This window comes from Brachybacterium sp. GU-2 (genome assembly GCF_030866705.2).
Classification (GTDB): domain Bacteria; phylum Actinomycetota; class Actinomycetes; order Actinomycetales; family Dermabacteraceae; genus Brachybacterium; species Brachybacterium conglomeratum.
Genome location: NZ_CP133037.2, coordinates 338546 through 798742 on the forward strand (window position 1 = coordinate 338546; position 460197 = coordinate 798742).

Sequence of the window (460197 nt, forward strand, 5' to 3'; positions counted from 1 at the left end):
GGGGACCGGTCCTGGGCGGCGCAGAACCTCGACTGGGCGATCAAGGAGCGGCTGTTCACCCAGGTGAGGGAGCGTCGCGGCATCGACCTCGAGGACCCGGCGATCGAACGGCTCGATCTCGCCTATCACGACATCGACCCCGCCCGCGGCGTGTTCTTCGCGCTGCAGCGACGGGGCCTCGCCCCCGCGATCCTGCCCGAGGAGCGGATCGAGCGGGCCCGCACCGTCGCCCCGACCACCACCCGCGCCCACCTGCGCGGCCAGGTGGTCACCGCCGCCCAGGAGCACGGCGTGGACCACGTCGTGGACTGGACCACACTGCGGCTCACCCGCCGCGGCGCGATGCCGGTGCAGGTCATGGACCCCTTCGCGACCGAGCTGCCCGCCGTCGACGCCCTGCTGGCGGAGATCCGGGAGCAGGGCGCCCCCGCCGCCGAGACGCCGCTCGCGTGAGCACCGCCGTCGCGCGCATGCCGCCTGAGACGACAGCCACTCCCTGCCCCAGGCTCCGCCCAACGAGCGCCCCGTACCCTGGTGCGGTGCCCGCTCACGGGCTGCCGATCCGAAAGGTCCTCCATTGATCCGCCGCCGCACGCTGCTGACCACCGCCCTCGCCGCGACCGCCGCCATCGGCCTCGCCGCCTGCACCGACGACGGGAGCAGCTCCGACGCCTCCGACGCAGGCGGTGCCTCGGACGGCGGGGGCGACGCACTGTCGGGCGTGACCGTCAGCGAGGACCTCGGCACCGAGCCGACGGTCGAGTTCACCGCCCCGCTCGAGATCTCCGCGGCTCAGGCACAGGTCGTGGTCCCCGGCGACGGCGCGACCATCGCCGACGGCGACACCGTGATCTGGCGCCACCTGTACGTCGATGCGAGCACCGGGGAGACCTTGCAGTCCTGGTGGCAGGGTGGGCCGGCCGGCGGCGTGCAGGTCACCACAGACTCCATCGGCCAGGCTGCCTTCGACGTCTTCACCACGATGACCGTCGGCTCCCGTTTCGTGATGGCCGGCTGGCAGCAGGGCAACGACGGACAGGCATACTCGCTGCTCCAGGTCGGTGATGTCGACCGCGTCGTCTCCCCGCTGCGGGCCGAGGGCGAGCCGGGGGACCCGTCCGGCACCTACCCGAAGGTGACCCTCGACGACAGCGGCGCGCCGTCCATCTCGGGCCCCGGGGAGGGCGAGCCGCCTGCGAAGACCGTCCGCGAGCTGCTGATCCAGGGCACCGGCGACACCACCCGCGCCGGCGATTACCTCACCATGCAGTACTCCGGCTGGAAGTGGTCCGACGGCTCCGCCTTCGACTCCTCCTGGGAGCGCGGCGCGCCCTTCTCCTTCGTCCAGGGCGGCGGCCAGGTGATCCAGGGCTGGGACGAGAACCTGCTGGACCTCAAGGTCGGCTCCCAGGTGATGCTCGTGATCCCGCCCGCCGAGGCCTACGGGGAGGGAGAGCCCACCGAGGACAGCCCTCTGACGGGCGAGACCCTGATCTTCGTCGTCGACGTCCTCGACGCCGCCCACACGGCAGACTGACCCCTGCCCCCTCTCATCCACCACAGGAGGAACATCGCATGAGCGATCGCACCAAGCCCGAGATCGACGCCCCCGAGGGCCCCGCACCCACCGAGCTCGTCAGCACCGACGAGATCCTCGGCGAGGGCGAGGAGGCCGGCCGCGGCGACGTCGTCGACGTCCACTACGTCGGCGTCTCCCACTCCACCGGCGAGCAGTTCGACGCCTCCTGGGACCGCGGCGAGCCGCTGCGGTTCCAGCTCGGCGTCGGCCAGGTCATCACCGGCTGGGACCAGGGCGTGCAGGGCATGAAGGTCGGCGGCCGCCGCCGCCTCGAGATCCCCGCCCACCTCGCCTACGGCGATCGCGGCGCCCCGCCGGTCATCGCCCCCGGCGAGACCCTGATCTTCGTGTGCGACCTGGTGGCGGTGCACAAGCGCTGACCAGCACCGCCCACGGAGCGGCGGGGGAGCGCGAGGAGGGACCGGCCGACGGCCAGGCACCCCTCTTCGCGGCCCCCGCCGCTTCCGTCCCCGCCGCCGCGGAGAACGCCACCACCTCCCCGGACCGCCCCGATGCGGTCCGGGGTCCCGGCCTGCGCACCACCGCCGGTTTCGAGGTCGTGAGCGAGCTGCCGGTCGCGAGCGTGCGCCTCGTCGGCGTGCTGCCCCACCTGGACCGTCCCTTCGAGTACGCGGTCACACCCGACACCGCCGCGGCCGGTCCGGGCATGCGGGTGCGGGTGCGCTTCTCCGGCAAGGACACCGAGGGGATCGTGCTCGAGCGCCGCGCCGAGCCCACCACCGACCGGGCCCTCGCCCCGCTGCACCGCCTGGTCTCCGACGACGTCGTCGTCCCTCCCGCGATGATGCGGGTGTGCGAGGACGTCGCCGAGCGCAGCGCCGGCACCGTCGGCGACGTGCTGCGCCTCGCTCTCCCGCCCCGTCATGCCCGCGCCGAGAAGGCCGACCGCGCCGCGGCGGAGAAGGAGGCGGTCGCAGACGCACCAGCACCTGCCGAGGACGAGGTCACCGCGACCTCCGAGGAGACTGCGGCGACCGCAGAGGTCGCGCCGGCCGATGAGGCCGCGTCGGCGGAGGAGCCGGCGGCGTCGGACGGCGACGCCCGGGCCGCGGCGGCTCCCGATCCCCCCGCCGCACCGCGCCACGGGGACCGCTACCCGGGCCTGGCGGCCCTGCTCTCCCGTGCCGGGAGCGCGGAGGGCCCCGTGCCCCGCGCCTCCCTCGTGCTGGACCCCGTGGACCCGTGGACCGCGATCGCCGCCGAGTCGATCGCCGCGCTCGGGCCCGAGCGCGGCGCCCTCGTCATCGCCCCCGACCAGCGCGACGTCGCCCGGCTCTCCCGCGTCCTGACGGAGCGGGGCATCGCCCACGAGGTCCTCGCCGGCACCGAGGGACCCGAGAAGCGCTATCGCACCTTCCGCCGGATCCTGCGCGGCGCGACCCGGGTCGTGCTCGGCAGCCGCTCCGCCGCCTTCGCCCCCGTGCAGGACCTCGCCCTCGTGATCTGCTGGGACGAGGCCGACGATCTGCTCGAGGAGCCCCGCGCCCCCTACCCTCACACCCGTACCGTGCTCCAGTGCCGCTCCGCCGAGGAGCGCTGCGCCCTCCTCTTCCTCGCCGCGAGCGAGTCGGTCACCATGCGCGCCCTCACCGATGCCGGCTATCTCGCCCGCCTCGATCCCGTGCCCGCCCCCGTCACCGCGGTCCGCCCCCGCATCGTGGCCATGGACCAGTACCTCCGCGACCGCGAGGGCCCCTCCGGCCGCTCCCGCCTCCCGCAGGAGGCGATGCGCGTGCTGCGCAAGGGCCTCCAGGCCGGGCCCGTGCTCGTCCAGGTGCCGCGCACCGGCTACGCCCCCGCGATCGCCTGCACCTTCTGCGGCACCCGCGCCCGCTGCCCCGAGTGCGCGGCGCCCCTGTCGCAGCGCGGCCGGAACGGGCCCCTGCACTGCACCGTCTGCGGCCGACGGGAGGACGGCTACCGCTGCCCCGAGTGCGACCGCACCCACGTGCGCGCCATGGTCATCGGCTCCACCCGCACCGCCGAGGAGCTCCACCGCGCCTTCCCCGACGCGCCGCTGAAGGTCGCCGGCGGCGCCCACGGCCCGCTCGAGGACGAGGCCGTGCCCGAGCACGGGATCGTCGTGGCGACCCCCGGCGCCGAGCCCGCCCCGCCCGGCCGGTACAGCGCCTGCCTGCTGCTCGACGCCGACGCGATGCTGGGCCGCGCCGCCTTCGACGCCGACGTCGAGGCCGTCCGCCGCTGGCGCGGCGCCATCTCCCTGGTCCGCACCGCGGAGGAGGGCGGCGAGGTGCTCGTCGTCGGCACCTCGACCCTCCCCGCCATCCGCGACCTCGTCGCCCACCGCTCCGCGCTGTTCCTGGACCGGGTGCTGGAGGACCGGCGCGAGCTGGACCTGCCCCCGTTCCGACGTGTCGCCGAGGTGGTGGGGGAGCGGGAGGCCTGCCGCGGCTTCCTCGAGACGACCGAGCTGCCGGACGGGACCGAGGTGCTCGGCCCCGTGGACCTCGAGGGCCCCGACCAGGCCGGACGCTCCCGTGCAGTGCTGCGGATCGAGCCGCGCCGCTCCCGCGAGCTCGCCGCCGCGCTGCGCTCCGGCGTCGCGGCCCGCAGCGCCCGCAAGGACCGCGGCTCCCTGCGCGTCCGCCTCGATCCGCCGGACGTGTTCTGAACGATCCGCTAGTGTTCTGGATCACCGCCCGCCGCCGCGACGATGCGCTGAAGGGACCCCCACCATGGCCTCGAACGCCTCCCCGACGCCCGACCACCACGCCCCGGACCCCGCCGCCGATCCCGGGGACCGCCCCTCGCAGGAGGGACGCTCGGACGTCTCCGAGGGTGAGCGCGCCCCGGCCGAGACCCACCGGACGCTGCTGGTGCGCCGCCTCGGCCTCGCCGTCGGCCTGGTCGCCGCGCTCCTGATCTACCTCGTCATGCCCGCGGACGTCCCCCATGCCGCGACGCTGACCGCCGCGACCGCGGTGCTGATGGCCGTGTGGTGGATGACCGAGGCGCTGCCGATCCCCGCGACCGCGCTGGTCCCGCTGGTGGTCTTCCCGGTGCTGAACCCCGAGGTGGGCTTCGACGACGTCGGCGCCTCCTACGGCAACAACATCATCTTCCTGTTCATGGGCGGGTTCATGCTCGCCCTGGCCATGCAGCGCTGGAACCTCCACAAGCGCATCGCGCTGGCGATCGTCGGCGCCATCGGCACCAGCCCCGCCCTGCTGATCCTCGGCTTCATGATCGCCACCGGATTCCTCTCCATGTGGGTCTCGAACACCGCTACCGCCGTGATGATGCTGCCCATCGGCGTCTCCGTGCTGGTGCTCGTGAACCGGCTGCGGCTCGAGGACGCCGCCCGCAAGGGCGAGGAGCCGGGGGAGGGCGTCGACCCCGACCTCGAGGCCGAGGGATCGGCCGGTACCGCCAGCTCCGCGGTGCGCTCCAGCTTCGGCGCCGCCCTGATGCTGGGCATCGCCTACGCCGCCTCGATCGGCTCCCTCGCCACCATCATCGGCACCCCGCCCAACGCCCTGCTCGCCGCCCACATGAGCCAGGAGTTCGGGGTGACGATCGGCTTCGGCCGCTGGATGGTCGTCGGCGCCCCGATCGCGGTGGTGTTCCTGCTGATCGCCTGGCTGCTGCTCACCAAGGTCATGTTCAAGCCCGAGATCTCCGAGATCCCCGGCGGTGCGGAGCTGATCCGCGAGGAGCGGCGCGGACTCGGGAGGATCTCCTCCGGCGAGGTGCGCGTGCTGTCCGTGTTCGTGCTCGCGGCGCTGAGCTGGGTGTTCATCCCTCTGATCTGGCAGATCGCCGGGGCCGACGACCCGCCCATCGGCGATGCGGGCATCGCCATGATCGTCGCGCTGCTGCTGTTCGCGCTGCCCGCCGGCGCCGCCCGCGGGGTGCGCCTGCTGGACTGGGACGCGGCGGTGAAGCTGCCCTGGGGCGTGCTGCTGCTGTTCGGCGGCGGTCTCGCGCTCAGCGCCCAGTTCAGCTCCTCGGGCCTGACCGAGTGGATCGGCGAGGTCACCGCCGGGATCGGCGGCCTGCCCGTGGTGCTGATCGTCGCGATCGTCGCCGCGGGGACCCTCTTCCTCACCGAGCTCACCTCGAACACCGCGACCGCCGCGACCTTCCTCCCGGTCGCGACCGCGGTCGCCGTCGGCATCGGCGTGGACCCGATGCTGCTGGCGATCCCGGTGGCGCTGGCCGCGACCAGCGCGTTCATGCTGCCGGTCGCGACGCCGCCGAACGCCATCGCCTACGGCTCCGGCTACGTGCGGATCCCGCAGATGGCGTCGGCCGGGCTATGGCTGAACCTGATCGGCATCGTGCTGATCTCCGCCACGACCATGACCCTCGCCGTGTGGGTGTTCTCTCTCGTGTACTGAGCCGGGGCGGGCGCGCCCGGGGCGCTGACGTCGGCGCCCCGACCCCGGACCGCGGGGCCACGGCGCCGCGTGCGGGTGCTCAGGCGCTCCCGACCGACGTGACGGGACGGTCCTCGTCGCGCAGCAGCGCCGCGGAGACGAGGCCCGCGAGCACCACCGCCGCGCCCACCGCGGCGACGACCCCGCCCCAGCCGGCCCCGGCGAGCACGAAGCCGAGCGCCCAGCCGAGCACGCTCGATCCCGCGTAGTAGGCGAGGTTGTAGAGCCCCGTCGCCTGGGACCGTGCACCGGGCACGCGCGTGCCCGCCCAGCCGCTCGCGACCGAGTGCGCGCCGAAGAAGCCCGCCGTCATCAGCACCAGGCCGAGGATCAGCACCGGCAGGGGAGCGGCGAGCGTCAGCAGCAGGCCCAGCAGCATCATCGCCATCGCGCCCAGCATCACGGGCAGGCGCCCGTGCCGGGACGCGAGCCGGCCCGCGAGCGGGGACGAGGCGGTGCCGCCCATGTAGGCGAGGAACATCAGCCCGATCAGCGAGGCGGGCAGCAGGTAGGGCGGACCGCTGAGGTGGAAGGCGAGATAGTTGTAGACCGCGACGAAGCCGCCCATCAGCAGGAAAGCGCAGGCCAGCAGCGCCAGCAGGCCCGGGTCACGCAGCAGGGCGAGCAGCTGGCCCGCCCGTCCGCCCGGGACGGCCCCGCCCGATGCCCGCCGCTGCGGCACGAAGCGCCGCTCCCGCGGGGCGAGGGCCACGAACCCCGCCGCCGCGAGCACCGCCAGCATCACCACCGCGGTCATCCCCGCCCGCCAGCCGAGCACATCGGCGACCGGAGTGGCCAGCACCCGGCCGGACAGGCCGCCCAGCGTCGTCCCCGCCACGAACCAGCCCGCCGCGACCGCGCGCGAGCGCGCATCGACCTCCTCGGAGAGATACGCCATGGCCAGGGCCGGCACCCCGCCGAGCGCCATCCCCTCCAGCAGGCGCAGCACGAGCAGCAGCGGGAAGCTCGGCGACCAGGCCGCCGCCAGGGCCAGCACCGTCGCCGCGATCACGGCGAGGATCATGGCGGGACGCCGGCCGAGGCGATCGCCGACGAAGGACCACGGCATCACCGCCAGCGCCAGCCCGGCGGTCGCGGCGGAGACCGTCAGCGCCGCCTGCTCCGGCCCGATGCCGAGATCGGCGGAGATCAGCTGCAAGATCCCCTGCGGGGAGTACAGCTGGGCGAAGCAGGCGATGCCCGCGCAGACCAGCGCCAGCTGCATCCGTCGATAGGCGGGGGAGCCGAGCGCATGGCCCGGGATCGGGTCGATCCCGCTCATCCCTCGCACCGCGCTCGCCTCATGGCCTCCACTGTAGGCACGGCCCGACAGGAGCCGCCGGTGGGACCGTAGACTCGGGCCATCATGCGTCTCCTCTTCGCCGGCACCCCCGAGGCCGCCCTCCCCTCCCTGCGCACCCTGCTCGACTCCCGCCACGAGGTGGTCGGCGTGCTCACCCGCGCCGACGCCCCCTCCGGCCGCGGGCGCAGGCTCACCCCGTCCCCGGTGAAGTCCCTCGCCCTCGAGGCCGGGGTGCCGGTGCTCACCCCGACCACGCTGCGGGATGAAGAGGTGCAGCAACAGCTGCGCGATCTCGCCCCGGACGCCGCGCCCGTGGTCGCCTACGGCAACCTCGTGCCGCCTGGGACGCTCGAGATCCCCCGCCACGGCTGGGTGAACCTCCACTTCTCCCTCCTGCCCGAGCTGCGGGGCGCCGCTCCCGCCCAGCGGGCTGTGCTCGCCGGCCGCCGCGAGACCGGGATGAGCGTGTTCCGCCTCGAGAAGGGCCTGGACACCGGCGACGTGATCGCCGCCGCCCCCACCGCCATCGGCGAGTTCGAGACCTCCGGAGAGCTGCTCGAGAGGATGGCCGACGACGGCGCCGCGCTGCTGCTCGAGGCCCTCGACGCGCTCGAGGACGGCACCGCGACCCTCACCCCGCAGGACCACGCGGCCGCGACCCACGCCGCGAAGCTCACCACCGCCGAGGCCCGGATCGACTGGACCCGTCCGGCGGACGAGGTCTCCGCGCACATCCGCGGCATGAGCCCGCAGCCCGGCGCGTGGACGCTCCTGGACGGCGCCCGCACCAAGATCCTCGGCCTCGAGGCCGTCGAGGAGGCCTCGCGCGCGAGCGCCCCGTCGGCCCCCGGCGCGCTCGCGGCCACCAAGCGACAGGTGCTCGTGGGCACCGGCACCGACCCGCTCGCCATCGCGACCCTCGCCCCGGCGGGGAAGCGCCCGATGCGCGCGGCGGACTGGGCACGCGGGGCGGGGCTCGGCCCCGACGCCCGCTTCGAGGACGACCAGCAGGACGGAGCACGCGCATGAGCGAGGACCGACGCGGCGGGCGCCGCCACGACGACAGCCGGCGGGGCCGGGACGACCGGGGAGGCCGCGACGATCGCCGAGGCCGGGACGACCGGCGCGGCGACCGACGGGACGACCGCGGCAACCGACAGGACGATCGCGGCGACCGGCGCGATGACCGGGGTGGTCGGCGGGACGACCGTCGTGACCGACCCCGCGACACGCAGGGCCGCGAGCGCTCCGGCTCGCGCGGCCAGGGCGGCCCGCGCCGCGGCTGGTCCTCCTCCCGCCCCTCCGAGCGCTCCCGCGCCTCCACCCCCTCCCGCCAGGTCGCCCTCGAGGGGCTGCGCCTGGTGCGCGAGGAGGACTCCTACGCGAACCTCGTCCTGCCCCGCCTGCTGCGCAGCCACCGCGTCTCCGGCCGCGACGCCGCCTTCACCACCGAGCTGTTCTACGGCTCGCTGCGCGCCCAGGGCCGGCTCGACGCGATCATCGCCGCCTGCGTGGACCGACCGCTGGCGAAGGTCGAGCCGGCGCTGCTGGACGTGCTCCGCCTCGGCGCCTACCAGCTGCTGGACATGACCGTCGCCCCGCACGCCGCGACCTCCGAGACCGTGGCCCTGGCCCGCGCCGAGGTCGGCGCGGGAGGTGCGAGCTTCGCCAACGCCGTGCTGCGTCGGGTGGGGGAGAAGGACCTCGCCACCTGGATCGCGGAGGTCGCCCCGGACCGCGAGAAGGACCCCACCGGGCATCTCGCCGTCGTCCACTCCCACCCCCGCTGGGTGGTGCGGGCCCTGTCCGACGCCCTCGCCGGGAACGGCCGCTCCCGCGACGAGATCGATCAGCTGCTCGAGGCGCAGAACCAGGCCCCCGCGGTCTCGCTGGTGATGCGCCCGGGCCTGACCGACCTCGACGAGCTGATCGACCACGGCGCGAGCCGGGGCCGGCTCTCCGTCTTCGCCGCCGCCTGGCCCTCCGGCGACCCCGGCGGCATGGACCTGGTCAAGCAGGGCCGCGTCGCCGTCCAGGACGAGGGCTCCCAGCTCGCGGCCCTCTCCCTCGCGCTCGGCGCCGACGACCTCGTCCTCGCCGACGACGCCCACTGGCTCGACCTCTGCTCGGGCCCCGGCGGGAAGACCGCCCTGCTCGGCGGGCTCACCATCGACCACGACGCCGACCTCCTCGCCGTCGAGCTGCAGGAGCACCGCACCGAGCTGGTGGACCGCGCGGTGGCGAGCCTGCGCGAGGCCGGCTGCGAGATCACCACCCTCACCGCCGACGGCACCACCATCGGCGCCGAGCGGCCCGGGGAGTTCTCCCGCGTCCTGGCCGACGTCCCCTGCTCCGGGCTCGGGGCGCTGCGCCGCCGGCCCGAGGCCCGCTGGCGCCGCACCCCCGCCGACGTCGGCCAGCTCGGCGCGATCCAGCGCGACCTGCTGACCTCCGCGCTGGATGCGACCGCGCCCGGCGGCGTCGTCGCCTATGTCACCTGCTCGCCGCACCTGGCCGAGACCCGCCTGATCGTCGCCGACGTCCTCAAGCGCCGCGACGACGTCGAGCGCCTCGACGCCCGCCCCGCCGTCCGCGCCGGCCTGCTGCCCGCCGTGCGGGACGAGGTCGAGCTGGGCGAGGGCCCCGACGTCCAGCTGTGGCCCCACGTCCACGGCACCGACGCCATGTTCATCTGCCTGCTGCGCAGGCTCCCCGTGCCCACCGAGGAAGGAACCCCGAGCTGATGAGCATCTCGTACTCCACCGACTCCAGCTTCATCCACCCCAGCATCCTCAACGCCGACTTCATGTCCATCGGCGCCGAGCTCGACAAGATCTCCAGCGCCGACAGCGTCCACGTCGACGTCATGGACAACCACTTCGTGCCGAACCTGACCTTCGGGCCGAGCATGGTCGAGCAGATCGTCGAGCGCAGCCCCATCCCGATCGACGCGCACCTGATGATCGAGGACGCCGACACCCAGGCCCCCGTCTTCGCGGAGGCCGGCGCCTCCTCGGTGACCTTCCACCTCGAGGCCGCCCGCGCCCCCGTCAAGCTCGCCCGCGACCTGCGCCGCAAGAACGCCCAGGTCGGCGTCGCACTGCGCCCCGCCACCCCGGTCGAGCCGCTGATCGACATCATCGGCGAGTTCGACATGCTGCTGATCATGACGGTCGAGCCCGGATTCGGCGGGCAGAGCTTCCTCGAGACGATGCTCCCGAAGATCCGTCGGGCCCGCCGCGCGATCTCCGAGGCGAACCTCGAGGTCTCGATCCAGGTCGACGGCGGCGTCAGCCGCGAGACGATCGAGCGCTGCGCCGAGGCGGGCGCGAACGTCTTCGTCGCGGGCTCCGCGATCTACAAGGCCCGCGACGCCGCCGAGGAGATCTCCGCCCTGCGCGAACTGGCGGGCGCCCACGCCGCGCACTGACCTATCCTTGCTCCGTCACATCCTGTGACGTGCTCCGGGGTCGGTGAAAGTCCGAGCCGGCGGTGACAGTCCGCGACCCGCATTCTGCGGTGGAGCCGGTGGAATTCCGGCACCGACAGTACAGCCTGGATGAGAGGCGCACGTCCCGCAGGTCCCGGGACGGCGCACGCCTCCCCGAGCCCCGCAGGCAACCCTTTTCCCCGGAGCCACTGCATCCGAGGTGAAAGGACCGACATGGACATCCTGCAGTGGCTCTTCGACGCCAAGATCGAATTCGGCGGAGGCCAGTTCCTCCTGCTCCGCGAGGTGCTCGGCAACGTCTTCGGACTGCTCAGCGCGCTCGGCGGCATGCGCCGCAAGGTCTGGGCCTGGCCCATCGGCATCCTGGGCAACGCCCTGCTGCTGACCGTCTTCCTCGGCAGCGTCTTCGGCAACCCGAACTCCGTCGACCTGCTCGGCCAGGCCGGCCGACAGATCATGTTCATCGCCACCAGCGTCTACGGCTGGGTGCGCTGGCGCCAGGCGAAGCACGAGGACGGCACCGCCGTCGAGCCCGTCTGGGCCTCCTGGGGCACCCGCGCCCTGCTGCTCGTCGTGCTCGTCGGCGGCACCGCGGCGCTCACCCCGCTGTTCCGGGCGCTGGGCTCCTACGAGCCGGTCTGGGCCGACGCCTGGATCTTCATGGGCAGCCTGCTGGCGACCTTCGGCATGGCCAAGGGCTGGGTCGAGTTCTGGCTGATCTGGGTCGCGGTCGACCTCGTCGGCGTGCCGCTGCTGTGGAGCGCCGGCTACTACGCGAGCGCGTTCATGTATCTCTTCTACGGCGCGTTCACCCTCACCGGCTTCTTCGTCTGGTGGCGGGTGCGCAGCCGCCGCGACGCCGAGCCCGACCGGGTCACGGTCGAGACCGCGCACCTGGACCCGACGGTCCGCCGCGGCTGAGCCACGGGCGAGGCTCGTGCCCGGCAGGCGGTCTCCACCGCGGAGCACCTGCCGGGACGCGTACCCTGGCCCCGTGAAGGATTTCGAGGCACTGTTCGCCGAGCTGACCCAGAAGGCCCGCACCCGACCCGAGGGATCGGGCACCGTCGCGGAGCTCGATGCCGGCGTCCATCAGATCGGCAAGAAGATCGTCGAGGAGGCCGCCGAGGTGTGGATGGCCTGCGAGCACGAGTCCACCGACGACGCCGCCATGGAGATGAGCCAGCTGCTCTACCACCTCCAGGTCATGATGATCGCCAAGGACATCTCCCTCGAGGACGTCTACCGACATCTCTGAGCCGGCCCCGCGCCGCTCACCCCCGACTTCCCGTCCCACCCGTCTCGAGGCCGCCGCATCGGCCGAGGAGGATCCGTGCTCCGCATCGCCGTGCCCAACAAGGGCGCCCTGTCCGACCCCGCCGCCGACCTGCTCCAGGAGGCCGGCTACCGCCGCCGCGGCAACTCCAAGGAGCTGGTCGTGGTCGACGAGGACAACGGGGTGGAGCTGTTCCATCTGCGTCCCCGGGACATCGCGGTGTACGTCGGCTCCGGCACGGTCGACGTCGGCATCACCGGCCAGGACATGCTGCTGGACTCCCGCACCCCGGCCCAGGAGATCCTCTCGCTGGGCTTCGCCCGCTCCACCTTCCGCTTCGCCGCGCCCGCCGGAACGCACAGCACCGTCGAGGAGCTGCAGGGCTCCCGCATCGCCACCAGCTACGAGAACCTCGTGGAGGACTACCTCGCCGAGCGGGGGATCAGCGCCGAGGTGGTCCACCTCGACGGCGCGGTCGAGTCCTCGATCCGCCTCGGCGTCGCCGAGGTGATCGCGGACGTCGTCGAGACCGGCACCACGCTGCGCGAGGCAGGGCTGGAGCCCTTCGGCGAGGCGATCATGACCAGCGAGGCCGTGCTCTTCTCCCGCCCCGGCATGGAGTTGGACGACGAGGCGCAGCACGCGCTCGAGGTGCTCGAGCGGCGCATCCGCGGCGTGCTCGTCGCCCGCGAGTACGTGATGCTCGACTACGACATCCCCTCCGCACTGCTGGAGCGGGCGGTCGAGATCACCCCCGGCCTGCAGTCCCCGACCGTCTCGCCGCTGCACGGCGGGGAGTGGTCAGCCGTGCGCGCCATGGTCGACAGCCGCTCCGCGCACCGCATGATGGACGAGCTCTACGAGGCCGGCGCCCGCGCCATCCTGGTCACGGCGATCCAGGCCTGCCGCATCTGAGATCCCGATGAGCAGTGCCGCAGGGACCCCGGGCCGCGACGACGCACGCGCCGTCGAGGTGTTCCGTCCGCGGGCGGTGCGCTGGGCCGCCTACATCACCGCCGTCATCGTGATGGCCGGGATGATCGGCGGCGCGGTCATGATCACGAGCTTCCAGCTCGGCGGACGGCTCGGCTTGCTCATGATCGGTCTGCTCATCGCGCTGTTCTGCCATCTCGAGGCTTCGGTGCGGGTGGTCGCCCGTCCCGACGGGCTCGAGGTGCGCAACCTCATGCGCACCCGGACCTTCGAGTGGCCCGAGGTGCTCGGGATCAGCTTCCCTATGGGTGATCCCTGGGCTCATCTCGACCTCGCGGACGGGCGCACCCATCCGCTGCACGCCATCCAGCGCTACGACGGGGAGCGGGCGATCTCCGCCGCCCACCGCCTGCTGCACCTGGTCCAGGAGCGCGGCGAGGCCCACGGGGAGAGCGACGCCCAGCGCGGCTGACGCGGATCGCACGGCCGACATGGATCGGACGGCCGGACGGGCAGTCGTTCGACCTCAGGTACCGCATTCCTGGTACCTCACGTCGAAGAACCTCGCTGGACGGCCCCGCCGACCGCGGCGCAGGGCAGCACGGCAAGTTGTTCGACGTCGGGTACCACTTTCCTGGTACCTCACGTCGATCAACTCCGTCGGTCGCCTGTCCCCGGCAACTCCGTCGGGCCCATGCCGGCGCCGAGGCGTCTAGCGCTTGGTGCCGCCCTTGGGCTCCTTCGGCCCCTTGGACTCGCCCTTCGTGCCGCCCGAGCCGCCGCCGGCGCCCCGGACCTGCTCGGCCGCGCAGCGCCCGGCGAGGGCCGCGTACTGGAAGGAGGCGTAGTCCTCGGCGAGAGTCCGTCCCATGGTGGTCATCCGCACGGGCATCTCCTCGAGCGCATCGCGCAGCCCCTTGGCGTCGACCTCGGTGAGGTGGTGCAGCACGCCGCGCTTCTTCGCCGGCTTCAGGATCGTGCTCTTGACCTGTTTCCGCACGGACTCATGAAAAGAGTTGTATCGGGAGTCGGAGCGGGGGAGCACCGGCAAGTGCACCGGGGCGAGCAGCGCTCGCCCGTAGGCGGTGGAGGAGTGGTGGGACAGGCCCCGGTGCCGCTCCCGCTCGTCGGCCTCGGAGACCCGCAGGGTCGCGATCGGCACGCCGCCGAGCACGGAGACCGCGTGGAGCGACTCCGCCGTCTGGACGCCGGAGAAGCCCCAGCCGGTGCCGGTGCCGAGATTGCCCGGGCCCTGGATCACGATCGCGACGTCCGCGCCGACCACGTGCCGGGCGCCCAGCAGCGCCGAGTGGACCGTGACCGCCTCGAGATCGCCACCGAACGACTGCCCGGCGCTGATCACGGCGGTGAGCAGGCCGGCCTCGCGCAGCCGGGCCGCGCTCCTCGAGTAGACGGCGGGCAGCGCCGCGGCATCGGTGTGCACATAGACGATCCGGACCGAGCGGCGCCGCGCCCGGATCCCGGCGACGATCGCAGGGAGGGAGGAGTGCAGGTCCGCGACCACCACCGGCATCCCGTCGATGCCGGTGGCCTCCCGGACCGTCTCGTAGTGCTCGCTGTCCGGGTCGTCGAGCGCGTCGACCATGGTCTGCATCGGCGTGTAGCGGGCCTTGACCATGTGGCCTCGCACCTCGGCGGCCTCGGGGAGCACCTCGGTGCGGGCCACGATCATGGCGTCGCCGCCGGTGCCGAGCTCGCGCCGCACGGCGTTGGTGTTCAGCAGCACCTGCTCGCCGGCGCGCGGGCGCCCGGTGAGCTCCTCGTAGGCGATCGCGCTCAGCGTCCCCGCCCCGTCGTCCAGATCGATCTCGAGTCGATCCACTCCGGGCCAGGAGCTGGTCACGGCACTCACGGTGCCCCGTTCCCATCGCAGCATGGCCCCAGCCTAGAGGCGCGCGGCGGAAGCTCCGCATCCCTGTGATCCGGTCCGGCTAGTCTGGGCGGGTGGCTTCGAAGAACGTGGAGAGACTGCTCAACGTCATCATGACGATCGGCTCGCGACGGCGGATGGACCGCGCGAAGCTCTTCTCCGTCATCCCCGACTACGCCGAGGCGACGTCCGAGCAGGCCGCGGAGCGGATGTTCGAGCGCGACAAGGCCGCGATCCTGGAGCTCGGGCTCCCGCTCGTCGCCGAGCGGGACGTGCTGGACGAGAACACCGTGCACTACCGGATCGACGCCTCGCCCTCCACGGCGGTGCTCGATCTCACGACCGAGGAGTACACGGTGCTGCTCGCCGCGAGCCGCGCCTGGGACGACGCGACGGCCGGAGGAGCGGCCCGGCGCGTGCGCGCGAAGCTGCTCAGCCTCGGCCACGACGCGGACCCCGACCTGCTGCGGCGCACACCGCGCGGCGCCGTCGAGTCCCTGCCCGTGCTCTCCCCGCTGCTGGACGCCGTGGTGACCGGGCGCTCGGTGCGCTTCACCTATCGCGGCACGCACGGCGCCCCCGCGCAGCGCCATGTCGAGCCGTGGGTCGTCGGCGTCCACGACGGGCACTGGTACGTCTACGGCCACGACCGCGACCGCGACGCGCCCCGCGTGTTCCGCGCCTCGAGGATCGAGTCCTTCCCCGCCGAGGGCCCCGCCGCGAAGGCACCCCGCCCCGACGACATCGACCTCGCCGATGTGCTCGATCGGATGCTCGACAGCGACGACCGGGCCTCCGCGCTGCTGCGGGCCGCCCCCTACAAGGCGCTCGCCCTGCGCGACCGCGCCGTCGCCCCGCTCGAGGCCGAGCAGCTGCGACTTCCCGAGCTGCCCCGCCCGGCGACCCGCCGACTGGTCCTCGCCGACGTGCGCTGGGTCGAGCTGCTCGAGCCCGCCGCCTGGCGCGCCGAGATCGCCGAGGTGCTCGAGGCGGTCGCCGCGCGCCACGAGGGCGTCGCCGCGCTCGATGCCCTCGAAGCCGCCGCGCCGCGCCCCGCCCCCCGGATCCGGGTGAGCCCGCAGAGCGGCGACCACCTCTCGCGCCTGATCTCCGCCGCGTCCTTCGTCATGAGCCGCGGCGAGGCGGACCTCGCCGAGCTCGCCGAGGCGCTCGGCGTCAGCGAGAAGCAGCTGGTCGACGACCTGCAGGTGCTCTTCGTCTGCGGCGACATGGGCGCCGGCTGGGAGGACCTCATCGAGGCGGAGTGGGAGCACGGCACCGTGCGGGTGCGCAACGCGGAGCCGCTGCGCCGCGCCCTCAGCCTCAGCGCCGTCGAGATCACGGCGCTCCTAGCCGGGCTCGCCGCCCTCGAGCCCGCCGCGGGCGAGGCGGAGCAGGTCGTCGACTCCGCCCGGGCGAAGCTGCTGGCCGCCATGTCCGGGGAGACGCCGGCCGAGGGCGCCCCCGCCCCGCCCGTCCCGCGCCGCGAGGAGATCGCCGAGGCCCTCTCGGCCGACGAGCGAGCCGCCCGCACCGCCGACCGCGCCGAGACGGTGCTCGCCGCGGTGGGCGCCGCGCTGCGCGCCGAGCAGGGCTCCGACGAGGCGACGCTGACCATCCGCTACTCCTCGACGGACCGCTCGGGCACGAGCGTGCGCAGGATCCGTCCCGAGCGGATCGAGTCCGACGGGGCGCGCTCCTATCTCGTGGCCGACTGCGAGCTCGCCGGCGGCCGCCGCCGCTTCCGCCTGGACCGGATCGTGGAGATCCTGCCGGACGGGACCCCGATGAGCCGGTCCGCTCCCGGGGTCGACGCGGACCTCTCCGGCCGTGTCGAGGGGGAGGTGTGGCTGCGCCTGGAGCCCGCCGGGCACTGGATCGCCGAGTCCTTCGCCGCCACCGAGCTGCGCGATGGCGGGGGCGGCCCCGGCGAGGACGGCTCGGACGGCGCCGGTGGCGGTGCGACCTACGCACGTCTCGAGGGCCCGGTGCGGGCACCGCTGGTGGACGCGGTGCTGGAATCCGCCGGCGCCGCCGAGGTGCTGTCCCCGCCCGTGCTCAGAGACACGATCGTGACTGTGGCGCGCGCGGGGGCTGCACGTCACAGCCCTCGCTAGGCGCTACCCTGGGACGACCCGCCGTGCGGTGGGCCGAGCCGTCGCCGTGGCGGCCCGTCCGGCGCCCAGTCCGCTGTGGGATGATGAGCGCGCCTGCGCTGAGTCATGGCGCTGTTGAAAGGGACTTCCATGAACTTCTTCCGCAACCCCTGGGCGATCGTGCTGCTGATCGTGCTCGTGATCCTGCTGTTCGGGGCCAACAAGCTTCCGGGACTCGCGCGCAACATGGGCAAGTCCATGCGCATCTTCAAGAGCGAGGTCGAGGAGATGCGCGGCGACGAGAAGCGCGGGGACGACGAGGACGAGTCGGATCGTCCCGCCCGCTCCGACCGCGCTCGCGACGACCGCGAGTACGACCCCCGCGACCGTGAGATCCGCGAGGACCGCGACCGCGAGACCGTCCGCGCCCCGCGCGAGGACGACGAGCCCTACCGCCGCGACTGAGCTCCGCGCCGGGACGGGGCAGGGCCGTGTGCCCGTCCCGTCCTGCCGGGCTGGGAGGAAACTGATCCGTGGCGAGTGATACACAGGGACGCGACCGGGCGCAGGGCGCGCCCGCGACGAAGAGGGGACGCGACCCCGAGGGACGCATGTCCCTCGGCGAGCACCTCACCGAGCTCCGCAACCGCCTGCTCATCAGCGCGGTCACGGTGCTCGTCTTCTCGATCGTCGGATGGTTCCTGTTCCCGTGGGTGTTCGATGCCGTCAAGGCGCCCATCGAGGCCGCGGGCGAGGACTCCGACCTCCAGTCGCTGATCAACTTCCAGGGCGTCGGCCAGGGGCTCAACGTCAAGCTCCAGATGGCGGCCTACATCGGCCTGATCCTCTCCTCGCCGATGATCATCCTTCAGGTGTGGCTGTTCGTGATGCCGGGCCTGCACAGGAACGAGCGCAAGTACGCGATCGGCTTCTTCGGCTCCGCGATCCCGCTGTTCTTCCTGGGCTGCGTCGCCGGGTACTGGGCCGTGAACCAGCTGGTCCCGGTGCTGATGAGCTTCACGCCCACCGAGGGATCGGTCTCGCAGATCATCCCCTACGACCAGTACCTCGCCCTGCTGATCAAGACCATGCTCGCCTTCGGCGTCGCGTTCGTGGTGCCGGTGGTCATGGTGCTGCTGAACTTCATGGGCCTGATCAGCGGCCGCGCGATGCTCAAGGCCTGGCGCTGGATCATCTTCCTGAGCTTCGCCTTCACCGCGGTCATGGTGCCCACGCCCGAGCCGATCACCCTGATCGCGATGTCCGCCGCGATCGCGAGCCTGTTCTTCGGCGCGATCGTCATCGCGCTGCTCCACGACCGGCGCCAGGCGAAGCGCAGCGGCGACGAGGACCTCGACGACGACGAGGCCAGCCGCATCGACGACGAGGTCGAGAAGATCGACGGCCCCACCCGGCTCGACGAGCCCGACGAGGGCGGCCGGTGAGCAGACTCCGCGTCGGCCTGCTCGCGAACCCCACCGCCGCCCAGGGCACCGCCCATCGCGTGGGACGGCAGGTGGGGCATCTGCTCCATCTCGCGGGCATCTCGGTCGTGGACCTCTCCGGTCCCAGCGCGCACGTCGCGAGGGCCCGGGCGGAGGAGGTCCGCGACTCGCTGACGGCCCTCGTCGTGGTGGGCGGGGACGGCACCGTCTCGCTCGGCGCAGAGATCGTCGCGGGCACCCCCGTACGGCTCGGGATCGTGCCCGCCGGCAGCGGCAACGACTTCGCCCGCGCCCTGGGCCTCAGCATCAACGACCCCGAGGAGTCCACCCGCGCGCTGCTGCACGCGCTGTCCCGCCCGGTCGTGACCATCGACGCGATCGAGGTGACCTCCGCGGGGGAGAACGCGCTGCCGCACCGGTCCCTCGCGCTCGGCAACGTCAACCTCGGCTTCGACGCGATCGTCAACGCCCGCGCCAACAGCTCCCGGGCCTCCCACACCGTGCGCTACACCACCGCCGTGCTGCGGGAGCTGCCCACCTTCACCCCGCTGCCGTACTGGCTCGAGATCGACGGCGGCGAGCGGTTCGAGATCGACGCGCCGCTGCTGTCGCTGTGCAGCTCCGGGGTCTACGGTGGCGGGATGCAGATGGTTCCGGACGCCCGCATCGACGACGGACAGCTCGAGCTGTTGAGCATCGAGGGGCTGGGCAGGCGCGATCTGCTGCGCTTCTTCCCCCGCGTCTTCAAGGGCACCCACACCGAGCTCGAGGGCGTGCGCGTCCGCCCGGTGCGGGAGGTGACCGTAGGACTGCGCCACGGCCGCTCGCTGCGCGCCTACGCCGACGGGGAGGCCCGCTCCCTGCTACCCCTCACCGCGCGCGTGCTGCCCGGCGCCGTGCGCCTGCTCGCCGATCTCTCGGCGCTGCGCGGCGAGAGGGCGGTCGACGGGGAGCGCAGTGACCTCGCCCGCAGAGCGCTACGCGGCCTGGGCCGAGGAGAAGCGGCGGGAGAACTCCGAGCTCACCGCCTTCACCGCCCGCTACGACTTCGCGCTGGACGACTTCCAGCTCGCCGGCGGCCGCGCCCTCGAGGACGGCCGCTCCGTGCTGGTGGCCGCCCCGACCGGCGCCGGCAAGACCGTCGTCGGCGAGTTCGCGGTGCATCTCGCGCTCGCACAGGGCCGGAAGGTCTTCTACACCGCGCCGATCAAGGCGCTGTCCAACCAGAAGTTCGGCGAGCTGGTGGACTGGCTGGGCGCGGAGCGCGTCGGCCTGCTGACGGGCGACACCTCGATCCGCCCCACCGCCGAGGTGGTCGTGATGACCACCGAGGTGCTGCGCAACATGCTGTACGCGGACTCCGACCTGCTGGACGGGCTGGGCTTCGTGGTGATGGACGAGGTGCACTACCTCGCCGATCGCCTGCGCGGGCCCGTGTGGGAAGAAGTCATCATCCACCTGGACCGCTCCGTCCAGCTGGTCGCCCTCTCGGCGACGGTCTCGAACGCCGAGGAGTTCGGGGCCTGGCTCCAGGAGGTGCGGGGCGAGACCTCGATCATCGTCTCCGAGACGCGGCCGGTGCCGCTGTGGCAGCACGTGATCGTCGGCGAGGAGCTGCTGGACCTCTTCGTCGACGCCGACGGGGAGGCCGTCGTCTCCCACGGCCCCGGTGCCCGCAGCGATCGTCAGGTCAACCCCGAGATCGAGCGGATCACCTCCTTCTCCCTGCCGGTGGACGAGCGCAGCGGGGGACAGCGCGGCCGCGGCTATCGCGGCCGGAAGGGCAACCGCGGCCGCCACCGCCCCCGCGGCGCCGGACGCCACGGCTCGCCGCGAGGCGAGCGGGGCGGGGACCGGCGCGGCGAGCACGAGGGCCCGCGGCACCACGGTCCGGGCTCGGGACGTGACGACTCGCGGCACGAGGGCGGTCGGCACGGCGGCTCTCGCGGCGGGGCCGGTGGCCGTCCGATGCGCCGCCCCGAGGTGGTCGAGGTGCTCGATGATGCCGCGCTGCTGCCCGCGATCATGTTCATCTTCTCCCGCGCCGGCTGCGAGGGCGCCGTCCAGCAGTGCGCCCGGGCTCGCCTGCGCCTGACCGACGACCACGAGCGCGGCGAGATCCGCGCCGTCCTCGACGAGCGCCTGGCCGAGATCGGCGTCGAGGACGAAGAGGTGCTGGGCCTGCACGCCTTCCGCCGCGCCGTCCTGGACGGCTACGCCGCCCACCACGCCGGGATGCTGCCGCTGCTGAAGACCGTCGTCGAGGAGCTCTTCGCCCGCGGGCTGCTCAAGGTCGTCTTCGCCACCGAGACCCTCGCCCTCGGCATCAACATGCCGGCCCGCTCCGTCGTGCTCGAGAAGCTCGTGAAGTTCAACGGCGTCGAGCACGCCGACCTCACACCGGGGGAGTACACCCAGCTCACCGGTCGTGCGGGACGGCGCGGCATCGACACCGAGGGACATGCCGTGATCGTCGGCGGGCCGCGCTTCGACGCCGCGGCCGCCGCCTCCCTCGCCTCGCGCCGCACCTACCCGCTGCGCTCCGCCTTCCGCCCCACCCCGAACATGGCGGTGAACCTGCTGGACCGCTTCGACCTCTCCCGCGCCCGCGAGACCCTCGAGACCAGCTTCGCCCAGTTCCAGGCGGACCGCTCCGTGGTGGGCCTCGCCCGGCGCGCCCGCGAGCTCGAGGACACCGTCGAGGACTACCGCGCGGCGGTCACCTGCGAGCGCGGCGACCTGCTCGAGTACGCCGGGATCCAGGAGGCGATCAGCGCGCGGGAGAAGGAGCTCTCCCAGGCCCGGGCCGCCGCGGACCGCGACCGCACCCGCAGCGTCCTCGGCGACCTGCGCCGCGGCGAGATCATCGCACTGCCCGGCGGGAAGCGCCGCGGCTACGCCGTCGTGCTCGACGTGGACCGCCACGTCCTCGGCGGCCCCCAGGTGGACCTGCTGGACACCGAGGGACGCCGCCGCAGCCTCCGCCCCGGGGACGTGCCCTCCCCGCCCGCGGTCATCGACACCCTGCGCCTGCCGCGCCCGGAGGCGCTCGGCAGCGGCAAGGTGCGCAAGGACACCGCCTCCTCGCTCCGGCAGCGCCTGGCGGGCCAGGACGACGACGCCCGCCGCGAGGTGCGCCGGCGTGCCGGACGCACCCCCTCCACCGCGGCCCAGGATCCCCGCCTGCAGGAGCTGCGCACGCAGCTGGCCGAGCACCCCTGCGCCGCCTGCCCCGACCTCGAGTCGCACCTGCGCTGGGTGGGCCGGTGGCGGAAGTCCCGCGGAGAGCTCGAGGGCGTCCAGCGCCGCATCAGCGGACGCACCAGCTCGCTGGCCCGCCGCTTCGACCGCCTCACCGACCTGCTGCTCGAGCTCGGCTATCTCGAGCGCTCGGGCGAGGACGGGGAGGAGCTCGTGCCCACGACGAGCGGGATGCGGCTGCGACGCCTGTTCAGCGACCGGGACCTGCTGATCGCCGAATGCCTCGAGCACGGCGCCTGGGACGGTCTGGACGCGCCGGGGCTCGCCGCCGTGGTCTCCGCCGCCGTCCACGAGACCCGCCGTGACGACCGTGCGCCGGAGCTGATCCCCGATCCCGCCGTCGGCGCGGCGCTCGAGGCCTCGAGCAGCATCGCCGCCGAGCTGCAGTCCGCCGAGGCGCGGCACGGCATCGACCCCACCCTCCCGCCGGATCCCGCGATCGCGGCGATCGTGCACCGCTGGGCGCGCGGCGCGCACCTGGCCGCCGCGCTCGAGGGCAACGACCTCCCGCCGGGCGACTTCGTGCGCCACTGCCGCCAGGTGATCGACCTGCTCGACCAGCTCACCGCCGACGAGCGCCTGGGCAGGACCGCGCGCGCCGCGATCGACGGCGTGCGCCGCGGCCTGGTCGCCCAGGAGATAGGCCGATGAGCGTTCTCCCAGGAGGAGCGGGGAGGATGGGACGTGTGAGTGCCCAGAACCAGCCTGCACGGCCCCCCTCGCAGCCCACGGCGCCCGTCCTCTACACCGGCATCGTCCTGTACAGCGCGGACGACCCGGAGGCCTCCGCGATGCTGGTGGCCGACGGGCTGATCGCCTGGACCGGCCCCGAGGACAGCGCCCTCGTGCTCCACCCGGAGGCCGAGCGCGTGGACGCCACCGGCTGCCTGGTCACCCCCGGCTTCGTCGACGCCGCCGCGACCACGGACGGCACCGACCCCGACCCGGCCGGCGACGCCGCCGCGGCCGCGCACGGGATCGTCCTGCGCCTGCCCGGGCCGACGGGGACCCGCGAGGGCGTGCAGGTCATCGCCCCCGTCACCGAGGATGCCGCCTTCCTCGACCTCGTCAGCGACGGCACCCCGCTCGCCTTCGGCTCCGCGGGCCGGGACGAGGCCGCCGACCCGTGGACCTGGGTCCGCGCCGCCGCCCGCACCGCCCCCGCCGCGCAGCGCCTCAGCGACCGCGCCGCCTTCCTCGCCGCGAGCCGCGGCGGCCAGCGGGTCGCCGGCAGGCGCCATCCCGGCACGCTGCGCACCGGGCTGCCGGCCACGTTCGTCCTGTGGGAGCCCTGGGACCTCACCGTCCGCTCCCTCGCCGAGCGGGTCGACACCTGGTCCACCGACCCCCGCTCCCGCACCCCCCTGCTGCCCGACCTGGACCAGGGCAGCCCGCGCGCCCTGCGCACCGTCGTTGACGGCCGCGTCGTCCACGACGAGCTCGGCGGGGACGCCGAGTGAGCACCGCCGCACGGACCGCCGCCTCGCGCGCGCGCCCGCGAGGCCGCCGTCCGCGCGAGGAGTACGAGGCGACCCCCTGGGCGGTCGCGATCGGCTCCGGGCTCCTCGGCGGGATCTGCGCGCTCCTCGCCTTCCCGCCCTACGACCTGTGGATGCTGCTCCCGGTGGGGATCGCGCTGCTGTGCGGCGGGCTGCTGGTGCGCTCGGCCTGGCTCGCCGGCCTCGTCTCCCTGCTGTGGGGGCTCGCCTTCTTCATCCCGCTGACCGAATGGGCCAGCACCTATGCCGGCAGCGCCCCCTGGCTGGCGCTGGGCGTCTTCGAGGCGCTGTACGTCGTGCTGTTCGGCCTCGCCGCCCGTGCGGTGATGGTGCGCCGCGGCCTCTGCGTCTCCTCCGCGCTGGTGGTCTCCGCGCTCTGGGTGGGCGTCGAGACGCTGCGGGGCAGCGCTCCGTGGGGCGGGCTGACCTGGGGCGCGAGCGGCTTCGCGCTGTCCGACTCGCCACTGGTGCATCTCGCGCCGTGGATCGGGATGGCCGGGCTCGCCCTCGTGGTCGCCCTGCTGGCCCAGCTGCTGCTGCTCGGCGCTCTCGCCCTCCTGGGGCGCCGCCACCGCGGGCTGACCGGCTTCTCCGGCGTGTGGCCCTTCGCGATCGCCGTCGCCGCCGTGCTCGCCACCGTCGTCGTGCCCCATCCCCTCAACCGCGCCCCGGCGGATCGGCCCTCCATGACGGTCGCCGCCGTGCAGGGCTCGATGGGGGAGATCGACCCCGGCAGCTACACCATGCCGGACGACGTCTTCGACAACCACCTCACCGCCTCCCGCACCGCGGTCGACCAGGCCACTGCCGACGGCACCGACCTCGACCTGGTCGTCTGGCCCGAGGACTCCACCGGCTACGACCCGCGCGAGGACCCCTATCTCTCCTCCCTGCTGACCTCCCTTGCCCGGGACGCGGACGCCCCCGTCCTGGTCGGCACACAGGTGCCCGTGGGGGAGTCGGAGCGGCTGAACCAGTCCGTGCTGATCACCCCGGAGGGCGAGACCCCCTACGCCTACTCCAAGCGCCACCCCGTCCCCTTCGGCGAGTACATCCCGATGCGCGACGTGTTCAGCCGGCTCACCGACAAGGTCGACCTCGTCTCCCGGGACATGATCGCCGGCGAGGAGATCGGCACCATGGACCTCGCCGAGCTCGGCCAGGGCGAGGGCACCGCCGGGCTGCTGATCTGCTTCGAGATCGCCTACGAGGGCCTCGTGCAGGACGTGGTCGACGACGGCGCCGAGGTGATCGTCGTGCAGTCGAACAATGCGCTGTTCGGCGACTCGGACGAGGCGATCCAGCAGCTCGCGCAGGCCCGGGTGATGGCGGTGCTCTCCGGGCGCAGCGTCGTGCACGTCTCGACCGTCGGCCATTCCGCGATCTACAGCCCCGAGGGTCGCCAGATCGATTTCGTGGACCACTGGGAGCAGGGCACGATGGTCGCCGACGTGCCGCTGCGCACCGGGACCACCCCGGCTGTGGCGGCCGGGCCGTGGATCGCGATCGGGATCTCCGCCCTCGGCGTCGCCGGGCTGCTCGTGGCGCTGACCCCCGGTCGTCGCGCCCTGGCCCGGCCTGCGGCCCGTCGCTGATCCTCCGGGCCTCCCCGCCGTCCCGCCCGCGCCGTCCGATCCTCCGAGGAGACCGATGACCCGCCCGTCCACCGCCCCGCTGCCGCCGACCCTCGTGGTGATCCCCACCTATGACGAGCGGGAGGCGCTGCCCGGCACCCTCGAGCGGCTGCGGCGCGCGGTGCCGGAGGCGCACGTGCTCGTGGTGGACGACTCCTCCCCGGACGGCACGGGGGAGTGGGCCGAGGAAGTCTCCCGACGCGATGCGGCCGTGCACGTGCTGCACCGGGCGGGGAAGCAGGGCCTCGGCCCGGCGTATCTCGCGGGCTTCGCCTGGGGTCTCGAGCACGGCTACGAGCAGCTCGTGGAGATGGACGCCGACGCCTCGCACCGGCCCGAGCAGCTGCCGGGCCTGCTGGAGGCCGTGCGGCGCGGCGCCGACCTCGCGATCGGCTCCCGCTGGGTGCCCGGCGGCGCCGTCCACGACTGGCCCGCCCATCGGCGGCTCCTCTCCCGCGGCGCGAACGTGTACGTGACGGTGCTGATGGGTCTCGGGGTCGCCGACGCCACCGCGGGGTTCCGCGTCTTCCGCGCCGAGCTGCTCTCGCGCCTGATGGAGGAGGACATCGCCTCCCAGGGCTACTGCTTCCAGGTCGACATGACCCGCCGTGCACGCGACCTGGGCGCCGTGATCGTCGAGGTGCCGATCGACTTCGACGAGCGCACCGAGGGGGCCAGCAAGATGTCCTCCGACATCGTGCGTGAGGCGCTCGTGAAGGTGACCCTCTGGGGACTCGCACGTCGCGCCCAGGGCCTTCGCAAGGCCCTGCGCTAACCTGGCCGTCTCCTCGCACAGGAAGGGAACCGCCGTGACGAGCTCGCCCCACAGCACCCCGGGGGCCTCCGGGCGCCCGACCGACCCCGCCGACCGCCGCCGCTCGCGACGCGCGAGCGCGATCCCGCTCGCGATCGTCGTCGTGGGCCTCCTCGAGCTCGCGATCCTGGTGCTGATCGGCGTGAACACGAGCCTGTGGTGGTCCGTGCTGATCGTCGTGGTGGGCTGGCTCGTGGGCGTGGCGCTGCTGGTCGCCGCCGGACAGCAGTCCTTCGTGCGCGTGCGCTCCCTGTTCCGTGCCGTGCGCGGCAGCGGCGACGTGCAGGACCACCTCTCGCGCCCCGCCTTCACGATGCTCTCGGCGCTGCTGTTCTTCTTCCCCGGACTGCTCACCGACCTCGCCGCGCTCGTGCTGCTGCTCACCCCGGTGCAGAAGCGCGCCGTCTCCGCGATCGGGCTGGCCAGCGGCTCGGAGCAGGCCCGCACCGTGCTCTACCGCCGCTCCGGCAGCGGCGTGATCGACGGCGAGATCATCGTCGAGAACCGCCGCACCGGCGGTGCCTCCGGCGGGGCCGACGGACGGCGGGAGGACGGCGCCGTCCCGCCGATGATCGTGCAGGACCCGCCCTCCCCGGAGTGACCCGGGCTGCGAGACCGCCTACGGGAAGAGCCCCCGCCCCGCCGTGATCGGCGGTGCGGGGGCTCTTCCGGTGAGCTGGGGGGCTCAGAGGTTGCGGCGCTGGTGGAGCTTGCCGGCGCGCAGCAGCTCGAGGCGCTGGTCGAGCAGTACCTGGAGGTCCTCCTCGCTGCGGCGCTCGAGCAGCATGTCCCAGTGGGTGCGCACGGGCTTGCCCGGCTTCTCCTCGGGCTTTTCGTGGTCGCGCAGCACCGCGGTCTGGCCGCAGCGGCACTCCCACACAGCCGGGACGTCTGCCTCGACCGAGAAGGGGAGGACGATGTGGTGGCCGTTGGGGCAGTCGTAGATTGCCTCCTGGCGCGGCGCGGCGAGGACGCCCTCGTCGGTCTCCATGGAGAGGGAGCCCAGTCGGGTGCCTCGCAGGCTGCGGCTGTTCATGCGGTTCTCGCTTCCTGCCGGGGTACGGGGCCGGACGGTGTGCCGTCCGGGAGGTCTGTGGGGTGTCGTGCGCGGCGACACCCGCAGGTGTCAACGCCTGCGGGGCCGGATCTCTTCCCGGGAGCTGCACGGCCCTCGCGGGTCAGGCGTCGTCGAGGAGCTCGGAGAGCAGGTCGACGCGATTGCTGATGATACCATCCACGCCCTTGACCAGCAGATCCTGCATGGTCACAGGATCGTCCACGGTCCAGACGTGCACCTCGCAGCCGGCATGGTGCGCGGCGGCGACGGTGTCCCGGGTCACCACCGGGATCCCCTTGAACGTCTCCGGCACCTGCAGCGCACCGTAGGGGGCGAGCAGCCGGTCGGTGACGGCGAGCGGGGCCTCGAGCGCACGGGCGGCGAGGAAGCGGCCGATCACGCCCCGGGAGGGGCTGCGCACGGCCGTGACCCCGGTCGCGGCGCGGAGCGTGGCGACCGCACGGCGCACCACGGCGCCGTCGAAGCCCGCCAGGCACACCCGGTCGGCGCTGCGGGTCCGGGCGATCGCGGCGACGGCGGGACCGATCGCGGAGGGGCTCTTCACGTCGATGTTCAGCGGGACGTCCGGGAAGGCGTCCAGCACGTCCTCGAGCATCGCGAGCGGCCGGTCGCCGGGCAGCCGCACGGCGCCGGCGTCCGACGCCGAGAGCTCGTCGATGCGGCGGGGGTCGCCGGCGATGCGGGCGAGGTCCTCGTCGTGCACGGCGAGGGCCAGTCCGTCCCGGGTCGCGCGGGTGTCGGTCTCGAGCATGTCCGCGCCGGCGTCGAGGGCGGCGCGGAACGCCTCGAGGGTGTTCTCCGGCGCCTCGAGCGCGAGCCCCCGGTGGGCGATGCGGCGCGGCCGCGGGCCGGGCAGGAAGCGCGAGGCGGGCGCTCCGGGCCGCTCAGGGCTGCTGCTGGTCGATGAGGGCATCCTCTTCCTCCTCGTCCTGGCCCCGTCGACGCGCGCGGACGGCGCGTCGGGGGCGATGGTCTGCGGTGTCCCGTGCGCCGGTCCGCGTGGCGGTCCGGGGCGACGAGGCGGCGTGCGGGTCCGCCGGGGCGATGGCGACCGCAGCGTCGTCGTCGCCCTTGCCCGGCGATGCCCCCGCGGTGGCCTCGGCCTCCTCCGCAGCGATGTCCTGGAACTGGCGGCGCAGGCGGAAGATCAGGGCGCCGGGGAAGAACAGCGCGAAGATCCACCACTGGAAGGCGTAGGACAGATGCGGTCCGAGGCCCGTCTCCGGTGCCGGGAGCGGCTGCGGCCGGTCCGCGGCTGGCTCCTCCTGCGCGAGCTCGCCGAAGGCGCCGATCACCACGGCCTCCGTGTCCAGGCCGAGCTGGGAGGCGATCTGGGTGGGGTTGACGGAGTGGGCCTGGCCCTCCGGCGGGACCCGGTCCAGCACCGGCTCCGCCGTCCGCAGACGGGCGGTCACCGTGAGGGTGCCCTCCGGGACGGGCGCCGGATCGGCGGGGGAGCTGGCGTCGGCGTCCTCGGGCACCCAGCCGCGCACGATCATCAGCGTGGTGCCGTCCTCGCCGCGGAAGGGGACGAGCTGCCAGAAGCCGACCTCGCCGCCGAGCTGGCGGTTGCGGACGTAGAGCACGCAGCCGGGATCGGTGCAGTAGCTGCCCTGCATCTCGACCGGCGTCCACACCTGCGCGTCCGGGAGCGGAGCAGCAGGATCGGGCATCGCCTCGGCGAGGGGAACGGCAGAGGCGTCGTAGTTCTCCTCGATGACCGCGGCGCGGTCGCGCTTGTCCTCGAAGCGGCCGTACTGCCACAGCCCGAGGGACACGCAGACGGCGGCGAGCAGCAGCACGACCACGAGGCCGAGGAGGGTGTCGCGGGAGAGCAGGATGCGGCGACGGGCGGAGCGGTCGGTCATCCGCGATCAGGTGCCACGGCGCCCGTCCCGTGATCACCGGGCATCGCGTGCCCGGCCCCGTGCAGATGGCTCGCCTGCTCCCCGAGCACGCCGGTGAGGTCCTCGATCCCGAACTGCACCAGCTGCACGAAGAGGAGCACCGTCGCGGCGGTGAGCAGCAGGCCGAGGGCTGTGACCGTGATGGTCATCCCCAGGCGCAGCCGCGGCCGGTCCCTGCGGGGCTGTGCCGGCGGGAAGCCGTAGTCCTCGTCCTGGAGGTGGTTCTCGGTCCACATCCCGGGGTTGAGGACGGAGACCGGGTACTGCTCGACCCGCGCCCGGGGGCGGGCGCCGCTGGCGGGGACATCCTCGGAGTCCTGCAGCGGCGCCCCGGCCTGCGGGGCGGATCGGTCGTCCGTCCAGAGCCTCCACCCGGCCGGCACCGGCCCCCAGGAGGGGCCGGGCCGGAAGTCCGCCGGCGGGACCCACTCGTCATGCGGGGGTTCGGGCCAGTTCGGCGGCGGGTTGAAGCGCTGTGCGGAGGTCACGCAGGGACGTCCCAGGAGTAGTTGTCCGAGTAGCTGTCGAAGTCCAGCTTGTTGCCGCCGGCGCGCTTGACGTCGAACAGAATCGTCATCGTGTATTCGTCACCGGCCTTGAAGCCCTCTTCCGGCGTCCAGCTCGCCCCGGAGCCCTTGAGCCCGAAGGTCGGGGTCGCCGGCGAGACGCCGCCGCCGTAGGGGGTCATCACGGTGAACTGGTGGGGGTTCAGCCCGTCGAACGTGCCCTCGGTGACGGTGAGTTTCGCGGTGACCACGAGGTAGTCGCCCTGCTCGCCGGGCTCGACGGTGCCGCCGTACTCGCTCTCGAGCTGATCGGCAGGCTTGTACTCCATGTGCACGGCCATGGTCCCGGTGCCGTCGGTGCCCACGATCTGGACCGGCTTCGCGGAGGGGTCGATGGTGGCGAGGTCGGTCGGGGTCGGCTCGGGCTCCTCCGCCTCGTCGTCGGTGGTCTCCTCGGGCGTCGTCTCCTCGCCGCCGTCGGTGGTCTCCTCCTGGGAGGTGGTGGGGTCGCCGCCCCCGGTCGGCTCGTCGCCCCCGCGGTTCAGCAGGAACACTCCGCCGATGATCGCGAGGACCAGCGCGATGACGATCAGGAGGATGCAGCCGATCCACCAGAAGCGCCGGAGGAAGCCCTTCTTCGGCGGCTCGGCGCCGGTCGACGCGGTCCATGCGGCGCCGGAGTCGGTCGAGGGCGAGCCCTGTCCGTAGCCCTGGGCGGGGGAGCCGGGGCCGTGGCCCTGGGCAGGCGAGCCCTGGCCGTAGCCCTGGGCGCCGTACTCGGCGGGCGAGGCCTGGCCATAGCCCTGGTCGGCCGAGGCCTGGCCATAGCCCTGGTCGGCCGAGGCCTGGCCGTAGCCCTGGGCAGGGGAGGCCTGGCCGTAGCCGGCCTGCGCCTGCCCGTAGCCCTGGTCTGCAGAGGCCTGGCCGTAGCCCTGTCCCTGGCCGTAGCCGGACGCGACATCGCCCTGGCCGTGGGTCTGGCCGTAGTCGGGCGCGGAAGGCGCCCCGCCGTCGGCGGAGCCCTGGGAGGCGTCGGAGGAACCCTGGGCGGCGTACGCGCCGCCGGCCGCCGCACCGCCGACGGCGGCACCGCCTGCGGCTGCCGCACCCCAGCCCGCACCGCTGTGGTCCGTGCCCTGGGCGGAGGCGTCCTGGCCCGTGCCCGGTGCCGGCTCCGCGGTCTCGTACGGGGCCTGCTGGGCGAGGCCCGCCTCGAGATCGGGACCCGCGTACTCGGCGCTCTCCGAGGCCCCGGAAGTCCCGGAGGCGACGCCGCCGGCCTCGGAGCCGGTCCCGGCGGTGCGGGGGTCGGTGCCCGCGACGTGCGTCGCGTCCTCGGCGTCGGAGGAAGCGGACTGCTGCGGTGCATCGGCCCCAGCAGGCGCCGGTGCGGGCACCCCCTGATCGACGGGCTCGGCCGCATGCCGCCCGCGGGTGTCGTCGGCGTGCTCGCCGGACGGCGTGCCCTGCGCGGCGTCGGCACCGCTGGGAGCGGCGCCGTAGGGGTTGATCGCGCCGTACTGGCCGGTGGCGCCCTGCGCGGCAGCGGCATCCTGGCCTGCGGGAGCATCCTGGCCGGCGGAGGGATCCTGGACGTCCGCCGCGGGCTCGGACGCGGTGGTCACGGGCTGCTCCGGCTGCTGTGCCACGTGCGTCCGCGCATCATCGCCCGCGCTCAGCCGCGTCGCGTCGTCCTCGACCGGCGCGGGCTCCTGCGCAGGAGCGGGCTGCTCGGCCGAAGCCTGCTCCGGCGCGGCCGGCGGGGCCGCCGGGGCGTCCTCGGCGCTGACCCAGAAGTTCCAGCCCTCGGGCGCGGGGCCCCACGACGGATCCGGCTGCCAGCCGGGAGGCGGGCTCCACTGCGGATCGTCGATCGGCCAGTTCGGCGGAGGATTGAAGCGATAGGCCATCGTGGGGCACCTTCCGGAGCTGTGGGCGGGGCCGGGTCCCCCCCTCGGGTCCCGACGCTCTCTCGCCCCGTATCGTAGAGCACACACCCCTACCGGGCGGCGTCCCCGCCGCGTGCCGACACACCGCGTACGCCGCCCCTGACACGAAGGAGTCCGCATGACCGAGAGCACCCCCGAGCCCCGCAGCGTCCTGGTCACGGGAGGCAACCGGGGCATCGGCCGGTCGATCGCGGAGGAGTTCCTCCGCCGCGGCGACAAGGTCGCGGTCACCAGCCGCTCCGGCACCGGCGGCCCCGAGGGCGCACTCACCGTCGCCGCCGACGTCACCGACGGCGACAGCCTCACCGCCGCGATCAAGACCGTCGAGGCCGAGAACGGACCGATCGAGGTGCTGGTCGCGAACGCCGGCATCACCGACGACCAGCTCCTGCTGCGGATGAGCGACGAGTCCTTCGAGACGGTGCTCGACACCAACCTCACCGGCGCCTTCCGCACGGTGCAGCGCGTGATCAAGTCGATGGTGCGCAAGAAGAAGGGCCGCATCGTGCTGATCAGCTCCGTGGTGGGCCTGTACGGCTCGCCCGGGCAGGTCAACTACGCAGCCTCGAAGTCCGGTCTCGTCGGCATCGCCCGCGCGCTCACCCGCGAGCTCGGCTCCCGCGGCATCACCGCGAACGTGGTCGCGCCCGGCTACATCGACACCGAGATGACCCAGCAGCTCTCCGAGGACCTCCAGGACAGCTACCGCAAGGCGATCCCCGCCGGGCGCTTCGCGGACCCGGAGGAGGTGGCCCGCGTCGTGGCGTTCGTCGCGAGCGATGATGCGGCGTACATCTCCGGCGCCGTCATCCCCGTCGACGGCGGCCTGGGCATGGGACACTGATCCCCGTCCCGAACCGACCGACCCTGAAGGTGTGAATCCACCCCGATGTCCTCCTCCGACCCCGCCAGTCGTCTGCTGCTCCTGATGCGCCACGGCAAGGCGGAGAACAGCTCCGGCCAGCCCGACCACGAGCGTGCGCTGGCCGAGCGCGGACAGTCCCAGGCCCGACTGGTGGGGGAGTACCTCGCCGCGCAGAACGTGCAGGTCTCCCGGGTGCTCGTCTCGGACTCCACCCGCACCGCGCAGACCTGGGAGGGTGTCCGCTCGCAGATGCTGGACTTCGACGGAGAGGTCACCTCGCACGAGGAGATCTACTCCGGCGGCCCCTCGGAGCTGCTCTCGCTGGTCCGGGGCGTCGCCCCGGAGCACGCGGTGGTGCTGGTGATCGGGCACGAGCCGACCATCTCCTCGCTCAGCGCGCTGCTGGCGGACGACGACTCCGACGCCGGGGCGACCGCGCAGGCCCGCATCGGCATGCCGACCGGTTCCATGTCGGTGCTCTCCGGCTCCCTGGAGAACTGGGAGGCCCTCGGCGAGGACGCGCTCACCCTGCACACCATCGTCCGCCCCTGAGACCGACGCGACAGCGCCCGCCCCACCGTGACGGTGGGGCGGGCGCTGTGCTGTGCGGAGCCGCTCAGCGGGAGGCCGCGGCCTCCAGGTGCGGCCAGGCGTCCAGCAGCGATGCCCCGTCCAGCACCACGTCGGCGACCTCCCGCAGCGCGGGCTTCGCCCGGAAGGCGATGCCGGTGCCGGCGGCGGCGAGCATCTCGCGGTCGTTCGCCCCGTCGCCCATCGCCACGATCCGCGCGACCGGCACGCCGTGCCGCTCGGCGAGCTCCTCGAGGGTGGCGCGCTTCGCGGCGCCGTCGATGATCGGGCCGGAGACCTTCCCGGTGAGGCGGCCCTCCGCGATCTCGAAGCGGTTCGCCCGCACGTGGTCGATGCCCGCCTCGGCGGCGAGGGAATCGATCACCTCTTGGAACCCGCCGGAGACCAGCGCGGTCGCCCAGCCGGCCGCCTTCGCGCGGCGCACCAGCTCGAGCGCGCCGGGCGTCGGCACCAGCGAGGAGCGCACTTGGGCGAGAACCGCTTCGTCGAGCCCCTCCAGCAGCGCCACCCGCGCCCGCAGCGACGCGGCGAAGTCGAGCTCGCCGCGCATCGCCGCGGTGGTGATCTCCTCGACCTCGGCCCGCACGCCGGCGTGATCGGCGACGAGCTCGATCACCTCCTGCGTGAGGAAGGTCGAGTCGACGTCGGAGACGAGCAGCCCCGTCGCGAGGGAGGTCGTCATGGTCCCGGGAACTGCGGCGCTCACGGCTCGATGACCGTGCCCTTGCCGATCACGGTGATGCCGGACTCGGTGACGACCCAGCCGCGGGCCCGGTCCTTCTCGGCGTCCAGGCCGATCTGGGTGCGCGGGGGGACGATCACGTCCTTGTCGATGATCGCGCGGTGGATCTGGCAGTGCCGCCCCACCGTGACGCCGTCCATCAGCACGGAGTCCGAGACCGTCGACCAGGAGTTCACGCGCACTCCGGGGAGAGCACGGAGCTGGAGACCGAGGCGCCGGAGACGACCACACCGGGCGAGATGACGGAATCCACCGCGGAGCCGACGCGGCCGGGGCCGGCGTGGACGAACTTCGCCGGCGGCGCGTTGCGGTGCCCGGTGAAGGTGGGCCACTCGTCGTTGTAGAGGTTGAACACGGGGTGGATCGAGATCAGATCCATGTGCGCGTCGTAGAAGGCGTCCAGGGTGCCGACGTCGCGCCAGTAGTCGCGGTCGCGATCGGTGGAGCCCGGCACGTCGTTGTGGATGAAGTCGTAGACCGTCGCGTCGCCGTTCTCCACGAACGAGGGGACGATGTCGCCGCCCATGTCGTGCTTGGAGGAGTCGTCCTCGGCGTCGCGGGTGACGGCCTCGACCAGCGCGTCGGCGGTGAAGATGTAGTTGCCCATCGAGGCGAGGACCGAGGAGGGGTCGTCGGCCAGGCCCTCGGTCTCCTTCGGCTTCTCGACGAAGGCCTTGATGGCGGTGGGGTCCGACGGATCGGTCTCGATGACGCCGAACTGGTCCGACAGCTCGATCGGCTGACGGATCGCGGCGACCGTGCAGGAGCGGCCGGACTCGATGTGCGCGTCCAGCATCTGCGAGAAGTCCATGCGGTAGATGTTGTCGGCGCCGACGACGACCACGTACTCCGGCTTCTCGTCGTGGATCAGGTTCAGCGACTGGGCGATCGCGTCGGCGCTGCCGCGGAACCAGTGCTTGCCCATCCGCTGCTGTGCGGGGACCGGCGCGACGTAGTTGCCCAGCAGCGAGCTCATCCGCCACGTCTGGGCGATGTGCTTGTCCAGCGAGTGCGACTTGTACTGGGTGAGCACGACGATCTTGAGATAGCCGGAGTTGACGATGTTCGACAGGGCGAAGTCGATGAGGCGGTAGATGCCGCCGAACGGCACCGCGGGCTTTGCCCGATCGAGGGTCAGCGGCATCAGCCGCTTCCCCTCGCCGCCGGCGAGGACGATGGCGAGGACCTTCTGGGACGACATGGTGCGAGGATAGTCCAATCGTGGCACTCGTCACGCACATCCCCGAGAGCGTGGACGCACCGGACGGAACGGGCAAACCGGTCCGCGCCGTGCGCCCCCGCCGAGGCACGAAGGAGAAGGAGCCCATGCGCGTCGACCTGCTCACCAAGGAGTACCCCCCGGAGGTCTACGGCGGCGCCGGGGTGCACGTCGCCGAGCTCACCAAGGTGCTGCGCCCGCACATCGACGTGCGGGTGCGGGCCTTCGGCGCCGAGCGCGAGGAGGAGGGCACCAGCTCCTACAGCACCCCCGCGGAGCTCGAGGGGGCCAACGCCGCCCTGTCCACCCTCGGCACCGACCTGCTGATCGCCGCGGACTGCGGCGGCGCGGACCTGGTCCATTCCCACACCTGGTACGCGAACTTCGCCGGGCACGTCGCCTCGCTGCTGCACGGGATCCCGCACGTGCTCTCGGCCCACTCCCTCGAGCCGCTGCGCCCGTGGAAGGCCGAGCAGCTCGGCGGCGGCTATCGCGTCTCCTCCTTCGCCGAGCGCACCGCCTACGAGGGCGCCGCCGGGGTCATCGCGGTCTCCGCCGGGATGCGGGAGGACATCCTGCGCGCCTACCCCTCGGTCGACCCGGCCAAGGTGCACGTGGTCCACAACGGCATCGACATCGACTCCTGGGCCCCGAACCAGGACACCTCGGCGCTGACCACCCGCGGCATCGACCCCGAGGCGCCGACGATCGTGTTCGTCGGCCGGATCACCCGCCAGAAGGGCCTGCCCTACTTCCTGCGGGCGGTGCGCGAGCTGCCCGAGGACTACCAGGTGGTGCTGTGCGCCGGCGCCCCGGACACCCCGGAGATCGCCCAGGAGGTCGACGGGCTCGTCAGGGAGCTGTCCACCACCCGCGGCAACGTGCACCTGATCACCGAGATGCTGCCGCGCCACGAGCTGACCCAGATCCTCACCCACGCGACCACCTTCGCGTGCCCGAGCATCTACGAGCCGCTCGGCATCGTGAACCTCGAGGCCATGGCCTGCGGCACCCCCGTGGTCGCCTCCGCGACCGGCGGCATCCCCGAGGTCGTCGCCGACGGGGAGACCGGCTACCTGGTCCAGCTCGAGCAGCTCACCGACGGCACCGGCACCCCCGTGGACCCGGAGAGGTTCATCGCCGACACCCGCGACGCGCTGGTGCGGATGGTCTCGGACCCGGCACGGGCGAAGGAGATGGGCGAGGCCTCGCGCCGTCGCGCCGCCGAGCACTTCTCCTGGACCTCGATCGCGGAGCGCACCCTGGAGGTCTACCGCACGGTCATCGAGCAGTCGCGCTGACCGACTGACCGTCGGCCGTCCCGGCACGCGCCGGGACGGGCGAGCTCAGCCCAGCTCGTCCAGCACGATCCGCTCGATCGCCTCGACCAGCGCCGCGCGCGCCGCCTCGTGCAGCTCGTCGAGCAGGCCCCGCCGTGCGAGCGCCTCCGAGAGGTCGATCGTGTGGCCGTGCCCCTCCTCGATCTCGGAGCGGGTCAGCAGCAGGGTGCGGGAGGCCAGGACCAGCAGGTGCGCGGCCGCCCCGTCGACGTGGCGCGGCAGGGCGGTGGAGATCCAGGTGGCCGGGATGCGGGCGGCCTCGACCGGCTCCTCGGGCACCAGGTCCAGGTCGACGCTCCCCTCGGCCGTGCGGCGCAGCGCGCGCAGCAGCTCCTCGCGGGCGCTGCCCGAGGTCGCCGCGGGCGGCACCTGCGCGCCGAGCGGCGCCTCGACCTTCACCCAGGTCACCGCCGTGACCTCGCGTCCCTCGACCTCGACCGGGGTCAGCACCGGGACGAGGGTGTGATCGGCGATCCCGGCGCCGGTGACGATGATCGCCTGCTCCGCCTCGAGGGCGAGCGGCACCACCGGAGGCGGGCCGACGAGTCCCGCGAGCCGGCCGGGGGCGGGCAGCACCAGACGCAGCTGGGCGAGCGGCAGGCGGCGCAGCGCCGTCATCCACTCGAACAGGTCCGTGCCCTCGCCGGAGGGTCCGGAGCGGCCCACGCCGTGGCTCATCCGGGCGGCGTCGTCGGGGCCGAGGTCGCCGCGCAGGTAGGCGGCGGTCCACAGCATCAGCACCGCCGCCCGGGGGAGGGCGACGAGATCACGCCCGGCAGCCGCCTCGCTCATGAGCCGGCTCCGTCCGCGCCGCCGGGCGCCCCGTCGTCGGCCGCGCTCGACCCCTCGGCCGCGACGAAGACCGCCCGCCGCGCGGGGACGTCCACCGTCTCCAGCCGCACCCGCACCACGGTCCCGACCTCCGCGTCCATCGGCACCCAGGCGGTCACCGGCGGATCGGTCAGCTGCACCTCGACGCGCAGCGGAGCGCCGGAGCCGTTGCCCTCGCTCGCCTCGCGCCGCTCGATCACCGTCGCGTCGAAGGTCTCGCCCTGCCAGGCGACGAGGGCGGCGGTCTCCACCAGCTCGCGGGCGGCCCGCTCGAGGTTCCCGGCCCGCGCGCCGGTGGACTGCATCGCCTCGGGGATCTCGCCGAGGGCGGCGAGCAGCTCCTGCGAGGGGCTGCGGCCCTGTGCATGGTCCAGGCAGACCAGCAGCACCAAGCGGTCCACCAGGCGGCGCAGCGGCGCGGTGGTGTGGGCGTAGGGCGCGGCGATCGCGGCCTGCACCGGGTCCTCGGGCACCTCCTCGGGCCGGGTGAACGCCGCATAGGAGGCGCCCCGGAACAGGGAGGTGGCGAGGTTCAGCAGCGCGAGATGGGTCGGCTCGCGCCAGTCCAGGGAGCGCAGGAACTCCCCGTACTCCACGCCCTCGCGCCAGGGCACGCCGAGTACCTCGCTCTGGCGGCGGAACCGGTCCACGGCGCGCTGCTCCGCGGGCGGCATGGTGCGCAGGATGCCCGCGCCGTGCTCGAGCATCAGGCTCGCCGCGGCCATGCCGGTCATCAGCGAGAGCTGCGCGTTCGCGTCCTCGATCGGGTTCATGCTCCGCCAGGTCAGGCGCACGTGGTCCTCCTCGGCCACCACCTCCTGCTCGGGCACGTTCAGGCTCGCCCCGCCGCGCTCGGCCTCGAGCGCGGTGCGGAGGTCGCCGATCTCCTGCAGCAGCACCATCATCGGATGGCCCCGCCCGGCGTCGAGCTCCTGCTGCACCCGGTCGTAGGCGAGCTTCGCGACCGAGCGGACCAGCGCCCGCTCGAGCCCGATCCCGATGACCTCGCCGCGCTCGTCGAGAGTCAGCTCCCACACGAAGGCGGGCGCGGTCTGCTCCGGCAGCAGGGAGGCGACGCCCTCGGAGAGCACCGCGGGATGCAGGGGGATGCGACGGTCCGGGAGGTAGAGGGTCTCCCCGCGCCGCCGGGCCTCGTGGTCGATCACGCCGTGGAGGTCGACGAAGAAGGGCACGTCCGCGATCGCGTACAGCACCCTGTACCCCTCCGCGGTGCGCTCCAGATGCATCGCCTGGTCGAGGTCCGTGGAGCTTGCCGGATCCAGGGTCACGAAGGGCACGTCCGTGAGATCGCGTCGGTCCGCACCGCCTGCCGCGGCGTCGCGCCCCGCGGCCTCCTCGGCGGCGGCGAGCACGTCGGCGGGGAACTCGAGCGGCACGTCGCCGTTGTGGTCCGCCAGGAGCGCGTCGATGCCCTCGCGGAGGTCGTCGGCGGCGACCGAGCCGCGCGGTGCGAGCAGGGAGACGGGACGGTGCGCCACAGGGACCTCCAGCAGGTCGGGGTCGGACCGGGCCAGTCTAGGCAGGGGCCGACGCGCCCGGTGGGCCGACCACGGACCAGGGCGCCCAGGCGATAGGCTCGGGGCCATGTCCGTCGCAGCAGCCTCCCTGACCGATGTCACCGTCACCCGCAACGGGAAGACCATCCTCGACGAGGTGTCCCTCCGGATCGGGGAGGGGGAGCGGTGGGCGGTGCTCGGCCCCAACGGCGCCGGGAAGTCCACCCTGGTGCGCCTGCTCTCGGCACGGCTGCACCCCACCTTCGGCACCGTCGAGATCCTCGGCGAGCAGCTGGGGCGCGTGGACATCTTCGAGCTGCGCCCCCTGCTGGGCCTGGCGAGCCAGGAGCTCGCCGACACGATCCCGGCCGACGAGACCGCCGAGAACGTCGTGGTCACCGCCGGGTACGGCGTCGTCGGCCGGTGGCGGGAGAGCTACGACGAGGTCGACCTCGAGCGCGCCCGCACCCTGCTGGCCGCTTTCGGCGTCGGCGACCTCGCAGGCCGCCACTTCGGCACCCTCTCCACCGGCGAGCGCAAGCGCGTCCTCGCCGCCCGCGCCCTGATGACCGACCCGGAGCTGCTGCTGCTGGACGAGCCCGCCGCGGGCCTGGACCTCGGCGGCCGGGAGGCGCTCGTGCGCACCCTGGGCCGGCTCGCGAAGGACCCCGCGACCCCGGTGACGGTGCTGGTCACCCACCACGTCGAGGAGATCCCGCCGGGCTACACCCATGTCGCGCTGCTGCGCGACGGCGGTCTCGTCGCCGCCGGCCCCATCGCCGAGACCCTCACCTCCCAGAACCTGACGAGGACCTTCGGGCTGCCGCTCGTGGTCGAGCAGCGCGGCGAGCGCTTCACCGCCCGCTCCCTCTCCCTGGACTGAGCGCATGAGCGAGGCGCAGCTGCGCCGGATCACCGAACTCGGGGACCCGGCGCTCGACGACTACCTGCGCATGACGGACGTGAAGCTCCGCTCCCGCGTCGAGGTGGAGCGGGGCCTGTTCATGGCCGAGAGCTTCGAGGTCATCTCCCGGGCGATGGACGCGGGCATGGCCCCGCGCTCCTTCCTGATGAGCGAGAAGTGGCTTTCGAAGTTCGCGCCGCTGTACGAGCGCTTCCCCGAGGTGCCCGTGTTCGTGGGGGAGGAGGTGCTGCTCGAGCAGCTCACCGGCTTCCATCTGCACCGCGGCGCGCTCGCGGCCATGCAGCGGCCCGAGCTGCCCGGCGCCCGTGAGCTGCTGGAGGGGGCGCGGACCGTCGCCGTGCTCGAGGACATCGTCGACCACACGAACGTCGGGGCGATGTTCCGCTCCGCCGCGGCGCTGGGCGTGGACGCGGTGCTCGTGACCCCGCAGTGCGCTGACCCGCTGTACCGCCGCTCGATCCGCGTCTCGATGGGCACCGTCTTCCAGGTGCCGTGGACTCGGCTGACCGCCTGGCCCGCCGCGGGCGTCGAGGGGCTGCACGAGGCCGGCTTCGACGTGCTCGCCCTGGCGCTCACCGACGGGGCGGTGCCGCTGGACGAGGTGGACCTCGGCCCGGACCGGAAGGTCGCCCTCGTCCTCGGGGCGGAGGGCCACGGCCTGAAGCCCGCGACGCTCAGCGCGGTCGACGAGCACGTGGTGATCCCGATGGCCGGGGGAGTTGACTCCCTCAACGTCGCCGCGGCCAGCGCCGTCGTGTTCTGGCAGCGACGGGCGATGCTCGCGCAGGGGTGAGACTCGTCAGTTCCCGGGCACCCTGAGAGTGTTCACGGGGCCAGATGCTTGGCCCAGAATCCGTCGTCCGCCCAGTCTTCGGGGATCCCCATTCCGATGAGGTTCATCCGCGGCCGAGCGCTGACTAGCTCGTGCAGGCGGCGCGCCCAGCTGCTACGGGGAGAGACGGTCTCGAGCACTGTTTGGAGCGACACGAGAACGGGGTAGAGGCGCTTTCTCGAACGCTCGGGGAGAGCATTCGCTCCTGTCAACCACGGGATCGACGGCGAGGTGGGAATAGCGGGATAGACGCCGAGCCCGACGTTCCACAGCCGTCCGTGATGCGCGCAGATGTTCCTGACCCGGACGTAGGTCTGGAGCCAAGACTCCAGGACCGGGGCGGTGAGTCCGATGCTCTTGGCGATCGCGGTCCGATCAGCACGACGCTTCAGATTGCGGTACGTGCTCGCGAGCTGTCCGATGGTGAGGGTCTCGACCATCAGCCAGGACGGAGGCAGCTCGGGAGCGCTGTACGTCGTGAGGTAATGCTCGAGAGCCGACCGGTGCACCAGAGAATCCTCACCGGCGTCGGGCGTCCCCCGAAGCCGCTCGTCACAGCTGTCCTTGACGATTCTGAGGAGCCTGTCGTGCCTGCGTTGATCGCGGAAATGAGAAGCGTCCATATACCAGTGGGAGTTCTCACTCGAGGTCGCCATGTGATCGGTGAGCGCAGCCCGGACGGCTACCTCGACCCGCTCTAGCGCATCGAGGACCAGGAGCCGCAGTGCACGATCGAAGACCTAAAGATCCAGCACATCGTCGAACTCGGTTCCTTCGCGGAACAGATCGTCGGAATGGCCGTGCTGGAACGGAATGTTGTACGGCGAAAAGCGGTAGTACCCGATGTGCCGCAGATACCGTGCCGTCCGCTCGGGTTCAGGGATGACCAGTCCACGTTCGGACAGCCGTTCGATGAGCTCGTCGAGGGTGAGTGGCGGCTTGTCGTAGACGAGCGCGCCCCGTGAACGCGGCGAATGACGATTCGGGGCGTAGCGATCCATGTCGAGTCCTTGCTGCTGGCAAAGAAAATCCCCCAAGTGCGCATCGTGGAGAGGCGTGGGGGATGTAGTGAACTCAGCGTAGCACTCAATCCCTCGGCCGATCCAGATCCCCGCAGTGCCGACGTGTCGTGACCTCCACCCCGAGTCACTGACAGCAGCACGATCTTCGAAGGGGGGAACCGCCAGTTCCTCCCGTCCCGTCGCCCCTGCTCCTAGCGTGGGCGGCATGACGATCGATCTCACCGCACCGAATCCCTCCTTCACCCTGAACAACGGCGTGACGATGCCGGCCCTCGGCCTCGGCGTGTTCCAGACCCCGCCGGAGGAGACCTCCGCCGCGGTCGCCGAGGCGCTGCGCATCGGCTACCGCCACATCGACACCGCCGCGGCCTACGGCAACGAGCGGGAGGTGGGGGAGGGGCTGCGCGCCTCGGGGGTGGACCGCTCCGAGGTGTTCCTCGAGACGAAGCTGTGGATCACCGACTACGGCTACGACCAGGCGCTGCACGGCTTCGAGAAGTCCGCCGCGAAGCTCGGCGTCGACCAGATCGACCTGCTCCTGCTACATCAGCCGCTCACGAGTGACTTCGAGAGGACGATCGGCGCGTACAAGGCGCTGGAGACGCTGCTGGCCGACGGTCGCGTGCGCGCCATCGGCATCAGCAACGTCATGCCGGACGTGCTCGAGCGCCTGCTCGAGGCGACCGACGTGGTCCCGCCGTGAACCAGGTCGAGTCCCACCCCTACTTCGCGCAGCGCGATGTCCAGGAGGCGAACGCCCGCCACGGCATCCTCACCCAGGCCTGGTCCCCGATCGGCGGGATCACCCACTACCGCGGCGAGGTGGAGCGCTCCACCTTGACCGACCCGGTGATCGGCGAGATCGCCGCCGCGCACGGCCTCACGCCGGCGCAGGTGATGCTGCGCTGGGCCTCCAGCAGGGCCGCTCGGTCATCCCGAAGTCCGTGCGCCCCGAGCGGATCGCCGAGAACCTCGACGTGTTCCGCGTCGCGCTCCCCGACGAGGAGCTCGCCCGGATCGACGCGCTGGAGACCGGGGAGCGCGGCGGCCCGGACCCCGACGCGATCACGCTGGAGACCTTCGGCCGCGAGATCCCGGAAGCGTGAGCGGGGAGGAATACGGTGTGACCATGGACCATCGAGAAGAGGTGAGCGACTTCCTGCGCACGCGCCGGGACCGGATCACGCCCTCCCAGGCGGGGATCCTCGGCGGCGCGCGTCGACGCGTGCCCGGGCTGCGCCGCGAGGAGGTCGCCGCGGCCACGGGGGTCAGCGTCGAGTACTACGCCCGGATCGAGCGCGGCGACCTGCGCGGCGTCTCCACGGAGGTGCTGGACGCGCTCGCTCGCACCCTGCTGCTGGACGAGGCGGAGACCGACCATCTCCACGACCTCGCGGAGGCCGCGGGGCCGCCGGCCCGTCGGCGCCCACGTCCGGCCGAGCAGCCCTTCCCCGACTCGCTGCAGCGCTTCGTCGACGCGGTCTCCGTGCCGGTGTGGGTGCGGGACCGGCGCATGGACGTGGTGGCGACGAATCCCGTCGGTCGCGCGCTGTACGCCCCGGTGCTCGAGGATCCCGCCGCGCGCGGGAACACGGCCCGCTTCGTCTTCTTCAGCCCCGCCTCGCGCACCTTCTTCCCCAACTGGGAGGACAACGCCACCGGCATCGTCGCGACGCTGCGCACCTACGCGGGTCAGTCCCCGCGCGACAAGCGGCTCAGCGACCTCATCGGCGAGCTCGCCACCCGCAGCGACGACTTCCGGGTGCGCTGGGCCGCGCACGACGTGCGCCACCACCGCACCGGTCTCAAGCGCATCCGCCACCCCGAGGTGGGGGACCTCGAGCTCGGCTACGAGGCGATGGACTTCCCCGCCCATCCCGACTGGTTCATGTTCGGGTACACCGCCGCGCCCGGCTCGCCGAGCGAGGAGCGGCTGCGGCTGCTGGGCAGCCTCGCGCAGGAGTCGGCCGACGGGGCCCGCACGTCCGCCGACGGGCGCACCGCCGCAGCCGGCTGACGGCAGTGCCGAGGACCGACCAAGGTCGGCCGGACGGGCGGCGATCGCGCCCCTGAACCAGCCCGACCGGCTCCCGCGGCTCAGGCTCACCCAGGCTCCGCGGGCGGTGCCGCCAAGCGCTTCGCCAGCGGGATCATGACGAGCCCGATCACGGTCAGCACCGCGCAGATCGCGAAGATGCCGCGCTGTCCCAGCAGCGGCAGCGCCCCGGCGGCGATGATCGGCCCGGACAGGATCGCGCCGACGCGCCTCGCGTTCATGAACAGTCCCGTGGACATCCCCGCCCCCGGGATCAGGTCCTGGAAGAGGGTCAGCCCGATCCCGGAGATCGCGGCGAAGCCGAGCGCGTTCGGGATCTGCAGCACGAGCAGCAGCACCGGCTCGGAGACCAGCACCAGCCCGGCGTAGTAGACGGCCGAGAGCACGGCGCCGACCGCGACCAGGGTCAGGTGCGAGATGCGGTCGCCGAGCCGCCCGATGATCATCAGCGCCGGCACCTCGAGCGCGGCGGCGACGCCGAGCACGATCCCCGCCCACATGACGCCGAGACCCACCGTCTCGGTGACGTACAGCGCCATGAACGTCATCGCCGTCGCATTCGTGGCCTGGAACAGCACGAACGCGCCGATGATCACGACGGTCGCGGTCCGGCTGCCGGGCGGCAGCGCGTGCGGGGAGCGGGCCGGCTCGGGCGCCTCCGCGGCGGCGGAGCGGTGCTGCCGCATCATCACCGCGGTCATCACAATGTTCACCACCGCGATCACCACCAGTGCCAGCAGGATGCCGCGTGCCCCGGCCCAGCCGATGATCGCGGTCGCGAGCGGCGGCCCGCCCATCCAGGCCGCGGAGATGATCGCGCGGGTGTCGACGATCGTGGAGGTGGCCGCGCCGACGTCCCGCAGATGGGCGAACAGCATCGTGGTGCCGAGCCCCGCCGGGCCGCCGAGGACCACCAGCGCCACCGTCGCGAGCGGCAGCGTGCTCACCGCGGCGAGCGCTGCGGCCAGCGCGATCGTCAGCACCGCGGCGGCCATCAGCATCGGCAGGTAGGTGCGGCGCCGGTCCGTCCAGGCGGGCAGCACGATCGAGGCGATGAAGCCGCCGGCGTTGTAGATCGCCAGCGACCAGCCGATGTCCGCAGTGGAGGCGTCGTACAGCGTGGCGAGGATCAGTGCGAGCGCGGGGCTCAGCAGCGAGGAGTGCAGTCCCCACAGCAGCGCCGCCGACGGCACGAGCAGGCGGGAGGCGAGGGGGCGCCGCGGGGCGTCTGAGGGCATGGAGATCCTTCATCGTTCGGAGGTCGAGCTCCCGGCACGCTATGCCGCCGCCGTCCTTGCCGGGAGGAACTGCCAGGGCACCCCTCGTGACTGCTGCTGTCCCTCGGTCATCCACGGGGCGGGAGAGCTGCCGCGTAGTCGGCGCCCCATCGGTTCATCGCCTCCACGACCGGAGCGCGGGCATGACCGAGCTCGGTGAGCTCGTAGTCGACCCGCGGCGGCACCGTCTCGCGGTCGGTGCGGGCCACGACGCCGTCTTGCAGAGGGTCTCGAGGGGTCATCGCGTTCCGAGTCGGTAGGAGCGGACGTGCCGCCACGGCTTCGGCGACGTGCGTCCCGCGAGCGCGGGACCGCTCCAGAGCTCCACATGATCGAGGCGGTCCTCGACGGGCAGATGCGCCGCGACCGCGTGCTCGGCCGCCAGGAGCTCGGACAGAGGGCGGTCATGTCCGATCGTCAGATGGGGCATGACGTCTTCGAGCGGGATCGCGCCGCCGTAGGGAGGGTGGTCGGGGAAGGCGGCGACGACCTGCTCGGTGAGTCTCCGGACCGGGGAGGCGTCGTCGAGCGCGATGTAGAGAACCTGTCCCCCGAACCACCCGGTCCGTCTACCCGCATACGAGATAGGAGGTTCATCGGCAAACAGTGCTTCCAGTCGATCGTGGTCCCGTGCGCGCAGGGCATCCAGGGGCACAAAGGGATGGAGCACGGTGAGGTGCGCGGGGATCCCATCGGCCGCCGCACTGTCGAGCCGTCGCCGATGTTCTGCGACAGCTCGCTCGGCGCCGGGAACCGGCAGCAGCAGCGCTGTCTCCTGCGGACCTCGCAGCTTCGACGCCGATCCTGCCGACGGACTCACAGCGTGATCTGGATCTTCACGTCCGTCGCCCGGCCCTCGAGGAAGCGCTCGAACGCCTGGACCGAGTCGTCGAAGGCGAAGGTCTCCGAGACGAAGGGGGAGAGGTCCACGGCCTCGCTCGCAGCGAGGTCGATCGCCTTCTGGTGCACGTTCGCGTAACGGAACACGGTCTCGAGCGAGATGCCGCGGCTCTGTGCGGTGGCGATGTCGAAGGGCACCGGATCCACCGGCATGCCCACCAAAACGATCCGCCCGCCCGGCGCGGGCAGCGACCACAGGGCCTTGTACGCGGGCGCGGCGCCGGTCGCCTCGAAGACGACCTGCGGGCCCCAGCCGCCGGTCGCGTCGCGCACCGTCTCGCCGAGGTCCTGCTGGGTGGCGTCGACGGTGACGATGCCGTCGATCCCGTCGAGCAGCGCGAGCTTCTCCGGCAGGACGTCGGAGATGAAGACGGTGCTGGCACCGCCGGCGAGCGCGGCGAGCGCGGTCATGATCCCGATCGTGCCGGCGCCGACCACGGCGGCGACGTCTCCGGGGGAGATCTCCGCCTTGGTCGCGGCGAACATGCCGACCGCGAAGGGCTCGATCAGCGCGCCCTCGGCGAAGCTCATCGACTCCGGGAGCTTGTAGGTGTAGGCGGCGGGGTGGAGCACCTCGTCGGCCAGGCAGCCGTGCACGGGCGGGGTCGCCCAGAACTCGACGCCCGGGTCGACGTTGTAGTTGCCCTCCTTGACCGCGCGGGAGGTGGGGTCCGGCACGCCCGGCTCCATGACCACACGGTCGCCGACGGCGAGATCCGTGACGCCCTCGCCGACCTCGAGGACGGTGCCGGCGCCCTCGTGGCCGAGGATCATCGGCGCCTCGACGACGAACGGGCCGATCTTCCCGTCGGTCCAGTAGTGCACGTCGGAGGCGCAGATGCCGACGGTGTGCATCGCGATCCTCACCTGGCCGGGGCCGGGAGCGCCGGGCGCCTCGACCTCCTCGATCGACATCCGGTTCTTCTCGTGCAGCACCAGCGCTCGCATCCCAGTCCTCTCCCTCGATGTGCGGTCCGTCTCATGATCGCAGAGGAGCGGCGGGGGAGGAGGGGACGTCCGACGGCATCGGGACCGGCACGGCCGACGGCGCCTGGAGTGCCGACCCATGTCGTCGACGGCGTCGATCGTTCCTCCACAACGGCTCCGGGTCCACAGGAACCGGGTGCCTCTGTCGCCGCAGGGGCGCTCTCCCTAGGGTCGAGAGGAGTGCACGACCAGGCAGTGAGCCGACGACCCGGACGGCGGGAGAGCCGCGAGGAGGTGGGGGAGATGGGCGAGTTCGAGCAGGACGCGCCGGAGCACGCGCGGCCTCGAGGCATCGAGGACGCGGGCTCCGCCGTCCCCGGCCGACGGTCCGCGACGCCCGCACACCCCGTCCTGCCGTCGCGCCTGCGCGCGGTGCACGAGGCCTCGCTCGAGGAGAGCCGCCGGCTCGCCGTGCGCTTCCGGGCCCTCGCCCCGTCGTTCCTCGACCCCGCGGAGGACGGGACCGACGAGGACGAGGCCGAGGCGGAGCTGCTCGCCGCGGCCCTCGCCCTGCGGTGCACCCGTGCCGTCGCCGCCAGGATCGTCCGCGATGCGCACCGCGCGGTCACCGAGCTGCCCCGCACCCTGGAACGTCTGGAGACCGGGGAGTTCCCGGCGGCCTGGTTCGAGAGGATCCTGCGGCGCACCCGGCACCTGACCGCGGCCCGGATGGAGGACGTGGACGCTGCCACCGTGCACTGGCCCGTCAGCCTCACCGCCGAGCAGTTCCAGCTGCGCCTCTCCCGCCTCCTCTCCCGGCTGGAGTCCCAGCAGGAGAGCCCTGCGCACATGACCCCGGAAGGCCGGCGCCGTGTGGAGCTGCTTCCGACCCGGGACGACGGGATCGGCTGCCTGCGCGTGATCGGGCCGGCACCGGAGATCCTCGACCTCGCCCGCCGGCTCGATGCCGCCGCCCGCGCGGTCCAGGCCGCCCAGCGCCGCGCCTTCGAGACCGGGGAGAGGATCCCCCTGGACCCGCGGGGCACCGCCGCCGAGACGGGGAAGGTCGCCTCCCTCGCCCTGCTCCAGTACGACCTGCTGGGAGGCGCCGCCCTCGACACCGACGGGATCCCGGTCCCGCGGCCCCGCTTCCGCCTCAACGTCACCGTTCCCGTCCTGACCCTGCTCGGCGGCTCCGAGGAGCCCGGCATGCTCGAGGGGACCATCCCGATCCCTCCCGCGATGGCCCGCGAGCTGGCCGGTCAGAGCACTACTTGGTACCGGGTGCTCACCGACCCGTGCACCGGCGCGTTCCTGCCCCTGCCGGCCGAGCGCTACACCCCGAACCGGGCGATGCTGGAGCATCTGCGACTGCGCAGCAGCACCTGCGCCGTGCCGGGCTGCACCCGCTCCACCTCCTGGGCCTCCGAGGCCGACCACATCGAGGAGTACTGCCACGAGGACCCCGAGCGCGGCGGCCTGACCGAGCTCGAGAACCTGCACCTGCTGTGCTGGCAGCACCACCGGGCGAAGACGGCCGGCCTGCTCGACCCCGCCCGCCTGCCCTGCACGCCCGGGCTGCCGGGACGGACCGCCTGGTCGATCCACGACCGGGTGAGCGTGATGGTCCGCGACGGCACCGACCTCGCGAGCCCGGCCATGACCAGGGAGCTCATGGACTCCTGGACGCGCTACGAGGCCGCACGCGAGGGTCGACGACGCTCGCTCGAGCGTCGGAAGGATCCACCGCCCGCACCGCCCCCGCCGTTCTGAGCCGGGCGGACGACTTCCTCATGCCTCTCGTCTGTCACACCCCTCCCCGAGGCTTCGTATGCACGTTCGAAGTCACGACCTGGGCGCCTTGAGTGCCACCTCGCCGAGGCGTACAGTTCGAACCCCTGTTCGAACACGTGTGCGAAGGAACGGCGAGGGCCGGAAGGAGGAGCGCGATGGGCACCGCCCTGCAGATCGAGGACCGCGAGGAGCGGCTGTCCCGGGCCCGGGCCGCGCTCGGGGCGGCCGAGCGCTCCGCCGCCCGCTGGGGCGGACGGATCGACCGCACCGCCCTGCAGCCCTCGGCGCGCCCCGTCTCCGAGGCCGAGGACGACGGGCTCGGCGCCCGCCTGCCGGTCCCGGGGCCGCTCCGGACGCTGTTCCCGCGCGGGAGCCTGCGCGCCGGCAGCTCCGTGGCGCTCGAGGGCGCCGCGAGCACCTCGCTGCTGCTGTCCCTCGCGGTCGCCGCGGCGGGGGAGGACTCCTGGTGCGCGATCGCCGGGATGCCCGATCTGGGGCTGCGCTCCGCGATGGATGCGGGCCTGGATCCCTGCCGCCTCGCCCTCGCCCCGGCGGACGGCGAGCAGCGGCCCCAGGTGCTCTCCGCCCTTGCCGACGGGGTGGGCGTGCTCGTGCTCGGCCCCGACCTGGACCTCGCCCCGGCGCTCTGGCGCAGCCTGCTGGGTCGGGCCCGCACCGCCGACACCCTCGTCCTCGCCGCCACCCCGCCCGGCCGCGCCGACCTCACGCTGCGCTCCACCGCTCGAGGATGGTCCGGCCTCGGCCAGGGCTCGGGACGACTGCGTCGGCGCCGTCTCGAGATCACCGCCGAGGGCCGCGGCATCGCCGGTCACCGGTCGGCCGAGGTGCTGCTGCCGCAGGTGGACGGGATGCTCGCAGCGGTTCCCGCCGGTGCGGCGGCGGGGGCTGCGGCCCGTCCGGCGGCGGTCTCGGAGCGGCGTCCGGCGATGCAGCTCCTGCCGAGCGTGCGGAGGGCCGGGTGATGAGCGTGCACGCCCCCGCCGACCTCCACGCCCCCGCCGCGGCCGGCCCCGCTGCTGTCGATGCCGCCACCGTCCGGGCGACCCGCACCGTCGCCGTGACCGTCCCGGACTGGCCGCTGCTGGCCGCGCTGGACCGCCACCAGCGACGCCTCGAGGCCGCCGCAGGGGAGGAGGACGCCCCCGCGCCGGCCCCGCTCGATCTCGCCGCCGTCCCGGTGATCCTGCTCGACCAGCACCGCGTCACCCATGCCGGCGCCGCCGCCCTCGAGGCCGGGGTGCGCCCGGGGATGACGCGCCGCGCCGCCCGGGCTGCCTATCCCGAGGCGCTCGTGCTGGAGGCCGACCGTGAGCAGGAGACCGCGCTGTTCGAGCTGGTCGCCGCCGCGGTGGACACGATCGCGGCCGGGGTGGACGTGCTGCGCCCCGGGGTGCTGCTGATGTCCGCCCGAGGGCCGGCCCGCCACCAGGGCGGGGAGGAGCGCCTCGCCGAGCGGATCCTCGACGCGGTCGCCGACCTCACCGGCTGGGACTGCGCCGTCGGGATCGCCGACGGTCCCTTCGCCGCACTGCTCGCCTCCGGGCCGGGCAGGATCGTGCACGAGGGCCGCAGCGCCGACTACCTCGCCCCGCACCCGATCCAGGCCCTGCGCAGCGCCCCCGTCGGCCCCGGCTGGGGCCATCGCGGTCAGCCCTCGGCCGCCCGCCCCGAACGACGCCTCGACCTCGCCGAGACGGTCGACCTGCTGCAGCGGCTCGGGATCACGACCCTCGGCGATCTCGCCGCACTGCCCTCGGCCGCGGTCGCCGACCGCTTCGGCCCGGACGTCGCGACGCTGCACCTGCTCGCGCGCGGGCAGGAGCCCGCGCCGCCCGCCGCGCACCATCCCACCCAGCCGCTGCTGGCCGAGACGACGCTGGAGACCCCGCTGGTGCGCACCGACCAGGCGGCCTTCATCGCGCGCCCGCTGGCCGAGCAGCTGCACGCGATGCTGGTCGAACGAGGGCTGGTGTGCACCAGGCTGCGGATCGTGGCCCGCACCGAGGGCGGCGAGGAGATGGAGCGCACCTGGCGGCATGACGGGGCGCTGACCGTCGCCGACGTCGTGGACCGCATCCGCTGGCAGTGCGACGGATGGATCACCCGGGCGCGGCTCGGCGGTCCTGCGACCGGGGCGATCACCCGGATCGGGCTGCACCCTCTGCAGCTGGCCCCGGCGGGGGAGAACGCGCCCGCGCTGTGGGGCAGCGCCGGGGAGGCGGCGCAGCGGGCCTCCCGTGCGCTCGCCCGCGCGCAGGGCCTGGCGGGGGAGGAGGCGGTGCAGGTCCCGGCCCTCGTCGGGGAAGGCTGCTGGCCGACGAGGTCGCCCTGGTGCCCTGGCGCAGCGAGAAGCCTGCACGGCGCGAGGGTCCCTGGCCCGGCGCCCTGCCCCGCCCGGTGCCCGCGACCGTGTTCCGCGACCCGCCCGCGGTGCGGCTCGAGGACGCCGCGGGCCGTCCCGTCGTGGTCACCGCCCGTGGCCTGCTGAGTGGCGCGCCGGCCCGCCTGCTCGTCCTCGCCCCGGGCGCGCCGGCGCTGCAGCGGGCCGGGCTGCGCGCCGGCTCCGGCTGCCAGGTGCTCGCCCATGCCGCTCCCGTCGTGCTCGACGAGCGCTGGTGGGCGCGGAATGGCCGACGGGCCGCACGCCTGCAGCTCGTGGTGCGCGGAGCGAGCGCCGAGGAGGTCGCCGTGCTCGCCCTGTCCCGGGCGGGGGAGTGGACGCTGGAGGGGCTCTATGACTAGCGCGACGTACTGCGAGGAACGAGCGGCAGGAGCGCAGTCCGACGGCACCGCTGGCGCGACGTGCCGCGAGGAACGAGCGGCAGGAGCGCAGTCCGACGGCACCGCTGGCGCGACGTGCCGCGAGGGACGAGCGGCAGGAGCGCGGGCAGAGGGGGCCGGGACTGGAACCCGGGACCTCTTGAGTGTCAAAATAATGGAGGATATCCTCCGTTATATGAGAACCGAAGCGCCGCTGCTCGCTCCTATCTTCCGCTCGGACGGCCAGGCTCGTCTGCTGTCCGCCCTCATGCTCGACGACGAAGAGCGGAGTCTCACTCAGCTCGCCGAGCAGACCGGGCTGGCGTATCCCTCCGTCCATCGGGAATCCGCCCGTCTGCTGCAGGCGGGGATCCTGACCGAGCGCCAGGCAGGACGCACACGTCTGCTCCGCGCCGACCCGGACAGCCCCCTCGTCGCCCCCCTGCGGGAGATCCTCCTCATCACCACCGGGCCCGTTCCGCTGTTGAAGGACGAGCTCTCCCGGATCCACGGGATCGAGAGCGCATTCCTCCACGGCTCCTTCGCCGCACGGATGCGACGGGTGGACGGTCCTGCTCCGAACGACATTGATCTCATGATCATCGGGACCCCGGACCCCGATGCGGTGTACGACGCCTGCGGACGGGTCGAGGAGATCGTGCACCGCCCGGTCAATCCCACCATCACCACCCGCAGCGAGTTCGATCGCGACTCGGGATTCCACACCCGGGTGCGGAACAGTCCCACCGTCCCCGTCCTTGGAGAGCTGCCATGGCCTTGACCCCGCTCGACCCGGACCAGGAGCAGTCAGTGCGCGCTCTCGTGGCCGTGCGCCGACTGGAACAGGTGCCCGTCGACCTGCGGCGTGCAGAGCTGTTCCTGGAGAAGGCCCGTCGTCGTCTCGCGGACCTCGACAACCTCAGCTGGGCGGAGAGTCGATACAACCTCGCCTACGACGCCGCACATGACGTCGGAGAAGCGCTGCTGGCCGCCTACGGGTACCGGACGACCAACGGACCGGGACAGCACGAGGCGCTGGGACGCTTCCTGAGGGCAGTGCTGACCACGCCTCCAGGGCAGTCAGGGGCACGACGATTCGATCAGATGCGCCGTGCACGCAACCAGCTGCGCTACGAGGCCGCCAGCGTCGGGGACGCGGATGCCGACGTGGCGAGCAGGGCGGCTCGGGCGCTGCACGACGGCGCGGCAGCGCGGGGCGTCTGACCATGGCCCGCTGGTTCCTGGGCCCGCCCGCGTGGAAGGACCTCGAGGCGGTCCTCTCGGACCGTCCTGCCGAGCTGGTCTCCCCGCCGATCGTCGTCGAGCACACCGGGAAGCAGGCGGAGGATCCGTACCGTCCTGCCCGTCACGTCGAGTACGCGGAGCTGCACGCCCACTCCCACTTCAGCTTCCTCGACGGCGCCTCGAGCCCCGAGGACATGGCCATCCAGGCGGCCCGGCTCGGGCTCGGCGCGATCGCGCTGGTGGACCACGACGGGCTGCCCGGTGTGGTGCAGGCGGCGAAGGCCGCGGCCGAGGCGGGGATCGCGACCGTGTTCGGCGCCGAGCTGACCCTCGGCCTCGAGCCCGGGGCCGAGACCGCGAGCAGCACCCCCGTGATCTCCGCACCCCGCACCGGAACGCCCGACCCCGAGGGGGAGCACCTGCTGGTGCTGGTGCGGGACGAGACCGGGTACCGCCGCCTCTCCGCCGCGATCGCCCGCGCCCACTTGGGCAGCGGGCAGAAGGCCGCACCCCGCTACCGTCTCGCCGAGCTGTCGCGGATCGCCCGGGAGGGGCACTGGCTGATCCTCACCGGCTGCCGCAAGGGCGCCGTGACCCGGGCCGCGAGCGCGCGCCTGGCCGAGGGCGACCTCGAGGGCGCCGCGCATGCCGCCGCGGAGCAGATCGCGCGCCTGGTGGAGCTGTTCGGTCCCGGGAACGTCGCCGTCGAGCTGATCGTCGGCGGCGGGGGAGAGGCCGACGAGCTCCACGACGCGCTCGCCCAGGGCGCCCGCCTGGTGCGCGAGTCGCACGGGCTGGACGCGGTCTCGCTGCCGCTGGTGGCGAGCACGAACGCGCACTACGCCCGCCCCTCGGACAAGCGCCTGGCCGACACCCACGCCGCCCTGCGCGCCGGAGGGTCGCTGGAGAGCGCCGACCCCCATCTCACCTCCCGCCCCGCGCACCTGCGCAGCGGGGAGGAGATGGCGCAGCTGCTGCCCCGCTATCCCGCCGCGATCGCGCAGGCGGCGCAGCTGGGCCGCGACTGCGCCCTGGACCTGCGCCTGCTCGCCCCAGATCTGCCGCCCTTCCCCGTCCCCGCCGGGCACGACGAGGCGAGTTGGCTGGTGGAGCTGGTGGAGATCGAGGGGCGCGAGCGCTACGGGCCGCGGCCCGCACCGGGCCGTCCCGAGAAGATCCCCGGGGCGTGGGCGCAGATCGACCACGAGCTGAAGGTCATCACCGACCTGCACTTCCCCGGCTACTTCCTGATCGTCCACGAGCTCGTCGACTTCTGCGCGGGGGAGGGGATCCTCGCCCAGGGCCGCGGCTCCGCCGCCAACAGCGCGGTCTGCTACGCGCTGGGGATCACGGCGGTCGAACCCGTCGGCCACGAGCTGCTGTTCGAGCGGTTCCTGGCCCCGGAGCGGGACGGCCCGCCGGACATCGACATCGACATCGCCTCGGACCGCCGGGAGGAGGTGATCCAGCACGTCTACGAGCGCTACGGGAGGGAGAACGCCGCGCAGGTCGCCAACGTCATCACCTACCGGGCGAAGCTCGCGGTGCGCGACGCGGCGAGGGCGCTCGGCTACGACCCCGGCGCGCAGGACGGCTTCGCCAAGCGGATCGAGCGCTCCTTCTCCTCGCTGAAGGACGCGGACGTGCCGGAGGACGTGGTCGCCCTCGCCCAGCAGCTGCGGGACGCACCGCGCCACCTCGGCATCCACTCCGGCGGGATGGTCCTCGCCGACCGGCCCGTGATCGAGGTGTGCCCGGTGCAGTGGGCGGCGATGGCGGACCGCTCCGTGCTGCAGTGGGACAAGGACGACTGCGCCGACGCGGGCCTGGTGAAGTTCGACCTGCTGGGCCTGGGGATGCTCACGGCGCTCGACCATGCGCTGAAGATCGTCGCCGAGCACCACGGTCAGCACTTCGAGCTGCGCACCCTGCCGCAGGAGGACCCGGCCGTCTACGACATGCTCTGCGCCGGGGACAGCGTGGGCGTCTTCCAGGTCGAGTCCCGCGCCCAGATCTCCACCCTGCCCCGGCTGAAGCCGCGGGTGTTCTACGACCTCGTCGTCGAGGTGGCGCTGATCCGGCCCGGCCCCATCCAGGGCGGGTCCGTCCACCCCTACATCCGCCGCCGCGCCGGCGAGGAAGAGGTCACCTACCTGCATCCGAAGCTGAAGAAGTCCCTGGGACGCACGCTCGGGATCCCGCTGTTCCAGGAGCAGCTGATGCAGATGGTGGTCGACGTCGCCGATTTCACCCCCGCCCAGGCCGACCAGCTGCGCCGCGCCATGGGCTCCAAGCGCTCCACCCAGAAGATGCTCGAGCTGTCCGATGCGCTGTTCGAGGGGATGGCCCGCCACGGCATCACCGGGGAGGACGCCGAGGCGATCCACCGCAAGCTCCTCGCCTTCGCCAACTACGGCTTCCCCGAGTCGCACGCCTACTCCTTCGCGTATCTCGTCTACGCGAGCTCCTATCTCAAGTGCCACTATCCGGCCGCGTTCACCGCCGCGCTGCTGCGCTCCCAGCCGATGGGCTTCTACTCCCCGCAGTCCCTGGTCGCCGACGCGAGGCGCCACGGCGTGCTCACCCACGGCCCGGATGTGCTCGCCTCCCGCGCCCGCACCGACCTCGAGACCGACGCCGAGCACGTCGGCTACCGGATCGAGGCCCCGGGGGAGCAGGTGCAGGGGGAGCGGGCCGCGAGCGGCCCCGCGATCCGGCTGGGCCTGGACCAGGTGCGCGGCATCTCCACCGAGACCGCCGAGCAGATCGTCGCCGAGCGGGAGCGCGGCGGCCCCTTCGCCTCCGTCCCGAACCTCGCGCGGAGGGTGCGGCTCACCGCCCGTCAGCTCGAGGCGCTCGCGACCGCGGGGGCGCTGGACCGCCTCGCGAGCTCGCGCCGGCAGGCACTGTGGGCGGCGGGCGCCGCCGCGCAGGAGTCCCCGGACACGCTCCCGCACCTCGCCGTCGGCGCCGAGGCGCCGATGCTGCCGGGGATGAGCGATGCGGAGCTCGCCACCGCCGACGCCTGGGCCACCGGGATCACCCTCGCGGACCATCCGATGGCGCTGGTGCGGGAGCGGATGACGGCCGACGGGGTGCTCTCGATCACCGGCACCCGGGAGGCGGAGGACTCCAGCCGGATCCGGGTCGCCGGGGTGATCACGCACCGTCAGCGCCCCGCGACCGCCGGGAACGTCACCTTTCTCAGTCTCGAGGACGAGACCGGGATCCTCAACGTCGTCTGCTCGCAGGGGTTCTGGGTGCGGCACCGGGCGCTGCTGCGCACCGCGCGCGCGATCGTGCTGCGCGGCATCGTCGAGAACCGCACCGGGGCGGTGAACCTCGTCGCCGACGCGGTGGAGCCCCTGGACCTGGCCGCGGCGGGCCGGTCCAGGGACTTCCAGTAGGCGGGGTCAGGCCGCGGCGGGCGCCGCGCCGACGATGCTCACGTGCGAGGAGCGTCGGGCGAGCCGCGCCCCGCGCGAGGCCGCGAAGGTCACCACGAGCGAGACCGCTGCCCAGGCGAGGATCGCCAGCAGGGTCCCGGTGGTGCTGACCAGGGTGCCGCCGAGCGCGGAGTGGACCAGTCCCTGGGTGACGATCGACAGCGGCATCAGCGAGCCGACCGACTGCAGCAGCTCGGGCGCGGTCTCCATCGGCACGATCCCCACCAGGGTCACCACCTGCAGCACCATCAGCAGGATCGAGGCGATCCGGCCGATCCGGTCGCCGAGCGCCGTCAGCAGCGCCTGGTGCAGGGCCGCGAACATGACGGCCCCGGCGAAGGCCACCACCCCCACGGACACCGGCGAGACCGGGGAGATCCCGATCGCGGTGAGCACGGCGAGCACCGCGACGGTCTGCACCACCGCGATCAGCAGCGCCGGGGCGAGGGAGCGCAGCACCACCTTCCACATCGGCAGCGCCCGGTCCAGCAGGCGGCGGGACAGGCCCGGCAGCAGCAGGAAGGTGCCGAAGGCGCCCAGCCACAGCGCGAGCGCGGTGACGAAGGGGAAGGTCGCGGTGTCCGCTCCGTTCGCCTCGTTCTGACGCTCCGCCTCGGTGCCGACGGGGGCGGCGGCCATCTCGCTCATCCGCTGCCGCTCGGACTCGCTGTAGGAGGGCACGCCGTCGGCGCCCTCGCGCAGACCGCCCGCCAGCTCGTCGCTGCCCTCGGCGAGCTCGCCGCTTCCCTCGGCCAGCTCGTCGGTGCCGTCGGCGAGCTCGCCCGCTCCGTCGGCGAGCTGCTCGCTGCCGTCGGCGAGCTGGTCCGCGCCGGTGCCGAGCTGACCCGCACCGAGCGCGAGCTCCTCGTTCCCAGCGGCGAGCTCGGAGGCGCCGTCGGCGCTGGCGCGAGTGCCCTCGGCGAGCTGGTCGGCACCCTCGGCGAGCTGGTCGACGCCGGTCGCGTACTCGGTGAGCCCGTCGCGCAGACCGGTCACGCCCGTGACGAGCTCGCCGGCGCCGTCGGCGCTGGCGCGGGCACCGGTGGCGAGCTGGTTCGCGGACTCGGTGAGGCCCGGGTTCTGGGCGGTGCCGTCCCCGGCGAAGGCCGTCTCGATCCCCTCGGCGTAGGTGACCATGCCCCCGGTGCCCTGGACGAGGCCGGGCTGCTGATCGGTGCCGTTGATGCCGTCCGCGATCTGCTGCACGCCGTCGGCGGCGGCGGTCGCGCCCTCGCCGACGCCCTGGGCGGTGGCGGCGAGGCCCGGGTTCTGCGCGGTGCCGTCGCCGTCGACGACGGCGTGCAGGCCCGAGCGGGCCTCGTCGACGCCGGCCACGTAGCCGGACATTCCCTCGACCGACCGAGACATTCCCTCGCCCTGCTGGCACAGCGCCACGGCCTGCGGATCATCGGGGTACCGCGCGGCAAGGTCGCAGGCGTTCGCCTGCATGGAGCCGGCCGCAGGAGCGTCGGCGGAGCCGTCCCCGACGGCGAGGGCCTTCATCCCCGGGTTCTCCGCGGTGCCGTCGCCCTCGACCAGGGTCGTCATGCCCGGCCCGTTCTCGTCGCCGTCCACGATCGCGTCGAGGCCGGTCGCGGCCTCGCCGACGCCGTCGGCATAGGCGACCACGCCCTCGGCGCCCTGGGCGAGGCCGGGCTGGTCCTCGGTGCCGCGGAGCCCGTCGGCCGCCTGCTGGGCGCCCTGGCCGAGCTCGGTCACGCCCTGGTCCACCTGGCGCGCCGTGGGGGCGAGTCCGGGGTTCTCCTCGGTGCCGTCGCCGGTGACCGCGGTGCCCGTCTGGGAGACGCCGCCGGCGAACTGCTCGAGGCCGGTGGCGAGCTGGTCGGCGCCGGCCTCGAGGCCGGGATTCTCGGCGGTGCCGTCGCCCTCGACCCCGGCGGCGAGCTGCTCGACGCCGGTGAGCAGGCCCGGCTGCCCCTCGGTGCCGCGCATCCCGGTCTGCAGCTCCCCGATGCCGCCGGCGAGCTCCTCGGTCCCGGTGGCGAGGTCGTCGAGCCCGTCGGCGAGGGTGCGGGTGCCGTCGGCGGCCTGCCAGGTGCCGTCCGCGAAGGTCCACACCCCGCCGGAGAACTCGCGCGCCCCCTCGGCGGCCTGCGTGGTGCCGTCGGCCAGATCGCGCGTGCCGCCCGCGAGCTCGTCAGTGCCCTCGGCGAGCTCGGAGGTGCCGCCGGCGAGCTCCTCGGCGCCGTCGGCCGCATCGGAGAAGCCGTCGCCGAGGTCGTTGAAGCCCACGTAGAGCTGGTCGAGGTACTGCTCCGCCATCTGGCCGCCCATGGTGTTCGCCGAGGCCTCGGCGACGGCGGTGCCCACCAGGGCGTTGATCTGGCCGCTCGCGTCGTTGGTGGTGACCTCGAGGATCGCCCGGGACGCCTCGGGCGTGCCGAGGGTGGCGAGGTGCTTCGAGAAGTCCTTCGGGATGACGACGACGGCCGAGTAGCTGCCGTCCTTCAGCCCCTCCTCGGCGTCCTCCTGGCTGGTCAGCTGCCAGTCGAAGCCGGTGGTCTCCGGGGCGTCCTGCCCTTCGACGGTGCCGGGCTGGGTGAGGGAGCCGGCGAGCAGGCGGCCGAAGGGCACGGTCTGCGTCTCTCCGTCCGCGTCGGTCACCTCCGCGCCTTCGTCGAGGTTGACCACGGCGGCGGGCACGGCGTCGAGCCGGTCCACGCGGCCGCTGAGCGCCCACATGCCCAGCGCCGCCACGAGCAGGGGCAGCACCAGGACGACGATCAGCGTGCGGGGGTGGGCGAGGCGCTTCATGCGAGGGCTCCTTCGGGGGTCTGGGCGGTGGAGCGCTGGACGGCGAGGGCGAGCAGGCGGCGCGGGTCGCGCAGGGTGGCGTGGAGTCGCCGTTCGGCGGTGGTCACCCCGGCGGAGCGGGAGCCGACGACGACGGTGGCGCCGCGGGCGAGGAGCGCGTCGAGGCGCTCGACGAGGGTGTCGTCGATCGCGGCGGCGGCATGGACGAGGTCCTCGAGCTCCTCGATGACGATCACCGCGCGGTCGGCGCTGCGGCCGTCGATCTCGCCGAGGCGGCGCGCGACGGGGGCGTCGACCGGGATCCAGTGCGCGCGGGCCTGCACGGCTCCCAGGTCGTCGGGGGAGAGGCGGTCGTGGACGGCGAGGACGCCGGACGTGGGGGAGACCCGCCCCGCGACGAGGCCGAGGAAGGTCGCGCGGGCGGCGTCGTCCGGGGCGCGGACGACCAGCAGCGTGCCGGGGGTGACCGCGCCGGTGAGCGGGCCGAGCGTCCCCTTCTCGCCGAGCAGCGGGGCGACGGTCTCCTCGAGGCGCAGCGAGTGCACGCCGTGCTCCTCGGTCCAGCGACGGTGCTCGAGCACCCCGGCCAGGCCCTCGCCCTCGACGTCGACGGTGGGCAGGAGGCGGTCGAGCCAGCGCGGCAGCCACCAGGCGTGCCGGCCCAGCAGCGCGAGCACGGCGGGCACGAAGGTCATCCGCACCACGAAGGCGTCCACCAGCACGCCCACGGCGAGCGCCACCGCGATCGGCTGCAGCATGAACCAGCCCGAGGTCACGAAGCCCGCGAACACCGAGACCATGATCAGCGCGGCGGCGGTGACGACGGGGGCGTTGGCGGTGAAGCCGCGCTCGATCGAGTGCTTCGCGTCGCCGGTGTGCACGAACTCCTCGCGCATGCGGGAGACGAGGAAGACCTCGTAGTCCATCGCGAGCCCGAACAGCACGCCCATCACCATGATCGGCATGAAGGAGACCACCGGCCCGTTGACGTCCACGAACAGCGGACCGTTGAACCAGCCGTACTCGAACACCATCGAGGTGACGCCGAACGCCGCGGCGACCGAGAAGAGATAGCCGACTGACGCCTTCAGCGGCACCCACAGGGAGCGGAAGACGAGGGTCAGCAGGATCAGGGACAGGCCGACGACGAAGAGCGCGAAGGGCAGCAGCGCGGCGGAGAGCTTGTCGGTGACGTCGATGCCGATCGCGGTCGCGCCGGTGACGGTGACGTCGGAGATCGAGAGGTCCTGCTCCCAGCCGTCGGCGCTGTCGCGCAGATCGGCGACGAGGTCCTTGGTGGACTGCTCGGTGGGTCCGCCCTCGGGGATCACGACCACCACGGCCATGTCGGCGCCCTGGTTGGGGGTCGCCAGCTGGATCTCCTTGACGTGGTCGAGCTCGGAGATGTCGCTCTCGAGCTCGTCGACGACGGCGAGCGGATCGGTGGTGTTGATGATGTCGGCGGTGACCAGCAGCGGGCCGTTGTAGCCGGGGCCGAACTCCTCGGAGACGAGGTCGTAGGTGTCGCGCGCATCGGTGCCGATCGGCTCGGTGCCCAGGTCCGGCAGGGCCAGCTCGAGGTCCTTGATCGGGATCGCGAGTGCGCCGACGCCGATCACGACCGCCAGGATCGTCAGCGCGGGCACCTTGGTCACCAGGCGCACCCAGGTGCGGCCGAAGGAGCGGCGGGGGCGCTGCGCGGGGTCCGGCTCGGGCAGGGCGCCCTCGTTCTCGGCCATCAGGCGCCGGGTCCCGCGGGGCCGCAGCCGCTCGCCGAGGATGCCCATCAGCGCCGGCAGCATGGTCAGCGCCACCACGACGGACAGCGCCACCGTCGCGGCCGCGGCGACGCCCATCACGGTGAGGAAGGGGATGCCGGTGATGAACAGGCCCACCAGCGCGATGATCACGGTGAGGCCGGCGAAGATGACGGCGCTGCCGGAGGTGGCCAGGGACTTGCCGATCGACTCGTGCACGTCGTCGCCCTGGGCGAGCTGGTCGCGGTGGCGGGAGAGGATGAACAGGGCGTAGTCGATGCCGACGGCGAGGCCGAGCATGGCGCCCAGCGCGGTGGTGACCGAGGGGATGTCCACCCCGGCGGAGAGCGCGACCAGCGCCAGCATCGACACGCCCACGCCGACGATCGCGGTGACGATCGGGATGAAGGCAGGGATCAGCGAGCGGAAGACGATCGCGAGGATGATCAGGGCGGCGATGATGCCGAAGACCTCGCCGGCGCCGAAGGGCACCTCCGCGCTCTGCAGCACCTGCCCGCCGAGGTGCGTCTCCAGGCTCGGCCTGCCCGCCTCCTCCACGAGCGAGCGGATCTCCTCGACGGAGCTCTCGGGGAAGGCGCCGGTCTGCCCCTCCATCTGGAACTGGGCGATGATCGCGGTGTCGTCGTCGGTGCGCGTGCCGGGGGAGAGGTCGTCGAAGGGGGAGGGGGCGGCCGCGACGCCCTCGACCTCGGCGATGTCCTCCATGAGCGCGTCGATCTCGTCCTGGTGCTCGTCGACGCTCGAGCCGTCCTCGGTCACCAGCACGACCTGCCCGGCGGTGCCGCCCATCTCGGGGAAGCGGTTGGCGAGGGTGTCGATGCCGCGCTGCCCCTCGGTGCCGGGGATCTCGATGTCGGCGGTGAAGGTGCCGCCGAGGCCGACGGCGAGGCCGCCGACGATCACCAGCAGTGCGACCCAGGCGCCGACGATCTTCCAGCGCAGGGAGGCCATCAGACGGCCCAGACGGTACAGGGACGAGGACACGCGGCCTCCAGGACGATCTCGGCACGAGGGCGACGACGGACCCCTGCTCGAGACGTCCGCGAATTCGATACGAAGATGTATCGATGGGATACTATCGGTCCCGCCGCACCCCCTTCAAACGGCGTCACCGCGTGAGACGCCTCTCGCCGCGCTTCCGAGGAGCCATGACCGATCTGTTCGAGCCGCTGCCCGAGTCCGCGGGCACGCGGCGCAAGGAGAACACCCGTGCCAAGCTCGTGCGCGCCTCGCTGGACGTCTTCGTCGAGAAGGGCATCGACGGCGCGACCGTCGACGACCTGGTGAAGGCGGCCGGCTTCACGCGCGGCGCCTTCTACTCGAGCTTCTCGAGCAAGGAGGAGGTGTTCATCGCCCTGTTCGACGAGGTGACCGCCGAGCTCATGGCGATCGCGAACAGCTCCGTGGAGAGCGCGGTCGCGGACGTCGAGGCGGACGAGAGCTGCTCCATCCTCGAGGCCGACGACGCGCAGGTGATGCTCGCGGTGTTCGAGGGGATCCGCCCCTTCGGCCGCCAGTGGTACCTGCTGTACTCCGACGCGATCGCCCGCTCCCTGCGCGACGAGACCCTTCGCGCGGAGCTCGCCGGGCAGCGGGAGCGGATGCGGAACCAGATCGGGGCGCTCCTGGCCACACGCCTGGCGGCCTCGGGGGAGCGGGCGCTGCTGCCCGTCGAGGACCTCGCCGAGCTGCTGATGGGCATCTTCATCGACCTGCTCGTGCGCGAGCAGCTGGAAGGACGGGACGTCACCCAGCTCGCGGCGACCACGATCCTGGGCACCCTGCGGGCCTTCATCGCCCCGAAGTCGGACTGACCGCTTCGCAGCACTGCGCACCTTCCGCCCGTTTCGCCAAGACACGCCGGAACGGGAGCGGGCGGTGGCGCGCCCCCGGCGAACCCCTCTACGGTGAATGCGGTGTGACCCCCGTCGCACTCTTCCTCGCAGTGCAGCTGTCCCTTCCCCAGGAGCTTCCCCATGTCGCCCTACCGTCCCCGCCATCTCGCCCCTCCGGCCCCGACCGCCCCCGCCTCGAGAGCTTCGCGCCGCAGTGTGCTGCGCGGGGGAGCGCTCGGCGCCATGGCGCTCGGCACCGGCACCGCCGCCCTCGCCGCACCCGCCGCGCAGGCCGCCGGCATCTACGGCCAGGACGTCTCCGGCTGGCAGGGGGAGGTCGACTGGGCCGCCCAGGCCGCGACCGGATCCCGCTTCGCCTACGTCAAGGCCACCGAGGGCCGCTCCTACCGCAGCCCCGCGTTCTCCCACCAGTACTCCGGCGCCGGCGACGCAGGGCTCGTGCGCGGCGGCTACCACTTCGCCCGGCCGGACTCCGGTGGCCCCGAGGAGCAGGTGGACTTCTTCCTGAACAATGGCGGCGGCTGGACCGGCGACGGGATCACGCTGCCGGGCATGGTCGACTTCGAGGCCTACTCCGGGCTCCCGCGGGACTACGGGCTCGGCCAGCAGGAGATGCGGGACTGGATCTCCGCCTTCTCGATCCGCTACCGGGACCAGGCCGGCCGCCGCCCGGTGATCTACACCAACCTGCACTGGTGGAACGACGTGGTGGGGGACTGGACCCCGGCGAACTCGCCGCTCTTCCTCGCCTCCTACAGCTCCTCCCGCCCCAGCACCCTGCCGGGCCGCTGGTGGGGCTGGGAGCTGTGGCAGTACTCCGACTCCGGCCCCTTCGCCGGCGACTCCAACCTCTGGTACGGCAGCGAGAGCCAGTTCGAGAGCTTCGTCGCCGACGCGGACTACGACGCCGTGGGCATCTGACCCGGCCGATACCCGGGATTTCGCCGTCGGGCGAGTCGCCCTCCGCACCGGCGCCGCCCCGCCGGTCCTCCGACCGGCCGGGGCGGCGCCGTGCTGTGTACCCTTCCCCGGTGACTGCTGAACAGAACCGCACCGCCCCCGCCGTCCCACCGTCTGGACGCCCGGCCGGCGCCGTCTACGCCGACCGGGGCTCCTCCCACTTCGACATCCTCCTGGCCGCCATGGTCACGGTCGTGATCCTCTCCGGCATCGGAGCCGCCAAGGGAGTCAGCTTCGGCGACGTGCCCGGCACGGGATTCGAGATCATCACCGACGGCGGCTTCTTCCTCTTCCCCCTCGCCTACGTGCTCGGCGACATCATCACCGAGCTGTACGGCCCCCGCAGCGCCCGCCGCGCCATCCTCACCTCCTTCGCCGTGAGCATCCTCGCCTCGCTCAGCTACCAGGTGATCATCGCGCTGCCGCCCTTCCCCGACGAGTACGGCCTCGCCAAGCAGGAGGCCCTCGAGCTCGCGCTCGGGCCGGTCTGGATCGTCGTGCTCGCCGGTCTCGCCGGCTTCCTCGCCGGTCAGACCCTGAACTCCCTGGTCGTCTCCCGCATGAAGCGCCGGATGGGGGAGCGGGGCCTGATCGCGCGACTGTTCACCTCGAGCGGCCTGGGCGAGCTCGTGGACACCATCATCTTCTGCGCCATCGCCTCGGTCGCGATCGGCATCACCACCTTCGAGCAGTACGTGGAGTACACCGTGCTCGGCGTGCTCTACAAGGTGCTCGTCCAGTACGCGATGATCCCGGTGACCTCCGCGGTGATCCGCTGGCTGAAGCGCACGGACCCCACCTATCAGCGCCGGCTGGCCGAGCAGGGGACGGGCGCGTCCTGAGCGACCGTCCCGGGCCGCACGGTGGACCGCGGCGATCGTCGGCCCCGGAGGCCCGAACTCGCGGGTCCTCGCCGAGAGGCGCATCGGCCGGCCGACCTGGGGCCCTCGTCCCGCCCGACGAAGGTCGCGGGCGGTGCCCGACGGCTCGACGATGGTCGGCCGCGGCGCCGACGAAGCGGCACTTCCTCGGCGGCGCGGAGGCGTGGAGGGTGGTCCCATGACCACGACGAACACCTCCTCGCCCCCGCCCCGCGATCCCGTCGGCCGGGTCCCGTCCGCCGCGGCCCCGTCGGCCGCCGGCCCGCCGGCCGCCGAGCCGTCGGGCGCCGCGCCGTCGGGCGCTCCCGTCGCCGCTGATACGGCACCCCGTCCCGCCGCTGCACCCGGTTCCGCCAGCGCACCCCGCTCGGGCCTCGATCCGGAGCGTCCCTTCGGCGCGCACCTGCGCCTGGCCTGGTGGAAGCCGCTGCTGATCATCCCCGGCCTGCTCGTGGCGATGGTCGTGCTCCAGACCGTGCTGACGCTGATCGTCGTCCTCGTGGAGATGGCGGCCTTCGGGCGCGACCCGATGGACGCGACCATCAGCCCGCTGATGATGGCCATGATGAACCTCAGCCTCGCCGCCATGGGACCGCTGGCGATCCTGGTCACCGCGCTGGTGGCGCGCGTGCCCTGGCGCTGGCTGATCGCCTCGCCACGGCGGGCGAGCCTGCGTCGCGGCCTGGTGTACGCCGGAGCGTTCTCGGCGCTCGTCGGCGTGGCGCTCGCGCTCACCGCCCTGATCGACCCGTCGGCCGCGGGGATCGGGCAGTTCGCCATCACCTCGACCACGATCGGGCTGGTCCTGGTCGCACTGCTGACCACCCCGCTGCAGGCGGCAGGGGAGGAGCTCCTGTTCCGCGGGGCGATGATGCCGCTTTTCGCCTCCTGGGTCCGAGCGGTCAGGCCCGCGCTCGTCCTCGGCATGATCGCCTCGAGCATCGTCTTCGGCCTCGTGCACATGTCGGTGGATCCGTGGCTGCTGAGCTACTACGCGGTCTTCGGGCTGTGCATGGCGGCGATGGCCGTGATCAGCCGCGGCCTCGAGGCGCCGATCGCCTTCCACGTGATGAACAACCTGATCATGATGGTCGTCGGTGCGCTCTTCGCCGGGGGCGGCGGCATCGTCATCGACCGCAGCGTGGGGATGGGCGGGCCGTTCATGCTCGTGTTCATCGTGGTGGACCTCGTGGCCGTCGGCCTGGTGTGGCTGTACGAGCGGTCACAGCGTCCCTAGGATGGTGCGGTCGAGCCGGGCGGGATCCCTGTGATCTCCTCCCGGCTCGTCGTCTGCCCGTCCCCTGAAGGAGCACCGTGGCCCCCGCCGCCGACGACATCCCCCGCGAGGATCCCGCCCAGGACCCTCGCCCCGAGCCGACCACCTCCACCGGCCCGGTTCCCACCTCCACCGGTTCCCTCCCCACGGTCACCGGATCGATCCCCACCATCACCGGCGCGATCCCCGTCCTCGAGGACCCGGCCGATCACGAGCTCGCGCACCTGCCCGACGAGGAGCAGCTGAGTCGAACCCGCGCGAAGGTCACCGTGATGGTGATCGTCGTGCTGACCACGCTGAGCGCGATCGGCCCGCTCGCGACCGACATGTACATCCCCGCCTTCCCGGAGGTCGCGGGGGAGCTGGGCACCACCGCCTCGCGGATGCAGCTGACGATCACCGCGTTCTTCCTCGGCACCGCGAGCGGCCAGATCGTCGCGGGTCCGCTCTCGGACCGCATGGGGCGGCGGGGCCCGCTGCTGATCGGCATCATCCTGTGCCTGCTCGCCTCGATCGGCTGCGCGATGGCGCCCTCGGTCGAGGTGCTGCTGGTACTTCGCGTGCTGCAGGGAATCGGCGGCGGCTTCGGGATGGTGCTGGGCCGCGCGGTGCTGATCGACATGACCGACGGCCCCGAGCTGTTCCGGATCATGAACATCATGCAGGGCGTCGGCGGCGTCGCCCCGATCGTCGCCCCGCTCCTGGGCGGGATCATCCTGGTGTTCGGGCAGTGGCGCGAGATCTTCGTGGTCATCGCGGTGATGTCGCTGATCTCGCTGATCGGCGTGCTCTTCCTGATCCCGGAGTCGCTGCCGGTCTCCCGGCGCCACTCGGGCGGCTTCCGCACCTTCCTGCGCAACTGCCGCACCCTGCTGGGCCGACGGATCTTCGTCGCGTACATGCTGGTCAACGCGTTCTCGGCCTTCGCGCTGATGGCGTACGTCTCCGCCTCGTCCTTCGTGGCGCAGGAGATGCTGGGCTTCTCCTCGAGCGAGTACTCGATCAGCTTCGCGATCAACTCGATGGGCATGATGGCGATGTCGCTGCTCTCGGCGCGGCTGACCCGCACCATCCATCCGCGCAGGCTGATCCGCGTCGGCCTGATCGTGGTGTCGCTGGCGAGCTTCTCGCTGCTGATCGGGAGCCTGTTCCTGGACACCCCGGCATGGATCGTGCTGCCGGCGTTCTTCTTCACCGTCGCACCGCAGGGCATGATCTTCGGCAACGGCGGCGCTCTCGCCTCCGACCAGGCGCGGGAGTTCGCCGGGACCGGCTCGGCGATGCTGGGGCTCGGCTTCTCCTTCGCGGCATCGATCGCGGCGCCGCTGGTGGGCGTGGCCGGCACGCACGCGTCGCTGCCGATGGCGATCGCGATGGTGTGCGGCGTGATGATCTCCGGCGCCTTCTTCATCATGGCGGGACGGGGGAGCGGCGCCGACACCGGAAGGATGCCCGGCGAGGCCTGAGCTCTGCCCGCCGCTGATCCCGCGCATGCTCCCGGATTCACCCCTTTGCGCATGGCGCACGTCACAGCGAGAATGCAGGGGAGCGGTCCCAGGGCTTGAGTGCAGGCACTCCAGGGCCTCTGACCCGCACGGACGTACCAGTCGTGCTGACGGAGCTTCGGACGGAGTGAGCATGAACGAGACGTGGCAGCGGATCCGACGACGGCTCAGCCCGGGCGGAACACCGTCTCTGCCCGAGCTGTACCCGGGTGAGAAAGGAGTCGACTCCATCGAGATCGCGCATGACGCAGACTCCGCCGGCCTCGACGTCCCCGGCCCGAAGGATGAGTTCCTGGACAGCGGTCGGATAGTCCTCGCAGCATCGGACGATGTCGAGGGTGACCGCTGAGGTCGGCGATCCTGACCCACCGAGTGCTGTATGCGGATCGTCAACAGCACGCGATGGCCGTCCAGACGCAGCACTCGGCCTTCCCGCGGTGCAGCAGGGTGCCGAGCTGTCGGGCGCTGCGACTGCACGACACCACGCCGGTGCGACGCGACGCTCGCAGTCGCACCCACCCGTTGAGGCGGCCGCAGATATACCGACTGAGATGCGCCACTCGATCTCGTGCACGAGCGCGTCGAGGATCGCGTACAGAAGTCGCGACGGCGGTGTGAGGTCATCGCCGTGATGACGGGCAGGCGGCGGGCGCCATGGAGGCTCACCGCCTCCCGGACCGCCCTCAATACGTCGAGCCGATAATGCACGTTATGTAAAGTACAATGGGGACGCCGCCGGGCTGTGCCGGTGCGAGCCTCCCCGACCGGCTGTGCATCGGACGACGACCGCGCACAGGTCCCCTCCCGCCGGCGGCCGGTCACCGCGACCACGTGGACCTCCCCGGGCGTCGCCGACCACGGTCCAGCGAGCGCTCACGCGGACGGCCGCGCGCGCAGACGGCCACCGTCGTCCCCGCGCGTCGACGACCGCCGGTCCGGTGCGCTCACACCGACCGGCCCGCGGGCACTTACGCCGCCTTCTCGGGACGGATCCTGTCCATCGCGGGATCGTAGAGCGGCTCCTCCGCCACGGTCGCCGCGAAGCGCGTGCCGAGATACTCGACCTCGACGCCGTCGCCGACCTCCAGGTGGTCAGGCAGCCAGGCGTACGCGATGCCGCGACCGAGCGTGTAGCCGTAGGCGGCGCTGGTGACGTATCCGGCGGCGGTCTCGGACCCGGGCAGGAACACCGGCTCGAGGCCGAGCGCGATCGACGTCGGCTCGTCGAAGGTCAGGCAGGTCAGCCGGGTCGTCGCAGCGGCCGCACGCACGGCCAGCGCCTCCTTGCCCACGAAATCCGCCGTCTTCGAGGCCTTCACCGCGAAGCCGATGCCCGCCTGCATGGGCTCGTGCTCGCTGGTCATGTCCGTCCCGAAGGAGCGGAAGCCCTTCTCCAGGCGCAGCGACTCGAACGCCTCGCGCCCCGCCGCGACGATGCCGAACCCCTGCCCCGCCGCGAAGATCGCGTCCCAGAGCCGCTCCCCCAGGTCCGCCGTGGTGTACAGCTCCCAGCCGAACTCGCCGACGTACGACAGCCGCATGGCCGTCACCGGGACTCCCGCGAGCGTGACGCTCCGGGTGCGGAAGTAGCCGAGCGCCTCGGCGCCGAGGTCCTCGTCCGTGAGCCGCGCCGCCACCTCGCCCGCGAGCGGGCCCCACAGCCCGATGCAGCACGTCCCAGGCGTGATGTCGCGCACCTCGACCCACTTCGCGGGGTCCTCCTGCGCCTGGTGCCTGGCCTCGCGGGTGAGGTATGCGAGATCGATGGTGCCGTTGGCGCCCACCTGGTAGTCGTTCTCGCCGAGGATCGCGACGGTGATGTCGCTCGTGATGCCGCCCGCCCGGTCGAGCAGGAGCGTGTAGCTGACCGCGCCGGGCCTGCGCCGCATCGATGACGTGGTCAGACGGTCGAGCAGGTCGGCGGCACCGGGGCCCGTCACCGAGAAGCGCGTCAGCGCCGTCATGTCGTACATCGCGACGGCGGTGCGCGTCTTCCAGGCCTCGCACGCAGCGATCGGCGAATGGAACTGCGCCGACCAGTCGTCGCGCGGCGGGGCCGCCCACTCGGGAGGCAGCTCGTCCAGCAGAGTGGCGTTGGCCTCGTACCAGTGCGGCCGCTCCCAGGAGTGCGCCTCCAGGAAGAAGGCGCCGAGCTCCACCTGGCGTCGGTGGAACGGGCTGAGCCGAAGGTCGCGCGGCGAGAGCCGCGGCTGGCGGGGATGGAGGATGTCGTAGATCTCGACGAAGTTCTGCTGGCTCGTCTCGTCCACGTAGGCGCGGGTGGTCTCGATCTTCTCGAACCGGTTGACGTCGAGACCCGACAGGTCGGTCTCCGAGGATCCCGTCGTGATCACCTCGGCGAGGGCGCGCGAGATGCCGACCGAGTGAGTCACCCACACTGCCTCGGCCATGAAGAACCCGTCGACCCCGGCGGACTCCCCCACCAGCGATCCGCCGTCCGGCGTGAAGGAGAAGACGCCGTTGAAGGCACGATCGACCGAGGTCTGCCGCAGCTCGGGCAGCAGCCTCTGCGACTCCTCCCACTCGGCCTCGAAGTCCTCCGGCGTGAAGGGGAGGCTCGAGGGCATCGCCTCGTCGGTGATGTCCTCGGCGCGGTACTGCGGCAGGTCGTCGAGGGCGACGGCCATGGGGCGGTGCGCGTACGAGCCGATCCCGATCCGGTCGCCCCACTCGCGGTAGTAGAGGTCGCGGTCCTGATGGCGCAGGATCGGGGCGGAAGCTCCCTTGGGCAACTCGTTCTTCCCCCTGAGGCTCGGTACGGGCGAGGTGATCGCGAACTGGTGGCCGAGCGGCAGCAGCGGCACGTCGACCCCGGCCATCTCGCCGATCCGCGGGCCCCAGAACCCGGCGCAGGAGACGACGACGTCGGCCGGGATGCGCTCCTCCCCCACGAGCACGGCGCGCACGCGGCCGCCCGAGGTGTCGATGCCCGTCACCGCGGTGCGGTCGCGGAACTCGACCCCGGCCCTTCTCGCGCGCTCGATCACGAGCCGCGTTCCCTTCAGCGCGAGCGCGAGGCCGTCCCCGGGTGTCCAGAGACCGCCGAGGACGGGCTCGGGATCGACCATCGGGAAGAGCCGACGGCACTCGTCGGTGTCGACCACCTGCGCCTCGACTCCCCAGGACCTGTTCCAGCCGGCACGACGATGCAGATCCTGCAGCCGCTCGGGGGTGGTCGCGAGCTCGAGCCCGCCGACGGCCAGGAACGATCCGGAGCCGTCCGGTCCCCTCAGGTTCGTGTACTTCTCGATGGTCTGCTGCGCGAACGCGGTCATCGACTTCGAGGGGTTCGTCGAGAAGACGAGGCCGGGAGCATGGGAGGTGGACCCGCCCGGCGTCTCGAGCGGACCCTGCTCGAGCACGAGCGTGTTCGTGGCGCCGCGCTGGGCGAGCTCGTCGGCGAGGTTCGCGCCGACGATGCCGGCGCCGATGATGACGATGCGGGGGGCGGTGCTCATGGGGGCTCTCTCTCGAGGGGGTCAGGCGTCGATGACGAGGTCGGTCACGGCGGTGGAGCAGCAGGGCAGGAACTTCCCGGCGGCGATCTCGCGTGCGCGGATGCCGCCCTGGTGGTGCATGTCGACGTCGCCCTCCAGCTTCACGATCTTGCAGGAGCCGCACATGCCCTCCTGGCAGTTGGCGCCGATGCGGACGCCGGAGGCCCGCGCCGCCTGCAGGATGTTCTGCTCCGGGTCGATGCGCACGTCGAGCCCGCTGCGGACGAAGGACATGGTGAGCGCGCCGGCACCGACCACCTGGCGTTCCCCCTCCGGTGCGTCCGGGGTGCGGGGAACGGGCGCGCTCGCCTCGGCGTCGACCGCCACGGTGGGCTCCACGTGCGCCAGCGCAGGGAGGTCTGCCGCCGTCAGGTCGTAGACGTCCAGGACCGCGCTCTGGTGCTCGGTGCTCTCCTCGGCGGCGACCTGCAGGTCCTCGGCGAACTCCGTGGCGGCCGCGAGCTCGGCCGCGTACTCGCGCCGTGTGGCGAAATCGCCGGTGAAGCTCTCGACGAACACCGAGGTGTCGTCCACGCCGACCGCGGGCAGGCAGTCTAGGACCTGCTCGAGGTATCCCTGCGGGCCGCAGGCGTACACCTGGCGACCGTTGGCGTCGGGTGCGACGGCGTCGATCATCTCCGCCGAGATGCGCCCCACGCGGGCGCCCCACCCCTCGGGCCGCTCGCGGTCGCCGAGCGAATAGACGACGCGGATGCGGAAGTCGGCCTTCTCGAGGAAGTCGAGCTCATCGACGAAGGCGAAGCGATCCGGGGACGAGCCGTGGTACAGCAGGCAGACGTCGGCCTGTCCCGGCAGGGAGTGGATCGTGCGGATCATCGACATGATCGGTGTGATGCCCGATCCGGCGGCGAGGAACAGGTAGCGCGCCCGGCGGTCGTAGTCGGGCAGGTGGAACGCGCCGACCGGGCCCAGCATGTCGAGGATCATGCCAGGACGCACGTTGGCATGAGCCCAGGACGAGACCAGACCCGCCGGGTCGCGGCGCACCGTCACGGCGAAGGTCCACGGCGAGGTCGGAGCGCTGGAGAGCGAATAGCTGCGGCTGACCGGCTCGGCCTGCTCCCCGTCCACGGGGAAGTCGATGTTGAGGTACTGGCCCGCACGGAACGCGAGCGGCGCTCCGTCGATCCGTCGGAACACGAAGGTCGTGCAGTCCTGGGACTCCGGGATGGTCTCGACGCACTCGGCCTGGAACTCCTCCGGGTACCAGGGGCCGAGCGCCGTCGCGGCGTGCGCCGGCCCCGCCACCGCCGCGAGCACACGGTTCCACGGCATCTCGAGGCCGCGGGTGCGCAGGGCGAGCGCGACCGCTCCCCTGTCCACGCCGACCTCGAAGCTCACTGCAGCGCCTCCCGCAGGCGGGTGATGTACCAGTTCACGAACGCTTCGACCTGGTACTCGCTCTTCATGTAGGGGCCGGGCTCGTAGGCAGGGCTGGCGGCGCCGCGCTGGCACAGCTCGACGAACGCCTTGTCCTGCAGGTTGGTCTGCTTCCACGTGTGGGTCAGGGTCTCGAGGTCGTAGTCGACGCCCTCGACGGCGTCGTCGGCGACCAGCCAGGTGGTGCGCACCAGCGTGCGCCCCTCGTCGAGGGGGAACGCCGCGAAGGTGATGACGTGATCGCTGAGGAGGTGGAACCAGCTGTTGGGCTGCAGGTGCATGGAGCAGCGGCCCAGCCGGAAGTCGGGCAGGTCCCCCAGCAGCTTCTTCGACAGCCGACGGCCGTCGGCCGAGAACGACTCCCCCTCGCCGTCGAGCGGCTCTCGCGAGATGCGGATGCCGGCCACGCGGGTGTCGAGCTCCTCGACCACCTCGAACGGCAGGCCGTATCGACGGCATCGCTGCTCGAGGGCGGCGCTCGCCGACAGGTTGCGGTTCCACACGTCGGCGAGGTGGGACGGCACCGTCTCGTCGGTGAGGCCCCAGGTGGGGAACAGCGAGCACGCCAGCTCGGGGTGGCCGTCGCAGTGGTAGCACTCGCGGTTGTTCTCCATCACGAGCTTCCAGTTGCCCTGCTCCACGATGTCCTGCTGGTACGCGACCTTCGTCGCGCCGAGCTCGTGCGGCTCGATGTACGGGCGGAAGATCTCGGCGACCTCGTCAAAGTCCTCGGGCGGCTCCGCCGCGATGCACACGAAGATCAGGCCGCCCACCACCCTGCAGTGCGCGCGCTTGAGCGCGAAGCAGCCGGCGTCGAAGTCGATCTCACCGGGCGCGGAGGCGTGGATCAGCGCTCCGTCCGGGGCGTACGTCCACGAGTGGTATCCGCACACGAGGTTCCCCGTCGTCCCGGAGTCCTCCGTGAGGATCCGGGCGCCGCGGTGGCGGCACACGTTGTGCAGGGCCCGGACGGAGCCGTCGTCGTGGTGCAGCAGGATGAGCGCATAGGGACCGAAGTCGACGGTGATGTAGTCGCCGGGCTCGGGCAGTTCGGCGATGCTCCCCGCGAACAGCCAATGCCGTCCGAAGACGGCGCGCATGTCGAGGTCGAACAGCTGCCTGTCGGTGTAGAACGGGGCCGACAGCGAGAAGCCGGGCCGACGGGAGTCGACGAGCGCCTGGAGCTCGGAGAGCTTCTCGGGCGCGATGGCGGCCGTCGCGAAGGGTGCTGCGCGTCGTGCGTCGATCGTGGACATGCTCTTCCTCATCGTCGGAGGATCACAGCGGATACGCAGAAGGCTAGCGCCGCGGATCATGCACGATAAGCGCGAATTATCGACGAGTGCAGTGCAGAATCTCCGCATGATCGATCCTCGCCTCGTCACCCTGCGCACCTTCGCCCGCTGCGGGACCGTCGCGGCCACCGCGGAGCTCATGGGCTACTCCCCCTCGGCGGTGTCGGCCCAGCTGAGAGAGCTGCAGCAGTCCCTGGGCCTGACGCTGCTCACGCGCGACGGCCGAGGGCTGCGCCTGACCGCCGCGGGCAAGGAGCTGGTGCGCCGCAGCGACGCCCTGTTCGCGCAGTGGGAGCAGATCCGGGCCGCGAGCGCGAGCGCGGACGGTCAGGTCCCGGGGCAGTTCGGCATCGGCGGCTTCTCCACCGCCGCGTCGCACCTCATCGCCCCTCTCCTGCCCCGCCTGCGCGACCTGCACCCCTCCGTCGAGGTCCAGGTGATGGAGGCGAGCCCGGCACGCTGCTTCGACCTGCTGGTGGCCGAGCGCATCGACGTGGCGGTGGTCGTCTCGATGCAGGGCGAGGTGCTGCTCGAGGCCGATCCCCGGTTCGAGAAGATCACCCTGCTCGATGACCCGCTGGACGTCATGGTGCCGGCGGACCACCCGCTCGGGGCGCAGGAGCGCGTGTCGCTGGAACAGCTCGTCGGCGATCCGTGGGTGACCGACCAGCCCGGCTCCGCCTATCGCGCGCTGTTCACGACCGCTTTCACGGCGGCCGGTCTCACGCCGCGGATCGCCCACGAGGCCACGGAGTGGGGGACGGCCATCGCCCTCGTCGGCGCCGGAGCGGGAGTCGGCCTGCTCCCTCGCCTGGTGAGCCTCTCGGACACCCCCGGCGTCCGTCGGGTGCGCCTGGCGGGCCCGGGCCGTCTGAGCCGGCGCATCATCGCGGCGATGCGTGCCGGCAGCGCCGAGGCCCAGCTCCCCCGCGACTCGATCCGGCTGCTGCGCGAGATCGCCCAGGACGTCCTCGACACCCACCTCGCCGGGGATAGCGACTAGGGCGGCGATCGATCGCCCTCCACACCCCACGGCATTTCGGATGGTGGGCGGTCAGCTCACCCCTCGCCATGAGACCTCTGATCACAGAACGGCAACTCCCCCGACACCCATTGTGCGTTGCTCCTGTCACATATACGGTGCTACCCAAGCAACACGAGCTATGGCGCAGGTCACGTTCGTGGAGTGCTGACCACAGATCTCCCCCGGGAAGGATCCCACCATGAAGCGTATCGGCGTCGATGTCGGCGGAACGTTCACAGATCTCTACTTCTCCGACGATGAGAACCGCACTGCGGTGGTCGAGAAGGTCCCGTCCACGCCGCACGATCCGTCCGAGGCCGTCATCAACGGCCTCGAGAAGCTCTCGGAGAAGGCAGGCGTCCCGCTCTCCGAGATCGACCAGCTCGTCCACGGCACCACTGTCGCGACGAACACCGCCCTCACCCATACGGGCGCCGAGGTCGGCATGATCACGACCGAGGGCTTCCGCGACATCCTCCACATCGCCCGCCACAAGAAGCCACACAACTTCTCGCTCCAGCAGGATCTCCCCTGGCAGACCCACCCCCTGGTCAAGCGGCGCCATCGGCTGACCGTGCGGGAGCGCGTCACCGCGCCTCACGGCGAAGTCCTCGTCGAACTCGACGAGGGCGAGGTCCGCGAACGCGTCCGCGAGTTGAAGGCGGCCGGTGTCGAGGCGATCGCCGTGTGCCTGCTGCACAGCTATCTCAACGACTCGCACGAGCGACGTATCGGCGAGATCGTGCACGAGGAGTTCCCCGAGGCGTACCTCTCCCTCTCCAGCGAGGTCGTCCCGCTCTATCGCGAGTACGAGCGCTTCTCCACTACCGCGCTGAACGCCTACGTCGGCCCGAAGGTCTCCCGCTATCTCCGTCGGCTCCAAGAAGCGGCCGCCCGTCTCGGCTACAAGCGCGAGATCCTGCTGATGCAGTCCTCCGGCGGCATGGTCCCGATCGCCGAGGCCGCGAAGCTGCCCGTAACCCTGATGATGTCCGGACCCGTCGGCGGCCTCATCGGCGGCGTGTGGGCCGGGAAGCAGTCCGGCTTCGACAACGTCATCACCCTCGACATCGGCGGCACCTCGGCGGATATCGGTGTGGCGCACCAGGGCGAGCTGCGGATGCGCCATCTGCTGGATACGAAGATCGGTGATTACCAGGCCATGGTCCCCATGGTCGACGTCGACACCATCGGCGCGGGCGGTGGCTCGATCGCCTACGTGGACCAGGGAGGCGTCTTCAGGGTCGGCCCGCAGTCAGCCGGAGCCGTGCCCGGTCCCGTCTGCTACGGCCGCGGCGGCACCGAACCCACCTCGACCGACGCCCAGGTGCTGCTCGGCCGCATGCGGCCCGATCGGATCTTGGCCGGCTCGGACCTGGACATGGACATCGAGGCGGCCCGGCGGGCGATGCAGGGTCTGGCCGATGAGCTGGACATGAGCATCGACGAGGCGGCGCTCGGTGCGCTGCAGATCCAGAAGTTCGGGATGACCCAGGCGATCGAGCAGAACTCGGTACGCCGAGGCTACGACCCGCGAGACTTCACCCTGGTCGCCGAGGGCGGTGCGGGGGCACTGTTCGCCTGCGAGATCGCTGCGGAGCTCGAGGTCCCCCACGTCCTCGTCCCCGCACACCCGGGCATCATCGCCGGCATCGGCCTCCTCGCGACCGACGAGGAGTACGAGTTCATGTCAACCCTGCGGATGCGCTTCGCGGAGCCGGAGCCCGAGAAGGTCCAGAAGGCCTACGAGACGCTCGAGGCGCGGGCCGTTGCCCAGCTCGACGCCGAGGAGGTCCCGCCCGAGCGTCGCAGGATCGACTGGAAGGCCGACGCCCGCTACGCGGGTCAGGGCTACGAGATCCGTTTCGACGTCCCCGAGGGACCGGTCGACGAGGCCTGGCTGAAGGCGGCGGAGGAGGCCTTCCACGAGGCGCACTTCGCCGAGTACGGCCATCGGTTCGCCGAAGGAGAGGTCGAGCTGATCACGATCCGCGTCGAGGCCATCGGCGTGATGGACGATTTGCCCCCTGCACAGCCTTCCCAGGGCGGTGACCTCGAGGGCGCGCTCATCGAGACCCGTGACGTCACCTTCAGCGTGGACGGCAAGCCCAAGACCTTTGCCACCGGCTTCTACGATCGAGCGGGGCTCGCGAGCGGAACCGAGTTCGAGGGCCCGATCATCATCGAGCAGTACGACTCGACCGTCGTGGTGCCGCCGGAGTTCACCGGCGTCGTCGACGAGGCTGGCAACATCGTCATCACCTGCCCTGCAGTCCAGGCTGCGGATGTGGAGCTCGCCACCCCGATCCTCATGCGCGTCATCGGAGGCGCCCTGAGCTCGGCGGCGAAGGAGATGGCATCGGTCCTGTTCCGCATGGCCTACTCCTCGATCATCCGCGAGTCCGAGGACCTCGGCGCCGGCCTGTTCGACAAGGACGGCAACGTCCTGGCCGAGTCCGATTCGACCCCGATGTTCATGGGCTCCATGCCGAAGATCGTCAAGGGCGTCATCTCCGTGCTCGGCGACGACATCCACGAGGGCGACGTCATCCTGCACAACGACCCCTATCTCGGTGCGACCCACTCCCCCGACGTCGCCGTGATCCAGCCGATCTTCCACGACGGCGAGCTCGTCGGCTTCGCCGGCGCCTCCGGTCAGCTGATCGACAACGGCGGCGCGTTCTCCGGACTGATGGTCGACATCCAGGACATGCAGTCCGAGGGCCAGATCTTCCGCGCTGTGAAGATCTACGAAAAGGGCGTGCGCCAGGAGTCTCTGATCCGGCACATCCTGAACAACTCCCGCACCCCCACCTCGAACCTCGGTGACTTCCAGGCGATGATCGCCGCCTGTGAGCTCGCACGCTCCCGCTACCTCGCGCTGGTCGAGCGCTACGGCTATCCGGCGGTGCGTGAGGCCGGGCAGTCGTGGATCGACTACTCCGAGCGCATGCTGCGTCAGGAGATCGCGAAGATCCCCGATGGCGTCTACGAGACCGAGGTCGGATACCTGGACGACGACGGGCGGAACTACGGGGAGAAGCTGCCGATCGCGGTGAAGGTCATCGTCGAGGGCGACGAGATCACGTACGACCTCACCGGGTCCTCACCCCAGGTCCCCACCGCCTACAACTGCGCATTCGAGGGGACGACGGTCTCGGCCTTCACCTTCATCACCCGAATGATGTTCCTCGACGAGGTGGCCTTCCCGGTCCATGTCCCGCAGAACGAGGGCATGCTGAAGCCGCTGAAGGTCATCGCTCCCGAGGGCACGATCTTCAACCCGACCTACCCGGCCGCGACCTTCTCCCGCTTCTCGCAGGTGCAGCGCGCGGTGGACCTGGCCCTGCGGGCGCTAGCGCCCCAGATCCCCGAGCGGGTGACCGCGGGCAACTCCGCCCACATCCACTTCATGTCCTACGCGGGCTGGGACGAGAACGAGGGCGAGTACTGGGTCTACCTCGAGGTGAACGAGGGCTCCTACGGCGGCCGCGCCCACTCGGACGGTCCCGACTCGACCGACAACCTCATCGCCAACACGCGCAACAACCCCATCGAGGAGCTCGAGTGGCGCTTCCCGATGCGGACCGACCGCTACGAGCTGCGGGAGGAGCCTGCCGCGGCCGGTGAGCACCGGGGCGGCATCGGCATCGTCCGGGAGAACACCTTCCTCACCGACACGGTGGTCACCTGCGAGGGAGAGCGCCATGACTCGGACGTCCCATGGGGCATCTTCGGCGGCCACGACGGACTGAACGCGTCGATCGTGAAGAACAAGGGCCGCGAGGGCGAGGAGAACTGGCCCTCGAAGGTCACGGGCTTCAAGATCTCGGCCGGTGACTCGCTGACGATCACGGTCCCCTCGGGAGGCGGCTTCGGCGATCCGCTCAGGCGGGCACCGGAGAAGGTGCTCGAGGACGTCCTCGACGGCTTCACCACCCGCGAGGCCGCGAAGGACGACTACGGCGTGGTCCTCGAGGAGGTGCAGGGCGAGCTCGTGCTCGACGGCGCGGCCACCGTTGCGCTGCGGGCCGCTCGCACCAGCGACTCCGAGACGACCGGCTCGGAGGAGCCGGCGGAGCAGGCGCTCGCTCCCGCCAACTCCTGATCCTCACGCACGGCTGATGCCGACCGAACGGCTCGCCCGCCGGCGACCTTCGTCGGCACGGTCCGCATCGCACACCGGCAGGTCAGGACCCGGCGCCGTCCACGGCGACGCCGGGTCCCGGCGTACCTGCCTCCTCAGGCCCGGAGAGGACAGCTCCGCTCCACGCCCAACGCGTCCTGCAGCGCTGCGGCCCCGCAGCTCTTCCCTTACACCACCCGTTTCACTGCTATCCCCCGTTTCACCGTTGTCTCGCATCACCGCGCTCCCACTCCTCCCCGACCCGGTCATCTTCTGGCGGCCCCGTCGGTCGAGCACTTGGTCGCGTTCGCTGACTCCGCGCTCCGAACGCCGCCGCATCCCGCACAGATCACCGGACCCGCGAGAGGGAACCGACATGAACACCCCCACCGACGACGCCAGCACGTCCGCCCCCCTGGCCGGAGACGCTCCTAATATCACCCGCCCCGAACCCGCCGCCGACAGCCGCCTCGTGGCAGCGGCCCTCGCCGAAGCGCCGTCGATCACCCGCAAGGACCTCAACTGGGCCCTCGTCCTGTGCTTCCTGGCCTGGACGTTCGCCGTCTACGACTTCGTGCTGTTCGGGAATTTGTTGCCGGAGATGGCCGCCGACCTCGGCTGGAGCTCCGCGCAGAGCACCGGCATCAACACTGCCGTCACCGCCGGCACGGCACTGGTGGCCTTCGGCATCGGGCCGATCGTGGACCGCTTCGGACGCCGCAAGGGAATCGTCCTGGCTGTAGCCGGCGCCGCCCTCGCATCCGGCCTGACCGCAGTCGCGGGCCTGATCGCCGGAGTCGTGGGCGGCCTCGGATTGATCGTGCTCGTGATGGTCCGTTCAATGGCAGGGCTGGGCTATGCCGAGCAGGCGATCAATGCCACCTACCTCAACGAGCTCTTCGCTCAGACCCACACCGACGCGAGACGGGCGAAGCGGCGCGGATTCATCTACTCCCTGGTGCAGTCAGGCTGGCCCGTCGGATCGGTGCTCGCCGCGGCGTCGGTGTACGTGCTGTTCCCGATCGGCGGCTGGGAGCTCCCGTTCGTGGTCGCGATGTTCCCGGCCGTCTTCATCCTGCTCGCGGCGAAGAAGCTCAAGGAGACCCCGCAGTTCGTGCTGCGACGCGAGGCGGAACGTCTGCTGAAGGACGGTCACGAGGCCGAGGCGTTCGAGCTCGCCCGTGAGTCCGGTATCGACCTCGCCGAGCAGTCCACGCCGCTGGCGGCCGCGTTCAAGGGAGCTTCCCTTCGCCCTACGCTCATCATCTCGATCGCCTTCATGCTGAGCTGGTTCGGGGTTCTGTGCTTCGTGATGCTGGGGACGTCGTATCTCACAGCTCCCGATGGCAAGGACGTGCCGTTCACCAACGCGCTCGGGATCCTCGTCGTCTCCAACGGGACCGCGTTCCTGGGCTATCTGTTCCATGGCTGGCTGGGAGATCGCATCGGCCGGCGCAACACGATCGCACTGGGCTGGATCCTCTCGGGCCTCTCGTTCCTCGCGCTGGTGCTCGCACCACAGGGCAGCTTCGGACTGATCATCGCGCTATACAGCTCGGGACTCTTCTTCCTCATCGGGCCCTTCGCAGCGCTTCTGTTCTTCAACGGCGAGAGCTTCCCGGCCCACACCAGGGCCACCGGCGGATCGATCATCAACGCCAGCGGGCAGCTCGGCGCCCTCATCGCCGGCATCGGTGTGACCGCGGCGCTCGCCTCGGGCAGCGGCTGGGGCTCCTCGGTGATGGCGTGGGGCTGTCTGCCGATCCTGCTGTCTGGCCTGGTCATCCTGGGTGCCCGCAATGTGGATCCGCGTGCGGTCCGCACCGACTGATCCACTATCCCGACACCGCAGGGACCCCCTGGCCCTCGGGCGTGACCTCAGCTACAGTACTTACAACAGCAACACCGTTGCTACTACGACAACCATTTCACAGAAGAGTTGGAGACTCCCATGACCAACACGATCGAGACCGCGAACGACATCGAGACCCGCCTCGCCGCCGTGCTGGAGGAGGCTTTCGAGGCCGGCGTCGGCATCTACAACGAGCGCGGCTTCAAGCGCCGCGTCGGCTACGGCAACCGCCCCGCCGTGATCCACATCGACCTGGCGAATGCCTGGACCCGCCCCGGTCACCCCTTCACCTGCGCCGGTATGGACACGATCATCCCGAACGTCCAGCGCATCAACGAGGCCGCCCGTGCGAAGGGTGTCCCGGTCTTCTACACCACCAACGTCTACAAGAACCGCGATGCCTCCTCGGGCACCAACGACATGGGCCTGTGGTACTCGAAGATCCCCACGGAGACCCTCCCCGCCGATTCCTATTGGGCGCAGATCGACGACCGCATCGCCCCCGCCGAGGGCGAGGTCGTCATCGAGAAGAATCGCGCCTCGGCCTTCCCGGGCACCAACCTCGAGCTGTTCCTGACCTCCAACCGCATCGATACCCTGATCGTCACCGGAGCGACGGCCGCCGGCTGTGTGCGCCACACGGTCGAGGACGCCCTGGCCAAGGGCTTCCGACCGATCATCCCTCGCGAGACGATCGGTGATCGCGTGCCGGGCGTCGTGCAGTGGAACCTCTACGACATCGACAACAAGTTCGGCGATGTGGAGTCCACCGACGACGTCGTGCGCTACCTCGAGGCTCTTCCGCAGTTCGAGGAGACGGTTCCCAAGACCCTCTCGGATCCTCAGCCCGAGGTCGCGGCACCCGCGGACCCCGCCTGAGCCGACACGGCGCCCTGGCGAAGAGTGGGCCCGAGGACCGTTCGCTCCTCGGGCCCACCGTCCGTCCGTTCGCTCTACACTTTCGAGGCGCCCGACCGGGCGCAGTGCGACGACGAGTTCGGAGGGGCTTTCGATGGTGGGCGCGAGGGAGAACAACGAGAAGCAGGGGGCGGCTGCGTCGCTGCTCAACGGTTTCCTGGTGCTCGAGGCATTCTCCGCCTCGGATCGATCGCTGCTCGGTGTCACCGAGATCGCGGAGATCGTCAACCTGCACAAGAGCACCGTCTCCCGCATGCTGGCCGGGCTCGCAGAGGGCGGATACGTCCAGCGGGATGAGTCCTCCGGCAGATACCGCCTCGGGTTGGGGATGATCGGCCTGGCCGGTCCGCTGCTCGCGGAGCTCGACATCCGACGCGCGGCCGCCCCGCACCTCGAGGCCCTGACGCAGCAGACGCAGGAGACCTCGGCCCTCGCTGTCTGGAACAGCACGGAGGCCATCGTCGTCGAGCAGTACGCGAGCCCGCACCAGGTCAAGCACAGCGCCTCGATCGGCACCCGTTACACGCGGCTCGCCAGCTCTTCCGTGCGGGTCTTCCTCGCACCGCTCACCCCCGAAGAGGCCGATCAGCTGTTCGCACAGCATGGCTTCGGCCTGCAGGATTACTTGGGTCCCGAGGACCCCGTGCACGAGGAGCTCACCCGCGTTCGCGAGCAGGGCATGGCCGTGAACGACGGAGAGACGTCGATGGACGAGTACGGCGTCTCCGCCCCTGTCCACGACTATCGCGGCGAGCTCGTCGGATGCATCACCGCGAGCGCACCGCGCTCCCGAGTCCAGCACACGGGGAGCCACCTTGTGCTGCGCGATGCCGTGATCGAAGCCGCCGCACAGGTCACCGCACGTCTTGGCGGGTAGCCCTCCCCGACGAGGGGTGGAGGTTGAGGGGCGTCGACCCGCTCAGCAGGCCGCGACGACCCCGCGCCCGCCGTCCCAGGCGGCGACGAGACGGACCGCGCCGTCGAGCCCGTCGACCGTGCGGGCGATCGTGAACGTCTCGTCGCCGTCGAGCAGTTCCTGGAGGGTCGGCGCGACCTCGCCCTCGTCGACCTCGAGCGTCAGCTCCACCGCCTGCGGGCTGGTCCCCTCGGGGGTGCCGTCGGGCGCGAAGATCTGGAGCTCCGCCTGCTGCTGGACACCGGCGAGTGCCCTGGCGAAGCATTCGATCGCGAGCTCGTCCTCGAGGCCGTCGTAGACGTAGCGGGTGCCCAGCACCGAGTGGTCCATCGTGGTGACCGGCTGCGCCGCGGGGTCCTCAAGCGGCGCGGCCCGGTAGGTCAGCGGCAGGTGGTAGATGCTCTCCCCCACACGCACGAGATGGCACTCCACGCCGACCTCGCCGGTCGGGTCGTCGAAGCGGTACGCGCCGAGCAGCTCGAGCTCCCCGTCCTCGCCCCAGGGGCGGGAGGTGAGCAGCTCTCGCAGCACCCCCGGCTTCGTCGGGCTGAGCTCTGCCTGGTAGATGATCGCCATGTCCCCAACGTAGTCCCCCGACGTGCCGCGACACGCATGAAGGCGTCCATATCCGGGGTTCACCGAGATCTCATGGGAAGTTCACAGGTGTCCGATATGACCGAGCCCGCCGCCGAGCGCACCCCAGACCCACGCGCCACCGACGCAGTCACTGCCGGCGAGGCCGACACTCCCGACGTGGCCGACTTCCGCCCGCTCTCGCTCCCCCGCCGGGCGCTGATCGGGATCCTGCTGGGCGGGGCGCAGTTCCTGGTGGGTGTGATCGGGGTGGAGAGCCTGAACGGTCGCCATCTGGCGGCATCGGACTGGATCGTGGAGAACCGCTACATCTACGGCACGATGATCGAGGAGCTGCTGGAGATGAGCGGGATCGCGGTCGCGCTGGCGGCCCTGATCAGTCTCTTCCAGCACGATGCGCGAAGCGGTCACCACCGGCTGGATCCGGCGGTGCAGCGGAGGGCTCCGGCGCCGACGGCGTGATGCTCGTGATCCGCCTGTCCTCGGGACGGATGACGCGAGCGGCTCCCCCGCCCGGCCCCGCGAGATGCTCGGGCCGCCTCGGTCAGAGCAGCGGGATCAGGCTGCGCAGCGAGTGGATGCGGCGAGCGCCGGGGGCCTCGAGGGGGATCCCGGGGGTCTCCAGCAGCACGCCCTCGACCCCGGCGGCGCGTGCGGCCTCGACGTCGGCCGGCCGGTCCCCTACGGCGAGGCACTCCTGCGGCCCCAGCTCGTGCCGGGCGAGCAGGGCGAGCACCATGTCGGGGGCGGGCTTGCGGGGGTGGCCGTCGGGTGCGCACACCATGTCGTCGACCTCGAGGCCGTGCGCGGCGAGCAGGGCGGCGGCGCTCGCGCGATCGCGATGAGTGGCCACGAGGTTCAGCCCGCCACGCTCGCGCACGGCCGCCAGCACCTCCCGGGCGCCGTCCTTCAGCGGCGGCGGCCTGCGCGCCCACTGCTCCTTCGTCGTCTCGTACGCGGTGCGCAAGTGCGCCTCGGGCACCTCGTGGCGGGCGGCGAGCTCGGTGATCGCCTCGGAGCTGGAGCGCCGGGTCAGCACCGCGACCTCGTGCAGCAGCTCTCGGTCCGGATCCGCGCGCAGCGCCCCGGCGAGCGCCCGGTCGACGCCCGGATAGGTGTCCACGAGCGTGCCGCCGAGGTCCCAGATGAGCGCGCGCATGGCCCCAGTGTGTCAGCTCGGCAGGCCGGGCCGGGGCGGTGGTTCACTGGTGCGGTGCCTCTGCTCGCCGAGCTCACCCAGCTCTCCGCCCTGACCCTCGTCCTGCTCATCGGGGCCGCCTTCGTGGCCGGCTGGGTGGATGCGGTCGTCGGCGGCGGCGGGCTGGTCCAGCTGCCCGCGCTGCTGACCGCCATGCCGTCCGACGCCTCCAGCGGCGCCGTGCTCGGCACGAACAAGATCGCCTCCGCGGCGGGGACCGCGGTGTCCTCCTGGACCTACGTCCGACGGATCACCCCGGTCGCCGCGACCGCGGGGCCGCTGGTGGTGTGCGCCCTGGGCGGGAGCGCGGCCGGGGCGGCGCTGGCGAGCCTGATCCCCAAGCCGTGGCTGACCCCGATCGTGCTGGTCGCGCTGCTCTCCGTCGGCGCGTACACCCTGCTGAAGCCGTCGATGGGGCTCGAGCACGCCCCGCGCCACCAGGGCCGCTCCCATCTGCTGCGCGCGGGCGGGATCGGGGCGGGCGTCGGCGTGTACGACGGGATCCTCGGCCCCGGCACCGGCAGTTTCTTCATCATCCTGATGGTCTCCCTGCTGGGCTACGGCTTCCTCGAGGCGAGCGTCCACGCGAAGCTCGCGAACCTCACCACCAATGTCGGGGCGCTGCTGGTCTTCGGGCTGCAGGGCCAGGTGTGGTGGCTGCTGGGCGGCGTGCTGGCGCTGGCGAACCTCAGCGGCGGCTTCCTCGGCGCGCGGCTCGCGCTGCGCCTGGGATCGCGCTTCGTGCGGATCGTGTTCCTGGTGGTGACCGGGGCGCTCGCGGCGCGGCTCGCCGTGGACACGGCCCTGATGCTGCTGTGAGGTGCGCCAACTCCGGCCCGTCTGCGCCGAGGGCGGAATAGTTCCGACGGAGGGGCCGTTGACCAAGAGGTCACCCACCCGCGGCCCGCCGAGGCCGTCCTGTCGCCCTGGAGGTCATGATGGATCCGACGACCCTGTTCAGCTACGAGCGCCATGTCGACTCGCGTGCCCTCCACGGCAGCACGCTGCTGGTCACCCTCAGCGCCTTCACCGATGCCGGCGATGCGCAGCGGCTCCTGGACGACCACCTGCTCAACACGCTCTCCAGCCGTGTCGTGGGACGGCTGGACATGGACCAGGTCCACGACTACGCCGGGCGCCGCCCCGAGGTCACGCTGCAGCTGGATCACTTCGACGACTACGAGAAGCCCGAGATCCTGCTGCACGAGGTGACCGACGAGCAGGGGCAGACCTTCTTCCTGCTCACCGGGCCGGAGCCATCCTTCCAGTGGGAGCGTGTCGCGAGCGCGCTGCGGATCGTGGTCGAGCAGCTCGGCATCGAGCGGACCCTTCTGCTGCAGGGCTTCCCCGCCCCGGTCCCCCATACCCGCGAGCTGCCCGTGACCCGCTTCGCCGGCGATCCGGAGTCGATCGAGGTGCGCCGCACCATGCCGGGCACCTTCCGCCTCCGCGCCCCGTTCACGGCGCTGCTGACGATGCGCCTGGCCGAGGGCGGGCACGACGTGGTGGGCCTGACCGTGCACGTGCCCCAGTACCTCCACGAGATGTCCTTCCCCGACGCCGCGATCGCGCTGCTGACCGCGGTCGGCGAGGAGAGGGGTCCCCGGATCGGTGCGGCGGCGCTCGAGGCGCAGGCGCTCCCCGTGCGCGAGGCCATCGCTGCGCAGATCGAGGCCCAGCCCCAGCTGCAGGAGATGGTCGCCGGGTTCGAGCAGCGCTACGACAGGATGATCACCTCCGGGGCAGGCTCCGTCGTGCCCAGCGCCGAGGACATCGCCGCCGAGGTCGAGGAGTACCTGGCGAGCTTCGAGGCCGAGGACGGGCAGGCGCCCGAGGGCTCCGACGGGCAGTCGACGCAGGACACGGCCGGGCCGACGGACGGCGAGGGCTCGACCGGCTCCGAAGGCTCGACCGGCTCTGAGGGGACCACGGGCTCCGACGGGCCGACGGGGCTCGAGGGGCCGACGGACACCGAGGATCCCGACGGCCCGGACGCGCCGGAAGCCTGATCATCGGGGCGCCGTCGATCGGCGCCGCGCTCAGCGCAGCGTCACCCGGTCCCCCGTCGTCTCGCGCGGCAGCTCCGGGTCGACCACCGCGGTGACCTGGATGCCGGTGAGCGCGACGTCCCCGGCGAGGGTGGTCATGAAGGCCGTGTCCGCGGCGTCCTGACCTGAGGCGATGCGCACCATCGAGGCCCGCGGCGCGAGATGCGTCGCGTCGACCACCAGCCACTCCCCCTCGACCAGCGCCTCGACCACGAGGTGGAAGTCCATCGGGCTCAGCCCCGGGGCGTACACAGAGGCGCAGCGCGCCGGGATGCCCGCCGCCCGCAGCAGTGTCGCGGTGAGATGGGCGAAGTCCCGACACACCCCGCGGCGGGCGACGAAGGTGCTGCGGGCCGAGTCGGTGATCGTGCTCGACCCGGGCACGTAGTCCAGGTGGCCGTGCACCCAGTCCACCACCGCGTCGAGGGCCTCGACCCCCTCGCGCTCCCCCACGATCTCCTGGGCGCTGCGGGTGAACTCGTCGACCTCGCAGTAGCGGGAGGGGCGCAGGTGCAGCACGGAGTCCGCCTCGAGCACCCGCGGCACGGGCGCCTCGCCGATGCCGCACGCGTCGTAGACGATCTCCACCTCCCCGCCGGGCAGGCCGTGCAGGAGGTGGAGCCGGCTGCCGAAGCGGTCCCGGGTCTCCGTCACCGGGTGCTCGGCCCCGCCGGCCCGCACGCTCAGCATCTCCTCCGCCACCGGGGCGTCAGAGACCGCGACCAGCAGCGCCACGTCGGTCCCCTCCTGGACCTCGGCCCTCATCCATGCGCGCACATGACGTTCCATGCCCCCAGTCTCCGGCATGCGGGAGAGTCCGGCGGACGGTCGACTCCTTTGCCGGGACGTGATCGGAGACATAGGGTGATGACCCAGGCGTCTTCGGCGCCGGAGCGCCGGCGTTCGCGCCGACGCGGCCCCGGCCGCTCCCGTTCTCCGCGGGGCCCCGAGCTCGCCCCGCTCTCACAGGCATCCGCCTGGCCGGCCACGACCCGTCGTCCCGAAGAAGGAGTCCCTGTGCCCGAGACCCCCCACCGTCCGCTCGGCGTCGCCCTGATCGGCTACGCCTTCATGGGCCGCGCCCACTCCCAGGCCTGGCGCACCGTCGGCGCCGCCTTCGACGTGCCGCCGATCGCGCGGCGCGTGATCGTGGGACGGGACGAGCAGGCCGTCGCGGAGGCGGCGCGCCGGTTGGACTGGGAGGAGCACGCCACCGACTGGCGCGAGGCGATCACGAGGGACGACGTCGACATCGTCGACATCTGCACCCCCGGCTTCCTCCACGCCGAGATCGCGATCGCAGCGCTCGAGGCCGGCAAGCACGTGCTGTGCGAGAAGCCGCTCGCGAACGACCCGGCCGAGGCGGAGCGCATGGTCGAGGCCGCCCGCGCCGCGCGCGAGCGCGGCCAGGTCGCCGCCCTCGGCCACACCTACCGGCGCGTACCCGCCCTCGCCCACGCCCGTGATCTCGTCGCCGCCGGCCGGCTCGGCGAGATCCGCCAGATCCGCGCCTCCTACCTGCAGGACTGGCTCGTGGACGCCGAGGCCGGGATGACCTGGCGGCTGCGGAAGGAGACTGCGGGCTCCGGCGCGCTCGGCGACATCGGCTCCCATGCGATCGACCAGATCCAGTACGTCACCGGGCAGCAGGTCACCGCGGTGCGCGGCCGGCTCGCGACGATGGTCCGCGAGCGTCCGGGCCCCGACGGCCCGGAGCCCGTCACGGTCGACGACGCCGCCTGGGCCACCCTCGAGCTCGACGGCGGCGCGATCGCGTCCGTCGAGGCCAGCCGCATGGCCACCGGTGCGAAGAACGAGCTCGCGCTGGAGGTGTACGGCACGAAGGGCGCCCTGCGCTTCGACCTCGAGCGCCTGGACGAGCTGTGGTTCCTCGACGCCACCGCACCGGTCGCCGAGCAGGGATTCGCCCGGGTGCTCGTCACCGAGCCCGAGCACCCCTATCTCGAGGGCTGGTGGCCGCAGGGCCACATCCTGGGCTGGGAGAACGCCTTCACGAACCAGGCCCGCGACCTGCTGCTGGCCGTCCGGGACCGCGACCCCGCCGCCTACTCCCCCGACTTCGAGGACGGGCTCGCCCTCCAGCGGATCCTCGAGGCCGTCATCGCCTCCCACCGGGCCGACGGCGCGACCGTCCGCCTCTGACCCCACGCACGCCACCCTCACCGACGAGAAGGAGCCACGCCGCCATGGCGCACCCCCACACACTGTTCACCGGCCAGTGGGCCGATCTCACCCTCGAGGAGGTCGCGGAGCTCGCGGCCGGCTGGGGCTATGACGGACTCGAGATCGCCGTCTCCGGCGAGCACCTCGACGCGAGCCGCTGGGACGACGAGGCCTACATCGCCGAGCGGCTCGGGATCCTGGAGAAGCACGGGCTGAAGGTCTGGACGATCTCCAACCACCTCAAGGGCCAGGCGATCTGCGACGACCCGATCGACTTCCGCCACCAGGCGATCGTCGGCCCCGCCGTGTGGGGCGACGGCGATCCGGAGGGCGTGCGGCAGCGCGCCGCCGAGGACATGAGGAACACCGCCCGCCTCGCGCAGAAGCTCGGCGTGGACACGGTCGTCGGCTTCACCGGGTCGAAGATCTGGAAGTACGTGGCGATGTTCCCGCCCGTCGGCCAGGACGTCATCGACGAGGGCTACCAGGACTTCGCCGACCGCTGGAACCCGATCCTCGACGTCTTCGAGGAGTGCGGGGTCCGCTTCGCGCACGAGGTCCACCCCTCCGAGATCGCCTACGACTACTGGACCACGAAGCGCACCCTGGAGGCGATCGGGCACCGAGAGTCCTTCGGCCTGAACTGGGACCCCTCCCACTTCATGTGGCAGGAGATCGACCCGGTCTCCTTCATCACCGACTTCGCCGACCGGATCTACCACGTGGACTGCAAGGACATCCGGGTGCGCACCACCGGGCGCAACACCCGCCTCGGCTCGCACCTGCCGTGGGGCGATCCGCGCCGCGGCTGGGACTTCGTCTCCTTCGGCCGCGGGGACGTGCCGTGGGACGCGGCGTTCCGGGCGCTGCGCTCGATCGGCTACGAAGGCCCGATCTCCATCGAGTGGGAGGACGCCGGGATGGACCGCCTGCACGGCGCGAAGGAGGCGCTCGAGCGGCTGCGCAGCCTGGACTACCCGGTCTCGGAGCAGTCCTTCGACGCGGCCTTCAGCAACCAGTCATGAGCCGCGTGCGCAGAGCCGGGGACCGCGCCGGCAGAGACCTCGAGAGCGATGAGCGCGAGGCCCTCGCGGCGAGCTTCGCCGCGCTCGGCCCCGCGGCGCCGACGATCCTGCCCGGCTGGGACGCGGAGGACCTCCTGGAGCACCTCGTGCTGCGGGAGTCCGCCCCGCACCTGATCGTCGGGCCGCGCCTGCCCGGGCCGCTCGGCCGACGAGCCCGCCAGGCGCGGGAGAGCCGGCGCGATCGCCCGTGGACGGAACGGGTCGAGGACTTCCGGAGCGGCCCCGGCCCGCTCTCCTTCGCCGGACGGATGGACCGGCTGAGCGGCCAGGCCGAGCTGCTCATCCACCACGAGGACCTGCGCCGGGGCCGGCCCGGCTGGGAACCGCGCCGACCGGACGCGGAGCGGGACCGGGCGGCGTGGCGGGCCGTGGGCCTGATGGCGCCGCTGGCGATGCGGATCCCGGCCGAGGTCACGCTCGTCTCCCCGCTGGGCGGGCGGCGGCTGCGCTCCCGCGGCGCCGAGGGGAGCCTGCGCGTGCACGGCGAGCCGCTCGAGCTGCTGCTGTGGGTGACGGGCCGCGACGAGGTCGCGCGAGTGCGGATCCACGGGGACTTCGGCGGCAGGCGGGCGCTCGCCGCGGGGCGCCGCGGGCTCTGAGCGCTCCCGGCGCCGTCGGCCTGCTCAGCGCTCGAGCAGGAACAGCCGCGGGTGGTGGCCCTTCTGGAAGAAGCGGTGCTCGCCGACGCGCCGCCAGCCCGCGGCGCGCTGCTCGAGGACGCGCTGCATGCGGGTGATCTCGTGGGTCAGCACCCCGAGCCGGGCGCTGGGCGCGGCGAGCTCCGCGGCGCGCTCGAGCAGCGCCGCGAGGAGGTCCTCGTTGCTCTCGTGCTCGCCGTGGAGGGTGCCCCAGGGCGGGTTGGTGACCAGACGCGTGAAGCCTCCCTCGAGCTCCGCGGTCAGCACATCGCCCTGGACCCAGTCGATGCGGCCTCTGCGCCGGGCCGCGCGCTGGTGCCGGCGTGCCGCGTCCAGCGCCGCCGGATCGAGGTCCACGCCCATGGCGCGGGCCGGGGCCGCCCGGTGCAGCTGCTCGACGAGGAAGGTGCCCGAGCCGCAGGTCATGTCCAGCAGGGAGTCCTCGGCGCCGACGTCCAGGAGGTCGAGCACGGTCGCGGCGATGGTGGCGTTGACCGCGCCGGGGTAGTCGACCTCGCGCCATGCCCGGGTCGCCAGAGGGCGCGGCGTGGTGCGCAGCAGCACCTGCCAGGTCCCGGGAGAGGCGCCGCGGCGCACCCGGGCGACGAGGTCCCCGTCGGCGTCGTCGAGCGGGAGGTCGGCGAGCTCGGCGAGGGCGGCGGCCAGACGTCGCATCTCCGGCGTCCCGGCACCCGCCGCCTCCAGGCGCAGCCCGTGGAACACCTGGCGGGGCCGCTGCCGGCGCAGGTCCTCGAGAAGCTCGGCGAGCCGCTGCTGCACGGAGGTCTCCAGCAGCTCCCGGGGGCGGCGCGCGGGGACTGTGAGCGAGGTCGAGGCGGCCACGACGCGGCGCAGGGAGCGGACGGCATCGAGATCGTCGGTGCGCAGCGTCAGCTCTGTCGCGGACACGGTGCGCACGGCACCGAGCTCGCGGGCCTCGGCGAGGGCGCTGGCGGCGCATCCCTCGAGCACCTCGAGCACGAGGTCGTGGGTCAGCTGCGTCATCGGGGTCCCTCCGGGGGCGGGGTGCGGGTGGCCACGGCAGGTTACCGCTCGTCGCGGCACCGAGGAGCCCACCCGGGTCGGTAGACTGCGGGGGTGTTCATCGTGAGTGTGTGTTCCCTGAAGGGCGGCGTCGGCAAGACGTCCGTGACCCTGGGCCTGGCCTCTGCCGCCCTGCACCAGGGGGTGAACGCGCTCGTCATCGATCTCGACCCCCAGGGCGACTCGACGCTGGGCCTGCTCGGGGAGCCGGCCTCCACGCTCGACATCGCCGAGGTGCTCTCCTCCCCGCGCACGGAGACGATCGATCGCGCGATCATCCCCACGCCGTGGTCGAAGGACGCCGCCTCCCACCTCGACATCATCCCGGGCACCAGCCGCTCCGCGGTGATGGACTCCCCCGCGCTGAACCAGAAGGACGTGGGTCGGCTGCACCAGGCGCTGGACAAGCGCACGCACCAGTACGACCTGGTCATCATCGACTGCCCGCCCTCCCTCAACGGACTCACGCAGATGGCGCTGGCCGCCTCGGACCGCTCGCTCGTGGTGGCCGAGCCGGGCTTTTTCGCGGTCACCGCCGCGGACCGCGCGCTCAAGCTCGCCGCCGAGATGCACGAGGAGGGCATCGCCCCGCGGCTGCAGCCCCTGGGCCTCGTCGTGAACCGCTACCGTCCGCGCTCGGTCGAGCACCAGTACCGCCTGGCCGAGCTGCGCGACCTCTTCGGCGACTCGGTCCTGGACCCGGTCATCGAGGAGCGTGTGGGCCTGCAGCAGGCGCAGGGAGGCGCGGTCCCGCTGCACCGCTACGAGGGCGCCTCCGGCGCGCGCCTCACCGAGGACTTCGACGCGCTGCTGCGCACCGTGATGGACTCGCGCCAGAACTCCTGAGCGCTCCTCCCCCGCGCGGTCCCCGGGGTCTGCGCCGGACCAGTCGGCTGCGGAGCTCGTCGCCCTCGCCGGGCTCCTCGGGCCTGCCCGTGACCTCGGCGCCGCGCAGCACCAGCACGATCACCGCGCGAGGGACACGATCACCGCACGAGAGAACGGCGGGACCCCTTCCCCGAGGGTCCCGCCGTTCTCGCCGGTGGTGGTGCGGGCGGCGCTCAGCCGGCCTGGCGGGAGCGGCGACGCGCCGCGAGCTCGTCCTGGAGGGCGAGCGCCGCGTCGTCGGCCGGGTCGACGCCGGGCAGCACGGCGAGGTCGTTCTCGACCTCGCGCCACACACGGCCGACGGCGATGCCGAACACGCCCTGGCCGCCCTGGACCAGGTCGAAGACGTCCTCGGCGGAGGTGCACTCGTAGACGGAGGCGCCGTCGCTCATCAGGGTGATGCCGGCGAGATCGTCGATGCCGCGCTCACGAAGAGCCGCAACCGCGATGCGGATCTGCTGGAGGGACACGCCCGTGTCGAGCAGGCGCTTGACCACCTTGAGCACGAGGATGTCGCGGAAGCCGTAGAGGCGCTGGCTGCCGGAGCCGTGGGCCGCGCGCACGCCGGGCTCGACCAGGCCGGTGCGGGCCCAGTAGTCCAGCTGGCGATAGGTGATGCCGGCGGCCTTGCACGCGGCGGGGCCGCGATAGCCGAGCTCGCCGGGGGTGTCCACCACGTCGTCGAAGAGCACGCCCTGGGCGGGCTCTGCGGGGACGGTGGACTGCTCAGTGCGATCATCGCCTCGGGTGGCGTTCACGTCTACCTCCGGGTTCCGGCTCTCAGAGGGGGAAGTATGAGAGCGCCCGCCCAGAGTAGCGCGAAGTGCTCCCTCTCCGGTACCAACGCGCCGCGCGAAGGTCACGGAGAGGTGACGAGTGAGGTGCCAGGAGCCCGGTGCGCTCAGACCTCCCGCAGCTTGGTGCGCAGCATCGCGCCGTGGAGGGTGATCATCGACTCGCCGAGGTCGCGGGCGAAGTCCTCCGCCTCGCCGCGCGCCGCGGCGTCCCCCGCCCGGGAGCGGGGCCGGGCCACGGAGCGGATCATGTGCGCCTCCCGCTCGGCGGCGGTGCGCAGCATCACCAGGTGGCGCGGGTGCAGGCCCTCGTCGGCGAGGTCGCGGGCGGCGGCGACGATCTCGAGCTCGGCGGTGCCGTAGAAGAGCACATCGTCCGTCAGGAAGCCGTACTGCTCCAGCTCGGCGAGGAAGTCCTCCTCCACCCCCGCCTCACGGACGAGGCCGCGCCGGTCCAGCCGCACCGGCTGGAGGGTGGAGCTGGGGCCGGGCCGGGAGGCGATCGAGGTGACCTCGGAGTCGACGCCGTGCTCGAGCAGATGCTCCTTGATGACCTTCAGCGGCCAGAACCGGTCCCGCTGCGCGCGCAGCACGAAGCGCAGTCGGTCCACGTCCTCGCGGCTGTACTTGCGATAGCCGGCAGGAGTGCGTGCGGGCGCGATGAGGCCCTCGGACTCCAGGTAGTGGAGCTTGGAGTGGGCGAGGTCGGGGAACTCGTCCCGCAGCATCTCGAGCACCTGGCCGATGCTCATGCGTGCGGCGGCGGTGGCGCCCGGCCTGCGCGAGGCGGCGGCCGGCATCTGGTCAGACCGTCCCGGGGAACGGGTGGTAGGTCAGTCGGTACTTGCCGATCTGCACGTCCTGGCCGGCGTGCAGGCGCGCCTCGTCGACGCGATCCTTGCCCACGTAGGTGCCGTTGAGCGAGCCGAGGTCGCGCACCAGGAAGCCGTCGCCGTCACGCACGAAGGCAGCATGCTTGCGGGAGACCGTGACGTCGTCGAGGAAGATCTCGCTCTTGGGGTGGCGCCCCGCGACCGTGGTCTCCGAGTCCAGCAGGAAGCGGGCGCCGAGGTTCGGGCCCCTCCGCACGATCAGCAGCGCACTGCGCGGGGGCAGGTTCTCGATCGCCCGACGATCCTGCGAGGACAGGCCGGGCCCGGCGTCCTCGAGGGGGTCGCTGGGCGAGATCGCGCTCAGCTTCGACGTGTGGTCGAGATTGCCGTCGTTCCACTCGGTGTTCCCTGACACCTCACACCCCTTCCTGGCCTGCTGCGACCCTGCGTCGTGGAGGTGCAGGCCGCCGCTGATCCATTCTCGCACGTCCATGGCGCCCACCGGGGGTTCCTTCCCTCCAGCACGTCAGGATTTGACGATCACTTGACCACCCGGGAGTGCTCGGGAGCGCTGAGGTCCACGGTCGCCTCGACCCGGACCTCGTCCTCGGCGGCCGCGGAGAGCGTCCCGCCGTCGCCCGAGACCGAGTCGGCCGCACCGCCGGGTATCCGCAGCGCGGGCTCCATCACGGCGGGATCGCCGATCGCCTTCAGCGTGTAGGGCGCGCGGATCGGCAGGCCGTCCACGAGCAGCCCTCCGTCGGGCGCGGTGGTGATCGAGGTCGAGGCGACCACGCGCACGTCGCCGATCTGCACCACCTCGGCGCCGGCGTTGCGCAGCTCCTGCAGCACGCCCAGCAGGGTCGAGGCGCGCACGCCCTGCTCCGGATCCGCGATCGAGACGACGATCCCGCGCCCCTGGGCGGGGGCGGTGCCGGCCAGGATCTCGAGGTCGGCGAGCCGCTGCTCGGCCGCGTCCTGCGCGGCGACGTCGCCCTCGCGTCCCGAGCGGAGCGTCTCCAGGGTGCGCTCGAGCTCGGCATTCTCGAGCTCGAGGTCCGAGGCGTGGCGCCCGGACTCGTCCAGCAGGCGCACCAGCTCCTGCTGAGTGGCCCCCTCGAGGGACTCGTCGTTGCGGCCCATCTGCGCGGCGATCGACACGCCGAGCAAAAGGCACAGCAGTCCCACGATCACCTGGGCGACGGTCGCCTGCGGCCGGAGGGTGTCCTTCAGCCGTTGCCAGACGATCCGCTGCTGGTCGCGGCTGGTCGGGGTGCGGGTGCCGTCGCTCATGACCGGAACAGGAGCCGCCGGATCGCGGCCGCGTTGGAGAAGATCCGGATGCCGAGCACGACGATCACGGCGGTGGAGAGCTGGGAGCCGACCCCGAGCTGGTCCCCGAGGAACACCAGGAACGCGGCGATCAGCACGTTGAACAGGAACGAGGTGATGAACACGTGGGCGTCGAAGGCGCCGTCGAGGCTCGCACGCAGACCACCCGCGAGGGTGTCCAGCGCCGCCACCACGGCGATCGGGAGATAGGGCTGCAGGCCGGCGGGGACGTCGGGCTGGACGACGACGCCCAGCACGATGCCCACCACCAGGCCGAGGATGGCGATCACGGGGTGTCCTCCTGGTCCGCGCCGCCCTCGGCGGCGCTGTCGGGGGTCGGGTCGCGGACGTCCGCGGGCGCGGACCCGGCGGGGTCCTCGAGCAGGGACGCCTCGCGCAGGGTGCCCTGGGCGCGGGCGGGCGTGGAGAGCTCCTCCCCCGCCGTCCAGGTCAGGCCGATGCCGTAGCGGGTCGAGATCTCCGAGAGGTACTCGCCCGCCTCCGCCTCCTCGACCCCGGCGCGCAGCTGCTCGGGATCGCCGAGCGCGGTGATCTCGTAGGGCGGGGAGAGCGGGCGGAAGTCGACGAGCACCGCGGAGCCGGCGGTGCGGATCGCGGTGGTCTCGGTGACGCGCTGGCCGTTGACGGAGATCGCCTCGGCACCGGCGGCCCAGAGGCCGTTCACGGCGATCTGCAGGTCGCCGTCGGTCACCCGGTTCACGGTGCCCGGACCCGCGCCGGGGCGGGAGGGCAGCGGGGCGGAGTCGTCGAGGGTCAGCTGCACGCCCGGGCCGGTCAGCGACACGCCGTAGCCCGCGCGCTCGTACTCGCCGATCCGCTCCGCGGAGCTGCCGTCGGCGGTGTCGAGGACCTCCTCCTGCGCCTCGAGGATCTCCTGCTCGAGGAGCGTGCGACGATCCTCGAGCAGGTCGGTCTCGGCGCGCACCTCGCGCACCTCCTCCTCGAGCAGCGCGCGAGGGCTGTCGGCACCGGCGGCCTCCTGCCGCAGGTCGACCACGGAGACGGCGACCGCGAAGCCGAGCAGCACGGCCAGCAGCAGGGTGACGGCGCGCATCCGACGGTTGTCGGGCGGCGTGGCCGACTCCAGCGGGTGCTCGTCCTCCCGCAGCGGGTCGACCGAGTAGGGGTCCGCGGTGAGGGCGCGCAGGAGGGAGGTCGGCGAGTACGGGGTCTCTCCGTGGGGAGTCGCGCGCTCCTCCCCCCGTCGCATCCGTCGCTCAGCCATGCCTGGAGTGTAGGAGCTGGGCGAGGCCGGCGCGCCCGACGACCACCGCCCGGCGCGTCTATCCCATGGGCGCCGCGGATCTGCGCTCCGCCACGGGTGCCGCAGGTCACGCCCCTCTCGATTCGCTCCAGCGCCCGGAGCGGGGTACTGTGTTCCTCGGTCCTCCGGTGACGGAGGGTCTCGGGCTGTGGCGCAGCTTGGTAGCGCACTTGACTGGGGGTCAAGGGGTCGCAGGTTCAAATCCTGTCAGCCCGACAAAGGCCCTGGTGAGAACAAGTTTCTCACCAGGGCGTTGTCTTTTTTAGCGGCGATGTGACCGCTAGAGTGACCGCTAGAGTCGCGCCGGCTGGAGACCGCACGAGCCTCGGGGTCACCATCACGACGGCGATCGACCTTCGAGTGCCGCTCCTGGACCAGGGGCACGCGGGGCGAGCACAGAACGGGGCCGGCTGGTGGCCAGGGCCAGAGTCTCCCCAGGTTCTCTCGTCGCCGCGACTCAAGACCAGGCAGGCCGTCTCGCCCGTCGCAAGGCTGCCCATCCCGTCGGAGCTCCCACGTAGGGAAGAACTGCGGCAGTGTCGGCGCGGCCACTCTCGGCTGCCGGGGCATCGATAGCGCTGCGCCCTCACGGGTCATCCACTGGGTCACCTCCCACGTACACCTCGAAGTGCCCCTGCACCGCCATCACCTGATCGGATCGATGGGGCAAGTCGGCGCTGCCGGCGACAACGCCGCGATGGAGTCCTTCTTCGCGCTGCTGCAGAAGAACGTCCTGAACCGCAAGCGGTGGCGCACTCGCGAGGAGCTCCGGATCGCGATCATCACCTGGATCGAACGGACCTACCACCGCCGCCGCCGGCAGGACAGCCTGGGCCGGTTGACCCCCATCGAGTACGAGATCATCATGAACCCGACCGTCAGCCTGGCGGCCTAACCCCAGCTGTCACCTATCGCTGCACCAGTCCTGATGGTGCCGGGCCGTGGTGCGTCCGCGCACGTCTTGCAGCACGGGTCCGCTGATGAGTGCAGCGCTGCCTTAAGACAATCTTGAGAATGCGTTCGATCTCTCGCGTCATCCTTTCGACCGTACAGGTAAAGGCCCGGCCTACCCTCCGGGGGTATCAGGAGGGCGTGCGCAAAGCCGCGGTTAAATCTTCAGGCAGGGCACCCCATGCCTCCGTAGAACCGCCGAACCAGCCCGTACGTTGGTTTCACTGCCCACGAAATGAGCTGGCGCTTCACTGGTCGCTCTGCCGTCGCTGCGGCACTGACGAAGTCATCGACTCCCTCCCGTCTCGAGGAGGGAAACCTACGGAGTAGAAACATGGCCCATAACAACACCCACCGCGCCTTCGGCCGAGCAGTCACGCCTGTCGGGACCGCTGGCCGCGCGTTGCGGGGCACCGGCGGTGCCGCTGTCCTCGGCACGGTCCTCCTCGGATCCGCTTTCGCCGCGGGCCCGGCTCAGGCCGCCCCCGCCGCGTCGCCCGCCGCACCTGCCATTTCTGCACAGGCTGCTGCGCCGGCGGCGCCGGCCCCGGCACATGCGACATCCGCGCTTGCGGCCGAGAAGCTGCGGTGGGGATCGCAGGGCTCGTCGGTCGAGCAGCTCCAGACGGCACTGAACGAACACGGTGCCTCGCTGTCGGTCGATGGCAAGTTCGGCAAGCTCACCCATGGGGCCGTGAAGGACTTCCAGCGCTCGCATGGCCTGAAGATCGACGGCATCGTGGGCCCCGAGACGCGCGGCGCACTGAACGGCGGCGCATCGACCTCGGGCGGTGGAACCTCTGCTCCCGCCCCCTCGAACTCCGCGACGAACTCGCAGCAGGCGATCGTCGACGCCGCGCGCAGCCAGATCGGGGCCTCCTACTCGTGGGGCACCTCCAAGCCGGGCGTCAGCTTCGACTGCTCGGGCCTGAGCTCGTACGCGTACAAGCAGGCCGGTATCGACCTGCCCCGCACCTCGTCGCAGCAGGTTGCGGCTGGAACCACGATCTCGAAGTCCGAGGCCCAGCCCGGCGACCTCGTGGTGTGGCCCGGCCACCTCGGGATCTACGCGGGCGGCGACACGGTCATCGACGCGGGGCGCACCCCGGGCGCCGTCACCGAGCGGACCATCTGGGGTTCGCCGACCTTCGTCACCTTCCGCTGACCGCAGGTCGCAACGCCCGCGTAGAGGGAGCCTCGACCAATGGTCGGGGCTCCCTCTACGTGCAGAGACAGCGTCGTTAGCTGATCGAGGCCAGCAGCTCGGCACAGGCCTGCTTGCAGCGGCGACAGGCGTCCGCGCAGACCTTGCAGTGCTTGTGCATTTCAGCGTGCTTCTCGCACTCCTCGGCGCAGGACCGGCACGCCGCCTGACACGCCTCGAGTAGAGCACGGTTGAGCGCGATGTTCTCGCCCGTCTGACGGGACAGGACGCGTCCGGTGGCTTCGCAGACGTCGGCGCAGTCCTGGTTCCGGCGGATGCACTGGGTCAACTCCGCCACCATGTCCTCGGCCAAGCAGGCGTCCGCGCAGGCTGTGCAGGTCTGGGCGCACTCGAAGCAGGCCTCGATGCATGCGGCGAGCTTCTGCTGGTCGATGGTGCCGAGGTCCTTCGGGTAGGTCTGAAGCATTGATGCGACGTGATGGGTCATGGTCCTGCTCCTTCTCGTTCCGAACGGCCCGGCGGATACCAGCCCGCCTCGACGACGATAGCCAGGGCGCCCCGTAGGACGGAAGCGAGTAGACCGTACGTTCGGAGGCAATGCGGGCCGACTGGTCAGCGCGGTGCTCAAGAAGTCAAGATCTGACCTTGAGGAGACCTTGACCTGGGGCGCATAGGCTGGTGCAAAGTGTCCTCTGACTAGGAGAGATTATGCGTTCTCGTCGTTCTTTCGGTCGCCTCGCGGCCGTCGTCTTCACCGGTGCGATTGTGTTTGCCGGATGCACCGACAACGGGTCTGACGACGGTCAGACATCGGGTGGGTCCGAGGCATCGGAGGCGTCCGATGGTGGTGGCCACGGGGGCATGGAGCACCCGATGGATGGCGGCCCAGCGCCTGAGGGGATGGTGCCCGCGGAGGATCCCGAGTTCCCGGTCGGCACGGAAGTGACACTCACGGCGGACCACATGGAGGGCATGGAGGGGGCGACGGCGACGATCTCCGGTGCCTTCAACACCACGACCTACTCGGTCAGCTTCACCCCGACCGATGGCGGCGAGCCGGTCACCGACCACAAATGGGTCGTCCACGAGGAGCTCGAGAACCCGGGAGAGGCACCGCTGGCGGAGGGCACCGAAGTGGTCATCACCGCCGACCACATGACGGGCATGGAGGGCGCTGAAGCCACCATCGACAGTGCCACCGAGGAGACCGTGTACATGGTCGACTACGAGGCCGACGGGATGATGATGACGAACCACAAGTGGGTCGTCGAGAGCGAGATCGAGCCTGCGTGATGACCACCCCGTCGTACCTTCGAGGCCCGCGCGCCTCCTCCGGGGGTAGGCCCCGTCGTCGCACCGTGCGGCTGCCCCGGCGATCGCTCGTGCTCGGTGCCGGCCTGTTCCCGCTCGTGGTCGCCGGCTGCGGGACCGGCGGGTCCGAGCCCGCATCCGTCACGGGTGATCAGGAGCTGCTCCGGGAACATGGCTTCGCCGACGCCGACGCGCACGAGATCATCGATCAGCTCGAAGCGCTCCCGGTGGCCGAGCGACCACAGAACCTGATCGCCAGCGTCACTGCTACGTCCCTCCAGCTCCGAGACGATGCGGGGCGCGAGGCCGAGCTGCCCCTTCCGCAGGATCAGTTCTACCTGTCGGTGGCCGCGTTCGTGGAGACCACGCACGAGTGCGTGTTCCACAGTCTGACGACGTGCCGCGGAGAACTGCGCAGCCGCGAGCTCACCGTGAGCGTGGTCGACAGCAGCTCGGGCGAAATCCTCGAGGAGGGCACTCGCACCTCTCATGACAACGGGTTCCTCGGTTTCTGGCTGCCGCGCGGGATCACCGCGGAGCTCACGTGCACCCTCGAGGACGACACCGGGGTCGCGTCCATCTCGACCCAGGCGGAGGATGATCTGACCTGTCTGACTAGTCTCCAGCTGACGTGAGCCGACGAAGCATCCGCACCGCACTTCGACGCCCCGTCATCGACCCAGTCGTGCGGAGTAGGGCTCGGCCCGGCCCGAGTCGGCGGACCACGCTCCGACTGGGCGGCGGTCTGCTCGTCCTTGCTCCCCTGCTTGCGGCGTGCAGCGGTTCCTCGGATGCGGCGAGTGAGGCGAATGCCGGGTACGTTTCCGGTGATGGTGTTGTCGTCGAGATCCCCCCGGAGGGACGCGCCGATCCTCTGGAGATTCGGGGAACCACCTACGACGGCGACGACTTCGACTCCACGGCGCTGCGCGGTGCACCCTTGCTGATCAACGTCTGGTATGCGTCGTGTCCGCCGTGCCGGGTCGAAGCACCGGCGCTGAAGGCCGTGCACTCCGAGTACAGCGCCCTGGGAGTGGAATTCGTGGGCGTGAACACGCGCGACAAGGCCGGGCCGGCCGCCGCGTTCGAGGAGACTTTCGGCATCACCTACCCCTCGATCCCCGACACCGACGGCGCGGTGATCGCGTCCATGGACGGCAGCGTCTCGCCCAACGCCGTCCCCACGACTTTGATCCTCGATGCTGAAGGACGAGTAGCCGCCCGGATCGCGGGCGCAGCCGATCAGAGCACCCTAGAGAGCCTCTTGGATGCCGTGCTAGCGGAGGCCGCCTGATGGGTGAACTGTTCGCCACCACCGTGCTGAGCGGACCCCTGGCCGCAGCCCTGCTGCTGTCGATGGTGGCCGGTCTGGTCGCGTTCCTCTCGCCGTGCGTGCTTCCGGTGGTCCCCGGCTACCTCGGATACATCACCGGGCTCACCGGAGGAAGCGCCGGGCCGCCCCGCACCGGCGATCCCGGGGAACGGCCATGGCGCCTGGTCACCGGCGCTGTGCTGTTCGTCGCGGGCTTCACGGCGGTGTTCCTGGTCATCGGCGGTTTCGTCGGTGCACTCGGGTCATTGGTGATCCAGTACACGAGCGCGATCAATCGGATCTCCGGGGTGCTGGTCATCCTCATGGGCCTGGTGTTCGTGGGAATCTTCCCCCGCCTCTCCGGTGTGAAAAGGATCCGGAAGCGCCCCGATGCCGGACTCGCAGGCGCCCCGCTGCTCGGGATCACGTTCGGCTTCTCCTGGACCCCGTGCATCGGGCCGACGTTCGCCGCAGTCGCCGCACTCAGCCTCGGGGAGGCCTCCGCGAGCCGCGGCGCTCTCCTGGCTTTCGGCTATGCGATCGGGCTCGGGATCCCGTTCATCCTCTTCGCTCTCGTGTTCCGGCGCGCCCTCGGCATCTCCAGAGTGCTGTCCCGGCATCGCCGCACGCTCCAGATCGTTGGCGGCTCCGTGCTCATCGCGATCGGGCTCCTGCTGGTCTCCGGAGTGTGGGAGCAATGGATGGCACTGCTCCAGGTGCGGATCGGCAACTTCACCACGATCGTCTGATCGCTGAGCCCGCCGTACGCGGCCGGCTCAGCGGTCAGACGATTGCTCGGGGCAACCGGATGGTGAAGGTGGCTCCCCGCCCTGAGCCCTCACTGGCCGCGGCCATGGTCCCGCCGTGCGCATCGACCAGGGCTCGACTGATCGTCAGGCCGATGCCTGAGCCGGAGTTCTCCCGGGTGCGGGAGCTGTCGGCGCGGAAGAACCGTTCGAACAGGCGAGACCGGTCCTCAGCGGTGAATCCCTCACCGTCGTCTGCTACCGCGATCTCCACCGCACTGCCGTGGGTGGCTGCCGAGACCGTGACGGTGCCTCCGGGGGAAGTGTGCCGCAGAGCATTGCTCAGCAAGTTCCCAAGTACTTGGGCGAGGCGGTCCGGGTCCGCGTGGATCGTCACGGAGTGGGGCAGGGCGACTTCTCGTCGTAATGCCACACCCGCTGTCTCGAACCGTTCCTCCCATTCCTGGAGTGCTGATGCCAGCAAGTCATCGACGGCGAGGGGGTGCAGCTGTACCGGGAGCTGGCCCTCCTCGGCCCGGGACACCTCACTGATGTCGTCGGCCAACCGCGACAGTCGCACGGTCTGGCCGGCGAGGATGGGCATGGCCGCATCGGCTTCGATGACGCCGTCGGCCATGGCCTCGTGATGCGCGGAGAGGGTGGCGATCGGGGTGCGCAGCTCATGCGCGAGGTCAGCGAGCAGCTGGCGTCGGGTCTCTTCGACGGCATCCAGACGTGCAGCCATGTCGTTGAGCGTGGCCGCCAGCGAATCCAGCTCGGTCCCGGCTCCGACGGAGGGCACGCGTGTGGAGTAGTGGCCTCGGGACAGCTCATCGACAGCGGAGGTAAGGCTCTGAAGCGTCTTGCGGAGTCGTCGCGCCAGATTCCAGGTGACGAGGCCTGCAGCTAACAGAGAGACGACCAGGCCGACGCCCAGCGCAAGGGCAAGAGCGTCGCGGTAGGCACGTTCGATGTGGACGAGCTCGTCGCTGCCCACCGGGAGGTCGGTCTGGAGCAGGTGGTAATGGAAGACGGCAGGTCCGATGATCACCGTCAGGACCGTGATGGTGAGCGCACCGGCGAGCAGCACGATGAGCTGGCCGATCATCAGGCGCGAGGCCAAGCTGGTGCCAGGCCGGACCGTTCGAACAGAGGTACTGGGAGCGGTCACGAGCTCATCCCTTCCCCATCCGGTATCCGATACCGCGCACCGTGGTGATGAACCGTGCGGACTCAGCCGACTCGTCGAGCTTCCGGCGGAGGTTGGCGATGTGCACATCGACGAGATGGTCGTCTCCGATCCAGCTGTCGCCCCAGACGGCTTCCATCAGCTGTCTGCGGCTGAAGGCCTGGCCCGGACGGTGCGCCAGGGTCATCAGGAGCCCCCTCTCGGTGGGGGTCAACGGGATCGCCCGGCCAGCGAGTCGTACTTCCTGCGCAGCCGTGTCGATCTCCAGCTCGCCGAACGTACGCACCATGCCTGAAGCATTCCCTGACTCGACGCGAGGCCGCCGCAGCACGGCCTGGACCCGGGCGACGAGCTCACGCACGCTGAACGGCTTGGTGAGGTAGTCATCCGCCCCCACCGAGAGCCCCACCAGGCGGTCCACCTCCTCGGATCGCGCCGTCGTGATCAGCACGTAGCAGTCCGAGAAAGTGCGGATCCTGCGCATCACCTCCAAGCCATCGAGACCGGGCAGGCCGAGGTCGAGGACGATCACGTCCGGCGCCAGGGCACGGGCCATCTCCACCGCTTCGGGACCGCTCCGCGCGCTCGCAGTCGCGTAGCCGGCCTTCGCGAGATACGCCTGGACGACGTCCGACAGCGCCGCTTCGTCCTCGACGACGAGAACCATCGCTGCGGCTCGAGCCGATTCACTCCTCATGAGCTCCAGTCTGGTCTCCGTTCCTGGACACCGCGCGTCTATGGAGGTGCAGGCGGACTATCTGGACCGGATCTTGAAGAACTCTCGACGAGATCTTCCCCCGCCCCGGGGGAACCTGGTGGGGACCGTCTCGCGTACGTACTCGACCAAGGGAGCTGCTCGATGATGCCGACCGATGCGATGTCGTGGCTGATGTGGGCGATGGTCGCCGGCCTCCTCGTACTCCTCTGGGCCTCGGCACTGCTGCTGGCACGCACCGTGCTTCCCGGGCGCCCCCGACGCGCTCGGGACGAGAACGAGGCGATCGGGAACTCTCCCTGCGCCTGGCTCGAGGAGAGATCACGGCAGACGAGTTCGAGCAACGACGACGACTGGTCTTGGACGCCTTTCGGCCATGACACCACCCCCTCGCTCCAGAAGGACTGCACCTGTGAAGACTTTTTCCCGCCGCACCGTGTTCTCCGGAGGCCTCGGCGCGGCAGCACTGACGCTCGCGGCATGTGGCGACCGAGCCGCTCCGACCGAAGTTGGAGGCTTCGCACCGCCTCCTGCCCTGACGCCGAAAGCCGGTCAGAACGTCGTCACCCAGACCCTCGCCGCGGCGCCGACGACGGTGGACCTCGGAGGGAAGACGGTCTCGACCTGGGCATACGGCGAGACCCTCCCCGGACCGCTGATCCGCGCCACAGCCGGGGATCTGCTGCGCATCACGCTCGAGAACCGGCTGCCGGAGACCTCCACGATCCACTGGCACGGCATCCGTCTGCACAACGCCGCCGACGGGGTGCCCGGCATGACTCAGGACCCGGTCGAGCCGGACACCTCCTACACCTACGAATTCGTCGCCCCCGACCCCGGCACCTACTTCCTCCACTCCCACGTCGGCCTGCAGCTCGACCGCGGGCTCTACGCCCCGCTGATCATCGACGATCCCGACGAACCCGGGGACTACGATGCGGAATGGATCGTGACCCTCGATGACTGGATCGATGGGACCGGGCAGACCCCCGATGAGGTCCTGGCCGCGCTGACCGGCGCCGGGCCTTCGGATGCAGGCGGCATGGACCACGGCGACATGCCCATGGGCGACGACGGACCTGGCGGCATGGACCACGGCGGCATGCCGATGGGGGACGAGCCCTGGGGCGACGCCGGTGACGTGGCCTACCCCCACTTCCTGGTCAACGGCCGGGTTCCCGAAGCACCGGAGATCTTCGAGGCGAAGCCCGGCCAGCGCGTGCGCATCCGTCTGATCAACGCCTCCGCCGACACCATCTTCGCCCTCGCGCTCGGCGACCACGACCTCTCCGTCACCCACTCGGATGGATTCCCCGTCGAACCGGTCACCGCCAAGGCGCTCTACCTCGGCATGGGCGAGCGCTACGACATGGTGGTCACCGTGAAGGACGGCATGTTCCCTCTGGTGGCGCGGCCCGTCGGGAAACCCAGCGGCGGCCAGGGACTCGCCGTGCTGAAGACCGGTGCCGGGGAAGTGCCCGCTCCGGACGTCCAGGTCAGAGAGCTCGACGGGGAGGTCCTCATCGGGTCCATCCTGGAACCGGCCGAAGCCTCGCGACTCGAGGACCGCGCTGTCGACACCGAACTCGAGCTCGCATTCCAAGGATCGATGCAGCCCTACCAGTGGGCCATCAACGGAGCGCCCTACGGGCAGAACACTCCTCTCAGCATTCGCAAGGGACAGCGCGTGCGGATCATCGCGACCAACCAGACGATGATGAGCCATCCCCTGCACATCCACGGCCACACCTTCGCCCTGCCGTCCGGTCTTCGGAAGGACACCGTGATGATGGCCCCTATGGAATCGTTCGCTCTCGATTTCGATGCGGACAACCCGGGACGCTGGGCGGCACACTGCCACAACGCGTACCACCAGGAAGCCGGCATGATGACAGAGATCGATTACGAGTCCTGATGCCGTACGGCCACGCCCCCGAGGGCGCCACGGTGAGACCGGCTGCGTCACTGCGATCGATTCGACCGATCGTCAGCTCATCGTCCGCGGCGTTCACGAACAGACGTGTGCCAGCGACCAACCTGCTCGCCGGAAGGCCCGCGTGGAGCGTGCCTACCCGTTGTCCCCCGCCAGGGGAGACCCTCCGACGTTGTCGGGGGCTCTCCGAGGTGACCGACCTCCAGGTGAGCGCCCAGACGGTTCGCCTCGTCGTCACCTCCGAGAACGAAATCGACGACACCACGGTCCTCGGCGCAGTCGAGGAGGCCGGTTCAGTCAGATGATTCAGAGTGAGAGGGAAGATCTCGCTACGGTGGGTTCCTCCCTATCATGGAGCCCAGAGCTCTATGCCCCGCCCTGCCGAAAGGTCGGATCGTGATGTATTTCGGGATTGTGGCCATGGCCTTGGTGGCGATGCTGACCCTCGTGGCGCTGTTCGCGGCGCATCGTGTCTTGACGGTTCACGTCGATCCGTTGACCTCGTTGCCTGCCCAATCTGGATGGGTGCCCCAGGAGCACGCCCTATCGCGCTTCCACGTGCGTTGGTATCTTGCGTCCATCATCTTCCTGGCCTTCGACGTCGAGATGCTGTTCATGTACCCCTGGGCCGTGGTCGTGATTGAGAAGGGGCTCTCCGCAGTCGTCGAGATGTTCCTCTTTCTCGGCGCTCTGCTTGTCGCTGTGGCCTGGGCTTGGCGGGAAGGGGCGTTTCGATGGGCCTGAACGAACTCCTCGCCGGACTCGCCGTCCGTGCTGCCCACGTCCTCGTTGTCGAGCCGCCGGGCCAGTGGTCGACACGGGTGGAGCTCGAACATCAGATGCTGCGCCGTGGATGGCGACGGGCGTGGACCCCAGCCGATGCGGACGTCCTAGCGGTGTGCGGCGTGCCCGGCCCTGAACTGGCGGAACTGGTGGACCTCATCTGGGAGCAGATGCCCGGTCCGCGTGTACGCACCAGCATCAGCTCGCCCGACGCTGTGGCATCGGCTCTACGTACCGCCGCAGACCTTCTTCTCGACACTCCCGGTCATAGAGCAGATGCCCAGGACCGGCTTCAGGAACCTCAGCTTTCTGACGACTCCAACGAAATGGACCACGGGGGCCTCGACCATGGTGAGCACGACGGGACGTCCCCCGAAGACCACCCCGGTATGAGGAACGCAGGCCATGGCGAGATGGAACATGACCAGACGGACCACGAGAGCCACGATGGCCATAGGGACCATGCGGGCCATGGCGGCCACGAGAGCCACGAGAGCCACGAGAGCCACGAGAGCCACGAGAGCCACGAAAATCATGGCGGCCACGGCGGCATGGACATGGCTCCGGGGGGCATCCCGTTGGCCCAGGGCGGGGAAGACCGTGATGGTCTGGAGATGGATGTCCTGCATCTGGCGTTGGGTCCTGTCTTGCCGTTCTGGCCGGCAGGGCTGGTCCTTCACTGCTCGTTGCAGGGCGATGTCGTGGTAGACGCCGAGGCAGCTGTGATCGATGGTGGGGGCTACGGCAACCTGGTGCAGGTGAAGCGTCCCGGCCCCGTGTCTGCGGCGGTGCGGTGTGACAATGCCCTGGCGTTGCTGGCACTTGCGGGGGCGGAAGACGCGGTAGCCCGTGCCCGCCATGCCCGGGACACACTGCTGCACGGCGAACAAGATGCTGCCCAGGAAGCCGTTGAGCGGTTGTACCGCACAGTGCGGAAATCGCGGCTGCTGCGTTGGTCTCTGCGGAGCGTTCTGCCTCTCACCTCCGCTGATCTAGAGCGTCATGGCTTGCCGAGCCGTTGTCTCGGAGACGCCCACGACCGGTTGCTGTGGAGCCTCGACGCGGTCCGAGCCGAGACACGCAGCGAGGAGCCCGTGGCGCCGATCGACGCGGGTGTGGTGCCTTGGGAGATAGTGCCGCACCTGGTGACAGGGTTGGAAGTGGCCTCTGTGCGGCTGGCGGTGGCGAGCCTGGATCTTGTTCCGTTCCCAGCCGTCCAGGAGGCGAGGCATGTCTGAGTCCGTGGTGACGACCGTCTCTGCCGGATGGGCTGTGCTAGCGGCCATCATTCTGGGCGGCCTCGCGTTCTTCGCTGTTGCTTTGGGGGCGGCACTGTCCGCTCGCGCCCACGGCGCCTCCGGTGGCTGGGTGGCGCCCGTGGCCCGCACCGCGCGGCTGCTGCGGCAGCGGCGCCGGACCACCGTGGCCGCGGACACGTTGCTGTGGCGGATCGGTGGCGCGGGCCTGCTGGTCGGGGCTTTCGTGATGGTCGCGGTGATCCCGTTGGGGCACTGGACGCTGGCGGACCTGGACGTGGGGGTGGTGTGGTTCAACGCCGTGGACGTCATGGTCTGGGCCATGGTGTGGTTGGCCGGGTGGGGCGCCAATTCGACGCACAGCCTGGTGGGTGGCTACCGGCTCCTTGCCCATGGGCTGGCCTACGAGCTCCCCTTGATGTTTGCGCTGGTGGCCCCGGCGATCGCGGCCGGCAGTCTTCGCGTCGGCGAGGTGGCTGCCGCGCAGGAGGGCCTGTGGTTCGTGGTGTGGATGCCGGTGGCGTTCCTGGTCTATCTGATCGGTGTCACCGGATTCTCGGTGTGGGGCCCTTTCGCCCCGGCCCTTTCCGCGGACATTGCCGGTGGTGTGCTGAGTGAACTCTCCGGGGTGGACCGCCTCGTTTTCCTGGCCGGGCGCTACGCGTTCCTAACTGCCGGGGCGGCCTTCGCGGTACCGCTGTTCCTGGGTGGGGGCGCCGGACCCGTGCTGCCCGGCTGGGCATGGTCGCTGGTGAAGACCGTGGCGGTGCTGACCGTGCTGGTCTGGTTGCGGCGGAAGCTGCCGATGTTCCGACCGGACCGGTTCATGGAGATCGGGTGGATGATCCTGCTTCCAGCGGCCGTGCTCCAGGACCTGGTCGTGTCTCTCATCGTCGTCGCGAAAGGCTGAACCGTGCTGGTCACAATCGTGTTCTGGGTACTCGCCGTGGTGGCCGTGGCCGCGGGCGTAGCCGTGTTCGTGGTGGACTCCATGGCCCGGGCCACCTACGCCCTGGCGCTGTCGTTCATCGCCGTGGGAGTGCAAATCCTCCTCTTGCAGCAGAGCTACCTCGGGGTCATCACGATTCTGATGATGGTGATGGAAATGGCGGTGATGGCCGTCTACATGGTGATGTTCATGGGCATGAACCCGGCGCTGATGCCGATGGACATGACCCACGGGAAGAAGACGGCGATCGGCGCCTCCGCCGGCGTTTTCGGGCTGCTCGCCGCCGGCGCCCTGCTCATCCCCTGGCCGGAGCAACGCGGCGCCCCGCCCAAGAACCTCACGCACGCGATCGGCTTGGAGATCATGGGCGAGAAGATGCTGGTCATGGTCGTGGTGGGTGCGGTCCTGGTGGCAACCATCGTGTCCGGGGTGGTGCTGGCCGCTCATCGCACCCGCTACGACCGGTTCGGTGACGACCTACGCCGCCGGCCGGCCGACGATCCCCAGCCGGGGGGTGTGGGCCGATGACCCTGGAAGCCGTGCTGGTGGTGGCCGCCGCGCTGTTCGCGGTGGGCCTCTACGGAGCGCTGTCCCAGCAGGTGGTGGTGATGGTGATGATGGGGCTGGAGCTGATGATCAACGGGGTTCTGCTGGCCGCCGCCGGATTCTGGTGGTTCCTGGCCCCGGACCCCTCCGGGCAGGTGCTGCTGCTCGTGGTGCTGGCGGCGATGACCGTGGAGATGGCCATGGGCTTCGCCGTGGCCACGCTGCTGCACCGCCGGCACCAGACCGACATGACGGACATGGCCGAGGAGTTGTCCCGATGAGCGCGGCCGAGGGCGCGTTGCTCGCCATGGCGCTGCTCCCGGGGGGCATGGGCGCCGCGCTAGCCGTGACCCGCCGGTGGGAACGCGTTGCGACACCGATCGCGGTGGCCACTGCTGGAGTCACCACAGCACTGGCGGCAGTCGTCGCCCTGGCCCGGCCGGCGCTGTCGGCCCTGTTCGTGGCCGGCGCCGACTTCGCACTGGAGGTGGATGCCCTTGCGGCGCTGACCGCACCGATGATCGCCGCGGTGACCTTCCTGGTGTTGGTCTTCGCGGCCGGGAGCATCCGGGAGTCCCGGGCCCGCTTCCACGGGCTGATGTTGATCTTCTCCGCCGCAGCCTTGGTCACCGCCTCCGCCGCCAGCATCCCGGCGCTGCTGTTCGCCTGGGAGGTGATGGGCGCGACCTCCTACGCCCTGATCGGGTTCTGGTGGCGGGAACCGCGCCGGGTTTCGGCGGGGCTCACCGCCTTCCTCACCACCCGCACCGCCGACCTGGGCCTCTACGTCGCCGCCGGCGCCGCCCTGGCCGGCGGAGCAGGAATGGCGCTGTCCGACCTCCCGGCCGCGACGGACCCGTGGCGCCACGTCGTCGCGGCCGGGATCATGGTCGCTGCCCTGGGGAAGGCCGCACAGTTGCCCTTCTCGTTCTGGCTCTCCGGGGCGATGCAGGGTCCCAGCCCGGTCAGCGCGCTGCTGCACTCAGCGGCGATGGTGGCCATGGGCGGCTTCCTGCTGCTGCGCGTGGAGCCGTTGTTGGCTGCGACCGGGTGGGCCGGGCCAGTGGCCGCCTGGCTCGGGATGCTCACCGCGGTGCTGATGGGCATCGTGGCGCTGGCCCAGCGGGAGCTCAAGCAGCTCCTGGCCGCCTCCACGGTCGCCCAGCTGGGGTTCGTCGTTCTCGCTGCCGGTGTCGGCGCGGTCAGTGGCGGCGCGGCCCATCTGGTGGCGCACGCCTCCACCAAGGCCCTGCTCTTCCTGGCTGCCGGGGCGTGGCTGACAGCGTGGGGCACCGAAGATCTCGCGAGACTACGCGGAGTGGGGCGTCGGTGGCGGGTTGTCGGGGTTTGCGCGAGCGTGGGGGCGCTGGCCCTGGCGGGGATCGCCCCGTTGTCCCTGTGGGCGACCAAGGACGCCGTGCTGGCTGCTGCGCTCGAAACCTCCCCGTGGCTCTACGCCGCCGGGTTGCTGGCGTCCGCCCTGTCGGCCGCCTATGCCGGCAAGGCCCTGTGGGCGATCTGGCGCCGCGGGGACGGCGCGGGAATCCGTGCGGGCGGCAACGGCCAGGTGGGGGCCCTGGAGCAGGCGCCGCTGGTCGTGCTGGCCGCCGGCGCGGCCGGGCTCGTCGTGCTGGCTCTACCCCCGCTCAGCCGGGCCCTCGCCCAGACACTGGGCGGGCACGGCGAGGTCTCGGCCGTCGAGCTGGCTCTCTCGGCCGTGATCGCGGCCGCCGTGCTGCTGCTGATGCTGCGGCTACGCGCCCCCGAGCCGAGATGGGCCCGTGAGTGGCTGGGGCTGGAGAGGATCGCGCATGCCGTCGTCGTCCGCCCGTCCCTGTCCCTGGCGCACGCGCTGGCTCGGTTCGATGACCACGTCCTGGACCGCACCGTGATGGCCGCCGCCGGGGCGGTGCCTGTGCTAGCGCGGATCGCCGCCCGTGCCGACGACCGGATTCTCGACGCCGGGGTCGACGCCACCGCGCACGCCGCCGACGTGAGCGGTCACCTGGCGGCGAAGGTCGATGACGACGGGGTGGACCGCGGGGTGGAGATCCTCGCCGGTAGGGTCCGCCGGCTCGGGCATCTGGCCCGGATCCCGCAGACCGGAGCCATCCACCAATACTTTCTCCAGGCTGTCGCGGTCCTCACGATCGGCGTCGTGGCCTGGTCCGTCTATACCGTGATGGGATGAGCATGCTGAGTCTGATCGTTTTCCTGCCCCTGGCCGGCGCCGTCGTCCTGGCGGCGATACCGGCGATCGGCCCTGCGGTCGCCCGCTGGGCCTGGGTCGCCGTGAGCGCGGTCGAGCTGGTGCTCGTCGGAGTGCTGTGGGTCGGTTATGAGGACCCGGGGCAAAACGCACTGGCGTACGAGCAGCAGGTGCCGTGGATCCCGGGGGTGAACAGCAGCTATCACGTGGGCGTGGATGGTCTCTCGTTACCGCTGGTGGCCATGACGACGATCGTGTTCCTGGCCTGTGCCGTCTACGCCCTGCGCCAGCCCGACCGGCCCCGGACTCAGGCGGCCCTGTTCCTGTTCCTGCAGGGCGTGAGTCTGGGGGTGTTCGTGGCAGCCGACCTCATCCTGTTCTTCGTGTTCTTCGATCTCTCGATCGTGGGCATGTACTTCGTGATCGCCGGATGGGGCCATGGCAACGCTGCCCGCTCGGCCCTGAAGTTCTTCCTCTACACGTTTCTGGGATCACTGGCCCTGCTGCTGGGCTTTATCGGGCTCTACGTCGCCGCCGCACCGCACACCTTCGACATCCCCGAGCTTGTCGCGGCCACCCCGCTCGATGACAGCCCGCTGACCGGGGGGCTGGTGCTGGCGGCGATCGTGGTCGGTCTCGCGGTGAAGACCCCCACCGTTCCCTTCCATACCTGGTTGCCACCGGCCCACACCGACGCCCCGGCGACCGGTTCGGCCGTGCTGGCTGCGGTGTTGCTGAAGATGGGGACCTATGGGTTCGTGCGCATCGCCATGCCGATGCTCCCGGAGGCGTGGCGGTCCTGGGCCTGGGTGATCGTGGCGATCGGTATCGTCTCGGTGCTGTACGGAGCGTTCGTGGCGCTGGCTCAGACGGACCTCAAGCGGATGGTGGCCTACACCTCCGTCAATCATATGGGCTACATCGTCCTGGCCCTGGGTGCGGCGGGTCTGGTCGCCGAGGGCGCCGAGCAGGCCCGCTCGGTGGCGGTCACCGGTGCGGTGGTGCAGATGGTCAGCCACGGGTTGATCACCGCCGCGCTGTTCCTGCTGGCGGGGGTGATGCAGGATCGGGCCGGCACCTATGACATGGGTTCCTACGGAGGCCTGGCCGGTCCCGCGCCGCGGTATGCGGCGCTGTTCGCGGTCGGTGCCTTCGCCTCCCTGGGCCTGCCCGGGTTCTCCGGATTCATCGCCGAGTTCCAGATCTTCGCCGGCAGCATCGCGGTCGCCCCGGTCACCGCCATCGCCCTGCCGGGCATCCTGGTCACGGCCGCCCTGTTCCTGCGGGCGCTGCAGCAAGTGTTCACCGGCCCCACGGAGGGCCGATCGCCCGGGTTCGCGGATCTGCGCGTCCGGGAGCTGTGGTCGGTCGGTCCGCTGCTGGCCCTCTCCGTGCTCATCGGGGTGCTGCCTCGAGTTCTGCTCGAGGTGATCGAGCCGGCCTCCGCGGCCCTGGTCTCCTTGGTCGGGAGGTAGCCGGTGGAGGCCTCGATGCAGATGCGGCCCGCCCTGCTGCTGCCGGAGATCCTCGTCTTCGTCGGCGGTCTGGTGGTGCTGCTGGGCGGCTCGTTCCTACCCCGTCAGCGGCAGTGGATCGCCCGCGCCGTCGCCGCGGTCGCCCTGCTCGGTGCCACGGTCGCCGCAGCCGTGGCGATGGCCGGCCCCGAACAGAGCGCGTTCTCGGGCACCTTCGCTGTGGACGTCGCCACCGGAGCCGCCCGGATAATCGCGGCCCTGACGACCCTGTTGGTCCTTGGGGTGGCCTCCGGGGAACTCGCCGGCTCGCCGCGAGAGTCCGACACCTACGCGCTGCTGCTCTTCGCCACCACCGGGGTGATGGTGCTGGCCGGAACCACCGACCTGCTCGTGCTCGTGGCCGGATTCCTGCTGGCCAGCATCCCCTTGTATGGGATTGTCGGCCTGACCGGCGGCCGGTCCGGGGCCGAAGCGGCGATGAAGACCTACCTCATGGGCGCGTTGTCCGGAATCCTGCTCATGCTCGGGGTCACCGTGCTCTACGCCGTGGCCGGGGGCACCGACTACGCCCTGCTGCGGGACGCGCTGCCCGGGGCCCCGGCCGCAGCCGTGGGGGTCGGCGTGCTGGGCGTGCTCGCCGGGTTGCTGTTCAAGGCCGGCGGCGTGCCCCTGCACTTCTGGATACCCGACGCCGCACAGGGCACCGGCGGCACCGCCGCGACGTTCCTGACCACGGTCCCCAAGATCGGAGCGCTGGTAGCCGTCTACCGATTCGTGGCCACGATCTCCGAAGGCGACGGCTCCTGGCTGGTCGTCGCAGGCGTGCTGGCCACGACCTCCATGGTCGTGGGCAACCTTGCCGCATACTGGCAGACCGATCCCCGCCGGCTGCTGGGCTGGTCGACCGTGGCCCAGGTCGGGTTCCTGCTCGTCCCGGTGGCCGCGGCGGGGCGCAGTGGGCTGGCACTGCCCTCATTCTTGTTCTACCTCGCCGCCTATGCCCTTGCCAATGTCGCCGCCTTCGCCGTCACCGCAGCGCTGCCCCACCACCGCGAGCTGAGTGACTACCGAGGTCTGGCCCGGTCCCGCCCCGGGCTGGCCCTGGCTCTGCTCGTGGCGCTGCTGGGCCTGGTGGGCACCCCACCGCTGGCCGTGTTCGTCGGCAAGCTCACCACCGCCACCGCCGCCTGGGACGGCGGGCACGGCTGGTTGGCGCTGGTCGTGATGCTCAACAGCGTGCTCAGCCTGTTCTACTACCTGCGCTGGTTCGCGCCCGCGTTCGCCCGTCCTACCGATAACGGCGCTAACTTCCCCGGCCCGGGCGGAACGGCCACCTGGCCGGCAGCCACCGCCGGGGTGGCTGCCACCGCGAGCCTGGGGCTCGGCATCCTGGCCGGTTTCCTGTGGGCGGCTCTGGAAGGACCCCTGCTGTTCTAACGACGGCGTCGGCATGGACGTCGCCATCGCTTCCATCGGCGTGATCCTCGCGTCTGACCCGCAGCTGCCGGATGCGGTGGGCTCGTCTCTGACTACAGCAGCGCAGCCGGCGTTCACCAGCGGGCTGAACACCGCCGGCATGGTCTCCGCCGTCATCGCCGCTCTCGCCGCACTCGTTGCCGCTACGCGGTTGCGCCATATCCGACCCACCGGTGAGTCCGCGTCCGAATCGAGGTCCTCCGAGGAATCCGTGCGGTGAGTGGAGCCGGCGAGCCGATGCCCGGCACTCGCAGCCACAGAGCTTGCGTGATACCGGGAGGGGGTATAGCCTCAATCCCGGATTGATACCCCATAGGGGTATACAAATTGAGAGGAGCACGACCATGACGACGACGAACGAGTACCAGGTGACCGGAATGACCTGTGGGCACTGCGAGATGTCCGTCCGCGAGGAGGTCGGTGAGCTCTCCGGGGTGACTGACATTCAGGTCAGCGCCCAGACGGGTCGCCTCGTCGTCACCTCCGAGGAGCCCCTCGATGACGCACAGGTCCTCACCGCGGTCGAGGAGGCCGGCTACTCGGCGGTCAAGACCCGATGAATGCCGCGGGACGACTGATCGCCTACGGCGCCGCGGTCGCAGTGACCTTCGGCGGCGCATTCGTCGCAGCCGGCGCCGTCGTCCCGGACCGGGTCGTCGAGCGCTGGTCAGCGCAAGCAGCCGACACATCGCACGACGATCCCGACCACGGTGGAGGCGCGGATGCGCAGCCCGAGCCCGCACCGCAGAAGGGAGTATCGATGTCATCGCAGGGATACGTGCTGTCCAAGGTCTCCGCTCCGCAGTCCGCTGAGCAGGCCGGAGAGCTCGCCTACACGATCACCGGGCCCGACGGGAGCCCCGTCACGGAGTATCAGGAGGCTCATGAGAAGGAGATGCACCTGATCGTGGTCCGCACCGACGGCACCCAGTACCGCCATGTGCACCCGGAGCTGGACCCATCCACCGGCAGCTGGTCCCTGCCCTGGCAGTGGGAGGAAGCCGGTACGTACAAGATCTACGCCGACTTCGCCCCCACCGGCGACGGCGAGGACACCCTGACGCTGTCGCGAACCGTTGACGTTGCCGGCGAACTCACGCCGGTCACCGACCGTCCCCTCTCCGCGAAGGACGAGGTCGACGGGTTCGAGGTGACTCTGGACGGAGAGCTGACTGCCGGGACATCCAGCGACCTCACGCTGAGCGTCACCCAGGACGGCGCTCCGGTGACCACCTTGGAGCCCTACCTCGGCGCCTTCGGCCATCTCGTCGCCCTGCGCGAGGGCGATATGGAGTACCTCCACGTCCACGCCGAGGGCGAGGACCCGGCTGCCGGGGAGACCTCCGGCCCGGAGATCTCCTTCATGGCGGAGGCCCCTACGGCCGGCCGCTACTACCTCTATCTGGACTTCCAGATCGATGGCGAGGTGCACACCGCGCAGTTCATCGTCGAGGCGGAGCAGGGCACCGAGAACGAGAGCGCCGATGCGCACCCGGACGGTCACTGAACCCTCCGGGCCGGATCGACCGTCGCAACAGATCGGAAAGGACCTGGAGTGAACACCGAAGCACCGCTCATCGCGGAGGCCGGCATCGAGCTGGAAATCGGCGGCATGACATGCGCATCCTGCGCGAACCGGATCGAGCGGAAACTCAACAAGCTCGACGGCATCACCGCGACCGTCAACTACGCCACCGAGAAAGCCAAGGTGACGGCCCCAGAGGGCTACGATCCGCAGCTGCTCGTCAGTGAAGTCGAAAAGACCGGCTACACCGCCGCACTGCCCAAGCCGGCCACCGGCAAGGGCTCGGCGACCACGCCCGGGGATGATCAGGAGGATTCCGATCCGGAGCTGACCGCTCTGCGCCACCGGCTGATCGGAGCGGTCCTGTTGACCGTCCCGGTCATCGCCATGGCGATGATCCCCGCCCTCCAGTTCCCCTACTGGCAGTGGCTCTCGCTCGCGCTCGCAGCGCCGGTGATCGTGTGGGGTGCGTGGCCGTTCCACAAAGCGGCCTGGACCAACCTCAAGCACGGCGCCGCCACCATGGACACGCTCATCTCCATGGGCACCTCCGCCGCCCTGCTGTGGTCCCTGTACGCGCTGTTCTTCGGCACGGCCGGCACCCCCGGCATGACCCACCCCTTCGAGCTGACGATCGCCCCCTCCGACGGGGCGGCGAACATCTACCTCGAAGTCGGCGCGGGCGTGACGATGTTCATCCTGGCCGGCCGCTACTTCGAGAAGCGCTCCAAGCGCCAGGCCGGCGCCGCCCTGCGCGCCCTGCTCGAGCTCGGCGCGAAAGAGGTCTCCGTGCTGCGCGGAGGCCAGGAGCAGAAGATCGCCGTCGACGACCTCGTCGTGGGTGATGAGTTCATCGTCCGGCCCGGAGAGAAGATCGCCACCGACGGCACCGTCACCTCCGGAACCTCCGCGGTCGACGCCTCCATGCTCACCGGGGAATCCGTCCCCGTCGAGGTGGGCGAGGGTGACATCGTCACCGGTGCCACCGTCAATGCCGGTGGGCGGCTCGTGGTCCGTGCCACGCGCATCGGCTCCGATACGCAGCTGGCGCAGATGGCGAAACTCGTCGAGGACGCCCAGACCGGCAAGGCCGAGGTCCAGCGCCTAGCCGACCGCATCTCCGGGATCTTCGTGCCGATCGTCATCCTGGTCGCCGCGCTCACCCTCGGCGGATGGCTCGGCGCCGGGTTCCCCGTCACCGCGGCCTTTACTGCCGCCGTCGCCGTACTGGTGATCGCCTGCCCCTGCGCGCTGGGTCTGGCGACCCCGACCGCCCTGCTGGTCGGCACAGGCCGCGGCGCCCAGATGGGGGTGCTCATCAAGGGCCCCGAGGTGCTCGAGTCCACCCGCAGGGTCGACACCGTGGTGCTGGACAAGACCGGCACCGTCACCACCGGCAAGATGACCCTCACCGACGTCGTCACCGACGAGGGCACCGATCGGGCCGAGCTGCTGCGCCTGGCCGGCGCCGTCGAGGACTCCTCCGAGCACCCGATCGCCCAAGCGATCGCCAAGGGCGCCACCCAGGAGGTCGGCCAGCTCCCGACATTGTCGGAGTTCACCAACGTCGAGGGGAAGGGCGTGCGCGGCACCGTCGAGAACCACTCGGTCGTCGTGGGCCGCGAGAGCCTCCTCGCCGAGACGCAGATGACGCTGAGCCCTGCGGTGGCCGCTGCGAAGACGGATGCCGAGGAGCAGGGCAAGACCGTCGTCGCCATCGGCTGGGACGGGATCGCCCGCGGAATCCTGGTGGTCGCCGACACGGTCAAGCCCACCAGTGCAGAGGCCGTTGCCGCGATGAAGGAGCTGGGGCTGATCCCGGTCCTGCTGACCGGCGACAACGAGGCCGTGGCCCGTCAGATCGCCGCCGAGGTCGGCATCGACGAGGTCATTGCCGAGGTGCTGCCGTCGGAGAAGGTGGATGTGGTCTCCCGCCTCCAGCGCGAGGGTCGCATCGTCGCGATGGTGGGCGACGGCGTCAACGATGCCCCCGCCCTGGCTCAAGCCGACCTGGGACTGGCGATGGGCACCGGTACCGACGTGGCGATCGAGGCCAGCGACATCACGCTGGTGCGCGGTGACCTCCGAAGCGCCGTCGACGCCATCCGCCTGTCCCGCAAGACCCTCGGCACGATCAAGACCAACCTGTTCTGGGCCTTCGCCTACAACACGGCCGCAATCCCGATCGCCGCGCTCGGCATGCTCAACCCCATGCTGGCCGGCGCCGCGATGGCCTTCTCCAGCGTCTTCGTCGTCGGCAACAGCCTGCGCCTGCGCGGCTTCACCTCCATCGCGAAGAACTGACTCAGCCTGCACGACACCCCAATGGAAGGAAAACTATGCACGACACCACCGACCAGAACTCCAACTGCTGCGGCGGTCATTCGTCCCACGCTCCCGTGGAGTCCGAAGGACGCCCGAACCTTATGGGCCCCACGGCGGATGACATGGCCATCTGCCCGGTGATGGAGGGCCGGACCGTGATCAAGAGCGTCGCCGAGGCCGCGGGCCTGTTCCGCGACTACGAAGGCACTCGCTACTGGCTGTGCTGCGCCGGCTGTGGCCCCCTGTTCGACGCCGACCCGCAGAAGTACGTCGCCGCCTGAACAACCACCCACGAGCGGGAGGGGTGCACCGCCTGGCAGTGCACCCCTCCCCCGTCCAGATCGGAGCTCCACCGTGTCCGCCACGACGCACGTTCTCGTCATCGGTGCCGGTGCCGCGGGATCCGCCGCCGTCCGGGAACTCGCCCCGCAGGAAAAGATCACCACGACGGCGATCATCGATGCGGAAATCGCCCCGTACAACCGCACGCTGGTCAACAAGGCCGTCGCCACCGGACTCATCGACACCCACCAGGCACAGCTCCCGCCGCTGCCCGGCAGCGTGGTCCGCGACAGCGTCCGCGCGGTCGATCCTCGTGAGCAGACCGTCCACCTGCGCTCCGGAGCCCGCCTGGACTATGACGCCCTCATCGTGGCCACAGGAAGCGCGCCACGCCCCCTCCCTTCGGGCGTCGCCGCCCCCGCAGCCGTGGACAGCGCTCGGATGACGCACCTGCACTCGCTGGACGATGCGCTTCGTGTGCGCGCCGCCCTCGCGGCTACGACCTCCCCAAGGGTCCTTATTTACGGGGCCGGAATGATCGGAGCCGAAACCTCGGGGATACTGCGCGATGCCGGGTGCCAAGTCACTCTCGCCGCCTCATCCCCCGTCCCCGGGATCACCGCGTTCGGCGCAGCGGTCGCGGAACAGCTCGCTCGCGCCCATCGCCGCGCCGTCACCACCCGCTTCGGTCACACGTTGACCCACCTGGATCTCGAGAAGAACGAGGTGCGCGCGGAGTTTTCCGATGGCCACGTCGCCACGGTGGACCTGGTCATCACCGCTCTGGGCACGATCGCGGTCAGCCCCTCCCCCTGGAACGGTCCGATCGCCGTGGATCACCGCCTGCGCAGTCGCACCCACGATCACATCTACGCCGCAGGAGGTGTCGCAGTCCACGAGTCCGACGGACTGACCTGGCGCATCGATCACTGGAGCGATGCCGAGGCCCAGGGCGTTCACGCCGCCCGCAGCCTCCTGGCCTCGATCGGCCTCGCAGACTCCCCGGGCATCTACCGGCCGCGCGCCCTCTACAGCGCACAGATCCACCAGCATCTCTACCTCGCCGCGGGACACACCAGCCACTCCGAGAACGTGCAGACCACGTCCATTGTTCCCCTGGTCCTCACTCATGAGCGAGCGGGACAGCTCATCGGCGTCAGCGGCCTGGACGCCGGCGCCGCGGTGATGGCTCTCGTGCCGGAACTCCATAGCTCGATCGAGTCGATGCCGAGAGCGGAATCCACCCCCTCGACAGATACCCCCTAGGGGTATATGGTGTCGGCATGAACGCTGGCAACCACACCCACCGCCACGACCACGGGGAACTCGGCACGCAGCACGACCACCATTCCCCAGCACCCCATGACAGCCGCACCGCCATCGCTGAGCAGGACGCTCCCGGCGCACACCACGACCATGGATCGCACCGAGGCCATGAGGGCCACTCCGGACACGAGAGCCACTCCGGGCACGGTGGTCACTCCGGTCACGGGGACCACGTCGCACAGTTCCGACAGCTGTTCTGGCTCAACCTGTTCATCGCGGTGCCCGTCGTCGTCTTCTCCCCGATGTTCGCGATGCTCCTCGGATACAGCGTTCCCGACTTCCCCGGCGCACTGTGGATCGCCCCGATCCTCGGCAGCGTCATGTATGTCTGGGGCGGCCGCCCGTTCCTCACAGGTGCTGTCTCCGAGATCCGTTCCCGCCAGCCGGGGATGATGCTCCTCATCGGGCTCGCGATCACGGTCGCGTTCATCGCCTCCTGGGGTGCCACTCTCGGGCTCCTGGATCACCAGTTGGAGTTCTGGTGGGAGCTGGCTCTGCTGATCGTGATCATGCTGCTCGGACACTGGGTCGAGATGCGCTCCCTCGCGCAGACGACCTCCGCGCTCGACTCCCTGGCCGCGCTGCTCCCCGATGAGGCGGAGCGCATCGAAGGCGATGATCTCGTGAGCGTCTCGCCGAGCGAGCTGCGGCACGGTGACCTGGTCCTGGTGCGCCCAGGCGCGAGCGTTCCCGCGGACGGCACGATCCGTGAGGGTCGCGCCGATGTGGACGAGTCCATGGTCACCGGCGAATCCCGTCCGGTCACACGCTCCGCCGGAGACTCCGTCGTGGCCGGTACCGTCGCCACCGACTCCAGCCTCCGCATCGAGGTCACCGCCACCGGCGACGACACCGCCCTGGCCGGCATCCAGCGCCTGGTGACCGAAGCGCAGAACTCCTCCTCCCGAGCTCAGCGCATCGCCGATACGGCGGCCGCGTGGCTGTTCTGGTTCGCGCTCGGCGCCGCCGTGATCACCGCGATCACCTGGTCACTCCTCGGCATGCCCGATGATGCCGTCGTCCGCACGGTGACCGTGCTGGTGATCGCCTGCCCCCACGCGCTCGGTCTCGCGATCCCGCTGGTCGTCTCGATCGCCACCGAGCGGGCCGCCCGCGGCGGCGTCCTGGTGAAGGATCGCCTGGCATTGGAAGCGATGCGCACCGTCGACGCCGTTCTGTTCGACAAGACCGGCACCCTCACCAAGGGCGAGCCCGCCCTCGCCGAGATCATTCCTCGCCATGCGCAGGAGTCCGAGGTGCTGGCCCTGGCCGCCGCCGCCGAGGCGGAGAGCGAGCATCCGCTCGCCCGCGCCATCGTCGCCAAGGCACAGGCCGACGGAATCCAGATCCCTGCGGGCTCCGACATCAGCTCCACTCCCGCGCTCGGCGTGAGCGCCCGGGTGGACGGGCACGAGATTCGCGTCGGCGGCCCCCGCCTGCTCGAAGAGACCGGAACTGGCGAGATCGAGGAGGCCGAGACCTGGCGAAAGGAGGGCGCGATCATCCTCCACGTCCTGCGCGACGGTGAGGTGATCGGCGGCCTCAAGCTCACCGACGAGGTACGGCCCGAGTCCCGCGAGGCGATCGACGCTCTGCACGACCTCGGGGTCGAGGTCGTCATGATCACCGGCGACGCCGAGGCAGTCGCGAACAGTGTCGGTCGCGAGCTCGGCATCGACCGCGTCTTCGCCGGCGTGCGCCCCGAGGACAAGTCCTCCAAGGTCGCCCAGCTCCAGAAGGAGGGCAAGAAGGTCGCGATGGTCGGCGACGGCGTCAACGACGCTCCCGCTCTCGCCCAGGCTGACGTCGGCATCGCGATCGGTGCCGGCACCGACGTCGCGATCGCCTCTGCAGGGGTCGTACTCGCCAGCTCCGATCCGCGCTCGGTACTCTCGGTCATCGAACTCTCCCGCGCCGCATACCGGAAGATGAAGCAGAACCTCTGGTGGGCCGCTGGCTACAACCTGCTGTCCGTGCCGCTGGCAGCCGGAATCCTCGCCCCCATCGGGTTCGTACTGCCAATGTCCGTCGGAGCGATCCTGATGTCCCTGTCCACCGTCGTCGTCGCCCTGAACGCCCAGCTCCTGCGACGCCTCGACCTGCGTCCCGAGGCGACCGTCGCTGCCGTACGCAATCGCCGCTAATGCCCCTACATCGAACGGAATCGATCATGTCCACTGTCCCGGAAAGCACAGAAGACCGGGCCTGCCACAGCGGGCCTCACGGGTACATTCAAGACAAGCCTCGCTACCTCAACCGACTCAAGCGCATCGAAGGTCAAGCTCGTGGAATCTCCCGCATGGTCGACGAGGACGTCTACTGCATCGACATCCTCACTCAGATCTCGGCCCTGAACAGTGCACTCGAGAACGTTGCGCTGGGCCTGCTCGATGACCACCTCCGTCACTGCGTCGTCGATGCAGCCCGCGAGGGCGGAGACGAAGCCGAGATCAAGCTCAAGGAGGCCTCCGACGCAGTTCGACGTCTCGTCAAGTCCTGAATCAACTGACCGCGAGCAGCGACCCAGTCGATCATCTGGACAGCTGCGGAGCTAGCAGGGTCCCCTGCGGTTCCGACTCGCTACCTCGAGGAATCTGACAACCTAACGAGATTTCTCTAGGCGTGTGCCTTGTCGCACTGCAGGTCGTAGCGCCACACATCTGTCTGATCTCATGAGAACTCACATGCGCATATCCAGTTTCGACGGGTCACGGGTCGCGGGCCCTATTTCGAGAGGGTCTGCTCCTGTTCGGGATGGGCTGGATGGAGGGGCAGGCGTACAACTCTCGCTCCGTAAGTGTCGAGATTCGGCGCGCCCCGGTGTTTCGGGCCCTCGTGGGAAAGTGGACCGGGTGGGCGATCGAAATCTGCCCGATCTGATGGTGACCAACTGGCTCTCCTCGGTGGGCACGCCGGGGGCCCGCCCCATCGGCAACATCCCGGTTCTGGTGCGGCCCGTGCTCAACGACGGCACCGAACTAGAAGTGGTAGTGCTATGGCTCTGCCTTCGCCTCGGCAAAGGGCACGGTGACTGAGTCGCGGATTCTGCGGAATGCTCTAAGCGCGAGTGTTGACACGCGACAGCAGGACCGTCAGCATCTGCTTGGCGCAATCACCAAGTAATCAATGTCCGATAATGGCTCTTATCGGACACTGAGGGGCAACTCGACGATTCCAACTGCCCAGTCTGCACGGCGTGTCACCCGCCATCAGTAGGCGAGCACCCACTTTCTGGGCAGTCGCTGTCTCCTGCCCGCCGCACAGCAATAGTGTGGGCATCGAAACCGGAATGCGGGTGTGGAATGATTTATGGATGCCCTCCATTCGCACCACTAAGCCGGACCTCGACGAACAGCTCCCCGTCGCGCTTGCCGCACGCATCGCCGGCATCGACCGCGCCTCCCTCACGCATCTGATCGATCACGGGCTGGTGCCTCGTCTCGACCTTGAGGCGGTGCGGGCGCTGGCCACCAGCGGCGAAGTCGCCACGAAAGCCACCGACTCCCCGCGGCATCTCGTGATCCGCCTCGACGTCGACCCCGTCACGCCGCGAATCACGGACATGAGCGACGGCGACCTGGTGCGCCTGGCGGCGGGCCCTCACCGGATCCCAGACTCCTCCGTCGGCCGATCCATGCTGATCAGTGTGCGCTCATTCGTCATCGCCACCGGGCACATCGACAGCATCGACGACCCGATCCCGCTGCGCACCGATCGACGGGGCCGCGAAATCACCGGACGGACCATCGAAGTCAGCATCGACCATCGCCTGACCGACCTCACCACTCGCCCATCGAAGGCAACGGAGGGTGCGCGCTGGCTCGGGCGTCGGGGCCGCGTCGGCACCGGGGGCGCCATCCTCCCCCTGCAGACCTAACGCCCCGACTGAGGCGGGTAGCGGACGTCCCTGGACGTGGGGCTTGCGCCCACTGCACCTGTACCCGGACGAGCCGGGGCACGAGGAGCAGGAGTCGCCATGCCCGCCATCGCCACGCAGACTGCACAGGTCCCCACCGATGACCCCCGCGTCGTGCACGCACTCGCGTGGAGAGCCAAGCTCAGCCTTGACCCGCAGGAGCTCGACACTCTCGCGCGCCCGGGCATGCCCTACGCCGTCCTGCAGAAGATCGCCCACAACCCCGCCGCGTCCGCGGAGACGCTGGAGCGCCTCATCCAGCTCGACGAGCGGTCGCTGACCTACCCCGTCACTCGCAGGGGCGACCTCTCCCCCGCCGTCATCGACCGGATCGCCCGGCGTCTCACCGACCGCAACGCGATCTATCACGCGTCCTCGGCGCCGAACGCCGCGCCGGACACGCTGCGCTACCTGGCCTCCCACCCCTCCGCGCCCGCAGGGACCCGCGAGACTGTCGCCCGTAGGCTCGGCGACGACACCCTCCCCGCCGCGTAGGCGCTGTAGTCGCCCGTCCCGAGGTGGCCCCGTGTCATCCGGGGTAGCGTGAGCGTCCCGCGAGAGCCGATGCCCGCCCACTGGCGATGTCGGCCGAGCGCACGGGAGGGGGCGTCAAGATGGCACTGACTCACTATGAGACGCTCGGTGTGCCTCGGGATGCCTCGAAGGCAGAGATCCCGACAGCCTTCCGCGCCCAGATGCGTGCTCTCCACGGCGACGTCGGCGGGGACGATGAGCTCGCCAGAACGTCAGCGCCGCCTACAACGTCCTGTCCGACGCGTCCCGTCGCGCCACCTACGACCGCAGCCTGACCCCGGACTCGCCCAGACCGCCGACAACACCGACTGCTCCCCCACCTCGAGCCCGACGCCGAGTGTTCACCACCGAGCAGGCCGCCACCGAGAGCCGCAAGCTCGACGTCGACCCTGCGCAGTGAGACTGGTACCGGCCAGCGGCCGACCACGACCGCGCCGTCGGCACCCTGCGTCGCCGACCGCTCCGCACGATCCTTCTGACCGCCCGCGTCCTCGCGTGGCTGCTGGCAGGAGTCGCCGCGGCGACGACACTCGGCCTGCCCCTCGCACGGATCGAGGCGCTCACCCCGGCCGTGGCGATCCTGTGCGGCGTGGGCATGCACCTGATCTAGTCACTTCTGGTGATCACGCGGACGATCCAGCGTCCATGGGGCATCGTCATCGCGCTGCTCCTCACCGCTGCTGGAGCCGTCTCGATCTACCTCGACGCTGGCACGCCGCTTCCCATGCTCGGCAGTCTGCTGTGCTTCATCGCAAGCTCCCTGACGACCTTTCTGTCCTTCGGCATCGTCCTGTCCCGCGGCACGCGGAAGGACAGGGTCATCGACTCCTCGTTCATCACGCAGGTCGGCAGCACCACCCTCGGTGCCCGGCAAGACGACATCCAGCAGCTGCTCCGCAGTGTGAGCGTGGCGTTCGACGGCCGCGATGGCGTGCGCGTGATCCTCCTGCCTGATCGGGTGACCTCGGACTAGAGTGAGGGAATGCCCACGCCTAAGGAGCACCAGCCGTCCTGGCGCACAATCGTCCTAGCAGTCTCATCGGTGAGCTTTGCGATCGCGACTGTTCTCGATCTTGCCGGGGTGGCCGGGCCCCTCCGCACAACAAGTGTCATCTTGACCGTGTTGGGCTTCGTGGCACTGGGCGCCTCCACAATTGCCGTATGGATCACCAGCCACCGAAGGCGTCGGCACCATCGCAGGACAGCCGAGGCGACCCTCCTCATGCCGGACGATGTCTCATCGGAGCCAGACCCAGCGAGACCTGATTACGTGCCCCGAGCCGAGGACCAACGAGACGGGGGAGCATCGACAAGTGCGCCGTCCCCGGCGGAGGAATCGGCTGTTCGCATCTCACAGGACCCTCCCGAAAGGGATGCTGTCGAAACGCTGGCCTCGATTACCGCTGGAAGTACTTCGACTCACCTCAGACTTGCCGGCAAGAAGGATCTCACCGCTATCTCAGAGGCTGGCAAGGATGCCATTGGTGCCGACTACTTCTACGATCCGGAAGAGCTCGAAGCATACGTGTTGCAGCAGCGCGATGCGGTGTGGTGCTTTGAGCGCTCTCTCAAAGGCAACACGACTCTCGCGGGCTACGCAATCGTGTTGGCACTCAAGCCATCGACGGTTGAGAGAATAAAGTCCGGCGACATCGCATTTGGCAGACATATCCTTTCATCCGACATCGAGGAATCTATCGACAACACGGACGCAATCTACGTCTCGATGGTCCACGGGTACGATGATGGCGCAAAGCTCGACGTTGGGCTTGCCGTACTCAAGAGAGTCATGCAGTCGCACGTAAAGCGTCGCCCCCAGTTGGTTCTCGGACGTGAGGGCTCGACCGCGGGCCGCCTGAGCATGGATCGGTTGGGCTTCGCGCCATTTGGATCCGCACCGTTCATCGAGGCTACGTACTCGGACGTGCCTGCATTCGCCCGCGAAGTCGCTCGGCGGAAAAATTTGCACAATCATTTCCTTTCGCGACGCGCAACTTCGTAGGGCCAATCAATTCCGCGCAGCCCTGAGCGTTCCAGCTATGGATGCTTCGGGCCACCGGACGCTTTCCGTCGCTAGAGGCGGCAGGGCCAAAAGCCCTTCACCACCAAGCGCACTCGACGGTACAACGAATACCCGCCACCAAACCGCTGCCCAGTATCACCACCTCGGGCGTGGGCGACAGCCCCGGTGCCGAGGCCGACCCGGTCGACGGATAAGAGGAGCCGACGTCGACCGATCTTCGATGATTGATAGTTCAGGAGCTCCATTTCTCCCGGGCCGTTCGCACGGTCGTCGTCCTCGCTGGCGCTCGTCCTCCTTGGTGCTCTCTTGCGGATCGTTCGGTTCGCTGGTTTCGGGGCTTCGCCCTTGGTGGTTGCGGGGTGGTGTTCGTGGTGCCGTCGGTGCGGTGTCGCTGCGCTCTCCCGGTGCTGTCGGGACGCTGCCGGGGCGTCACCGTCGCGGTGCTCGCGCTGGCGCCGGCTGGTGGTCGTCGCGGGGTCGGGATCCTGCTCGGTGTCGCGGAGAACTCGGCGTGGTCGCGGCGCTTCGCGCTGCGCTGCGCGCGGCGGGATGTGCTGCCCGTTGGGTGTGCTGGACCGTGGAGCGGTGGTGGCTGGGGTGCGGGGCGCTGCACGCGTACTCGCGGCTCGTCGTCGTGACCGGAGTTGGATGGGCGGGGTCTGCGGTGCGTGTCGCCGCGGCGTCGCTGTGGTGGACGTGGCGGGGATCCGTCGTTGGATGCATCGGAGAGCTCCGGCGCGTGGCGGGGTGGGTGTGTTGCGGCTGGTCGCGACGGTGTCGATGCGCCGTCGTCCCGCAGGGCCATGCTCCCGCCCACTACACGGGGCGCAATACCCCCATCAACGGATGGGTGCACCCGTTCCACGACTCGTTCTCCGAAGTGTTCACGTGGCGCAGCCGTGCGCAGCTGCGCTGCGTGGCGCGACGCGCCGGCGTTCCGTCCCGAGGGACGCTACCGGCCGTAGGGCGTGTCAGATGGTCTGTGTAAGCCGTACCGAGAGGAACGGTAAGAATCATGACCATGACCGACGAGAAGACGCCGGGTGGGCCTTCGGGCCAGGACCTGGTCGAGCAGTTGAAGGCCGCCGGGCAGCTGGACGCGCTGTTCGCCCAGATCGACGCCGGGAACGTAGAGCTGACCGGCGATGGCGGGTTCGTGCCCGCGCTGGTCAAGGCCGCGCTCGAACGGGGCCTGCAGGCCGAGCTGAGCAGCCATCTCGCCTACGAGAAGGGCTCCGAGGACGCGTCGAAGCACGCCAACTCGCGTAACGGGACGACGCCGAAGACGGTCCAGTCGGAGGTCGGGCCGATCGCGTTGGACGTCCCGAGGGACCGTGCCGGCTCGTTCACGCCGCGCCTGGTCCCGAAAGGCCAGCGGCGCCTGGGCGGCCTCGATGACATGATCATCAGCCTCTATGCCGGCGGGATGACGATCCGGGACATCCAGCATAACCTGGCGTCCACGCTCGGCACGGACCTGTCGCACGAGACGATCTCGAACCTCAGCGACGCCGTGCTCGAGGAGGTCGCAGCGTGGCAGGCGAGGCCGCTGGAGGAGTTCTACCCAGTCCTCTATCTCGACGCGATCCGAATCAAGATCCGGGAGAACAGCCAGGTCATCAACCGCGCCGCCTACATTGCGGTCGGAGTGGATCTTGACGGGGTCAAGCACGTGCTGGGGATCTGGGTCCAGGACACCGAGGGGTCGGCGTTCTGGGCCCATGTCTGCGCTGACCTCGCCAACCGCGGAGTGCGGGACGTGCTGAGCGTGTGCTGCGACGGGCTCAAGGGCCTGCCGGAGGCGATCGAGGCGACCTGGCCGGACTCGATGGTCCAGACCTGCGAGGTCCACCTGATCCGGGCCGCGACGCGGTTTGTGGCCTACCACGACCGCAAGAAGGTCGCCGACGCGCTGAAGCCCATCTACACCGCGGCCAGCGAGGACGCGGCCTGGGCGGCGCTAGTCGAGTTCGAGACCTCGTCACTGGGGCAGAAGTACCCCTCGACCGTCATGACCTGGAAGAACTCCTGGGATCGGTTCGTGCCGTTCCTCCAGTTCCCGCCGATGCTGAGGAACGTCATCTACACGACCAACGCGATCGAGTCGTTGAACTACCAGCTGCGGAAGGTCACGAAGAACCGCGGCCACTTCCCCTCGACGGACGCGGCCGTGAAGCTGCTCTGGCTCGCGATCTGCAACATCGAAGACAAACGCGCCGCCGATCGCGCCCGAGACCGTGGCAAGCCCGCGAACGAGCGGAAAGCCCAGGGCCGACTCGTCGAGGGCCAGGTCGTCACGAACTGGAAGCAGGCCCTCGCCCAGCCCGCCGCCGCCTACCCCGACCGGATCACCCCCTACCTGTGAACACCCCGCTTACACAGACAAATTGACAGGCCCTCGACCCGCGACAAGGGCGTCGTCGATGTCCCGACTCACCGGTCAACGATCACGAACCTCGAACCGTCGCCCATGCCCCGACTCACCGGTCAACAATCACCCGGAAAGCCCGAGGTCGGACCCGTCAACGATGTCGTGGATCCAGACACTGTCAGCCCGACCGAGAGAAGGCCGCCGACCAGTGGGAACACCGGTCGGCGGCCTTCGTCATGTCTGACCCCGGCCCGTCCCCGCGGCGCCGGGGATCACGGGGCGGCCGCGACGTCCGGCACCGCCAGGAGCTCGACCTCCCGTCCCGAGGGCGCGAGGGCGAGGATCACCAGCGAGAGGCCGATCCCGGCGATCCCGAACCAGCCGAGCAGCGGCAGCCTCTCCTCGACGACGATCACGGCCAGCACGGCGGCGACCGCCGGCTCGGCGAGGGTGAGGGTCGTCGCCGTGCTCGCGGAGATCCGGGTCAGGCCGAGGCCGAACAGCACGTAGCCGAGGAACATCGGCACGAGCGCCATGTAGGCGCCGACGGCGAACGCCTGCGGGGAGGCGAGCAGCGGGGCGCCGGTGAGCGCGAGCACGGGCAGGAGCGCCAGTCCGCCGAGCCCGAACACGGAGCCCATCGCCGCGGCGCGCCCGACACCTCGGCCCATCAGGCGGTGCGCGCTCCAGGAGTAGAGCGCGTAAGTCGCTCCGGCGACCAGGCCGAGTCCCACGCCCGCCGTCGTGCCGGCCGTGTCGGCGGCGGCGTCGTGCATCGTCGCGGCGCACAGCACTACGCTGCCCGCGATGCCCAGGGCCGCCGCCATCATCCACCAGGCGCCGAGCCGGCGTCCCTCGAGGATCCGCTCCAGGAGGCCCGAGGCGAGCGGCGCCGACCCGAGGGAGACGACCGTGCCGACGGCGACGCCGGCCAGGTGCATCGAGCTGTAGAACGCCAGCGGATAGATCAGCACGCCCAGCACTCCGGCGACCACAGTGCCCCGGTGGGCGGCCAGGGCGGCGCGCTCGCGGCGCAGCGAGGGAAGGGCGATCAGCGCCTGCAGGATCCCGCCGAAGCCGAGCGCCGCGGCGCCGATCGCGAGCGGTCCGACCTCCGGGGCGAAGGTGGCCGCGGTGCCGGTGGTGCCCCACAGCACGGCGGTGATCAGGACGGCGAGGACCCCGACCAGGGAACCTCGATCCAGCCGCCCGTCTGCTGGTGCCATGCTCGCCCGTCCCCTCCTCGTCGGTGCGCTGACCAGCCTATCCAGCCGGTGCCGCTCGCCGTGGCGGACCCGTGCGCCGCACTCCCCCGCAGCGCTCTCCTACACTCGGGCCATGACCTCAGCGCATCCCTCCCCCTCCCCTGCCCGCCGCTACGTGATGACCTTCGCGTGCGAGGACCGCCCCGGCATCGTGCACGCGATCACCGGAGCGATCGTCGAGGCCCGCGGCAACATCGTCGAGAGCCGCCAGTTCGAGAGCGGCGACTCCCATCGCTTCTACATGCGCGTCGAGGTCCTGACTTCCGCGTCGCCGGACGAGGTGCGCGCCGCGCTCGCCGCACCGATCGAGAGCTTCGGGATCGAGGCGGAGATCGACGAGGTGGGCCGCCCGGTGCGCACCCTCGTGCTCACCTCGAAGTCGACCCACTGCCTGAACGACCTGCTGTTCCAGACCTCGATCGGGAACCTCCCGATCGAGGTGCCGCTCGTGATCGCGAACCACGACACCCCGGCCCGGTACGCCGAGTTCCACGGCGTCCCCTTCGAGCACCGTCCCGTGACCTCCGCCGAGGAGAAGGCGGCCTTCGAGGACCGGGTGCGCGAGGCAGTCGTCGAGCACGACATCGAGCTCGTGGTCCTGGCCCGCTACATGCAGATCCTCTCCCCGAGCTGAGCGCCGAGCTCTCCGGACGCTGCATCAACATCCACCACTCGTTCCTGCCCGGGTTCAAGGGCGCGAACCCGTACCGCCAGGCCTACGCCCGCGGCGTGAAGCAGATCGGGGCGACCGCCCACTTCGTCACCGACGACCTCGACGAGGGCCCGATCATCGAGCAGGAGGTCATCCGCGTGGACCACACCCGCTCCCCGCAGGAGCTCATGGCGATCGGTCAGGACACCGAGGTGCGCACCCTGCGCGAGGCCGTGGGGCTGTTCGCGCAGCGCCGGGTCCTGCTGGACGGCTCGCGCACCATCGTCTTCCGCTGAGCGGCTCGGCACGGATCCTCCGCCGCGCCGCAGAGCACGACGGGATCCGCCGCACGTGACAGCCCGACGGGGCCGCACCGCGCGAGCGGTGCGGCCCCGTCGTCGTCCCGGTTCCTCAGCTCCGGGCCGGCCCCACCCAGACCTGCTGGGCGTTGACGAACTCCCGGATCCCGTGGGGGCCGAGCTCCCGCCCGTAGCCGGAGCGCTTGATGCCGCCGGAGGGCAGGCGCGGATCGGTCTTGACGATCCCGTTGACGCTCACCTGCCCGGCCTCGATCCGGCGCGCCATCGTCTCGCCGCGGGAGGTCTCGGTCCAGATGCTCGCGCCGAGCCCGTACGGGGTGTCGTTGGCGAGGAAGAGGGCGTGCTCGGCGTCCTCGGCGACCATCACGGAGGCGACCGGGCCGAAGGTCTCCTCGGTGCAGGCGCTCATCCCGGCCTCGACCCCGGTCAGCAGCGTGACGGGATAGAAGTAGCCCTCCCCGTCGGCATCTCGCCGCCCAGGACGAGCTCCGCCCCCGCCTCGACGGAGGTGGTGACCTGGCGGTGGAGGTTCTCCCGCAGCTCGGCGCGGGCGATCGGGCCCACCTGCGTGGTCTCCTCGCGCGGGTCGCCGACGACGAGCGCCGCGAGCTGCGCGGCGAGCAGCTCGACGAAGCGGTCGTGCACCGGCCGCTCGACGATGACCCGCTTCGCGGCGATGCAGGACTGGCCGGCGTTGATGATGCGGGAGAGCGCGGCGACCCGCGCGGCCTCCTCGAGGTCCGCGTCGGCCAGGACGAGGCAGGGATCCGAGCCGCCGAGCTCGAGCACGGCGGGCTTGATCTCGCTAGCCGCGATCGAGGCGACGACGGCGCCGGCCCGGTCCGAGCCGGTGAAGGACACCGCCTGGATGCGCGGGTCGCGGATCACCTGCTCGACGTCGGCCGTCGCAGCGTGGAGCGTCTGGAACACCCCCTCCGGGGCGTCGACGGCGCGGAACGCCTCCTCGATCGCGGCGGCGCAACCGGGGACGTGGGGATCGTGCTTCATCACCGCCGTGTTCCCAGCCATGAGCGCCGGGGCGGCGAAGCGGAAGGCGAGCCAGAACGGGGCGTTCCACGGCAGCACCCCCAGCACGGTCCCCAGGGGCAGGTGCTGGACGTAGGAGGAGCTCGCATCGGAGGCGATGTGCTGGTCGGCGAGATAGTCGGCGCCGTGGGCGGCGTAGTGCTCGGCCGCCCATGCCGCCTTGGCCACCTCGCCGCGGGCCTCGCCGATCGGCTTGCCCATCTCCTCGGTCATCAGCGGCGCGAGCTCCTCGACGTGCTCGCGCAGGTGGGCGGCGACGGCCTCCAGCAGCGCGCCCCGCTCCTCGAAGGAGGTCTCGCGCCACGCGATGAAAGCGCTGCGGGCGCGGTCGAGGACGGCGTCGATCTGGGCGGGCGACGCGGCGGGCACCTCGCGCACGACGGCGCCGGTCGAGGGGTCGACGGCGGTGAGCGTCGTCCGGGGCGAGGCCTGTGCGCTCTGCGTGGTCACGGTGCTGCTCCTCTCAGGGGCGGGGCGTGCCGGCCGCGGCCGGGAAGGATCGGGCGGAGCTCTCATGGACGGTGAAGTCCTCCGGGAGCGTGAGGAAGGAGGCGCATCCGTCGGCGGTGATCCGGACGGTGTCGGAGATCCCGACGGTCTTGTCCCCGTCGACGCCCCACATCCAGGGGATGAGGTGGAAGGTCATCCCCTCCTCGAGAGGCCGCTCGTCGCCCTCGAGGAGGGAGAGGATGTACCCCTCGTCCCAGGAGGGCGGGAAGGCGATGCCGATCGAGTAGCCGGCGCGGGTGGCGAGGCTCGCGCCGACGTCGTTGCTCTCGATCATCCGTCGGGTCAGCCGGTCCACCTCGGAGACCGTCACCCCCGGCCTCATCAGCGAGCGCAGCTCCGCCAGGGTGTGCTTCATGAGGTCCTGCGCGGAGCGCATCGAGTCCGAGAGCGCGCCGTTGACGACGGTGCGCATCATCGCGGCGTGATAGCGGCGGTAGCAGCCGCCCACCTCGAGGAAGACATGCTCCCCGGGGCGGATCATGCGCCCCTCCCAGGTGGAGTGGCCGATCATCGAGCGAGGGCCGGAGGCGACATAGGGCATCACCGCCGGGAACTCCCCGCCCGCGCGGAACATCGCCGAGGCGATCGCGGCGGCGACCTCGTTCTCGGTGGCACCGGACATGGCGGTGTGCAGACCGGCGGCCATGCCGGCCTCCCCCGCGTAGGCGGCCAGCTGCATCACCTCGATCTCCGCCCGGGACTTGCGGATCCGCCCCTCCTCGACGATCCCGAAGCAGTCCACGAGGCCCTCGCCGAAGGCGTCGTGGAACCGGTCCTGCTGGTGGGCGGGGAAGTAGTAGCTGTTGCGCTCGTAGCCCACCCGGGAGTCCGCCAGGCGCAGGTCCCGCAGGGTGGAGACCAGCTCGAGGATCGCATCGCCCGAGTCGGGATAGGCGCGGGAGTGCTCGAGCCAGGTGCGGGAGACGACGTTGGACTCCTCGAGCGCGCGGGTGATCATCACCGGCTCGGCCTCCAGCGGCACGATCAGGGCCTGGAAGAAGGAGTACCCGGTGGTCTGGTGGTCGGTGAGGTACATCAGGTTCTCGGGGTCGCTGATGATCACCGCGTCCAGCTCCCGGGCCGCCATCCGCTCCCGCAGCTCCCGGACCCTCCGCTCGTACTCCTCCGGGGCGAAGGTCATGTCCTCGCGGCGGCGCATCACGCCTCCTCCAGCGCGGCGTCGATCGCCGCCTCGAGGATGTCCAGTCCCTCGGCGAGGTCGTCCGGCTCGATGATCAGCGGCGGGATCAGCTTGATCACCCGTCCGCCGCTGCCGCAGGGGCCGAACAGCAGGCCGCGGTCGAAGCACTCCCGCTGCAGGCGCGCGTTCAGCGCCCCGTCGCCGGTGTCCAGGGCCTGCATCATGCCGCGTCCGCGCACCTCCCAGCCGCGGTCGGGGTGGGCGTCGGCGATCGCCTGGAGGCGGGCGCGCATCTGCTCGCCCTTCTCGAGGACCCCCTCGAGGAAGGCGTCGTCGGTGAAGAAGTCCAGCGCCACCTTCCCGGCGACGAAGGAGAGGCCCTGGCCGCGGAAGGTGCCGGTGTGGGCGCCGGGGCTCCAGTGCTGGTCCACCTCGGGCTTGTTGAGGTTCATCGCGATCGGGGTGCCGAATCCGCCGAGGCCCTTGGCCAGGGTGATGATGTCGGGGTCCAGCCCCATCCCGTCGAAGGAGAAGTAGCTGCCGGTGCGGCCGATCCCCGCCTGGATGTCGTCGATGATGAAGAGCGCCCCGTGCTCGCGGGCGAGGCCCTGGACCTGGTGGAGCCAGTCGGCGCTCGCGACGTTGACCCCTCCCTCGGCCTGCACGACCTCGACGAGGAAGGCGGCCGGGGGCAGCAGTCCGCTCGAAGGGTCCTTCAGCGCCGCGGCGTACTCGGCCAGCGCCGTGTCCCCGCCGGGCGCGGTCTCGAAGGGCAGGCGCTGGATGTTCTCCAGCGGCACCCCGGCCCAGCGGCGGAAGGCGTCGTTCGCGGTCGCGGCGAGGGAGCCCAGGGTCATGCCGTGGAAGCCGTGGCTGAAGGCGACGATCTCGCGCCGGCCTGTGGCGGCGCGGGCGAGCTTCATCGCGGCCTCCACGGCGTTCGAGCCCGTCGGCCCCATGAACTGCAGGCGGTGGTCCATGCCGCGGGGCGCGAGGACCACCGCGTGGAAGCGCTCGACGAAGTCGCGCTTGGTGGTGGTGTAGGTGTCGAGCGAGTGCGCGACCCCGTCGGCCTCGAGGAACTCGATCAGCGCCTTCTTCATCGCGGGATGGTTGTGGCCGAAGTTCAGCACCCCGGCCCCGGCGAAGAAGTCGATGTAGCTGCGGCCCTCCTCGTCGACCTGGCGCGCGCCGGAGGCGGAGGCGAAGACCGTCGGGTAGTTGCGACAGTAGCCGCGGATCTCGGATTCGTGGTTCTCGAAGATGACGGTGTCCATGGGAGACCTCTTCCTGCCCAGGAGGCGATCCGATCTCCGTGCCCGGGCGAGAGCTGAGATCGCCTCTCATGTCCTGTGCGGCCCGGTGTGATGACCCTCACAGCCGGAGAGGCTCCCCGTCAAGCGCGGCTCGCCGCTCAGAACACGGGTCGGCCTCCGGTGACCCCGAGCACGGTGCCGGAGACGTAGCTCGCCTCCTCGGGGCTGGCCAGGAACACGTAGGCGCCTGCGCACTCGGCGGGCTGCCCTGCACGGCCCAGGGGCGTGTTCGCGCCGAAGGCGACGTAGTCGTCCGACACGCGCGTCGCGACGTTCAGCGGGGTCCAGATCGGGCCCGGTGCCACGGCGTTGACGCGGATGCCGCGGGGGCCCAGATCCGCAGCGAGGTTGACGGTCAGGTTGTTGATCGCGGCCTTGGTCGCGGCGTAGTCCATGAGCGGCACGGAGGGGTCGTAGCTCTGGATCGAGGAGGAGTTGATGACGCTCGCTCCGGGTCGGAGGTGCGGGGCCGCCTCCTGGGTGAGCCAGAACAGCACCTCGAGGTTCGTGGTGAGGGTGCGGTGCAGCCGTTCGGAGGCAATCCCCTCCAGGCCCTTCGGCTCGGCCCTGCCCCACTGGAAGGCCGCGTTGTTCACGAGCACGTCGAGACGGCCGAGCTCCTCGACGGTTCGACGAACGATGGAGCGCGCATGCTCTTCGTCGCGGAGATCGCCGGGCAGCAGCAGGGCACGGCGTCCGGCGTCCTCGATCCACCGCCGGGTCTCCTCCGCGTCCTCCTGCTCCTCGGGGAGGTAGGCGATCGCCACGTCGGCGCCCTCGCGGGCATAGGCGATCGCGACGGCCCGGCCGATGCCCGAATCACCCCCGGTGATCAGGGCGGCCATCCCCTCGAGTCGTGCGTGTCCGACGTAGCTGCGCTCGCCGTGGTCGGGCACGGGGCTCATCGGTCCCGTCAGTCCGGGCGGCTCCTGGTCCTGCGGGGAGAAGGCCGGCTCGCCGCCGGAGGTCGAGAGCTGCTCAGCGCGCTCAGCCACTCGGGAATGCACGCGGTCCTGGCGCGGGTCCTGATCGGTCACGGGAGTCTCCTGGGTCGGTGGGACGGATGCGGGACGTCCACGCTACCGACCACCGACCCGGGCCGCCGAGGACCGAACGCCCGGTCGGTCCCGGACCGGGCCGGCTCAGCCCTTCACACCGCCCGCGGCGGCGAAGCCCTGGCCGAGGTTCCGACCCAGGAACAGGTACAGCACCACCACCGGCAGCGAGTAGAAGATCGAGAACGCCGCGAGCTGTCCGTACGCGACCTGCCCGTACTGGGAGGAGAACGTGTACAGCGTCACCGCGGCAGGCAGCTTGTCCGGGCTCAGCAGCAGCATGAAGGGGACGAAGAAGTTCCCCACATGGAGACGAAGGTGAAGATCGTCGCCACCGACAGGCCCGAGCGCATCAGCGGCAGCACCACCGACCACAGGGTGCGCAGCACTCCCGCTCCCTCGGTCCACGCGGACTCCTCGATCTCCAGCGGCACCCCGTCCATGAACCCCTTGGTGAGGAAGATGGCGTAGGGCAGCGAGCTCGCCCCGAGGAACAGGATCGCGCCGCCCATCGAGTCGATGAGGTTGACCTGCACGAACATCGAGTAGACCGGGATCATGATCGCGGTGATCGGCAGGCCGGTCGAGAAGATGATCGTCAGCAGCAGTGGGCGCTTGGCGCGGAAGCGGTAGCGGGAGAGCGGATAGGCGCACAGCACCGCGGAGACCATGGTGAGGATCGTCGCGCCGCCGCACAGGATCAGCGAGTTCCCCAGTGGCCGGAAGGTCGTCTCCTCGTTCCAGATCGCCGCGTAGTTGTCCAGGCTCCAGCGCTGCGGCCAGGCCACCGACAGCGAGGCCTCGGTGTCGAAGGAGGCCAGCACCACCCACAGCAGCGGCACCAGGAACGCGATGCCGATCGCGGCCATGACGAGGTTGCTGGCGAGCTTCGTGCCGGCGGCGCGGGAGCGTCGCTTCCGGGGTGCGGGACGAGCGGCCGACGCACCGCCCGCGGGGGCGGTCGTGGTCGTGGGAGCGGCGGTCATCGCTTGTCCTCCTCGGGCAGCAGGCGCAGGTAGGCGATCGAGGCCAGCGCCCCGATCAGCAGGAGCAGCAGGGCGACGGCGGTGCCGTAGCCGAGCTGTCCGTAGGAGAACGCCTGCTCGTACATGTACAGCGGCAGGGTCTGGCTCTGCCGGGCGGGGCCGCCGCCGGTCATGATGAAGATCAGCCCGAAGACCGACAGGGTCTGCAGGGTGGTCAGCATCAGGTTCGTCGCGATCGCGGGCCGCAGCAGCGGCACGGTCACCGAGACGAAGCGGCGCACGGGCCCGGCGCCGTCCAGCGCCGCGGACTCGTACACGTCCCCGGGCACGGAGCTCAGCGCGGCGGAGTAGACCAGCATCGAGAACGCCGCGCCGCGCCAGATGTTCGCGAAGGAGACCGCGATGATCGGGGCGCTGAACAGCAGGTCCTGCCCGGGCAGCCCGATCGCGGTGAGCATGGCGTTGAGGCTGCCGGCGTCGGCGAAGAAGGTGTAGAGCAGGTAGCCGGCAACCACCTCGGGCAGGATCCACGCGGCGATCACGATCGAGGTGACTGCGAAGGTGACCAGCCGGTGCGAGCGCTCCATCAGCAGGGCGAGGCCCATGCCGAGCAGGTTCTGGCCGAGCACCGCGGAGATCAGCGTGAACACCAGGGTGAGGATGACCGAGTTCCAGAAGTCGCCGTCGGCGAAGGCGTCGGTGAAGTTCTGGACGCCGACGAAGCTGGTGTCGGAGGCGCCGTCGCCGCGGATCGCGGAGTCGGTGAAGGCGAGGTAGAGCGAGTACAGGATCGGGCCGAGCATGAAGCCGAGCAGCAGCAGCGCGGCCGGCAGCATCGGCACGGCGCGCATCGGCGAGAGCCCGTCCCCGAGCCGGGTGCGTCGGTCCCCGCGGCGCGGGGCGCCGGTCCCTGTGGCGGGGCGGGTGGTGGTGTCGGTCGCGGTCATCCCTGGGCCTCCTGCACGTTCTCCGGGCCGACGATGTCCCGCACCGTCGCGTCGTAGGCGGCGGCCGCCGCCTCGGGGGCGGAGCCCGTGAGCACGGCCTCCATCGCCTCCTGGAGCGCGGAGGAGACCTCCGGATACGCGGGCAGCGCTGGCCGGTAGTAAGCGGTGTCCAGCAGGTTCGTGAAGTACTCGACCGCTGGGGAGTAGCTGAGGTACTCCTCGACCTCGGCGACGTCGTTGCGGACGGTGATGTGGTTGTCCGCGATCGCGTAGTCCACGATGGTCTCGGTGGAGACCAGCGTCTCGAGGAAGCGGAAGGCCGTCTCGCGGTCGGTGACGTGCTGCGGGATGGAAAGGCCCCAGCCGCCGGCGAGGGTGACGGTGCCGGTGCCGCCGCCGTCCTGCGTGGGCATGTCCGCGAGCCCCACCACCTCGGGCCATTCGGGCCAGGGCCGGCCGGCGGTCTCGGTCCAGTTCTGCGAGATCCAGGAGCCGTCGATCAGAATGCCGAGCTTCGCGTCGGGGAGCAGCGAGGTGTAGATCTGCTCGGAGATGTTGGGATCCAGCAGCTGGCCGAGGGAGGCGGTCAGCTCCTCGTCCACGACGGTCTTGAGGAAGGCGAGGGAGTCGATGAACCCCTGCGAGCCCAGCACCCACTTCTTCGTGTCCTCGTCGTACAGACCGGTGCCGTCGCCCGTGCCGTACAGCAGCATCTCGAAGCCCTGCATCGAGGCCTTCTCGCCCTGCGGGGTGCCGGCGAACATGAAGAACGGGATCGCCTCGGAGCCGGAGTCCTTGATCGCGCGGGCCGCCTCGAGGATGTCCTCCCAGGAGGTGGGCTGCCAGTCGGCGGGCAGGCCCGCCTGCTCGAACACCTCGCGGTGGAACCAGATCGCACGGGTGTCGGTGGTGATCGGCACCCCGTAGACCTCCCCGTCCTCGCCGGTCACGGCGAGCTTGGACGCCTCGGCGATGTCGTCCCAGTGGTCCCAGCCCTCGACCAGGTCGGTCATGGGCTGGAGGTATCCGGCCCCGACGTCGGACAGGAGGATGAAGGAGTCCTCGTAGACGAGGTCCGGGCTGGTCCTCGGGGAGCTCATCAGCAGCTCGTTCTTGGTGAAGTAGTCGTTCTCCGAGGCGACGATCGGCACCAGGTCGATCACCAGCTCCGGGTTCTGCGCGGAGAACGTCTCCGCGGCGCGCTCGATCCACTCCTGCTTGATGGTGTTGGAGCCGAACTGCTGGAAGGCGATGCGCAGGGTGCCCGCGTCACGCCCTCCTCCGGAGCAGCCGGCCAGCGCAGCCAGCGGCAGCAGGGCGGCGGCACCCGCGGTGAAGCGCAGGAAGGACCGGCGATCGGTGCCTGTCCGTGGGGAAGGGGTTGGGGCCACGAAGACCTCCTCGTCGACGTCTCTCAGGCCCTGAGCGTAGCGGGTGAGACCCGTCACACCGGGAAGTCGGTGCGCCCCGGCGCGTCGCACGTCCTGCGTCGTCCCCTCCCCCTGTCCCGTCCTCCCCGGCGGTGCCCTCAGCCGCGGGCGCGGCCGACGCCCTGGGCGCGCTCCGCGTCGGCGTAGCGCATGCCGGTCGGCACCTGCGCGAGCTCGAACCAGGACGCGGCGCGCGGGAGGAGGCGCACGTCCTGCCAGGGGATCTCGAACTCGGGCGCCTGCCAGAGGGTCAGCGCGATCTCCGCGCGGCGTCCGGCGGCGACCAGCAGCAGCCGTCGCAGGCGGGAGAGCGGATGGGGGTCGGCGCGGGCCGCCTCGGGGATCGCGACCGCTCCGCCGAGGTCGAGCGGCCACACGGTCTCGCCCCAGTGCAGCTCCGCCCGCTCGGGGGTGCCGGCGATGACGGCCGGCGGGCGCAGGTCCGCGGCGGCGACCGGGACGGGCGCAAGGGGCTCGCCCCGCCGCAGCACCTCGTGCTGCACCCAGGCGCCGGGCAGCAGGAGCTTCTCGCCCACGTGGACGTCGACCAGCAGCGCCTCGGCGAAGGGGCGCAGCGCCTCGCTGAGCCGTCCCGCGCGGGCGAGGTCCCGGCGCGGTGCGGCGATCACCCGCACCACGGCGTGGTCTCCCGGCCGGTCGGTCAGCGGGATACGCACCCGCGTGCCGGGGAGGGGGTTGCCCGTGCTCATCGGCGGAACCTCGCCTCGGCCCGGTCCTCGAGGGCGAGGGCGAGCTGCTCGCGGAAGCGGTCGTTCATCGGCGGCAGGTCCTCGACGGGGCACCAGAGCGCCTCGGTGTTCTCCCCGTCGGCCGGGAAGGGCCGCTGGGAGTCGTCGGCCTCGCACAGGAAGCAGATGTCGAGGTACTGGGCGCGGTCCCCGTTGGGGTAGGTGATCTCGGGCAGGGCGCGCATGTCCAGCAGGCGCAGGGCGGTGCACGCGATGCTCGCCTCCTCGGCGACCTCGCGCTCGGCGGCGCGGGCGGGCTCCTCCCCCGGGTCGACGATCCCGGTGACCGGGGTCCAGCGGCCGTCGTCGGCGCGGCGCACCACGAGCAGGTGCGTGCGTGCGGGGTTCAGGACGACGGCCGTGACGCCCGGTATCCACAGCAGCTCGTTGCCGATCCTCTCGCGCAGCGAGAGGACGAAGTCCGGGGTGGCGATGATGCTCCTCCTGGAAGGGGTCGGCGGGGTGCGGCCGCGGCGCGGCGGACGACGGCGGCGGGGACGGTTCCCGGGGTCAGGCGGTGCTCGCGGCGATCCCGAAGATCCCGAGGATCGCGATGCCGAACACGAAGTAGGCGAGGATCCCTAGGATCACGAGCCCGACGATCACGCAGAAGACGATCCAGCCCACCTTGTTCATGGTGCGCGCGTAGCGGGGGTCGGACTCCATCTGCACCAGGGCGATGATCCCGAAGATCGTGGGAATCCACCCTCCGCACAGGAAGCCGAGCACGATCAGCAGGATCGCGCTGGTCTGGATCGAGCCGCGATCGGGAGCGGGCGGGAGCGTCATGGGCGTCCTTCCGGGACGGGTGGGTCAGTCCCTCAGCGGGCGGCCATGGGCGTCGCGCTCGAAGGATGGGGACTTGGCGAGGACCATGATGCCCTCGACGAGACCCCAGATGGTCGTGATCGGGGACAGCGTGAAGCAGCTGAGCACGGTGACCAGGACCTGCACCAGGCCGATGGCGGTGTACCCCATGAGGAAGCGGTGCACGCCGAAGGCGCCGAAGAAGATCCCCAGGACCCCGACGAGCACGCGGCTCTGCGCCTCGCCCTGCACGGGCGCCGCACCCGGCTGGGCGGCGTGGGCGGCGCCCTGCGCGCCGTCCGGCGGGAAGCCCTGGGCGCCCGCGGGGGCGCCGTAGGGAGTGCCCGGGCCGTACGGGGAGGCCTGGCCGTAGGGCGAGGCCTGGCCGTAGGGCGAGGCCTGGCCGTAGGGCGAGGCGTCGCCGGAGCCGCCCTGCTGACCTTCCGGATCCTGCTGGCCGTAGGCCTCCTGGCCGGCGGGCGCGGCGGCCTGTCCGAACGGGTCCTGCCCCGCGGGGGCGGCGAAGGGGTCCTGCGCGCCCTGTCCCGGCGCGGGCTGCTCCGCTGGGGGCTGCGCCCACGGGTCCTGGCCGCCGCTCGGCGCGGCGTAGGGGTCCTGGCCTGCGCCGGGCGCCTGCTGCGCTGAGGTGTCCTGGGGGGCGAAGGGGTCGTGCTGCGGGGTCCAGGAGCCGTCGTCACCGGTGTTGCTCATGGGCGCCACGATACGTGCCGCCGGTGGTGCCCGGCATCTCGGCGCGCTGGGCCCCCGGGGTCCCCGGCTCGGGCCCCCGACGACAGCACCCCGTCCCCGCCGCAGCGGGAACGGGGCGTCGACGGCGCCGTTCGACGGGGCCGCTCAGCGGCGGCGCTTCTCGCGGATCCGCACGCCGATGACGATCGGGGAGCCGGTGAACTCGAAGTCCTCCCGCAGCCGTCGCTCGATGAAGCGGCGGTAGCCGTGCTCGAGGAAGCCGCTGGCGAAGACCACGAACCGCGGCGGACGGGTGCGGGCCTGCGTCGCGAAGAGGATCCGGGACTGCTTCCCTCCGCGCAGCGGATGGGGGTGCGCGGCGACGAGCTGGCCCAGGAAGGCGTTGAGCCGGCCCGTCGGGATACGACGGTCCCAGGACTCGAGCGCCTTCTCGAGCGCCGGCACGAGCTTCTCGGAGTGGCGCCCGGTGGCGGCCGAGATGTTCACGCGAGGTGCCCAGGCGACATGGCCGAGGTCCCGTTCGATCTCCCGCTCCAGCGCCTTGTGCCGCTCCTCGTCCAGCAGGTCCCACTTGTTGAAGGCGAGCACGAGGGCGCGCCCGGACTCCAGGACCATGTCGATGATCTTGAGGTCCTGGGTGGAGATCGGCTCATTGGCCTCCAGCAGCACGACGGCGACCTCGGCGCGGTCCAGCGCCGCGTGCGTGCGCAGCGAGGCGTAGTAGTCCGCGCCCTGGGACTGCGCGATGCGGCGACGGATCCCCGCGGTGTCCACGAAGGTCCACTCCTTGCCGCCGAGGACGATCTTCTCGTCCACGGGGTCGCGGGTGGTGCCGGCGAGGTCGTCGACGACGACGCGCTGCTCCTTCGCGAGCCGGTTCAGCAGCGAGGACTTCCCGACGTTGGGGCGGCCGACGAGGGCCACGCGCCGCGGGCCGTGGTCGACCGGCGAGCCCCGGCCCTCCTCCGGCATGGCGGCGACCACCGCGTCCAGCAGGTCGCCGGAGCCGCGGCCGTGCAGGGCGGAGACCGGGTACGGCTCGCCGAGGCCGAGGTTCCACAGCGCCGCGGCCTCGAGCTCGCCGCGCTGGTCGTCGACCTTGTTGGCGACCAGCACCAGCGGCACCCGCGCCTTGCGCAGCACCTTCAGCAGCTGCTCGTCGGTGGTGGTGATGCCGACGTTCGCATCGACGACGAACATGACCACGTCCGCGAGGGAGACGGCGACCTCGGCCTGCTCCGCGACGCGATAGGCGATGCCCTGGACCCTGTCCTCCCAGCCGCCGGTGTCCACCAGCCAGAAGTCCTTGCCGGACCACTCCGCCTCGTAGAAGACGCGGTCGCGGGTCACGCCGGGACGGTCCTCGACGACGGCCTCGCGGCGGCCGAGGATGCGGTTGACCAGCGTGGACTTGCCGACGTTGGGGCGGCCGACCACGGCGACGACGGGCAGGTTCCGCTGCGCCTCGGGCTGCAGCTGCGCCTCCTCGCCGCCGCCGAGCAGGGCGAGGTCCTCGTCGTCGAGCTCGTAGTCGGACAGGCCCGCGCGCAGCGCCGCCTCGATGTCCTCGTCGCTCGGGCCGTCGGCCCCTGCCTCGACCACGACGGGCGCGGCGGGGGCGGGCTCGGCCGGGCCGTGCTCGGCGGTCTCGTCGGCGGCCTCGGCGGCCGCGACCAGCATCAGCACCTTCTCGACGACGTCCTCGATGTCGAGGCCGGTGGTGTCGATCTGCTCGACGCCCTCGGCGGCGGTGAGGAACTCGGAGACGGAGGAGTCGTCGCGGTCGCGGCGCAGCACCTGGTCGGCCATGCGCTCGCGCGTCTCCTCGGTGTCCTCGAGGCCGAGCTCCGCGGCGCGGCGGCGCATCCGCTCCTCGTCCGAGGCGGTCAGCAGCACCCGCACCCGGGCGTCGGGGGCGACGACGGTGGTGGTGTCACGGCCCTCGGCGACGCAGAAGCCGCGCTCGGCGGCGGTGGAGAAGAGCACCTCGCGCTGGCGGCGCTGGAGGATCGGGCGCACCAGGGTGTTGGTCGCGACGGCCGAGACCTGCTGGGAGATGCGCTGCTCGCGGATCGCGGCGGTGATGTCGGTGCCGGCGACGACCACGGTGGCCCCGGTCGGGTCGGTGCCGAGGTCGAGGTCGATCTGCTCGGCGACGCGCGCGACGGCCTCGCGGTCGGCGAGGTCGACGCCGTCCTCGAGGCAGGCCCAGGCGATCGCCCGGTACATCGCGCCGGTGTCGAGGAAGCCTCCGTCCAGCGCCTCGGCGACGAGGCGGGAGACGGTCGACTTCCCGGAGCCGGCCGGGCCGTCGATCGCGATGGTGATGCCCTCGGCGGGGTCGTGCGGCGCGCTGGTGTGCATTCCAGAAGGATACGGGGCGCTCAGGCCCCTGCGACCCTCCAGCCGCGCACCGCGAGCTCCCGCGTGAGCAGGTCCTCACGGGCGGCGTCGATCGCGACGTGGGCGAGGCCGACCTCGCGCCCCAGCTCGTGCTCGAGGCGGAGGTCCTCGAGGTTCACGCCGATCTGCCCGATCTCGGTGAGCAGGCGCGCGAGCTCCCCGGGCCTGTCCGGCACCAGCACCACGAGGGTCGTGAAGGCGTCGGTCGCCCCGCCGTGCTTGCCGGGGATGCGGCGCACACCGCGATTGCCCTCGGCGATCAGGTCGGCCAGGGCGCGTCGCGACCCGGTGCCCGGGTCGGGGTCCCCCTCGAGGGTCGCGAGCGCCCCGCGCACCGCCTCCAGGCGGTCCGCGACGGAGGCGAGCACCTCGCCGACGGCGCCGGCGTTCGCGCCGAGGATCTCGACCCAGAGCCGCGGATCGGAGTCCGCGATCCGGGTCGTGTCCCGCAGCCCCTGCCCGGCCAGGCCCAGCGCCTGCTCGGAGGGCTCCAGCAGGGTCGTGGCCAGCAGGCTCGAGATCACCTGCGGCACATGGGAGACGTGCGCGACGGCGGTGTCGTGCGCCGCGGCGTCCAGCACGATCGGCACGGAGCCGATCTCCGTCGCCAGGCCCTTCAGCACGCTGACCGCGTCGGGGAGCGTCTCCTCGTGGGGGACGACGACGAAGGGCCGGCCCTGGAACAGGTCGGCGCGGGCGGCGATCACGCCGGAGACCTCGCGGCCCGCCATGGGGTGGGCGCCGACGTAGCGCGGCAGGTCCTCGGGCCGGGCGAGGCGGCGCAGGCCCTCGAGGACGGTGGTCTTCACGCTCGCGACATCGGCGACCAGCGCGTCCGGCCAGCGGCGCAGCGCCCCGTCGACGAGGGACGCGGCGACGTCGGGCGGTGCGGCGACGAGCACGAGCTCCGGGTGGCGGTCCCCGGCGGCGGGCAGCTCCCCCACGCCGAGCTCGACCGCGAGGGCGGCGGTGCCCGGGGAGACGTCCTCGACCTGGACCTGCACCCCGGCGCGGCGCAGCGCCATGCCGAGGGAGCCGCCGATCAGCCCGGTGCCGATGATCCGCACGGGCGAGGGGACGAGGGTCCTCACAGCCCGACCTCCGCCATCAGGGTGCCGAGCTCGCGATCGGTGAGCTCGCGGGTCTCGCCCGGGGCGAGCTCGCCGAGCAGCACGGGGCCGATCCGGGTGCGGATCAGCGCGGTGAGCTCGAAGCCCTGGGAGGCGAACATGCGGCGCACGATCCGGTTGCGCCCCTCGTGCAGGGTCACCTCGACCACGGCCTCGCGGCCGTCCTGGGCGAGGACCCGGGCGCGGTCGGCGCGGGCCGGGCCGTCCTCGAGCTCGACGCCCTCCCGCAGCGCCTTCACCAGCCCGCGCGGCGGGCCGCCCGGCGCGTCGAAGCGGCACACGTAGGTCTTGTCGACCTCGAAGCTGGGGTGGGTCAGGCGGTGGGCGAGCTCGCCGTCGTTGGTCAGCAGCAGCAGCCCCTCGGTCTCGTAGTCGAGACGGCCCACGTGGTAGAGACGCTGAGGGTAGGCGGCGGTGAACTCGGTGAGGTCGCGGCGGCCCTCGGGGTCGCTCATCGCGGAGACGACGCGGCGGGGCTTGTTCAGCACGACGGTGAGCTTCGCGTCGTCGAGCTGGAGCCGGCGCCCGTCGACGTGGACCACCTGGGACGCGGGGTCGATGCGCACGCCCTGCTCGTGGACGACGGCGCCGTCCACGCGGACCCGTCCGGAGGAGATCAGAGCCTCGCAGGCGCGGCGGGAGCCGAAGCCGGCGCGGGCGAGGACCTTCTGCAGCCGCTCGCCGTCCTCGCGGTGGACCTCGGCCTCCTCGCCGTCCGCCGCGGGCAGGCGCGTGCCCTCGTCGTCGCGCAGCCGGACCTGCCGGGGCGGGGTGAAGGCGCTGCGCCGGCGGGCCGGCTTCCCCGCGCCCCCGCGCCCCGCTCCCCCGCCGCTGCCGCGGCGCGGCCGCTGCCCGGCCATCAGGCCGCGGCGCCGCGCGAGATCAGCTCGCGTGCGAGCTGCCGGTAGGCGGCGGCGCCCTTGTTCGAGGTCGCGAAGGAGATGATCGGCTCCGCGGCGACGGAGGCGTCGGGGAACTTCACGGTGCGGTTGATGGTGGTGTGGAAGACCTTGTCGGGGAACGCCTCGACCACGCGCTGGCACACCTCGCGGGCGTGCAGCGTGCGCGGGTCGAACATCGTGATCAGGATGCCGTCGAGCTCCAAGCGGGGGTTGATGCGGTCCTGCACCTTCTCGATCGTCTCCACCAGCAGCGCCACGCCGCGCAGCGCGAAGTACTCGGCCTCCAGCGGGATGATCACGCCGTGGCTCGCGGCGAGGGCGTTGACGGTGAGCAGGCCCAGCGAGGGCTGGCAGTCGATGATGATCACGTCGTAGTCGTCGGCCACGGGGCGCAGCACGCGGGCCAGCGCCATCTCGCGGGCGACCTCGTTGACGAGGGTGACCTCGGCGGCGGAGAGGTCGATGTTCGCCGGGAGCACGTCGAGATCCTCGGTGTCGGTCTCCTGGATGACGGTGCGCACGTCGTGGCCCCGCTCCATGAGCAGGTTGTAGACGGTCACGTCGAGGTCGTAGGGGTTCACGCCCAGGCCGGCGCTGAGCGCGCCCTGGGGGTCGAGGTCCACGAGCAGCACCTTGCGGCCGAGCTCCGCGAGGGCCGCGCCGAGGTTGATGACGCTCGTGGTCTTCCCGACCCCGCCCTTCTGGTTGACCATCGAGATGATCCGGGCCGGCCCGTGGGAGTCGAGCGCGGCCGGCTCCGGGAGCTCCGGCATCGGCCGGCCGGTCGGGCCGAGATCGATGTCCAGCTGCTGGGGGGAGGTCGGGCTCACGTCGTTGTCCTGTCGTCGGCGTCGTGGTCTGGTGCGTGCACGCCGCGGGGCGAGCGGGCTCCGGAGGTGCTCCGGTCCCAGCCCGGGGAGGGACGGCTGCGCGTCGGTCCCCGCGCCATCCGCGGCGAGCCCCCGGCGGCCGGGGCCGGTCGGGGGCGTCGTGCCGCCCAAGTCTAAGCCCCCCGCCGGGCGCGGGGGTGGGCGCCGGCGTGCGTCTCGCGCAGGGAGTCGACCGTCACCTGCGTGTAGAGCTGGGTCGTGGTGACCGAGGCGTGGCCCAGCAGCTCCTGCACGGAGCGCACGTCGGCCCCGCCGTGCAGCAGGTGGGTGGCATAGGAGTGGCGCAGTGTGTGCGGGCTGATCGGCTCGGGGAGGTCCTCCAGCTCGGCGTCGCGGGCGCAGCGCTGCACCACCTGCCAGGCGGCCTGGCGGGTCAGGCGGGTGCCGCGGGCGCCGAGGAAGATCGCCGGGGTGCCGCGGCCGCGCGCGGCGAGGGCCGGGCGGCCCCGCGTGAGATATGCCCCGAGCGCCTCGGCGGCGAAGCGGCCGACGGGCACCACCCGGTGCTTGTCCCCCTTGCCGCGCAGCACGGCGGAGCGCCCCGGCAGGTCCACGTCGTCGAGGTCCAGGCCGGTGACCTCGGAGATCCGTGCGCCGATGCCGTAGAGCAGCTCGAGCAGGGCTCGGTCGCGCAGGGCGCGCTCGGTCGCGTCGCGCCCGGTGCCGGGGCGTCCGGCGGCCTCGAGCAGCGCCTCGACCTGGTCGAGGGTCAGCGGGTGCGGGAGGCGTCGCGGCAGGCTCGGGGTCGGGACCAGGCGGGAGGGGTCGCCGGTGGTGGAGACCCGCTCGGCGTCGAGGAAGGAGTGCAGACCGCGCACCGCGGCGAGGGAGCGGGCGGCGGAGGCGGCGGAGAGGCGGGTCTCCCCGTCGGCCCCGGTGCGCAGGGACTGCAGCCACTCCCCCAGCTGCGCGGGGTCCACCGCGGCGGGGTCGACCTCGCGGCGCGCGAGGTCGGCGAGATAGCGGCGCAGGTCACGCCGGTAGGCCGCCAGGGTGTTCTCGGACAGGCCCCGCTCGATGCGCAGGTGGCCGAGGTACTGCTCGAGGATCCGCCGGTCACCCGGGCGCAGGGGGTCCTCCTCGCCCGTCGGGCGCGGGGCCTCCCCGGAGCTCATGCGGTCAGAGGGTGACGAAGGGATCGATCGCGAGGGCGACGAAGAGCACCGTGAGGTAGGTGATCGAGCCGTGGAAGACCGTCATCGGGGCGAGCGCCCTGCCGGAGAGCCCCTGGCGGACCCGCAGTGCGTAGCGCACCACGAGGAAGCCGAACCAGGCGCCGGAGGCGACGGCGGCGACGCCGTACACCCAGCCGGTCTCGCCCAGCGGGATGATCGCGAGGCTCGAGGCGATCATCAGCGCGGTGTGCAGCAGCATCTGGCGCGCGACGTTCGATCGAGAGGACACCACCGGCAGCATCGGCACGCCCGCCCTGGCGTAGTCGTCCTGGAACTTCTCGGCCAGCGGCCAGTAGTGCGGCGGCGTCCAGAAGAAGATCACCAGGAACAGCAGCACCGCGGTCCAGGAGACGGTGCCGGTGACCGCCGACCAGCCGATCAGCACCGGCATGCAGCCGGCGATGCCGCCCCAGACGATGTTCTGGCTGGTGCGGCGCTTGAGGATCATCGTGTAGAAGACGACGTACAGCAGGATCGCGCCGACGGCGAGCGCGGCGGAGACCCAGTTCACCAGCAGGCCCAGCCACAGCGCGGAGACTGCGGAGATGGTCAGGCCGAAGATGAGCGCGGCGCGCGGGGTGACGGCGCCGGAGGGGATCGGACGCTTCCGGGTCCGCTTCATCTTCGCGTCGATGTCGCGCTCGAGGTACATGTTCAGCGCGTTCGCGCCGCCCGCGGCGAGATAGCCGCCGACCATGGTGGCGATGATCAGCCACAGCGAGGGAAAACCGCCGGCGGCGAGGAACATCGTGGGGATCGTCGTGATGAGCAGCAGCTCGATGATCCGCGGCTTGGTCAGCGCGACGTAGGCGCGGAGGGTGGAACCGACGGTCCGCGGACCGCTCCCGCCGTCCTGGCCTGCGCCCCGCAGCTGAGCTCCCTGGGTGGCGGTCACCGCCCACCGTCCTTCCTCCTGGTCACGGCACGCGGCCGACGAACCACGCCAGTCTAGGTGCTCGCCCGCGACGGCGGGGCGAGGCGCGGGGTGAGAGTGGGCACCGTCCGCCGCGGCAACAGCCTGGACGCGCATGACCTCGGCGCACCGCCAGGACTAAGGTGGTCCCCGTTGCCTCCCGTGCGGAACGCGCACGTCGCAGCCGGTCATCCGGCGCCGTGCGGAGAGGCCCGTCTTTCCGAGCGGCCGTCCAGGCCGCATCCCGGCGAAAGGATGTCCACGACATGACGGAGAACTTCACGGCCCCCGAGGGCTGGACCGAGCTCGACAAGCGGGCGGTCGACACCGTCCGCGTGCTGGCCGCCGACGCGGTCGAGAAGGTCGGCAACGGCCATCCCGGCACCGCCGTCAGCCTCGCCCCGGCCGCGTACCTGCTGTACCAGGACGTGATGCGCCACGATCCGACCGACCACGCGTGGCTCGGCCGCGACCGCTTCGTGCTCTCGGCCGGCCACTCGAGCCTGACCCAGTACATCCAGCTCTTCCTCGGCGGCTTCGGCCTCGAGAAGAAGGACCTCGAGGAGCTGCGGACCTGGGGCTCGAAGACCCCCGGCCACCCCGAGAACTTCCACACCGAGGGCGTGGAGATCACCACCGGTCCCCTGGGCCAGGGCATCTCCTCGGCCGTCGGCATGGCCATGGCCCAGCGCCGCGAGCGCGGTCTGCTGGATCCCGAGGCGGCGCCCGGCACCAGCCCCTTCGACCACTTCACCTACGTCATCGCCTCCGACGGCGACCTGCAGGAGGGCGTCTCCTCCGAGGCCAGCTCCCTCGCGGGCACCCAGCAGCTCGGCAACCTGATCGTGCTCTGGGACGACAACGAGATCTCCATCGAGGGCGACACCTCCATCGCCTTCACCGAGGACACCGCCGCGCGCTACGAGGCCTACGGCTGGGATGTGCGCACCGTGGACTGGACCCATGGGGGGACGGAGTACGGCGAGGACGTCGCCGCGCTCAAGGACGCGATCCTCGAGGGCCAGAAGGTCACCGACAAGCCCACCTTCATCCGCCTGCGCACCGTCATCGGCTGGCCGATCCCGGAGCTGGCCGGCTCGCACTCGGTGCACGGCGCGAAGCTCGGCGCCGAGGGCGTCAAGGGCCTCAAGGAGGCCGTCGGCTTCGACCCCGAGCAGACCTTCCAGGTCGACGAGGACGTGCTGGCCCACACCCGCGCCCTCGCGGACCGCGCCGCGGAGAAGAAGGCCGAGTGGGACAAGGGCTACCAGGCCTGGCGCTCAGCGAACCCGGAGAAGGCCGCGCTGCTGGACCGCCTGGTCGCGCGCGAGCTGCCGAGCGGCTTCGCCGACGCGTTCCCGACCTTCGAGGCCGACGAGAAGGGCGTCGCCACCCGCGCCGCCTCCGGCAAAGTCCTCGGCGAGCTCGCCGCGGTCATGCCCGAGCTGTGGGGCGGCTCCGCCGACCTCGCCGGCTCGAACAACACCACCATGAAGGGCGAGCCGTCCTTCCTCCCCGCCGAGCTCAGCACCTCCGAGTTCGCCGGCGACCAGTACGGCCGCACGCTCCACTTCGGCATTCGCGAGCACGGCATGGGCGCGATCCTCTCCGGGATCTCCCTGCACGGCCTGACCCGCCCCTACGGCGGCACCTTCTTCCAGTTCGCGGACTACATGCGCGGCGCCGTGCGCCTGGCCTCGCTGATGAAGACCCCGGTCACCTACGTGTGGACCCACGACTCCATCGGCCTGGGCGAGGACGGCCCGACCCACCAGCCGGTCGAGCACTTCGCCGCCTATCGCGCGATCCCGAACCTCTCGATCGTCCGCCCGGCGGATGCGAACGAGACCGCGCAGGCGTGGAAGGTGCTGCTCGAGCGGGACAACGGCCCCGTCGGTCTGCTCCTGTCCCGTCAGGCGCTGCCCACCTTCGACCGCAGCGAGTACGCCGGCGCGGAGAACATCGCCAAGGGCGGCTACGTGATGAAGGACGCGTCCGACGGCCAGCCGAAGGTCATCCTCATCGCGACCGGCTCCGAGGTGCAGTACGCGGCCGAGGCGCAGAAGCGCCTCGAGGCCGAGGGCACCCCCACCCGCCTGGTCTCCATGCCGTCCGTCGAGTGGTTCGACGAGCAGGACGACGAGTACAAGGAGTCGGTGCTCCCCTCCTCCGTGACCGCTCGCGTCACGGTCGAGGCCGGTATCGCCATGCCCTGGTACCGCTTCCTCGGCGCGCACGGCCGGGCCGTGTCGCTCGAGCACTACGGTGCCTCCGCTGATGCGAAGACGCTGTTCCGCGAGTACGGCTTCACCCCCGAGGCGGTCGTCGAGGCCGCCCGGGAGTCCCTGGCCGCCGCCGGCGCCTGATCCGCCGCGGGGACGGGACCCCAGGGTCCCGTCCCCGCGTCTCTCTCCCCTGCCACCCCGGGGACCTGCGATGTTCCGTCGGACACCTCCTGGTATCCGCGCCCGCCCGTCCCCGTTGCACCTGATGACCCCAGCGTCGACCCAGGGCGCGTCGCGCCCGGAAGGAACGTCATGACCCAGAACCCCTCCACCCAGGCCCTCTCCGATGCCGGAGTCTCCATCTGGCTCGACGACCTCTCGCGCAAGCGCCTGCAGACGGGCAACCTCGCCGAGCTGCTCGCCACCCGCAACGTCGTGGGCGTGACCACGAACCCCTCGATCTTCCAGGCCGCGATCTCCGGCTCCGACGAGTACGACGCCGACATCGCCCGCCTCGCCGGCGAGGGCAAGGACGTCGACCAGGTCATCGAGGTGCTCACCACCGATGACGTCCGGGACGCCGCGGACCTGCTCGCCGACACCTACGCCTCCTCCAAGGGCTTCGACGGCCGCGTCAGCATCGAGGTCGATCCCCGTCTCGCGCACGAGACCGAGAAGACCATCGCGCAGGCCGAGCACCTCTTCGAGGTCGTCGGCCGTGAGAACGTGATGATCAAGATCCCCGCGACCGAGGCGGGCCTGCCCGCGATCACCGCCGTGATCGCCGCCGGCATCAGCGTCAACGTCACCCTGATCTTCTCCGTCGAGCGCTACGAGACCGTCATCGACGCCTACCTCGCGGGCTTGGAGAAGGCCGCGGAGGCCGGCAGGGACCTCTCGAAGATCCACTCGGTCGCCTCCTTCTTCGTCTCCCGCGTGGACACCGAGATCGACGCGCGCCTGGACGCCCTCGGCGGCGACGCCATCTCCCTCAAGGGCCAGGCCGGCGTCGCCAACGCCCAGGCCGCCTTCGGCGTGTTCCTCACCGCCTTCGGCTCCGACCGCTTCACGGCCCTCGCCGACAAGGGCGCGAACGTGCAGCGCGCCCTGTGGGCGTCGACCGGCGTGAAGAACCCCGAGTACTCCGACACCCTCTACGTGGACAACCTGGTCGCCGACCCGACCGTGAACACGATGCCGGAGAAGACCCTCGAGGCCGTCGCCGACCACTCCGAGCCCAAGGCCGCGCTGTCCGCCGAGACCGCCGCCGCCGGCGAGGCCGCGCTGGAGCGCGTGGCCGAGGCCGGGGTCGATCTCGCGGACGTGTTCGCGGTGCTCGAGCGCGAGGGCGTGGAGAAGTTCGAGAAGGCCTGGAACGAGCTGCTCGAGACCGTCTCGGCGTCCGTCGAGGCCGCGCGCGCCTGATCCCTCCCGGTGAGCACGGGTCCGCCGTGGTGCGGGCACGTGCTCACCCCGTCCGTGTCCGAGAAAGGACCATCGTGACCGACTCCCCCGCTCCCTCCGCAGCAGCCGGTGCGCCGAATCCGCTGCGCGATCCCCGTGACCGACGGCTGCCCCTGATCGCCGGGCCCAGCTCCATGGTGATGTTCGGCGTCACCGGCGACCTCGCCCGCAAGAAGCTGCTGCCGGCGATCTACGACCTCACCCACCGCGGTCTCCTCCCGCCGAGCTTCGGCCTGGTCGGCTACGGCCGCCGCGAGTGGTCCGACGACGACTTCGCCGAGTACGTGAAGAAGTCCGTCTCCGAGCACTCCCGCACCGGCTTCGACGAGAGCGTCTTCGAGCAGCTGCGCGGCGGCCTCCGCTTCGTCACCGGCACCTTCGACGACAAGGCCGCCTTCGAGCGCCTCACCGAGGTCGTCGGCGAGCTGGACCGCACGCGCGGCACCGGCGGCAACCACGCCTTCTACCTCTCGATCCCGCCGGACGCCTTCCCGCAGGTGTGCGGGCAGCTGGCCGAGTCGGGCCTGAACACCCCGCAGGACGGCTCCTGGCGCCGCGTCGTGATCGAGAAGCCCTTCGGCCACGACCTCGCCTCCGCCCGCGAGCTCAACGACGTGGTGGAGAAGGCGTTCCGTCCCGAGGACGTCTTCCGCATCGACCACTACCTGGGCAAGGAGACGGTCCAGAACATCCTCGCGCTGCGCTTCGCGAACCAGATGTTCGAGCCGATCTGGAACTCCGCCTACGTCGACCACGTGCAGATCACGATGGCCGAGGACATCGGGATCGGCTCGCGCGCCGGCTACTACGACGGCATCGGCACCGCCCGCGACGTCATCCAGAACCACCTCCTGCAGCTCCTCGCGCTCACCGCGATGGAGGAGCCGGTCACCTTCCGCGCCAGCGACCTGCGCGCGGAGAAGGAGAAGGTCCTCGCCGCCGTCGAGCTGCCGGAGGACCTCGCCGCGCACACCGCGCGCGGCCAGTACGTCGGCGGCTGGCAGGGCGGCGAGGAGGTGCGCCCCTACCTCGAGGAGGACGGCATCCCCGCCGACTCCACCACCGAGACCTTCGCGGCGATGCGCCTGGACATCGCGACCCGCCGCTGGGCCGGGGTGCCCTTCTACCTGCGCGCCGGCAAGCGCCTGGGCCGCCGCGTCACCGAGATCGCGGTGGTGTTCAAGCGTGCGCCCTTCCTGCCCTTCCACTCCACCGACACCGCGGACCTGGGGCAGAACGCGATCGTGATCCGCGTCCAGCCGGACGAGGGCGTGACCATGCGCTTCGGCTCGAAGGTCCCCGGCACCCAGATGGAGGTGCGGGACGTGACGATGGACTTCGCCTACGGCATGAACTTCACCGAGGAGTCCCCCGAGGCGTACGAGCGGCTGATCCTGGACATGCTGCTCGGCGACCCGCCGCTGTTCCCGCGGCAGAAGGAGGTCGAGCTCTCCTGGAAGATCCTCGACCCCATCACCGAGTTCTGGGCCGAGAACCTCGACCCCGCGCCGTACCGGCCGGGCTCCTGGGGCCCCGACACCGCACACGACATGCTCGCCCGTGACGGGCGCACCTGGAGGCGACCGTGATCACCACCCTGACCGACACCACCGCGTCGGCGGTCGACAAGACCATGACCGAGATGCGGGAGACCTTCGGCGAGAACACCATCGGCCGGGTCCTCACGCTCATCATCATCGCCACCGGCGACATCGAGGAGCCGCTCGAGGCGGCGATCGCCGCGAGCCACGAGCACCCCGCCCGGGTGCTCGTGGTCGACGCCGATCCCGAGGCGGAGACCTCCGGGCTCGACGCCGAGATCCGCGTGGGCCGTGACGCCGGCGCCGGCGAGATCGTGATCCTCCACGCCCGCGGCGACGTGCTGTGGTCGCTGGACACGCTGGTGATGGCGCTGCTGCTGCCGGATGCGCCGATCGTGACCTGGTGGCCGGAGAATGCTCCGTCCTCCCCCGTCCACGATGTGCTCGGCTCCATGTCGCAGCGCCGCATCACCGATTCCGCCGCCTGCGCGGACCCGCTGGGGACGCTGAAGCGTCTGCGCCGCGGCTACGCCAGCGGCGACTCGGACTTCGCCTGGGCGCGGCTGACCCGCTGGCGCGGCCTGGTCGCGAGCGCCTACGAGGTGCCGCCGGTCTCCGTGCCCAGCTCCGTCGAGGTCCTCGGCACCGAGGGCAACCCCTCGGTGCTGCTGATGGCGAGCTGGCTGCAGCACACCCTCGGCGTCGAGGCGACGATCCTCCCGCCGCCCGCCGACGATCCCGAGTTCGCCGGGGTGCACGGCGTGCGCCTGGTGCGCGAGGACGGCACGATCGAGCTCACCCGCGTCAGCGACGACTCGATCGTCATGAAGCTGCCGGGCGACGACTCCGGCCAGCACGTGACGATGCCCCGCCGCACCCTCGCGGAGCTCGTCACCGAGGAGCTGCGCCGCCTGGACCCCGACGAGGTCTACGGCGAGGTGCTCGGCGCCGCCTTCTCCGACATCTCCGACACGGCGACCTTCGCGAGCGGCAAGCCCGCCCCGCAGGACGTCGTGGTCGCCGATGCGGAGGCGGTCGCCCAGACCGCCGCCACAGCCACCGCGGAGCAGCTCGCCGCCGCGCTCGAGAAGCGCCCCGTCGCGCACCTGGTGCTCACCGGCGGCACCGTCGGCACCCTCACCGCCGCGGCCCTGCCCGCCGCGCTGGTGGACGCCGGCGTGGACGTCGCCCGCCTGCACCTGTGGTGGGGCGACGAGCGCTTCGTCGAGCCGGACTCCGAGGAGCGCAACGAGGTGGGCGTGCGCACCTCGCTGCTGGACGTGCTGCGCGAGGAGCACGGACTCCCGGCCCGCAACGTCCACGTCATGCCCTCCCCCGCCGACGGCATGTCCCTCGAGGACGCCGCCGCCTGGTACGGGCAGCAGCTGGACCAGACGGGCGGCGACGAGCCCTTCCGCACCCGCGGGCAGGCGTTCTTCGACGTGCTGCTGCTCGGGGTCGGCCCCGACGGTCACATCGCCTCGCTGTTCCCGCAGCACCCCGCGCAGGAGAAGGTGCTCGGCAGCGCCGTCGCGGTGACCGGCTCCCCGAAGCCGCCCTCGCAGCGGATCTCGCTGACCTGGCCGGTGCTGAATTCGGCCCGCCACGTGGCGCTGCTCGTGGCCGGCGCGGAGAAGGCCGAAGCGGTGCGCGCCGCGCACGACGGTGTGGACCCGTGGGAGGTGCCCGCCTCGGCGGTGCGCGGCCTCGACTCCACCACCTGGGTGCTCGACGAGGCGGCCGCCGGGCGCAGCGCCCGCTGAGCCCCGGCTCCTCCGGGAGCACGCAGGACGCCCGAAGGGCCGGTCACCGCGAGGTGGCCGGCCCTTCGGCCTGTCCGGGCCCCGAGGTCCGGGGATGCAGGACGGGCCGTCCCCGAGGGGACGGCCCGTTCGCAGAGCAGAGGGGCGGCGGTCGCCGCACGAGAGTGTCAGAGCATCGTCTCGATGATGCCGAGGCCGACGGCGCTCGCGCCCCAGAGGACGGCGACGGTCACCGTGAGGCGGTTCAGGTTCCGCTCCGCGACGCCCGAGGCGCTCGCGGAGGAGGAGACGCCGCCGCCGAACATGTCCGACAGGCCGCCGCCGCGCCCCTTGTGCAGGAGCACCAGCAGGATCGTCAGCAGCCCGAACACCGCCAGGAGGATCTGGAGGACGAGCTTCAGCAGGGACAGGTCCACGAGGGGGTCACCCTTCCACGGAGACGGACGGACCGATCCAGCATACGGCACGGGCCGGGTCCGTCGAGGACCCGGCCCGCGTGGGGAGGCTTACCTTCAGCCCTGGAAACCGGCGATCTTGGCGAACTCCTCGGCCTTCAGCGAGGCGCCGCCGACGAGGGCGCCGTCGACGTCGGCGCGCTGCATGAGCTCGCCCACGTTCGAGGACTTCACGCTGCCGCCGTACAGGACGCGGACCGCGTCGGCGACCGTGTCGCCGTGCATCGCGCGCAGCGCCTCGCGGATAGCGGAGCACACCTCCTGCGCGTCGTCCGGGGTCGCGACCTCGCCGGTGCCGATCGCCCACACGGGCTCATAGGCGATGACGATCTTCGCGGCCTGCTCGGCGGTGATGCCCTCGATGCCGCCCTCGAGCTGCGCGAGGGTGTACTCGACGTGCTTGCCGGCCTTGCGCTCCTCGAGCGGCTCGCCGACGCAGAGGATCGGCACGAGGCCCGCGGCGAAGGCAGCCTTCACCTTCGCGTTGGTGACCTCCTCGGTCTCGCCGTGGTACTGGCGGCGCTCGGAGTGGCCGACCGCGGCGTAGGTGCAGCCCAGCGCGGAGAGCATCGCGCCGGAGACCTCGCCGGTGTACGCGCCGGACTCGTGCGCGGAGATGTCCTGGGAGCCGTAGGCGATCGGGAGCTTGCCGGCGTCGACCGCGACCTGCACGGTGCGCAGGTCCACGAACGGGGGCAGCACGACGGTCTCGACCTTGGTGGTGTCGACCTCCTTGAGCTGCTCGCCGAGCTCCTCGACCAGGGCGAGGGCCTGCTTCCAGTCGAGGTTCATCTTCCAGTTGCCCGCCATGAGCGGGGTGCGGGTGGTCACTTCTGGTCCTCCTCGAGGATGGAGATTCCGGGCAGTTCCTTGCCCTCGATGAGCTCGAGGCTGGCACCGCCGCCGGTGGAGATGTGGGAGAAGAGCGTCTCGTCGAAGCCCAGGATGCGCACCGCCGCGGCGGAGTCGCCGCCGCCGACCACGGTGTAGCCGGAGGCCGCGCCGAGCTTCTCGGCGACGGCCTTCGTGCCCTCGGCGAAGGCGGGGAACTCGAACACGCCCATCGGGCCGTTCCAGAACACGGTCGCCGCATCGGCGATCTTCTCGCCGAAGAGCTTCGCGGTCTCGGGGCCGATGTCCATGCCCTCCTGGTCCGCGGGGATCCCGTCGACGGCCACGACGGTGGCGGGCGCGTCGGCGGAGAACTCCGGCGCCACGACGGTGTCGACGGGGAGCACGAGCTCGACGCCGTTCGCCTTCGCGCGCTCCATGTACTCGCGCACCACGTCGATCTTCGACTCGTCCAGCAGCGACAGGCCGACCTCGTGGCCGAGCGCCTTCTGGAAGGTGTAGGCCATGCCGCCGCCGATGAGGATGCGGTCGGCCCTGCCCAGCAGCGCGTCGATCACGCCGAGCTTGTCGGCGATCTTCGCGCCGCCGAGGACGACCACGAAGGGGCGCTCGGGCTCGTCGGTCACCTTGCGCAGCGAGTCGACCTCGCGCAGCACCAGCTCGCCCGCGGCGGCGGGGAGCAGGGAGGCGAGCTCGTACACGGAGGCCTGCTTGCGGTGGACGACGCCGAAGCCGTCGGAGACGAAGGCGTCGCCGAGGGCGGCGAGCTCGCGGGCGAAGGCGAGCCGCTCCTCGTCGGTCTTCGCGGTCTCGCCCGCGTTGAAGCGCAGGTTCTCGAGCACGGCGACCTGGCCGTCGCCGAGCGCGGCGACGGTCTCCTGCGCGGAGGAGCCGACGGTGTCGGTCGCGAAGGCGACCTCCTGGCCGAGCAGCTCGCCGAGGCGGCCCACGACCGGGCGGAGGGAGTACTTCTCCTCGGGCTCGCCCTTGGGGCGGCCGAGGTGGGAGATCACCGCGACCCGGGCACCGGCCTCGACGAGGCGGGTGAGGGTGGGCAGCGCGGCGCGGATGCGGCCGTCGTCGGTGATCGTGGTGCCGTCCAGCGGCACGTTGAGATCGGCGCGGACGAGCACGCGCCTGCCGCGCAGCTCTCCGAGCGAATCGATGGTCTTCAGCACTGTGGTGCTCCTTCAGGTGTTCGACCGCGGGACGCCGCAGCGGCCCGTCGGGACGGGGACGAGCGGAGCCCGTCGGACGCCGACCCCTCGGGGTGGCGACCGGCGGGCTCCGGGGCTGTCCTGGTCGTCAGCGGGACGACGTGAGGATCAGAGGGACTTGCCGACCAGCTGCGAGAGCTCGACGAGGCGGTTGGAGAAGCCCCACTCGTTGTCGTACCAGGAGAAGATCTTGACCTGGTTGCCGTTCACCTTGGTGAGCTGCGCGTCGAAGATCGAGGAGTGCGGGTCGCCCTCGATGTCCTTGGAGACGATCGGGTCCTCGGTGTAGCGCAGGACGCCCTTGAGCGGGCCCTCGGCGGCCTTCTTGATCGCGGCGTTGATCTCCTCGATCGTGACCTCGCGGGAGGCCTCGAAGGTGAGGTCGGTGATCGAGCCGGTGGGGACCGGCACGCGCAGCGAGTAGCCGTCGAGCTTGCCCTTGAGCTCGGGGAGCACCAGCGCCACGGCCTTGGCCGCACCGGTGGTGGTCGGGACGATGTTCAGGGCGGCGGCGCGTGCACGGCGCGGGTCCTTGTGCGGGCCGTCCTGCAGCACCTGGTCCGAGGTGTAGGCGTGGATCGTGGTCATCAGGCCCTTGACGATGCCGAACTCGTCGTTCAGCACCTTCGCCACCGGCGCGAGGCTGTTGGTGGTGCAGGAGGCGTTGGAGATGATGTCGTGCTTCGCGGGGTCGTAGTCACCCTCGTTCACACCGATGACGAAGGTCGCGTCCTCGTTCTTCGCCGGAGCGGAGATGATGACCTTCTTGGCGCCCGCCTCGATGTGGGCCTTGGCCTTCTCGGCGTCGGTGAAGATGCCGGTGGACTCGATGACGACGTCCGCGCCGATCTCGCCCCACGGGATGTTCTTCGGATCGCGCTCGGCGTATGCCTTGAAGGTGTTGTCGCCGACGGTGATCGAGTCCTCGTCGTGCGAGACGTCGTAGGGAAGCACCCCGCCGATCGAGTCGTACTTGATGAGGTTCGCGAGCGTGGCGTTGTCGGTGAGGTCGTTCACACCGACGATCTGGATGTCCGCCTGCTGCTCGAGAGCGGCGCGCAGGAAGTTGCGGCCGATGCGGCCGAATCCGTTGATACCAACCTTGACGGTCAAGGGTTCCTCCTAGTGTCGCGGTGAGTTCGCGACGTTCGAGTACTGACATGGCGCGCACGCCCTCGTACGCCCGGGCGACGCCGGCGTGTGACCGACGACCGTGACGATCTTATCAACGACCGGCACCAGGGGACGAAGGAAGATGGTCCTCGTCCACTCCGTGGTCGGTCCCGGGGATGCCGAGCTCCTCCGCGCGCTTGTCCGCGGTGGCGAGAAGGCGTCGGATCCTACCGGCCACGGCGTCCTTCGTGAGCGGCGGATCGGCGAGTCGGCCGAGCTCCTCGAGGCTCGCCTGTCGATGCTCCAGACGGAGGCGACCGGCGGCCTGCAGGTGCTCGGGCGTGTCGTCGCCGAGGATCTCCAGCGCGCGCTGGACACGCTGGCCCGCGGCGACCGCGGCCCGCGCGGAGCGGCGCAGGTTCGCGTCGTCGAAGTTCGCGAGCCGGTGCGCGGTCGCCTTCACCTCGCGGGTGGTGCGGCGCTGCTCCCAGGTGCGCACGGTCTCGTGGGCGCCCATCCGGGACAGCAGGGCGGAGATCGCGTCGCCGTCGCGCAGCACCACCCGGTCCGCGCCCCGCGCCTCGCGGGCCTTCGAGGCGACGCCGAGCCGTCGGGCCGCGCCGACCATCGCCAGCGCCACCTCGGGGCCGGGGCAGGACAGCTCCAGGGCCGAGGAGCGGCCCGGCTCGGTGAGGGTGCCGCGGGCGAGGAACGCCCCGCGCCACGCGGCCTCCGCGTCCACCAGCGCCCCGCCGACGACGAAGGGCGGCATCCCGCGCACGGGACGGCCCCGCGCGTCCAGGAGTCCGGCCTGGCGGGCCAGCATCCCGCCCTCGCGCTCCACCCGCACCAGGTAGCGGGTGGTGCGGCGGATCCCGGAGGGGGCCAGCACCGCGAGCTCGGCGCGGTGGCCGTACATGTCGGCGATGATGCCGTGCAGCCGCCGCGCGACCGCCGCCGAGTCCAGCTCTGCCTCGACCACGACCCGTCCCGCGACCAGGTGCAGGCCCCCGGCGAAGCGCAGCATCGCGGCCGCCTCGGCCTTGCGGGCGGAGGGCCGGGTCACCTCGAGGTGGCTGAGCTCCTCCTTCGCGTCACCCGTCAGCGCCATGCGTGTCCTCCTCGGTGCGGGTGTCCATACCCCTGGTGGTGCGGTGTGGTCGCTTCCGGCGCGACGCGGAGCGGTCGTCGCCGCGCTCCACGTCCCCGTAGGCGTCGTCGAACAGATCACGGTACGCCGCGGCCAGGCGCACCGGGTCGTGCCGCGGCGTCCCGTCGCCAACGCTGACCTGGCGCAGCAGGGTGCGCAGCCCCCGCTCCTGCGCCGCCTCGGCGAGGTCGAGGACGTCCTCGAGGGTGGTCGGATCGGCGACGAGGGCGTCGAAGAGGCAGTCCCCCGCGTGGTCGAGCAGCACGTCCAGCATGTCGAGGCTCGTCATCCCCTCGGCCTCCTGCGCGCCGACGGAGAGGTTCGTGATGATCCCCTTCCGCGCCGGGCTCGACGCGATCGCCTCGGCGATCTCAGGGATCATCAGATGCGGCAGCACGGAGGTGTACCAGGAGCCGGGGCCGAGGATGATCCAGTCCGCACGCCCGATCGCCTCGAGCACATCGGCGGGGACGCGGGGGCGCGGCGGGATCAGGCGCACGTCCTCGACGCGGCCCTCCGCGGTCGCGACCTGGTACTGGCCCGAGACGGTGCGGGCGCTGCCGTCGGCGCCGACCACGCGCGCCTCGATGTCCAGCGGATCCAGCGCCATCGGCAGCACGCGCCCTCGCGCGCCGAGCAGCTCGGCCATCTGGTCGAGGCCCTCGATGGGGTCCTCGAGGATCTGCCACAGCGCGACGATCATCAGGTTGCCGAGCGCGTGCCCGTCGAGCTCGCCGTCGGTGGCGAAGCGGTGCTGGATCACGTCGCCCCAGATGGACCCCCATTCGGAGTCCTCGCACAGTGCCGCGAGCGCCATCCGCAGGTCTCCCGGGGGCAGTACGGGCATCTCGGTGCGGAGCCGGCCCGAGGAGCCGCCGTTGTCGGCGACGGTGACCACGGCGGTGATGTCGTCGGTGAGCAGGCGCAGGGCGCGGAGGTTCGCGGCGAGGCCGTGGCCGCCGCCGAGGGCGACCACGCGCACGGGCCGCTGCGGGGCGCCGCGGCCGCCCCGCTGGGCGCTCGCCGAACGGTCGGCGCCGCGGAGCCGGAGACGTCGGCTGCGGGAGGCGATGCTGATTCCCGCCCCAGATCCCGGTGACGGATCCGCACCGCGTGCCCGGCGGTGCGCAGCTCGTCGCCGATCCGCTCCGAGACCGCGACGGAGCGGTGCTTGCCGCCCGTGCAGCCGATCGCGAGGGTGGTGAAGTGCTTGTTCTCGGTGCTGTAGCCGCGCAGCACCGGGGTGATCATCTCGATGTACCGCTCGACGAACTCGGCGGCGTTCGCGTCGCCGAGCACGAACTCGGCGACGTCGGCGTCGGTGCCCCGCTTGGGACGCAGCTCCGGCACCCAGTACGGGTTGGGGATGAAGCGCACGTCGCTGACGTGGTCGGCCTCCAGCGGGATCCCGTACTTGAAGCCGAAGGACACCATCGTCACGGTCAGTCGCTGCTCCTCGCCGGTGCCGAACAGCGAGCGCATCTTCATCGTCAGCTCGTGCACGTTCAGCGGCGAGGTGTCGATGACGAGGTCGGCGGTGCGCCGGTAGCGGGCGAGCATCTCGCGCTCGCGGCGGATGCCCTCGAGCACGCCTTCCTCGCCCTGCAGCGGGTGGGGGCGGCGCACCGAGTCGAAGCGTCGCACGAGGGTGGACTCGTCGGCCGTGAGGAAGAGCAGGCGCAGGCGCAGATCGGCCTTACGCAGCTCGTCGACGACCTCGCCGAGCTCCGTGAAGAACGGGCCGGAGCGCGGGTCGACCACGACCGCGAACCGGTTCTCGCGGCCGACGGCGGAGGCCTGCAGCTCGTAGAGCGTGCCGATCAGCTGCGGGGCGATGTTGTAGACCACGTACCAGCCCATGTCCTCCAGGGCGTGCGCGGCGGTCTCCCGTCCGGCCCCGGCGAGCCCGGTGATGATGACCACGTCGCCTCGGGTGTCCGTGGTCGGGCTCGGGATGGACTCCTCGGTCACGGGTGCTCCTTCCGGATCGGGGGTGGACGGGCCTCGCTCTCAGCCCTCGAGGATCTCGCCGGTCGCCATGTCCACGGTGACGCCGAGTGCGTCGTCCGCGGTCTCGGCGTCCGAGGCGGTTCCCTGCTCGGATGTTAGCGCGGCGGTGATCTGCGCGGCCAACGCGGGCCCGATCCCGTCGACCTCCGTGAGCTGTTCCTCGCTCGCCTCGCGGATCGCGGAGACGGTGACGAAGCGGTCCAGCAGCGCGCGGCGCCGGGCCGGCCCGAGGCCCGGGATGCCGTCCAGGGCGCTGGCCTGCATGGCCCGTCCTCGCTTGGAGCGGTGGTAGGTGATGGCGAAGCGGTGCGCCTCGTCGCGCAGGCGCTGGACGAGGAAGAGCGCCTCGGAGGTGCGGGGCAGGATGACGGGGTACTCCTCCCCCGGCAGCCAGATCTCCTCGAGCCGCTTGGCGATCCCGGCCAGGGCGATGTCGGTGATGCCGAGCTCGTCGAAGGCGCGCTGCGCCGCGGCGACCTGCGGCGGGCCGCCGTCGACGAGGATCAGCGAGGGCGGGTACGCGAACCGCTTGAAACGGCCGGTCTCCTCGTCCTCCGTCGGCTCGGGCGGGTCGAGGTGGTGCTTCAGCCGGCGCGTGATCACGTCGTGCATGGAGGCGGTGTCGTCGCGGGCGGCCGCGCCGGTGACCGAGTAGCGGCGGTACTCGCTCTTCTTGGGCAGCCCGTCCTCGAACACCACCTGGGAGCCGACGACGTTGGTGCCCTGGGAGTGGGAGATGTCGAAGCACTCGATCCGCAGCGGCGGCTCGGCGAGGTCGAGCGCCTCGCCCAGGTCCTCGAGCGCCTTGGTGCGGGCGGTGAGGTCGCCGGTGCGCTTGAGGCGGTGCAGGCGCAGCGCCTCGGTCGCGTTCTCGCCGACGGTGATCAGCAGGTCCTTCTTCTCGCCACGCTGCGGGACGCGCAGGTCGACGGTGCGGCCCACCAGCTCCCGCACCTGGTCGAGGTTGGTGGGCAGGATCGGGACGAGCACCTCCTTCGGGGCGCTCCCCTCGGTGTACAGGGTGGTCAGGGCGCGCTCGACGAGGTCCGGCGCGGTCGACTCGTCGAGGATCTCCGCGGTCCAGCCGCGCTGGCCGCGGATCCGTCCGCCGCGCACGTGGAAGACCTGCACGGAGGCTTCGAGCTCGTCCTGGGCGAGGCCGATCAGGTCGGCGTCGGTCGCGTCGGAGAGGACCACGGAGTTCTTCTCCATCACCTTCTCGAGCGCCTGGAGGTCGTCGCGGAGGCTCGCGGCGGTCTCGTAGTCCATCGCCGCGGCCGCGGCCCTCATCCGCTGCTCGATGCGGCGGGTGTACTTCGAGGTGTTCCCGGCCATGAAGTCCGCGAACTGCTCGGCGAGCCGGCGGTGCTCGTCCTCGGAGATGTCGCCGACGCAGGGCGCCGCGCACTTCCCGATGAAGCCGAGCAGGCAGGGCCTGCCCGACCGCTCGGCCCGCCGGTACACCCCCGCGGTGCAGGAGCGGATCGGGAACACCCGAAGCATCAGGTCGAGCGTCTCGCGGATCGCGCCGACCTGCGGGTAGGGCCCGAAGGTGCGGTCGCCCTTGGCGCGCGGCCGACGGGTGATGTGCACCCGCGGCACCTTCTCCCCCATCGTGATCGCGAGATAGGGATAGGACTTGTCGTCGCGGAATTTGACGTTGAACCGCGGATCGAACTCCTTGATCCACGTGTACTCGAGGGTGAGCGCCTCGACCTCGGTGCCCACCACGGTCCACTCGACGCTCGTGGCGGTGGTGACCATGCGCCGGGTGCGCTCGTGCAGGACGGAGAGGTCCTGGAAGTAGTTCACCAGGCGCTGGCGGAGGTTCTTCGCCTTGCCGACGTAGATGACGCGGCCGTGCTCGTCCCGGAACCGGTAGACCCCCGGCCTCGTGGGGATCGTGCCGGTCGCGGGGCGGTAGGTCGCTGGATCAGCCATCGCTCCGCCTGCTCAGCGGGCCGCGGCCGCGCCCGCTCGTCCGCCCTCGAGCATCGGGGCGAGGAAGCGACCGGTGTAGGAGCCCTCGACCTTCGCCACCTTCTCCGGGGTGCCGGTGGCGACGATCCTCCCGCCGCCGGCGCCGCCCTCGGGGCCGAGGTCGATGACGTGGTCGGCGGTCTTGATGACGTCGAGGTTGTGCTCGATGACGATCACGGAGTTGCCCTTGTCCACGAGCCCCTCGAGCACTTCGAGCAGCTTGCGCACGTCCTCGAAGTGGAGGCCCGTCGTCGGCTCGTCGAGCACGTAGATGGTGCGGCCGTTGGAGCGCTTGTGCAGCTCGGAGGAGAGCTTCACGCGCTGCGCCTCGCCGCCCGAGAGGGTGGTCGCGGACTGACCGAGCTTCACGTAGCCGAGGCCCACGTCGACCAGGGTCTGCATCTGGCGGCGGATCGCGGGGACGGCGTCGAAGAACTCGAGCGCCTCGGCGATGGACATGGCCAGCACCTCGGCGACGTTCTTGTCCTTGAACTTCACCTCGAGCGTCTCGCGGTTGTAGCGCTGGCCCTTGCAGACCTCGCACTGCACGTACACGTCGGGCAGGAAGTTCATCTCGATCTTCAACGTGCCGTCGCCGGAGCAGGCCTCGCAGCGACCGCCCTTGACGTTGAAGGAGAAGCGCCCTGCGGTGTAGCCGCGGATCTTCGCCTCGTTGGTCTGGGCGAAGAGGGTGCGCACCCGGTCCCACACGCCCGTGTAGGTGGCGGGGTTCGAGCGCGGGGTGCGGCCGATCGGCGACTGGTCCACGTGCACGACCTTGTCGAGGTGCTCGAGGCCGGTGACGCGCTTGTGCCGCCCGGGCACGATGCGGGAGCGGTTGAGCTCCTTGGCCAGGACCGAGTACAGGATGTCGTTGACCAGGGAGGACTTGCCCGAGCCGGAGACGCCGGTGACGGCGGTGAGCACGCCGAGCGGGAAGGAGACGTCCTGCCCGGTGAGGTTGTTCGCGCGCGGCGCGACGACCTTCAGCATCCGCTCCTTGTCCACGGGGCGGCGCACCGCGGGCACGGGGATCTCCAGTTCGCCGGAGAGGTAGCGGCCGGTGAGGGAGTCGGGGTTCTGCTTCAGGCCCTCGACGGGGCCGGAGTGGACCACCTTCCCGCCGTGCTCGCCGGCGAGCGGGCCGATGTCCACGACCCAGTCGGCCGAGTTGAGCGTGTCCTCGTCGTGCTCGACGACGATCAGGGTGTTGCCGAGGTCGCGCAGGCGCTCGAGGGTCGCGATGAGGCGCTCGTTGTCGCGCTGGTGCAGGCCGATGGAGGGCTCGTCGAGGACGTAGAGCACGCCCACCAGGCCCGAGCCGATCTGGGTGGCGAGGCGGATGCGCTGCGCCTCGCCGCCGGAGAGGGTGCCGGCCGCGCGGGCCAGGGAGAGGTAGTCCAGGCCCACGTCGAGCAGGAAGCCGAGGCGGGAGCGGATCTCCCGCAGCACCTCGTCGGCGATCGCGGCCTCCCGCACCCCGAGCTCGAGGCCCTGGTGGAAGGCGAGCGCGTCACCGATCGACATCTCGCAGACCTCGGCGATGGACTTCCCGCCGACGGTCACGGCGAGCACCTCGGGGCGCAGACGCGCGCCCTGGCAGGCGGGGCAGGGCACCTCGCGCATGAACTGCTCGTAGCGCTCCTTGGCCCAGTCGGACTCGGTGTCGCTGTGGCGACGCTCGAGGAAGTGCATGACGCCCTCGAAGCCCGTGGAGTAGGTGCGCTCGCGGCCGAAGCGGTTGCGGTACTTCACGTGGACCTTGAAGTCCTTGCCGTGCAGCAGCGCCTCCTTCGCGCGTTCGGGCAGCGCGCGCCAGGGGGTGTTCATCGAGAAGGCGAGCTCCTCGGCGAGGCCGGACATGACCTCCTGGTGGCGGTCGGCGTGCCCCATGGTCCACGGGGCGATCGCGCCGTCTGAGAGGGAGAGGTCCTCGTCGGGGATCACGAGCTCGGGATCGACCTCGAGCCGCTGGCCCAGGCCCGTGCACTCGGGGCAGGCGCCGTAGGGGGCGTTGAAGGAGAAGGTGCGCGGCTCGATGTCGTCGATCGCGAGGGGGTGGTCGTTGGGGCAGGCGCGCTTCTCGGAGAAGCGGCGGGTGCGCTGCGGGTCCTCGTCGTCGCGGTCGACGTAGTCGACCAGCAGGATGCCCTCGGCCAGCCGCAGCGCGGTCTCGACCGAGTCGGTGAGGCGACGGCGCGCGTCGGGCTTCGCCGCGAGCCGGTCGACGACCACCTCGATGGTGTGCTTGTAGCGCTTGTCGAGGCTGATCTCCTCGTCCAGGCGGCGGTTGTCCCCGTCGATGCGGGCGCGGGCGTAGCCCTGGGAGCGCAGGGAGCTGAGCAGGTCCTGGTGCTCGCCCTTGCGGCCCTGGACGACGGGCGCCAGCAGCTGGAAGCGGGTGCCGGGCTCCTCCTCGAGGAGGGTGTCCACGATCTGCTCGGCCGAGGAGGAGGTGACCAGCTCGCCGCAGACGGGGCAGTGCTGCTCGCCGGTGCGGGAGAACAGCAGGCGCAGGTAGTCGTAGATCTCGGTGATCGTGCCGACGGTGGAGCGCGGGTTGCGGTTGGTGGACTTCTGGTCGATCGAGACCGCCGGGGAGAGCCCCTCGATCAGGTCGACGCTCGGCTTGTCCATCTGTCCGAGGAACTGCCTCGCATAGCTGGAGAGCGACTCGACGTAGCGTCGCTGCCCCTCGGCGAAGATGGTGTCGAAGGCCAGGGAGCTCTTGCCGGAGCCGGACAGGCCGGAGAACACCACCAGCTTGTCGCGGGGGATGTCGATGTCGATGTTCTTGAGGTTGTGCTCGCGCGCACCACGGACGACCAGGGAATCAGTCACCCGGGCATTCTAGGGGCGCAGACCGACCTTCGAACAGTTGTTCGGGGGAGATGTGGGCGACATACTGTCCCCATGACTGATCATGAGTACACCGGACATGTCGAGCCGGGCGGCGAGCCCGCCGTGCGAGACTTCGAGCACCTGCAGATCCGCAAGCTGTCCGTCGGGCCGATGGACAATAACGCCTACCTGCTGACCTGTCGGTCGAGCGGCGCCCAGCTGCTGATCGATGCGGCCGCGGACCCCGACGCCCTGCGCCGGATGATCGCGGCGGGCGCCGAGCACAACTGGCTGGACGTCATCCTCACCACTCACTCCCACCACGACCACGTGGGCGCTCTGGCGGAGATGGTCTCGGCGACCGGCGCTCGCACCGCCGCCGGTGCGGAGGACGCGAAGGAGATCGCGGAGAAGATCGACCTGCCCCTCGCCCACGGCGACGTGATCGAGTTCGGCGAGCAGCGGGTGGAGATCATCCAACTGCGCGGTCACACCCCCGGCTCGGTCGCGGTGCTGTGGCGCGGCGGCGAGGAGGGCGATCACCTCTTCACCGGCGACTCCCTCTTCCCCGGCGGGGTGGGTAACACCGACCGGGACCCGCAGCGCTTCGCGCAGCTGATCGACGACGTCGAGCAGCGGATCTTCGACCGGCTGGACGATGCGACCTGGGTGTACCCGGGCCACGGCGATGACACCACGCTCGGGGCCGAGCGGGCCTCCCTCCCGGTCTGGCGCGAGCGGGGCTGGTGACCTCTCCGCCGCCGGGCACCGCCGCGGCCGGCCCGGCGCGGTGCGTGCTCGGTCGCGGGGCGGGCGGGGCGGTCGTGCTGCGCGAGGTCGCGGCCGACGGCTCGGTCCTCGACGAGCGGACCTCCACCGTCGAGGAGCTCCCCGCCCTCGTCGCCGAGCTCGAGGCCGCGCACCGGCCGCGCTGGGTCTGGAGCGACGCCGCGGCCTGGTACCCGCGTCTGCTCGCGGCCGGGGTGACGCTCGAGCGCTGCCACGACCTGCGCCTGGTGCACCGGATCCTGCGCCATTCCGAGCTGGTGACGGAGCCCGGTCCTCTGCGGGAGCGCACCGAGTGGGACACCCCGCTCGAGCCGGAGGAGCCGCGGCGCGACCTCGGCGCGACCCTCTTCGACCTCGATGCCCGGCCGTCGGCCGCCCACGGCGTGCCCGACGGGATCGAGGAGACCGGTGCGGAGCTCGAGCGGCAGCTCTCGGCGGTCGCGGGCGCCGAGGACCCGGCGCGGCTGCGGCTGCTGCTGGCGGCGGAGTCCGCCGGGGCGCTGATCGCGGCCGAGCTGCAGGCGGCGGGGATCCCCTGGGACGTGGCCGAGCACGACCGGATCCTCACCGAGGCCCTGGGGCCGCGCCCCTCCCCCGGGACGCTCCCCGCGCAGATGGTGCAGGTCGCCGCCGAGGTGCGCACGGCTCTCGGGGACCCGACCGTGTCGCTGGACTCGCCGCCGAAGCTGCTGCGCGCCCTGCACCGCGCCGGGATCGACGTCTCCTCCACCTCCCAGTGGGAGCTGCAGGAGCACGAGCATCCGGCGATCGAGCCGCTGCTGCGGTACAAGAAGATGTCCCGCCTGCTGACCGCCAACGGCTGGACGTGGCTGGACGAGTGGGTGCGGGAGGGACGGTACCGGCCCGTCTACGTGCCGGGCGGCGTGGTCACCGGGCGCTGGGCCTCCAGCGGCGGCGGGGCGCTGCAGATCCCGCGCCGGCTGCGGCCCGCGCTCCGTGCCGATCCTGGCTGGCTGCTGGTCAGCGCCGATGTCTCCCAGCTCGAGCCGCGGGTGCTCGCCGCCATGTCCCGCGACGCGGCGATGATCGAGGCGGGGGCCGGGAAGGACCTCTACTCCGGCATCGTCGAGGCGGGCGTGGTGGCGAGCCGGCAGGAGGCGAAGATCGGGGTGCTCGGCGCCCTGTACGGCGGGACCACCGGGGACAGCGGTCGCGTCGTGCCCCGGCTCCGCCGCACCTTCCCCGAGGCGATGGCGCTCGTGGACGGCGCGGCCGCGACCGGGGAGCGCGGCGGGACGGTCACGACGTGGCTGGGCCGTTCCTCCCCCGCTCCGGAGGCGGCCTGGACCGCGGCGCAGCGCAGTGCGAACGGGCCGGACGCAGGGACCGGCGAGCAGGAGCGGGCCCGTCGCTCGGCCCGGGACCGGGGCCGGTTCACCCGCAACTTCGTGGTGCAGGGCACCGCGGCGGAATGGGCGCTGTCCTGGATGGCGGCGCTGCGGCTGCGGCTCGCGCAGCTCCCTGAGGTCGCCGCCGACGAGCGGGCGGGCGCCTCGGGACCGGTGTTCTCCTGCCGCGCGCATCTGGCGTTCTTCCTCCACGACGAAGTGATCGTCCACGCCCCGGCAGATCGGGCGGAGGCCGCGGCCGCCGCGATCCGGGAGAGCGCCGACGCCGCCGGGCGGCTGCTCTTCCCCGGCAGCCCGATCGACTTCCCCCTGGATCTCGCGATCACGGAGCGCTCGGCAGAGAAGTGAACTCCTCAGGAGCTGACAGGGCCGGGCCCCCACGCTCTCCGGGGCCGGTGCGGAGCATCGGGAGGTCCCCGAGGACCCGCGCGACCATCTGGTCCTCGTCGAGCGCCTCGGCGAGGACCTGCTCCCCGGGGACGCCGAGCACGTCGTGGGGCCGGTACCAGGACGCGACCTCCTCGGCGGTCACATGTCCCGCGATCGGCTTGCCGGCGTGGCGCCGCAGGGTCTCCGGCAGGCTCACGTCGAGGTAGTACACCAGGGTCGGACCAGGGGCATCACGCAGCATCCGCGCGAACATGCGATGGTATCGCTCGGCGACGAAGATGCCCTCGAGGAGCGTGATGCGCCCGATCCCGAGGCAGTGCCGGACCATCGACTCGAGCAGGCCGATCGTGTCGCCCTGGCCGCTGTCTTGCTCCCACAGCAGCTCTCGGCGCAAATGGTCCTGCCCGATCACCGCGACCTCGCCGCGCGGAAGGGCGCGCTGGACCCGGCGAGCGACCGTCGACTTCCCGGAGGCGGAGTTGCCGCGCAGGACGACGAACGGCGGCGCGCTGCGGGGAGTCGTCATCACTCGATCCTGGCAGACCTCCGCCGTTCTCCGCGGGCACTACGCGCCGGGATCCTCCGGGGCCAGTGCGGAGAGCGCCTCGAGCAGCGAGTCCATGCGGCCGGCGCCGAGGAGCGGGCTGAGCGGCTGGGAGAACCACTGCTCCCAGACCTCGTCGAGCTGGGCGGCAGTGGGCGCGGCGCCGGTGCCCAGCAGTTCTGCGATCGCCTCCGCCTCCGGGGCGTACTCGTCCTCGGGCACACCATCCCTGCCCGGGGCGAGGGCCATCGGGTCTTCGCGGGTCAGGAGCGCGAGGACCTGCTCCTGCGTCGACGTGCCGCCGGGCTCGGCGGTGCGTTCGTCGAAGAGGGTCGAGGCCAGGGTCACCGCACCGGTGGCGAGTCCGATCCAGAGCCGAGGTGCGGGCACGCCGCGGCGCCGCAGGAAGTTCTCCGCCCCGCCGTCCAGGCGCAGGCCCGCGACGCCCGCCCCGACCATCAGGCCGCCGAGGGCGAGCGAGATCGCGGTCTCGGGGACCGTCGGCGGCCGCAGGCCGTGAGCACTCGGGTCGTCGTCGGCCGACGGGTCCGGGCGCCCCTGCTGCGCCAGGAGGCTGACGCCGGTGGTAAGCACCGCGGGAAGCGCGACGTAGCCGGCGCGCACGGGGCGCGGGAGACGGTGCACGGGGATCATCCCGAGGCCCGACGCGGCGGCGGTGCCGACGGCCAATGACAGGATCCGGGAACGCTGGGACTGGGGCACGGGGTCCTCCTTCTCTCGCGGCGGGACGGGTCGCGCACCGCGGGGCGTGGCGTGCTCATGACGCTATCGGGAGAGCCTGAGCGTGACCGACGACGATCGTCGGTGCGCGGCGCGACCTTCGCCTGCCTCGGCGGATGAGGGAGGATGGCCCGATGCGCCTGTGGTCCCTGCACCCCCGTCACCTCGACCGCCAGGGCCTCACGGGCTGCTGGCGGGAGACGCTGCTGGCCCAGGCGGTGCTGGCCGGGCGCACCCGCGGATACCGGTCCCACCCTCAGCTCGAGCGCTTCCGCGCGCAGGCCGAGCCCCTCGCCGCGATCGGCGAGTACCTCGAGGTCCTCGCGGAGGAGGCCTTGGCGCGCGGGTACCGCTTCGACCGCTCCCGCATCGACCATCGGCCCGCCGGAGCGGTCGGGGACGGGGCGGACGCCGGTGAGGCCTCCCCCGGCGCGCCAGCCGACGGCGACCGGCACGTCCCCGACGTGCCGAGGATCCGGGTCACCAGCGGGCAGCTCGACCTCGAGTGGCGGCATCTGCTCCACAAGCTCGAGGAGCGCAGCCCGGAGCGCTGGGAGCGTGCGAGTGCGCTCGAGGGGCCGACGGCGCATCCGCTGTTCGAGGTGGTCCCGGGGCCGGTCGAGAGCTGGGAGCGCGCCGAGGATCCGCAGCGCTGACGAGGCGGCGCCCCGCCTGGGCCCGCCGCTGCGACATGTCGACCCCGTCGCGCGCAGCTGGAGGGGTGAGGCTCAGTCCGGTCCCGGTGTCCCGTCGTCGGCCCGGTCGGTGCAGCCCTCGATCGCGAGTCGGAGCCAGCGCGAGACGGGGTCCCCGGCCGGCACGTCGGCGAGGTCGGTGCGCAGCCAGCGGACCTCGCGCAGCTCAAGGGAGGTGCGCGCCTCGACCCCGTCGGCGCTGCCCGACAGGAGCGTGAGGGTGTCGCGCTTGCCCTCGGTCCTCGCCTTGAGGGTCCTCAGCTCCGCGAGATCGTCCCGGATGCGGAGGCCGAGCTCCTCGTGCACCTCGCGGCGCGCCGCGTCGGAGGGGGTCTCCCGGGCAGGGCGGAAGCGTCCGCCGGGCAGCGCCCAGCGGTCCTGGTCCACGTAGGAGTGGCGCACGGCGAGGATCAGCTCGGGCTGCTCCGGATGGCGCAGCAGCACCTTCACGCCGAAGGTGCGCGGCCGGCGCAGCCGCCACCAGATCCGGCGCAGCCGGTGCCCGGCGGTCAGGATCGCGCCCAGCGCCCGACCGCGCCTCGTCGTCATCGGCTCAGGAGCGCTGGACGGCGCGGAGCTCCTTCTTCAGCTCCTGCACCTCGTCGCGCAGCCGCGCCGCGACCTCGAAGTTCAGCGACTCCGCGGCCTGGTGCATCTGCGCGGTCATCTCGTCGATCATGCCGGTCAGCGCGCCGACGGGATCGTCGCCGAGGTCGATCTGGCGACCCTGCATCGAGTCGATGGCGTTCGCGCGCGCCCGGTCCTGGGCCACCTTCTCCTTCCCGGAGCGGTAGTCGGTGGCCAGGAGGGTGTCGGTGTCGATGTCCTCGCGGGCCAGCATGTCCGTGACGTCCGCGATCCGCTTGCGCAGCGGGGTCGGGTCGATGCCGTGCTCGGTGTTGTACGCGATCTGCTTCTCGCGGCGACGATTGGTCTCGTCGATCGCGTCCTGCATCGAGTCGGTGATCGTGTCCGCGTACATGTGCACCTGGCCGGAGACGTTGCGGGCCGCACGTCCGATCGTCTGGATGAGCGAGGTGCGGGAGCGGAGGAAGCCCTCCTTGTCCGCGTCCAGGATCGCGACCAGGGACACCTCGGGCAGGTCCAGGCCCTCGCGCAGCAGGTTGATGCCGACGAGCACGTCGTACTCGCCCTGCCGGAGGGAGCGCAGCAGCTCGATGCGGCGCAGGGTGTCCACGTCGGAGTGGAGGTACTGGACCCGCACCCCGTTCTCGAGCAGGAAGTCTGTGAGGTCCTCGGCCATGCGCTTGGTCAGCGTGGTCACGAGCACGCGCTCGTCGCGCTGCACCCGCTTCTCGATCTCCTCGCGCAGGTCGTCGATCTGGCCCTTGACGGGCTTGACGATCACCTCGGGGTCCACCAGTCCCGTCGGCCGGATGATCTGCTCGACCACGCCGTGGGCGCGGTTCAGCTCGTACTCGGCGGGAGTGGCGGAGAGGTAGACGGTCTGACCGGTGCGCTCGGTGAACTCCGAGAATGTCAGCGGGCGGTTGTCGAGCGCCGAGGGGAGGCGGAAGCCGAAGTCCACCAGGGTGCGCTTGCGGGAGCGGTCACCCTCGTACATCGCGCCGATCTGCGGGACGGTCACATGGGACTCGTCGATGACCAGCAGGAAGTCCTCGGGGAAGTAGTCCATGAGGGTGTTCGGGGCGGTGCCCGGCGCGCGGCCGTCGAGATGGCGGGAGTAGTTCTCGACACCGTTGGTCGAGCCCATCTGCCGCAGCATCTCGAGGTCGTGGGTGGTGCGCATGCGCAGGCGCTGCGCCTCGAGCAGCTTGTTCTGCCCCTCGAGCTCCTCGAGCCGCTCGGCGAGCTCCTCCTCGATCGTGCCGATCGCGCGGGAGAGACGCTCGGGACCGGCGACGTAGTGGGAGGCGGGGAAGATGTGGATGTGGTCCTCCTGCCGGATGACCTCGCCGGTCATCGGATGGAGGGTGTAGAGCGCATCGATCTCGTCGCCGAAGAACTCGATGCGGATCGCGAGCTCCTCGTACATCGGGATGATCTCGACCGTGTCCCCGCGCACCCGGAAGGTGCCGCGCTCGAAGGCGATGTCGTTGCGGTCGTACTGCATGTCCACGAAGCGGGTCAGCAGCTCGTCGCGGTCCAGCTGGTCGCCGACGCTCAGCTGCACCATCCGGTCCACGTACTCCTGCGGGGTGCCCAGGCCGTAGATGCAGGAGACGGAGGAAACCACGACGACGTCCCTGCGGGTCAGCAGCGAGTTGGTGGCGCTGTGCCGCAGCCGCTCCACCTCGGCGTTGATCGAGGAGTCCTTCTCGATGTAGGTGTCCGACTGCGGGACGTACGCCTCGGGCTGGTAGTAGTCGTAGTAGGAGACGAAGTACTCCACCGCGTTGTGCGGCAGCAGCTCCCGGAACTCGCTGGCGAGCTGCGCGGCGAGGGTCTTGTTGTGCGCCATGACCAGGGTGGGACGCTGCACCTGCTCGATCAGCCAGGCCGTCGTCGCGGACTTGCCGGTGCCGGTCGCGCCGAGGAGGACCACGTCCTGCTCGCCGTCGTTGATCCTCTTGGTGAGCTCCTTGATCGCCTGCGGCTGATCGCCCGAGGGCGAGTACTCGGAGACGACCTCGAAGGGGTGCTCGGCGCGGACGAGATCGGTGACGGGACGCATGAGGACGAGCCTACGACCCGGGGCCGTCGGAGGACACGGTGCGGGGCCTCTGTCCGCTCAGGGCCGACGGCCCCGCGGGGCCGGGCGGGACGGCGCACAGGCGGCGCCCGGCGCCGGGTCGGCCGGGGTCCGACGCGATCAGGTGCGGAGGTCGTGCTCTTCGAGGACCGCGTCGAGGGCACGGCCGGAGCGCGCGAGGAGAGCGGGGCGATCGGCCGTGTTCAGCACCAGGCGGTCCGCACGGCGGATACGTTCGAGATCGGTGACCTGCGCCGCCATGACCGACTCGACATAGCCGCGGTCCCTGTCCCGGTCCCGGACCACCCGCTCGATGCGGTCCTCTCGCCGGGCGAGCACCGCGACGACCGCGTCGTAGTCGGGCTCGCTGTGCTTCTCCAGCAGCAGCGGGTTGTCGTGGACGATGACCCGCTCCCCCGACGCGGCCGCCTCGGCCTCCTCCTGCGCGACCGCCCGGTCCACGCGGGAGAGCACGATCTGCTCGAGGTCGACGCGGGCCGCCGCATCGGCGAAGACGATCCGGGCCATGGCGGCGCGGTCGATCGTGCCGGCCAGGTTCCGCACTTCCTCCCCGAAGCGGGCGATCGCCTCCTCGACCCCGTCGCCGGGGACGTCCAGGACGGCCCGGGAGTGGGCGTCCAGATCGATCACGCGCAGGCCGCGTTCGCGCCAGAGCGCGGCGACGGTCGACTTGCCCGCGCCGATGCCGCCGGTGAGGCCGATCCGCAGGGGGCGGTCAGGACGAGAGGGAGGAATGCTGCCGGGCATGCTCCGATGGTAGGGCGGGTCGGCCGGGTCACGGTGGCGTTCACTCCCCTGCCTGCACGGACTACGGTGCTGGGGTGGACCCTCTCGAGCTGCTCGTGACCAACGACTTCCTCCGCGTGCTGGACCTCGTGGGCGTGTTCGTGATGGGCGTGGCGGCCGGCGCGATCGCCTCCCGCCTGAACTTCGACGCGGTCGGCTTCGCGGTGATCGGCATCGTCGCCGGGCTCGGCGGCGGTCTGGTGCGCGATCTGATCCTCGACTACGGCACCCCGGCGGCCTTCGACGGGCCCTGGTATCTCACCTGCGCCCTCGGCGGAGCCATGTTCACCTTCGTCATCCATGCGGACGGCCCCTGGTGGCGCCGCCTGGTGACGGCGCTGGACATCGCGGCGATGGGGCTGTGGGCTGCGACCGGCACCGCGAAGTCCCTCGGCTACGGCCTGGACACGCTGCCGGCGATCCTGCTCGGGGTCACCAGCGCGGTGGGCGGCGGCGTGATCCGCGACGTGCTGGTGGGAAGGATCCCCCAGGTCTTCGGGGGCGGCCCGCTGTACGCGACCGGCGCGCTGGTCACCGCGGTGCTGACCTGGCTGGTGCTGGCCCTCGGCCTGCCCTCCCCGACGGTGCTGGTCGCGGTCGCCGTCGGCGCGCTGCTCGCCGGGGTCGCGGCGTGGCGCCGCTGGTCGCTGCCGGCCCATCAGGAGTGGCAGGTGACGATGTCCGCGACCCAGCTGAAGCAGCTGGTGCGCCGCACCCGCAAGGACGAGCGGGAGCGGGTCGCGCAGGAGACGGGGGCGATCCCCGTCGTCGACGTCGACCACGACGACCTCGCCGAGGACGCCGTGGCCGAGGACCTCGACGCGAGCGACTACGAGGACCGGATCTTCCCGGATCCGGCGGAGCTGCCCGGCACCGTCGAGAACGAGAGGCGCGAGGAGCAGGACCCCGGGGCCGCCTCGCCGCGCTGAGGCGGCTGTGCTGCCGGGCGTCGGCGCGCCGGCCGCTCCGCGGTCCGGTCGGAGCGCCGAGGCGCCGGCCCGGGCCGGGTCAGGGCCGCAGGAGCTCGATCATCCGGGCGACGTCGTCCGCGCCGAGCTGGCCGGGCGCGGACCCCTCCCCTGCGGTCGCGAAGGTCGCGGCGCTGCCGAACGCCTCGGCGGCCACGCGGCTGCTCGCCCCGAGGGTGCCCATGGAGATCGCGATGTGCGGGCCTGTCTGCTCCTCGGCGACGGCAAGACTCGCCGAGAGCAGGGTGAGCACGTCGCGGGAGGTGCGCGGGGTGACGGCGACCTTCGGGATATCCGCGCCGAGACGCCGCTGCTCGCGCAGGATCCCCGCGATCGTCTCCTCGTCGGGGGTGCCCTCCATGTCGTGGTAGGAGCCGACCACGGCGATGCCGTGACGACGGGCGGAGTCGATGACCGAGGCGACCACTGCGGGGTCGAGGGAGGTCTCGATGTCGACGAGGTCGACGGCGGACTGCGTGCCCGCCCGGCGACCCGTGATCAGCGCCTCCAGCAGCGAGACGAGCGCGCGGGGGCCGTAGGGCCTCTGTCCGCCCTCGGCGGTGGTGCGGAAGGTGACCAGCAGGGCGCGGTCGGCGCCGAGGGCGGCGCGCAGCGGGCCGAGCGCGGCGAGGACCGCCTCGCGGTGGTGCTCGGCGTCCTCGAGGTCGGGGCGGAAGCGGTCCAGGCGCCACTCGACCACGCGGGCCGGGGTCGCGCTCGCCGCCTCGGCCTGGGCGAGCAGGGCGTCGAGGTCGTCGCCCACCAGCGGCACGATGATCTCGGGGCGCCCGCGGCCGAACTCGACGCCGCGCACGGTCGCGGTGCGGCGGCGCACATCGACCATCCCCTCCTGCACGGCGGGGCCGGGTTGGTCCGCGGTGCCGGGCTGGTCCAGGGGGTCGTCCTGCGCGGCGGTCCCGGGACGCTCGGTCATGGTGCTCCTCCTTGCTCGGGCGGGCCCGGGTGTGCTCAGTCGTCGGTGATCGCGGCGTAGGCGCTCAGCAGGAGCGCGGGATCGGGCCCCTCGATCCGGGAGACCGAGCCGATCCGGTCCAGGACCACGAAGCGCAGCAGGCCGGCGCGGGTCTTCTTGTCCCGCTTCATCGCGTCCTCGAGCTTGGGCCACTGACGGTCGCGGTAGGTGACGGGCAGGCCGAGCGAGGTGAGGATGCTGCGGTGGCGGTCCACCTCGGCCTCGGAGAGCTTGCCGGAGAGGTGGGAGAGCTCGGCGACGAACATCATCCCGATGCTCACGGCAGCGCCGTGGCGCCACTGGTAGCGCTCGTTGCGCTCGATCGCGTGGGCGAGGGTATGGCCGTAGTTGAGAATCTCCCGCTCCCCGCTCTCGCGCAGGTCCGCGGAGACCACGCGGGCCTTGACCCGGATCGCCCGCTCGATCACCTCGCGGAAGGCGTCGGTGGAGACATCGAGCACCGCGGCGGGGTCCTGCTCGACGATGTCGAGGATCGCGGTGTCCTCGATGAAGCCGGCCTTGACCGCCTCGGCGAGTCCGGCGGCGACGTCGTTGCGACCGAGCCCTCCGAGCACGTCGAGGTCGGCGACCACGGCGATCGGCGGGTGGAAGGCGCCGACGAGGTTCTTCCCCTCGGACGTGTTGATGCCGGTCTTGCCGCCCACGGCCGCATCGACCATCGCGGCGACGGTGGTGGGGACCTGGAGCACGTCGACGCCGCGCAGCCAGGAGGCCGCGACGAAGCCGGCGAGGTCCGTCGCCGCGCCGCCGCCGAGCCCGATCACGAGGTCCTGGCGGCCGATCTCGGCCTGGCCGCACACGCCCCACAGGAACCCGGCGACCTGCGCGGTCTTGGCCTCCTCGCCGTCGGGGACCTCGGCGGCGAAGGACTGCCGCCCCGTCTCCTCGATCCCGGCGCGGACCTGCTCGGCGACGTCGCGCAGGCTCGGCTGGTGCACGATCACCACGCGCCGGGCGCGCTCGGGCAACAGGGCCGGGATCTGCTCGAGCAGGCCCCGTCCCACGTGCACGTCGTAGCCGCCGGTGGGCGTGGTGACGGGGATGACGGTGGTGCTCATTCGGTCTCCTCCTGGGGGCGCGCGGGCCTCTGAAGCTGCAGGGCGTCGATGATGGCGAGGGCCACCCGGTCCGGGCTGCCGAGGGCGGCGTCGATGCGGTGGGTCGCCAGTCCACGATAGGTGTCCGCCCGGGCGGCGGCGAGCTCGCGCCAGCGGGCCATGGGATCCTCGCCGGACAGCATCGGGCGGCCGACGCCGTGGGCGAGCCGGCGCGAGACCGTCTCCTCGTCGATCTCGAGCAGCACCACGGGCAGGTCGCGCAGGGTCGAGGCGGCGCCGGCGTGCATCGGGGCGCCGCCTCCGAGGGAGAGCACGCCCCGCTGGTGCGCGACAGCGCGGACGAGCGAGCGGGCCTCCCGTTCGCGGAAGGCGGGCTCTCCCTCGTCCGCGAAGATGTCCGGGATCGTGCGTCCGGCCTCCTGGACGATCAGCGCGTCGAGGTCGGCGAAGGGGACGCCGAGGCGCGCGGCCAGGGCGCGTCCCACGCTGGTCTTCCCGGCGGCCATCGGACCGATCAGGACGACCACGGGACCGGTCACGAGGTGGAGCCCTCCCCACGGCGGACGAGCCCGGCCTGGAGGTCGAGCGTGCCCTCGAGGTGGGCGCGGATCTCGTCGATGCTGTCCCCGCCGGTCTTCTCCAGCAGCGCATCGGCCAGGGTCAGGGCGACCACCGCCTCGGCGATCACCGCGGCTGGCGCGACCGCGCAGGTGTCGGAGCGCTGATGGTTGGCGGTGGTCTGCTCGCCGGTGGAGACGTCGACCGTGCGCAGCGCGCGCGGGACGGTGGAGATCGGCTTGAGCGCCCCGCGCACGCGCAGCACCTCGCCGTTGGTCATCCCGCCCTCGAGGCCGCCGGCGCGGTTGGTGGCGCGCGGGAAGGCGGAGCGCTCGCCGCGCGGGGAGGGCGCGACGAGGATCTCGTCGTGGGCGACGGAGCCGCGGCGGGCGGCGGTGGCGAAGCCGTCGCCGATCTCGACGCCCTTCATGGCCTGGATCGACATGACGGCCTGGGCGAGGCGCGCGTCGAGCTTGCGGTCCCACTGGGTGTGGGAGCCGAGGCCGACGGGAAGGCCGTAGGCGAGGACCTCGACGACGCCGCCGAGGGTGTCGCCGTCGGATTTCGCGGCGTCGACCTCGTCGACCATCGCCGCGGAGGTGTCGTCGTGGAAGCAGCGCAGCGGATCGGCGTCGAGCTGCTCCAGGTGGTCGGGGGTGGGCAGCGGCGCGTCCTCGGGCACGGACACGGAGCCGACGGAGAGGGTGTGGGCGACCAGCCGGATGCCGGCGGCCTGCTCGAGCAGGGCCGCGGCGACGCGGCCGGCGACGACCCGGGCCGCGGTCTCGCGGGCGCTGGCGCGCTCCAGGACGGGGCGGGCCTCGTCGAAGCCGTACTTCAGCATCCCGGAGAGGTCGGCGTGGCCGGGGCGGGGGCGCGAGAGAGGGCGGTTGCGCGCGATCTCGCGCTCGTCGCCGGTGCCGGCGTCGATCAGCAGGTCCTCGCGCGGGACGGGGTCCGCGCTCATGACCTTCTCCCACTTCGGCCATTCGGAGTTCGCGATCTCGATCGCGAGCGGGGAGCCGAGGGTGAGGCCGTGGCGGAGCCCGCCGTGGATCGTCAGCACGTCCTGCTCGAACTTCTGGCGGCTGCCGCGGCCGTGGCCGAGGCGGCGGCGCGCGAGCGCATCCTTCAGATCGTCACTGGTCAGCTCGATCCCGGCGGGGACGCCGTCGAGCAGGGAGAGGAGGGAGGGGCCGTGGGATTCCCCGGCCGTGAGCCAGCGCAGCATGTCGTCGATCATCTCATGAGCGGGACGACGTCCGGGCGGGCGTCCGCGCCGTGCGGACGCCCGCCCGGGGGCTCAGCTGTCCCCCGCGGGCGGCTGACCGGCGGGGAGCGGAACGGGGATCAGGGGCCGTCGATGCTGATCATCATCGCGGGGGCCTCGCCGTCGGTGGGGATCGGCAGCAGCGTCACCCCGACGGTGCGGCCGGAGCCGTCCTCCACGGCGGTGCCTCGCACCGGGGTGGTCGAGGTGAGATCCACCTCCCCCTCGACGGAGGTGACCGTGAGGTCCTCACGGCCGAAGCCGTCGAGCACGAAGTTCGCGCGCTCCACGGCGACGTCCTCCGTCAGCGTGGTGGGCTGCTCCTGCTCCTCTCCCCAGACGGGGTAGGCGCCGGTGCCGTTCAGCCCGTCGTTGAGCGTCGCGGCGGCCTCCTCGGGCAGCGGGGCGTCCTTGCTGAAGTAGAGCCAGTAGTCGGCCTCGGCGACGCCGGCCGGCGCCATGTAGCCGTAGTAGGTCTCCTGCTCGCCGCTCCAGCCGATCACGGTGCAGCGGGTGACCGCGCCGGGCTGGTCCAGGGCGAGGCCGTCGGTGCACGTGGCCTCGTCGCTCAGGCTCGTGTCCGCGGCGTAGCCGTACAGCTGCGAGGCGACGTCCTCCGCCGTGATCGTGCTCCGGTCGGCGCGGGCGAACTCCTGGGAGCCCGTGGTGAAGACGTCGCTCGGGGCGGCGTTCGCCTCCCCGGCGGCGCCGTCCTCCTCCGCGGTGTCCTCCTGCGAGCTCGTCCGCTCGGCGGGCGCGGCGACCGCGGCGGGCACGTCCTGGGCGGGCGGCGCGGCGGTCGTCGCGACCGCCTGCGAGAATCCTCCGATGCCGAGCCCCACGAGCAGCGGGGCGCCGAGGCCGAGCGCGGCGAGGGTCCTGACCTGGTGCCGACGAGTCATCGTCGTCTCCTTCCGAGTGCGTCGGGGGGAGCATCTGTCCCCCGCGGGCTCCTCCGGACGGTCGGGACGTGGACTCCTCCACCGCCCCTGGGCGTTTACCGTTCCTTGACCTTCCGGCGAGCTGCTCGTGACCTTTCCAGCTCGGACGCCCGGGGTCAAGGCGGACTCGCCGACCCCGCACGCCGGCATCACCGGATCTTCACAGAGCGGGCCGGACAGGTCGGAGAGCGGCTGTCGGTCCGGTCCGGGCACCGATGCCGGCCCCGTGATGTCAGTCCTCGTCGAGCTCGACGGCCTCGTGCGGGGTCAGCCGCTCGACGAAGGGGACCACGTCCGCGATGCCGTCCAGCACCGCGGTGGGCCGGAAGGGGAACTGCGCGATCTCGTCGACGTCGGTGGAGCCGGTGAGGACGAGGATCGAGCGCATGCCCGCCTCGAGCCCCGACTTCACGTCCGTGTCCATCCGGTCACCGATCATCACCGAGGTCTCCGAGTGGCCTCCGATGCGGTTCAGGGCGGTGCGCATCATGAGCGGGTTCGGCTTGCCGACGTAGTACGGATGGATCCCGGTCGCGGCCGTGATCATCGCGGCGACGGAGCCGGTCGCCGGCAGCGGACCCTCGGCGCTGGGCCCGGTGACGTCGGGGTTCGTGGCGATGAACTTCGCCCCGCCCTTGATCAGCCGGATGGCCCGGGTGATGGACTCGAAGGAGTAGGTGCGCGTCTCCCCCAGCACCACGAACTCGACGTCGCTGTCGGCGAGGATGAAGCCCTCGTCGTGGATGGCGGTGGTGAGCCCGGCCTCGCCGATCACGTAGGCGGAGGCGCCGGGCTGCTGCTCGGCGAGGAAGCGGGCGGTGGCCAGGGCGCTGGTCCAGATCGACTCCTCGGGGAGGTCGATGCCGCTGCGGGCAAGGCGCGCCCGGAGATCGCGCGGGGTGAAGATCGAGTTGTTGGTCAGCACCAGGAAGGGCCGCCCGTACTGCTGCAGCGCGGCGATGAACTCGGGGGCGCCGGGCAGAGCGGACTGCTCGTGGACGAGCACGCCGTCCATGTCCGTGAGCCAGGTGTGGATCGGGTGGGACTCGAGAGAAGTGGTCATGACCCTAGTGTGCCCTGCCGCGATTCTCCCGGATCGGCGCCGCCCGAACGCCGGGAACGGGGACGGCCCGGCCCCCGCGAGTCGCGGGGACCGGGCCGTCGGGTGATCCGAGGATCAGTTGCCGGTGAGCTTGGCGCGCAGGGCGGCCAGGGCCTCGTCGGAGGCGAGGGTGCCCTCGTCCGAGGAGCTCGACTGGTAGGAGGACTGCGCGGCGGGCGCGGACTCGGACGAGGAGGAGGTCGAGGCGGCGGCCGGAGCGTTCGCGGACTCCTCGTCGGCGCGGATCGCCTCGGCGACCTGGGCCTTGTGGGCGGTCCAGCGCTCGTAGGCGGCCGCGTACTGGGCCTCCCACTCCTCGCGCTGGGCGTCGTAGCCCTCGAGCCACTCGTTGGTCTCCGGGTCGAAGCCCTCGGGGTACTTGTACTCGCCGTTGGCGTCGTACTCCGCGGCCATGCCGTAGAGCGCGGGATCGAAGGTGGTGTCGTCGCCCTCGGGGTCCACGCCCTCGTTCGCCTGCTTGAGGGAGAGGGAGATGCGGCGACGCTCGAGGTCGATGTCGATGACCTTGACGAAGACGTCCTGGTCGACGGTGACGACCTGCTCGGGCAGATCCACGTGGCGCTGGGCCAGCTCGGAGATGTGCACGAGACCCTCGATGCCGTCCTCGACGCGGACGAAGGCGCCGAAGGGGACGAGCTTGGTGACCTTGCCGGGCACGACCTCGCCGATGGCGTGGGTGCGGGCGAAGAGCTGCCAGGGGTCCTCCTGGGTCGCCTTCAGCGACAGGGAGACGCGCTCGCGGTCCATGTCGACGTCCAGGACCTCGACCTTGACCTTCTGGCCCACCTCGACGACCTCGGAGGGGTGGTCGATGTGCTTCCAGGACAGCTCGGAGACGTGGACCAGGCCGTCGACGCCGCCGAGGTCGACGAAGGCGCCGAAGTTGACGATCGAGGACACGGCGCCCTCGCGGACCTGGCCCTTCTGGAGGGTCTGCAGGAAGTCGGAGCGGACCGCGGACTGGGTCTCCTCCAGGTAGGCGCGGCGGGACAGGACCACATTGTTGCGGTTCTTGTCCAGCTCGATGATCTTCGCCTCGATCTCCTGGCCGACGTAGGGCTGCAGGTCGCGGACGCGGCGCATCTCCACGAGGGAGGCCGGGAGGAAGCCGCGCAGGCCGATGTCGACGATGAGGCCGCCCTTGACGACCTCGATGACGCGACCGGTGACGACGCCCTCGTCCTCCTTGATCTGCTCGATCGAGCCCCAGGCGCGCTCGTACTGGGCGCGCTTCTTGGACAGGATCAGGCGACCCTCCTTGTCCTCCTTCTGGAGGACGAGGGCCTCGATCTCGTCGCCGACCTCGACCTCGTCGGCCGGGTCGACGTCGTGCTTGATGGACAGCTCGCGCGAGGGGATGACGCCCTCGGTCTTGTAGCCGATGTCCAGGAGGACCTCGTCGTGATCGACCTTCACCACGGTGCCTTCGACGATGTCGCCGTCGTTGAAGTACTTGATGGTGGCATCGATGGCGGCCATGAGCTCGTCGGCGTCACCGATGTCGTTGATGGCGATCTGGGGGGTCGTGGTGTCGGTCATGTAGGTATGGACTCCGTCGGGACAGGAAATGAGTAGGGTCGGGGGACGTGCTCCGCCCGTCGGCGGGACCAGGGGTCCGGGCCGGGAGGACGGTTCGCTCGTGCACCGGGGCGCACAAGCCTCAGACAGCCTACCAGCGATCCACCCCGGCGCGCGAGGGTTCCGGCGAGCGGTCCGCGGCGCGCCGGTGTGATGTCCGCCCCGTCCGGCGACGGGGCGGAGACGGAGGCACCAGTCCTCAGTGGGCCGCCTCGCGCCAGGTGCGTCCCACCCCGATGCCGACCTCGAGCGGGACCGAGAGCTCGTAGGCCGAGTCCATGCCGTCCTCGACGATCTCCCGCACCTGCTCGACCTCGCCGGGGGCGACCTCGAGCACGAGCTCGTCATGGACCTGGAGCAGCATGCGCGAGCGCAGCCCCGCCTCGCGCATCCGCTCCTCGACGGCGAGCATCGCGAGCTTGATGAGGTCCGCGGCGCTGCCCTGGATCGGGGAGTTCAGCGCGACCCGCTCGGCGTTCTCGCGGCGCTGCCGGTTGTCGCTGGTGAGGTCCGGGAGGTAGCGGCGCCGGCCGAGGATCGTCTCGGTGTAGCCGGTCTCCCGGGCCTTCTCGACGCTGCGGTGGAGGTAGTCGCGCACCCCGCCGAAGCGCTCGAAGTAGCCGTCGCGCAGCGCGGTCGCCTCCGCGCGGGAGATCCGCAGCTGGCGGGAGAGGCCGAAGGCGGAGAGCCCGTAGGCGAGGCCGTAGCTGACCGCCTTGGTCTTGGAGCGCATGGCCGGATCGACCGCGTCGGGGCTCACGCCGAATACGCGCGAGGCGACGAAGTTGTGGAGGTCCTCCCCGGAGCGGAAGGCCTCGATCAGCCCCTCGTCCTCCGAGAGGTGGGCCATGATGCGCATCTCGATCTGCGAGTAGTCCGCGGTCATCAGCGACTCGAAGCCCTCGCCCGCGACGAAGACGTCGCGGATCCGCTGACCCTCGGAGGTGCGCACGGGGATGTTCTGCAGGTTCGGCTCGGTCGAGGCGAGCCGGCCCGTCGCGGCGGCGGTCTGCTGGAAGGTGGTGTGGACGCGGGAGCCGGTGTCCATCTCCTTGTCCAGGCCCACGAGATAGCCGGTCAGCTTGCTCATCTCGCGGAAGCGCAGCAGCCAGGAGAGGAAGCGGTGGCCGGCGGAGTCCGGGTCGAGCGACTCCATCAGATCGGTGAGGGACTCGGCGTCGGTGGAGTGGCCGGAGGAGATCTTGCGCGTGGTGGGCAGGGCGAGGGTCTCGAAGAGCACCACCTGCAGCTGCTTCGGGGAGGCGAGGTTGACCTCCTCCCCCACGATCTCGCCGGCCTCGCGCCTGGCCTGGGCGACGAAGCCCTCGAACTCCTCGCGCAGGGACTGCAGAGCGGCGTGGTCGATCGCGATGCCGCGGGAGTGCATCGTCTCGAGCACCCGCTGGAGGGGGCGCTCGAGGTCGTCGAGGATGCTCCCGCCCAGGGGGCGGCCTCGATCCGGGCCGCGAGCTCCGCGGCGGCGGGGTGCAGGGCGGAGACGGCGCTCGCGAGGCGGTCCTCGGCCCGGGCGATGTGCTCGGCGCGGGTCTCCGCGCTCTCCTTCTTCAGGGTCGACTCGGCGGGCTTGCGCGGCTTCGGCTCGAAGCTCGCGCCCGCGAGATCCGCGGCGAGGGCCTCGGTGTCGTAGCTGCGGGCGCCGGGGCGCAGCACGAAGGACTCCAGCGCCAGGTCGCGCACCCCGTCCCCGAGGCGGTAGCCGTTCTCCGCCAGGCGCTCGCGCAGGGCGGGGACGTCCGCGATCCGCAGCTCCCGGGAGCCCTCGAGGGCCGCGCCGAGCAGCTCGGAGGCCTCGGAGTCCAGGGCGCCGAGCGCGGCGGCGCCGGCCTGCTCCGGGGTCGCCAGGCCCAGCAGCGCCCCGCCGCGCACGTCCTCGACGAGGTCGAGGGAGAGCGGGGCGTCCTCCTCGCCGAGCAGGGAGGCGAGGGAGGCGGCATCGCGCAGGCGCAGCACGTCGGCCGCGGGCTCGGGGGCCGCCTCCTCGGCCACGTCCTCGCCCAGCAGCGCGGCGGGAAGGTCGCGGCGGATCGTGTCGCCGAAGGCGAGGTCGTCGAACACCTCGAGCACGCGGGCGCGGTCCCCGCCGCCGAGGGCGTAGTGCCCGGGGTCCTCGGGCAGCTCGAGGGTGGTGAAGGCGGCGTTCATCAGCCGGTTGCGCCTGACGTCCTCGATGTGGTCGCGCAGGGACTGGCCGGCCTTGCCCTTGATCTCCTCGGCGTGCGCGAGCACGCCGTCGAGCCCGTCGTACTGCACGATCCACTTCGCGGCGGTCTTCGGGCCGACGCCGGGGACGCCGGGGAGGTTGTCCGCCGCCTCGCCGACGAGCGCGGCGAGGTCCGGATAGCGCTCCGGCGGGATCCCGTACTTCTCCTCGACGGCGGCGGGGGTCATGCGGCGCATCTCGGTGACGCCCTTGACGGGCTGGAGCAGGGTGACCTTCTCCCCCACCAGCTGGATGGCGTCGCGGTCGCTCGAGACGATCAGCGCCTCGTGGCCCTGCTCCTCCGCGCGCGTGGCGAGGGTGGCGATGATGTCGTCGGCCTCGTAGTCCTCGTAGGTCAGCCAGCGCACACCGAGCGCGTCCAGCACCTGCTGGATCAGGCCGATCTGGCCGTGGAAGGCCTGCGGGGTCTCGTCGCGGCCGCCCTTGTACTGGTCGTAGATGCGGTCGCGGAAGGTCCCGCCGGGCAGGTCGAAGGCCACCGCGAGATGGGTGGGCCGCTCGGAGGCGACGACGTTGATGATCATGCGGGTGAAGCCGTAGACGGCGTTGGTGGCCTGGCCGCGGCCATCGCTGAAGCCGTCCGCAGGCAGGGCGAAGAAGGCCCGGAACGCCATCGCGTGGCCGTCGATCAGAAGGAGGCGCTGGTCATCGGTGTCGCTCGCACTCATGAGGAGCAGTCTCCCATGTCGCGATCACCTCCGCGCACCCGGGGGGCTGTGGCAGTCTCGGGGCATGTCCGATCAGCGCGTCCGCCCCGCAGACCCCGCCACCGCCCCCGTCGGCGCGACCGAGGGGGCGCCGGCGCTCCTGGACGCGCGGCTCGCCGCCCAGCTCGAGGCGTCCTTCGCCGGGACGCTCGTGGAGCGGCTGGGCATGGAGGTGCTGACCCTCTCCCCGAGCGGCGGCACGATGCGGATGCCGGTCGCGGGCAGCACCCAGCCGGCCGGGCTGCTGCACGGCGGGGCAACGATCGCGCTGGCCGAGTCGATCGCCTCGGTCGCGGCGCTGCTGCGCGCCCGCGAGGTGCACGGCGAGGGGGCCCAAGCGGTGGGCACCTCTGTCTCCGCCCTGCACCATCGCTCGGCGCGCGAGGGCTGGGTCACCGCGACGTGCACCCCGCGCCATCTCGGTCGTCAGGTCGCGAGCTACCTGGTGGACGTCCACGACGAGGCCGGGACCCTGCTGAGCACGATCACGGTCGCGACGCAGCTGCTGCCTCCGCGCTGAGCGGCGCCGTCGCCGCCCGGGCGCGCCTCACTCGGGCGCCTCGAAGCCTCCGGCGGTGCCGGGCTGCATCACGTTCGCCTCGTTCCAGGTGTACTCCCGCAGCTGGCCGACGCGGGCGTCCGACTGCCCGCCGAGCTCGACCTTCCCCATCCGGCCGACGTAGGCGACGGTGGCCTTCTCCCCCGCCTCCAGCGCCGTGGTCATCACCCGGCGGCACTCCTCGAAGTCGGTGCACTCCTCGCTGCCGGTGAGGACGGCGTTCAGGGCCGCGGCGAGGGCGGTGCCCTCGACCGAGAGGGCGTGCTGCGCCGCGAGGCACAGCATCACCAGCGCGTCGTAGCCGTGCTGCGAGTAGGCGTAGCCGCGCCGCAGGAACTCGGGATCGCGGTTGAGCATCATGTTCTCGTGGTCGACGGTGATCTCGCCGCCCGGCTCGTAGCCGGTCACGGCGGTCAGCGACTCGGGGGCGAGGTCCTTCGCGACCGGCTCCTGCGAGTAGTCGATCGTCGCCGCCGGCGAGATCCGCCGTGGGAACTCGATCCTGGGCCGCTTGCCCTCGTCCAGGGTCGCGGTGTGCAGGGCGGAGAGGAACGGGGCGAGCTCCGCCCCGCCGTTGGCGACCAGCAGCGCGGGCGGGGACTCGAGGACCGCCTTCACCCGGGCGCCGATGTCACCGATCTTCCCGACCTCGTAGAACTGCTGGCTGACGACCCGGCCGCTGGAGGGGTTCAGCACCTGCGTCATCTCGTTCAGCAGGCTGCGTCCCTGGAGCGTGTCCTCGGAGAGATAGGCGACGGTGCCGGCGGGTCCGGACTTCTCCCCTCCCCCGCCGCCGAGGGCCTCCTCGGCGTAGCGGGCCGCCATCACGCGGTCGTTGGGGGCGAGGCGGATCAGCAGGTTCGAGGTCTTCACCTCGGCCGCGCGGACGCCCATCCCGGAGGTGAGCACGTCGAGGATCGCCAGCTGCGCCTCGACCAGCGCGGGCATCGCCGCGATCAGGGACCCCTCGTCGATCGAGGTGATCACGCAGGTGGCGCCGGCATCGGCCATCTCGGCGATGACCGGGGCGAGGTCCTCGCCGGGCGCCTCCATGACGTGGCGCTCCAGGAGCACGACCTCGTGGCCGAACAGGCCCTCCCAGCGGGCGTTGACGTCGATCCTCGCCTCGTCGATCGAGACCGCGATCGCCTCCTCGAACCTCGCCATCCGGCCGTAGGAGGCGCCGATCTGCCCGATCACGAGCGGCTGGTCTGGCTCCTCGAGGTCACCCGCGGTGGGCTCGGTGGTGGTGGGGCGACGGCGCCTCCCGCGGCCGATCCCGCCGCCCTGGCTGCAGCCGCTCAGCGCCCCGGCGCCGAGCACACCGGCCCCCAGTCCGCGCACGAGCGTGCGTCGCGTGATGCCCATGTGCTCGGTGTCCCCCTCCGCAGGACCGGCGCGCCCCCGCGCGCCGGTCGATGGTGCCTGCCGGCCCTCAGTCCTTGCCCTGGCCGCCGAGCTGGTCGACGACCGCCTCGGCGACCTCGCGCATGGTCAGTCGACGGTCCATGGAGGTCTTCTGGATCCAGCGGAAGGCCTCCGGCTCGGACAGGCCCATGTTGGTCTGCAGCAGGCCCTTGGCGCGGTCCACGCGCTTGCGGGTCTCGAAGCGCTCGCCCAGGTCCGCGATCTCGGACTCGAGCTGCACGATCTGCTGGTGGCGGGAGATCGCGATCTCCACGGCCGGCAGGAGGTCCGCCGGGGTGAAGGGCTTGACGACGTAGGCCATCGCGCCGGCGTCGCGGGCCCGCTCGACCAGCTCTGACTGCGAGAAGGCGGTGAGCATCACGACGGGGGCGAGGTTCTCCTCGCCGATCTTCTCGGCGGCGGTGACGCCGTCGGTCTGGGGCATCTTCACGTCGAGGATCACGACGTCGGGGCGCAGCTCCCGGGTCTTCTCGATGGCGCTCTCGCCGTCGCCGACGGCGGCGATCACGTCGAAGCCCGCCTCGGTGAGCGTCTCCACGATGTCCATACGGATGAGGCTCTCGTCCTCGGCGACGACCGCGGTGCGGCGCGGTGCATCACCCGCGGCGGCGGTGTCCTGGGCGTCGTCGGGAAGTTCGGTGAAGTCGTCAGTCATGTCGCCCTGTGTCTGGTCGGGGCCGGCGCCCGGGTGCTCTGCACCCGACGGCGGTGGCCGGTGGTCATCAGCGGTATCCTAGTCCAGCCCTCGGCACCCGAGGGCAGGCCGGGTTGGCGGAACGGTAGACGCGGCGCACTCAAAATGCGCTGTCCGCAAGGGCGTGCGGGTTCGAGTCCCGCACCCGGCACGCACGGGACGGCGCCCGCGGCCATCGGCCGCGGGCGCCGTCCCCGGTCCGGGGTCTCCCCGGGCCGGACGGGCCTTCGCCCGCTGGTCACTGCTCGGCGTTCACTGGCCGGTGGCGATGCGGTCGGCCTCGATGCGGGCCGACTCGGTGCCGTCGAGGTCGCCGATGCGGTGCACGCGCAGGGTGTTGGTCGAGCCGTGGACGCCGGGGGGCGAACCGGCCGCGATGATGACCAGGTCGTTCTTCTGCAGCCCCTTCTGCTCGCGCAGGAGCTCGTCGACGACGGTGACCATCTCGTCGGTGTCCTTCTGCATGGGCACCAGATGCGCCTCCACGCCCCAGGTGAGGGACAGCTGGCGAGCGACCTCGGGGTACGGGGTCATCGCCAGGAGCGGGATGGTGGGGCGCAGCCGCGAGAGGCGGCGCGCGGTGTCGCCGGACTCGGTGAAGGTCACCAGGTACTGCGCCGAGAGCTGGTCGCCGATCTCCGAGGCCGCGCGGGTGATCGCACCGCCGCGGGTGTGCGGGATGGTGCCCAGCGGCAGGATGCGGTCGGCGCCGTTCTCCTCGGTGTTCGTGACGATGCGCGCCATGGTGCGCACGGTCTCGAAGGGGTACTTTCCCACACTGGTCTCGCCCGAGAGCATGACCGCGTCGGCGCCGTCGAGGATGGCGTTGGCGCAGTCGGAGGCCTCGGCGCGGGTGGGGCGCGGGTTCTCGATCATCGACTCGAGCACCTGGGTGGCCACGATCACGGGCTTCGCGTTGCGGCGGGCCAGCTCGATCGCGCGCTTCTGCACGAGCGGGACCTGCTCGAGCGGGAGCTCCACGCCGAGGTCGCCGCGGGCGACCATGATGCCGTCGAAGGCGCCGACGATCGAGCGCAGCGCGCGCACGGCCTGCGGCTTCTCGATCTTCGCGATGACCGGGACGCGGCGCCCCTCCTCCTGCATGATGCGGAGCACGTCGTCCATGTCGTGGGCGTCGCGCACGAAGGACAGGGCGATCAGGTCCGCGCCCAGGGCGAGGCCCCAGCGGAGGTCCGCGATGTCCTTCTCGCTCATGGCGGGGACGGAGACGGCCACGCCGGGCAGGTTGATGCCCTTGTGGTTGGAGACGGGTCCGGGGACCTCCACGACGGTGGTCACGTCGGTCTCGGTGACGTCGGTGACGCGCACGGAGACCTTGCCGTCGTCGATGAGGAGCACGTCGCCGGGGCGGCAGTCGCCCGGCAGGCCCTTGAACGTCGTCGAGACGCGCTCCTTCGTGCCGACGATGTCGTCGGTGGTGATCGTGAAGGTGTCGCCGATCTCGAGGATGTGGGGGCCGTCCGCGAAGCTGCCCAGTCGGATCTTCGGGCCCTGCAGGTCGACGAGCACGGCGACGTTCTTGCCGAGGTCGTCGGAGGCCTTGCGGATGTTGGCGTAGACCTGCTCGTGGTCCTCGTGAGTGCCGTGGCTGAGATTCATCCGCGCCACGTTCATCCCGGCTTCGATCAGCGTCCGGATCTGCTCGTAGGTGTTGGTCGCGGGACCAAGGGTGCAGACGATCTTCGCTTTGCGCATGTCAACCCATCTGTAGTTCGAGTGAAGGGCCGCGGCCCGCAGGACAGCGCGCGAGCGCCGTGACAGGGCCGCGGCGTCGCGTGTACTCCGCCTAGTCTTTCACACTGTGACAGGCTTCTCGCCGGGGCGCACGGGGCGCGGGAGGGAACTGGTGCCCATCAGGTGCTCGTCGACCGCCGCCGCGCAGGAGCGGCCCTCTGCGATCGCCCACACGATGAGGCTCTGGCCTCGGGCGCAGTCGCCCGCGGTGAAGACGCCGGGCGCCGAAGTGGCCCAGGAGCCGTCGTGCACGACGGTGCCGCGTGAGGTCATCTCCACACCGAGCTGCTCGAGCAGCCCCTGCTCCTTCGCGCCGGTGAAGCCCATCGCGATCAGCACCAGGGTGGCGGGCAGCACGGTCTCGGTGCCGGGGGTGGGGGTGCGGCGACCGTCGACGAACTGCGTCCGGGCCACGCGCAGGCCCGTCACGGCGCCGTCCGCGTCGACCTCGAATCCGGTGGTGGAGGCGAGATAGGAGCGTGCGCCGCCCTCCTCGTGGGCGGTGGAGACCTCGAAGAGCACCGGGTGGGTGGGCCAGGGCTGGGACTCGTCCCGCTCGCTGGGCGGCTGGGTGCCGATGGCGAGGGTCGTCACCGAGCGGGCGCCCTGGCGCAGCGCGGTGCCGAGGCAGTCGGCCCCGGTGTCGCCGCCGCCGATGATCACCACGTCCTTGCCCTCGGCGGAGATCCGCTCCCCCAGCCAGTCGCCCTCGACGAGGCGGTTCGCCTGGGTGAGGTAGTCCATGGCGGGGTGGATCCCGGCGGCCTCCCGGCCGGGGACGGCCAGCTCGCGCGGCACGCTCGCGCCGGTCGCGAGCACGACCGCGTCGAAGCGGGTGCGCAGCTCCTCGACGGACAGCGCACCCTCGCCGGTCCCGCCGACGTCGACGCCGGTGCGGAAGCGGGTGCCCTCCTCACGCATCTGGGCGAGGCGACGGTCGACGTGTCGCTTCTCGAGCTTGAACTCGGGGATGCCGTAGCGCAGCAGACCGCCGAGGCGGTCGTCCTTCTCGAGCACGACCACGGCGTGGCCGGCGCGGGTGAGCTGCTGGGCGGCGGCGAGGCCCGCCGGCCCGGAGCCGACGACCGCGACGGAGCGGCCGGTGTGCCGGGTCGCGGGGACCGGGCGCACCCAGCCCTCCTCGAAGGCGCGGTCGATGATCGAGACCTCGACGTTCTTGATCGTCACCGGCGGCTGGTTGATGCCCAGCACGCAGCTGGACTCGCAGGGGGCGGGGCAGGCGCGGCCGGTGAACTCGGGGAAGTTGTTGGTCGCGTGGAGGCGCTCGGCGGCCTCCTCCCAGTCGTCGCGGTAGACCAGGTCGTTCCACTCCGGGATCAGATTGCCCAGCGGGCAGCCCTGGTGGCAGAAGGGGATGCCGCAGTTCATGCAGCGCCCGGCCTGGCGGGAGACCACCGAGAGGGTGCCCTTCTCGCGGGCCTCGTAGACCTCGCGCCAGTCCATCAGGCGCACCGGGACCGGGCGGCGGGCGGGCAGCTCGCGGTCGCGGGTGCGCAGGAATCCTCGGGGATCAGCCATGGGTGGCCTCCATGATCTCGTTCCAGACATCGTTCGCATCGGGGTCGAGCCCCTGGGCCACCGCGTCGTCCCGGATCGCGGTGATGGTGAGGAAGGCGCGGGGCGCGATCTCCGTGAGGCGCCCCATCAGCTCCTCCTCGTCGGCCAGCAGCGCGGCCGCCCGGTCGGAGCCGGTGCGGGCCAGGTGGTCGCGCAGCGCCTCGAGGACGAAGCCGCGGTGCTCCTCGCGCACAGGGGCGACGGAGAAGCCCCGGGCGTCGGCCGGGTTCAGGCAGGAGGGGTCGAGGTCCAGGACGAACAGGGTGCCGCCGCTCATGCCGGCGCCGAGGTTGCGGCCGGTCGGGCCGAGCACGATCACGGCGCCTCCGGTCATGTACTCGGCGCCGTGGTCGCCGATCCCCTCGACCACCAGGGTCGCGCCGGAGTTGCGCACCCCGAACCGCTCCCCCGCGGCGCCCGCCAGCAGCAGGCGGCCGCTGGTGGCGCCGTAGGCGCAGGTGTTGCCCGCGATCGGGGCGGAGGTCAGCGAGGGCCCGGTGCCGGCGCCGTGGCCGACGGCGATCACGCCGCCCGAGAGCCCCTTGCCGACGTAGTCGTTCGCATCGCCGGTGAGGTGCATGCTCACGCCGCGCGGGAGGAACGCCCCGAAGGACTGTCCGCCGGTGCCGGTCAGCTCGAGCACGATCGCGTCGTCGGGAAGGCCCGCGCCGTCGGTGCGGCGGGTGACCTCGTGGCCGAGCAGGGTGCCCGCGCTGCGGTCGATGTTCCGCACCTGCCCGGGGATCCGGACCGTGCCCGCGCGGGCATCGATCACCTCCTCGGCCGCAGCGATCCAGGGATGGTCCGGGGCCTTCTCCAGGCCGTGGTCCTGGCCGCGGCGGCGGCGCGGGAAGTCGCCGGGGTGGATCTCGGGCGCGGCGAGCACGGCGGCGAGGTCGAGGCCCTCGCGCTTCGCCTCGCCGAGCGCGGTGAGCGCCCGCTGGTCCTCGCGCAGGGCGAGGAGGTCGGTGCGTCCGATCGCCTCGTCCAGGGAGCGCAGCCCGAGCGCGGCGAGGTGCTCGCGCACCTGCTCGGCGACGAACTGGAAGAAGGTCACCACGTGCTCGGCCCGGCCCGCGTAGCGGGCGCGCAGCTCCGGGTTCTGGGTGGCGACGCCGACGGGGCAGGTGTCCAGGTGGCAGACGCGCATCATGACGCAGCCGGTGACGACCAGCGGCGCGGAGGCGAAGCCGTACTCCTCGGCCCCGAGCAGCGCCGCGATCACCACGTCGCGGCCCGTCTTCATCTGCCCGTCGACCTGGACGGTGATCCGGTCGCGCAGCCCGTTCAGCAGCAGGGTCTGCTGGGTCTCGGCGAGGCCGAGCTCCCAGGGGGTGCCGGCGTGCTTGAGGGAGTTCAGCGGGCTCGCGCCGGTGCCGCCGTCGTGCCCGGAGATCAGCACGACGTCCGCATGGGCCTTCGACACGCCGGTGGCGACCGTGCCGACCCCGAAGCGGGAGACGAGCTTGACGTGCACGCGCGCGGCCGGGTTCGCGCTCTTCGCGTCGTGGATCAGCTGGGCGAGGTCCTCGATCGAGTAGATGTCGTGGTGCGGGGGCGGGGAGATCAGACCGATGCCGGGGGTCGAGTGGCGGGTCCGGGCGATCCAGGGGTAGACCTTCTCGGGCGGGAGCTGTCCGCCCTCGCCGGGCTTCGCGCCCTGCGCCATCTTGATCTGGATGTCGCGTGCGAAGGTCAGGTACTCGCTGGTCACGCCGAAGCGGCCGGAGGCGATCTGCTTGATGGCGCTGCGCCGCTCGGGGTCGTGCAGGCGCTCGGGGTCCTCGCCGCCCTCGCCGCTGTTGGACATGCCGCCCAGGCGGTTCATGGCGATCGCGAGGGTCTCGTGGGCCTCCTGGGAGATGGAGCCGTAGCTCATCGCACCGGTCATGAAGCGTCGCGTGATCGACTCGACCGGCTCGACCTCCTCCAGCGGGATCGCGGGCGAGTCGTCGGTGCGCAGGCGCAGCAGCCCGCGGATCGTCAGCAGCCGCTCGTGCTGCTCGTCGACCGCGTCGGTGTAGGCGCGGAACTCGTCGTACTTCCTCGCGCGGGTGGAGTGCTGCAGGCGGAACACCGACTCGGGGGTGAACAGGTGCGGCTCGCCCTCGCGGCGCCACTGGTACTCGCCGCCGACGGGCAGGCCGCGGTGGGGCGGGTGCACGCCGTCGACCGGATGGGCCAGGGCGTGACGGGCGGCGATCTCCTCGGCGATGACCTCGAGGTCGATGCCGCCGATGCGGCTGATGGTGCCGGGGAACCAGGTGTCCACCAGCTCCTGGCTGAGGCCCACGGCCTCGAAGATCTGGGCGCCGCGGTAGGAGGCGACCGTGGAGATGCCCATCTTGGACATGATCTTCAGGACACCCTTGGACAGCGACTTGGCGAGGTTCGCGACGGCCTGCTCGGGGCTGAGGTCGCTGACCACCCCGCGCTCGACGAGCTCCTCGACGCTCTCCATCGCGAGATAGGGGTTGACCGCGCTGGCGCCGTAGCCGATGAGGAGCGCCGCATGGTGCACCTCGCGCACGTCCCCGGCCTCGACCACGAGCGCGGCGGAGGTGCGTCGGCCTGTGCGCACCAGGTGGTGCTGGACGGCGCTGGTCATCAGCAGCGAGGGGATCGGGGCGAGGACCTGGTTGGTGTCGCGGTCGGAGAGGACCAGGAAGGTCGCGCCGTCATCGATCGCGGCGACGGCCTCCTCGCAGATCTCCTCGAGCCGTGCGCGCAGCGCGGCGGTGCCGCCGGCGACCGGGTAGAGGCCGCGCAGCCGCACGGTGTGGAAGTCGGCCGTGGCGGGGTGGGCATCGACCGCGAGCAGCTGCGCGAGCTGGTCGCTGTCCAGCACCGGAGCGTCCAGCGACAGCTGCCGGGCATGCTGCGGGGTCGCGTCCAGGAGGTTCCGGGACCGGCCGATGCTCACCCCGAGCGAGGTGACGATCTCCTCGCGCAGCGAGTCCAGCGGCGGGTTGGTGACCTGCGCGAACATCTGCGTGAAGTAGTCGAACAGCAGCCGGGGTCGGTCCGAGAGCACCGCGATGGGGGTGTCGGTGCCCATGGCGCCGAGCGGCTCGGCGCCCTTGGCGGCCATCGGGGCGAGCAGCACCCGCAGCTCCTCCTCCGTGTACCCGAAGGTCTGCTGGCGGCGCAGCACGGAGGAGCGGGAGTGGGTGATGTGCTCGCGCCGGGGCAGGTCACCGAGCGCGACCTTCTGCTCCTTCACCCAGGTGGCGTAGGGGCGGGCGGTGGCGATCTCGTGCTTGAGCTCGTCGCTGGGCACGATCTCGCCCGCCTCGAGGTCGAGCAGGAAGATCTCGCCGGGGGCGATGCGGCCGGTGCGCACCACCTCGGAGCGGGGGACGTCCACGACGCCCGTCTCGGAACCGAGGATCACCAGGTCGTCCTCCATCACCCAGTAGCGCAGCGGACGCAGGCCGTTGCGGTCCAGGCGCGCGCCGACCTGCGTGCCGTCGGAGAAGACGACGGCCGCGGGCCCGTCCCAGGGCTCCTGGAGCGCGGCGTGGAACTCGTAGAAGGCCCGCAGGTCCGGGTCCATCGACTCGTCGTTCTCCCACGGCTCGGGCACCAGCATCATCAGCGCGTGGGGCAGGGAGCGGCCGGAGAGGTGCAGCAGCTCGGCGACCTCGTCGAGGCCCGCGGAGTCCGAGCCGCCGGGTGTGGTGATCGGCAGCAGGCGGGAGAAGTCCTCGCCGAAGGCGTCGGTGGCCATCGATCCCTCGGCCGCCTGGACCCGGTTGCGGTTGCCGATCACCGTGTTGATCTCGCCGTTGTGGGCGAGGGTGCGGAAGGGGTGGGCGAGTGCCCAGGCCGGGAAGGTGTTGGTCGAGAAGCGCGAGTGGACGATCGCGAGGGCGGAGGCGAAGCGGGGGTCGCGCAGATCGGGGTAGAACTCGTCGAGCTGGACGGGGGTGAGCATCCCCTTGTACACCATCACCCGGGTCGAGAGGGAGGGGAAGTAGCCCCCGGTGGCGTGCTCGACGCGGCGGCGAGTGGCGAAGACGGCCCGCTCGAGCTCGAGGCCGGTGCGCTCGGCGCGGGCGTCGGCGAGGAAGACCTGCACGAAGTCGGGGCGGACCTTCTCGGCCGAGGGGCCGACGAGCCCGTCGGTCACGGGCACCTCGCGGGTGCCGAGCAGTCGCAGGCCCTCCTCGGCGGCGACGCGCTCGAGGGTCTCGAGCACGGCGGCGCGGCCGTCGGCCTCGCGGGGCACGAAGGCGATGCCGGCGGCGTACTGCCCCAGCGGCGGCAGATCCAGACCGCTGACCTCACGGAGGAAGGCGTCGGGCAGCTGGACCATGATCCCGGTGCCGTCACCGGTGTTCTCCTCGGCTCCGACCGCGCCGCGGTGATCGAGGTTCCGCAGTGCCTCGAGGGCGTGCTGGACGATGCGGTGCTGGGGGGTGCCGCGGAGCGTCGCGATCATCGCGACGCCGCAGGAGTCGACCTCGCTGTCCGGCCGGTAGAGGCCCTGGGCGGCGGGGAGGGACGAGAAGCGGGAGGTGAGGGGGAGCATGACGCGGGAGCCCTTCTGGAGCGGCGGCCGGTGACGAGCTCGTCGAGGATCCGACGAGCGCCCCGGCCCCGGGCCGCCCTCCGCGCGCTTCGCGCCGTCCGGAGGAGGGGCCCTAGGGGCCGGGTGAGGGAGCGGGGCCGGGAGAGGGAGGCGTGCCCGACTTCTCGACCTCGTCCTCGTCGGGGCCGTTGCCCTCGGTCTGGGCGGGCAGGCTGAAGGAGCCGTCGGCGGCGACGACCTCTCCCCCGCGCTTCTGCTTGCGCAGGGTGAGCAGCACGAACATCCCCACCCCCACGAGCACCATCAGCAGGGCGACGAGGGTGTGGATGCGCAGCGGGCCGACCATCAGCACGGGCTCGGAGCGGATCGCGTCGATCCAGGCGCGGCCGGTGGAGTAGATCGCGACATAGGCCCAGAACACGCGGCCGCCCGCCCACTGGAAGCGGCGGCTGAGCAGCAGGAGCACGGCGAGGCCGGCGAGATTCCACAGCTGCTCGTACAGGAAGGTGGGGTGGTAGGTGCCCGGCACGCAGCCGGCGATCGTGGTCCCGTTCGTCTCGCAGGTCACGTCCCATGCCCACCAGGCGTCCAGCGGCGGGCCGTAGAGCTCCTGGTTGAACCAGTTGCCGAAGCGGCCCAGCACCTGGGCGAGCATGATGGTGGGGGCGATCGTGTCGGCCAGCGCGGTGAAGGAGACGCCCTTGAGCCGGGCCATGATCCACACCGCGAGGGCACCGCCGGCGACGCCGCCGTAGATCGCGAGCCCGCCCTGCCAGATGTACAGCACCGAGAGCGGGTCGCCCCCTGGCCCGAAGAAGGGCGCCGGGGAGGTCAGGACGTGCCAGACGCGGGAGCCGATGATCCCGGCGATCACCGCGACGAAGACGATGTCGAAGAGGGTGTCGCCGTCGCCGCCGCGGGCCTCCCACCGCTTCGTCGCCCACCACAGCGCCACGCCGATGCCGGCGAGGATGCACAGGGCGTAGAAGTGGATCGTGAGGGGGCCGAGGGAGAGGGCGGAGATGCTCGGGCTGGGGATCATCGCGTGCACTCCTCTCGGCTGTCGGTCCTGCGGGGCTGGTCAGGTGCGGGCGCGCTCGACGCCGCCGCGGAGATCCGCCGCGACGGCCGCGAGGGCCGTGCGGGCCGCCGCGTCGTCGCCCTCGTGCTCGATCAGGGCGCGCACGAAGGCGGAGCCGACGATCACTCCATCAGCGTACGCGCCGACCTGCGCGGCCTGCTCACCGTTCGAGACGCCCAGACCCACGCAGACGTTCCTCGCCCCGGCCGCCCGGGTGCGCTCGACGAGGCCCTCCGTGGCGGTGGAGACGCTGGCCCGGGTGCCGGTGACGCCCATGGTGCTCGCCGCGTACACGAATCCGCGCGTGTGCGAGACCACATGCTCGAGCCGGTCCCGCGGGGAGCTCGGTGCGACGAGGAACACACGGTCCACGCCGTGCTGCTCGGAGGCGGCGATCCAGTCGGCGCCCTCGTCGGGAATGAGGTCGGGGGTGATCAGCCCGGCGCCGCCGGCGGCGGCGAGGTCGCGGGCGAAGGCGTCGGGCCCGTAGGCGAGCACCGGGTTCCAGTAGCTCATCACCAGGATCGCGGCGCCGCGGCCGGAGAGCTGCTCGACGGCCTCCAGGACCTGCCGAGTGCGGGTGCCGCGCTCGAGCGCGGCGGAGGCGGCCTGCTGGATCACGGCCCCGTCCATGACGGGGTCGGAGTAGGGCAGGCCCAGCTCGATCATGTCCGCGCCGTGGTCGATGAGCACCTTCGCGGCCTCGATCGAGCCCTCGAGGTCGGGATATCCGACGGGCAGGTAGCCGATCAGCGCGGCGCGGTCCTCGGCGCGTGCGCGGTCCAGGACGTCGCCGGCGCGCAGGCGGCGGGTGTCGGCGGCGGTCATCGGGCCTCCTCCTGGTCGGCGGGTGCTGCGGTGCGGGCGAGATCGCGCAGGACGGCGAGGTCGGCGCGCGCGGGATCGTCGCCCACCAGCCCGAACCAGCGCGAGGCGGTGTCCACGTCCTTGTCCCCGCGTCCGGAGAGGCTCACCAGGATCACGGCGTCCTCCCCGAGCTCGCGTCCCAGCTCGAGCGCGCCGGCGAGGGCGTGGGCGGACTCGATCGCGGGCATGATCCCCTCGGTCATGGACAGCAGCGCGAAGGCCTCCATGGCGGGGCCGTCGTCGATCGCGCGGTACTCGGCGCGGCCGATGTCGGCGAGCCAGGCGTGCTCGGGGCCGACGCTGGGGTAGTCCAGTCCGGCGGAGACGGAGTGCGAGGGGATGGTCTGGCCGTCCTCGTCCTGCATGACGAAGCTGCGCGCGCCGTGGAGCACACCGGCGGAGCCGCCGGTGATGGTCGCCGAGTGGCGGCCGGACGCGACGCCGTCGCCGCCGGCCTCGCAGCCGACGAGGCGCACGAGCGGATCGGTGTCGTCGAGGAAGGCGTGGAAGATGCCCATCGCGTTGGAGCCGCCGCCGACGCAGGCGACGACCGCGTCGGGCAGTCGGCCCACGCGCTCGAGGGTCTGGGCGCGGGCCTCCTCGCCGATGATGCGGTGGAAGTCGCGCACCATGGCGGGGAACGGGTGGGGTCCCGCGACGGTGCCCAGCAGGTAGTGGGTGGTCTCCACGTTCGCGACCCAGTCGCGGAAGGCCTCGTTGATCGCGTCCTTGAGGGTGCGGGAGCCCTGCTTGACGGCGACCACCTCGGCGCCGAGCAGGCGCATGCGGGCGACGTTGAGGGCCTGGCGCTCGGTGTCCTCGGCGCCCATGTAGATCGTGCAGTCGAGCCCGAACAGGGCCGCGGCGGTCGCGGTGGCGACGCCGTGCTGGCCCGCGCCGGTCTCGGCGATCACGCGGGTCTTGCCCATGCGTCGGGTCAGCAGCGCCTGGCCGAGCACGTTGTTGATCTTGTGCGAGCCGGTGTGGTTGAGGTCCTCGCGCTTGAGGAGGATCCGCGCGCCGCCTGCGAGGGCCGAGAAGCGCGGCGCCTCGGACAGCAGCGAGGGACGCCCGGTGTACTCGGCGGCCAGACGCCGCAGCTCCTCGGTGAACTCCGGGTCGACGATCGCCTTCTCGTAGGTCTCGGTGAGCTCGTCGAGGGCGGGCACGAGCGCCTCCGGCAGGAAGCGCCCGCCGAAGTCGCCGAAGTAGGGCCCGGCCTCGGAGCGCAGCGCCGTCGAGGGTCGGGTGAGGTCGGGCAGCACGGGGTCGGGGGTGCTCATGCCTGGGCTCCTTCCGGGAGGGGGCGGCCGCGGCGGGCGACGCTGCGGAACGAGGAGACGGCGCCGGCGGGGTCCCCGGAGGTCACCAGGGCCTCACCGACCAGGACGGCGTCCGCACCGGCGGCGGCGTAGGCCTCGACGTCGGCGCGGGCGGCGACCGCGGACTCGCCGATGGCGAGGGGGCCGGCGGGGATACGGCGCAGCAGGGCCGCGGCACGGTCCAGGTCGACGGTGAGGTCCTTGAGGTTGCGGGCGTTGACGCCGAGGAGCTGCGGGTCCAGGGCGAGGGCCCGCTCGAGCTCCTCCTCCGTATGGGTCTCGACCAGCGCCTGCATGCCCAGCTCGCCGGTGAGGGCGTACAGCTCCTGCAGCGGACCGTCCTCGAGCGCGGCGACGATCAGCAGCACGATGTCCGCCCCGTGGGCGCGGGCCTCGTGCACCTGGTACGGCTCGACGAAGAAGTCCTTGCGCAGCACCGGCACGTCGACCCGCTCGCGGACGGCGTCGAGGTCGGCGAGGGAGCCGCGGAACCGGCGCTGCTCGGTGAGGACGCTGATCGCGGAGGCTCCGGAGTCCGCGTAGGTGCCGGCGAGCTCGGCCGGCTCGGGGATCTCCGCCAGGGCGCCCTTGGAGGGGCTGGCGCGCTTGACCTCGGCGATCAGACCCATGGTGGTGCCGTCGCCGGCCAGTCGGGCGCGGGCGTCGAGGGCGGGGGCGGCGGCCTGAGCGCGCGCCTCGATCTGGGCGTCCGGCACGGCGCGACGCCGGGGGGCGAGATCCTCGCGGACGCCGACGATGATGTCGTCGAGAACGGTTCCGGTGGTGGTCACTCGATCCTCCTGAAGCGGGTGGGGCGGCGTCGCGCACGAGGCTGCGGTCCGCGGGGCGGGGCTCAGCCGCCGACGTACGAGATCGGTGCCAGGAACCAGAAGGCGGGGAGGTTCCGCAGCACCGTGAAGACCAGCACGACGCCGGTGAGCGCGAGCACCGTCGTGCGGGAGGGCGTCAGCTCGGTGGTGAGGCCCCGCGCCCGGCGCAGCGTCCACACCCCCATGCCGATCGCGGTCAGCGGGATCGCGAGGATGATCAGCAGGTTGCTGCGCAGGGCCAGCAGCAGGTCACCGGCGAGCAGGGAGTGCACGGCGCGGAGCGCTCCGCAGCCGGGGCACTCGATGCCCGTGAGGTGGTTGACGATGCACAGCGGCACATGGGCGCGGAACGGGTCGAAGATCAGCTGCACCCCGACCGCGAGCGCCAGTGCGGCGCCCATGATGCCGAGCGGCAGCAGGAGCCGGTGCGCACCGCGCGCGGGTCCTCCCGCGCCGAGCTGCTCGTCCCGCTCCTGCGCCGCGAGGGTCACCGGGCGCCGGCCTCGGCGGGGGCCTCGTCGGGACGGGTCTCGGCGACGGCGACGGCCTCGGCGACCGGGTGGCCGTACTTCTTGGGCTGGCCGAGGCCGGCCTTGGACATCACGACGCCGGCCAGGATCGCGAGCACGACGATCGCGGCGCCGACCCAGATCAGCACCGTCATCTCGGGGAGGATGAGGCCCGCGGCGATCGGGACGGAGCCGATCACGATGCCCATGTTCATCGTCCACGCCGCGACGGTCTTCCCCTCGTTGTGATGGGGCGGCGGCGGCACGGTGTAGGTCTTCGACATGATCCTTCTCCAGTCTGGGTCCCGGTCGGGGCCATTGTGCCACGTCATGCCGTCGGACGACGGCATCGTCCGCGGCATGCTGCGCGAGGCGGTCAGCGCTGCGGGGGCGTCCCGGCGCCGTCGGTCCCGGGAGCGTCGGCGGGGTCCGTCCCCGCGCGCGGCGCGTCCTCGTCCTCGTCGGGGCCGGCGAGGCTCGGGTCCTCGCCGCGGGTGAGGGCGTCCCAGGCGGCGGCGGGGTCCTCGGCGGGGTCGGCGGCGGTGGTGACGGCGGCGCTGCGGTAGCGACTGCCGACGGGCCAGGAACCGCCTGCGAGCAGCACGATCACGCCGGTGGCGATCACGGCGAGGGCCGGGACGAGGGCGATCAGCGGCCAGCTGGTCGCGTCCGCGGCGACCTCCGCGCCGACCACCCCGGTGGACTCGGCGACGGCGGAGCCGGCCGCCGCAGCGGGGTCGCGCAGCAGGGTGAGGGAGGCGAGTCCCGCGCCGAGCCCGGCGGCGATCAGGACCGGCCCCGTGAGGAAGCGCACCCAGCGGCTCGAGAGCGAGGTCGCCAGCGCCGCGGCGAGGGCCGCGAGGGCGAGGGCGAGCACCGCCGGGGCGGCGTCCGCGCCGCCCACCGCGACGTCCTGCGCCGTGCCGGCGAGGTCGGGGGCGGTGGCCTGCACCCAGGTGGCGCGCGTGGTGCCGGCCAGGGCGCCCGCGGCGACGAGGCCGCCGAGGACGGCGGAGCGGCGCGAGGGCCCGGTGCGGCGCGGTCGCTGCTCGGCGCTCATGCGGGGCGGAGGGTGTCGGCGGAGGCGGCGGCGCGCAGCGCGGCGGCGGCCTTGGCCTGGGTCTCGCGGTGCTCCATGGTCGCGTCGGAGTCGGCGACCACTCCCCCGCCGGCCTGCACGTGCGCGGTGCCGTCCTTGATCACGGCGGTGCGGATCGCGATCGCCATGTCCATGTCGCCGGCGAAGTCGAAGTAGCCGACCGTCCCGCCGTAGACGCCGCGGCGCACGGGCTCGAGCCGGTCGATGATCCGCATCGCGGAGGGCTTCGGGGCGCCGGAGAGGGTGCCGGCCGGGAAGGTGGCGCGCAGCGCGTCGTAGGCCGCGGCGTCCTCGCGCAGGGTGCCGGTGACGGTGGAGACGATGTGCTGGATGTGGCTGAACCGCTCGATGTGCATGAAGTCCCGCACCACCACGGTACCGGGAGCGCAGAACTTCTGCAGGTCGTTGCGGGCGAGGTCCACGAGCATGAGGTGCTCGGAGCGCTCCTTCGGGTCGGCCAGCAGCTCGGCCGCCAGGTGCTCGTCCTCCTCGGGGCTCGCGCCGCGGGGGCGGGAGCCGGCGATCGGGTGGGTCGTCGCGGTGGTGCCGCGGACGGTCACGAGCGACTCGGGGCTCGCGCCGACCACGTCGATCGGCTCGCCGTCGGCGTCCTCGGTGCGCAGCAGGTACATGTAGGGGCTGGGGTTCATGCGGCGCAGCACCCGGTAGACGTCCAGCGGGTCCGCCGCGATCGGCAGGGAGAAGCGCTGCGAGGGGACGACCTGGAAGATCTCCCCGTCGACGATGTCGCGCACCGCCTCGTGGACCGCGGCCTCGTACTCGCGCTGGGCGGTGCGGGCCTTGGGCTCGAGCTCGCTGACGGTGTCGTAGACGGTCGGTCCGCCGACCGCGGGGGTGCGCAGCCGCTGACGGAGCGTCTCGAGGCGGGCGAGGGCGTCGTCGTAGGCGGCGTCCACGCCGTCGTCGGTGGCGTTGAGGTTCAGGGCGTTGGCGACCAGGACGACGGTCGAGTCGTGGGCGTCGTGGACGACGACGTCCTGGGCCAGCAGCATCGAGAGGTCCGGCAGACCGATCTCGTCCGGCGGCGCCTCGGGCAGCTTCTCCCAGTGGCGCACCGCGTCGTAGGCGACGTAGCCGACGAGCCCGCCGGAGAACGGCGGCAGATGCTGCTGGCGGGCGGCGCGGAACGCGGAGGTCACGGCCGCGAGGGCCTCGACGGGGCTGCCGGAGGTGGGCACCCCAGCGGGGACGTCGCCGCGCCAGTGCGCGGCGCCGTCCCGCTCGGTGAGCACCGCACGGGCGCGGGTGCCGATGATCGAGTACCGGGAGGCCTCGCCCTCCCCGGCGGATTCCAGCAGGAAGGTGCCGCGGGTGCCGCCGTCGGCGGTGAGCCGGCGGTAGAGCGAGACGGGGGTGTCCTCGTCGGCCAGCAGCCGCACCGAGACGGGCACGACCCGCTGGCGTGCGGCGAGCTCGCGGAAGGTCTCGCGGTCCGGGGTGATCTCGCCCAGCGCGATGCCCTCGCGGCCGCCGATGCGCTCGGGATAGGCCTCGGGGCGGGCGTCCTCGACGGTCACAGGGAACGCTCCTTCTCGGTCAGCACGACGGCGTCCAGGTCGCCGCCGTCGAAGCAGGTGTCCGTGCCGCGGTGGCAGGCGGCCCCGACCTGGTCCACCTGCACCAGCAGGGTGTCGCCGTCGCAGTCCAGCGCGACGGAGCGCACGAACTGGACGTGGCCGGAGGTGTCGCCCTTGCGCCAGTACTCGCCGCGGGAGCGGGACCAGTAGGTCGCCCGGCCCGTGGTGAGCGTGCGCCGCAGCGCCTCGTCGTCCATCCAGCCGACCATGAGCACGCGCTGGTCGCTCGCGTCCTGCACGACGGCGGTGAGCAGGCCGGTGCCGTCGTGCTTGAGCCGGGCGGTGAGGGCGGGGTCCAGCGTCGGGGCGGTGCGGCCCGCGCCGGGGGCGCCGGAGGTGTCGGGGGCGGTCACAGGGCGCGCTCCAGCTCCTCGGCGCGGTCGCGGCGCTCCCAGGTGAACTCGGGCAGCTCCCGGCCGAAGTGGCCGTGCACGGAGGTGAGGGAGTAGATCGGGCGCAGCAGGTCCAGCGCCTCGATCAGCGCGGCGGGGCGGAGGTCGAAGACCTTGCGCACGGCGGCGGCGATCCGGTGCGCGGGCGCCTTCCCGGTGCCGAAGGTCTCGACGTACAGGCCCACCGGCTCGGCGACGCCGATCGCGTAGGCGACCTGCACCTCGCAGCGGTCGGCGAGGCCGGCGGCGACGATGTTCTTGGCGACCCAGCGCATGGCGTAGGCGCCGGAGCGGTCGACCTTGCTGGGGTCCTTGCCGGAGAAGGCGCCGCCGCCGTGGCGGGCCATCCCGCCGTAGGTGTCGACGATGATCTTGCGGCCGGTCAGGCCCGCATCGCCCTTGGGCCCGCCGAGCACGAAGCGGCCGGAGGGGTTGATGTGGGTGACGACCTCGGAGACGTCCAGGCCCTGCGCGGCGAGGTCCTCGAGGACCGGGGCGATGACGACCCTGGAGATCGCGGGCGCGAGCTGGGCGTCCAGGTCGACCTCCTCGCTGTGCTGCGTGGAGACGACGACGGCCTCGACGCTGCGGGCCACGCCGTCCTCGTCGTAGCCGATGGAGACCTGGGTCTTGCCGTCGGGGCGGAGGTAGGGCAGCACGCCGTCGCGGCGGGCGGTGGAGAGGTTCTGGGTGAGGCGGTGGGCGGCGTGGATCGGCAGCGGCATCAGCTCGGGGGTGTCGTTGCAGGCGTAGCCGAACATGAGCCCCTGGTCGCCGGCGCCGAGACGCGCGAAGGCCTCGGCCGAGACGTCGCCTCTCGCCTCGAAGGAGGTGTCCACCCCCTGGGCGATGTCCGGGGACTGCGCGCCGATCGAGACCTCGACGCCGCAGGAGTCCGCGTCGAAGCCCTTCTCGGAGGAGTCGTAGCCGATCTCGCGGATCACGTCGCGCACGATGTGGGAGACGTCGCTGTAGCCGGTCGTGCGGACCTCGCCGGCGACGTGCACGAGCCCGGTGGTGACCATGGTCTCCACGGCGACGCGGGCGCCGGTGTCCTGGCTCAGCATGTCGTCGAGGATCGCGTCGGAGATCTGGTCGCAGATCTTGTCGGGATGCCCCTCGGTGACCGATTCGGACGTGAAGGTGCGCAGCTCGCTGGTGGTCATGGGGATCAGGGTACTTCCGGGAGACGACCGACGAGCTCGTCGAGCACGGCGTGGGCGACGAGGGTCTTGCTGCCCGCGGCGCGGGCGACCTCCTCGCCATCGCGGTCCAGGATCCGCACCTCGTTGTCCGCGGCGCCGAACACCCCGGCGCTGACGTCGTTGAAGACCAGCAGGTCGGCGCCCTTGCGGCGCGCCTTCTGCCGGGCGAGGTCCAGGGCTGCGGCGCCGTCCCCGCCGGTCTCGGCGGCGAAGCCCACTATCGCGGGGCGCGCGGCCCCGCCGCGGGAGACGACGCTTTTACGCAGGATGTCCTGGGTGCGGGCCAGGGCGAGGGTCGGCACGGAGTCCGGGGCGGACTCGTCCTTCTTGATCTTCTGGTCCGCGCGGCCCGCGGAGGTGAAGTCCGCCACGGCGGCGGCCATGACGAGCGCGTCGACCTCCCCGAGCCGGGCGGCGACGAGCTCGGCGAGCTCGGCGGCGCTGACCACGTCGAGGCGGTCCGCGCCGGGCGGGGTCTCGAGCGCGACGTTCGCGGCGGCCAGGCGCACCCGCGCGCCGCGCACGAGGGCCGCATGGGCGAGCGCCCAGCCCTGTCGGCCGGAGGAGTGGTTGGCGAGGAAGCGGACGGGGTCGAGCTCCTCGCGGGTGCCGCCGGCAGTGATCAGCAGCTCGCGGCCGACGAGATCGCGCAGCGCTCCCCCGCGATCGTCGCGCGGCGCGGCGATCGCGGCGCGGGCGGCGTCGAGGATCGCCTCGGGCTCGGGAAGGCGGCCCGGTCCGGAGTCGGGGCCGGTCAGGCGGCCGACGGCGGGCTCGAGCACGGTCACGCCCCGCTCGCGCAGCACGGCGACGTTCTCGCGGGTGGAGGGGTGCTCCCACATCTCGGTGTGCATGGCGGGGGCGACCACCACGGGCCCGCGGGTCACCAGCAGCGAGGCGGTGAGCATGTCGTCGGCGCGGCCCATCCGCATCCGCGCCAGCAGGTCCGCGGTGGCGGGGGCGATGACGGTGAGATCGGCCTGCTGGCCGTGCCGCACATGGGCGACCTCGTCGACGTCCTCGAAGACGGAGGTGAGCACCGGGTGGTGGCTGAGCGCCTCCCAGGTCGCCCCGCCCACGAACTCGAGCGAGGCGGGGGTGGGGACCACCCGCACCTCGGCCCCTTCACCGACAAGACCGCGCACCAGGTGCGCGGTCTTGTAGGCGGCGATCCCGCCGCCGACGCCCACGAGGACGCGGGCTCCGGCGAGCGTGCGCGGCTGGCTGCTCATGCCTGCTCCGTGCGACGACCGGCGAGGGCCGCGATCAGAGGGTGAAGTCGGTCGGCGGGACCTCGGGGGCGTCGTCGCCGAGCAGCAGCGGGGCCGGGGCGTTGGGGTCCGGCTCGTTCTGCGCGGCGTACTCCTCCTCGTCGATCTCGCGGACGGTCAGGAGGCCCTCGTCGATCTCGCGCAGCGCGATCGAGAGCGGCTTCTCCTGGTTCTCGACGTCGACCAGCGGGCCGACGAACTCGAGCAGACCCTCGGAGAGCTGCGAGTAGTACGCGTTGATCTGGCGGGCGCGCTGGGAGGCGTACAGCACCAGGGCGTACTTCGAGTCGACGGTCTCGAGGAGACGGTCGATCGGGGGGTTCGTGATGCCTTCGGGCTGTGCGACTGTTCCGGCCACGGATGTCCCTTCCTGGGTGACGACGTGCGACGCTCCAGGATACGCCACGCCGCGCGCGGCGGCGAGGGCAGGAGCGAGAGGGGTCAGGTGAGGTCGTTCACGCCGAGCAGGCGTGCGAGCTCGTCGGCGGCGCGGTCCACCGAGTCGTTGACGATGGTCACGTCGAACTCGTCCTCCGCGGCGAGCTCGACCCTGGCGGTCGCGAGACGGCGCTCGCGCTCCTCCTCGTCCTCCGTGCCGCGGCCCACGAGACGCTGCACGAGCGTGTCCCAGTCCGGCGGGGCGAGGAAGACGAAGCGAGCCTCGGGGAGGCTCTCGCGCACCTGGCGGGCGCCGGCGAGGTCGATCTCGAGCAGCACGGGGCGGCCCTCGGCGACCTTCTCCTCGACGGGGCCGCGCGGGGTGCCGTACTTGTTGCGGCCGTGGACCACGGCCCATTCGAGCATCTGGCCGTCCTCGATCAGGCGGGAGAACTCCTCCTCGCCCATGAAGTGGTAGTGCACGCCGTCGACCTCGCCGGGGCGGGGCGCGCGGGTGGTCGCGGAGACGGACAGCCAGATCTGGGGATACCGGGCGCGGATCGCCGCGGAGACGGTCCCCTTGCCCACCGCGGTGGGGCCGGCCAGGACGGTGACCGGGGCCGGCGCCGTCGCGGCGCCGGCCCCGGTGGGAAGATCAGGGCTCACTCGGAGAAGTGGGCGACGAGCTTCTCCGCCTGGTGCGAGCCGAGGCCTCGGATCTTGCGGGAGGGCGAGATGCCGATCTCCTCCATGATCTGCTGGGCCTTGACCTTGCCGACGCCGGGCAGGGCCTCGAGCAGGGCGGAGACGCGGAGACGGCCGACGATCTCGTTGGACTCGGCCTCGGCGAGGACCTTCTTGATCTCCTCGCCGCGGTGGCCGGCGCTGTCCTTGAGCCGCGCCTTGATGGCCGCGCGCTCGCGGCGTGCCTCGGCGGCCTTCTTCAGGGCCTCGGCCCGCTGCTCAGGGGTGAGGGGAGGGAGAGCCACTGTTCTTACCTCTTGTTCTGTCGCGGTTGTCCTGCGGGTCCGGGAGGAGCCCGGTGTGGGAAGAGCGTAACCCCATAATCGTGGCCGAGGGCACTTCTGACACGCTAAGTCCCAGGTCCGATGCGTTTCGGGGCCCGACGACGCCGTCCCCCGACGGTGTCGGGGCCCGTGCGGGAGCGCCCCTCGGCCTCAGCGGAAGGTCGTTGCCAGCTCCTCCGCGCGCTGGGCGAGCGCCGCCCGGTCCGGCCCTGCCGCGAGCAGTCCGCGGGACACCGAGACTAGGGCCTGACCTGCACGTTCACCGAAGACGTCGGCAATCTCCGAAGGTCCGGCGCCCTGGGCCCCGACGCCGGGGGCGAGGAGCGGGACCGAGGGTGCGGCGGCGTCCAGGCCGAGGCGGCGGTAGGCGTCGCCGACGGTCGCGCCGACGACCAGGCCGATGCTCGACCACTCCCCCGGCGCGGCGCCGCCGATCCTCTCGGCGTGTCGCGCGATCTCCAGCGCGACCGGCGTGTCCTGGTCGGTCCTCGCGTGCTGGACCTGCGGTCCGTCGGGGTTGGAGGTCAGGGCGAGGAGGAACAGCCCCTTGCCGTGGGCCAGGGCGAGCTCGCCGGCGGGGTCGAGGGAGCCGGTGCCCAGATAGGGGCTGACGGTGATCGCGTCGGCCTCCAGCGGTGCGCCGGGCAGGAGGTGCGCCTGGGCATAGGCGGCCATCGTCGAGCCGATGTCGCCCCGCTTGACGTCGAGGATCGTCAGCACCCCCGCCGCGCGGGCCGCGGCCAGCAGCTCCTCGAGCACCGCGACGCCGGCGCTGCCGTGGCGCTCGAAGAACGCCGACTGCGGCTTGAGCGCGGCGACGTGGCCGGTGACGGCCTCGAGCACCGTGCGGGAGAACTCCCGCAGCCCCGCGGGGCTGTCGGGGAGCCCCCAGGACTCCAGCAGCGCGGCGTGCGGGTCGATGCCCGCGACGAGGCGGCCGCGCGCGGCCGTCTCCTCCTGCAGCCGCCGTCCGAAGCTCGCCGGGGCGGTGCTCATGCCGACGTCCCGGCCGTCCGCACCTCGCGCAGACGCGCGGTGTGGGCCTGGATGCTGTGGACCTCGAAGGGCTCCACGGGGCGCGCCTCGATCGCCTGGACGGCCGCCTGGAACTCTTGAAGCGTCGTGATCATCGGGACGTCCATGCTGGTCGCGGCGGCGCGGATGGCGTAGCCGTCGACGCGGGCGTTGGAGCCCGAGGGGGTGTTCAGCACGAGGTCCACCTCGCCCGCCTCGATGAGGTCGATGACGCTCGCGCCCTCGCCCTCCTCCGAGGCCTTGCGCAGCACGCGGCAGGGGATCCCGTAGCGGCCGAGCACCCGCCCGGTGCCCTTGGTGGTGAGGATTTCGAAGCCGAGCGCGGCCAGGCGCGCGACCGGCAGCGGGAGGGAGCGCTTGTCGCGGTCGGAGACCGAGACGAAGGCGGTGCCCGCGGTGGGCAGGCCCTGGCCGGAGATCGCCAGCTGCGACTTCGCGAAGGCGAGCGGGAAGGTCGAGTCCATGCCCATCACCTCGCCCGTCGAGCGCATCTCCGGGCCGAGCACCGAGTCCACGGCGCGTCCCTCGCGGGTGCGGAAGCGCTTGAACGGCAGCACCGCCTCCTTCACCGCGATCGGCGAGTCCTCGGGCAGGTCCGAGCCGTCGCCGGCGGCCGGGAGCACGCCGCCGCGGCGCAGGTCCGCGATGGAGGTGCCGGCCATGAGCAGCGCGGCCGCCTGCGCGAGCGGCACCCCGGTGGCCTTCGCGACGAAGGGCACGGTGCGGGAGGCGCGGGGGTTCGCCTCGAGCACGTAGAGCACGCCGTGGGAGAGCGCGTACTGCACGTTGAGCAGGCCGCGCACGCCCACGCCCTCGGCGATCGCGAGGGTCGAGGCGCGGATCCGCTCGAGGACCGGATCGCCGAGGGTGACCGGCGGCAGGGTGCAGGCGGAGTCGCCGGAGTGGATGCCGGCCTCCTCGATGTGCTCCATGACGCCGGCGAGGTAGAGCTCCTCGCCGTCGTAGAGGGCGTCCACGTCGATCTCGATCGCGGTGTCCAGGAAGCTGTCGATGAGGATCGGTGCCTCGGCGCGGCCGCCGTCGGGCAGGTTGCGGCCGACGTAGTCGACCAGCCCCGCCTCGTCGAAGACGATCTCCATGCCGCGGCCGCCGAGCACGTAGCTGGGGCGCACGAGCACCGGGTAGCCGACCTCCGCGGCGACCTCGATCGCGTCGTTCAGCGCCCAGGCGGTGCCGTAGGGCGGGGCGGGCAGGTCGGCCTCGGCCAGGACGGCGCCGAAGTGGCCGCGGTCCTCGGCGTTGTCGATCGCGGCGGGGCTGGTGCCGATGATCGGCAGGCCCTCCGCCTCGAGGCGGCGCGCGAGGGACAGCGGGGTCTGGCCGCCGAGCTGGACGATGACTCCGGCGACGGGGCCGGCGGCCTTCTCCGCCTCGTACACCTCGACGACGTCCTCGAAGGTGAGCGGCTCGAAGTAGAGCCGGTCGGCGATGTCGTAGTCGGTCGAGACCGTCTCGGGGTTGCAGTTGATCATGACCGTCTCGTAGCCGCCGCCGGGCAGCTCCGGATCGCCGAGGGCGAGCGCGGCGTGGACGCAGGAGTAGTCGAACTCGATGCCCTGGCCGATGCGGTTGGGGCCCGAGCCGAGGATCAGCACCGCGGGCTTGTCGCGGGGCTCGATCTCGGTCTCCTGGTCGTAGGTCGAGTAGTGGTACGGGGTGCGGGAGGCGAACTCCGCGGCGCAGGTGTCCACCGTCTTGTAGACCGGGTTGATCCCCAGCGCCTCGCGCACGCCCTTGACGACGTCGCCGCTGCGGCCGGTGAGCGCGCCGATCTGCTCGTCGGAGAGGCCGTGCCGCTTGGCCAGGCCCAGCAGGTCCGCGTCCAGCACGTCGCTCGCGCGGATCTCCGCGGCCAGCTCGGCGACGATCAGCATCTGGTCGAGGAACCAGCGGTCGATCGCCGTCGCCTCCACGAGGCGGTCGAGGGTCTCGGCGGGGTCGAGGATCCCCTCCGCCGCGGACCACAGGATCCGCGCGATGGCGACCAGGCGCTCGGAGGTCGGGGTGCGCACCTCGTCCAGGAGCGCGGCGACCTCGGCGGCGCTCGGCGGCGTGCCCGTGTAGTCCAGCGACGCTCCCTTGGCGTCGATGGAGCGCTGCGCCTTGCCGAGGGCCTCGGTGAAGTTGCGGCCCAGGGCCATCGCCTCGCCGACGCTCTTCATGGTGGTGGTGAGCGTCGGGTCCGCGGCGGGGAACTTCTCGAAGGCGAAGCGGGGCACCTTGACCACGACGTAGTCCAGCGCCGGCTCGAAGCTGGCCGGGGTGGTGCCGGTGATGTCGTTGCGGATCTCGTCGAGGGTGTAGCCGATCGCGACGCGCGCGGCGATCTTCGCGATCGGGAAGCCGGTGGCCTTCGAGGCGAGCGCCGAGGAGCGGGAGACGCGGGGGTTCATCTCGATCACGACGATGCGGCCGGTCTCGGGGTGGGTGGCGAACTGGACGTTGCAGCCGCCGGTGTCGACGCCGACCTCGCGGATGATCGCGATGCCGAGGTCGCGCAGCTTCTGCATCTCGACGTCGGTGAGGGTCAGCGCGGGGGCGACGGTGACCGAGTCGCCGGTGTGCACGCCGACGGGGTCGACGTTCTCGATCGAGCAGATCACGACGCAGTTGTCGGCGCTGTCGCGCATGAGCTCGAGCTCGAACTCCTTCCAGCCCAGGATCGACTCCTCGAGCAGGACCTCGGAGGTCGGCGAGTAGTGCAGGCCGTCGCCGCCGATGCGGCGCAGGTCCGCCTCGTCGTAGGCCATGCCGGAGCCGAGCCCGCCCATGGTGAAGCTGGGCCGGACCACCATCGGGTAGCCGAGCTCGTCAGCCGCCTCGAGCAGCTCGTCCATGGTGTGGCAGATCCGCGAGCGGGCGGACTCGCCGCCGACCCGCTCGACGACCTCCTTGAACTGCTGGCGGTCCTCGGCCTTGTTGATCGCCTCGAGGTTCGCGCCGATCATCTCGACGCCGAACTCCTCGAGGGTCCCGTTCTCGGCCAGGGCTATCGCGGCGTTCAGCGCGGTCTGCCCGCCGAGCGTCGGCAGGATCGCGTCGGGCCGCTCCGCGGCGATGATCGAGCGGATGATGTCCGGGTCGATCGGCTCGATGTAGGTGGCGTCGGCGATCTCCGGGTCGGTCATGATCGTGGCCGGGTTGGAGTTGACCAGGATGACCCGCAGGCCCTCCTCGCGCAGGACGCGGCAGGCCTGGGTGCCGGAGTAGTCGAACTCCGCTGCCTGGCCGATGACGATCGGGCCGGAGCCGACGACGAGGACGGAGGAGATATCGGTACGGCGGGGCATCAGGACTCCTTGTCGGCGGAGGCGGCGCGGTGCGCGACGGCGAGCTCCACCAGTCGGTCGAAGAGGGGCGAGGCGTCGTGGGGGCCGCCGGCGGCCTCGGGGTGGTACTGGACGGAGTAGGCGGGGAGGTCGAGGCAGCGAAGCCCCTCGACCACGTCGTCGTTCAGGCCCACGTGGGAGACGACGACCCGGCCGTAGCGGCCCCCGTCGTGGGGGGCGGTGTGCTCGCCCTCGAGCGGCACGTCGACGGCGAAGCCGTGGTTGTGCGCGGTGATCGCGACCTGGCCGGTCTCGCGGTCCTGGACGGGCTGGTTGATGCCGCGGTGGCCGAACTTCAGCTTGTAGGTGTCGAAGCCGAGGGCGCGGCCCAGCAGCTGGTTGCCGAAGCAGATGCCGAAGAAGGGCACGCCTGCGTCGAGCACGCCGCGCAGCAGCTCGATCTGGGCGGTCGCGGCGGAGGGGTCGCCGGGGCCGTTGGAGAAGAAGACGGCATCGGCGCCGATCGCGAGGAGGTCCTCCAGGGAGGTCGTGGCGGGCAGCAGGTGCACGCGCAGGCCGCGGTCGAGCATGGAGCGCGGCGAGGCGCCCTTGATGCCGAGGTCCACGGCGGCGACGGTCGCGACCGCCTCGCCCTCGGGCTCGAGCACGACGGGCTGGGCGATCGTGACCTCCTCGACGAAGCTCGAGCCGGCCATCTGCGGCTGCTCGCGCACCTGGGCGAGCAGCTCCTCCTCCGAGGCCTCGAGGGCCTCTCCGGAGAAGATGCCGCCGCGGGCGGAGCCCTCCTCGCGCAGCCGACGGGTGAGCATGCGGGTGTCGATGTCGCTGATGCCGACCACGTCGCTGCTGATCAGGAGGTCGTCGAGGCTCTGCTCGGCGCGGAAGGAGGAGGCGATGCGGCTCGCGTCGCGCACGGCGTAGCCGCGCACCCACACGCGGCGGGACTCCATGTCCTCGGCGTTCGCGCCGGTGTTGCCGATGTGCGGGGCGGTCTGCACGACGATCTGCCCGGCGTAGGAGGGATCCGAGAGGGTCTCCTGGTAGCCGGTCATGCCGGTGGTGAAGACGACCTCGCCGAAGCGGGCGCCGCGGGCGCCGTAGGCGGAGCCGCGCAGCACGGTGCCGTCCTCGAGGATCAGCAGCGCGCGCTCGCGGCGCGCACGGCCCGAGGGCCTGGGGGTGGCGGGGGCGGGGGTGGTCATGAGTGCTCCTTCCGGGAGAGCAGGAGGTCGTGGTCGGCGCGCCGGTCGAGGCGCAGGCCGGTGTCCAGGAGCTGGTCGCCGAGGCTCCAGCGGATGATCAGCAGGCCGTCGCCGCCGATGAACTTCCCCGCCATGCCGGGCCCGGAGGTGACCTCCCGGACGGCCGCGGCGGGGATGGTGAGCGGCCCGGTGCCCTCGCGCTCGAGGTGCCAGGTGCCCTGCTCGCCGAGGCTGACCTCGGCGCGGGCGCGCTGTCCCAGGCGGTGAGCGACGACCCGCTCGAGCGGCTGCTCGGCGAGGACGGTGTCGACGTAGACCGCGCCGACGGGCCCGTGGGCGGTGGCCTCGCCGAGCTCCTCGAGCGTCCGGGCCGACGGGGCCGGCAGATGGGACTGCGAGCGGCCGCGCCGGCGCCAGCCGAGCACCATCGCGCCGATCATCAGCGCGAACAGCACCGCCAGCAGGAGGACCGGGACGATCCGCCCGCTCACCTCTCCACCACCGCGCCGTCGCGCACGGTGGGCCGGCCGCCGAGCAGGGTGAGCCGGTTCGCGCCGGGCAGCTCGAGGCCCGCGAAGGGAGAGTTGCGGCCCTGGGAAGCGTGCTCGGCGGGGTCCGCGACCCGCACCGGGTGCGGGTCCCAGACGAGCAGGTGGGCCGGCTCCCCCACCGCGACCGGTCGGCCGTGGTCCTGGTCGCGGCCGATCTCGGCGGGCTTCTCGGAGAGCACCCGGGCGACGTCGCGCCAGCCGAGGCGGCCCTCGTCGACCATCGTGGACTGGACCAGGGACAGCGCGGTCTCGAGGCCGGTCATGCCCATCGCGGCCTGGTCCCACTCGCGGTCCTTGGCGTCCGCGGGATGAGGGGCGTGGTCGGTCGCGACGATGTCGATGGTCCCGTCGGCCAGGCCCTCGCGCACCGCCTCGACGTCCGCGGCGGTGCGCAGCGGCGGGTTGACCTTGAACACCGCGTCGAACTGGCGCACGTTCTCGTCGGTCAGCAGCAGGTGGTGCGGGGTGACCTCGGCGGTGACCGCGATGCCGCGCTGCTTGGCCCAGCGCACGATGTCCACGCTGCCGGCGGTCGAGAGGTGGCAGACGTGCAGGCGGGAGCCGACGTGTTGGGCCAGCAGCACGTCGCGGGCGATGATCGACTCCTCGGCCACGGCCGGCCATCCGGTCAGCCCCAGCTCCGCCGAGACGAGCCCCTCGTGCATCTGGGCGCCCTCGGTCAGGCGCGGGTCCTGGGCGTGCTGGGCGATCACGCCGTCGAAGGACTTCACGTACTCCAGCGCCCGCCGCATCAGCACCGGGTCGTGCACGCACTTGCCGTCGTCGCTGAACACGCGGACGCGGGCGCGGGAGTTCGCCATCGCGTCGAGCTCGGCGAGGCGCTCGCCCTGGAGGCCCACGGTGACCGCGCCGACGGGGCGGACGGCGCACCAGCCGGCGGCCTCGCCGCGCATCGCGACCTGCTCGACCACGCCCGCGGTGTCCGCGACGGGGGTCGTGTTGGCCATGGCGTGCACGGCGGTGAAGCCGCCGCGGGCGGCGGCGCGGGTGCCGGTCTCGACGGTCTCGGCCTCCTCGCCGCCGGGCTCGCGCAGGTGGGTGTGGAGGTCGACCAGGCCGGGGAGGATCACGCAGCCCTCGGCGTCGATCACCTCGACGCCGTCCGGCGCCTCGAGCTCGCCGCCGATCGCGGCGATGCGGCCCTCGCGGATCAGGATGTCCTGCACGTCCTCGCCGTAGGGGCGACCGCCGCGCAGCAGCAGCGGGGCCGGGGAGCCGGTCGTGGCGGTGGTGGTGTCAGCGGTCACGGGGGGCCTCCCGGGAGTCGGTGGCGAGCAGGTGGTAGAGCACGGCCATGCGCACGAACACGCCGGAGGCGACCTGCTCGACTATGACGCTGCGCGGCGAGTCGGCGACGGAGCCGGCGATCTCGAAGCCGCGGTTCATCGGGCCGGGGTGCATGACGATCGTGTGCTCGGGCAGGGAGGCGGCGCGGGCGGCGCTGAGCCCGTAGCGGCGGGAGTACTCCCCCGCCGTCGGGAAGAAGCCGCCGCCGACCATCCGCTCGTGCTGGACCCGCAGCATCATCACGGCGTCGGGACCGGCGGCAAGGGCCTGGTCGAGGTCGTAGGAGATCTCGCACGGCCAGGCGGAGGCGCCGACGGGCACCAGCGCGGGCGGCGCGACGAGCGTGACGCGGGCGCCGAGCAGGGTCAGCAGCAGCACGTTCGAGCGGGCGACGCGGGAGTGGAGCACGTCCCCGACGATCACCACGTGCAGGCCGTCGAGGCCCGCGTGCGGGTCGCCGGGCCGCAGGTGGCGGCGCATGGTGAAGGCGTCGAGCATCGCCTGGGTGGGGTGCTCGTGCGCGCCGTCGCCGGCGTTGACGATGGGCTGGTCGATCCAGCCGGCGTGGGCGAGCAGGTGCGCCGCGCCGGAGGAGCCCGAGCGCACCACGACCGCGTCGGCGCCCATCGCCTGGAGGGTGAGCGCGGTGTCCTTCAGCGACTCGCCCTTGGAGATGCTCGAGCCCTTGGCGGAGAAGTTGATGACGTCGGCCGAGAGGCGCTTGGCCGCGGCCTCGAAGCTGATCCGGGTGCGGGTGGAGTCCTCGAAGAAGAGGTTCACGACGGTGGTGCCCACGAGGGTGGGCAGCTTGCGGATCGCGCGGGACTGGGTCTGGGCCATGTGCTCGGCGGTCGCGAGGACCTCGAGGGCCTCCTCGCGGCGGAGGTCCGCGATCGAGATGAAGTGCCTCATGCGCGCCCCTCCCCCGTCGTGCGGGCCGGGCGGACGATGTCCACCGCGTCGGTGCCGTCGGTCTCCGTGAGCTGGACGTGCACCCGCTCGCTGCGCGAGGTGGGCAGGTTCTTGCCGACGTGGTCGGCGCGGATCGGCAGCTCGCGATGGCCGCGGTCCACGAGCACGGCCAGGCGCACGGCGGCGGGTCGGCCGATGGCGCTGAGCGCGTCGAGGGCGGCGCGGACGGTGCGGCCGGAGTAGAGCACGTCGTCGACGAGCACGACGGTGCGACCGTCGATGCCGGCGGCGGGGATCCGGGTGGGGCTCGGCGCACGGGTGGGATTGCTGCGCAGGTCGTCGCGGTACATGGTGATGTCGAGCGCGCCGTGCAGGTCGGCGAGGTCGGCGCCGTCGGGGCGACCCTCGGCGCGGGCGATGAGCTCGGCGAGGCGGCGGGCGAGCGGCACGCCGCGGTGCGGGATGCCGAGCAGGACGAGGTCCTCGGCACCGTGGTCGCTCTCGAGGATCTCGTGGGCGATGCGGGTCAGCGCGCGCCGGATCTCCTCGGGCCCGAGGACGCGGGAGCTCTCGGCTCCCCTTTCCAGGGCAGGGTCGGTGCTGGTCATGCGGTGTTCTCCCTTCCACGCCTCACGGGACGTGTCGTTAAAGGGTCGGGTGCTCGTGCGAGCTGTGCCGAGTGTAGTCGGCAGGTGCGGGTCCGCCCCCGCCTGCCCGCCCCTCGGACGGGGACGCGCCCGGCGGGGGCGGAGGGTGACTGCTGAGGGGTCCGGTCCTGCTCAGCCGAGCAGGCCGCGCACGTCCACGAGCCGCTGCAGCAGGCCGTTGACGAAGCGCGGGGAGTCGTCGGTCGAGAGGACCTCGGCGATCTTGGTGTACTCGCCGATGATCGCGCCGCGCGCCCCGGGCTCCTCGCCGTGCAGCACCTCGGCGGCGCCGAGGCGCAGGATCGCGCGGTCCACCGCGGGCATGCGGTGCAGCGGCCAGTCGCGGGAGTGCGTGGAGAGGTCCTCGTCGATGTCGACGGCGTGCGGGGCGTAGAGCTCGACCAGGGCGCGGGAGCGCTCGGGCAGCGGGGTCTGCGCGGCCGTGCGACGGAGCCGCTCGGCGAGCACGTCGAGCACGTCGGCCTGCTTGGCGTCGGCCTCGAAGAGCACGTCCAGGGCGCGTATCCGGTCGCGGGAGCGTCCGTGGAGCCGGTCCGCGGCGGCCGGGACGGTCCGCTCGAGCTCGACCTCCGCCCCCTCCCGGGTGGGGAGGGGGAGGCCGGTGGGGCGCGGGGCGGGTCGGTCGTCGGCGCCCTGCGGGGTCGACCCTCGGGTCACTTCACGCGCTCGAGGTAGTCGCCGCTGCGGGTGTCGACCTTGACACGGTCGCCTTCGTTGAGGAACAGCGGGACCTGGATCTCGCGGCCGGTGGTCAGGCGCGCGGGCTTGGTGCCGCCGCTGGAGCGGTCGCCCTGCAGGCCGGGCTCGGTGAACTCGATCTCGAGCACCACGGAGGCGGGCAGCTCGACGAAGAGCGCGTTGCCCTCGTGGAAGGCGATGACGACGTCCTGGCCCTCGACCATGAAGTCCTTGGCCTCGCCCACGACCTCCTCGGTGAGGCTGGTCTGCTCCCAGTTCGAGGTGTCCATGAAGACGTACATGTCGCCGTCGAGATAGGAGAACTGCATGTCGCGGCGGTCCACGGTGGCCGTCTCGACCTTCACGCCGGCGTTGAAGGTCTTGTCCACGCCCTTGCCGGACAGGACGTTCTTGAGCTTGGTGCGCACGAAGGCGGGTCCCTTGCCGGGCTTGACGTGCTGGAACTCGACCACGCTCCAGAGCTGCTGGTCGATGACCAGCACCATTCCGTTCTTGAGGTCGTTCGTCGTCGCCATGTGTCTCCTCGGTTGTCGTCGGGGCGGCCCCAGGATAGCGCGCGGCGCCCCCGCCCTCGGGGGCGGGGGCGGACTCAGCGGGTCGACGTGAGGTCGATCATGCTCAGCAGTCGCACGGCGAGCGGATGGGCGGCGCTCTCCTCGCGCCAGCCGCTGGTCTTCACGGCGCGGGAGACGGTCTGCTGGGTGACGCCGAGGCGCTCGGCGAGGACGGCCTGCGTGGCCGTGGGAACCTCACGCAGCTCGTGCACGGCCTGCCACTGGCCGCGGCTGCGGGCGCGGATCATCCAGCCGATCAGCCGCAGCACGGCCTCGACGTCGGCGGCGGTGTCGGCGTGGCGGGGATCGGCGGCGCGGACGGCGAGCGGGACCTGCGAGGTGGTCGACGCCGCGGCCACGGCGCTCCGGGCGGCCTCGACGGCGGGGCCGGAGAGCTCGCGGACCGAGCCGGGCAGCGGCCCCGGCACGGCGCCGATCCCGAGGCCGACGGCCGTGCTCCCGACCTCGAGCGCCCGCAGCATCGCCTCGAGCGCGGTCTCCCCTCGGGAGGCGAGCACGAGCGCGTCCGGGCCGGCGGTCCGCTCCGGGGCGAGCGGCAGCTCGAGCCCCTCGAGAGCCTCGAGCAGAGCGGGGACGGGGTCGCCGGCGGCGCGGCCGTGGCCGGGGCGACCGGTGAGGGAGAGGACGAACACGGAGACCTTTCACAGCGGATATCAGATGTCCGCCACACTACGCGCTCTCCGTGCCGTCCTCGGGCGCGGCGCGCCGCACGGGGACGGGCGCGGGAATCGGCCTCAGTCCCCCAGCGCCGCGGCGGTCTCGATCTCGCGCTGGCGGTCCTCGGCGGCGCGGCGCGTGAGCTCCGCCCCCTTCTCCTCGTCGCGGGTGAGGTTCTCCCCTGTGGCGACGTCGAAGACGTGGACCTTGCGCGTGTCCACCCAGATCCGGGACTCGATGCCGCCGCGGACCCGGCTCGCGGAGCTGAGGGTCACCACCACCTGCGGCGGGATCTCGTCCTGGTCGAGGTCGCGGGCGAGCTCGTCGAGGACCTCGGCCACCTCGGGGTCCTTCTCGTAGTCGATGTAGCCGTACTGCTCGTTGCCGAGCCACTCGGTGTGGGTGGGCGTCACGGCCAGCTCCGTGCCGCGCGGCAGCAGCGCCTCGTCGACGAACTCGAGGTCCTCGAAGTGCTCGGGGCGCACCCCCAGCAGCACCAGGTCCCTCCCCCGGGCGGCCTCGAGGACGTGCTCGGGTGCCGTGAGGTCCCCGATCGGCGTGCGCAGGTGCCCGCCCTCCTCCCGGGCGGGCAGGAAGTTCATCGAGGGAGAGCCGATGAAACCGGCGACGAAGAGGTTCGCGGGCTGCTCGTAGAGCTCGCGCGGCGAGGCGACCTGCTGCAGCCTGCCCTTCTTCAGCACCGCGACCCGGTCCCCCAGGGTCATCGCCTCGGTCTGGTCGTGGGTGACGTAGACGCTCGTGATGCCCAGGCGCCGCTGCAGCTGCGCGATCTGGGTGCGCATCTGGCCGCGCAGCTTCGCGTCGAGGTTCGACAGCGGCTCGTCGAAGAGGAAGGCGTCGGCCTCGCGGACGATCGCGCGCCCCATCGCCACGCGCTGGCGCTGACCGCCCGAGAGGTTGCCGGGCTTGCGCTCGAGGTGCTCGTCCAGCCCCAGCATCGACGAGGCGCGGCGCACCCGGCGGTCGATCTCGTCCTCGGGGAGCTTGTTCTTCGACAGCCGCATCGGGAAGGCGATGTTGTCGTACACGCTCAGGTGGGGGTACAGGGCGTAGTTCTGGAAGACCATGGCGAGGTCGCGGTCGCGCGGCGCGCTCTCGTTCACGCGCTTGCCGTCGATGCGCAACTCGCCCTCGGTGATGTCCTCGAGTCCCACGATCATGCGCAGCAGCGTGGACTTCCCGCAGCCCGAGGGGCCGACGAGGATCACGAACTCGCCGTCGGCGATGTCGAGGCTCACGTCGTTGACGGCGGGGAAGCCGTCGTCGTACCGCTTGACGAGGTTCTGGATCTCGATGGTGGCCATGGCCGGTTGCCTCCTGGGGTCAGCCCTTGACCGCGCCCTGCGTCAGACCGGAGACGATCTGGCGCTGGAAGAGCACGACGATGATGACGATGGGGATGGTGACGATGATCGCGGCGGCCGAGATCGCACCCGTGGGCTCCTCGAACTGGGAGGCGCCGGTGAAGAAGGCCAGCGCCGCCGGGACCGGGCGCGCGGCCGAGGTGGACGTCAGCGAGATGCCGTAGACGAAGTCGTTCCAGGCGATGAAGAACGCGATGATCGCGGTGGTGAACACGCCGGGCAGGGCGAGCGGGACGATCACCTTCCGGAACGCCTCGAAGCTGGTGGCGCCGTCGACCTGCGCGGCCCGCTCGAGGTCCCAGGGGATCTGCTGGAAGTACGCCGCCAGGGTGTAGATCGAGATCGGCAGCGTCAGAGAGAGATAGGGGATGATCAGGCCCGGCCAGGTGTCGTACAGCCCGATCGTGCGCCAGAGGTTGAACAGCGGCGTCACGATCGAGATCACCGGGAACATCGAGACCCCGAGCGCGCTGACCAGCACGAGGCGCTTGCCGGGGAAGTCCAGGCGCGCGATCGCGTAGGCGCAGAGGGTCGCGAGCACGACCGCGACGACGGTCGCGATCAGCGTGATGCCGATGGAGTTGCGCAGCGCGGGCAGGAACAGGTCGCGGGCGCTGCCGGCGAAGATCTGCTCGTAGTTGTCCAGCACGAAGCGGGTGGGCAGGAAGCGCCCCGTGGTGAGGTCGCCGGAGGCCTTGAAGGAGGTCATCAGGATCGAGACCAGCGGAGCGAGGGTGTACACCAGCACCACGATCGTGATCACGCTCCAGCCGACCTTCTGCCGGGTGGTCATGCCCTTCATCTCAGCGTCCCTCCCCCGAGGCCAGATCGACCTTGAAGCCCTTGATCGCGCCGATCGCGATGCCGATCACGCACAGGAACAGCACCACGGAGATCGCCGAGCCCATGCCGATCTCGAGCCGCCCGATCGAGGTGCGATAGGCCAGCAGCGAGAGGACCTCCGTGCCGTAGGCGCCGTTGGTCATGATGAACACGTTGTCGAAGATCCGGAAGGCGTCCAGCGCCCGGAACAGCACCGCGACCATGATCGCGGCCTTCATGTTCGGCAGCACCACGCGGCGCATCACCTCCGCGCGGGTGCCGCCGTCCACGCGGGCGGCCTCCGTCAGCTCCCCGGGCACCTGGGCCAGGCCCGACAGCAGCAGCAGCGAGATGAAGGGGGTCGTCTTCCAGATCTCGCTGAGCATGATGACGGTCAGCGCCGGCGCGGCGGAGCCGAACCAGTTGAAGCTGTCCTCCACCACCGGCAGCCAGGCGTTGACGAAGCCGGTGTTGATGTCGAAGGCGAAGAACCAGGCGAAGGCGGAGACGACGGTGATCGTGCCGTAGGGGACGAGGATCGCGGTGCGCAGCAGGCCGCGCAGGCTCTTGACGGCGTTGTGCATCACCAGGGCCAGGGCGAAGCCGAGCACCAGCTCGATCGCGACGGTGACCACGGTGATCAGCACGGTGACCCCGAGGTCCCGCCAGAACAGGGGATCGGTGAAGAGCACCCCGTAGTTCGACAGGCCCACGAAGGAGCGCTGGTCCGGGGCGGTCAGGCGGTAGGAGAACAGGGAGTCGAAGAAGGCCTGGAGGATCGGGTACACCGTCACAGCCAGCATCACGACGAAGGCGGGGGCGGCGAGCATGATGCCCAGGCGGCGCTCCGCCCGTGCCCGGTCGCTCAGCGGCGGCTTCTGCCGGGTCGCGCGGCGGCGCCCGGAGGTGCCGTCCGTCCCGGTCCTCGGCGCGGCGGCTGTCTCGCTCACAGCAGGGCCTCCCCTCGCAGCACGGACCGGATGAACTCCTGGGACCGCGCGGGGGTGGCCTCGCCGACCTCCGAGATCGGGGTCCAGTGCTGCTGGATGCCCAGGGAGATCTCGTTGTAGAAGGGGGTCTGCGGGCGGGGCGCGGCACGCTCGAGGGACTCGCGGATCTCCGGCGCCATCGGGTAGGCGTCCTGGACCTCGGGGTCCTCGTAGGCGGTGGTGGAGGCGGGCGGGTTGCCGTCGGAGAGGAAGTACTGCGCCTGCTTCTCCGGGGAGACGATGCAGCGGATCGCCTCATAGGCGAGGTCCTGGTGCTCGCTCGAGGCGCCGACGCCGAGGTTGATCCCGCCCAGCGGCGGCGCTGACTCCTGGTCCTCGCTCACCTGCGGGTACGTGGTCCACTTCATGTCGTCCAGCACCTCCTGGTCGACGCTCCCCTGCTCCACGGAGGTCTGCGTGGCGGTGTAGACGAAGGGCCAGTTGACCATGAACGAACCCTGCTCGCCCTGGAACTGGGCCATGGCGACGTTCTCGTCCTGGGTGGTGGCGCCCGGGCCCGCGAGCCCCTCGGAGCCGATCGTGCCGATGATCCGGGACGCCTCGTCCCCGGCCGGGGAGTCGAGCGCGAGCTGCGTCTCGTCGGCGGGGGCGCCGGGGTTCTCGATGATCGACTGGCCCTGCGACTCGTACAGCGCGTTGACCCACACGGTCATCGACTCGGCGCGGATCCCCTGGATGCCGAGGTGGCTGTCGGTGGTCTCCGCGGCCTCGATCAGCTGGTCCCAGGTGACGGGCTCGGACATGTCCAGCCCCGCCTCCTCGGCGACGGACTCGCGATACCACAGCAGCTGCGTGTTGGCCCAGAAGGGCACGGCGACCAGCTCGTCGTTCCAGGTCGCGCCCTGCACGGCGCCGTCGACGACGTCCTGGGTGGAGCTGGTGACGAGGTCCTCCGGGACGGGGGCGAGGAAGCCGGGCTCGGCGAGCTCCGGGATGTAGGGCGGGTCCAGGCTCATGATGTCCAGGGACCTGTCCCCCGCGGCGAGGCGGCGGGCGAGCTGCTCGCGCTGGCTGGCCGCATCGCGGGGCAGCAGCGAGGTGGTGATCGTGTACGCCCCGTCGGCCTCGTCGCTGCACTGCTGGGCGATCTGGGTCTGGCCGCCGTTGTCGGGATTGATGTACCAGGTCAGCTGCGGCGGGCCGGCGTCGGCCGAGCCGCAGGCCGCGAGCGTCGCCCCCAGGGCGAGCGCGGCCCCGGCGGCGCACAGCCGGCGCAGACCGGACGGGCGGACGGGTTCGCTCACGGTCTCGCTCCTCCTCGTCGGGCCGAGGCGGACGGCGCGGTCGCGCACCGTCCTCCACGACGGGGCGGGCACCGTCACGGTGCCGACGAGCTGAGACTATGCCGCAGGTCACAGGAGCGCAACTCGGAGGGGAGAACTCCCGCGGTCTGCGTCGCAGGACCCGTCCTCGCCGCGGCGGCGGGAGCACCGGCCGGCGCGGCGGCGAGCGTGGGGAGGGCCGGGGAGCGGCCCCCGGCTCAGGCGAGCTCGATGAGCTCCTGGTACTCGGCGTTCCAGAGGTCCTCGACGGCGTCGGGCATCATCAGCACCCGCTCGGGATCGAGCGCCGCGACGGCGCCGGGGTCGTGGGAGACCAGAACGACGGCGCCCTCGAAGTTCGCCAGCGCCCCGAGGATCTCCTCGCGGCTGGCGGGGTCGAGGTTGTTCGTCGGCTCGTCCAGCAGCAGCACGTTGGCGCTGGAGACGACGAGCGCGGCCAGGGCGAGGCGGGTCTTCTCCCCGCCGGAGAGCACCCGGGCGGGCTTGTGCACGTCGTCGCCCGTGAAGAGGAAGGAGCCGAGGATCTTGCGGGCCTCGACCTCGGGCAGCTCGTAGGCGGCCGTCATCATGTTCTCCAGCACGGTCCGGTCCAGGTCCAGGGTCTCGTGCTCCTGGGCGTAGTAGCCGATGCGCAGACCATGGCCGGGCAGGATCCGCCCGGTGTCCGGCGCGTCGACCCCGCCGAGGATCCGCAGCAGGGTGGTCTTGCCCGCGCCGTTCAGGCCGATGATGACCACGCGCGAGCCGCGGTCGATCGCGAGGTCCACGCCGGTGAAGATCTCCAGGCTGCCGTAGGACTTCGAGAGGTCCTCGGCCATCAGCGGGGTCTTGCCGCAGGGGGCGGGCTTGGGGAAGCGCAGCGAGGCGACCCGGTCGGTCTGCCGCTCCCCCTCGACGCCGTCGAGCATGCGCTCGGCGCGCTTCAGCATGTTCTGCGCGGCGACGGCCTTGGTGGCCTTCGCCCGCATCTTCTCCGCCTGGGCGGTCAGCTGGGTGGCCTTCTTCTCGGCGTTCGCCCGCTCGCGCTTGCGCCGCTTCTCGTCGTCCTCGCGCTGGCGCAGGTACTGCTTCCAGCCCATGTTGTAGATGTCGATCGCGGAGCGGTTCGCGTCGAGGTAGAACACCTTGTTCACGACCTGCTCGACGAGCTCGACGTCGTGGCTGATCACGATCAGCCCGCCGCGGTAGCTCATCAGGTACTCGCGCAGCCATACGATCGAGTCGTGGTCGAGGTGGTTCGTCGGCTCGTCGAGGATCATCGTGGAGGCCTGCGAGAACAGGATCCGGGCGAGCTCGACGCGGCGGCGCTGACCGCCGGAGAGCGTGCCGAGCTCCTGCTCGAGCAGCCGGTTGGGCAGGCCGAGGTTCGCGGCCATCCGCTTGGCCTCCGCCTCGGCCGCGTACCCGCCGGCGGCGTCGAGCTCGGCCTCCAGGCGCGGGTACCGGTTCATCGCCTTCTCGCGGCGGGCCTCGGTGAGGGACATGTCCCCCATCTCCTCCTCGGCGCGGCGCAGCTTCCTCAGGATCCCGTCGAGCCCGCGGGCGGAGAGGATCCGGGCGAGCACCGGCTCGGTGTCCTCGCCGCTGTGGGTGTCCTGCGGGAGATAGCCGAGCTCGCCGGTCACCTCGACGCTGCCCTCGCTGGGGTCCAGCGTGCCGGAGAGGACCTTGGTCAGCGTGGTCTTGCCGGCGCCGTTGCGACCCACCAGGCCGATCCGGTCGCCGTCGGTGACCTGGAAGGAGACGTCGCTCATGAGCAGCCGGGCGCCGACGCGGATGGCGAGGTCGTGCACGGTGATCACGGGTGGGACTCCTCTTCGGACGGGGGCGGCCCGGAGGAGGGCCGGATCGAGTCTAGGGCCGAGGCGCCGAACGGTCGCCCGGATTCCCGCCGACGGTGCCGGGGGACACATCCGCAGGCTCCCCCGCACGGCCGACGAGGTGTCATCCTGGGGCGGTGGCCGTGACCGCGGCCAGGGAGCTCAGCAGAGAGGCTGGACACATGCGCATCGGGGTGCCCCGCGAGGTCAAGAACAACGAGAACAGGGTGGGCCTGGGCGCCGCCGGCGTGCACGAGCTGGTGATGCACGGCCACGAGGTGATCGTCGAGAGCAGTGCGGGCCTCGGCTCCCGCGTGAGCGACGAGGACTACGCCGCCGCGGGCGCGACCCTGCTGCCGGCGGCCGACGAGGTCTGGGCGCAGGCCGAGATGATCGTGAAGGTGAAGGAGCCGCTGCCCGAGGAGTACGGACGCCTGAGGAAGGGCCAGATCCTCTTCACCTATCTGCACCTCGCGGCCGACCGGGAGCTCACCGAGGCGCTGCTCACCTCCGGCACCACCGCCATCGCCTACGAGACCGTCCAGCTCCCCGACCGCTCCCTGCCGCTGCTCGCGCCGATGAGCGCGATCGCGGGCCGGCTCGCCGCGCAGGTCGGCGCCTACCACCTGATGGCGCCGCTGGGCGGCGGCGGGGTGCTGATGGGCGGGGTGCCCGGGACCTCGGAGGCGAACGTGCTGGTCCTCGGCGGCGGCGTCGTCGGCGAGCAGGCGGCGATGATGGCGCACGGGCTGCACGCGAACGTCACCGTGATGGACGTGAACGTCTCCCGGCTCTCCCAGATCGCGACGATGCACCATGGCGGGATCCTGACCCGCTACTCGACCGCCCTCGACCTCTCCGAGCAGATCGAGCAGGCCGACGTCGTCGTCGGCTCGGTGCTGATCCCCGGCAAGCGCGCCCCGAAGCTCGTCACCGACGAGATGGTCTCCCGGATGAAGTCGGGCTCGGTGCTGGTCGACGTCGCGATCGACCAGGGCGGCTGCTTCGAGAACTCCCGGCCCACCACGCACGACGACCCGACCTTCTCGGTGCACGACGCGATCTACTACTGCGTGGCGAACATGCCCGGCTCCGTGCCGGTCACGGCGACGGCGGCGCTGAACAACGCGACCCTCCCCTACGTGCTGAAGCTCGCCGGCGCGGGCTGGCGGGACGCGCTGCGGGCCGACGAGGCGCTCGCGAAGGGCCTGCACACCCACGAGGGCGCCCTCACCCACGCCGGCACCGCCGAGGCGCACGGCATGGAGCTCACGAGCGCCGCCGCCGTCATCGGCTGACCCGCCCGTCGGCGCTGCCTGTGCCGAGCGCCCTCACTCCGCGCGCCGGGCGCAGCGCACCGCGCAGAAATGCACGCCCACGACTCATGCGGGGAGCCACAAGAGTCGTGGGCGTGCAGAACTCGTCAGTCGCTGCCGGAGCGCGGGTTCCGGCCGGGGCGATCAGACGATCAGAGGTTGAAGCCGATGGCGCGCAGCTGCTCGCGGCCGTCCTCGGTGATCTTCTCCATGCCCCACGGCGGCATCCACACCCAGTTGATGCGGTGCGTCTCGGTGATGGGGTCCAGCACCGCGAAGGTCTGCTCCTCGAGCACGTCCGTCAGCGGGCAGGCGGCGGAGGTCAGGGTCATGTCGATCACGGCGTTGCCGTCCTCGACGGTCACCCCGTAGACGAGGCCCAGGTCGACGACGTTGATCCCGAGCTCGGGATCGATGACGTCCTTCATCGCCTCGGTAACGTCCTCGACGCTCACGGTCGAGGGCGGGATCTGCTGGTCGGTCATGGTGTCCTCCCGGAAGGGGTGCGGGACTGCTCCCGCAGGGGTGCGGACGGGGCTCGTCGGGCCGTCCCGGGAGGTGCTGTCCGGGAGGGTCCGCGGCGGGTCCCGCGGTGCGGCCGTCCCGCCCCGCGCGGGTGCGGGGCGGGACGGCCGGCGGCATCAGGCGCCGACGAGGAAGCGGTCGTAGCCCTCGGCCTCGAGACGCTCGGCCAGCTCGGGACCGCCCTGCTCGGCGACCCGGCCGTTGACGAAGACGTGGACGAAGTCCGGCTTCACGTACTGCAGGATGCGGGTGTAGTGGGTGATCAGCATGATGCCGACCTCGGTGTTCTCCTTGGCGCGGTTGACGCCCTCGGAGACCACGCGCAGCGCGTCGACGTCGAGGCCGGAGTCGGTCTCGTCGAGGACGGCGATGGAGGGCTTCAGCAGCTGCATCTGGAGGATCTCGTGGCGCTTCTTCTCGCCGCCGGAGAAGCCCTCGTTGACGTTGCGCTCGGCGAAGACGGGGTCCATCTTCAGGTCGTCCATGGCGCCCTTGACGTCCTTGACCCAGGTGCGCAGCGAGGGGGCCTCGCCGTCGACCGCGGTCTTGGCGGTGCGCAGGAAGTTCGAGACGGTCACGCCGGGGACCTCGACGGGGTACTGCATGGCGAGGAAGAGGCCGGCGCGGGCGCGCTCGTCGACGCTCATCTCGAGCACGTCCTCGCCGTCGAGGAGGACCTCGCCGCCGGTGATCTCGTACTTGGGGTGGCCGGCGATGGCGTAGGCGAGGGTGGACTTGCCCGAGCCGTTGGGGCCCATGATCGCGTGGGTCTCGCCGCCCTTGATGGTGAGGTCGACGCCCTTGAGGATCTCCTTGGTGCCCTCAGGGGTCTCGACGGTGGCGTGGAGGTTCTTGATCTCCAGGATCGACATGTGGGGTTCTCCTTGACCAGGAAGCTGGTGGATTCGTGGGGCTGGGGCGGGCGTCGGTGCGGGCGCCCGCGAGGTCAGGTTGCGGGAGCGGCGGAGGGATCCACGAGGATCTCGCCGCTGCTCTCGTCGATGCGCACGGGGAACACCCGCACGGGCAGGACCGCCGGGAGCTGCAGAGGACGACCGGTGACGAGGTCGAACTGGCTGCCGTGCTTCCAGCACTCGATGGTGCATCCCTCGACATCGCCGTCGCTCAGCGCGATCTCGTCGTGCGAGCAGAGGTCCTCGAGGGCGTGGACGCCGCCGTCCTCGTCGCGCACCAGGGCGATCTCGATCCCGCCGGCGACGACGTCGATCGCCTCGCCGGGGGCGAGGTCGGCCAGAGCGGCGACGGGGACGAAGGCGTCCGACATCAGTTCATGCTCCGTGCGAGCTCGTCCTCGATCGCGGCCGAGAGGCGCTCGCGCACCTCGGGCACGTCGATCTGCTGGATGATCTCGGCGAAGAAGCCGCGCACGACCAGACGGCGCGCCTCGATCTCCGGGATGCCGCGAGCGCGCAGGTAGAACAGCTGCTCGTCGTCGAAGCGCCCGGTGGCGGCGGCGTGGCCGGCGCCCTCGATCTCGCCCGTCTCGATCTCCAGGTTCGGCACCGAGTCGGCGCGGGCGCCCTCGGTGAGCACCAGGTTGCGGTTGAGCTCGTAGGTGTTGGTGCCCTCGGCCTCCTTGCGGATCAGCACGTCGCCGACCCACACGGACCGCGCGCCCTTGCCCTGCAGCGCGCCCTTGTAGGCGACGTTGGAGGTGCAGTTCGGGACGCTGTGGTCGATGAACAGGCGGTTCTCGAAGAACTGGCCCTCATCGGAGAAGTAGAGGCCCAGCTTCTCGATCTCGCCGCCGGGGGCGGCGTACTCGCCGATCGAGTTCAGGCGCACCGCGCTGCCGCCGAGGGTGACGGCGACGTGCTTCAGGCGTGCGTCGCGGCCCACGCGGGCGTGGTGCTGCGCGATGTGCACCGCGCCGTCGTCCCAGTCGTGGACGGTGATGACCGTCATCTGCGCGTTGTCGCCGACGAGGATCTCCACGTCCTGCGCGTACTGCGCCGAGCCGGTGTGGTTCAGCACCACGATCGAGGAGGAGGACTCCTGCGCCTCGATCACGAGGTGCGCGTTGGCGCGGCGGTCCGCGCCCCGGCCGGTGATGTCCACGCGGAACGGCGCGTCGTAGGCGACGTTCTTGGCGGCGACCAGGTGCAGCGCCTGCTCGGTGCGGGCGGAGGCGATCGCCGTGGGCAGGTCCTCGGGCACCAGCACGGTGCCGCGGGGCGCCTGGCCGGGGGCGAGCGTCGAGGGCTCCGGGGCGCCCTCGGGCACGGTCACGGCGTAGTCGACGGCGGGGTCGCCCTCGCGGTCGTCGGTGGCGGCGTCCTCGAAGAGGGCGGAGAAGCGACGCAGCGGGGTGAAGCGCCACTCCTCGATGTCGCTCTTGGGCACGGCGTGGTCGGCGACCTCGAAGGAGCGCAGTCGCGCGCCGCGGTTCAGCGCGGCGTGGGCGGCGGAGACGTCCTGGCCCGGCAGGCTCAGGTTCTCCTCCTCCAGCTCCGGCGCGGCCGTCGTGTCGGTGCCCTCCATGGCGGCTCCGGCGGCGACGGGCGCGGCGCCCGCCGCGTGGCCCACGGCCTCGTTCGCGGTCGGGTCCCCGGCGCTCTCGGCACCCTTCACATCAGTGGTCGTCATCAGCCGACTGCTCCTTCCATCTGCAGCTCGATCAGGCGGTTCAGCTCGAGGGCGTACTCCATCGGGAGCTCGCGGGCGATGGGCTCGATGAAGCCGCGCACGATCATCGCCATCGCCTCGGTCTCCTCCATGCCGCGGCTCATCAGGTAGAAGAGCTGCTCCTCGGAGACCTTGGAGACGGTGGCCTCGTGGCCCATCTGGACGTCGTCGACGCGCACGTCGACGTAGGGGTAGGTGTCGGTGCGCGAGATCTGGTCCACCAGCAGCGCATCGCACAGCACGGTCGAGGCGGAGTGCTCGGCACCGGGCATGACCTGGACCAGGCCGCGGTAGGAGCTGCGGCCGCCGCCGCGCGAGACCGACTTGGAGACGATCGAGCTCGAGGTGTGCGGCGCCATGTGCACCATCTTCGAGCCGGTGTCCTGGTTCTGGCCCTCGCCGGCGAAGGCGACGGAGAGGGTCTCGCCGCGGGCGTGCTCGCCCATCAGCCAGACGGCCGGGTACTTCATGGTGACCTTGGAGCCGATGTTGCCGTCGACCCACTCCATGACGCCGCCCTGCTCGACCGTGGTGCGCTTGGTGACCAGGTTGTAGACGTTGTTCGACCAGTTCTGGATGGTCGTGTAGCGGACGCGGGCGTCCTTCTTGACGACGATCTCGACGACGGCGCTGTGCAGCGAGTCGGACTTGTAGATCGGCGCGGTGCAGCCCTCGACGTAGTGCACGTAGGAGCCTTCGTCGGCGATGATCAGCGTGCGCTCGAACTGGCCCATGTTCTCGGTGTTGATCCGGAAGTAAGCCTGCAGCGGGATCTCGACGTGCACGCCCTTGGGGACGTAGACGAAGGAGCCGCCGGACCACACGGCGGTGTTCAGCGCGGAGAACTTGTTGTCGCCCGAGGGGATGACGGTGCCGAAGTACTCCTTGAAGAGCTCCGGGTGCTCCTTGAGCGCCGTGTCGGTGTCCAGGAAGATGACGCCCTGCTCCTCCAGGTCCTCGCGGATCTGGTGGTAGACGACCTCGGACTCGTACTGCGCGGCGACGCCGGCGACGAGGCGCTGCTTCTCGGCCTCGGGGATGCCGAGGCGGTCGTAGGTCTCCTTGATGTCCTCGGGCAGGTCGTTCCAGTCGGCCACCTGCTTCTCGGTGGAGCGGACGAAGTACTTGATGTCGTCGAAGGCGATGCCGGAGAGGTCCGGGCCCCAGGTGGGCAGCGGCTTCTTCTCGAAGAGCTTCAGCGCCTTCAGCCGACGCTCGAGCATCCACTCGGGCTCGTCCTTGCGTGCGGAGATGTCGCGCACGACGTCCTCGGACAGGCCGCGCCGCGCGCTGGCCCCGGCCGAGTCCTCGTCGTGCCATCCGAAGGCGTAATTGCCGATCGAATCGATGATCTCGTCCTGTGAGAGCTTCTCGGGTGCGCTCGTCATGGTGTCCTTCCCTCGGTGAGCGGAATGTGGGTCGTGCAGACGTGAGCCCCCTGCGCCAGGGTGGCCAGGCGCTGGACGGGGGCCCCGATGATGCGGGAGATGACGCGGGACTCGGCCTCGCACAGCTCCGGGTGGTCGGCGGCCACGTCGAGGACGGGGCAGCGGCCGTGGCAGAGCTGCGCGGTGACGAGGCTACGCGGACCGGCGCCGCCCTCGCGACGGGCCGCCGGCAGCGGGACGTGCAGCGGGCGGACGGTGGTGGCGTAGCCGCGCTCGGTGAGCAGCTGAGAGAGCAGCTCGAGCCGCTCGGCGGTGCCCACCGGCTCCCCGGTCTCCGCCTCGAGGCGGTCGACCCGTTCGGCGAGCCGCTGCTCCCAGTCGGAGATCCGCCGCTCCGCGAGGGCGGTGACCGCCTCCTCGCCGCCGCGGCGGGCGAGCTCGTCGACCGCCATCACGGCCAGCTCGTCGTAACCGGCGGCGAAGTCCTCATGCGCCGACGGCGAGAGCACGAAGGTCTTGCTGGGGCGTCCGCGGCCGCGATGGGCCACGGGCACCTCGTGCTCGGCGATGGTCCCCTCCGCCTCGAGCGCCGCGAGATGGCGGCGCACGGCGGCGCTGGTGAGGCCGAAGCGCTCGGCGAGCTGCCGGGCGGTGATGGGTCCGTGGGTGGAGATCGCCTCGACGAGGCGATCGCGCGTGGCCGGCTCGGGCTTCGCCGCGAGCTCCTGCGCATCCTGCTCGGCCATCCTGCACCTCCCTTCTCGACCACCTAGATTTTACAACAGGACTCTTTCCAAATACTGCCCGAGTCCTGTGCCCCCGGCCACGAAGGGTGCCCTTACCTGCGACGTCAGGCAGGGCGGGGCGGATCGCGCGCCCCCACGCATGGTGCACGACATGGGCGCGGAGCGCACCCCGGCGCCCCTCTCGGCGCGCCGACAGCCGCCGCCCCGAGAGGCTTCCATCTAGTACCGGTTTCAACTATTATGGCGGTGACGCCACCGACACGAAGGGACCCCACGATGAACGAGACCGCCCCCGCCTCCACGGACGCCGCCGCCGAGGAGCACTCGACCCGCGGCGCCTACGTCTCCGGCGGCAAGGCCTTCGACCGCGACATGAACTACATCGACGACCGGATCACCCGCGACGGCCGCGACGGCTGGCCCGTCGAGGCCGGGCGCTACCGGCTGATCGCCGCCCGCGCCTGCCCGTGGGCCAACCGCACCCTGATCTCCCGCCGTCTGCTGGGCCTTGAGGGCGCGATCTCCGTGGGCATGCCCGGCCCCACACACGACAAGCGCTCCTGGACCTTCGACCTCGATCCCGGCGAGGTGGACCCCGTGCTCGGCTACGAGCGCCTGCAGCAGGCCTACTTCGCGCGCTTCCCCGACTACCCGCGCGGCATCACCGTCCCCGCCGTCGTGGACATTCCCACCAGGGCCGTCGTGACCAACGATTTCCAGCAGATCACCCTCGACTTCGCGACCGAGTGGACCGAGCACCACCGCGCCGGCGCCCCGGACCTCTACCCCGAGGCTCAGCGCGAGGAGATCGACGCGCTGAACAAGTGGATGCTCCACCGGGTCAACAACGGCGTGTACAAGGTCGGCTTCGCCGGCTCGCAGGAGGACTACGAGCGCGAGTACGCGCTGCTCTGGGAGGCCCTCGACGAGCTCGAGGAGCGCCTGGGCCGCAGCCGCTACCTCATGGGCCCCTCGATCACCGAGGCCGATGTGCGCCTGTTCCCCACGCTGATCCGCTTCGACCCCGTCTACCACGGCCACTTCAAGGCCAACCGGCAGACCCTCGCCTCGATGCCGAACCTGTGGAACTACACCAAGGACCTGTTCCAGACCCCGGGCTTCGGCGACACGGTCGACTTCGCGCAGATCAAGCGGCACTACTACTACGTGCACGAGGACATCAACCCCACGCAGATCGTCCCCGCCGGCCCCGCGCTCGAGCCGCTGCTGGAGGCGCACGACCGCGACCGCTTCGAGACCGACACCTGGGGCCCCGGCGGCACCGCTCCCGAGGCGCCGCTCGCCGCGGAGGTCGTCGACCCGGCGCACACACCGCTGCACGTCACCGGGCGCTGAGCCCGGCACGGCCCGGGTGAGGTCTCGCCCACCTCGCCCGGCCCGGACGCGGCGCCGTCCCCGGCCCGGCGTCGCGTCCGGCCTACGATGGGGCGGCCATGGACGACCACTCCCCTGCCCTCGTCGCGACCGACCTCGCCCACTCCTACGGTGCCGTGCGCGCCCTCGACGGCCTGAGCCTGACCGCGGAGCGCGGCGAGGTCACCGCGCTGCTCGGCCCCAACGGCGCCGGCAAGACCACCGCCGTCTCCTGCGCGACCGGTCTGCTGCGCCCCGATGCCGGCAGCGTGCGCGTGCTCGGCACCGACCCCTGGCGAGCGAGCCCCGAGCACCGCGCCCGGGTGGGCGTGATGATCCAGGACGGGGGCCTCGCCTCGGGCGCGACGGCGATGCAGCTGCTGCGCTACGGGGCGAGCCTGCACGCCGCCCCGCTCGACGTCGACGAGGTCGCCGCCCATCTCGGCATCGACGAGTTCGCCCGCACCCTCGAGCGACGCCTCTCCGGCGGACAGCGCCAGCGGCTCGCCCTGGCGCTGGCGATCATCGGCCGGCCCGACCTCGTCTTCCTCGACGAGCCGACCGCCGGGATGGATCCCTCGATCCGGCGCCGGGTGCGGGAGCTGATCCGAGGGCTGGCCCGCACCGGCACCGCCGTCGTGCTCACCACCCATCTGATGGACGACGTGGTCGGGCTCGCGGACGCGGTACGAGTGATCTCCCGCGGCCGCGTGCTCGCCTCCGGCAGCGTGCAGGAGGTGGTCCGCGAGCATCGCGGGCCGGGCGGCGGCGTGACCCTCCGGGCGACCGCGAGCGGCGTCGCCCCCGACGCCGTGCCCGCCCTCGAGCAGGCCCTGCACGAGGCCGCCGCCCGTCACGGCGCCCGCTTGGAGGTCTCCAGCGCCGCGGCCGCTGACCTCGAGGCGGTGCTGCTGGACCTGATGGACCGCGACGCCCCCGGGGACGAGGACGCCGAAAGCACGACCCGCCACGACGACGCCCCCAGCGCAGGAGCCGCCCGATGAGCGCCGCCGCCCCGTCGACCTCCCCTGCCGGTTCCGGCGGCACCGCCGCCGCGCCGCGCGTGCCGCGTCCCGCGCCGGCGCTGCGCCGCATCCTCTCCCACGCCCGGCTCGAGACCCGCGTGCTGCTCTCCAACGGGGAGCAGCTCATGGTCGCGATCGCCCTGCCGGCGATGGTGATGGTGGGGCTGTGGCTGCTGCCCGTCGGCCGGCTCGAGGGCGCTCCCGCGATCGACACCGCGGTCGCCGCGACCTTCGCGACCGCGCTGATCTCGACCTCCTTCACCTCGCAGGCGATCATGACCGGCTTCGACCGTCGCAACGGCGTGCTGCGCTGGATCGCGACGACGCCGCTGGGGCGCAGCGGCTATCTCGCCGGGAAGATCCTCGCCACCCTCACCACCCACGTGCTGCAGGTGGTCGTGCTCGGGGTGCTGGGCCTCGTCCTGGGCTGGCGGCCGGAGATGGCCGGCCTCGCGGCGCTCGTCCCCGTCTGGCTGGTGGGGACGGTGGCCTTCGGGGCGCTCGGTCTGCTGGTCGCGGGGCTGCTGCGTACCGAGGCGGTGCTGGCGGTGGCGAACCTCGTGTTCGTGCTGCTCGTCGCCGTCGGCGGCGTCGCCTTCCCCACCACCTCGTTCCCCCGGATCCTCGGCGGGCTCGCGGACCTGCTGCCCTCGGGCGCGCTCGGCGAGCTGATGCGGGCCTGCCTCGCGGGCGGCCCGTTCTCCCCCGGCTCCGCCGTGGTGCTGCTGCTGTGGGCCGCGGCAGGGGTCGCGGCCGTCGTGCGCTGGTTCCGCTGGACGGATGCCTGAGCCCCCTCGCACGAGCCCGACGCCGGGCCCCGGTCCCGGAGCTCCTGCCCGGCCGCTCGGCCGTCGCGGGCGACCGCCGAGTCCTCACGATGCGGGATCCCTCGCATCCGCACCCGGAGTCCAGGCGGCCCTCGGCCGCGGAACCTAGACTGCTGGGCATGTCCTCGCCTGCCCTCTCCGCCGAGCGCTCCCCCGAGCGCCACGGGCGGATCACCACCCTGCCCGACCGTCGTCTGACCTCCTGGGGGCCGCAGCGGCGCGCGCGTCTCGCCGCCATCGCGATCTGGGGCAACCTGATCTGCCAGATGGGGATCATCCTCTCGGGCGGCGCGGTGCGTCTGACGGGCAGCGGACTGGGCTGCTCCTCCTGGCCGCACTGCGAGCCGGGGAACTTCACCCCGGAGCTGACGCTCGAGGCCGGGATCCACCCCTTCGTCGAGTTCGGCAACCGCACGCTCACCGGCGTGCTGAGCATCTTCGCGGTCGCGGTGCTGCTGGTGACCTACCGCTGGCTCGCCCACAAGGGACGCGGCTTCCGGATGCTGGCGTGGGTGCCGCTGATCGGCACCGCCGCGCAGGCGCTGATCGGGGCGTTCGTGGTGTGGTTCGACCTGCACCCCGGGATCGTCAGCCCCCACTTCCTCATCTCCCCCGTGCTCGGCGCGCTCTCGACGGTGCTGCTGGTGCGGCTCTACGACGGCGACTCGCACGTGCGCCTCGCGGTCCCGCCACGACTGCTGGGGCTCTACGTCCCGCTGGCGGCGGTGGGCTTCGTGGTGCTGGTGCTCGGCACGCTGGTCACCGGCACCGGCCCGCATTCGGGCGATGCCGGGGACGTCACCCGCCTGATGTTCTCCCCGGTCGTGATCACCCGGGTCCACGCCGTCGCGGTCTACCTCTTCCTCGCCCTGCTGATCGCGATGCTGGTCGTCCTCCACCGCTCGCGTGCCCGCCGCGAGGCCCGCACCGCGGCCTGGTGGCTGCTCGCGGCGACCCTCGCGCAGGGCGCGGTCGGCTACATCCAGTACTTCACCGGGCTGCCCGAGCTGGTCGTCTTCGGCCACCTGCTCGGCGCCGCCGTGTTCGCACCGATGATCGCCTGGGTCGGGGCCCGGCTGGTCACCTGGCAGGAGGCACGATGATCCTCGGACGCCGTCGCCGCAGCTCCACCCAGGAGCTGCCCGCCACCGCGCAGGCCCGTCCGGCCGGCGAGTTCGTCGCCTCCGTGCTCTCGCACCTGCGGCAGGTCGTGGACCTGGGCTGGAACCTGCTGGACGTCGACGCGGAGGCGCATCGCCTGATCCGCGAGGCGGGGGCGACCAGCTGCTACATCGACTACCACCCCGTCTTCGGCGCCTCCCCCTTCGGGTACGTCATCTGCACCTCGCTGAACGAGGGCGTGCTCCACGGCCGCCCCTACGACCGGGTGCTCGAGGACGGGGACCTGCTCTCCCTCGACTTCGCCGTCTCGGTGGAGGGCTGGGTGGCGGACTCGTGCCTGACGATCCCCATCGGCACCCCGCGCGCGGAGGACCTGCAGCTGATCCGCGACACCGAGCAGGTGATGTGGGCCGGGATCGACCAGGTCACCGCCGGGGCCACCGTCGGCGACATCGGCTTCGCGGTGATGAACGAGGCGACCTCGCTCGGCTACTCGATCAACGACCGCTTCGGCGGCCACGGCGTGGGGCGCACGATGCACGAGGCGCCCTTCGTCCCCAACCATGGCACCCCCGGCGGCGGCGCCGAGCTCGTGGCCGGGCAGCTGATCACCGTCGAGCCGTTCCTGGTGCCGACCACCTCGGAGCTCGTCGTCGACGAGCGGGACGGCTGGACCCAGCTGGCGGCCGACGGCTCCCGCGGCGCGCACGCGGAGCACACGCTGCAGGTCACCGACGGCGCGCCGATCGTCCTCACGGCCCGGGCAGACGACCCCGCTCCGCGCAGCTCGCTGGGCTGAGAGCCCCTGCGGCCGCTCCGTTCCGCGGTGTGCTCACCGCGTCGGCGGCACGGCGTCCTCGTCTCCGGCCCACGACACCCGCCGCGTCGGAGCGACGTGCCCGCGGGTCGTCACCGAGCAGCGCGATTCAGAGCAGTGCGGCGAGGCTCACGGCGATGCCAGGGGCGTCCAGGCCCTGGTCGGCGAGGATCGCGTCGCGCTTGCCGTGGGCGAGGAACTCGAGGTCCACGCCCAGGCAATGCACGACGGGGCCGGGCCCCGCCGGGGTCGAGCGTCGGCCGAGCCGCAGTGCGAGCGCGGCACCGATCCCCCGCTCCGCGAGGCCGTCCTCGAGGGTGAGCACCGCGCGGGCGCCGGCGGCCAGGTCCAGCAGCTCCTCGCCCAGCGGCAGCGCCCGGACCGGATCGAGCACGACCACGTTCGCCGCGGGACGGGACGCCGCGATCTCCCGGGCGGCGGCGAGGGCGCGGTCGGCGAGGGCGCCGACGGAGACCAGGAGCACGTCGATCGGGGCCTCCGCGTCGCCGTGCAGGACGTCTCCCGCGGGCAGCTGGGCGAGCGCCGTGAGCTCCTCGGGGCAGGCGCCCTTGGGGAAGCGGACGATCGAGGGGCCCGGGGTGCCGAGCGCCGCGGGGACCGCCGCGTCGAGGCGGGCGCCGTCGCGGGGCGCCCACAGGCTCAGTCCGGGCACCTGCGCGGCGAGGGCGAGGTCCCAGATGCCGTGGTGGCTCGGACCGTCGTCCCCGGTGATCCCGGCGCGGTCCAGCGTGATCGTGACGTCCTCACCATGCAGGGCGAGGTCCAGCAGCAGCTGGTCGTGGGCGCGGTTGAGGAACGTCGCGTAGAGCGCGACGAGGGGCAGGCGGCCCCCGGCGGAGAGGCCGGCGGCGGTGTCCAGCGCGAGCTGCTCGGCGATGCCGACATCGAGGACGCGCTCGGGCATCTCCTGCTGCATCGGGGTGAGCCCGACGGGGTCGATCATCGCGGCGCTGAGCGCGACCACCCGTTCGTCGGCACGGGCGGCGTCGAGCACGGCGGCGCCCAGGCGGGCGCTCCAGGTGCGGGCGGCGGGCTTCGTCGCCTCCTCGCCCTCGAGCGAGAAGGGGCCGGTGGCGTGCCAGTGGTCCACCGCGTCGGCCTCGGCGCGGGCGAAGCCGGCGCCCTTGCGGGTGAGGACGTGCAGGACCACGCCGGCGCTGCCAGGGTCCTCCGCGGCCTCGCGGGCGGCGGCGGTCGCGGCCGCGAGCGCGGTGAGATCGTGGCCGTCGACGGGTCCGAGATAGGTCAGACCCAGCTGGGTGAAGACGTCCTGTCCGGGCAGCACCTCGCCCGTACGCAGCGCGGCGAGATGCCGAGCGAGGCCGCCGACGGTGGGCGCGTAGGAGCGGGTGTTGTCGTTGAGCACGACGACGGTGCGGGAGCCGCGGTCCGCGGCGAGCTCGTTGAGCGCCTCGAGGCCGACGCCGCCGGTGAGCGCGCCGTCCCCGATCACCGCGACGGAGACGCCCTGCTTCCCCGCGAGGCGGTGGGCGCGGTCCAGGCCGTGCGCCCAGGCGATCGATCCGGAGGCGTGGGAGTTCTCGACCAGGTCGTGCTCGGACTCGCCCCGGTCGGGATAGCCGGAGGTGCCGCCGGCGCGGCGGAGCCCCTCGAGGTCGGCGCGGCCGGTGAGCATCTTGTGGACGTAGGCCTGGTGGCCGGTGTCGAAGACGATCGGCTCCGCCGGGGAGCGGAACTCGCGGTGCAGGGTGAGGGTCAGCTCGACGACGCCGAGGTTCGGGCCGAGGTGGCCTCCGCTGACGGCGCAGATCTCGAGGAGGCGGCGGCGAAGGGTGCGGGCGAGGCCCGGGAGCTGCTCCGCGTCCAGGCTGCGCAGCGCCTCGGGGTCCGCGGGGATCGGCACCTCGGGCGGGGGCACGGTGGAGTCCGCCGCCGGGCGGGAGGGGGCGGGGCGCGGGCGCCGACGGGTCGGCGCGGCAGCGTGCTGCTCAGTGGTGGACACGCACGGTCCTCCCTCGGGGACGGGATCGGGACCTGTTCAGAGTACGTGGTGCTGACCTGCCGAGACGGGAGACATGGTCACATCTGTGCACATCTTCACCGGGGCTTCACCCGGCCCCGCCGAGGTGTGCAACGCGGTGCAGACAGCCCGGTCAGGGGTGCGCGAGAGGGTGCCTGCGGCGCCTCCCGCACCCGGACATGACGGCGCCCCGCCGGGCCGGAGCCGGGCGGGGCGCAGCGTGCGCCGGTCACGAGGACCGGACGGCGCGGGAGGGGCCTGCGATCAGGCCGCGACCAGCGAGCGCAGGACGTACTGCAGGATTCCGCCGTTGCGGTAGTACTCCGCCTCGCCGGGGGTGTCGATGCGGACCACCGCATCGAATTCCACGGAGGTGCCGTCCTGCTTGGCGGCGACGACCTTGACCGTCTTCGGGGTGGCGCCCTCGTTCAGCGCGGTGATCCCGGTGAAGGAGAAGGTCTCGGTGCCGTCGATCCCGAGGGACTCGGCGGTCTCGCCGGCGGGGTACTGCAGCGGCAGCACGCCCATGCCGATGAGGTTCGAGCGGTGGATGCGCTCGAAGCTCTCGGCGATGACGACCTGGACGCCGAGGAGCTTGGTGCCCTTGGCGGCCCAGTCGCGGGAGGAGCCGGTGCCGTACTCCTTGCCGGCCAGGACCACGAGCGGGATGTCCTGCTCGGCGTAGGCCTGGGCGGCGTCGTAGATGAACTCCTGGTGGCCGGTCAGGAAGTTCTTCGTGTACCCGCCCTCGACGCCGTCGAGGAGCTGGTTCTTGATGCGGATGTTCGCGAAGGTGCCGCGGATCATGACCTCATGGTTGCCTCGGCGGGAGCCGTAGGAGTTGAAGTCCTTGCGCGCGACGCCGTGCTGCTGCAGGTACTTGCCTGCCGGGGAGTCGAGCTTGATCGAGCCGGCGGGCGAGATGTGGTCGGTCGTGGTCGAGTCGCCGACCTTGACCAGCACCCGGGCGCCCTCGACGTCGCCGACCGGCGCGGGCTGCGCCTCCATGCCCTCGAAGTACGGGGGCTTGCGCACGTAGGTGGACTCGGAGTCCCACTCGAAGGTTGCGCCCTCGGGAGTCTCCAGGCTCCGCCAGCGCTCGTCGCCGGTGAAGACGTCCTTGTAGTCCTCGGTGAACATCTCCTGGGAGATGGACTCGCCGATGACCTTCTCGACCTCGGTCGGGTTCGGCCAGATGTCGCGCAGGTAGACGTCCTGGCCGTCCTTGTCCTGCCCCAGCGGGTCGTTCTCGAAGTCGAAGTCCATGGTGCCCGCGAGCGCGTAGGCGATGACCAGCGGCGGCGAGGCCAGGTAGTTCATCTTCACGTCGGGGTTGATGCGGCCCTCGAAGTTGCGGTTGCCCGAGAGCACCGCGGTGACGGCGAGGTCCTTCTCGGCGATGGCCTCGGAGATCTCCGAGTCCAGCGGGCCCGAGTTGCCGATGCAGGTGGTGCAGCCGTAGCCCACCAGGTGGAAGCCGAGCGCCTCGAGCGCCGGCCAGAGGCCCGCCCGGGTGTAGTAGTTGGTGACGACCTGCGAGCCGGGGGCCATGGAGGTCTTCACCCACGGCTTGGCGACCAGGCCGCGGTCCACCGCGTTCTGGGCGAGCAGGCCTGCGGCCATCATCACCGAGGGGTTCGAGGTGTTGGTGCAGGAGGTGATCGAGGCGATCGAGACGATGCCGTGGTCGATCTCGAAATCCTTGCCCTTGACCTGGACCGGGTCCGAGGCGCGGCCGATCACGTTCTGGCGCTCCGGGGCGTCGCCGCCGGAAGCGTTGTCCGACTCCAGTCCGGCCGGGTCCGAGGCGGGGAAGCTGCCGGCGTCCTCGCCCTCCTCGACCTGATGGCCCTCGCCCGCGTAGGACGGCAGCACCTTGCGGAAGGACTCCTTCGCCTCGGTGAGGACGATGCGGTCCTGGGGACGCTTGGGGCCGGCGATGGAGGGCACCACGGTGGAGAGATCCAGCTCGAGGTACTCGGAGTACTCGACCTCCGTCGAGGGGTCGTGCCACAGGCCCTGGCGCTTGGCGTAGGCCTCCACGAGGGCGACCTGCTCCTCGGTGCGGCCGGTCAGGCGCAGGTAGTCGGTGGTGACCTCGTCGACCGGGAAGATCGCGACGGTCGAGCCGAACTCGGGGCTCATGTTGCCGATCGTCGCGCGGTTCGCGAGCGGGACCTGCGAGACGCCCTCGCCGTAGAACTCGACGAACTTGCCCACCGCGCCGTGCTGGCGGAGCATCTCGGTGATGGTGAGCACGACGTCGGTCGCGGTGGCGGCCGGCGGGATCTCGCCGGTGAGCTTGAAGCCCACCACGCGCGGGATCAGCATGGAGACGGGCTGGCCGAGCATCGCCGCCTCGGCCTCGATGCCGCCGACGCCCCAGCCGAGCACGCCCAGGCCGTTGACCATGGTGGTGTGCGAATCGGTGCCGACGCAGGAGTCCGGGTACGCACGGAGCACTGGCGCAGCGCCATCGACCGACACCTCGCGGGTCATGACGGTGCGGGCGAGGTACTCGATGTTGACCTGGTGGACGATGCCGGTGCCCGGGGGGACGACCTTGAAGTCGTCGAAGGCGGTCTGGCCCCAGCGCAGGAACTGGTAGCGCTCGCGGTTGCGCTCGTACTCGAGCTCCATGTTCTGCTCGAGCGCGTCGAGACGGCCCGCGACGTCGATCATCACGGAGTGGTCGATGACCATCTCCGCGGGGGCGAGCGGGTTGATCCGCTCGGGATCCCCGCCGAGGTCCTGGACGGCCTCGCGCATGGTGGCGAGATCGACGACGCAGGGGACGCCGGTGAAGTCTTGCATGATCACGCGGGCGGGCGTGAACTGGATCTCGACGGACGGATCGGCCGTCGCGTCCCAGCTCGCGAGCGCACGGACGTGGTCGGCGGTGATGTTCGCCCCGTCCTCGGTGCGCAGCAGGTTCTCGAGCAGGATCTTGAGGCTGTAGGGAAGCTTCTCGGCGCCCTCGACGGCGTCGAGCGCATAGATCTCGTAGTCGGTGCCGCCGACCTCGAGCTTCTGCTTCGCGGCGAATGAGTCGACAGTGCTCATCGGACGCACTCCTTCGGTATGGGTTCGGCCCCTCCATCGTAGGCGCGTCGCCCGCGCGCGGCAGGCGATCGCGCACCTCGGGGCCCGACGCGGAGGGCGCGGGTCGAGGAGGGGGTGCCGGGCGGCTCCCCGGCAAGTATCTTGAAGTCAAGATAAATCATACCACGCAGGACCCCATGGTGCTGACAGTGCGTCATCTGCGCCGGGCGCGCATCGGCCCGGTCAGCCCGCGGCGCGCTCGAGGACCGCGACGGACTCGATGTGGTGCGTGTGCGGGAAGAGGGCGAAGGCGCGCAGGTCCTTGACCTGCCATCCCTTGCCCTCGATCGCGGCGAGGTCGCGGGCGAGGGTGGCGGGCTCGCAGGAGACGTACACGATGCGCTGGCGCACGGCGCCGGCGAGCAGCCCCATCAGCTCGACGCCCGCGCCGGCGCGCGGCGGATCCAGGACCACCGCGTCGACCCCGCCGCGGCGTGCGCGCACCCAGTCGGTGACGTCGGCCGTGGCGGTGGAGACCTGCGGGAGGTCCTCGAGGTTCTGGGCGGCCAGCTGGGAGGCGCGGCGGTTGCCCTCGACGGAGACGACCGAGCCGCCCGTGCCCACCTGCTCCGCGGCGACCGCGGCGAAGACGCCGACGCCGCCGTAGAGGTCCCAGGCGCTGCCGCCCCGCGGGGCGTGCAGGGCGGAGTCGACGATCTCGGTGAGCAGCTCCGCGGCCCGGCGGTGGGACTGCCAGAAGCCGGTGGCGCTGACGGTGAACAGCCGCTCGCCCAGGCGCTCGTGGACGGTGCCGTCGCCGCGCAGCGGGACGAGACCGCGGGCGGTGCGGACCGCGACGTCGGCGTCGCCCCAGCTCTGCGGGATCTCGATCGTCTCGGGATCCAGGTCACGGCCGATCAGCACCACCGAGGCCGGACCGGCCGAGGGGGCCACGGCGTCGACGGCCTCGGTGCCCTCGGGGGCGGTCCACTCCCCCAGGCGCAACGCGCGCACCGCGGGGGCCGACAGGGGATCCTCGCCCACGGGACGCACTTCGTGGGAGCGCCAGCCGCGCATCCCGACCTCCCCGTCGGGGCCGACGGCGTAGCGCACCCGAGTGCGCCAGCCGAGCCCGTCGGCGTCGTGCGGGGCGGGCTCGACCTGCACCTGCTCGATCGGGAAGCTCGTCACCCCGGCACGCCGCAGCAGCTCCTGCATGACCTCGCTCGCGATGCGGCGCTGGGCGGGCAGTGCGATGTGCGCCCATTCCGCGCCGCCGACGCCGTCGACCCCGGCCTCCTCCCACACCGTGGGGACGCGGTCGGGTCCGGCCTCGAGCACGTCGAGCGCCTCGGCGCGCCAGAAGCGGGCATCGGCCTTCGCCTGGGGGTCCTCGAGAAGGCGGGCGGTGACGGTCTCCCCCGGTGCGGTGCCGCGCACGAAGACGACCCGGCCCTCGTGGCGGGCCACGAAGGTGCCGCCGGCCGCGGGCGGGCCGGCGGTGACCGTGAGGACTCGGCCGCCGGGGGCGGGGCTGCTCGGCGCGCTGTCGGCATCGGGGGTCATCGGACCACTCTCCTCCACTCCGGGTCCGAGCCCGGCTCGGACGGCGGCAGAACTCTCGGCGTGCACATCGTGCACCATCATCTCATCCAGTGGACGGTGCGCCGACCGCGCCGCTCGGGGCTCAGCGGTGGCCGCGGCGGGCGAGCAGCCCGCGATGCATGAGCCAGACGAGATAGGCGATCACCGCGAAGGCCGGCAGGCCCATGGCGATCTTCGCCGCGCCGAGCGCCGCGACCTGGCCGGTCAGCAGCAGCGGGAGCTGCACGGCGAGCTTGGCCGCGTACAGCCCCGCGAACAGGAGGGTCGCGCGGGTGTAGACGCGGCGGCCGTCCTCGTGCTCGCGCCAGTCCGAGACCCGCGGGTCCAGCAGCGCGACGACCACGCCGACGAGCGGGTGCCGCAGGGCGAGGGAGAGCAGGAGCACGGCCAGCGAGACGGCGTTGGTGACGATGCCCGGCCAGTAGAAGTCGGACCCCTCCCCGGAGCGGACCGCGAGGACCGCGCCGAGCGCGACCCCGATCAGCCCGCCGATCACGGTCGAGGGGCTCTGGCGCTGGACGAGACGCACGACCAGCATCACCACGACGGCCGCGACCGCGGCGCCCGCGGCGAGGCCCACGGCGCCCGTGGCGACGAAGAGCACGACGAACAGCAGCGTCGGCAGCACCGACTCCACGATCCCGCGGCGCCCGCCGATCGCGTCGGCGACGGAGAACTCCTCCTCCTGGAGCACGGCGCCGAGGCCGCTGCGGGTCGATCCCTCGCCGCCGGCGGGCTCTACCGCGGGCTGCTGGCCCGCCGGGGATGCGTCCTGCGCGTCGGCCCCGGGGGACGGCGCGGCGTCGGAGTCGCCGCGCGGCGAGGACCCGGCGGCAGGCGCGGGGGCGGGGGATGCGGCGGCCCGATCCCGTCGGGGCCGGCCGCCGGCGCGGTGGGTGCTCATCCGATCTCGGTGATCTCCGGACCGCGGGCGAGCGGGTCCAGCGGGCCGGAGCGGATCTGGTCGAGGCCCGGACGCTCGCCGGGCAGGTGCAGGGGGATGAGCTCCTGCGGCGCCATCGCCTCCGCGCCGCGCACGACGACCAGGCGCGAGACGAGCGTCTCGAAGCGGCGCGCCTGCTCGGGGTCCGCCAGCGCCTTGCCGGAGAGGACCGCGCGCAGCAGCCAGCGCCGCCCGTCGACGCCGATGAAGCGCGCGGGACGGTAGGCGGTGCGGCCGTCGGCCCGCTTGACGGGCATGCGCGCGATCAGCTCGGTCCCGAAGGCGCCAGGCCGGGTCTCGGCGGTGCCGCCCTGCTTGACCACGGACTCGCGCAGCTTGCCCCGCACCTCCTCCCAGATCCCGCGGGACTTGGGAGCCGCGAAGGCCTGGACCTGCAGCGAGGAGCCCTCGATGACGAGGTTCGCGCCGGTCACGGCGTTCGTGCGCTGGTCGACCTCCATCCGCAGCTCCATGCCGTCGATGGCGGGGACGAGCAGGCCGCCGAGGTCGATGCGGTCCTCGTCGGGCGCGTCGGCCTCGTCGTAGGGCCCGTCCTCGAGGTGGTCCCCGCGTGCGGGGGCCTCCTCCTCGGTCTCGGGCTCGTCCTCGGGGAGGGCGTCGTCGGCCGCGCCCTCGTCCTCCGGGGCGTCGTCCGGCTCGGGCGAGTCGAGCTCCAGGGCGCCCAGCCCCTCGATCTCCTCCGGCTCCTGCCGCTTCCTGCGGGAGAACAGTCCCATGGTCATCCCTCCTGGTGGTGTGCGCCGCCGAAGCCGCCGCTGGAGCCGAACCCGGCGGTGGACCGGTCCGTCTGCTCGAGGTCGTCGACCTCCTGCAGCACGGGGGCCAGGAACGGCACCACCACGAGCTGGGCGATCCGGTCGCCGACGTGGAGGGGGAAGTCCTCCGTCGGATCGGTGTTGTGCAGCGCGACCTTGAGCGGTCCGCGATAGCCGGCGTCCACGATACCGGGGCCGTTGAGGACCGTGACGCCGTGCTTCGCGGCGAGGCCCGAGCGGGGGCAGACGAGTCCCACGGTGCCGGGCGGGAGGGCGACGGCGAGGCCAGTGTCGACCAGGGCGCGGCCGCCCGCGGGGATCACGAGCTCCTCGGCGCTGGCGAGGTCGAGACCGGCGTCGTCGGCATGGGCGCGGTGCGGGAGCGAGGTCGCGCCGGTGCGGCGGATCCGCAGCGGCGCGCTGGTGTCGGGGTCGGCAGACATGACGCCAGGGTAGGCGCTCCGGCGGCGTCCTCCGCGCACCGGGGGTCCAGGGAGTGCGTGAGACCATGGTGGGCATGTCCGCCTCCGCCGTTCCCCCCGCCGCCGAGTCCCCGTCCGAGCGGTCCGCCGCCGGTGCGGCCCCCGCCCCCGGGCGCGGCGCCGGAACGCCTCTCCACCACGAGCACCTCCTGCCCGGGGTCGGCGCCTGGGTGATCGGCGTCGCGATCGGTGCGGCGCTCGGGCTCGTCATCGTGCCCCTGCACCTCGGCGCGGCGATCGCGCTGTCGGCGGTCTCCATCGTGATCGCGATCGTGCTGCTGATCGCCTATTCCCCCGTGCTGGAGGTCTCGGGCGGCCGGTTCCGCCTGGGCCGCGCCCGGATCGACGTGACCGAGCTGGGCGAGCCGCAGGTGCTGCGCGGCGAGGACTGGGCGCTCACGATCGGCCAGGACTTCGAGCCGCTGGCCCACCATGAGGTGCGCGGCTGGACCCGCAGCGGGATCCGCGTCGAGGTGCTGGATCCGGAGGACCCGACCACCGCGTGGGTCGCCTCGACCCGTCGCCCCGAGGACCTCGCCCTCGCTCTGCGCACCGCCCAGCAGCAGGCACGGCGCGCGGCCTGACCGCTCCGGTCCGAGGGCATCTCCGACCTCGTGGCCTGTCGGCCTCGCGCCCGGTCCGGCCCCGACAGCAGGAACGGCACCTCCCGAAGGGGAGGTGCCGTTCCTGCTGTCGGGGTGCTCCCCCTCTGCTGGCCCGCGCTCGCGCGCACGTCAGGCCGCCGCGCAGTCCTTGCAGATGATGAGCGTGCCCTCGACGTGGTCGATCTGGCTGCGGTGCTTCACGAGGAAGCAGCTGGCGCACGTGAACTCGTCCGCCTGGCGGGGCAGCACGCGCACAGAGAGCTCCTCGCCGGAAAGGTCGGCGCCCGGGAGCTCGTAGGAGTCGGCCGCCTCGGCCTCGTCCTCGTCGACCGTGGGGGTCGCCGACTCGTTCCGTCGGCCCTTCAGCTCCTCGATGGAATCGTCGTTGGACTCGTCGTCGTTCTTGCGCGGGGCGTCGTAATCAGTGGCCATCTACGGTCCGTTCCTGGTTGTCTGCGGGGTCGTACGACCTGGGTGTGGGCATGTCCGCGCCGGTGCGGCCACTAGGGACCGCATCCGACCGGTCCGGGTCCCAACGCTGAATGCGGCGGCATTATTGCAGAGGCACCCGTGAGCGGCAACACGACGTCCCCGCCCCGTCGGCGTCCGGTGCCGACGGCCCGGGCGCGTCCGGCGCGCACCCAGGCGTCGCACTGTAGGGTCACGGCCTAGACTGTGCCTGCGAGCGACCAGGCTCCGAGACCAGGCTCGGACGGAGAGGACGACGATGCGCGAGCTCGATCTCGACGGGATCCACGACGACGGGGAGCATCTGCTCCTGGTCGACTCCGACGGCGATCGGTACACCCTGCGGATCGACCGCGCGCTGCGCGCCGCGGTGCGCTCGGACCGTCCCGCGCTGAACAAGATCCAGGCGGCCGACGCGACCCCGCTGCGCCCCAAGGAGATCCAGGCGATGCTCCGCGCCGGCCGCAGCGCGGAGGAGATCTCGGAGACCTCCGAGATCCCCCTCGAGCACGTCCGCCGCTACGAGGGGCCGGTGCTCGCCGAGCGCGAGTGGACCGCCCAGCGGGCGCGAACCTTCCCCGTCGGCCGCGGCGGCCCCGCCCTCCAGGAGGTCGTCGCCGAGCGGCTCGCCGCCCGCGAGGCGACCGGCGAGAGCGCCTGGGACGCCTGGCGGCGCCCCGACGGCACCTGGACCCTCGAGCTGACCTTCTCCGCAGGCGGTCGCACCCGGCAGGCCCACTGGGCCGCCGATGTCGAGACCCGCTCCGTCTCCCCGCTGGACGACGAGGCCCGCTGGATCAGCGACGAGGACGCCCCGCCCGAGCCGAGCCGCGGCCGCGGCCGGCTCCAGGCCGTGAAGTCCTCCGTGTACGACCTCGAGGCCGACGGCTCGCTCGAGGGCGAGTCGCCCCGCGCCCGCACCTGGCCGCACCGCCGTCCCGTGGCGGACGAGCACCCCTCCGCGCTCGAGGACAGCGAGCTCGACGCGCTCAACGCCCGTCGCGGGATGCGCTCCGTCCCCCGCCCCGACGACTCCGCGACCGTCTGGTCGGGGCTCGACGAGACCGTCGAGGAGCCCGGCGACGACAGCACCGAGGCGCAGGGCTCCGGGCTCGCCGCCGATCCCGCTCCGCACGCCGATCACGCGCGTCCCGTCGCGCCGGTGCTCGCCGGCCCGGCGGAGGCCGGATCGGGCGCCGGGGCCGACCAGTCCCCCGCCGACCACGACCCGGACGCGGAGGCCCTGCGCGAGCACTCCTCGGCGCCGGAGGAGCAGGACGGGCAGGGCGCCGACGAGGAGCTCGCCGCCCAGGACCCCTCGGACTCCCCGAGCGCGCAGGACGGCGCCGACGACCCGGCCGAGGAGACCTCCGACGAGGCGGGCGACGAGCCCGAGCGGCCGGAGATCCAGTACCAGGACACCGTGGACCTCACGCCGCTGCCCGGCTTCGACGACGCCTCCGCCGCCGCGCGGGGAGAGGGCTCCGGCGAGTCCGAGGAGCCCGCGAAGCCTGCCCGGAAGTCCTCCCGGTCGAAGAGCAAGCGCGCCTCGATGCCCAGCTGGGACGAGATCGTCTTCGGCTCCCGGAACGACTGAGACGTCTCCCGGGGCCGCCGCGGGCGGGCCTGCCCACCGGGCATCGCGCCGCGGCAGGGCTCAGGTGATCGTGCGCAGCAGCGGCACGACCGCCTCCCCCGAGGTGAGCGATCCGTGCACCCCGATCATCGACCGGGCCGTCTCGGGTCGGCGTGAGAAGTCGTCGACGCCCCAGCGTCCGCGGGCGAGGACGAACACGTCGGCGATCCGTCCCCGGACGTGCTCGGGGATCGCCGTGGCGGCAGGGCCGAGCAGCCCCGAGGCGAGCACCTGCTCCCGGGTGAGGACCAGGGCGCGCTCCCCCATCAGCACGCGCATCCGCTCGGCGAGCTCCGCGGCGGCGCCGTCGCCGGGCACCGCGTGCAGGGCGAGCGCCCTCGCCTCCCCCGTCACCTCCTCGACCAGGGACAGGATCGCCGGCTCCTCCGCGAGGTCGACGGTGTGCGCAGCGGAGGTGTCGACCATCCCGTGATCGGCGGTGAGGTGGACGCGGGTCCCACGGGGGACGCGTCTCAGCAGCGTGCCGATCAGCGCGTCGACCTCGGCGAGCGCGGTGCGCCACGGCTCGGAGTCGATGCCGTGCACGTGGCCGGCGTGGTCCACGTCGTCCACGTGCAGGTGCACCAGCGCATCCGGGCCGCCGCGGTGCAGCGCGGTGCGCACCGCCTCGACGCGGTCCCCACGCCCCTGGGCGAGGAACTCCCAGCCGCGATAGGCGACGCCGCTGAGATGGGAGCGGGCGTGCTTGGCGGGGGCGACCTGCACGGCGCGGCGCGTCCCGGCCTCCACCGGGGTCGTCAGCGGCATCCAGGCGTGGGGGTCCAGGCCCGGGGCGCCGGTCAGCTGGTTGACGGCCCGGCGGCCCACGGGGTCGAAGCCGAGATAGCCCAGCACCCCGTGCTCGAGCGGTGCGAGCCCCGTGTGCAGGGAGACCATCGCGCTGGCGGTCGTCGACGGGGTGACCGTGCGGGTCCGCTCCACGGAGCCCTCGAGCCGCCTCAGCGTCGGGGTGAGCGCCCGGTGCTCGGTCAGCAGGTCCGCGCCGACGCCGTCGAGCAGCACCACCAGGTCCCGTCCCTCCTCGGGCGCGGAGGCGAGGGGGGCGAGCACGTCCAGCAGGCCCGGCCGCTCCCCCGCGGCGAAGGGCGGGGCCAGCAGGTCCTCGGGCCAGTCGGGCAGGGCGGGATCGTCCATCTCGGCCATGCTCCGGCTCAGGCCCCGAGGTCGTCGATCGCCTCGAGGAGGCGGTCGTGGAAGGCGAGCGCCTCCTCGACCGCGGCCTCGCCGTCGGCCAGCGCGCTGACCCGCAGCGCGAGGTCCGCGGGGGCGGAGCTGCCGGTGTAGCCGTGGTCCGCCTGGCAGGTGGGGTCGCCGCAGTCGGCCGGCTCGAGGTCGAGGCGACGGCTGCCGTCCCAGGTCACTCCGAGGGTGATCTCGGACTCGCGGCCCGTGGCGAGCTGCCCGTCGGCGTCGAAGACCTGGGACAGGCCCGTCGAGGTGATGCGGCGCAGACGCACCCGCTCGGTGGTCGAGACGACCTGGCTGGGGTTCAGCGCGTCCGCGGGGTCGTCGTCGAGATGGGTGATCAGCAGGTGCGTCGCGGTGAGCACGACGACGGTGAGGTGCCGTCGCACCTCGGGGCCGTCGAAGGTGGTCTCGGCACGCACGAGGTGCGTGAGCACGGCCGCTCCGCGCAGGGAGCGCGCGATGCTGCGGGAGGCGGCCTGGGGGAAGTACCCGGCGGTCTCGAGGTCCTTCCGGAGGTCGGCGGGCAGGGCGGTGGTCATGGCCCCAGTCTCCCACGCGGCGGACGCCGGACGATCCTCAGGCACCGGGCGGTCCGGACAGCGTGCGACGCGCACCGTCGGTGCGGTTCGGCGCGGGGGCGAGCCGAGCTCCTGCCCCGACCACGGTGAGGCCGTGCTGGGCGACCAGCACCGGGTACAGCTCGAGGAAGGCGAGCTCGGGCAGGTCCTCGGCGAGGAGGCCCACCCGCACCACCAGGTCGGCGAGCGCGTCGCGGTCCGCGGGCGGCAGCCCCCGGGCGCCGCGGAGCTTCACGGCGCTGGCGGGGGCGTCGACGAGCCGGTGCGCACCGGCCTCGCTGAAGGGCGGGATCGCATAGGCGATGTCGTCCAGGAGGTCGGTCGCGTCCCCCGCCACGGACAGGGAGAGCACCGGCCCCAGGGAGGGGTCCTCGACGCTGCGCACCACCATCGGCACCCCGGCCGGCGCCATCGCCTGCACCTCGAGCGGCGCGGAGGAGTAGGAGAGGTCCTTGCGCATGGCCTGCACCGCATGGCGCAGCTGGACGGCGTCGGGGATCCCCAGGCGCACCCCGCCGAGGTCCGCACGATGGCGCAGCACGGGATCGGTGCTCTTCAGCGCGACGGGATATCCGATCTCGGCGGCGCGGGCGAGCGCCTCGTCCTCGTCGGCGACGCGTCGGCCCTGCAGCAGCTCGATGCCGTAGGCGGCCAGCAGCGCGGCGACGTCCTCTCCCCCGACCTCGATCTCGACCTCGGCGCCGGTGCGGTCCCCGGGGTCCGACGGGCTCCCCGCGCCGGGGTGGTCCCTCAGGAGCCGCTCGGCGATCTCCCGCGCCGCGGCGCGGTCCACGTCCTCGCGCCGGGCCGGCTCCTCGTCGTCGGCCGCGGGTCGCAGCGTCGCCTCGAGCAGGCCGGAGGCGGCGCGGACGACGGCGAAGGGGGTGGCGTGCACCGGCGGGAGCTGCGGGTCGACGCGCACCCGGCCGCGCAGCGCGTCGAAGCGGTCGCTGCCGGTGACCACGCACACCAGCAGCACCACCTCGGAGTGGCGGGCGACGATCGCCATCTGGCGCAGCACCTCCTCGGCGTCCTCGCCCTGCGCGTCGAGCATTCCGGCGATCACGAGGTCCACCTCGCCCAGCGCCGCCATCGTGGTGAAGGCGCGCTGGATCTGACGCGGGTCCGGCGAGAGGGGGACGGAGCGGTTCTCGGCAACGATGCGCAGCCCGGCGCCGTCCGCGGCGCCGCGCAGCGACGCGCCGAGCGCCGCCGTGTTGGAGAGGATCCCGACCCGCGGCCCGAGCGGGAGGCCCTGGCGCTCGATGCCGTCCACGACGTCCAGGAGGTGGTCGACTCCCCCGGTCTGCACGACCCCGGCGGAGTCGAGCACCTGGTCCAGGGCGCGCCGAGGCAGCGTCGAGCGGCGCACGTCATGGCCGGGCGGCAGATGGGACTCGCTGCCGGGCGGGCGCAGCACGATCAGCGGGGTGCGGCGGGTCAGGCGCCGGGCGATCCGGGTGAACTTGCGCGGGTTGCCCATCGACTCCATGGCCAGCCCGATCACGCCCACCTCCTCGTCGTCCTCCCAGTGCTGGAGGGTGTCGTTGAGGGAGACGTCGGCGCGGTTGCCCACGCCCACGAACTCGTGCAGGCCGATCCCGCGGGCATCGGTGCCGGCCAGGAGCATCGCGGAGAGCGCGCTGGACTGCCCGGCGAGCGCGGCCCGCCCCGCGCGCGGCATGTGCGGGGCGAGGGAGAGGTTGAGCGGCGAGTCGCCGGTGCGCAGCATGCCGAGGGATCCCGGTCCCAGCAGCCGCATGCCGTGGCGTCGGATCCGCGCCACCAACTCGCGCTGGAGGCTCCGGCCGCGCTCGCTGTCGGCGAATCCCTCGGTGGGGATCACGACGCTGTGCACCCCGATCTCGGCGCACTCCTCGACCGCGTCGAGGCAGGCCTCGGGGCGCAGCGCGATCACGGCGAGGTCGACGGGTCCGGGGACCTCGGAGATCCGCGCCCAGGCGCGTCGGCCCCGCAGCTCGAGCGCCTCGCGGGAGACGAGGTGGACGGTTCCCGGGTAGCCGGATCCCTCCAGCGCGGTGAGGAACCGGCCGCCGACCGAATCGCGGTGGGAGGAGACCCCCACCAGGAGCACGGACTCGGGGTGGAGCAGCCGCTCCATGGCGCGCGCCTCGGCGCGGTGCTCCCGCTCCGCCATCACCGCGAGGGACCGGGCGGTGGGGTCGATCCGGAAGGACACCATGACCACCCCGTCGTCGAGGGTGCGGTCGACGTCGAATCCCGCGTCGGTGAAGACCTTGATCATCTTCGTGTTCTGCGGGAGCACCTCGGCGGTGAACACGTCGATGCCCTGCTCCCGCGCGGCGGCCGCGAGGTGCTCGAGCAGCACGGACCCCAGTCCCGAGCCCTGCCGGGAGTCGGCGACGTTGAAGGCGACCTCCGCCGAGCGCGGGGAGGTCCGGTCGTAGCGGCCGACGGCGACGATGTCGTTCCCCACGAGCGCGACGAACGCGACCCGGTCGCGATGGTCCACGGTGGTGAAGCGGGTCAGGTCCCGCTCGGACAGCCGCGGCATCGGCGCGAAGAACCGCAGGTACCGCGAGTGCTCGGACTGGCGCTGGTGGAAGGCCTGGAGCGCCTCGGCGTCCTCGGGCAGGATCGGGCGCAGGTGCGCCGCCGAGCCGTCGCGCAGGGCGATGTCCGCCTCCCAGTGCGCGGGATACGCCGGGCCGGCGCCGCTGCCGCCCCGGGCACGTCGTCGCAGGGACCGCAGGCCGTCGCGTCTGTCCGCCATGGCTCGATCCTAGTCCGGCAGCGGCGGGTGTTGACGGGATTCACGTCCCGTCGGGCGCACGGGATCCCAGGATCATGGCCGGTCATGCGCCATGATGTCCTCCATGGCCCGATCACGCAGCACCGCACCGCCCGCTGGGGACGACGCCGTCGACGAGACCATCGTCGACATCGACGTCACCAGCGAGATGGAGTCCTCGTTCCTCGAGTACGCCTACTCCGTGATCTACTCCCGGGCGCTGCCCGATGCCCGCGACGGCCTCAAGCCCGTCCAGCGCCGCATCCTCTACATGATGGCGGAGATGGGTCTGCGGCCCGAGAAGGGCCACGTCAAGAGCCAGCGCGTGGTCGGCGAGGTGATGGGCAAGCTCCACCCCCATGGCGACACCGCGATCTACGACGCGCTGGTGCGCATGGCGCAGGGCTTCAACATGCGCCTGCCGCTGGTGGACGGGCACGGCAACTTCGGCTCCCTGGACAACGGCCCGGCGGCGGCCCGATACACCGAGGCGCGCCTGGCGAAGGCCGCGCGGCTCATGACGGACTCGCTGGACGAGGACGTCGTGGACATGGTGCCCAACTACGACAACCAGCTCACCCAGCCCGAGATGCTCCCCGCGCAGTACCCGAACCTCCTGGTCAACGGCGCTTCCGGCATCGCGGTCGGCATGGCCACGAACATGGCGCCGCACAACCTGGTCGAGACGATCGCCGCGGCCCGCCATCTCATCGAGAACCCGGAGGCGGATCTCGAGGAGCTGATGCGCTTCGTGCCCGGCCCGGATCTGCCGACGGGCGGTCGGATCGTGGGACTGGACGGGGTCCGGGACGCCTACCGCACCGGTCGCGGCTCCTTCAAGATGCGGGCCACCACCCGGATCGAGAACGTCACCTCGCGCCGCAAGGGCATCGTCGTCACCGAGCTGCCGTACCAGGTCGGTCCCGAGCGCCTCGCCGAGAAGCTGCGCGACGCGGTGCAGTCCAAGAAGGTCACCGGCATCACCGACTACCAGGACCTCACCGACCGCCACCACGGGATGCGGCTCGTGCTCACGGTGAAGTCCGGCTTCGAGCCCGAGGCGGTGCTCGAGCAGCTCTACCGCTTCACCCCGCTGGAGGAGTCCTTCGGCATCAACAACGTCGCCCTGGTCGACGGGCAGCCCCGCACGATGGGCCTCAAGCAGCTGCTGGAGGTGTTCGTCGGCCACCGCCTGGCCGTGGTGCGGCGTCGCACCGAGCACCGCCTCGGCAAGCGCAGGGCGCGCCTGCACCTGGTCGAGGGCCTGCTGCTGGCGATCCTCGACATCGACGAGGTCATCCAGATCGTGCGCCAGAGCGACGACGCGGAGACCGCCCGCACCCGCCTGATGCAGGTCTTCGACCTCACCCAGGTGCAGGCCGAGTACATCCTCGAGCTGCGCCTGCGCCGCCTGACGAAGTTCTCGCAGATCGACCTCGAGGCGGAGCGGGACGAGCTGCGGGCCGAGATCGAGCATCTCGAAGAAATTCTGCGATCCGAAGACATCTTGCGTCGCCTGGTCTCCGACGAGCTGGCCGCCGTCGCGGCCGAGCACGGGGACGCGCGCCGCACGGTGCTGCTCGAGTCCGCCTCCGCCCCGGTGCCGAAGGCGGGCGCCTCCCTCGAGGTCGCCGACGAGCCGTGCGGCGTGCACCTGACCGGCACGGGGCTGATCGCCCGAGTCTCCGGGGAGGGGCCGCTGCTGCGGGAGGGCCCGCGAGGCGCGCACGACGTGATCGTCTCCTCGGTGCGCAGCACCACCCGCGCCGAGGTGGGCGTCGTGACCGATCGCGGCCGGGTGCTGCGCCTGTCCGTCGTGGACCTGCCGAACCTCGCCCCGACCGCCTCGGCGCCCTCCCTCGCCGGCGGCACGCGACTGGTCGACCTGCTGGAGCTCGAGCGGGACGAGCGCCCGCTGGGGCTGATCCGCCTGGCCGAGGCGGACATCGCCCGCGGCGGCGCGATCGCGCTGGGCACCCGCCAGGGCGTGGTCAAGCGGGTCCAGCTCGACTTCCCCCGCACCGACGGCTTCGAGATCATCTCGCTGAAGGACGGCGACGCCGTCGTCGGCGTCGTGGACCTCGAGGACGACGCGGACCTCGACCTCGTCTTCGTCACGACCGACGCACAGCTGCTGCACTTCCCCTCCTCCGGCGTGCGCCCCCAGGGCCGCGGCGCGGGCGGCGTGGCCGGGATCAAGCTCGCGGGCGACGCGCAGGTGCTGTCCTTCGGCGTGATCGACGTGACGGCGCCCGCGGACGTCGTCACCGTCGCGGGCAGCTCGTCGACGCTGCCGCTGCTGCAGACCGGCTCGCTCAAGGTCTCCTCGCTGGCGGAGTTCCCGGCGAAGGGCCGCTCCACCGCCGGCATGCGCTGCCATCGCTTCCTGCGCGGCGAGGACTCCCTCATCGGCGCATGGGTGGTGCCGCATCCGGCCCGCGCCTCCTCCGAGGCGGGCCAGCCGATCGACCTTCCCGAGCCCACCGGTCGACGCGACGGCTCCGGCACCCCCGTCCCGGTGCCGATCGCCGCGGTCGGCTGATCCGTTGCCGGCCACCGCCGCGCACCGGGCGACCGGGGCGACCCGCGCCGAGAACGCGCATGCCACGATCGGGGTCGCCGGCGCGGTCGTCGGCCTCGTGGTGGGTCTGAGCGCGCTGCGGGGCACCGCGGCGCTGTCGGGGACCGGATCGATCGGCCAGGTCGCGGCGCTCTCCGTGGCCGGCTGCGGGACCGCGACCTCGGTGCTGGTGCTCGTCACGGACCGGGTGCGCACGATGCCCTGGTTCGGCTCCCGGCCGCTCTGGCGGCGCGCCCTGGACGTGGTGGGGCTCTCGCTCATCCACGGCCTGCTGGGCCTGTTCCTCACCGGGGCGCTGTTCGCGGTGTTCCAGCAGGCCTTCCAGGGCGTGGCGCTGGACCGCTTCGCCGGCACCTTCTGGGTCGCGGCCGCCAGCGGCGGCGCCGCCTACATCGCCTCCTCCTCGCTGACGGCGCTGACCGGACGCTCGCTCGCGACGCTGCTGGCCGCCTTCCTCACCGTCGGCGTGCTCGCCAGCGCGCTGAGCGCCCCGGACCCGTACTGGTGGGAGCGCTACTTCTCCGAGCTCGGCGAGGGAACCGGGGCCTCCAGCATGATCTTCAACCTCACCCTGCTGCTGACGGGCATCGCCCTGCTGACGGTGGTGGAGTTCATCGCGCACGACCTCGACCGGTGGGCCCGCGCCACGGGCGAGGACCATCGCGCGGTGACCGCGGTGCGGGTGATGCTCACCCTCGTCGGCGTGCTCGTCGCACTCGTCGCGCTGGTCTCGCGGAGCGTGAGCGTGCTCTGGCACGACGTCCTCGCCCAGTCGCTGGTGGTGGTGTTCGCGCTGACGCTGCTGGTGCTGCCGGTGCTGCTGCGCCGCCTGCCCGGGGCCCTGATCGGCTTCACCGCCGGCGCCTTCGCCCTGCTGATGATGGTGGTCGTGCTCTACGCCGGGGTGGGCTACCTGAACTTCACGGCTTTCGAGATGGGGGCGGCGGTGATCGTGTTCGTCTGGCTGCTGCTGCTCATCCGCACGGTCTCGGCCGCCGCGGAGGGCCTGCCCGAGGACGGCGCCGGGGCCGCGGCCGCGGGTCCCCCGCAGGAGGGTCCTGCCGTGACGGCCGGCCCCGAGGACGAGCAGCCCGGCGTCTCCTCCTGAGGGCGTGGGACGATAGGCCCATGAGCACCGATCCCCGGTCCCCCGCCGTCCAGGACCCAGCGGCCGCCGCCGCCCGCGGCGCCGCCGTCCCGCTCCCCGAGGGCGTCTCCCTCGGCACCGCGCACGGCGTCGATGCCGTCCTGGTCGACACCCCCGCAGCGACCGGCGTGCTCCTGCTCGACGGCGCGCACCTGACCAGCTGGGTCCCCGCCGCCGGGCAGGACCTGCTGTGGATGAGCCCGAGCTCCGAGTTCGGGCCCGGCGTCGCCGTCCGCGGCGGCGTGCCCCTGGTCGGCCCCTGGTTCGGGCCCGGCCGCGATCTCGCCCGCACGGTCAAGCACGGCTGGCTGCGGAACACCCGCTGGGAGCTCGCCTCCGCCCGCCGCGGGGGCGACGACGTCGAGATCACCCTCGCCACCCCCGAGGACGCGGTCGCGCTGCGCGGGGAGGCGGTCTTCCGCCTCGGCGCGCAGCTGGACGTGGACCTCACCCTGACCGCCGGCTCGCGCCCGGTCGAGCTCGAGGCGGCGCTGCACACCTATCTCGCCGTCGGCGACGTGCGCGAGATCGAGATCCTCGGCCTCGAGGGCGCCGCCTACCTCGACAACACGCGGGACCTCGCCGCGGACGTCCTGCCCGAGGAGCCGCTGCGCCTGACCGCCTCCACCGACCGCATCACCGAGGCGACCGGCGAGGTGACCGTCGTGGACCCGGTGCTCGTCCGACGTCTCGTCTCCACCCCGCGCGGCACCTCCCGCACCGTGGTGTGGAACCCCTGGGACACCCTGGTGACGGGGATGGCGGACATCCCCGATGCGGACTGGCCCCGCTTCGTCTGCCTAGAGCCCGCCGTCGCCAAGGACGGCTTCGTCGCGCTCGAGCCCGGCGCCTCCCACCGCCTCGGCGTCACCTACCGCATCGAGGGCTGAGCACGGCTTCTCCCCGCGTCGGGAGCCCTGCGGGGACTCCTGCACGAGATCGACGACGACGAGCTCGCGCGGGTTGTTCACCCGCACGCCGACGACGCTGTTGCCGAGCCCGCGGCTGATCACCATGGCGGTGTCCCCCTGGCGGTGCACGCCCTCGGTGAGCGCCGGGAGCCATCCCTGGTGCGGGGCGAAGAGCGGCCCGATCAGCGGCAGCCGCACCTGCCCGCCGTGCGCATGCCCCGAGAGGACGACGTCCGCGCCGTGATCGGCGTACTGGGCGAGGAACTCGGGGCGATGGGCGAGCAGCACCGTCGGGCCCGGTGCGGACTCGAGCGCGAGCCGGTCCAGCACCGCGGCGGGCTGGGCCGGGGTCCGTCCGTCGACCACGGCGACCCGTCGATCCTCGAGCCCCGCGACCGTCACCTCGGTGCCGCGGATCTCGAGGCTCGTCACCTCGTCGCGCAGGATCCTCACCCCGGCGTCCTCGAGCCCCGCCAGCAGCTCCTCGCGCAGGGCGGAGTCGCCCTCGTGGTTGCCGAGCACGAAGAAGGTGGGGGCGACGGCGCTGAGGTGCTCGGCGAGGTCCAGGACGGAGCCGAGATCGGTGGTGCGCATGTCGATCAGGTCGCCGGTGAGCGCGACGAGATCGACGTCCCGCTGCTCGATCTCGGCGGCGAGCCGGTCCTGGAAGTCGCCGTGGCCGGCCGCGTGCAGGTCGGAGACGTGCGCGATGCGCAGCCCGCCCTCCGGGGTCGCGGCGACCTCGACCGCCTGCTCGGTGACCACGAGGCGACGGTTGTCCCAGAGCAGCCAGCCGGCACCGAGCAGCAGCACGAGCGCCGCGACGAGCGCGCCGACGACCAGGCGCTGACCCCGGGCGCGGCCGGTCCCGGCGCGCCGCGGGGCGACGGACAGCGGGGCGCTCACCGCACGGTGATGCCGTCGGCCGCCATCGCGGCCTTCGCCTCGCCGATCGTCATCTCCTGGAAGTGGAACACGCTCGCGGCGAGCACGGCGTCCGCCCCGGCGTGGACGGCGGGGGCGAAGTGCTCGGGCCGTCCGGCGCCGCCGGAGGCGATCAGCGGCAGGCTCGTCGCCTCGCGGGCGAGGGTGATCAGCTCGAGGTCGAAGCCGTCCTTGGTGCCGTCGGCGTCCATCGAGTTCAGCAGGATCTCCCCCGCGCCGCGCTCGGTGACCTCACGGATCCACTCGATCGCGTCGATGCCGGTGCCGCGACGGCCGCCGTGCGTGGTGACCTCGAAGCCTGAGCCGGTGCGAGCGGTGCCCTCGGGGGTCTCATCGGTGACGCGTCGGGCATCGATCGAGAGGACCAGCACCTGGTTCCCGAACCGGCGGGAGATCTCGGAGATCACGCCTGGACGGGAGATCGCGGCGGTGTTCACGCCGCACTTGTCGGCGCCGGCGCGCAGCAGCTGGTCGACGTCCTCGGCGGAGCGCACCCCGCCGCCGACGGTCAGCGGGATGAACACCTGCTCGGCGGTGCGGCGCACGACCTCGATCATCGTCTCCCGGCCGCCGGAGGAGGCGGTGACGTCGAGGAAGGTGAGCTCGTCGGCACCCTCGGCGCCGTAGCGCGCCGCGAGCTCGACGGGATCCCCGGCGTCCCGCAGGTCCTTGAAGTTCACGCCCTTGACGACGCGGCCCGCGTCGACGTCCAGGCACGGGATCACACGGACGGCGACACTCATGCGTCGATCCTCTCCAGGTCGAGCTCTTCGGCTCCCTCGATGATGAACTGCTTGCGCGGCGCGACCTCGGAGCCCATCAGCAGCTCGAACACGGAGCTGGCGGCCTCGGCGTCCTCGATCCGCACCCGCCGCAGCATGCGGTGGCGCGGGTCCATGGTGGTGTCCGCGAGCTGATCGGCGTCCATCTCGCCCAGGCCCTTGTAGCGCTGGATCGGCTCCTTGAACTTCTTGCCGCGGCGCTCGAGGTTCTTCAGCAGCTTGTGCAGCTCGGCCTCGGAGTAGGTGTAGACCAGCTCGTTCTTCTTCGAGCCGCCGTGGATGATCTCGACCCGGTGCAGCGGCGGGACCGCCGCGTAGACGCGGCCCGCCTCGACCAGGGGGCGCATGTAGCGGTGGAAGAGGGTCAGCAGCAGGGTGCGGATGTGGGCGCCGTCCACGTCGGCGTCGGTCATCATGATGATCTTGCCGTAGCGGGCGGCCTCGAGGTCGAAGGTGCGACCGGACCCGGCGCCGATCACCTGGATGATGTTCGCGCACTCGGCGTTCTTGAGCATGTCCGTGATGGACGCCTTCTGCACGTTGAGGATCTTGCCGCGGATGGGCAGCAGCGCCTGGAACTCGGAGGAGCGGGCGTTCTTCGCCGTGCCGAGCGCGCTGTCGCCCTCGACGATGAACAGCTCGGAGCGGTCGACGTCGTGGGTGCGGCAGTCCGCGAGCTTGGTCGGCATCGTGGAGGACTCCAGCGCGTTCTTGCGCCGCGAGACCTCCTTGTGCATGCGCGCCGCGATGCGCGCCCGCATCTCGGAGACGACCTTGTCGACGACGAGCGCCGCCTGCTCCTTCTCCCCCTTCTTCGTGGAGGTGAGGAAGTCGGTGAGGCGGTCCTCGACGACCTTCGCGACGATCTGGCGGATCGCGGGGGTGCCGAGGACCTCCTTGGTCTGGCCCTCGAACTGCGGCTCGTCGATGCGGACGCTCACCACGGCGGTGAGGCCGGCGAGGGTGTCGTCCTTCTCGATCTTCTCGTTCTTCGCGTTGAACTTCACGCGGCGGGCCTGGTTCTCGACCTGCTTGCGCATCGTCTTGACCAGCGCCTGCTCGAAGCCGGTGACGTGCGTGCCGCCCTTGGGGGTCGCCACGATGTTCACGAAAGAGCGCAGCGTCGAGTCGAAGTCGGAGCCCCAGCGCAGGGCGATGTCGACCTCACAGGTGCGCGCGACGTCGGTGGAGACCATGTGCCCGTTCTTGTCGAGGACCGGGATCGTCTCGGTGTAGTCGCCCGAGCCCTGGAGCCGGATCACGTCGGTGATCTTCTGGTCCTGGGCGAGGTACTCGACGAACTCGCTGATGCCGCCGTCGTACTTGAAGGTGCGGGTGGCGGGCTGGTCGGGGTTCGCCTCGGGGCGGTGGTCGGTGACCGAGAGCTGCAGGCCCGGGACGAGGAAGGCGGTCTGCCGGGAGCGGCGGGTGAGGTCGTCCAGGGAGAAGTGGGAGCCCTTGACGAAGATCTGCGGATCGGCCCAGTAGCGCACGCGGGTGCCGGTCTGGCCGCGCTTGGTCTTGCCGACCACGCGCAGCTCGCCGGGGCCGTCGGCCGGGGTGAACCCGGACTCCGGCGAGGGCTCGCCCTCGTCGGCGAAGACGCCGGGCACGCCGCGCTGGAAGCTCATCGTGTAGGTCTTCCCGCCGCGGTCCACCTCCACGTCGAGGCGGGCCGAGAGCGCGTTGACGACGCTCGCGCCGACGCCGTGCAGGCCGCCGGAGGCGGCGTAGGAGCCGCCGCCGAACTTCCCGCCCGCGTGGAGCTTGGTGTAGACGACCTCGACGCCGGTGAGGCCGGTGCGGGGCTCGACGTCCACCGGGACGCCGCGGCCGGTGTCGCGCACCTCGACGGAGTGGTCGGGGTGGAGGATCACCGCGATCGACTCGCCGTATCCGCCGAGCGCCTCGTCGACGGCGTTGTCGAGGATCTCCCAGAGGCAGTGCATGAGGCCCCGGGAGTCGGTGGAGCCGATGTACATGCCGGGACGCTTGCGCACGGCCTCAAGGCCCTCGAGGACCTGGAGGTTGCGGGCGTCGTAGGCGGACTTCTTCGCGGCGGTGGTGGTGGACACCCTCCGGATCCTACGACGAACGACGCCGCGAACAGCGCATCCGCCGCTCGCGGTGCGCGGCGGCGCGGTCCGGCTCACAGGGCTTTGCGCCCCTGGCGAACCAGGGCTGTGGACGCTCCCGTCGGCGCCCGGGTCGGTGCTACAAATGACCGCATGAACCTCACTCTCGAAGCCCCCCGGCTCACTGCCCACGACCGCTGCGACCGCTGCGGCGCCCAGGCGTACGTCAAGGTGCTGCTCGAGGCGGGCGGCGAGCTCATGTTCTGCGCCCACCACGCCCGCGCCCACGAGGACGCCCTGAAGGGCATCGCCTCCGAGGTCATCGACGAGACCGAGCGGCTCCACCTCAAGCCGGAGCCTGTCGAGGACTGATCGACGTGCTGCGAGGAACGAGCGGCAGGAGATCAGTCGGACGCGCACGAGACTGATCGACTCCTCCTCCCAGCTTCCACGAAGGGTGCCCGCCATCATGGCGGGCACCCTTCGTCGTGTCCGCGGCGGGGGGCCGCGCCTCAGCCGCGCAGCAGCTCCTCCGCGCCGAGCACGTACTCGATCCAGGCGCTGTCGCGGCCCTCGCGCGGCTCGCGCTGGCCGGTCGCGCGGAAGCCGAGGCGCTCGTAGACGGCCCGTGCGGAGGCGTTGGTCTCGTCGACGTCGAGGCTCAGCTGGGGCCGGCCGATCGAGATCGCGAGCTCCGCGACGCTGCGCAGGAGCAGCGTGGAGATACCGCGGCCCCGTGCGACCGGCCGCACCCAGAGCGAGACGATGTGCGAACGGTCCTCGGGGATCGGGTGCTCCGGCGTGTAGCCCTCGGGCAGCAGGGCGATTCCGCCGAGCACCGTCTCATCGGCGCGGGCCTGGAGGTGGATCCGGGGCCCGGCGATCTCCTCCCGCCACTGCTCCTCGGTGCGGGAGCGCACCTCGGCGAGGTCGGCCCAGAAGGCGTCCGGGTCGGCCTCGAGCATGTCCAGGCGCAGATCGCGGTGCGCACGCCACTGCTCGGGCAGGACGCGGTGCACCTCGAGGGGCAGCGGTGCGGTGTCGTCGAGCGCGGCGCGAACGGGCTCGGCGGTGTGCGGCGCTGCGCCGCGGTGCTGCGACATGGCTCCTCCTGCGTGGTCCGACGGAGGGCGGGCCCGGGATCCACGAAGGATCCCGGGCCCGCCCGATGATGAGAGGTGCGCCCTGGTCAGTCCAGGTAGTCGCGCAGCACCTGGGAGCGCGAGGGGTGGCGCAGCTTGCTCATGGTCTTGGACTCGATCTGGCGGATCCGCTCACGGGTGACGCCGTAGACCTTGCCGATCTCGTCGAGCGTCTTGGGCTGACCGTCCTCGAGGCCGAACCGCATGGAGACCACGCCGGCCTCGCGCTCGGAGAGGGTGTCCAGCACCGAGTGGAGCTGCTCCTGCAGGAGGGTGAAGCTCACCGCGTCCGCGGGGACGACGGCCTCGGAGTCCTCGATCAGGTCGCCGAACTCGCTGTCGCCGTCCTCGCCCAGCGGGGTGTGCAGGGAGATCGGCTCGCGGCCGTACTTCTGGACCTCGACGACCTTCTCGGGGGTCATGTCGAGCTCCTTGGCGAGCTCCTCCGGGGTGGGCTCGCGGCCCAGGTCCTGGAGCATCTGGCGCTGCACTCGGGCGAGCTTGTTGATGACCTCGACCATGTGCACCGGGATGCGGATGGTGCGGGCCTGGTCCGCCATGGCGCGGGTGATCGCCTGTCGGATCCACCAGGTGGCGTAGGTGGAGAACTTGTAGCCCTTGGCGTAGTCGAACTTCTCGACCGCGCGGATCAGGCCCAGGTTGCCCTCCTGGATGAGGTCCAGGAACAGCATGCCGCGGCCGGTGTAGCGCTTGGCGAGGGAGACGACGAGGCGGAGGTTCGCCTCGAGCAGGTGGTCCTTCGCGGCGCGGCCGTCGTCCGCGATCATCGTCAGCTCGCGGCCGGCCTTGGTGAGGCGGCCGTTCTTGTCGCGATTGGACTCGTCGCCCTTGAGCTTCTGCTCGGCGTAGAGGCCGGCCTCGATGCGCTCGGCGAGCTCGACCTCCTGGGCGGCGTTGAGCAGCGCGACCTTGCCGATCTGCTTGAGGTAGTCCTTGACCGGGTCGGCGGTCGCGCCGGCGGTGACGACCTGCTGGGCGGGGGCGTCGTCCTCGGCGGCGTTGTACACGAAGCCGCCGGACTCCTCGACCTTGCGGTCGCCGGAGGAGGCCTTGGGCGCCTCGGCCTCCTCGGCGGAGTCCTCGGCCTCGGGGGCCTCGGCCTGATCGGGGGTCTTCGCGGCGGCCTTGGCGCTGGTGCGCTTGGCGGAGGCGCCCCGGCTCGAGGGGGCGGCCTTCTTCGCGGCCGTCTTCTTCGCGGCCGTCTTGGTGGTGGTCTTCGCGGCACCGCCCTCGTCGGTCACGGGGGCACCGCCCTCGACGGCCTCGTCGGTCGTCGAGGCCGCGGCGCTGGTGCTGTTCTTCGCCGCGGTGGCGGTCTCAGCAGTCTTGGAGGAGGTCACAGAGTTCCTTCTTCCGGCGGCGGCCCGGTGCGGGCGGTCCGCCGCACTCGGGCGATCGGTCTTCTCGGCGCGGCTCACGGTGTGCGCCGCGTGTCGCGTTCCCGGTCTGTACCGCGGAAGGGGCGCACGAAGGCACGGTGCCGTCAAGCCTGATCAGTGTAACGCTCTTCAGGGGCAGGTATTCCCGCCCCAGGGCCCTCGGCCGCACGGCGCGTGATCGGTGCCTCGTGCCGGCGCGTCCCGGGCGGCGCCCGCTGCGGTTCAGGCGGGGTCCTGGTCCTTGACGGTGAGCACAGGGCAGGGCGCGCCGAGCACGACCCTGCGGGCGGAGGCGCCGAGGTTCAGCTTGCCGATCGGCGACTTGCGGCGCAGCCCGATCACCACGAGCTCGGCCTGGACGTCCTCGATCGTGGCGAGCAGGAACTCGCCGATCTCGCGGTCGGGGCCTCGGCGGATCGTGACGCCCTCGAGGTCCGCGCCCTGCTCCTCGAGCTCGGCGCGCACCTCCTCCTCGGTCGCGGCGGCCCCTCCGCTGCCGGGCGCGGCGTGCTGATGGGCGGCGACGAGCAGCGGCGAGCCCGTGCGCTCGGCGTAGCGGATGCCGGCGCGCAGCGCGGCCCTCCCCTGCGTGGACGGGGCGTACCCCACGACGATGGTCACGCGACGTCTCCTCCCTGCGCAGCGGTGCTGCGGCACGGCCAGCTTAGTGGTCCAGCAGGTCGCCGATCCACTTCTCCAGTCCCGGATGGGCCAGCAGGAAGGCGTCGTGCCCGATCGGCGAGCTCGCCAGCTGCCAGCGGGCGTCCGGGACGTGCTCGGCGATCTCGCGCACGAGCTCCGGCGGGAAGAGGCGGTCGGAGTCGATCGCGACGACCAGGGTCCGGGCACGCACGCGTCGCAGTGCCGCGGCGGTGCCCTCGCGGTCGCGGCCCACGTCATGGGTGCTCATCGACTGGGCGAGGGTGACATAGGAGTTCGCGTCGAAGCGGCGGGAGAGCTTGACCGCGTGATGGTCGAGGTAGCTGGTCACCTGGTGCCGGCCGCTGCCGTCGAGCGGGTTCTCGGGGCCCTGGGAGCGGTTGCCGAAGCGCGCCTCGAGCTCGTCGGCGGTGCGATAGGTGGTGTGGGCGATGCGGCGTGCGATGCCGAGCCCGGCGTGGGGGCCCTCCTCCTGCGGGAGGTGGTAGTAGTCGCCGCCGTGGAAGGCGGGGTCGACCCGGATCGCCGCGACCTGGGCGCTGTTCCAGGCGATCTGGTCGGCGCTCGCGCGGGCCGACGAGGCGATCACGGCGAGGCGCTCGACCTGCTCGGGGTGGGTGACTCCCCATTCGATCGCCCGCATGCCGCCCATCGAGCCGCCGATCACCAGCGCCCAGCGGGGCAGGTCCAGCTCCTCGGCGAGGCGGTGCTCGGCCGCAACCTGGTCACGAATCGTCACCTGCGGGAAGCGGGAGCCGTAGGGGCGTCCGTCGGGAGCGGCGGAGCTCGGTCCGGTGCTGCCCTGGCAGCCGCCGAGCACGTTGGGGGCGATGACGAAGTACCGGTCGGTGTCGATCGGCCGCCCGGGTCCGACGATCTCCTCCCACCAGCCGGGCGTCGGGTGGGGCGGCCCGGCGGCGCCGCGCACATGGGAGTCGCCGGTCAGGGCATGGAGGACGAGGACGGCGTTGCCGCGGTCGCGGTCGAGGGTCCCCCAGGTCTCGTAGGCCATCGTGACGTCCTCGAGCACCTCGCCGCTCTCGAGCGGCAGCGCACCGATCGAGGTGAAACGTCGGTCTCCCGCGCCGCGGTCGGGGTGCCATGCCCCGAGCAGGGCGGGGGTCCCCGTGCGGTGCTCGGCCGCGGCGAGGGCGGCGGACCCTCCGTCGCCCTGCGGGTCGGTCGGGGCGTCGGGGCCGCGGTGCTCTCCGAGGAGGGTCATCGGCAGCGTTCCTTCCTGCCCGGCGCGGTGCTCCCGGGCTCCCCCTCCCTTCAGGTGCTGGGCCACCAGGCGGGGAAGACGGGGGTGTCGGTCATTCTCGACAGCAAGGGTGCCAGAGTGGAGTCCGGGTCCCGATGCCGGAGCTCGTCGACGAGGCTCCCCGCGGTCGCGAAGCGGTGGTTCCACCAGGCGAGCAGGACCAGCACAGCGGTCAGCGCCCGCCACGCGGGGCGCGCCGTGCCGCGCGCGGCGGGCCCTGCGGCATCGAGCGCCGCCGAGGCCACGCAGCGCATCTCCTCGAGCAGCACGTACACCCTCCCACCTGCGCAGACGTCCGGATGAGGGCGTCTGGTGGGATCGGCGACGAGCTCCTGGAGGAGGGTCTCGCGGGCGATCGGCGGCGCCCCGCCGTGCTCGACCAGCTGGGCGAGGAGCTCCCAGTGGAGGCGGTCCACGGCGAGCGCCGCGAGCAGCTGCGCGATGTGTTCACACTTCGTCATCCCCTCCGCGCCGACAGCCCCCGGCCGGCCCCGCCGCAGGGCACGGAGGGCCGCGCCGGCCTCGGCGAGGAGGAGGCCGGGATCGGCGGCGGAGGCGAGGTCCGGGGGCGGCAGGTGCAGGGCGCGCCCGATCTCCTCGAGCAGCGGCTCGGGGCGGGCCTCCTGGGGGATGGCTCGCCCGGCCAGGACCGCGCGGGCCGCGGCCTGCGTCGCGGCGAAGTCGCGCAGCGGCCCGACCGGCACGGCCAGGAGCTCCTCGTCCCCGCCCGTCGACGCTCGGAGCTCCCAGCGGCGTCCGTCGGCGGCGCCGCGGAGGCTGAGCAGCTGCGCCCCGCCCGGGCCGAGCGCGGCGGCGGTGGCGGCCACGAGGCCGCCGGCGCGGGCGAGCACCTCGCGAACCAGCGGCTCGAGCACGCTCTGCCGGCCGTCGCCGATCACGATCAGGGCGTGCATCCCCTCCGCTCCCCGCTCGGCGACGAGGCGGACGTGGCGGCGGAGGTTCTCCCCGCCGCACGGAGCGAGGAGGTCGTGCAGGGAGGACCGGGTGATCAGGGGCTGGCGGCCCGGTGCGGCGGTGCCGGACAGCAGCAGGCAGTCCGAGGGGGCCTCGTACAGGCTGAGCCGCGCCTCGGCCAGGAGCTCGGCGGGGTCGTCGGCCGCGCCGAGGTGGCGGCCGGGATCGGCGGGGGTGATGTGCGTCGTCATGCCCCGACCCTGCGCGATCGGGCGGCCGAGCGGGCGGGGGGAGCGCGCCCTGGGGACGGAGCCCCGGTGGGGAGGAACGGTCGCCTCGCGCCCGGGCGCGCGCGAGGTCCCAGGCGTGCATGGGAGGATCAGGGGCACCCGTGCGAAAGGACCCCTCGATGACCGCTGCCTCGCCGACTCCCCCCGCCGCTCGCCTCTCGGATCTCGACGCGCTGCTCGTCGCCCGGATCGAGGAGGTCACGGCCGCCGAGCTCTCCGAGCGCAGGGCTCAGCTGGGGCGGATCTCGACGGAGAGTGCGGCGCTGGTGGACGACCTCGAGGCCTTCCTCGAGGGCGGGAAGCTGCTCCGTCCCCGGTTCTGCTTCTGGGGCGGGGTCGCGGCGCTCCGCCGGGAGCCGACGGCCGAGGAGGTGGAGGCGCTCGCGAGGCTGGGCGCGGCGATCGAGCTCGTGCAGGCGGCGGCGCTGCTCCACGACGACGTGATCGACCACTCCCCCATGCGGCGGGGACGCCCGGCGCAGCATGTCCGGGCCCAGCGCTCGCACGAGGCCGCCGGGCTCTCCGGTTCCGCCGAGGAGTTCGGCGTCGCGGTCGCGATCGTGCTCGGCGACCTCGCCCTGACCTGGGCGGAGCAGATCGCGGCGGCGATCCCGGGCCCCGCCGCGCGCGTCGCTGCGGCCCGCGCCGAGTTCGAGGCCATGCGCACCGAGGTGATGTCCGGGCAGCACCTCGACATCCTCCACCAGGCGGGCGGCTTCGCCTCCGCCCCCGATGCGGAGCAGGCCGCACTCTCGGTGATCCGCTGGAAGACGGTGCCGTACACCGTGCTGCGGCCCGTGCGGATGGGGGCGGCGCTGATGGGCGCCGAGGATCCAGAGCTCGAGGCGCTCTCCAGCTGGGCGATCGAGGTGGGGACCGCTTTCCAGCTGCGCGACGACCTGCTCAGCGTGGTCGGAGACCAGGACGCCACCGGCAAGCCGATCGGCGGCGACATCGTCGAGGGCAAGCGCACCGTGCTCCTGGCCCGCACCGAGGCCGCGGCCGACGCCGAGGGACAGCGCCTGCTCTCGCGCGTGGTCGGCGATGCCGAGGCGGACGAGGCGGCCGTCCACGCCGTGCACGAGCTCATGGTCGCGACGGGGGCCGTCGCCTCGCTCGCCGCCGACGTGCGCGCTCGCGCCACCCGGGGCCGGGAGCTCCTGGAGGCCGCCGAGGGGCTGGGAGAGCTGGGCCGCGCCGGGCTCGAGGCCCTCGCAGTGCGTGCGACGGACGTCGACTCGCTGCGGGCCTGAGTCCGGCGCCGACCGGGACGGGACATCCCGGTCGGCCTGCCAGGCGGCGACTCAGAGGGCGAGGGCGAGCGCCCGGCGGCGCACCTCGCCGCGCTGGCCCCGGCGGAGGTGGTCGATGGGACGGCCGGGGAGCGAGTCGTCCCCCTCGAACAGCCAGGCCAGCAGCTCCGCGTCCTCGAAGCCGCCGTCGCGCAGCACGGTGATCGTGCCGGGCAGGTGCGGGGTGATCTCGCCGTCCTTGAGCAGCATCGCCGGCACCATGCGCACCACGGGATCCCCGCGCCGCACGGCGACCAGCTGGCCCTCCTCGATGAGGCGGCGGACGCGCGAGACCTCGACGTCGAGATGCTCGGCGACGTCGGGGAGGGTGAGCCATTCGGTGATGAGGGTGTCCAGGTCGTTCACGGGACCAGAGTGCCACGGCTCCGGCGGCCCGCGCATCCCGTCGACCTCGTCACTGTGCCGCGCGCCGCGTGTGTCGTTCCCCGTTCCGGGGCCCCTCGCCCCATAGATTCGGACCCGTGAGCTCGGCGACGTCGACTTCCCCCGGCATCAGCCTGCTCCTCGACGACCGCTACCGGGTCGAGGAGCCGATCGCGCGCGGCGGAATGGCGACCGTGCACCGCGGGCACGACCAGCGGCTGGACCGCGTCGTGGCCCTGAAGATCATGCATCCCCACCTCGCGATGGACGAGGACTTCCGCCGTCGCTTCGGACGGGAGGCGCGCTCCGCCGCCCGTCTCGCCCACCGCAACGTCGTCGGCGTCTTCGACCAGGGCGAGGACGAGGACCGCATCTACCTCGCCATGGAGCTCATCGAGGGCGAGACGCTGCGCGCCCGGATCGTGGAGCGCGGCCGCCTCACCGTCGGCGAGTCCCTCGAGATCACGGCGCAGGTGCTGGAGGCGCTGGTCGCCGCGCACGGGGCCGGGATCGTCCATCGGGACATCAAGCCCGAGAACATCCTGCTGGACCGGCAGGACACCGTGAAGGTCGCCGACTTCGGGCTCGCCCGCGCGATCGGCGCGAACAACTCCTCCACCGGCGCCGCCCTGCTCGGCACCGTCGCCTACATCAGCCCCGAGGTGGTCACCCGCGGCGAGGCCGACGAGCGCAGCGACCTCTACTCCCTCGGCGTGGTCCTGTTCGAGATGCTGACCGGACGGCAGCCCTTCCGCGGCGAGCAGCCGGTGCACATCGCCTTCCAGCACGTCCATGAGGACATCCCCGCGCCCTCGACGCTGGTAACCGGCATCCCCCGCCCTCTGGACTCCCTGATCACCTGGGCCTGCGCGCGCGGGGTCGAGCAGCGACCCGCCTCCGCTGCGGACCTGCTGAAGGCGGTCCGGGAGCTCCTCCGCACGCTCCCCGCGTCGGCGCTCGCCGCCCGGCCCGAGGAGATCGAGCCGAGCGACACCGGCGACGTCCCCCGCCCCACCTCCTCGCTGGACGAGGTCGCGGCCGAGATCTCCCGCGGCCCGCGCGTCTTCGCGCCCGGCGGCGCCGATGCCGAGACCACCGCGCCGGACGCCGACCCCGGCCGGGAGGCGGAGGACGAGGACGGGACGGACGCCGAGGAGCCCGAGGGCGCCGCCGCCGAGGAGGACGAGAGGACGCGCAGCCTCGTCGTGCGCGCTCCCCGCGCCCGGCGCGGACGGCACCTGCCCGTCGGCGCGCGCCGCCGCTCCCGGCCGATGGCCGCGCTCGCCGCGCTGAGCCTCGTGGCCGTGCTGGCGGGCGGGGCGTGGACCGGCGCCGACTGGTATCTCGAGACCGGCCCCGGGGCCGACCGGACCGTCCCGCTCGTGACCGGCACCCCGCTGCAGGACGCGGAGGCGGAGCTGACCGCCTCCGATCTGACCGTGCGGACCCAGGAGCGCTTCGACGACACGGTCCCGGCCGGGCACGTGATCTCCGCGGAGCCCTCGACCGGCACCACCCTGAAGAAGGGCAGCGACGTCCACCTCGTGGTCTCCAAGGGGGTGGAGACCTTCCCCGTCCCCGCGCTCGAGGGCACCGGCCTCGAGGAGGCGCGCGAGCAGGTCGAGGCGCTCGGGCTCGAGCTGGTCGAGGACGAGGCGGAGTACTCCGAGACCGTCCCCCAGGGCGTGGTGATCTCCCAGTCGGCCGACGCCGAGGCGCTTCCCGAGGGCGGCGAGGTCCACGTGGTCGTCTCGCAGGGCCGTCAGCCGCTGTCCGTGCCGGACCAGACCGGCGCTCCCGCGGCCTCGGCGCGCTCCACCCTCGAGGCGGCCGGGTTCCGCGTCACGAGCGCGGAGGCGCACTCCCCGTCGGTCCCGAAGGGCTCGGTGATCTCGCAGTCCCCCGCCTCCGGCACCCTGCACCGCGGGGACACCGTCCACATCGTCACCTCGCTCGGCCCCGAGATGGTCACGGTCCCGGACGTCTTCAAGAAGCCCGAGGCCGAGGCCCGCTCCGCCCTCGAGGCGGCCGGGTTCACGGTCGAGGTCGTCCATGACAAGGGCGAGCCGGTCTTCGGCCAGGTCTACGAGCAGACGGCGGCGGCGGGAAGCCAGCAGGCCAAGGGCTCGACGATCACGATCAAGGTCTTCTGAGCCCCGGAGCCGGGGCGTCGAAGGTCCGGCGCTCGCGCCTCCCGCGCACGACGACGGCGCCGCCCCGATCGGGGTGGCGCCGTCGTCGTCGGGCTGCCGGAGGCGCGGAACCGCTCAGCGGCGGGAGAGCATCTCCGCGACGAGGAAGGCGAGCTCGAGGGACTGCTGATGGTTCAGCCGCGGGTCCACGAGGGTCTCGTAGCGGCGGGTGAGGCCCTCCTCGTCGATCTCCCCGGTGCCGCCCAGGACCTCGGTGACGTCGTCGCCGGTGAGCTCCATGTGCAGGCCCGCCGGGACGGTTCCGAGCTCCTGGTGCACCTCGAAGAAGCCCACGACCTCGTCGAGGATGTCCTCGAAGCGGCGGGTCTTGTAGCCGTTGGAGGAGGTGATGGTGTTGCCGTGCATCGGGTCCGTCACCCAGGCGACCTGGGCGCCGGAGTCCCGCACGCCCTCGACCAGCGCCGGGAGCCGGTCACGGATCTTCCCGGCGCCCATGCGGGTGATGAAGGTGAGACGGCCCGGCTCGCGCTCGGGGTCGAGGCGGTCGATCAGGCGCAGCGCGTCGTCGAGGGAGGCGTCGGGGCCGAGCTTCACACCGATCGGGTTGCGCAGACGGGACATGAACTCCACGTGCGCGCCGTCGAGCTGGCGGGTGCGCTCGCCGATCCACAGGAAGTGGCCCGAGCAGCCGTAGATCTCGCCGGTGCGGGAGTCGATGCGCGAGAGCGCCTCCTCGTAGTCCAGCAGCAGCGCCTCGTGGGAGGCGTAGAACTCCACGACCTTCAGCGCGTCGAAGTCCGCGCCGATGGCGTCCATGAAGCGCACGGCCCTGTCGATCTGTCCCGCGAGCTCCTCGTAGCGGTCGTAGCCGACGCCCGAGGAGGTGAAGCCGCGGTTCCAGGAGTGGACCTCGCGGAGGTCCGCGAAGCCGCCGTTCGTGAAGGCGCGCAGGAGGTTCAGTGTGGAGGCGCTGGTGGTGTACGTCTTCCACAGGCGGCGCGGATCCGGGATCCGGGCCTCCTCGGTGAAGGCGTACTCGTTGACCGCGTCGCCGCGATAGGTGGGCAGGGTCACGCCGTCCCGGGTCTCCTCGTCGGCGGAGCGGGGCTTGGCGAACTGTCCGGCCATCCGGCCCATCTTCACCACCGGCACGGAGGCGCCGTAGGTGAGCACGGCCGCCATCTGGAGGATGGTGCGGATCTTGTTGCGGATGCGATCCGCGGTGGAGTCCGCGAAGGTCTCGGCGCAGTCGCCCCCGGCGAGCAGGAAGGCCTCGCCGCGGGCCGCGGCGGCGACGCGCTCGCGCAGCACGTCGACCTCGCCGGCGAAGACCAGCGGCGGCGCGGCGCGCAGGTCGTCGAAGACCTGGGCGCGGGACCCCTCGTCGGGCCACACGGGCTGCTGCACGCGCGGGAGCTCGCGCCAGGCGCCGAGCGCCGCCAGGCCGTCATCGGCCGAGGACAGCGAGAAGTCGTGGGCGCGGGCGGGGGCGTCGGGGCTGAATGGAGTCACGCCGACAGGGTAGCCAGTTCCGCACGGGTGCGTGCCAAGGGACCGGTCGCTGGGCAGTGCGCGGCCCGTCGCGGGCACGGCGCAGGCCCGGCGGGAGTCCGTCACGGGCTCAGCGCCGTCGGCGCCGGGTGCCGGAGGGGTTGGAGGCGGCCTGCTCCGCGCGCAGCCTGCGCTTCACGTCGCTCGCGTACTCCGGGGCCCGCTCCTGCCCGGAGAGCGCGGCGATGCGGTCCATGACCTCGTCGGTCACGGCGCGCAGCCGTGTCGCCTCGTCGGCTCCGGGATGGCGGGCGAGAACTTCCGCGGGATCGATCGGCGCCCCGACCTCCACATGTATGCGAGGTCGACGGCGCGGGAAGTACTTCCGTCCCCGCTGCGCCTCGAAGGCGCCGATCATCGCGACCGGCACGATCGGCGCCTCCGCCGCGAGGGCGAAGCGCGCCACCCCCGTCTTCCCGCGATGCAGCCGGCCGTCGGGGCTCCGGGTCCCCTCGGGATAGATGCCGAGCACGTCGCCGCGGGAGAGCACCTCGAGCCCTGCCTGGATCGCCGTGCGCGCGGCCCCGCCGCCGCTGCGGTCCACGGGCATAACGTGCAGCCCTCGCATCACTGCGCCGGCCAGCCGCGCGATCGGCGAGCGGCCGGAGAAGATGTCGGACTTGCCCAGGAAATGCACGCTGCGCCGCACCTGTCCGGGGAGGAACACGGTGTCGGCGTAGGTGAGATGGTTCGACGCCAGGATGACCGGTCCCTGCACGGGGATGTTCTCGTCGCCGCTGAGCGTCGGTGCCCACACGGCCCTCACCACCCCCATGACGAAGGGCTTGGCGATCTCGTACAGCACGTCGGCCCTCCTGCGGGCGCTCGAGGACGGGGCGAGGATGCCCCGGACGGAAGCGGATGCGACGATGTCCCCATGGCGTTCAGCGAACTGTCCCGGCCGTGGCGCGCGCGGGGTCACTCTAACCCGCGCGGCGGGCTCCTCCTGTGCCACGGGTTCACCGGCTCGCCGCAGTCGATGCGTCCCTGGGCGGAGCACCACGCCGCGCTCGGCTGGGAGGTCGAGCTGCCGCTGCTGCCCGGCCACGCGCGGACGGAGCAGGACCTCGCGCGCAACAGCTGGCAGGACTGGTACGGGTGCGTGCGCGAGGCGGCGCTGGAGCTGTCCGGCGAGCTCGGGCCGATCGCGGTGGGCGGGCTGTCGATGGGCGGGAACCTCGCCCTCGCCCTCGCCGAGGACGAGGAGCTCGCCGGGGCGATCTGCGCCGTGGTCGCGGTGAACCCGGGGATGACGCTGCCCCGGATCGCGGCCGCGGCCGATCTGATCGCCCCGGTGGTGCGCACCCTGCCCGGGATCGGGTCGGACATCGCGCGCGAGGACGCCTCCGAGGAGGCGTACGAGCGGGTGCCGGTGCGCGCCGTCGGCCAGCTGCGCCGGCTGTTCCGCCGCACCCGCGAGGGTCTCGGCGCCGTCCGGGCCCCGCTGCTGCTGGCGACCTCTCGCGTGGACCACACCGTCCCGCCCTCCGACAGCGACCTCGTCGCCGCACGGGTCCGCGGGCCCGTCGAACGGCTCTCGCTCGCCCGGAGCCACCACCTGGCGCCGCTCGACCACGACGCCCCGCTGCTGTTCGAGACCTCGGCCCGGTTCCTGGACGCCCATGTCCCCGTCCCCGAGGGGTCCCGATGAGCGGGGAGGACGGCCGCTCCCCCGAGCCCCGCGACGTCGACGCGGAGTTCGCCCGGATGCTGCGCGACGAGGGGCTCGCGCTCGGCCCCGGCAGGGCGCCGCGCGAGCCGGCCGCGCCGGAGGACGAGGACGGCCCCGGCCGCTTCGCCGCCGAGGAGGACGAGGACGGGCCGTCGACCGAGGAGGCCCTGCAGGAGTCGCGCCGACGTGCTCGGGAGGCGCATCCCTCGAGGGGGCCGCGGGACGCGCCGCCGCGTGAGCTGGACGACGACGAGGTGCTCTACGGCGACTTCGACCCGCCGGACCCGGACCTCCCCCAGCCCTCCTCCGCGGTGCTGTGGTCGTGGACCGCGCTGCTCGGCGGCTTCGTGCTCCTGCTCGCCGTGACGCTCTCGGCCTCGCTGCCCTCCGTGCTCGGATGGGCCGGCGGCGCCGCGGCGCTCGGCGGGATGGTCTCGCTGCTGCTGCGGCTGCCGCGCCGCCCTCGCGACGAGGGGGACGACGGCGCCGAGGTCTGAGCCGGCCCCGCCGGCCCGGTTGCGCGGCTGCGCTCCCGGCCTGCGCGGCTGCGCTCCCCGCCTGCGCGGCTGCGCTCCCCGCCTGCGCGGCTCAGCGGGCGAGGTCCGCGGCGCCGACGATCCCGGCACGGTTCCCCATGCCGGCGAGCACGAAGGGTGCCAGGGGCCGGTGCGCGCGGGCGGTGAGGCTCGCGGAGTACGCCTGTCGGGCGGGATCCAGCAGCAGGTCCCCGGCGGCCGAGACGCCGCCGCCGACGACGATCACGTCGGGGTCCAGCAGCGCGGAGATCGTCGCCGCGCCGCGTCCGAGCCAGGTCCCGATCTCGGCGATGAGCTCCCGCGCGCCCGGGTCCCCCTGCTGGGCCAGTCGCGTGACGAGCGGGCCGTCGATCGCACGCCGGTCCCCGCCCGCGGCCTGCACCAGCGGACCGAGCAGCGGGTCGCCGCTCGCGGCCCGGCGCTTCGCGGCGCGCACGAGCGCGGTGCCGGCCGTGTACTGCTCGAGGCAGCCGCGCAGCCCGCACCCGCACCACTGCCCGTCGGGCACCGCGGTCATGTGGGCGACCTCGCCGGCGAAGCCCGCACTGCCGCGCAGCAGGACGCCCTCCATCACGGCCGCGCCGCCGAGTCCCGTGCCGACGGTGAGCATCAGCATGTGACGCGCCTCCCGGGCCGCGCCGAAGCGGAACTCCGCCCAGCCGGCGGCGTTCGCGTCGTTCTCGACGACGACCGGGAGCCCTGTGAGGCGCTCGAGCTCGTCGGCGAGGGGGTGATCGCGCCAGGCCAGATTCGCGGCGAAGGTCACGGTGCGCCGGTCCGCGCCGATGAACCCGGCCGCGCCGACGCCGATCCCGCCGACGGCGTGCTCGCCGCGCAGCTCCGCGACCGCATCGGCGACCGCGGCCTCGAGCAGCGCCGGGTCCGTCGCCGGCGTGCTGCGCGTGGTCGCGGCGATGATCTCGCCGTCCTCGTCCACGACCCCTGCCGCGATCTTCGTGCCGCCGATGTCGACTCCGATGGAGAGCATCCGTCCCTGCCTCGTTCGCCTGCGCGCCGCGCGCATCCGGTCGTCGCGCAGCTGTCGCGCTCATCGTAGTGGCGCACTGCCGTAGACTCGGCACGACCCCACCAGCGCTTCCGGCCAGGTCGTCCGGTACGCCGGTCACGTGCACCCCGCCGGATCGAAGGAGATTCGATGAAGCAGTACACCACGCCACCCCAGCATCACAGCAGCCCCGACGAGAACGCGACGGACCTGCTGCTGGGGCGCCTCAGGGCGGATCCCTCCGTACCGATCTTCGAGCTCGCCCAGGAGGGCGGCGGCTACCGTCCGATGCGGACCGCCGACTTCGTCGAGGACGTCAAGGCGGTCGCGAAGGGGCTGATCGCCTCCGAGGTCGCCCCCGGCGACGTCGTCGCGATCCTCTCCCGCACCCGCTACGAGTGGGCGCTGGCGGATTGGGCGATCTGGTGGGCCGGCGGCGTCAGCGTCCCGATCTACGAGTCCTCCTCCCCGAGCCAGATCCAGTGGATCGCCTCGGACTCCGCGGCGAAGTTCGCCCTCGTCGAGTCCACGCGCCACAAGGAGGACATGGAGTCAGTGCGCGGCGAGCTGCCGGCTCTGCAGCGCATCGGCGTCCTGGAGGACGGGATCCTCGAGGACCTCAGGCAGCGCGGCGCAGGGATCAGCGACGAGGAGCTCGAGTCCCGGCGCACCGCGCGCCGTCTCGACGACGTCGCCACCATCATCTACACCTCCGGCACGACCGGCCGTCCCAAGGGCGCCGAGCTCACGCACGCGAACTTCGTCGACACCACCCGCAGCGCGGTGACGCTCCTGGGCGAGAAGGTGCTGCCCAGCGGCTCGCGCCTGCTGATGTTCCTGCCCATGGCGCACGTCTTCGCCCGTCTGATCACAGTGCTCGCCGCGGCCTGGCCGGTCACCACGGCCTTCACCCCGGACACCAAGAACCTCCTGCCCGACCTCGCCGCCTTCAAGCCCACCTTCCTGCTCGCCGTGCCGCGCGTGTTCGAGAAGGTCTACAACGGCGCCGAGGCCAAGGCGATCGCCGGTGGCAAGGGCAGAATCTTCGGCGCCGCCGCGAAGACCGCGATCGACTACTCCACCGCGCTGGCCGACGGGAAGGTCCCGCTCACCCTCTCGCTCAAGCACAAGCTCTTCGACCGTCTCGTCTACGGCACCCTGCGCGAGGCGATGGGCGGTCAGGTCAGGTGGGCGGTCTCCGGCGGCGCTCCGCTGGGTGCGCGGCTGTCCCACTTCTTCCGCGGCATCGGCGTGACCGTGCTCGAGGGCTACGGCCTCACCGAGACCACGGCGCCGATCTGCGTGAACCTGCCCTGGGACGTCCGCCCCGGCACCGTGGGCCCGCCCCTGCCCGGCTCCTCCGTCGCGATCGACGACAGCGGGGAGCTGCTGGTCAAGGGCGTGATGGTGTTCAAGGGCTATCACAACAACCCCGAGGCCACCGCCGAGTCCCTGAAGGACGGCTGGTTCCACACCGGTGACCTCGGCTCCCTCGCCGACGACGGATCGATCACGATCACCGGACGCCGCAAGGAGGTCATCGTGACCGCGGGCGGCAAGAACGTCTCCCCGGCGCAGCTCGAGGACCAGCTGCGCTCCCACCCCCTGGTCAGCCAGTGCGTGGTGATCGGCGACCAGAAGCCCTTCGTCGCGGCGATCCTCACGCTGGACGCCGAGATGCTCCCGACCTGGCTGAAGAACAACGGCAAGCCGGAGATGAGCCTCACCCAGGCCGCGGAGGACCCGGAGATCCGCGCCGAGCTGCAGAAGGTGGTGGACCGGGCGAACGAGTCGGTCTCCCGGGCCGAGTCGATCCGCTCCTTCGTGGTCATCGACTCCGACTTCACCGAGGAGAACGGCTATCTCACGCCCTCGCTGAAGCTCAAGCGCAACGTGGTCGTGAAGGACCTCGCCCCGATCATCGAGAAGATCTACTCCGCGCCCAAGCCCCAGGGCTGAGCGCGGGCACGCTCGCCATCGGCGGCCGACGGGCCCCGGCACCTCGGAGGCGCCGGGGCCCGTCGCGCGTCGTGGGCCCGTCGCGCATCGCGGGCCCGTCGTGCGTCCGGGCTCGTCGCGGACCGGTGCCCGCGCAGCCTCCCGACGTCCGGCTGTCGGGGCCGCGTCGTAGCCTGTCCCCCATGCCCGCACGCCGTCAGCTCAGCTTCGAGGACCTGGGCACCCCGCTCGCGGAGGCGACGCTGGTGGTGGTCGATCTCGAGACCACCGGGACGGACCCCTCCGCGGACGCGATCACCGAGATCGGCGCGGTGAAGGTCCGCGGCGGCGAGGTGCTCGGCGAGTTCCGCACCTTCGTGGACCCGGAGCGTCCGATCCCGGCCTACATCGCCTCCCTCACCGGCATCTCCGATGCGACCGTGCGCGGCGCCCCCTCGATCCGGACCGTGCTGCCGATGTTCCTGGACTTCGTCGGGCCCGACGCCGCGCTGGTGGCCCACAACGCCCGCTTCGACATCGGCTTCCTGCGCGCCCGCGCCGCCGAGTGCGCGCTGGAGTGGCCCGCGCCGACCGTGCTTGACACCCTCGCGCTCGCCCGGACGGTCTTCCGCCGCGACGAGGTGCGCGATCACAAGCTCTCGACCCTCGCCGCCCATGTCGGGGCGGCGGTCACCCCGGACCACCGTGCCCTCTCGGATGCCCGCGCGACGGTCGACGTGCTCCACGCGATCATCGCCCGGCTGGGCCCGACCGGCGCCTCGACCCTCGAGGACCTCGGCACGGCCCACCGCCGGGCCAAGCCCGTGCAGCTGCGCAAGAAGCACCTCGCGGCCGACGTCCCCTCGGTCCCCGGCGTCTACCAGTTCCTCGATGCGCACGGCTCGGTGCTGTACGTCGGCACCTCCCGGAACCTGCGCTCCCGGGTGCGCACCTACTTCACCGCGAGCGAGACGCGCCGCGCGATCCTGGACATGCTGCCGCGCGCGGAGTCGCTGCGCGTGATCGAGTGCGCCACCGCCACCGAGGCCGCCGTGCGCGAGCTGCGGCTGATCGCGCAGGAGAAGCCGCCCTCGAACCGGCGCGGGCTGCGCCCGGAGGCGGCACACTGGCTGCGGCTCGGGCCGACGGGCGAGGGGCTGCGCGGGGCGCGGCTGGCCCGTACGGAGGCCGACGGCTCGGCGCACATCGGCCCCCTCGCCTCCCGGCACGACGCCCAGCCGCTGCGCGGGCTGCTCACCGACGCGGTCATGGGGCGCGGTGCCGCGCTGGAGGCCGATCCCGCGCGCAGCGCCGCCCCGTCGAGCGGGCATCACGAGCGGCTGCGCCGCGCCATGGTCGCCGACCCGCGCGAGGTGCTCGACCATGCCGCCTCCCGGCTGCGCGCCCACGTCGACGCGGGACGCTACGAGGAGGCGGAGAAGCTGCGCCGACTAGCTCTCGCCTATCTGGACGCCGCCCGTCGCGCCTCCCGGCTGCGCGCCCTCGCGGAGGTGCCGCTGCTCATCGCGGCCCGGCCCAGCACCGAGGCCGTGATCGGCGGACGCGGCTGGGAGCTGCTGGCCGTGCGCTACGGACGGTTCTCCGGGACCACCCTGGTGCCGGCGGCGAAGGACCCCCTGCCCTTCGCGCGTTCCCTGGCGATGACGGGGACCGGCGAGGCCGAGCTCGCCGCGCCCCTGTGCCAGGGGTATCACCAGGAGGCCGAGATCCTGCTGGGGTGGCTCGAGGGCGAGGGCGTGCGCACGGTGCTGTGCGAGGGGTCGTGGCAGGTGCCGGCCCGGGCCCGCTTCGAGGCGGAGCACCTCTCCCGGCGCTTCGCCATGACCTCGACCGCTCCGGGGGAATAGGCTCACGGGAGAAGCCGCTCGGCGCCCCCGCGCCCGTCGAAGGAGAATCCATGATCACCGCCATCGTCTCGATCGTCGTCGACCCCCAGCGCATCCCCGAGGTCGCCGAGGCGATCGTCGACATCGACGGGATCGAGCAGGTCTACTCCGTCACGGGCGACGTGGACCTGATCGCGGTGGCCCGTGTGCGGAACCACGAGGACCTCGCCGGCGTGATCGCCGGCTCGCTCAGCCGGGTCGAGGGCGTCCGGGACACCACCACCAACATCGCCTTCAAGACCTACTCGAAGCGGGACCTCGACGCCGCCTTCGACCTGGGTCTCGAGGGCTGAGGGAGCGCGCTCAGCCGTTCGCGGCGAGCGACTCCTGGGACGCCGCCGCCCAGCGCGCGAGCAGCGTCGCCGGCGCCCCGCTGTCGAGCGTGGAGACCGCCTCCGCGTGGGCGGCGCGGAAGCGGTCCTCGAAGCCGTCGGCGGCCGGCTGTCCGATGCCGTCGTGGGCGAGGATGCCCGCCGCGGCGTTCAGCAGCACCGCATCCCGGATCGGGCCCATCCGCCCGTCCTTCGCGCCCGCGTAGAGGTCACGGGCCACCTGTGCGTTCTCCTCGGCCGTGCCGCCGCGGAGCGCGTCGTGGGGGCTGCGGGGGATGCTCAGCAGCGCCGTCGGGTCCAGCAGGTGCGAGCGCACCTCCCCGCCGCGGACCTCCCAGACGTCCGAGGAGACGCTCACCGTGAGCTCGTCCAGGCCGTCCTGACCGCGGAAGACGAGGGCGCTGGTGCCGCGCGAGGCGAACACGCCGGCGACGGTCGGGGCGATGGCCGGATCGGCGACCCCGACGGCGCTCGCGAGCGGCCGCGCGGGGTTCGTGATCGGTCCCAGGATGTTCATCACGGTGGGGATGCCCAGGCCCTTGCGCGCCTCGGCGGCGAAGCGCATGGAGGGATGGAACACCTGCGCGAAGAGGAAGGTCATGCCGACCTCGCCGACCAGGCGCTCGACCTCGGGCACGGGGAGGTCCAGCCGGACGCCGAGCGCCTCGAGCACGTCGGCCGAGCCCGAGCGCGAGGTCGAGGCGCGGTTGCCGTGCTTGACGACGGTGCGGCCGGACGCGGCGATCACGACCGAGGCCATCGTGGAGATGTTCACAGTCTGCGCGAGGTCGCCCCCGGTGCCGACGATGTCGATCGCATGCCGCTCCACCGCGACGGGACGGGCATGGGCGACCATCGAATCGGCCAGAGCCTCGAGCTCCGTGCTGCTGACGCCCTTGGCCTGGAGCGCCACGAGGAAGCCCGCCAGCGGGACGGGACCCGCCTCTCCGGTCATGATCTCGTCCATCGCCCAGCTCGCCTCGGCGTGCTCGAGATGCTCGCCGCGCACCAGGCGCGCGGTGAGCCGGGACCAGGTCGGGGTCTGCTCGCTCATGCCTCGATCATCGCACCTGCGAGCGGGTGCACCGTCGCCCTGGTCACGGATCGGATCACGGAACGGTCACGACGCACGCACATGGTCGATCACCTGGGCGTATCGACGCGTGTCCTGGTTCGTGACAGGCCGTCAGGAGGGCTATGCTGGCACGGTCCGCCCGGGGCGCAGGCCCCGCGATGTGCTCGGTCGTCGTGAACCGACACACCGAATCTGACGACACGACATAATGGTGACGTGACTACTGCGACTCTGCCTGTGCGCTCCTCCCCCGCTGCCGCCCCAGCGGTCGGCCGCCCGAACCCGACGCAGATCGGCACCCTCGTCTGGCTCGCCAGCGAGCTCATGTTCTTCGGCGGCCTGTTCGCGATGTACTTCACGCTGCGGTCGTTGGCACCGGAGACCTTCGCCGAGGGCCAGTCGAACTTCACCCATGGCTTCGCGCTGCTGAACACCTCGATCCTGGTCTTCAGCTCCGTCACCTGCCAGATCGGCGTCTTCGTCGCCGAGGGCCGCTTCCCTGGGGGCAGTCCTTCTCGCCGCGCAAGCGCCGCGAGGGCTCGATCTTCAACATCGCCGGCTGGGGGATGATCGAGTGGTACACGCTCACCTTCATCCTCGGCGCGATCTTCGTCTCGGGCCAGGCCTACGAGTACGCCGAGCTCATCCACAGTGGCGTCACGATGTCGTCCTCGCCGTTCAGCTCGGTCTTCTACCTCGCCACCGGCTTCCACGGCATCCACGTCGTCGGCGGCCTGATCGCCTTCCTGATGGTGCTGATGCGGGCCTACGTCGCGGAGAAGTTCACAGCGCACGAGCAAATCTCCGCGATCTGCGTCTCCTATTACTGGCACTTCGTCGACGTGGTCTGGATCGTGCTCTTCTTCGTCGTGTACATGCTCGACCCGATCCTGACCGGCACCTCCTCCGGCCACGTGGTCCCGGTCGACTTCGACTGGACGATCTTCTGATCCGCGCAGCGGCCCCCGGGCCCCAACGCACCCCCCCGAACTCCTGTCCCTCCCCGCCCGCCCCCTCCACGAATCGAGGTCCGAACCGTGAAGGCTCTCGCCGCACGTCGTCATCACCCGATGGCGCTACTCGTGATCCTGCTGCTCGCGCTCGTCGCGACCGGCGGGCTGTACGCGGCCCTGCAGCCGCAGGCGGCCCAGGCCGAGGCCTACACCGACAGCGAAGTCGAGCAAGGTCGTGCCCTCTTCCTCGCCAACTGCGCGACCTGCCATGGACTTGATGCCGCGGGTCTCAGCGACCCCGACGGTCAGACCCTCGGCCCCTCGCTGATCGGCGTGGGCGCCGCCGCCGTCGACTTCCAGGTCGGCACGGGCCGCATGCCCATGCAGGCCTCCGGCGCCCAGGCCCGCCAGAAGCCGCAGCAGATGAACGAGGAGCAGACCCGTCAGCTCGCCGCGTACGTGGCCTCGCTCGGCCCCGGCCCGTCGGTGCCGGACGAGGAGTGGCTGGACACCAGCAAGGGCAACGCCGAGCGCGGCGGCGAGATCTTCCGCATGAACTGCGCCATGTGCCACAACGCCGCCGGTGCCGGCGGTGCGCTGACCCGAGGCAAGTACGCCCCGCCGGTCGTGGGCGTCGAGGGCAAGCACGTCTACGAGGCCATGGACACCGGTCCCCAGAACATGCCGGTCTTCAACGAGACCAACCTCTCGCCCGAGGACAAGCGGGACGTCATCACCTACCTCGAGACCCTCGAGGAGACCGGCTCCCCCGGCGGCATCTCCCTGGGCTCCCTCGGCCCCGTGACCGAGGGCCTGTACGCCTGGACGATCATCCTGTCCCTGCTCCTCGGCGCCGCCGTGTGGCTGGGGGCGAAGGCCAAGTGAATGCGAGCATGAACACCAACACCGACGGCAGCTCCCCCACCCGGGTCAGCACCCTCGCCCCCAAGGAGGGTGGCGGGTTCCCGAACCCGGGTCTGCCTCCCCACACCCCCCGTCAGACCGACATCTCCAAGCCCGCGGAGAAGCGCGCCGAGCGACTCGTCGCCTTCATGTTCCTCCTCAGCGTGGTCGGGACGGTCATCTTCATCGCGGCGTACTTCCTCGTCACGCCGCTGGACACCAACATCTTCGCGGAGGAGGGCACTCCCCGCGCGCTGTGGTGGTCCAACCTCGTCACGGGCCTCGGTCTCGCGATCGCGGTGTTCTTCATCGGCGCCGCAGCGGTGCACTGGGCCAAGACGCTCATGCCCGACGAGGAGTGGGTCGAGGAGCGCCATGACGTCCGCGGCTCCGACGAGACGCGCAAGGCCGCTGCCGAGATGATCACCAGCGGTCTGGCGGAGACCGGCATCGGCCGTCGTCCCGTCATGGTCACCGCGATGGTGGCGGCTCTCGCGGCCCTGCCCATCGCCGTGCTCGCCCCGCTGTCGACGCTGGGCCCGCTCCCGGGCAACAAGCTCCACCACACCTTCTGGGGCCAGAACCCGGGCCAGCGCCTCGCCCGGGACCACGACGGCACGCCGATCAAGCTCTCCGACGTCGCGATGAACTCGATCTTCCACGTCATGCCCGAGGGCCTCACCGACGAGACCCCGCACCACCTCGAGGAGCGCGCGAAGGCCGCGGCCGTGATCGTGCGCATCGACCCCAAGCTCGCGAAGAACGACGAGTCGATGTCGATGGGCGTGGAGGGCGTGCTCGCGTTCTCGAAGATCTGCACGCACGTCGGCTGCCCGGTCGCGCTGTTCGAGCAGCAGACGCACCACATGCTCTGCCCGTGCCACCAGTCCACCTTCGACGTCACCGACGGCGCCAAGGTGATCTTCGGCCCGGCCCACCGTCCGCTGCCGCAGCTGCCGATCGAGGTCGACGCCGAGGGGTATCTCGTGGCCCCTGGTGACTTCACCGAGCCGATCGGTCCCAGCTTCTGGAACATCCACAAGGACAAGTGATCTCATGACGACCACGACTCCCAGCTCCCGGAAGCAGTCTTCCGACGACTCCCGCCTGCTCAAGCTCGGCGCGGTGGGCGGAGACTTCCTCGACCAGCGCCTCTCCGGCGCCGGCTTCGTGAAGTTCTTCGCGCGCAAGGTCTTCCCGGACCACTGGTCCTTCATGTTCGGCGAGATGGCGCTGTACAGCTTCGTCATCCTGCTGATCTCCGGCGTCTTCCTGACGATGTTCTTCGACCCCTCCATGGAGGAGGTCATCTACAACGGCCCGTACGAGGCGCTCCAGGGCGCCACGGTCTCCCGCGCCTTCGAGTCGACGATGGAGATCGCCTTCGAGGTGAAGGGCGGACTGCTGTTCCGCCAGATGCACCACTGGGCGGCGCTCGTGTTCATGGTCTCGATCTTCGTGCACATGTTCCGCGTCTTCTTCACCGGCGCCTTCCGCAAGCCCCGCGAGCTCAACTGGCTCATCGGCTTCTCGCTGATGATCCTGGGCATGGCGGCCGGCTTCTCCGGCTACTCGCTCCCGGACGACGTGCTCTCCGGCAACGGCCTGCGCATCGCCGATGGGCTGATGAAGGCGATCCCGATCGTCGGCACCTACCTGTCGATGCTGCTCTTCGGCGGCGAGTTCCCGGGCACGGACATCATCCCGCGCCTGTTCACGATCCACATCCTGCTCGTGCCTGCTGCGATCCTCGGACTCATCGCGATCCACCTCGTGCTCGTGGTCGTGCACAAGCACACCCAGTACGCGGGCCCGGGCCGCACGAACCGCAACGTGGTCGGGCACCCGGTCCTGCCGGTGTTCGGAGCGAAGGCCGGCGGCTTCTTCTTCCTCGTCTTCGGCATCATCACGCTGATCTCGGCGACCACGTCGATCAACGCGATGTGGGTCTACGGCCCGTACGACCCCTCCCCCGTCTCGGCCGGCTCGCAGCCGGACTGGTACATGCTCTGGACCGACGGTGGCCTCCGCCTCATCCCGGGCTGGGAGATCACGGTCTTCGGGTACGTCCTCTCGCTGAACATGCTGATCCCGATGGCGATCTACGGCGCGATGCTGGCGTTCCTCGCCCTGTTCCCCTTCATCGAGGCCTGGGTCACCGGTGACGATCGCGAGCACCACCTCGCGGACAAGCCGTACAACGCGCCGGTGCGCACCGGCATCGGCGTCGCCTGGATCGTCTCGTACCTGATCCTCGCGCTGGCGGCGACCAACGACCTGATCGCGATCGCCCTGCAGCTCTCGATCAACGACCTCACCTGGCTGTTCCGTGTGTCGTTCTTCGTGGCCCCGGTGCTCGCCTTCTACATCACGAAGCGCCTGTGCCTCTCGATCCAGCGTCAGAAGCGCGATCTCGTGCTGCACGGCCGGGAGACCTCCCGCATCGTCCGCACCGGCTCCGGTGACATGATCGAGATCCACGAGCCGCTGGACGAGTACGAGCGCTGGGAGCTCGTCGCCCACGACGACTACCGTCCGCTCAAGGCGGGCAAGGGAGTCTCCTCCCTGCGTGCCAAGGCCACCAGCTTCTTCTTCAAGGACCGCATCGAGCCGGTCACCCCGGCGTCGCTCCGCGAGGCGCTCGAGCATGCCGGCCACGAGAAGCACGTCATCGACGAGGCCACGGGCGGCGACTACCGCACCCCGGCCGAGAAGGTCGTGCACTGACCGTTCACTGACCACCGCAGCGGAGTACGCGAGAAGGGCCCCGAAGATCGATCTTCGGGGCTCTTCCCTGTGTGCTGCGGGAGGAGTCGCTCGGCGGAGCGCGTACGCACGTCGGCGGGCACGGGCTCGGACCGTCCTAATCTGCCGAGCCCCCGTCGGCGGTGGGTGCACCGTCAGTGCATCAGGCGACTGCGCCGCATTCCCCCATCGCCCCGCTCCCCGCGACCTGCGACGGCGTCGACGAGATAGCGGGCGGTGATCAGACCGAGGCGCCGCTCGGCACGGCGGAGGGCGCGCAGCGAGCGCAACGGGCTCCGGGCGGCGTCCAGTCTGTCCTTGGTGAGCACGTCACGAGCCCAGGCGACGGCATGCTCCTCCCCCTCGGCGCTGTGGAAGAGCTGCGCTAGCTGCGCTCATCCCGGTCAAGTCCCGTTGTGTGGTGGCTTTTGGGTCAGGCGGTCATGAGGAGCCGGCTGGTGGTCTCGGGGGTGTCGTTGGTGAGCATGTCGGCGAGTCGGCGTAGGGAGATGTCGCTGATGTAGCGGCGTTCGCCGTATTGCCATTCCTCGTGCTGGTCCTGGAGGACTGCGCCGACGAGTCTGGTCGCAGAGTCCCGGTTCGGGAAGATCTGGACGACGTCTGCTCGGCGCTTGATCTCCCTGTTCACCCGCTCGATGGGGTTGTTCGACCAGATCTTTCGCCAGTGCTCGATGGGGAACGCCGCGAATGCGGTCAGGTCTGCCTCGGCGTCCTTGAGCATGGCCGCGATCTTCGGGAAGGAGGCCTCGAGCGAGGCCGTGACCTGCTGATAGGCCTCGCGGACCGTTTCCGGGCTGGTCTGGGCGAAGATCGTGGAGACCAGGGCGTTGACGGGCTTGGAGCGCGCCGAGCCGAGCGCCTGGGTGATGTTGCGTGCGAAGTGGACCCGGCAGCGCTGCCATGACGCTCCCGGAAGCACTGCCTTGATCGCATGCTTCAGCCCCGCGTGCGCGTCACTGGTCACCAGCAGCACGCCTTCCGGTGCGGCGGGGGTGGAGACCCTCAACCCGCGTTCGCGCAGGCTGCGGAGGAACTCGGTCCAGAAGCCGGTGGTCTCCGCGTCACCGATCGCCATCCCGAGCACTTCTCGGTGACCGGTCGCGGCCACGCCCGTGGCGACGACGACGGCTTGGGAGACGACCCGGCCGCCCTGGCGGATGTCGAGATAGGTCGCGTCCAGGAACAAGTAGGGGAACCAAGTGTGGTCCAGGCGGCGGTGGAGGAACTCCGCGACGACCTCGTCGATCTCGCCGCAGATCCTCGAGACCTGGGACTTGCTGATCCCGGACTCGTTGCCCAGCGCCCGCACGAGGTCCTCGACCTTCCTGGTGGAGACGCCGTCGATCCAGGCCGTGCAGATCACCGCCCAGAGCGCTTTGTCGACCCGGCGACGAGGATGCAGCAGCGCGGGATAAAACGAGCCGGCCCTTAGCTTCGGGATCGCCAGATCCAGCTCTCCCGCCGGGGTAGCCAGGCGCTTTGCCCTGGTGCAATTGCGACGGGTCGAGCGGGACGGGGAACGTTCGTAACGCTCCGCACCGATCTTGACGGACGCTTCGGCATCGATGAGGTCCTGGAGTCCGGCCTGGAGAAGCCGGCGGAACAGCTCCTCATGAGCGAGGTCGGGGTCCTGGAGCAGTTCACTGACGAGGGTCGAGAGTGCAGACTGGTGGTGGGTCATCGCGGGTCCCTATTTCTTGGTCGATTTGGGAGGTCCCGCGATGACCCTTCATCGCCTACCAGCAGCTCCACGCCACCCCGGGATTGCCACCACGCTAACCTCGGGCTTTCATCGTTGAGGTGTCCGAGGGGCGGGTCGGGATGGGTGAAGGTGCTCCTGAGCTGGAAGAATAGGGCTTGTCTAGAGTCCAGTTCGTCGCAGTTCAAGGAGCACCTTCAGGGTGAAAACTACCGGGTTGTATCCACGTCCTCATGTTGACGTCGCGCCGGTGTCCGCGGTCGGTCAGGCCGGCGGTATGTTGCTGACCGAGACCGTCCGCGCGACGGGTCTGGTTGCCGAGCTGTCGAGGGCGCTGGCGCCGTGGCGGAAGCAGTTCTCGCGTCATGATCCGGGGAAGATCCTCACGGATCTCGCGCTCATGCTCGCGGTCGGTGGAGACTGCCTGGCCGACGTCGCGACGCTCCGAGCGGAGCCGGATGTGTATGGACCCGTGGCCTCGGATCCGACAATCTCCAGGCTGCTCACGACCCTGGCCGGTGACGTCGACAAGGTCGAACAGGCCATCAGCGGCGCCCGTCGCAGAGCCCGTAAGAACGCTTGGGCCCTGGCCGGCGATCAGTTGAGTCCCGCATAGTGGTGTAGCGCGGTGGCCCCGTGATCGTCTCGGACGTGGGCGCGGCCACCGTGTGATCCTTCGAGTGAACCTTCCACAGCACTCTCGAACGGAGTCATCACGATGACCGCACCCCATATTGTCGACCCTTCCGGCCTGCTTGGTGAAGCCCTGGCCGAGGCGTCCCCGGATCTGATGCGCAGCCTGCTCCAGGACGTGATCAATACCCTGCTCTCCGCGGACGCTGATGCCGTTGCCGGCGCGGAGTACGGCCGCCCCAGCAGCGGCCGGGTCGCGCAGCGCAACGGCTACCGCCACCGCGACCTCGACACCCGAGTTGGCACGATCGACGTCGCAGTCCCCAAGCTCCGCACCGGCACCTACTTCCCCGACTGGCTGCTCGAGCGGCGCAAACGCGCCGAGTCCGCGCTGATCACGGTCGTTGCAGACTGCTACCTCGCCGGCGTCTCCACCCGCCGCATGGACAAGCTCGTGAAGACTCTCGGCATCAACTCGCTCTCGAAGTCGCAGGTCAGCAGGATGGCGGAGTCGTTGGACGAGCACGTCGAGCAGTTCCGCCACCGCCCCCTGGACGAGGCCGGGCCGTTCACGTTCGTCTCCGCCGACGCCCTGACCATGAAAGTGCGTGAGGGCGGGCGCGTGACCAACGCCGTCGTCCTGCTCGCCACCGGCGTCAACGGAGACGGGCACCGCGAGGTCCTGGGAATGAGGGTCGCGACCAGCGAGACCGGAGCGGCCTGGAACAGCTTCTTCGCTGACCTCGTCGCTCGCGGCCTCGCCGGAGTCCGCCTGGTCACCAGCGACGCGCACGCCGGCCTAGTCGAGGCGATCGCTGCGCACCTGCCTGGCGCGGCCTGGCAGCGGTGCCGCACCCACTACGCCGCGAACCTCATGGCCGTGACGCCGAAGAGCATGTGGCCGGCGGTGAAAGCGATGCTGCACAGCGTCTATGACCAGCCCGACGCAGCAGCGGTGAACGGCCAGTTCGAGCGGCTGCTGGACTACGTCAGCGAGAAGCTCCCGGCCGTGGCCGACCACCTCGACGCGGCCCGCGCCGATCTCCTCGCGTTCACGGCGTTCCCGAAAGACGTGTGGGTCCAGATCTGGTCGAACAACCCCACCGAACGGCTGAACAAGGAGATCCGCCGCCGCACCGACTCCGTGGGGATCTTCCCGACCCGCGAAGCGATCGTCCGCCTCGTCGGCGCGGTCCTGGCCGAACAGACCGACGAGTGGGCCGAAGGACGCCGCTACCTCGGCCTCGACGTCCTCGCCCGCTGCCGCCTCAGCATCGTCCCCGACACCAGCCCCGAGGAGGTCGCCACCGACGCCCTGCCCGCCCTCACCGCCTGACCAATCAGCGAAGGATCGCTACACCACTTCCAGGGACTTGACCCGGCGATCATGCGCCTGGCGCTGGCGCGACGGCAAAGAATCCCCTGGTCATAGACCTGGACGCATCGCTGGTGACGTCTCACAGCGAGAAGGAATTCGCGCGGCCAACGTTCAAGAAGGGCTTCGGATTCCATCCGTTGCTCGCGTTCGTCGACCATGGCACCGACGGGTCCGGGGAGATGCTGACCTGCCTCCTGCGTCCCGGGAATGCTGGCTCGAACACCGCAGCGGACCATAAGAGCGTGATCGCCGATGCACTGACGCAGGTGGGGATGGGATCCCGGCCGGGGCGGAAGGTGCTGGTCCGGATCGATGGGGCCGGCGGGACGAAGAAGACGCTCCAGGAGCTGGTGAAGCGGCGGGTCTCGTACTCGGTCGGGTTCACCTTGCCCGCGAACACGCCGGAGCTGTTCGGCCTGATCCCCAAGCACGTCTGGGAACCCGCCTACAACTCTGATGGCGAGGTGCGGGAGGGAGCGGACGTCGCTGAACTGACCAGGCTGCTCGATCTTGATGAGGACTGGCCGGAGGGGATGCGAGTGATTGTCCGTCGCGAGCGCCCGCATCCCGGTGCTCAGCTACGGTTCGATGACGTCGATGGATACCGGCTCACGGCGTTCGCGACCAACACCACGCAAGGTCAGCTGGCGGACCTCGAAGTCCGGCACCGCCGCCGTGCCCGCTGCGAGGACAGGATCCGCGTCGCGAAGGATATGGGCCTGCGGAACCTGCCCCTGACGTCCTTCGCGCAGAACCGGATCTGGTGCCAGATCGTGGCTCTGGCCAGCGAGATCACTGCCTGGATGGGGCTGCTCGGCTACGCCGACCAGCCCGCTCGGCGGTGGGAGCCCAAGCGTTTGCGCCACCGCCTGTTCCAGATCCCCGCGGCTATCGCACGTCATGCCCGTCAGCGGGTCCTGCACCTCTCGGACCGGTCGATCTGGGCCGGGATCGTCCAGGCCGGCCACGCCCGCCTCGCTGACTTGCGCGCCCCCGCTGGATAGACCCCGCGACTCGTCACTGACCACCCTCCCGGAGGACCTCTGGCACTGGACGCCCGACCACCGCGACCGACACGCGGCGGACCGTCACACCCCGATGCCAGAATCAGCTACGGACATCGGCCACGACGCCCGACACTGCCGCTCAGCAGCACCGTGAAAGATCGAGGCTAAGGGACACACCCATGGAATCCTTCTTCGCACTGCTCCAGAAGAACGTCTTGGATCGAAAGCGCTGGAGGACCAGAGAGGAACTGCGGATCGCGATCATCACCTGGATCGAGCGGACCTACCACCGTCGTCGCCGACAGGCCCGCCTGAGCCGATTGACCCCTATCGAGTACGAGACCATCATGAACCCGACCGTCAGACTGGCGGCCTAACCCCAGCTGACACCTGATCGCGCATCAGTCCCGGTACTCCTGGAGGTGCTCCCTGACGAGCCGAACGCACCTCGCGCGCAGCTGGGGATCGATCTTCCACGGGTGCCTGTCCATCCTTCCGGACTCAAACAGCAGCGGCACCAGACCTGGGCCGATTCACTGTGAGATCCCCTCAGACTGCGGATGGGGCGTGCGGACTACGTCCTAACGCGCCGGGAGCGAGCTCATGCGGACTCATTCTTTCTCGCGCTGTCCATTCCCGGGACGATCCTTCGGGTGAGGTCGAGCGCGATGAAGGCGAGGAGCGTGACTCCGAGGAGGGGGAGGGCGAGGCCGACGACCGCAGCGATCGCGATGAGGATGCCGTAGGCCGCCGCGGTGTCGACGCGACGACCGAGAGGGCGAGGGAGGCCTGTGCGTGGCGGCTTGGGGCGGCGTCGCCACCACATGCGGTACCCGATCACGATGAGCGCGATTACCGCACCGGCGATGGCGATGAGCAGGAGCTGGTTGGGCCAGCCGAAAAGGATGCCCATGTGGAAGGAAATCCCAGCTTCGGCGAGCTTCCCGGCAACGGGCCAGTCGGCGAAGCGCACGCTCCCGACGACAGCTTCGGAGGTGGGGTCGATCGCCATGGAGTCCTGCTTCAGGGGCCATGATCGCTGCACCTGGGAGACGAGCCACGCTCCTCCGTCGGTGCTGGGGGTGATCGCTACCGGGTCGGTCAGGCCCTCTTGGCGGGCCGCCTCGAGCACGCTCTGCGCGGTGGCAGGCACTTCGGTTTCTGCGATCGGGGTGGTGGTTGCCGCCTCGGAGGAGAGGTAGGGCGTTGACCAGCTCAGGCTCTGGCGCAGTGCGCTGACGTTGCCGCCCGCGAATTGGGACCAGGTCAGTCCGGTGGCGGAGAGGAAGAACGTTCCGATAGCGGCCCAGACGCCGATGGTGGCGTGGAGGCTTATGGAGCGTTGGCGCTGCGGTCCCTTACGCTGGGGCAGGAGGTAGGCGCGTGCAGAGCGAGTGCGGACTTTACGTGTGACCCAGAGGGTGAGTCCGCTGAGGGCGAGGACCCACAGCCAGCTGGCCGCGACTTCGCTGTACCAGCGGCCGGCGTCCCCGAGGTGGAGATTGCGGTGGAGATCGTCGAACCAGGTCCGCAGCGGCAGCCACTCCCCGAAGGTGTTCAGCACGCCGGTCACCTCCCCGGTATAGGGGTCGACGAACGCGGTGAGCTGGCGATCCTCGCGAGCCGAGGGGGAATCGAACGTGACGCGCGTGGTGGACTCGGCATCCTTGGGCGGACGGATCTGCGTGATCGTGCCGTCTGTGACCTCGCTCCGCGCCGCCCGGCCGGGGCACTGGCGTGGAGTTCCTTGTCGTAGACGACCTGTTCGATCTGCGGGGTCAGCGCGTACAGGATCCCGGTCGCCGCGGCGACCAGGAGGAACGGCGCAATGAACAGCCCCACGTAGAAGTGCAGGCGGAGCGTGAGCTCTCGCAGCTCATCGCGCAGTCGGCGCGGGCGAGAGGTGTTGCCACCGGTGGGGCGGGGCGAGGCTTGGGTGGCCATCGGGTCGAGCCTTTCGCTGTGACGGAGAGGTGGCGTGGGCCGGGTTCACATGAGGGCGAGCATGAGCGCCATTCCTGCGGCCATCAGGAGGTGGCAGGCCGAGTGGGCGCGGTGCCCCGGATCGCGGAGCAAGCGCACGAGCCACCACGTGGTGATCACGGCGCTGAGCACGACGGCCCCCCAGTTGACTGCCTCCGCCCAGGCAGGGGCCGGCGCCATCTCCATCGCCATCTCGTCCCCGGTCCCGCCGCCGTGGTGTCCGGCGTGCGCATCGGCGGAGCCGCCCATGGCGTGGCCCATCAGCAGGGGCATCGCCAGCAGCATCCAGATCATCACGGAGTTGAGCACCACGTGGTTAACCACCCCCACGCGCTCACTCACCCCGTGGACAGTGGGGAGGCCGAGCAGCATCACGACGGTGAAGAGCGCGAAGAGGGCGACCTGGATCCAGGTCCCGGCCGTGCCGACCGGCCGCCACACCATCAGCAGCATCGCCAGGCTCATCACGAGATGGTTGACGTGCACCGCCGTCGCCACCGGCCCATGATGGGAGGAATGCACTGACCCAGTGATCACTGCGGCGGAAGCGCCGCGGCTCTGTGCGAGGTGAACTGCGCAGAACACGGCCGTTGCGAGGAAGATGGCGGTCAGCACGAATGACCAGGGAGACTCGATCACAGCACTGGACTCTACAGGAAGTAGAATTAGAGATGTACGGCGACACCCGTGCGCGGTACGGTACTCGGACTGAGGCGTTACACGGGGAGGGAGTGGTGACGAGATGGCGGGAGTGAGGTCTCGATCCTCCGGCGCACTGGAGGCACTGGTGATGCGAGCTTTATGGACTTCCACCGGCTCCCTTAGCGCGAGAGCGATCCAGGCATCTTTTGAGGATCCCGCGCCAGCGCAGACCACGGTTCTGACAGTGCTCTCCCGGCTCGAGGCGAAGGGGATGGTTTCTCGCCGAGCCCGGTCACCTCGGCGCGTGACCTTCGAAGCGGTCGTGAGCAGTGCGCAGGCGCATGCCGCGGACATGGTTGAGGTCCTCGATGACGCTCACGATCGTGAGGATGCGCTGATGGCGTTCACCGACAACCTCTCTGAGTCCGACCTTGATCTGGTGATGGATGCGATCACGTCACGGCGGTCTCGCCGAGGTCGCTGATGGTCTGGACCGTGGTCGGGCCGTTGCTGGCTGGCCTGATTGCATGCCCGCTCTCCGCGTACCTCGTATCCCGTGGGAGGTGGCAGATCCGCCATCCCCGGCGGGCGCTGATGGTGTGGGCCTCGGTTGGTGTTGTTGGGCTGGTCATCGCGATCGCGTCCATTCTCCTGGCGGCCGCGCTCTCCCTGTCGGCGAGCTCCGCGAGCGCTGCGGCCGAGGGGCTTGCTCTCACGTTCATCGCCTGGGCCGGTCTCGAGGGGCTAGGGATCGTGGGATCGCTCGCCCACCTGGGCAGGGTCGATCCCGGCAAGGATGATGACGAGCGGCCGAGCGTCGCGGAAATGCTCTCGCGCCGCCGAACGGACTCCTGGCAGGTCGGCGCTGTTGCCGTGGTCGAGATCGAGGATTCTCGCTATGTCGCGGTGGCCGTCCCGGGCGCGACGCCGTCGATCTTCGTCTCGCGCGCCGTTCGGCACGCGCTTCCGCCCTCCTACCTGTCCGCGGTTCTCGCCCACGAAGCAGCACATCTCGATCAGCTTCACGCGCTGGTGAGGGGGGTCGGAGCGTGGCACGTAGCGTGCCTGCCCAAGAGGTCCCGGCTGCGACGAGAGCTTGCTTCACGGATCATGCTGCTCACCGAGCTGGCGGCCGACGATGTCGCTGCCGAGAAGGTCGGCCCCGCCCATCTGCACGACGCCCTCGTCGCACTCCATCACCTCGCCCCCTCCCGCGAGCTGGAAGTTCGTGCCGCTCGCGTTCGAGCGCTCCACAGGACTTACCCTCTGCCGCAGGGGAGGGTACTGGTGGCTTCCCTTCCGGGGCAGAGACTGCAGCGAAAGCAGCGTTGAGATGCGTGCGGGAGACGTCAGCAACAGCATGAGCGGCCATCTCGTGCTGCGTACTCGACATCTTGTAGATTCGGTGAGGTGAAGCAGAGAGTAGTACTCCTGGCGGTGGGCTCGCTCCTCCTAGCGGCGCTACCCGCGGTGGCAGCGAACCTGCTCAGCGGCCCGGCCGTCTATGAGGACATACACCGGGAGTTCCCCGGGCTCGGGACAGCCGTGGTAGCTGCAGGTCTGCGTGGCGCAGCCGATCTCGCAGCACTGGTCTCCCTGGGCGCCGTCGTCGCGGTGCTGTTTCTGCATCCGCGCTCTATCCGCTCGGCAAGCAGTGTGCGGTTCGGCCCCGACCTGACCCTCCTTACCTGGGCTTCGGGCGCGTGGGTCGTACTGGCGGCGGCGAACGTGATCGTCTCGGCGCCCGAGTCCAACGGCCTCGGGATGGGCCGTCTCTTGGAGCCGGGATCGTTTGGGCCGCTCTACATGTTCGGCTACATGCCCCGGGCATGGACCGTCACACTGGTCGGGGCCCTGGTCCTGTGGCTGTGCTCCTACTGGGGTACACGCTGGACAACGCTGCTGCCGGGTCTGTGGGCGGGAATCGTCGGCGCATTGGCGCCGGTGGTGGTGGGGCAGATCCTCGTCGGCCCGGACCACGACATCGGTGGAGATGCTGGTGCACTTCAGGTCATCGCGGGTGGGGTGTTGCTGGGCCCGATCCTCGTCACTGCGGCATTGCAGGTCATCCGTCATGACGAGGGTGGACGGCTGCCCCTGTTAGTGGGACGCGTTTCCCGCATGGGCTTGGTGGGGGCGGCTGTCGTGCTTGTGACGGAGCTGGTGGTGACGTGGTTCAAGCTCGCCGGCACCACCCCTTGGGGCTCAGTGACCGGTGTCCTCGCTCTAGTGCGTTTGGCGCTGCTGGTCGCGCTCATAGTGGCGCTCGTGGTCATGCAGCGCCGGAGCGTGCACAGGATGGCGGTCCCGGCCCTGCTGATCATCATGTGGGTGGCGATCGGTGCGGCGATGACTCGCATTCCGCCGCCGCAGTACTTCGTGCCCACGAGCATCCCGCAGGTGTTCATGGGGTTCGAAGTCCCGGATGCGCCAACCCTCGGGACGCTGATGAGCACGTGGCGGCTCAACCTGCTGTTCGCCGTCCTCGCGGTCGCCGGTATCGCGTTCTATCTCGCGATGGTGATCGCCCTGCGCCGGCGCGGCACGAGCTGGCCGATCAGCCGCGTGCTGTTGTGGTGCGGCGGCTGGCTGGTCGTCCTCGCGGCCACGAGCTCCGGGTTCGGGAAGTACTCCGCCCCGGACTTCGGCGTGCACATGGTGGTGCATATGAGCCTGTCCATGCTCGCTCCGATCCTCCTGGTCCAGGGCGGGGTGATCACTCTGGTCCTGCGTACCGCGCGCGTGGATCGACGGCGGGCGGGCGTGCACTCCTGGGTGACGCAGATCCTGCACTGGCGACTGCTGCGCGTCCTGTACCACCCGGCGTTCGTGTTCATTATCTTCATCGGCTCCTACTACGGCCTGTACTTCACCCCCCTGTTCGAGACGATGATGAGTGTTCACTGGGCACACCAGCTGATGAACCTCCACTTCCTGGCCACGGGGTACGCGTACTACAGCCTGATCATCGGCGTGGACCGTCCCCCGCGGCCCCTGCCGCACATCGGGAAGCTCGGCTACACCTTCGCTGCGATGCCCTTCCACGCCTTCTTCGGCGTCGCGATCATCTCGGCCCCTTCGTTGTTCGCAGAGAACTACTACCGATCTCTGGCTCTGCCCTGGGCGGACCTCGAGCGCTCCCAGCAGACAGCAGGCGCGGTGGCCTGGGCAGGCGGGGAGATCCCTCTGATCATCGCAATCGTCGCACTGTGCATCCAATGGGCGCGTCAGGACGACAAGGAGGCCCGCCGACGGGATCGGCACCTCGACCGCGGCCTGGACACCGAGTTCGACGCCTACAACGACATGCTCAAGAAACTCTCGGACAGGGAGCGCACACGATGAACCACACCCCCACCGCCCTGGCCGCCCCGCCAGCCCTCTCCCTGGAGGAGCGGTACACCTTCGACATCTCCGGGATGACCTGCGCGGCGTGCGCGAACCGCATCGAGCGGAAGCTCAACAAGCTCGACGGCGTCAGCGCCACCGTCAACTACGCCACCGAGCGCGCCGTCGTCACGGGCATCGCCTCCCCGGCTCAGGCGGTCGAGGTCATCCGCGGCGCCGGCTACGACGCGGCCGAGCACGACGACCAGGACGACGAGTGGTCGCGCCGCGCCAACGAGAATCGCATCGTGACCCTGCGGCGCAGGCTCATCACCGCAGCTTTGCTCACCGTTCCGCTGATGGACCTCACCATCGCCCTCGCACTCGTGGAGCAGTGGCGGTTCCCCGGCTGGGAGCTGCTGTGCGTCCTCCTCGCGGTCCCCGTGGTCACGTGGGCGGCCTGGCCCTTCCACCGGGCCGCCTGGCGGAACCTGCAGAACCGCTCCGTCAGCATGGACACCCTGGTCTCCCTCGGCATCGTCACCTCGTTCGGCTGGGCCCTCGTCGCGATGATCGCCGGGATCGAGCCCAGCGACGGCGTGTGGCTCGGCATCGGAGAGGTCCCCGACGGCGCCAACGCCCTGTACCTCGACGTCGCCGCGGGACTGACGACCTTCCAGCTCGCAGGCCGCTACTTCGAGACCCGCAGCCGGCGCCGCGCCGGCGACGTGCTCAGCGCGCTGTCCGCCCTCGGGGCACGAGAGGCCCGCCGCCGACGAGACGGGGTCGAGACGATGGTGCCGGTCGAGGAGCTCCGCACCGGCGACATCGTGCTCGTACGCCCCGGCGAGACGATCGCCGCCGACGGCCGGGTCATCGAGGGCACCGCCTCCCTCGACACGGGCGCCATGACCGGAGAATCCCTCCACCGCACGGTCGGTCCGGGCGACGAGGTCATCGGCGGCTCCGTCTCCACGGACGGGATCCTCGCCCTCGAGGCGACTCGAGTGGGTGCCCACACACAGCTCGCGCAGATGGCCGCGATCGCAGAGCAAGCGCAGATCCGCAAGGCCCAGGTCCAGCACCTCGTCGACGCGGTGGTGCGCGTGTTCGTCCCCGTCGTCCTCATCCTCACCGTGCTCGTCGCACTCGCCTGGCTCCTCGCCGGCGCTGACGTGTCCACTGCGGTGACCAACGGGATCAGCGTGCTGATCATCGCCTGTCCCTGCGCCCTCGGCCTCGCCACCCCTACCGCGCTCATGGTCGGCGTCGGGCGCGGCGCGCTGCTTGGGGTCCTGGTCAAGGGACAGGACGCGCTGGAAGCCAGCGGCAAGGTCACCACCGTCGTCCTGGACAAGACCGGAACCCTCACGCTCGGCGCCCCGCGCGTCGTCAGCATCCATGCAGACGGGGTCACCGCAGAGCAGCTCATGCGCCTGGCTGCCGGCGTCGAAGCGGCTTCCGAACATGCCGTCGCCGAAGCACTCCGCACCCGCGCCGCGACCATGGTCGCCGACATCCCGACAGCTACCGATCACATCGTTTCCCCCGGCCACGGGATTAGCGCCACGATCGACGGGGAGAGCATCGCTGTCGGCAGCCGGGCCTTCCTGCGCGAGCTCGGCGCCCACGTCGGCGAAGCGCTGGCGCAGACCGTCGCAGATGCCGAAAGGGCAGGGCACTCCACCGCGCTGGTCGCACGGGGCACGGAGGCGATCGGGGTGATCACGCTCTCCGACGTGATGAAGGAGGACGCCGCGGAGGCCGTCGCCGCGCTGCACGAGCTCGGGCTGCGAACTGTACTGCTGACGGGAGACACTCCGGCAGCCGCCGAGCGGGTCGCCGACTCTCTCGGGATCCCGGAAGTCCGTGCCGGCGTCCTCCCCACGGAGAAGGTCGCCGTGATCGAGCAGCTCCAGGACGAGGGGCACCGGGTCGCCATGGTCGGCGACGGCATCAACGACGCTCCCGCCCTCGCGGCCGCCGACCTCGGGCTCGGGATCGTCACCGGCACCGACGTCGCCCTGAAGTCGGCCGACATCATCCTCGTCCGGGATGATCTCTACTCGATCGCCGACGCCATCACCCTCGCCCGCGCCACCCACCGCACCATCCGCACCAACCTGATCTGGGCCTTCGCCTACAACATCGCGGCCATCCCGATCGCCGCCGCCGGTCTGCTGAACCCCCTGATCGCTGCCGCTGCAATGTCCCTCTCCTCCGTCTTCGTGGTCCACAACAGCCTCCGACTCCAGAACGTCACCTCACTCCGGCCGACACGAAGGTAAGGAAGGGCACTAGACCACTCCACCAGATCCGATCATTCATGCGAGTAACCCGCCGCGGTGTACCGTGCTCATCCTGAGAATCGCCCGGCCAAGCTAGAGGGCTGCAGCAACACGGCCATCTACATGAGAACTGCGGCGGCGGGGAGAGAGGTCGCCACTACTGGTCATCGCTTGCTGACTGGTCACTGCACACTGTATGGTCACCGCATGCTGACTATAGCTACGCAGCTCGATGTGATGAATCGGCTTGGCCGCGCCATGGCCGACCCCACGAGATCGCGCATCCTGCTCTTTCTTCTCGATCGTCCGAGCTATCCAGCAGCCCTCGCCGATGAGCTGTCGCTGAGCCGCACGAACGTCTCCAATCACCTCTCCTGCCTGCGTGGATGCGGGATCGTGGTGGCGACACCTGAGGGTCGGCGCACCCGCTACGAGATCGCCGATGGGCACCTCTCCCGGGCGCTTTCCGCGCTGGTCGAGACCGTGCTCGCCGTCGACGACGGCGCCCCTTGCACCGACTCGGACTGTGACGTCCCTCTGTGCTGCAACTCCCCTATCCCCGCCGCTGAGGAGATCGCCAGATGAGCGATGAGTGCTGCGGCCCCGCCCGTCCCGCTGCTACTACCCGGACTCCGCTTGCTTTCTCACCACCTCCGGCCCCCGATGGGGAACCCTGCTGCGGCCCCGCAACGGCGTCGCAACCAGCGGAGGACGGGGATGCGTGCTGTGGGAGCACTGCCCCGGCACCAATCGGCGAGCCGCTTGAGGTAGAGCGTTCGACGCCTTGGTGGCGCGACCGCTCCCTTCTGCTTCCCGTTACTGCCGGGGTCCTGTGGGTCGCCGGTCTGCTAATCGACTGGGCGAACTTCGAGCTGGCGGCCCTGGTCGTGCATGTCCTGGCCCTCCTTGCCGGGGCCTGGACGTTCGTGCCCGGCACGTTGCGGCGCCTTGTGCAGGGTCGCGGCCGGGGCCGGCTTGGTGTGGGTCTGCTGATGACGATCGCTGCAAGCGGGGCTGTGCTGCTCGGTCACGTCGGTGAGGCGGCGGCTCTCGCGTTCCTGTTCTCCCTGGCCGAGGCGCTCGAGGACCGTTCGATGGACCGTGCGAAGCAGGGTCTCCGCGCGTTGCTCGCCCTGATGCCGGAGACCGCCCGGGTCCGGCGGCCCGACGGGCCTCGGACCGTTCCCGCCGCAGAGGTCAGCGCCGGGGATGTGCTCCTGCTGGGTGCCGGCGATCGCGTGGCCACTGACGGCGTTGTCGAGACCGGTCGCTCATGGGTGGACACCTCGGCGATCACTGGGGAATCCATCCCCGTCGAGGTGGGGCCCGGGGATGAAGTTCATGCCGGCTCCGTGAACGGCTCCGGCTCGATCTCGCTACGGGCCACGGCAGACGGACGCGACAACTCCCTCACCCAGATCGTGCGCCTGGTCGACCAGGCCCACGCCGCCAAGGGCGAGCGGGCACGCCTCGCCGACCGCATCGCTCGGCCCCTGGTTCCCACGGTGCTCGTGGTCGCCGTGCTCGTCGCCCTCGTCGGCGTCGTCACAGGTGATCCGATGACCTGGGTCGAACGCGCTCTGGTGGTGCTGGTGGCCGCTTCTCCCTGCGCTCTCGCGATCGCCGTCCCGGTGACCGTCATTTCCTCGATCGGCTCTGCCAGCAAGCTCGGTGTGGTCATCAAGTCCGGCGCCGCTTTCGAGCAGCTCGGCACGATCCGCACCGTGGCCCTGGACAAGACAGGCACCCTCACCCGCAACCAGCCGTGCGTAGTGGATGTCGCCGTCACCGAGGGGCACAGCGATCTTGATGTTCTCGCAATCGCCGCGGCACTTGAGTCCGTCAGCACCCACCCGCTGGCCACCGCAATCCTCACTGCCGCTTCCGGTTCGTCGGTGCAGGCCGACGACGTCCAGGAGATTCCCGGTCACGGCATCACCGGCACGATCCGGGGAGGCGTGGTGCGCGCGGGAAGTCCTCGCTGGATCACCCCAGGTGCTCTCGGGGACCAGACTCGAGACATGGCCTCCCAGGGCATGAGCGTGGTCATGGTCGAGGAGGACTCCCAGGTGATCGGCGCGATCGGGATCCGCGACGAGTTGCGCGCTGATGCGGCCGAGGCCGTTGCCGCCCTGCACGCCCAGGGGATCCGCACCGTGATGCTCACCGGCGACAATGAGCTGACGGCCCGGGCGATCGCCGCAGAAGCCGGGATCGACGAGGTCCACGCAGAGCAGCTGCCCACCGATAAGGCCTCCCATATCCGCCATCTGACCGCACAGAGCCCAACCGCGATGATCGGCGACGGCATCAACGATGCTCCCGCGCTCGCTTCAGCAAGCGTCGGCATCGCCATGGGAGTGACCGGGACGGCCGCTGCGGTGGAGTCGGCCGACGTCGCGTTCACCGGCACGGACCTGCGCCAGCTCCCCGCAGCCTTGGCCCATGCTCGTCGGGGACGTCGCATCATGACGGGGAACATCGGCCTCGCGCTGGCGATCATCGTGGTGCTGTTCCCGCTGGCCCTCTTCGGAGTGCTGGGACTCGCTGCCGTGGTGCTTGTGCACGAGGTGGCCGAGGTGGTCGTCATCGCGAACGGCATGCGCGCCGCGCGGGCCGAGGGAGTGCACTCGCAGGGGACACCCAGCCGCGCCGGGCAGGATAACCGCGAGACGCCCCCCACCCGAGAGGCCGCCGAATGCGCCGCAGCACAAAACTGACCATCGGACTGCTTGCCGTCGCGGCGCTGATGCTCGCGGGATTCCTCATCGTCCCCGACACCGGGCGCGACACGACAGCGGATGAAGACGCGTCGGATGCACCGACCTCTCAGCTCGTTCGAGAGGACAGCCCCCGACTCTCGGAGGGAAGCAGCGACGTCGTCTTCGTGGAGTACCTCGATTTCGAGTGCGAAGCATGCCTTTCCCTGTACCCCACCGTCGAGGAGCTCCGCGCCGAGTATGGAGACCGTGTCACCTTTGTGGTGCGGTACCTGCCACTGCATGGAAACTCTGTCGAGGCTGCCCAGGCCGCGGAGGCTGCGAAGGAGCAGGGCGAGTTCGAGGCGATGTACAAGGCCCTGTTCGACAATGCTACCGAGTGGGGACACCAGGAGACGTCCCAGCGTGAACTCTTCTTCTCCTACGCGGAGGAGATCGGGCTGGACATGGAGCGGTTCGAGCAGGTCTACGACGACCCCGCCACGACCCAGCGCATTGAACAGAGCGCCGCGGACGCCGAGGCTCTCGGCGTGACCGGCACCCCCACGTTCTTCGTCGACGGGAAGCCGCTGGAGCCCACCCGTGTCGAGGACCTCACGAACCCTCTCGATACCGCTCTCGAGGGCTGAGGCGGTGTCGACCGCGTCTGGCGCCGGAGAGGCGTCACGGGGGGACATCGTGACCGATGCAGAAACTCGGCCGCGCCTCGGTCTCGGCCTGTTGTTCACGATCACCGGGGGAATAGGCCTGGTGATGGCCGTCGTGCTGCTGGTCGAGAAGATCGCGCTGATCGAGGACCCCGCCTACGTCCCCTCCTGCAGCCTCAACCCGGTCCTGTCCTGCGGATCAGTGATGTCCACCCCTCAGGCCTCGGCCTTCGGCATTCCCAATCCGATCCTCGGCATCGCCGGATTCTCCGCCGTCTTGGCCCTAGGCACAGCTTTCCTGGCTGGTGCCCGCATGGCGCGCTGGATGAGCGTGGTCATTCAGGTCGGTGTCACGTTCGCGATGCTGTTCGTGCATTGGCTGATCGGCCAGAGCCTGTACGAGATCGGGGCGCTATGCCCCTACTGCATGGTCGTGTGGGCGGTGACGATCCCCCTGTTCTGGTTCACCACCCTCCACCACCTGCGCCGCTGGACCCGCGGGGCCGCACCCGTCACGCGTCGAACCGTTTCGCTACTGATCGAGTTCCGGCTCCCGGTGCTCGTGGCCTGGTACCTCGTGATCTTGTCTCTCATCGCAATGGGATTCTGGGACTACTGGTCCACGGTGCTCTGACCCCTCCCCACTCATCTGTCCGTCCCCCTCGACCGGAAGGAGTACGTCCATGCGCTCCCGCTCTCGGCGGCAGCTGCTCCATGCCACAGGGCTCGCTGCAGCCATCGGCCTGGCCACGGCCTGCAGCAGCGAGGACACCAGCGACCGCTACGACTCCGAGAACTCCGGATACGTCTCCGGCAACGGTGTCACCACAGAGATCGCTCCCGCCGACCGTACGGAGCCAGTGGAGTTCTCCGGGACCACCTACGACGGCGACGAGTTCGACTCGATCGAGCACCTCGGCAACGTGCTCGTGGTGAACGTATGGTATGCCTCCTGCCCACCGTGCCGGGTCGAGGCACCTGACCTCCAAGCCATCCATGAGGAGTACACCGACCAGGGCGTCGTATTCATCGGCATCAACCTCCGCGACGAGGCGGGGCCCGCCCAGGCCTTCGAGGAGAACTACGGCATCACCTACCCCTCAATCCCCGATCAGCAGTCCGAGATCCTGTACCAGCTTCGTGGACATGTCGCACCCAATGCCGTCCCCACGACCCTCGTCCTCGATCACGATGGGCGGGTCGCTGGCCGGATCTCCGGAGCGATCGATCCCTCGATCCTGCGTGCGATGCTCGACGGCGTTCTCGAAGAGGCTGCCGAGTGAGCGGGGGCGGACTCGCTGAGACCTTCCAGTCGATCGCCCTGTCGGGCTCTCTCATGCTGGCAGTCGCGGTGGCGGCGATCGCGGGACTGATCGCGTTCCTCTCACCGTGCGTGCTGCCAATCGTGCCCGGCTACCTCGGCTACGTCTCCGGGCTCGCGGGCCAGAACACGGGGATATCTGCATCACCCCGCAAGGATCCAGGTACTGGCCGGAAAACCGCTCGAGGTGAGGCTTACCGAGCGGGAACTGGACGAATGCTGGGAGGCAGCGCTCTATTTGTTGCGGGATTCACAGTAGTTTTCATGGCTCTCGGCGGATTCGCCGGGGCGATGGGATACCTGCTTCAAGCTCACGCCGAATGGATCAACCGCATCGCCGGCCTCATCGTCATCTTCATGGGAATCATTTTCATGGGTGCCCTGCCTCGGTTTTCAGGGAACATCCGGGTCACGAAGAGACGGCCCGACGCAGGCCTCCTGGGCGCCCCGCTGCTCGGGTTCGTCTTCGGGCTCAGCTGGACCCCGTGCATCGGCCCCACGTACGCCGCGATCATCGCCCTCTCCCTCGACTCAGGAGCAGAGGGCTCCGGAGCGACACGCGGTGCCGTCCTAGCTCTCGCGTACTCCCTTGGCCTAGGCATCCCCTTCGTGATCAGCGCCCTCCTTCTCGACAAGGCGATGGGCGTGAGCAGGGCCCTTTCGCGACACCGACGACTCCTCGGGATTCTCTCCGGCGCGCTGTTGATCACCATCGGACTCCTTCTTCTCACCGGGACGTGGGCCACCTGGATGGATCACCTGCAAGGCTCCATCGCCACGTTCCAGCCAGCCGTGTGAACCCCGCGGAGCCTTTGGCGCCACCTGCCGAGAACGTTTCGCAGTACAGAGCCCGGGCGTCGGACGACCGACGTGACACACACACCACCGAGACGCCGGACTCAAGTAAAGAGAACGTATGGAGACTCGGGCCGATGCGTCCTCGGTTCAAGAACTGGTGAAGTCATCAGCCAAGGTCTCCCTCGAGTGTTCCCCAAGCCCGCGCCCGTCGGTATGTTGGTCTTACCGGTTACGAGGTACGAGAGTTTCTTCCCGATACTTGCACTGCTTTTGCGTTGCCGCGACCCAATGCCCGAATCTCCCCGAACACTTCGGGGATCATCACGGAGAACATTCATGGCCACGAGCAATTCCCACCGCGCGCCTGGCCGCGCAATCACCCCCCTCCGCCACAGCGGACGCGCCCTGCGTGGCACCGGAGGCGCGGCCGTCCTCGGCACCGTGCTGCTCGGCTCCGCCTTCGCTGGCGGCACCGCCCAGGCAGCCCCTGCTGTCCCCGCGTCCACCCCCGCCGTGGCCTCGCCGGCTGCTGCGCCCGCCGCCCCGACCCCGGCCAAGGCGCTCCATTCCTCGAAGAAGCTCCGCTGGGGCTCCCAGGGATCTTCGGTCGAGAAGCTCCAGTCCGCGCTGAACAAGGAGGGCGCCTCGCTTGCTGTGGACGGCAAGTTCGGGAAGCTCACCCACGGCGCGGTGAAGGACTACCAGCGAGACAACGGCCTCCAGGTCGACGGCGTCGTAGGCCCCGAAACCCGCGGCTCACTCAATGGCGGCGCGTCCGTCGGCGGCGCAGGCACCTCCGTCCCGACCCAGGGCGCATCCTCGTCCTCCAGCAGTGGTGAGGCGATCGTCGACGCCGCGCGCACCCAGATCGGCGCCTCCTACTCCTGGGGCTCGAGCAAGCCGGGCGTGAGCTTCGACTGCTCCGGCCTGACCCAGTACGCCTACAAGCAGGTCGGCATCGACCTCCCCCGCACCTCCGGCCAGCAGGTCGCCGCGGCGACCCAGATCTCCAAGTCCGAGGCCCAGCCAGGCGACATCGTCGTGTGGCCCGGCCACATGGGAATCTACGCAGGCGGCGACAAGGTCGTCGATGCGGGTCGATCCCCCGGCGCCGTCACCGAGCGCACGATCTGGGGCAACCCCACCTTCATCACCTTCCGCTGACCCCAACAGCGCTGAGCGACGTGCAGTCCCCTTCGACGACGGGCTGCACGTCGCTCGTGGTTCTGCGGGTGGTGAAGACGCGGAAGTCCAGCGCCTCCATCGCGGCTGTTCATGGCGCGGGCAACGCAACGGGAAGCATGCAGCGAAGACGCCTCCGGCGATCGCGGCGCGGCGTTCGATCCAGCGAAGGCGCAGCCAATGGGCTCTTGCCCTGATGAAGGTGGCGGTGCCGACCAGCGCACACCTGGTGTCCTCAGCGCGGACGAGCGCGTCCAACTCCGTGCAACTATGGACCCGCCGGGTCAAGTCCCTGGAAGTGGTGTAGCGATCCTTTGCTGAGAGGGCAGGCGGTCAGTGCGGGCAGGGGGTTAGTGGTGACCTCCTCGGTGCTGGTGTCAGGGACGAGAGTGAGGCGGCAGCGAGTGAGAACGTCGAGGCCGAGATAGCGGGGTCCTTCGGCCCACTCGTCGGCCTGTTCGGCCAGGACCGCGCCGACAAGACGGACGATCGCCTCGCGGGTGGGGAAGATGCCGACAGAGTCCGTGCGGCGGCGGATCTCCTTGTTCAGCCGTTCGGTGGGGTTGTTCGACCAGATCTGGCCCCACACGTCCTTGGGGAACACTGTGAACGCGAGGAGGTCCGCGCGGGCCGCGTCGAGGCGCTCTGCCACGGCCGAAAGCTTCTCGCTGACATAGTCCAGCAGTCGGTCGAACTGGGCGTTCACCATTGCGGCGTCGGGCTGGTCATAGACGCCGTGCAGCATCGCTTTCACCGCCGACCACATGCTCTTCGGCGCCACGGCCACGAGGTTCGCGGCGTAGTGCCTGCGGCACCGCTGCAAGCCCGTTACCTTGTGAGCACCCCGATGGACGGGGTCTGGTCGCTCGGCCGGGTATGGCTATGTTGCCCTGCCATCAATGGTCCGGGGGGTGTTGCCGCCCGGTCGAGAGACACGCGTTGACCGCTGATAGGGACACGGCCCAGCACTGCTGAGGTCTCTTCGTAACGTGGGTGCCGGCATCGGGTGTCAGGACTGCGACCAGCGATGATGCTCCAAGGAAGGACAGCATCATGAACACACGATTCGCGGTCGTCGTCGGCCTGGACGTCGGGAAGACCGCTCACCACGCGTGCGCGCTCGACCCGGAGGGGAACAAGCTGTTCGATAAGCCCCTCCCGCAGGACGAGACCAAGCTCCGCGAGCTGTTCACTCAGCTGCAGAACCACGGCGAAGTGTTGATGGTGGTCGATCAGCCCAACACCATCGGGACGCTACCGATCGCCGTCGCCCGAGACACTGGCTGCACCGTCGCCTACCTCGCCGGGTTGGCGATGAGGAAAGCCGCGGATCTGTATCCCGGCAGGTCAAAGACCGATGCACGCGACGCGTTCATCATCGCCGACACCGCTCGGACTATGCCTCACACGTTGCGGCAGGTCGATCGAGACAACGAGATCCTCTCCGCCCTGAAAGTCCTGGCCGGCTTCGATGAAGACCTCGCGCACGAGACCACGAGGGCGCTGAATCGGATCCGGTCGCTGCTCACGCAGATCCATCCCGCACTCGAGCGCGTCTTCGTCGGTGGCAGCTTTTCCACGACACTGGTGCTGGATCTGCTGGAGAAGTTCGGCGGCCCCACCGGGCTCAAGACTGCTGGCCGTGGCAAGGTTCTCCGGTTCGCCCGGTCCCATTCCCGCCGGAGTCCCGAAGCACTGGTCGATCAGATCTTCACGGCGCTCGGAGAGCAGACCGTCATCGTTCCTGCGACCGCAGCAGTGGAGCTCGTGATCCCCAGAGTCGCTGGTCAGGTCAAGGAACTCAAGGAACAGCGAGCGACCGTGGCCAGGGAGGTCGAGGGCATGTTGGAGGACTTCCCTCTCGCCTCGGTCTTGATGAGTATGCCGGGGATCGGCATCAAGACCGCCGCTCAGATCCTCTTGAACATTGGCGACGGTTCCGCGTTCGAGACCCCGGGCCACCTCGCGGCCTATGCCGGCATCGCGCCGGTCACGCGAAGATCCGGAACCTCGATCCGCGGGGAGTTTCCCGCTCGATCAGGCAACAAACGACTGAAGAACGCACTGTTCTACTCCGCCTGGGTCGCCTCGAACCACGACCCGATCTCCAAGGCTTACTACGATCGGAAACGAGCCCAGGGCAAGCGCCACAACGCCGCCGTGATCTGCCTGGCACGCCGCCGCTGCAACGTCATCTTCGCCATGCTCCGCGACGGCACCTACTACCAGCCACCCACCAACGCCCCGACACCCGAGCCAGCCGCCCTCGCGGCTTGACTCGGAACATAGGGACACCCCCCATCGAGTACGAGACCATCATGAACCCGACCGTCAGCCTGGCGACCTAACCCCAGCTGACATCAGTCCCGTCCCAACGGGTCTACTCTCACTGGCACGAGCATCGCTGCGGGCGCGGAGAGCGCCGAACGTGACGGCCGCCGCGACGAGAGCGGGGCTGCGCCCGACTATGCGCAGTCCCACGACGTCGCCTCGGCGCCGGGCGCCTCCGATCGCCTTTCGAAGAGCGCCACATGGTCGCCGCCTCCACTTCATGCCGTGGTTCTCCCACTTCGGCCCGGGGATGCCGAAAGGCCATGCCGACAGCAGGGGTCTCGTCGGCTTGGCAGATCGCGTGCGTACCGACTACGAGCGCGGCGAAACGATATCCGAGCCGTGTAGCGTGCACAGAATCACGCCGTCGCCGGTGAGTCCGAGAAGCCTCTCGGCCGCGGAGAGCAGATCGATCAGCGCCTCCGAGTGCGCGAGGGAATAGACCGAGGCGCGCCCCTCGGGGCGGACGGTGACCATACCGGTGTCGCGTAGACATATCAGATGCTTCGAGACCGTGCTCTGCGACAGACCCAAGTGCTGGGTGAGGTCAACCACGCGGTGCTCACCGAGCTGCAAATGATGGAGGATGATCAGCCGGTTCGGGTCGCTGAAGCTATGGAAAAGGCTCGCCGCCGGCATCATCGCATCCGCCGTGACGGCTCCGGGGTCGATGCCGTGCATCCGCACCTGGTCCTCCAGGGATGTCATCGCCATTCGGCAATAATAGTCACGACTGTTCACCAAGTCGAGCACGTTGCGCATGGTTGGGTTGTCTATGTAACATCGCTGTATGACGATGACATCGAGCAGCATGACAATCATTCTCGCCTTCACTCCGGGAGTGGGTGCCAGATGAGTACTGGACACAGTCACGGGCCCGCAGTCGAGGAGGTGGGAGGACACCCCGGCGACTTCCGTGCGCGACTGTGGATCGCCTTCGGCATCACCGCGACTATCGTCGTGGCCCAGGCTGCGGGTTCGATCCTCACCGGGAGCCTCGCACTGCTGACGGACACCGCGCATGCGATCACTGACGCCTCGGGCCTGCTCGTCGCGCTCATCGCCGCCACGTTGATGCTCAAGCCCACCACCTCACGGCGCACGTGGGGCTTCCGCCGGATCGAGGTCATCGCCGCACTGGGGCAGGCGACCCTGCTGCTCGTGGTCGGCACCTACGCCGCGATCGAAGGCATCCGCCGCTTGTTCGAGCCGCCGGAGGTGCCCGCCACCGAGCTGCTGATCTTCGGCATCGTCGGCCTGCTCGCGAACATCGTCGCCATCGCCGTCCTGTCCTCCAGTAGGGGCGCGAACTTCAACATGCGCGCGGCGTTCCTCGAAGTCCTCAACGACGCTTTGGGGTCTCTCGGTGTGATCGTCGCGGCGATCGTGATCGCCACCACAGGCTTTCAGCAGGCCGACGCCATCGCAGGATTGTTCATCGCCGCCCTCATCGTCCCGCGTGCCTTCACTCTCATGCGCGAGACCACGGCTGTGCTCATGGAGTTCACCCCGAAAGGGCTCGACCTTGACCAGGTCCGCCAGCACATCCTGGAGCTGGAGCACGTCACCGACGTCCACGACGTGCACGCCTCCACGGTCGCCACGGGGCTACCCACGATCACCGCGCACATCGTCGTGGAGGACGAATGCTTCACCGACGGCCATGCCGCCGACGTGCTCCACGACATCAAGGAATGCGTCGCCAGCCACTTCGACATCGCCGTGCACCACTCGACCTTCCAAGTCGAGACCGCTCACATCAGTGATCACGAGCAGGCCGCGGTGAGACATCCGTAGCTGAAGCGCCCTGGGTTTCGTTCCGTGGTTAGACGGTCGCGGGCGCGGTCGCCGCGGGGTGAGTGTAGGTCGCTTCGACCTCGGCCGGGGTGCGGTAGCCGAGAACTTCGTGGATCCGGCGTGTGCTCCACCAGTGGGCCCAGGCCATCGTCGCGATCTCCACGTCCGAGACTGAGCCCCAGACGCGCCTTGAGTAGATGAGCTCGGTCTTGTAGAGACCATCCACCGCGTCAGCCAGCGCATTATCGTAGCTACCTCTCGCGGTTCCGACTGACGCCTTCACGCCAGCAGTCGTGAGAGCGTCGGAGTAGGCGAGAGAAAAATATTGGGTGGATTCAACTGGTGGACGCAACACCTCAGGTCGAGGAGGGTGTTGATGGGACGACCAGCTGGATGGCTGAAGGGTGGATTCAATCGGTGGATGCAACACCCTCTTGCTCGAGTGACTGTAGCTGCTCGGCGAACACCTCAGCTGGAGACTTCCAGCCGAGGACCTTCCGGGGACGATTGTTGACTGCCAGCGCGACCGCTTCGAGGTCCTGCACAGTCCAGCGTGAGAGATCGGTACCCTTCGGGAAGTACTGACGTAGCAGCCCGTTCGTGTTCTCGTTCGTGGGCCTCTGCCACGGCGAGTGGGGATCGGCGAAGAACACCTTCGTGCCCGTCTCCACAGTGAACTGCGCATGCCCAGACAGCTCCTTGCCGCGGTCCCAGGTCAGCGTCTTGCGCAACTGCTGCGGCAGGGTCGTCATCGAGGCAGTCAAAGCAGCGTTCATCGCCACAGCGCCGTAGCCGGCCAGGGCGGGACCGTTCTTGACCCGCGGTGTCTGCCCGTAGCCGTCCAGCCGAGGCAGGTGCACCAGCAACGTGGCTCGGCTCTTGCGCTCAATGACGGTACCGATCGCGGACCGGTTCGTGCCGATGATCAGGTCACCTTCCCAGTGTCCTGGCACGGCGCGGTCAGCGGCTTCGGCGGGGCGTTCACTGAGGACCACATCCTCGGTCACGTGCCCTTGAGGCTTGTTCTTCGACCGGGCTCGGGGCGCCCGCAGAGATCGGCCGGTGCGCAGGCAGGCGACCAGTTCTCGCTTGAGCGCGCCCCGGCCCTCGATGAACAGGGACTGGTAGATCGCCTCGTGACTGATACGCATGGACTCATCCTCGGGGTAGTCGATCTCAAGCCGGTGTGAGATCTGCTCCGGACTCCACGCCGTGACCCACCGCCGGTCGGCCCGGCGTGGCTTCGACCTGCCCTTCCACGCCGGTACGTCCGGCCCGGCCACGATCGACCCATCTGGATGGCACACATCGCCGCTGAGCCGGTCCTGCACGTAGTTCCGTAGTTTCGGGTTCGCGACCAGCTTCGCGGTCTTCGGCCTCCGCGCCATCAGCTCCGCCTTCCACTGCGCGACCGAGGCCCGGTACTCCAGCTTCCCGCCGCGGGTAGCGGCGTTTCGACGCAGCTCGCGCGAGATCGTGGCCGGGTCGCGGTTGATCCTGCGCGCGATCTCGCGCACGCCCACCTGCTGAGCGTGCAGGACAGCGATCTCCTCCCGCTCAGGAAACGACAGATAACGTCCGCCAGGCTCGGTGAGTTCGATCGTCCTCATGCCGCCACCTTGTCGGAACCAGCGTGCCCCGACGGCTGCAGACACGCCCACCTTCCCGGCTGCGTCCTCCGAGGAGCGTCCCGTCGCTATCTCTTTCCAGAACCTGCGTTCGATGCTGCGGCGCGTCTTCGGGGCGCCTGGCGAGATCATCGCCGACCGGCCCGTGAGTTCCTTCAGCCATCCAGCTGGTCGTCCCATCAACACCCTCCTCGACCTGAGGTGTTGCGTCCACCAGTTGAATCCACCCTGGCTCCCGCGGTCCGAATGTACGGTACACACAGCAACATCTCCACGGTGGGATGTGACGTTGGGTGTTCATCACGAGGCGGACCTTCATCCGGTCGCTGATCGAGTAGCCAACGATCCGGCCGGAGAACACGTCCTTGACTGCGCAGAGGTAGAGTTTGCCCTCGTTGGTCGAGTGTTCCGTGATGTCAGTCATCCATAGTTCCCTGACATCATCGGCGGCGATATCGCGTTGGACGAGGCCATCGTGGGGCGGTCAGGGCGACTGCCGCTCTAGCCCCGCTTCTTCCCGAAGGCCAAGAACCACTGGTTGTCCCGGCAAATCCGCCACACGGTCCGCCGACACATCACCTCCCCGGCGACCGCAGCCTCGTCCGCCAGAGGTCGATAGCCGAAGGTCCGATCGTCGGGGTGCTCGTTGAACAGGGCGTTGGCGCGGTAGGCCTCGACCAGCTCAGCCTCGGTGACCTGCTGATTCCGCCAGCGGTAGTAGGGTCGGCGAGAGCCCTTCAGGGCCCGAAGGGGCACCGCGACAGGAATCCCGTCGCCAGCGAAGCTCGCTCACGAGCAGGCAGAACCTATTCCCGGCAGGTTCGCCTGGGAGAGGTAGGCCGCGACGTGGCGGAGGATCTCGTTCTGCTGCTCGAGCTACCGGTTCCAACGACGAAGGTCGCGCAGTTCGCTCGACTCTTCCCGAGTCCTCCCCGAACGGTTTCTATCCTCGACATCGGCCTGGCGCACCCAGTTCGTCAGGCAAAACTCGGGGATCCCGAAGTCGTGAGGGATCTGAGAAAGCTTCTAGCCAGGTTCACGATTCTTCCCGACGCGCAGGACCTTGTCACGGAACTCCTGGAGATAGGGCGCAGGCATGATGTACATCCTTCCCTGCGATGCTGCTCAGCGCCACAGATGATGTGCCACCCACGTGCACCAGTCCCCTTCGTCGCGATCTTGACTCCGTCCTTACCGGAACGGGCCACCCGCACGAGATGTGCGTGGAGCTCTACCGGGCAGGGAGCGGGCGTAGTGCAAACCCCTCCAAGCGATCCAACAGGGAAGCCAAAACAGATGTCACCTATCAGTGAAAGTACCCCGAAAAGCAGTCAGTGGGCATGCTGGCCCCGCGAGAACTCGAGCACCCAGAGAAGGATGCCGTAGATCGCGAAGATGACGCCGAAGGCGAAGATCCACCAGCCGGCGGCGACGCCAAGGAAGCAGAGACCCGCTCCGACCGCAGCCCACAGCGGCGCCCAGCTGTAAGGGCTGAAGCTGCCCTGCACACCGGCGTCCGCCTCGACCTCGCCATACATGTCCTCTGAAGGGCCCAGGTCGTTCTTGCGCACCGCGAGGCTCATAGCCATCCCGATCATGAACGCCAAGCCCGTAAGAGCAACCATCACAGGGAAGCCAACCGTCTCAACGCCTAGCGGATCGAAGGTACCGGTAAGCAGTCCGTAGGCAATCGTGACGGCCAGGAAGAAGGCGCCCAGGATCCAGAAGATCTTTGCGGTTGCTCTCATGTCAGTTCGTCCTCGGGTTCTTGGCGGGCTCCTCCGCGAGCATGTGGTCCTGCAGCGCGACCTCGGGGTGATGGAGGTCGAAGGCAGGGCGCTCGGAGCGCACGCGGGGCAGCGAGTGGAAGTTGTGGCGCGGCGGCGGGCAGGACGTCGCCCACTCGAGCGAGGCGCCGTAGCCCCACGGATCGTCGACCTCGACCTTCTTCCCCTTCAGGTGGGTCAGGACCACGTTGAGGAGGAAGGGCAGGGTGGAGACGCCCATGATGAACGCGCCGACGGTCGAGATCTGGTTCATCCAGTCGAAGCCGTCCTCGGCGAGGTAGTTCACGTACCGACGCGGTGCGCCGGACACGCCCAGCCAGTGCTGGATCAGGAAGGTCATGTGGAAGCCGATGGTCAGCAGCCAGAAGTGGAGCTTGCCGATGCCCTCGCTGAGCTTGTAGCCGAACATCTTGGGCCACCAGAAGTAGAAGCCCGCGAACATCTCGAAGACCACGGTGCCGGCCATCACGTAGTGGAAGTGGGCGACCACGAAATAGGTGTCTGAGAGGGGGAAGTCGAGCACCGGCGAGGACAGGATGACGCCGGTCAGGCCGCCGAAGATGAAGGTGGTGAGGAAGCCGAGCGTGAACAGCATCGGCGTCTCGAACGTGAGCGAGCCCCGCCACATCGTGCCGACCCAGTTGAAGAACTTCACGCCCGTGGGCACGGCGATGAGCATCGTCATGAAGGCGAAGAAGTCCAGCATGACCGCGCCGGTGGTGTACATGTGGTGCGCCCACACGGTCACCGACAGCGCCGCGATCGAGATCGTCGCGCCCACCAGGGTCTTGTAGCCGAAGATCGGCTTGCGCGAGAACACCGGGATGATCTCCGAGGCGATGCCGAAGAAGGGCAGTGCGAGGATGTACACCTCGGGGTGGCCGAAGAACCAGAACAGGTGCTGCCACAGGATCGGACCGCCGTTGGCGGGGTCGAAGATGTTCGCGTCGAAGCGGCGGTCGGCGCCGAGCGCCAGCAGGGCCGAGGCGAGCGTAGGGAAGGCCATGAGCACCAGCACACCGGTGATCAGGGCGTTCCAGGTGAAGATCGGCATGCGGAACATGGTCATGCCGGGCATGCGCATGCAGATGATCGTGGTGATGAAGTTGACCGCGCCCAGGATCGTGCCGAAGCCCTGCAACGCCAAGCCGAAGACCCACAGGTCACCGCCCAGGCCGGGCGAGAACGTCGTGTCCGACAGCGGCGCGTAGGCGAACCAGCCGAAGGACGCCGCACCCTGCGGGGTGAGGAAGCCCGCCACCACGATGAGCGAGCCGAACAGCGTGATCCAGAAGGCGAACATGTTCAGCCGCGGGAAGGCCATGTCCACGGCGCCGATCTGGAGCGGCACGAGGTAGTTCGCGAAGCCGTTGAACAGCGGCGTGCCGAACATCAGCAGCATGATCGTGCCGTGCATGGTGAACAGCTGGTTGTACTGGTCCTTGGAGACCACGACCTGCAGCCCGGGCTCCCACAGCTCGGTGCGGATGCCGAGCGCGAGCAGGCCGCCGAACGCGAAGAACGCGAACGCCATGCCCATGTACATCATGCCGATCAGCTTGTGATCGGTGGTGGTCAGGAGCTTGAAGAACTGGCTCCCCAGGTTGGTGGGGCGCTCCTCCTGGAACCGCGCGGGCGCCGTGGTGCTCGGCGAGGCGGTGACGTCGGTGCTCACTGGTCGTCTCCCTCGTTGCCGCGGGTCGCGGTCTCCTCGGTGTAGCGAGGACCGGCGTCGTCAACCTTCTCGCGCATGCTCCACTCCTCCTCGTTGCGGTTGAGGTCCACGCCGAGCTGGCCCTCATTGCCCTGCTGGCGCAGCTCCTCCATGTGCGCGTCGTAGTCCTCCTGGGACACGACCTTCAGCGTGAAGAGCATGTCCGAATGGTACTCGCCGCACAGCTCGGCGCACTTGCCGGAGTACTCGCCGATGCGTGTCGGCGTGACCTGGAAGCTCGTGGTGCGCCCCGGGATCATGTCCTTCTTGTACAGGAAGTCCACGACCCAGAACGAGTGGATGACGTCGCGCGAGTCGAGGCGGAACTCGACGGTCTGGTCGACGGGCACCCACAGCACGGGCAGCGACTCCTCGGCGCCCGGTTCGCCGGTGGCGAAGGACTGCACCCCAGCGGGCTCGTGGACGTTGTCGTCGACGTAGTTGAAGTCCCAGCTCCACTGCTTGGCGACGACGTTGACGGTCACATCAGGCTCGGCGACGTGCATCTCCACCTCGCGCGTATCTCGCTGGGTGAAGTAGAAGAGCGTCAGCACCATCACCACGGGCACGAGGGTGAACATCAGCTCGAGCGGCACGTGGTAGCGCAGCTGGATCGGGAAGCCCTTGTCGTTCTTCCGGCGGCGGTAGGCCACCGCGCACCAGATGGTCAGGCCCCAGATGATGAGGCCGACGAGGATCAGCACGGACCAGGAGCCGACCCAGAGGTTCGTGATCCTCTCGGTCTGGTTGGTGACCTCCTGGCCGTCGTCGGGGCCGGGGAGGAACCCGCGCTGCTGCGCCTGGGTGCAACCGGCGAGGACCAGTGTGGCCAGGGCGAGGCCGGCTGCCGCTGCGCGGCGGCCGCGCCGCGCGCGCTTGGGGACCTGGGGGATCACAGGGGATGACCTTCCGCTCGTCGTCTCCTGCCCTCGTCGCCGACCCGGACGGAGGTTCCGGGGCGGCTCCGCGGCGCGGAGCTGGTACTGACGTGGGCTGAACACACCCACAGTGCCGCGCCCGCCCCTGAGGAACGAGCTGTGGCGGGCCCGGGAAGGCCCGTCACTTGACGGCACCTCGTCATCATACGGCGTCCGACGGGTGGTGCGGGCACTTCGACTCACCGTGGACCTCCCCTCTCGCGGCGCCGTGACCGGTCCGTGATCTGCACGTCGCGGCGATCACATCCACAGCGCCCCGGGAGGGCGCGGTCACCGGGCGCGTGGCGCATGCCGAAGGGCCCGGGCCACGTCGCGAGGACGCGGCCCGGGCCCTTAGGCTCGGCGGGGCGGGACTCAGGAGAAGGAGTCGCCGCAGGCGCAGGAGCTGCCCGCGTTGGGGTTGTCGATCGTGAAGCCCTGCTTCTCGATGGTGTCGGAGAAGTCGATGACGGCACCGCTGAGGTAGGGGCTGCTCATCTTGTCGACGATCACCTCGACGCCCTCGAAGTCGACGACCTGGTCGTCGTCCATCAGGCGCTCGTCGAAGTAGAGCTGGTAGATCAGCCCGGAGCAGCCGCCGGGCTGCACCGCGATCCGCAGGCGGAGGTCGTCACGCCCCTCCTGCTCCAGCAGGCTCGTGACCTTCTGCGCGGCGCCGGACGTGAGGGTGACGCCGTGCGCCGCGGCGGGACGCTCGGTGGTGGTCGTGGTCATGCAGTCCTCCTCGAAGCTCGATTCCCTCCAGGATACGCCTCGGCCGCCGGGAACGGGGAGGACCGTCGGCGGCGAGCCGCCTCACGTCCGTGCACCGGCCGACGGGAACGGCCCCTGCCGCCCCGGCCGGCGGGCGCGGAGCCGCTCCCCCTCCCGGTCGCTGTCATAGCGCGCCGCGGAAGAGCGCCACCAGGATCACGCCCGCGTACCCGAGGAGCACGCCGGCGATCGCGCCCGTGGCGCCGTCCCGGCTGCGGCCCCTGAGCACGAGCGAGACGGCCGCGACGATCACGCCGAGGACCACGAGCGCGCCCCACCCCAGCAGGAAGTAGCCGGAGAAGAAGCCGATCGCGAGGCCCAGCACCAGCAGCGGGATCATCAGCGGGGAGACCGGCGCGGGCTGCTGCCCGCTCCCCCGGCCGGCCCCGGCGCTCTGGCGGCCCGGTCCCTGGCCGCTCATGCCCCGTCCCCGTCGCGGATCGTCGAGGTGCTCTCCGCGAGCGCGCCGGCGCCGCGCAGCAGCAGCGCCTCGGCCAGGCAGACCTTCGCGAACTCCCCGAGGTGGAGGGACTCGTCGATGCCGTGCGCACGGGACTCGGGGTCCTCGACCCCCGTGACCAGCACCTCGGCCTGCGGGAAGACCTCGAGCAGGTCGGCGATGAACGGGATGGAGCCGCCGAGCCCGGTGTCCACCGCCTCGGTGTCCCAGGCTCGTGCGAAGGAGCGGCGGGCGAGGTCCATCGCGGCCGAGCTCTGCGCGGCGCTGAAGGGGCGGCCCAGCTCTCCGCGGTGGATCGTGACCTTCGCCGTGGACGGGGCGTGGGACTCGAGGTGGGCGGTCAGCGCCTCCATGGCGCGCTCGGGGTCCTCGCCCGGCGGGATCCGCAGCGACACCTTCGCGCGGGCCACGGGCACGAGAGTGTTCGACGCGTCGCGCACGGAGGGGGCGTCGATGCCGATCACCGACAGCGCCGGACGGGTCCACAGTCGCGCGGTCAGCGGCCCCTCGCCGGAGAGCTCGGCCCCCTCGACGACGCCGGCGTCGCGGCGGTAGTCGGCCTCCTCCATCTCGACGCTCGGGTCCTCAGCGCGGCGCAGCCCTTCGACGGCGACCGTGCCGTTCTCGTCGTGCAGAGTGGCGAGCAGGCGGCTGAGCTGGGTGAGGGCGTCGAGCACGGGGCCGCCGAAGAGGCCGGAGTGGACGGCGTGGTCCAGGGCCCGCACCTCGACCACGAGGTCGACCAGTCCGCGCAGGCTCGTGGTCAGGGCGGGGGTGCCCACCGCCCAGTTTGCGGAGTCCGCGACGATGATGAGGTCCGCCGCGAGCGCGTCGCGGTGCGCCTCGATGAAGGGACGGAACGTCGGGGAGCCCGCTTCCTCCTCCCCCTCGACGAAGACGCTCACGCCGATGCCGTCGGCCGCGAGCTCCTCCCCGACCAGGCGCAGCGCGGTGACGTGGGCCATGATGCCGGCCTTGTCGTCGGCCGCGCCGCGCCCGTAGAGGCGGCCGTCGCGCTCGACGGGCTCGAAGGGGTCGCTGCTCCAGTCGGAGACCTCGCCGGTGGGTTGCACGTCGTGGTGCGCGTAGAGCAGCACCGTCGGGCGCCCCGGGGCGGCCGGGCTGCGTCCGATGACCGCGGGGCTCCCGCCCGCGACGGACTCGATCTCCACCTGCTCCATGCCGGCGCCGCGCAGCAGCTCGGCGACGGCCTCGGCGCTGCGGCGCACGGGCTCCTGGTCGTACCCCTCGAAGGCGATCGACGGGATCCGCACCAGATCCTTCAGGTCCTCGATCGCGGCGGGGAGCAGGGGATCCAGGCGCTCGCGCAGCGCCTGCACCTCCTCCGGGGAGGCGGCGTCGGCGGTGGGCGAGACGGGGTCTTCGTTCAGGCTCATGGCCCTCACGGTACCGCCGCGGCCGGGCGACGGACCCGAGCACGGGGCAGGCCCCCGCAGGGGTCCCAGGCGGCTCCCGTCCCCGTCGCCTAGAATGCCCCGGTGATCTTCCGCAAGTCCGAGCCCCCGCATCCCGCCGAGCAGTCCCCGGCCCCCTCCCGCCCCGGCACCAAGGGTCGCCCCACGCGCACCCGCAAGGAGGCCGAGGCGGCGCGCCGCCGTCCGCTGGTCGTCGACGACCGCAAGGAGGCGCGCAAGCGCGATCGCGAGCGCGCCTCCCAGGAGCGCATGGAGGCGCAGCAGGCGCTGGTGACCGGCGACGAGCGGAAGATGCCGGCGCAGCACCGCGGCCCCGAGCGCCGCTACGTGCGCGACGTCGTGGACTCGCGCCGCAACGTCGCCGAGTACTTCTTCCCGATCGCGCTGGTGTTCATGCTGGTGGCGCTGGTGCTGCCGCTGATCCGTCCGGAGATCACCACCGCGATGAGCACGGGCATGATCGTCGTGCTGTGGGGCGGCATCGCGCTGTGCGTGATCGACAGCCTCGTCCTGCGCCGCTCCCTGCGCGCGAAGCTCACCGAGCGCTTCGGCTCGGTGGGCCAGGGCCTGGTCGGCTACGGGATCATGCGAGCGATCCAGATCCGCCGCTTCCGCCTGCCGAAGCCGCAGATCAAGCACGGCGAGGCGCCTCGCTGAGCGACTCCCCCGGGACCACGAGAACGGCCGACGCGATCGCTCGCGTCGGCCGTTCTCGTGTGCAGAGGGCTCAGGCCTTCGGGGAGGCGGTGCCCGTCTCGCCCTGCGGCGCGTCCTTCGAGGAATCCTTCGGCGCGTCCTTCGCGGCTGGCTTCGCGTCGACGCCCGCCTCCTTGCGCTGCTGCGGCGTGATCGGGGCGGGGGCCGCGGTCAGGGGGTCGTAGCCGTTGCCGGTCTTGGGGAAGGCGATGACCTCGCGGATCGACTCCTCCCCGGCCAGCAGCGCCACGATCCGGTCCCAGCCGAAGGCGATGCCGCCGTGCGGCGGGGCACCGAACTGGAAGGCGTCCAGCAGGAAGCCGAACTTCTCCTGCGCCTCCTCGGCGCCGATCCCCATCACCTCGAAGACGCGCTGCTGCACGTCCTGGGAGTGGATGCGGATCGAGCCGCCGCCGATCTCATTGCCGTTGCAGACGATGTCGTAGGCGTAGGCGAGCGCGGAGCCGGGGTCCGTGTCGAAGGTGCCGAGGAACTCGGGCTTCGGCGAGGTGAAGGCGTGGTGGACCGCGGTCCAGGCGCCGCCGCCCACGGCGACGTCACCGGCCGCGCGGGCGTCCGCGGCGGGCTCGAACATCGGCGCGTCGACGACCCACACGAAGGCGAAGGCGTCCTCGTCGATGAGCCCGAGCTTCTCGGCGATCTCGTTCCGGGCCGCGCCGAGCAGGGCACGGGAGCTCTTCGGCTCGCCGGCGGCGAAGAAGACGCAGTCGCCGGGGGCCGCGCCGGTCTTCTCGAGCAGACCTGCCTTCTCCTGCTCGGAGATGTTCTTGGAGACGGGGCCGGTGAGGGTCCCGTCCTCCTGGACCAGCACGTAGGCGAGACCCTTCGCGCCGCGCTGCTTGGCCCACTCCTGCCAGGCGTCGAGCTGGCGCCGGGGCTGGGAGGCGCCGCCGGCCATGACGACCGCGCCGACGTAGGGGGCCTGGAACACGCGGAAGGGCGTGTCCGAGAAGTACTCGGTCATCTCGACCAGCTCGAGGTCGAAGCGCAGGTCGGGCTTGTCCGAGCCGTAGCGGCGCATCGACTCGGCGTAGGTGAGGCGCGGGAAGGGGCCGGAGATCTCGTGGCCGGCCTTCGCCCAGACGGCGGAGAGGATCTGCTCGGCCAGCGCGATCACGTCCTCCTGGTCCACGAAGCTCATCTCGACGTCGAGCTGGGTGAACTCGGGCTGGCGGTCGGCGCGGAAGTCCTCGTCGCGGTAGCAGCGGGCGAGCTGGAAGTACTTCTCGATGCCTCCCACCATGAGCAGCTGCTTGAACAGCTGCGGGGACTGCGGCAGCGCGTACCAGGAGCCCGGGGCGAGGCGCGCGGGGACCAGGAAGTCGCGGGCGCCCTCGGGGGTGGAGCGGGTCAGGGTCGGGGTCTCGACCTCGACGAAGCCCTGGTCCAGGAGGGTGTCGCGCGCGGCGCGGTTGACCTCGGAGCGCAGGCGCATCGCGGCGGCCGGACCCTGCCGGCGCAGGTCGAGGTAGCGGTAGCGCAGGCGGGTCTCCTCGCCCACCTCGCTGTGCTCGTCGAGCTGGAAGGGCAGCGGCGCGGAGGTGCTGAGCACCTCGACCTCGGTCGCGGTGACCTCGATCTCGCCGGTGGGCAGCTGCGGGTTCTCGTTGCCCTCGGGGCGGCGGTCGACGGAGCCGGTCACCTTCAGCACGTACTCGCTGCGCAGGTGCATCGCCTCGTCCTCGCGCACGACGACCTGGGTGACGCCCGCGGCGTCGCGCAGATCGAGGAACGTCACGCCGCCGTGGTCACGGCGACGGCCGATCCAGCCGGTGAGGGTGACGGTCTGTCCGATGTGCTCCTGGCGGAGCTCACCGGCGGTGTGGGTGCGCAGCACGGGATGTCCTTCGCGGTGTCGGGGGTCGGTGGCTCCCCGGCGCGGGGCGCGCGGGGTCCGGCGCACGGGGTGCGCGGAGAGGCCAGCCTACCGTCCGGGGTGAGGGATCTCGCCACCGCCGACCTGTCGGAGCGGGCCCTCTCCCCCGTAGACTCGAGATCTGTTCGACCTGCCGGAGCGCAGGTCCTTCCGCCCGAGTCCGCCCGAGCATGCCGTGCCCCGCGCATGGCGCTCGCAGCGCGGAATGTATGGGCAGCCACGCCCTGCGACCTGTTGGGGCCTGTTGAAACCCCTGACCGTCGTAAGGACGCCATGACCGAATCCCGCCCTGCCCCCGATGCCGCCGACCCCGCCGACGGGTCCGACGTCCCTGCCGAGACCGTGACCGAGAGCACCGAGGGGACGGGCGCGCAGAGCGGGACCGCCCCGTCGGCCGCCGAGGAGCCGCAGGCCCCGGCCGGGCCCAGCTTCGACGACATCGACCTGCCGGCGCCGCTGCGCCGCGCGGTCGACGAGCTCGGCTTCACCACCCCCTCGGCGATCCAGGCGCAGGCGATCCCCTCCCTGCTCGAGGGCCGCGACGTGATCGGCGTCGCCCAGACCGGCACCGGCAAGACGGCCGCCTTCGGCCTGCCGCTGCTGGCCGCCGTGGACCCGTCCGTCCGCGAGGTGCAGGCGCTGGTGCTCGCCCCGACCCGTGAGCTCGCGATGCAGGTCGCCGACGCGATCTCCTCCTTCGCCACCTCCATGGGCGGGCTCGACGTGGTCGCCCTGTACGGCGGCTCCCCCTACGGGCCGCAGGAGCGCGCGCTCTCCCGCGGCGCCCAGGTCGTCGTCGGCACCCCCGGCCGCGTGATGGACCACATGCGCCGCGCGAACCTCAAGCTGGACACGATCCGCTTCGCGGTCCTGGACGAGGCCGACGAGATGCTGCGCATGGGCTTCGCGGAGGACGTCGAGGAGATCCTCTCCCACTCCCCCGAGAGCCGTCAGGTCGCTCTGTTCTCCGCGACGATGCCCGCCGCGATCCAGCGCGTGGCGCAGACCCACATGAAGGACCCGGTGCGCGTGAGCGTCACCCCGCAGTCCTCCACCGTCAAGAGCGTCACCCAGACCTACGCCGTGGTGCCCTTCAAGCACCGCACCGGCGCGCTCGCCCGCGTGCTGGCCACCTCGTCCGCCGAGGCGGCGATCGTCTTCGTGCGCACCCGCGCCGCCGCCGAGGAGGTGGGCTCCGCGCTGGTGGCCCGCGGCCTGATCGCGGCGTCGATCAGCGGCGACGTGCCGCAGAAGGAGCGCGAGAAGATCGTCGAGCGGCTCCGCGACGGCTCCCTGCAGGTGCTCGTCGCCACCGACGTCGCCGCCCGCGGCCTGGACGTCGAGCGGATCGGCCTGGTGGTGAACTTCGACGTGCCCAAGGAGGCGGAGTCGTACGTCCACCGCATCGGCCGCACCGGTCGCGCGGGCCGCACCGGCGAGGCGCTGACCTTCATCGGCCCGCACGAGCGCCGTGCGCTGAAGAACATCGAGCGCGCCACCAAGCAGACCCTCGCCGAGGCGGACATCCCCTCGCCCCGCGACGTCTCCAAGCACCGTCTCGCCGCGCTGCTGACCCAGGTCCCCGAGCGGATCGAGCGGGGCCGTCTGGAGCTGTACCGCGAGCTGATCGGCGAGTTCGTCGCCGAGAACGAGATCGACCCGCTCGAGCTCGCCGCCGTGCTCGGCGCGATGACCGTGGGCGACGAGGGCCCCGGCGCGGCGACGGAGGACGAGGAGTTCACCGGCGCGCAGCTGCGCGGGGACGACCGCGACCGCGGCGACCGCGGCCCGCGGGAGGCGACGCCGACGGAGCGCGGGTACACCTCCTACAAGGTCGGGGTCGGTCACTCCCACGGCGCGCGCCCGCCGGGCATCGTCGGCGCCATGACCGGCGAGGGCGGCCTGAACGGGAAGGACATCGGCAAGATCCAGATCTTCCCGCACTTCTCGCTGGTCCAGATCCGCGGCTCGCTCAGCCCGGAGCAGATCGACCGCATCGGCCGGGCGAAGCTCGGCGGTCGCGAGCTGCGCATCGGCCCGGACCGCGGGCCGCGCGGGGGCAAGGGCCCGCGTCGTGACGGCGAGCGACCCTTCCGCCGCGACGACCGTCCGCGCCGTGACGACCGCGGCGGCCGCCCCGAGGGGAAGCGTCGCCCCTTCCGCCGGGAGGGCTGAGCGCCGCTCCCGCCCCGAGGCCGGCCCCGCCTCGATGCGGCCGCCCGGGGCGTGAGCTCGGCGGTGTCCGGCTCCGCCGGGCATCTCGCGGCGCAGTGCCTCCGCACAGCACAGGACCCCGCCGCCCTCTCGGGTGGCGGGGTCCTGTCGTCGTCGGGGTCGCGGGGCGCGACCGGGGTCGGCCCTGCGGAGGGATCAGCCCTGCTTCTGCTGGGCCTCGGCGTAGGCCTTGCGGACCTCGTCCATGTCCAGGTTCTTCACCTGGCCGATGAGGTCCTCGAGCGCGGACTGCGGCAGGGCGCCGGCCTGGGAGAAGACCGGGATGCCCTCGCGGTAGGCGACGAGGGTCGGGATGGAGGTGACTCCGTAGCGCATGGCGAGGTCCTGCTGGTCCTCGGTGTCGACCTTCGCGAAGGTGACGTCCTCGTGTGTCTCCGAGGCCTCCTCGTAGATCGGGGCGAAGCGCTGGCACGGCACGCACCAGCCCGCCCAGAAGTCGATCAGGACGATGCCGTCCTCGACGGTCTTGTCGTGGTTCTCGGTGGTCAGGGTGAGCGTAGCCATGACCGCTGGAACGCCGCGGCCCCGGGGATCATTCCCCCGGGGCCGCGATGTGAGACAGCTCATCCGCCGGCGGTCGGACGGGCCGTCAGTCCGTCCGGTCCTCCTGGGCGGCGAGGACGCGTGGGCGCAGGTCCTCGGCGGGGGGCTGCCAGGTGGTGGCGTCGGCCGCGGACTGGTCGCCGCTGCGGATGTCCTTGACCTCCCCGCCGGTGCCCTCCTCGCCGGGGAACCAGATGAAGGGGATGCCGCGGCGGTCGGCGTAGCGGATCTGCTTGCCGAACTTCGCGGCGCTCGGGGCGACCTCGCAGGAGATGCCGCGGGCGCGCAGCGCTCGGGCGGCCGCATCGCTGTGGCTCCGGTGCTCCTCGTCGGCGACCGAGACGAGCACGCAGGTGGGGACCGCGCGGCTCGGGGCCGCCATCCCGGCCGAGACGAGGCGGGAGACCAGCCGCGAGAGGCCGATGGAGAGGCCGACGCCGGGATAGGTGTGGCGGTTGTCGGAGGCGAGGCGGTCGTAGCGTCCGCCGGAGCAGATCGAGCCGAGCGACTCGTGCCCGGCGACGAAGCTCTCGAACACGGTGCCGGTGTAGTAGTCCAGGCCGCGGGCGATCGAGAGGTCCGCGACAATCATGCCGGGCACGGCCGCCTCGACCCGCTCGATGACGGCGGCGAGCTCGGCGATGCCCTCCTCGACCATCTCGCCGCTTCCGCCGAGGTCGCGGACCTGCTGACCGAAGGAGGCGTCACGGGTGCGGATCGAGGCGAAGGCGAGCGCCTTCTGCGCCTGCTCCTCGCTCGCGCCGGCCCCGTCGCGCAGCAGGGAGGCCACGGCGTCGGCGCCGATCTTCGGGAGCTTGTCCAGGGCGCGCAGCACGGGGGTGTGGTCCTCGAAGCCGATCGCGCGGAAGAAGCCCTCGGAGAGGCGGCGGGTGTTGGCGTGGATGCTCACCTGCGGCAGCGGCAGGCGCGAGAGGATCTCCGCCATCACGATCGCGACCTCGGCCTCGACGTGGCCGGGCAGGGTGTCCTGGCCGATCACGTCGAGATCGGCCTGGTAGAACTCGCGGAACCGGCCGTCCTGGGGGCGCTCGCCGCGCCACACCTTCTGGATCTGGTAGCGCCGGAAGGGGAAGACGAGGTCGTTCTGGTGCTCGAGCACGTAGCGCGCGAGCGGGACGGTGAGGTCGAAGTGCAGGCCGAGGGTGCGGGAGCGGTCGGCGCCGGCGTCCTCGTCGCCCTCCTCGGCGTGGAGGCGGCGCAGCACGTACACCTCCTTGTCGATCTCCCCCTTTCGCAGCAGCTGCTCGAGCGGCTCGACCGCGCGCGTCTCGATGCCGGAGAACCCGTGCAGCTCGGCGACCTCCCGGAACACGTCGATCACGTGCTGCTCGACGAGACGCTCGGAGGGGAGCCACTCCGGGAATCCTGACAGGGCGGCGATCTTCGCCATGCGGTGCACTTCCTTCTGGTCGTCTGCGGTGCGGGCCCATTATCCCCTCTCGGGGCCGGGCGTGCCCGAGGCACGGTCGCACGGCGCCGGACGAGGCGGAACGCCGGCGCGCTCCGCTGTAGAGTTCCGTGACGTGGTCGCCCCGGTCCCTCCGTGACGAGCACCCCATCAGCCCGGCCGTCCTGGTGACGGCAGTGTCCCGCCCCGCAGCGGATCCCATCGAAGGAGCTCATCGTGAGCGAGTCCGAGACTTCCCTCCCCGCCGACCAGGCAGCCGCCCAGCCCGCCGACGCCGTCGTCGACGCCACGGCCGAGCAGAGCACCACGACCGAGGAGAGCGCCCCGACCGGCGAGTCCTCCACGGCCGACACGACCTCCTCGGACGACGCGACCTCCTCGGACGACGCGACTCCCACCGACGACGAGGCCCCCGCCGCGGGAGCGGGCGCCCCCGCCGCGGCGACGCCTGCACCGACCCCCGGGCCGAAGCCCGCGCCGGGCGGTTTCCGCCCGCGACCGGCCGCCCCCTCCCCTGCCGCGCTGGCGGGCAAGAAGCCGACGGCGGCCCTGCTGCCCGTCGCTCCCGCGGCCGCCGAGCACGATCCCGCCGAGATCGCCGCGGCGAAGGCCTTCGGCAGCGTGGCGGAGGACGGCACCGTCACCGTCCAGGACGGCACCCAGGTGCGCACGATCGGCACCACGACCGAGACCGACCACGACGCCGCGCTCGAGCCCTTCGCGAAGGGGTACCTGGACCTGGTCGCCTTCCTCGACCAGACCGCCTCCGCCCTCACCGCGCCCGAGCACACCCAGAACGAGCTCAACCGGCTCCTGGAGAACCTGCGCAAGAACATGAAGGAGCCGCAGGTCGTCGGCGACATCCCGGCGCTGCGCGCACGCGCCTCCGAGCTGCGCGAGCAGGCCAAGGAGAAGATCCGGGCGCTCGAGGCGAAGCGGGCCGAGGGCCGTGAGGCCGCGACCCGTCGCCGCACCGAGTTCGTCGAGTCGATCGAGGCCCTGGTCGCCACCGAGCCGGAGCAGATCTCCTGGAAGAACGCCGGCGAGACGATGCGTCAGATGGTCCCGACGTGGAAGCAGATGCAGTCCGAGGACATCGGCCTGGACCGCCCCACCGAGGAGGCGCTGTGGAAGCGGCTCTCGGCCGCCCGCGCCTCCTTCGACCGAATGCGCAAGCAGTTCTTCTCCCAGCTCGACGAGCGGCATGCCGAGGCCGCCGCGCAGAAGGAGGAGCTCATCGCCCGCGCCGAGGCGATGCAGGACTCCACCGACTGGGGTCCGACGGTCCGGGCGTACAAGGACCTCATGGACCAGTGGCGTCGCGCGCCCCGCGGCAGCCGCAAGAAGGACGACGCCCAGTGGAAGCGGTTCAAGGCCGCCCAGGACACGTTCTTCGCGGCGCGCAACGCGGACCTCCACGAGACCGAGGCCGAGCAGCGCAAGAACCTCGAGGTGAAGGAGGCGCTGCTGGTCGAGGCCGAGGCGCTCGACCCGGGCAAGGACCTCGACGCGGCGAAGTCCGCGCTGCGCTCGGTCCAGGACCGCTGGGAGGAGGCGGGCAAGGTGCCGCGCGGCGACATGCGTCGGATCGACGGCCGCCTGCGGGCCGTCGAGCGTGCCGTGAAGGACGCCGAGCAGGCCGAGTGGCGCCGCACCGATCCGCGCACCAAGGCGCGCGTCGAGGGTGCGTCCTCGCAGCTGCACTCCGCGATCGCCTCCTACGAGGAGGCGCTGGAGAAGGCCCGTGCCGGCGGCGACCCGAAGAAGATCGCGGAGGCCGAGGCGGCGCTCGAAGCCCGCAAGGAGTGGCTCGCCGTGATCGAGCGCTCCGCCCGCGACCTGGGCTGAGGCGCCCGCGCGCCGGCAGCCGGCGCCGCGCACCTCTCCTCCCCAATGCCCCGCTCGTCCACAGGGACGGGCGGGGCATTGCCGTGCGGACCGGTGGGGGCCAGGGTCGATGCATGGAGACCCTCGCCGCCGCCGCGCCCGCCCTCACCGCGCCCGCCCCCGGGGTGCCCGTCGACGCCGCGCTCAGCGGCGCCCTGGCGGACCCCGTGCTGCGCGAGCTCCTCGCCGACGCCCCCGCACAGGACGCTCCCCCGCCCTGCGACCGCCCGCCCCCAGCTGTGAGGCTGCGCCCGATCGGGCTGTGCGCGGCCTGGTCCCATCACGCGGCGGATCTCGCCCTCCCCCTCGGCGCCGAGCTGCAGCGCTGGGAGGAGACCCCGACCACCGCCGCGATGGTCGCCCGCGGGGAGATCATCCGACTGCTGCCCGGGGTGTTCCTGCCCCCGGATCTGCTCGGGACCTCGGTGCGCCGTGCCCTGGCGCTCGGCTGCGCCCTCGGGGAGCACCTGCAGTCCCATCACGTGATCGCCGGGATAAGCGCCGCCTGGGTGCATCTGGGCGGTCGGCCGCCGGCACCGCTCGAGCTGCTCTCCCCCGCGCACCGAGGGATCCTCGCCGGCGTGGTCCAGCGCCATGCCCGGCTCGGCCCGGGCGACATCGACACCGTCGGCGGCGCGCCCGTGACCACGCCCCGCCGCACCGCCTCGGACCTGCTGCGCTTCAGCCCCGAGGCGATCGCCCGCCCACTGCTTCGGCGGCTCGAACGGGCGGGCCTGGTGGAGCACGAGGAGCTGCGCGCGCATCTGCACCGGCTGCACCGGCATCCCGGCGTGCAGGAGGCCCGGGAGCGGCTGGATCGGGCGCTCACACCGCTCACAGCGCGGTCGGACACGGCACAGCAGGACGGGACCGGACGGTGCGGGCCGCGACGGGCCCAGGAGCAGCCGCCCACCGTGCGGCCGCTGGCGGGGATGCACCTCGGGGGTCCGCTGATCACAGCACGGTCGGAGCGGACCGGGCCTCTCAGCTCGCCGTGAGCGGTGCGCCGAGGCCGACGGGTCGGCCGTCGGCCGTGACGCGGTAGACGTCGTAGACGCCCTCGACGCGCCTGACCTGGGCGAGCACGGACTGGAGGTGCGCGGGATCGGCCAGCTCGAAGGAGAAGAAGGTCGTCGCGAGCCGGTCCGTGTTCGACTGCGCCGAGGCGGAATGCAGATTGACCTGCTGCTCCGAGATCACCAGCGCCAGATCGGTGAGGAGTCGGGGACGGTCCAGCGCCTCGACCTTGATGTGCACGAGATAGGCGGTGGAGTGCCGCCCGGACCAGCTCGCCTCGACCATGCGATCAGGCTGCTGCTCCTGAAGCTGGATCGCATTGGTGCAGCTGGTGTGGTGCACGGAGATCCCCGAGCCGCGGGTGATGAAGCCGACGATCGGATCGCCCGGCACCGGCGCGCAGCACTTGGCGAGCTTGACCCACAGGTCGGCGTGGCCATCCACGATGACGCCCTGGTCCGTCTCCGCCGTGTGCCGTTCGGCACGGCTGCCCCGCGGGCGGACCTTCGAGGGCAGGGTGATCTCGGCGAGGTCCTCCTCCGCGCCGTCGGCGCCGCCGAAGGAGGCGCGCAGCTTCTCGACGACATGCTGGGCGCCGGTGTGACCCTCGCCGATCGAGGTGTACAGCGCATCGATAGAGCCGAGGTTCAGCTCCGAGGCGATCGTGGCGAGCGTGTCGTGGGTGAGCAAGCGGCGCATGGGCAGGTCCTGCCGACGCAGCGCCTTGGCGAGCTCCTCCTTGCCCCGCTCGAGCGCCTCCTCGCGACGCTCCTTCGAGAACCACTGGCGGATCTTGTTGCGTGCCCGCGGCGACTTCACGAAGCCGAGCCAGTCCCGGCTGGGGCCGGCGTCGGCGGACTTCGAGGTGAAGACCTCCACGACGTCGCCGGTGGCGAGCGCGGACTCCAGGGAGACCAGGCGCCCGTTGACCCGCGCCCCGATCGTGCGGTGCCCCACCTCGGTGTGGACCGAGTAGGCGAAGTCGACCGGGGTCGAGCCCTGCGGCAGGGCGAGCACGTCCCCCTTCGGCGTGAAGACGTACACCTCCTGCGTGTTGATCTCGAACCGCAGCGAGTCCAGGAACTCGCCGGAGTCGGTGGTCTCCTTCTGCCAGTCCATCAGCTGGCGCAGCCAGGCGGCGTCGTTCGTGATCGCCGCGGACTCGCCGCCGCCCTGGCCGCCCGCCATCGCCTTGTACTTCCAGTGCGCGGCGACGCCGTACTCGGCCCGGCGGTGCATCTCGCGGGTGCGGATCTGGACCTCGACCGGCTTGCCGGTCGGGCCGATCACGGTGGTGTGCAGCGACTGGTACAGGTTGAACTTCGGCAGCGCGATGTAGTCCTTGAAGCGTCCCTGCACCGGCGACCAGCGCGCGTGGAGCGTGCCGAGCACCCCGTAGCAGTCGCGAACCGTGTCCACGAGCACTCTCACCCCGACCAGGTCGTAGATGTCGGAGAAGTCGCGGCCCCGCACGATCATCTTCTGGTAGATCGAGTAGTAGTGCTTGGGCCGGCCGGTGACCTCGGCCTTGATCCGCGCCTTCTTGAGATCCTCCTGGATCTGGGAGGAGACGGTGGAGAGGTACTGCTCGCGCGCCGGGGCGTGCTGGGCGACCAGCGAGACGATCTCCTCGTACACCTTGGGGTAGAGGACCTGGAAGGAGCGGTCCTCCAGCTCCCACTTCATCGTGTTCAGCCCCAGGCGGTGCGCGAGCGGGGCGTAGATCTCGAGGGTCTCCTTCGCCTTGCGCTCCGCCGAAGCGGCCGGCACGTACTTCCAGGTGCGGGCGTTGTGGAGGCGGTCGGCGAGCTTGATCAGCAGCACGCGCACGTCGCGGCTCATCGCCACGATCATCTTGCGCACGGTCTCGGCCTGCGCGGCCTCGCCGTAGGTGACCTTGTCCAGCTTCGTCACGCCGTCGACCATGACGGCGATCACCTCGCCGAACTCGGCGCGCAGTTGGTCCAGGGAGTAGTCGGTGTCCTCGACCGTGTCGTGCAGGAGCGCGGCGGCGACGACATCAGCCGGCGAGCCGAGCTCGGCGAGGATCGTGGCGACCGAGACCGGGTGGGTGATGTACGGGTCGCCGCTGCGGCGGGTCTGGCCGCGGTGGGCGCGCTCGGCGACGGTGTACGCCTGACGCACCAGCTCCTGGTTCTCCTTCGGGCTCACCGCCGTCATCGTCTCCAGCAGCGGTGCGAGCAGCGGATCCACCGGGGAGGAGCGCGGGGCGAAGAAGGACAGCCGCGAGCGGGAGCGTCGCGGCGCGGTCGAGGGGGTGCGCGGCGAGTCCGGCTGTGCAGGCGAGGTGGCAGGAGGGCGCGCGGCCTGGTCGGCCGGGCCGGTATCGGCCCCGGCCTGCTCTGATGCGGTCCGCTCCTGCATGCACACCTCCCTGCGTGGAAGACACAGTCTACGCGCGGGCGACAGGGGTGCGCGCCGCGTCCGCCGGCGGCGGACGGCGACGCCCCGGAGATCAGTCGGGGATGGACCAGACAGTGGTCAGCGGCACGTCCGGCAGCAGGTCGCGGCCGCCGAGGCCCTCGAGCTCGATGAGGAAGGAGGCGCCGAGCAGCTCGACGTCGAAGCGTCGGGTGAGCTCGACCGTCGCCGCGGCGGTCCCGCCGGTGGCGAGCAGGTCGTCGAGCACGAGGGTCCGCGCGCCGGCCGGGAGCGAGTTCTCGGGGATCTGGATCTCGGCGCTGCCGTACTCGAGGTCGTACTTCAGCCCGGCCGGGCGACCGGGGAGCTTGCCCGCCTTGCGCACCGGGATGAACCCGGCACCGAGCTCGTAGGCGAGCGGTGCACCGAGCACGAAGCCGCGGGCCTCGGTGCCGACGATGTACTCGATGCCCTCGGGCAGCAGCGTGGTCCAGTAGCGGATGACGCGGCGCAGCGCGCTCGCGTCGCGCAGCAGCGGGGTGATGTCGCGGAAGAGCACGCCGGGGGTCGGGAAGTCCGGGTACTCGGCGATGTGCGTGCTGCGCAGCGCCTCGATCTCGGCCGCGGCGGGGATCGCCTCCGCGGTGCGGAGCGGGGCAGGGGCGGTCTGCGGGTCGTTCATCGGTTCCTCACCTGCCGGAGCGTCGGCGTCGGGTGGTCCTGCGCGGCTGCTGCCGGGCGGAGCGGGGTGCGGCGTCGCGGCCGACGGTGCCGTCGTCCTCGTCGGCGGGGTCGGCCTCCGGGGTGCGCCCCTCCCCCTCGTCCGCCGCGTCGGCGTCCGCAGGGTCAGCGGCGTCGGGGTCAGCGCCGTCGGCGCGGGTCGCGGCGTCCTCCCCGCGGGGGCTCCCGGGAGAGACCCCGGACGTCGAGCCGGTCTCCCCGCGGCGCGCCCGCTCGAGGGCGAGGGTGTGGCGGGCGATCGTGTCCTCGCGCCGGCGGAGGTCCACGAGCAGCCCCGGGGCGAGGAAGATCGAGGAGTAGGTGCCGGCGATGATCCCGATGAACAGGGCGAGGGAGATGTCCTTGAGGGTGCCGGCGCCGAGCAGGAACGCGCCGATGGCGAGGATCGAGCCGATCGGCAGCAGCGCGACGACGGAGGTGTTGATCGACCGCACCAGGGTCTGGTTCGCCGCGAGCTCGACGAGCTCGGCGAAGGTGCGTCGGCGCTGGCCCGTGAGGTCCGCGGTGTTCTCCCGCACCTTGTCGAACACGACGATGGTGTCGTAGAGCGAGTAGCCCATGACGGTGAGGAAGCCGATGACCGTGCCGGGCGTGATCTCGAAGCCGACCACGCCGTACACCGCGGCGGTGAGCAGCATGTCGTGGCCCAGCGCGATCATCGCGGCGAGGGACGCCTTGAGGTCGCGGAAGTAGAGCGCCATCATCGCGGCGACCAGGACCAGGAAGACCACGACGCCGCGGGCCATCTTCTGGGTGACGTCGCCGCTCCACACCGGGCCGATGTAGGAGGTCGAGACCGCGTCGGCGGGCACGCCGTAGGCCGTGGCGAGCTCTCCGGCGAGCTCGGCCGTCTCGGCCGAGTCGAGCTGCTCGGTCTGCACGCGCAGGGTGTCGCTGCCGAGCTGGGTGACCTTCGGCTCGTTGTCCGGCAGGTGCTCGCGCACGACCTCTCGGGCGGAGGACTGCTCGGCGTCGGCGACCCCGGCGATCTGGAACTCGGAGCCGCCGGTGAACTCGATGCCGAGGTTGGGCCCTCGCACGACCGCGAGGGCGCCCAGCAGCACCACGACGACGACGCTGATCAGGTACCAGGTGCGTCGGCGGGAGACGATCGGCAGGATCCGCCTGCCGGCGTGGAGGTCGTTGCCGAAGGTGGCGAAGGTGGTGCTCATCGGCCCTGCTCCTCGGTCTCGTCGGTGTCCTCGTCAGCAGGGGTGCCGGCGTCGGCGGTGCCGTCCGCGGGGACCCCGTCACGGGCCTCCTGCGCCTCGCGCGCCTCCCGGGCCTCGCGGGCGCGGCGCACCGCGATCGGCTCGCGCTCGGCCTCCTCCTGCGCGCGGGCGCCGCGGCGACCGCCGCGGCCGCGCTCCTCGCCGAGGCGGACGCGTCCGCGCCCGGCGTAGGCGGGCACGTCGCGGTCCAGGCGCGCCGGGTCCAGGCCGCTCCACGGATGGCCCTTCCCGAAGAAGCGCGTGCGCACGAGCGCCTGCATCACCGGGTGCGTGAACAGGAAGACGACCAGGAGGTCCAGCAGAGTGGTCAGCCCCAGCACGAAGGCGAAGCCGCGCACGCCGCCGGTGGAGAGCAGGTACAGCACCACGGCCGCGATGATGTTGACCGTGTCGGAGGCGAGGATGGTGCGCTTGGCGCGTTCCCAGCCGTGGTCCACGGCCGCGGCGATCCCGCGGCCGTCGCGGATCTCGTCGCGCACGCGCTCGAAGTAGACGATGAACGAGTCCGCGGTGAACGCGACCGCGACGATCAGGCCGACCACGCCCGCGAGGGAGAGGCGGTAGCCGATCTCGGGGATGTTCGAGAGCACCGTGAGGGTGGCGTAGGTGAGCATGCCCATGATGAGCAGGCTCGAGGTCGTCACGATCGCGAGCAGGCGGTACTGCGCGAAAGCGTAGGCCACCACGAGCGCGAGCCCGATCAGGCTCGCGATCAGGCCCATCTGGAGCTGGTCCGCGCCGAGGGTGGCGGAGATCTGCTGCTCGGAGGCGACCTCGAACTCGAGCGGCAGCGCGCCGAATCGCAGCTGGTCCGAGAGCTGGGTCGCCTGCTCCTGGGAGAAGTTGCCGGAGATCGACGCCTCGCCGCCCGGGGAGGGCTCCTGCACCTCGGGAGCGGAGATGACCATCCCGTCCAGCACGATGCCGAAGGCGGCGGTGGCGCCCTCGCCGTTGTACAGGGCGCCGGTCATGGTCGAGAAGGACTCCGCGGCGGTCTCGTCGAAGGACATGTTCACGACGTAGTAGCCGGTCGGCTGGCCGGTCGGGGTGACGTCCGAGGCGACGGAGGAGTTCTCGATCGAGGAGCCCGCGATGACCTCGGGACCCAGCAGGTACTTCGCGCTCCCGTCCGGGGCGCAGGCGACCATCGGCTCGTCGGCGGCGGTCTCCGTGGCGCGCTCCTGCTGCGCGGAAGGGTCGACGCAGTCCGCGCTCATCAGCTCGGTCTGGACCTCGGGGGTCATCCAGTCCATGCTCCAGGCCGGGTAGGGCAGGTCGCCCTCGCCGGTACCGGTCGCGGGAGCCATCGAGGAGTCGTCGCTCAGCAGGCCGGAGAAGAGCTGCTGGGAGGGATCGGCGGGGGCCTCGGAGGTCTCCCCGGCGGACTCGTCGCCACCGGTATCGGAGGCACCGCCGCCGTCGGAGGCGAGCGCCTCGCCGCTGCCCTCGGGCGCGACCACGCCGAGCACGGGGCGGAAGGACATCGCGGCGGTCTGGCGGATCGCGGCGGAGGTCTCCTGGTCCATCTGCCCGGGCACGTCGATCACGATGTTCGTGCCGCCCTGGACGGTGATCTCGGTCTCGGCCACGCCCATCGCGTTGATGCGCTGGCTCATGATCTGCCGCGCCTGCTCCATCGCGGTCTCGTCGATCGCGGAGCCGTCGCGCGACTGCGCCTGGAGGATGACCTGGGTGCCTCCCTCGAGGTCGAGGGCGAGCTTGGGGGCGGGCTGCCAGCCACCCTTCCAGACCCCGGCGCCGATCCCGCCGCCGAGCAGCAGGATCAGCACCGCGAGGGTCGCCAGGGCGATGCGGCGTGCAGGCATGGTGGGGATTCCTCAGGACGACGGGCCAGGGAGCGGGGGGCGGGGCGAGGAGGCCCCGCGGGGTCGTGCGGCGTCGTGCGCGGCCGGGCGCGCGGCGCGGGCCGGGTCAGCGACCGCGCGCGGAGCCGTCCTCGCGGGGGTCCTCGTCGGCGACGGTGACGCCGGGGACCTGGCCGGCGGCGGAGGTGTCCTGCGCCTCGCGGGAGTCGGCGCCCTCGGGGGAGACGCCCTCGCCCTCCAGGGTCTCGCCCTCGACGGCCTCGCCCTCCAGGGTCTCGCCCTCGACGGCCTCGCCCTGTTCGTCCTCGACCGGGTCCACGGCCATCGCGATCGCCATGCGTGCCCACTTGGTCTGCGTGCCGTCCTCCGACTCGAGCACCACCACGTCGTCGTACTCCTCGACGATCAGTCCGTAGAAGCCCGAGTGCGTGCGCACCTCGTCGCCCACGCCGAGCTTCTTGACGAGCTCCTGCTGCCTGGCCTGCGCCTTGCGCTGGCTGCGGGAGAGCAGGAACAGGGGCAGCATCATCACGAGGATGATCAGCAGGATGGGAAGGAGGTCCACGGTTTTCCTCTCGACGGACAGCCCCTCGGGATCGTGCTGCTGCACGGGGGAGGGCCTGCCGCGGGCGACTGAACAACCCACTGTACCCGTCGGTCCGCCGCGGTCCTCCCAGCCGGTGCCCGGGCTCAGAAGCGGCCGAGCATGGGCGAGGCGCCCTCCGCCCCTGCGGGCGGCTCGAGGCCGAGGTGCTCCCAGGCGGCCGGGGCGGCCGCCCGGCCGCGCGGGGTCCGCAGCAGGAATCCCTCGCGCACGAGATACGGCTCGATCATCGTCTCGACCGTCTCGGTCTCCTCCCCCACCGCGACGGCGAGGGTCGACAGGCCCACCGGCCCGCCGGCGAAGCGGCCGCACAGGGCACTGAGCACCGCGCGGTCCAGACGGTCCAGGCCCCGGTCGTCGACCTCGTAGACCCGCAGCGCCTCCTTCGCGGCGCCGAGGTCGAGGTCGCCGCTGCCGCGCACCTGGGCCCAGTCGCGCACGCGGCGCAGGAGACGGTTGGCGATGCGGGGCGTGCCGCGGGAGCGGGAGGCGATCTCGATCGCGGCGCGGTCCTCGAGCTCGACCTCGAGCCGCACGGCAGAGCGGCGCACCACCTCGCGCAGCTCCTCGGCGCCGTAGAAGTCGAGGTGGCCGATGAACCCGAAGCGGTCGCGCAGCGGCGCCGGGAGGAGACCGGCGCGGGTGGTGGCGCCGACGACGGTGAAGGGCGGCAGGTCCAGCGGGATCGACGTCGCGCCGACGCCCTTGCCGACCACCACGTCGACGCGGAAGTCCTCCATGGCGATGTACAGCATCTCCTCGGCGGGCCGTGCGAGGCGGTGGATCTCGTCGATGAACAGCACCTCCCCCTCGTCGAGGGAGGAGAGGATCGCGGCGAGATCGCCGGCGTGCTGGATCGCAGGTCCCGAGGTGATGCGCAGCGGGGCGGAGAGCTCGGCGGCGATGATCATGGCGAGGGTCGTCTTCCCCAGGCCCGGCGGTCCCGAGAGCAGCATGTGCTCGGGGGCGCGGCCGCGCGCCGCGGCGGCGTCGAGCACGAGCGAGAGCTGGTCGCGCACCACCTGCTGTCCCACGAACTCCTCCAGCCGACGCGGGCGCAGCGCCGCCTCCGCGGTGCGCTCGGGCGGCATCGACTCGGGGCTCGTCACGGTGCGCGGCGCGTCCTCGGTCGCCTCCCAGGAGCCGTCGGCGAAGGACCCGCCGACCGGCTCCTCCTCGCGGCCCGCCGCCTGCGCGCTCACCGATGTCCTCCGAGACCGCGCAGCGCCGTGCGCAGGAGCGCGGCGGCATCGATCTGCTCCCCGCCCTCCTCGCGCGCGGCCTCGACGGCGCTGCGCGCCGCCTTCTCCGCCCAGCCGAGGCCGACGAGCGCCTCGACCACGTCGGCGTCGGGGCCGCCGAGGGCAGCACCCGGGGCCGACGCCGCCTCCCGCGAGGCCTCGCTCGGCGCGGGCAGCTTCCCGCCGAGCTCGAGGAGCATCCGGCCGGCGACCTTCGGGCCGATGCCCGGGGTGCGGGTGATGGTCTTCACGTCCTGCTCGGCGACGGCGCGGCGCAGCTCCTCCGGGTCGAGCACCGCGAGCACGGCCAGCGCCGTGCGCGGGCCGATCCCGGTGACGGACTGCACGATGCGGAAGGTCTCGGCCTCCTCCGCCTGGGGGAAGCCGTAGAGGGTCAGGGAGTCCTCGCGGACGACGAGCTCGGTGTGCAGGGTGACCTCGGCCCCGTGACGGGTCGCGGCGAGGGCCTGCGGCGTGGTGCGCACGAGGTAGCCGATACCGGCCACCTCGAGCACGAGGGCGTCGAGGTCGAGGCGGACGACCCGCCCGGTCAGGGATGCGATCACGCCACCACCCTAGAACACCTGTTCGATCACTGGCGGGAGGTCGAGCGTTCCCGGGCGCGTCGGGCCCGTCGCTCCGCCTCGGCCCACACGGCCTGCGCGCTCGTGCGGGCGCCGCCGGTGCGGTCCAGCGCCACGGGGCCGCCGCCCCGCCACAGCTGGGTCAGCGCGATCGCGACGGCATCGGAGGCGTCCGCGGGCTGGGGTGCCGCGTCCAGGCCCAGCACCTTCACCAGCACCGACTGGATCTGCTTCTTGTCCGCCCGCCCGCTGCCGGTCACGGCGGCCTTGACCTCCGAGGGGGTGTGCAGCGCGACGGGGATGCCGCGCTCCGCCGCCTCGAGCAGCGCGATGCCGGAGACCTGCGCGGTGCCCATCACGGTGGAGATGTTGGACTGGCTGAACACCCGCTCCACGCCGACGGCGTCGGGGGCGAACTCCTCGAGCACGGCGCGCAGCCCGAGGGCGATGCCGAGCAGGCGCCGCTCGAGCGGCTCCTCGGAGTCCGAGCGGATCACGCCCGCGTGGACGAGACGAGCGCGTCGCCCGCCGATCGCGTCGACGATGCCGATCCCGCAGCGGGTCAGCCCGGGGTCGACCCCCAGCACACGCAGGGTCGTCATCTGCGCTCCTCCCCTCCCGGCATGGCCGTCGGCGGTGTCAACGGCCCTCTCCCCGGTCCGGGTGGTGCGGCCCGCGTCGGCGGTGCCGCCGAGGGGACGACGCGGCCCAGGCCGCGACCGCGCCGTCCCGCTCGCTCACTCCCGCTCGTCCAGCTGGGCCGCGACGTCGTCGGGGATGTCGAGGTTGGAGTAGACGGCCTGCACGTCGTCGCTGTCCTCGAGCGCGTCGATCAGGCGAAGCGCCTTCTGCGCGCCCTCGAGGTCGACGGGGGTGCGCATGGTGGGCACGAACTGCACCTCGGCGCTCTCGTAGTCGATCCCCGCCTCCTGCAGCGCGGTGCGCACGGCGACCACGTCGGTGGCCTCGGAGAGGATCTCGAAGGTCTCGCCCTCGTCGTTGATCTCCTCGGCGCCGGCGTCCAGCACGACCTCGAGCAGGTCGTCCTCGGTGTTCTCGCCCTTGGCGACGGTGACCACGCCCCGGCGCTCGAAGAGATAGGAGACCGAGCCGGAGTCCGCCATGTTGCCGCCGTTGCGGTTGAAGGCCAGGCGCACCTCGGAGACGGCGCGGTTCTTGTTGTCGGTGAGGCACTCGACCAGCACGGCGACGCCGCCCGGGGCGTAGCCCTCGTACATCAGGGTCTCGTAGTCGACGCCGCCGCCGTCGAGCCCGCCGCCGCGCTTGACGGCGCGGTCGATGTTGTCATTGGGGACGGAGGTCTTCTTGGCCTTCTGGATGGCGTCGTAGAGCGTCGGGTTGCCAGATGGGTCGGGGCCGCCCATGCGTGCAGCCACCTCGATGTTCTTCACCAGCTTGGCGAACAGCTTGCCGCGCTTGGCATCGATGACGGCCTTCTTGTGCTTGGTCGTCGCCCACTTGGAATGCCCGGACATCTCGCTCCTTCCGATGGTCCGCCATGGGGTGGCGGATCGCCGCACCATCCTAGTGGTATGGCGAACGCGCTCCACGCCGCGCGCCGCCGGGCCTCTCCGCAGACCGCGCCGTGGCGTCCCCGCCGGCGCGGCGCCCGTGCTTCCCCCGTGTCGTCCGGCCGCGCCCCGCGGGGCGGTCAGCCACGGACGACGGGGGCGGTCAGCGCACCGATCAGACGACGATCGGCGGTGATCTGCTCGAGCAGCTCGCGCTCGCGGGCGCGGGTCCTCGCCGTCGGCCGGCCGAACAGGACGCTGTGCCGCTCCATGCCCAGCGAGACCGCCGAGCGGATCAGGTCGTGCATGCCCATCCGGGCGACGGCGCCGTGGCGGCCCGCCCACGCCTCGGCGCGACGGCGTCGACGCATCGAGACCAGCATCTCGACCTCGTCGGGCGAGAACCAGCCGGCCCTGCCGTACTCGGACAGCTGGCGGCGCAGGATCCGCTTCTCCCGCAGGCGCAGGAACAGCACGATGCCCACCAGCAGCAGGAAGATCGGCACCTGCACGGTGACGTAGTAGCGCAGGAACCCGGCCAGCGGCGCCTCCGGGTCCACTGGGAGGAAGAAGCTCGAGCCGTTCCACAGCGCGTGCAGCGCCATCCCGAGCGACAGCCCGCCGAGGCCCAGGCCGAAGTAGAGCATCAGCGAGCGGCGCTCGGCCGCGATTCCGAGGCCGAGGCCGCACAGGGCGGTGAAGGACACGTGGGCGAAGGGCGAGAGGATGCCGCGCAGGAAGAAGGTCTGCCAGAAGACGTCGACCGTCCCGGCGGCCTGTGCCTGGTGGAAGGAGTTCCCGAAGTAGAGGATGTTCTCGGTGAAGGCGAAGCCGCCCGCGATGAGGGCGGCGTACACGACGCCGTCGAGCGGACCGGAGATGAAGCGTCGCCCCCAGATGAGCAGGGCGAACAGGCCCGCGGACTTCATCGTCTCCTCGATCACCGGTGCCTGCACGGTCGCGCCGAGGAAGGAGTCGATCAGCTCGGTCTCCTCCTGCGGGGAGATCCAGGCGTCGAAGAAGGTCCCGAAGAACAGCGACAGCAGCACGGAGCCGATCGCGCCCCAGGCGAAGGCGGAGACGAGCGAGAGCCGGGGCTGCGGCGTGTACCGATCCAGCCACCACACCGCGCCGAGCACGAGCGCGACCGGCACCAGCGCCGCGGTGAGGGCGACCAGCGCGGTGCCGATGCCGAGCGGCCTGATCACCACCAGATACAGCACGACCAGGGAGGCGAGGATGCCCAGCACCGAGCCGATCAGCAGCACCCAGCGCAGCCAGCGTCGGCGGGGCCGGGCCGCGGCGGGCGTGCCCGGACCGAGCCGGCCGGGAGCGCGGGGATCGGTGCGCGCGATGTCGTAGCCGTACCCGGCGTCGGGACCGGCCGGGGCGGCGGCGCCGGGGCCGGCGGCCCGCGGCGGGCCGGGCTGGCGCGCAGGCGCGCCGGTCGAGCTGGTCGAGCTGGTCACAGCGTGGCCCTGCCTCTCCCCCGGTGCTCGGTCGCGGTCGGTCGGCTCCCGCCGTCCGCACGGCGCTCCCCCCGGATGCGCTCGGCCATGCTAGCTCAGGTCCCGCCGCCGCCGGGCCACGCCTCGGCGTAGAGCCGACGGGTGTCCGCGAGCAGGATCGGGAGGGCCTTTGTGCGGCCGACGATGGGCAGGAAGTTCGCGTCCCCCGCCCAGCGCGGCACCACGTGCTGGTGCAGGTGGGCGGCGATCCCGGCGCCCGCGACCTCGCCCTGATTCATGCCCAGGTTGAAGCCCGCGGGGCCGGAGACCTCGCGGATCACGGTCATCGCGGTGCGGGTGATCTCGGCGACCTCCGCCACCTCCTCCTCGGTCAGCTCCGTGTAGTCCGAGACGTGCCGGTACGGGCACACCAGCAGATGGCCGGAGTTGTAGGGGTAGAGGTTCAGGATCGCGTAGGCGACGCGGCCGCGATGGACGATGAGCGCGTCCTCGTCGCTGCGGCGCGGCCCCGCGCAGAAGGGGCACTGCTCGTCGTCGTGCGGGTCCTCGGGCTTGTTCTCCCCGCCGATGTACGCCATCCGGTGCGGGGTCCACAGCCGCTGGGTGTCGTCGGGGACGCCCGCGAAGTCGCGGGCGTCCTCGAGCGCGGGCTCGCCGCCGGGCTGTTCGGCCGGGCTCACACCTGCACCTTGTCGGCGATCGCGGTGACGATCCGCTCCACGGCCTCGTCCACGTCGATGCCGTTGTCCTGGCTGCCGTCGCGCATTCGGAAGGAGACCGCGCCCTTCTCCTGGTCCTCGCCACCGGCGATGAGGAGGTAGGGCACCTTCTCCTTGGTGTGGGTGCGGATCTTCTTCTGCATACGGTCGTCGGAGGAGTCGACCTCGACGCGCACGCCGCGGGCGCGCAGCTTGGCGGCGACCTCCTCGAGATAGGGCACGTACTCGGCGGCGACCGGCACCCCGACCACCTGGACCGGCGCGAGCCAGACCGGGAAGGCGCCCGCGTAGTGCTCGAGCAGCACGCCGAAGAAGCGCTCGATCGAGCCGAACAGGGCGCGGTGGATCATCACCGGGCGCTGGCGGGAGCCGTCGGGGGCGGTGTACTCGAGCTCGAACAGCTCCGGCTCGAAGAAGTCCAACTGGATGGTGGAGAGCTGCCAGGTGCGGCCGATCGCGTCCTTCGCCTGGACGGAGATCTTCGGGCCGTAGAAGGCGGCGCCGCCCGGGTCGGGCACCAGCTCCAGCCCGGAGGCGGTGGCGACCTCCTCCAGGGTGCGGGTGGCCTCCTCCCAGGTGGAGTCGTCGCCCACGGACTTCTCGGGGTCGCGGGTGGACAGCTCGAGGTAGAAGTCGTCCAGGCCGTAGTCGCGCAGCAGGTCCAGGACGAAGCCGAGCAGGCTGGAGAGCTCCTCCTTCATCTGCTCGCGGGTGGTGTAGATGTGGGCGTCGTCCTGGGTGAAGCCGCGGGCGCGGGTCAGGCCGTGGACCACGCCGGACTTCTCGTAGCGGTAGACGCTGCCGAACTCGAACAGCCGCAGCGGCAGCTCGCGGTAGGAGCGGCCGCGGGAGCGGTAGACGAGGTTGTGCATCGGGCAGTTCATGGGCTTGAGGTAGTAGTCCTGGCCCTGCTTGGTGACGTTGCCGTCGGCGTCGACCTCCTCGTCCATGTGCATGGGCGGGTACATGCCGTCGGCGTACCACTCGAGGTGGCGGGAGGTCTCGAAGAGGTTCTTCTTCGTGATGTGGGGGGTGGAGACGAAGGAGTAGCCGGCCTCGACGTGGCGGCGACGCGAGTAGTCCTCCATCTCCATCCTGATCATGGCGCCCTTGGGATGGAACACCGGCAGGCCGGAGCCGATCTCGTCGGGGAAGGAGAACAGGTCCAGCTCGCTGCCCAGGCGTCGGTGGTCGCGTCGCTCGGCCTCGGCGATCCGCTCCTGGTGGGCTCGCAGCTCCTCCTTGGTGGGCCAGGCGGTGCCGTAGACGCGCTGCAGCATCGGATTCTTCTCGCTGCCGCGCCAGTAGGCGGCGGCGGATCGGGTCAGGGCGAACCCGTTGCCGATGAGCTTGGTGGAGGGCAGGTGCGGGCCGCGGCAGAGGTCGGTCCAGACCACCTCGCCGCGTCGGTCGACGTTGTCGTACATGGTCAGGCCGCCCTCGCCGACCTCGACGCTCGCTCCTTCGGCGGCGTCGTCGGCGGAGGACTTCAGGCCGATGAGCTCGAGCTTGTAGGGCTCCGCGGCTTCCTCGGCGCGGGCCGCGTCGTCGGTGATCTCGCGGCGCACGAAGCGCTGGCCGGACTTGACGATCCGGTTCATCTCCTTCTCGAGCACCTTGAGGGTCTCAGGGGTGAAGGGCTCGGAGACGTCGAAGTCGTAGTAGAAGCCGTCGGTGATGGGCGGGCCGATGCCGAGCTTCGCGTCGGGGTTCGTCTTCTGCACGGCCTGCGCGAGCACGTGCGCGGTCGAGTGGCGGAGGATCGAGAGCCCGTCGGGGCTGGAGATGTCCACGCCCTCGACGTCCTGCCCGTCCTCGAGCACGGTGTCGAGGTCGCGCAGCTCCCCGTCGATGCGCAGGGCGACGATCGCGGCGGTGCCCTCGAAGAGCGCGGTGCCCGTGGTCCCCTCCTCGATCTCCTGGGGCGATCCGTCGAGGGTGATGGCGATCTGGGCCACGGGGGTGCTCCTTAGTTCTCGGGGTGAGCCGGCCGACGACGCCGGATCCGTCGTCGATGGTACCGGCCGGCGCGCCCGCGCCGGACCGGCCCCTCGACGGCGGCGGCTCAGAGGGAGCGCGCGAGCTCCCTCACCCGGAGGAGCGCCGCCTCCATGATCTCCTCGGCACGATCGGGCTCGTGGTCCATGCCCTCGGCGGCGAGGGTGTGGGTGGTGCAGCCCAGGAACTGGAACATCCCGGCGATGTACAGACTCGCGGGATCCTGCTGGCCGAAGTGGCCGCCGCTGGCCTGCAGGTGCACCACGGTCTTGTCCATGACGAGGCCCTCCGCCTCGCCCTCGGCCGTGTACCGGAAGGTCACGCCGGCGCGGCAGATGGTGTCGATCCAGGCCTTCAGACGAGTGGGCACCGAGAGGTTCCACAGCGGGTTCGCGATCACCACCAGGTCCGCGCTCTGGAACTGCTTGGTGTACTGGTCGAACAGCGCCAGCTTGTTCTGCTGGGCACCGGTGAGGTGGGAGAAGTGCTCGCCCGCTCGCAGCCGCTCCCAGCCGGTCATCATGTCCAGGTCGATCTCGGGCACGGCGGTCTCGTACAGCCGCACGTCGTCGACCACCGTGTCGGGGCGATGCGCGGTGAGCTCCTCGACAAAGGCGTCGGCCATCGTCATGGAACGGGACTTGCTGGGGTCCAGCGGATGGGCACGGACGATGAGGGCACGCATGCTGAGGTCTCCTCCGGGTCGGCGTGGCGGGTGACGTGATGGCGGTCTCGTCACCGTCGAGCCTAGAGACCTCGGAGGCCGCGCACCGGGACCCAGGGCCCGGTGGGCCCCAGCTGCGGGACCCGGCGTGGGGCGCCTCTCTGCGGACGCAGAAGAGCCCCGGACCAGGGGGTCGGGGCTCTACTGCTGGGGGTGGGCGATACTGGGATCGAACCAGTGACCTCTTCCGTGTCAGGGAAGCGCGCTACCGCTGCGCCAATCGCCCGGGACGGCACCGGCGGGTGCCGTTCGAGGTGGGTACGGGATTCGAACCCGTGTACACGGCTTTGCAGGCCGTTGCCTCGCCTCTCGGCCAACCCACCGGGTGATGCTCTCGCATCATACGGAACAGCGCTCCCGACGCGAGGTCGGGAGCGCCGTCCCCCGGAGCGGACGACCGGATTCGAACCGGCGACCCTCACCTTGGCAAGGTGATGCTCTACCAACTGAGCTACGTCCGCAGGACAGGGATCCGAAGAACCTGCCGTGGGCGATACTGGGATCGAACCAGTGACCTCTTCCGTGTGAAGGAAGCGCGCTACCGCTGCGCCAATCGCCCTGAGGTGATGCCCGCTCTCTCGATCGGACTTGAAGAAGCTTACATGCTCCCGACGGGTGCTCGCGCCACTTCTGGATGTGACCTGCATCCCGGTCGATCGGAGCGGCGTCGGACCCGACGAGCCGACCCTCCGGCCCCGCCGGCACCCGGGCCCCATCACCCTCCCCGATCCGGCCGCTCGCGCGCGCCGCCGATCCGACTGCACGGGCGCGCCGCGCCCGTGAGACGCGCGGACGGAGCGGGAGCGCCTTTGGCGCTCCTCGCGCTCCGCAGCCCCGACCGGCCGGCCGGCACGAGCCCTCCGTGCACCCCGGCCCTGCCGCTCGTGACCTCGGACACTGAAGACCGTCCGGGTTTGCACAGGCGGTCGGAGCGCGCCTAAGGTAACTCCTCGTCGGCCCAGCCGATGTGCGGACGTAGCTCAGTTGGTAGAGCATCACCTTGCCAAGGTGAGGGTCGCCGGTTCGAATCCGGTCGTCCGCTCCATCCCTCCCCCGCGCCTCCGGCGCGACGGGCGATTGGCGCAGCGGTAGCGCGCTTCCCTGACACGGAAGAGGTCACTGGTTCGATCCCAGTATCGCCCACCATGCAAGGCCCCGGCTCCGGCCGGGGCCTTTCTCGTCCCCGCCCCGGCGTGGACGAGCCCGCCGACCCCGCCGGGGCCCGACCGAGCTCGCGGGATCATCACGATCGGGCTCGCCGCGCCCCGTTCCCCGCTCGCCCGCGCCCACTACTGTGGGGCCATGCAGATCTGGACAGGTAAGTCGTACCCCCTGGGCGCCACGTTCGACGGCTCGGGCACCAACTTCGCACTCTTCTCCGAGGCGGCCGAGCGGGTGGAGCTGTGCCTGTTCGACGAGGACGGCGCCGAGCGGCGCATCGAGGTCACCGAGGTCGACGCCTTCGTGTGGCACGTCTACCTCCCCGCGGTCCAGCCCGGCCAGCGCTACGGCTACCGCGTGCACGGCCCCTTCGACCCCGCCGCGGGCCTGCGCTGCGACCCCTCGAAGCTGCTGCTGGACCCGTACGCGAAGGCGATCGCCGGGATGGCCAGCAACCATCCCTCGCTGTACAGCTACGACTTCGAGGACCCCGAGAAGCGCAACACCGAGGACTCCGCCGCCCACACCATGCACTCGGTCGTGGTCTCCCCCTTCTTCGACTGGGGCAACGACCATCCGCCCGCGCACGAGTACCACGACACCGTGATCTACGAAGCGCACGTCAAGGGCCTGACGATGCTGCACCCGGAGATCGACGACAGCATCCGCGGCACCTACGTCGCAATGGGCCATCCCGCTGTGATCGAGCACCTCAAGGAGCTGGGCGTCACCGCGGTCGAGCTGATGCCGGTCCACCAGTTCGTGCAGGACGGCCATCTCGTCGAGAAGGGGCTGCGCAACTACTGGGGCTACAACACGATCGGGTTCTTCGCCCCGCACAACGAGTACGCCTATGCGGGTGAGCTGGGCCAGCAGGTCCAGGAGTTCAAGCAGATGGTCAAGAACCTCCACGAGGCGGGCATCGAGGTCATCCTCGACGTGGTCTACAACCACACCGCCGAGGGGAACCACCTGGGCCCCACCCTGTGCTTCCGCGGCATCGACAACAGCGCCTACTACCGCCTGGTCGAGGGCGACGAGGCGCACTACTACGACACCACCGGCACCGGGAACTCGCTGCTGATGCGCACCCCGCACGTGCTGCAGCTGATCATGGACTCGCTGCGCTACTGGGTCACCGAGATGCACGTGGACGGCTTCCGCTTCGACCTCGCCTCGACCCTCGCGCGCGAGCTGCACGAGGTGGACCGGCTCTCCGCCTTCTTCGACATCATCCAGCAGGACCCGATCATCTCCCAGGTCAAGCTCATCGCCGAGCCGTGGGACCTGGGCGAGGGCGGTTACCAGGTGGGCGGCTTCCCGCCGCTGTGGTCGGAGTGGAACGGCCGCTATCGCGACTCGGTGCGGGACTTCCACCGCTCGGAGCCGGGCACCGTCGGCGACTTCACCTCGCGCCTCGCCGGCAGCTCGGACCTCTACCAGCACACCGGCCGCACACCGATCGCGTCGATCAACTTCGTCACCGCCCACGACGGGTTCACGATGCGGGACCTCGTCTCCTACAACGAACGGCACAACGAGGCCAATCAGGAGGGCGGCGGCGACGGCGAGAGCCACAACCGCTCCTGGAACTCGGGCATCGAGGGCGACACCGACGACGAGGCCGTGCTCGCCCTGCGCAAGCGCAGGGCCAAGAACCTCATGGCGACGCTGCTGGTCAGCCAGGGCGTGCCGATGATCCTGCACGGCGACGAGATGGGACGCACCCAGCAGGGCAACAACAACACCTACTGCCAGGACAACGAGCTGTCGTGGGTGCACTGGGACCTCGACGAGCACCAGGAAGAGATGCTCTGGTTCACCCAGCGCATGATCGCTCTGCGCCGCGAGCACCCGATCTTCCGCCGACGCCGCTTCCTGCAGGGCGTGGTGCGGGAGGACGCCGGCTCCGTGCTCAAGGACGTGGAGTGGCTGGGCACCGACGGGGAGCCGATGACCGAGGAGGAGTGGAACGATCCTCAGAACAAGTGCCTGACCATGTTCCTCAACGGCTCCGCGATCCCCGAGCCCAACTCCCGCGGCGAACGGATCGAGGGCGACTCGGCGCTGGTGGTGTTCAACGCCTCCGGCAACGACGTCGACTTCGTGCTGCCCGGCGAGGAGTACGGCACCGAGTGGGAGGTCGTGCTCGGCACCGGCGACACCATCGACGTCGGCTCCGTCTTCGACCCCGGCCAGGAGATCGTCCGCCCCGGCCATTCGATGCTGATCCTCATGCGGCCCCCGAAGACGGGCGAGGACGAGGAGCGCGCCGCGGACGACCTCGAGCGCACGGTCCGCGCCTGACCCCCGAGAAGGAGAGCCCCGCAGTGAGTCTCGAGACCGGTCCCCGTCCCACGACCCGGGAGATGCCGTCCCGGCGCTCCCGACCCGCCGTCACCGGGGCCCAGCCCGCGGTGCGCCGGGTCCCGACCTCGACCTACCGCCTGCAGCTGCACGCCGGCTTCACCGCCGACGACGCGGCGGAGATCGTGCCCTATCTCGCCAGGCTCGGCGTGGGGCACCTGTTCTGCTCCCCCGTGCTGCAGGCCGCGCCCGGCTCGACCCACGGCTACGACGTCGTGGACCACACCCGCATCAGCGAGGAGATCGGCGGGGAGGAGGCGCTGCGCCGCCTCGCCGAGGCCGCCCACGCCCACGGGATGGGGATCGTCGTGGACGTCGTCCCCAACCACATGTCGATCCCGACCCCGATCTGGCACAACCGGGCACTGTGGTCGGTGCTGCGCGACGGCCCCGCCTCCCCCTTCGCCGACTGGTTCGACCTCGAGCTCTCCGGCGAGCGCTCGGTGCTCGTGCCGGTGCTGGGACGGCCCATCGGCGCGGTCCTCGCCGACGGGGAGATCACGATGGGCGTCGAGCAGGTCCCTCAAGCCGATGGGTCGGTCGCCGAGGAGACCGTGCTGCGCTACTACGACCACGTGCTGCCCGTCGCCGCAGGCACCGAGCACCTCGGGCTCGCCGATCTGCTGGACCGCCAGTGGTACCGGCTCGCGTACTGGAAGGTCTCCGACGAGGAGCTGAACTACCGGCGCTTCTTCGACGTGGACACCCTCGCCGCGGTGCGGGTCGAGGACCCCGCCGTGTTCGAGGCGACCCATCGCACGCTCCTGCAGCTACAGGGCGAGGGCGTGATCGACGGCTACCGGATCGACCATCCCGACGGCCTCTCCGATCCTCGCGGCTACCTGCGCGATCTCGAGCGCGCCACCGACGGGGCCTGGACCGTGATCGAGAAGATCCTCGAGGGCGAGGAGCACCTGCCCGGCGACTTCCCCTGCGCGGGCACGACCGGCTACGACGCGCTGTGGCGGGTGACGGGCCTGTTCCACGACCCGCACGGCGCGCTGGGCCTGACCCATCTGTGGCAGCGGCGCACCGGCGACCTGCGCCCCTTCGAGGAGGTCGCCGCCGAGTCCACGGACCTCGTGGTCACCACCAGCCTGTGGGCCGAGATCGAACGGCTGACCGCGCTGATCCACGGGATCTGCCAGGACGACATCCGCCTGCGCGACACCACGCGGCGCAACATCCAGAAGGTCGTCGTCGCGCTGCTGACCTCGATGGACCGCTACCGCGCCTACATCGTCCCGGGCGAGCCCGCCCCCGGCGCCGAGCGGGCCGTGATCGAGCAGGCCGCGGCGCGGGCACAGGCCCGGCTCGGGGACGACGAGGACCTCGCCGCGACCCTCGAGCTGGTCGTCGCCCTGGTGTGCGGGGACGAGGCGGGCAGCGCGGGACGCAGCCGCAGCGCCGAGCGCGACGAGGTCGTGGTCCGCTTCGCGCAGACCTGCGGCCCCGTCCACGCCAAGGGGCTCGAGGACACCGCGTTCTACCGCTACACCCGCTTCCTGGCCGTGAACGAGGTGGGCTCGGACCCGGAGCGGATCGGGGTCGAGTCGGATGTGCTGCACGACCACGCCCTGCACATGGTGCGCACCCGGCCCGATGCGATGACCACCCTGTCCACCCACGACACCAAGCGCAGCGAGGACGTGCGGGCGCGCCTGGCCGTCCTCACAGAGCAGCCGCTCGAGTGGGCGCTGGTGGTGCAGGACCTGGATCGGGCGACCTCCGCGCATCGCGGCGACCGGGTCGACGGGGCGATCGAGCTGCTGCTGTGGCAGACCCTGGCCGCCTGCTGGAAGCTGCCCGGCTCCGGGGCCGCGCCGCTGGACGCGGACCGGCTCGAGGGCTATCTCGCCAAGGCGATGCGCGAGGCGAAGACCCACACCACCTGGACCGAGCAGGACGCCGAGTACGAGCGCGAGGTGCAGGCCCTGGGGCGAGCGGCGCTGGAGTCCGAGGAGGTCGCCGCGATCCTCGCCGACTGGACCCGGCGCACGGCCGCCGTGCAGCGCGCCGCGATCCTCGGCCAGAAGCTCGTGCAGCTCACGATGCCCGGCGTCCCCGACGTCTACCAGGGCAACGAGAGCGTGGACCTCTCCCTGGTCGACCCCGACAACCGCCGCGAGGTCGACCACGCCGCGCACGCCGCCCGCCTCGGACGGATGATCGAGGGCGCCCGTCCCGAGGGGATCGGCGACGAGAAGCTGTGGCTGACCCACCGTGCGCTGGTGCTGCGCCGGGAGCGGCCGGACCTGTTCCAGGGCCGGGACGCCGCCTACCACCCGCTGCCCACTACGACCGGCCATGCCGTCGCCTTCGGCCGCGCATGCGGTGAGGGACCGGTCGAGGTGGTCACCGTCGTCACACGGCTCGCGCACGGGCTCGCCCAGCGCGGCGGCTGGGGCGAGAGCAAGATCGGACTGCCCGAAGGCCGCTGGCGCGACGTGCTCGGCGGCGCGGAGCACGAGGGCGGGATGGTCCCGCTGGTCGAGCTGCTGGACGACAGCCCCGTCGCGCTGCTGGTGCGCGTCGGCGCCACCCCGACCGGCGCCCTGCCGGTCCCCCACCACCTCGAGGAGACGCGATGACCGCCGCACCGCAGCCCCCGACCCCGCTCGGCGCGATAGACCGCTATCGCGTGTGGGCCCCGTCGGCCGGCGCCGTGGAGATCCGCGTGGACGGGACCGTGCACACCATGGCCCCGGCCGAGGAGGGATGGTTCGAGCTGTCGGACCCGGCGCCCGTGGCGGGGGCGCGCTATGCCTTCCGCCTCGACGACGGGGAGCTGTGGCTGCCGGATCCCCGGTCGCTGTCCCAGCCGGACGGCGTCCACGCCGCGAGCGAGGTCGTCGACGCGCAGGCGCTCGCGCCGTCACCGGGTTGGGAGGGCAGGGACCTGCGCGGCGCCGTGCTCTACGAGCTGCACGTGGGCACCTTCGCCCCGGGCCCGGACGGCGCCGGCGGCACCCTCGACACCGCGATCGAGCGGCTCGACGCGCTGGTCGAGCTCGGCGTGGACGCGGTCGAGCTGATGCCGCTGGCGACCTTCCCCGGCGAGCGCGGCTGGGGCTACGACGGGGTGGGGCTGTACGCCGTGCACTCCGCCTACGGCGGGCCGGAGGCGCTGGCCCGCTTCGTGCGCGCCGCCCATGACCGCGGTCTCGCCGTCGTGCTGGACGTGGTCCACAACCACCTGGGCCCCTCGGGGAACTACCTGGGCATGTTCGGCCCGTACTTCACGGACCGCCACGAGACGCCCTGGGGCGAGGCGGTGAACCTCGACCAGCCCGGCTCCCGCCAGGTGCGCGACTTCCTGCTGGGCAGCGCCCGGCAGTGGCTGGTGGAGCTGGGACTGGACGGGCTGCGGCTGGATGCTGTCCACGAGCTGAAGGACGACTCCTCCCCGCACTTCCTCGCCGAGCTCGCCGGCGCCGTCGCCGCCTGGCGGGAGGAGACCGGGCGCCCCCTCGCCCTGATCGCCGAATCGGATCGCAACCAGCCCGCGACCGTCACGCCGACGGGCGCGGGCGGGTTGGGGATGGACATGCAGTGGGCCGACGACGTGCACCACGCCGTGCACGCCTGGGCCACCGGCGAGCGCGCCGGCTACTACGCCGACTTCGGCGACGCCGACGTGCTCGCCGCCGTGCTGCCGGGGATCTTCCTGCACGCCGGCACGTACTCGAGCTTCCGCGGCCAGGTCTGGGGCGCGCCGGTGGACCCCGCCTCCCCCGACTACGACGGCCACTCCTTCGTCACCTTCCTGCAGGACCACGACCAGGTCGGCAACCGCGCCGCCGGCGACCGGATCCACCACGGCATCTCCCCGGGCACCCATGCCGCCGCGATCGCGCTGATCCTGCTGGGCCCGGGCACGCCGATGCTCTTCCAGGGCGAGGAATGGGCGGCCTCGACCCCCTTCGCCTTCTTCACCGACCACGACGACGAGCTCGGGCCCCTGGTCAGCGCCGGCCGCGCCGAGGAGTTCGCGGCGATGGGCTGGGCCGCGGAGGTGCCCGACCCGCAGCAGCGCTCGACCTTCGTCGGCTCGCAGCTGCGCTGGGAGGAGCGCACCGAGGGCGAGCACGGACGGATGCTGGAGTGGTACCGGGAGCTGATCGCGCTGCGCCGCGCGCACGAGGCGCTGCGCTCGGGCGATCTGGCCGCGACCCGCGTCGAGGTGCTCGCCGAGGAGACGGTGCTGATGCATCGTGGGGAGCTCTCGGTGCTCGCCCACCGTGGCCCGGGCGCGCTCGCCGCGGCCGACGGGCGGGTGCTCCACGCCGAGGAGGTGCTGGGCTCCTTCGGGCCGCTCCGTCACGGACAGGACGGGGGCGTGCACCTGGACGGGGCGGGAGCGGCCGTGCTGCGCGGGGCGCGCCTCAGCGGCTGAGGACGAGTCCGTCCCGGGCGAGGGAGGCCAGGCGCGACAGCGCCCGGAGGTACTTCTTGCGGTACCCGGAGCGCAGCAGCTCGGCGGAGAACAGGTCCTCGAGCACACCGTCCCCGGGCTCGCTCGCCGCGGCCCGGCCGTCGGCCTCCGCGCCGCCCGCGGGGGCGAGGGAGAGGAGCACCGGGACCTCCCGGTCGTAGAGCCGGTCCACGAGCACCACGAAGCGCAGCGCGTCGTGGTGGTGGGTGAGCCCGTGCACCCCGGTGAGGTGCGCGGCGGCGACCTCGTCGATCAGGGCGCCGTAGCGGGAGGGGTGGACGCGCATGAGATGCGCGAGCAGCTCGTCGAAGCCGTCGAGGGTCGCGCCGTCCTGCGCCGCGGCGTGCTCGCGCACCTCCTGCTCGGGCAGGGCGGAGATCTCGGCGACCCCGTCGCGGCGCCGGTAGTCCTCGCCGTCGATCCGCAGCACCTCGAAGCGCTCGGCCATCGCCTGGATCTCCCGCAGGAAGTCCTGGGCGGCGAAGCGACCCTCGCCGAGCGCGTCGGGGAGGGTGTTGGAGGTCGCGACGATGGAGACGCCCCGGTCGGAGAGCTCCCGGATCAGCCGCGTCATGAGCAGGGTGTCGCCGGGGTCGTCGAGCTCGAACTCGTCGATGCAGACCAGGCGCGAGCCCCCCAGCAGGTCCACGGCCTTCTGGAAGCCGAGCGCGCCGACCAGGTCGGTGTACTCCACGAAGGTGCCGTAGACCTTCTCCCCCTCGACCGCGTGGAAGAGCGAGGTGAGCAGGTGGGTCTTGCCCACGCCGAAGCCGCCGTCGAGGTAGATGCCGCGCGCCGCCTCGCTGCGTCGGCGCAGCCGGGAGAGGAATCCGCCGCGCGGCCGGTCGAGGGCGGCGGCGAAGGCGGAGACGCGCTCCTTGGCCTCCTGCTGCGAGGGGTGCGCGGGGTCGGGGACGTAGTTGTCCAGGCGCGCCTGCGCGAAGCGGGGCGGGGGCACGAGGTCCGCGAGCAGTCGTTCGAGGGTCGGTTCGGGGCGACGGTCGCAGAGGGAGTCGGTCACGCCGGTCAGTGTAGGGGCCCATCCCGCGCCGCGTGCCGTGCCCCGGGCGGTTCCCCGATGCGCGATGATCGAGGACACACCCCTCCGCCCCCGCCCCGGAGCGGCCGTCCCATCCGTCCTGTGCGAAGGAGAGCTCCGTGCACCTGCTGCTGCGAGACGGGGCCGTGCTGCCCTCCCCCGTGCCCGTCCCGGCCGACGCCGAGGGCGCCCGCGCGCTCGCCGCGCTGTACGCCGCCCCGCAGCTCCCGCCGGGCGCCGTGCACGTGCGCGCGATGATGACCACCACGATCGACGGCGCGGTCGCGGGGGCCGACGGGACCTCCGGCTCGCTCCACGACCCCGACGACTCGTTCCTCTTCGCCGTGCTGCGCGCGCTCACCGACGTGGTGCTCGTGGGGGCCACGACCGTGCGGGCGGAGGACTACCGCAGCGTGCGCGGCCGCGCGGACCTGCTGCGGCCCTCCCTCCGGCCCGGCGGCGCCCCGCGACCTGCGCTCGCGATCTGGTCGCGCAGCGGGGAGCTGCCGGACTATGTCGACCCCGATCAGCCGACCTACCTGCTCACCCCGTCGGCCGGGGCGAAGGACGCCGCGCGCCGCTCGGGCCTGCCCGCCGCCCAGGTGCTCGCCGCCGACTCCCCGCTGGAGGCGGTCGAGGCGCTCGCCGCCCGGGGGATGCGGCTGATCCAGGCCGAGGGCGGACCGTCGGCGCTCGCCCGGCTGGCGGAGGCGGAGCTGCTGGACGAGCTGTGCTTCACCACCGCGCACCGCACCGTCGGCGGACCCTCCCCGCGGGTGCTCGACGGCGCCGCGCACGAGACGCGCTGGACGCTGGAGTCCCTGCTGCTGGGCGAGGGTGCGACGCTGTCGCGCTATCGGCGGTACTGAGCGCTCCCGTTCGGGGTGCGGTCGGGGCCCGGAGGTCCCGTCCGCTCAGAGCCGCAGCCCGATCGATCCCTCGAGAGCGGGCGCGGCGGGATCGCGCACCGGCACCTCGAGGGCGGCGGCCTGCTCCCCCAGACCGAGCGCATCGCCGAGGAAGTCGGCCAGCTGCCGCTCGTACCGGGCGGGGTCGCGGTTCCACTCGCGGGTGTGGGAGGCGCCCTCGAAGGGCTCGAACTCGATCAGGTCCGGCCGGAGCGCGGCGAGATGCCGGCTCGGGGCGGGTGGCACCGTCGCATCGTCCAGGGCGTGGAAGAGGAGGGTGCGGTGGCGCAGATGACGGCCGTAGTAGGCGGGGGTCATCTCGTGCAGCGCCAGCGGCTCGTGCAGGCGCACCATCCGCGCCCCGATGCTCGAGGTCATCATCCACAGCGCGAGCCGCCGCATCGGGGCGGGGGCCTTCAGCGCGGTGGCGTGGTAGATGAGGATGTCCTGCCAGTCCACGGCCGGGGAGTCGAGCACGAGGGCCGCGATGAGGTCGCGGTGGGCCGAGCGCACGGAGGTGCGCAGCACGATCCCCCCGCCCATCGACCAGCCCACCAGCACGAGGCGCCGGGCGCCCTGGGAGACGGCGTACTCGATCGCGGCCTCGGCGTCCTCCCACTCGGCCGAGCCCAGGTGGTGCATCCGGTCTGCGGAGGCGGGGCCGCCGGCGTCGTTGCGATAGGTGATCGCGAGGCTGGTCAGCCCCAGCCGGTGCAGCAGCGGGATCACGCGCAGCGCCTCGCCGCGGGCGGAGCCGTGGCCGTGCACCAGGATCGCCCAGGTGTCCTCCTGCCCCGGCACGGACCCCTCGGCCTCGTCGGGCCGCACGAGCCACGCCGGCATCGGACCGACGGGCGAGCCGATCTCCACCTCCTCCGTCGCCAGCCCGTGCGCCGTCTGCGGCGTGCCCGCCCAGAAGAAGCCGTTGGACGTCGCCCGGTCCACGAGCAGCGGCTCGTCGGTGTCCTCGACCAGCAGCGGGCGGGAGACCGTCGTGGGCGTGGGGCGGCCGTCGACCGGCCCCAGACGCACGTGCACGGTTCCGCCGGACTGGCGCAGCGCCATCAGGCCGTCACGGCGCGTGGTCGCGGAGGCGTCGAGGTGCACCCGGTCGGGGTGGACGGCGCGGACGGTGACGTCGGGCCGTCCGCGCAGGCTCTCCCGCGGCACCAGCGGCAGCCGCGCCATCACCCGGGCGCCGACGGTGAGCAGCCCTGCGCTGAGCGCGAACGCTCCGGCGGCACCGGTGACCCCGTAGCCCGCCACGTGGAGCCATCGGGCCTGGTCGGGGCGTGCGGACAGCAGCCGCTCGCGAAGGGTCAGCGCCGTGGTCGGGCGGTTCCGGGAGGGGTCGCACGTCATATCGCGCATCCTATCGACGCACTAGCATCGACACTGAGAACACCCGTCCGCGTCGGCGGGGACGAGCCCGTCCCCGCCGGTCCGCGGCCCCAGGCGGCGCCAGGCGCCGCAGAGCGGAGGCATCATGTCCAACGATCCCATCGGCACCCGCCCCTACCCGGTCGCGATCAGCGAGGAGGAGTGGCGCGAGCGCCTCTCCCCGCCGAGTACCAGGTGCTCCGCCAGGGCGGCACCGAGCGCCCCGGCACCGGGGAGTACGAGGAGGTGCGTCCCGCCGGCACCTACGCCTGCCGCGCCTGCGGCGTCGAGCTGTTCACCGCCGAAACCCAGTTCGATGCCCACTGCGGCTGGCCGGCGTTCTACGCCCCGAGCGACTCCGACGCGGTGGAGCTGCTCGAGGACACCTCGCTCGGGATGCGCCGCATCGAGGTGCGCTGCGCGAGCTGCGGCTCGCATCTCGGGCATGTCTTCGAGGGCGAGGGCTTCCCCACCCCGACCGACCAGCGCTACTGCATCAACTCGATCAGCCTGCTGCACAGCGACGACGCGGCGGACCGCGGCTGAGCTCGGCGCGCCTGCCGGGCGAGCGGGCACGCCGGGGATAGCCTCCCTGCGTGTCCGTCCATCGAATCCGCACCGGCGACGACACCTTCCGCGCCGCCATCGACGCCATGACCAGCGCTCCCCATCGCCCGGAGTTCACCTGGCGCACCATCCCGGCCCCGTCCAGGATGGCGCCTTCGACGTGGGCCTGCACCGGAGAGATCCTGGTCCATGACGACGAGCTCGCCTCCGGTCGACTGGTGGTCCTGCACGACCCCGCCGGTCAGGAGTCCTGGGACGGCACCTCGAGGATGGTCGCGCTGGTCCAGGCGCAGCTCGAGCCCGAGTTCGCGATCGAGTCGATGCTCGGCGACGTCGCCTGGTCCTGGGTGACCGAGTCCCTCGAGCTGCACGACGCCGACGCCCGGGAGCTCGGCTGCACGGCGACCCGTGTCGTCTCCCAGTCCTACGGCGCGCTCGCCTCACGGCCCTCCACGGTCGACGTCGAGATGCGGGTGTCGTGGACGCCGGAGCCCTCCGAGGACGGGGACCTCGCCCTCGCCCCGCACTTCGCGGCCTGGACCGCGATGCTCGCCGCGGCCGGGGGCTGCCCCCGGCGCCCCCGCAGATCTCGGCGATCACGCCCACCCACCATGCGCGAGCGCCCCGCACCGCGGAGGACGACGGGGAGCTGCGGTGAACGCCGCGAGCGACGCCTCCCCCGCCGATCACGCCGATCCTGCGGCGTCCCGCTCCCGCCGCCGCACCCGCACGCGCGGCCCTCGCCGCCCCCGCCCCCTCGAGACCACGGACAGCGCAGCCAGCACCCAGATGCCCCACGACACCGCCACCACTCCTGCCCCAGGACCCGAGCTGCGCGACCTCACCGCGCCCCGCGACGGCCTCGTGCCCGTGATCGACCGCATCCAGCCCCTGCTGGCCTGGTGCGAGGCGGCGGCATCCGATCCCGCCGAGCCGGTCGCGGTGGACGCAGAGCGCGCCTCCAGCTACCGCTACAGCTCCCGCGCCTATCTGGTGCAGCTGCGCACCGAGGCGGCCGGGACCGCACTGATCGACCCGCTGGCGTTCACGATGCCGGGCACGCTGCGCACCCTGCTGGCCGAGCGCGAGTGGGTGCTGCATGCGGCCGGCCAGGATCTGCCGAGCCTGGCGGAGCTGGGCCTGCACCCCGGCGGCCTGTTCGACACCGAGCTCGCGGCGCGGCTGCTGGGCATGGAGCGGGTCGGCCTCGGCGCGGTGGTCGAGGACACCCTCGCCCTGCGCCTGGCCAAGGAGCACTCCGCCGCGGACTGGTCGAAGCGGCCGCTGCCGGAGAGCTGGCTGGTCTACGCCGCGCTCGACGTCGAGGTGCTGGTCCAGGTGCGGGACGTGCTGGCGCAGCGCCTCGAGGAGGCCGGCAAGGCGGACTGGGCCGCTCAGGAGTTCGCCCACGAGCGCACCCGCGAGCACGGTCCCACCCGCTCCTCGAGCTGGCGGGGGCTGCACGGCCTGGGCGCCCTGCGCACCGTGCGGCAGCTCGCGGCGGCGCGGGAGATGTGGACCCGCCGCGACGAGCTCGCGAGCGAGGCGGACCTCTCCCCGCACCGGGTGATCAAGGACCGCGACCTCGTCGCCGCCGCGAAGGAGGCGCCGCGCGGGAGGGAGGCCTTCGACCGAGCGCTGCCGACGAAGATGCGGCACAAGGACCGCTGGTGGCAGGTCGCCCGCTCGGGCATCGAGCTGCCGGCCTCGCACCTGCCGGAGCGCTCCGAGCGCTCCTATCCCCCGCCCCACAAGCTCTGGTCCAAGAAGCATCCCGAGGTGGCCGAGCGCTACCAGGTGGTGCGCGCCGCGGTGAACCAGCGCGCCGAGGATCTCGAGATGCCGCCGGAGAACCTCCTCCAGCCCGCGCTGCTGCGCCAGTGGGTGTGGGAGCACGAGGAGGCCGGGACCGAGGCGGAGGTCGAGCAGGCGCTGCGCGACCTGGGCGCCCGTCCCTGGCAGGCGGAGCAGTCCGCGCCGGTGATCCACCGGGCGCTCGTCGAGTCCGTCTGAGCCCGGGAAGCGCCCGCTCAGTCCCGTCCGGGCCGCTCCATGAACGGTGCGTCGGCGGGTCGCAGCGCGTCCGCGGGTGCTCCCCCGCCGCGCAGCGCCTGCAGGGCGAGCAGCGCGGCGACCGTGGTGCCGTTGGTGATCCGGCCCTCCAGCACTGCGGCGACGGCCCCGCCGAGCGGCACCCAGCGGCTGATCAGCTCGGCCTCCTCGTGGACGCGCTCGAACTCCTCCTCGCTCTCGCGCACGCCCTCGGCGAGGTAGACCCGGATCACCTCGTCGCTGCCTCCCGGGCTCGGGCGGAGGTCCACCAGGGTGGACATCCGCACCGGCTCGCAGCCGGCCTCCTCTGCGAGCTCGCGGGCGGCGGCGACGTGGGGCGGCTCGCCGGCGAGGTCGAGCAGTCCGGCGGGGATCTCCCACAGCCGGTGGCCGACGGGATGGCGGTACTGGCGGATCAGCAGCACCCGGTCGGCCTCGTCCACGGCGAGGACCGCGACGGCACCGGTGTGGCGGATGTACTCGCGGTCGAAGCGCACGCCCGGCGCGAAGTCGATGGTGTCGCGCACGAGGTCCCACACCATCCCCTCGTGCACCGTGCGGTGCGCGGCGAGGGGGCGCTGGTCGGCCTCGTCGCGCAGCGGGTCCTCGCCGCCGTGCTGCGGGTGCGTGGTCGCGTCGTCGGTCATCGCCGCTCCGTCCTCGGTCGTCGCGGGCCGCCGGGAGGGGAGGTCCCGGCGCACTCGCGCGGGTCTCAGTCCTGCTGGTCCTGGTCGTCCTCGCGCTCGGCGAGCTCGGGCACGGTCCCGTCGGGCTCCACCTCGAGCAGGCGAGTGGCCTTCTGGAGGTCGAGCGCCGCGCCGATCAGGCCCGCGAACAGCGGATGGGCGCGGGTGGGGCGGGACTTCAGCTCGGGATGGGCCTGGGTGCCGATGTAGAACGGGTGCACCTCTGCGGGCAGCTCCACGAACTCGACCAGGGAGTGGTCCTCGGTCAGCTCGGAGACGCCGGAGATGCGCAGCCCCGCCTGCTCGAGCCGGTCGCGATAGGCGTTGTTGACCTCGTAGCGGTGGCGGTGCCGCTCGGCGACCTCGGTGGTGCCGTACACCTCGGCGGCGAGGGAGCCCTCGGCGAGGGTGTGGGCGTAGGAGCCGAGCCGCATGGTGCCGCCCAGGTCCCCGCTGCCTGCGACGATGTCCTCCTGCTCGGCCATGGTCGCGATGACGGGATGGGCGGTGTCGGGGTCGAACTCGGTGGAGTGCGCCCCCGTCAGGCCCAGCTCGGTGCGGGCGTACTCGATCACCATCGACTGCATGCCCAGGCAGAGGCCCAGCGCGGGCAGGCCGTGGGTGCGGGCGTGGCGCAGCGCGCCGACCTTCCCGTCCACGCCGCGCACGCCGAAGCCGCCGGGGACGACGATCGCGTCGACGTCCGCGAGCTGCTCGCGGGCCCCGTCCTCGCTCGCGCACAGGTCCGACTCGACCCAGCGGATCGTGACCTTCGCGCTGTGGTGGAAGCCGCCGGCGCGCAGCGCCTCGGTGACCGAGAGGTACGCGTCGGGCAGGTCGACGTACTTGCCGACCAGGGCGACGGTGACCTCGTAGGCGGGATGCTGGACGCGGCGCAGCAGCTCCTCCCACTGGCTCCAGTCCACGTCGTGGCTGAGCAGGTCGAGGCGCCGGATCGCATAGGCGTCCAGGCCCTCACCGTGCAGCACGAGCGGGATCTCGTAGATGGAGGGGGCGTCGGCGCAGGTGACGACCGCGTCGATGTCCACATCGCACATCGAGGAGATCTTCGACTTCACGGAGGCGGGCAGCGCCCGGTCGGCGCGCAGCACGATCGCGTCCGGCTGGATGCCGATGCTGCGCAGCGCGGCGACGGAGTGCTGGGTGGGCTTGGTCTTCAGCTCCTGGGACGGGCCGATGAAGGGCACCAGGGAGACGTGCACGAAGAACACGTTCTCGCGGCCGATGTCCTGGCGGACCTGGCGCGCGGCCTCGAGGAAGGGCTGGGACTCGATGTCGCCGACGGTGCCGCCGACCTCGGTGATGATCACGTCCGCGCCGTCACCGGCCTGGGAGCGCATCGACTCCTTGATCTGGTTGGTGATGTGCGGGATGACCTGCACGGTGTCGCCGAGGTACTCGCCGCGGCGCTCCTTGGCGATCACGGTGGAGTAGACCTGGCCGGTGGTCACGTTCGCGTTCGCGGAGAGGTTCTCGTCGAGGAACCGCTCGTAGTGGCCGATGTCGAGATCGGTCTCGGCGCCGTCCTCGGTGACGAACACCTCACCGTGCTGGAAGGGGTTCATCGTGCCCGGATCCACGTTGAGGTACGGGTCGAGCTTCTGCATCGTCACGCGCAGCCCGCGGCTGCGCAGGAGCATCCCGAGGGAGGAGGCGGTCAGTCCCTTGCCGAGGCTGGAGACGACACCGCCGGTGACGAAGATGTGCTTGGTGGTGCCCTCGTTGCGGAAGGGCTTGGCCGATGCGGCCGCCCCGATCCGGGGGATGGGGCCGGTGCCGGTCTGGGGTGCGCTTGCGCTCGTGTCTGCCACGGACGGCCAACCTACCATCGGCGGGGTGCGGGGGCGAGGATCTCGTCGAGCTGGGCCAGGAGATCCTCGGCACGCGGGAGCTCGCGGGCCCGCCGCCGGGAGGCGGTCTCCGCGCGGCGCCGTGCGAGCGGGGCGCGGAGCGTCCTGACCGCCGCGGCGAGCGCCTCCGCGTCACCGACGGGGACCAGGTGCGCGGCCGTTCCGGTGACCCAGCGGGTGCCGCCGGCGTCGGTGGCGACGATCGCGCGGCCGGCGAGCAGCGCCTCCTGGAGGGCGACGGGCTGTCCCTCCCAGCGGGCGGCGGAGAGCACCAGATCGGCGCGGCGCAGCAGGTCGGGGACGTCCTGACGACGGCCGAGCAGATCGACGGGGAGGTCCTCCGCGGTGATGCGGGCGGCGAGCTCGCGCTCCAGCGGACCGTCGCCGGCGACGAGGATCCGCACCTCCTCGCCGCGCAGCAGGGCCGCCGCGTCGAGCAGGTCGTGCAGCCCCTTCTGCGGGGCGAGCCGGGCGATGACGAGGGCGACGAGGGCCACGGGCGTTCCCGGCCCGGTCGCTTCCCGGGCACCGGTCCCGTCGCTCGCGGAGCGCTGCTCCCCCGCCTCCTCCGGGCGCCGCGGGGCGGGGATCACGGCGTGTCGCACGTCGCGCGCGCCGGCGCGGCGGGCGTGCTCGGCGAGATCCGGGGAGACGGCGAGCACGGTGTCGGCCCGGCGGGCGAGGAGCCGCAGCAGCGCGGCGCCGATCGCTCGGGCGGGGATCCCGCCGACGGTGCGGTTGTGCAGGGTGACCACGAGCCGGTGCCCGCCCCGGCGGGGCACGGCCAGGGCGGCCAGCGCCCCGGCGCGCAGCCCGTGGGCATGGACGGCGGCGGGCTCCCCGGCGCCGCGCACGATCCGGCGCAGCGCCGTCACGGTCGCGGCGTCGTGCCGGGGGCTGGGGCGCTCGCAGATCCGCACCGGCGCCTCGGCGACGCGTCGTCCTGCGCTCTCGAGCAGCGCGAGCTCCTGGTCGACGTGCGCGGCCAGTCCCCCGCTGGCGGTGGGGCGCACGAGCAGGACGCGCATCAGCCCGCCCTCCGCAGGCGTCGCAGCACGCCGACGGCGAGCTCCCGGTCCACCGCGCCGAGCACCGCGGCGGAGAGCACGGCCGCGACCAGCCCGCACAGGATGCCGTAGAGCACGGTGAGCACCTCGCCGGTGTCGACCGTGATCAGCAGACGGCCCAGCAGCAGTCCCGGCACCGCCCCGACGAGCACGGCGACGGGGACCGCGAGGGCGGTGCGGCGCACCTGTCGCTCGTGGCCGCCGTGGTCGAGCATGTCCCAGATGCGGGAGAGACCGACCAGGCCGCCCACCGCCATGCCGGCCGCGATCGCGAGGGCGAAGGCGGTGGCCGCCTCCGCGGCGGAGCGGGCGGGGCTGGGCAGCACCAGGACGAGCAGGGCGACCAGGGCGATGCCCCAGCCGACCGCGCCGACCATCAGCGCGTCCCGGGCGCGCAGCGCCGCGGAGAGGATGCGGGTGCACTGGGTCGCCACGGCGAAGCCGACCAGCCCGAGCGCGAGGCCCGCGGTCGCGGAGCCCACCCCGGTCGCCTCGGCCCGGTCGATGTGGCGGAAGAACTGGCCGAGCGCCGGGCCGGCCGCGATGAGCATCGCCGCCCCGACCACGGACACGCCGATGACGGTGCGCACCGAGACGGCGGCGACACGGGCGAAGCCGGTGACGTCCCCGACCAGGCGCAGCTCGGACAGGTGCGGGAAGACGGAGGTCACCAGCGGCACCACCAGCACCGCGTAGGGCAGCAGGTAGAGCGCCTGGGCGTACTGGAAGACGGGCAGGGTGCCGACGCCGCCCGCGCGCATGGCCAGCAGCATCACCAGGGCGAGCACGATCTGCTGGGCGCCGACCGCGCCGAGCCCCGCGCCGCCGAGGGCGAGGGCGCGCCGTGCGTGCGCGGCGGGCATGGTCAGCGCGGGGCGGACGCGCAGCCCCGCCCGGGCGGAGGCGATCGCGACGGGCAGCGCCATCACGACGACCCCGGCGGTGGTGCCCCAGCCGAGCCACTGCACGGCGGCGCCGTCGATGGTGGAGACCGTCGCGACCGACGGCACGAGCAGGGCGTACACGCGATAGGACGCCATCACCACCAGGGAGGACAGCAGCGGCATCATCGCCGGCCAGAGGAAGCGCCGCCGGGCCTGGAGGTAGGCGGCCAGCACGACGGAGACCCCGTAGAACGGCAGCTGGACCGCGAAGATCCGCAGCAGCGTCGCGCCGAGGCCGACGCCGGCCGCCCCGGTCTGGTCGGAGGCGAGCAGCAGCTGCGAGAGCGGCTCGGCGAGGGCGATCACGAGCGCGGCGAGGAGCAGGGTGCCGATCACCGTCCAGGTCAGCAGCGCCGAGACGATCCGGTCGGCGAGCGCCGCACCGGCGGGGACGGGGCGCGTCGGCGAGTCGGGCGAGGAGGCGCTCTGCGGCGACGCCAAAGAGCCGGGGGCCGGGGTCGTGGGCTCCGGCGTCGCCGTGGACGGCTGCGGGACCGCGGTCGTCCCGGCGGCGGGCGCAGGCACGGGCACGTCGGCCGTCCCCTCCGTCTCCTCGGGGTCCCGCTCGGGCACGAGGCCCGCGATGAGCGGCACGACGGCCGCGGCGAGCGCCCCGCCCGCGACGATCTCGAAGAGCACGTTGGGGAGCATGTTGGCGGTGGTGTAGGCGGTGCCCACGTCGCCGGCGCCCACGCTCGCGCCGAACACGAGATAGCGCACGAAGCCCGCGATCCGTGCGAACACGGTGACGATCAGGATGATCCCCGCACCGCGCAGCACGGAGCGGGCGATGCGGCCGCTGCGGGGCGAGGGCACGGGCCGCGCCTCCGACGCGGTGTCGGTCCCGTTCATCGTGCCTCCTCCGCGTCGTCCGGGTCGCTGGACGTCCTCGCCGGCTCCGACGGCGCGGCGGGCCCGTCGGTCGTCCCAGGGACGGCGGAGCCGTCCACGGCGCGGGAGGACACGGGCAGCCGGCCTGCGCGGTCCAGCGCTCGCAGCGCCGGAGTGCGGTCGATGACCGCGCTGAAGCTCACCCTCTCGCTGGCCAGGGTCAGCGCGACGACCCCGCCGAGCAGCGCGAGACGGGCAGGGGCCGGGAGGGTGCGGGTCGCGGCGGCGCCCACGGCGGCGCCGAGCACGTTCGCGCCCGCGTCGCCGAGCATGCCGTGCTCGCGCAGGTCCGCCGGCAGCGCGAGCACCCCGGGAAGCAGGGCCGCGACAGCGAGCCCCGCACCGCTGCGGGCGCGCTCGTCCTGCCCGGCCGTGAGCGCGAGCAGGGCGGCGAGCGGCAGCACAGCCTTGAGCGCACGGCCGGGGCGGAGGTCGAGCAGGTTGGCGAGGTTCGCGCAGCCCGCCGTGAGCGCGGCGTCCACGGGGACCATCGCACCGCCGCGCGGGGCCGGGCCGCCCGCCGCGGCGAGCAGCGCGAGGGCGGGGATGCCAAGCGCCTTCGCGGCCCCCGTCGTCACCCGGCCGGAGCGGAGCGAGGCGAGGTGCCCGCGCAGCCCCTTGGAAACCGGGCGGCCGGCGCGTCGCTGATGCGGCTCGAGCAGGTCGTCGAGCAGCCCGAGCCCGCCGATCCCGGCGAGCGCGAGGAGGTCCAGGGGGCGGCCCGTGCGCCGTCCGAGGGCGCAGGTGCCCGCGACCACGAGCGCACCCTCGGCGAGGCTCACCTCGCGTCCGGCGAAGTTGGTGCGGGCGAGCTCGGCGCGCAGGGCGGCGATCACTCCGCTCCCCCGCCGTCGGACGGCGCGGCCCCGCCCTCGGTGCCGACGCCCCCGGAGCCGTCGCCCTCGGTGCCGACCGCGGCGGTCTCGGGCAGGGCGGGGAGACGCTCGGCGGCATCGGCCGTGGTGCCGTAGGCGCCGGAGGCGCCGCGGGTCTGCTCGACCAGCGCGAGCACGGACAGGACCGGCCCGTCGGGCTCCTGCAGCCGGTCCGTGGTCGACAGCGCGTCGTAGGTCGCCTCCCCACGCACGGTGCGCAGGATGCCGGTGGAGGCGTCGTTCGCGGGCGTCACGGCGGAGACCACCGCAGGCAGGCCGGTCCCGGCGAGGGCGGTGAGCATGCTGGTGCGGGAGGCGAGCAGCCCCTGGGCGCGCTCGGCGGCGGCCTGGTCGTCGTCGGTGTCGACGGCGAGCTCCTCGGGGGCGGCGCTCGCGTGCACGACCCCGTCGACCGTGCCCGGCGCCCCGCCGTCCACGCTCACCATCCCGTGCTCGATGAGCACCTGCCACATCTGTCCGCGCAGCTCCTCGTCCAGGGGATCGCCCTCGCCGCCGGCCAGCAGCCCGGGGATCAGCGCGGAGAGGCGTTCGGAGTCGGTGAGCTCCTCTCCTCCGACGGCCGTGAGCGCCTCGGGCGCGATCTGCTCCGCCGCGGCGACCGCGTCGGCCCGCGCCTGCTCGCGTCCCGGCTCCCACAGCGCGCTCTGCAGCTCGACGTGCACGGTCTGCTCGACGCCGGCCGCGTCCAGCAGCGAGGTGATCCGCTCGGTGGAGGCGCGGGTGGAGTCGTCGTCGGTGAGGACCGCGATCCGCTGCCCCTCGAGGGTGCCGTCCACGAGCTCCGGCCCGACCTCGGTGATGAACGAGGAGAGCTGGTCGTTCTCGCCGGCGAGCTGCTCGGCCTCGGTGCGCAGCTGCTCCTGCTCGGTGCGCAGCTGCTCGACCTGGCCGGCGAGCTGGTCGCCCAGGTTCTCGCGCAGCGGCCCGGCGCCGAGGACGATGCCGACGGCGAGCGCGAGGAACACGGAGATCAGCGAGACGAGGTGGTAACGGAAGTCGATCACGGGGGCGGGACCCTCCTACGACCCGGTGGCCCGGGGTGTGAACAGCGTGGTGAACCAGGACAGGAGCCCGTCGAGGCGGGCGAACAGGATCTGCACGAGCGCCTGACCGCCCGGGGTGGCCCAGAGCGCCACGGCGAGCGCGGCCAGACCCGCCAGCGCCAGCAGCACGAGCTGGAAGGTGGAGATCCTCTGACGGTACAGGCGGGAGACGCCCTTCGCGTCGACGAGCTTGGAGCCGATGCGCAGACGTGTGAGGAAGGTAGAGCTCATGCCGGCACGGCCCTTGTCGAGGAACTCCTCGAGGGTGCCGTGGGTGCCGACGGCGACGATGACCGAGGCGCCCTTCTCGTCGGCGAGCAGCATGGCGATGTCCTCGCTGGTGCCCGAGGCGGGGAAGGAGACCGCGCCCTCGGCCAGCCCCAGCTCCGCCAGCCGCTCCATCCCGGGGGCGCGGCCGTCGCGATACGCGTGGACGACGAGCTCGGAGCCGGAGCGCAGGGCCCGGTCGGAGACGGAGTCCATGTCGCCGATGATCATGTCGGGGCGGAACCCGGCCTCGAGCACCGCGTCCGCGCCGCCGTCGACCCCGATGATCACGGGGCGGTTCTCGCGCAGGAAGGGCTTGAGGGTCGCCAGGTCCTCCTTGTAGTGGTAGCCGCGCACCACGATCAGCACCGGCCGGCCGTCCATCCGGGTGGCGACCTCGGGCGCGCCGATCCCGTCCAGCAGCAGGTCCCGTTCGCGGAGCATGTACTCCATCGTGTTCTCGGCGAACAGCTCGAGCTGCTCGGAGAGCCCCTCCCGGGACGCCTCCTGGGAGGCGGCGACGCTCGCGTCGTCCTGCCGGGCGCCCTCGGCGATCGGCTCCCCCTCGAGCAGCACCCGCCCGTCCTCGACGGTGATCCGCTCCCCGTCGCGGATCCCCTCGAAGACCTCGTCCCCGAGGGAGTCGACGAGCACGATCCCGGCGTCGACGAGGATGCGCGGGCCCGCGTTGGGGTAGCGGCCGGAGGTGGAGGCGGCGACGTTGAGGACCGCGGCCGGCTCCCGCTCGAGGAGCGCCTCGGCAGCGACCCGGTCGATGTCCTCGTGGTCGATGATCGCGATCTCGCCGGGGCGGAGACGCTTGGTGAGGTCCTTGGTGCGCTTGCCGAGGCGGGCCACGCCCTCGGTGCGGGCCGCGCTCATGGCCTCGTCCGTCCGGCCTCGTCCAGCAGCTCCTCGGCGTGGGCGAGGGCGACGTCGGAGGCGTCGTCCCCGGCGAGCATCCGGGCGAGCTCCCGGATCCGGCCCGGCCGGTCCAGGGTCTCCACGGTCGAGCTGGTCGCACCGTCCTGCGAGGTCTTCACGATCTGCAGGTGGGTGGAGGCGTGGGCGGCGACCTGCGGGAGGTGGGTGACGACGATGACCTGGGCGTGGCGGGCCAGGCGTGCGAGGCGCTGGCCGACGGCGAGGGCGGCGCGCCCGCCGATGCCCGCATCGATCTCGTCGAAGACGAACACGGGCGCGGCGGTGCGGTCGCTGCGGGAGGAGGCCAGCGCCACCTCGAGGGCGAGCATGACGCGGGAGAGCTCGCCGCCGGAGGCGGCCTGCGCGACAGGGAGGTGGTCGGCGCCGGGATGGGGGGCGAGCAGGATCGCGACCTCGTCCCGGCCGTGGGAGCGGTGGGCGCGCCCCGTGACGTCGACCCGGATCTCCGCATCGGGCATCTCGAGGTGGCGCAGCTCCTCCTGGACCGCGCCGGAGAGGGCGCCGGCGGCCTCGGTGCGTGCCGCGGTGAGCTCCTCGGCGGCCGCGTCGAGCTCCGTCTCGAGCTGCTCGAGGCGGGCCGCGACGGTGCCGCGCTCCTCCTCCGCGCCCTCGAAGCGGTCGAGCTCCTGCGCCGCGGTGCGGGAGGTCTCGAGCAGTGTGGTGACGTCCTCTGCGGGGCCGTCCCGTCCCGGCAGCAGGGCGCCGAGGTCGCGCACCAGCACGGTCAGCTCGTGGAGACGCTCGTTGGCCTCCTCGATGCGTCCGGGTGAGGCGTCGATCCCGTCGGCGTAGCTGGAGAGCTCCCCGGCGATGTCGGAGAGCTCGATCCGCAGCGCGTCGAGCCGTTCCGTGAGGGGGACGAGGGTGCCGTCGGTGCGGGCGGCGCGGGCGAGGGCCTCCCCCGCGATGTCGAGCAGGGATCCGGCGGCGGGCCCGTCGTCGTCGCCGACCAGGGCGAGCGCGGCCTGCCCGGCGGCGCCGCGGAGCTCCTCGGCGTTGCCGAGGCGTTCGATCTCGGCGCGCAGCGCGTCGTCCTCACCCGCCTGGGGGTCGGCCTGCTCGAGCCGCTCCAGCGCCTCGGTGAGGACGGTGCCGCGGCGCTCCCGCTCGGCGAGCAGGGTGTCGAGCTCGGCGAGACGCTCGGTGAGGGCGGTGCGCTCGCGCCAGATCGTGCGGTGCCGCTCGAGCAGCGGCTCGATCTCGGCGGCCCCGAAGCGGTCCAGGGCCTCGCGCTGTGCGTCGTGGTCGCGCAGACGCTGCTGGTCGGACTGGCCGTGCACGGTGACCGCGGTGCCCACCAGCCGGGCGAGGGTCCCGATCGGGACGGGGACCCCGCCGATCTGGGCGCGGGAGCGGCCGTCGCGGGTCAGACGGCGCACCACGAGCACCTCGCCGTCCTCCTCCTCGGCGCCGAGCTCGTCCATCGCGTCCGCGAGCTCCCCGTGCCCGGCGAGCGCGAGGGTCCCGTCGACGGTGCTGGAGCCGCGGGTGCGGCCTCGGTCCAGGCGACCGCCCAGCAGCATGGTCAGGCCCGTGACGATCATGGTCTTGCCGGCGCCGGTCTCGCCGGTCAGAGCGGTGAATCCCGGCCCGAACTCGAGCAGGGCGTCGTCGATCACGCCGATGTGGCGGATGCGCAGGGTGGACAGCACGGCAGCGCCCTTCAGCGGGTGCGCGGGCCGCGGCCCCGCCAGCCCACGACGGGCAGCTGGAACTTCTCGACCAGTCGATCGGCGAACGGGGTCGGGGCGAGGCGGACCAGACGCACCGAGTGCGCGGAGAGCCGCGCCTCGATCCGCATCCCCGCCACGATGTCCTCCCCGCGGCGCCCGTCGAGGGTGAGGATCGCGTCGTCGCGGTTGTCCATGGTCATCTCGACGGCGATCTCGGAGGAGCGTCCCAGCACCAGCGGCCGGGCGAAGAGGGCGTGGGCGGCGAGCGGGATGAGCATCATCGCGTCGACCTCGGGCCAGATGACGGGACCGCCGGCGCTGAACGCGTAGGCGGTCGACCCGGTCGGGGTGGACAGCAGCACCCCGTCGGCGCCGAAGCTCGAGACGGGCCGGCCGTCGATCTCGATCGCGACGTTGATCATCTTCTGCCGGTCGGCCTTCTCCAGGGACGCCTCGTTCAGCGCCCAGTGGTGCCCGATCTGCTCGTCGTGCTCGTCGAGGACGGCGATGTCCAGGGTGGAGCGCTTCTCGATCTCGTAGTCGCCGTCCAGGAGCCGGGCGACGGTGATGGAGAGGTCCTCGACCTCGCTCTCGGCGAGGAAGCCGACATGGCCGAGGTTCACGCCGTGGACGGGGATGTCGGCCTCGCGCACGGCCTCGAGGGCGCGCAGGATGGTGCCGTCGCCGCCGAGGACGATGCCGAGCTCGACGGCGTCCGCAGCCGAGACGGCGTCGAGCACGTCCACGCCGCCGTTGGTGAGGAAGGTCAGCAGGCGCGGCGGCGCCTCGTCCTCGGGCAGGGAGAGGACCTCGTCGACCTGCTCGTCGACGACCACCGCGCGCACGCCCCGGCGGCGCAGCTCCTCGAGGACAGTGAGCATGGCGCGCAGCGCCGCCCGACGGCCGGTGTGCACGTACAGGAGGAACCGTCGCATGGGTCAGTCCTCCTCGGGGGCGTTCTGGTCGCAGCGGCGCCGCGGGAGTGCCCCACCCACGGCAGATCCGATCATGTCATAGGCCTGCGCATCCGGCGTGCAGGACGAGCCGGGCGCGGTGGCCCCTGCAGCATGCGGCCGGACCGAGCGGGCGGGCCGCAGGTGCACGAAGTACTCGCGGTTGCCGTCCTGGCCGGGCAGGGCGCTGGGGCCGATCGCCGCGAGCTCGATCCCCTGCTCGGCGGCGGTCTCGACCACGCCCTCCACGGCGCGGATCCGGGCGGCGGGATCGGTGACCACGCCGGTGCGGGGCAGCGCCTGCCGCCCGACCTCGAACTGGGGCTTGACCATGAGCAGCAGCTCCCCGTGCGGCGCGGTCACGCCCGCAAGGGCCGGCAGGACGGTGCGCAGGGAGATGAAGGAGAGATCCGCGACGACGAGGTCGACGCGGGCGCCGAGCAGGCCCGGGGTGAGGTCGCGCACGCTCGTGCCGTCGCGCACCTCGACGCGGGCGTCCTCGCGCACATGGTCGGCGAGCTGGTCGTGGCCGATGTCGACGGCGATCACGCGATCGGCGCCGCGGCGCAGCAGCACGTCGGTGAACCCGCCGGTCGAGGCGCCCGCGTCGAGGCAGAGCAGGCCGCGAGGGTCGAGCTCGAGCAGATCGAGCGCGCCGGCGAGCTTGTGCGCGGCACGGGAGGCGTACTCGATGCCGTCGGGCACGTCGACGACGGTCAGGCGCGCCCCGTCGGGGACAGGGGCCGAGGGCTTGTCGGCCCGGCGCCCGTCGATCCGCGCGCGTCCCTCCTCGACGATGCGCCGGGCGTGGGTGCGGGACCGTGCGAGGCCAGCTTCGAGCAGCGCGACGTCGAGCCGGTCCCCGCTCACCGGGCGGCGGCCGCGGCGGGCAGGGCGGTGGCCCCGTCGCGGCTCAGCAGGCGTCCCGGCCAGGCGTGCTCGGGATGGGTCGTGCGCAGCAGCGAGAGCACGGCCCGCAGCACGCGCGGGTCGTCGGCCTCGCCGTGGACGACGGCGATGTCCTCGCCCTCGCGGCGCACCGAGACGGCGCCGCAGGCGGCGCCGTCCCCGTCGACGACGGGCAGCGGGAAGGGTGCGGCGATCCCGGCGAGGTCCGGGGTGATGAACGTGGGGCGCCGCACCGGCTCGGCGTGCAGGGCGGTCTCGACCGTGTCGACGCCGGTGAGGACGAGCAGGGAGTCCATCCCGGCACGGACGGCGCCCTCGATGTCGGTGTCCAGCCGGTCGCCGACCACGAGCGGGCGGCGGGCGCCGATCCGGGTCGCGGCGACGGTGAACATGCCCGGCTCGGGCTTGCCGGCGACCTCGGGTTCGGCGCCGGTGGCGTGGCGCAGGGAGGCGACGAGGGAGCCGTTGCCGGGGGCGAGGCCGCGCTCGGTGGGCAGGGTCGCATCGACGTTGGTGGCCATCCAGCGCGCGCCGCGGCGGATCGCGTAGGCCCCTTCGGCCAGGCGCGCCCAGCCGAGGTCCGGGGACCAGCCCTGGACCACGGCGACGACGTCCTCGGCATCCGTCTCGACCGGCTCGAGCCCGTCGGCGCGGAGCTGGTCGGCGAGGCTGGGTCCGCCGACGACGAGCACCTTCGCGCCGGGGGCGAGGTCCTCGGCGAGCAGGCGCGAGGCGACCTGCGGGGAGGTCACGAACTCTTCGGGGCTCGCCTCGAGGCCGATCACGGCGAGGTGGTCGGCGGCCTGCTGCGGGGTGCGGGAGGCGTTGTTGGTCGCGAAGACGACGGAGCGGCCGGCGGCCCGGGCGGTCTCGACCGCCTCGACGGCGTGCGGGATCGGCCGGGCGCCGTGCATGAGGGTGCCGTCGAGGTCGAACAGCAGCGCGTCGTGGAGGTCCAGGAGCGAGGGGTCGGGCCGGCGGATCACGCGGACTCCTCCCGGGTTTCGGACTCCGGGGCGCCGGGGCGGTCGGCCTCGTCGGAGCTCTCCGCCGTCACGATCGCGTCGCCGTCCTCCGCGCCGTCGCCCTCGGTGTCGTCCGCGTCGCGACGCTCGGTGTCGTCGGCGGCCTCCGCCGCGCTCTCCGCTCCGTCGACGTCGCCTGCCTCATAAGCGTCGGCGTCCGCGCCGGCATCCACCGGGGCGTCGCCGTCCTCTGCATCGTCGGCGCCGTCCTGGTCGTCCTGCGCGTAGGGGTCGAAGGCGTCGAGCACACTGATCTGCTCGTCGCCCTCCAGGACGGGCGCCTCGTCGGGCGCGGGAGCCGGCCGGCCGAGACGCTCGGCGGCATCGGTGAGGCCCTCGGTGTCCGCGTCGGCGGCGAGCGTCATCCAGCGCCGCGCCTCGTCCTCGCGCTCCGCGCGCTCGAGGAGGTCGGCGTAGGCGACCCAGAGCCGCACCTGCCAGCGACCGTCGATCTTGTGCCGCAGGGCCGGGATCTCGAGGGTGCGCAGGGCGGTCTGGACGTCACCGGTGTCGGCGTAGGCGCCGGCGACGACCATCATCAGCTCGATCGCGGACTCGACCCCGAGGGCGGCGGCCTCCTCCGAGGCCGCGATGTCCAGGGCGCGCTCGGGCCGGCCGAGGCCGCGCTCGCAGTCGGCGATCATCGGCAGGACATCGGTGCGCCCGGTGATGCGCATCGCGGTGCGCAGCTCACGGGATGCGGTGCGGTAGTCGCCGGCGTGATAGGCGAAGATGCCGTAGACCTCGCGCACGATGCCGACGCGTCCGCCGAGACGGGCGGCGAAGCGGGCGTGGGCGAGGGCGGTCTCGGGGTCGGTGTCCTCAAGGAGCTGGGCGGAGACGAGATGGCGACCGACGCGCTCCGCGGTCTCCTTGCTCAGGCCCCGCAGCTCCGCGTGTGTCTCCTTGTCGAGCTCGCGGCCGGTGATGCCCTCGGGCACGCGCGGCTCGATCGGCCGATCGGCGCGCTGCTCCTCGCCCGGACGGCCGCTGCGACGGTCCTCACGGCGGCCCGCGTCCCGGCCCCGGTCGCGCGAGCCGCCCCGGCGGTCGTCGAAACGGTCCTGGCCGCCGCGGCGGGGTCGATCATCACGGCGGGGCCGGTCGTCCCGGCGCTGACCAGTACCTCCGCGACGCTCCTCGCCGCTCCCCCGTCGGTCGCGGTCCTCGCGCCAGGGCCGATCGTCGCGGCGCGGCCGATCGTCGCGGCGACCGCGGTCCTCGCGGCGCGGCCCTGCATAGCGGTCCCCGCGCTCCCCGCCCTGGGGACGGTTCTCGCGCCAGGGGCGGTCGTCGCGGCGAGCACGGTCGTCGCGTCCGCGGGTGTCGTCGCGGCGCTCGCCCTCCCTGCGCGGACGGTCCTCCCGGTGCGGGCGATCCTGCCACCGGCCTCGGTCCTCGCGGTAGGGGCGGTTCTCGCGGCGGTCCGCGCCGTCGGCGCGGGGGCGATCGTTCCTACGCGGACGGTCATCGTGACGGGGGCGGTCGTCCTGACGGGGGCGATAGGGGCGGTCGCCGTCCCGGCGGGGTCCGCCCTCGCGGCGTGCTCCTCCGTCGCGGGAGGGGCCTGCGTCGCGGCGGCCTCGAGGACCCCCGGCGCGGCCGCCGGCGGACGCGCCGGATCGAGGCGTCGAGCCACGCTCGTCCCGCCGCCGACCGTCACGACCCCAGTCGTCCCGGCCGCGGTCGCTCCCGTTGTTGCTGTGCTCAGCCACCTGGACCGCCCGCCTCTTCGTCTCGCCCTGTGCGCCCTATGCGTTTGTCTCCCGGCGACTCTAAGCCAGAGCATGCCCTTGACCCTCGGGTAACGGCATCATCCGTGACTGCTTTCACGGGGCTCCCAGACTCCGGGAACCGACGGTGCTCGGCTTCGCGGACCCGGCGCCGGCGCAGCGGCGCACTGCCCGGAGCCCTCCCGTCGCGCACCGCTCGCCCCCTCCGATCTCGGCGCTCTGTCTCCCGCTCGGCGTCGCGACGCGCACCCGTCCCACTCCGCGATCCCCGCCGGTTCCTCTCCGCGATCCCCGCCATGTGTCCCTCGGGAACGGGGCGTACCCTCGAAAGCGTTTGGGTCCTCGGCCACTTGGACGGCCCCGCCCGGTCACCGTGCCTCGCAGCCACCAAGAGGAGCCGTGCTCCTCGAACGCCTCTACGACGAGGGCCTCTCCCAGGCGAGCTATCTCGTCGCCTGCCAGGACAGCGGCAGGCGCTCGTGGTCGATCCGCGGCGCGACATCGTCGTCTATCTCGACCTCGCCCGGCATCGAGGTCTGCGGATCGTCGCCGTGACCGAGCCCCATGTCCATGCGGACTTCCTCTCCGGGACGCGCGAGCTCGCCGCGGCGACGGGCGCGACCGCCTATGTCCCGGGGGAGGGTGGCGAGGACTGGCAGTACGACTTCCCGGCCGAGCGCCTCCACGACGGCGACACGATCGAGCTCGGCGTGGTCACGATCACCGCCCGCCACACGCCGGGCACACCCCGGAGCATCTCTCGTTCCTCATCACCGACACCTCCTTCGCGCCGAGCCCCGGGCATCTCCTCAGCGGGACTTCGTCTTCGCGGGCGATCTGGGGCGGCCGGATCTGCTGGACGAGGCGGCCGGTATGAAGGACACGCGCATCGACGGGGCACGGCAGCTCTTCGCCTCGCTGCGGGACGTGCTCCTCTCCCTCCCCGACCATGTCCAGGTGCTCCCGGGCCACGGCGCCGGCTCGGCCTGTGGGAAGTCCCTCGGGGCCGTGCCCTCCACGACGGTCGGCTATGAGCGAAGCTTCGCCTGGTGGGCTCCGCATCTCGCGGCCGACGACGAGCAGGGCTTCGTCAAGGACCTCCTGGACAGTCAGCCCGATGCCCACGCCTACTTCGGACGGATGAAACGTCAGAACGTCCTCGGGCCGGCTCTGCTGGGCGAGAGGACTCTCCCCGCCGCGTCGATGCGTCGGAGATCTCCTCGGGGATGGCGTCCGGCGCGATCGTCCTCGTGGACACGAGGCCCGTCGCCGAGGTGCACGAGGGCATGGTTCCCGGTGCGCTCAGCATCCCCGCCCCGGGCAAGGCCGCCTCCCCTATCGGCTGGGCCTTCGGCCCGGAGTCCGACGACGCAGAGATCATCGTCCTCGCCATCGCCTTCTGCCAGTCGGGGCTGCGCGCCTCCGTAGCCGCGAACTCTCCGCGACGGGCCGGCCATGAGGCGACCGAGGTCGACGGCAGCTACGCCGGCTCGTCCCGCTGGCAGCAGGAGAACGACGCGCCGGCACGCGCCCGAGAGAAGCGCCCCGATTCCCGCAGAAGGCCCCGTGACCGGAGAATCTCCTCGCTCACGGGCACTCTCCCTGTTCGCGGGCATGAAAAAGGGAGTGGAGGAGGCGAACACCCGCAAGGGGTTCAAGCGCTCCTCCACTCCCAGTGAAGATGTCCGGCGGCGACCTACTCTCCCACACCCTCCCGAGTGCAGTACCATCGGCGCGATCGAGCTTAGCTTCCGGGTTCGGAATGGAACCGGGCGTTTCCTCGACGCTATGACCGCCGTAACACGATGAGACACAACCAGCCACCCACCCACACCAAAAAAAGTGCCGGCAGCAGGGTTGTTCCCCAAGAACCGCACAGTGGACGCGAACACACACAGCAAACAACACGCGCAAAGAATGTTGTTGTAAGTCATCGGCCATTAGTACCAGTCAGCTCCACACATTGCTGTGCTTCCACATCTGGCCTATCAACCCAGTCATCTACTGGGGGCCTCACACACCTCAAGGGTGCAAGGATATCTCATCTCGAAGCAGGCTTCCCGCTTAGATGCTTTCAGCGGTTATCCCTTCCCGACGTAGCCAACCAGCCATGCCCTTGGCAGAACAACTGGCACACCAGAGGTCAGTCCATCCCGGTCCTCTCGTACTAGGGACAGGACTTCTCAAATATCCAACGCGCGCAGCGGATAGGGACCGAACTGTCTCACGACGTTCTAAACCCAGCTCGCGTACCGCTTTAATAGGCGAACAGCCTAACCCTTGGGACCAACTCCAGCCCCAGGATGCGACGAGCCGACATCGAGGTGCCAAACCATGCCGTCGATATGAGCTCTTGGGCAAGATCAGCCTGTTATCCCCGGGGTACCTTTTATCCGTTGAGCGACACCCATTCCACAATGAGGTGCCGGATCACTAGTTCCTGCTTTCGCACCTGCCCGACATGTCTGTCTCGCAGTCAAGCTCCCTTGTGCACTTACACTCAACACCTGATTGCCAACCAGGCTGAGGGAACCTTTGAGCGCCTCCGTTACTCTTTAGGAGGCAACCGCCCCAGTTAAACTACCCATCAGACACTGTCCCTGATCCGGATCACGGACCGAGGTTAGGAATCCAGAACGACCAGAGTGGTATTTCAACGACGACTCCACACTCACTGGCGTGAATGCTTCCCAGTCTCCCACCTATCCTACACAAGCCGTCCCGAACACCAATATCAAACTATAGTAAAGGTCCCGGGGTCTTTCCGTCCTGCTGCGCGTAACGAGCATCTTTACTCGTAATGCAATTTCGCCGAGTTCGCGGTTGAGACAGTGGAGAAGTCGTTACGCCATTCGTGCAGGTCGGAACTTACCCGACAAGGAATTTCGCTACCTTAGGATGGTTATAGTTACCACCGCCGTTTACTGGGGCTTAAATTCTCAGCTTCGAACTCCGAAAAGCTCTAACCGGTCCTCTTAACCTTCCAGCACCGGGCAGGCGTCAGTCCGTATACAGCGTCTTACGACTTCGCACGGACCTGTGTTTTTAATAAACAGTCGCTTCTCCCTGGTCTCTGCGGCCCTCTCCGCTCTCACGGATCGGGCCCCCCTTCTCCCGAAGTTACGGGGGCATTTTGCCGAGTTCCTTAACCACGATTCTCTCGAACGCCTCGGTATTCTCTACCTGATCACCTGAGTCGGTTTAGGGTACGGGCGACCGTATTCGTCACGCCGGAACTTTTCTAGGCAGTACAGGATCACTCACCTACGCCCATACGGGATCCCCATCACGTCTCACCCTCATGGCCCCAGCATTACCCGGGGCCGGGCTGCACGCTTAGACGGACTATTCCATTAAGTCCGCGGAAGCTACCTCTCTGCGTCATCCCACGCGCTGACCTACTACGACCTTGGTTCCCAGCCTCACCACCATCCACACCCCGAAGGGTGCGGTGACAGCTCGGGTGGTTAGCATCAGCCGCCTCGGTATGGGTCCTCCTACGATCGGTTCGGGAATATCAACCCGATGTCCATCGACTACGCCTGTCGGCCTCGCCTTAGGTCCCGACTAACCCAGGGCGGATAAACCTGGCCCTGGAACCCTTGATCAATCGGCGGACGGGTTTCTCACCCGTCTTTCGCTACTCATGCCTGCATTCTCACTCGTACAGCCTCCACCACTGGGTTCCCCCGCAGCTTCACCGGCTGTACGACGCTCCCCTACCCACCCCAACAAAAGTTGGAGTGACACAGCTTCGGCGGTGTGCTTGAGCCCCGCTACATTGTCGGCGCAGAATCACTTGACCAGTGAGCTATTACGCACTCTTTCAAGGGTGGCTGCTTCTAAGCCAACCTCCTGGTTGTCTCAGCAACTCCACATCCTTTTCCACTTAGCACACGCTTAGGGGCCTTAGCTGATGTTCTGGGCTGTTTCCCTCTCGACCATGAAGCTTATCCCCCACAGTCTCACTGCTGCGCTCTCACGTACCGGCATTCGGAGTTTGGCTAAGGTCAGTAACCCGGTGGGGCCCATCGCCTATCCAGTGCTCTACCTCCGGCACGAAACACGCAACGCTGCACCTAAATGCATTTCGGGGAGAACCAGCTATCACGAAGTTTGATTGGCCTTTCACCCCTATCCACAGGTCATCCCCTCCATTTTCAACTGAAGTGGGTTCGCGCCTCCACGCGGTCTTACCCGCGCTTCACACTGCCCATGGATAGATCACTTCGCTTCGGGTCTAGAGCCGGCGACTGAACGCCCCGTTCAGACTCGCTTTCGCTACGGCTACCCCACACGGGTTAACCTCGCCACCGACCACTAACTCGCAGGCTCATTCTTCAAAAGGCACGCCGTCACCCCTCAAGGCTCCGACGGATTGTAAGCGCACGGTTTCAGGTACTATTTCACTCCCCTCCCGGGGTGCTTTTCACCTTTCCCTCACGGTACTTGTCCGCTATCGGTCACAAGGTAGTATTCAGGCTTACCAGGTGGTCCTGGCAGATTCACACCGGATTTCACGGGCCCGGTGCTACTCGGGAACAGCGTCACGCCACGCACTGGTTTCGTCTACGGGGGTCACACCCTCTACGCCACCGCACTCACCACGGCTTCGACTACCACTGCGCGTACACGTCGCAAGGCCGGCAGACCCCACAGACACGTCCCACAACCCCTGACCTGCAACCCCTGCCGGGTATCACACAGACCAGGTTTAGCCTCCTCCGCTTTCGCTCGCCACTACTCACGGAATCACTATTTGTTTTCTCTTCCTGCGGGTACTGAGATGTTTCACTTCCCCGCGTTCCCTCCACACTGCCTATACATTCAGCAGCGGGTACCACGACATGACTCGTGGTGGGTTTCCCCATTCGGACATCCTCGGATCACAGTTCGGTTGTCAACTCCCCGAGGCTTAACGCAGACTCCCACGTCCTTCGTCGGCTCCTTGTGCCAAGGCATCCACCGTGCGCCCTTTAAAACTTACGGCAACACAAAGACACTTTGCGCTTAAAAATTGCTTACAAGATGCTCGCGTCCACTATACAGTTCTCAAGAAACAACCCCACACCCACCACCACCATCCAACGGACAGTCATGGCCGGGGGGACCAGCCACACACCCCCACAAACGGGGGCTGCGTGCAGCCTCACAACCCAATAGCGTGTCTCCACCTCGAACCCGCTGCCCTCACACGTTCCATCCCGAAGGAGTACTAGCGATCAGCGCAGCAGATGAAGTGCCCATCCATCGATGTTCCACCCTTGAGCAACCACCCGCCTGACACTCGCAGACGACGATGGCCACCAATACTGGTGATGCTCCTTAGAAAGGAGGTGATCCAGCCGCACCTTCCGGTACGGCTACCTTGTTACGACTTAGTCCCAATCACCGATCCCACCTTCGACAGCTCCCTCACGAGGATGGGCCACTGGCTTCGGGTGTTACCGACTTTCGTGACTTGACGGGCGGTGTGTACAAGGCCCGGGAACGTATTCACCGCAGCGTTGCTGATCTGCGATTACTAGCGACTCCGACTTCATGGGGTCGAGTTGCAGACCCCAATCCGAACTGAGGCCGGCTTTTTGGGATTCGCTCCACCTCACAGTTTCGCAACCCATTGTACCGACCATTGTAGCATGCTTGAAGCCCAAGACATAAGGGGCATGATGATTTGACGTCGTCCCCACCTTCCTCCGAGTTGACCCCGGCAGTCTCCTATGAGTCCCCACCATCACGTGCTGGCAACATAGAACAAGGGTTGCGCTCGTTGCGGGACTTAACCCAACATCTCACGACACGAGCTGACGACAACCATGCACCACCTGTGCACCAGTCCAAAGAAAGCCACATTTCTGCAGCCGTCCAGTGCATGTCAAGCCTTGGTAAGGTTCTTCGCGTTGCATCGAATTAATCAGCATGCTCCGCCGCTTGTGCGGGCCCCCGTCAATTCCTTTGAGTTTTAGCCTTGCGGCCGTACTCCCCAGGCGGGGCACTTAATGCGTTAGCTACGGCGCGGAAAACGTGGAATGTCCCCCACACCTAGTGCCCAACGTTTACGGCATGGACTACCAGGGTATCTAATCCTGTTCGCTACCCATGCTTTCGCTTCTCAGTGTCAGTAATGGCCCAGAGACCTGCCTTCGCCATCGGTGTTCTTCCTGATATCTGCGCATTTCACCGCTACACCAGGAGTTCCAGTCTCCCCTACCACACTCTAGCCTGCCCGTACCCACCGCACGCCCGAGGTTGAGCCTCGGGTTTTCACGGCAGACGCGACAAGCCACCTACAAGCTCTTTACGCCCAATAATTCCGGACAACGCTTGCGCCCTACGTATTACCGCGGCTGCTGGCACGTAGTTAGCCGGCGCTTCTTCTGCAGGTACCGTCACTCTCGCTTCTTCCCTACTGAAAGGGGTTTACAACCCGAAGGCCGTCATCCCCCACGCGGCGTCGCTGCATCAGGCTTTCGCCCATTGTGCAATATTCCCCACTGCTGCCTCCCGTAGGAGTCTGGGCCGTGTCTCAGTCCCAGTGTGGCCGGTCGCCCTCTCAGGCCGGCTACCCGTCATCGTCTTGGTGAGCCATCACCTCACCAACAAACTGATAGGCCGCGAGTCCATCCCCCACCGATAAATCTTTCAAGCACCCACCATGCGATGAGTGCTCGTATCCGGTATTAGCCACGATTTCCCGAGGTTATCCCGAAGTGGGGGGCAGGTTACTCACGTGTTACTCACCCGTTCGCCACTAATCAGGTGGTGCAAGCACCACCGTCATCGTTCGACTTGCATGTGTTAAGCACGCCGCCAGCGTTCGTCCTGAGCCAGGATCAAACTCTCCATGAAAATCATGAAAAACTATAAACCTGACAAAATAAACAAACAACCAGCATTTAACTGCTGTATCATCCGTTATAATCTGCCATTCAAAATAATGGCATCGATAAACAGACACGCTATTGAGATATCAAGCAACACGCGCACTCAGCGTTCGGAACCTTTTCAAGTTCTTCGCCCTGAGGCAACCCGTCTAACTTAGGACTTCCGCTCCCCCGAGTCAAATCGCTGCGGTGTGATCCGCGCCGCGATCCTCTTCCGAGAACCTTCCGCCCCAGGTCAGGACCAGTTCCAAGTTCTCGACCATGGGCCGATCCGCTGTCCCGATCTCCTGGGCACGAGGAAGAACATTACGGGGGTTCAGAGACCCCGTCAAGCCAGAACGACCCTTTTCGAGGTGGCCTCGACCACATCGCTCCCCGTCGAGGCGCGCATCGGCCCCGTCGCCGATCTTCGTCTCGCCTGTCCGTGCAGGTCAGGGCGAGGATCGAGGGAGGTCAGCGAGCGGGCACCACTCCACGGTGCAGGGCGACGATGCCCCCGCTGAGGTTTCGGTACTGGACCTGCTCGAGGCCGGCCTGTGCGAACCATCCGCGCAGCGCCTCCTGGTCCGGCCAGTCCAGGATCGACTCGGCGAGGTAGTCGTAGGCGTCGGCGCTCGTGGCGACGCGTCGTGCCACGGCGGGCAGCGCACGCAGCAGGTAGTTCTCGTAGACCGCCCGGAAGGGACGCCACGTCGGGGTCGAGAACTCGCACACCACGACGCGGCCGCCCGGGCGGACCACCCGGGACATCTCGGCGAGCGCCCGGCGCGGCTCATGGACGTTGCGCAGGCCGAAGGAGATCACCGCGGCCTCGAAGGAGTCGTCCGCGAAGGGGAGGTGCTGGGCGTCGGCGCCCACGAACGGGACCGGCGCACCTCGTCGGCGACCCTCGGTCATCATCCCGAGCGAGAAGTCGGCGGCGACCACCTGCGCGCCGGCGCGGGCGATGGCGGCGCTCGAGGTGCCGGTGCCGGCGGCGAGGTCCAGGACCTGGTCCCCCGCAGCGATGTCGAGGGACTCGACCATCTTCTCTCGCCACATCCCGACCTGCCCCATCGCGGCGACGTCGTTCATCAGGTCGTAGCGGCGGGCGATGCCGTCGAACATCGTCGCGACGTCGTACGGCTGCTTCTCGAGATCGGCACGGCTCATGCCCTGATCCTCGCACGGACCGTGGCCCGGGAGCGCACGTCGGCCCGCACCCCCTACGCTCCCCGGACAGACCGAGGCGTCGGAAGACGTTCCTGGAAGAATGCCCCCGGGCCGCCTCGTGACCGGGCGGCCCGGACCGTCCTCGTGAGGAGAGCTCGAATGACCGCTGCCAGCACCGCTCGCACCGACGCCCTGCGCGCCCTGACCATCCCCTCGGAGCTGCTTCCCTCCGACGGACGCTTCGGCTCCGGTCCCTCCCGGGTGCGCGATGCGCAGATGGACGCGCTCTCCTCGGTGTCCCGCACGGTGATGGGCACCTCCCACCGTCAGGCGCCGGTCAAGCAGGTCGTCGCTCGTGTCCGTCAGGGCCTGGCCGAGCTCTTCTCCCTTCCCGAGGGGTACGAGGTGGTGCTCGGCAACGGAGGCTCCACCGCGTTCTGGGACGTGGCCGCCTACGGGCTGATCGAGGAGCGCTCCCAGCACCTCGTGCTCGGCGAGTTCTCGCAGAAGTTCGCCGCGGAGTCCTCCGGCGCACCGCATCTCGCGGAGCCCGAGGTCATCCGCGCCGAGCCGGGGAGCTGCCCCGCCCCGCGCGTCTCCGAGGACGTGGACGCCTATGCCTGGCCGCACAACGAGACCTCGACCGGCGTGATGGTCCCGGTCGCCCGTCCCGAGGGTGCGCGCGAGGACCAGCTCGTGCTCGTGGACGCGACCTCCGTGGCCGGCGCCGCGCAGGTGGACGTCTCGGCGACGGACGCGTACTACTTCGCGCCGCAGAAGGCCTTCGCCTCCGACGGCGGGCTGTGGCTCGCGCTCCTCTCCCCCGCCGCGATCGAGCGTGCGGAGCGCCTCGGCACGGCAGCGGACCGCTGGATCCCGTCCTTCCTCTCCCTCACCGCCGCGATCGACAACTCCCGCAAGGACCAGACGCTCAACACCCCGGCGGTGGCGACCCTTGTGCTGATGGCCGAGCAGATCGAATGGATGCTCGCCCAGGGCGGTCTCGCCTGGGCCGACTCCCGCACCCGCACCACCAGCGGCATGCTCCAGGCCTGGGCGGAGCGGCGCGAGGAGATCACCCCCTTCGTGACGGATCCGGCGGCGCGCTCGCAGGTCGTGACCACCCTCGACGTCGACGACTCGATCGATGCCACGGCCATCACCTCCGTGCTGCGGGCCCACGGGATCGTCGACATCGAGCCCTACCGCAAGCTCGGACGCAACCAGCTGCGCATCGCGACCTTCCCGGCCGTGGACGAGCAGGACGTCGCCGCGCTGATCGCAGTCCTGGACCACGTGCTCGACCGCTCGGCCGACGCCGTCTCCTGAGCACCTCGCCGGGCCGGGCGGCTCCCGCGCGCGGACCGCTGCGCGTCGGCCCGCCCGCGGGGATCACGCGTCCCACAGACCACGAAGGGCCCCATCCGCGGACGGGACCCTTCGTGCGTGCCGCACGCGCGTGCGAGGAGTCGTTGCGGCGCCGCGGCGAGGCACTTCGCGGTGCGGGCGGGGGCGGTGCCGCGCTTCTGCGTCGCCGAGCTTCTGCGTCGCCGTGGTCCCGGGGCGGCGCCCCGCTCGCCCGCGACGGCATCCCGGCGCCACCGTCTCTGCGTCCCTCCGCGCCCCGTCAGTCCCGCGGCGGGACCAGCGTGCGCCGCAGCAGGGCGGTCGCCTCGCCCAGGCTCTCCCGCTCCGCGGCGCTGATCCCGTCGAGACGGGAGCGCAGCCAGGCGTCCCGCTCCGCGCGGCCGGCCCGCACGAGCTCCCTGCCCCGGTCGGTGAGGGTCACCCGCACCTGCCGACCGTCCTCGGGGTGGGCGGAGCGGCGGACGAGCCCCGCCTCCTCGAGGCGGCCGAGCACGCGGGTCATCACCGGAGGGCTCACGTGCTCGAAGTCGGCCAGCGCCCCCGGGGTGGACTCCCCCGCCCGGTCCAGGTGCGCGAGCACCGAGAACTGCGAGGCGGAGACCGCATGCGAGGCGGTGTGCGAGCGCAGGATCCGCGAGGAGACCAGCAGCAGGCGCTGCAGCTCGGCGGCGAGCTCGGCGATCTCGGTCTCCGCCCCGGGATCGGTCACAGCAGCAGGCCCTCGACCGCGCCGCGCAGGAAGTACGCGACGAACATCAGGGCGATCACGTACATCAGCCAATGGATCGAGCGTGCCTTGCCCCGCACCAGCTTCAGCAGCACATACATGATGAAGCCGGCGCCCATGCCCACGGTGATCGAGTACGCGAAGGGCATCAGGATGATCGTGAGGAAGGCGGGGATCGCGATCTCGACGTCGGTGAAGTCGATGTCGGTGATCTGGGTCATCATCAGGAAGCCGACCATCACCAGCGCCGGGGTCGCCGCCTCGTAGGGCACCATGCCCACGAGCGGCGAGAGGAGGGTCGAGAGCAGGAACAGCACGCCGACGACCACGGCGGACAGCCCGGTGCGCGCGCCCTCGGCGACGCCGGAGGTGGACTCGACGAAGCTCGTGTTCGAGGAGACTCCGCCCATGCCGCCGGCGATCGCCGCGGCGGAGTCGACCACGAGGATCCGCTGGGAGTGCGGGATGTCGCCTTGCTCGTCGACGAGATCCGCCCCCGCGGCGACCCCGACCATGGTGCCCATGGTGTCGAAGAAGTCGGCCAGCAGCAGCGAGAACACGATGACGCTGGCGCCGACCGCTCCCGCGGCGGTGATCCCGCCGATCGGGTCGACGGTGAAGAGCGTGGAGAAGTCGGGGAGCTGGATCGGGAACTCGGAGACGGCCGGGACGTTCATCGCCCACCCGCCCGGATTGCCGGGGCCGTCGGCGCCGGCCGGGGCGAAGGCGCCCAGGTGGAGCACGCGCTCGATCACGATCGACAGCGCGGTCGCGGTGACGATGGCGATGAGGATCGCGCCGGGGACCTTGCGCACCCACAGCACGAACATGAGCAGCAGCCCGGCGACGAACACGAAGGTGGGCCAGCCGGTGAGGGACCCGTCGTTGCCGAGCTGGACCGGGGTGCCGTTCGCGGTCGTCACGAACTTCGCGTTGTACAGGCCCAGGAAGGCGATGAACAGCCCGATGCCGACGGCGATCGCGGTCTTGAGGAAGGCCGGGACGGCGTCGAAGACGGCCTTGCGGAAGCCGCTGAGCACCAGCAGCAGGATGACCACGCCCTCGATGACGACGAGGCCCATGGCGCCGCCCCAGGTCATGCCCGGCAGCGGGACGACGGAGTAGGCGAGATAGGCGTTCAGCCCGAGCCCGGCGGCCAGAGCCAGCGGGAACTTCGCCCACGCCCCCATGAAGATGCTCAGCAGTCCTGCGATGAGCGCGGTGCCGGCGGCGACGGCGGGGAGGTTCGGCTCGGTGCCGCCGCCGAGGTACATCCCGGTCGAGTCCGGCACCGTGCCGATGATCAGGGGGTTCAGCACCACGATGTAGCACATCGAGAAGAAGGTGACGATGCCGCCGCGGATCTCCCGAGGGATCGTCGAGCCGCGTGCGGTGATGCGGAACCAGCGGTCCAGGGCGCCGCGCGGCTCGGGGGGCGCGGTCGCGGCGTCGGGGGCGGTGCGCGGGGAGGAGGGGGAGGGATCGGCCTGCTGCATGAGGGCGATCGTATCGGCCCTGCGCCCACCGGGGCCCTGCCGGGGAGGATGGTCCCGCCCGGGACCCGGTGGTCTCGGTCTCAGTGGGAGCGCGCGGCGCGCTCGGCCTCCTCGAGGCGGCGCTCGTGGCGGTAGTCCTCGTGCAGCTCGAGGCGGGAGGCGGCGGCCTCGTCGGCGACGACGACGACCTCGGGGTGCATCTGCAGCACGGTCGCGGGCCAGCGCGCGCTGATCCCGCCCTCGACGAGCTGCGCGATGGCCGCGGCCTTGTTCTCCCCGGAGGCGACCAGCACGATCCGCCGCGCCTCGAGGATGGTCCCGAGCCCCTGGCTGAGCGCCTGGATCGGGACGTCCTCGGGGCCGGCGAAGTAGCGCGAGTTGTCGGCGATGGTCGAGCGGGTCAGGCCCACCACGCGGGTGCGGGAGCCGAGGGAGCTGCCGGGCTCGTTGAAGGCGATGTGGCCGTTCGAGCCGATGCCGAGCACCTGCACGTCCACTCCCCCGGCGTCACGGATGCGTCCGTCATAGGCCACGGCCTCGGCGTGCGGGTCCTCGGCGGTGCCGTCCGGGGAGCAGACCCTCTCCTCCGGCAGGTCGATGTGGGAGACGAGGTTCTCGCGGATGAAGCGGTGGTAGCTCTGCTCGTGCTCGTGGGGCAGGCCCACGTACTCGTCGAGGAGGAAGGCGCGGGCATCGGCGAAGGAGAGCCCCTCCTCGCGGTGGCGGCGGATCAGCTCCTGGTACGCGGGCAGCGGCGAGGAGCCGGTCGCCAGGCCCAGCACCGGGCCCCGGTCGCCCGTCCGCTCGAGGACGCGCTGGATCTCGTCGGCGACGACGACGCCTCCGGCCGCGGCGTCCTCCACGATATGGATCTGCATGGTCCTGCCCCTCTCCGGCCGTGCGCCGGATGCTCAGTGCCGCGACTCTGCCGCGTGCGCGAACGTGCTCGTTTGCGTGACCATCCGAGGATACTCGCTCACGGAGGTCCGAGCCCACAGAGGTTCCGGACGCGACGACGCCGCCGCCCCCTGAGGGGCGACGGCGTCGTGTCGGGGGACGCTCAGCGGCGTCCCGCGCGGCTCACTTCTTCTTGCCGGAACTCGCGGCGAGCTCGAAGGCGGCGCGCGGGGTCTCCGCCTGCGGGATGCCGATGATGTCGCGGCGGGAGACGAGGTTGCCCACCCAGCCTGCGGCGACGGACACCTTGCGGCCGATCGTCGGCATCGCGTACAGGTGGTACGAGCGGGCCATCGCCCAGGCCGGGAGGCCGCGGATGTCCAGCTCCTTCTCGCCGAGCATCAGGCGGCCGACGCCCTTGTACATGCCGAGGGTCGCGAAGACGCCGAGGTTCTTGTGGTAGTAGTCCACCAGCGGGCGGCCCTGGACGGAGCGCGCGATGTTGTCGGCCAGGCGCTTGGCCTGGCGCACCGCGTGCTGGGCGTTGGGCGGGCAGAACTTGCCCTCGCCCGAGGCGAGATCCGGCACGGCGGCGCAGTCGCCGGCGGCGAAGACGTCGTCGAAGGGGCCGTCCTCGCCGTTGACGCGCAGGTCGGGCAGGACCTGGACCTTGCCCATGAGCGGGCCGCGCTCGGTGACGATCGGGAGGTCGGAGGTCTCCTCGTCGAAGAGCACCGGGTTGGGCTTCACGCCCGCGTTCCACACGAGCAGGTCGGTCTCGAACTCGTCGCCGTCGCTGGTCTTGATCACTCCGTTCTCGGCGGAGTTCAGGAAGGTCTCGAGCTTGACCTCGATGCCGCGCTCGCGCAGCTGGTTCAGCACATAGGCGCGCTGGTCCTCGGTGAGCTCCGGGAAGATGAAGGGAGCGCCGTCGACGAGCACGAAGCGGATGTCGGAGGCGTGGAGGTCGGGGTAGTAGCGCAGGGCATCGCGCACCATGTCCTCGGCCTCGGACACGGCCTCGCCGCCGGCGAAGCCGCCGCCGATGAAGGTGAAGGTGAGCAGGCGCTTGCGGAGCTTGGGATCCTTCGTGGTCGCCGCCTCGGCGAGGTTGGCGAGGATGCGGTCGCGGACGGCCGTGGCCTCCTCGACCTGCTTGAAGCCGATCGCGTTCTCGGCGAGGCCGGGGATCGGGAGCAGGCGCGGGACGGCGCCGAGGCCCACCACGAGGTAGTCGTAGGAGATCTCGAGCTGCTCGCCCTCCTCGGTGTCCACCACCACGGTGTGCTCGGCGCTGCGGATCGCCGCGACGGAGCCGGTGACGACCTTGGCGCCGGTGAGGACCTTGCGCAGCGGCGCGAGCACGTTGCGGGGATCGATGCTGCCGGCGCCGACCTCGGGGAGGAAGGGCGCGTAGGTCATGTACGGGCGCGGGTCCACGACGGTGATCGCGACCTCCGCTCCGAGCGTCTTGCGCAGCTCGGACGCGGTGGTCATGCCGACGGAACCGCCGCCGAGGATGAGGACATGGGGCTTGCCGCCGAGGGTGTTGGTCATGGACCCCAGCCTAGGACCGTATGGTCGCTGAGACAAAAGCACCTCGTCAGATGGTCACCGCCTGACGCGCTGAGGGTCTCAGGGCGCGTGGTCCAGCAGATCCAGCGCCATCCCGTCGAGGATGTCGTGCTCGCTCGTGCGGGTCTCGACGATGCCGGAGGCGGCGGCGACGCGCTCGACGATGCGCGACCAGATCAGCGCGCCCGCGCCGATGACGTCGATGCGCCCGGGGTGGATCACCTGGTGGCGCGCCCGTTCCTCACGGGTCTCCCGCAGCAGCGTCTCGCACAGCGCGCGGACCTCGTCGACGGGAAGGGCGGCGCCGTGGGTGACATCGGGACGATAGTCCCGGATCCCGGTGGCGACCGCGGTGACCGTGGTCACCGTCCCGGCGACGCCGACGAGCGAGGCGACCTGCTCCAGCGGAATCGCCGCCGCGGCCTCGTCGAGCAGGGCGTCGATGTCCGCCGCGGCGGCGGCGATCTCGGCGTCGGCGGGCGGGTCGGAGCGCAGGTGGCGCTCGGTGAGGCGGACCGATCCCATGTCCAGGCTGATGCGGTGGGTGGGGGCGGTGGTGCCGAGCACCAGCTCGGTGGAGCCGCCGCCGATGTCGACCACCAGCGCGGGCCCTGCGGGCAGGCCCTCGACGGTGCTGACCGCGCCGCGGTAGGACAGCTCCGCCTCCTCCTGGCCGGAGATGACCTCGGGGTCGATGCCGAGGATCGCGCGGATGCCGGAGATGAAGTCCTCGCGGTTGGAGGCGTCGCGGGTCGCGGAGGTGGCCACGAAGCGGACGTCCTCGCGGCGCACGCCGTGGTGCTCCACCAGCGCCTGGTAGCGGCGGGCGGCCTCCAGCGTGCGCTCGACGGCGACGGGGTCGAAGCGTCCGGTGCGGTCCACGCCGAGCCCGAGGCGGACCATCTCCAGGTGCCGCTCGAGGTCGACGAGGCGCCCGGTGGCCTCGTCGCGCCGGGCGATCAGCAGGCGGATCGAGTTGGTGCCGCAGTCGATCGCGGCGACGGGCGCGCTCATCGTCCCTCCTCGCCCTCGTCGGGGCGGTGCTCGTCGGGGTCGGTCCCGGGCTCCTCGTCCTGGCAGCGGCAGACGAGCTCGGGCGCCGCGCCGTCGATCATCTTGAGCACCTCGTCGCCGACCGGGTTGACGCCCGGTCCCTCGGCGAGGGACTGGCCCGCGAGGGCGTGCAGGCACTTGACGCGCGTGGGCATGCCGCCGGCGCTGACGTGCGCGACCTCCTCCGCCTCGCCGATCTCGGCACGGCGCGCCAGGTAGCGCTCGTGCGCCGCCCGGTACGGGCCGGCGAGCTGCTCGTCGCTCTCGAGGCGCTCGGTGAGCTCGGCCATCAGCCCGGTCGCCTCGAGCCGGGAGAGCTCGAGGGTGAGCCAGGGAAGGGTGAGGTAGAGCGAGGTCGGGAACGGGGTGCCGTCCTCGAGACGGGGAGCGGTGCGCACCACGGCGGGGCGCCCGCAGGCGCAGCGCCTGGCGATCGAGACGACGCCGCGCATGTCGCGGCCGAGCTGGAGGCGCATGATCTCGAGGTCGCGCGGCGAGGCGGGCGTCTCGTGGGGAAGAGGGGCGAGTGAGGTCACTGGTCATCGTCCTGATCGGTGGTGTCGGCGGGGTCCTCGGCCGGGACGTCCTCGTCGGTCGAGCCGGTCTCGTCGGGGATGTCCTCGGGGGTCAGGCGGCTCGAGCCCTCGACGCTCTCCCAGAGGGTCGAGTACCACTCGCCCTCCTTCGCGGCCTCCTCGGCCTGCTGCGCCTCGGTGAGGGGGACGTCCTGGCCGGAGGTGTCGGTGAGGCGGTACTGGGTCTCCCCCGGCATCGCGAACAGGAGGCGCTCGCGGGCGCGGGCGGCGACGTAGGTGGGGTCCTCCCACTGCGCGACCTGCTCGCGCAGGTCCTCGACCTCCGCCTCCTGCTGGGCGACCTGGCCCTGCAGGTCGGAGAGCTTCTGCCGCTGGGCCACGTAGGAGTTCACCGTCGGCACGAGGGCCGCCAGCGCCACCACGACAAGGGCGACCAGCACCAGGGTGCGGCGCGTGATCGTGATGCCGGGCCCGTCCGGCCCGTCCGTGCGGGACTGGGCGGTGGCGGGGCGGGAGGCGGCGGCGGGGCCCCGGCTGCGGTCGCCGCCGCTGCCTCCGGAGGCGGACTGCCTGGTCCCGCCGGGGCGGGCGGCGCCGCCGCGGCCGGGGGCGGCCGACGGGCGCGAGGTCGAGCGCGCACCGGTGCGACGGGCCCCGGACGCGGCGACCGGGCGCCTCGTCGATCGCGGGGCGCCCGGTCGTCTGCTGCTCATGCGTTAGAGGATACGGCCTCCGCCTGGACGCGCCGCGCGGGAAACGCGGTGCGCCCGGGCGGCGACGATCACGCCGTGTAGCGCGGGAAGGCGGAGGCGCCGGCGTAGCGGGCGGCCTCGCCGAGCTCCTCCTCGATGCGGAGCAGCTGGTTGTACTTGGCCACGCGCTCGCCGCGGGCGGGGGCGCCCGACTTGATCTGACCGCAGTTGGTCGCGACGGACAGGTCGGCGATGGTGGTGTCCTCGGTCTCGCCGGAGCGGTGGGACATCATGGCCTTGAAGCCCGCGCGGTGCGCGAGGTCCACAGCGTCGAGGGTCTCGGAGAGCGAGCCGATCTGGTTGACCTTGACCAGCAGCGCGTTGCCGGCGCCCTCGTCGATGCCGCGGCCGAGGCGCTCGGGGTTGGTGACGAAGAGGTCGTCGCCCACGAGCTGCGTCTTGGTGCCGAGGCGCTCGGTGATGGCCTTCCAGCCGTCCCAGTCCTCCTCGTCCAGCGGGTCCTCGATGGAGACCAGCGGGTAGGCGTCGACGAGCTCGGCGTAGTAGTCCACCATCTCGGCGGAAGACTTCTTCGCACCCTCGAAGGTGTAGGCGCCGTCCTCGAAGAACTCGGAGGCCGCGACGTCGAGCGCGAGCGCGACGTCCTTGCCGGCCTCGAAGCCGGCCTTGCCGATCGCCTCGACGATCAGGTCCAGCGCGGCGCGGTTGGAGTCGAGGTTCGGGGCGAAGCCGCCCTCGTCGCCGAGACCGGTCGCCAGGCCCCGCTCCTTGAGCACGGCCTTCAGCGCGTGGTAGACCTCGGCGCCGACGCGCATGGCCTCGGAGAAGGTCTCCGCGCCGATCGGCGCGATCATGAACTCCTGGATGTCGACGTTGGAGTCCGCGTGGGAGCCGCCGTTGAGGATGTTCATCATCGGGACGGGCAGGATGTGAGCGTTCGGGCCGCCGACGTACTGGTACAGCGGCACGCCCGCGGAGGCCGCGGCGGCGCGCGCCACGGCGAGGGAGACGCCGAGGATGGCGTTGGCGCCGAGGGTGCCCTTGTTCTTGGTGCCGTCGAGATCGAGCATCGCCTGATCGATCGCGCGCTGCTCCTGGACGTCCATGCCGTGGATCGCCGGCAGGATCTCGGTGATCACGGCGTTGACGGCGTCGAGCGTGCCCTTGCCGAGGTAGCGGTCCTTGTCGCCGTCGCGGCGCTCGACGGCCTCGAACTGGCCGGTGGAGGCGCCGGAGGGGACCGCCGCGCGCTCGAACGTGCCGTCGTCGAGCAGGATCTCGACCTCGACGGTGGGGTTGCCGCGGGAGTCGAGGATCTCTCGGGCGAGGAGTGCTTCGATCAGGGCTGCCATGGGCTGTTCCTTCCTTCGGTGATGAAGTTCGAATCGTCCGGTCGGCGCTGACCGTCCGCCCGACAGTCTAGGCCGAGCGACGCCCGCCACGCGCCCCCGTGCCCGCGGTTGCGGCCGGAGGCGGCCGACGGCGGACGAGTGCCCCGGTCAGGCGCCGGGGCCCTGCTCGAGCTCGCGGAAGGTCCTCGCGAGCAGGGCGCGCAGCGCGGTCTCGGGATCGTCGTCGCGGCCCTCGGCGGCCACGACCAGGTCGAGCAGCGCCCGGCCGAGGTCGCCGCCCCAGTCGTCGGCGTCCTCGGCCGAGGCCGCGGCGTCGGCCGCCGCGAGGAGCTGTTCGAGCCCGCCCGCCGACCGGGCGCGGTGGACGATCTTCGCCGCGGTCTGCAGGGCGGGCAGCTCGGCGGGGATCCCCTCGGCCCAGCCGAGGGGGCGCGTCGGAGCTGCCCCGGAGCTGCCCTGCTCCTGCCGGCCCTGCTGCTCCTGCTGCTTCTCCTGCGCCTTGACGGCGTGCCACTGCGCGATGATCTGCTCGACGTCGGCGGGGTCCTCGAGCGCCTGCTCGGGCGCGTCGCCGAAGACGTGCGGGTTGCGCCGCTCCATCTTCGCGACGAAGGAGCGAGCCACGTCGTCCACGTCCCAGGCCGGCTCCTCCTCCTGGCCCACGCGCGCATGGAAGAGGATCTGGAACAGCAGGTCGCCGAGTTCGTCGGGCAGCGCCCCGGGGCCGTGGCCGGCGGGGTCGTCGATCACCTCGAGCACCTCATAGGTCTCCTCGAGGAGGTAGCGGGCGAGCGAGGCGTGGGTCTGCCGGTGGGTCCAGGCGTCGCCGCTCGGCGCCCGCAGCGCCTCCATCACCTCCACGGCCCGCAGCAGGGCGCTGCCGCGCGGGGCGGGATCGGACGGGACGGGGCGCTGCGCGGTGCTCACGTGGCGAGGCTACTTCCTCGCCGGCCCCGACCCCGCCTCCGCCTGCACGACCGGCGCGGAGATCTGCTCGGCCGCGGAGGGCACGAGCTCGCGCAGCACCTCGCGCGCCCACTCGAGCAGCGCGTGGTCGCGCAGCTCGGTGCCGCCGAAGCGGGAGGTCATCGGGCGGGGCACGAGCACCTGGCGCAGGGCCGGCTTGAGCAGCGTGCCCGGGTACAGGCGCTTCATCCGCATCGCGACGGAGTCGGCGGGCTCGAGATGGGCGAAGCGGATCATCTTCCCCTGCGCCTGGACCTCGTCGACCCCCGCGGCACGCGCGTCGATCCGGAAGCGGGCCACGTCCAGCAGCACCTCCACCGGCGCGGGCAGCGGGCCGTAGCGGTCGGCGAGCTCGGCGCGGACCTGCTCGATCTCGGAGACCTCGCGCACCGCGGAGAGCTTCGCGTAGGCCTCGAGCCGCAGGCGCTCGGAGCCGATGTAGTCGTGCGGGACGTGCGCGTCCAGCGGCAGCTCGACCCGGATCTCCTTCTCCGGCGCGCTCGCCTCGCCGCGGAAGGCCGCGACGGCCTCCCCGACCATGCGCACGTAGAGGTCGAAGCCCACGCCGGCGATGTGCCCGGACTGCTCGCCGCCGAGCAGGTTGCCGGCGCCGCGGATCTCGAGGTCCTTCATCGCCACCTGCATGCCGGCGCCGAGGTCGGTGTTGGTGGCGAGGGTGGTGAGGCGGTCGTGGGCGGTCTCCGTGAGCGGCTTGCCCGCGTTGTAGAGGAAGTAGGCGTAGGCGCGCTCGCTCGAACGGCCCACGCGCCCGCGCAGCTGGTGCAGCTGCGAGAGCCCGAAGCGGTCCGCGTTCTCGACGATCAGGGTGTTGGCGTTGGCGATGTCCAGGCCGGTCTCGACGATCGTGGTGCATACGAGCACGTCGAAGTCCCGCTCCCAGAAGTCGACGATCACGCGCTCGAGCTGGTGCTCGTTCATCTTGCCGTGGGCGACGGCGACGCGGGCGTCCGGCACCAGCTCGCGCAGGTGCGCGGCGACGCGGTCGATGTCCTCGACCCGGTTGTGGATGTAGAAGACCTGCCCCTCGCGCAGCAGCTCGCGCCGGATCGCGGCGGCGATCTGGCGGTCCTCGTCGGCGCCGACGTAGGTCAGCACCGGATGGCGCTCCTCGGGCGGGGTCGCGAGGATGGACATCTCCCGGATGCCTGTCACGGCCATCTCGAGGGTGCGCGGGATGGGTGTCGCCGACATGGACAGCACGTCCACGTTCGTTCGCAGCGCCTTGAGCGTCTCCTTGTGCTCGACGCCGAAGCGCTGCTCCTCGTCGATGATCAGCAGCCCCAGGTCCTTGAAGCGCACGTTGCCCGTGAGCAGGCGGTGGGTGCCGATCACGACGTCGACGCTGCCCTCGCGCAGCCCCTCGACCGTCGCCTCGGAGTCGGCGGCGGACTGGAAGCGGCTGAGCCCCTTCACGGTCACGGGGAAGCCCGTGTACCGCTCGGAGAAGGTGTCGAGATGCTGCTGGGCCAGCAGCGTCGTCGGGGCGAGCACGGCGACCTGCTTGCCGTCCTGGACGGCCTTGAAGGCGGCGCGCACCGCGATCTCCGTCTTCCCGTAGCCGACGTCGCCGAGGATCAGGCGGTCCATCGGGACCGGCTTCTCCATGTCCTTCTTGACGTCCTCGATGGTGGAGAGCTGGTCCGGGGTCTCGACGAACTCGAAGGAGTCCTCGAGCTCCCGCTGCCAGGGGGTGTCGGGGCCGAAGGCGTGGCCGGGCGCGGACTGCCGGGCGGAGTACAGGCGCACCAGCTCGTCGGCGATCTCGCGGATCGCCTTGCGGGCCTTCGACTTGGTCTTCGCCCAGTCGGCGCCGCCCATGCGGTTGACGGACGGCTCCTCGCCGCCGACGTACTTGGTGACCTGGTCGAGCTGGTCGGAGGGGACGTAGAGCCGGTCGCCGGGCTGGCCCTTCTTCGAGGCCGCGTACTCGATCACGAGATACTCGCGGGTGGTGCGCTTCGCGCCGGTGCCGACGGTGCGGCTGGTCATCTCCACGAAGCGGCCCACGCCGTGGTGGGCGTGGACGACGTGGTCGCCGGGCCGCAGCTGGAGCGGGTCGACGACGTTGCGGCGGCGGGAGGGCATCCTCCGCTCCTCGCCGCGGCGCGCCCCGGACTTGCCGGTGAGGTCGCGCTCGGAGGCGAGGACCAGCTTCAGGTCCTCGGCGACGAGACCCTCGGCGAAGGGGCCGACGGTGACGACGGCCTCTCCCGGGGATACGGGACCCTCGAGCCGCTCGGCGAAGACGGCCGCCATGCCCTCGCCGCGGAGGTTCTCGGCCGCGTGGCGGGCCCCGCCCGTGCCGGCCATGGTCGCGACGACGGACCAGCCGTCGGCGCGACGGCGCTCGAGGTCCTTCGCCGCGTCGGCGGGCTTGCCGGAGTAGCCGGGGTGGGTGGACGTGCCGGAGGTGGTCAGGTCGAGGTCGGCGTCGAGGCCGAAGGCGGCCAGGGTGAACCAGGCGCGGCCGCCCTCGCGGGCGTGGCCCTTCGCCTCCGACAGGGGCACGAAGCTCGCCGCCCCCACGTCGATCGGGAGTCCGCCGCCGGCCGCGGCGCTGGACCAGGCGGCGGCGAGGAACTCGTCGGTCGTGGCGACGAGCTCCTCGGAGCGGGCGCGGGCCTTCTCCGGGTCGACGACGAGGAAGCGGGCACCGGCGGGGAGCACGTCGGCGACCTGTTCCATGCCGTCCACGAGGACGGGGCTGAGGGACTCCATGCCGTCGGCGGCGATGCCGTCGGCGATGCGCAGCAGCAGGTCGCGCACACCGGGCAGCTCCTCGGCGCGGGCGCGGGCACGCTCGCGCACCGAGGGGGTCAGCAGGATCTCGCGGCAGGGCGGGGCGTCGAGCCCGTGCGGGACGGGATCGAGCGAGCGCTGGTCGGCGACGGCGAAGTACCGCACGTCGTCGATCTCGTCCCCGAAGAGGTCCACGCGCACGGGATGCGGCTCCGTGGGCGGGAAGACGTCCAGGATCCCGCCGCGCACCGCGAACTCGCCGCGCTTCTCGACCATGTCCACGCGCACGTAAGCGGCGTCGACGAGCTCCTGCTCGAGCTCCTCGAGGGGGTGCTCCTCCCCCACCAGGGCCCGGACGGGACGGAGGTCGCCGAGGCCGGTCGCGATCGGCTGGAGCAGGGAGCGCACGGGCATCAGCAGCACGTGCACCGGGTCCTCGGTCTCCGGATGGGCGATGCGGCGCAGGGTCTTCAGGCGCTTCGCGACGGTGTCGGCGCGCGGGGAGAGCCGCTCATGGGGCAGGGTCTCCCAGGCGGGCAGTTCGGCGACGTGCGCGGTGCCGACGAGGGAGCTCAGCGCCGCCCGGAGGTCCTCGGCGGCGCGGGTGGTGGAGGTGACCACGACCAGCGGTGACTCGGCACTCGCGCGTCGCGCGAGATCGGCGACGACGAAGGGGAACAGCGCGGTCGCGGCGACGATGTCCCCGCCCGGGCCACGGTCCTCGTCCGCGCCGGCGGACTCGACGAGCTCGCGGATAGCGGTGAGGTCCGCGCCCTCGGCGAGGCGCGCGAGCAGCGGGGCGAGCGGCGCGGCGGACCGCTCGGCGCTCACGGCATCGGGGCCTGCACCGGCGGCCCGGTCGGTGCGTGCGGCGTCGGTCGGTGCGGTCATCGGTCCTCCCGGGAGTGGAAGCGCTGCTGGGCGGCGGTGAGGCCCTCGAGGACGACGGCCTCGACGGCGTCGGCGGCGTCCGAGATCAGCAGCTCGAGCGTGCGGCGCTCGGTGGAGGTGAAGGGGGCGAGCACGTGGTCGGCGGTGTCGCGGCTGCCCGGGGGCCGGCCCACCCCGACGCGGACGCGCAGGTAGTCCTTGGTGCCCAGCGCCTTGGAGATGTCACGCAGGCCGTTGTGGCCGCCCTCGCCGCCGCCGCGCTTGAGGCGCACCGCGTCGAAGGGGATGTCGACCTCGTCGTGGACGACGACGATCTGCTCGGGGTCGATGCCGTAGTAGTCGGCCAGCGCCTTCACCGGACCGCCGGAGACGTTCATGTAGGTGGTGGTCTTCGCGAGGATCACCCGCTCGCCGGCGCCGGGGGCGCCGAGACGACCCTCCAGCACGACGGCCTGCGCCCGCTTGGCGGCGGCGAATCGCCCGCCGGCGGCGTCGGCGATGTGGTCCAGGACCATCTGGCCGATGTTGTGCCTGGTCGCGGCGTACTTCGGGCCGGGGTTGCCCAGGCCCACCACCAGGTACGGCCCGGGGCGGCGCTCGCTCACGGTCATGATGCTCCTCGTTCTCACCGGTGCGCGGCGGCGCACGACCCCGGACACCGTACCGGGGCGCCGCGCGATGCGCGACGCCCCGGCAGGCGGTGTGTGAGCAACGGAGCGGGACGGGGAGCCGACGGGCGTCGTGCCCGCGCTCCCCGGCCCGGAGGGGTCACTCCTCCTCGGAGCCCTCGGAGGACTCGGCGTCCTCGCCCTCGGCGGACTCGCCCTCGGCACCCTCGGCGTCCTCGTCCTCACCCGGGGTCTCGAGGTCGGCCTCGTCCACGCGCGGCACCATCACGGAGACCACGAGGATCTCGGCGTCGGTGAGGAGCTCGGCGTCGCCCGGCAGGACGACGTCGCCGGCGAAGAGCTGGTAGCCCTCCTCCTGGCCCTCGACGTCGATCTCGATCTGCTCGGGGACCTTCAGCGCGTCGACCGAGAGGGTCAGCGACTGCAGGTCGACCATCGCGACCGCGGGGGACACGGCCTCGCCGGTCAGGACGACGGGGATGTCGACCTCGACCTTCTCGCCCTTCCTGACGATGATCAGGTCGAGGTGGTTCAGGGTGCGCTTGAGCGGGTGGCGCTGGATGTCCTTGATCAGGGCGAGGTGGGAGGTGCCGTCGGCGAGCTGCAGCTCGATGAGGGCGTTGGGGTTCCGGGCCGCGAGCGCGGTCTCGTGACCGGGCAGCGACAGGTGCAGGGGGTCCTCGCCGTGGCCGTACAGGACGGCGGGGACGCGGCTCTCGGCGCGCAGACGGCGGGCAGCGCCCTTGCCGAAGTCCTCGCGCAGTTCGACGTTCAGCTTCTCAGCCATGGTGGTGCTCCTCGTGGATGCGGGGCTCGACGATGAGCGACGCCACGGGGCACAGGGAGGGTACTCCTCCCGGAGATCCGCACCGCGTCGATCACGGAGGGGCAGGACCCCTCCCTCGCCGAAGTGACGCGCAGACATTACCACGCAGGCCTCCGCACGTCGCCCGATGGAGGCTCGGAGGTGAGCGGCGCCGCATGGCGCAGTGCCTCCCGCCCTCTCACTCCTCCCCTCGCCCTACCCCCTCGCCCAACACCCCGGGACCAACGTCCCTGCAGGTCAGGAGCAGAAATCAGTGACCTTGGTCCCCGCGTGGACCCGTCGATCGGGGCTACCGTTGTTCTTGTCAGACAGACACCCCGAGATCCGATCATCGACCGGGTCGACACCGAAAGGCCCCTCCCGTGAGCGCCACCGCCGCCACCCCCGCCGCTGCGACTCCCGCCCGCCCCGCCGCCTCCGAGGTCACCGCCACGCGGAAGGCCGGCTGGGGCTACACGCTCCTGGGCGTGACGCGCCTGATGGTCGGCTTCACCTTCCTGTGGGCCTTCCTGGACAAGACCTTCGGCCTCGGCTTCGCGACCCCGCCCGAGGGCGCCTGGCTGAACGGCGGCTCCCCCACCGCCGGCTTCCTCGGCGGCTCGATCGAGGGCGGCAACCCCTTCGCGGGCGTGTGGAGCTTCTTCCTCTCGATCAACCCGCTCACGGACGTGCTGTTCATGCTCGGCCTGCTCGGCGTGGGCCTGGCGTTCATGCTCGGCATCGGCACCCGCGTCGCCGCCGTCTCGGCCGCCGCGATGTACACGCTCATGTACCTCGCCGCGTTCCCGATGTCGACCAACCCGCTCTACGACACCCACCTGCTGCTCGCGGTCGCCGTCCTCGCGATGGCGGGCCTGGCCGCCGGTGACCACGTCGGCCTCGGGAAGCAGTGGAGCCGGCTCGTCAAGGGCAACCGGTTCCTGATCTGAGCCCCTCTCGGCGCCACTGACCGCACGACGGAGCGGCCCCGTCCCCACCTGGGGGACGGGGCCGCTTCCGCGTCGGGAGCCCGCTGCCGGGCACCGCGCCGAGAGGAGCCTCCGGGCCAGAACGAGCTTCCGGGCCGGGAGGAGCCGTCGGCTCAGACCTCGCCGTCGAAGAGGCTCGTCACCGAGCCGTCGTCGAACACGGCGCGGATCGCCCGCGCCAGGAGCGGCGCGATGGAGAGCTGGGTGAGGCGGTCGAACTGCTTCTCCGGCGGGACCGGGAGGGTGTTCGTGCACACGACCTCGCGCACCTGGGAGTTCTTCAGCCGCTCGGTCGCAGGGTCCGAGAGGATCGGGTGGGTGGTGGCGATGACGACGGAGGCGGCGCCGTTGGCGATCAGCGCGTCGGAGGCCTGGACGATGGTGCCGGCGGTGTCGATCATGTCGTCGACGAGGATGCAGGTCTTGCCCGTGACGTCGCCGATCACGCGCTTGGCGACGGCCTGGTTGGGGCGCGTCGTGTCGCGGGTCTTGTGGATGAAGGCGAGGTTCACGCCGCCGAGCCGCTTGGACCACTGCTCCGCGACGCGGATCCGGCCGGCGTCCGGGGAGACCACGGCGATGTCCTCCTCGCCGTACTTCCTCTGCACGTAGTCGGCGAGGATCGGCAGCGCCATCAGGTGGTCCAGCGGCCGGTTGAAGTAGCCCTGCACCTGCGGGGCGTGGAGGTCCACGGAGATCATGCGGTCCACGCCCGCGGTCTCGTACAGATCCGCCATGAGGCGGGCGGAGATCGGCTCGCGGCCGCGGTGCTTCTTGTCCTGGCGGGCGTAGGGGAAGCTCGGCGCGATGGCGGTGATGCGCTTTGCGGAGGCGCGCTTGAGCGCGTCGATCATGATCAGGTGCTCCATCACCCAGGTGTTGATCGGAGCGGGGTGGGACTGGAGCACGAAGACGTCGGTGCCGCGCACGGACTCGCCGTATCGCACGTAGATCTCCCCGTTGGCGAAGTCCCAGGCGTCCATGGGGAGGACCTCGACGCCGAGCTCCTCGGCGACCTCCTGTGCGAGCACCGGGTGGGCCCGTCCTGAGGCGAGGACCAGTCGCTTCTCCCCGGTGGTGACGATTCCGCTCATCGCTGCTCGTGCTCCTTGTGCTCCTCGGCGGCAGTTCCTGCGGGCGTCTGTGCCGCGGACCCCTGCTCGGCGTCGAGGGCGGCCCGGGCCGCGCTCTCGGCCGGGGTCCCCGCACGGCGTCGCAGGGTCCATCCTTCCATGTTCCGCTGCGAGACAGCGTTCACGCCCAGCGCTCCGGCAGGGACGTCCTTGCGCACGGTGGTGCCGGCGCCGGTCGCGGCGCCGTCGCCGATCGTGACCGGGGCGACGAGCACGTTGTCCGAGCCCACGCGCACGTGGCGGCCGACGGTGGTGCGGTGCTTGTTCACCCCGTCGTAGTTCGCCACGATCGTGCCGGCGCCGATGTTGGTGCCCTCGCCGATCTCGGCGTCGCCGATGTAGCTGAGGTGGGGCACCTTCGCGCCCTCGCCGATCACCGCGTTCTTCGTCTCGACGAAGCCGCCGATCTTGCCCTTCGCGCCGAGGTCCGTGCCGGCGCGCAGGTAGGAGAAGGGGCCGACGGTCGCGCCCTCGCCGATCACGGCGAGCAGCGCATGGGAGCGGACCACCTCGGCGCCTGCGCCCACCTCGGTGTCGCGCAGGGTGGTGTCCGGGCCGATCACGGCCTCGGCGCCGATGTCGCTGGCGCCGTGCAGCTGGACGCCGGGGAGGATCGTCGCGTCCTGGCCGATGGTGACGTCGGCGTCGATCCAGGTGGTGGCGGGGTCCACGATCGTGACGCCGGCGCGCATGTGGCGCTCGAGGATGCGGCGGTTCATCTCGGCGCCGAGCTGGGCGAGCTGGACGCGGTCGTTGACGCCCTCGACCATCATCACGTCCTCGGTCACCACGGCCCGCACGGAGCGGCCGTCAGCCCGCGCGATCGAGAGGACGTCGGTGAGGTACATCTCGCCCTGGGCGTTGTCGGTCGTGGTGCGGCCGAGCGCGTCGCGCAGCACGGCGAGGTCGAAGGCGTAGATGCCGGAGTTGATCTCGTCGATCGCGCGCTGCTCATCGGTCGCGTCCTTGTGCTCGACGATGCCGAGCACCTCGGAGCCGTCCTCGCTGCGCAGGATCCGGCCGTAGCCGGCGGGATCCGGGACGCGGGCGCTGAGCACGGTGACGGCGGCGCCCTCGGCCTCGTGGGCGGTGACCAGCTCGCGCAGCGTCGCGGGGTCCAGCAGCGGCACGTCGCCGTAGGTCACCAGCACGGTTCCCTCGCCTGCGGCGACCTGCTCGAGGCCGCACTGGACGGCGCGGCCGGTGCCGGGGATCTCGTCCTGGTCGGCGACCCGCACCTCGGAGGCGTGCTCGGCGAGGTGCGCGGCGACGCGCTCGCGCTCGTGGCGCAGCACGACGACGAGCTCGCCGGGGCCGGTGCCCTCGGCGGCGGTGAGCGCATGCACGAGGAGCGAGCGACCGCCGATCTCGTGGAGCACCTTGGGGGTGCGGGACTTCATGCGGGTCCCGGCGCCGGCGGCCAGGACGATGACGGCGACGGGTGCGGTGGTCTCGGCAGTGGCCACGTCGGCAGCTCCTAGAGATCGAGGGGGGGATCGACGGGTGTCGGCCGCGCCGCCCCGGGGGACGGTGAGCGTTCCGCCATCAGGACTCGAACCTGAAACTTCAGAACCAAAATCTGAGGTGTTGCCGATTACACCATGGCGGAGCGCGCCCGTCGCGGAGCGCCTGCGAGCAGGCGCGGGGCACCGCCGGACGGGGCCGACGGGCGCACGGACGCGGAGCGATCCTACCGCCCGGGCGGCCCCGACCAGCGCCCGTCGACGCGCCGGGGGCTCCGCTGACCCGCCGGTCACCGTGCGGTCGCCGTATGGGAGACTCGCCGCATGGCGGAGAACGGGGCCCCTCGCGGCCGGTCGACCCGGATGACGGGCAAGGAGCGGCGGGAGCAGCTCGTGCTCGTCGGCCGACGGGTGTTCGCCGAGAAGGGCTTCGACATGACCTCGGTCGAGGAGATCGCCTCGCGCGCGAAGGTCTCCAAGCCGATCGTCTACGAGCACTTCGGCGGCAAGGAGGGCCTGTACGCGGTGGTGGTGGACCGCGAGGTCGCCACCCTGCTCACCGCGCTCGAGGAGTCCCTCTCCGATCAGCGCGCCCATCCGCGAATGCTGATGGAGCGCGCGGCGCTGGCCTTCCTCGCCTACATCGACGAGAACGAGGACGGCTTCCGGATCCTCGTGCGCGACTCCCCCGTCAGCCATTCCGTGGGGACCTTCTCCTCCCTGCTCACGGACGTCTCGCGCCGCGTCGAGGTGATCCTGGCGAGACAGCTGCGGCTGCACTCGTACCCGATCAAGGACGCCGCGCTGTACGCGCAGATGCTGGTGGGCATGGTCGCCTACACAGGCCAGTGGTGGCTCGAGACCCGCAAGCCCGCGAAGGAGGTCGTCGCCGCGCGGATGGTGAACCTCTCCTGGTTCGGGCTGAGCTCGCTGGAGAAGAAGCCCGAGCTGCGCGGGGAGACGAAGGGCTGAGCGTCTCGGCCGGCGCGGCACGTCCCCCGCGTCGCCCGCGTCACCCGTGGCGGCCGCGGCCAGGACCGAGAACCTAGACTCGCCCCATGCCCACCACGCCTGCGGACGACGCCGCGCCGCCCCATGACGAGGTCGACCGGGTCCTCGCGGGCTGGGAGCTGGCGCGCGAGGACCTCGACGTCTCGCCGCTGGCGGTCCTCTCCCGCGTCTCGCGCCTGACCCGCTATCTCGAGATCGCCCGGCGCGAGGCCTTCTCCGAGGCGGGGCTCGAGGGCTGGGAGTTCGACATGCTCTCCGCCCTGCGCCGCAGCGGCGATTACGCCCTTTCCCCCGGCGCGCTCATGCACGAGACCCTCGTGACCAGCGGCACCATGACCACCCGCATCGACAAGCTGGTCACCCGCGGCCTGGTCTCGAAGAACCGCAGCCCGCACGACGGCCGCGCAGTCGAGGTGCGCCTGCGTCCCGACGGCGTGGCCCGTGTCGACGCCGCGATGGAGCGCCTGCTCGAGGCGGAGCGGGAGCTGCTCGGCCCGCTCGCCGCGGCCGAGCAGGCGGAGCTCGCGGGCATGCTCCGCACACTGCTGCTCACCTTCGAGTCCGACGACCCCCTCGGAGGCTGAAGCCGGCGCGCGGCGCCCGGTGAGCGTCCGCGCCCGCGCCGCCCGGCACCCTCCGACCCCGCTCCCCGTCCCCAGGAGGACCCCAACCCCATGGCTCATCTGCTCGGCACCCAGTCCCTCCATGTCGCACTGCCCGATCGCGTGCTGCTCGACGACGTCACCGTCGGCATCGACGAGGGCGACCGCATCGGCGTCGTCGGCCGCAACGGCGACGGCAAGTCGACGCTGCTGCGCCTGCTCGCCCGCGCGCAGGCGCCCGACGAGGGACGGGTGACGGTGCGGGGCGGGGTGCGCGTCGGCGTGCTGACCCAGCAGGACGAGGCGACGGTCGGGGCGAGCGTCCGCGACCGCGTGGTGGGCGACCGGCCCGAGTACGAATGGGCCTCCGACGCGCGGATCCGCGACGTGCTCGCGGGTCTGCTCGGCGGCATCGCTCTCGACGCACCGCTGACGGACCTCTCGGGCGGGCAGCTGCGCCGCGTGCATCTGGCGGAGCTGCTGGTCGGCGACTGGGACGTGCTGCTGCTGGACGAGCCGACGAACCATCTCGACGTCGAGGGCATCGCCTGGCTCGCCGAGCACCTGCGGCGGCGCTGGAGCGCGAAGGACGGCGGGCTGGTGGTCATCACCCACGACCGCTGGTTCCTCGACGCGGTGTGCACCCGGATGTGGGAGGTGCACGACGGGATCGTCGAGCCCTTCGAGGGCGGGTACGCCGCCTACGTCCTCCAGCGGGTCGAGCGAGACCGACAGGCCGCCGCGATCGAGTCGAAGCGGCAGAACCTGATGCGCAAGGAGCTCGCGTGGCTGCGTCGCGGCGCGCCGGCGCGGACCTCGAAGCCGAAGTTCCGCATCGACGCGGCGAACGAGCTCATCGCCGGCGAGCCGCCCGTGCGCGACACGGTCGCGCTGACCCAGCTGGCGACCTCGCGGCTGGGCCGCGACGTGATCGACGTGCTCGACGTCGACGCCGGCTACGGCGGCACGACCGTGCTGGAGGACGTGACCCTGCACATCGGCCCGGCGGATCGGATCGGGATCCTCGGCCCGAACGGCGCCGGGAAGTCGACTCTGCTCGCGCTGATCACCGGGGACCTCGAGCCGCTCGCCGGGCGGGTCAAGCGAGGCAAGACGGTGACGGTGCGGCAGGTGTCCCAGCGGCTCGAGGGGCTGCAGGAGCATCTGGACTCCCGGGTCAGCGATGTCGTGGGGCGATACCGCACCACGTTCACGGCCGGTAAGGACGAGGTCTCCCCCGGTCAGCTGCTCGAGCGTCTGGGCTTCACCGCGGCGCATCAGAAGGTGCAGGTCAAGGCGCTCTCGGGTGGTCAGCAGCGTCGGCTCGACCTGCTGCTGACGCTGCTCGAGGAGCCGAACGTGCTGGTCCTGGACGAACCCAACAATTCGATGGGTTGTTCGTTCCGGACGCCTCGATTCTACCGTCGTGGCAGGGCAGCGTCACACCCCGTTGCTGGGTGTCGTACCCGTGCGAGGCGGGTTGTACCGTGCCGCACCGCGCTGGTCGGGAAGGGTGGTCGCTGATGGCTACACCTCTTCTGGGGGCCGAAGGGCTGCACTTGGAGTACCCGACGCGGGTGGTCTTCGACTCGCTCTCGGTCGGGATCGAGGAGGGCGACCGGATCGGGATCGTCGGTCGCAACGGTGACGGCAAGTCGAGCCTGCTGGGGATGCTCTCGGGGCAAATCGAGCCGCAGGCGGGTCGGGTGACCCGGCGCGGCGGCGTGCGGTTCGGCGTGCTCGGTCAGAGTGACGACCTCGATCCGGAGGCCACGGTCGGGTACTCGATCGCCGGCGACGCGCCGGAGCATGAGTGGGCCAGCGATGCCCGCATCCGCGATGTGATCGGCGGGCTGGTCCCGGATATCTCCTGGGATGCGGTGATCGGCCGACTCAGCGGAGGGCAACGGCGGCGCGTGGCCCTCGCTGCCCTGCTGGTGGGCGACTGGGAACTCATCGCTCTCGATGAGCCTACGAACCATCTTGATGTTGAGGGCATCGCCTGGCTGGCCGAGCACATGAAGCGACGCTGGCCCAAGAACAGCGGCGGACTGCTGGTCATCACGCACGATCGCTGGTTCCTCGATGAGGTCTGCACCGAGACGTGGGAGGTGCACGACGGCACGGTCGAGCCGTTCGAGGGCGGCTACGCCGCCTACGTGCTCCAGCGGGTCGAGCGAGATCGGATGGCCGCTGCGGCCGAGAGCAAGCGGCAGAACCTGATGCGCAAGGAGCTGGCGTGGCTGCGGCGAGGCGCTCCGGCGCGCACGTCGAAGCCGAAGTTCCGGATCGACGCGGCCAACGAGCTGATCGCTGACGTGCCGCCGGTGCGCAACCCCATCGAGCTGCAGCGGGTCGCGGTGGCCCGGCTGGGCAAGCAGGTCGTGGACCTGGAGAACGTGAGCGTGAGCTTCGGGGATCGGAAGGTTCTCGATGACGTGACCTGGCGGATCGCTCCGGGTGAGCGCACCGGCATCCTGGGCGCGAACGGGGCGGGCAAGTCCACACTGCTCGGGCTGATCTGCGGCACTCTGGAGCCGACCGAGGGTCGGGTCAAGCGAGGCAAGACGGTGCAGGTCGGCATCCTCGATCAGCAGTTCTCCCAGCTCGCCGACATCGGCGGCGACCGGGTGCGCGAGGTCCTGGCACGCACCAAGACCACGTTCCAGATCGACGGCAAGGACCTCACGCCGGCGCAGCTGCTCGAACGGCTCGGCTTCGCCCGCGAACACCTCTCGGCACGGGTCGATGACCTCTCCGGCGGGCAGAAGCGGCGGCTGCAACTGCTGATGCTGCTGCTCAGCGAGCCAAACCTGCTGCTTCTCGATGAGCCGACGAACGATGTTGACGCGGACATGCTCGCGGCGCTGGAGGACCTGCTGGACTCGTGGCCTGGCACGTTGATCGTGGTCTCTCACGACCGCTACCTGCTGGAGCGGGTCACCGACCAGCAGTATGCGATCCTCGACGGCGGGTTGCGGCACGTGCCCGGCGGGGTGGACGAGTATCTGCGGCTGCGAGCCGCACAGGAGCAGCAGGCCGTGACCCCGTCGCCGATGAGCGCTCAGAGCAGCGAGGAGAAGACGGCGGCGTCGTCTTCGGCTTCGGAGTTGTCGGGTGCGGAGCGCCGGGCGGTGCAGAAGGAAATCGGCGCGATCGAGCGCCGGCTGGAGAAGCTGTCGGGAAGCATCGAGCGCATCCATCAGCGTCTCGCCGACCACGACCAGAGCGACTACGAGGGCTTGCAAGGCCATACCGATGAGCTGCGCCAGGCAGAGGACGAGGTCGCCGAGCTCGAAGAGCGGTGGCTGGAGCTGTCCGAGTCGATCTCCTGACGGGCCAGGGCTTCCGTCCCGCATACATGGGTTCGCGCCTGCCGCTTCGTGAGTGACAGGCGCGAACTGTGTATCGGGGAAGGTCGGGTGGTTAGTCGAAGGGCGGATCGTCTTTCTCGGTCTCGGCATCGCCGTCGATGCGCCGGGCATCGGCGATGCTCAACTCGTACATCGACCCTCGCACGCAGTCGTCGAGGACGGGGCCGGTGAGGATGCCTGTGGCGACGTGGACGGTGACCCCGGCTCGGTCGAGAGCGTCGCCGGTGCGCAGGTTGGCCACGGGGGCTCGGCCGAGGCGCCATATCTCGGCGACGATCACGTCGGTAACCTCGCCCTTAGCGGCCGGGTCGAGGAGCTGGGCGAGACCGGGGCCTGTGTGGCCGGCATCGGTGAAGACGCCGTCCTCGGTCAGGCCACGCTCGTGCAGATACTCCCGGCAGTCTTCTGCCTGCTGGTTGGTCTGCGCTTCGCTGTCGGTCGCGCTGCGCAGGTAGAGAACCGCCTTGGTCATGACGCACCCCCTGCCATGATCGGGGCGGAGGAGACGCCCTGTGCCTGGCGCCGCTGGCGTCGCTCGGTGTGCTCGTGGATGCGCACGCGGGCGAGCAGGACCAGGCTGACGGGGCCGATCCAGAGCATCTTGAACGCTGACCAGATCGCGATGAGCACGACGAGGTTGAGCCAGCCCGGCCCGCCGTCACGGATGATGACGGTCAGCAGGCTCGCGGTGTAAAAGTATGGGATCGCGAGCAGCATTGCCGGGAGGCCCCACTTGAGGCCGTGACGGGTGCGGACCTTGTCGAGCACGATGTTGGTCGGCATCCATCGGCGCATGAAGATGCGGATGTGGATGCTGGCGAACCAGATGAGTCGGAACATGATGCCTCCAAGCACGTAACTGTGGTGAGGCAGTACGTGTGGAGTGTCCCGGAGGACGGCCCCGAGGGGGCCTACATGGTGAGGGGTGAATCTGCCTCTGTGCTTCTCACTCTACGCCGCACGTACGACACGCGGTAGCCCCCGTCGGCCGTGCTCGGTCGCTGGCGGTGCACCTTGCCCGTGACTGTCTGGGAAGGGGCACAGATCATGGCGAAGCTGGCAGAGCAGGCGAAGGGTGAGCAGCAGGCGCGGATGATGCTGTCGATGATCGCCGAGCCCGACGACGCGGCCACCGGCCGCGTCCTGCACCGAGTCGGCGGGGTCGAGACGCTGCGGCTGCTCGAAGACGACCAGGCCACAGTACCGGAGATGAACCGCGCCGATGCGATCGCCTGGCGCAACCGCGTCGCCCCGCGCATTGAGGGCGACATCCCCGCCCGTGTCGCGGATGCGGAACGAGCCGGTATATCCACGCTCATCCCGACCGATACGGACTGGCCGCACTCGCTCAACGACCTCGGCCCCCGCGCCCCGTACCTGCTGTGGACGCGTGGGGCGACATCGCTCCTTTCCGGTGCTCTCACGGATCGGGTCACGATCACCGGCTCCAGAGCCGCCAGCGAGTACGGCGTGCAGGTCGCCGGGCACCTCGCGAGCGATCTCGCGCACCACGAGCGCACGATCGTCGCCGGTGGCGCCTATGGCATCGACGCCGCAGCACACCGCGCTGCGCTGACCGCAGGCGGGAGCACGATCGCGGTGCTGGCCGGCGGCGTTGACCGCCCTTATCCGCGCGGCAACTCTGATCTGCTGGCCCGGATCGGTGATCTGGGGGTGCTGGCCAGCGAGGCTCCTCCGGGGGCGACGCCGACCCGGTGGCGGTTCATGGCCCGCGCCCGTCTGCTGGGTGCGCTGTCGGGCGCGACGGTGATCCCGGAGGCGGGCTTCCGGTCGGGATCGCTGCTGGTGGCGACAGAAGCGCACCGGCACAGCCGCGCCGTCGGCGCGGTCCCTGGCCCGGTCACGTCGGCGGCGAGTGCGGGTCCGCATGAGCTCATCAATCGCGGACGCGCCGAGATCATCACCGATACCGCGGACGTGACCGCCCTGCTGGACTCGCTGCATGATCCGGGCCGGCTGCTGAACCGCCAGGCACCTGGCCGGCAGCTCGATACCCCGCCGCAGAACACGGCGTCGCAGGAGGGGCCGCGCCTGTAGTGCGCCTCATGATCCTGACGGGCTCGGGCTCAGACTTGGAGGAACAAGTCAGCAGAGAGCCATCTCCCGGCGTGTACGGCAGGAACCGACATCGAGAGCGTCCAACCTGCACAAGGAACTACTGTGACGTCGTGTCAGCCTTAAAGCGGAGGCGGCGCGCTTGGTACCATCAGGTGTGGGATATCCGTACGAAGACCTAGCAGAGGCTCAAATTGAGGCCCTCGTTGTCCAGGCTGCGAAACTACTCCTGGGCAGGGGTGTTCAGGGGTTTGCCACAGGCGTGGATGGTGGCAGGGATGCTCGGTTTGAGGGGCTTGCAGACGGCTTCCCCAGTGCGGCACGACCGTGGGACGGGATTTCTATCATCCAGGCCAAGCACACTATGTCGTACGGCTATTTCAGCGACTCTGACTTTAGCGGTGGAGCCGCCAGTTCGGTGCTGGCCAATGAGCTTCCGAGGGCCAAGAAGCTCTACGAGAACGGAAAGCTCAATAACTACCTGCTCTACTCGAACCGATATCTCACAGCGAACGCCAATGAAAAAATCATCGAGATGGTCTCAGCTGAGACGGGCATCCCCAGTGAGAGCGTGCATCTTTGTGGAATCGAGGCTCTAGACGAGTCGTTTCGAATGGAACCACGGCTGGCGCAACTGGCCGGGGTAAACCCTCTCGACGGGCCACTTATCGTATCCAGTCGTGAACTTGCGGAAGTCGTGGAGGCGATCGCTGAGATTATCGATGACAACACAACTGGGATGCAAAGTCGTCCGCAAGAGCGCACTTCGTTAGCGGCGAAGAACGAACTCAACAGCATGACTGAGAAAACCTCAAGACGCTTGATGGGTAACTATGGCCACCTGCTCACGCAGTTCAAGGACTTCTTGGCCGATCCCGGCAATAGTGCGATTCGTGACCTCTACGATAGCTGCGCGGAAGACTTCGATCTCAAGATTTTGGCCCACAAAGAGGAGCATCACACGTTCGATAAGGTCTTCGGTCAAATAGTTGATCTATTGACTAGCAGAGATCCTCTTCTGGGCAGAAATCGCCGCCTGACGCGAGCAATGGTCTTTTACATGTATTGGAACTGTGATATCGGTGATACGGAGGTCGAAGCGGATGTTGTTTCCAACCAAGCATGACCATCCCGACCAAACCGTCATAGCCGTCTCCGGAACTATGATGAAGTATCTTTCGAGATATCGAGTCGTGACCTACGACGCACTGCTTGAACATTGCCAAAGCAAGAATCAAAAGGTCGACTACCTGTTCTCTCCGGCGATCAGCCTTCTGTTCCTGCTGGGTCTCGTGCGATACCTTCCCAAGTCAGACTCCTTTGAGTGGGTGAAAGCATGAGGCTAGTCAGGCTCTACTCCAATCAACCGAACATTTTCAGCCCAATCGCCTTCAATGAAGGCTTATCGGTTGTGCTCGCGGAGATCCGTCGAGATCAAGGCAAGAGAAAAACCGTACATAATCTCGGCAAGAGCACGGTCGCTCGATTGATCGATTTCTGTCTACTGAAGGGTAGACACTCCAGTTTCTTCTTGTTCAAGCACGAGGATATCTTTGCCAACTTCACCTTCTTCTTGGAACTTCAGTTGGGAGACGGAAACTACATCACTGTTGCGCGATCGGTAGATGCCAAACGCCCCGTTTCGATCCTCACCTCCACTGTCGACGTGCCTGATGCGACTGAATTAGAGATCGACCAATGGTCGCACGTAGGACTAGGGATCTCTCCGGCAAAGCGGTTGCTGGACGGCTTATTCGGATTCTCAGTGATTTCGCCATACGATTATCGGCTCTTCAGAGTTGAGTGTGGGGTGAGGCGTCGAGGCCGCCGGTGATGAGGAGCATTCGGAGGCGGTAGTGCTCGAAATTCCGGAAGCCGCGGGCGGTGCGGCGGCCGAGCTCGATGAGCCCGTTGACGGCCTCGGTGCCGCCGTTGCTCGCGCCGTTGGTGTCGAAGTAGGCCAGGAACGCTGTCCGCCAGCGGCGCAGAGTCTTCCCGAGCCTGGCGATCTCCGGGATCGGGCAGGACGGCAGGGAGGCGATGAGCTCCTCGGCGAGCTGTCGCCCTCGTGCGGGTGTGGGCTGGTGGAAGACGTCGCGGAGGTCTTGGGAGCAGTGGTAGGCGACCTCGACCGCGACATGCTCGGGATGCGCCGCGAACGCGCTGGCCAGCCGAGTCTGCTGGCGCGGGGTGAGGCGTTCGCGCCCCGCGCGGAGGATGTGGCGGATGCCGTAGAGGGGATCTCCCTTGCGGCCGCGGTGGCCGAGGGTCTCCTGCTGGATCCGGCGGCGAACGTCATCGACCGCCGCCCCGCCGAGCTTGACGATGTGGAAGGCGTCCAGCACGCAGGTCGCATCTTCGAGCTGGTCATCGATCGCGTTCTTATATCCCTGGAACGGGTCCAGCGTCGCGATCTCGACCCGCCGTCGGAACGTCTCGCCCCGCTCGTCCAGCCAGTCTCGGTAGGCCTTGCCGGATCGGCCGGGGACCAGGTCCAGCAGCCTGGCGGTGGGGTGGGGTCCTCGGGTCAGGTCGACCATCCCGGTGAGCTCCTTCGGGCCGCGCCGGCGCGGGTCGCGGTGGTGCCAGATGTGCTCGTCCACGCCCAGGACCTGCACTCCCTCGAACCGGGACGGGTCGTTCGCAGCCTCGATCAGGAGTGGTCGGACCTGGGACCAGACCGTGTTCCAGGTCGTGCCGAGCTGACGAGCAAGGCCCTGGATAGTCGCTCCCTCGCGGCGGAGCTGACCGATCGCCCAGCGGATCGCGCGCGTGCTCAGCAGGCCCCGCGGAGCGCAGACCTCCGGGTCCTGCTCCACGAACGAGACCACCTCGCAGAGGCCCTCGTGGCAGATCCAGCGGCGCTTGCGCCACCGGATCCGCACTGGACGGCCCGCCCAGGGCGCATCGATCACCTCGACCATCACTCGGCCGTGACCAGCGGCGATGACTCCGCAACCAGGGCATCCGGCCACTGGATCGCAGGACTCGACCTCGAGCACCAGGCCCGTACGGCCCTTCACCACCGAGGCCAGATGGAGGGTGGGGAAATCGAGGAGAAGATCGCAACGGTCGCAGCGGCCGAGCGCGTCAGAGCAGGCGCACGTAGAGTTGGGCATTGTCGAGGTCCTTGAGATTAGCGGGGGTAGAAGTCCGCTCATCATCGAGGACCTCGACGTCTATCCCCAGCTACCCGACGCCACCGGCGCGCCCACACTCAACTCTGAAGAGCCCGATTATCGAGACATAATGGGGTACGTGTTGCGCGAGCAAGACGACTATAGCGACGTCTTCCACCTGCGCAAGTTTCGAGGTAAGCATAGGGAGTGGAAGCCATTTCTCGCGCACCTGCTCGGATTCAATGCAGAGTTGACCGTGGAGCTCTACGATCAGGTCGATGAAGAAGAGAAGCTTGACCAAGCGATATATCACCATCAACGCGAAGCTGGAACTGCAGATAATGCCGATGTCGGGAAGCTCGACGGAATTATCGCTATAAGAACCCGCGAACTTGACCAATTCCAGTCAACATTGGACACTTTCGACTTCTCGCGTGCAGATGCCGAGGCCACTGAGGACTTGGTTGAAGACATTGAAGAGAAGATCGCCGCGGGAAACGAGGAAGCGTATAGGCTCTCGCAGCTGCTGAACAGACTAAACGATTCTCTCAACGAAGACGCGATCCTTTTTAGCCCGAGCCAGACCGAGAAGCTCTTTGCTGAAGCCGGCGTGGCCTTCCCAGACCAACTAAAAAAGGATTTTGAACAACTTATTGAGTTCAATCGAGCCATCTCCCAGGAGCGTCGTGACTACCTCCTTGAGCAGCGCACCGAAACTGAAGAGAGATTGCAGGCTCTGACGCCTGAACTTGAGTCCTTGCAACGTGAGCGTGCAAGACTCTTTGAGTTCCTTGATGGTTCAGACACTATTGAGAAGTACAAGGAAGTCTCGAACCAGGTCATCAGCATTCGGGCAGATATTGCTTCACTGGACCGGCAGCGTGAGGCACTGTCTCAGATCGTGCACTTGCGGCAGGAAAAGCGACAGGTTCAGGAACGTAGAAATCACCTTCAAACTGCTATCGAGCAAGATGTCTTAGTCCAGTCTGAGACGGCAGGCAATCGCTATCGTGAGATCCAACAGTACTTTGATGAGATCGTGCATGACGTTCTCGATGAGCACGCCCTACTTTCGGTAACCGTGGCATCCACCGGTAGTCTTGAGTTTTCGGCTGAGATCGTAGATTCGACGGGCTCTGAAACAAGTGCTGGTAGAGGATTCACGTTTAAAAAGTTGTTGTGCATCGCGTTTGATTTGGCGGTTTTGCGCACTTATCTGGGGCAGCAGTTTCCTAGGTTTTCCTTCCATGACGGCGTGTTCGAGAGTCTCGAACCACGCGCAAAGAGGCGCCTAATCTCGGTCTTGCGTCAGTATGCGGACTTAGGATTGCAGCCTGTTATCACAACTCTTGATTCTGATCTTCCGGAGGCGATTTCCTCGTCGCCTGATGCTATTGAGACGAGCGAAGTGGTATGTACATTGCATGACGATGGGGCTGAGGGCAGGCTATTTCGCACTAAGTCTTTCTAGCCTGGATCGCGCTGTCATCAATCACTGTTTGTAGGCGATGGCCGCCCCCTTTGCTCATATCCTGACTTCGTCCAGATGTCGGCCGCGAAGTAGTGTCTTCTGCCGAGGATCAGCGTCCAAAGGTGATGTTGGAGCCCAGGAGCCCTACACGCATTTCCTGAGCCAAGGTTTGATTCGCTTCTACCGTGAGCACGCGTAGCGCTGCGTTGGCTCGGGCGTGGTCGATCTTCTGCGGGCCGGTTTGCGGGGCCGGGCCGAGTGGGGTGTCGTCGCTGATCTGGTAGCGGTCGCGGTAGGCGGCGATGGTTCGGGCGTCGCGTCGCCAGCGTGCCTGCTCGCGCCTGCCGGCGGGAGGGGTGCCGAGCGGCTGGGTCCAGGGCTCGCCAGTCTGGCGGGCAGTGTCGAGGATCGCGTCGGCGCGGGTCTCGATCAGCTCTCGTCGCTCGGTCAGCGCCTGCCGCATGTTTGCGGCGATCGAGCCTTGCACGTGTGGGATGAGGCCGGCGATCAGCCGCGGAGTCTTCCTCGTGCGCCCCGACCCGGCCGGCTGGGCGGTGGCGCGGGCGAGGCGGTAGTGCATGACCTTGGCGATGTCCTCGGCGTCATCGAACCCGCGAGCGGCCACCAGGCGCGGGAACAGCGCGTCAACGTCGTGGTGGTTGGCCTCGGCGCGTCGCAGCTCGGCAGTTAGCGCTCCGAACGCGACCGACCCGATCGCGGCGTCGGCCTGCTCCTCGGTCAGGCCCGAGCCGTGTAGGAGGGCGGCCCAGCGGTCGTGCTGGGCGGCTGCGGCGATGGTCTCGTACTCGGCGGCGAGCTGCGCGATCGAGCCCCACTGGTCCTGCTCGGCGGTGATCGTCTCGTGCGCGGAGACCTCGGCCCCCGAGTGCTGCACCACCCCGTAGAGCACGGTGCGCGAGCTCGCATCGGGATTGTCCGCCGGATGCGGTTCAGGGTGGTTGGGGTCGAGGCGGTCCGGGATCACGTAGGCCAGATTCGCCAGCCGACCGCGAGTCATCGCGACATAGAAGTTCTCACGGGTCGAGGACGGCTCGACCAGCACATGCGCGGTATCGACCGTGACGCCCTGGGCCCGGTGCGCAGTGACTGCGTATCCCAGATCGACGTGCTCTGCCACGTAGTCGGAGGGCAGCACGATCGACCCGAAACGGTGGCCGGGCTTGCGGATCGTGATCGACCCGTCATCGCGCACGTCGGTGATCTGCCACCGTTCGCCGTTGCGCACCCAGCCACGGCCGGTGCCGGTGCGCAGGCGCCGGTCGTTGCGGCGGGTGATGATCGTGTCCCCGACCCCGGCGGACGTGCCCTCGGCTAGCGCGACTTCGCGGCCGGGCTTGATCTTCCCGGTGAGGATGAGATCGGCGCGGGCTCTGGCGTTTAGTGCGGTCACGTCCTCGCGGGTCTCGGCGATCAGCACCGAGGCCCGTCCGGCGTCGCGGTCGGCACGCCAGGCGGTGTAGGCGGCGTCGATCATGTCCTCGGCATCACCGTCGCTGACGCGGTCGTGAGCGAGGTACGTGTCGATCACGCGGGTGCGGCCGTGGCGCAGATCGAGGGAGGCGGTCTTCTCCCATTCGTGGACGAAGCGGTGCACGTCCACGAGCTCGGGGGCGTCGTCGCGGTCGGCCACGAGCATCCCGAAGCTCCCACCCGCATCGACGGATTGGAGCTGCCCGTAGTCGCCGACCAGCAGCACCTTCGCGCCCGCCTCGGCCGCGAGGCCGGTGATGCGATCCAGCGACAGGGTGCCGGCCAGGGAAGCCTCGTCGATGATGACGAGCTGCCCGGCCTGGAACGTCTCCCCGTGGAGGAGATGGTTCTGCCACCATTTCGCCGTGTTCTCGGTCGCGATCCCGAGATCCTCGCCGAGGACCTGCGCCGCCACCGCCGACGGTGCCAGCCCGACCACGGACCCGTTCCCGTGCTGCTTCTCCCATGTCCGACGCAACGCCGACATGGCGGTGGTCTTCCCGGCTCCTGCCGGGCCGACCAGCACGTCGAGAACCCTCCCGGAGACCGCGATCTGGGTGAGCGCTTCGGCCTGGTCGTCACCGAGCAGGCGCCCTTCCCGGTCGGGCTTCGCGGTGATCTTCTCGACCGTCTCGACCTCGACCACCGGGCCGGTCAGGGTGCGGGAGCGTTCCAGGAGACGGTCTTCGGCCTCCAGCAGCACCGTGGAGGAGAACACGGTCGAGTGGCGGGGCCGGAACACGCTGCTGCCGTCTGGGCGGCGGAACGCGGCCGGGCTGGTGGCGAGCTCGGGCGGCGTCAGCCGCAGCGAGGCCTGCTCGGCGGCATCGGCGATCATCTCCACGATCGCCTCCCGGTCGCTCACTGTCGCGAACCTCCATGCCATCGACTGCCGGCTCGCCTCGGAGTGCAGGTTCCATCGCCGCCAGGTCGAGCGTTTCTCGCCGACGACCTCGACCACCGCCTGCCCGAGCTCGGAGATCACCTCCAACGGCACATCATCAGCCCGCAACGGCCGCACCTGCTGCGCCTCGGCGAGAAGGCCGCCGGCCCAGCCGGTCGCGTCCTCACCCAGCAGACGACCTGCCCGCTCACGCCAGCCGCTCGTCAGGTCGGCCAGGGAATGGACCTGTTTCTCGGGGCGTGTGGCGAGGGTGGCCTGGGCGCGCAGGCGCACGATCGTCCGCGCCGAGGGCCGGCGGCCGTGCTCGGCGGTGTAGGCGGCGATGAGCCGGTCGGTCTCGGCATCGATATCGCGGGCGCGGGAGGAGAACTCCTCGATCAGCTCCTCGCTGACCCCGGTGATCTCCCACGCCGGGTTACGGTCCCGGCCCCGATCCCGCGCCTCCCACTCCACGCCGAGCGTGCCGGTGAGGCGGTCGGCCAGGACCGCGTTGTAATGCTCCGAGAGCGCGACGACCGCCGCGTGCATCGGGCGGCCATCCAGTGACCGCCATCGTCCGTCCAACGCGGTCTGGACCTTGTTGGAGATCACGACGTGAGTGTGCAGCTGCGGGTCCCCGGAGCGGCTGTCGTAGTGATCGAAGGCCGTGGCGATCAGTCCGGTCACGTCGACCTGGGCGACCGCGCCGTCGGCGGCGGTGTAGCCGGTGCGGGTCGCGGCGACCTCGCGCTCCATGAAGTTCACGACCTCGGCGATCGCCTCGTGATGCGCCTGGGCGATCAGGGCCTGCGTGCCGGCGTCGGCCACGCCCCACAGCACGGAGACGGACTTCGGCACCGAGAACGTGTAGTCGAACCCCGCGACCGCACGGCGGTTGCCCCGCTCGTTCTCCTCGGCCTCGATCTGGCTGATCTGCTCGGCACGCTCACCCATCCCCAGGCCGGGGTCGAGGTCGGCGGCGCGCTTCTCGATCCGGTCGGCGACCGAGACGTACCGTGGGAAGGCCCGCCCGAGCGGGTCGCCGCTGACGGGATCGCGGCCCATCCCGATCAGCAACTGCAACTGCGACTCCGAGACCTCATCGCCGAGAGCGATCCGCCCGTCTCCGAGGCCGCGAAGGGCCGACCCGATCCAAGTGCCCGGTGGTGTTCCCTCTTCCGTGTAATACCTGGTCAACGGGGTCGAGAGGGAGCGGTCGCCGTCGGCGGCAGCGATCGTGCGCATCAGGTACTTGTACCCGTCGCCCGCGCTCATCACCCGCATCGAGACCGTCATGCAGACCAGGTGGACAGACTCACCACGGCATCGGTGTGAGCCTCAATGCCGGAGGTTGGCTACAGGGCCGGCCCGTCGTCGGACGGGCCGCGCCGCCGGGGAGCCTGCACGGTGGGCTCGAAGGTCGAGCGAAAGGGGTTCGGGAGCTGTCGGCGTGTTGCACTGGGGTTGCGCAACTGGTCGATCTCGCGCCGTTGCGCCTAGAGTTGCTCGTTCAGACCGTCCATGCTTGTGCGCAACTCGGCGAGCTGCTCGCTGATCTTCGCGTTGGCTTCGGTCAGGTAGTGCATGATCGCGACCTCGTAGCGCTCGGCATCAGAGGGTTGCAGCTCCGCGTTCACCACAACGAACTCAGCGAGAGCAAACGATCCGTTCCCGGCGGCCTCACTCATGCGACGGGAGGCCATGCGGGAGAACATTGCCGTGCGAGCGGCCCAAGGGGGAACTCGCCACCGTAGATGTCGCCGAAGGCTTCCTGGATGAGCTGGACCGTCTCCGGAGTGAGCAGCAACGGGTTCTCGCTCTCGATGACGGAGGCCATCGCCATGCAGCTCTCAGCAACCGCGTGGTGCGAGGCAGTCCTGCCCTTGATCTCCTGCGTGAGGTTCGGAGGCTCCAGCTCGTGCGGCTTCTGCTTCGTGAACACGTTCCAGAGATCGACTCCCGTGCGCTCATGGTAGGCGCCGTAACGACGTAGATCGTCAGCGATCTTGCCTCGCTCAGCCTCCGTGATCGCGAGCTCCACCCGTTCCACCATGACCTGTCTCCTGTCCCTTCGCTCGGCCCGCCGCGGGGCCTGTCGATCTCCAGGTGACCGCGCGATCCCGCCGCCGCGAAGCCTTGTCAACCTGGGTTGACACCTTGATCTGCAAGAGGTGTGGACCAACTCTGAGCGGTAGGTGATCAGGCTGGCGACGAGAGAACGCCGAGCCAAAAATTATGCCGTGGGAAGCCCGGTAAGGGTCGCGCAGGTGACAGGGAGGTGAGTGGGAAGCGCTGGAGAAGTTCGGCGCCGGAGACGGACTCGCTTACCTGGCAGCAACCAGACCGGTAGGGCAGGCAACCGCTCAGCACCGGGAAAGCCAATCACCCGGAGCAACTTGTGTCTGCACGTCGCACTTCCCCCCGTTTCCTCGCCGCGAATTGGCTCGACCTTCAGCGGGTACGGAGGGCTCGACCTTGCCGTCGAACACGCCACTGGTGGGGGATACGGTCTGGTTCTCCGAGATCAACACCTCGGTCGCGCAAGTCTTCTCTCACAATTGGTCGGATGCCCCAAACCTCGGCGACATCTCCGTCATAGACTGGAGTACCGTACCGCCGGTCGAAATCGTGATAAGCGGCTTCCCCTGCCAGGGCGTCTCAATCGTCGGCAAGGGTGCAGGCATCGCGCCAGGTACTCGCTCGGGGCTCTGGTCGTGCATGGCACGCGCAATCGAGGAGCTGCAACCCGCGTGCGTCGTGATCGAGAACGTAAGGGGTTGCTCTCGGCCCCCGCTACCCGACCCGCGAAGGGGTATCAAGTGGACCCGTTGACCGTGATCCTACAGCCGCTGGCCATGCAACCGTTTGCGACTTGGCATCCGACCCGTGCGGTCTGGGGGACGCATCAGCCCGACCTCTTCGGACGGCAGGCGCCGTACTCGGAGACCTGGCCGACTTGCGGTATGACGCACGATGGATCGGCCTACCGGCTTCACTTTCCGGCGCTGATCACCATCGCTTCCGTATCTTCATCGTCGCCTACCGCAGGGGCGCTGTTCCGGACGCCGCTAGCAACGGACTCCTCTCGGGGCGGAGAGACGATGGAGACGGTCAGAGCCCGCGGCGGCACTATCGCACTGAGTCATCAGATAATCGACCTCGCACTTAACGGACCGGGCGGCTCGACCATCAACTCGAACGCAGCGGAGACCCTGTTCGCGCTAGTCGACAGCATCTTCGTCGCTGGGGGCGATACGCCGACGCCGTCGCACGATGGGAGCACATCACCCGACGCGGCGCCCCTGCCCCCGCAGTTCTGAACGAGGACAGAGGGCCACGTTCGTCGCCGGAGTTCGTGGAATGGCTTATAGGTCTGCCAGTCGGATGGATCACCGACCCGATGGGTGATCTGACTGCAAATCAGCAGAACACCGCGTTGGGTAACGGGGTCCTGCCACTTCAAGCGCTCCTTGCCCTGCGCAGTCTTGGACTACGTATGGAACCACGCCGATTTGGGCGATCGTCAACTGCCGCGCAACGATCGGCGGAGTTCGGGAACAGTTCGACGGCCGAGCCTCAGATAATACCTTCGAGGCGCTGCTCGATCTGCGGCTTCGGCATCGCCCCGATGATCTCGCGCACGATCTCACCCTTGTCGAAGACCTTCATCGCAGGGATCGAACTGATGTTGTAGCGCGAGGCGATGTCGGGGTTCTCGTCGACATTGAGCTTGGCGATGAGAAGCTTTCCATCCTGCTCGGCAGCAATCTGGTCCAGGACCGGCGCGATTGCACGGCACGGGCCGCACCAGGCTGCCCAGAAGTCCACGAGAACGGGTACGTCGCTCTGGAGCACAACCTCATCGAAGGTCTGGGTGTCGACGGTGGTGACTTCGCTCATGGGACTGATTTCCTTCCTGTTACACGTTGCGTGCGATAGACCGCACGCACACCACAACACCCTACCCCCTGGGGTATTCCCGTGGTGCTGGTTTCAGGCCAGTCGCATCGTGGTCAAGCAGGTTTGCGCATCGTCGTCGACGCTCGAAAGTTTGGAGGTGGCGGTCTGGCCGTCGTGGGTGATCGAGATCGACGTCTCGATGCCTCGGGGCAGCCAGATCCCGACGAAGCCGTTGTCGAGGGTTCTCATCTCCTCGTCGACGATCGTCTCGCCGGTCGTCGCATCCGTCACCGTGACGGCCACGTCTGCGTTGCGCAGCTCACCCAGGCATCCGGTCGGGCTGTGGTAGTAGCAATCATGGGGCTGCGACCGATACGGGGCGACGGATACGTAGATTTCGTTACTTGGCAACCGCACCTCTGCCGTGTGTTCGTGCTGATCGGTGAGCGTGACCGCCTCCGCAGTGATCGACGTGGTCAAGGTCTCCGTGCGTTCGTCCAGCGGGATCGCATCGAGCGTTTCGACCAGCTCACGCACGTCGAGGCCATCGAGACCGTTCTCGGCAAGGATCTCGGCTCCGCTGGCCGAGGAGGCTGAGGGTGAGTCGTTGGCGGCCGTGCATCCGGTGAGCAGGAAAGCGCCGACCACGACGGTGATTGCAGCGGTTTTCGTTCCGCCGTACTTCGGGAATGGCCTGAAGTTTTTCATGGGATTCCTTGCCGTGTCTGCCGTGGTGCCAATTGGCCATACTACCCCATAGGGGTAGTGCCTACCTGCGTGACGCGGAAGCCCCCCGGAACGAGCCCGGGAGGGGGCACTGCGTTCAGTCGTGCTTGCTGATTTCCGGTTCATGTTCGGCAATGTGCTCGGTCTCGATCTGGAAGGTCGAGTGATGGATGGAGACCTCGAAGTGTCCTGCGACGCAATCTTTGATCTCGTGGAGCGTCTGCGCGGCATGACCGTCGGTGAAACACTCGTCGTCGACGACGACGTGGGCGGTCAGGGTCGGCAGGCCGGTCGCCACGGTGGAGGCGTGCAGGTCATGGACATCTTTGACATGGTCAAGTTCGAGGATGTGCGAACGCACCTTGTCGAGGTCGAGGCCCTTGGGAGTGAACTCCATAAGGACGCCGGTGGTCTCGCGCATGAGCTTGAACGCGCGAGGCACGATCAATGTGGCGATAAGCAGTCCGGCGATGGCATCGGCCTGCATGAACCCGGTCGTGGCGATGACGATCGCCGCGATGATCACTCCGAGCGACCCGAGGGCATCATTGAGAACTTCGAGGAACGCGGCACGCATGTTGAAGTTCGAACCGCGGCTGGAGGCGAGGATGGTGATGGCGATGATGTTCGCGACCAGGCCGATGATGCCGAATATCAGCAGTTCGCTTGCGGGCACCTCCGGCGGCTCGAACAGTCGCCGGATGCCTTCGATGGCGGCGTAGGTGCCCACCGCCAGCAGCAGTGCCGACTGTCCGAGGGCTGCGATCACTTCGATACGCCGGAACCCCCAGGTGCGCTTGGAGTTGGCGGGCTTGAGCATCAGCGTCGCGGCGATCAGTGCGACCAGCAGCCCGGAGGCATCGGTAATGGCATGGGCGGTGTCGGTCAGCAGTGCGAGGCTGCCGGTGATGATCGAGCCGATGGCCTGGGCGACGACGATCGTCGCGGTGATCGAGAATGCGATCCAGAGTTTCTTGCGGAAATCTCCGGGGTGACCGGTCTCGCTGGCGGCGGGGCCGTGATTGTGTCCTGCGCCCATGACTACTTCTTGTCCGTATCTGTCGCGTGGTGGGTATGTGGGAGTCGCAGGTGCGTGCAGAGCAGGGCCTGCGTGCCGGTGGCATCGAGGAGGCGTTCGGCAGCGGCGATGAGGGTACGCAGGAGCTCGGACTGTGCCAGCGAGTACCAGGTGGAGCGCCCTTCCGGGCGCATCGTCGCCAGGCCGCACTCGACGAGGAAGCCGACATGCTTGCTCGCCGTGGACTGGGCCAGGCCCATGTGCTCGACCAGGTCCCGGACCCGGTGCTCCCCGGAGGCGAGGTGCTGCACGATCGCTAACCTCGTCGGCTCCGCAAATGCCTGGAACAGGTGGGCGTACGCTACTGTCGCCACTTCGTCGAGGGTTGCCCCCTCCTCTTGAATCATCGTCATAGGGCGATCATATCGCGCTAGAGCGATATTGTCGAGTGTGATCTGTTGCTCCGACACGGAATGAAGCTCAGGGGTCCCGTCGCACCCGAGGATGGGCTACCTGGGGGATGGTCGGTCGCATAGCTGCAGTGGGGAGCTACGTCAGCTGACCATCGGCCCCGGTGGAGAGCAGGCGGGGTGGGGAGCCGATGTCGATGAGTCGGGTGAAGTAGTCCTGTGCGCAGGTGGCGAAGACCCCTACCTGCGGGTGGCTCCTCCTCTGCCCTGGCCAGGTCAGCGCCACGGTCACCCGTGGGGCATCCTCGATGGGCAGATAGACCACCTCCGGCGCGCGGTGATTGTGCGTTGTCGCCTCTGCAGTGATGCCGATGGCGTCGCCGACAGCGATGCGGGTTAACCACTCGTCCGTGTTCGCCACCGAGATCGTGCGCGGCATGCGAGCAGTCGTACTCCACAGCTCCCCGGTGGCCGTCGGAGCGGTCGCGCAGACCGCCACCGGCCCGTCAGCGAGATCGGCTAGGGTCACCGACTCCTGCCGGGCACGCGAGTCGGTACTCGTCACCGATGCAACCAGGCGTTCGGTGAACAGCGGTAACCGCTCCAAACCCGGACCAATGGCACGTTTGGGTGAAGAAGAGCGGATGAGTGCGGCATCGATCGCCCCCGTCGCGCAGGGCCCAGATCGGGTCCGTCGGGCGACTGTATTCGATGAGCTCAGCGTGCCCACGCTTCCATTCCTGGAACAGAGGCAAGGTGTGACGGCCAAAGCCGGCCCAGGCGCAACGGCACCAGGATGCGCAGTGAGGCCGTGGTGCGATCTTCCAGGTGAAAAGGTAGGTTTGAATCCGGTTCCGAGAAGGGCACATGGGCCTGGGTCCGACGATCAGACTCTGTTGTGAGCCGCGGCCCGCCCTCGCCCTCGCAACGTTCAAGTGAGTAGATCCTGGAGCGGCCGAACTTCAGACGGATGCCGTAGCCGCCGTTGGGTCCGTCAGGCAGAAACTCTGCCCCCAATTCTTCGAGGGCGGCCCGCACACGCTCCTGCTTCTTCTACGACAAGTCGTGTCGCCCCTTCTCGAAGTCGCGCAACTCTTCCTTGGTCACGTTGGCTTCACGGGCAATATATTGGGCGCTCACCTTCACGAGGATGCGCGCGACGCGTGTCATGTCACCGTTGAAGATGTGCTGGCTCTCCATCACTCGCCTCCAACGACGTGTGTCCTATTGGGCTCAGCGGGAAGTGGAGGTGCCTACGGGATTCGAACCCGTGTAAACGGTTTTGCAGACCGCTGCCTATCCTCTCGGCCAAGGCACCAAGTCGCCGGCGAAGTCAGTCGCCCGGCGTGAGGCCAGCAACCAGGTTGAAGGCGCCGGTGAGAATGTTCAGCGACACGACCCCGACGACATCAGAGATCTCACGGTCGCTGTACCCGTATCCCCGAAGCTCGTCAATCTGCTCGTCGGTGATCGACGTAGGCTCACGGTAGATCTGGAGGCCGAGCGCGATCATCGCCGCGACCGGGCCGGTCATCGCCGTACCCTGCTGGGCGAGTGCGATCTCGTCATCGCTGACCCCGAGCGATCGTGCCGCGCTGATGTGCGAGGCCAGGCACATTCCGCATCCCTGCTTCGACTGCACGGCGATCGAAACGAGCTCGCTGACCTTACGGTCGAGCTTGGCGCGACGCATGGCTTTGCTCAGCTGCAGATAGCCGCCGAGCACCGCCGGGGAGTGCGCCATCGTCGAGACCATGTCTCCGACCTGGCCGTGCCGCTCGACGAGATCGCCGAGCAAGTCTCGTGAGGCCCCCACTGCGGTCTCAGGGGTCAATCGGGAAAAACGGGGCATGATGCCTCCTCTGTCAGTTCGGTCGCGAGTTCGAGGTGGGAGAACCCGCACGAGTGCGTTCCTGCTGCTGATGTTCGGCATGGAAGATCGCAGCCTCAGCCAGCGCCCCGGCATGCACACCGTTCAATAGGTAGAAGTCGCCGGACTCGCGTCGCTGCCGACTCACGATCCCGGCCGACTCCAGGCGGTGAAGCTCGTGGGAGGTCTGGTCGACGGGAAGGTCGACGATGTCCGCCAGATGATTGGCAGAGACCTCGATGTCGCGAATGGCGAGGATCATCTTCACACTCACCGGATTCGCCAGCAACGCGAAGACTCCGACCGCCGCATTCAGATGCGGTGTGTCATACGTGGCGTGCACGTGCTCAACCTTCTTCATAGTCATCAATACTACCCCATACCCCTATAGGGTATCAAGGGTTATTCAATCGATGTGACGGACTCGGAAACGCGTGGCCGGGTGCGGCGGATCGGGGTGAGGCCAGAGGCGACGGGTCCGCGCAGGAGCACGTGTCCAGTCGGGAGGGTCAACCGCGTCCAACGGCCGGCGGTTGAGATCGTGGCCCCGTTTCCTCGGCTGAGGAACCCGAAGACGTAGGCGGCGAACGCAACGCCTTGTGGCAGCGATGCGAGTGCCGTGTCCGGGGTACCCCAAACCGTGCCCCGGATCTTGCGGACGACATCGTCGCCGGGTTTGTCGGGAAGTGCTTGGGCGACGGCCTCGATGCCGGCACGGGCGCTGCGCATCAGCGTCAGGCTGGACACATCCGCAATAAGTCTCCACCCGTGTTGCGGGGGTTCGACGCTGGTCCAGGCGGGTGCCAGCGCGGTTTCCGGCAACGCCAGGGTAAGAGGGTCGGCGGTCGCGGTCAACGTTTCCACGGTGACGTCGCACTGCAGCTGAGGGTCGGAGCGGAGCGTGCGAAGGACGAGGATCGTAGGAGTGCGGTCGAGCGGACCACGGGGCGTTAGCGCGGCTGCGCTCATGCGCAGCAGCCCGGCCGCGGCCTGCAAGCGCACGCCATGGGCACCGGCCTGCGCGGCCCGCTTAGCGAAGGTGAGCGCGTCGCGGGCGGACGGCGCGTCGGCAAGGAGCAAGCGCGCTGGCATCCTGAGGGTTTGTGCCCGCCGTGTCCTGGAACGCGGTGATCGGGGTCCGGGTTCAGGAGCGAACGAGCCGGTTGATGGCGTCGGTGGCTTCCTGGATCTTCTCGACGGCCGCCTCGTCGCTGAGCTTGGCGGCATCAAGCACGCAGTGCTTGAGATGGTCGTCGAGCAGACCAGTCGCAACCCCCTGGAGGGCACGGGTCAGAGCGGAGACCTGGGTGAGGATGTCGATGCAGTACTTCTCCTCATCGATCATCTTCGCGATCCCACGCGCCTGTCCTTCGATGCGCTTCATGCGGCCGAGATAGCGCTCCTTGTCGCTGATGTAGCCGTGCTGGTGGGAATCGGTATCGACAGACATGGGCATGTCCTTACTTCTGGCGCTCCAGGACGGAACGCGTGCTGGCTTCGGGTGTGAGGTCGATGCGCCGCAGCAGCTGGGCGTTGAGCGCGACAACCACGGTGGAGGCTGACATCAGGATCGCGCCGATCGACATTGGCAGGACGAATCCCACCGGTGCCAGGATACCGGCCGCCAACGGCACCGAAAGAAGGTTGTAGCCGGCGGCCCACCACAGGTTCTGCTTCATCTTGCCGTATGCGCGTCGCGACAGCTGGATGATCGAGAGCACGCTGCGTGGGTCGGAACTGGCCAGGATCACCCCGGCCGAGGCGATGGCGACATCGGTGCCCGCGCCGATCGCGATGCCGACATCGGCCTGCGCCAGAGCCGGGGCGTCGTTGACGCCGTCGCCGACCATCGCGACCCTCTTGCCCTCTTCCTGCAGCTGGGAGACCTTCGCGGACTTGTCCTCCGGGCGCACGCCGGCGAAGACGCGGTCGATGCCGAGCTCCCGTCCGACCTCGTTCGCGACCGCCTCGGCATCGCCGGTGATCATGACGACCTCGACACCGAGGGCGTGGAGGGCGTCGACGGCGTCGCGGGATTCTGGCCGGACCTCGTCGGCGAGCCTCAGCCCGCCGACCACCTGGCCGCCGCGGAGAACGTGCAGAATGATCGCGCCCTCGGAGCGCCATGCCTCGGCCGTGCCGACCTCGTGCTGACCGGTCTCCTCGAGCAGCCGGGGCCCGCCGACGCGGACCTCCTGGCCGGAGACGGTCGCGGTGACGCCGACGGCGGGCGAGGATGAGAAGCCGCTGGCCTGCTGGAGGGCAAGGCCCTTGTCCTTGGCGGCGGTGACGATGGCCTTGGCGAGCGGGTGCTCGCTGTCGGCCTCGGCCGAGGCAGCGAGGGCGAGGACCTGGTCGGCGTCGAGTTCGCCGGTCGGCTCGACGCCGGTGACGGTGGGCTCGCCCTTGGTCAGCGTGCCGGTCTTGTCGAACAGCACCGCGTCGACCTGCCGCATGGACTCCAGCGCCAGGCGGTCCTTCACTAGGACGCCTCCGCGGGCGGCTCGCTCGGTGGCGATGGAGACGACCAGCGGGATCGCCAGGCCGAGGGCGTGGGGGCAGGCGATGACGAGCACGGTGATGGTGCGCACGACGGCCTCGTCGGGCATGCCGATGAGCGTCCAGACGACCGCAGTGACCAGCGCCGCGCCAAGAGCGAACCAGAACAGCCAGGCCGCGGCCTTGTCGGCGATCCGCTGGGCGCGGGAGGATGAGTTCTGCGCCTCGGCGACGAGCCGGTTGATGCCGGCCAGGGCGGTGTCGTCACCGGTGGCGGTAATCTCCACCCGCAGACCGGAGTCGGTGGCGACGGTGCCGGCGGTGACGGTCTGGCCCTCGCCGCGAGAGACCGGGCGGGACTCGCCGGTGATCATGGACTCGTCCATGTCGGCGCGGCCGTCGACGATGGTTCCGTCGGCCGGGACGCTGCCGCCGGGGCGCACGATGACCACGTCGCCCACGTCGAGGTCGGCTGGGGCCACCTTGACGACGTTCTCGCCCTCGACGCGCTCGGCCTCGTCTGGCAGCAGTGCCGCCAACGAGTCGAGCGCCGAGGTGGTCTGGGCCAGGGAGCGCATCTCGATCCAATGGCCCAGCAGCATGATGACGATCAGCAGCGCCAGTTCCCACCAGAATTCGAGCTCGTGATGGACGAGCCCGAGCGTGGCGGCCCAGGAGGCGAAGAAGGCCACCGTGATCGCCAGAGCGATGAGTAGCATCATCCCGGGCTTGCGGGACTTCAACTCGCTGACGGCACCGGTGAGGAAGGGCCTGCCGCCCCAGACGTACATGACGGTGCCCAGTGCCGCGGCGACCCAGCCCGCCCAGCCGGGGACCTCGTAGCCCAGCAGCATGGCGAACATCGGTGAGAGGGCAACCGCGGGGATGGCGATGACGAGGTTGATCCAAAACAGCCGGCGGAACTGGCCAACGTGGTCCCCGTGCCCGCCATGGCCGCTGTGATCTCCGTGCCCACCGTGCTGGGCATGCTCATCGTGGCCGCCGTGCTCGTCGAGGCCCGTGTGGCCTGAGTGCTGCCCGTGGTCCATGGCGTGGCCCTGATGCCCGGTGTGCTGACCCTCGCGCGTGCCGTGCGCATCCGCCGAGGCGTGCGCGGACACAGACCCGTGGTGATGCTCGCCGTGGGCGGGTGTATCGGTTTCATGGCCGTGGTGCTGGTGTGAGTTCGGGTCCGTCATGATTCCTCTCCTCCGTCATCGAGCCAGGCCGATTGCCGCTCACCCGGTGGCCGGGCAAGCGAACGTCGGCTCAGGACGCTGGTTGGATCTCGCTCTCGACGACCCACTTGTGGTTCGTCATCTTCATGCCGTCCGTCTCGTAGTCGACCATGTAGACCGTCTCATCGGTGGACGAAGCGATGGTGGCCTTTACGCCTTCCATGCCTTCCATGTGCTCGGCGAGCAGAGTCACCTCTGTGCCGTCGGCCAGACGCTCGTCGCCGGCATCCTCAATTTCTTCCTGCACGACCCACTTGTGATCAGTGACGGGGTCGCCGCCACCTGCGGGCGTGTAGTTCACGGAGTACGTGTACGTGTCGAATGCGCCGGAAATCGTTGCTGTAGCCCCTTCCATGCCTTCCATGTGGTCGGCCGTGAGCTGCACCTCGGTACCGACAGGGTAGGTGGGCTCACTGGCTTCGGCGATACCCTCGGGTGCCGGTCCGCCGTCCATCGGGTGCTCCATCTCCTCATCACCGCTTTCTGCGTTGTTGCCGCCGTGGCCCTGATGCTCCTCAGTAGCCGAAGGGTCGGTCTGCTGGTCGTCGTCTGCTCCGCTGGCGCAACCGGCGAGCACGAGCGCCACTCCGAGCGCTCCCGCTGCCAGTCCTGTTCGCAGTCTCCTCTGCATGTCATTTCCTTTCATCAATATGCCTACCATATACCCCTAGGGGGTACTAGTCAAGGATTGTGTGTTGTGTCGGTATGGATCAATCGGAAGCCCCTTCTCAGAGGGTCTGCTCGTGTTGGATGGGCAATGCGGCGATGAGGGGATGGTCGAAGCCCGTCGGTCCGATCTTCGCGGCTCCTCCGGGAGAACCCAACTCGTCGAAGAACTCGACGTTGGCCTTGTAGTAGTCAGACCATTCGTCGGGCAGGTCGTCTTCGTAGTAGATGGCCTCGACGGGGCAGACCGGTTCGCAGGCTCCGCAGTCGACGCATTCGTCGGGGTGGATGTAGAGCGAGCGTTCGCCCTCGTAGATGCAGTCGACAGGACATTCGTCGATGCAGGCGCGGTCCTTGACGTCCACGCAGGGAAGCGCGATCACGTAGGTCATGGCTGCTCCTCTCGGTCGGGTGCGGATCGGCGGTGAGAGCCGGTGGGAGGCTCGGGGAAGTCGTCAGTCTCTGCCGGGCCTGCGGCCGGGTGCGGGATGCGCAGGCGCAGGACGGTGGCGACGAGGCTGAGGGCGATGATGATCGCACCGAGGATCGTCATCGTCCCCGACAGGGTGAGCACCGGCACGAGCAATCCGGCGACGATGGTGGGCACGCCGAATGCCAGGTAGGCAACTGTGTAGATCACAGCCATCACGGCGGCGCGTTCCGACGATGCCGTGTGGGGCATGAGTGTGCGCAGTACCCCGAGGAACGCTGTGCCGAACCCGGAACCGACGATCGCGACCGAGGCGACATAGGCTGAGTAGGAACCGAGTGCGAGGGCGCCGATGCTCACTGCGGTGCCGAACGCCAGGGCACTGGTCGCATACAGGCTGATGGTGCGGGCGGAACGCCGCTGTAGGACGGACGAGGCGGTGACTCCGGAGATCGCCAGTGCGAAGATGACGATCCCAGCTTGGGTGTGCGTGGAGCCCCCAAGCTCACTGCCGACGAGGTCGGCTCCGAGCGCGAGGAAAAGCCCGTTGGTCGCCCACCCGGCGATGATCACGGGCACTCCGGCGGTGAACATGCGGCGCAGGTGCGGTGGCACGGTGAACCGCGGACGGAGGTCGCCACGTCGTATCCGGGTCTTCGGGGCCAGTTCCGGTGTGCTCCACACGACCGTTGCCACGATGAGGAAGGCAAGCACGAGCGACCCGAAGACGGCAGTTGTCGGTTCGGAGGTGAGATCGAGGAGAAGCGCAGCACCGAGAGCCCCGGCCCCAAGGCCAATCATCGGGCCGATCGTGTTCCACAGGGCTGCGATGTTCCGATGCGACGGGGACTCGAAGTCGATCATCATCGCCGACAGCGCCGGGATCAGCAGACCCGCTGCGAGCCCTTGCAAGGCTCGGGCGACCAGGAGCGCCGCGAGGCTACCGGCGAACCAGAACATGGCCACGCTCAGCGCCAGCGCCAAAGAACCGGCGGCCACGACCGGACGTCGGCCGACGTGGTCGGAGAGTGGTCCGAGGTAGAGCAGCGCGGCCAGGAGGGTGAAGGTGTAGACCGCGAACACGAGTGTGGTGGCGACGGGGATGAGTCCGAGCCGTTCGGCGATCTGGGGGTAGAACAAGGACGGCGCGCTGGCAGCGGCCATCATGAGAATGGTCGCTGCCAGCGAGAGCACGAAGCCCCGCCGTGGGATCTGCCTAATACAGTCTCCCGCCATCGCCTATGCCCGCACGCCGTGGAGCTGCTGCCCCCACTGGTAGACGGTGCCGACTGCGTCGATGCCAGTGACGCCGACGACGATGCCGTCGGTCTCGTGGCGGACGATGAACTCCTCACCGGCTTCCAGGTGGGCGTCTGCGCCGGCTGTGTACCCGACTCCGGAGATCATCTGACCGTAGACCATTGCCATGTAAGGGCTGCGTGGCAGGTAGGCGCCCGGATCGTCGCTAATGCCGAGGTCGTGCAATGCGGCCTGCGCGGCATGCGCACCCTGTGCGGCGGCGTCTTCCCAATGGTCGATGCGCCAGGCGCCCAGTGCCTCGTCGTGGTGCGTGGCCACACCTCCGGCTGCGTAGACGTGTTCTGCCGCGGCGCGGAGGTGATCGTCGACGTCGATACCGTTCGTCCACGGTGACGGGGCTGCGGGCGTCGTGCCGAGCGCGAGGAGAAGGAAGTCAGCCACGACGGGATTTCCGTCGTTGAGGGTGATGGTGACACCGGATTCTGTTTCGTCGACATGCTGGAGAGTGCGACCGAATCGGGCCTGCACCTTGGCGGCATGGTCGGCGGCGAGGCGCTCAGCCACGGGCGCCCCAAACGCTCCGACGCCGGGAACTGAACTGCGGGAGACCAGCGTGACCATGTGTCCGTCGGCTTGCAGAGACGAGGCTGTCTCGGCTGCGATGATTCCACCGCCGTAGATCGCTACCCGCGCGGGTCGCCCCAGTCCGGTCAGCAGCTTTCGGATGCCCAGGGCATCCTCCACGGAGTGAAGAGCGGTGACCCGCCCTTGTCCGGCGTCTTCGCCGCCGAACACGTCAGCGGGCAGGGAGCGAGGCATACTCCCGGTCGCGACGATGAGCGCGTCGTAGGAGACCTGTGCGCCGGAGGTCAGCTGGACCTGCTTCGCCGAGGTATCGACTTTGAGCACGGTGTCGGCGATGACCTCGATCTGAGGCAGCGGGAGCTTGATCATCTCCGGCGGTGTCGGACCGAACGCGATTCCCTTGATGAGCATCCGCGTATAGGGCGTCTCCCCGGTGCGGGTCACCAGCGTCACCCGGACATCGTCGCGTGAGGCGAGAGTGCGGGCGGCTGCGGCCCCGGCTGCTCCCGAGCCGAGGATGAGAACGTGCTGTGGGGTCATAGAAGAACTCCTGAACTGCTGGTCGTGATCGAACTGATGCGCCGGCGTCAGGAGCGCACGAGGCGGGCGATGGCCTCGGACGCCTCGCCGAGCCTCTGCTCGCTCACTGGTCCGCCGGCGAGTGCGGCGTCGAGGACACAATGCTTGAGGTGATCGTCGAGCAGGCCGAGGGCGACATTTTCGAGTGCCCTGGTGACTGCGGAGATCTGGGTGAGGATGTCGATGCAGTAGCGGTCCTCGTCGACCATCCGATCGATGCCGCGGATTTGGCCTTCGAGGCGCCGCAGACGATTGCGGTACTTCGTCTTATCGCTGATGTATCCGTGGACGGACGCGTCGCCGTCGCCTCCTGCGGGGCAGGTGTCGAGGTGGGTTTCGGTGGTGGGAGTCGTAGTGGTCATGTCGGTTCGCTCCGATCAGGTGGCGGGGTGCCGCAGCGGTGCCGCGGCACCCCGCACGCTGGTGGATTACGCCATGTTGGCGGCGTACTTGGCCGGGTCCGAATCGAACGCAGGCCCACAACCAGCGCAGCAGAAGTAGTAGCGCTCATCCTCGAAGTCGCGGTAGAGGCCGACGGCCTCGGCGGTCTTCTTGCTGACCGGGGTGCCGACCATGACCGGGCAGGTGGTCATGTCATCGGCGCCCCCGCCAAGAAGGTTCTCGCGTCCACCGTTCTCCACGGCCGGGTTGGTCTCGTTCGTGCTGCAGCAGCTGCTCATTCTCTGGTGTTCCTTCGTTATTGGATTCGTGTGGATGGGTGGGTTCTCGTACGTCACTTCGAGGCGACGCTCGTGAACCCGCGCAGGCGGAGGCTGTTGCCGACGACGAAGACGCTGGAGAACGCCATCGCCGCACCTGCGAGCATGGGGTTGAGCATGCCGAGCGCAGCGACCGGGATCGCGGCGGTGTTGTAGGCGAATGCCCAGAACAGGTTGGTCTTGATCGTCGACAGGGTCTTCCTGGACAGGCGGATCGCGTCGACGGCGGCCCGCAGGTCACCGCGCACGAGCGTGATGTCGGAGGCCTCGATCGCGACGTCCGTGCCGGTGCCCATCGCCAGGCCCAGATCAGCCTGCGCGAGCGCGGGGGCGTCGTTGACGCCGTCGCCGACCATCGCGACGATCTTGCCCTCTTCCTGGAGGCGAGTGACGACGTCGACCTTGTCCTTGGGTAGCACTTCGGCGATGACCTCGTCGATGCCGACCTCGGACGCGATCTGGCGGGCCACGGCCTCGTTGTCACCGGTGAGCAGCACCGGGGTCAGGCCGATCTCCTTGAGCCCGCGGATCGCCTCGGCGCTCGTGGGCTTGACGGTGTCGGCGACGACGAGGATGCCGCGCGCAGCACCGTCCCAGCCGATCGCGACGACCGTCTTGCCCTCGCCCTCGGCCTGGGCCTTCGCCTGTGCGACCTCCGGAGAGAGCTTCTGCGACCAGTCCGCCAGCAGAGACTCGCGGCCGACGACGACCGGGGTCCCCTCGACGATGCCCTGCACGCCCTTGCCCTCGACATTGGCGAAGTCCTCTGGAGTAGGCAGCTGGCCGACTTCCTGGGTCGCGCCCTTGGCGATCGCCTGCGCAATCGGATGCTCCGAAGAGTCTTCCAGTGCACCGGCGAAACGCAGCAGCTCCGCACGATCCACACCGGGCTCAGTGATCACGTCGGTCAGAGTCATCTTGCCGCTGGTGACGGTGCCGGTCTTATCGAGCACGACGGTGTCGACCTTGCGAGTGGACTCCAGCACCTCCGGGCCCTTGATGAGGACGCCCATCTGCGCACCGCGCCCGGTGCCGACGAGCAACGCGGTCGGGGTCGCCAGACCCAGCGCGCAGGGGCAGGCGATGACGAGCACAGCGACCGCTGCGGTGAACGCGGCAGCGACGGGGAACCCGCCTCCCAGCCAGGCGCCGAGGGTGATGAACGCGACGACGATGACGATCGGCACGAAGATGCCGGAGATACGATCGGCCAGACGCTGCACCTCGGCCTTGCCGGTCTGCGCGTCCTCGACGAGCTTCGCCATCTGTGCGAGCTGTGTGTCCGAACCCACACGAGTCGCCCGCACGACCAGGCGGCCGCCGGCGTTGACGGTGGCACCGGTGACCGAGTCGCCCTCGCGGACCTCGACCGGCACGGACTCGCCGGTGAGCATCGAGGCGTCCACCGCGGAGGAGCCGGAGGTCACGAGACCGTCGGTGGCGATCTTCTCGCCTGGACGGACGATGAACTCGTCGCCGACCGCCAGCTCAGAGGTGGGGATCTTCACCTCTACGCCGTCGCGGAGTACGGCGACTTCCTTCGCGCCCAACTCCAGGAGGGCGCGCAGCGCGGCCCCGGCCTGGCGCTTGGATCGCTTCTCGAAGTAGCGGCCGGCGAGGATGAACATCGTCACGCCCGCGCCGACTTCGAGATAAATGTTCGCCGCGCCATCCGACGGAGCGATCGTGAACTCGAAGGGGTGCGTCATGCCGGGAGTGCCGGCAGTGCCGAGGAAGAGCGCATAGAGCGACCACAGCAGCGCGACGGAGGTACCCATCGAGATGAGCGTGTCCATCGTCGCCGCACCGTGCTTGAGGTTCGTCCACGCCGCCTTGTGGAACGGCCAAGCTCCCCAGATGATCACCGGTGCGGCCAGGGCGAGTGAGGCCCACTGCCAATACGTGAACTGCAGCGCGGGGATCATCGCCATCGCGATCACGGGAACAGTGAGCACGATCGCGCCGATCAGCCGATGCCGCAGCGAGGTGAGCTCACTGTCTTCCTCCTCCCCGGCCTCGGTCTCCGACATGTTCGCCGTAGTGTCCTTGGGCTTGGGCAGTGCGGCCGTGTACCCGGTCTTCTCGACCTCGGCGACCAGCAGTGACGGATCGTAGCCGGCAGGCACGGTGACCTTAGCCTTCTCAGTGGCGTAGTTGACGGTGGCCGCGACGCCATCGAGCTTGTTCAGCTTCTTCTCGATCCGGTTCGCGCAGGAGGCGCAGGTCATCCCGCCGATCTCCAACTCGATGTCCGGCCCACCCGTTGGGGGCGCTGATGTGCTCATCCTCTTCCTTCTTTCTCAGCTCTCGTGCGACGCCAAGCCCTGCGGGTCAGTGGCCGTCGGAATGCGAATCGTCTGTCTTCGAGCCGTCACCGTGCTCGGCGTCGATCACGAACTCGGCGGTGTGCACCTGCCCGTCGACCTGGAAGTCCAGGTAGAGCAGGTAACGGTCGGCGGTCGGGGCCTCCGCTGCGAATCGGATCTCGGGTCCGGCCGTGTCCCCGGCCTGGGGCTCGTCGCCCTCGGCGTGGACGTGCAGGTAGGCGAGGTCACCCTCGCGCAGCGCCACCAGGTGGCCGAACGCGCCCAGGTAAGGCTCCAGCGTGGTCACCGGCTGACCGTCACGCTCGACCGAGATGGTGAGCTCGCTTGAGGTGCCCGCAGTGAGGTCGCCGTTGAGGGAGACGGTGTATCCGTCGACCTCGTCGGTGGTCTGCGCCTCGGTCTCGACAGGGGTGAAGTCGCCCGCGACCTCGATTGCGCGGGTGAGAGTGATGCCTTCGGCTTCCTCGCCCGCGGGTGTGAAGTCGGCGTACACGCGGTAGGTGCCCGCCTCGTCCCAGGTCCACGGCACCGACCAGGTGCCTGTGCTCGTGTCGAGTTCGGGGTGCACGTGCTGGAAACCGGCGCCGTCGGTGCGCACGGCGATCAGATGCAGGTCCTTCTCGTGCGCGGTGGTGTACTCGGTCACCGGTTCGCCGGACTCGTCGAGGATCTGGAAGCTCAGGTCTCCATCCTCGCCTGCGGCCGTGGGGGCCTGGACCGGAGAGAGCACGAAGCCGTCCGCGCTTGCGGAGACCCCGTTCAGAGCGGGCTCCGCGGTTTCCTGCGCAGCGTCGCCGTGCCCTTCACCGTGTGCGTTCACGTTACTTCCTTCTGCCCATGCTGCTGCGAAGCTATCGGGAATGACGGCGCCGGCGAGGCCGAAGGCCCCGCCAAACGCCACCACCAACCCGGCCCCGTAGAGCGCGAGCCGTCCTCCGGCCTTCATCAGACGCGCACCGCCGAGTAGCCGGCCTCCTCGACCGCCGCGAGGACCTTGGCGTCGTCGATCTCACCCTCGGCGGTGACGTTGAGCTTGCCGGTCTGCGCGCTGACTTGGATGTCCTGGACGCCGGGGATCTCGCTGACCTCCTCGCGGATCGACATCTCGCAGTGGCCGCAGGTCATGCCCGTCACCTGGTAATCGTTCGAAGCCATCAGGTATCCTCCTTGCATGTCGGTAGTACCCCTACCGGGTACGTGTACAAGTCAACGCTATACCCCTGTCAGGTATTCCGCAAGGAGGGAGGCGATCGTGTGAGCTGCATCGCGCAAGTGCTGCAAACGATGGTTGGAGCGTCCGAGGTGTGCCTTGTGGTGCACCGATGCTGCGGGGCGATCCGCTGGGTTTTGTCGATGCGCGTCGGAGAGTAGTGACCCCTCGGCTCATCAGAACCGTGGACTGCCTTGCCGCATCGACGAAGGCAGCGAAGACTGGTACGAAACCGACTCCCGCCCCACAGCGATCATGCGCTATTGCTGTTGGTTCGGAACTGGCGAGCTCGTCCGGCTCCACAGGCGTTCGAGATTAGTGAGCGGATCAGACAAGAGCCAGCAAGAGTGCGCGGCCACGCCAGAGAGCAATGATCAGAACCTGTGGATGGCCCTCGGCGGGGTGACGTGAAAGTGGCGTACCTCCCGAGCAAGATCTGAAGCCCATACAAGTTCTGATCAGGGTCGGCGTTGGCGCGCCGGCTCGGGAAGGTACGCCCATGCTCAAGGTAGTCCAGGAGAGCACCAAGTCCAACGTCGACGCGACCACCGTTGGGGGTGGGTCGCTGCTGGATGAGATCGTGCGCGATGGCGCCAGGCAGATGCTCGCGGCCGCGCTGCAGGCCGAGGTCGCCGCCTACATTGAGCGGTTCATCGAGGAGGTCGACGAGCACGGCCACCGGCTCGTGGTGCGCAACGGGTACCACGCGCCCCGGGTGGTGACCACCGCCGCTGGTGCGGTCCCGGTCCGGCAGCCTCGGGTCAACGACCGGCGGGTGGATGAGGCCACCGGTCAGCGCAAGCGGTTCGCCTCGGCGATCCTGCCCGCGTGGGCCCGCAAGTCCCCGCAGCTGGCCGAGGTGCTGCCGCTGCTGTACCTGCACGGCCTGTCGAGCTCGGACTTCGCTCCGGCGCTGGAGCAGTTCCTGGGCACCGCCTCCGGACTATCGGCCAAGACGATCACCCGGCTGACCGAGCAGTGGCAGGCCGAGGCCGCCGCGTTCAACCAGCGGTCGCTGGCCGAGACCGACTACGTGTACGTGTGGGTCGACGGGATCCACCTCAAGGTCCGCCTGACCCAGGACAAGGTCTGCCTGCTCGTCATGGTCGGCGTCCGCGCCGACGGCACCAAGGAGCTCGTCGCGCTCGAGGACGGGCACCGCGAGTCCACCGAGTCCTGGGCAGACCTGCTGCGCTCGTGCAAGCGTCGCGGCATGGCCGCCCCCGTCCTTGCCGTCGGCGACGGCGCCCTGGGGTTCTGGCGTGCGCTGCGGGACGTCTTTCCCGAGACCGCCGAGCAGCGGTGCTGGTGGCACAAGATCGGCAACGTGCTCGCCGCGCTGCCCAAGTCGGTGCACAAGGACGCCAAGGCCGCCCTCGCCGAGATCTACAACGCGCAGGACCGCGAGCACGCCGAGGCCGCGGCGCAGGCGTTCGCGGCCGCCTACGGTGCGAAGTGGCCCAAGGCGGCCGCGAAGATCACCGAGGACCTGGACGTGCTGCTGGCGTTCTACGACTTCCCGGCCGAGCACTGGGTGCACCTGCGCACGACCAACCCGATCGAGTCCACGTTCGCCACCGTCCGGCTGCGGCAGCGCGTCACCAAGGGACCGGGCTCGCGCGCCGCGGGCATCGCCATGGCGTTCAAGCTCATCGAGTCCGCGCAACGACGCTGGCGCGCGGTCAACGCACCCCACCTCGTGGCCCTCGTCCGCGCCGGCGCCACCTTCGAGAAGGGAAAGCTCGTCGAACGACCCGAGGAATCAGCAAACCAGCAACACGTAGCGTGACACGCCGATCCACAGGTCTTGACAATTACTCCACGCCAGAGGCAGCGAGGCACTCCTGTGATGCACATTGGCGTAGCCCGCTGGTCGCCCAGACGCTTGCCGTCCACCGGCCTGTCGGCCCGGTGGTTTACGACTGCCTCAACATCTTGTTCATTAGGTCGGGCTCGGCAATCATGTTCAGCGAGTTCGGTCGTCAGCCGGTCAGCGTGGGCGATGCGATCCTTCTCGGCCCGAACGTATTGTTCAGCTGCGAGCCCGAGTGCCAAGTGTCGGTGACGTCGATCCGTGTCGATACCGATTTCGCTCTCGATCAGTTCTTCTGGCAGCACTCTGCGGTGCTGCACGATCGGCTTGACGCCCCCGGTTTCGCGGAGAAGATCTACTCTGAACCAGCGCAGATCCTGCGACTCGGCAGAGATCGGGCCGGGATGGTTGTGCCGTGGATTGATGAGATGGTCGCGCTCAGCGTTGAGAGACGGTTCCGAGAGAGATTCAACCGACTCCAGGCACTCTGGTTCGCTGTCATGGATGTGCTCGGACGATTCATCCGGGTCTCGCCTGCGAGGCTGACACCATTGCAGCGTGCACGCGCGCGTCCAGTGCTGCCGCGCAGTCGCAGGTTAGCCCCTCTCCGTCCGGAGGCGCTGCTGGCACGGGAGGCACTGCATGAAAACGTCGCCTATAGGTGGACACTCCACGAGCTGTCCGAGAGGGTGCGGCTCTCCCCGCAGCAATTGACCCGTGTGTTCGTCGATGCCTTCGGGAAGACCCCGATCGCGTATCTGACGATGCTTCGCGTGCAGGAGATGGCCAGGCTGCTGCGCGAGTCCGATCTTTCTGTCGCAGCAGTAGGTCGTTGCGTCGGCTGGTCCAGCCGTTCACGGGCGACGGAGGCATTCATCGAGCACGTCGGGCTCAGCCCGAGTCGCTACCGCTCCATGCGCCCGGTTGTCGCGGATAGATAGCAGCAGAGTCGTCCGGGAAATCATCACTTCGTCCGGCGTCCGACCGGACTCAGCTGCTTCCAGCCCTACGCAGGCTCTGAGGCTGATACGCCAGTAGGTCCACGTCAGGTGCCGCCCGTGTCCTGACGGCCAACCTACCGACTGTTCCGTTCGCTGACCGTCTGACTCGCCGGAAGCTCCTGGCTCACCTCGCTGGTGCAAGGCCAGCCGCGACCTCGCGGCTGGCCTGCCGAGAGGAGGCCGACGATGGCGACGAGGGAGGAAGCCCGCCAACAGCGGGAAGCGAAGCTCGACGAGCTCCACGAGAAGCTCACCGGTGCCGTCGAACGGCTGGTCACCGGTGAGAACTGGGCCGATGCGATGCGGTTCGCTGCCCGGTTCCGGTCGCGGAGCTTCAACAACGTCTGCCTGATCTGGGAGCAGCACCAGGCCGCATTCGAGGCCGGCGGGGTGCCCGAACCGTTCCCCACCCTGGTCGCGGGATACAAGCAGTGGCAGCAGCTGGGCCGACAGGTCGAGAAGGGCCAGGCCGGGTATCAGATCCTCGCCCCGGTCACTGGCAGGTTCGCCTCGACGAACCCGGCCGATCCGGACTCCTGGCGGCGTCTGAACCGGGGTGAGAAGCCGAAGCCCGGTGAGGTCGTGCGCTCCCGCATGGTCGGCGTGCGCCCGGCCTACGTCTGGGACGCCTCCCAGACCAGCGGCGATCCGATCCCCGAACGGCCAGCGCCACGGCTGCTCGCTGGCGAAGCCCCCGAAGGTCTGCGCGAGGGTCTGGCGGAGCAGGTCACGGCGGAGGGGTTCGAGCTGCTGTGGGTGCCGCACGAGGGCATGATCGGCGGCGCGAACGGGCTGACGAACTACTCGACCCGGCAAGTCGCCGTGCGCACGAACATGGACGACGCCGCGCAGGTGAAGACTCTCGCCCACGAGCTCGGGCATGTGCTGATGCATGGGCCGGACCAGGAGGAGGCGCGGCAGCATCGCGGGATCGGTGAGGTCGAGGCCGAATCGGTGGCGCTGATGATCGGCGCCGCCCACGGCATGGACACCACGGGCTACACGATCCCGTACGTGGCCGGGTGGGCGGCGAACGTCGACGGGAAGAACCCGGTCGAGGTCGTGCAGGCCGCCGGTGAGCGCATCCGCAAGACCGCGCTCAGCATCCTCGACGGCCTCGACACGAACCAGGTGCCCGACGGCACACCGCCCGGGCTGGAACGCGACGGCCCGGCCCCGAAGAGCCCACGGCAGGACACGCCCGGTCGGCAAGTGGCGCCGTTGCCGGCGCCGGAGCGGGCCGCTGCGGTCGTGTTGGGGCGGGGGCTGTGATGTCCGAGAGCAGGTTTACTCGGGCGGTCCGGCAGATGGATGCGTCCTGGCCGCTGGGGCGGGCCGCGATGGTGTTCGCGCAGTCCGGGGTGCCGGTGTTCCCGTGCGCGCCGGAGGGCAAGCAGCCAATCACCCGACGCGGCTTCCACGACGCCACCACCGACCCGGCGCAGGTGGAGGCCTGGTGGCGCAGGTTCCCGGCGGCGAACATCGGCATGCCCACCGGCCGAGCCTCGGGCGTCTCCGTGGTGGATGTCGATGTGCACGGCGTCAACGGCTTCGACGCGATCCGCGCCGCGCGGCGGGAGGGGCTGGTGCATGGCTGGGAGACGATGGTGCGCTCACCGACCGGCGGCCTGCACATCTACTTCCCGGCCGCCGACAGTGAACAGCCGTCGTGGCAGGCCGGCCGTGCCGGGGTGGATTTCCGTGGGGATCGCGGCTACATCATCGTCCCGCCCTCGCGCCGCCAGATCGACGGCGAGAGCGTGCTCTACCGCCCCACCTCGTTCGCCCCCACCGACGGGCGGGCGCTGGATGCGCAGCGCCTGCGGGAGTTTCTCACCCCGCCCCGGCCCCGCCCGAAGACCGGCCCGATCTCGGATGCAGGGGCGATGGTGGATGCGGGTCGGATGGCGTCCTGGCTGAGCGGGCAGTCCACGGATCGCAATCTCAAGCTGTTCTGGGCCGCCTGCCGCCTCGCCGAGGGCAATGTGCCGGTCTCCGAGGCGCTGGATGCGTTTGCGAGCGTGGAGCAGCCGGATTTCGGGCAGCGGGAGATCACTCGCACCGTCGAGTCCGCCTACCGCACCATCACCACCGGTGTCGGCACCTCGACCCGGGCCGAGTCCGTGCCGGAGAGATTCGGGCCGGTGCCGGCTGCGACGCGGGCGGGCCGGGGGCTGTGATGGGCGGGCTGTCGGGGCGGCGATGGGCGGTGGTCGCGGCCGCGTCGGGGACGGTGCTGATCGGCGGCGGCGCGTTCTGGCTGAGCTTCGTCGCTCTGGCCGATCTCGCGGTGCGCTCGGGCATCACCAGGAACCAGGCGTGGATCTGGCCGCTCTTGGTGGACGGGCTGATCGTGGTCGCGACCGTCGCGGTCGTCGCCCTCGACGGGCATCGGGCGGCCTGGTACCCGTGGGTGCTGCTGATCGCCGGGGCGCTGATGTCGGTGAGCGCGAACGCCGCGCACGCCCTCGTCGCCGCTGACGCCTCCGTGCCGGGCCTGCTCGCGGCCATCGTCGCCGCGGTCCCGCCGCTCGTGCTGCTGGCCTCCACGCATCTGACGACGGTCCTGACCCGCTCCACCAGAACCCCGGTCCCCACGCCGATCACCCCCACCCCGGAGTCAGGATCGGCGCTGGAGGTCTCCGAGACCGCTGGCGCGCAGGCACAGGCCGCACCGCTCCTTCTGCCGGAGCTTCCCGAGCGGCCACGTTCGGCCACGGGCATCGCGGTAGCGACAACGCCGGCCCCGGCCGCCAAGGTGCTGGGCGAGCAGACAGAGCCTGACCGATCGGATGTGCCCGTGCTGGAGGCGGTGGCCGAAACCCCATCGGCTGAGCCCGACCCGCCAACGTTGGCAGGTGCTGGGCGGCGGGAACGGGCGGCAGTGCTGCGGGGGCGGGGCTGGTCGAACAAGGCGATCGCGCGCGAACTCGGCGTGCACGCCTCGACCGTCGGCCGCTGGTTCCCCCGCACCGATCCCGCGCCCGCCGCAGACCAGGAGACCTCGGCAGTGCCCGAGCACCACAACGAATCAGATGAGGAGAAGGAGCAGAAATCATGAACCCCTACGAGCAGGACAACCCCGGCAGGCAGGACACGCCCCCGCCGGAGACGACCCGCCCTGACCGGGCGGAGACACCGGGTGCTCCGGAGGCGATCCAAGCCGCCGACGTCACCCGCACAACCGGTGCCAAGACTGAGACTGCGGATGTTGATCCGGCACTGCGCAAGGCGCGCGGGGTTGACTGGGTACGCACCTCGGACCTGATGGCGAGAGGCACCGGGCAGATCTCACGCCTGGCGATCGACTTCGAGGCGAACCTCGCACACAAGGCCCACGACGGCCTCGCCCGCGGCGTCACGCGCCTGGGTGCAAAGGAGCGTGAGCTGCCCCCGATCTCGGCGTTCGGCCGCAGTACGAGCCGTGACGGGGCCGGGCGCGGCCCGGTCGGAATGAACTGAGGTGACCGGCCATGACCACGACCATGCCCGGCGCCGAACGCCGAGCACCAGGTGTCGGAGAAGGCGAGTGCACCTGCCTGCCAGGAGGTGCCGAACCCATGACGACCACGACTCACACAGGTTCCCCGCAGCGGGGGCCTGAGAACTACACGACCAGCGCCGGGCTGCGTGCCCTGCTGGCCCGGCTCCACGCGGCCGGGCCCGGGGCATGGGCGCGGGACCCGGTCGCCGGCGAGCTGATGCAGTATGCGGCGCAGAAGTACGCCGCGCTGGCGCGCAAGCACTCGTTGGACCCGTGGGAGGCCGCCAGCGCCGCGTTCGATGTGATGCGCACCCGCTCCGCCCGGGAGGCGATCGACCCGTGGGGCGTGGTCACGCACGCGGTGCGGATCACCTGCATCGCCGAGGAGCGCGCCCAGGGGCTGCTGTGCTCGACCCATCAGGCCCGCCGCCCGCACATCTCCGCGTTCCACGACGCCGAGCGAATCTCCGACAGGGAGACGCCGCTGTCGGAGTATCACCCCGCGTTCCAGGTCACCGACCCCGAACCCGATCCCGACGGCACCGGAGACGCCGGAGACGGTGACGGTGGCGGTGGTGGTGTGGTGGGGGTGGCGATGTCGGCGTCGTCGGCGGCTGAGGACGCGATCGCGCTGGTGACGATGCTCGGCTGGGAGCCCGCGACCGCGCGGGCGTCGGTGGAGCACATCTGCGGGGCGCTGGCGAAGGCCGGGGCGCGGCATACCGCGTTCGAGACCCTGCGACGTGACCAGCACGCCCGCGCGCTGCTGGATCTGCCGGGCCGGTCCTGGACCGGGCTGCTCAAGGCGCTGCTGGGCAACCCGCACCCGGCGCTGGCGGCGACCAGCGCGGGCCGCGGGGTGCTGCTGCGGCTGCTGATCGGCGAGACGATCCCGATGCTGCTGCGCGATGACGATCTCGTGCTCACCATCTGCCTGGCCGCCCCACGACAGGCCCGGAAGTAACCGGGGACCACGAAGAGAGGACTGAGAGGGGTGAGTGGTGATGAGTATCGAACTGCAACGCACCGTGGAGTCGATTCAGGTCGGTGCCCGTCATCGCGCCGACCTCGGCGATATCCAGGCTCTGGCTGACTCGATCCGCGAGCACGGCCTGTTGCAACCGATCACGGTCACCCCCGAAGGGGTGCTGGTGTGCGGGCGACGCCGGCTGGAAGCGATCCGGCTGCTGCACTGGCGCACGGTCAGCGTGTGGGTGCGATCGGGTGTCTCGACCCGGTTGGGGCATCTGCTGGCCGAGCAGGACGAGAATGCGCACCGCAAGCCGCTCAACCAGCTGGAGGCCGCCGCCCTGTACCGCGAGCTCAAGCAGCTCATGACCGAGGACGCCCAGCGCCGCGATGTCGTAACCCGCTTCTCGGCGGAGAATCAGCCCGGTGCTGACGGGGGTGCCAATTGGCACCCCCGTCAGGGGGTGTCGGTGGGAGGAGCCGCGCGCAGGCCGCGCGGATGGTCACCGGCCGCGCCTCGTACACGACGCTGGAGAAGATCTCGGCGATCCAGGCCATGGCCGAGAACCCCGAGAATCCCGAGGCGCTGCGCGAGCAGGCGACGACGGAGCTTGCGGGGATCGAGGCCGGCGGGCCGGTCGACCCCGCCTATCAGCGCCTGCGCGGCCAGGTCGAGCAAGCGGACGCCTCTCGCCAGGCGTCGCTGCGCGCGATGGCCCAAGAGGCCGTCGCCCGTGTCACCGCCGCTGGACGCAGCAAGCCCCGCACGCACACCTCGGCCCGGCCGGCGGTGGTGCCGGGGCGGTGGCCGGTGACGGCGTTCGTGCAGACCTGGACCTCCCTGGCGGAATGGTGGACCCACTACGACGTGGACGAGCTCGCCCGCGAACTCACCGAGGAGCAGGCCGGCATCTTCCTCGACGTCGCCGACGGCACCAGCGCCTTCGCCGCCCGCCTGCGCATCTCCCTCGACACCACCGGCCACGACGTCGAGACGACAACCGAGGAGCCCCGTACCGACGAGGACACCGGCCCCGGCGCTGATGCTGAATCAGGCGAGAGCGTCTCTCGGCAGCATCTGCGTGCTCTGTGACCGGGTGCGTGCACCTGGGCGGCATGAAGACTTTCGCTGACTCCCGCCCGCGCACCCGCCTGATCGTCCTGCTCGCCGCCGGCCTGGTGATCGTGCTCCTGGCCGGCATCGGGATCTACGGCCTGATCCTCGGCCCCGACACCAGCCCACCCCACGACCGTGACCCCGAGCCGGGCGCGTCGTCGAGTCCGGTCGAGTCCGGCACGCCACGGCCGGGGCGGATCGCTGCGGTGGTCGGGTCCGGGGACCCTGAGGAGTTCGCCCGCAACGTCGCGACGGCGGTGTTCGCCTGGGATACCGGGTCGGGGCTGATGCCGCTGGACTACACGAGCGTGCTGATGGAGGTCGCCGACCCGACCGGCACCGAGCAGGCCGGCCTCGCCTCCGATATCGCCGCCTATCTGCCCACGCGGGAGGCATGGGTCGAGCTGCGCCAGTACGCCACCACCCAGCACCTGGAGATCACCGATGCGTTCGTGCCCGGAGCGTGGGCGACCGCGCAGGAGCAGGCGCAGCCGGGGCAGCTGGTGGAGGGGACGACGGCGATCACGATCGAAGGCGTCCGCCACCGTGCCGGGGTGTGGAACGACGAACCCGTCGACTCCGCGCACGAGGTGGCGTTCACCGTGTTCGTGGTCTGCGAGCCCGCCTACGACACCTGTCATCTGCTGCGGCTGTCCGAGCTGGACAACCCCCTGCGCTGACCCGAGAGGTCTGGGGAGAAAGGAGGGGCGTGGTGCTCAAGAAGCTCGCTATCGGACTGCTCGCACTGGCGCTGGTAGCACCGTTCCTGTCGATGGTCGGGATCGGGCTGCTGATGAACCCCGCCGCGACCTGGGCCTGCACCGTGCCCGGCGGCGGACTGCAAGTCGGCGAGGTGCCCGACGAGCTCGCCGTCGAAACGCGCGATGGGGAGTCGTTCACGCTGAACAAGAAGCAACTCACGCACGCGGCCACGATCATCGAGACCGGCTCCGGCGTCGAGGGCGTGAACCGTGACGGACTCCAGATCGCGCTGATGGCCGCACTGACCGAGTCGACCCTGCGGCAGCTGTCGAACACGAGCGTCTACCCGGAGTCAGCGGACTACCCGAACGATGGCGATGGCAGCGACAACGACAGCCTGGGGTTGTTCCAGATGCGCCCGCAGGCCGGGTGGGGGTCGGTCGCAGAGCTGATGGCCCCCGAGTATCAGGCGCGAGCGTTCTTCGGCGGCCCGGACGGCCCGAACCATCCCTCGCCGCGCGGGCTGCTGGACATCCCCGGCTGGCAAGACATGGGCAAAGGCGAGGCCGCCCAAGCCGTGGAGGTCTCGGCGTTCCCCGACCGGTACGAGAACTACAGCCCCGTCGCCGTCACGATCCTCGACACCCTCCTCGGCACCACAGGCACGAACGTCGAAACTGACCCTGGTGTGGTGCCTGCTGTGGCCGGGGCGGCGGAGTCTTCGCGGGTGGTGTTCCCTCTGCCCGAGGGCACGTGGACGGCGACCGACCCGTACGGGCCGCGCACCCACCCGATCACCGGGGAGCAGTCCTTCCACACCGGCAGCGACTTCGCCGCCCCGGACGGCACGCCCATCCTCGCCGCCGCCGACGGCACGGTCACCGTCGCCGAGTACACCGATGCGTGGGGCGGGAAGGTCGTCATCGAACATCAGGTCGGCGGCGAGCAGGTCGCCACCGGGTACATCCATTCCTGGGCCGACGGCATCCACGTCGAGGCCGGCGATAGGGTGCGGGCCGGGCAGCACATCGCCGACGTCGGCTCCTCGGGCCAGTCCACCGGCCCGCACTTGCACCTTGAGGTCTATGTCGGGGGCACCGGCGGTGAGCACACCGACCCCGCCGCCTGGCTGAACGCCCACGACGCCGCGGACCTGCCCGAGGCCGAGACCGGCCCACCGGCCGGCGACTGCGACCCCGACAGCAATGGGCCTGGTGGGGAGCCTGACCCTGCCCCGGCCGGTGACCCGGATGAGCTGGTCGACGACCCGACCAGTAACGGGCAGATCACCCGCCGCACCCTGCACCTGTATCAGCAGACGATCGCGGCGTTCCCCGAGACGACCTGGTCGTGCTACTCGCCACGGCCGGGCACGGTCTCGGAGCACCCGCTGGGTCGGGCCTGCGATATCGCGTTCGGCAACGCCATCGGGCAGATGCCCACGCCCGCGCAGATCGAGGCGGGCTGGGAAGTCACGAACTGGATGAAAGACCACGCCGAGACCCTCGGAGTCGACTACCTCATCTGGCAGGACAAGATCTGGTCCCTCGCCCGTGACGACGAGGGCTGGCGCGACTACACGCGCGGCACCGATATCAGGCTCTTCAGAGTTGAGTGTGGGGTGAGGCGTCGAGGCCGCCGGTGATGAGGAGCATTCGGAGGCGGTAGTGCTCGAAATTCCGGAAGCCGCGGGCGGTGCGGCGGCCGAGCTCGATGAGCCCGTTGACGGCCTCGGTGCCGCCGTTGCTCGCGCCGTTGGTGTCGAAGTAGGCCAGGAACGCTGTCCGCCAGCGGCGCAGAGTCTTCCCGAGCCTGGCGATCTCCGGGATCGGGCAGGACGGCAGGGAGGCGATGAGCTCCTCGGCGAGCTGTCGCCCTCGTGCGGGTGTGGGCTGGTGGAAGACGTCGCGGAGGTCTTGGGAGCAGTGGTAGGCGACCTCGACCGCGACATGCTCGGGATGCGCCGCGAACGCGCTGGCCAGCCGAGTCTGCTGGCGCGGGGTGAGGCGTTCGCGCCCCGCGCGGAGGATGTGGCGGATGCCGTAGAGGGGATCTCCCTTGCGGCCGCGGTGGCCGAGGGTCTCCTGCTGGATCCGGCGGCGAACGTCATCGACCGCCGCCCCGCCGAGCTTGACGATGTGGAAGGCGTCCAGCACGCAGGTCGCATCTTCGAGCTGGTCATCGATCGCGTTCTTATATCCCTGGAACGGGTCCAGCGTCGCGATCTCGACCCGCCGTCGGAACGTCTCGCCCCGCTCGTCCAGCCAGTCTCGGTAGGCCTTGCCGGATCGGCCGGGGACCAGGTCCAGCAGCCTGGCGGTGGGGTGGGGTCCTCGGGTCAGGTCGACCATCCCGGTGAGCTCCTTCGGGCCGCGCCGGCGCGGGTCGCGGTGGTGCCAGATGTGCTCGTCCACGCCCAGGACCTGCACTCCCTCGAACCGGGACGGGTCGTTCGCAGCCTCGATCAGGAGTGGTCGGACCTGGGACCAGACCGTGTTCCAGGTCGTGCCGAGCTGACGAGCAAGGCCCTGGATAGTCGCTCCCTCGCGGCGGAGCTGACCGATCGCCCAGCGGATCGCGCGCGTGCTCAGCAGGCCCCGCGGAGCGCAGACCTCCGGGTCCTGCTCCACGAACGAGACCACCTCGCAGAGGCCCTCGTGGCAGATCCAGCGGCGCTTGCGCCACCGGATCCGCACTGGACGGCCCGCCCAGGGCGCATCGATCACCTCGACCATCACTCGGCCGTGACCAGCGGCGATGACTCCGCAACCAGGGCATCCGGCCACTGGATCGCAGGACTCGACCTCGAGCACCAGGCCCGTACGGCCCTTCACCACCGAGGCCAGATGGAGGGTGGGGAAATCGAGGAGAAGATCGCAACGGTCGCAGCGGCCGAGCGCGTCAGAGCAGGCGCACGTAGAGTTGGGCATTGTCGAGGTCCTTGAGATTAGCGGGGGTAGAAGTCCGCTCATCATCGAGGACCTCGACGTCTATCCCCAGCTACCCGACGCCACCGGCGCGCCCACACTCAACTCTGAAGAGCCCGATATCACCACGAGGCATCAAGACCACCTCCACGTCACCCTCGCCGATTCGGGTGGTGGGGCCTGATGGACGTGTTCCCCGATTTCGAGGGCCTGGGCGGCATCGGCGACCTGGAAGAGGTCATCGGCGCCCTGTTGACGTTCGTGCTCATCATCGCGGTGCTGATGCTCATTATTTCCGGCATCGTCTGGGCGATCGCGTCTGCGTCCGGGAACTACGCCGCCGCCGGCAAGGCCCGCACCGGCGTGCTCGTCGCCCTCGGGGCGGCGATCCTCGCCGGCGCCGGGGTCGCGTGGATGAACTGGTTGATCGGCATCGGCCAACAACTCTGAACCCCTGCGCTGAAGCTGCTGCGCCCGCCCCCGGTCTTGTGGGGGCGGGCGCTGCTGCGTGTCTGGCGGGGTCGGGTGCACCTGGTCGAGAGAACACCTCTGTCTCATCTGTCGAAGGAGCGCCCTGCCATGACCATCACGACCCTCGCCACCTGGACCCTCGCCCGCTTGGCGATGCTCCCGATGCAGATCGACATCGACCCCAACGACTCGGGGCTGCCCGGCATCGACCAGCTGCGCACCATCGTCGGTGCCGTCATGACCGTCGGCCTCATCCTGTCCGTCCTCGCGCTGATCGTCTCGGCGATCGTGTGGGGCTTCGGCTCCAACTCCAGCAACCCCCACCTGGCCGGCCGCGGCAAGATCGGCGTCTTGATCTCCTGCGGTGCGGCGGTGATCTGCGGTGCCGCGGTCACGCTGATCAATTTCTTCTGGGGCGTCGGCCAGGCCGTCTGAACCCGCCTATCTGTGTGAGGGAGGTCTGTGATGGCGCTGTGCGATGTTCCCGTCATCTCCACGGTCTGCGACTCCGCCGGTGAAGCGGCCGCGTCGCTGATCGCCGCCCCGTTCGACTGGTTCGCGCAGGCCGTCGGCGGGGCGGCGGGCTGGCTGATCGAGGCCATGTGGACAGTGTTCGACACGACCACGCTGGTCGACGTCACCCAAGAGGGGTACGTGTCGGTGTACAACCTGCTGTTCGGGATCGGCGTGTTCATCGTGCTGATCTTCTTCTGCTTCCAGCTCATCCTCGGCCTGATCCGCCGCGACCCCACCGCGCTGTCCCGCGCCGCCCTCGGGGCCGGCAAGGCCGTGCTCGGCTCCTTCGTGGTTATCACCCTGGCCGCGCTCGCGCTGGAGATCACCGACCAGTTGACCATCGGGATCATCCAAGCCGCCGGCGAGACCACGGCCACGATGGGCGACAAGATCATCCTGCTGGCCGCCGGACTGACCGCCATCAACATCTCCGCCCCCGGTGTCGGGGCGATCGTGACGATCTTCCTCGGCGGGCTCATGGTCGCCGCGGTCGCGATCGTGTGGTTCTCGCTGCTGATCCGCAAGGCTCTGCTGCTGATCGCGATCGTGCTCGCCCCGCTCGCGTTCGCTGGTGCGGCGTGGGATGCCACCCGCGGGTGGATCGGGAAGTGGGCGGCGTTCGTACTCGCCCTCATCATCTCCAAGCTGGTGCTCGTGGTGGTGTTCCTCATCGCGATCACCCAGATGGCAACCCCCATCGAGGCGGACCTGACGGCGATCACCGAGCCAATCACCGGCATCGTCATGCTCGCGATCGCCGCCTTCGCCCCCTACATGGTCTACCGGGTCATCGCGTTCCTCGGCTTCGACCTCTACAACACCATGGGATCGGAACAAGAAGCCAAGAACGCCATGAACCGACCCGTCCCGGTGCCCGGCACACCGCAAGGCGAAGGCCCGAAGAAGATCCTCGACACCAACGGCAACGGCGGCGGAGGAGGTGGGGGCGGGGGTGACGAACCGCCCCCACCCGGAGGCGGAAACCCACCCGGCGGAGGCGGCGGCGGTGGGGGCACGCCGCCACCACCAGGCGGCGGAGCAGGTGCCGGAGCAGGTGCGGGCGGTGCGGGCGCCGGCGGTTCGGCGGCCGGTGCGGGAGCTGCCGCGGGACCGGTCGCGGCGGTGGTCATCGGCGCGGAGGTCGCGAAGAAGGCCGCGACGGCCGGCCCCGAGGCCGGCAAGCAGATCGGCGCCCAGGCCGAGGCCGCCACCGACGGCGCCAACCAGAACACCGGCAACACCAACACCAGCGGGAACGGTGAGAGCGGTGGGAGTGGGCCGGGCGCGCAGGCACCGCCGCGCAGCACCCCGCAGCCGAACCTGCCGACCGGCCCGAAGCCCGACGACGGGCCCAGTAAGCCGCCGACCGGTGGGAAGGAGTGATCCTCGTGAGCAACAAGCACAGCGCCGAAGAAGCGCGTACGGGCACCGACCTGGTGCCGGTGAAATTCAGCAGATTGACTCGCCGCGGCATCTTGCTGGGATTGTCCGCGACCCAGCTGGCGACCCTCGCCGTCGGAGTGCTGTCCCTGGTGGGCGCGTTCTACGCCGGCGGGATGCTGATCGCCTACACCGCCCCGATCTGGGTGTCCTCGATCGTGCTGACCTGGATGCCCGTCGCCGGGCGCCCGGTCGTGGAATGGGTGCCCGTGGCCGCCTGGTGGCTGTGGCGGACCACCGGCGGACAGTTGGCCTACCGGCGCCGCATCGTCGCTCCGAGGCCGGCGGGCACGCTCGCGCTGCCCGGTGACATGGCGCGGCTGCGCGAGCACGTCGACCCGCAGAGCGGGGCGGGCATGATCCACGACCCTCACCAGGCGACGCTGACGGTGGTGTGCGAGATCCGCCATCCCGCGTTCGTGCTCCTCGATCCCGGCGAGCAGGCCCGCCGGGTCTCCTCCTGGGGGCGGGTGCTGGCCAGCGTCTGCCTGTCCGGGCGGATCGCGACCGTGCAGGTGCTGGAGCGCACCCTGCCGGACTCGGGCACGGGCCTGGCCGAATGGTGGGCCGCCCACGGCAGCCAGGACGACTCCTTCGCATCGAGGACGTATGCCGAGCTGATCGAGCGCGCCGGGCCCGCCGGGGAGCGTCACGCCACCACGATCAGCCTCAGCCTGGATATGAAGACGGCGGCCCGGCAGATCCGGACCGCCGGCGGCGGGCTGCGGGGCGCGGCCGCGGTGCTGCGCCAGGAGATGAGCACACTGACCGCGGCGCTGCGCTCGGCGGACCTGACCCCTGCCGGGTGGCTGAGCCCGGGGCAGATCGCCGTGATCCTGCGCAGCGCCTACGACCCGGCCGTCGCCGCGACCCTGGAGCGGCACGGGGAGATCGGCCAGTCGCTGGCCACCGCCGGCCCGGTCGCGGTGACCGAGACCTGGACGAGGCTGCGCACCGATACCGGCTACCACGTCGTGCTCTGGATCAGCGAGTGGCCCCGCTCGATGGTGTATCCGGGGTTCCTCGCCCCGCTGGTGCTCTCCTCAGGGATCGGGCGATCCCTGTCGCTGCTCTACACCCCGCTGCGCACCGATCAGGCTGCCCGTGACATCCGCAAGAAGAAGGTCGAGCACATCTCCGATGCCGCGCAGCGCCGCCGGATCGGACAGATCGAGGACGCCGCCCAGACCGCCGAATACACCGACGTGCTCCAGCAGGAAGCTGACCTAACCGCCGGGCACGGCGTGCTGCGCGTGACCGGTCTGGTCGCCGTCTCGGCGCCCACCATCGAGGAACTGGACGCCGCGGTCGCCGCGGTCGAGCAGGCCGCCATCCAGGCCTCCTGCGAAACCCGCCGCCTCGTCGGCCAGCAGGCCGCCGCGTTCACAGCCGCGGCCTTGCCCCTGACCCGGCCCGTATGAGCCGGCTCAGTTGTCCTTCGGGGGCTTCTCCTGTGCTAGGAGTTGGGAGAAGTGCGCGTCGTTTGGGGCGATATCTGGTCGGAGCCAGTGCATGACCTGATACGTGTTGTTCACCAACATGAAGCCGTCCGACGCCATCGCACCGGCGGAGAAGACAACCTGATCATCTCCGAGCGCGTCCAGCAATTCGGCGTTGTCATCGCCATGGACGAGGTCACCGTAGAGGAACATACGTGCGATCTCGTTGTCCCAGGCATTGACACGAACCCCGGCTGCTTCTGGGTCGATCGGGGCCTGCATAATCCGCATTCGGCGAGGCGGGTACTGCGCCCAGTTCTCACGCAACTGTGTCAAATGCTCAGAGACATTGGTGGCGTCCGCCGGCCGAAAGTACTCCAACGCGGCAAGAACCGTTACCCATGCGAGCCGGTCGCCCTTCTTCGTGAGCGTGAGTGGACGGATCAGTGTGAGTGCGTAAGCCACCTGCTCTTTGGGAGGAATGACCTGGCGAATGCCTGCCAGAGACGACTGGCCTGTGGCTTGATCGACAACGAAGTTCATGTGCAGCTGTTGCCCCAGGTTCATCGCATCGTCACGACGTGCGAGCTCGCACGAGAAGAGCTCTTCCGCTCGGCGTTTGAACAGTCGCAGGGTCTGAGTGTGCCTCGCTGCGAGCTGATCGCTGGCCCTATCCTCACCGCTCATGTGCTCCTCCGGCTGGTTCGTGCTCTGAATGCGTACCTCTCGATCACCACAGTCAAGGGGAGGAACCGTGCCTACATTCTACGATCCCGTCGCCGACGCCGAGGAGGCATCGCAGGCGCTGCGCGGCCTGGCGCACGCCAGCCGCGACTTCACCCACCCCGAGGACGCCTACGGGGTGATTGGGGACCTGCTGGCCGGGGTGCGCTCGATGCAGCAGTCGATCCAGCAGCTCGCCACCCGCCACGCCCGCCATGACGGGCGCGCCTTCGACGATGCCGGAGACCCCGCCGCCGGTATCCGTGATGCCCGCCTGGCCGCCGGGGAGCTCTCCGAGGCCGCTGCCGCCCTGGACCGTGTCGAGGAGGGGCTTAACCGTGCCTCGCAGGCTGCCGGTCGCATCGCCTGGCACCCCGCCCCGCCCGCACCCGCCGAGACGGAGATGACCAGGGTTCAGGGGCCGGTGTCGCGGTGGGTGAACATCGTCTTCCTCCAGAGCGGTGAAGCCGATGCGGTGCTGTGGCTGATCGACTGTGACGGCCCGGACGCCGCGATCGAGCACCTGGCCGGCTTCGACTACGGCGAGGAGACCACGGACGCGGCCATGCTCAACGGCTACGTCTACGACACCCCACCGACCGGGGCGCTGGACAAGGAAGCACGCACGGGAGAGTACACGCTGACCTACAACCCGGACCTCGGCCACGTCGCCCTCTACCGCCACCACCAGATCGCGCCCGAGGACAGCCTCGACACCGACACCCCCGCACCGACCATGGACCCCGACATGGGCAGTGCCGGCGGTGCCGCCTCGGCCGGGACTGCGATGGGCGCGGCGGGTGCTGCCGCTGCGGCGCTCTCTGATCGCGGGGTACGCGCCACCGGACGAGAAGCGGGCAGTGCCGCCGGGCGTGGGCCGGTGAGCGAGGGTTCCTGGTTCGAGCATCCGGGCGTCGCGGCGGTCAAGCGTGACCGCGGCCTCGGCCTCTGACCCGACTACCTCCCGTGGTGCCGCCGCCCTGTGGGGTCGGCGGCACCGGTATGTCCGTGACCGGGCGGGTGGGGTGCACCTGCACCACATCCCCGTCGTTCTCGTGCCTGGGAGGCCATCATGTCCGCCGTCTACTATCCCGCCGCGTTCGCCACCGAGGCCGCCCGCAACCTGCGCCACCTCGCCGCGGACAGTGAACTGCAGGCCACGGGTCCCGGCACCGCCACACTGCTGGGCGACCTGCGCGATGCGGCCACGGCGATGCGGGAGGCGATCGACCGGATCGCCGTCGCCCACACCCTCCCCGGCGCCCCGGCCCTCGCACGGGATACCGGGCTGCAGATCGGTGACGAGCTCCATCAGGCCGGCACCGCACTGGAGGAGACCACGACCCGCCTGACCGGTGCCGTCACCGCCATCGAACACCCCACCACCGTTCCGAAGCACACGACGCGGCGTTCCCTGCGCGCGGGGAGGCAGGCGCGGGTCGCGCAGCCGGCAGGGTCGTGGTTCGACCCGCACCCCGCCGGGTCCAGCAGAGGTCAGGAGCGGGGGTTGGGACTGTGAGCGAGAAGGAACGCCTACATACCTCCGTGCTGGTCGCCCCGGCCACCGAGCGGCGACGGCTGCGGGCGCAGCGCCGCCAGGCCGCGGCCCGGTTGCAGGCCGAGCAGCGTCGCCGCGAGGTCGCGGAAGCGAAAGCCAAGGCCGAGGTCGAGCGGGCCGAGCGCAAGGCCACTCGGTATTTGCCCGCCGCCGGGGAGCCCGGCAAGCAAACGTTGCGGACGCCGGGCCGGTTCCGGCTGCCCCGCCACCAGGACACCTCCGCGACCCTGTCGGCCCAGTACCCGTTCCTCGCCGAGGGCGGCCTGGGCTCGGCGGGCGTGTTCGTCGGCCAGGACCTCTACTCCGGGGGCTCGTTCGTCTACGACCCGTGGGTGCTGTATCAGACCGGGGTCATCACCGCCCCGAACGTCGTGGTCGCAGGGATCGTCGGCAGCGGCAAATCCTCCCTCGCCAAGAGCCTGTACACGCGCAGCCTGCCGTTCGGGCGGCGGGTCTACGTTCCCGGTGACCCGAAAGGCGAGCACACTGAGATCGCCCGCGCCGTCGGCGGGCGGGCGATCCAGCTCGGCCACGGCCTGCCCACCCGCCTCAACCCCCTCGACGAGGGCTACCGCCCCTCCGGGCTCAGCGATGCGGAGTGGGAGACGACGGTCGCCTCCCGCCGCCGCGACCTGATCGGCGCGCTCACCGAAACCGTGCTGGCCAGGCCCATGTCGCCGCTGGAGCACACCGCGATCGACACCGCCCTCGCCGAAACGGTACGGGAGAACGAGGTGCCGATCCTGCCGATGATCGTCGACCACCTCCTGTCTCCCTCCCACGACCCTGACGGGCGGCTGGCCGAGGACGGCCGCATGGTCGGACACGCGCTGCGACGACTGGTGGCTGGGGACCTCTCCGGCCTGTTCGACGGCCCGTCGACGGAGGTGTTCGACCCGACCCTGCCGATGGTGTCCCTGGACCTGTCGCGAGTCACCGAGAACTCCACGCTGGTGTCGGTGTTGATGACGTGCTCCAGCGCGTGGATGGAATCGGCGCTGCTGGACCCGAACGGCGGGCAGCGCTGGTGCATCTACGACGAAGCCTGGCGCCTCATGTCCGAACCCGCGTTGCTCAAGCGCATGGATGCGCACTGGCGGCTGGCGAGGGCGTACGGGATCAGCAACATGCTCATCTTCCACAAGCTCACCGACCTGGAAAACGTCGGCGACCAGGGCTCGGCCATGCGCTCGCTCGCGAACTCCCTGCTCGCCAATGCGGAGTCCCGCATCATCTACCGGCAGGAATCCGACCAGCTGGGCACGACCGCGAAGACCCTTGGACTGACCGGCACCGAGCGCGAGCTGCTGCCGACGCTGGGCACCGGACAAGGGCTGTGGCGGATCAAGGAACGCTCCTTCGTCGTCCAGCACCAGCTCCACCCGGCCGAGTACGAGCTCTTCGACACCACCAGCCGCATGTCCGATCCCGGAAAAAACCAACCCCGCGTAGGGTAAGAATCCGCGTGATTCCGCGGATCTCCAGACGTTCTGACCTTGACTGTGGGGTCGCATGTTCGTTACAGATGCAACCGTACGAGCGATCGGATCGATCTTTGTCGAAGCGGTCGTGGAGGGCATGAGCGCTCCCTGTGCTCATCGCTTGTGAGCTTGCACGAGAGTGCGGGACGTAGCGCTCCAAGCAGTGGTGGCGAGGACCGCGCCGAGAATGCCGATACCGACGAGGACGAGAGCCACGGCGGGAAGGCCGATAGCGGCGCCGAGAACACCGGCGAGGGGGTACGTGATGAGGAAGCAGGCGTGGGACAGGGAGAACTGCGCGGCGAACACCGCGGGCCGATTCTCTTCCGTGCTGCCTCGCCGCAGCAGCCTGGCGGAGGGGGTGAGGATCGTGGAGGTTGCCGCCCCCATCAGCGCCCACACGCTCAGCAGCCCGACCCACTGGGGCGTGCCATCGGTCCAGGCGAGCACCCCGGCTCCGGCCAGGAGAAGGACGGGCAGGGCGATGCCGCCGGTGAGCATGACTCGCCGGTCCGAGACGGCTTCCAAGAGCTTGGGCATGGTCAGGGCCACGATCATGGAGCCGCCTCCGTAGGCGGCGAGCAGGAGCGCAGCATCGGACTGGGTGCGGCCCAGATCGCCCAGGACGAGGACAGTGGTGTTGACGATCACCATCGCCGTGGTCGTCGCCACGACGAGGTTTAGCGCCATCAGGCCCTGCAGCTCCCGGCTGGCCCAGAACGCACGGGCGCCGCGGGTGAGGCGATCGAAGAACGGCGCCGGAGCGGGAGCCTCGAAGCGAGGAAAGCGGGAGACAAGCACCAGGGTCGCAGAGGCAAGGAACCCGACCACGGTGCCAGCGAAGAGATTGTGGAAGCTGACGACCGTCAGTAAGGCGGCGGCGAGCATCGGGCTCACCAGCGACTCCAGGTCGTAGGCGAGCCGCGACAGCGACAGGGCACGTGTGTACTGTCCCTCGTCCGGGAGCACGGACGGGATCACGGCCTGAAACGCGGGCGTGAACGTCGCCGATGCGGACTGCAACAGGAAGATCAGCACATAGATCTGCCACACCTCGGTCACGAACGGCAGCGAGAGCGCGACCCCAGCCCGGATGAGATCGGTCCCGATGAGTAGTGGCTTTCTCTTGAGACGGGCGGTGAGTGCCGTCGTGAGGGGGGAGACGGCGACGTAGGCCACCATCTTGATCGTCATCGCCACACCCATCACCACGCCGGCGTCGCCGCCGGCGATTTCGAAGGCGAGCAGTCCGAGCGCGACGGTGAGCAGGCCCGTGCCCAGCAGCGCGATGACCTGCGCGCTGAACAGTTTCGCGTAGGTGGGATTGCGCAGGACAGCAAGCATGAGACGAGGCCTAACGAACGAGAGTTTGTGCGACGAACGGGCTACTACTGCCGGGGTGCGTGGTGGTGGGGCGGGATCTGCCCGTTCGCGACCGCGTGCTCGGCCTGCTTGATCGCCTCGACCACCAGGGCGACCGCGTGTTCGTCGGTGAGGCGGTAGAGCACGCTCGTGCCCTCCTGCCGGGTCGTGACCATCCGCGCCATCCGTAGTCGGGCCAGATGCTGCGACACCCCCGAGGGCTTCTTCCCGACCAGTTCCGCCAGCGCGTTCACCGGCAACTCGTCGGCCTGGCGCAGGGCCAGCACGATCCTGATCCGCGTCGGATCGGACAACAGTCCCAAGACCTCCGCGGCGAGATCGACGTATTCCGACGCGGGATCCATGCCGCACATCTGCTTATCTGCATCCATACGCAGATACTAACAGCGGCGTATGGGTGAGGGAACCCTGCCGTCGTGTGCTGGACGAGGCCCGGCAGCTGCGCCAGCAGCAGCCAGGATGAACGGTGCGGGTACGGGATTGTGCACCTGGCCGGCATGAGACGACATGCGAATCTCCCTGAGCCGGTGCCGGTGTCGATGCGCACCGTGATCCTCGATATCCACGCCGACGGGTCGATGACCGTGATGATCGACGGCACCGTGTATCCGCCCGACGACGACCAGCGGCCGTGGTCGCGGGCCGCGTTCCCGCAGATCATCGACCACGCCAGCCAGGAGCGTGCGGTGCCGGTGCGGGTGGAGGTGCACGAGGCCGACGGCACGAGCTTCACCGAACTCGTCGCCGCACAACCACGCCGCGCCGACCCTGCACCCGAGCCGGCCCCAAAGACGAGACGGCCCAAGGCGGTGCCGGCGCTGATCGAGGTCACCGGGGAGGGGTTCGTCGCCGGGGAGGACATCGCCTGCACCGTGCTCGTCTCCGACACCGACGCGGCCGGCGACGGCACTGCACGGGGGCTGCTCGATCCGCGACGGGTCGGGGATGCCGGAGAGGTGCTGCTGGTCGGGCGCGTCTCCGGCACGGTCGTGGCGCGCAGGCTGCGATGAGCGTCCCGCAGGGCCGCCAGAGCGGCAGCTTCGGCGACGAGCTGACCAACGCCGCGATGATCGGGCTGGTCGGACTGTTCGGCCTCGCCCTGATCCTGCGCGGCGCCGGATCGGTGGCCGCGTTCCTCACCGGCACCGACCAGCCCGCCGCTGGGCCCGCCTCCGGCATCTCGGTGCTGTTCCGGCCCGGTGATCCTGCCGCCGCGCTCGACGCGCCAGGGATGAGCGCGGTCGCCTACTGGGCCGTGACCGTCGTGCTGCTGGCCGGGCTGGTCGCCGGCGGCTGCTGGGTGTGGACGCGGCTGCGCCGTCACGCCCGCAAGACCGAGGTCGACCCGCACACAACCGCCGGAGTCGCGACCCGCCACGAGGTGGCCACGGTCGCCTCACCTACGGCGCTGCTCACCCGCGCCGGGAACTTGCGACCCTCTCTCTCCAAGCCGACCCCGGCGGATGTCGGCTACCGACTCGGGATGTGCCGGGGCAGGGAGGTGTGGGCCAGCGTCGAGGACTCGATCCTGCTCATCGGACCACCCCGCTCCGGCAAGGGCCTGCACGTGGTAATCCCCGCGATCCTCGACGCGCCGGGGGCGGTGATCGCCACCAGCACCCGCCCGGACAACCTCACCGCGACCCTGCGCGCGAGAGAAGCACGGCCCGGTCGCAGTGTTCGACCCCCAGCACCTGGCCGAGGGCGTCCCGGCGGGGATGCGCTGGTCGCCCGTGCGTGGCTGCGCCGACCCTCTCACCGCGATGATCCGCGCTACCGGCCTCGCCTCGGCCACCGGCCTGTCTGCCGGCGGGGTGGAGTCTGGCGGATTCTGGGAAGGCAAGACGAGGACTGCGCTGCAGGCTCTGCTGCACGCCGCTGCTCTTGATGGGCGTTCCCCGGCGGAGCTGTTCCGCTGGACCCTGGACCCCTCGGCTGCGGCGGAGGCCGTCGCGATCCTCACCAACAGCCCGGACGCGGCCACGGGGTGGGCGGACTCGCTGGAATCCATGATCGACGCCGACCCCAGGACCCGCGATTCGATCTGGCAGGGCGTCTCTCTGGCCCTCGGTGCTCTCGCTGACCCGCGGGTGCTCGATGCCGTCAGCCCCGGCCCCGGGGAGGAGTTCGACCCCGAAGCGTTCATCCGTGATCGGGGCACCCTGTTCCTCCTCGCGACCGGTGCTGGAGCCGGAGCCTCCGCAGCACTGGTCGCCGCGTTGGTGGAGGATCTCGTGGAGACCGCCCGGCGGATCGCGGCACGCTCACCCGGAGCCCGTCTCGACCCGCCACTGCTGCTGGCGTTGGATGAGATCGGCAACCTCGCCCCGCTGCCGTCGTTGCCGACGCTGATGGCCGAGGGCGGTGGCACCGGAATCACCTGTTTGCCCGTGCTCCAGTCTCTCGCGCAGGCGCGCGACAAGTGGTCGGAGAACCAGGCCGGCGCGATCTGGGACGCCTCCATCGTGAAGATTCTTCTCGGCGGGGCTTCGAACAGCAAAGACCTTCAAGACCTGTCCACGTTGATCGGTGAACGTGATGAGTACACCGACTCGATCACCCTCGGTGATCACGGCACTCGCCAGAACCAGCGCTCCGTGCGCAGGGTCGCGATCTTCCCGCCCGACCGGTTGCGGACCCTCCCGTTCGGCACCGCGGTGACCCTGCTGCGTGCGGCCCCGCCGATCGTCACCGATCTGCGCGCCTGGCCCGCTCGCGCCGACGCCGACCAGCTCAAGACCGACCGGGCCGAGATCGAGGCGCTGCTGCGCCGCCCCGACCCGCCTCGGTAGGTCCGGGACAGCTCGTGTGCACCTGCCTGTCACGACGGCCGCCACGACAGGTGGCCGCATCAGGAAGACAGGAGCAGCACGATGGCCGAGCACGAGAACCCAGGAACCGGCCCCGAGACCCAGCCCGAGCAGGGCGCGGATGTCCGCGAGTCCTTCAAGGGACGCATCAAGTCCGAGCCGACGCTGGGCACCACTCAGAAGGGCAAAGCGGCGTTCTACGCGAAGGTCGAGCAGCGTCATTGGGACTACGAGGACGACGGCACCTACACCCGTCTGCCGAACACCTACCACGACCTCGTCGCCTACAAGGGCGTCGCCGTGCGCGCCTACAAGCAACTCGCCAAGAACGACTTCTTCATCGCCGAGGGGCGCATGGAGGACTACCAGTCCAAGAGCACCGGCGAGACGAAGCAGCGGTTCGTCGCGACCGCGCTCGGTCACGACATGGCCCGCACCACCTACGAGGTCGACCGCACCCCGCGCCGCGAACAGGCCCAGCGACCCACCGTCGAACGTGACGCAGCCCAGCAGTCCGCCGGTTCCGGCGTTCCCGAGCAGCCGGAACGGCAGGTGGCGCAGCAGCAGACGCCTGCCGCGTTCGCCGCGCCCGAGTACCGGCCCGACCGGCAGTCGCCGGACATGGGCCTGTGAGCACCGAGGAGTCCCGATCATGACCGACGACCGCGACCACGAGACCCCCGGTGAGCCCGCCGTGGAGGAGCTGCCCGAGGACGAGCTCGACCTCGACGACGAGGGGATGCTCGAAGACGAGGACGAGGAGGACCCCGGCCCGCCGCACCCAGTGAACTGGTACCTGCTGCGCGCCGACGAACTCGAAAAGGAGTGGTACGCCCTGAACCGGTGGGTCGAGACGACACGCCGCACCTACGGGCTGCCCGCCAGCGTCATCCCACCGTTCTGGCACCGCCACGACGAACTCGTCTGGGAGCTCTCAGCGCTGCATCTGCACTGGCTGTGTGCCTACCACCCCGAGCAGAACGGCAGTGCCCCGTTCGGGTGGCATCGCGACTTCGCCGACGCCCGCGCCAGGCTGCGCGAATGGGTCGCCGCCTCCGGTACCCGCCTGGACCGCGACCGGCCAACCAGGCAGACGACCTGGCCCGGCGAGGACCCCGCCGACCCGGTCGAGGACGTGTTCGTCGCCGACCGCGATGCCGACTTCGTCGAGTACGTCGCCGCACGAGTCGCCGAACGCCGCGCCGCCGAGGACGCCTTCTTCGCAGGCGCCGATCCGCGCACCGGGGAACTGCGATGAGTACCGCAGCTCAGCAGACGAGCGCCGAGCTCTCGCGGCTCCAGGAGCTGGGGCGAGAGCTCGGCGCGTCGTTCCTACCGCCGACTGACCGTCAGGGCGCAGCGGTCAGGACGATTCTGGTCGCCTCCATTGATATGTCTCGGGAACCGAGAACCGAGGAGTGATCTTGATCCGTGCCGGATCAAAGCGGCCCCCCATGGTCTTGGCCTTCTCGATCCGGATGTCGAGCAGCATCTTGAGCATGCGGCGCTTCTCGACCAGGTCGAGAGCTTCCCATGCGGCATCCAGATCCTTCGTCTGGATCAGTGCGAGGAGTTGCCTGTCGGCGACCGGGGGAACGGCGGCTTTCGCGGCACGTTCGATCTCGGGCTTGAGGCGTTCCTCGACATCGGCCAGCATCGTCATGCTGATCCGGCCCTGTGCATACTCGCCCGCTGCGTCGGCGAGGCGCCTGCGCAGTGCTGCGACATGGTCCTGGGCTTCGCGGACCCGCTCGTTCCAGTTGTCGTCCGGGCCCAGAATGACCGCTAGGCTCTCAGGCTTGGACAGCCAACCAAGTAGTGCGCCGGTGACGTAAGCGTCCGTGTAGGGAATGTCGATACTGACCTTCCGGCACCCCACTTTCCCGCAGATGTAGTTGTCGCGAGGCATCCCAGTCCGCTTGCGATCCACGGCACCATGAATGCGCACCAAGGGGTGCGAACAGAAGCCGCACCTGGCAATGAATGACAGCAGCCACCTGGGGTGACTATGGTTGCCTTCCTCCACGTACCGAGTACGGCGAGCCCGGTCCGCAAGGATCTGGTTGACCTTCTCCCACTTTTCGACCGGAACGATCGCCGGCCAGTCCGCTTCACCGATGACCTCGCCCTGATACATGCGCAGGCCCGCAATCGTTGGACTCTTGATGAGTTGGCGCAGGGTTGAGCTCATCCAACCTCGCGACTGGTCGGACGTCGGCTTCATCGGGGTCGGCACCCCCGCGCGATTCAGGCGAGTCACGATGTTGTTGATCGAGACCCCGTCCAGAATCTCATCGACGGCCGTGATGATGATCGAGGCCTTTCCCGGGTCGATCTCCTGACGAACCAGCGCACGCGTCTGCTCGTCATACACCCTGCGGTACCCGTAGGGGAGCCGACCGTGTGGGCGACCCTTCTGCGCGTTGAGCCGCACGGTGCGCAGCTGCCGGTCCCGGATCACCGCGGCGTCCTTCTCCGCAGTGAGGAACTCCAGCCCCATCATGAAGCTGTCGTCATGGCGGGAAAAGTCATAGACCCGGCCCTTCGTCAGGTAGAGCACACCGGCTTCCTGACAAGCCGCACGCAGTTGCACGTACGCCAGTAGCTCACGTCCGGCGCGGGAGGGCTCCCACGTCACGAACGCGTCATACTTCTTGGAGGCGATCAGGTGGAGAGCCTCCTCGAACCCCTCACGCTCGCGGGTGCGCCACTTCGATGCAGATCGATTGGCATCGGTGATGACCCTGCCGACATTCCACGTCTGCTGCGCGCACCAGGCGCGGCAGTCCGTCTCCTGATCGTCGGTCGAGCGCATGAGGTAGTGACGATCCATCGAGGCTCGCGTGTATATGAGAGCCTTGATCTCGGAAGCCGGTGGTCGGGTGGGTAGTCGAGTCTCCATGACAGACAGGTGCTCCTCTTGCATCTGCCATCTAGCTGCTGGGTGAGCCGACCAACGACATGGACACGGACATGCTCGCGGCGATGGAGGACCTGCTGGACACCTGGCCCGGGCCGCTGCTGGTGGTCTCGCACGACCGCTACCTGCTCGAGCGCATCACGGACACGCAGTACGCGGTGCTGGACGGCACGGTGCGCCACGTGCCGGGCGGTGTGGAGCAGTACCTGGAGCTGCGCGCCGCGAGCGAGAAGGCCGCGGGGGCGGGTTCGGCGGCGACGGGCGGGGGGTCCGGCGCGGGCTCCTCCGGCGCTGCCGGCTCCGGGTCCGGGGCGGGCGGCGCAGGGACCCCCGGGTCGGGGGGCAGCTCCGCGGGTGCTCCTGCCCTCTCCGGCGCCGAGGCGCATGCGGCGCAGAAGGAGCTCGGCGCGATCGAGCGGCGGATGCAGAAGCTCGAGAAGCAGACGGAGTCCTTGCACGCGAAGCTCGCCGGGCACGACCAGTCGGACTACCAGGGGCTGCAGGAGATCACCGCGCAGCTGCAGGAGGTCGGGCGGGAGAACGAGGAGCTCGAGGAGCGCTGGCTGGAGCTGTCCGAGCAGCTCGGCTGAGCGTCGACGCCCGGCTGAGGTCGGCCGGCGC

At 71.0% G+C, this 460197-nt stretch carries 386 protein-coding genes, 10 tRNA genes, 3 rRNA genes, 21 pseudogenes and 1 riboswitch (1 of these 421 running past the window's edge); of the genes and pseudogenes, 182 read left to right on the forward strand and 238 right to left on the reverse strand.

Annotated features, from left to right (window positions below):
* The 5 genes from pafA to RBL05_RS01665 form a co-directional block, all read left to right on the forward strand.
* On the forward strand, positions 1 to 453 hold the final stretch of the coding sequence (gene pafA / locus RBL05_RS01645) for a Pup--protein ligase (protein ID WP_308740817.1). Its footprint begins 954 nt before the window's first position; 453 of the gene's 1407 nt are visible here — the last part of the coding sequence; its start codon lies off the left edge, out of view; its stop codon occupies positions 451 to 453.
* A gap of 124 nt (positions 454 to 577) precedes the next feature.
* Entirely contained in the window at positions 578 to 1537 is a 960-nt protein-coding gene (locus RBL05_RS01650) for an FKBP-type peptidyl-prolyl cis-trans isomerase (protein ID WP_308740816.1), read from the forward strand.
* Positions 1538 to 1575: 38 nt separating this feature from the next.
* Positions 1576 to 1959 (forward strand): FKBP-type peptidyl-prolyl cis-trans isomerase, encoded by a 384-nt coding sequence (locus RBL05_RS01655; protein WP_010551590.1) that lies wholly within the window; start codon positions 1576 to 1578, stop codon positions 1957 to 1959.
* A complete protein-coding gene (locus RBL05_RS01660) occupies positions 1929 to 4232 on the forward strand; it encodes a primosomal protein N' (RefSeq protein WP_308740815.1) in 2304 nt (767 codons plus the stop codon). The genes RBL05_RS01655 and RBL05_RS01660 overlap by 31 nt, the downstream gene beginning before the upstream one ends.
* A gap of 64 nt (positions 4233 to 4296) precedes the next feature.
* Positions 4297 to 5961 carry an SLC13 family permease gene (locus RBL05_RS01665; protein ID WP_308740814.1) on the forward strand — a complete coding sequence of 555 codons (1665 nt, stop codon included), beginning with the start codon at positions 4297 to 4299 and terminating at the stop codon, positions 5959 to 5961.
* A 79-nt stretch (positions 5962 to 6040) separates the two neighbouring features.
* Here RBL05_RS01665 and RBL05_RS01670 read toward each other — a convergent pair whose 3' ends face one another.
* A complete protein-coding gene (locus RBL05_RS01670; protein WP_308740813.1) occupies positions 6041 to 7282 on the reverse strand; it encodes an MFS transporter in 1242 nt (413 codons plus the stop codon).
* A gap of 84 nt (positions 7283 to 7366) precedes the next feature.
* Here RBL05_RS01670 and fmt point away from each other — a divergent pair, with 84 nt between their 5' ends.
* The 7 genes from fmt (at position 7367) to RBL05_RS01705 (ending at position 13435) form a co-directional block, all read left to right on the forward strand.
* The gene (fmt, locus tag RBL05_RS01675; RefSeq protein WP_308740812.1) at positions 7367 to 8332 is read left to right on the forward strand and encodes a methionyl-tRNA formyltransferase; all 966 of its coding nucleotides are present in this window, start codon (positions 7367 to 7369) and stop codon (positions 8330 to 8332) included.
* On the forward strand, positions 8329 to 10047 hold the full coding sequence (locus tag RBL05_RS01680) for an RsmB/NOP family class I SAM-dependent RNA methyltransferase (RefSeq protein WP_308740811.1): 1719 nt from the start codon (positions 8329 to 8331) through the stop codon (positions 10045 to 10047). The genes fmt and RBL05_RS01680 overlap by 4 nt, the downstream gene beginning before the upstream one ends.
* Positions 10047 to 10733, forward strand: coding sequence for a ribulose-phosphate 3-epimerase (gene rpe / locus RBL05_RS01685; protein WP_070501108.1), 687 nt, complete (start codon positions 10047 to 10049; stop codon positions 10731 to 10733). Before RBL05_RS01680 ends, rpe begins: the two co-directional genes overlap by 1 nt.
* Positions 10734 to 10759: 26 nt before the next feature.
* Positions 10760 to 10878: riboswitch (FMN riboswitch) on the forward strand.
* Positions 10879 to 10967: 89 nt separating this feature from the next.
* Positions 10968 to 11675 (forward strand): nicotinamide riboside transporter PnuC, encoded by a 708-nt coding sequence (gene pnuC, locus RBL05_RS01690; protein WP_308740810.1) that lies wholly within the window; start codon positions 10968 to 10970, stop codon positions 11673 to 11675.
* 73 nt (positions 11676 to 11748) lie between these two features.
* Positions 11749 to 12012, forward strand: coding sequence for a phosphoribosyl-ATP diphosphatase (locus tag RBL05_RS01695; protein WP_010551582.1), 264 nt, complete (start codon positions 11749 to 11751; stop codon positions 12010 to 12012).
* A 75-nt stretch (positions 12013 to 12087) separates the two neighbouring features.
* A complete protein-coding gene (gene hisG, locus RBL05_RS01700; protein ID WP_308740809.1) occupies positions 12088 to 12945 on the forward strand; it encodes an ATP phosphoribosyltransferase in 858 nt (285 codons plus the stop codon).
* 7 nt (positions 12946 to 12952) lie between these two features.
* A complete protein-coding gene (locus RBL05_RS01705; protein ID WP_308740808.1) occupies positions 12953 to 13435 on the forward strand; it encodes a PH domain-containing protein in 483 nt (160 codons plus the stop codon).
* A gap of 240 nt (positions 13436 to 13675) precedes the next feature.
* Here RBL05_RS01705 and RBL05_RS01710 read toward each other — a convergent pair whose 3' ends face one another.
* Positions 13676 to 14860 carry a DUF3866 family protein gene (locus tag RBL05_RS01710; RefSeq protein ID WP_318604026.1) on the reverse strand — a complete coding sequence of 395 codons (1185 nt, stop codon included), beginning with the start codon at positions 14858 to 14860 and terminating at the stop codon, positions 13676 to 13678.
* Between the two features lie 68 nt (positions 14861 to 14928).
* Between RBL05_RS01710 and RBL05_RS01715 the strand changes: the two genes are divergently transcribed.
* The 9 genes and pseudogenes from RBL05_RS01715 to RBL05_RS01755 all read left to right on the forward strand — a co-directional run bounded on the left by RBL05_RS01715 (position 14929) and on the right by RBL05_RS01755 (position 26204).
* Complete coding sequence (locus RBL05_RS01715; RefSeq protein WP_308740806.1) at positions 14929 to 16971, forward strand: WYL domain-containing protein; 2043 nt, start codon at positions 14929 to 14931, stop codon at positions 16969 to 16971.
* A gap of 129 nt (positions 16972 to 17100) precedes the next feature.
* Complete coding sequence (tatA, locus tag RBL05_RS01720; RefSeq protein WP_263310168.1) at positions 17101 to 17415, forward strand: Sec-independent protein translocase subunit TatA; 315 nt, start codon at positions 17101 to 17103, stop codon at positions 17413 to 17415.
* A gap of 68 nt (positions 17416 to 17483) precedes the next feature.
* Positions 17484 to 18395: a twin-arginine translocase subunit TatC gene (gene tatC, locus RBL05_RS01725; RefSeq protein ID WP_308740805.1), complete on the forward strand. Its 912-nt coding sequence runs from the start codon at positions 17484 to 17486 to the stop codon at positions 18393 to 18395.
* A 71-nt stretch (positions 18396 to 18466) separates the two neighbouring features.
* Positions 18467 to 19243, forward strand: a pseudogene (locus RBL05_RS01730) (diacylglycerol/lipid kinase family protein); the annotation flags it as partial.
* Positions 19244 to 19352: 109 nt separating this feature from the next.
* Positions 19353 to 22307: a DEAD/DEAH box helicase gene (locus tag RBL05_RS01735; RefSeq protein WP_308740804.1), complete on the forward strand. Its 2955-nt coding sequence runs from the start codon at positions 19353 to 19355 to the stop codon at positions 22305 to 22307.
* 26 nt (positions 22308 to 22333) lie between these two features.
* The gene (locus RBL05_RS01740) at positions 22334 to 23116 is read left to right on the forward strand and encodes a hypothetical protein (protein WP_308740803.1); all 783 of its coding nucleotides are present in this window, start codon (positions 22334 to 22336) and stop codon (positions 23114 to 23116) included.
* Positions 23113 to 24750, forward strand: coding sequence for an apolipoprotein N-acyltransferase (lnt, locus tag RBL05_RS01745; protein ID WP_308740802.1), 1638 nt, complete (start codon positions 23113 to 23115; stop codon positions 24748 to 24750). The genes RBL05_RS01740 and lnt overlap by 4 nt, the downstream gene beginning before the upstream one ends.
* A 55-nt stretch (positions 24751 to 24805) precedes the next feature.
* Positions 24806 to 25564: a polyprenol monophosphomannose synthase gene (locus tag RBL05_RS01750; RefSeq protein ID WP_062950870.1), complete on the forward strand. Its 759-nt coding sequence runs from the start codon at positions 24806 to 24808 to the stop codon at positions 25562 to 25564.
* 34 nt (positions 25565 to 25598) lie between these two features.
* Positions 25599 to 26204 carry an FxsA family protein gene (locus tag RBL05_RS01755; RefSeq protein WP_308740801.1) on the forward strand — a complete coding sequence of 202 codons (606 nt, stop codon included), beginning with the start codon at positions 25599 to 25601 and terminating at the stop codon, positions 26202 to 26204.
* Positions 26205 to 26288: 84 nt separating this feature from the next.
* On the opposite strand, the gene RBL05_RS01760 is transcribed toward RBL05_RS01755, so the two are convergent.
* The 5 genes from RBL05_RS01760 to RBL05_RS01780 form a co-directional block, all read right to left on the reverse strand.
* Positions 26289 to 26639: an RNA polymerase-binding protein RbpA gene (locus tag RBL05_RS01760; RefSeq protein WP_010551569.1), complete on the reverse strand. Its 351-nt coding sequence runs from the start codon at positions 26637 to 26639 to the stop codon at positions 26289 to 26291.
* A 142-nt stretch (positions 26640 to 26781) separates the two neighbouring features.
* On the reverse strand, positions 26782 to 27594 hold the full coding sequence (locus RBL05_RS01765; RefSeq protein WP_308740800.1) for a glycerophosphodiester phosphodiesterase: 813 nt from the start codon (positions 27592 to 27594) through the stop codon (positions 26782 to 26784).
* Entirely contained in the window at positions 27566 to 28549 is a 984-nt protein-coding gene (locus RBL05_RS01770) for an SURF1 family protein (RefSeq protein ID WP_308740799.1), read from the reverse strand. The genes RBL05_RS01765 and RBL05_RS01770 overlap by 29 nt, the downstream gene beginning before the upstream one ends.
* Positions 28546 to 29076, reverse strand: a complete 531-nt coding sequence (locus RBL05_RS01775; RefSeq protein WP_308740798.1) for a hypothetical protein — start codon at positions 29074 to 29076, stop codon at positions 28546 to 28548. The genes RBL05_RS01770 and RBL05_RS01775 overlap by 4 nt, the downstream gene beginning before the upstream one ends.
* Complete coding sequence (locus RBL05_RS01780; RefSeq protein WP_308740797.1) at positions 29073 to 31004, reverse strand: hypothetical protein; 1932 nt, start codon at positions 31002 to 31004, stop codon at positions 29073 to 29075. The genes RBL05_RS01775 and RBL05_RS01780 overlap by 4 nt, the downstream gene beginning before the upstream one ends.
* Positions 31005 to 31161: 157 nt before the next feature.
* Here RBL05_RS01780 and RBL05_RS01785 point away from each other — a divergent pair, with 157 nt between their 5' ends.
* The gene (locus RBL05_RS01785; RefSeq protein ID WP_308740796.1) at positions 31162 to 31887 is read left to right on the forward strand and encodes a beta-ketoacyl-ACP reductase; all 726 of its coding nucleotides are present in this window, start codon (positions 31162 to 31164) and stop codon (positions 31885 to 31887) included.
* 45 nt (positions 31888 to 31932) lie between these two features.
* Positions 31933 to 32460, forward strand: a complete 528-nt coding sequence (locus RBL05_RS01790) for a SixA phosphatase family protein (RefSeq protein WP_308740795.1) — start codon at positions 31933 to 31935, stop codon at positions 32458 to 32460.
* A 64-nt stretch (positions 32461 to 32524) separates the two neighbouring features.
* On the opposite strand, the gene serB is transcribed toward RBL05_RS01790, so the two are convergent.
* Positions 32525 to 33181: a phosphoserine phosphatase SerB gene (serB, locus tag RBL05_RS01795; RefSeq protein ID WP_308741142.1), complete on the reverse strand. Its 657-nt coding sequence runs from the start codon at positions 33179 to 33181 to the stop codon at positions 32525 to 32527.
* A 20-nt stretch (positions 33182 to 33201) separates the two neighbouring features.
* Positions 33202 to 34442 (reverse strand): annotated as a pseudogene (gene glgC, locus RBL05_RS01800) (glucose-1-phosphate adenylyltransferase).
* Between the two features lie 125 nt (positions 34443 to 34567).
* Here glgC and glgA point away from each other — a divergent pair.
* Positions 34568 to 35761, forward strand: a complete 1194-nt coding sequence (gene glgA, locus RBL05_RS01805) for a glycogen synthase (protein ID WP_308741141.1) — start codon at positions 34568 to 34570, stop codon at positions 35759 to 35761.
* Positions 35762 to 35806: 45 nt separating this feature from the next.
* Here the strand turns inward: glgA and RBL05_RS01810 are convergent, their stop codons facing one another.
* Complete coding sequence (locus RBL05_RS01810; protein WP_318604030.1) at positions 35807 to 36592, reverse strand: hypothetical protein; 786 nt, start codon at positions 36590 to 36592, stop codon at positions 35807 to 35809.
* Entirely contained in the window at positions 36589 to 38130 is a 1542-nt protein-coding gene (locus RBL05_RS01815; RefSeq protein ID WP_318604031.1) for an RNB domain-containing ribonuclease, read from the reverse strand. The genes RBL05_RS01810 and RBL05_RS01815 overlap by 4 nt, the downstream gene beginning before the upstream one ends.
* 106 nt (positions 38131 to 38236) lie before the next feature.
* Here RBL05_RS01815 and RBL05_RS01820 point away from each other — a divergent pair, with 106 nt between their 5' ends.
* The gene (locus RBL05_RS01820; RefSeq protein WP_308740792.1) at positions 38237 to 39031 is read left to right on the forward strand and encodes an ABC transporter ATP-binding protein; all 795 of its coding nucleotides are present in this window, start codon (positions 38237 to 38239) and stop codon (positions 39029 to 39031) included.
* A gap of 4 nt (positions 39032 to 39035) precedes the next feature.
* Positions 39036 to 39866: a TrmH family RNA methyltransferase gene (locus tag RBL05_RS01825; protein WP_308740791.1), complete on the forward strand. Its 831-nt coding sequence runs from the start codon at positions 39036 to 39038 to the stop codon at positions 39864 to 39866.
* A gap of 32 nt (positions 39867 to 39898) precedes the next feature.
* Here the strand turns inward: RBL05_RS01825 and RBL05_RS16895 are convergent.
* Positions 39899 to 41134, reverse strand: a pseudogene (locus RBL05_RS16895) (Abi family protein).
* Here RBL05_RS16895 and RBL05_RS01840 point away from each other — a divergent pair.
* Together RBL05_RS01840 and RBL05_RS01845 are read left to right on the forward strand one after the other, a co-directional pair.
* Positions 41133 to 42033, forward strand: a pseudogene (locus RBL05_RS01840) (aldo/keto reductase). The pseudogenes RBL05_RS16895 and RBL05_RS01840 overlap by 2 nt on opposite strands.
* A 23-nt stretch (positions 42034 to 42056) precedes the next feature.
* Entirely contained in the window at positions 42057 to 42944 is an 888-nt protein-coding gene (locus tag RBL05_RS01845; RefSeq protein WP_308740789.1) for a helix-turn-helix domain-containing protein, read from the forward strand.
* 86 nt (positions 42945 to 43030) lie between these two features.
* On the opposite strand, the gene RBL05_RS01850 is transcribed toward RBL05_RS01845, so the two are convergent.
* The 4 genes from RBL05_RS01850 to RBL05_RS01865 all read right to left on the reverse strand — a co-directional run bounded on the left by RBL05_RS01850 (position 43031) and on the right by RBL05_RS01865 (position 46108).
* Positions 43031 to 44221, reverse strand: a complete 1191-nt coding sequence (locus RBL05_RS01850; protein WP_308740788.1) for an MFS transporter — start codon at positions 44219 to 44221, stop codon at positions 43031 to 43033.
* 107 nt (positions 44222 to 44328) lie between these two features.
* Positions 44329 to 44469: a winged helix-turn-helix transcriptional regulator gene (locus tag RBL05_RS01855; RefSeq protein WP_308740787.1), complete on the reverse strand. Its 141-nt coding sequence runs from the start codon at positions 44467 to 44469 to the stop codon at positions 44329 to 44331.
* Positions 44470 to 44498: 29 nt separating this feature from the next.
* Positions 44499 to 45080, reverse strand: coding sequence for a 2'-5' RNA ligase family protein (locus RBL05_RS01860; RefSeq protein WP_308740786.1), 582 nt, complete (start codon positions 45078 to 45080; stop codon positions 44499 to 44501).
* Positions 45077 to 46108 (reverse strand): NAD(P)-dependent alcohol dehydrogenase, encoded by a 1032-nt coding sequence (locus RBL05_RS01865; protein ID WP_308740785.1) that lies wholly within the window; start codon positions 46106 to 46108, stop codon positions 45077 to 45079. The genes RBL05_RS01860 and RBL05_RS01865 overlap by 4 nt, the downstream gene beginning before the upstream one ends.
* Before the next feature lie 282 nt (positions 46109 to 46390).
* On the opposite strand from RBL05_RS01865, the gene RBL05_RS01870 reads away from it, so the two are divergent.
* The 7 genes from RBL05_RS01870 (at position 46391) to RBL05_RS01900 (ending at position 55314) form a co-directional block, all read left to right on the forward strand.
* Positions 46391 to 47860 (forward strand): HNH endonuclease signature motif containing protein, encoded by a 1470-nt coding sequence (locus RBL05_RS01870; RefSeq protein WP_318604032.1) that lies wholly within the window; start codon positions 46391 to 46393, stop codon positions 47858 to 47860.
* Positions 47861 to 48036: 176 nt separating this feature from the next.
* Entirely contained in the window at positions 48037 to 48864 is an 828-nt protein-coding gene (locus RBL05_RS01875) for a hypothetical protein (RefSeq protein ID WP_126985591.1), read from the forward strand.
* Positions 48864 to 50390: a DNA polymerase Y family protein gene (locus tag RBL05_RS01880; protein ID WP_318604034.1), complete on the forward strand. Its 1527-nt coding sequence runs from the start codon at positions 48864 to 48866 to the stop codon at positions 50388 to 50390. Before RBL05_RS01875 ends, RBL05_RS01880 begins: the two co-directional genes overlap by 1 nt.
* Positions 50366 to 50644, forward strand: a complete 279-nt coding sequence (locus RBL05_RS01885) for a hypothetical protein (RefSeq protein ID WP_308740782.1) — start codon at positions 50366 to 50368, stop codon at positions 50642 to 50644. The genes RBL05_RS01880 and RBL05_RS01885 overlap by 25 nt, the downstream gene beginning before the upstream one ends.
* Before the next feature lie 214 nt (positions 50645 to 50858).
* Positions 50859 to 51443 (forward strand): winged helix-turn-helix domain-containing protein, encoded by a 585-nt coding sequence (locus RBL05_RS01890; protein WP_062950913.1) that lies wholly within the window; start codon positions 50859 to 50861, stop codon positions 51441 to 51443.
* The gene (locus tag RBL05_RS01895; protein WP_308740781.1) at positions 51434 to 51886 is read left to right on the forward strand and encodes a hypothetical protein; all 453 of its coding nucleotides are present in this window, start codon (positions 51434 to 51436) and stop codon (positions 51884 to 51886) included. Before RBL05_RS01890 ends, RBL05_RS01895 begins: the two co-directional genes overlap by 10 nt.
* A gap of 2 nt (positions 51887 to 51888) precedes the next feature.
* Positions 51889 to 55314 (forward strand): error-prone DNA polymerase, encoded by a 3426-nt coding sequence (locus RBL05_RS01900; RefSeq protein ID WP_308740780.1) that lies wholly within the window; start codon positions 51889 to 51891, stop codon positions 55312 to 55314.
* A 6-nt stretch (positions 55315 to 55320) separates the two neighbouring features.
* Here RBL05_RS01900 and RBL05_RS01905 read toward each other — a convergent pair whose 3' ends face one another.
* Entirely contained in the window at positions 55321 to 58128 is a 2808-nt protein-coding gene (locus RBL05_RS01905) for a YhgE/Pip domain-containing protein (RefSeq protein ID WP_308740779.1), read from the reverse strand.
* Positions 58125 to 60890 carry an MMPL family transporter gene (locus RBL05_RS01910; protein WP_308740778.1) on the reverse strand — a complete coding sequence of 922 codons (2766 nt, stop codon included), beginning with the start codon at positions 60888 to 60890 and terminating at the stop codon, positions 58125 to 58127. The genes RBL05_RS01905 and RBL05_RS01910 overlap by 4 nt, the downstream gene beginning before the upstream one ends.
* A gap of 164 nt (positions 60891 to 61054) precedes the next feature.
* Between RBL05_RS01910 and RBL05_RS01915 the strand changes: the two genes are divergently transcribed.
* From RBL05_RS01915 to RBL05_RS01935, 5 genes are all read left to right on the forward strand, one after another.
* Complete coding sequence (locus RBL05_RS01915) at positions 61055 to 61720, forward strand: TetR/AcrR family transcriptional regulator (RefSeq protein WP_308740777.1); 666 nt, start codon at positions 61055 to 61057, stop codon at positions 61718 to 61720.
* Between the two features lie 162 nt (positions 61721 to 61882).
* Positions 61883 to 62683 carry a GH25 family lysozyme gene (locus tag RBL05_RS01920; RefSeq protein ID WP_308740776.1) on the forward strand — a complete coding sequence of 267 codons (801 nt, stop codon included), beginning with the start codon at positions 61883 to 61885 and terminating at the stop codon, positions 62681 to 62683.
* 110 nt (positions 62684 to 62793) lie between these two features.
* Entirely contained in the window at positions 62794 to 63564 is a 771-nt protein-coding gene (locus RBL05_RS01925; protein WP_308740775.1) for a queuosine precursor transporter, read from the forward strand.
* 217 nt (positions 63565 to 63781) lie between these two features.
* Positions 63782 to 64840: a CPBP family intramembrane glutamic endopeptidase gene (locus tag RBL05_RS01930; RefSeq protein ID WP_308740774.1), complete on the forward strand. Its 1059-nt coding sequence runs from the start codon at positions 63782 to 63784 to the stop codon at positions 64838 to 64840.
* 77 nt (positions 64841 to 64917) lie between these two features.
* Complete coding sequence (locus RBL05_RS01935) at positions 64918 to 66345, forward strand: multidrug effflux MFS transporter (protein ID WP_308740773.1); 1428 nt, start codon at positions 64918 to 64920, stop codon at positions 66343 to 66345.
* Positions 66346 to 67352: 1007 nt separating this feature from the next.
* Here RBL05_RS01935 and RBL05_RS01940 read toward each other — a convergent pair.
* Genes RBL05_RS01940 through RBL05_RS01950 form a run of 3 tightly spaced genes read right to left on the reverse strand, consistent with a single transcriptional unit; the run spans position 67353 to position 72571 of the window.
* Positions 67353 to 69863, reverse strand: a complete 2511-nt coding sequence (locus RBL05_RS01940) for a GcvT family protein (protein WP_308740771.1) — start codon at positions 69861 to 69863, stop codon at positions 67353 to 67355.
* Between the two features lie 21 nt (positions 69864 to 69884).
* Positions 69885 to 71264, reverse strand: a complete 1380-nt coding sequence (locus tag RBL05_RS01945; RefSeq protein ID WP_318604039.1) for an iron-sulfur cluster-binding domain-containing protein — start codon at positions 71262 to 71264, stop codon at positions 69885 to 69887.
* Positions 71261 to 72571 carry an aromatic ring-hydroxylating oxygenase subunit alpha gene (locus RBL05_RS01950; RefSeq protein WP_412523777.1) on the reverse strand — a complete coding sequence of 437 codons (1311 nt, stop codon included), beginning with the start codon at positions 72569 to 72571 and terminating at the stop codon, positions 71261 to 71263. The genes RBL05_RS01945 and RBL05_RS01950 overlap by 4 nt, the downstream gene beginning before the upstream one ends.
* 94 nt (positions 72572 to 72665) lie before the next feature.
* Here RBL05_RS01950 and RBL05_RS01955 point away from each other — a divergent pair, with 94 nt between their 5' ends.
* The 5 genes from RBL05_RS01955 to RBL05_RS01975 all read left to right on the forward strand — a co-directional run bounded on the left by RBL05_RS01955 (position 72666) and on the right by RBL05_RS01975 (position 81395).
* Positions 72666 to 73601, forward strand: a complete 936-nt coding sequence (locus RBL05_RS01955) for a LysR family transcriptional regulator (protein ID WP_308740769.1) — start codon at positions 72666 to 72668, stop codon at positions 73599 to 73601.
* A gap of 220 nt (positions 73602 to 73821) precedes the next feature.
* Complete coding sequence (locus tag RBL05_RS01960; protein WP_308740768.1) at positions 73822 to 77730, forward strand: hydantoinase B/oxoprolinase family protein; 3909 nt, start codon at positions 73822 to 73824, stop codon at positions 77728 to 77730.
* A 394-nt stretch (positions 77731 to 78124) separates the two neighbouring features.
* Positions 78125 to 79579 carry an MFS transporter gene (locus tag RBL05_RS01965; RefSeq protein WP_308740767.1) on the forward strand — a complete coding sequence of 485 codons (1455 nt, stop codon included), beginning with the start codon at positions 78125 to 78127 and terminating at the stop codon, positions 79577 to 79579.
* Between the two features lie 120 nt (positions 79580 to 79699).
* Entirely contained in the window at positions 79700 to 80479 is a 780-nt protein-coding gene (locus tag RBL05_RS01970; RefSeq protein ID WP_308740766.1) for an N-carbamoylsarcosine amidohydrolase, read from the forward strand.
* A gap of 133 nt (positions 80480 to 80612) precedes the next feature.
* The gene (locus RBL05_RS01975) at positions 80613 to 81395 is read left to right on the forward strand and encodes an IclR family transcriptional regulator (RefSeq protein ID WP_308740765.1); all 783 of its coding nucleotides are present in this window, start codon (positions 80613 to 80615) and stop codon (positions 81393 to 81395) included.
* A gap of 42 nt (positions 81396 to 81437) precedes the next feature.
* Here RBL05_RS01975 and RBL05_RS01980 read toward each other — a convergent pair whose 3' ends face one another.
* Positions 81438 to 82010 (reverse strand): maltokinase N-terminal cap-like domain-containing protein, encoded by a 573-nt coding sequence (locus RBL05_RS01980; protein WP_308740764.1) that lies wholly within the window; start codon positions 82008 to 82010, stop codon positions 81438 to 81440.
* Positions 82011 to 82106: 96 nt separating this feature from the next.
* On the opposite strand from RBL05_RS01980, the gene RBL05_RS01985 reads away from it, so the two are divergent.
* Positions 82107 to 82490, forward strand: coding sequence for a hypothetical protein (locus tag RBL05_RS01985; protein ID WP_308740763.1), 384 nt, complete (start codon positions 82107 to 82109; stop codon positions 82488 to 82490).
* Positions 82491 to 82572: 82 nt separating this feature from the next.
* Here RBL05_RS01985 and RBL05_RS01990 read toward each other — a convergent pair whose 3' ends face one another.
* Positions 82573 to 83187: an HAD-IA family hydrolase gene (locus RBL05_RS01990; RefSeq protein ID WP_308740762.1), complete on the reverse strand. Its 615-nt coding sequence runs from the start codon at positions 83185 to 83187 to the stop codon at positions 82573 to 82575.
* Positions 83188 to 83241: 54 nt separating this feature from the next.
* On the opposite strand from RBL05_RS01990, the gene RBL05_RS01995 reads away from it, so the two are divergent.
* Together RBL05_RS01995 and RBL05_RS02000 are read left to right on the forward strand one after the other, a co-directional pair.
* Positions 83242 to 84045, forward strand: a complete 804-nt coding sequence (locus RBL05_RS01995) for a TSUP family transporter (RefSeq protein WP_308740761.1) — start codon at positions 83242 to 83244, stop codon at positions 84043 to 84045.
* Positions 84046 to 84164: 119 nt separating this feature from the next.
* Positions 84165 to 85235, forward strand: a complete 1071-nt coding sequence (locus RBL05_RS02000) for a PAC2 family protein (RefSeq protein WP_308740760.1) — start codon at positions 84165 to 84167, stop codon at positions 85233 to 85235.
* Between the two features lie 30 nt (positions 85236 to 85265).
* Here the strand turns inward: RBL05_RS02000 and RBL05_RS02005 are convergent, their stop codons facing one another.
* A complete protein-coding gene (locus tag RBL05_RS02005; RefSeq protein ID WP_308740759.1) occupies positions 85266 to 86063 on the reverse strand; it encodes a transglutaminase-like domain-containing protein in 798 nt (265 codons plus the stop codon).
* Between the two features lie 228 nt (positions 86064 to 86291).
* Between RBL05_RS02005 and RBL05_RS02010 the strand changes: the two genes are divergently transcribed.
* Genes RBL05_RS02010 through RBL05_RS02020 form a run of 3 tightly spaced genes read left to right on the forward strand, consistent with a single transcriptional unit; the run spans position 86292 to position 89142 of the window.
* Positions 86292 to 87437, forward strand: a complete 1146-nt coding sequence (locus RBL05_RS02010) for a Gfo/Idh/MocA family protein (RefSeq protein WP_308740758.1) — start codon at positions 86292 to 86294, stop codon at positions 87435 to 87437.
* Positions 87438 to 87481: 44 nt separating this feature from the next.
* Complete coding sequence (locus RBL05_RS02015; RefSeq protein ID WP_308740757.1) at positions 87482 to 88483, forward strand: sugar phosphate isomerase/epimerase family protein; 1002 nt, start codon at positions 87482 to 87484, stop codon at positions 88481 to 88483.
* A complete protein-coding gene (locus tag RBL05_RS02020; protein ID WP_308740756.1) occupies positions 88480 to 89142 on the forward strand; it encodes a TIGR03085 family metal-binding protein in 663 nt (220 codons plus the stop codon). Before RBL05_RS02015 ends, RBL05_RS02020 begins: the two co-directional genes overlap by 4 nt.
* A 24-nt stretch (positions 89143 to 89166) precedes the next feature.
* On the opposite strand, the gene RBL05_RS02025 is transcribed toward RBL05_RS02020, so the two are convergent.
* Positions 89167 to 90186, reverse strand: a complete 1020-nt coding sequence (locus RBL05_RS02025; RefSeq protein ID WP_308740755.1) for a methyltransferase — start codon at positions 90184 to 90186, stop codon at positions 89167 to 89169.
* A 93-nt stretch (positions 90187 to 90279) separates the two neighbouring features.
* Here RBL05_RS02025 and RBL05_RS02030 point away from each other — a divergent pair, with 93 nt between their 5' ends.
* Entirely contained in the window at positions 90280 to 91071 is a 792-nt protein-coding gene (locus tag RBL05_RS02030) for a ParA family protein (protein WP_010551525.1), read from the forward strand.
* Between the two features lie 215 nt (positions 91072 to 91286).
* Here RBL05_RS02030 and RBL05_RS02035 read toward each other — a convergent pair whose 3' ends face one another.
* The 6 genes from RBL05_RS02035 to RBL05_RS02060 all read right to left on the reverse strand — a co-directional run bounded on the left by RBL05_RS02035 (position 91287) and on the right by RBL05_RS02060 (position 95318).
* Entirely contained in the window at positions 91287 to 91871 is a 585-nt protein-coding gene (locus RBL05_RS02035; RefSeq protein WP_010551524.1) for a MerR family transcriptional regulator, read from the reverse strand.
* A 143-nt stretch (positions 91872 to 92014) separates the two neighbouring features.
* On the reverse strand, positions 92015 to 92659 hold the full coding sequence (locus tag RBL05_RS02040) for a MerR family transcriptional regulator (protein ID WP_263309648.1): 645 nt from the start codon (positions 92657 to 92659) through the stop codon (positions 92015 to 92017).
* Positions 92660 to 92711: 52 nt separating this feature from the next.
* Positions 92712 to 93155 carry an FHA domain-containing protein gene (locus RBL05_RS02045; protein ID WP_263309649.1) on the reverse strand — a complete coding sequence of 148 codons (444 nt, stop codon included), beginning with the start codon at positions 93153 to 93155 and terminating at the stop codon, positions 92712 to 92714.
* Between the two features lie 125 nt (positions 93156 to 93280).
* Complete coding sequence (locus RBL05_RS02050) at positions 93281 to 94033, reverse strand: DUF881 domain-containing protein (protein WP_263309650.1); 753 nt, start codon at positions 94031 to 94033, stop codon at positions 93281 to 93283.
* On the reverse strand, positions 94030 to 94362 hold the full coding sequence (locus tag RBL05_RS02055; RefSeq protein WP_010551520.1) for a small basic family protein: 333 nt from the start codon (positions 94360 to 94362) through the stop codon (positions 94030 to 94032). The genes RBL05_RS02050 and RBL05_RS02055 overlap by 4 nt, the downstream gene beginning before the upstream one ends.
* Entirely contained in the window at positions 94359 to 95318 is a 960-nt protein-coding gene (locus tag RBL05_RS02060) for a DUF881 domain-containing protein (protein ID WP_263309651.1), read from the reverse strand. The genes RBL05_RS02055 and RBL05_RS02060 overlap by 4 nt, the downstream gene beginning before the upstream one ends.
* Positions 95319 to 95499: 181 nt before the next feature.
* On the opposite strand from RBL05_RS02060, the gene RBL05_RS02065 reads away from it, so the two are divergent.
* From RBL05_RS02065 to RBL05_RS02075, 3 genes and pseudogenes are all read left to right on the forward strand, one after another.
* Positions 95500 to 95573, forward strand: a tRNA-Pro gene (locus RBL05_RS02065).
* A 418-nt stretch (positions 95574 to 95991) separates the two neighbouring features.
* Positions 95992 to 96252, forward strand: a pseudogene (locus RBL05_RS02070) (integrase core domain-containing protein); the annotation flags it as partial.
* A 390-nt stretch (positions 96253 to 96642) separates the two neighbouring features.
* Positions 96643 to 97473: an NlpC/P60 family protein gene (locus tag RBL05_RS02075; RefSeq protein WP_308740754.1), complete on the forward strand. Its 831-nt coding sequence runs from the start codon at positions 96643 to 96645 to the stop codon at positions 97471 to 97473.
* A gap of 76 nt (positions 97474 to 97549) precedes the next feature.
* Here RBL05_RS02075 and RBL05_RS02080 read toward each other — a convergent pair whose 3' ends face one another.
* Positions 97550 to 97960: a four-helix bundle copper-binding protein gene (locus RBL05_RS02080; RefSeq protein WP_308740753.1), complete on the reverse strand. Its 411-nt coding sequence runs from the start codon at positions 97958 to 97960 to the stop codon at positions 97550 to 97552.
* Between the two features lie 221 nt (positions 97961 to 98181).
* Between RBL05_RS02080 and RBL05_RS02085 the strand changes: the two genes are divergently transcribed.
* The 4 genes from RBL05_RS02085 (at position 98182) to RBL05_RS02100 (ending at position 100845) form a co-directional block, all read left to right on the forward strand.
* Positions 98182 to 98766 (forward strand): YdhK family protein, encoded by a 585-nt coding sequence (locus RBL05_RS02085; RefSeq protein WP_308740752.1) that lies wholly within the window; start codon positions 98182 to 98184, stop codon positions 98764 to 98766.
* A gap of 116 nt (positions 98767 to 98882) precedes the next feature.
* On the forward strand, positions 98883 to 99419 hold the full coding sequence (locus RBL05_RS02090; RefSeq protein ID WP_308740751.1) for a CueP family metal-binding protein: 537 nt from the start codon (positions 98883 to 98885) through the stop codon (positions 99417 to 99419).
* A gap of 50 nt (positions 99420 to 99469) precedes the next feature.
* The gene (locus RBL05_RS02095) at positions 99470 to 100078 is read left to right on the forward strand and encodes a TlpA family protein disulfide reductase (protein WP_412523786.1); all 609 of its coding nucleotides are present in this window, start codon (positions 99470 to 99472) and stop codon (positions 100076 to 100078) included.
* On the forward strand, positions 100078 to 100845 hold the full coding sequence (locus RBL05_RS02100) for a cytochrome c biogenesis CcdA family protein (protein WP_010534540.1): 768 nt from the start codon (positions 100078 to 100080) through the stop codon (positions 100843 to 100845). Before RBL05_RS02095 ends, RBL05_RS02100 begins: the two co-directional genes overlap by 1 nt.
* Before the next feature lie 34 nt (positions 100846 to 100879).
* On the opposite strand, the gene RBL05_RS02105 is transcribed toward RBL05_RS02100, so the two are convergent.
* Together RBL05_RS02105 and RBL05_RS02110 are read right to left on the reverse strand one after the other, a co-directional pair.
* Positions 100880 to 101950, reverse strand: a complete 1071-nt coding sequence (locus RBL05_RS02105) for a sensor histidine kinase (RefSeq protein WP_318604045.1) — start codon at positions 101948 to 101950, stop codon at positions 100880 to 100882.
* A gap of 67 nt (positions 101951 to 102017) precedes the next feature.
* Entirely contained in the window at positions 102018 to 102698 is a 681-nt protein-coding gene (locus RBL05_RS02110; protein ID WP_318604046.1) for a response regulator transcription factor, read from the reverse strand.
* A gap of 224 nt (positions 102699 to 102922) precedes the next feature.
* Between RBL05_RS02110 and RBL05_RS02115 the strand changes: the two genes are divergently transcribed.
* From RBL05_RS02115 to RBL05_RS02230, 24 genes are all read left to right on the forward strand, one after another.
* A complete protein-coding gene (locus tag RBL05_RS02115) occupies positions 102923 to 103126 on the forward strand; it encodes an SHOCT domain-containing protein (protein ID WP_318604306.1) in 204 nt (67 codons plus the stop codon).
* Positions 103123 to 104661 (forward strand): multicopper oxidase family protein, encoded by a 1539-nt coding sequence (locus RBL05_RS02120; protein ID WP_318604047.1) that lies wholly within the window; start codon positions 103123 to 103125, stop codon positions 104659 to 104661. The genes RBL05_RS02115 and RBL05_RS02120 overlap by 4 nt, the downstream gene beginning before the upstream one ends.
* Positions 104662 to 105078: 417 nt before the next feature.
* A complete protein-coding gene (locus RBL05_RS02125) occupies positions 105079 to 105423 on the forward strand; it encodes an NADH-quinone oxidoreductase subunit A (RefSeq protein ID WP_308741138.1) in 345 nt (114 codons plus the stop codon).
* On the forward strand, positions 105414 to 106700 hold the full coding sequence (locus tag RBL05_RS02130; RefSeq protein ID WP_308740747.1) for a hypothetical protein: 1287 nt from the start codon (positions 105414 to 105416) through the stop codon (positions 106698 to 106700). Before RBL05_RS02125 ends, RBL05_RS02130 begins: the two co-directional genes overlap by 10 nt.
* Positions 106693 to 107628: a complex I subunit 1 family protein gene (locus RBL05_RS02135; protein ID WP_308740746.1), complete on the forward strand. Its 936-nt coding sequence runs from the start codon at positions 106693 to 106695 to the stop codon at positions 107626 to 107628. Before RBL05_RS02130 ends, RBL05_RS02135 begins: the two co-directional genes overlap by 8 nt.
* 3 nt (positions 107629 to 107631) lie before the next feature.
* Entirely contained in the window at positions 107632 to 108195 is a 564-nt protein-coding gene (locus tag RBL05_RS02140) for an NADH-quinone oxidoreductase subunit J (protein WP_308740745.1), read from the forward strand.
* Complete coding sequence (locus tag RBL05_RS02145) at positions 108192 to 108494, forward strand: NADH-quinone oxidoreductase subunit NuoK (RefSeq protein ID WP_308740744.1); 303 nt, start codon at positions 108192 to 108194, stop codon at positions 108492 to 108494. The genes RBL05_RS02140 and RBL05_RS02145 overlap by 4 nt, the downstream gene beginning before the upstream one ends.
* Positions 108491 to 110404 (forward strand): NADH-quinone oxidoreductase subunit L, encoded by a 1914-nt coding sequence (locus RBL05_RS02150; RefSeq protein ID WP_308740743.1) that lies wholly within the window; start codon positions 108491 to 108493, stop codon positions 110402 to 110404. The genes RBL05_RS02145 and RBL05_RS02150 overlap by 4 nt, the downstream gene beginning before the upstream one ends.
* A complete protein-coding gene (locus RBL05_RS02155) occupies positions 110401 to 111897 on the forward strand; it encodes a complex I subunit 4 family protein (RefSeq protein ID WP_308740742.1) in 1497 nt (498 codons plus the stop codon). The genes RBL05_RS02150 and RBL05_RS02155 overlap by 4 nt, the downstream gene beginning before the upstream one ends.
* A gap of 15 nt (positions 111898 to 111912) precedes the next feature.
* Positions 111913 to 113334, forward strand: a complete 1422-nt coding sequence (locus RBL05_RS02160) for an NADH-quinone oxidoreductase subunit N (RefSeq protein ID WP_308740741.1) — start codon at positions 111913 to 111915, stop codon at positions 113332 to 113334.
* Between the two features lie 13 nt (positions 113335 to 113347).
* Complete coding sequence (locus tag RBL05_RS02165; protein ID WP_010534526.1) at positions 113348 to 113593, forward strand: hypothetical protein; 246 nt, start codon at positions 113348 to 113350, stop codon at positions 113591 to 113593.
* A 124-nt stretch (positions 113594 to 113717) separates the two neighbouring features.
* The gene (locus tag RBL05_RS02170; protein WP_126988729.1) at positions 113718 to 113933 is read left to right on the forward strand and encodes a heavy-metal-associated domain-containing protein; all 216 of its coding nucleotides are present in this window, start codon (positions 113718 to 113720) and stop codon (positions 113931 to 113933) included.
* Between the two features lie 200 nt (positions 113934 to 114133).
* Entirely contained in the window at positions 114134 to 114880 is a 747-nt protein-coding gene (locus RBL05_RS02175; protein ID WP_245528765.1) for a hypothetical protein, read from the forward strand.
* A 105-nt stretch (positions 114881 to 114985) separates the two neighbouring features.
* Positions 114986 to 117202 (forward strand): heavy metal translocating P-type ATPase, encoded by a 2217-nt coding sequence (locus RBL05_RS02180; RefSeq protein WP_308741137.1) that lies wholly within the window; start codon positions 114986 to 114988, stop codon positions 117200 to 117202.
* 35 nt (positions 117203 to 117237) lie between these two features.
* Positions 117238 to 117504, forward strand: coding sequence for a hypothetical protein (locus RBL05_RS02185; protein WP_029362807.1), 267 nt, complete (start codon positions 117238 to 117240; stop codon positions 117502 to 117504).
* A 73-nt stretch (positions 117505 to 117577) separates the two neighbouring features.
* Positions 117578 to 118771 (forward strand): NAD(P)/FAD-dependent oxidoreductase, encoded by a 1194-nt coding sequence (locus RBL05_RS02190; protein WP_318604050.1) that lies wholly within the window; start codon positions 117578 to 117580, stop codon positions 118769 to 118771.
* 17 nt (positions 118772 to 118788) lie between these two features.
* Positions 118789 to 120975: a heavy metal translocating P-type ATPase gene (locus tag RBL05_RS02195; protein ID WP_308740739.1), complete on the forward strand. Its 2187-nt coding sequence runs from the start codon at positions 118789 to 118791 to the stop codon at positions 120973 to 120975.
* A gap of 26 nt (positions 120976 to 121001) precedes the next feature.
* On the forward strand, positions 121002 to 121331 hold the full coding sequence (locus tag RBL05_RS02200) for a metal-sensitive transcriptional regulator (RefSeq protein WP_103384850.1): 330 nt from the start codon (positions 121002 to 121004) through the stop codon (positions 121329 to 121331).
* Between the two features lie 352 nt (positions 121332 to 121683).
* On the forward strand, positions 121684 to 121866 hold the full coding sequence (locus RBL05_RS02205; protein ID WP_308740738.1) for a hypothetical protein: 183 nt from the start codon (positions 121684 to 121686) through the stop codon (positions 121864 to 121866).
* A 278-nt stretch (positions 121867 to 122144) separates the two neighbouring features.
* The gene (locus tag RBL05_RS02210) at positions 122145 to 122708 is read left to right on the forward strand and encodes a hypothetical protein (protein WP_308740737.1); all 564 of its coding nucleotides are present in this window, start codon (positions 122145 to 122147) and stop codon (positions 122706 to 122708) included.
* 99 nt (positions 122709 to 122807) lie between these two features.
* Complete coding sequence (locus tag RBL05_RS02215; protein WP_318604052.1) at positions 122808 to 123242, forward strand: hypothetical protein; 435 nt, start codon at positions 122808 to 122810, stop codon at positions 123240 to 123242.
* Positions 123243 to 123900: 658 nt separating this feature from the next.
* The gene (locus tag RBL05_RS02220) at positions 123901 to 124254 is read left to right on the forward strand and encodes a hypothetical protein (protein ID WP_308740736.1); all 354 of its coding nucleotides are present in this window, start codon (positions 123901 to 123903) and stop codon (positions 124252 to 124254) included.
* 9 nt (positions 124255 to 124263) lie between these two features.
* The gene (locus RBL05_RS02225) at positions 124264 to 125283 is read left to right on the forward strand and encodes a hypothetical protein (protein WP_308740735.1); all 1020 of its coding nucleotides are present in this window, start codon (positions 124264 to 124266) and stop codon (positions 125281 to 125283) included.
* A gap of 1042 nt (positions 125284 to 126325) precedes the next feature.
* Positions 126326 to 127669: an IS256 family transposase gene (locus RBL05_RS02230; protein ID WP_308741136.1), complete on the forward strand. Its 1344-nt coding sequence runs from the start codon at positions 126326 to 126328 to the stop codon at positions 127667 to 127669.
* A gap of 278 nt (positions 127670 to 127947) precedes the next feature.
* Here RBL05_RS02230 and RBL05_RS02235 read toward each other — a convergent pair whose 3' ends face one another.
* Complete coding sequence (locus RBL05_RS02235; protein ID WP_308740734.1) at positions 127948 to 128901, reverse strand: DMT family transporter; 954 nt, start codon at positions 128899 to 128901, stop codon at positions 127948 to 127950.
* 112 nt (positions 128902 to 129013) lie between these two features.
* Here RBL05_RS02235 and RBL05_RS02240 point away from each other — a divergent pair.
* Positions 129014 to 129888 (forward strand): annotated as a pseudogene (locus RBL05_RS02240) (formyltetrahydrofolate deformylase).
* A 115-nt stretch (positions 129889 to 130003) separates the two neighbouring features.
* Here the strand turns inward: RBL05_RS02240 and RBL05_RS02245 are convergent.
* The 17 genes and pseudogenes from RBL05_RS02245 to RBL05_RS02325 form a co-directional block, all read right to left on the reverse strand.
* Positions 130004 to 131475: pseudogene (locus RBL05_RS02245) on the reverse strand (NAD-dependent succinate-semialdehyde dehydrogenase).
* Entirely contained in the window at positions 131423 to 132628 is a 1206-nt protein-coding gene (doeA, locus tag RBL05_RS02250; RefSeq protein ID WP_308740732.1) for an ectoine hydrolase, read from the reverse strand. The pseudogene RBL05_RS02245 and the gene doeA overlap by 53 nt, the downstream one beginning before the upstream one ends.
* On the reverse strand, positions 132628 to 133887 hold the full coding sequence (locus tag RBL05_RS02255; RefSeq protein WP_308740731.1) for an aspartate aminotransferase family protein: 1260 nt from the start codon (positions 133885 to 133887) through the stop codon (positions 132628 to 132630). The genes doeA and RBL05_RS02255 overlap by 1 nt, the downstream gene beginning before the upstream one ends.
* 137 nt (positions 133888 to 134024) lie before the next feature.
* On the reverse strand, positions 134025 to 134963 hold the full coding sequence (locus tag RBL05_RS02260; RefSeq protein WP_318604054.1) for an SDR family oxidoreductase: 939 nt from the start codon (positions 134961 to 134963) through the stop codon (positions 134025 to 134027).
* A gap of 105 nt (positions 134964 to 135068) precedes the next feature.
* Positions 135069 to 135967: pseudogene (locus RBL05_RS02265) on the reverse strand (carbohydrate ABC transporter permease).
* Complete coding sequence (locus RBL05_RS02270; RefSeq protein WP_308740729.1) at positions 135964 to 136914, reverse strand: carbohydrate ABC transporter permease; 951 nt, start codon at positions 136912 to 136914, stop codon at positions 135964 to 135966. Before RBL05_RS02270 ends, RBL05_RS02265 begins: the two are co-directional and overlap by 4 nt.
* A complete protein-coding gene (locus tag RBL05_RS02275; protein WP_308740728.1) occupies positions 136911 to 138305 on the reverse strand; it encodes an extracellular solute-binding protein in 1395 nt (464 codons plus the stop codon). Before RBL05_RS02275 ends, RBL05_RS02270 begins: the two co-directional genes overlap by 4 nt.
* A 137-nt stretch (positions 138306 to 138442) precedes the next feature.
* Positions 138443 to 139054 carry a hypothetical protein gene (locus RBL05_RS02280; RefSeq protein ID WP_263309661.1) on the reverse strand — a complete coding sequence of 204 codons (612 nt, stop codon included), beginning with the start codon at positions 139052 to 139054 and terminating at the stop codon, positions 138443 to 138445.
* Entirely contained in the window at positions 139051 to 139416 is a 366-nt protein-coding gene (locus tag RBL05_RS02285) for an NUDIX domain-containing protein (protein ID WP_318604055.1), read from the reverse strand. Before RBL05_RS02285 ends, RBL05_RS02280 begins: the two co-directional genes overlap by 4 nt.
* A 187-nt stretch (positions 139417 to 139603) precedes the next feature.
* Positions 139604 to 139882 (reverse strand): PLDc N-terminal domain-containing protein, encoded by a 279-nt coding sequence (locus tag RBL05_RS02290; RefSeq protein ID WP_308740727.1) that lies wholly within the window; start codon positions 139880 to 139882, stop codon positions 139604 to 139606.
* 24 nt (positions 139883 to 139906) lie between these two features.
* Entirely contained in the window at positions 139907 to 140611 is a 705-nt protein-coding gene (locus RBL05_RS02295) for a TM2 domain-containing protein (protein WP_308740726.1), read from the reverse strand.
* Between the two features lie 144 nt (positions 140612 to 140755).
* Positions 140756 to 142975, reverse strand: a complete 2220-nt coding sequence (gene der / locus RBL05_RS02300; RefSeq protein ID WP_263309663.1) for a bifunctional cytidylate kinase/GTPase Der — start codon at positions 142973 to 142975, stop codon at positions 140756 to 140758.
* Between the two features lie 20 nt (positions 142976 to 142995).
* Complete coding sequence (locus RBL05_RS02305; RefSeq protein WP_308740725.1) at positions 142996 to 144105, reverse strand: prephenate dehydrogenase; 1110 nt, start codon at positions 144103 to 144105, stop codon at positions 142996 to 142998.
* Complete coding sequence (locus RBL05_RS02310) at positions 144102 to 145004, reverse strand: pseudouridine synthase (RefSeq protein ID WP_308740724.1); 903 nt, start codon at positions 145002 to 145004, stop codon at positions 144102 to 144104. The genes RBL05_RS02305 and RBL05_RS02310 overlap by 4 nt, the downstream gene beginning before the upstream one ends.
* Positions 145004 to 145876, reverse strand: coding sequence for a ParA family protein (locus tag RBL05_RS02315; RefSeq protein ID WP_010551502.1), 873 nt, complete (start codon positions 145874 to 145876; stop codon positions 145004 to 145006). The genes RBL05_RS02310 and RBL05_RS02315 overlap by 1 nt, the downstream gene beginning before the upstream one ends.
* Positions 145877 to 146049: 173 nt before the next feature.
* On the reverse strand, positions 146050 to 147051 hold the full coding sequence (locus RBL05_RS02320; protein WP_308740723.1) for a site-specific tyrosine recombinase XerD: 1002 nt from the start codon (positions 147049 to 147051) through the stop codon (positions 146050 to 146052).
* Between the two features lie 4 nt (positions 147052 to 147055).
* Positions 147056 to 148006, reverse strand: a complete 951-nt coding sequence (locus RBL05_RS02325) for a heme o synthase (RefSeq protein WP_263309668.1) — start codon at positions 148004 to 148006, stop codon at positions 147056 to 147058.
* A 284-nt stretch (positions 148007 to 148290) separates the two neighbouring features.
* On the opposite strand from RBL05_RS02325, the gene tkt reads away from it, so the two are divergent.
* The 4 genes from tkt (at position 148291) to pgl (ending at position 155017) form a co-directional block, all read left to right on the forward strand.
* Positions 148291 to 150390 (forward strand): transketolase, encoded by a 2100-nt coding sequence (tkt, locus tag RBL05_RS02330; protein WP_308740722.1) that lies wholly within the window; start codon positions 148291 to 148293, stop codon positions 150388 to 150390.
* 171 nt (positions 150391 to 150561) lie between these two features.
* Positions 150562 to 151674: a transaldolase gene (gene tal, locus RBL05_RS02335; protein ID WP_308740721.1), complete on the forward strand. Its 1113-nt coding sequence runs from the start codon at positions 150562 to 150564 to the stop codon at positions 151672 to 151674.
* A gap of 74 nt (positions 151675 to 151748) precedes the next feature.
* The gene (gene zwf, locus RBL05_RS02340; RefSeq protein WP_308740720.1) at positions 151749 to 153302 is read left to right on the forward strand and encodes a glucose-6-phosphate dehydrogenase; all 1554 of its coding nucleotides are present in this window, start codon (positions 151749 to 151751) and stop codon (positions 153300 to 153302) included.
* Positions 153299 to 155017 carry a 6-phosphogluconolactonase gene (gene pgl, locus RBL05_RS02345; protein ID WP_318604057.1) on the forward strand — a complete coding sequence of 573 codons (1719 nt, stop codon included), beginning with the start codon at positions 153299 to 153301 and terminating at the stop codon, positions 155015 to 155017. The genes zwf and pgl overlap by 4 nt, the downstream gene beginning before the upstream one ends.
* Positions 155018 to 155184: 167 nt before the next feature.
* Here pgl and secG read toward each other — a convergent pair whose 3' ends face one another.
* The 9 genes and pseudogenes from secG to uvrA all read right to left on the reverse strand — a co-directional run bounded on the left by secG (position 155185) and on the right by uvrA (position 166635).
* Positions 155185 to 155427: a preprotein translocase subunit SecG gene (gene secG / locus RBL05_RS02350; RefSeq protein ID WP_029360751.1), complete on the reverse strand. Its 243-nt coding sequence runs from the start codon at positions 155425 to 155427 to the stop codon at positions 155185 to 155187.
* A 102-nt stretch (positions 155428 to 155529) separates the two neighbouring features.
* A complete protein-coding gene (gene tpiA / locus RBL05_RS02355; RefSeq protein WP_308740719.1) occupies positions 155530 to 156303 on the reverse strand; it encodes a triose-phosphate isomerase in 774 nt (257 codons plus the stop codon).
* On the reverse strand, positions 156300 to 157502 hold the full coding sequence (locus tag RBL05_RS02360; protein WP_308740718.1) for a phosphoglycerate kinase: 1203 nt from the start codon (positions 157500 to 157502) through the stop codon (positions 156300 to 156302). Before RBL05_RS02360 ends, tpiA begins: the two co-directional genes overlap by 4 nt.
* A 147-nt stretch (positions 157503 to 157649) precedes the next feature.
* The gene (gap, locus tag RBL05_RS02365) at positions 157650 to 158654 is read right to left on the reverse strand and encodes a type I glyceraldehyde-3-phosphate dehydrogenase (protein ID WP_010551492.1); all 1005 of its coding nucleotides are present in this window, start codon (positions 158652 to 158654) and stop codon (positions 157650 to 157652) included.
* 112 nt (positions 158655 to 158766) lie between these two features.
* Entirely contained in the window at positions 158767 to 159765 is a 999-nt protein-coding gene (gene whiA, locus RBL05_RS02370) for a DNA-binding protein WhiA (RefSeq protein ID WP_263309674.1), read from the reverse strand.
* Positions 159749 to 160882 (reverse strand): gluconeogenesis factor YvcK family protein, encoded by a 1134-nt coding sequence (locus RBL05_RS02375; protein ID WP_308740717.1) that lies wholly within the window; start codon positions 160880 to 160882, stop codon positions 159749 to 159751. Before RBL05_RS02375 ends, whiA begins: the two co-directional genes overlap by 17 nt.
* Positions 160882 to 161775 (reverse strand): annotated as a pseudogene (gene rapZ / locus RBL05_RS02380) (RNase adapter RapZ); the annotation flags it as partial. The gene RBL05_RS02375 and the pseudogene rapZ, both read right to left, overlap by 1 nt.
* Before the next feature lie 39 nt (positions 161776 to 161814).
* Entirely contained in the window at positions 161815 to 163755 is a 1941-nt protein-coding gene (uvrC, locus tag RBL05_RS02385; protein WP_308740715.1) for an excinuclease ABC subunit UvrC, read from the reverse strand.
* Between the two features lie 12 nt (positions 163756 to 163767).
* A complete protein-coding gene (uvrA, locus tag RBL05_RS02390; protein ID WP_308740714.1) occupies positions 163768 to 166635 on the reverse strand; it encodes an excinuclease ABC subunit UvrA in 2868 nt (955 codons plus the stop codon).
* Between the two features lie 72 nt (positions 166636 to 166707).
* Between uvrA and RBL05_RS02395 the strand changes: the two genes are divergently transcribed.
* Positions 166708 to 167385, forward strand: a complete 678-nt coding sequence (locus tag RBL05_RS02395; RefSeq protein ID WP_308740713.1) for an MBL fold metallo-hydrolase — start codon at positions 166708 to 166710, stop codon at positions 167383 to 167385.
* On the forward strand, positions 167382 to 169142 hold the full coding sequence (locus RBL05_RS02400) for a bifunctional 3'-5' exonuclease/DNA polymerase (RefSeq protein WP_308740712.1): 1761 nt from the start codon (positions 167382 to 167384) through the stop codon (positions 169140 to 169142). The genes RBL05_RS02395 and RBL05_RS02400 overlap by 4 nt, the downstream gene beginning before the upstream one ends.
* Here the strand turns inward: RBL05_RS02400 and RBL05_RS02405 are convergent.
* Entirely contained in the window at positions 169117 to 169710 is a 594-nt protein-coding gene (locus RBL05_RS02405) for an AAA family ATPase (protein WP_308740711.1), read from the reverse strand. The genes RBL05_RS02400 and RBL05_RS02405 overlap by 26 nt on opposite strands.
* Positions 169711 to 169749: 39 nt before the next feature.
* The gene (locus tag RBL05_RS02410) at positions 169750 to 170451 is read right to left on the reverse strand and encodes a hypothetical protein (RefSeq protein ID WP_308740710.1); all 702 of its coding nucleotides are present in this window, start codon (positions 170449 to 170451) and stop codon (positions 169750 to 169752) included.
* Between the two features lie 152 nt (positions 170452 to 170603).
* Between RBL05_RS02410 and RBL05_RS02415 the strand changes: the two genes are divergently transcribed.
* Complete coding sequence (locus RBL05_RS02415) at positions 170604 to 171125, forward strand: pyrimidine dimer DNA glycosylase/endonuclease V (RefSeq protein WP_308740709.1); 522 nt, start codon at positions 170604 to 170606, stop codon at positions 171123 to 171125.
* 72 nt (positions 171126 to 171197) lie between these two features.
* Here the strand turns inward: RBL05_RS02415 and RBL05_RS02420 are convergent, their stop codons facing one another.
* The 3 genes from RBL05_RS02420 to coaE form a co-directional block, all read right to left on the reverse strand.
* A complete protein-coding gene (locus RBL05_RS02420) occupies positions 171198 to 171713 on the reverse strand; it encodes an NUDIX hydrolase (protein ID WP_308740708.1) in 516 nt (171 codons plus the stop codon).
* A gap of 4 nt (positions 171714 to 171717) precedes the next feature.
* Positions 171718 to 173820 (reverse strand): excinuclease ABC subunit UvrB, encoded by a 2103-nt coding sequence (uvrB, locus tag RBL05_RS02425; protein WP_308740707.1) that lies wholly within the window; start codon positions 173818 to 173820, stop codon positions 171718 to 171720.
* Between the two features lie 138 nt (positions 173821 to 173958).
* Positions 173959 to 174606: a dephospho-CoA kinase gene (coaE, locus tag RBL05_RS02430; RefSeq protein WP_308740706.1), complete on the reverse strand. Its 648-nt coding sequence runs from the start codon at positions 174604 to 174606 to the stop codon at positions 173959 to 173961.
* Positions 174607 to 174680: 74 nt separating this feature from the next.
* Between coaE and RBL05_RS02435 the strand changes: the two genes are divergently transcribed.
* Positions 174681 to 175574 (forward strand): trimeric intracellular cation channel family protein, encoded by an 894-nt coding sequence (locus RBL05_RS02435; protein WP_308740705.1) that lies wholly within the window; start codon positions 174681 to 174683, stop codon positions 175572 to 175574.
* A 79-nt stretch (positions 175575 to 175653) separates the two neighbouring features.
* On the opposite strand, the gene aroD is transcribed toward RBL05_RS02435, so the two are convergent.
* From aroD to polA, 8 genes and pseudogenes are all read right to left on the reverse strand, one after another.
* Positions 175654 to 176547 (reverse strand): type I 3-dehydroquinate dehydratase, encoded by an 894-nt coding sequence (aroD, locus tag RBL05_RS02440; protein WP_308740704.1) that lies wholly within the window; start codon positions 176545 to 176547, stop codon positions 175654 to 175656.
* A 35-nt stretch (positions 176548 to 176582) separates the two neighbouring features.
* The gene (aroB, locus tag RBL05_RS02445) at positions 176583 to 177665 is read right to left on the reverse strand and encodes a 3-dehydroquinate synthase (RefSeq protein WP_308740703.1); all 1083 of its coding nucleotides are present in this window, start codon (positions 177663 to 177665) and stop codon (positions 176583 to 176585) included.
* Positions 177662 to 178204, reverse strand: coding sequence for a shikimate kinase (locus RBL05_RS02450; RefSeq protein ID WP_263309689.1), 543 nt, complete (start codon positions 178202 to 178204; stop codon positions 177662 to 177664). Before RBL05_RS02450 ends, aroB begins: the two co-directional genes overlap by 4 nt.
* Entirely contained in the window at positions 178201 to 179454 is a 1254-nt protein-coding gene (gene aroC / locus RBL05_RS02455; RefSeq protein ID WP_318604307.1) for a chorismate synthase, read from the reverse strand. Before aroC ends, RBL05_RS02450 begins: the two co-directional genes overlap by 4 nt.
* Positions 179455 to 179573: 119 nt before the next feature.
* On the reverse strand, positions 179574 to 180395 hold the full coding sequence (locus RBL05_RS02460) for a hypothetical protein (RefSeq protein ID WP_263309690.1): 822 nt from the start codon (positions 180393 to 180395) through the stop codon (positions 179574 to 179576).
* A gap of 271 nt (positions 180396 to 180666) precedes the next feature.
* Positions 180667 to 181497, reverse strand: coding sequence for an HAD-IIA family hydrolase (locus tag RBL05_RS02465; protein WP_263309691.1), 831 nt, complete (start codon positions 181495 to 181497; stop codon positions 180667 to 180669).
* A gap of 114 nt (positions 181498 to 181611) precedes the next feature.
* Positions 181612 to 183096 (reverse strand): 30S ribosomal protein S1, encoded by a 1485-nt coding sequence (gene rpsA / locus RBL05_RS02470; protein WP_053915848.1) that lies wholly within the window; start codon positions 183094 to 183096, stop codon positions 181612 to 181614.
* Positions 183097 to 183334: 238 nt separating this feature from the next.
* Positions 183335 to 186045: pseudogene (gene polA / locus RBL05_RS02475) on the reverse strand (DNA polymerase I).
* Between the two features lie 64 nt (positions 186046 to 186109).
* Between polA and RBL05_RS02480 the strand changes: the two are divergent.
* Positions 186110 to 186604, forward strand: a complete 495-nt coding sequence (locus RBL05_RS02480) for a hotdog fold thioesterase (protein ID WP_308740701.1) — start codon at positions 186110 to 186112, stop codon at positions 186602 to 186604.
* A gap of 27 nt (positions 186605 to 186631) precedes the next feature.
* Here the strand turns inward: RBL05_RS02480 and RBL05_RS02485 are convergent, their stop codons facing one another.
* Both RBL05_RS02485 and RBL05_RS02490 read right to left on the reverse strand, forming a co-directional pair.
* Positions 186632 to 188011 (reverse strand): ABC transporter substrate-binding protein, encoded by a 1380-nt coding sequence (locus tag RBL05_RS02485; RefSeq protein ID WP_318604061.1) that lies wholly within the window; start codon positions 188009 to 188011, stop codon positions 186632 to 186634.
* Positions 188012 to 188078: 67 nt separating this feature from the next.
* Entirely contained in the window at positions 188079 to 188726 is a 648-nt protein-coding gene (locus RBL05_RS02490; RefSeq protein ID WP_040367239.1) for an ANTAR domain-containing response regulator, read from the reverse strand.
* 107 nt (positions 188727 to 188833) lie between these two features.
* On the opposite strand from RBL05_RS02490, the gene RBL05_RS02495 reads away from it, so the two are divergent.
* Positions 188834 to 188916: transfer RNA gene (locus RBL05_RS02495), tRNA-Leu, on the forward strand.
* A 101-nt stretch (positions 188917 to 189017) separates the two neighbouring features.
* Here RBL05_RS02495 and pyk read toward each other — a convergent pair.
* From pyk to abc-f, 32 genes are all read right to left on the reverse strand, one after another.
* Positions 189018 to 190481, reverse strand: coding sequence for a pyruvate kinase (gene pyk, locus RBL05_RS02500; RefSeq protein WP_308740699.1), 1464 nt, complete (start codon positions 190479 to 190481; stop codon positions 189018 to 189020).
* A 99-nt stretch (positions 190482 to 190580) separates the two neighbouring features.
* Entirely contained in the window at positions 190581 to 192059 is a 1479-nt protein-coding gene (locus RBL05_RS02505) for a glutamate synthase subunit beta (protein ID WP_308740698.1), read from the reverse strand.
* Positions 192052 to 196632, reverse strand: a complete 4581-nt coding sequence (gene gltB, locus RBL05_RS02510; RefSeq protein WP_263309697.1) for a glutamate synthase large subunit — start codon at positions 196630 to 196632, stop codon at positions 192052 to 192054. Before gltB ends, RBL05_RS02505 begins: the two co-directional genes overlap by 8 nt.
* A gap of 112 nt (positions 196633 to 196744) precedes the next feature.
* Entirely contained in the window at positions 196745 to 197674 is a 930-nt protein-coding gene (gene lgt / locus RBL05_RS02515) for a prolipoprotein diacylglyceryl transferase (protein WP_263309698.1), read from the reverse strand.
* A gap of 39 nt (positions 197675 to 197713) precedes the next feature.
* On the reverse strand, positions 197714 to 198541 hold the full coding sequence (gene trpA / locus RBL05_RS02520) for a tryptophan synthase subunit alpha (RefSeq protein ID WP_263309699.1): 828 nt from the start codon (positions 198539 to 198541) through the stop codon (positions 197714 to 197716).
* Complete coding sequence (gene trpB / locus RBL05_RS02525) at positions 198538 to 199863, reverse strand: tryptophan synthase subunit beta (RefSeq protein ID WP_308740697.1); 1326 nt, start codon at positions 199861 to 199863, stop codon at positions 198538 to 198540. Before trpB ends, trpA begins: the two co-directional genes overlap by 4 nt.
* Positions 199860 to 200693 (reverse strand): indole-3-glycerol phosphate synthase TrpC, encoded by an 834-nt coding sequence (trpC, locus tag RBL05_RS02530; RefSeq protein WP_308740696.1) that lies wholly within the window; start codon positions 200691 to 200693, stop codon positions 199860 to 199862. The genes trpB and trpC overlap by 4 nt, the downstream gene beginning before the upstream one ends.
* Positions 200694 to 200755: 62 nt before the next feature.
* On the reverse strand, positions 200756 to 201223 hold the full coding sequence (locus RBL05_RS02535) for a DUF2752 domain-containing protein (protein WP_308740695.1): 468 nt from the start codon (positions 201221 to 201223) through the stop codon (positions 200756 to 200758).
* Positions 201220 to 201525, reverse strand: a complete 306-nt coding sequence (locus tag RBL05_RS02540) for an HGxxPAAW family protein (protein WP_263309703.1) — start codon at positions 201523 to 201525, stop codon at positions 201220 to 201222. The genes RBL05_RS02535 and RBL05_RS02540 overlap by 4 nt, the downstream gene beginning before the upstream one ends.
* Before the next feature lie 92 nt (positions 201526 to 201617).
* Positions 201618 to 202301 carry a Trp biosynthesis-associated membrane protein gene (locus RBL05_RS02545; protein WP_308740694.1) on the reverse strand — a complete coding sequence of 228 codons (684 nt, stop codon included), beginning with the start codon at positions 202299 to 202301 and terminating at the stop codon, positions 201618 to 201620.
* A complete protein-coding gene (locus tag RBL05_RS02550; RefSeq protein WP_308740693.1) occupies positions 202298 to 203878 on the reverse strand; it encodes an anthranilate synthase component I in 1581 nt (526 codons plus the stop codon). Before RBL05_RS02550 ends, RBL05_RS02545 begins: the two co-directional genes overlap by 4 nt.
* Positions 203875 to 204291, reverse strand: a complete 417-nt coding sequence (gene hisI, locus RBL05_RS02555) for a phosphoribosyl-AMP cyclohydrolase (protein WP_318604062.1) — start codon at positions 204289 to 204291, stop codon at positions 203875 to 203877. The genes RBL05_RS02550 and hisI overlap by 4 nt, the downstream gene beginning before the upstream one ends.
* Positions 204288 to 205496: a methionine adenosyltransferase gene (metK, locus tag RBL05_RS02560; protein WP_263309707.1), complete on the reverse strand. Its 1209-nt coding sequence runs from the start codon at positions 205494 to 205496 to the stop codon at positions 204288 to 204290. Before metK ends, hisI begins: the two co-directional genes overlap by 4 nt.
* 5 nt (positions 205497 to 205501) lie before the next feature.
* Positions 205502 to 206767: a bifunctional phosphopantothenoylcysteine decarboxylase/phosphopantothenate--cysteine ligase CoaBC gene (gene coaBC, locus RBL05_RS02565; protein ID WP_263309708.1), complete on the reverse strand. Its 1266-nt coding sequence runs from the start codon at positions 206765 to 206767 to the stop codon at positions 205502 to 205504.
* A gap of 34 nt (positions 206768 to 206801) precedes the next feature.
* Positions 206802 to 207164, reverse strand: a complete 363-nt coding sequence (rpoZ, locus tag RBL05_RS02570; protein ID WP_184325001.1) for a DNA-directed RNA polymerase subunit omega — start codon at positions 207162 to 207164, stop codon at positions 206802 to 206804.
* An 83-nt stretch (positions 207165 to 207247) separates the two neighbouring features.
* Positions 207248 to 207850 carry a guanylate kinase gene (gene gmk, locus RBL05_RS02575; RefSeq protein WP_308740692.1) on the reverse strand — a complete coding sequence of 201 codons (603 nt, stop codon included), beginning with the start codon at positions 207848 to 207850 and terminating at the stop codon, positions 207248 to 207250.
* Entirely contained in the window at positions 207847 to 208173 is a 327-nt protein-coding gene (gene mihF, locus RBL05_RS02580; RefSeq protein ID WP_308740691.1) for an integration host factor, actinobacterial type, read from the reverse strand. Before mihF ends, gmk begins: the two co-directional genes overlap by 4 nt.
* A gap of 189 nt (positions 208174 to 208362) precedes the next feature.
* Positions 208363 to 209208, reverse strand: a complete 846-nt coding sequence (gene pyrF / locus RBL05_RS02585) for an orotidine-5'-phosphate decarboxylase (RefSeq protein ID WP_308740690.1) — start codon at positions 209206 to 209208, stop codon at positions 208363 to 208365.
* On the reverse strand, positions 209205 to 212558 hold the full coding sequence (carB, locus tag RBL05_RS02590; RefSeq protein WP_308740689.1) for a carbamoyl-phosphate synthase large subunit: 3354 nt from the start codon (positions 212556 to 212558) through the stop codon (positions 209205 to 209207). The genes pyrF and carB overlap by 4 nt, the downstream gene beginning before the upstream one ends.
* On the reverse strand, positions 212558 to 213760 hold the full coding sequence (gene carA, locus RBL05_RS02595) for a glutamine-hydrolyzing carbamoyl-phosphate synthase small subunit (RefSeq protein WP_308740688.1): 1203 nt from the start codon (positions 213758 to 213760) through the stop codon (positions 212558 to 212560). The genes carB and carA overlap by 1 nt, the downstream gene beginning before the upstream one ends.
* Positions 213757 to 214251 (reverse strand): hypothetical protein, encoded by a 495-nt coding sequence (locus RBL05_RS02600; RefSeq protein ID WP_308740687.1) that lies wholly within the window; start codon positions 214249 to 214251, stop codon positions 213757 to 213759. Before RBL05_RS02600 ends, carA begins: the two co-directional genes overlap by 4 nt.
* On the reverse strand, positions 214248 to 215579 hold the full coding sequence (locus RBL05_RS02605) for a dihydroorotase (protein ID WP_308740686.1): 1332 nt from the start codon (positions 215577 to 215579) through the stop codon (positions 214248 to 214250). The genes RBL05_RS02600 and RBL05_RS02605 overlap by 4 nt, the downstream gene beginning before the upstream one ends.
* Positions 215569 to 216531 carry an aspartate carbamoyltransferase catalytic subunit gene (locus RBL05_RS02610; RefSeq protein ID WP_308740685.1) on the reverse strand — a complete coding sequence of 321 codons (963 nt, stop codon included), beginning with the start codon at positions 216529 to 216531 and terminating at the stop codon, positions 215569 to 215571. Before RBL05_RS02610 ends, RBL05_RS02605 begins: the two co-directional genes overlap by 11 nt.
* Positions 216528 to 217139 (reverse strand): bifunctional pyr operon transcriptional regulator/uracil phosphoribosyltransferase PyrR, encoded by a 612-nt coding sequence (gene pyrR / locus RBL05_RS02615; protein ID WP_010550647.1) that lies wholly within the window; start codon positions 217137 to 217139, stop codon positions 216528 to 216530. The genes RBL05_RS02610 and pyrR overlap by 4 nt, the downstream gene beginning before the upstream one ends.
* Positions 217140 to 217310: 171 nt before the next feature.
* Complete coding sequence (gene nusB, locus RBL05_RS02620; protein ID WP_259882913.1) at positions 217311 to 217856, reverse strand: transcription antitermination factor NusB; 546 nt, start codon at positions 217854 to 217856, stop codon at positions 217311 to 217313.
* Entirely contained in the window at positions 217853 to 218413 is a 561-nt protein-coding gene (efp, locus tag RBL05_RS02625) for an elongation factor P (RefSeq protein ID WP_263309717.1), read from the reverse strand. Before efp ends, nusB begins: the two co-directional genes overlap by 4 nt.
* Before the next feature lie 74 nt (positions 218414 to 218487).
* Complete coding sequence (locus tag RBL05_RS02630) at positions 218488 to 219105, reverse strand: MarR family transcriptional regulator (protein WP_263309718.1); 618 nt, start codon at positions 219103 to 219105, stop codon at positions 218488 to 218490.
* A 102-nt stretch (positions 219106 to 219207) separates the two neighbouring features.
* Entirely contained in the window at positions 219208 to 220455 is a 1248-nt protein-coding gene (locus tag RBL05_RS02635; RefSeq protein WP_263309719.1) for an ABC transporter ATP-binding protein, read from the reverse strand.
* Between the two features lie 19 nt (positions 220456 to 220474).
* Positions 220475 to 221308 carry a carbohydrate ABC transporter permease gene (locus RBL05_RS02640; protein ID WP_062951327.1) on the reverse strand — a complete coding sequence of 278 codons (834 nt, stop codon included), beginning with the start codon at positions 221306 to 221308 and terminating at the stop codon, positions 220475 to 220477.
* A 10-nt stretch (positions 221309 to 221318) separates the two neighbouring features.
* Complete coding sequence (locus RBL05_RS02645) at positions 221319 to 222287, reverse strand: carbohydrate ABC transporter permease (RefSeq protein WP_373317961.1); 969 nt, start codon at positions 222285 to 222287, stop codon at positions 221319 to 221321.
* Entirely contained in the window at positions 222284 to 223591 is a 1308-nt protein-coding gene (locus RBL05_RS02650; protein WP_263309720.1) for an extracellular solute-binding protein, read from the reverse strand. The genes RBL05_RS02645 and RBL05_RS02650 overlap by 4 nt, the downstream gene beginning before the upstream one ends.
* Positions 223592 to 223827: 236 nt before the next feature.
* Complete coding sequence (abc-f, locus tag RBL05_RS02655; protein ID WP_308740684.1) at positions 223828 to 225432, reverse strand: ribosomal protection-like ABC-F family protein; 1605 nt, start codon at positions 225430 to 225432, stop codon at positions 223828 to 223830.
* A gap of 200 nt (positions 225433 to 225632) precedes the next feature.
* Between abc-f and ald the strand changes: the two genes are divergently transcribed.
* Positions 225633 to 226748, forward strand: coding sequence for an alanine dehydrogenase (ald, locus tag RBL05_RS02660; RefSeq protein WP_308740683.1), 1116 nt, complete (start codon positions 225633 to 225635; stop codon positions 226746 to 226748).
* Positions 226749 to 226918: 170 nt separating this feature from the next.
* Here ald and RBL05_RS02665 read toward each other — a convergent pair whose 3' ends face one another.
* The 6 genes from RBL05_RS02665 to RBL05_RS02690 form a co-directional block, all read right to left on the reverse strand.
* Entirely contained in the window at positions 226919 to 227251 is a 333-nt protein-coding gene (locus RBL05_RS02665; protein WP_308740682.1) for a metal-sulfur cluster assembly factor, read from the reverse strand.
* Between the two features lie 156 nt (positions 227252 to 227407).
* Positions 227408 to 228163, reverse strand: coding sequence for a Fe-S cluster assembly ATPase SufC (gene sufC, locus RBL05_RS02670; protein WP_308740681.1), 756 nt, complete (start codon positions 228161 to 228163; stop codon positions 227408 to 227410).
* A gap of 74 nt (positions 228164 to 228237) precedes the next feature.
* Positions 228238 to 228576, reverse strand: coding sequence for a non-heme iron oxygenase ferredoxin subunit (locus RBL05_RS02675; protein WP_259882747.1), 339 nt, complete (start codon positions 228574 to 228576; stop codon positions 228238 to 228240).
* Positions 228576 to 229898 (reverse strand): Fe-S cluster assembly protein SufD, encoded by a 1323-nt coding sequence (sufD, locus tag RBL05_RS02680; RefSeq protein WP_308740680.1) that lies wholly within the window; start codon positions 229896 to 229898, stop codon positions 228576 to 228578. Before sufD ends, RBL05_RS02675 begins: the two co-directional genes overlap by 1 nt.
* Positions 229898 to 231325 (reverse strand): Fe-S cluster assembly protein SufB, encoded by a 1428-nt coding sequence (gene sufB, locus RBL05_RS02685; protein ID WP_263309725.1) that lies wholly within the window; start codon positions 231323 to 231325, stop codon positions 229898 to 229900. Before sufB ends, sufD begins: the two co-directional genes overlap by 1 nt.
* Complete coding sequence (locus RBL05_RS02690) at positions 231322 to 232071, reverse strand: helix-turn-helix transcriptional regulator (protein ID WP_308740679.1); 750 nt, start codon at positions 232069 to 232071, stop codon at positions 231322 to 231324. Before RBL05_RS02690 ends, sufB begins: the two co-directional genes overlap by 4 nt.
* A 276-nt stretch (positions 232072 to 232347) precedes the next feature.
* On the opposite strand from RBL05_RS02690, the gene RBL05_RS02695 reads away from it, so the two are divergent.
* The 5 genes from RBL05_RS02695 to map all read left to right on the forward strand — a co-directional run bounded on the left by RBL05_RS02695 (position 232348) and on the right by map (position 237218).
* On the forward strand, positions 232348 to 233427 hold the full coding sequence (locus RBL05_RS02695; RefSeq protein WP_308740678.1) for a glutathione S-transferase family protein: 1080 nt from the start codon (positions 232348 to 232350) through the stop codon (positions 233425 to 233427).
* 98 nt (positions 233428 to 233525) lie between these two features.
* On the forward strand, positions 233526 to 234449 hold the full coding sequence (locus RBL05_RS02700; RefSeq protein ID WP_308740677.1) for an ABC transporter ATP-binding protein: 924 nt from the start codon (positions 233526 to 233528) through the stop codon (positions 234447 to 234449).
* On the forward strand, positions 234446 to 235258 hold the full coding sequence (locus RBL05_RS02705) for an ABC transporter permease (protein WP_308740676.1): 813 nt from the start codon (positions 234446 to 234448) through the stop codon (positions 235256 to 235258). Before RBL05_RS02700 ends, RBL05_RS02705 begins: the two co-directional genes overlap by 4 nt.
* 158 nt (positions 235259 to 235416) lie before the next feature.
* Complete coding sequence (locus RBL05_RS02710) at positions 235417 to 236400, forward strand: COX15/CtaA family protein (protein ID WP_308740675.1); 984 nt, start codon at positions 235417 to 235419, stop codon at positions 236398 to 236400.
* Positions 236397 to 237218: a type I methionyl aminopeptidase gene (gene map / locus RBL05_RS02715; protein WP_308740674.1), complete on the forward strand. Its 822-nt coding sequence runs from the start codon at positions 236397 to 236399 to the stop codon at positions 237216 to 237218. The genes RBL05_RS02710 and map overlap by 4 nt, the downstream gene beginning before the upstream one ends.
* Positions 237219 to 237345: 127 nt before the next feature.
* On the opposite strand, the gene RBL05_RS02720 is transcribed toward map, so the two are convergent.
* From RBL05_RS02720 to dut, 6 genes are all read right to left on the reverse strand, one after another.
* The gene (locus tag RBL05_RS02720) at positions 237346 to 239220 is read right to left on the reverse strand and encodes a 1-deoxy-D-xylulose-5-phosphate synthase (protein ID WP_308740673.1); all 1875 of its coding nucleotides are present in this window, start codon (positions 239218 to 239220) and stop codon (positions 237346 to 237348) included.
* Positions 239221 to 239502: 282 nt separating this feature from the next.
* A complete protein-coding gene (gene acnA, locus RBL05_RS02725; RefSeq protein WP_308740672.1) occupies positions 239503 to 242301 on the reverse strand; it encodes an aconitate hydratase AcnA in 2799 nt (932 codons plus the stop codon).
* Between the two features lie 222 nt (positions 242302 to 242523).
* Positions 242524 to 243846 carry a class I SAM-dependent RNA methyltransferase gene (locus RBL05_RS02730; protein ID WP_308740671.1) on the reverse strand — a complete coding sequence of 441 codons (1323 nt, stop codon included), beginning with the start codon at positions 243844 to 243846 and terminating at the stop codon, positions 242524 to 242526.
* A gap of 121 nt (positions 243847 to 243967) precedes the next feature.
* Entirely contained in the window at positions 243968 to 244789 is an 822-nt protein-coding gene (locus RBL05_RS02735) for a DUF3159 domain-containing protein (protein WP_263309733.1), read from the reverse strand.
* Positions 244786 to 245565 (reverse strand): DUF3710 domain-containing protein, encoded by a 780-nt coding sequence (locus RBL05_RS02740; RefSeq protein ID WP_412523787.1) that lies wholly within the window; start codon positions 245563 to 245565, stop codon positions 244786 to 244788. The genes RBL05_RS02735 and RBL05_RS02740 overlap by 4 nt, the downstream gene beginning before the upstream one ends.
* Before the next feature lie 2 nt (positions 245566 to 245567).
* Positions 245568 to 246047, reverse strand: a complete 480-nt coding sequence (dut, locus tag RBL05_RS02745) for a dUTP diphosphatase (protein ID WP_308740669.1) — start codon at positions 246045 to 246047, stop codon at positions 245568 to 245570.
* 74 nt (positions 246048 to 246121) lie between these two features.
* On the opposite strand from dut, the gene RBL05_RS02750 reads away from it, so the two are divergent.
* Positions 246122 to 246670: a DUF3093 domain-containing protein gene (locus tag RBL05_RS02750; protein ID WP_308740668.1), complete on the forward strand. Its 549-nt coding sequence runs from the start codon at positions 246122 to 246124 to the stop codon at positions 246668 to 246670.
* A 150-nt stretch (positions 246671 to 246820) separates the two neighbouring features.
* On the opposite strand, the gene RBL05_RS02755 is transcribed toward RBL05_RS02750, so the two are convergent.
* Positions 246821 to 247123, reverse strand: a complete 303-nt coding sequence (locus tag RBL05_RS02755) for a DUF4193 domain-containing protein (protein ID WP_263309735.1) — start codon at positions 247121 to 247123, stop codon at positions 246821 to 246823.
* Between the two features lie 295 nt (positions 247124 to 247418).
* On the opposite strand from RBL05_RS02755, the gene sepH reads away from it, so the two are divergent.
* Positions 247419 to 248756 (forward strand): septation protein SepH, encoded by a 1338-nt coding sequence (gene sepH, locus RBL05_RS02760; protein WP_308740667.1) that lies wholly within the window; start codon positions 247419 to 247421, stop codon positions 248754 to 248756.
* A gap of 60 nt (positions 248757 to 248816) precedes the next feature.
* On the opposite strand, the gene RBL05_RS02765 is transcribed toward sepH, so the two are convergent.
* From RBL05_RS02765 to RBL05_RS02775, 3 genes are read right to left on the reverse strand one after another with little or no spacing between them, the layout of a single operon-like run.
* Positions 248817 to 249950: an alkaline phosphatase family protein gene (locus tag RBL05_RS02765; protein ID WP_308740666.1), complete on the reverse strand. Its 1134-nt coding sequence runs from the start codon at positions 249948 to 249950 to the stop codon at positions 248817 to 248819.
* A 17-nt stretch (positions 249951 to 249967) separates the two neighbouring features.
* On the reverse strand, positions 249968 to 250543 hold the full coding sequence (locus tag RBL05_RS02770; RefSeq protein WP_259882921.1) for a DUF5998 family protein: 576 nt from the start codon (positions 250541 to 250543) through the stop codon (positions 249968 to 249970).
* Between the two features lie 37 nt (positions 250544 to 250580).
* A complete protein-coding gene (locus tag RBL05_RS02775; RefSeq protein ID WP_308740665.1) occupies positions 250581 to 253337 on the reverse strand; it encodes a GNAT family N-acetyltransferase in 2757 nt (918 codons plus the stop codon).
* 103 nt (positions 253338 to 253440) lie between these two features.
* On the opposite strand from RBL05_RS02775, the gene RBL05_RS02780 reads away from it, so the two are divergent.
* Genes RBL05_RS02780 through RBL05_RS02790 form a run of 3 tightly spaced genes read left to right on the forward strand, consistent with a single transcriptional unit; the run spans position 253441 to position 257973 of the window.
* The gene (locus RBL05_RS02780; RefSeq protein ID WP_308740664.1) at positions 253441 to 255897 is read left to right on the forward strand and encodes a DNA topoisomerase (ATP-hydrolyzing) subunit A; all 2457 of its coding nucleotides are present in this window, start codon (positions 253441 to 253443) and stop codon (positions 255895 to 255897) included.
* A gap of 4 nt (positions 255898 to 255901) precedes the next feature.
* Entirely contained in the window at positions 255902 to 257044 is a 1143-nt protein-coding gene (locus RBL05_RS02785; RefSeq protein ID WP_308740663.1) for a DUF998 domain-containing protein, read from the forward strand.
* Between the two features lie 20 nt (positions 257045 to 257064).
* Positions 257065 to 257973: a D-hexose-6-phosphate mutarotase gene (locus RBL05_RS02790; protein WP_308740662.1), complete on the forward strand. Its 909-nt coding sequence runs from the start codon at positions 257065 to 257067 to the stop codon at positions 257971 to 257973.
* Here the strand turns inward: RBL05_RS02790 and RBL05_RS02795 are convergent.
* From RBL05_RS02795 to RBL05_RS02805, 3 genes are read right to left on the reverse strand one after another with little or no spacing between them, the layout of a single operon-like run.
* Positions 257884 to 258900: a metallophosphoesterase gene (locus RBL05_RS02795; RefSeq protein WP_308740661.1), complete on the reverse strand. Its 1017-nt coding sequence runs from the start codon at positions 258898 to 258900 to the stop codon at positions 257884 to 257886. The genes RBL05_RS02790 and RBL05_RS02795 overlap by 90 nt on opposite strands.
* Entirely contained in the window at positions 258897 to 259682 is a 786-nt protein-coding gene (gene hisF / locus RBL05_RS02800; RefSeq protein ID WP_308740660.1) for an imidazole glycerol phosphate synthase subunit HisF, read from the reverse strand. The genes RBL05_RS02795 and hisF overlap by 4 nt, the downstream gene beginning before the upstream one ends.
* A complete protein-coding gene (locus tag RBL05_RS02805; RefSeq protein WP_308740659.1) occupies positions 259679 to 261796 on the reverse strand; it encodes a DNA gyrase/topoisomerase IV subunit B in 2118 nt (705 codons plus the stop codon). The genes hisF and RBL05_RS02805 overlap by 4 nt, the downstream gene beginning before the upstream one ends.
* Positions 261797 to 261949: 153 nt before the next feature.
* Here RBL05_RS02805 and RBL05_RS02810 point away from each other — a divergent pair, with 153 nt between their 5' ends.
* Positions 261950 to 262168, forward strand: a complete 219-nt coding sequence (locus tag RBL05_RS02810; RefSeq protein WP_010550606.1) for a hypothetical protein — start codon at positions 261950 to 261952, stop codon at positions 262166 to 262168.
* 140 nt (positions 262169 to 262308) lie between these two features.
* Here RBL05_RS02810 and RBL05_RS02815 read toward each other — a convergent pair whose 3' ends face one another.
* The 5 genes from RBL05_RS02815 to RBL05_RS02835 form a co-directional block, all read right to left on the reverse strand.
* Positions 262309 to 262899 carry a GNAT family N-acetyltransferase gene (locus tag RBL05_RS02815; protein WP_308740658.1) on the reverse strand — a complete coding sequence of 197 codons (591 nt, stop codon included), beginning with the start codon at positions 262897 to 262899 and terminating at the stop codon, positions 262309 to 262311.
* A gap of 86 nt (positions 262900 to 262985) precedes the next feature.
* On the reverse strand, positions 262986 to 264377 hold the full coding sequence (locus tag RBL05_RS02820) for an RNA polymerase sigma factor (RefSeq protein WP_308740657.1): 1392 nt from the start codon (positions 264375 to 264377) through the stop codon (positions 262986 to 262988).
* A gap of 183 nt (positions 264378 to 264560) precedes the next feature.
* A complete protein-coding gene (locus tag RBL05_RS02825) occupies positions 264561 to 264959 on the reverse strand; it encodes a universal stress protein (protein WP_259882828.1) in 399 nt (132 codons plus the stop codon).
* 43 nt (positions 264960 to 265002) lie between these two features.
* A complete protein-coding gene (metX, locus tag RBL05_RS02830) occupies positions 265003 to 266220 on the reverse strand; it encodes a homoserine O-acetyltransferase MetX (RefSeq protein ID WP_308740656.1) in 1218 nt (405 codons plus the stop codon).
* A 50-nt stretch (positions 266221 to 266270) separates the two neighbouring features.
* On the reverse strand, positions 266271 to 267425 hold the full coding sequence (locus tag RBL05_RS02835; RefSeq protein ID WP_308740655.1) for a hypothetical protein: 1155 nt from the start codon (positions 267423 to 267425) through the stop codon (positions 266271 to 266273).
* Between the two features lie 158 nt (positions 267426 to 267583).
* Here RBL05_RS02835 and RBL05_RS02840 point away from each other — a divergent pair, with 158 nt between their 5' ends.
* Entirely contained in the window at positions 267584 to 268717 is a 1134-nt protein-coding gene (locus RBL05_RS02840) for a polyprenyl synthetase family protein (protein ID WP_308740654.1), read from the forward strand.
* A 51-nt stretch (positions 268718 to 268768) separates the two neighbouring features.
* Here the strand turns inward: RBL05_RS02840 and RBL05_RS02845 are convergent, their stop codons facing one another.
* On the reverse strand, positions 268769 to 269122 hold the full coding sequence (locus tag RBL05_RS02845; RefSeq protein ID WP_263309748.1) for an Rv2175c family DNA-binding protein: 354 nt from the start codon (positions 269120 to 269122) through the stop codon (positions 268769 to 268771).
* A 116-nt stretch (positions 269123 to 269238) separates the two neighbouring features.
* Here RBL05_RS02845 and pknB point away from each other — a divergent pair, with 116 nt between their 5' ends.
* A complete protein-coding gene (pknB, locus tag RBL05_RS02850; protein WP_259882834.1) occupies positions 269239 to 271293 on the forward strand; it encodes a Stk1 family PASTA domain-containing Ser/Thr kinase in 2055 nt (684 codons plus the stop codon).
* Between the two features lie 114 nt (positions 271294 to 271407).
* Here the strand turns inward: pknB and RBL05_RS02855 are convergent, their stop codons facing one another.
* Positions 271408 to 272805 (reverse strand): class II 3-deoxy-7-phosphoheptulonate synthase, encoded by a 1398-nt coding sequence (locus tag RBL05_RS02855; protein WP_373317964.1) that lies wholly within the window; start codon positions 272803 to 272805, stop codon positions 271408 to 271410.
* Between the two features lie 109 nt (positions 272806 to 272914).
* Positions 272915 to 273649, reverse strand: a complete 735-nt coding sequence (locus RBL05_RS02860; RefSeq protein WP_308740653.1) for a lysophospholipid acyltransferase family protein — start codon at positions 273647 to 273649, stop codon at positions 272915 to 272917.
* A 174-nt stretch (positions 273650 to 273823) separates the two neighbouring features.
* On the opposite strand from RBL05_RS02860, the gene RBL05_RS02865 reads away from it, so the two are divergent.
* Together RBL05_RS02865 and RBL05_RS02870 are read left to right on the forward strand one after the other, a co-directional pair.
* Positions 273824 to 274495: an alpha/beta hydrolase gene (locus RBL05_RS02865; RefSeq protein WP_318604070.1), complete on the forward strand. Its 672-nt coding sequence runs from the start codon at positions 273824 to 273826 to the stop codon at positions 274493 to 274495.
* A complete protein-coding gene (locus RBL05_RS02870) occupies positions 274492 to 275013 on the forward strand; it encodes a hypothetical protein (protein ID WP_308740651.1) in 522 nt (173 codons plus the stop codon). Before RBL05_RS02865 ends, RBL05_RS02870 begins: the two co-directional genes overlap by 4 nt.
* Before the next feature lie 91 nt (positions 275014 to 275104).
* Here RBL05_RS02870 and RBL05_RS02875 read toward each other — a convergent pair whose 3' ends face one another.
* Entirely contained in the window at positions 275105 to 276040 is a 936-nt protein-coding gene (locus tag RBL05_RS02875) for an ROK family protein (RefSeq protein WP_010550593.1), read from the reverse strand.
* Between the two features lie 168 nt (positions 276041 to 276208).
* Here RBL05_RS02875 and RBL05_RS02880 point away from each other — a divergent pair, with 168 nt between their 5' ends.
* From RBL05_RS02880 to RBL05_RS02890, 3 genes are all read left to right on the forward strand, one after another.
* Positions 276209 to 278017, forward strand: a complete 1809-nt coding sequence (locus tag RBL05_RS02880; RefSeq protein ID WP_308740650.1) for an AMP-dependent synthetase/ligase — start codon at positions 276209 to 276211, stop codon at positions 278015 to 278017.
* Between the two features lie 182 nt (positions 278018 to 278199).
* Positions 278200 to 279864, forward strand: a complete 1665-nt coding sequence (locus RBL05_RS02885; protein WP_308740649.1) for a DEDD exonuclease domain-containing protein — start codon at positions 278200 to 278202, stop codon at positions 279862 to 279864.
* 50 nt (positions 279865 to 279914) lie between these two features.
* Positions 279915 to 280196 (forward strand): Lrp/AsnC family transcriptional regulator, encoded by a 282-nt coding sequence (locus RBL05_RS02890; protein ID WP_010550590.1) that lies wholly within the window; start codon positions 279915 to 279917, stop codon positions 280194 to 280196.
* Positions 280197 to 280206: 10 nt separating this feature from the next.
* Here RBL05_RS02890 and trpD read toward each other — a convergent pair whose 3' ends face one another.
* Complete coding sequence (gene trpD, locus RBL05_RS02895) at positions 280207 to 281289, reverse strand: anthranilate phosphoribosyltransferase (protein ID WP_010550589.1); 1083 nt, start codon at positions 281287 to 281289, stop codon at positions 280207 to 280209.
* A gap of 237 nt (positions 281290 to 281526) precedes the next feature.
* On the opposite strand from trpD, the pseudogene RBL05_RS02900 reads away from it, so the two are divergent.
* The 4 genes and pseudogenes from RBL05_RS02900 to RBL05_RS02915 all read left to right on the forward strand — a co-directional run bounded on the left by RBL05_RS02900 (position 281527) and on the right by RBL05_RS02915 (position 285893).
* A pseudogene (locus tag RBL05_RS02900) lies at positions 281527 to 282260 on the forward strand (heme-copper oxidase subunit III).
* An 87-nt stretch (positions 282261 to 282347) separates the two neighbouring features.
* Positions 282348 to 283148 (forward strand): c-type cytochrome, encoded by an 801-nt coding sequence (locus tag RBL05_RS02905; RefSeq protein WP_029360453.1) that lies wholly within the window; start codon positions 282348 to 282350, stop codon positions 283146 to 283148.
* Positions 283149 to 283156: 8 nt separating this feature from the next.
* On the forward strand, positions 283157 to 284218 hold the full coding sequence (locus RBL05_RS02910) for a ubiquinol-cytochrome c reductase iron-sulfur subunit (RefSeq protein WP_010550586.1): 1062 nt from the start codon (positions 283157 to 283159) through the stop codon (positions 284216 to 284218).
* Positions 284219 to 284222: 4 nt separating this feature from the next.
* On the forward strand, positions 284223 to 285893 hold the full coding sequence (locus RBL05_RS02915; protein ID WP_010550585.1) for a cytochrome b: 1671 nt from the start codon (positions 284223 to 284225) through the stop codon (positions 285891 to 285893).
* 173 nt (positions 285894 to 286066) lie between these two features.
* Here RBL05_RS02915 and RBL05_RS02920 read toward each other — a convergent pair whose 3' ends face one another.
* Together RBL05_RS02920 and RBL05_RS02925 are read right to left on the reverse strand one after the other, a co-directional pair.
* A complete protein-coding gene (locus tag RBL05_RS02920) occupies positions 286067 to 286240 on the reverse strand; it encodes a hypothetical protein (RefSeq protein ID WP_192808033.1) in 174 nt (57 codons plus the stop codon).
* A gap of 104 nt (positions 286241 to 286344) precedes the next feature.
* Complete coding sequence (locus tag RBL05_RS02925; RefSeq protein WP_010550583.1) at positions 286345 to 287613, reverse strand: IS256 family transposase; 1269 nt, start codon at positions 287611 to 287613, stop codon at positions 286345 to 286347.
* A 295-nt stretch (positions 287614 to 287908) separates the two neighbouring features.
* Here RBL05_RS02925 and RBL05_RS02930 point away from each other — a divergent pair, with 295 nt between their 5' ends.
* The 4 genes and pseudogenes from RBL05_RS02930 to RBL05_RS02945 form a co-directional block, all read left to right on the forward strand.
* Positions 287909 to 288247 (forward strand): transposase, encoded by a 339-nt coding sequence (locus tag RBL05_RS02930; protein ID WP_204365790.1) that lies wholly within the window; start codon positions 287909 to 287911, stop codon positions 288245 to 288247.
* A gap of 102 nt (positions 288248 to 288349) precedes the next feature.
* Positions 288350 to 289600, forward strand: coding sequence for an IS256 family transposase (locus tag RBL05_RS02935; protein WP_122940988.1), 1251 nt, complete (start codon positions 288350 to 288352; stop codon positions 289598 to 289600).
* A 44-nt stretch (positions 289601 to 289644) separates the two neighbouring features.
* Positions 289645 to 290646: pseudogene (locus RBL05_RS02940) on the forward strand (IS1380 family transposase); the annotation flags it as partial.
* Between the two features lie 182 nt (positions 290647 to 290828).
* Positions 290829 to 291026, forward strand: a pseudogene (locus tag RBL05_RS02945) (IS3 family transposase); the annotation flags it as partial.
* A 224-nt stretch (positions 291027 to 291250) separates the two neighbouring features.
* Here RBL05_RS02945 and RBL05_RS02950 read toward each other — a convergent pair.
* A pseudogene (locus RBL05_RS02950) lies at positions 291251 to 292593 on the reverse strand (PepSY-associated TM helix domain-containing protein).
* Between the two features lie 45 nt (positions 292594 to 292638).
* Positions 292639 to 293130: a DUF5134 domain-containing protein gene (locus tag RBL05_RS02955; protein WP_318604071.1), complete on the reverse strand. Its 492-nt coding sequence runs from the start codon at positions 293128 to 293130 to the stop codon at positions 292639 to 292641.
* A gap of 292 nt (positions 293131 to 293422) precedes the next feature.
* Here RBL05_RS02955 and RBL05_RS02960 point away from each other — a divergent pair, with 292 nt between their 5' ends.
* The 11 genes from RBL05_RS02960 to RBL05_RS03010 all read left to right on the forward strand — a co-directional run bounded on the left by RBL05_RS02960 (position 293423) and on the right by RBL05_RS03010 (position 305539).
* Positions 293423 to 293758 (forward strand): BlaI/MecI/CopY family transcriptional regulator, encoded by a 336-nt coding sequence (locus tag RBL05_RS02960; RefSeq protein ID WP_234695669.1) that lies wholly within the window; start codon positions 293423 to 293425, stop codon positions 293756 to 293758.
* Positions 293758 to 294606 (forward strand): hypothetical protein, encoded by an 849-nt coding sequence (locus RBL05_RS02965; RefSeq protein WP_010552343.1) that lies wholly within the window; start codon positions 293758 to 293760, stop codon positions 294604 to 294606. Before RBL05_RS02960 ends, RBL05_RS02965 begins: the two co-directional genes overlap by 1 nt.
* A 78-nt stretch (positions 294607 to 294684) precedes the next feature.
* A complete protein-coding gene (locus RBL05_RS02970; RefSeq protein ID WP_100199821.1) occupies positions 294685 to 296619 on the forward strand; it encodes a cytochrome c oxidase assembly protein in 1935 nt (644 codons plus the stop codon).
* Complete coding sequence (locus RBL05_RS02975; protein ID WP_010552341.1) at positions 296616 to 298889, forward strand: heavy metal translocating P-type ATPase; 2274 nt, start codon at positions 296616 to 296618, stop codon at positions 298887 to 298889. Before RBL05_RS02970 ends, RBL05_RS02975 begins: the two co-directional genes overlap by 4 nt.
* 207 nt (positions 298890 to 299096) lie before the next feature.
* Positions 299097 to 299474: a Cd(II)/Pb(II)-sensing metalloregulatory transcriptional regulator CmtR gene (gene cmtR, locus RBL05_RS02980; protein ID WP_010552340.1), complete on the forward strand. Its 378-nt coding sequence runs from the start codon at positions 299097 to 299099 to the stop codon at positions 299472 to 299474.
* Between the two features lie 407 nt (positions 299475 to 299881).
* Positions 299882 to 301609 carry a heavy metal translocating P-type ATPase gene (locus tag RBL05_RS02985; RefSeq protein WP_306609766.1) on the forward strand — a complete coding sequence of 576 codons (1728 nt, stop codon included), beginning with the start codon at positions 299882 to 299884 and terminating at the stop codon, positions 301607 to 301609.
* Positions 301588 to 302238: a DsbA family protein gene (locus RBL05_RS02990; protein WP_010552338.1), complete on the forward strand. Its 651-nt coding sequence runs from the start codon at positions 301588 to 301590 to the stop codon at positions 302236 to 302238. Before RBL05_RS02985 ends, RBL05_RS02990 begins: the two co-directional genes overlap by 22 nt.
* A gap of 4 nt (positions 302239 to 302242) precedes the next feature.
* Positions 302243 to 302890, forward strand: a complete 648-nt coding sequence (locus tag RBL05_RS02995) for a vitamin K epoxide reductase family protein (RefSeq protein WP_412523778.1) — start codon at positions 302243 to 302245, stop codon at positions 302888 to 302890.
* A gap of 49 nt (positions 302891 to 302939) precedes the next feature.
* Positions 302940 to 303539 (forward strand): TlpA family protein disulfide reductase, encoded by a 600-nt coding sequence (locus RBL05_RS03000; protein ID WP_010552336.1) that lies wholly within the window; start codon positions 302940 to 302942, stop codon positions 303537 to 303539.
* Positions 303536 to 304375 carry a cytochrome c biogenesis CcdA family protein gene (locus RBL05_RS03005; protein ID WP_029361016.1) on the forward strand — a complete coding sequence of 280 codons (840 nt, stop codon included), beginning with the start codon at positions 303536 to 303538 and terminating at the stop codon, positions 304373 to 304375. Before RBL05_RS03000 ends, RBL05_RS03005 begins: the two co-directional genes overlap by 4 nt.
* Positions 304376 to 304711: 336 nt before the next feature.
* The gene (locus tag RBL05_RS03010; RefSeq protein ID WP_010552334.1) at positions 304712 to 305539 is read left to right on the forward strand and encodes a C40 family peptidase; all 828 of its coding nucleotides are present in this window, start codon (positions 304712 to 304714) and stop codon (positions 305537 to 305539) included.
* A gap of 286 nt (positions 305540 to 305825) precedes the next feature.
* Here RBL05_RS03010 and RBL05_RS03015 read toward each other — a convergent pair.
* Positions 305826 to 306377 (reverse strand): annotated as a pseudogene (locus RBL05_RS03015) (transposase); the annotation flags it as partial.
* A 233-nt stretch (positions 306378 to 306610) separates the two neighbouring features.
* On the opposite strand from RBL05_RS03015, the gene RBL05_RS03020 reads away from it, so the two are divergent.
* On the forward strand, positions 306611 to 307834 hold the full coding sequence (locus tag RBL05_RS03020; RefSeq protein ID WP_053917217.1) for an IS110 family transposase: 1224 nt from the start codon (positions 306611 to 306613) through the stop codon (positions 307832 to 307834).
* 366 nt (positions 307835 to 308200) lie between these two features.
* On the opposite strand, the gene RBL05_RS03025 is transcribed toward RBL05_RS03020, so the two are convergent.
* Complete coding sequence (locus RBL05_RS03025; RefSeq protein WP_306609787.1) at positions 308201 to 308701, reverse strand: ArsR/SmtB family transcription factor; 501 nt, start codon at positions 308699 to 308701, stop codon at positions 308201 to 308203.
* A gap of 39 nt (positions 308702 to 308740) precedes the next feature.
* Here RBL05_RS03025 and RBL05_RS03030 point away from each other — a divergent pair, with 39 nt between their 5' ends.
* On the forward strand, positions 308741 to 309685 hold the full coding sequence (locus RBL05_RS03030; protein WP_010552432.1) for a cation diffusion facilitator family transporter: 945 nt from the start codon (positions 308741 to 308743) through the stop codon (positions 309683 to 309685).
* Positions 309686 to 309713: 28 nt separating this feature from the next.
* Here RBL05_RS03030 and RBL05_RS03035 read toward each other — a convergent pair whose 3' ends face one another.
* The 10 genes from RBL05_RS03035 to RBL05_RS03075 form a co-directional block, all read right to left on the reverse strand.
* A complete protein-coding gene (locus tag RBL05_RS03035; RefSeq protein WP_282081617.1) occupies positions 309714 to 310115 on the reverse strand; it encodes an integrase core domain-containing protein in 402 nt (133 codons plus the stop codon).
* Positions 310096 to 311295 (reverse strand): IS30 family transposase, encoded by a 1200-nt coding sequence (locus RBL05_RS03040; protein ID WP_263312366.1) that lies wholly within the window; start codon positions 311293 to 311295, stop codon positions 310096 to 310098. Before RBL05_RS03040 ends, RBL05_RS03035 begins: the two co-directional genes overlap by 20 nt.
* Positions 311243 to 311737 (reverse strand): hypothetical protein, encoded by a 495-nt coding sequence (locus RBL05_RS16900; RefSeq protein ID WP_375545031.1) that lies wholly within the window; start codon positions 311735 to 311737, stop codon positions 311243 to 311245. The genes RBL05_RS03040 and RBL05_RS16900 overlap by 53 nt, the downstream gene beginning before the upstream one ends.
* Positions 311738 to 311814: 77 nt before the next feature.
* On the reverse strand, positions 311815 to 312069 hold the full coding sequence (locus RBL05_RS03045) for a hypothetical protein (RefSeq protein WP_010552349.1): 255 nt from the start codon (positions 312067 to 312069) through the stop codon (positions 311815 to 311817).
* Positions 312070 to 312644: 575 nt separating this feature from the next.
* Positions 312645 to 313061, reverse strand: coding sequence for a cytochrome c oxidase subunit 4 (locus tag RBL05_RS03050; protein ID WP_010552350.1), 417 nt, complete (start codon positions 313059 to 313061; stop codon positions 312645 to 312647).
* 1 nt (position 313062) lies between these two features.
* Complete coding sequence (ctaD, locus tag RBL05_RS03055; protein WP_053917776.1) at positions 313063 to 314775, reverse strand: cytochrome c oxidase subunit I; 1713 nt, start codon at positions 314773 to 314775, stop codon at positions 313063 to 313065.
* Positions 314772 to 315710 carry a cytochrome c oxidase subunit II gene (coxB, locus tag RBL05_RS03060; protein WP_010552352.1) on the reverse strand — a complete coding sequence of 313 codons (939 nt, stop codon included), beginning with the start codon at positions 315708 to 315710 and terminating at the stop codon, positions 314772 to 314774. The genes ctaD and coxB overlap by 4 nt, the downstream gene beginning before the upstream one ends.
* 396 nt (positions 315711 to 316106) lie before the next feature.
* A complete protein-coding gene (gene erpA / locus RBL05_RS03065) occupies positions 316107 to 316466 on the reverse strand; it encodes an iron-sulfur cluster insertion protein ErpA (protein WP_053917775.1) in 360 nt (119 codons plus the stop codon).
* 163 nt (positions 316467 to 316629) lie between these two features.
* Complete coding sequence (locus tag RBL05_RS03070; RefSeq protein WP_234695706.1) at positions 316630 to 316926, reverse strand: hypothetical protein; 297 nt, start codon at positions 316924 to 316926, stop codon at positions 316630 to 316632.
* Positions 316923 to 318362, reverse strand: coding sequence for a dipeptidase (locus RBL05_RS03075; RefSeq protein ID WP_308740644.1), 1440 nt, complete (start codon positions 318360 to 318362; stop codon positions 316923 to 316925). Before RBL05_RS03075 ends, RBL05_RS03070 begins: the two co-directional genes overlap by 4 nt.
* A 102-nt stretch (positions 318363 to 318464) precedes the next feature.
* Here RBL05_RS03075 and RBL05_RS03080 point away from each other — a divergent pair, with 102 nt between their 5' ends.
* Positions 318465 to 319058, forward strand: a complete 594-nt coding sequence (locus RBL05_RS03080; RefSeq protein ID WP_053917773.1) for a DUF3043 domain-containing protein — start codon at positions 318465 to 318467, stop codon at positions 319056 to 319058.
* A gap of 70 nt (positions 319059 to 319128) precedes the next feature.
* Here RBL05_RS03080 and aspS read toward each other — a convergent pair whose 3' ends face one another.
* Positions 319129 to 320955 (reverse strand): aspartate--tRNA ligase, encoded by a 1827-nt coding sequence (gene aspS / locus RBL05_RS03085; RefSeq protein WP_308740642.1) that lies wholly within the window; start codon positions 320953 to 320955, stop codon positions 319129 to 319131.
* 312 nt (positions 320956 to 321267) lie between these two features.
* On the opposite strand from aspS, the gene RBL05_RS03090 reads away from it, so the two are divergent.
* A complete protein-coding gene (locus RBL05_RS03090; RefSeq protein WP_318604072.1) occupies positions 321268 to 323169 on the forward strand; it encodes a DEAD/DEAH box helicase in 1902 nt (633 codons plus the stop codon).
* A 195-nt stretch (positions 323170 to 323364) separates the two neighbouring features.
* Here RBL05_RS03090 and trxA (RBL05_RS03095) read toward each other — a convergent pair whose 3' ends face one another.
* Both trxA (RBL05_RS03095) and hisS read right to left on the reverse strand, forming a co-directional pair.
* Positions 323365 to 323733 carry a thioredoxin gene (gene trxA / locus RBL05_RS03095; RefSeq protein ID WP_259881545.1) on the reverse strand — a complete coding sequence of 123 codons (369 nt, stop codon included), beginning with the start codon at positions 323731 to 323733 and terminating at the stop codon, positions 323365 to 323367.
* Between the two features lie 85 nt (positions 323734 to 323818).
* Positions 323819 to 325183 carry a histidine--tRNA ligase gene (gene hisS, locus RBL05_RS03100; protein ID WP_308740640.1) on the reverse strand — a complete coding sequence of 455 codons (1365 nt, stop codon included), beginning with the start codon at positions 325181 to 325183 and terminating at the stop codon, positions 323819 to 323821.
* A gap of 234 nt (positions 325184 to 325417) precedes the next feature.
* Between hisS and RBL05_RS03105 the strand changes: the two genes are divergently transcribed.
* On the forward strand, positions 325418 to 327049 hold the full coding sequence (locus RBL05_RS03105; RefSeq protein ID WP_308740639.1) for a DUF349 domain-containing protein: 1632 nt from the start codon (positions 325418 to 325420) through the stop codon (positions 327047 to 327049).
* 113 nt (positions 327050 to 327162) lie between these two features.
* The gene (locus tag RBL05_RS03110; RefSeq protein ID WP_308740638.1) at positions 327163 to 328086 is read left to right on the forward strand and encodes a hypothetical protein; all 924 of its coding nucleotides are present in this window, start codon (positions 327163 to 327165) and stop codon (positions 328084 to 328086) included.
* On the opposite strand, the gene RBL05_RS03115 is transcribed toward RBL05_RS03110, so the two are convergent.
* The 17 genes from RBL05_RS03115 to RBL05_RS03195 form a co-directional block, all read right to left on the reverse strand.
* Positions 328073 to 330490 carry a RelA/SpoT family protein gene (locus tag RBL05_RS03115; protein WP_308740637.1) on the reverse strand — a complete coding sequence of 806 codons (2418 nt, stop codon included), beginning with the start codon at positions 330488 to 330490 and terminating at the stop codon, positions 328073 to 328075. The two genes, RBL05_RS03110 and RBL05_RS03115, sit on opposite strands and share 14 nt — an antisense overlap.
* 91 nt (positions 330491 to 330581) lie before the next feature.
* Positions 330582 to 331169, reverse strand: coding sequence for an adenine phosphoribosyltransferase (locus RBL05_RS03120; RefSeq protein WP_308740636.1), 588 nt, complete (start codon positions 331167 to 331169; stop codon positions 330582 to 330584).
* Between the two features lie 7 nt (positions 331170 to 331176).
* On the reverse strand, positions 331177 to 332400 hold the full coding sequence (gene secF / locus RBL05_RS03125) for a protein translocase subunit SecF (protein WP_318604073.1): 1224 nt from the start codon (positions 332398 to 332400) through the stop codon (positions 331177 to 331179).
* Positions 332397 to 334286: a protein translocase subunit SecD gene (gene secD / locus RBL05_RS03130; protein ID WP_318604074.1), complete on the reverse strand. Its 1890-nt coding sequence runs from the start codon at positions 334284 to 334286 to the stop codon at positions 332397 to 332399. The genes secF and secD overlap by 4 nt, the downstream gene beginning before the upstream one ends.
* A gap of 106 nt (positions 334287 to 334392) precedes the next feature.
* Positions 334393 to 334896 (reverse strand): preprotein translocase subunit YajC, encoded by a 504-nt coding sequence (gene yajC, locus RBL05_RS03135; RefSeq protein WP_308740634.1) that lies wholly within the window; start codon positions 334894 to 334896, stop codon positions 334393 to 334395.
* 80 nt (positions 334897 to 334976) lie between these two features.
* Positions 334977 to 335981 carry a Holliday junction branch migration DNA helicase RuvB gene (gene ruvB, locus RBL05_RS03140; protein WP_259881549.1) on the reverse strand — a complete coding sequence of 335 codons (1005 nt, stop codon included), beginning with the start codon at positions 335979 to 335981 and terminating at the stop codon, positions 334977 to 334979.
* 107 nt (positions 335982 to 336088) lie between these two features.
* Entirely contained in the window at positions 336089 to 336697 is a 609-nt protein-coding gene (ruvA, locus tag RBL05_RS03145) for a Holliday junction branch migration protein RuvA (protein WP_053917762.1), read from the reverse strand.
* 26 nt (positions 336698 to 336723) lie between these two features.
* Positions 336724 to 337317: a crossover junction endodeoxyribonuclease RuvC gene (ruvC, locus tag RBL05_RS03150; protein ID WP_308740633.1), complete on the reverse strand. Its 594-nt coding sequence runs from the start codon at positions 337315 to 337317 to the stop codon at positions 336724 to 336726.
* Positions 337318 to 337452: 135 nt separating this feature from the next.
* Positions 337453 to 338211 carry a YebC/PmpR family DNA-binding transcriptional regulator gene (locus RBL05_RS03155; protein ID WP_308740632.1) on the reverse strand — a complete coding sequence of 253 codons (759 nt, stop codon included), beginning with the start codon at positions 338209 to 338211 and terminating at the stop codon, positions 337453 to 337455.
* A gap of 176 nt (positions 338212 to 338387) precedes the next feature.
* Positions 338388 to 339716, reverse strand: coding sequence for a PrsW family intramembrane metalloprotease (locus RBL05_RS03160; protein ID WP_308740631.1), 1329 nt, complete (start codon positions 339714 to 339716; stop codon positions 338388 to 338390).
* Positions 339717 to 339811: 95 nt separating this feature from the next.
* Positions 339812 to 340396, reverse strand: a complete 585-nt coding sequence (locus RBL05_RS03165) for an HIT domain-containing protein (RefSeq protein ID WP_318604075.1) — start codon at positions 340394 to 340396, stop codon at positions 339812 to 339814.
* Positions 340393 to 342393 (reverse strand): threonine--tRNA ligase, encoded by a 2001-nt coding sequence (gene thrS / locus RBL05_RS03170; protein WP_308740630.1) that lies wholly within the window; start codon positions 342391 to 342393, stop codon positions 340393 to 340395. The genes RBL05_RS03165 and thrS overlap by 4 nt, the downstream gene beginning before the upstream one ends.
* A gap of 107 nt (positions 342394 to 342500) precedes the next feature.
* Positions 342501 to 343118 (reverse strand): FMN-dependent NADH-azoreductase, encoded by a 618-nt coding sequence (locus RBL05_RS03175; RefSeq protein ID WP_308740629.1) that lies wholly within the window; start codon positions 343116 to 343118, stop codon positions 342501 to 342503.
* A 193-nt stretch (positions 343119 to 343311) separates the two neighbouring features.
* Positions 343312 to 343383 (reverse strand) — tRNA-Val (locus RBL05_RS03180).
* Positions 343384 to 343409: 26 nt separating this feature from the next.
* A tRNA-Cys gene (locus tag RBL05_RS03185) sits at positions 343410 to 343480 on the reverse strand.
* Positions 343481 to 343545: 65 nt separating this feature from the next.
* A tRNA-Gly gene (locus tag RBL05_RS03190) sits at positions 343546 to 343618 on the reverse strand.
* A 26-nt stretch (positions 343619 to 343644) separates the two neighbouring features.
* Positions 343645 to 343716: transfer RNA gene (locus RBL05_RS03195), tRNA-Val, on the reverse strand.
* Between the two features lie 410 nt (positions 343717 to 344126).
* Here RBL05_RS03195 and RBL05_RS03200 point away from each other — a divergent pair.
* The 5 genes from RBL05_RS03200 to treZ all read left to right on the forward strand — a co-directional run bounded on the left by RBL05_RS03200 (position 344127) and on the right by treZ (position 351081).
* Positions 344127 to 344202 (forward strand) — tRNA-Gly (locus tag RBL05_RS03200).
* 26 nt (positions 344203 to 344228) lie between these two features.
* Positions 344229 to 344303 (forward strand) — tRNA-Val (locus RBL05_RS03205).
* A gap of 156 nt (positions 344304 to 344459) precedes the next feature.
* Positions 344460 to 346625: a glycogen debranching protein GlgX gene (glgX, locus tag RBL05_RS03210; RefSeq protein WP_308740628.1), complete on the forward strand. Its 2166-nt coding sequence runs from the start codon at positions 344460 to 344462 to the stop codon at positions 346623 to 346625.
* Positions 346626 to 346648: 23 nt separating this feature from the next.
* Complete coding sequence (gene treY, locus RBL05_RS03215) at positions 346649 to 349276, forward strand: malto-oligosyltrehalose synthase (RefSeq protein WP_412523779.1); 2628 nt, start codon at positions 346649 to 346651, stop codon at positions 349274 to 349276.
* Entirely contained in the window at positions 349273 to 351081 is a 1809-nt protein-coding gene (gene treZ / locus RBL05_RS03220) for a malto-oligosyltrehalose trehalohydrolase (RefSeq protein WP_308740627.1), read from the forward strand. Before treY ends, treZ begins: the two co-directional genes overlap by 4 nt.
* Here the strand turns inward: treZ and zapE are convergent.
* Positions 351071 to 352141: a cell division protein ZapE gene (zapE, locus tag RBL05_RS03225; protein WP_308740626.1), complete on the reverse strand. Its 1071-nt coding sequence runs from the start codon at positions 352139 to 352141 to the stop codon at positions 351071 to 351073. The genes treZ and zapE overlap by 11 nt on opposite strands.
* Before the next feature lie 137 nt (positions 352142 to 352278).
* Here zapE and RBL05_RS03230 point away from each other — a divergent pair, with 137 nt between their 5' ends.
* Complete coding sequence (locus RBL05_RS03230; protein WP_308740625.1) at positions 352279 to 353028, forward strand: dihydrofolate reductase family protein; 750 nt, start codon at positions 352279 to 352281, stop codon at positions 353026 to 353028.
* Positions 353029 to 353073: 45 nt separating this feature from the next.
* On the opposite strand, the gene RBL05_RS03235 is transcribed toward RBL05_RS03230, so the two are convergent.
* On the reverse strand, positions 353074 to 354429 hold the full coding sequence (locus RBL05_RS03235; RefSeq protein WP_308740624.1) for an alpha/beta hydrolase family protein: 1356 nt from the start codon (positions 354427 to 354429) through the stop codon (positions 353074 to 353076).
* 124 nt (positions 354430 to 354553) lie between these two features.
* Here RBL05_RS03235 and msrB point away from each other — a divergent pair.
* The 3 genes and pseudogenes from msrB to RBL05_RS03250 all read left to right on the forward strand — a co-directional run bounded on the left by msrB (position 354554) and on the right by RBL05_RS03250 (position 357027).
* Positions 354554 to 354993: pseudogene (gene msrB / locus RBL05_RS03240) on the forward strand (peptide-methionine (R)-S-oxide reductase MsrB).
* Positions 354994 to 355100: 107 nt separating this feature from the next.
* Positions 355101 to 355526, forward strand: a pseudogene (locus RBL05_RS03245) (DUF3000 family protein); the annotation flags it as partial.
* A gap of 142 nt (positions 355527 to 355668) precedes the next feature.
* A complete protein-coding gene (locus RBL05_RS03250) occupies positions 355669 to 357027 on the forward strand; it encodes an HRDC domain-containing protein (protein WP_308740623.1) in 1359 nt (452 codons plus the stop codon).
* Positions 357028 to 357044: 17 nt separating this feature from the next.
* On the opposite strand, the gene RBL05_RS03255 is transcribed toward RBL05_RS03250, so the two are convergent.
* From RBL05_RS03255 to RBL05_RS03310, 12 genes are all read right to left on the reverse strand, one after another.
* Complete coding sequence (locus tag RBL05_RS03255) at positions 357045 to 357713, reverse strand: NUDIX domain-containing protein (RefSeq protein ID WP_308740622.1); 669 nt, start codon at positions 357711 to 357713, stop codon at positions 357045 to 357047.
* Between the two features lie 65 nt (positions 357714 to 357778).
* Complete coding sequence (locus tag RBL05_RS03260) at positions 357779 to 359584, reverse strand: CTP synthase (RefSeq protein ID WP_308740621.1); 1806 nt, start codon at positions 359582 to 359584, stop codon at positions 357779 to 357781.
* Positions 359585 to 359595: 11 nt separating this feature from the next.
* Positions 359596 to 360651 carry a glycosyltransferase gene (locus RBL05_RS03265; protein ID WP_308740620.1) on the reverse strand — a complete coding sequence of 352 codons (1056 nt, stop codon included), beginning with the start codon at positions 360649 to 360651 and terminating at the stop codon, positions 359596 to 359598.
* The gene (locus tag RBL05_RS03270) at positions 360651 to 362486 is read right to left on the reverse strand and encodes a murein biosynthesis integral membrane protein MurJ (RefSeq protein ID WP_308740619.1); all 1836 of its coding nucleotides are present in this window, start codon (positions 362484 to 362486) and stop codon (positions 360651 to 360653) included. The genes RBL05_RS03265 and RBL05_RS03270 overlap by 1 nt, the downstream gene beginning before the upstream one ends.
* Positions 362483 to 363361, reverse strand: a complete 879-nt coding sequence (locus tag RBL05_RS03275) for a hypothetical protein (protein ID WP_308741132.1) — start codon at positions 363359 to 363361, stop codon at positions 362483 to 362485. The genes RBL05_RS03270 and RBL05_RS03275 overlap by 4 nt, the downstream gene beginning before the upstream one ends.
* Positions 363358 to 364425, reverse strand: coding sequence for a copper transporter (locus RBL05_RS03280; protein WP_318604076.1), 1068 nt, complete (start codon positions 364423 to 364425; stop codon positions 363358 to 363360). The genes RBL05_RS03275 and RBL05_RS03280 overlap by 4 nt, the downstream gene beginning before the upstream one ends.
* A gap of 15 nt (positions 364426 to 364440) precedes the next feature.
* On the reverse strand, positions 364441 to 365613 hold the full coding sequence (gene steA, locus RBL05_RS03285; protein ID WP_308740618.1) for a putative cytokinetic ring protein SteA: 1173 nt from the start codon (positions 365611 to 365613) through the stop codon (positions 364441 to 364443).
* Positions 365610 to 367328: a DNA repair protein RecN gene (gene recN, locus RBL05_RS03290; protein ID WP_308740617.1), complete on the reverse strand. Its 1719-nt coding sequence runs from the start codon at positions 367326 to 367328 to the stop codon at positions 365610 to 365612. The genes steA and recN overlap by 4 nt, the downstream gene beginning before the upstream one ends.
* Before the next feature lie 11 nt (positions 367329 to 367339).
* A complete protein-coding gene (locus RBL05_RS03295) occupies positions 367340 to 368284 on the reverse strand; it encodes an NAD kinase (protein ID WP_308740616.1) in 945 nt (314 codons plus the stop codon).
* Between the two features lie 3 nt (positions 368285 to 368287).
* A complete protein-coding gene (locus RBL05_RS03300) occupies positions 368288 to 369172 on the reverse strand; it encodes a TlyA family RNA methyltransferase (protein ID WP_308740615.1) in 885 nt (294 codons plus the stop codon).
* Complete coding sequence (locus RBL05_RS03305; RefSeq protein ID WP_308740614.1) at positions 369169 to 370197, reverse strand: HAD-IIA family hydrolase; 1029 nt, start codon at positions 370195 to 370197, stop codon at positions 369169 to 369171. Before RBL05_RS03305 ends, RBL05_RS03300 begins: the two co-directional genes overlap by 4 nt.
* Complete coding sequence (locus RBL05_RS03310; protein WP_308740613.1) at positions 370194 to 371177, reverse strand: hypothetical protein; 984 nt, start codon at positions 371175 to 371177, stop codon at positions 370194 to 370196. Before RBL05_RS03310 ends, RBL05_RS03305 begins: the two co-directional genes overlap by 4 nt.
* A gap of 1191 nt (positions 371178 to 372368) precedes the next feature.
* On the opposite strand from RBL05_RS03310, the pseudogene RBL05_RS03315 reads away from it, so the two are divergent.
* Positions 372369 to 373648: pseudogene (locus tag RBL05_RS03315) on the forward strand (MBL fold metallo-hydrolase).
* A gap of 4 nt (positions 373649 to 373652) precedes the next feature.
* On the opposite strand, the gene rrf reads toward RBL05_RS03315, so the two are convergent.
* From rrf to RBL05_RS03335, 4 genes are all read right to left on the reverse strand, one after another.
* A 5S ribosomal RNA gene (rrf, locus tag RBL05_RS03320) occupies positions 373653 to 373769 on the reverse strand.
* Positions 373770 to 373890: 121 nt separating this feature from the next.
* A 23S ribosomal RNA gene (locus RBL05_RS03325) occupies positions 373891 to 376958 on the reverse strand.
* 340 nt (positions 376959 to 377298) lie between these two features.
* A 16S ribosomal RNA gene (locus RBL05_RS03330) occupies positions 377299 to 378818 on the reverse strand.
* Together the 16S, 23S and 5S rRNA genes form the textbook arrangement of a ribosomal RNA operon.
* Before the next feature lie 488 nt (positions 378819 to 379306).
* Positions 379307 to 380005, reverse strand: a complete 699-nt coding sequence (locus tag RBL05_RS03335; RefSeq protein ID WP_308740612.1) for a demethylmenaquinone methyltransferase — start codon at positions 380003 to 380005, stop codon at positions 379307 to 379309.
* Between the two features lie 159 nt (positions 380006 to 380164).
* Here RBL05_RS03335 and serC point away from each other — a divergent pair, with 159 nt between their 5' ends.
* Entirely contained in the window at positions 380165 to 381334 is a 1170-nt protein-coding gene (serC, locus tag RBL05_RS03340) for a phosphoserine transaminase (RefSeq protein ID WP_308740611.1), read from the forward strand.
* A 298-nt stretch (positions 381335 to 381632) separates the two neighbouring features.
* Here the strand turns inward: serC and RBL05_RS03345 are convergent, their stop codons facing one another.
* The 12 genes from RBL05_RS03345 to RBL05_RS03400 all read right to left on the reverse strand — a co-directional run bounded on the left by RBL05_RS03345 (position 381633) and on the right by RBL05_RS03400 (position 395755).
* Entirely contained in the window at positions 381633 to 382082 is a 450-nt protein-coding gene (locus RBL05_RS03345) for a MarR family winged helix-turn-helix transcriptional regulator (RefSeq protein ID WP_308740610.1), read from the reverse strand.
* Positions 382079 to 383596, reverse strand: coding sequence for an NCS2 family permease (locus RBL05_RS03350; RefSeq protein WP_318604077.1), 1518 nt, complete (start codon positions 383594 to 383596; stop codon positions 382079 to 382081). The genes RBL05_RS03345 and RBL05_RS03350 overlap by 4 nt, the downstream gene beginning before the upstream one ends.
* Positions 383597 to 383676: 80 nt before the next feature.
* Complete coding sequence (gene nagB / locus RBL05_RS03355) at positions 383677 to 384474, reverse strand: glucosamine-6-phosphate deaminase (protein ID WP_308740609.1); 798 nt, start codon at positions 384472 to 384474, stop codon at positions 383677 to 383679.
* Positions 384475 to 384676: 202 nt separating this feature from the next.
* Positions 384677 to 386050: an NAD(P)/FAD-dependent oxidoreductase gene (locus RBL05_RS03360; protein ID WP_308740608.1), complete on the reverse strand. Its 1374-nt coding sequence runs from the start codon at positions 386048 to 386050 to the stop codon at positions 384677 to 384679.
* Positions 386051 to 386128: 78 nt separating this feature from the next.
* Entirely contained in the window at positions 386129 to 387082 is a 954-nt protein-coding gene (locus tag RBL05_RS03365; RefSeq protein WP_308740607.1) for an exopolyphosphatase, read from the reverse strand.
* Positions 387079 to 387657, reverse strand: coding sequence for a DUF501 domain-containing protein (locus RBL05_RS03370; RefSeq protein WP_308740606.1), 579 nt, complete (start codon positions 387655 to 387657; stop codon positions 387079 to 387081). Before RBL05_RS03370 ends, RBL05_RS03365 begins: the two co-directional genes overlap by 4 nt.
* Positions 387654 to 388370 (reverse strand): FtsB family cell division protein, encoded by a 717-nt coding sequence (locus RBL05_RS03375; protein ID WP_308740605.1) that lies wholly within the window; start codon positions 388368 to 388370, stop codon positions 387654 to 387656. Before RBL05_RS03375 ends, RBL05_RS03370 begins: the two co-directional genes overlap by 4 nt.
* 68 nt (positions 388371 to 388438) lie before the next feature.
* Positions 388439 to 389722 carry a phosphopyruvate hydratase gene (gene eno, locus RBL05_RS03380; RefSeq protein WP_308740604.1) on the reverse strand — a complete coding sequence of 428 codons (1284 nt, stop codon included), beginning with the start codon at positions 389720 to 389722 and terminating at the stop codon, positions 388439 to 388441.
* Between the two features lie 147 nt (positions 389723 to 389869).
* Positions 389870 to 390649, reverse strand: a complete 780-nt coding sequence (locus RBL05_RS03385; protein WP_308740603.1) for a MazG nucleotide pyrophosphohydrolase domain-containing protein — start codon at positions 390647 to 390649, stop codon at positions 389870 to 389872.
* A gap of 9 nt (positions 390650 to 390658) precedes the next feature.
* On the reverse strand, positions 390659 to 394339 hold the full coding sequence (gene mfd / locus RBL05_RS03390) for a transcription-repair coupling factor (protein WP_308740602.1): 3681 nt from the start codon (positions 394337 to 394339) through the stop codon (positions 390659 to 390661).
* Entirely contained in the window at positions 394336 to 394950 is a 615-nt protein-coding gene (gene pth, locus RBL05_RS03395; RefSeq protein ID WP_308740601.1) for an aminoacyl-tRNA hydrolase, read from the reverse strand. The genes mfd and pth overlap by 4 nt, the downstream gene beginning before the upstream one ends.
* A gap of 157 nt (positions 394951 to 395107) precedes the next feature.
* Positions 395108 to 395755, reverse strand: a complete 648-nt coding sequence (locus RBL05_RS03400) for a 50S ribosomal protein L25/general stress protein Ctc (RefSeq protein WP_308740600.1) — start codon at positions 395753 to 395755, stop codon at positions 395108 to 395110.
* Positions 395756 to 396156: 401 nt separating this feature from the next.
* On the opposite strand from RBL05_RS03400, the gene RBL05_RS03405 reads away from it, so the two are divergent.
* Positions 396157 to 396723: a hypothetical protein gene (locus tag RBL05_RS03405; protein ID WP_308740599.1), complete on the forward strand. Its 567-nt coding sequence runs from the start codon at positions 396157 to 396159 to the stop codon at positions 396721 to 396723.
* A 152-nt stretch (positions 396724 to 396875) separates the two neighbouring features.
* Here RBL05_RS03405 and RBL05_RS03410 read toward each other — a convergent pair whose 3' ends face one another.
* The 3 genes from RBL05_RS03410 to RBL05_RS03420 form a co-directional block, all read right to left on the reverse strand.
* Positions 396876 to 397856: a ribose-phosphate diphosphokinase gene (locus tag RBL05_RS03410; RefSeq protein ID WP_010551089.1), complete on the reverse strand. Its 981-nt coding sequence runs from the start codon at positions 397854 to 397856 to the stop codon at positions 396876 to 396878.
* Positions 397853 to 399361, reverse strand: coding sequence for a bifunctional UDP-N-acetylglucosamine diphosphorylase/glucosamine-1-phosphate N-acetyltransferase GlmU (gene glmU, locus RBL05_RS03415; protein WP_318604078.1), 1509 nt, complete (start codon positions 399359 to 399361; stop codon positions 397853 to 397855). The genes RBL05_RS03410 and glmU overlap by 4 nt, the downstream gene beginning before the upstream one ends.
* A gap of 71 nt (positions 399362 to 399432) precedes the next feature.
* Positions 399433 to 399504 (reverse strand) — tRNA-Gln (locus RBL05_RS03420).
* 178 nt (positions 399505 to 399682) lie between these two features.
* Between RBL05_RS03420 and RBL05_RS03425 the strand changes: the two genes are divergently transcribed.
* From RBL05_RS03425 to RBL05_RS03440, 4 genes and pseudogenes are all read left to right on the forward strand, one after another.
* Positions 399683 to 400330, forward strand: a complete 648-nt coding sequence (locus RBL05_RS03425; RefSeq protein WP_308740597.1) for a TetR/AcrR family transcriptional regulator — start codon at positions 399683 to 399685, stop codon at positions 400328 to 400330.
* An 86-nt stretch (positions 400331 to 400416) separates the two neighbouring features.
* Positions 400417 to 400953, forward strand: a complete 537-nt coding sequence (locus RBL05_RS03430) for a MarR family winged helix-turn-helix transcriptional regulator (RefSeq protein ID WP_308740596.1) — start codon at positions 400417 to 400419, stop codon at positions 400951 to 400953.
* A gap of 90 nt (positions 400954 to 401043) precedes the next feature.
* Positions 401044 to 402363: pseudogene (locus RBL05_RS03435) on the forward strand (ABC-F family ATP-binding cassette domain-containing protein); the annotation flags it as partial.
* Positions 402364 to 402494: 131 nt separating this feature from the next.
* Positions 402495 to 404306, forward strand: coding sequence for an ABC-F family ATP-binding cassette domain-containing protein (locus RBL05_RS03440; protein WP_167560223.1), 1812 nt, complete (start codon positions 402495 to 402497; stop codon positions 404304 to 404306).
* Positions 404307 to 404397: 91 nt separating this feature from the next.
* Here RBL05_RS03440 and RBL05_RS03445 read toward each other — a convergent pair whose 3' ends face one another.
* A complete protein-coding gene (locus RBL05_RS03445; RefSeq protein WP_006214186.1) occupies positions 404398 to 404817 on the reverse strand; it encodes a recombinase family protein in 420 nt (139 codons plus the stop codon).
* Complete coding sequence (locus RBL05_RS03450; RefSeq protein WP_006214184.1) at positions 404814 to 405185, reverse strand: hypothetical protein; 372 nt, start codon at positions 405183 to 405185, stop codon at positions 404814 to 404816. Before RBL05_RS03450 ends, RBL05_RS03445 begins: the two co-directional genes overlap by 4 nt.
* 207 nt (positions 405186 to 405392) lie before the next feature.
* Between RBL05_RS03450 and RBL05_RS03455 the strand changes: the two genes are divergently transcribed.
* From RBL05_RS03455 to RBL05_RS03465, 4 genes are all read left to right on the forward strand, one after another.
* The gene (locus tag RBL05_RS03455) at positions 405393 to 406403 is read left to right on the forward strand and encodes a DNA-protecting protein DprA (RefSeq protein WP_259788323.1); all 1011 of its coding nucleotides are present in this window, start codon (positions 405393 to 405395) and stop codon (positions 406401 to 406403) included.
* 175 nt (positions 406404 to 406578) lie between these two features.
* The gene (locus RBL05_RS03460; RefSeq protein ID WP_167560377.1) at positions 406579 to 407547 is read left to right on the forward strand and encodes an ABC-three component system protein; all 969 of its coding nucleotides are present in this window, start codon (positions 406579 to 406581) and stop codon (positions 407545 to 407547) included.
* Positions 407548 to 407587: 40 nt separating this feature from the next.
* The gene (locus RBL05_RS16905; protein ID WP_311200387.1) at positions 407588 to 407761 is read left to right on the forward strand and encodes an ABC-three component system middle component 8; all 174 of its coding nucleotides are present in this window, start codon (positions 407588 to 407590) and stop codon (positions 407759 to 407761) included.
* A complete protein-coding gene (locus RBL05_RS03465; RefSeq protein WP_308740595.1) occupies positions 407746 to 408255 on the forward strand; it encodes a hypothetical protein in 510 nt (169 codons plus the stop codon). The genes RBL05_RS16905 and RBL05_RS03465 overlap by 16 nt, the downstream gene beginning before the upstream one ends.
* On the opposite strand, the gene RBL05_RS03470 is transcribed toward RBL05_RS03465, so the two are convergent.
* On the reverse strand, positions 408215 to 409540 hold the full coding sequence (locus RBL05_RS03470) for an ISL3 family transposase (protein WP_308739197.1): 1326 nt from the start codon (positions 409538 to 409540) through the stop codon (positions 408215 to 408217). The two genes, RBL05_RS03465 and RBL05_RS03470, sit on opposite strands and share 41 nt — an antisense overlap.
* A 139-nt stretch (positions 409541 to 409679) precedes the next feature.
* On the opposite strand from RBL05_RS03470, the gene RBL05_RS03475 reads away from it, so the two are divergent.
* Positions 409680 to 411011: a DUF2326 domain-containing protein gene (locus tag RBL05_RS03475; protein ID WP_308740594.1), complete on the forward strand. Its 1332-nt coding sequence runs from the start codon at positions 409680 to 409682 to the stop codon at positions 411009 to 411011.
* Between the two features lie 109 nt (positions 411012 to 411120).
* On the opposite strand, the gene mobF is transcribed toward RBL05_RS03475, so the two are convergent.
* The 3 genes from mobF to RBL05_RS03490 form a co-directional block, all read right to left on the reverse strand.
* Positions 411121 to 414681 (reverse strand): MobF family relaxase, encoded by a 3561-nt coding sequence (gene mobF, locus RBL05_RS03480; protein WP_240941233.1) that lies wholly within the window; start codon positions 414679 to 414681, stop codon positions 411121 to 411123.
* Between the two features lie 200 nt (positions 414682 to 414881).
* Complete coding sequence (locus RBL05_RS03485; RefSeq protein ID WP_167560379.1) at positions 414882 to 415073, reverse strand: hypothetical protein; 192 nt, start codon at positions 415071 to 415073, stop codon at positions 414882 to 414884.
* Positions 415070 to 415438 (reverse strand): hypothetical protein, encoded by a 369-nt coding sequence (locus RBL05_RS03490; protein ID WP_167560381.1) that lies wholly within the window; start codon positions 415436 to 415438, stop codon positions 415070 to 415072. Before RBL05_RS03490 ends, RBL05_RS03485 begins: the two co-directional genes overlap by 4 nt.
* Before the next feature lie 443 nt (positions 415439 to 415881).
* Between RBL05_RS03490 and RBL05_RS03495 the strand changes: the two genes are divergently transcribed.
* On the forward strand, positions 415882 to 416217 hold the full coding sequence (locus RBL05_RS03495) for a DNA cytosine methyltransferase (protein WP_225984242.1): 336 nt from the start codon (positions 415882 to 415884) through the stop codon (positions 416215 to 416217).
* Positions 416218 to 416961: 744 nt separating this feature from the next.
* On the opposite strand, the gene trxA (RBL05_RS03500) is transcribed toward RBL05_RS03495, so the two are convergent.
* The 21 genes from trxA (RBL05_RS03500) to RBL05_RS03600 all read right to left on the reverse strand — a co-directional run bounded on the left by trxA (RBL05_RS03500) (position 416962) and on the right by RBL05_RS03600 (position 432767).
* Entirely contained in the window at positions 416962 to 417285 is a 324-nt protein-coding gene (gene trxA / locus RBL05_RS03500) for a thioredoxin (protein WP_167560383.1), read from the reverse strand.
* 93 nt (positions 417286 to 417378) lie between these two features.
* Positions 417379 to 417993, reverse strand: a complete 615-nt coding sequence (locus tag RBL05_RS03505) for a CueP family metal-binding protein (protein ID WP_205772202.1) — start codon at positions 417991 to 417993, stop codon at positions 417379 to 417381.
* A 115-nt stretch (positions 417994 to 418108) separates the two neighbouring features.
* Complete coding sequence (locus tag RBL05_RS03510) at positions 418109 to 419050, reverse strand: cation diffusion facilitator family transporter (protein WP_006214174.1); 942 nt, start codon at positions 419048 to 419050, stop codon at positions 418109 to 418111.
* A gap of 2 nt (positions 419051 to 419052) precedes the next feature.
* Positions 419053 to 419442, reverse strand: a complete 390-nt coding sequence (locus tag RBL05_RS03515; protein WP_167560385.1) for an ArsR/SmtB family transcription factor — start codon at positions 419440 to 419442, stop codon at positions 419053 to 419055.
* Positions 419443 to 419578: 136 nt separating this feature from the next.
* Positions 419579 to 420169 carry a LysR substrate-binding domain-containing protein gene (locus RBL05_RS03520; RefSeq protein WP_197464198.1) on the reverse strand — a complete coding sequence of 197 codons (591 nt, stop codon included), beginning with the start codon at positions 420167 to 420169 and terminating at the stop codon, positions 419579 to 419581.
* A 323-nt stretch (positions 420170 to 420492) separates the two neighbouring features.
* Positions 420493 to 420639 (reverse strand): hypothetical protein, encoded by a 147-nt coding sequence (locus RBL05_RS03525; RefSeq protein ID WP_157554209.1) that lies wholly within the window; start codon positions 420637 to 420639, stop codon positions 420493 to 420495.
* Positions 420640 to 420683: 44 nt separating this feature from the next.
* Positions 420684 to 420757: transfer RNA gene (locus tag RBL05_RS03530), tRNA-Cys, on the reverse strand.
* 15 nt (positions 420758 to 420772) lie between these two features.
* Positions 420773 to 421291 carry a carboxymuconolactone decarboxylase family protein gene (locus tag RBL05_RS03535; RefSeq protein WP_061873196.1) on the reverse strand — a complete coding sequence of 173 codons (519 nt, stop codon included), beginning with the start codon at positions 421289 to 421291 and terminating at the stop codon, positions 420773 to 420775.
* Between the two features lie 13 nt (positions 421292 to 421304).
* Positions 421305 to 421670, reverse strand: coding sequence for an ArsR/SmtB family transcription factor (locus RBL05_RS03540; protein WP_061873197.1), 366 nt, complete (start codon positions 421668 to 421670; stop codon positions 421305 to 421307).
* 41 nt (positions 421671 to 421711) lie between these two features.
* Positions 421712 to 422389 (reverse strand): hypothetical protein, encoded by a 678-nt coding sequence (locus RBL05_RS03545; RefSeq protein ID WP_240941236.1) that lies wholly within the window; start codon positions 422387 to 422389, stop codon positions 421712 to 421714.
* 64 nt (positions 422390 to 422453) lie between these two features.
* On the reverse strand, positions 422454 to 422759 hold the full coding sequence (locus RBL05_RS03550; protein ID WP_006214168.1) for a metal-sensitive transcriptional regulator: 306 nt from the start codon (positions 422757 to 422759) through the stop codon (positions 422454 to 422456).
* Positions 422760 to 422769: 10 nt separating this feature from the next.
* Positions 422770 to 425007: a heavy metal translocating P-type ATPase gene (locus RBL05_RS03555; RefSeq protein ID WP_205772203.1), complete on the reverse strand. Its 2238-nt coding sequence runs from the start codon at positions 425005 to 425007 to the stop codon at positions 422770 to 422772.
* Between the two features lie 70 nt (positions 425008 to 425077).
* Positions 425078 to 425677: a YdhK family protein gene (locus tag RBL05_RS03560; protein ID WP_158493366.1), complete on the reverse strand. Its 600-nt coding sequence runs from the start codon at positions 425675 to 425677 to the stop codon at positions 425078 to 425080.
* A gap of 97 nt (positions 425678 to 425774) precedes the next feature.
* The gene (gene fdxA / locus RBL05_RS03565) at positions 425775 to 426104 is read right to left on the reverse strand and encodes a ferredoxin (protein ID WP_006214165.1); all 330 of its coding nucleotides are present in this window, start codon (positions 426102 to 426104) and stop codon (positions 425775 to 425777) included.
* Entirely contained in the window at positions 426101 to 427306 is a 1206-nt protein-coding gene (locus tag RBL05_RS03570; RefSeq protein ID WP_159544036.1) for an MFS transporter, read from the reverse strand. The genes fdxA and RBL05_RS03570 overlap by 4 nt, the downstream gene beginning before the upstream one ends.
* Before the next feature lie 75 nt (positions 427307 to 427381).
* Positions 427382 to 428527, reverse strand: coding sequence for an FAD-dependent oxidoreductase (locus RBL05_RS03575; RefSeq protein WP_167560389.1), 1146 nt, complete (start codon positions 428525 to 428527; stop codon positions 427382 to 427384).
* A 47-nt stretch (positions 428528 to 428574) separates the two neighbouring features.
* Complete coding sequence (locus RBL05_RS03580) at positions 428575 to 428928, reverse strand: metal-sensitive transcriptional regulator (protein WP_006214162.1); 354 nt, start codon at positions 428926 to 428928, stop codon at positions 428575 to 428577.
* 66 nt (positions 428929 to 428994) lie between these two features.
* The gene (locus RBL05_RS03585) at positions 428995 to 429246 is read right to left on the reverse strand and encodes a YHS domain-containing protein (RefSeq protein ID WP_167560391.1); all 252 of its coding nucleotides are present in this window, start codon (positions 429244 to 429246) and stop codon (positions 428995 to 428997) included.
* A gap of 53 nt (positions 429247 to 429299) precedes the next feature.
* Positions 429300 to 431570: a heavy metal translocating P-type ATPase gene (locus RBL05_RS03590; protein WP_167560393.1), complete on the reverse strand. Its 2271-nt coding sequence runs from the start codon at positions 431568 to 431570 to the stop codon at positions 429300 to 429302.
* Between the two features lie 46 nt (positions 431571 to 431616).
* The gene (locus RBL05_RS03595) at positions 431617 to 432558 is read right to left on the reverse strand and encodes a hypothetical protein (protein WP_040560308.1); all 942 of its coding nucleotides are present in this window, start codon (positions 432556 to 432558) and stop codon (positions 431617 to 431619) included.
* Positions 432558 to 432767: a heavy-metal-associated domain-containing protein gene (locus tag RBL05_RS03600; protein WP_006213359.1), complete on the reverse strand. Its 210-nt coding sequence runs from the start codon at positions 432765 to 432767 to the stop codon at positions 432558 to 432560. The genes RBL05_RS03595 and RBL05_RS03600 overlap by 1 nt, the downstream gene beginning before the upstream one ends.
* Before the next feature lie 554 nt (positions 432768 to 433321).
* On the opposite strand from RBL05_RS03600, the gene RBL05_RS03605 reads away from it, so the two are divergent.
* From RBL05_RS03605 to RBL05_RS03655, 10 genes and pseudogenes are all read left to right on the forward strand, one after another.
* Positions 433322 to 434611, forward strand: coding sequence for an IS256 family transposase (locus RBL05_RS03605; RefSeq protein WP_125106307.1), 1290 nt, complete (start codon positions 433322 to 433324; stop codon positions 434609 to 434611).
* 173 nt (positions 434612 to 434784) lie between these two features.
* Positions 434785 to 435576, forward strand: a complete 792-nt coding sequence (locus RBL05_RS03610) for a helix-turn-helix transcriptional regulator (protein WP_308740592.1) — start codon at positions 434785 to 434787, stop codon at positions 435574 to 435576.
* A 246-nt stretch (positions 435577 to 435822) separates the two neighbouring features.
* A complete protein-coding gene (locus RBL05_RS03615) occupies positions 435823 to 436908 on the forward strand; it encodes an ArdC-like ssDNA-binding domain-containing protein (RefSeq protein ID WP_167560395.1) in 1086 nt (361 codons plus the stop codon).
* The gene (locus tag RBL05_RS03620; RefSeq protein ID WP_235044703.1) at positions 436908 to 437816 is read left to right on the forward strand and encodes a bifunctional DNA primase/polymerase; all 909 of its coding nucleotides are present in this window, start codon (positions 436908 to 436910) and stop codon (positions 437814 to 437816) included. The genes RBL05_RS03615 and RBL05_RS03620 overlap by 1 nt, the downstream gene beginning before the upstream one ends.
* A complete protein-coding gene (locus RBL05_RS03625) occupies positions 437816 to 438697 on the forward strand; it encodes a DUF2637 domain-containing protein (RefSeq protein ID WP_205772204.1) in 882 nt (293 codons plus the stop codon). The genes RBL05_RS03620 and RBL05_RS03625 overlap by 1 nt, the downstream gene beginning before the upstream one ends.
* On the forward strand, positions 438694 to 439098 hold the full coding sequence (locus RBL05_RS03630; protein WP_167560397.1) for a hypothetical protein: 405 nt from the start codon (positions 438694 to 438696) through the stop codon (positions 439096 to 439098). The genes RBL05_RS03625 and RBL05_RS03630 overlap by 4 nt, the downstream gene beginning before the upstream one ends.
* A 98-nt stretch (positions 439099 to 439196) precedes the next feature.
* Positions 439197 to 440084: a hypothetical protein gene (locus tag RBL05_RS03635; protein WP_040560311.1), complete on the forward strand. Its 888-nt coding sequence runs from the start codon at positions 439197 to 439199 to the stop codon at positions 440082 to 440084.
* 40 nt (positions 440085 to 440124) lie between these two features.
* Positions 440125 to 441182 (forward strand): annotated as a pseudogene (locus RBL05_RS16910) (ParB N-terminal domain-containing protein).
* 23 nt (positions 441183 to 441205) lie between these two features.
* Positions 441206 to 441886: a hypothetical protein gene (locus RBL05_RS03650; protein ID WP_167560510.1), complete on the forward strand. Its 681-nt coding sequence runs from the start codon at positions 441206 to 441208 to the stop codon at positions 441884 to 441886.
* A gap of 92 nt (positions 441887 to 441978) precedes the next feature.
* A complete protein-coding gene (locus tag RBL05_RS03655) occupies positions 441979 to 443553 on the forward strand; it encodes a M23 family metallopeptidase (RefSeq protein ID WP_412523788.1) in 1575 nt (524 codons plus the stop codon).
* Here RBL05_RS03655 and RBL05_RS03660 read toward each other — a convergent pair.
* Positions 443513 to 444838: an ISL3 family transposase gene (locus tag RBL05_RS03660; protein ID WP_308739197.1), complete on the reverse strand. Its 1326-nt coding sequence runs from the start codon at positions 444836 to 444838 to the stop codon at positions 443513 to 443515. The two genes, RBL05_RS03655 and RBL05_RS03660, sit on opposite strands and share 41 nt — an antisense overlap.
* Positions 444839 to 445018: 180 nt before the next feature.
* On the opposite strand from RBL05_RS03660, the gene RBL05_RS03665 reads away from it, so the two are divergent.
* The 4 genes from RBL05_RS03665 (at position 445019) to RBL05_RS03680 (ending at position 448683) form a co-directional block, all read left to right on the forward strand.
* Positions 445019 to 445285 carry a DUF6112 family protein gene (locus tag RBL05_RS03665; RefSeq protein ID WP_167560403.1) on the forward strand — a complete coding sequence of 89 codons (267 nt, stop codon included), beginning with the start codon at positions 445019 to 445021 and terminating at the stop codon, positions 445283 to 445285.
* Positions 445286 to 445414: 129 nt separating this feature from the next.
* On the forward strand, positions 445415 to 445741 hold the full coding sequence (locus RBL05_RS03670) for a DUF6112 family protein (protein WP_006213370.1): 327 nt from the start codon (positions 445415 to 445417) through the stop codon (positions 445739 to 445741).
* A 30-nt stretch (positions 445742 to 445771) separates the two neighbouring features.
* Positions 445772 to 447205 (forward strand): type IV secretion system protein, encoded by a 1434-nt coding sequence (locus RBL05_RS03675; RefSeq protein WP_167560405.1) that lies wholly within the window; start codon positions 445772 to 445774, stop codon positions 447203 to 447205.
* Positions 447206 to 447210: 5 nt separating this feature from the next.
* A complete protein-coding gene (locus RBL05_RS03680; protein WP_167560407.1) occupies positions 447211 to 448683 on the forward strand; it encodes a PrgI family protein in 1473 nt (490 codons plus the stop codon).
* A 6-nt stretch (positions 448684 to 448689) separates the two neighbouring features.
* Here the strand turns inward: RBL05_RS03680 and RBL05_RS03685 are convergent, their stop codons facing one another.
* Positions 448690 to 449388, reverse strand: coding sequence for a hypothetical protein (locus RBL05_RS03685; RefSeq protein ID WP_040560313.1), 699 nt, complete (start codon positions 449386 to 449388; stop codon positions 448690 to 448692).
* A gap of 67 nt (positions 449389 to 449455) precedes the next feature.
* Between RBL05_RS03685 and RBL05_RS03690 the strand changes: the two genes are divergently transcribed.
* The 3 genes from RBL05_RS03690 (at position 449456) to RBL05_RS03700 (ending at position 452439) form a co-directional block, all read left to right on the forward strand.
* Complete coding sequence (locus tag RBL05_RS03690) at positions 449456 to 450376, forward strand: hypothetical protein (RefSeq protein ID WP_259787623.1); 921 nt, start codon at positions 449456 to 449458, stop codon at positions 450374 to 450376.
* Positions 450377 to 450496: 120 nt separating this feature from the next.
* Positions 450497 to 450943 carry a hypothetical protein gene (locus tag RBL05_RS03695; protein WP_167560411.1) on the forward strand — a complete coding sequence of 149 codons (447 nt, stop codon included), beginning with the start codon at positions 450497 to 450499 and terminating at the stop codon, positions 450941 to 450943.
* Positions 450940 to 452439: a hypothetical protein gene (locus RBL05_RS03700; RefSeq protein ID WP_006213376.1), complete on the forward strand. Its 1500-nt coding sequence runs from the start codon at positions 450940 to 450942 to the stop codon at positions 452437 to 452439. The genes RBL05_RS03695 and RBL05_RS03700 overlap by 4 nt, the downstream gene beginning before the upstream one ends.
* A gap of 138 nt (positions 452440 to 452577) precedes the next feature.
* Here the strand turns inward: RBL05_RS03700 and RBL05_RS03705 are convergent, their stop codons facing one another.
* Both RBL05_RS03705 and RBL05_RS03710 read right to left on the reverse strand, forming a co-directional pair.
* Positions 452578 to 453807 (reverse strand): MFS transporter, encoded by a 1230-nt coding sequence (locus RBL05_RS03705; RefSeq protein WP_167560413.1) that lies wholly within the window; start codon positions 453805 to 453807, stop codon positions 452578 to 452580.
* A gap of 44 nt (positions 453808 to 453851) precedes the next feature.
* Positions 453852 to 454217: an ArsR/SmtB family transcription factor gene (locus RBL05_RS03710; RefSeq protein ID WP_197464170.1), complete on the reverse strand. Its 366-nt coding sequence runs from the start codon at positions 454215 to 454217 to the stop codon at positions 453852 to 453854.
* A 168-nt stretch (positions 454218 to 454385) separates the two neighbouring features.
* Between RBL05_RS03710 and RBL05_RS03715 the strand changes: the two genes are divergently transcribed.
* From RBL05_RS03715 to RBL05_RS03730, 4 genes and pseudogenes are all read left to right on the forward strand, one after another.
* Positions 454386 to 454856 (forward strand): hypothetical protein, encoded by a 471-nt coding sequence (locus tag RBL05_RS03715; RefSeq protein ID WP_231882187.1) that lies wholly within the window; start codon positions 454386 to 454388, stop codon positions 454854 to 454856.
* Positions 454853 to 456638: pseudogene (locus RBL05_RS03720) on the forward strand (TraM recognition domain-containing protein). Before RBL05_RS03715 ends, RBL05_RS03720 begins: the two are co-directional and overlap by 4 nt.
* Before the next feature lie 81 nt (positions 456639 to 456719).
* A complete protein-coding gene (locus RBL05_RS03725; protein ID WP_006213381.1) occupies positions 456720 to 457289 on the forward strand; it encodes a single-stranded DNA-binding protein in 570 nt (189 codons plus the stop codon).
* A 19-nt stretch (positions 457290 to 457308) separates the two neighbouring features.
* Positions 457309 to 457914: a hypothetical protein gene (locus RBL05_RS03730; RefSeq protein WP_006213382.1), complete on the forward strand. Its 606-nt coding sequence runs from the start codon at positions 457309 to 457311 to the stop codon at positions 457912 to 457914.
* A gap of 105 nt (positions 457915 to 458019) precedes the next feature.
* Here RBL05_RS03730 and RBL05_RS03735 read toward each other — a convergent pair whose 3' ends face one another.
* The gene (locus RBL05_RS03735) at positions 458020 to 459489 is read right to left on the reverse strand and encodes a recombinase family protein (protein WP_051990376.1); all 1470 of its coding nucleotides are present in this window, start codon (positions 459487 to 459489) and stop codon (positions 458020 to 458022) included.
* A 128-nt stretch (positions 459490 to 459617) separates the two neighbouring features.
* On the opposite strand from RBL05_RS03735, the gene RBL05_RS03740 reads away from it, so the two are divergent.
* Positions 459618 to 460166, forward strand: a complete 549-nt coding sequence (locus tag RBL05_RS03740; RefSeq protein ID WP_308740589.1) for a hypothetical protein — start codon at positions 459618 to 459620, stop codon at positions 460164 to 460166.
* Positions 460167 to 460197 lie beyond the last annotated feature (31 nt).

Bases quoted from the DNA above. Each gene is read 5' to 3' on its own strand.
- RBL05_RS02975 (WP_010552341.1), top strand. From the start codon at position 296,616: ATGAACCACACCCCCACCGCCCTGGCCGCCCCGCCAGCCCTCTCCCTG.
- RBL05_RS03470 (WP_308739197.1), bottom strand. From the start codon at position 409,540: ATGCCCAACTCTACGTGCGCCTGCTCTGACGCGCTCGGCCGCTGCGAC.
- treZ (WP_308740627.1), top strand. From the start codon at position 349,273: ATGACCGCCGCACCGCAGCCCCCGACCCCGCTCGGCGCGATAGACCGC.
- RBL05_RS01900 (WP_308740780.1), top strand. From the start codon at position 51,889: ATGGCCCGCTGGTTCCTGGGCCCGCCCGCGTGGAAGGACCTCGAGGCG.
- RBL05_RS02790 (WP_308740662.1), top strand. From the start codon at position 257,065: ATGAGCACCGATCCCCGGTCCCCCGCCGTCCAGGACCCAGCGGCCGCC.
- RBL05_RS02135 (WP_308740746.1), top strand. From the start codon at position 106,693: ATGTCTGAGTCCGTGGTGACGACCGTCTCTGCCGGATGGGCTGTGCTA.
- pnuC (WP_308740810.1), top strand. From the start codon at position 10,968: ATGGACATCCTGCAGTGGCTCTTCGACGCCAAGATCGAATTCGGCGGA.
- RBL05_RS02480 (WP_308740701.1), top strand. From the start codon at position 186,110: ATGTCCGATCAGCGCGTCCGCCCCGCAGACCCCGCCACCGCCCCCGTC.
- RBL05_RS03615 (WP_167560395.1), top strand. From the start codon at position 435,823: ATGGCGACGAGGGAGGAAGCCCGCCAACAGCGGGAAGCGAAGCTCGAC.
- RBL05_RS01655 (WP_010551590.1), top strand. From the start codon at position 1,576: ATGAGCGATCGCACCAAGCCCGAGATCGACGCCCCCGAGGGCCCCGCA.
- RBL05_RS01740 (WP_308740803.1), top strand. From the start codon at position 22,334: ATGGGACGTGTGAGTGCCCAGAACCAGCCTGCACGGCCCCCCTCGCAG.
- RBL05_RS02925 (WP_010550583.1), bottom strand. From the start codon at position 287,613: ATGACCCACCACCAGTCTGCACTCTCGACCCTCGTCAGTGAACTGCTC.
- RBL05_RS02125 (WP_308741138.1), top strand. From the start codon at position 105,079: ATGTATTTCGGGATTGTGGCCATGGCCTTGGTGGCGATGCTGACCCTC.
- RBL05_RS02145 (WP_308740744.1), top strand. From the start codon at position 108,192: ATGACCCTGGAAGCCGTGCTGGTGGTGGCCGCCGCGCTGTTCGCGGTG.
- RBL05_RS02085 (WP_308740752.1), top strand. From the start codon at position 98,182: ATGCGTTCTCGTCGTTCTTTCGGTCGCCTCGCGGCCGTCGTCTTCACC.
- RBL05_RS02025 (WP_308740755.1), bottom strand. From the start codon at position 90,186: ATGACGCAGCTGACCCACGACCTCGTGCTCGAGGTGCTCGAGGGATGC.
- RBL05_RS02165 (WP_010534526.1), top strand. From the start codon at position 113,348: ATGGACGTCGCCATCGCTTCCATCGGCGTGATCCTCGCGTCTGACCCG.
- RBL05_RS02930 (WP_204365790.1), top strand. From the start codon at position 287,909: ATGTTGCTGACCGAGACCGTCCGCGCGACGGGTCTGGTTGCCGAGCTG.
- RBL05_RS02005 (WP_308740759.1), bottom strand. From the start codon at position 86,063: ATGGAACGTCATGTGCGCGCATGGATGAGGGCCGAGGTCCAGGAGGGG.
- RBL05_RS03490 (WP_167560381.1), bottom strand. From the start codon at position 415,438: ATGGTGGAACGGGTGGAGCTCGCGATCACGGAGGCTGAGCGAGGCAAG.
- nagB (WP_308740609.1), bottom strand. From the start codon at position 384,474: ATGCAGATCCATATCGTGGAGGACGCCGCGGCCGGAGGCGTCGTCGTC.
- RBL05_RS03120 (WP_308740636.1), bottom strand. From the start codon at position 331,169: ATGAACGACCCGCAGACCGCCCCTGCCCCGCTCCGCACCGCGGAGGCG.
- RBL05_RS03510 (WP_006214174.1), bottom strand. From the start codon at position 419,050: ATGGGCGCAGGACACAATCACGGCCCCGCCGCCAGCGAGACCGGTCAC.
- RBL05_RS02750 (WP_308740668.1), top strand. From the start codon at position 246,122: ATGTCCGCCTCCGCCGTTCCCCCCGCCGCCGAGTCCCCGTCCGAGCGG.
- RBL05_RS03430 (WP_308740596.1), top strand. From the start codon at position 400,417: ATGCCCACCACGCCTGCGGACGACGCCGCGCCGCCCCATGACGAGGTC.
- RBL05_RS03740 (WP_308740589.1), top strand. From the start codon at position 459,618: ATGGACACGGACATGCTCGCGGCGATGGAGGACCTGCTGGACACCTGG.
- RBL05_RS01850 (WP_308740788.1), bottom strand. From the start codon at position 44,221: ATGCCCTCAGACGCCCCGCGGCGCCCCCTCGCCTCCCGCCTGCTCGTG.
- coaBC (WP_263309708.1), bottom strand. From the start codon at position 206,767: ATGAGCAGCCAGCCGCGCACGCTCGCCGGAGCCCGCGTCCTCGTGGGC.
- RBL05_RS03335 (WP_308740612.1), bottom strand. From the start codon at position 380,005: ATGAGCCGTGCCGATCTCGAGAAGCAGCCGTACGACGTCGCGACGATG.
- ald (WP_308740683.1), top strand. From the start codon at position 225,633: ATGCGCATCGGGGTGCCCCGCGAGGTCAAGAACAACGAGAACAGGGTG.
- RBL05_RS02060 (WP_263309651.1), bottom strand. From the start codon at position 95,318: ATGGCTGAGCGACGGATGCGACGGGGGGAGGAGCGCGCGACTCCCCAC.
- RBL05_RS03265 (WP_308740620.1), bottom strand. From the start codon at position 360,651: ATGCGCGTCCTGCTCGTGCGCCCCACCGCCAGCGGGGGACTGGCCGCG.
- RBL05_RS01750 (WP_062950870.1), top strand. From the start codon at position 24,806: ATGACCCGCCCGTCCACCGCCCCGCTGCCGCCGACCCTCGTGGTGATC.
- RBL05_RS01905 (WP_308740779.1), bottom strand. From the start codon at position 58,128: ATGAAGCGCCTCGCCCACCCCCGCACGCTGATCGTCGTCCTGGTGCTG.
- RBL05_RS03540 (WP_061873197.1), bottom strand. From the start codon at position 421,670: ATGAAGAAGGTTGAGCACGTGCACGCCACGTATGACACACCGCATCTG.
- acnA (WP_308740672.1), bottom strand. From the start codon at position 242,301: ATGAGCACTGTCGACTCATTCGCCGCGAAGCAGAAGCTCGAGGTCGGC.
- RBL05_RS02880 (WP_308740650.1), top strand. From the start codon at position 276,209: ATGAAGCAGTACACCACGCCACCCCAGCATCACAGCAGCCCCGACGAG.
- RBL05_RS02740 (WP_412523787.1), bottom strand. From the start codon at position 245,565: ATGGGACTGTTCTCCCGCAGGAAGCGGCAGGAGCCGGAGGAGATCGAG.
- RBL05_RS03595 (WP_040560308.1), bottom strand. From the start codon at position 432,558: ATGAAGGCCGGAGGACGGCTCGCGCTCTACGGGGCCGGGTTGGTGGTG.
- RBL05_RS02415 (WP_308740709.1), top strand. From the start codon at position 170,604: ATGCGCCTGTGGTCCCTGCACCCCCGTCACCTCGACCGCCAGGGCCTC.
- RBL05_RS16900 (WP_375545031.1), bottom strand. From the start codon at position 311,737: ATGACTGACATCACGGAACACTCGACCAACGAGGGCAAACTCTACCTC.
- gltB (WP_263309697.1), bottom strand. From the start codon at position 196,632: ATGCTCCCCCTCACCTCCCGCTTCTCGTCCCTCCCCGCCGCCCAGGGC.
- RBL05_RS03735 (WP_051990376.1), bottom strand. From the start codon at position 459,489: ATGGATCGTCACTACCTCATGCGCTCGACCGACGATCAGGAGACGGAC.
- RBL05_RS02835 (WP_308740655.1), bottom strand. From the start codon at position 267,425: ATGACGACGCACATCACCCCCGCCGATCCCGGCCGCCACCTCGGCGCG.
- RBL05_RS02505 (WP_308740698.1), bottom strand. From the start codon at position 192,059: ATGGCTGATCCCCGAGGATTCCTGCGCACCCGCGACCGCGAGCTGCCC.
- RBL05_RS02705 (WP_308740676.1), top strand. From the start codon at position 234,446: ATGAGCGCCGCCGCCCCGTCGACCTCCCCTGCCGGTTCCGGCGGCACC.
- RBL05_RS03695 (WP_167560411.1), top strand. From the start codon at position 450,497: ATGTCCGCCGTCTACTATCCCGCCGCGTTCGCCACCGAGGCCGCCCGC.
- coaE (WP_308740706.1), bottom strand. From the start codon at position 174,606: ATGCCCGGCAGCATTCCTCCCTCTCGTCCTGACCGCCCCCTGCGGATC.
- RBL05_RS02075 (WP_308740754.1), top strand. From the start codon at position 96,643: ATGGCCCATAACAACACCCACCGCGCCTTCGGCCGAGCAGTCACGCCT.
- RBL05_RS02320 (WP_308740723.1), bottom strand. From the start codon at position 147,051: ATGAGCTCCGGGGAGGCCCCGCGCCCGACGGGCGAGGAGGACCCCCTG.
- RBL05_RS02935 (WP_122940988.1), top strand. From the start codon at position 288,350: ATGACCGCACCCCATATTGTCGACCCTTCCGGCCTGCTTGGTGAAGCC.
- RBL05_RS02465 (WP_263309691.1), bottom strand. From the start codon at position 181,497: ATGACCACTTCTCTCGAGTCCCACCCGATCCACACCTGGCTCACGGAC.
- aroC (WP_318604307.1), bottom strand. From the start codon at position 179,454: ATGCTGCGCTGGCTCACGGCCGGGGAATCCCACGGCCCCTCCCTCCTC.
- RBL05_RS02735 (WP_263309733.1), bottom strand. From the start codon at position 244,789: ATGAGCACCCACCGCGCCGGCGGCCGGCCCCGACGGGATCGGGCCGCC.
- RBL05_RS03110 (WP_308740638.1), top strand. From the start codon at position 327,163: ATGGAGACCCTCGCCGCCGCCGCGCCCGCCCTCACCGCGCCCGCCCCC.
- uvrB (WP_308740707.1), bottom strand. From the start codon at position 173,820: ATGCGTCCCGTCACCGATCTCGTCCGCGCCGAGCACCCCTTCGAGGTC.
- mfd (WP_308740602.1), bottom strand. From the start codon at position 394,339: ATGACCGCACCGACCGACGCCGCACGCACCGACCGGGCCGCCGGTGCA.
- RBL05_RS02120 (WP_318604047.1), top strand. From the start codon at position 103,123: ATGACACCACCCCCTCGCTCCAGAAGGACTGCACCTGTGAAGACTTTT.
- RBL05_RS02990 (WP_010552338.1), top strand. From the start codon at position 301,588: ATGCGCCGCAGCACAAAACTGACCATCGGACTGCTTGCCGTCGCGGCG.
- RBL05_RS03725 (WP_006213381.1), top strand. From the start codon at position 456,720: ATGGCCGAGCACGAGAACCCAGGAACCGGCCCCGAGACCCAGCCCGAG.
- RBL05_RS03020 (WP_053917217.1), top strand. From the start codon at position 306,611: ATGAACACACGATTCGCGGTCGTCGTCGGCCTGGACGTCGGGAAGACC.
- RBL05_RS03000 (WP_010552336.1), top strand. From the start codon at position 302,940: ATGCGCTCCCGCTCTCGGCGGCAGCTGCTCCATGCCACAGGGCTCGCT.
- RBL05_RS02110 (WP_318604046.1), bottom strand. From the start codon at position 102,698: ATGGTTCTCGTCGTCGAGGACGAAGCGGCGCTGTCGGACGTCGTCCAG.
- dut (WP_308740669.1), bottom strand. From the start codon at position 246,047: ATGTCTGCCGACCCCGACACCAGCGCGCCGCTGCGGATCCGCCGCACC.
- RBL05_RS02175 (WP_245528765.1), top strand. From the start codon at position 114,134: ATGTCATCGCAGGGATACGTGCTGTCCAAGGTCTCCGCTCCGCAGTCC.
- RBL05_RS03040 (WP_263312366.1), bottom strand. From the start codon at position 311,295: ATGAGGACGATCGAACTCACCGAGCCTGGCGGACGTTATCTGTCGTTT.
- RBL05_RS02770 (WP_259882921.1), bottom strand. From the start codon at position 250,543: ATGACCACCGCCCTGCCCGCCGACCTCCGGAAGGACCTCGAGACCGCC.
- RBL05_RS03710 (WP_197464170.1), bottom strand. From the start codon at position 454,217: ATGGATGCAGATAAGCAGATGTGCGGCATGGATCCCGCGTCGGAATAC.
- RBL05_RS01980 (WP_308740764.1), bottom strand. From the start codon at position 82,010: ATGGCGATCATCTACCAGGCAGAGCTCAGCCCGACGAAGCCGGGGGTG.
- RBL05_RS03030 (WP_010552432.1), top strand. From the start codon at position 308,741: ATGAGTACTGGACACAGTCACGGGCCCGCAGTCGAGGAGGTGGGAGGA.
- RBL05_RS02730 (WP_308740671.1), bottom strand. From the start codon at position 243,846: ATGACCCCCGATGCCGACAGCGCGCCGAGCAGCCCCGCCCCCGGCGGC.
- RBL05_RS03115 (WP_308740637.1), bottom strand. From the start codon at position 330,490: ATGCAGGAGCGGACCGCATCAGAGCAGGCCGGGGCCGATACCGGCCCG.
- RBL05_RS02675 (WP_259882747.1), bottom strand. From the start codon at position 228,576: ATGTCGGACGCCTTCGTCCCCGTCGCCGCTCTGGCCGACCTCGCCCCC.
- ruvB (WP_259881549.1), bottom strand. From the start codon at position 335,981: ATGCCGCCCGAGCGCACCGCGGAGGCGGCGCTGCGCCCGCGTCGGCTG.
- RBL05_RS01930 (WP_308740774.1), top strand. From the start codon at position 63,782: ATGACCACGACGAACACCTCCTCGCCCCCGCCCCGCGATCCCGTCGGC.
- RBL05_RS03410 (WP_010551089.1), bottom strand. From the start codon at position 397,856: ATGAGCGGAATCGTCACCACCGGGGAGAAGCGACTGGTCCTCGCCTCA.
- RBL05_RS03585 (WP_167560391.1), bottom strand. From the start codon at position 429,246: ATGAGCAGCTGCTGCAGCACGAACGAGACCAACCCGGCCGTGGAGAAC.
- RBL05_RS03050 (WP_010552350.1), bottom strand. From the start codon at position 313,061: ATGAGAGCAACCGCAAAGATCTTCTGGATCCTGGGCGCCTTCTTCCTG.
- RBL05_RS02700 (WP_308740677.1), top strand. From the start codon at position 233,526: ATGGACGACCACTCCCCTGCCCTCGTCGCGACCGACCTCGCCCACTCC.
- RBL05_RS02255 (WP_308740731.1), bottom strand. From the start codon at position 133,887: ATGGACACCGTCATCTTCGAGAACCACGAATCCGAGATCCGCGGCTAC.
- der (WP_263309663.1), bottom strand. From the start codon at position 142,975: ATGCACACCAGCGCGCCGCACGACCCCGCCGAGGGCATCACCATCGCG.
- RBL05_RS02610 (WP_308740685.1), bottom strand. From the start codon at position 216,531: ATGAGGCACTTCATCTCGATCGCGGACCTCCGCCGCGAGGAGGCCCTC.
- RBL05_RS02020 (WP_308740756.1), top strand. From the start codon at position 88,480: ATGAGCCGCGTGCGCAGAGCCGGGGACCGCGCCGGCAGAGACCTCGAG.
- RBL05_RS02155 (WP_308740742.1), top strand. From the start codon at position 110,401: ATGAGCATGCTGAGTCTGATCGTTTTCCTGCCCCTGGCCGGCGCCGTC.
- RBL05_RS03350 (WP_318604077.1), bottom strand. From the start codon at position 383,596: ATGCAGCAGGCCGATCCCTCCCCCTCCTCCCCGCGCACCGCCCCCGAC.
- RBL05_RS02395 (WP_308740713.1), top strand. From the start codon at position 166,708: ATGACTGATCATGAGTACACCGGACATGTCGAGCCGGGCGGCGAGCCC.
- RBL05_RS02985 (WP_306609766.1), top strand. From the start codon at position 299,882: ATGACGATCGCTGCAAGCGGGGCTGTGCTGCTCGGTCACGTCGGTGAG.
- serB (WP_308741142.1), bottom strand. From the start codon at position 33,181: ATGACGACCTCCCTCGCGACGGGGCTGCTCGTCTCCGACGTCGACTCG.
- trpB (WP_308740697.1), bottom strand. From the start codon at position 199,863: ATGAGCACCCCCGACCCCGTGCTGCCCGACCTCACCCGACCCTCGACG.
- cmtR (WP_010552340.1), top strand. From the start codon at position 299,097: ATGCTGACTATAGCTACGCAGCTCGATGTGATGAATCGGCTTGGCCGC.
- RBL05_RS01990 (WP_308740762.1), bottom strand. From the start codon at position 83,187: ATGCGCGCGCTCATCTGGGACCTCGGCGGCACGCTCGTGGACACCTAT.
- RBL05_RS02160 (WP_308740741.1), top strand. From the start codon at position 111,913: ATGCAGATGCGGCCCGCCCTGCTGCTGCCGGAGATCCTCGTCTTCGTC.
- RBL05_RS03620 (WP_235044703.1), top strand. From the start codon at position 436,908: ATGTCCGAGAGCAGGTTTACTCGGGCGGTCCGGCAGATGGATGCGTCC.
- RBL05_RS02235 (WP_308740734.1), bottom strand. From the start codon at position 128,901: ATGGCACCAGCAGACGGGCGGCTGGATCGAGGTTCCCTGGTCGGGGTC.
- RBL05_RS03365 (WP_308740607.1), bottom strand. From the start codon at position 387,082: ATGAGCGCGCCCGTCGCCGCGATCGACTGCGGCACCAACTCGATCCGC.
- RBL05_RS03705 (WP_167560413.1), bottom strand. From the start codon at position 453,807: ATGCTTGCTGTCCTGCGCAATCCCACCTACGCGAAACTGTTCAGCGCG.
- glgX (WP_308740628.1), top strand. From the start codon at position 344,460: ATGCAGATCTGGACAGGTAAGTCGTACCCCCTGGGCGCCACGTTCGAC.
- RBL05_RS02810 (WP_010550606.1), top strand. From the start codon at position 261,950: ATGAACCTCACTCTCGAAGCCCCCCGGCTCACTGCCCACGACCGCTGC.
- RBL05_RS03630 (WP_167560397.1), top strand. From the start codon at position 438,694: ATGAACCCCTACGAGCAGGACAACCCCGGCAGGCAGGACACGCCCCCG.
- RBL05_RS02050 (WP_263309650.1), bottom strand. From the start codon at position 94,033: ATGAGCGACGGCACCCGCACCCCGACCAGCCGCGACCAGCAGCGGATC.
- RBL05_RS03580 (WP_006214162.1), bottom strand. From the start codon at position 428,928: ATGACCACTACGACTCCCACCACCGAAACCCACCTCGACACCTGCCCC.
- doeA (WP_308740732.1), bottom strand. From the start codon at position 132,628: ATGCGCCGCCGCGAGGACATGACCTTCGCCCCGGAGGAGTACGAGCGG.
- RBL05_RS02485 (WP_318604061.1), bottom strand. From the start codon at position 188,011: ATGGGCATCACGCGACGCACGCTCGTGCGCGGACTGGGGGCCGGTGTG.
- RBL05_RS01845 (WP_308740789.1), top strand. From the start codon at position 42,057: ATGGACCATCGAGAAGAGGTGAGCGACTTCCTGCGCACGCGCCGGGAC.
- RBL05_RS02885 (WP_308740649.1), top strand. From the start codon at position 278,200: ATGCCCGCACGCCGTCAGCTCAGCTTCGAGGACCTGGGCACCCCGCTC.
- RBL05_RS01950 (WP_412523777.1), bottom strand. From the start codon at position 72,571: ATGAGGAAGAGCATGTCCACGATCGACGCACGACGCGCAGCACCCTTC.
- RBL05_RS01985 (WP_308740763.1), top strand. From the start codon at position 82,107: ATGACCGAGCCCGCCGCCGAGCGCACCCCAGACCCACGCGCCACCGAC.
- trxA (WP_259881545.1), bottom strand. From the start codon at position 323,733: ATGGCTACGCTCACCCTGACCACCGAGAACCACGACAAGACCGTCGAG.
- RBL05_RS03535 (WP_061873196.1), bottom strand. From the start codon at position 421,291: ATGCCCCGTTTTTCCCGATTGACCCCTGAGACCGCAGTGGGGGCCTCA.
- RBL05_RS03010 (WP_010552334.1), top strand. From the start codon at position 304,712: ATGGCCACGAGCAATTCCCACCGCGCGCCTGGCCGCGCAATCACCCCC.
- carA (WP_308740688.1), bottom strand. From the start codon at position 213,760: ATGACCACCCCCGCCCCCGCCACCCCCAGGCCCTCGGGCCGTGCGCGC.
- hisF (WP_308740660.1), bottom strand. From the start codon at position 259,682: ATGAGTGTCGCCGTCCGTGTGATCCCGTGCCTGGACGTCGACGCGGGC.
- RBL05_RS01975 (WP_308740765.1), top strand. From the start codon at position 80,613: ATGGTGGGCGCGAGGGAGAACAACGAGAAGCAGGGGGCGGCTGCGTCG.
- RBL05_RS02105 (WP_318604045.1), bottom strand. From the start codon at position 101,950: ATGATCGGCCAGCTCATCGTGCTGCTCGCCGGTGCGCTCACCATCACG.
- RBL05_RS02695 (WP_308740678.1), top strand. From the start codon at position 232,348: ATGAACGAGACCGCCCCCGCCTCCACGGACGCCGCCGCCGAGGAGCAC.
- RBL05_RS02965 (WP_010552343.1), top strand. From the start codon at position 293,758: ATGGTCTGGACCGTGGTCGGGCCGTTGCTGGCTGGCCTGATTGCATGC.
- rpsA (WP_053915848.1), bottom strand. From the start codon at position 183,096: ATGACCGACACCACGACCCCCCAGATCGCCATCAACGACATCGGTGAC.
- RBL05_RS03685 (WP_040560313.1), bottom strand. From the start codon at position 449,388: ATGAGCGGTGAGGATAGGGCCAGCGATCAGCTCGCAGCGAGGCACACT.
- RBL05_RS03255 (WP_308740622.1), bottom strand. From the start codon at position 357,713: ATGACCGACGACGCGACCACGCACCCGCAGCACGGCGGCGAGGACCCG.
- RBL05_RS02000 (WP_308740760.1), top strand. From the start codon at position 84,165: ATGGATCCGACGACCCTGTTCAGCTACGAGCGCCATGTCGACTCGCGT.
- ruvC (WP_308740633.1), bottom strand. From the start codon at position 337,317: ATGACGACCCTGCGTGTGCTGGGGGTCGACCCCGGGCTGACCCGCTGC.
- RBL05_RS02780 (WP_308740664.1), top strand. From the start codon at position 253,441: ATGGCCCGATCACGCAGCACCGCACCGCCCGCTGGGGACGACGCCGTC.
- RBL05_RS02040 (WP_263309648.1), bottom strand. From the start codon at position 92,659: ATGAGCATCGGCCAGGTGCTCGAGATGCTGCGGGACGAGTTCCCCGAC.
- RBL05_RS02150 (WP_308740743.1), top strand. From the start codon at position 108,491: ATGAGCGCGGCCGAGGGCGCGTTGCTCGCCATGGCGCTGCTCCCGGGG.
- RBL05_RS01810 (WP_318604030.1), bottom strand. From the start codon at position 36,592: ATGAGCGAGGCGGCTGCCGGGCGTGATCTCGTCGCCCTCCCCCGGGCG.
- RBL05_RS02490 (WP_040367239.1), bottom strand. From the start codon at position 188,726: ATGACTGACGACTTCACCGAACTTCCCGACGACGCCCAGGACACCGCC.
- RBL05_RS02230 (WP_308741136.1), top strand. From the start codon at position 126,326: ATGACCGACGAGAAGACGCCGGGTGGGCCTTCGGGCCAGGACCTGGTC.
- RBL05_RS02910 (WP_010550586.1), top strand. From the start codon at position 283,157: ATGAACACCAACACCGACGGCAGCTCCCCCACCCGGGTCAGCACCCTC.
- map (WP_308740674.1), top strand. From the start codon at position 236,397: ATGATCCTCGGACGCCGTCGCCGCAGCTCCACCCAGGAGCTGCCCGCC.
- RBL05_RS03070 (WP_234695706.1), bottom strand. From the start codon at position 316,926: ATGAGCGGCCAGGGACCGGGCCGCCAGAGCGCCGGGGCCGGCCGGGGG.
- RBL05_RS02310 (WP_308740724.1), bottom strand. From the start codon at position 145,004: ATGGCCGGGCAGCGGCCGCGCCGCGGCAGCGGCGGGGGAGCGGGGCGC.
- efp (WP_263309717.1), bottom strand. From the start codon at position 218,413: ATGGCGACGACGAACGACCTCAAGAACGGAATGGTGCTGGTCATCGAC.
- secD (WP_318604074.1), bottom strand. From the start codon at position 334,286: ATGCCTGCACGCCGCATCGCCCTGGCGACCCTCGCGGTGCTGATCCTG.
- RBL05_RS01665 (WP_308740814.1), top strand. From the start codon at position 4,297: ATGGCCTCGAACGCCTCCCCGACGCCCGACCACCACGCCCCGGACCCC.
- RBL05_RS03550 (WP_006214168.1), bottom strand. From the start codon at position 422,759: ATGTCTGTCGATACCGATTCCCACCAGCACGGCTACATCAGCGACAAG.
- RBL05_RS02635 (WP_263309719.1), bottom strand. From the start codon at position 220,455: ATGGCCACCATCGAGATCCAGAACCTCGTCAAGCGGTACGACGACGGC.
- RBL05_RS02180 (WP_308741137.1), top strand. From the start codon at position 114,986: ATGACATGCGCATCCTGCGCGAACCGGATCGAGCGGAAACTCAACAAG.
- RBL05_RS03675 (WP_167560405.1), top strand. From the start codon at position 445,772: ATGGCGCTGTGCGATGTTCCCGTCATCTCCACGGTCTGCGACTCCGCC.
- RBL05_RS03655 (WP_412523788.1), top strand. From the start codon at position 441,979: ATGGTCGGGATCGGGCTGCTGATGAACCCCGCCGCGACCTGGGCCTGC.
- RBL05_RS01765 (WP_308740800.1), bottom strand. From the start codon at position 27,594: ATGCCCTCATCGACCAGCAGCAGCCCTGAGCGGCCCGGAGCGCCCGCC.
- RBL05_RS01825 (WP_308740791.1), top strand. From the start codon at position 39,036: ATGAGCGAGGCGCAGCTGCGCCGGATCACCGAACTCGGGGACCCGGCG.
- RBL05_RS01865 (WP_308740785.1), bottom strand. From the start codon at position 46,108: ATGCGAGCGCTGGTGCTGCACGAGAAGAACCGGATGTCGATCGAGGAG.
- RBL05_RS03635 (WP_040560311.1), top strand. From the start codon at position 439,197: ATGACGACCACGACTCACACAGGTTCCCCGCAGCGGGGGCCTGAGAAC.
- RBL05_RS02170 (WP_126988729.1), top strand. From the start codon at position 113,718: ATGACGACGACGAACGAGTACCAGGTGACCGGAATGACCTGTGGGCAC.
- RBL05_RS03375 (WP_308740605.1), bottom strand. From the start codon at position 388,370: ATGAGCAGCAGACGACCGGGCGCCCCGCGATCGACGAGGCGCCCGGTC.
- RBL05_RS03090 (WP_318604072.1), top strand. From the start codon at position 321,268: ATGACCGAATCCCGCCCTGCCCCCGATGCCGCCGACCCCGCCGACGGG.
- tal (WP_308740721.1), top strand. From the start codon at position 150,562: ATGACCCAGAACCCCTCCACCCAGGCCCTCTCCGATGCCGGAGTCTCC.
- RBL05_RS01870 (WP_318604032.1), top strand. From the start codon at position 46,391: ATGGGCGAGTTCGAGCAGGACGCGCCGGAGCACGCGCGGCCTCGAGGC.
- pyrF (WP_308740690.1), bottom strand. From the start codon at position 209,208: ATGAGCACCGCCCCGGCGAGCTTCGGACGGCGGCTGCAGGAGGAGACG.
- RBL05_RS03450 (WP_006214184.1), bottom strand. From the start codon at position 405,185: ATGTTCCGACTCATCTGGTTCGCCAGCATCCACATCCGCATCTTCATG.
- RBL05_RS02460 (WP_263309690.1), bottom strand. From the start codon at position 180,395: ATGACTCGTCGGCACCAGGTCAGGACCCTCGCCGCGCTCGGCCTCGGC.
- glgA (WP_308741141.1), top strand. From the start codon at position 34,568: ATGCGCGTCGACCTGCTCACCAAGGAGTACCCCCCGGAGGTCTACGGC.
- tkt (WP_308740722.1), top strand. From the start codon at position 148,291: ATGACGGAGAACTTCACGGCCCCCGAGGGCTGGACCGAGCTCGACAAG.
- aroB (WP_308740703.1), bottom strand. From the start codon at position 177,665: ATGAGCACCACCGTCATCCCCGTCACCACGCCCACCGGCGGCTACGAC.
- eno (WP_308740604.1), bottom strand. From the start codon at position 389,722: ATGGCAGCCCTGATCGAAGCACTCCTCGCCCGAGAGATCCTCGACTCC.
- lgt (WP_263309698.1), bottom strand. From the start codon at position 197,674: ATGATCCCCAGCCCGAGCATCTCCGCCCTCTCCCTCGGCCCCCTCACG.
- RBL05_RS02775 (WP_308740665.1), bottom strand. From the start codon at position 253,337: ATGGCGGACAGACGCGACGGCCTGCGGTCCCTGCGACGACGTGCCCGG.
- RBL05_RS03570 (WP_159544036.1), bottom strand. From the start codon at position 427,306: ATGGCCGCTGCCAGCGCGCCGTCCTTGTTCTACCCCCAGATCGCCGAA.
- RBL05_RS01680 (WP_308740811.1), top strand. From the start codon at position 8,329: ATGAGCGAGGACCGACGCGGCGGGCGCCGCCACGACGACAGCCGGCGG.
- RBL05_RS01705 (WP_308740808.1), top strand. From the start codon at position 12,953: ATGAGCAGTGCCGCAGGGACCCCGGGCCGCGACGACGCACGCGCCGTC.
- whiA (WP_263309674.1), bottom strand. From the start codon at position 159,765: ATGGCGCTGACGGGTGACGCGAAGGAGGAGCTCAGCCACCTCGAGGTG.
- RBL05_RS03155 (WP_308740632.1), bottom strand. From the start codon at position 338,211: ATGTCCGGGCATTCCAAGTGGGCGACGACCAAGCACAAGAAGGCCGTC.
- RBL05_RS02960 (WP_234695669.1), top strand. From the start codon at position 293,423: ATGCGAGCTTTATGGACTTCCACCGGCTCCCTTAGCGCGAGAGCGATC.
- RBL05_RS02540 (WP_263309703.1), bottom strand. From the start codon at position 201,525: ATGTCGAAGACCTACACCGTGCCGCCGCCGCCCCATCACAACGAGGGG.
- RBL05_RS03025 (WP_306609787.1), bottom strand. From the start codon at position 308,701: ATGCTGCTCGATGTCATCGTCATACAGCGATGTTACATAGACAACCCA.
- sepH (WP_308740667.1), top strand. From the start codon at position 247,419: ATGCGCGAGCTCGATCTCGACGGGATCCACGACGACGGGGAGCATCTG.
- metK (WP_263309707.1), bottom strand. From the start codon at position 205,496: ATGACCACCAGCGAGCTGCGCACCTTCACGTCCGAATCGGTCACCGAG.
- RBL05_RS03295 (WP_308740616.1), bottom strand. From the start codon at position 368,284: ATGCGACGGTTCCTCCTGTACGTGCACACCGGCCGTCGGGCGGCGCTG.
- trxA (WP_167560383.1), bottom strand. From the start codon at position 417,285: ATGAGCGAAGTCACCACCGTCGACACCCAGACCTTCGATGAGGTTGTG.
- RBL05_RS02225 (WP_308740735.1), top strand. From the start codon at position 124,264: ATGCCCACGCCTAAGGAGCACCAGCCGTCCTGGCGCACAATCGTCCTA.
- RBL05_RS02270 (WP_308740729.1), bottom strand. From the start codon at position 136,914: ATGACCGCGACCGACACCACCACCCGCCCCGCCACAGGGACCGGCGCC.
- RBL05_RS03665 (WP_167560403.1), top strand. From the start codon at position 445,019: ATGGACGTGTTCCCCGATTTCGAGGGCCTGGGCGGCATCGGCGACCTG.
- RBL05_RS01780 (WP_308740797.1), bottom strand. From the start codon at position 31,004: ATGGCCTATCGCTTCAATCCTCCGCCGAACTGGCCGATCGACGATCCG.
- RBL05_RS02640 (WP_062951327.1), bottom strand. From the start codon at position 221,308: ATGACCACCCGGCAGAAGGTCGGCTGGAGCGTGATCACGATCGTGGTG.
- RBL05_RS02080 (WP_308740753.1), bottom strand. From the start codon at position 97,960: ATGACCCATCACGTCGCATCAATGCTTCAGACCTACCCGAAGGACCTC.
- RBL05_RS02405 (WP_308740711.1), bottom strand. From the start codon at position 169,710: ATGACGACTCCCCGCAGCGCGCCGCCGTTCGTCGTCCTGCGCGGCAAC.
- RBL05_RS01970 (WP_308740766.1), top strand. From the start codon at position 79,700: ATGACCAACACGATCGAGACCGCGAACGACATCGAGACCCGCCTCGCC.
- RBL05_RS03075 (WP_308740644.1), bottom strand. From the start codon at position 318,362: ATGAGCCTGAACGAAGACCCCGTCTCGCCCACCGCCGACGCCGCCTCC.
- RBL05_RS03485 (WP_167560379.1), bottom strand. From the start codon at position 415,073: ATGAGTGAGGCCGCCGGGAACGGATCGTTTGCTCTCGCTGAGTTCGTT.
- RBL05_RS03605 (WP_125106307.1), top strand. From the start codon at position 433,322: ATGCTCAAGGTAGTCCAGGAGAGCACCAAGTCCAACGTCGACGCGACC.
- RBL05_RS03175 (WP_308740629.1), bottom strand. From the start codon at position 343,118: ATGCGTGCCCTCATCGTCCGTGCCCATCCGCTGGACCCCAGCAAGTCC.
- RBL05_RS02015 (WP_308740757.1), top strand. From the start codon at position 87,482: ATGGCGCACCCCCACACACTGTTCACCGGCCAGTGGGCCGATCTCACC.
- RBL05_RS02840 (WP_308740654.1), top strand. From the start codon at position 267,584: ATGACCGCTGCCTCGCCGACTCCCCCCGCCGCTCGCCTCTCGGATCTC.
- RBL05_RS02690 (WP_308740679.1), bottom strand. From the start codon at position 232,071: ATGGCCGAGCAGGATGCGCAGGAGCTCGCGGCGAAGCCCGAGCCGGCC.
- RBL05_RS02210 (WP_308740737.1), top strand. From the start codon at position 122,145: ATGCCCTCCATTCGCACCACTAAGCCGGACCTCGACGAACAGCTCCCC.
- secF (WP_318604073.1), bottom strand. From the start codon at position 332,400: ATGAGCACCACCTTCGCCACCTTCGGCAACGACCTCCACGCCGGCAGG.
- metX (WP_308740656.1), bottom strand. From the start codon at position 266,220: ATGACCCTCCTCGGAGAGCACCGCGGCCCCGACGCCCCGACCGACCCG.
- RBL05_RS03670 (WP_006213370.1), top strand. From the start codon at position 445,415: ATGACCATCACGACCCTCGCCACCTGGACCCTCGCCCGCTTGGCGATG.
- erpA (WP_053917775.1), bottom strand. From the start codon at position 316,466: ATGACCACGACCACCACCGAGCGTCCCGCCGCGGCGCACGGCGTCACC.
- RBL05_RS02420 (WP_308740708.1), bottom strand. From the start codon at position 171,713: ATGACGACGAGGCGCGGTCGGGCGCTGGGCGCGATCCTGACCGCCGGG.
- rpe (WP_070501108.1), top strand. From the start codon at position 10,047: ATGAGCATCTCGTACTCCACCGACTCCAGCTTCATCCACCCCAGCATC.
- RBL05_RS01915 (WP_308740777.1), top strand. From the start codon at position 61,055: ATGACCGATCTGTTCGAGCCGCTGCCCGAGTCCGCGGGCACGCGGCGC.
- RBL05_RS03525 (WP_157554209.1), bottom strand. From the start codon at position 420,639: ATGGAGAGCCAGCACATCTTCAACGGTGACATGACACGCGTCGCGCGC.
- RBL05_RS01790 (WP_308740795.1), top strand. From the start codon at position 31,933: ATGTCCTCCTCCGACCCCGCCAGTCGTCTGCTGCTCCTGATGCGCCAC.
- RBL05_RS02875 (WP_010550593.1), bottom strand. From the start codon at position 276,040: ATGCTCTCCATCGGAGTCGACATCGGCGGCACGAAGATCGCGGCAGGG.
- RBL05_RS01785 (WP_308740796.1), top strand. From the start codon at position 31,162: ATGACCGAGAGCACCCCCGAGCCCCGCAGCGTCCTGGTCACGGGAGGC.
- RBL05_RS01880 (WP_318604034.1), top strand. From the start codon at position 48,864: ATGAGCGTGCACGCCCCCGCCGACCTCCACGCCCCCGCCGCGGCCGGC.
- RBL05_RS03400 (WP_308740600.1), bottom strand. From the start codon at position 395,755: ATGGCTGAGAAGCTGAACGTCGAACTGCGCGAGGACTTCGGCAAGGGC.
- RBL05_RS02545 (WP_308740694.1), bottom strand. From the start codon at position 202,301: ATGAGCGCCGAGCAGCGACCGCGCCGCACCGGGCCCTCGCGCCGCTCC.
- RBL05_RS03425 (WP_308740597.1), top strand. From the start codon at position 399,683: ATGGCGGAGAACGGGGCCCCTCGCGGCCGGTCGACCCGGATGACGGGC.
- RBL05_RS02200 (WP_103384850.1), top strand. From the start codon at position 121,002: ATGTCCACTGTCCCGGAAAGCACAGAAGACCGGGCCTGCCACAGCGGG.
- RBL05_RS01895 (WP_308740781.1), top strand. From the start codon at position 51,434: ATGGCCTTGACCCCGCTCGACCCGGACCAGGAGCAGTCAGTGCGCGCT.
- tatA (WP_263310168.1), top strand. From the start codon at position 17,101: ATGAACTTCTTCCGCAACCCCTGGGCGATCGTGCTGCTGATCGTGCTC.
- RBL05_RS03515 (WP_167560385.1), bottom strand. From the start codon at position 419,442: ATGACGATGATTCAAGAGGAGGGGGCAACCCTCGACGAAGTGGCGACA.
- RBL05_RS03650 (WP_167560510.1), top strand. From the start codon at position 441,206: ATGAAGACTTTCGCTGACTCCCGCCCGCGCACCCGCCTGATCGTCCTG.
- RBL05_RS03440 (WP_167560223.1), top strand. From the start codon at position 402,495: ATGGCTACACCTCTTCTGGGGGCCGAAGGGCTGCACTTGGAGTACCCG.
- RBL05_RS03560 (WP_158493366.1), bottom strand. From the start codon at position 425,677: ATGCAGAGGAGACTGCGAACAGGACTGGCAGCGGGAGCGCTCGGAGTG.
- sufC (WP_308740681.1), bottom strand. From the start codon at position 228,163: ATGTCGATCCTGGAGATCAAGAACCTCCACGCCACCGTCGAGACCCCT.
- RBL05_RS02865 (WP_318604070.1), top strand. From the start codon at position 273,824: ATGCGTCCCTGGGCGGAGCACCACGCCGCGCTCGGCTGGGAGGTCGAG.
- RBL05_RS02290 (WP_308740727.1), bottom strand. From the start codon at position 139,882: ATGACGCTCCCGCCCGCTCCCGATCGCGGCTCGATCCAGACCAGCGCG.
- sufB (WP_263309725.1), bottom strand. From the start codon at position 231,325: ATGACGAGCGCACCCGAGAAGCTCTCACAGGACGAGATCATCGATTCG.
- serC (WP_308740611.1), top strand. From the start codon at position 380,165: ATGACCGCTGCCAGCACCGCTCGCACCGACGCCCTGCGCGCCCTGACC.
- aroD (WP_308740704.1), bottom strand. From the start codon at position 176,547: ATGACCGAGCGTCCCGGGACCGCCGCGCAGGACGACCCCCTGGACCAG.
- RBL05_RS02755 (WP_263309735.1), bottom strand. From the start codon at position 247,123: ATGGCCACTGATTACGACGCCCCGCGCAAGAACGACGACGAGTCCAAC.
- RBL05_RS01960 (WP_308740768.1), top strand. From the start codon at position 73,822: ATGAAGCGTATCGGCGTCGATGTCGGCGGAACGTTCACAGATCTCTAC.
- trpD (WP_010550589.1), bottom strand. From the start codon at position 281,289: ATGAGCGAGCAGACCCCGACCTGGTCCCGGCTCACCGCGCGCCTGGTG.
- fmt (WP_308740812.1), top strand. From the start codon at position 7,367: ATGCGTCTCCTCTTCGCCGGCACCCCCGAGGCCGCCCTCCCCTCCCTG.
- RBL05_RS03270 (WP_308740619.1), bottom strand. From the start codon at position 362,486: ATGAACGGGACCGACACCGCGTCGGAGGCGCGGCCCGTGCCCTCGCCC.
- RBL05_RS01770 (WP_308740799.1), bottom strand. From the start codon at position 28,549: ATGACCGACCGCTCCGCCCGTCGCCGCATCCTGCTCTCCCGCGACACC.
- RBL05_RS03610 (WP_308740592.1), top strand. From the start codon at position 434,785: ATGTTCAGCGAGTTCGGTCGTCAGCCGGTCAGCGTGGGCGATGCGATC.
- pth (WP_308740601.1), bottom strand. From the start codon at position 394,950: ATGACCGTGAGCGAGCGCCGCCCCGGGCCGTACCTGGTGGTGGGCCTG.
- RBL05_RS02890 (WP_010550590.1), top strand. From the start codon at position 279,915: ATGATCACCGCCATCGTCTCGATCGTCGTCGACCCCCAGCGCATCCCC.
- RBL05_RS03600 (WP_006213359.1), bottom strand. From the start codon at position 432,767: ATGGCTTCGAACGATTACCAGGTGACGGGCATGACCTGCGGCCACTGC.
- RBL05_RS02765 (WP_308740666.1), bottom strand. From the start codon at position 249,950: ATGGACGATCCCGCCCTGCCCGACTGGCCCGAGGACCTGCTGGCCCCG.
- RBL05_RS02215 (WP_318604052.1), top strand. From the start codon at position 122,808: ATGCCCGCCATCGCCACGCAGACTGCACAGGTCCCCACCGATGACCCC.
- RBL05_RS03505 (WP_205772202.1), bottom strand. From the start codon at position 417,993: ATGAAAAACTTCAGGCCATTCCCGAAGTACGGCGGAACGAAAACCGCT.
- RBL05_RS02195 (WP_308740739.1), top strand. From the start codon at position 118,789: ATGAACGCTGGCAACCACACCCACCGCCACGACCACGGGGAACTCGGC.
- RBL05_RS02870 (WP_308740651.1), top strand. From the start codon at position 274,492: ATGAGCGGGGAGGACGGCCGCTCCCCCGAGCCCCGCGACGTCGACGCG.
- uvrC (WP_308740715.1), bottom strand. From the start codon at position 163,755: ATGGCTGATCCAGCGACCTACCGCCCCGCGACCGGCACGATCCCCACG.
- RBL05_RS01760 (WP_010551569.1), bottom strand. From the start codon at position 26,639: ATGAACAGCCGCAGCCTGCGAGGCACCCGACTGGGCTCCCTCTCCATG.
- RBL05_RS01940 (WP_308740771.1), bottom strand. From the start codon at position 69,863: ATGAGCACCGCCCCCCGCATCGTCATCATCGGCGCCGGCATCGTCGGC.
- carB (WP_308740689.1), bottom strand. From the start codon at position 212,558: ATGCCCCGCCGTACCGATATCTCCTCCGTCCTCGTCGTCGGCTCCGGC.
- RBL05_RS02915 (WP_010550585.1), top strand. From the start codon at position 284,223: ATGACGACCACGACTCCCAGCTCCCGGAAGCAGTCTTCCGACGACTCC.
- RBL05_RS02185 (WP_029362807.1), top strand. From the start codon at position 117,238: ATGCACGACACCACCGACCAGAACTCCAACTGCTGCGGCGGTCATTCG.
- RBL05_RS03555 (WP_205772203.1), bottom strand. From the start codon at position 425,007: ATGACGGACCCGAACTCACACCAGCACCACGGCCATGAAACCGATACA.
- RBL05_RS03730 (WP_006213382.1), top strand. From the start codon at position 457,309: ATGACCGACGACCGCGACCACGAGACCCCCGGTGAGCCCGCCGTGGAG.
- RBL05_RS02815 (WP_308740658.1), bottom strand. From the start codon at position 262,899: ATGTCGCAGCACCGCGGCGCAGCGCCGCACACCGCCGAGCCCGTTCGC.
- RBL05_RS02100 (WP_010534540.1), top strand. From the start codon at position 100,078: ATGGGTGAACTGTTCGCCACCACCGTGCTGAGCGGACCCCTGGCCGCA.
- mobF (WP_240941233.1), bottom strand. From the start codon at position 414,681: ATGACGGTCTCGATGCGGGTGATGAGCGCGGGCGACGGGTACAAGTAC.
- sufD (WP_308740680.1), bottom strand. From the start codon at position 229,898: ATGACGACCACTGATGTGAAGGGTGCCGAGAGCGCCGGGGACCCGACC.
- RBL05_RS01920 (WP_308740776.1), top strand. From the start codon at position 61,883: ATGTCGCCCTACCGTCCCCGCCATCTCGCCCCTCCGGCCCCGACCGCC.
- RBL05_RS02295 (WP_308740726.1), bottom strand. From the start codon at position 140,611: ATGAGCAACACCGGTGACGACGGCTCCTGGACCCCGCAGCACGACCCC.
- RBL05_RS01965 (WP_308740767.1), top strand. From the start codon at position 78,125: ATGAACACCCCCACCGACGACGCCAGCACGTCCGCCCCCCTGGCCGGA.
- RBL05_RS02710 (WP_308740675.1), top strand. From the start codon at position 235,417: ATGTCCTCGCCTGCCCTCTCCGCCGAGCGCTCCCCCGAGCGCCACGGG.
- RBL05_RS02130 (WP_308740747.1), top strand. From the start codon at position 105,414: ATGGGCCTGAACGAACTCCTCGCCGGACTCGCCGTCCGTGCTGCCCAC.
- RBL05_RS01955 (WP_308740769.1), top strand. From the start codon at position 72,666: ATGATCGATCCTCGCCTCGTCACCCTGCGCACCTTCGCCCGCTGCGGG.
- RBL05_RS01820 (WP_308740792.1), top strand. From the start codon at position 38,237: ATGTCCGTCGCAGCAGCCTCCCTGACCGATGTCACCGTCACCCGCAAC.
- RBL05_RS01710 (WP_318604026.1), bottom strand. From the start codon at position 14,860: ATGCTGCGATGGGAACGGGGCACCGTGAGTGCCGTGACCAGCTCCTGG.
- RBL05_RS03625 (WP_205772204.1), top strand. From the start codon at position 437,816: ATGGGCGGGCTGTCGGGGCGGCGATGGGCGGTGGTCGCGGCCGCGTCG.
- RBL05_RS03715 (WP_231882187.1), top strand. From the start codon at position 454,386: ATGCGCACCGTGATCCTCGATATCCACGCCGACGGGTCGATGACCGTG.
- trpA (WP_263309699.1), bottom strand. From the start codon at position 198,541: ATGACCGCCGCCGACACCCGCCGCCTGCGCGCCGGCGACGTCCTGGAC.
- RBL05_RS03445 (WP_006214186.1), bottom strand. From the start codon at position 404,817: ATGACCAAGGCGGTTCTCTACCTGCGCAGCGCGACCGACAGCGAAGCG.
- RBL05_RS01890 (WP_062950913.1), top strand. From the start codon at position 50,859: ATGAGAACCGAAGCGCCGCTGCTCGCTCCTATCTTCCGCTCGGACGGC.
- fdxA (WP_006214165.1), bottom strand. From the start codon at position 426,104: ATGACCTACGTGATCGCGCTTCCCTGCGTGGACGTCAAGGACCGCGCC.
- hisS (WP_308740640.1), bottom strand. From the start codon at position 325,183: ATGGCGAAGATCGCCGCCCTGTCAGGATTCCCGGAGTGGCTCCCCTCC.
- RBL05_RS03235 (WP_308740624.1), bottom strand. From the start codon at position 354,429: ATGACGTGCGACCCCTCCCGGAACCGCCCGACCACGGCGCTGACCCTT.
- RBL05_RS03590 (WP_167560393.1), bottom strand. From the start codon at position 431,570: ATGAGCACATCAGCGCCCCCAACGGGTGGGCCGGACATCGAGTTGGAG.
- pyrR (WP_010550647.1), bottom strand. From the start codon at position 217,139: ATGACCAGCACCGACCCTGCCCTGGAAAGGGGAGCCGAGAGCTCCCGC.
- RBL05_RS16905 (WP_311200387.1), top strand. From the start codon at position 407,588: ATGAAGTATCTTTCGAGATATCGAGTCGTGACCTACGACGCACTGCTT.
- steA (WP_308740618.1), bottom strand. From the start codon at position 365,613: ATGAGCGCGGCCCGCACCGAGGGCGTGGCCCGCCTCGGCAAGCGCACC.
- RBL05_RS03455 (WP_259788323.1), top strand. From the start codon at position 405,393: ATGGCGAAGCTGGCAGAGCAGGCGAAGGGTGAGCAGCAGGCGCGGATG.
- RBL05_RS03360 (WP_308740608.1), bottom strand. From the start codon at position 386,050: ATGACCAACACCCTCGGCGGCAAGCCCCATGTCCTCATCCTCGGCGGC.
- RBL05_RS01875 (WP_126985591.1), top strand. From the start codon at position 48,037: ATGGGCACCGCCCTGCAGATCGAGGACCGCGAGGAGCGGCTGTCCCGG.
- RBL05_RS03660 (WP_308739197.1), bottom strand. From the start codon at position 444,838: ATGCCCAACTCTACGTGCGCCTGCTCTGACGCGCTCGGCCGCTGCGAC.
- pyk (WP_308740699.1), bottom strand. From the start codon at position 190,481: ATGCGCAAAGCGAAGATCGTCTGCACCCTTGGTCCCGCGACCAACACC.
- RBL05_RS02280 (WP_263309661.1), bottom strand. From the start codon at position 139,054: ATGAGCACGGGCAACCCCCTCCCCGGCACGCGGGTGCGTATCCCGCTG.
- RBL05_RS01670 (WP_308740813.1), bottom strand. From the start codon at position 7,282: ATGAGCGGGATCGACCCGATCCCGGGCCATGCGCTCGGCTCCCCCGCC.
- RBL05_RS02665 (WP_308740682.1), bottom strand. From the start codon at position 227,251: ATGACCGACCAGCAGATCCCGCCCTCGACCGTGAGCGTCGAGGACGTT.
- RBL05_RS03575 (WP_167560389.1), bottom strand. From the start codon at position 428,527: ATGACCCCACAGCACGTTCTCATCCTCGGCTCGGGAGCAGCCGGGGCC.